Here is a 401,216-nt window from a genome sequence, read left to right as displayed (position 1 = left end):
CACAAGTTGCTTATGAAGGCCGTCAGGAAGCATGTGCAAGACGAATGGGCTCTGCTCTACATCGAACGCTGGCTAACAGCGCCGATGCAAGACAGAGACGGAGCGATCACCGCTCGCGACCGGGGCACACCCCAAGGCGGCGTGATCAGTCCCGTCCTTGCCAATTTGTTCTTGCATTATGCGTTCGATACATGGATGGCGCGGAACTTCCCGCAGTCGCCGTGGTGTCGATACGCGGACGACGGGCTCGTTCATTGCCGAACCAAGGCTGAAGCGGAAGCCATCAAGGCGGCGCTGCAAGCAAGGTTTAAGGAATGCGAACTCGAAATGCATCCCGACAAGACCAAGATCGTCTACTGCAAAGACAGCAATCGCCCGGGTAGCCATGCCAGTCAGTCATTTGACTTTCTGGGATTTACCTTTCGACCGCGCAGGGCAAGAAACCATCAGAAGAAAGAAAACTTCTGTACGTTCTCGCCAGCGGTCAGCAGGGCGGCGATGACGTCTATGCGTATGACGATCCGGCAGCTCCGCCTCAGGCTTCGCTCGCAGACGGAAGTCGACGCAATTGCCTTGGAACTGAACCCCGTCCTTCGTGGATGGAGGCAGTACTACGGCAGATATGGGCGGTCAGAAATGCACAACCTGTATCGATATGTCGACGAATCTCTTAACCGCTGGGCGCGACGCAAATACAAAGGGCTGAAGAATGGAAAAGTCAGAGCCTCCACCTGGCTCAGATTGATCCGCTGCCGCAGGCCGAAGCTGTTCGCTCATTGGGCGATGTTGAGTTCTGCCTCGTTACTTGTTGAGAGCCGTATGACGTGAGAGCGTCACGTACGGTTCGGAGAGCGGCTCCGGGTGCAACCCCCGGGGCCGACTCACCATGGCCAGGGCGCCTGCTTGTTCACCAAAAGACTCGAGAGAGGCAGGTTCATCTGGCCATCGGTTGCTGGTGAATCGGTAACGATCTCTCCGGCGCAGTTGAGCTATCTGTTGTCCGGGATCGATTGGCGCAACCCTCAAGAAACCCAGCGTCCGACGCGGGTCGGATAGTCGTTTTACAGAGCTGGCGCCGGTTGTTTGGACAGCGCCCCGCGGGATTTAAGTGGATTCCTGCCGGGTTATGCTGAACGCGGGGCCTTACGATTTTGTCGTTGCGTCGGGAGGGCGTAGCCCGACCAGAGCGACGACAAAATCGTCGGCGACGGTCATGCGGCCATCACCATAGCTTGCGTGCCGAAGTAAGCCTCGTCGGGCGTGCGCCCGTCAAGGCTCGAGTGAGGGCGTCCCTGATTGTAGAAGGCCAGATACTTGGCAATTGACGCTCGCGCCTCGGACACGCTGTCGTAGGCGCGGAGATAAACTTCTTCGTATTTGACCGTGCGCCAGAGCCGCTCGACAAACACGTTGTCGCGCCAGGCGCCCTTGCCGTCCATGCTGATGGCGATCTTCGCGTCCAGCAGCACATCGGTGAACTCGAGGCTGGTGAACTGGCTGCCCTGGTCCGTGTTGAAAATCTCGGGCCTGCCGTGCTTCGCCAACGCCTCCTGGACCGCTTCGACGCAGAAGGCCGCCTCCATTGTGATCGAGACGCGATGGGCCAGGACCCGTCGGCTGAACACATCGACGACCGCCGCGAGATAGACGAAGCCACGCCGCATCGGAATGTAGGTGATGTCCATTGCCCACGCCTGGTCGGGCCGCTCGATCTTCAATCCGCGCAACAGGTACGGGTAGATCTTGTGACCCGGTGCCGGCTTACTCGTGTTCGGGCGACGATAGACCGCCTCGATCCCCATGCGCTTCATCAGCGTCGCGATGTGGCGGCGACCGGCGTATACGCCCTCCCGCCGCAGCAACGATCGCTGCATACGCGCTCCCGCGAAGGGATAATCGAGATGCAGCTCATCGAGCCGACGCATCAAGGCAAGGTCCTCGGCCGAAACTGGCCGAGGTTCATAGTAGACCGTGCTGCGAGCCAGCTTCAGGACCTTCGCCTGGCGCACGATAGAAAGATCATGACCGCGGTCGATCATCGCTTTGCGCTCAGCAGGCCCGCCTTGGTGAGCGCGCCGGACAAAAAATCGTTTTCCAACGCCAGCTCGCCGATCTTGGCATGTAACGCCTTCAAATCGACCGGCGTCTCGGCCGACGCCTTGTCATGCCCAAACACGCCGGCGGCGCCTTCCAGGAGCTGGTTTTTCCAGATCGTGATCTGGTTCGGATGAACATCAAACAGTTGCGCCAGCTCCGCCAGCGTCTTGTCGCCTTTGACCGCAGCCAAAGCAACCTTCGCCTTGAATGCCGGAGAATGCATCCGGCGGCTCTTCTTCGTCATCTTCGCTCCTGATTCGCGGCAAGAATCCTCGCCGCTGTCAGGCAGAAAATCCACTCAAGCTACTGTCCGAATTTGCGGAGCCAGCTCTTACGGTTTGAATCTGCGGCTTGATCTGATTCAATGGCTCCATGATATCGAAGCCGGATGATCTTCCATCGGACCTTGTCAGTGCCCTGGCGGCGCTGCAGGCCGAGCGTGAGGCGCGACAGAAAGCCGAGGCGGAAGGCCGCCAACTGGCAGGCGCAAGCCGCGAATGCGCAGGCGAAACTGTCGGATACCGAGGCGCTGATCGCTCATCTCGAGTTGCGCATCGAGAAGCTGAAACGCGAACTGCACGGGCAGCGATCCGAGCGCTCGGCACGGCTGCTCGAGCAGTTGGAGTTGGAGCTCGAAGAACTCGTCACCACGGCGAGCGAGGATGAGCTTGCCGCACAGGCCGCAGCGGCGAAGACGCAGAACGTCCGCCCCTTCATGCGCAAGCGGCCGGTGCGCAAGCCATGGCCTGACGATATCGAACGCGAGCGCGTCGTCATTGAGACTCCAACGACCTGCGCCTGCTGCGGTGGATCGCGGCTGGCGAAGATCGGTGAGGATGTGACCAAGACGCTGGAGGAGATCCCGCGCCGCTTCAAGCTGATCGAGACGGTACGCGAGAAGTTCACCTGCCGCGATTGCGAGAAGATCAGCCAGCCGCCCGCGCCGTTCCATGCCATGCCGCGCGGCTTCATCGGCCCACAATTGCTGGCGACGATCCTGTTCGACAAGTTCGGCATGCATATCCCGCTCAACCGCCAGAGTGCGCGCTTTAAGGCCGAGGGGATCGACCTGCCGTTGTCGACGCTGGCCGACCAGGTCGGCCACGGGACCTTCGCCGTCATGCCGCTCTTCCACTTGATCGAACGCCACGTGCTCGCTGCCGAGCGCCTTCATGGCGACGACACCACCATCCGTATTCTGGCGAAGGGCAAGTGCACGACCGGGCGGATCTGGACTTATGTGCGGGATGACCGGCCGTTCGCCGGGCCTGCGCCGCCGGCAGCGGTCTATTACGCCTCGAGCGACCGACGAGGCGAGCATCCACAGAGACATCTGGCCGCCTTCGCCGGCATCTTGCAGGCGGATTGCTACAGCGGCTTCGAGCCGCTGTTCGACCCGCAGAAGAAGGCGCTGCCGATTACGCCGGCGTTTTGCGTGGCCCATGCGCGGCGGGGCTTCTTCGAGCTGGCTGATATCGAGAAAAATGCTCGGGAAGGCAAGAAAGGCAAACCGGTCTCCCCGATCGCGCTGGAGGCTGTCAGACGCCTCGATACGTTGTTCGAGATCGAGCGCGCCATCAACGGCCGCGGTGCCGGCGAGCGGCGTGCCGCTCGCCAGGAACAGAGTAAGTCACTTCTCGAGGACATGCATGCCTGGCTGCTCCGCGAGCGCGAAACCCTCTCGCGTTCCTCCGAGGTCCTGAAGCCGATTAACTACATGCTCAGGCGCTGGGACGGCTTCGCCCGCTTCCTCGACGACGGCAGGATCTGCTTGACCAACAATTGCGCTGAGCGCGCATTGAGAGGCATCGCCTTGGGAAGGCGCAACTGGACCTTCGCCGGCAGCCAGCGCGGCGCCGACCGTGCCGCCATCATGCTGACGATGATCACGACCTGTCGCCTCAACGACGTCGATCCCAAGGCCTGGCTCGCCGACGTCCTGGCCCGTATCGCCGATCATCCCGCATCGCGTCTGCACGAGCTCTTGCCCTGGGAATGGAAGCTCCTGCGCCAGGCCGACAAGCCAGCCAATCAGCAGGCCGCCTGACCTTCACCCTTCACCCAATGCCATCATAGACCTCGCCGTGCCCGCGCGCATGCGTCAATCAGGCGGCCTCCGTCGTATGCGTACTAAGGATAGGCATATGCCTATCCTCGAACACGGCGCCGACACGCTGCAGCGTGTCGAGATCATCACCGGGACGGGCCGACGTCGGCGCTGGTCGACCGATGCGAAGGCGGCGATTGTTGCGGAGAGTTTTGCGCCGGGTGCAAGCGTGTCCGCAGTGGCGCGGCGACACGACATCAGTCCAAGCCTGTTGTTTCTCTGGCGTCGCCAGGCTACGCGGGCGCAGGTCGCGGAGCGCGGGGACAGAGGCATGCCACCTGGCTTTGTGCCGGTCGCGATCACCGGCTGTGGGCGCCCGAGTGAGGAGCAGGCGGCGATCGAGATCGAGGTCGGCGCGAGGTGCTGGCGGCGGTCGGGACGGTTGGTCGATGATCGGGCTTCGGCGGCGGAAATCGACCGGCTGCGTCGCAATCCAGATCGACAACCCAGCTCGCGATTCGCATCCGTGTCAGGGGGACAGTCGACCGGGAGGCACTGTGCGGCATGGACTCGCTGGCGATGCTGGTGAGCGAGGCCTTTGGAGCCGATCCGTTCGACGGCGGACTTTATGTCTTTCCGCTCCAAGCGCCGAGATCTCGTGAAGATCCTGACTTGGGATGGAAGCGGCCTTGTCCTTTACTACAAAAGAATCGAGGGGCAGTTCACCTGGCCGCCGATCAAGGAAGGCGTCATGTCGCTATCTCATGCTCAGCTCTCGGTGCTGCTCGATGGCTCGGACTGGAAGCGTGTGCCGATGCGAGTTGTGGATCAGCCGATGCGAGCTGGTTGATCATTATCAAGAGTCGTTCGTCACTCATGCGGAGTTGTTGTAGAATCGCTCTGCATGAGTGATTTGCCTTCCGATCCAGCATTGCTCCGACAAGCCGTGATGACGCTATCGTCACGGCTTGCGGCGTTGTCGGAGGAATGCAGCACGCTGGCGACCGAGCGTGATGCAGCGATCGCCCAACGCGACGCTGCGATCCAGGAGAACGACAAGCTCCTGATGATCCTGTCCCAGTACAAGCGCACGATCTTCGGTCCGCGCTCCGAGACACTGGATATCGGACAGCTGTCTCTCTTCACCATCAGGGCACAGGCGGTTCGTGCCGCCGCCAACGACGACGTGACCGGAGGCAGGCTGCCTGACGGAGCGGAGGGCCGTGGAAAGCGACCGGCGCGACGCAACCGGGGGAAGCTTCCGGAGCATTTGCCGCGCATCGATGTCGTGATCGATATCGAGAGCCACATCTGCCCTTGCTGCGGCGAGCAGCTGCACAAGATCGGGGAGACCGTCAAGGAAGCCTTCGACGTCATTCCGATGCAGTACCGGGTCAAGCGCATCATGCGTCCACGGTACGGCTGCCGGGGATGCCGCCAGGGTGTTCTGCAGGCACCCGCGCCGGCCCAGGCGATCGACGGTGGAATGGTGACGGAAGCCTTGCTGGCCCACGTCGCGGTGATGAAATACGGCTACCAGCTGCCGCTGTATCGCCAGGAACAGATGTTTGCCGCCCAAGGCATCACGCTCGACCGGCAAACGCTGGCCTCGTGGATGGGCCGCGTCGCCTGGTGGCTGAAGCCGCTTCACGCGCTGTTGCGCCGCGCAGTGATGTCCTACCCGCGGCTGTTTGCCGACGAGACGCCGCTGCCAGTTCTCGATCCCGGCCGTGGCAGAACCAAAGTCTGCCAGTTCTGGGCGATCGCCACCGACGACCGCCCGTGGGGCGGCCCGGCGCCGCCGGCAGTAGTCTACGTGTTCGCCGAGGATCGCAAGGCAATCCGCGCCAGGCAGCTGTTTGGAGACTACGACGGCATCCTGCAGGTCGACGGCTACGCCGGGTACAAGGGGCTGATTAAAAACGGCGGCCGTCTGGTACAACTGGCGTTCTGCTTCGCGCATGCGCGGCGGAAGTTCTGGGACGTCCACATCGCGACGAAATCGCCGATTGCCGCGGAAGCGCTGCAGCGGATCGCGATGTTCTACGCCATTGAGGATCGCATTCGCGGTTTGCCGGCGACGCAGCGAGCTGCGGTGCGACAATCCGACACCAGACCGCTGATCGAGGACTTCAAGCCCTGGCTCGAGGCGCGACTGCTGGAAGTCTCGAAGAAATCCGGCCTTGGCAAGGCGATCCGCTACACCCTCAACCATTGGGATGGCCTGACGCGATTCATCGATGATGGGCGCATCGAGATCGACAGCAATACGGTCGAACGCAGCATCAAGCCGATCGGGCTGGGAAAGAAAAACTATCTGTTCGCAGGCAGTGAGGGCGGCGCCGAAACCTGGGCCGCTCTCGCATCACTCATCAACTCCGCAAAGCTTCACGACATCGACCCACGGCACTATCTTACTGATGTTCTCGAGCGCATCGTCTCCGGACGTACCAAGATCAATCAGCTGAACACGCTGCTGCCGTGGAATTGGAAAGCCGAGCGCGATGGTTCGGAGCCAAAGCTCGCCGCTTGATCAGTTCGACGGCACGGCGTCGGGAACTTCCTGCGCATCGCTGGCGTCGTCGTAGATCTCTTCGCGGATCACGCGCAGCGTTACCTCGTGCAGATACACTTGCAGCGCACCCTCCAGCTCGGTGAACTCGGGCAGCAGGACTCGATCAACGAAGCCCCGTGACGCACGGACCATCACCGTGTTACGTCGCTGTCGGCGATAACGAAACGGCCGCAGCCCATATCGGCGGCAAAGCGCCAGAAACAGGTGCCGAGACCACTGGTCGGGAAGTGAGAATTGCTGTTCGATCGGTGGATCGTGGCGAGCAAGTTCCTCGACCCGGGCCCGCACCCGCTGCAGCGCGGCTTCCGCTGCAAGGCGCTCACCAGCAGTTCCGGCCCCCACGAACAACGCCTCGATCTTCCGAAGCTTCTCGCGCAGCTGCGACTCGCTGGTCATTCTGATCCCCGTTGCCCGCTCCGAACCGGGATCAACCCATCACCGCGCGCCGGCGGCGTCAATCATCCCGACCGCGCTATCCAGAGCATTCCGCGCAAGTCAAGCCCAGGCACCCGTGATCCTCTCGTGACGCTCACTAATGATCGGGTGCGGCGCGCTTGCGATGAAACGTGTAGACGCCGCAGCGCGAGCAGAAGAAATGCTTCGCGCGATTGGTGTTCCAGACATAGATCGACAGCAGATCCTGGCCGCCGAGAATCACGAGCTCGCTTTCGTGGACCTTGGTCATGAGCGCGTTCCTGCGCCGGCACAGCGAGCAATCGCAGGTGGTCAGCTCGTCGATCTCAGCGTCGATCCGGAAGGTCACGGCGCCACAATGGCAGGATCCCTCGTAGCAGGGCATGTCTGTGGTTCCTCGCGGTTGATCGTGCAAGCATGTGCGCACCGGGCGGCGCGTCGCAACGATCGAATTGCACGAAGGACAATGTTTCGGCAGGGCCGCTGAAACGGACAGCAATCGAGCTCGCCCGCACGAGCCGCTCGTGACTCCTGATCAATCGTCCTTCGGGCCGCGAGCGCGGAGATCAACACTCCTTGAACAGTTTGTGATCATTCGGCCACGATTGATCGTCATCGTCTACGACCAAAGTTCATGGGCCGTTCATTTCGATTTCCGTACCTGTTCCACTCAAGAAGCTCGGCAAACCTGCCCCAACGAGGAGACTTCCATGCGTGAGATCGTCCGTCCCGTACTTGCCGCGCTGAGCGTCGCCTGCCTTTCGATCGCCGTGACCGCGGCGTCGAACAGCGGCGCATTCGCGCAGGCGAAGCAGCCGGCGCAAGCTGCGCCCGCCGCGCAGGCCGCGGCTCCGGCACAGGACCAGATCCCGCCGATCAAGCAGATCGCGCTGACCGACAAGCAGGTCGACGGCGCACTCACTGCTGCCAAGGAAATGGATCCGATCACCGCAAAGCTTTCCCAGGACGCCAAGCCCGATGCGAAGATCGTTGCCCAGCTCGAGGGCATCGCCAAGAAGAACGGCTTCGCCAGCTATGACGACTACAACAACGTGGTCGACAACATCTCGCTGGTGCTCGGCGGCTTCGATCCGCAGACCAAGAAGTATGTCGGGCCCGAGGCCGTGCTGAAGGCGCAGATCGCCGAGGTCCAGGCCGACAAGAAGATGTCGGCCAAGGACAAGAAGGACGCGCTCGCCGATCTCAACGAAGCCCTGAAGTCGCCGCCGCCCGCGGTCGAGAACAAGGGCAATATCGATCTCGTCACCAAGAGCTACGACAAGCTGATGGAAGAATTCGGCGGCAGCGACGACAACTGAGCTGTCACTGGAACCAAAAATGAGCCCCGGCGAAATTCTCCGGGGCTTTTTTTGTATCTCAAACCACGTTCGGCTCAGGTGCGCGTGCGCATCCGCATCATGAAGCTGTCGAACGAGAGCTCGGCGACCTGCATCCAGGCCAGCGACTCGTTGCGATAGGCGGCGAGGCTCGAGTACATCTTGCCAAAATGCGGATTGCTCTTGGCGAGATCGGCATAGATCTCGTTGGCCGCGCCGTAGCAGGCTTCCAGCACTTCCTGCGGGAACGGGCGCAGCTGCGCGCCGGCCACGATCAGGCGTTTTAGCGCCGGCGGATTGACCGCGTCATACTTGCCGGTCACCCAAGTGAAGGTGTCCTCGGACGCGGCTTGCACCGCCGCCTGATAGTGCTTCGGCAGCGCGTTCCATTTATCCTTGTTTATCACATTGTGGCCCTGGCCGGTGCCTTCCCACCAGCCGGGGTAATAGTAGAACTTGGCGACCTTGACGAAGCCGAGCTTCTCATCGTCGTACGGCCCGACCCATTCGGCGGCGTCGATGGTGCCTTTTTCCAGCGCCGGATAGATATCGCCGCCGGCGATCTGCTGCGGCACGCCGCCGACCTTGGCGATGATGGTGCCGGCGAAGCCGCCGACCCGGAATTTCAGCCCCTGGAAATCCGCCATCGACTTGATCTCCTTCCGGAACCAGCCGCCCATCTGGGCGCCGGTCGAGCCGGTCGGAATGCCGAGGCAATTGTATTCCTTGAGCAGGTCGTTGAGCAGATCGGTGCCGCCGCCCCACTGCAGCCAGGAAATATGCTGGCGGGTGTTGAGGCCGAACGGCAGCGACGTGCCGAACGTAAAGGCGGGATTCTTGCCCCAGTAGTAATACAGGGCAGTGTTGCCCATCTCGACCGTGCCGTTGGAGACGGCGTCCAGGACCTGCAAACCGGGCACGATCTCGCCGGAGGCGAAGGGCTGGATCTGGAAACGGTTGTCGGTGATCTCGGCGACGCGCTTGCAGAAGAATTCACAACCGCCATAGAGCGTATCGAGCGCTTTCGGCCAGCTAGCCGCGAGCCGCCATCTGACTTCGGGCATCGATTGTGCGACCGCCGGTGCCGCGACCGCCGTCGCAGCCAGGCCGACGCCGCCTGCTTTCAAGAATTCACGACGCTTCATGCAATTCCCTCCTGTTTGCCGATAGCTCGACAAGGGAACGATCTTGGTGTCGTCTTTTCTTCGCCGATCGATCGACGTTGCTGTGGTGAGTGTGTCCGGCGGCCCTGACGGGCTCTTGTCCGTGGAAATCCGAGTCTCTGGTTCCACCGGTCAGGATGATCGTTTGCCGGAGGAAATCAAGCGCCTGCCTTCATCGCAGGTGCGAAGGAAATCGGGCGCAGACGGATTTCGTCCGGCAGATCGCGGCGACGGACGCTGGCGCCCTTGCTGCGATCTGCTACGCAGGACAGGTGGATTGATGGGAGTTCGAAGACATGGCCGCCAAGAAAGTCGTGGTCGCCGGCGCGACCGGCCTCGTAGGCAGCGCCGCCTTGCGACACTTCGGCGCATCCGGAGATTGCGAGCGCATTGCGCTGTCGCGCCGCAAGCCGCGCGATCTCCACGGCGCGCGGTACGTGCCGATCGATCTCGCCAGCGCGGAGGATTGCAGCCGCGCCGCGGCCGAGCTCGGTGGCGCGACCCACCTGATCTATGCCGCGCTTTATGAAGCCCCGAGCCTGGTCGATGGCTGGCGCGATGCCGGGCAGATCGCAACCAACGACCGGATGCTGCGCAATCTGATGGGCGTGCTCGAGCCCGTCGCGCCCGATCTCAAGCATGTCGCGCTGCTGCAGGGCACCAAGGCCTATGGCGTGCACGTCCGGCCGCTCACGGTGCCGGCGCGCGAGGGCCGTTCGGAGATGTACGAGCAGCCGAATTTCTATTGGGCGCAGGAGAATTTCTTGCGCGAGCTGCAGTGGGGCAAGGACTGGCACTGGAGCATCCTGCGCCCGGTCTTGATCATCGGCGAAGCCATGGGCGGCGCGATGGACCTGATCCCGCCGCTCGGCGTCTATGCCGCGGTGCTGCGCGAGCAGGGCAGGCCGCTGGATTATCCCGGCGGCGCGCCGCGGGTCGCGCAGGCGGTCGACGTCGATCTCTTGGCGCGCGCGATCGCCTGGTCGGGCGATGCGGAGGCTGCGCGCAACGAGGCCTTCAACGTCACCAACGGCGACGTCTTCACCTGGGAGAATATCTGGCCGGCGGTATCAGATGCGCTTGAGATGGCGCCGGGCCGGCACGTGCCTTTGTCGCTGGCGCAGGAATATCCAAAATGGATCGCAGTATGGGACGAGCTGCGGAAGAAGCACGATCTGATCGCACCTGGCCTCGAAGACTTCGTCGGCCTGTCGTTCCAATATGCCGATTACAGCATGCGCTACGGGCAGACCGAGTCCGGCCCGCCCTCGATCGTCTCGACGGTGAAGATCAATCAGGCCGGCTTCACCGAGATGATGGATACGGAAGCGATGTTCCGCAAATGGTTCAAGCTGGCGAAGGCGAGCCGGCTGCTGCCGTAGTCATCAGGGCAACGCTCCAACCGCTCCCTCGCCCCGCTCTTGCGGGGAGAGGGCTGGGGTGAGGGGCCTCCATCCGGCGAGCACTTTGCTCCTTGTTGAGCGCCGCGCCTCGCCCCTCACCCGGATCGCATCTCCGATGCGATCCGACCTCTCCCCGCAAAGAGCGGGGAGAGGTGGAAGAGCTAGCGCGAGAACGCCTTCTCCATCGCCTTGCGCGTCTTGATCGTGTCGTTGGCCTCGTCGACCTCGACATCGCTCCAGCGCACCACGGCGCCGTGGGCGACGTCGTTCTTCAGCTTGACGCGATGCGCGAGCCCGATCGGTAGTGCGCCGGCGGCGAGGCTGGCGGCGGCTGGCATCAACTTGCCCCACACCGTGTAGCCGCCTTCGCCGTCGAGCATCTCGCCGGCGCGCAGGTTGCGTTTGGCCACCGCTGCGACGTCGCCGCGGAAGCCGCGCGGCTGTCCGGTCGGCTCGTTGCGCAGCGCCGCCGACAGCACGGAAATATTCAGCTCGAGCCCGATCAGATGATACGGCTTGTACATCGCGGCATAGCGGCCGGACGAATCGGTCTTGAGGCCATACTGCCTGAAGCAGTCCGCGGCATAGTCGTTCGGCGCCTCCAGCACCACATAGACGCCCCAGCGCAGATCGCGGAACACCGGGCGGCCGTCGCGCTCCAGCGACGACACCACCTCGACGATGCCGGATTTCTCCAGCACGCCGCCCTTGTCGCGCGGCCGCATCACATGCGGCAGATCGTCGACGCCGCAGGGCGGAAACAGCAATCCCTCCGAGGGAACATCGAGCGTGCAGGCATTGGCGATCGCCGCCATCTCGATCGCCGATTTGGTGCCGTCGAGGAAGGAGTTGAACATCTGCGGGTTCATGCCGGCAGATTGCGCCTCGCCGGCGGTCAGCCCGTAATGCTGCCACACGCCTTCCGGCGTCACGTCATGATAGGCCGGCAGGTACTTCGTGCCCTTGCCGGCGGCGACGACGCGAAAGCCGGTCGCGCGCGCCCAGTCGACCATCTCCGCCGTCAGTGCCGGCTGGTCGCCATAGGCGAGCGAATAGACCACGCCGGCCTTGCGCGCCTCTTCGGCGAGCAGCGGCCCCGCCAGCACGTCGGCCTCGACATTGACCATCACGACATGCTTGCCGGCGGCGATCGCCGCGCGGGCATGACGGATGCCGACGGCGGGATTGCCGGTCGCTTCCACCACGACATCGAACGCGCCGCCGGCGATCGCGCGCGCGCCGTCGTCGTCGGTGAAGGTGGTTGCGCCGATCCGCGCGTCGTCCCAGCCGACCGTCCGGCACGCCTCGCGCGCGCGGTCACGGTCGAGGTCGACGATCACAGGCACCTCGAGCCCCGGCGTGTGCGGCACCTGCGACAGGAACATCGAGCCGAATTTTCCGGCGCCGATCAGGGCGACGCGAACTGGCTTGCCGGCGGCGGCGCGAGTTTTGAGGAGGTGATGCAGGTTCATGAAAAGTGTCCGGGATCGTTGTCGTGTCCAGGACGCGGTGCGGCACGACGTGCTGCTCCGCAGAGCCGGGACCCATGGAGGAAGTTGAACTAGAGTGTGGGCCCCGGCTCAGCAGCGCATCGCTTTGCGCTGCGCTGCGTCCGGGGCACGAACGTGTCTTACTCCGCCGCCTGCCGTGGTGCACGGGCGAGCCGCAGCAGCGCGTCGTCGGCCACGGTCTGGATCGGCGTGAAGTCGCGGTGCGCGATGTACTCCGGCCGCGTCGGGGTGCGGATGTAGTTAGAGACCGCATTCAGCGTCAGGTACACGATCTTGCGGGGGTAGGGCGTGATGTTGCCGCTCGAGCCGTGCACCAGATTGCCGTGGAACATCAGCGTGCCGCCGGGCTTGCCGGTCGGGGCGACGATGCCGCCCTGCTTCACGAGGCGGGTCACCGTCTCTTCGTCCAGCGTCCACAGCGGGTATGACGTGGTCTCGAGATCGTGCGACGCCTTCAGGTCGCCCGCGGTCTGGCTCTGCGGCACCAGCATCAAGGGGCCGTTGATCGGCATCACCTCGTCGAGGAAGATCGCGATGTTCATCGCGCGCGGCTCCGGCATGCCGTCGTCGCGCTTCCAGGTGCCGTAATCCTGGTGCCATTGCCAGACGTCGCCGGTGAAGGCCGCCTTCGCATTGATCTTGAACTGGTGCATGTAGACCTTCTCGCCGAACAGCTGCTCGATCGGGTCGATCATGCGCGGATGCGCGCCGAGCAGGCCGAACGCCTCGTTGTAGAGATACGCGGCGAAGGCGGTACGCGGTGCGCCGCTCTTCTCGCGCCAGACCTCGGGACGGTTGGCGTCATAGATCGAGACCGCCTCGCGCGCGAGGAAGTCGACCTCTTCCTGGCTGAACAGCTCGGGCAGGAACAGCCAGCCTTCGCGATGAAAAAATTCGACCTGCTCTGGGGTCAGTTTCATGGTGCTTTCCTCCTTGCTTGTTGTTGTCATTCCGGGGCGATGCGACAGCATCGAACCCGGAATCTCGAGGTTCCCCGATGCGCAATTGCGCATCTGTGGTTCGCTACGCGCCCCGGAACGACGGCGCATCTAAGCCGCCACGTCGATCGCTCTCAGCTTCTCTTCCGTCATCCGTCCGGCAGTCTGCGCATGTGCCAGCGCTGCGCCTTCTGCGGCTGCTGCATTGCCGGAGAAAACATGCGCGGCGATGTTCTCGTGTTCGGTCCAGGCGCTGCCGCGGTAATCCAGCTCGGCGAGCACGGTCGCCATCGAGCGGCGCATATGCGGCCATTGCGGCGCGATCATTTCCTCGATCGCGGAATTGCCGGCGAGCCGATAGATCGCGCTGTGGAAGTCGACATCGAGCGCGATCAGGCGTGCCAGCGGCACGCTGTCGTCGATCGTGCGTCCGGCTTCGAGCGAGGCTTCGAGCTGCGCGCGTGCAACGGAATCCTCTTTCACGCGCCTCGCGGCGAGCCGCGCCGCCAGCGCATCGATGGCGCCGCGGACCTCATAGAGCTCGCGGATGCGCCGCGGATCGAGCTGCGTCACCTCGAAGCCGCGCTTGCCGCTCTCTGCGACGAGGCCCTGGCGATGCAATAGATGCAGCGCATGCGAGATCGGCTGGCGCGAGACGCCGAGCTTCTCGGCAAGCTCGTTCTGGGTGATGCGCTGGCCGGGCAGCAGCGTGCGGTCGATGATCGCTTCGAGCAACCGGCCGTAGACCTGGTCGATCAGGTTCGGAAGCGGGTCCAACGGGATCATGCGATCAATCCAAATTGGAATACGGAATTCTGTGTTCGAAAGAGAAGCTACCGCGGGTTGCAGGAGCGGTCAAGGCTCCAGTTTGTGCTGGCGCTAAGTGACTGAGAACGGGATGATTTTGCGAAGCACGGGACCCGCAAGGCTGATGTTCGTCGCAGCAATGGTCGACCTCCGGACGCTCGACCACGGACCAGAAAGTGTCCGCGATGTCTCCGAACACCCGTCCGCCATCTCCCCGGTCTGAACAGTGGGGGAGGGTGGGGTGGCCCCGGGCGCAGGCGCGAACGATGAACTGCCGGTGCGTCGATCGGCAGCAGAAACGTCCATTTGTTCGAGTCCGCTACTTCGCCTTGCCGAGATCCATCAGCATCCGTGTCATCAGATAGAGCCGCGGCACGATCGAGTTTGTGTCGATGTATTCGTCGCGGGCGTGATAGCCCCAGCCGGCGAGGCCGAAGCTTTCGACCACGATGGCCTTGCCGCTGCGCGCGGCGTAGCCCGCGTCGGTCGCGCCGCCCGTCATCTCGGCGATATCCAGCTTACGGTCGAGCTCGGCGTAGATCGCCTGTCCCTCTTTCGCGAGCGCGCGGCCGCGATCGTTGGCCACGAAGGGCGGGCGGCCCGCGGCGACCTTCACCGTCACTTCGGTGTCGGCGATCAGTTTGTTCTTCACCTTCTCGTCGAGCGCGGCCTGCAGTTTCTCGACTCCATCAGGAATGGTGAGGCGGATGTCGGCGCCTGCGCTGGCGTGGTCGGGAATCTGGTTGCGCACGGTGCCGGCCTTTGCGGTGGTCCAGTTCAGCTGCGTGCCCGGTATCGATTTCGCGACGTCCTGGGTCTGCAGCAATTGATGCGCCAGCTCGATCAGCGCGTTGCGGCCGAGCTGCGGCGCGGCGCCGGCATGCGAGGCCTTGCCCTTGACATCCATTGTGCCGGTGGCGGTGCCGCTGGCGCCGAGCAGCAGGCTTTCGTTCCTGGCGACCGGCGGCGCGACCGTGGGCTCGCAGGACAGCACCACATCGTGCAGGTCGGCGAGCTCGGCGATGATCTCGCCGGAACCGATCGAGCCGACCTCTTCATCCGGATTGAACGACACGGTGAGCTTGGCATAGTCGCGCCAGCCCGCATCGTTCAGGATCTTGAGCGAATGCAGGATGACGGCGATGCCGCCCTTGTCGTCGGCAATGCCTGGCCCGTAGATCCTGTTGCCGTCGACCTTGTAGGGCTGGGTGTCGAGGATGCCGTGCTCATAGACGGTGTCCATATGCGCGATCAGCATCAGCTTCTTGCTGCCGCTGCCTTCAAAGGTGCCGATCACCATGTCGGCGCCGGCGCCGCGCGTGGTCTTGCGTCGCTCGGTCTTGGCGCCGAGCGCCTTCAGTCGCGCTTCGGTGTAGTCCGCCATCTTCTTCAGGCCCTCGACATCGCTGGAGCCTGACTCGATCAGAACCATGTCGTGCAGGCTTTCGATCACGGCCGGCTGGGCCTGCTCGGCGGCCGCGCGCAGCTTTTCATCTGCAGCGGCAAAGGCGGGGGACGAGGCGAGGGCGAGCGAGAACACGCCGGCCGACGCGAGCAATTTGATGGACAGTTTCATGATTGTCCTCCCTTAGTGGCGCGGGAAAACGATAGCATCACGACCCTTCAGCCTCCAGCCGCGTCAATTGCGATCGAGCACCTCGACATCGAGTGTTTCGATGTCGGCTGCATCGGCGGTCGCATCGATCGCCGCGATCCTGTCGCCTGAAATCGTAACCCGCAGCACGACGCGCAGCGCGCCGCCGAAGACGACGGCAACGCCGATCGCGCCGTCGACCAGCGCCGCACTCGCCGCCTGTGCGCGTCCCTTGAAGCTTTCGGCGACCGCTGCGGCGCCGCGGATCACCGGCAGCGAGCCGAGCCGTTGCGCGGCCTGATCGGCGCGGACCACGACGTCGGGCGCGAGCGAGCAGCGCTTCGAAATCGCCGTTGCGGGACGCGGCGAGGAAGGCCTCGACGATACCGCGCTGCCGGCCGAGATCGGTATCCGGCGCGGGCGGCGCGCCCTGCACGCGGCGCCGGGCGCGGCTGGCGAGTTGCCGCGCGGCGGCCGGCGTGCGGCCGACAATCGGTGCGATCTCCTCGAACGGCACCGCGAACATGTCGTGCAGCACGAAGGCCAGCCGCTCCGCCGGCGCCAGCGTTTCCAGCACCACGAGCAGCGCTGCGCCGACGGAATCGGCCATCTCGGTCTCGCGCTCGGACGGATTGTCTGCGACCGGTTCCGGCACGTGCGGGCCGATCGGCTCCTCGCGGCGCGATTTACGCGAGCGGAGCATGTCGAGGCAGATGCGGGCGATCACCGTGGTCAGCCATCCCCCGAGATTGTCGACCGCAGCAGTGTCGGTACGGCCGAGCCGCAGCCAGGCTTCCTGCACGGCATCGTCGACCTCGGCGGTCGAGCCCAGCATGCGGTAGGCCGCGGCCCGCAAGCGCGGCCGGTTGGCCTCGAACTGCTCGGTGAGAGAATTTTTCTCGTCCATCGGTCACATTCCCTTTGTCCGCTCCGTCATGGCGATGACGAACGAAAGTGGGCCGATGTGACAGCAGATCGGCGCGGCGACGTCAAAAAGCAAATCAGGAGAGTGACATGATGAAAGCCCGCATGAACCACCCGGTGATGGTTGTTCCCGATGCCATGAAGGCGCTGCAGGCGCTCAGCGAGAGCACCAAACAGGCTTTGCCGGAAAAGCTGCTCGAGCTGGTCCATCTGCGCGCCAGCCAGATCAATGGTTGCAGCGTCTGCGTCGACATGCACCCAAAACTCGCCCGCCGCGCCGGCGAGACCGACGAGCGGCTGTTCGCGGTCGGCGCCTGGCGCGACACGCCCTATTTCACCGACGCCGAGCGCGCCGCGTTGGCGCTGACGGAAGCGGTGACCCGGCTCAGCGACCGCGAGGATCCGGTGACCGACGCGGTGTGGGACGAGGCCGCGAAGCATTACAACGAGCAGCAGCTGGCATCCCTGGTGCTGGGGATCGCGGCGATCAACGTCTGGAACCGGCTGAACGTCGCCGTGCGCCAGCCGGTTGGAGTGTGGAAGGTGTGAGTAAATCTCTTGCCGCGCAGGCGGTGCACCCTCTCCCCTTGTGGGAGAGGGTGGCGCGATAAGCGCAGCGGCATCGCGCCGGGTGAGGGGTTCTCTCCGCGGAGACAGACCCCTCACCCGGATCGCATTTCGCTTTGCTGCATGCGACATAGCCGAAGCTGCGCTTCGGCGTTCTTGAGAACGGCCGCCGTAGGCGGCCTATGCCACTCCCACAAGGGGAGAGGTGCACTGCCTACGCCGCCAGAAACTCCAGCACGATCTCGCAGTATCTTTGCGGCGCCTGCTCGAACATCGGATGCGTGGTGCCCGGGATCATCTCGGTGCGTGCGCCCTTCACATTGGCGGCGAGGGCGTGCAGCACCTTCGGCAGCATTGTTGGCGCCGCCGATGAACAACGTTGGCGTCTTGATCGCTTCCGCGTCTGCTTTCGAGAACGGCGGGCGCTGGTCGCGGGTCTGGCCGATCAGCGTCGTCGCGTTGTCGCGCAGCAGTTGCTTGGAGGTTGCCGGAAGCCGCTTCCAGGCGCCGGGACCTTCGAGCGCGTCCAGGAAGATCTGCAAGCCGCCATCGATGTCGCCTCCGGCAATCACGTCGGCTGAGGCCGCGATCCGCGCCGCAAGCGGCGAGGGGCCGGGCTGGAAGTCGGGATCGAGCGTGCCGTCGAGCTCGCCGCCGGGCTCGGCCAGGACGAGCTTGCGCAGCAGGTCCGGCCGCCGCTGTGCGGCACGGAAGCAGATGTGGCCGCCGCGGGAATGCCCCATCAGGTCGACCGGCCTGGTGTCGAATTGCTCGATGAAGGCGATCACGTCGTCGACATGCTGGGCGATCGAATAGGTGTCGCCGACGCCGTCCCAATGCACCGGGAAGAAATGCCGCAGGCTGACCGCGATCACCCGGTGCCGGCGCGTCAGCGGACCGAGCACCGCCGACCAGATCCGGAAATCGCACAGCGAGCCGTGCACGCAGACCAGCGGCGGGCCCTCTCCGATATCGAGATAAGGCATGTCGAAACCGTTGACGGGGAGGCTGTGCATTTGGGGGCTCGCGAACGGGGCAGATGTTGTTGATTTGGCCCAAGTTCCCACGGAATTCGGGTGGATAGCAATATTCTCCCAGCCTAGATTTCAGGTCAGCAGTAGGCTCGCGCGTGAGCCCAAGGGAATTTCTGGAGCGAGCCATGACCGGCCAGCATTTTGCAATCTTCGAGACCATGATCGGCGCCTGCGGCGTCGTCTGGGGCGAGCACGGCGTCACCGGCGTGCAGCTGCCGATGGGCACCGAGGAGAAGACCCGCAAGCGGATTTTTCAGCGCAATGGCGACGTCACCGAGGCGGCGCCGCCGGCCGAGGTGCAGCACGCGATCGACGGCATGATCGAGCTGCTCGCCGGCAAGCCGAACGACCTCGCCGACATCGTGCTCGATCTCGACGGCGTGCCGGAATTCAACCGCGGCGTCTACGACATCGCGCGGAAGATTCCGCCGGGCAAGACCGTGACCTATGGCGATATCGCCAAGCAGCTCGGCGGCGTTGAGCTGTCGCGCGACGTCGGCCAGGCGCTCGGCCGCAACCCGTGCCCGATCGTGGTGCCCTGCCACCGCGTGCTGGCGGCCGGCAACAAGCCGGGCGGCTTCTCGGCCAATGGCGGCGTGGTGACCAAGCTGAAGATGCTGCAGATTGAAGGCGCGGTCGTGAACCACACACCGAGCCTGTTTGATTGAGGCACCGGTCTTTCCGGGCTCCCTCTCCCCGTTCTTCACGGGGAGAGGGTTGGGGTGAGGTGCTCTATCCGCGGGGCGGTATGCGCTGAGCGACCTGTACCCCCTCACCCGGATGGCATCTGCGATGCCATCCGACCTCTCCCCGCAAGCGCAGGGCTGTCCGGGGAAATTCAACCATAGCAGAGTTCCATCTGGTTGAGGGGCGTTCTGCATTTGCGGCGGCTAGGAGCCCGTCCAGATATGTTTTCGTGACGGGCATTTGTTGTAGAGTAGCAGGCTCAGGCTGCGTTTGCGAGGTTGAACAGCTTGAGGAGGTTATGGACGGTGCAGATCATTGTCCACTCGGCGCGCACTTTCTCGATGCCCCGCAACAGGAACTGGCGGAAGCCTCTTGCCTGTTTGATCTGCCCGAACACCGGCTCCACCACTTGCTTTCGCAATCGGTAGGGTGTTTCGAAGCCGCCATCGTCGATCTTCTTTCGCATGGCCTGTGTCAGCGGGCCGCCGACTTTTCCGTTCGCTACTGTCGGGTGCTTGGCGCGTCCGGGCGCGACATAGCCATCGATGCTGCGTGTGTCGAGCGCTTCGAGATTGGCTTCGCTGCAGTAGCCGGAATCCGCTGAGGCCTGCCGCGGCTTGCGGCCAAGATTGCTCTCGATGGCCTCGATCAGGGGCACCAACTGGCCCTGATCGCTGCCGTGCTGGGTCAGTTCTTGCGCGACAATGATCTGGGCATGTGCATCGACGGCCGCCTGGGCATTATAGGCCTGAACGAAGCCATCCTTCGACTTCATGATGCGGCTTTCCGGATCGGTGAAGTTGCGTTGCGCCTTGGGATTGGGTTCCTCCGATGGCAGCGCCGCCGGTTTGCCCGGCTTCTTGCGGCCTTCGGCCTGGCGCTGCTGTTCCTTTTCGGCCTCGATGCGGCGCTCTTCCTCCGCCGCCAGTTTGGCGTCCGCTTCCAGCGCCGCCATCGCTTGCTGGATCTTCGCCAGCCGTTTCTGCTTGTCGACGGTCCAGTCCGGCAGTTCGTCGCTGTTGCCGAAAGTCTCATCCTCCGAGGCATCCGCCGCCTCGGCGGCCGCCAGCATGCGAGCGACCTCGGCCTTCAATTCCGCCTCGCGCTTCTTCATGCGCTCATAACTCATCGCCTTGTGTTTCGACGCGTTCGCCTTGATCTTCGTACCATCCAGCGCGACATGACCGAGCTTGACCAGCCCGGCCGTCTCGCACAACTTCAGAACCTGCACGAATAGCGCGCCGAGCGCCTTCAAATGTCGCTTGCGAAAGTCGCTGATCGTCCGAAAATCCGGCGCATCCAGCGCCACGATCATCACAAAATCGTTCCGCTCCCGGCAGGCCTTGGCAATCCGACGCGACGAATACAGCCCACTCGCATAGCTATGCAGCAGCAGCGCCACCATCATCCGCGGATCAAACGGCGGCTGCCCAAGCCCGCTCACATAGCTGCCCATGATCTCCCTGAGATCGAGGCTCTCCCGCACCAGATCAACCATAAACCGCGAGACATGGCCTTTCGGCACGAAGTCCTGCACATTCGGCGGCAGAAGCAGCGTCTGATCGATGTTCCAAGGCCGAAAATACTTGCTCATCGCCCAATGTTGAATCAGACCCGACCAGATTTGAACAGCGACTATCCAGACAAGCTCCTAGGACGCGCCCAGCTCGACGAAGGTCTCGCTGCATTTGCGGGCACGATCAATCCGCACTCACCGAAGCAGCTTGTCCCAGCTTCCCAGATCTTCGCCTGGCTCGCCGATGAAGACGCGAGTGGCGAAAGGCCTCACGGCAACGACCAGCAATAGTGCAAGGTGTCGTGCATAAACCTTTGTATATGAGTGTTGCCATTTTGTTACGGAGGTCTTGGCCCGACACACACTACGCTCTAGGCTGGTAGTGCAAGTGGTTTGCACGCGAGCGTGCAGTTGAGAGAGAGGGGACACTGGGATGAGAAAGTTCTTAGCCGCCGCTGTCAGTTTCGCGGCAATTGCCATGGCCGCCGCACCTGCATCGGCCGCCGACATGGCCGTCAAGGCCCCGCCTCCGGCTCCGCTGCCGGTGATCTACAACTGGAGCGGCTTCTACATAGGCGCCAACGGCGGCTGGGGACAGAGCCGGAATTGCTGGGATTTCGTGGGGGTGGCCGGTACGGTCATCGGTGACGGCTGCCGCGAGCGGTCAGGAGGCCTCGTCGGCGGGCAGATCGGCTACCGTTGGCAGGCCAATCAGTGGGTGTTCGGCCTGGAAGCCCAGGGGGATTGGGCTGATCTCAGCAGCCAGCGTGTCAGTATTATCGCTCCGGCGTTCTCGACCCGCACGACAACGGACGGCATCGGGCTTTTCACCGGCCAGATCGGCTACGCCTGGAACGCCTCACTGTTGTACGTGAAGGGCGGCGCGGCGGTCACAAGCAATCGTTTCAGCATCCTTAGCACGCTTACCGGCGCCGAACTGGCCTCCGCAAGCGCGACCCGCTGGGGTGGGACCGTGGGTGTGGGCTGGGAGTACGGCTTTGCACCAAATTGGTCTGCCGGTATTGAATACGACCACCTGTTCATGGGGGACGCGAACAATTCGTTCTCTGTCGCCAATCCGATTGTTGCCGGTGCGCTCAATCGGATCAGCCAAGACGTCGATATGGTCACCTTGCGCATCAACTACCGCTTCGGCGGTTACGGCGCAGCGAGATACTGACCTCGTCCTATTCCAACTTTTCCCGTAAACTGGGCCGGCAGAAATGCCGGCCGATTTTGTTGGAGGGAATATGTCTGAAGAACCCGTCAGACGGGCGATCCGACCGCAATCGAACCGCCGCCAGGCTGCTGCCGTGGTTGCAGCTTCAGGCGAGGCAACACGTCTGCCTAGACGCGCCCAGCTCGACGAAGGTCTCGCTGTATTGCGGGCACGATCAATCCGCACGTCCCAAGGCAACTCATTCCGCCGTCCCGCATCCAAGCTTGGCATATTGATGAACAATGAAATGCTGAGCGAGATACAGGTCCCGACCGGACGCCGATCACCAAGTTCCGAAGCCGGACCAGCCGAACTGCCCTCGTCGTGCCGCCAGAAGCATCTGCGGTTGGACGTTTCGCCTCGGTCGAGCCGCAACATGCAACTTCTTGCGTTGTCGCTTGCGATCGACGGTTTCAGGCGGGCGTGTATCCGGCAGCATCGCGAAAGAATTCGCCACCCCCGGGCTCTGTGCGACGGTAACGGGCGATTCGGTCACATCCGACGAAGTTGCGACCTCGGTCGGCTCGGCCACGGGCGCAGTGGCGACGATCACCGGCGATCGGGTATCGAAGTCAACACGCTCGGGCCATTTGCGATCCGAGTGGATACGTATGGCCGGCCGGTTCGCAGCCGCCTGATCGACGGTCGGGGCTCTCGGCAGCGAATAATCTGCAACAAAGAGCAGTGCGAGCAACACTGCTCCGACCTTCCAGAGATATGCCGCCAGTGGCATGCCGGTCGCTCCGGTGCGCCCCGAACCATTGACCTTGGGCTCGTCCTGTTTCGTCGTCTATCGAGCCGCACGGCGGCGACTGGAACCGGTTCTGGCTCACTTTGCCCGCGCCATCATCATTGCCCATCGTGCTCTGTTAATAGACACCGCGCCGCACGGCGCGCCGTGTTTGGCGGAAATCGCGACGGTCGACACGACGCGCAGTCACGCGGGCGCGCCGGTACGTGATGGCCTGCGCTTGATCAACGCTTAACTCCACGCCGCGCGGTGTCACCTGCGGCGAGACCGGAACGGTCGCCAACATCACCGCTGCAAACAGCAGTCCGATAAGTGAGAAAGCTCTCATTGCACCTACTCCCTGTTGTCACATTGGGTAGACGGCAAAGGCTGTCTGGTCTGTGTGCCTATTGTCGACAACTGTTATAGGCAATCTGATAGATCGGCGGAGTGTTGATCTAGGTCAATCATTAATACTCTTTCGTCTGAGCAGATCGCAAAAAGGCGGCCGAGAAAGCCGCCTCTTTCGCGATGCGTAGGTGGGGCCCCTACTGACAGAAATACATCTGACCGTCGTCAAGTTTAATTGCGCCACCCGGCGTGCATTTAATGCTGTTACGCGCCGAGTAATCATCCCATCCGGAATAACCGTAGTAGGGGCTATGTCCGTGGTAAGCTGCATGTTTCGCGGGATCGTGAGCACGGATTTCAGGGGATCGTGAGCAGAGATTTCAGACGATCGTGAGCACGGATTTCGCGGGATCGTGAGCAGCTTTTCAGCGGCTCAGCCCGCTTCGGCCGACAACTCAACCGGCTTAGGAACTGCCTCGTCAGTGAACGAGGAAGGCCGATGCCCACCCAGAGATTGTCGATGCGCCGGATCAAAGAGGTTCTCCGCTTAAAACATGTTCAAGGCTTGCCGGAGCGAGCCATCGCGCGCACCCTGGGCATCAGCAACGGAGCCGTGCACAGCTATCTGCGCCGAGCCGGGGCTGCCGGACTGAACTGGCCGTTGCCGGTCGGAATGACCGACGAAGACCTGGAGCTGCTGCTTTTCCCTGCGCCGAGGCCTGCGTCACAGAGCCCACAGCGGCCCGTTCCCGACTGGGGCTATGTCGACAAGGAGCTGCGCCGGCGCAACGTGACCCGCCGGCTGCTGTGGGACGAGTATCGCGCCAGCCATCCCGATGGATTCGGCTACACATGGTTCTGCACGACCTACGAGGCCTGGAAGGGGCGAGCCCGGCCTTCGATGCGGCAGACCCATCTGGGCGGCGAGAAGGTTTTCGTGGATTTCGCCGGCGACACCATCGACGTCATCGCCCCCTCAAGTGGGGAAGTGCAGTCGATGAAGCTGTTCGTCGCAGCGATGGGCGCCTCCAACTATACCTACGCCGAGGCCTGCCCAAGCGAGGGGCTCGCCGACTGGATCCGGGTCCACATCAACCTTTTCGCCTTCCTCGGCGGCGCGCCGACATTCGTGGTCTGCGACAATCTCAAGGCCGCCGTCACCAATCCCGACCGCCACGATCCTGGCCTCAACCGAACCTATGCCGAGATGGCGAGCCATTACGGCACGGCCATTCTCGCAGCCCGGCCGCGGCGCCCAAAAGATAAGGCAAAGGTCGAAGTTGCGGTGCAAGTCGCCCAGAGATGGATTTTGGCGCGGCTGCGCAACCAACGCTTCTTTTCGTTGGCGGAGCTGAACGCAGCCATCAAAATACTCGTCGTCGAACTCAATGCCCGGCAGATGCGCGACTTTGGCGCCAGCCGCGCCGAACTGTTCTCCGAACTCGACAAGCCCAAGCTCACAAAGCTGCCGGATCAGGCTTACGCTTTCGCGCGCTGGAAGCGATGCCGGGTCGGCCCCGACTATCATATCGAGATCGATGGACACTGGTATTCCACGCCATATCGGCTCATCCGTGAGCTTGTCGATGCCCGCATCGACGACAGGACGGTCGAGATCTTCCACAACGGCCGCAGGATCGCCAGCCACGCCCGCGCGCCCAACCGGCGGGGCCACACCACCACCGCCGACCACATGCCCAGCGCCCATCGGCGCTACGGCCAATGGACGCCCGCCGGAGTGATCGCCGCCGGCGAGCGGATCGGTCCGTCGACCGCCGCCTTCTTCCAGGCCGTGATCGCGGCCCGGCCGCATCCCGAGCAAGGCTTTCGCACCTGCCTCGGCATTCTGTCGCTGGCCAAAAGCTACAGCGCCGAGCGCGTCGACGCGGCCTGCCGGCGCGGCATTCTGATCAAGGCGCGATCCGTCGCCTCGATCCGCTCCATCCTCCAGAACGGCCTGGATCGCACCTTTCTCGACGAGCCCTCCGAACCCCAACCCCTGCGCCACGGCAACATCCGCGGCCGGGATTATTTCCACTGAAGCCAAGGAGACCTGTATGCTCACCCATCCCACCCACGAACGCCTGATCGAGCTCGGCTTGAGCGGCATGGCCAAGGCCTTCGAGGAGCAGCGACGATCACCTGATCTCGAAGCCTTGCCGTTCGAAGATCGCATCGGCCTGCTGGTCGACCGGGAAGCCGCGGAACGCGACACCAGGCGGCTCACTACGCGCCTCAAGCTGGCCGCGCTCCGCCAGAATGCTTGCTTGGAGGACGTCGATTTGCGCACGCCGCGGGGTATCGACCGGGCCGTCTTCGCCAAGCTGGTCAGCGGCGACTGGATCGATCGCCACGAGAATTTGCTCATAACCGGAGCGACCGGATTGGGCAAAAGTTGGTTAGCCTGTGCCCTCGGCCACAAGGCCTGCCGCGACAATCGCTCGGTTCTCTATCATCGCGTCCCAAGATTGTTCGAAGCGTTGGCACTCGCGCGGGGGGATGGACGTTATGCCCGCTTGCTCAAAACCCTTGGCCGCGCCCAGCTTCTGATTTTGGACGATTGGGGATTGTCAGTGCTCACCGCTGCCGAACGGCGCGATCTACTGGAAGTCCTTGAGGACCGCCATGGCCGCGCCTCCACCATCGTAACCAGCCAACTCCCTGTGGACACATGGCACGAAGTTATCGGAGACCCAACCTACGCCGACGCTGTCCTCGATCGCCTCGTCCATAACGCTCACCGCCTCCAGCTTGCCGGCGAAAGCATGCGAAAACGCAACGCCAGAACCATCACCCTTGACGAGCAGCCAGAACGCTGACTCTATCACCGCCTCGGCCGGAGCGGGCTGCTCACGATCGTCTGAATTCGCCGCTCATGATCGCGCGAAATCGCTGCTCACCATCACTGAAATATGCAGTAAGCCCTGTGGACGTAGTGAGCTTGCCCAAAGTAAGGATCAGTTTGGGCCGCGTAAGCGCCGCGCCAATTGTTGTTTCCCCAATTGTTGTTTCTAGGCGCAGCCGTGGCGGCGATAGCGGCACCCGTGCCGACCGCTGCGACGCCTGCGCCGACAACACCTGCCCCGTAGTAGGCCGCCCGTCGGTTCTGACGACGCGCAACGCCCGCAACGCTCACGGGGGTTAGCGGGCGACCAACCCGCGCCTGGGCGCTCTCGACTGACAGCGAGATGCCGCCTTGCTCAGCCCAACCAAAGGAGAACAGTGCTGCACAACCGAAGGCAGAAGCTGCAAGCGCTGCCTTTCTTACATACTTCATGAGTCTCTTCTCCGTTTTGAGGAATACCCACCCCATCCTTCACCAATGAATGCATGCCTTCACGCGTATTGACGTAAGCGCTGTTCAGCGGCCACCTACCGGTTGACGGGGCGATCTGCGAGTCTGCGGTTTGTTTGAACCGTTAGGCTTAGAATGGACACAGTGCATAGTGCTATCACGGAGCCGGTGAGGCGGCTTGAGGTCTTCACTGGAGCCGGCCGTCGGCGGAAGTGGAGCGACGAGGACAAGGCGCGGATTGTTGCGGAGATCGTTGCGAGCGGCGACTCGGTCTGTTCGGTAGCGCGACGGCATGGATTGTCGCCGCAGCAGTTGTTTGGCTGGCGCCGTCAGTTGCGAGAAGCTGCGGGCGGTCATTCCGAAGTGGAAGAAGTGCAGTTTGTGCCGGCGGTGGTGGATGCCGTAGTGCCGGCGCCCGCTCTTGGCCGTGAGCGCAAAGCGGTGCGCTGCAAGGCCAAGACGGATTCCGGGATCATCGAGATCGAAGTTGACGGCATCACGATCCGGGCCGGTCGTGGTGCCGACCCAACAATGATTGCGTCGATCGTCCAGGCGCTGAAGGCGAGCCAGTGATCGGTCCGTCGGGTGCGGTCCGGGTGATGGTGGCGACTAAACCGGTAGACTTCCGCAAGGGAATGGAGGGGTTTGCTACCCTGGTGCGCGAGAGCATGGGGGCTGACCCATTCTCGGGAGCTGTCTATGTGTTCAGGGCCAAGCGGGCGGATCGGATCAAGCTGGTGTTCTGGGACGGAACGGGTTTGTGTCTGTTCGCCAAGAGGCTGGAGGATGGAATCTTCCGCTGGCCGAAGATCGAGGACGGTGTGATGCGTCTGTCGGCGGCGCAATTGTCGGCGCTGCTGGAGGGGCTCGACTGGCGGCTTGTGCATGAAGCACGGGCGACGCCGGCGCCAACACAAGCGGGATAGTTGTTGGCGGTGCTGCGGCGAAGTGAATCAGGAGCGTCGGACGCGTCGCCAGTTGGCGGCGAATATGCTCTGAATTGGGTGTGAGCGACGCCCTGCCTGACGATCCCGAGACGCTGAAAGCGATGCTGCTTGCGGAGCGGTGCGAGAGCGAACGGCTGCGTCAGATCATCAAGGAATTGCAGCGGCATCGGTTTGGCCGGCGGGCAGAGACGCTGCCTGAAGATCAGATGCTGCTGGGCCTAGAAGACGTCGAGCAGGTGGCAGCGTACGGCGAGACGGCGCAGGACGTCAGCGCACCTGAAGGCCGTGAGGTGCAAGCCGGTAGGCGCCGCGTCAACCGTGGCGCCTTGCCGGCGCACCTGCCGCGGATCGAAGTCGTCGTCGACATCGAGGACAAGACCTGTCCCTGCTGCCAGGGCGAGTTACATCGGATCGGCGAGGATAGAAGCGAGCGGCTGGACCTGGTCCCGGCGCAGTTCCGGATCCTCGTTACCCGGCGTCCCAAATACGCCTGCCGCGCTTGCGAGGACGGTGTCATGCAGGCGCCGGCCCCGGCCCGGTTGATCGAGGGCGGACTGCCGACCGAAGCAACCATCGCCCAGGTTCTGGTGTCCAAATATGCCGATCACCTGCCGCTCTATCGGCAGGCTCAGATTTACGCCCGCCAGGGCATTGAGCTCGATCGTTCGACGCTGGCGGACTGGGTGGGACAAGCAGCCTTCCACCTGCGTCCGTTGCATGAGCGCCTCCTCGGCAAGCTCAGGCGACGGCCAAAGCTGTTCGCCGACGAGACGACGATGCCGGTGCTCGATCCCGGCCGAGGGCGCACCAAGACCGGTCAGCTCTGGGCCTATGCAGCGGACGACCAGCCATGGGGCGGCGCCGATCCGCCGGGCGTCGCCTATGTCTATGCTCCCGATCGCAAAGCCGACCGACCAATCGCCCATCTGGCAGGCTTCAAGGGGATCCTGCAGGTCGATGGCTATGCTGGCTATGGCAAGCTGGCCGAGCGTGGCGACGTTCAGCTTGCATTCTGCTGGTCCCACATGCGGCGTAACTTCTACGAACTCGCCGCCCCCGGTCCCGCGCCCATTGCGGGCGAGGCGCTCAAGCATATCGCCGAGTTCTATGCCATCGAGAAGGACATCCGTGGCCGTAGCGCCGAGGAGCGCTGTCTCGTTCGGCAACAGAAAAGCCGACCGCTCGCGGAAGCCTTCGAGCAGTGGCTCCGCGCAAAGCTCGCGTTGATCAGCCAAAAGGGCAAGCTGGCCGACGCCATCCGCTATGCGCTCTCACGCTGGGAGGGCCTGACGCGCTTTATCGATGATGGCCGTATCGAGCTCGACAACAACGCCGTAGAGCGCTCGATCCGTCCGATCACGCTCAACCGGAAAAATGCGCTGTTCGCAGGCTCCGACGGTGGTGCCGAGCACTGGGCTATCATCGCCTCCCTGGTCGAAACCTGTAAGCTGAACGATGTCGATCCGCTTGCCTACTTGACCGACGCGCTCACCAGGATCGTCAACGGTCATCCGAATAACGAGATCGATCACCTGCTGCCGTGGGCCTATTGCCGTCACGACCTCAAAGCTGTGGCCTGAAAACAGCGCTTACGTATTGACGCAGATCAACGCGGCTAGACGTTCAGCCGGGGCATCGGTCACGTTCCCGTTATCGCGCGATATAGCGGACCCAGTCCTGACCGACCGCAAGACGCCCGAGCGGCTGATGTCTCTGATGGGTCAAACACGGAAGTCGGAACACGCAACAGTAGCGTCCGCTTCACCCCGACACCGGACTTTCGATAGCCCGCGCGGCACTTCCGAAAATGGCCAAGAGGCGACATGGGATCGCGTCAATAAATGAAAGAAGCCGCCAACTGAGGCGGCCTCTGGTCGAGCGCTCCGGCAACACCTTTTTTGGGGCCACGGGGCCGGTACTGGGGCCATCTACCGGCCCGGGTGGTCGGTCGGGCCAGGTTGCGGGGAATTACCCTGAAATAAACATAACGGCGGCTGCCAGTGCGACAGGGCAAAGCCCGAAAACTACAGCGAGCACCTTGTAGAGTAGGTCGTCCGGCATAACGCAACCGTCCTCTCTTTTAGGTTGAAGACGTAAGCCGGGAAAACTCGGTAACGCCAGTGCAGTTTGTGCCAAGCCATAAAAGTTATATCACCGGAACTCCGTTCACCCACGGAGAGCGCCGGAAGGCGCTCGGCTACATCGTGAAGATGACAATCAGGATCAGCACGGAAAGTGCGATTGAGACGCAGCCAGCCATCGTTATCCGATCCCATTTCATGCTGTGAACGTTTGAAGCTGTGGCCGGTCCGCTCGTTGATTTGGATCATGAAACGCATTGCGACCTGTCGAAACTTATATGCCTAGGAGCCCGTCCAGATATGTTTTCGTGACGGGCATTTGTTGTAGAGTAGCAGGCTCAGGCTGCGTTTGCGAGGTTGAACAGCTTGAGGAGGTTATGGACGGTGCAGATCATTGTCCACTCGGCGCGCACTTTCTCGATGCCCCGCAACAGGAACTGGCGGAAGCCTCTTGCCTGTTTGATCTGCCCGAACACCGGCTCCACCACTTGCTTTCGCAATCGGTAGGGTGTTTCGAAGCCGCCATCGTCGATCTTCTTTCGCATGGCCTGTGTCAGCGGGCCGCCGACTTTTCCGTTCGCTACTGTCGGGTGCTTGGCGCGTCCGGGCGCGACATAGCCATCGATGCTGCGTGTGTCGAGCGCTTCGAGATTGGCTTCGCTGCAGTAGCCGGAATCCGCTGAGGCCTGCCGCGGCTTGCGGCCAAGATTGCTCTCGATGGCCTCGATCAGGGGCACCAACTGGCCCTGATCGCTGCCGTGCTGGGTCAGTTCTTGCGCGACAATGATCTGGGCATGTGCATCGACGGCCGCCTGGGCATTATAGGCCTGAACGAAGCCATCCTTCGACTTCATGATGCGGCTTTCCGGATCGGTGAAGTTGCGTTGCGCCTTGGGATTGGGTTCCTCCGATGGCAGCGCCGCCGGTTTGCCCGGCTTCTTGCGGCCTTCGGCCTGGCGCTGCTGTTCCTTTTCGGCCTCGATGCGGCGCTCTTCCTCCGCCGCCAGTTTGGCGTCCGCTTCCAGCGCCGCCATCGCTTGCTGGATCTTCGCCAGCCGTTTCTGCTTGTCGACGGTCCAGTCCGGCAGTTCGTCGCTGTTGCCGAAAGTCTCATCCTCCGAGGCATCCGCCGCCTCGGCGGCCGCCAGCATGCGAGCGACCTCGGCCTTCAATTCCGCCTCGCGCTTCTTCATGCGCTCATAACTCATCGCCTTGTGTTTCGACGCGTTCGCCTTGATCTTCGTACCATCCAGCGCGACATGACCGAGCTTGACCAGCCCGGCCGTCTCGCACAACTTCAGAACCTGCACGAATAGCGCGCCGAGCGCCTTCAAATGTCGCTTGCGAAAGTCGCTGATCGTCCGAAAATCCGGCGCATCCAGCGCCACGATCATCACAAAATCGTTCCGCTCCCGGCAGGCCTTGGCAATCCGACGCGACGAATACAGCCCACTCGCATAGCTATGCAGCAGCAGCGCCACCATCATCCGCGGATCAAACGGCGGCTGCCCAAGCCCGCTCACATAGCTGCCCATGATCTCCCTGAGATCGAGGCTCTCCCGCACCAGATCAACCATAAACCGCGAGACATGGCCTTTCGGCACGAAGTCCTGCACATTCGGCGGCAGAAGCAGCGTCTGATCGATGTTCCAAGGCCGAAAATACTTGCTCATCGCCCAATGTTGAATCAGACCCGACCAGATTTGAACAGCGACTATCCAGACAAGCTCCTAGGGTTGATTGGCGGAGGCTTGTCGATGCTGGCGAAGGCTCGCCGGGTGAACAGGAACTGGCTGACGAGTTCGGCGAGCCTGAGCGGCAGCATTTTGATGCAGTTGGTCCGCGCGGCAATGCGCAACAGTAGGTAGGCAATCATCGCAGCAAGCACTTGCAGGCGGATTGCATTGTCGTTGGTGCCGAGGAACTTGCGGATGTCGAGGTGCTGCTTGATCCAGCGGAACAGCAGTTCGATCTGCCACCGGCTCTTGTAGAGGGCGGCGATCTCGACGGCCGTTCGGGTCGTATCGTTGGTGAGAAGCGTGATCACGCCGCCGTTCTCCCGTGACCTTGATGCGCCGCAGCGGTATCGGCAAACGCGAGTCGCCCTTACTGGTGAGCTTCACCTCGTCGTCGACGATGATCCTGAAGCCGTCCCCCTTGCTGTTGCGGATGGTGCGATGCCTGACCGCGCGTAGCCGGATGCTCGTCTTCGGCCGGGTCACGAAGAAAGCCTTGCTATCATTGATCTTCTGCCACCAGTCGAAACGGCAATATCCCTTGTCGAACACGTAGGTTGTGCCGGCCTGGATCGGAGTCTGGCGACCGATCTCGATATCGTTGACGTTGGCAGCCGTCACCTCGACGCACTTCGGGATATCGCCCTTGGGATCGTAGACCACGTGCAGCTTCATGCCGCGGATGCGGCCGTTCCACACCGCCCAGGTGCAAACTTTGCCAAGCGGGATCGGACTGGCGTCGATCAGGCGCACCATCTCCTTGCCTTCGCCCCGCAACTGCCGGCTTGCCATCGCCGACAATCGTGCAAAGGTTTGCGCAAAAATGCTGGACGGGCGGCGGGTATTGGCATCCGACAGCGTCGAGCGGGACAACCTGCCGGTGCCCAGATGATAGTGATGCTGAGGATTGGCGTTGAAGCCGGTCACCACGGCGCGCAGGCTGTTGTTCCCGCTCAACTGCGCATAGATCAGCGCTACCAGGTGATCCCAGCTCTTGAACGACTTGTCGTAGGCATCCCCGTCCAGACGATCCACAGCCGTCTGAAACTGCCGCCGATTGATCGGTTCAAGCAGCCTACTAAAAATGCTATCGCGAAATCGCATGCTCGGCCTTCTGTGTCTCGACAACCAGAAAAGACCGATTTGCCTCGGTTTTGCCGAGCATGCACCGCGACACAGTGAATCATTCCCCGGACAGCCCTGCCGCAAGCGGGGAGAGGTAAAGAACAGGCGGCTACGCCACCTCACACACAAACCCGTTCCCCTTCCGCCTGATCTTGCCGACCGAGGGCGAGGGGAAATGCGCGGGGCAGCACAGCGTGTCGGTGTCACAATAGCGCTCCAGGAAACTCCGCCGCGTCGTCGCGGCCTGCGCCTGGTCGACATCGAACTTCGCCGACAGTTCCGGATAATGCGTCTGGATCGGCGAGTGCATCAAATCGCCGGCGAACACCGCATCATCCTTGCCGCGGCCGAAGCTGAAGGCGACGTGGCCCGGCGTGTGGCCGGGCGTCGGCAGGATGCGCGCGTGGTCGCCGATCGCAAAATCATTGCCGACAATCTCGGCCCGCTTGGCCTCGACCACCGGCAGCACGCTGTCCACGAATGGCGACACCTCGGCCTTCGCGTTGGTCTCGGTCCAGTAGTCGAACTCGGTCTTGTCGAACACGTAACGCGCGTTCGGGAAGGTCGGCACCCAGCGGCCGTTCTCCAGCCGCGTGTTCCAGCCGACATGATCGACGTGCAGATGCGTGCACATCACATAGTCGATGTCACCGACCGAAAAGCCGGCTGCCGCGAGGCCGCGCAGATAGCTGTCGTCGGTCTTCATGTTCCATTTCGGCCGCGCCGGCCGCGGCTTGTCATTGCCGATGCAGCTGTCGATCAGGATGGTGTGGTGCGGCGTCTTCACGATGTAGGACTGGAACGCCAGGATCAGCGTATCGTTGTCGTCCAGCGCGCCTGCGGCCTTCATCCAGGCGCGGTTCTCCGCGAGGACTTCCGGCGTCAGCCCGGGCAGCATTTCATGCGCGGGCAGGAATGTCGTCTCCTGCTCGACGATGCGATGAATAGTGAGATCGCCGGCGGCAAATTTCAGGCTCATGGGTGATTCCTTCGGCGTTAGCGTTTTCGAGCGAAGTGGAGTCCGGTCCGCGTGAAGAAAACGCGTAAAAAAGCTTTAGTGCGCGTCGCGCACGGCGGGAATGATGATGTTGGTGAGGATATCCATTGCCGCAAGGCCTTCCTTCGGTTGGCCGTACTGGGCTGCCGTCGTCACCATCACAAGGTCGAGATCGGGAACGGCGATGACGCGCTGGCCGCCCCAACCGAAGGCGCCGGCCCACCTGATTTCTTTCCCCGCCGCAAATGATCGCCCCACCCACCATTGATGGCCATAGAACATCGTGCCGCCGAAATAGCCGACCGCCTGGAAGTGCGGTGCGATCGACTGGTCCATCCACTCGGCCGGGACGATCTGCTGCTCCTTCCATCGCCCGTGGTCGAGCACGAGCTGGCCGATTTTTGCGGCGTCGCGCGGCCGCAGCCTGAGGCCGGACGCAGCAGCGATCTTGCCGTTCTTGTAGGTCTTCCATTCGAAATCGGTGATGCCGAGCGGCTCGAACAACGTCTCGCGCGCGAACGCCTCGAGCGATTTGCCGGAGACTTGCTCGATGATGTTGCCGAGCAGATCGGTGCCGCCGCCATTGTAGGTCCACAGCGTGTCGGGCGGCGCTGCGATCGGCTTGCCCAGCACGTAGCCGATCGGATCGGCATCGAAAGCGAGATGCGGTTCGTCGTTGTTGGGATCGGTCCAGGGCAGGGTCTCGTCCCATTTGATGCCTGATGACATCGTCAGCAAATGGTGCAGCGTGATTGCATCCCAGCCGGCTGATTTCACCTGATGATGCTCGGGAAAGAACTTCACTACGGGCTCATTGGCGCTGGCGATCAGCTTGCGGTCGATGGCGATACCAACCAGCAACGCCGTCACGCTCTTCGTTGCCGAGCGCATGTCGTGCTTGGTCGTCGCGGTGAATTCGGTGCGGCCTTCGGGCTGGCCCCACGGCTGGTCGATGCCGGCAAAATACTGCTCGAATACCAGTCTGCCGTGACGTGCCACGACAACGGAATGCACCTCGCTGCTGCGCAGGCTGAGCCGCGCGGCGATGCCGCACAGACGCTCACCATCCATGCCGACGCTTTCCGGCGAGGCAATCACCCAACCGTCGTCGAGCGCGGCCGGCGATCCGCAAGGCTGGCGTTGTTGTCCAGGTGTCATATCGTCGGCCCTCAGATTGGCGATTGAGGCCGTCAACGCGAGCACAAGGCTCGCGCCGAGACGTGAGAGGCGGGGGAAGCGATGGCGCATCGTGATTTCTCCCCGGCTTCTTCCGCTACGCCGCAGGCGGCGCCGAGATCTTCACCGACGGCCGCTCCAGCATTCTCTGGTAGAAGGCGTCGAGCTTGGGATAGGCCTTGCGCCATCCGCAATCGGCGAAGCGGAAATCCGCATAGCCGAGCACGCAAACGAGGCCGATCTGCGCGATGTCGAACGACGAACCGTCCAACACGTCGGGCCGGTTCTCGAACCGCGCCATGCCGGCCCAGGCCCTGTTCCAGTGATCGTCGTACCAGGCCTGCCATAACGTGCCTTGCGGCCGCACCATCTTCTCGTAGCGGCACAGCAGCATGGAATCGAGCATGCCGTTGATCAGCGAGTGATCGGTCTTCAGCTTCCAGCGCCGCGGGCCGTAGCCCGAGATCAGCCGGCCGCCGCCGATCTCGTTGAGATATTCGACGATCACATAGGAATCCAGAATCACATCGCCATGGTCGAGGATCTGCACCGGCAGTTTCTTCAGCGGCGAGATCTTCGAATATTCATCATTGGCCTGTCCCGGCGCGACGCTGGCCGGCACCAGCTCGATCTTGTCGATCAGGCCAAGCTCGATCGCCGCAATGCGCACCTTGCGGGCGAACGGGGAGGCGGGAGAGAAGGTGAGTTTCATGAAGAACTCCTTGCGAAGATTCTTTCCTCTGTCAAGCCCGGCCATGACGCATTGGTGGTGCGGTTTCCCGCCGCACTCACGCCGCGACGATTTCCTGGCGTTGTTCGCCGAGGCCTTCGATGCCGAGCGTCACGACGTCGCCGACATTGAGATATTGCGGCGGCGTCATGCCGGTGCCGACGCCGGGCGGGGTGCCCGTGGTGACGATGTCGCCGGGCAGCAGCGTCATGAACTGCGAGACGTAGGAGATGCACTTCGCCATGGTGAAGATCATGGTCGAGGTCGAGCCGGTCTGGCGGCGCTGGCCGTTGACGTCGAGCCACATCGACAGCTTCTGCACGTCGGCGATTTCGTCCTTGGTGGCGAGCCACGGGCCGACCGGGCCGAACGTGTCGTGCGACTTGCCCTTGGTCCACTGTCCAAGGCGCTCGATCTGGAAATTGCGCTCGGAGACGTCGTTGCAGATGCAGTAGCCGGCGACGTGGTTCAGCGCGTCGGCTTCCGACACATACTTGGCGCGAGTGCCGATGATGGCGGCGATCTCGACTTCCCAGTCGAGCTTGGTCGAGCCGCGCGGCTTCTCGACCGCGTCATTCGGGCCTGACAGCGCAGTGTTGGCCTTCAGGAAGAAGATCGGCTCGGAGGGGATCGGGTTGCCGGTTTCCTTGGCGTGGTCGGAATAGTTGAGGCCGATCGCGACGAATTTCGAGATGCCGGTGACCGGGGCGCCGAAGCGCGGCTTGCCGGAGACGGCGGGCAGGGAGGCGGGATCGAGGGCGGCAAGCTTCTTCAGCGACTCCGGCGAATAGGCGTCGCCGGTCAGGTCCTTCAGATGGGCCGAGAGGTCGCGCAGCTGGCCGGATTTGTCGATCAGACCGGGCTTTTCCGCACCCTTTTCGCCATAACGAACAAGCTTCATGTTGATCACTCCCTACGATGTCCTGAGGATTGTTACTGCTATACCTCGACACGCTTCATGGAACAGCGCGCCCGGAAATTCAACCGCCATGAGCGCGCTGCATTGCTGCCAAGCCTTATTTCAAGGCCAGTTCGGGCCGATCAGCCCAGCGCGATGAAGCGGAACGCGTCGCCGTCGCGCTGGATGTGGCCGGCGCTGAAATGCCCGCCGATCACCAGCGTCGGCGTATCGGCAAAGCGCGAGAACAAGTCGCGCCGCGTCGCGGCCGACTGCTTCGGATCGGAATCCACGGTCGCAGACCAGTCGAGGTGATACATCTGGCAGGGATGATGCGCGGCATCGCCGGTCAGCAGCGCTTGCTCGCCGCCGGACTTGATGTGGATGCTCATGTGGCCGGGGCTGTGACCCGGCGTCGGGATCAGCGTGATCTCCTCGGTCAGCCGGTGGTCGCTCGGCACCAGCTCGGCCTTGCCGACATCCGCGATTGGTTTCACGGAGTCCGCGAACACGGCGGCGTGGGCGGGATCGTCGCTGTGGTCGCGCCAGTAATCGTATTCGGTCTTGCCGAACACGTAACGCGCCTTGGCGAAGGTCGGCACCCATTTGCCGCCGACGAGCTTGGTGTTCCAGCCGACATGGTCGACATGCAGATGCGTGCACAGCACGGTGTCGATGCTGTCAGGGGCGAATCCGGCCGCGGTCAGCTTCTCCAGGAACGGATCGCTGCGGTTGTTCCAGGTCGGTACATTGCGGCCCTGCTTGTCGTTGCCGAGCCCGGTGTCGACGATGATGCGGTGCTCCGGCGTTTCCACCAGCAGCGAATGGATCGACATTTTCAGCCGGCCCTCCTCATTGGCGAAATGCGGGATCAGCCAGGGCAGGCTCTGGATCTCTTCCCGGCCGGCCAGCGGCAGGATGAAGCGTGTGCTGCCGACGGTCTCGAGCTCGACGACTTTCGTGATTTTGACCTTGCCGATCGTCCATTGCATGCGGCGTGTCCTCGGTTTTTTGTTGCCCTGTCGCCGGACCATGCTTGCTTCCGCGTGGCGGCGCAATGGATCAAGTCGGCGCTTCCTGCGTCAGCCTGGCGACTACCGCGCGCAGTCGACGATCACGGTGCCGATCTTGTCGCCCTTCTCGACGGCGAGATGGGCGTCGGCGGTCTCGGCCAGCGCGAATTGGCCGGCGATGTTGTGCACCCGGGTGCCCGACTCCAGCCACTTGGTGATATCGGCCTGCGCGGCCGCGAGCAGTGGCGGCGGCAGTGCGAACAGCACCAGCGACCGCACCGTGATGCATTTCTCCATCAATTCGCGCACCGGCAGCGTCGGCGTGCGGTTGCCGTTGGTGGCGTAGACCGCGATCGTCGAGTTCATCGCCATGATCTTCAGCGTGGTCGCAAGATTGCCGCCGAAATCGACGTCGATCACGCGGTCGACGCCGCGGTTCTCGGTGAACGCCATCACCTTCGAGACGACGTCCTCGGTCCGGTAGTTGACGACCGTGTCGGCACCGGCGAGCCGGGCTTCCACGTCCTTGGCCTGCGAGCTGACTGTCGCGATCACCCGCGCGCCGCCCCATTTCGCGAGCTGCACGGCATAATGGCCGACCGCGCCGGCGCCGCCGGTGACCAGCACCGTCTGCCCCGCGATCGGACCGTCGGCAAACAGCGCACACCACGCGGTCATGCAGGGAATGCCGAGTGTCGCGCCGGCCGCGAACGACACGTCCTGCGGCAGCGGCGTCACCAGATAATCGGCGAGCGTGATGTATTCGGCCGCGGTGCCGAAGGTGCGGCCATTGCGCTGGCCGTTGAACAGCCAGACGCGGTCGCCGATCGCAAAGCGGCTGACGCCTTCACCGACCTGGTCGATGATCCCGGCGCCGTCGCTGTTCGGGATCACGCGCGGGAATTCCATCGCGCGATAGTTGCCGCTGCGGCGGCCGACATCGGCCGGATTGACGCCTGAAGCCTCGAGGCGAACGCGGACCTCGCCGGGGCCGGCCTCAGGTGTCGGCATCTCGCCGACGGTAAGCACCGTCGGCGCCGCTCCTGTCCGCTCGTACCAGACTGCCCTCACAGGGTGCCCGGGAAGGCGCCGCCATCGAGCAGAATGTTCTGCCCGGTGATGAAGCCCGCCTTGTCGCCGCACAGGAAGGCGCAGGCGTAGCCGAATTCATCGGGATGACCGAAGCGGCCGGCGGGGTTCAGCTTGGCGCGCTCGGTCATGACGGCCTCGATCGAAAGGCCGCGCTTTTCGGCTTCCGCCTTGCCGGTGCCGCGCAGACGGTCGGTGTCGAACGGGCCCGGCAGCAGGCCGTTGATGGTGACGTTGTTGATCACGGTCTTGCGCGACAGGCCGGCGACGAAGCCGGTGAGGCCGGCGCGGGCGCCGTTGGACAGGCCGAGGATCTCGATCGGCGCCTTCACCGCCGCTGAGGTGATGTTGACGATGCGGCCGAACTTGCGCGCCATCATGCCGTCGACGGTCGCCTTGATCAGCTCGATCGGCGTCAGCATGTTGGCGTCGATCGCCTTGATCCAGTCGTCGCGGGTCCAGTTGCGGAAATCGCCGGGCGGCGGGCCGCCGGCATTGTTGATCAGGATGTCCGGATCGGGGCAGGCCTTGAGCACGGCCTCGCGTCCTGCCGGGGTCGTGATGTCGCCGACGATCTCGGTGACGGTGACGGCGGGATGGCCTTTGCGGATCTCGTCGGCGGTCTGCTTCAGCGCCTCGGCGCCGCGCGCCGTCAGCGTGACATGCACGCCCTCATTGGCGAGCGCGATCGCGCAGGCGCGGCCCAGTCCCTTGCTCGATGCGCAGACGATGGCGCGGCGGCCTTTGATTCCAAGATCCACGAGTTCCACTCCCTGTGATGTCGGGTCGGTTTGTAAGGTTTTGATGGCGCCAGTCTAGCCAAGCCCGGCGGCGCCGGTAAGGGAGGTGCAATGCATAAGTGCATGCCGGACCGGAACAGGCGCGCGAGCACCGTGGGTTAGATGTGTTGCTCCCGCCGCAACCGCTCGATCGCCATGGCGGCTTCGGGCGGCAATGAGCGGAATCCGGCCTGTCCGGCCGCGGAGAACAACGGCCGCAACTGCGATCCGTTGAGGAATTGCGGCTGCCTGGCAACCGGCACCAGCTGATCGAACACCACCACCAGCGTGGTCACGACGAGGCCGACCCTGATCGCGCCGAGCAGCGCGCCGCCGAGCCGGTCGCCGATCCCGATCTCCGCACCGATGGTGTCGTCGAGCATCGTCCGCGCCATTTTCCCGAGGATGACGCCGATCAGCAGGAACAGGCCGAACAGCAGCACGCCGTTGGGCGGAAACGGCGACGACGGAAGCGTCGCGATGTGCGGCCCGATCATCGCCATCGCGGCGACCGCGAGCGGCATGGCGACGAGATAAACCAGGATCGTGACCGCGCTGCGCAGCAGGCCCGTCGTGAAGCCGGTGACCACCGCGAACAGCAACCCGAGGGTCACGACAATGTCGAAGAGGTTCATGGAAAGGTATTCCCGGTCCCCCGGTTGATGAAACCGGCTTACATCAGGGACAATTGTAGTGATCAATCGTCCGCTTCAATCCGGCAACCTATGGATGTCGGGCCTATTCGATGTCGGTAAAGAAATCATCCTCATCGCAGGGCGCTTCGTCATTGCCGGGCTTGACCCGGCAATCCATCCGCTTCGCAAGACTCTCTCGAAGATGATGGATGCGCGGGTCGAGCCCGCGCATGACGATTCGGCCTGGCGGCAATCACCCCGCCCGCATCTCCGCCCTGATCATGTCGGCGGCCTTTTCGCCGATCATGATGGTCGGCCCATTAGTGTTGCCGCCGATCAAGGTCGGCATGATCGAGGCATCGACCACGCGCAGCGCTTCGAGCCCGTGCACGCGCAACTTCGGATCGACCACCGCAAGCGGATCGTCGGTGCCCATCCTGCAGGTGCCGACCGGGTGGTAGACCGTGTCGGAGCGTGCCCGCAGGATGCTGCGGATGTCGTCGTCGGTGCGGACATCTGATGTGAACATGTCCTTCTGCTGCAGCGCGCGCAGCGCCGGCGTATCGAGCAGCCGCTTCGTCATCTTGAAGCCTGCGACCATGGTCTCGACGTCGCTGTCCTCGCCGAAGAAATTCGGATCGATCGCGGGGGCTGCCAGCGGGTCGGCGCTGTTCAGCCACACGGTGCCGCGGCTTGTCGGGCGCAGCAGGCAGACATGGCAGGAGAAGCCGGTGCCCCAGCGCGGCTTGCGGCCGTGGTCTTCCACCATGGCCATGCAGAAATGCAGCTGGATGTCGGGGACGTCGAGCTCAGGTCGCGTCTTCAGAAAGCCGCCGCATTCGGCGACGTTCGAAGTCATCGGGCCGCGCCGCTCGCGCCGGAATTGCCCGATGCCCTTGATGATCCGCCCGATGCCGCTCCACGACAGTCCCGAGAAATAAGGTGCGTCGGAGGCGAAGCCGAATACGAAATCCGGATGATCCTGCAGGTTCTGTCCGACACCCGGCAGATGATGCACGCTGGCGATGCCGTGCTTGCCGAGCGCCGCGGCGTCGCCTATGCCCGACAGCATCATCAATTGCGGCGACTGGAACGCGCCGGCCGAGAGGATGACCTCGCGCCGCGCCCGCAGCACCTTCTTCTGTTTGCCTTGCATGTATTCGACGCCGACGGCACGCTTGCCCTCGAAGATGATGCGGGTCGCTTGCGCCTGGGTCTCGATGCGCAGGTTGGGCCGGCGGCCCATGTGGGGATGAATGTAGCCGCGCGCTGCGCTCCAGCGCTCGCCATTCCTCTGGGTCACCTGGTAGATGCCGAGGCCTTCCTGCTCGGCGCCGTTGAAATCGTCGCGGATCCGGAACTGCGCCTCGCGCGCGCCCTGCAGGAACATCTCCTTGACCGGATTGTCGGACTGCAGGCCCGTGACGTTGAGCGGGCCGCCCTTGCCGTGATACTCGCCGTCGAGCTCGGTGTTGTGCTCCGAACGCTTGAAGTAGGGCAGGACGTCGTCGTAGCTCCAGCCTGTATTGCCGAGCGAAGCCCAGTGATCGTAGTCGGCGCGATGGCCGCGGATATAGACCATGGCATTGATGGCGCTTGAGCCACCGAGCCCCTTGCCGCGCGGCTGATAGCCGATGCGGCCGTTCAGGCCCTTCTGCGGCACCGTGTCGAGCGCCCAGTTGTTGATCTTGCCGGACAGCATGAGAATGATGGCGCCGGGCGTGGTGACGACCCAATTGTCGTTCTTGCCGCCGGCATCGAGCAGCGCCACCGAGGTCGCCGCATCCTCCGACAACCGTCCTGCCACCGCACAGCCGCCCGAGCCTGCGCCCACCACCACGAAATCGAATGTGTCAGTCACGTTTCCCTCTTGCTTGTTCTTGTTCGTCATTCCGGGGCGATGCGCTAGCATCGAACCCGGAATCTCGAGATTCCGGGTCTGGTCCTTCGGACCATCCCGGAATGACGGCGTACGCGCTACGACAACAACCGCATCAGCTTCTCCAGCCGCGCGATCTTCGCGCCATAGGGCGGATAGAGATCGGCGAGCCGGTTGAAGCGCGAGCGGTAGAACACCGGCTTCAGTTTGGTCAGCGTCTTGAATCCCCATTCGCCGTGATAGGCGCCGGTGCCGGACGCGCCGACGCCGCCCATCGGCTGATAGGCCTGGGCGAAATGGAACAGGCAATCGTTGACGGTGACGCCGCCGGACACCGTGCGCGCCAGCACCGCGTCGCGGGCGGCGTTGTCGGTGCCGAACCAGTACAGCGCCAGCGGGCCGTCGCGCTTGTTGATGAAGGCGATCGCCTCGGTCGCGTCGCGCATGCCCATGACCGGCAGCAGCGGTCCAAAGATCTCCTCCTGCATCACGGTCATCTCAGGCGTGGCGTCGACGATCACGGTGGGCGGGAATTTGCGCCTCGCCTTCCACTCGGGATCGTTCGGCGCCGCCGGCTGCATGATGGTCGCGCCCTTCGCGGCGGCGTCGGCAACCAGGCCCTCCAGCCGCGTGTAATGCCGGTCCGAGACGATCGAGCTGTAGTCGGCGTTGGCGGGGTCGGTGCCGAACATGTGCTGCATGTGGCCCTGCAGCCGCATCGCAAAGGGCTGCACCGCGGCCTGCGGCACCAGCGCGTAGTCGGGCGCGATGCAGGTCTGGCCGGCATTGAGCAGCTTGCCATAGGCGATACGTTGCGCGGCTTCGTCGATATCGGCAGAGCCGTCGACGATCACCGGCGACTTGCCGCCGAGCTCGAGCGTCACCGGCGTCAGGTTGCGGCCACAGGCTTCCGCGACCAGCCGGCCGACCCGGGTCGAGCCGGTGAAGATCAGATGATCGAACGGCAACGCGGCGAAGGCCTTTGCGATGTCGTCGTCGGTATCGGTGACCGCGAGCTCGGTCGTGTCGAATTTCTTTCCGATCGCCTCGCCCAGCAGCTCGGCGAACCGCGGCACCAGCTCGCTCGGCTTGATGATCGCCCGGTTGCCGGCCGCGATCGCGGCGACTGCGGGCGCCAAGGTCAGTTGCAGAGGATAATTCCAGGGCGCGATGATGCCGACCACGCCGAGCGGCTGCGGGATCAGCCGGTTCTTGGCCGGCGCGAACTGCACCGTGGTCGGGATCCTCTCGGGCGTCATCCAGCCCTTGAGATGCTTGGCCGCATGCTTGATCTCGCCGAGCACCAGCATGGTCTCGGCGATCGCGGTCTCGACGGTAGAGCGGTGGCCGAAATCGGCCGAGATTGCCGCCTCGAATCGCGCCTCGTTCTCGGTCAGCGCGGCGCGCAGGCGGCGCAACCGGTCGAGCCGCGCCTGCAATGTCGGCGCCGGCTCGCTCCGTGACAGCTCGATCTGGCGGTGAAAGGCCTCCTCAAGCGCATGCAGCCCCGGGCTCTTCAATGGCCGGTCCATGGCGTTCCCCTCGGCGCTCCCCCTCGGACGACGTTTCCTTGACGGATCTTGTTGGGCGCCAAGCTCCGCTTTTGCACGCGATCTGGCAAGAGCGGGTTCCCGGCGGTAAATTTGCTAGGAAAACCACAGATTCCGGCGTCACAAAAACCTCAAAAACCCGCATCCGGGGCTTTCCAAACCGCACTCACGTTGATACATACCCCTCGCACCCGACGGCTTCGGCCCGGGTCGCCTTCTCAGGAAGCCTCCGGACGGATCGATCGGCGCCATCTGATGCGTTGGCCGACCGGCTCGGGCTCTCTTTCAGCAAGGCACGCAACGGTTTAACGCGGGGTGGAGCAGCCCGGTAGCTCGTCAGGCTCATAACCTGAAGGTCATAGGTTCAAATCCTATCCCCGCAACCAAATAAGATGTTGTAATTACAGCTAAAATGCAAAAAGCCGCTCGCAAGAGCGGCTTTTTGTTTATCGAGAATCGCCACTGGGTCGCCACGTGTACCTTCCTTCTTAAGCCGGGTTTTGACATCGAACGTGATGTCGTAGGACTGGTCCAAAATGGTCTGCAACGATGGGTGAGGCAAAGCGGAAGCAGAAGGCCCGAATGGACCGGCAGCGGCATAGCCGCGAGATGAGGACCGCGCGATTCAATATATTGGCGATCGGTTCGCGACGATCTCCTACTCGCCTCGTTGCCGAAGAGCGCTCGTACTGGAGCGATCTGGAGGAGCGAGTGGTTGGCCTCGTGTTCCGCGACAAAGTAGATAATGACTATGGTTGGGGTCTGCTTGCTCGCGACCGGGTCGGCCGGTTTCGTTGGGTCGACGGCGATGTCAGCTTAAAAAGCGAACACTATGCGACCAACGGATTGAGAGATCGTATTGCTCGGGTCGCCGAGCAGGGCAATTACGACATGCTCGGTGATCAGGGCGATGAGACCAATTACCCGACGAATCTTCTAGAATTGCCGGCCGGTACAGATCCTCAAAAGCTGCATTCCTCGTTCAAAATTTTGCTCGATACGCCCGGACGCGCTCCATCCCGAGCAGTTCTTAGGGAAATCGGGCCATGGCTCGCGCTGAGCGACCCTCATTTCGTTCGAGAATTCCAGTTTACGCAATTCGACCAGCGCCTTTGGGAGCTCTACCTGTGGGCGGCACTACGCGAACTAGTACCCAGAATCAGAGCTGAGTGATACGGCGGCCTTTGAAACGGCGTTGACGGACCTTTTTCTTGGTCCAGACGAAGGGCTCGGCTCTGTCGTTGTATGCGTTGACGTAGGCATCGATGTGCTCCTGAAGCTGCGTGAGGCTTGTGAAGGAGGTGCCGCTGAGCGACTGCCCCTGCAAGATCGAAAACCATACCTCGACCTGATTGAGCCAAGACGCACTTGTCGGCGTGAAATGAAATTGCACGTTGGGGTGGGCCTTGAGCCAATGCTCGTTCTTCTTGTGGGTGTTGAGGTTGTCGAGGATGACGTGAAGCTTCCGGTTCGGAAAAGCCGCGGTGACGCTGTTCATGAAGTCGAGAAACTCGACGCGGCGTCGGCGTTTTGAATGCGCCGCGATGATCTTTCCGGTGGCGACTTCGAGCGCCGCAAACAATGTTGTGGTGCCATGCCGCTTGTAATCGTGGCTCTGGCCGGTCAAGGCGCGGCCATTGGGCAACTTCAGATAACCCTGCGCTCGCTCCAAAGCCTGGATCGAGGGCTTCTCGTCCACGCACAGCACAATGGCCTTCGCGGGCGGGGCGACATAGAGGCCGACAACATCGGCGGCTTTGGCCGTAAAGTTCGGGTCGTTGCTCTCACACCAGGACTTACGAGCCGCGAGGTCAATCTTGTGGCTGCGCAGGAACCGCCAGACATATTGGACGTCAACATCGCCCAGCGCCCCGGCCAGCAGGGGCCCGGTCCAGCGTGCGAACCCGTCCGGCGGCGGCTTGTCCAGCAGCTTCAGAATCCGCTTGTCGGTGGCCTTCGTATAGATTGGCTGCTTGCCCGGTCGCGGCTTGTCTTGCAGCCCTTCAAGGCCTTGGTCGGCATAGCGATGCCGCCAAAGGCTGACAATCCGCGGCTGGACCCCAACTTCCTTGGCGATCGACCGAGTGCTGCGTCCATCCGCCGCCAACAGAACTATCCGCGCCCGCTTCAAATCGCGCTGCAACGTCACCGGGGAGCGGCAACACGCCTCAAGCACCTTGCGATCTTTCCTCGAAAGGTGGACTTCTCTTGCTTCGGGTATCATCCCGACCTTGAATCACGACTCACGCTTTAAGAACAGTAGGTACTAGGATTTGATATCGAGCAACCAGAGGCTCCAGATTTTCTTTGTCGAGCGCCAGGCACCGAATTTACCGTAGAAGCTACAACGGTTGCTGTCTCAACGGCGGGACCACTTGCTGAGCACCCAAACCCTCAAACGCGCGAGGAAATGCAGGAGTTTTTGGCACACTACATGCCGATCAAATTCGGATCGGTCCTCACAAGCAAATTGAACAAGAATAATAAAGACGGCGAAAGTTACTGGGAGCGCGGACCTGCAGCTAACAAGCCGTTTATCTTGGCGGTGGCCGATTTTCACAAGCCTGGTAAGTTGGATGAACCTGGATCGATGACTTACACGCAGTCTGCTCTGTGGCCTTACCTATACGGACACCGCGTCGAATGGGAACTCGTTGATGGCGAATTAAAGATCAGTGCAATAAGAAATCGCGAACACGTCTATCGCGAAAAGGTCGTTCCGTCGGGCTTCTTCGATTTGCCAGGCGCTGAAAACATTTCAGCAGTTCTCTTCTCGAATGCTGGCACCTTGGCGAAATTTGATCGCATGGGCGTAGCGGCAGGCTTTGGTGATCCGGATCATCGCTACTTTCGGGTTGGGTTTCGCTACAATCACGAACCCAACTCTGTTGCTCCCAAGATATTCAGCGCAGATGTTAGCACAGAGGGCTACGAAGAATTTTGGTCCGACGAGCTTCAGCTGTTTCACAACCCAAATGCTAAACGCCCGCTCTCTCCCGCACAGTTTGGGATTACGCAACACTTCTTCGAAGACGGGGAGGCCCGTTCAATTACACCTGAGAACACGGTACTTGCCTCTCAAACGCTGATCGTGGGGTCGATCGAGAAAGATAGAGATGGTCCCTCAGCGTCGTAACCGCTCTGTGGCGAGAAACCACCACTCTTAGATGGCCACACTAGACTCGACGCCCCCCACGTCGCCGACCGATCAAGCAGTGATCTGCAAGCGCGAACGCTAAATCGATCCGAACCAGACTTTGAAGGACTGCCATTCTGCAAACGTCGCGTATTTCCTCGCGTCAAAGTTCGTTGGCCTGTGTGTTGCAACGTCGAATCTGACTTCGTCGAAGTAGGAAATTTCTGAACCCGATGGGGAAACTTCCCTCACCCAAATTATTTCGGGCAGAGACGGAAGGTTGTCTTTTTGCCTCCGGACGCCCCCGAACTGCGGCTTGCAGCGATGCTCGACGAATACCGTCAATCATCGGCGGGCGGTACCCGCGCGCGCTTTCTGTTCGCAAATCTGCAACAGCGGCTTTTCTCCTCGATTGCTGCCTTCCACCGGACGTTGACCACCCATCGGAAGAGTCTGGTGAAGAAAAGCGAGGACTGCGATCCAGGGCCGGCCGAGGCCGAGGCGGAACTGCTCGACGACAACGACGCTATCGAGGTCGCGACCCATCAGGCCAAGGGTGAACTCGGCGATCTGAAAGCCGCGATCGCCAATGTGGATCGGATGCTTGCGATCAGCGCCGTCGGGCGCGATTTGCCCGATGGGCGTGTCGAGGCGATCCTTGACTGGATCGAGAACGAGATGTTGGACGCTGACTACGCTTGGAGAGACCGGCGGCTCATTCTGTTCACCGAGTGGGAAGACACGCGCCGCTGGCTCGTCGAGCGCATCAAGGAAGGCTTGCTTCAGCGCAGCATTGGCCGTGTCGAGCTGGACGGCCGAATCCTTAACTTCACTGGACAGACCAGCCTGGAAGAGCGCGACCGGATCAAAATCGCTTTCAATGCGCCCTTCGAGCAGGAGCCCGTCCGCGTCCTCGTCTGCACCGATGCCGCGCGAGAAGGCCTCAACCTGCAGGCGCGCTGCCACGATCTGATTCACGTTGACCTGCCTTGGAATCCCTCTCGCCTTGAGCAGCGCAATGGCCGTATCGACCGCAAGCTTCAGCCCTCGAAGATCGTCACATGCCGTTATTTCTTCTATGATCAGCGCGAGGAGGACCGCGTTCTGGACGCCCTCGTTCGCAAGACCGAGGTGATCCGAAAGCAACTCGGTGCCTCCGGCGAAGTGCTGCGTTTACAGATGGAGAGCACTCTTTCCCGCGAAGGAATCCGGCGCGGCGAAACCGAACGGTTGGCTGACAGCATTACCCAGGCAACATCAGGACGCGTGAGCATCGCCGAACGAGAGCTGGGCGATGAAACCGAAAAGCGCGTGGCGCGGCTGAAGGAGGAGCAGGAGCGCCTTCAAAGGGCGCTCGATACGGCGAAGCGGCGCGTCGGAGTCCAGGGGATAGACATCCGCCATGTTGTCGAGATCGCCCTGCGGGACGACGGTGCAGCGCTGCAGCCGGGACGCTTCAGTGTACCAGAAGCCGTGCTGCTCGATCCGGAGACGCCGAGCTTCCTCAAAGACCCGAGCTGGGCCGCATTATTCGACGAACTGCGGCCGGGGCGGCCAGCAAGTCCGAAAGAGCGGGCACGATGGCGGCGTGAAACGCCCGTGCGCGGCCTTGTCTTCGAGCCACCAAAGGTTCGCGAGGGTGAGCCTGAACCCCAGGATGTCGTCCAGCTCAGAGCTGGCTCCGCAAATTCGGACAGTAGCTTGAGTGGATTTTCTGCCTGACAGCGGCGAGGATTCTTGCCGCGAATCAGGAGCGAAGATGACGAAGAAGAGCCGCCGGATGCATTCTCCGGCATTCAAGGCGAAGGTTGCTTTGGCTGCGGTCAAAGGCGACAAGACGCTGGCGGAGCTGGCGCAACTGTTTGATGTTCATCCGAACCAGATCACGATCTGGAAAAACCAGCTCCTGGAAGGCGCCGCCGGCGTGTTTGGGCATGACAAGGCGTCGGCCGAGACGCCGGTCGATTTGAAGGCGTTACATGCCAAGATCGGCGAGCTGGCGTTGGAAAACGATTTTTTGTCCGGCGCGCTCACCAAGGCGGGCCTGCTGAGCGCAAAGCGATGATCGACCGCGGTCATGATCTTTCTATCGTGCGCCAGGCGAAGGTCCTGAAGCTGGCTCGCAGCACGGTCTACTATGAACCTCGGCCAGTTTCGGCCGAGGACCTTGCCTTGATGCGTCGGCTCGATGAGTTGCATCTCGATTATCCCTTCGCGGGAGCGCGTATGCAGCGATCGTTGCTGCGGCGGGAGGGCGTATACGCCGGTCGCCGCCACATTGCGACGCTGATGAAGCGCATGGGGATCGAGGCGGTCTATCGTCGCCCGAACACGAGTAAGCCGGCACCGGGTCACAAGATCTACCCGTACCTGTTGCGCGGATTGAAGATCGAGCGGCCCGACCAGGCGTGGGCAATGGACATCACCTACATTCCGATGCGGCGTGGCTTCGTCTATCTCGCGGCGGTCGTCGATGTGTTCAGCCGACGGGTCCTGGCCCATCGCGTCTCGATCACAATGGAGGCGGCCTTCTGCGTCGAAGCGGTCCAGGAGGCGTTGGCGAAGCACGGCAGGCCCGAGATTTTCAACACGGACCAGGGCAGCCAGTTCACCAGCCTCGAGTTCACCGATGTGCTGCTGGACGCGAAGATCGCCATCAGCATGGACGGCAAGGGCGCCTGGCGCGACAACGTGTTTGTCGAGCGGCTCTGGCGCACGGTCAAATACGAAGAAGTTTATCTCCGCGCCTACGACAGCGTGTCCGAGGCGCGAGCGTCAATTGCCAAGTATCTGGCCTTCTACAATCAGGGACGCCCTCACTCGAGCCTTGACGGGCGCACGCCCGACGAGGCTTACTTCGGCACGCAAGCTATGGTGATGGCCGCATGACCGTCGCCGACGATTTTGTCGTCGCTCTGGTCGGGCTACGCCCTCCCGACGCAACGACAAAATCGTAAGGCCCCGCGTTCAGCATAACCCGGCAGGAATCCACTTAAATCCCGCGGGGCGCTGTCCAAACAACCGGCGCCAGCTCTCTCCATCTTGAGCACCGTCTTGTCAAGCGACTGTTGTCACGGTTTCTAAGCCAGGGATTTCGGGCCACCGTCGGTCGGATCACGGCAATTGTAAGTTCGGGCGCGCAGCCGCGCGTCGTCCTGCTCGGGCGGCTCTGCCTATTCGGCCCAGGAGCGCGTCGTCTTCACGAGGAGATCATCCCAATTACCGCCGCGTGGCGTGACACGCGCCGGGAGGATGGCCCGTTGACACCGTTTGCCGAAGCTGGCGAGGCGACCACAATCCAACAACTGGACGGCGCGTTGCGTGATGGCATTTCGCCGGGTGCGGGCGTTCTTGAGCGTCTGGCTCTAACCCTGGAGCGCGATATTGCCGACCTGCGTCCGCATATCGAAGCCCGCGCGGAAGCTTCCGAGCAGGGCGCGACGGCCGATCTCATGGAGAATGGTCGGCGTGAGGCCGAGGCAATGGCGGCGTTGCTGCAGCGGCAGATCGACAAGGTTCGCGACGCAATGCGCAGCAAGCAGCCGCCGGAGGCCTCCGAGCAGCTGGATTTCTTCGGCCCGACCGAGGACGAGATCCGCCAGCAAAACGAACGGGAAATGCGCCAGTTCGAGGCGGATCGGCGCTCGTGGGACGGTAAGTTGCTACGACTCCAGCAGGAACTTGACAGCGAACCCGAGAAGGTGCGGCGCGGCTACGAGGTCCAGGCGCGCCGGCTAGAGCCCATCGGTCTCGTCTATCTCTGGCCCGCGACGAACTGAGCAGAAACATGACCTATCATTCGCGTCAGGACGAAACGTCGGAATGGCTGAACTATCTCCAGCCCGAGGGGCTGGTCGTGGGTCCAAATGTGCTGCGCGAGAGGGGCGTCACGCCTATCCGCCAGACGCCGCTCGACACGGAAGCCGCGGCGCGGGCACTGCGTCTTGATCCCGAGGCGACGCCAGAACACGATCGGTTGCTCGAACTGCACGATGCCTGGACATTCTTTGAACAGGTCCTTGGTTGGCCGGCGAAACTCGTTGCCGGCAGCTCCGGCGGACCGACGGTCGATTCAGCGCTCAACGTCACTGTCCCGGAGCACGAGTCGCTGCTCGCGCCTGACCTGGTGCTGCTGTGGAACGGGGAGGCGCCCGAGGGCATCCCGGCACAGGCCCTGGTGATGCTGCATCCGAGCCTCGATGCTGAGGGTCGCAACCAGTTTGCTTCGGGTGAATGGGAGGCGAGTCCGCACCAGCGGCTGGAGCGGTTGCTGCGCGAAACCAATATCGGTGTCGGCATCCTCGTCGCGCGCACCACATTGCGGCTCATCTACGCGCCGCGCGGCGAAACGGCCGGCTGGCTCTCATGGCCGCTCGCGGCTCTCGGCAGGCCCGATGGTCGACCAATGCTGGCCGGTCTCAAGCTGTGTCTCGGCCGCAACGCGTTCTTTACCGGCGCTCCGGAGACGCGGCTGCGCAATCTGCTGGAGGCCTCGCGCGAGGCACAGAATGCCGTGTCGGAGAAGCTCTCGGGGCAGGTGCTTGGCGCGCTCTATGAGCTGCTGCGTGGCCTGCACCGCGCCGCGCCTGCACAGATCGAGGCCGTCGCCGAACGCGATCCGCATCATCTCTATGAGGGCTTACTTACACTCCTGATGCGGCTTGTGTTCCTGCTTTATGCCGAAGATCGTGATTTGCTGCCGTCCTCGACCGATCCGCATCTGAAACAGCTTTGGGAGAGCGGATATTCGATCAAGACGCTCTACGCACGGCTATTGGTGGATGAGGCGCTAAACCCCGATACGATGGATGAGCGCCGCGGCGGCTGGGGCCAGTTGCTCGCCGTGTTCCGGCTGATCCATCGGGGGCATCCCGATTGGGTGACCGGGCGCGGCGGGAAATTGTTCAATCCCGACGGTTTCGCGTTTCTGGAAGGCCGCGAGAAGGGCAGCGGGTTCGCGGACGCACGAGTGCTTCCCGTTTCGGACGGAACAATCCTGCGCATCCTGCATGGACTAATGACCATCGAGGGCCGCGGCCTTTCCGGGGAGAAGATCCGCGAGCGGCTGTCGTACCGCTCGCTCGATGTTGAATCGATCGGTTCGGTCTACGAGACCGTCATGGGCTTCACGACTTGGCGCGCGACCGAGTGCATGATCGCGCTACGCGACGAGAAGAAGCTGCCGAACTTCATCGGGCTCGACGCGGTGCTGGACCAGAAGCCGAACGATCGTCAGAAATGGCTGAAAGGGCACGGTATCAAGCTTACGGCCAAACAGGCCAAGGGCGTCAAGGACGCGTGCGATATTGCCGAGCTGATCGAGGCTTTCGGGTCCTTGGTCGACGAGCGAGCCTCACCCAAGGCGACCCAGATCGGTCCTGGCGCACCCTATCTGCAGCCGACCGAGGAGCGCCGCCGTTCTGGATCTCACTATACACCGAGGTCGCTGACCGAGCCGATCGTGCGCCATGCGCTGGAACCGGCCTTCGCGCGACTCGGCTCCGATGCGTCGCCGGAGGCGGTGCTGTCCCTGAAGGTGGTCGATCCTGCCTGCGGCTCCGGTGCGTTCCTGGTTGAAGCCTGCCGCCAGATCGGCGCGCGGTTGGAGCAGGCCTGGAACATGTACGGGGCAGAAAAGCCCAAGATCCCGCCCGACGAAGATGAAGCGCTGCACGCGCGGCGCCTGGTGGCGCAGAAATGTCTCTATGGAGTCGACCGCAATCCAATGGCGGTCGATCTCGCGCGGCTCTCGCTCTGGCTTGCGACGCTTGCCCGAGATCATGAATTCACCTTCCTCGATCACGCGCTGAAGGCAGGCGACAGCCTCGTCGGGTTGACGCGCGCGCAAATCCAGGCCGCGCACTGGGATCCGTCCAAGCCAGGCTTGCCGCTGTTCAAGGGGGCCATCGAGAAGGCCGTGGGCCTTGCGCTCGAAGGGCGCGAGGCGATTCGCAATGCCGATGATGATGTGCTGATCGCAGCGCAAGCGGCGCGCTATTCCCGGGTCGTGGATGCCGGCGAACCGGCGCGCATCGTTGGGATGCGGTGATTGCGGCACACTTCTCGGCTGACAAGTCCAAAGGTCGCGAAAAAGAGCGTCAGACTGTCGAAAGCTGGGTCGCATCTCAACCCGTAAAGTGGGATCTGCTACGCGCAAAGGGAGATCCGTGCTGGGCGGAAACGGGATGGCGACCGTTCCACTGGGAAATCGAATTCCCCGAAGTCTTCGTTCGTGAGAATCCAGGCTTTGACGCCATAGTCGGAAATCCGCCATTCGCCGGCAAGAACACCATCTCGGCCGCGTCCGGACCGCACTATTTGCCCTGGTTGCAGACTCTGCTGTCATTCGGCCTGCAATATTGACCCCCTAAGCCGGGGGATCGGCGTCCAAAATTGACCCCCTACAGATTGATCTGTTGCGCTGCCTGCTTTGGAACGAAGCAGGTGGTGGGGGATGCTGATCGTGGAGACAATTGCCCGGATCCGGCGCGAGCACTTCATCAAGGGCAAGACGATCAAGGAGATCGCCCGTGACCTGAAGGTGTCGCGGAACACGGTCCGGAAGGTGCTGAGGTCGGGAGAGACCTCCTTCGAGTACGAGCGGCAGGTGCAGCCGCGGCCAAAGCTGGGACGATGGGCAGTAGAGCTTGACGGATTGCTGGCGGCGAACGCGGCCAAATCGGCTCGTGAACAGCTGACGTTGATCCGGATCTTCGAAGAGCTGCGCGGCCGCGGCTACGACGGCGGTTACGATGCCGTGCGGCGTTACGCCAGGCGGTGGAGCAAAGAACGCGGGCAATCGACCGCGGCGGCTTATGTCCCGCTGAGCTTTGCCCCAGGCGAAGCCTACCAGTTCGACTGGAGCCACGAGGTGGTCTTGCTGAGCGGGACCACGGTGATGGTGAAGGCCGCCCATGTCCGGCTCTGTCACAGCCGCATGCTGTTCGTGCGGGCCTATCCGCGGGAGACGCAGGAGATGGTGTTCGACGCCCACGACCGGGCGTTCGCTCTGTTCAAAGGCACCTGCACCCGCGGCATCTACGACAACATGAAGACCGCCGTAGAGACGATCTTCGTCGGTAAAGGGCGTCTCTACAATCGCCGCTTCCTGCAGATGTGCAGCCACTATCTGGTCGATCCGGTCGCCTGCACGCCGGCGTCGGGCTGGGAGAAGGGGCAGGTCGAGAACCAGGTCGGGCTGGTCCGGGAGCGCTTCTTCACGCCGCGGCTGCGGTTCAAAAACCTCGACGAGTTAAACGCCTGGCTGCTCGACAAATGCATCGCCTACGCCAAGGCTCATCGCCACCCGGAGCTGGTCGATCAGACGATCTGGGAAGTGTTCGAAGCCGAGCGTCCCAAGCTCGTTCCCTATGCCGGCCGCTTCGACGGCTTCCATGCGGTGACGGCATCGGTCTCGAAGACCTGCCTGGTGCGCTTCGACAACAACAAGTACTCGGTCGCAGCCAGCGCAGTCGGACGGCCGGTCGAAGTCCAGGCTTATGCCGACCGCATCGTGATCCGTCAGGATGGACGCATCGTTGCCGAGCACCCGCGATCCTTTGGCCGCGGCGAGACGACCTATGATCCCTGGCACTATGTGCCGGTGCTGGCTCGCAAACCCGGTGCCTTGCGCAACGGCGCTCCCTTCAAAGACTGGGTGCTGCCGGCCGCGATCGAGCGGATCCGGCGCAAGCTTGCCAGCACCGACGATGGCAATCGGCAGATGGTCGACATCCTCACCGCGGTGCTGACTGACGGTCTGTCCGCGGTGGAAGCGGCCTGTGCCGAAGCGCTCGGTCATGGCGTCCATTCCGCCGATGTCGTGCTCAACATCCTGGCCCGTCAACGTGAACCCGCCCCACCGGCCAACATCATGACGCCGGCCGCACTGACGCTCCGTCATGCACCGATCGCCGATTGTGCCCGCTACGACAACCTCCGGAGGACCATCTGATGGAACGAACCCAAATCTTCGACCTCATGGGCGAGCTCAAGCTCTACGGCATGAAGGCTGCCTTCGACGAGATCATGGCAACTGCCGTCAAGCGCCAGCACGAACCTCAGCGCATTGTCGGCGACCTGCTTAACGCCGAGATCAACGAGAAGCAGGCCCGCTCGATCAAATACCAGCTGACCATTGCCAAGCTGCCGCTTGCCAAGGACATCGCCGACTTCCAGTTCGACGGCACGCCGATCAATCAGACTCTCGTCAATGATCTCGCCAGCGGCGGCTTCATCGCCCAGCAACGCAATGTCGTGCTGGTTGGCGGCACCGGCACAGGCAAGACCCACCTGGCCATTGCCATCGCCAGAAGCTGCATCCGATCCGGTGCCCGCGGCCGCTTCTTCAACGTAGTCGACCTCGTCAATCGCCTCGAGACCGAGACCCGCAACGGACGGCAAGGACGGCTCGCCGAGCATCTGACCCGGATGGACTTCATCGTGCTGGATGAACTCGGCTATTTGCCCTTCGCCCAGTCCGGTGGCCAGCTCCTCTTCCACCTCGTCAGCCGGCTCTATGAGCGCGCCTCCGTCATCGTGACGACCAATCTCGCCTTCGGCGAATGGCCGAGCGTGTTCGGCGACGCCAAAATGACCACAGCGCTGCTCGACCGATTGACCCATCACTGCGACATTGTCGAGACCGGCAACGATAGCTGGCGGTTCAAGAGCCGAGACGACGATCACGCCACCCGCGCTCGTCTCGCCTCCGCTATCCCGGCCAGCTCCGACGAGACGAGCGCTACCAGCAAAGCCCGCCGCACGAAGGGGTCAAAATTGGACGCCGATGAGGGGCGCATTGCCTCATCGAAAATGTTACCGAACAATTCCGCTGATGACTGGGGCGGCGTTACCGAATCAGGTCGGTGGCGCCAATGGCGAGCGGGATCAGCATGGGCGCAAGGCGCGAGGTGTTGGCCGTGGTGGCGAGGCGCTACCGTGCGGCTGGACGAGTTGAGAAGGGACGGATCCTTGACGAGTTGACAGCAACGACGGGTTGGCACCGCAAGCACGCGGTGCGAGCACTGTCGGTTGCCGGAAGGGACAGGCCCAGACCACCACTGGACGAAGGGGCAACGAGCCCAACCGAACCAGCGACAAGTCGGCGACGCAAATACGCCAGCGTGCGCGACGCGCTGATCGCGCTGTGGGAAGCCTCCGATCGCGTCTGCGGTAAGCGCCTCGTATCGATGATCCCAGTGCTGTTGCCCGCACTCGAGCGGCATGGCCGGCTGAAGCCAACGAGCGCAGAGCGTGCGCTGCTGACAACTCTGAGCGCGGCGACGATCGATCGGATGTTGATCGACGTTAAAATTGCGGCTGCTGGGGGGCGCCGGCGGCGAGTCGGATTCTACTCGGCGATTCGACGCGAGGTGCCGATCCGCACTTTCAATGACTGGGCAAACCCGCCGCCAGGCTTTTGCGAGATCGACATGGTCGCGCACGGTGGGACCAGCGTCGCCGGCTCGTTTATCCAGACTTTGACCATGGTGGACATCGCAACAGGATGGACGGAATGCCTGCCCCTGGTGACACGCGATGGCAGCCTCGTCGTGGAAGCGATGACGCGAGCACAGGGCCTGTTCCCGTGGGTGATCTGTGGCGCCGACTTCGATAACGACAGCGCGTTCATGAACGACGTCGTCGTTCCATGGTGCCGAGCACAGAAGATCGAGGTAACGCGGTCACGTGCCTACAAAAAGAACGATCAGGCTTTCGTGGAGCAGAAGAACGGTGCGGTGGTCCGGCGGCTCGTCGGATACGGGCGCTTCGACGGGGTCGAGACGGCCCGCGTGATGGCACGTCTCTACGCGGCGGCGCGCCTGCTGGTGAACTTCTTCCAGCCGTCATTCAAGCTCAAAGAGAAGCGCCGCGAGGGTGCCAAGATCATCAAACGCTATCATCCGCCTGCCACACCATACGAACGTGCACTGGGGCACCCGAAACTCCCATCAGCGGTCAAGCGCCGTCTGCGCCAGACGTATCGGACTCTCGATCCCATACAATTGCTTGCCACGATCCGCACGGCGCAGGAAGAGCTCGGCGAACGGATCGGCAAGCGCGGTCTTGCGAAGGTTCCCACCGTATCGCCGGCTGATCCGCTCTCGTTTGCCCGATCGCTCGGCACGGCGGCAAACACCGCCGAAGTGCGGGCCACGCACCGCCGGCCGAAACGGCGATACAAAAAGCGTATTCGCATGCCCTCGAAGCTCGATCCCCATCTCGCGATCATCGAGAACTGGCTCGCCGTCGAGCCACAGCTCACTGCACTGGCCATCGTGGGCAGGCTCGCCACGATCGATCCTTCGATGTTCAGCGACAAGCAGCATTCGATCGTTCAGCGCCTGCTTCGGTCCCTCCGGCGGAAGGTGGCGGAGACAGCCATCGTATCCATGCCCGTGGATGAAATACGGCCCGAGGCTGTGGACGGCGCTGCGTGTGATGAGCACTCCGCCCCGCCCACAGCCTCTCCACCGAGCTGGCCGCGGCTCGAGACCGGTCTGGGGCAGTTCGTAGACCTTCATCCCGGGTAACATTACTTCCTGAGGCAATACGAGGGGTCAAATTTGCAGGCCGATTGACAGACTCTGCACCAGGGGGCGCACGGCAACTCCGATCTGGTGGCACATTTTTTCCGCCGCGCCTTTGCACTCTTGCGCGAGGGCGGCGCGTTCGGGCTTATCGCTACGAACACAATCGGCCAAGGCGATACCCGAGAAACTGGGCTCGCAACGATTCTTCGAAACGGGGGACGCATCTTCCGAACAACGAAGCGCTATCAGTGGCCGAACGAAGGGGCGGCGGTAGTAGTATCGATTGTCCACGCGTCAAAGAGTATGTCGGGAACCTCGGCGATACTTAATGGTCGTCAGGTAACCAGGATCTCTGCCTACCTCGTTTCCGGCGACCTCGACGACGCGCCGGAGCGCCTCGCCGCTAATGCCAAAAAGGCATTTATCGGCTCCTACGTACTTGGTGCAGGCTTTACCTTCGACGATGGTGCTGCCGCTAAAGCCGAGTGTGAAAACCTCAAGACGATGCGTATGCTGATTACCAAAGAGCCGCGTAACGCTGATCGTATCTTTCCGTACATTGGCGGCGAAGAAGTCAATACCTCACCAACACATGCGCATAATCGCTACGTGATAAGTCTCTCAGACCTACCATTACGGCGTGATAATTCGTCAACCTCGTGGTTTATGGACGAGGGCACGGTCGCATGCAATCAGCGCCGCCAGGAATGCCTACAAAACGGGATTGTGCCGGCCGATTATCCAGATGAAGTCGCAGCGGACTGGCCAGACTTGCTGGCGGTCGTGGAACGTTGGGTTAAACCCCAACGAATTGCGCTTCCTTCGACTAACCCGTCCTATTCGTGAGAGTGCGTTTTTTTGGTCCGATTGATGTGGCCGCACATCTGCTCTGACGAGGCGCGCGGGATTGCCTTCGGCTTTTCACCGCCTGACGACCGGTACTTTGCAACGCGCTTGAGGTGTAGGTTGGGCGAACGGGGGGCGGACGCCCCGCCGGTCAAGGACCGAGCGGCAGCAGCGCGCCTGGCAAGCCGCGGATCAGGTCGGCTTCGGGACATGCCGCGGCAAACGCAAGGCGAATGCGGCTCGTGGTCTCGACGACACGGGCAGCGAGTTTCAAGAGACGAAGACGCAGCGTCGCGAACTCGGCTGTGGCCAATTCCCGGGCTTTGGGAATCGCGTCGCGCACGGTCAGCATCAGCCAATAAGCGGCGGTGTGGAGAACGAGGCGGACTTGATTGGCGAGCGCCGAACGGCAGCTGGTGCGATCGGAGGCGAGCTGTGTCTTATGCAGCTTGATCAGATTCTCGGCTTGGCCGCGCGCGCAATACAGGCTGTCGTAGATCCACTCGGCCGAACCGACATCGAGGCTGGTGACGACGAAACGGATGTCGAGGCCGAGCATCGTCGCCTCAATACGGGCGACGGTACGCCGTTCGCGATCCCAGGACTTGGCCTTGTGGCGCGTCTCGGTATAGCCGCGCAGAACCGGCAGGTTCTCGATGGCGCGTCGCGTGCGGATGTCGTCGGCGGCCTCGTCGACTTTTCTGGCGAGCGGCTTGGTGCCGGACAGACCGAAGATGTAGTCGATGCCGTTGGTCTCGCACCACGCCATTGCCTCCGGCCGGGCATAGTGCCCGTCGCCACGGAACGTAATTCGCGTGTTGTGCCACCGCGTCCGGATATGCCGTATCAGGCGGCGCAGGTGGGCACGCACCTCGACGCCGCCCGGCGTCTTGCCGGGCCGCAGCACGACCGCCACGGGCCGGCTCTTCTCCGTGTCGTAGACGTGGATCGGCAGGAAGCAGCGTTCGTCATAATGAGCGTTGAACAGCGAGAGCTGCTGATGGCCGTGGACGACATCGCAGGTATCATCGATGTCGAGCGTGACGGATGCCGGCTCGCGCGGGTAGCTATCCATCCATGCGTCGACCAAAGTGTAGGTCAGTCGGATCACGTCGCGCAGGCGCGGAGCATTCTCCAGCCGCGACAGCGTCGGTTGGGAACACAGATCGCGACCCGTGTCCGGCAGCCGTCCGCAGGCCAGCTTGAATGCGGGATCGGACCGCAGATGATCGAGGTCGTCGGCGTCCTCGTAGCCGCAACAGATCGCGAACATGCGCGCGCGGAACATATCGACAAGGCTGTGCACGACCCGCGTCGGATCGCGCCGATCCGGGAACACCCGGGCCAAATTGTCGGCCAAGCCGAGACGCCGCTCGGCCATCGCCAGAAGCATCACGCCCCCGTTCGAGGTCAGCCGACCGCCATCGAAGGCAGCTGTGACTTTCTTGGCGTGAACGGCTGGAAACGAGAAGGGCAGAATCGTATCGTCGGTCATGGCGGGCGTGGCGTTCGCGGTTGAGGTGATGGGGTTGGCTTCGCAACCGAATCCTACGCCGCATCAGCGCTTTACACCACGCTCGCCAGCCTCTCAGGCGCACTCTGACGAATAAGACGGGCTAATGCATGGAACAGGACGGTGAGTAAATATTGGTGGCGTTGGGGTGCATATAGAAAGGAATTGAATCGTGCACTTGTTGGGCTGAAACGTTACATATTTGTGCCTAACCTCTCGCCTCATCTGCTGGCGGCATTTATTACGGCCGATGTGGTGACTGGCGCACCCCACAACGTCGTCGCCTTTCCCACAATGGGACCTTTCGCCGTCCTCCAATCCCGCATACACGAAATCTGGGCACGCTTCTTCTCGTCAACCTTGGAGGATAGGCTGCGCTATGCGCCCTCCGACTGCTTCGAGACCTTCCCCTTTCCAGCTGGCTACGAAAGCGACGCTGCCCTCGAAGCCGCCGCCCAGACCTACTACGACCACCGGGCTGCGCTGATGGTAGCGGCGAACGAAGGCATGACCAAGACCTACAACCGTTTTCACGATCCGGAAGAACGCGGCGCCGTCATTGAAACCTTGCGCGATCTGCACGGCGAAATGGATCGCGCCGTGCTCCACGCCTATGGCTGGGACGATCTCGCCGCTGAACTGCGTCCCGAATTTCTGACCGAAGAATCCGAGAACGACCACACTTATCAGAACCGTTACTTCTGGCCGGCAGAGGCGCGCGACCGCGTTCTCGCCCGGCTGCTCGCCCTCAATGCCGATTGTCATGCTGCGGAGGTCGCCGAGGGACGCGCACCCGCCGGTCAGGCGCAGGCTAGGGATCCTGAGAATGAGGACAGCGAGCCGCAGCTAGGCCTCAGTTGAATTGGCAGAATTGCTATACTGCTAATTGCGTCTGGCTGGCTGGCTGGATGGTAGAAGACGTCAGGTGGGGAGCTCTTGATGACAGATGCCGTACTTTCGGGACAGTCAGGCGTGGCGCTTGCGGACAGGCTCGCTGATTTGCCGAAGCCGACAACGCCGGTAGAGGTCCGCGAACGCCTGCTCGATCTCTTGCGCCGTGATCTCGTCGGCCCGCATCCCGATTTCGACCCGGATCTGGCGCGAGAAGTCCTGACGGGTGTCGCCCCCTCGACGTGGTACCTAACCGGGTTTCTCGGTCCCCGCCGCAAGACCGGTGCCGCCCGCAGCTTCGCTGCAGCAAGCGGTAATGATGTCGCAGAAGAGCAGGCGGCAGAGGATATGCTCGAAGCTCAGCGTGCTGCCGAAAACCTGTCAGAGGTTACGCCCGGCCGAGGCGACGCGCCGGACGAGGGCAATCCCGAGTCTCCTCCTATGCGCTCGTTTCAACCGTCCTCCCTCGGACTCACCGTGTTGCTGCCGCGGGATGCACGGGAACTGCGGGCGAGGGTAACGTGGGGAGATTATGTGACTGAGCCCAAGCTCGACGACGCCGTTTTCCTGGAAGCGGCACGCGAGGATGCGGAAAAGCGCGGCGAAGTCCCCAAGACACCTCCGAGGCAAACTCTGGACTGGCGGCGTATTCCCCGTGAGGAAATGTTGCCCATCACGATCCGCTCAAGTGACGCGCCTCAACGCATTGTCGTTCTTAACAGTGCGTCTCCCATGGCCCCTGGAGGTGGACTTGAGCTTGTTGTTTCCGCTCGTCCGATCGACACCGCCGGGATCGATGGGGTGAAGCGCGAATTGTTGGCCGTGACGGTGTTCTTGGTCAACTCTCGACTAATGACCATGCGCTTCCGCGACGTCGTGTTCTGCTTCCAAGCGCGTCTGCAACTGGATTTTGCGGCTGGTTTCGAGCGACGAGACGATCGAGCGTCGTATGAGGCGCCAGATTTTGACGAACGATTGGCCGATCTGCACTATAGCGAGGTTTGCTCCTACGCTGTGGGGCACAACACCTCCGGCGATTGGGTTGAGCCTGACGCCGAGCGTCGCGTGACCACTGTCTTCACTAATCCGCTGCCCATGCAAGAGGTGGAAAAGCTCGGAGCAGATATCGATGTTCCCGGAGTTGAGCGAGGCATGGCAGCGCTCGCTGAGGCGGTCCAGGACATCTCAAAGCTCGATGCGGCGTTGGGGACGCTGCCTCGCGCCTACGAGGCCTGGGCGAAGACACAGGCCCAGCTCATACCGGGGATCGATGGCCTAAAGCGTCGCGAGATCGCAGACAAGTGCGTGAAAGACATCGAGATAGCGAGCAAGCGCATCGAATCGGGGCTGGCACGACTCGCTTCCGACCCCGTCAGCCGAGAGGCGTTCGGCATCATGAATCGGGTGATGGAGCGCGCCAATCGCCAGCGCAGCTCTTCGATCAACAAGAAGCCTCCGGATCAACAGGCTGCGCCAACCTGGCGTCTGTTCCAGCTCGCGTTCGTCCTGCTCAATCTTGATGGTCTAATCGATCCGGTTCATTCTGATCGGCCAATTGTGGATTTGCTGTTTTTCCCTACCGGCGGTGGCAAGACCGAGGCTTATTTAGGTCTGGCGGCGCTGGCGATCGCGCGCCGTCGGTTGAACAATCCAGGTCTCGAAGGCGCAGGCCTCTCGGTCGTCATGCGCTACACTCTGCGTCTGCTGACGCTCGACCAGCTCCAGCGCGCGGCGGGTCTCGTCTGTGCCCTCGAACTTGAGCGCAAGGAGAAGAAGCGCCTCGGCGAATGGCCGATCGAAATTGGGCTGTGGGTCGGTGGCGCTGCAACGCCCAACAACCTCGGTAGCTCTAAGAACAGGAAGGAAAACACGGCCGTCTACTGGCTTGAGCAGTACAAAAAGGGTCGTGGCCCTGCGCCTGCGCCCTTGAAAAGCTGCCCGTGGTGCGGAAACGAGCTGAAGAAGGAAGCATTCACGCTGCATCCGACGGCGGCCAACCCGCAGCGACTCGATCTCCGCTGTTACGAGGTAGATTGCGCCTTCTCCAGCGACAACCGCCTCCCGATCGTCGTAGTCGATGAGGAAATCTATCGGCGTCTGCCAGCCTTCATGATCGCTACCGTCGACAAGTTTGCCAACGTGCCATGGGAAGGCCGCACCGGAGCGTTCTTCGGTCACGTCAAACGAAGCGATGCAACAGGGTTCTATGGTGCGGCTGAGCCAAGCGGCGGGAACCAGCTGAAATCCGAACTGCGCCCCATCGACCTCATCATTCAGGACGAACTGCATCTCATCTCGGGTCCGCTCGGCACGGTGGCCGGTCTTTATGAGACTGCTTTCGACCTGCTGGCGTCCCGGAAGATCAACGGGGAGTGGCGCAGTCCCAAAATCGTGGCGTCAACGGCGACGGTTCGGAGGGCGGAGGTTCAGATCCGAAATCTGTTCGGTCGCGTGCAGACAGCGATCTTTCCTCCCCCTGGCGTCAGCCGTGACGATTCTTTCTTTGCCAAGGTCGACCGCGAAACACCCTCGCGTCTCTACTTCGGTGTGGCTTCACCGGGTCGCGGACCAAAGCTGGTTTTCTTGCGTGCGGTCCAAACCCTGTTGTCGGGCGCGGCAAAACTCTCCAGTGGCGGCAAGGACGACCCGGCCGACCCCTATCTGACGGCGCTCTGCTATTTCAATGCGCTGCGCGAACTAGGCGGCGCGCGAAGGATTGTCGATGACGAGGTGAGGGCTCATCTGACGAACTACGGCCGAAGCCGTACACGCGGCGAGCCGACAGGCGCGCCATTCGCCGACCGCGTCTTGCGCGAGATCCAGGAATTGACCTCTCGCTACTCGACCGATCAAGTGTCGGAGGCGCGAACACGACTAGGACTAGCTGCGACTGACAAGAATGCGGTCGATGTTGCCATGGCCACAAACATGATCTCCGTCGGCCTTGATATCGGTCGGCTCGGGCTGATGGTGGTTCAGGGGCAGCCCAAGACTGCAGCCGAATACATTCAGGCGACGTCCCGCGTCGGCCGCGAGACCAAAAAGCCAGGTTTGGTAGTCACGCTGCTAAATATTCACAAGCCCCGCGACCGAACGCACTACGAGCAGTTCCGCTCCTTTCATCAGAGTTTCTATCGAGCAGTCGAGGCAACGAGCGTCACGCCTTTTGCGCCACGGGCGCTCGACCGCGCACTTGCCGCGACGCTCGTGGCGGCCCAGAGGCATGTCGATCCGAATTTGACTCCCAACAAGGAGGCAGACGAGGTCGCAAACTATCCAACTGCGTATCAACGTGTGAAATCAGCAATCGTGGCCAAGATGCAAGCGGCCCGACAGGACAGCGCCTCCATTCAACGCTGCCTCGCGCGTCTTGACGAGTTGGAGGCCGCTTGGATCAGAATCGCGGATAAGCAGACGAGCAATGGAGAAGATTTCGCCTATGCCAACGAACAGGCAGTTCGACGGCTCCTTCAGGACCCGTTCGACCAGCAGCCGAACATGGATCCCGAGCGCGATTGGTTCATCGCCGGCCGCTCAATGCGGGATACTGAGCCCGTTTCGCTCCTGAAGCTTAGGCGGCCTGACGGAAGCGCGTTTTGATAACGGAGTAGGAATGGCCGACATCACTCAGAACTTCAGCCAGCTGTTGCTGACCTATGGGCCCGGCGCCATGATGGACCTGCCGGAAAATGCCGTGCTGGTGGCGGGCCTGCAGGACTGGGACTATAAAGGATCCAGCTGGAAGCCGGTGGAGGAGGAGCGCCTGGTCGCGCTGCTGAAGCAGCAGCTTGGGGCGAAGTTGAGTCCCAGTTTTTCAGGCTTACGACATCCACCGATGTTCGACGAAGAGCGTCGGGACGCCAATGCGCCAGGCGTTGCTGTACGTCTGTTTCCAAGCTGGTTTCTGGTTAACGAGGCGCCTTCGAACGTCCCTGCGGTAGCGTCGGCCGCTGCAAGTCCAGCGAATGAAAAGCGCCGGCGTATGATCGAGTTCTCGGAACTCGACGTGACCGGCGGCGGAAAGCTTTCTTACACCGGGACGGGGAGCAAAGTCGGTGTGAACCCAATCCGATTCGTGGGCGCCTGCACCAAAGGACATCTTCAGGATATTCAGTGGCGCTATCTGACCCATCGCGGAAGAGATCAATCCTGCCGCAAGCCGCTGTACTGGGTCGAGCGCGGCGTTAGCTCGGATCCATCGGATATTTCGGTCCAATGCACCTGTGGTGCGACGATCAGCATGGCCGACCTCTACAAGCCCCAATTTTTGGGTAAGTGCCAATGTCACAGCCCTTGGCTGACTCCGCGACGGGATGCGAACGAGGCTTGCTCTGACGACCTTCGTCTGCTGCCGAGGTCGGCTACGAACACCTACTTCCCGCAGACCGTGACGGTCATTTCGCTTACTAAAGCGAATGACAAGCTCCGTCAGACCATCATGGAGAACAAGACGACAATCGATAGTATTCGCGCCTTGCCAAACTTTCTCGACGTTCTCCGGGCAATTCCCCAGATGAAGGATGCGTTCACAGAGTTTTTAAACGAGGAGATCCTGGCGGCACTGAATGATGGACAAGGGGACGGAGTAAATCCGAATGAGGACCCACGAATAGCGGAGTTTGACATGATGGCGACCGGCGCGCCCGTGATCGGCACCGATGGCGCGGGGTCCTTCTTCTACGCCGACACCTTGCCGCTTGGCGCTAAGGAGCTTCAACCGCCCTGGGATCAGTTCCTAGAGAACATCGTTAGGGTTCACCGATTGCGTGAGGTTACATGTCTTTATGGCTTCACGCGCCTAGAGCCGCCTCCAACCTCTGGCGAAGACGAACTTGATGAAATCCAGCTGGCCGTTAACGGCGCAGATCTCGCCAGAAACGTTGAATGGTTGCCTGCCATCGAGCAATTCGGTGAAGGTATTTTTCTTCACGTTGCGCCGAAATTCCTAAAGCAATGGCTGGAGAGCAGAGAGAATCGATCCGGGAGATATGCGACTCAAGGCCGGACTTATTCTGACGTATTCGGTAGGCTGTTCGTGATGTTCTGATAATCGCCCCATTTGACCTCTTCGGACTGGGCAACAACGGCGACGAGAAGCTTGTCTTTGTCGTCGAGCGCGTACCACGTTTCAGCGCTAGGCCGCAGAACATCCGCGTACTGGAGCGGCGCCCAATCCTTGCATTTTGTCCTGTAAAACTGGGTCGAGATCGCAGGCCGTAGATTCCAAAGCGACAATTCAGCCGACAACGTGCCCTGCTGTTTCAGCTGCTCGACTACGTCTTGTAACCTAAGTTCGCCATCGATGCGCTCTTCAGCAAGTCGCCGAATAAGTTGGTCCCAGTCAGCTCCCTCCGCGTAGAGTCCGGCCAACTTATTTTCGGCCTGGGGGTCGGCGATATTGGTGATAACGGTCGCCTGCCCGACGTCGATCGGACCTTTGCGCGTGAAGCGGCCGATAAACTGGAGCGTGATGGCCAGCGACTTGTGCGTGTCGTGCAGCGCCGCAACCTTCAGCTGGGGGAAATCGAAACCTTCGCCCAGCATGTCGACGCAGATGACGACCCGAGACCCACTGTTTTTTCGTTCTTTCAGAGCGGTCAGGGCCGCTCGATTTTGACTATCCAGACGGTCTGAGTAGACTTTCACTGGCGCGAACTCCGGCGCCAGCCTTTGGTAGAGGTCTGCGAGTACGTCTGCACGCGCCTGCGTTTCCGTGCGGGCAAGGAGGATATGGTCGAGCTTCTCGTCGTTTAAGTCGTGGCGAAGGGCTTCAACTGCGGCGCGGGCAACAGCCTCGTCCCGCGCCTTTTGATCGCCGTACTCCTCAACCGTCTTCAGGTTGATAGGCTTGTAGTATCCGGCGCGTTGCGCATCCCCCAATTTGTAATTGAAGATGATCTTGCCGTCGACGCGCTGTAGGTCACGCCGAAACGGGGTGGCGGTAAACTGAATCACTTTTTTCTTGATGAAGCGGTCTCGAACCGATCGCCACGTTTTGGCGGTTATATGATGTGCCTCGTCGACGAAGAGGTGCGAACAGCCGGCCGCTAGTGTAGCGATCGCCTCGGGATCGGAGGCGTCCAGCGAGTTTGGAAGCGCGATAAAGACGTTCGCTTGCTTGAGCAACGCCGCGGCCTCGGAAACGGTCCGAATGCCGCCGGCAAAAACTGCGACGCGCGGTCCTGGAAGCTCGATGGGAACCGTCTGCGCAGTCGGCAGGTGGCCCAGTGCGACGAATTTCTCTTCAATCTGATCGCGCAGCGGGACGCCCGAGACGAGAACGAGCGTCCGGACCGGACGTAAATAGACCTGTGCGGCGAGCATTGTCTCCGTCTTCCCGGTGCCGGTTGGCAGCACGACCGTAGCCGGTTCGAAGCTGTCGCCAACAGCAAAGTGTGCCGCTATCGCATGCAGTGCGCCGATCTGCGGGAGGCGCAAGCCGGGATCGCCGTTCTCGCTTTGAAGGCGAAAACTGAACTGATTTTCCCAGGTCTTGAGCAGCTTTTCGGGCGTGTTCGCACGCTCGACGAGCGGCGTGACCTCGTCCCAATGGAGTGTTAATGTGGATGGCAGATTGGCGGGATCAAGGGCCACACCCGCGGTAACAACGGGAAGGTCCGTTGTTCGGCGCTTCGCCCCTTTTCTTCGAAGGTAGATCTGATCGTAGGGCGGTTTTAGGTCGGTCTTGATGAGAGCATGACCGGGAATTTCAGAGGCAAAGATTCGAGCGCGGGTTGTCGCACCGCGAAACACGATCTGTCGGACCGCATTGCGGCCGATCCTTAACCGAAATTCGGGCAAAGGCGGTAGCGTGAGCGTGCCAATCCAATCCTCAAACAAGCCCATCACTCCCCCCGGCGTGACGGCAGCTCAGCTGCACGTTTGTTATAGCTAAGGGACTCTAGCCCGTCTTATTCGTCAGAGTGCGCCTGAGAGGCTGGCGAGCGTGGTGTAAAGCGCTGATGCGGCGTAGGATTCGGTTGCAAAGCCAACCCCATCACCTCAACCGCGAACGCCAGGCCCGCCATGACCGATGATACGATTCTGCCCTTCTCGTTTCCAGCCGTTCACGCCAAGAAAGTCACAGCTGCCTTCGATGGCGGTCGGCTGACCTCGAACGGGGGCGTGATGCTTCTGGCGATGGCCGAGCGGCGTCTCGGCTTGGCCGACAATTTGGCCCGGGTGTTCCCGGATCGGCGCGATCCGACGCGGGTCGTGCACAGCCTTGTCGATATGTTCCGCGCGCGCATGTTCGCGATCTGCTGCGGCTACGAGGACGCCGACGACCTCGATCATCTGCGGTCCGATCCCGCATTCAAGCTGGCCTGCGGACGGCTGCCGGACACGGGTCGCGATCTGTGTTCCCAACCGACGCTGTCGCGGCTGGAGAATGCTCCGCGCCTGCGCGACGTGATCCGACTGACCTACACTTTGGTCGACGCATGGATGGATAGCTACCCGCGCGAGCCGGCATCCGTCACGCTCGACATCGATGATACCTGCGATGTCGTCCACGGCCATCAGCAGCTCTCGCTGTTCAACGCTCATTATGACGAACGCTGCTTCCTGCCGATCCACGTCTACGACACGGAGAAGAGCCGGCCCGTGGCGGTCGTGTTGCGGCCCGGCAAGACGCCGGGCGGCGTCGAGGTGCGTGCCCATCTGCGCCGCCTGATACGGCATATCCGGACGCGGTGGCACAACACGCGAATTACGTTCCGTGGCGACGGGCACTATGCCCGGCCGGAGGCAATGGCGTGGTGCGAGACCAACGGCATCGACTACATCTTCGGTCTGTCCGGCACCAAGCCGCTCGCCAGAAAACTCGACGAGGCCGCCGACGACATCCGCACGCGACGCGCCATCGAGAACCTGCCGGTTCTGCGTGGCTATACCGAGACGCGCCACAAGGCCAAGTCCTGGGATCGCGAACGGCGTACCGTCGCCCGTATTGAGGCGACGATGCTCGGCCTCGACATCCGTTTCGTCGTCACCAGCCTCGATGTCGGCTCGGCCGAGTGGATCTACGACAGCCTGTATTGCGCGCGCGGCCAAGCCGAGAATCTGATCAAGCTGCATAAGACACAGCTCGCCTCCGATCGCACCAGCTGCCGTTCGGCGCTCGCCAATCAAGTCCGCCTCGTTCTCCACACCGCCGCTTATTGGCTGATGCTGACCGTGCACGACGCGATTCCCAAAGCCCGGGAATTGGCCACAGCCGAGTTCGCGACGCTGCGTCTTCGTCTCTTGAAACTCGCTGCCCGTGTCGTCGAGACCACGAGCCGCATTCGCCTTGCGTTTGCCGCGGCATGTCCCGAAGCCGACCTGATCCGCGGCTTGCCAGGCGCGCTGCTGCCGCTCGGTCCTTGACCGGCGGGGCGTCCGCCCCCCGTTCGCCCAACCCATCCCTCAAGCGCGTTGCAAAGTACCGGTCGTCAGGCGGTGAAAAGCCGAAGGCAATCCCGCGCGCCTCGTCAGAGCAGATGTGCGGCCACATCAATCGGACTAAAAAAAGCACTCTCACGAATAGGACGGGCTAGGCTTGTCGCCAAAGATTGGCGGCGCCGTGAGCCACTCCGGCGGCTCTTCAGAGCTGGGTTCCCGCAGGCCAAAATCCGGGATCCAGTCGCCTGGCGGAAGGTTGAGTGCTTGATCGGAAGGATGGGGCGGACTACCGAAGTCGATAGCTGCATCGAGCTCGACGACGTCGGCAATTTGGCGACAGACCTCATCGTGATCGTTTGAATTCAGTGGTTGGTTTGATGTGGACATAGGTTCTCCTCACCCGAATGACGTCAGGTTTGAAATAGAGATAAAACTTTGCGAGACGTGGCGATGTGGTTCCGCCCCGTTGTCATCCAAAAGATGCGTCGTGTCGGGCGGCCCAAACGACGCTCTTGGCGATTAACTTGATCTCAAGCTTCGCTAACGTCGGACGTAGATTTTCGGCGCCGTCCGTTCATCCATTGATTAAGGTCGGCGGATGAATAGCGAACTGCCCGGCCCACTTTGATAGCCGGTGGGCCATCACCCGAGACAAAGAGTTTTGCGAGGGTGCTCTCGCCAAGCCGCAAATAGCCGGCGGCCTCTTTCCTCGTGAGCCATTTCCGCGGCTCGGTCGCTTTTTCGATAATCACGTCGTTCCCCATTTGAATTGCCGACTCGCTGTCGGCAAGGAAGTCCTACACGGAGAACGCTGGGACCTGTCGAGACAACTACAGACATGTCCAGACTTGTCTATTGTCCGCCGCTGCGGACTTCTTCGTAGTGGCGCTTTAAACCCTTCCTGATTGAACTGAGCGTGGAATGCAGTTGTTTCGTCCGTTTCAGGTAGTCAACGAGCAAGTCCAAGACTTCATCGAATGTGAGCGGGGCAGGACTACTGAGGTAACGACCTTCCTCGATTTTCTTGAGAAAAGTTGCGTACTTTTTGTCAAGCGACGGGAGTGCTTTCCTCGGAGCGGCACCTGCCGGAAAGTTCCGCCGAAGGTCATCTTCAAGAAAGACGACTTGATCCATCACTCGATGGAATCCAGGTTCTTGCTCGGCGATGCCGGGCACCAGCTTAGCTGTCGGTTGACTGAGGTCCTTCAATGCCGCCGCCCGATAGGCTTTGAAGGAACGAACCACAAAGCTTGTGATGTCGGCTTCGTCTCTGTTTTGAATAATCTTCCCGTCGGAATTTGCCGGGTAAATATCAAATTCGGTCCATGTCGATTGTTCGATGGTTTGCACGGGTGATGCATCAAGGGAGGCGAATCCCGTTAGCTTACCGCGGCGCAGCGCATCCTCCAGCGGGCTGATGCTTGCGAGAACTGAAAACCAGCCGTCTGGCTCGGCGTCCGCTGTCTGCGTAAATTCAATCCAATCGACCGCCTCGTCTAACTGGAAGTACGGGGGCTCTACGAGGTGGAACTCAGGGTCTGTCATCGCGAAGGTCTCGTTCCGTGACTTTATTTGAGGGGCTGCGAATCAACCGGCACGCGGTCGCCCATCGCAGACGAGATGGCCCGTGCAATGTGCTCCGACGCCCGGCGCAGAGGATCGTTGTCTAGGAGCCCGTCCAGATATGTTTTCGTGACGGGCATTTGTTGTAGAGTAGCAGGCTCAGGCTGCGTTTGCGAGGTTGAACAGCTTGAGGAGGTTATGGACGGTGCAGATCATTGTCCACTCGGCGCGCACTTTCTCGATGCCCCGCAACAGGAACTGGCGGAAGCCTCTTGCCTGTTTGATCTGTCCGAACACCGGCTCCACCACTTGCTTTCGCAATCGGTAGGGTGTTTCGAAGCCGCCATCGTCGATCTTCTTTCGCATGGCCTGTGTCAGCGGGCCGCCGACTTTTCCGTTCGCTACTGTCGGGTGCTTGGCGCGTCCGGGCGCGACATAGCCATCGATGCTGCGTGTGTCGAGCGCTTCGAGATTGGCTTCGCTGCAGTAGCCGGAATCCGCTGAGGCCTGCCGCGGCTTGCGGCCAAGATTGCTCTCGATGGCCTCGATCAGGGGCACCAACTGGCCCTGATCGAGGCCGTGCTGGGTCAGTTCTTGCGCGACAATGATCTGGGCATGTGCATCGACGGCCGCCTGGGCATTATAGGCCTGAACGAAGCCATCCTTCGACTTCATGATGCGGCTTTCCGGATCGGTGAAGTTGCGTTGCGCCTTGGGATTGGGTTCCTCCGATGGCAGCGCCGCCGGTTTGCCCGGCTTCTTGCGGCCTTCGGCCTGGCGCTGCTGTTCCTTTTCGGCCTCGATGCGGCGCTCTTCCTCCGCCGCCAGTTTGGCGTCCGCTTCCAGCGCCGCCATCGCTTGCTGGATCTTCGCCAGCCGTTTCTGCTTGTCGACGGTCCAGTCCGGCAGTTCGTCGCTGTTGCCGAAAGTCTCATCCTCCGAGGCATCCGCCGCCTCGGCGGCCGCCAGCATGCGAGCGACCTCGGCCTTCAATTCCGCCTCGCGCTTCTTCATGCGCTCATAACTCATCGCCTTGTGTTTCGACGCGTTCGCCTTGATCTTCGTACCATCCAGCGCGACATGACCGAGCTTGACCAGCCCGGCCGTCTCGCACAACTTCAGAACCTGCACGAATAGCGCGCCGAGCGCCTTCAAATGTCGCTTGCGAAAGTCGCTGATCGTCCGAAAATCCGGCGCATCCAGCGCCACGATCATCACAAAATCGTTCCGCTCCCGGCAGGCCTTGGCAATCCGACGCGACGAATACAGCCCACTCGCATAGCTATGCAGCAGCAGCGCCACCATCATCCGCGGATCAAACGGCGGCTGCCCAAGCCCGCTCACATAGCTGCCCATGATCTCCCTGAGATCGAGGCTCTCCCGCACCAGATCAACCATAAACCGCGAGACATGGCCTTTCGGCACGAAGTCCTGCACATTCGGCGGCAGAAGCAGCGTCTGATCGATGTTCCAAGGCCGAAAATACTTGCTCATCGCCCAATGTTGAATCAGACCCGACCAGATTTGAACAGCGACTATCCAGACAAGCTCCTAGGCTCGGCAAGAGCGGAGGCGGAAAGATTCTTCAAGTCCGGAAAGCGGTCCGGAGAACTCGCCGATCTCAAGAAGGAACTCGCGGCCTTGAAGGACGAACGGGATCGGACCGATGTTCTCGCTTCCGCCTATTCCAGGCTGGTCATCGAGCGAGACGAGGCGACCTCGGCGTACGACGATGCTATCGCGCAGCGGGGCCGCACGCAGGCCCGTATCGACGAGGTGCGGCGGTTCATCCACGCGCTGCCGAGACTCCGGACGTATCGCGCTCTTCGTTCGGACCTGACTCCCCTCGCCGCTTTGTCGGATGCTCCTTCGACGTGGGCCCGCGATCTTCCGACGCTAATGACCCGACAGACGACGCTGGCGACGCAGACGCAGACGGTGGCCGACAACATCGCCGTGCTCGAGCAGGAACTCGACGGGCTCGTCGTGAACGTGTCGGCCTGCGGCCTGGAAGATCGCATCGAATTGCTGTCGGATCTGCGGGCGCGATACGTCACGGCGGAAAAGGACCTGCCCGACCGCCGTCTCCGTCTAGGCATCGCCGAACAAACCGTCGCACGGGTGCTTGCTCGCATCGATCACGTCTCCGAGCCGGATCCCGCGCGACTTCTCCTTCCTGCATCGGTCGTCGCCCCGCTGCGCGACCTGACGGAGCGGCGATCGGGCGTCGAAGCGGCTCTCGGTGCGGCCGAGGCGGAAGTCGCCAAGGCGGTCGAAGCCCTATCGGAAGCCGAGGCAAAGGCGGCCGACCGAAACGACGGATGCGACGAAGCGAAGATCGGTGAATTGACGGCTGCAGTTGCGGCCGCTCGCCAGGCCGACGGGACCGGGCGAGTGCGTGCCGCCGATCGCCTCCGCCGCGAGCGCGCAGACGAACTCGGCGATCGGATGAACGAACTGCGCCCTTGGACGGGAAACAGGGAATCGCTCTACGCGGTCCCGGCTCCGACGCAAGAGCAGCTTGAACGTTGGGCATCGAACGAAAGGGCCCTGTCGCTCGAAGTCGTCTCCCGGCAAGGCGAACAAGACCGTCTCGCCGCCGAGACCGAACGCCTGGACGCGAGGATCGACGCGCTTGGTTCGGTCGCCGGCGTCGTGAGCGATAATGACGCCGCGGAAGCGCGGTCCGCACGGGAGGCAGCTTGGGCGCTTCACAAGTCGCAATTGGATGAAGCTACGGCCGTCGCGTTCGAATCCGCGATGCGGAAACTCGACCTGATCACGGAGCAGCGTCTCGGCCATGCCGCCCGCGTCGCGGAATTGAACGACGCGCTGCTCAAGCGATCCGAAGTGCGATCGATGCTTCGACGGTCCAGCCGGCAATTGCAGGAGAGCCTGACGAAGCGTGCGGCGCTTGTGGAGGAGATCGGGAATGCCGTTCGCGCGATCGGGCAAGACCTCGATGTCTCGATGGACGCCGCCGGCCTGGCTTCGTGGCTAGGGAAACGCGACCGGGCGATCGATGCCGACGGAAGACTGGAGGCGGCCGAAAGGGAATGCCGTGAAGCGCAGATCGAAGCAGCCGGCTCTCGGGGGCGGATCGCCGCGGCGATGCGGTCGGCGGGCATCGATATAGCCGACGATAGCGATATCGCCGCGATGTCGGCGGTCGCCCAGGCGGCGCTCGATCGCGCCTTCGAGTCCAGAAGCCTGCGCGCGGCACTGGAGGATCGACGGCGCGAATTGGCATCGCGGGAGAAGAAGCTCGGTCACGCCCGACTGGCGGAGGAAGCATGGAATAGAGCTTGGCGAGCGGTCTGCGCGACCTGCTGGCTCGGGCAGCGCGAAATGCAGCCGTCCACGGCCGTCGTGCGTGAGACGCTCGAAGTCCTCGCGGAATTGGAAGCAGGCCTGGAGAAACGAGCGGAGTTGACCGACCGCATCGCGAAGATGCAACGCGATCAAGATCAATTCCGGACCCAGGTCGAAGCGCTGGCCCTCACGCTCGGACTGTCGTCGCGCCCCGATCTGCTCGAACTTTGCCATGCGGTGGTGGACTGCTTCGCGGCGGCGGTCAGGACGACCGACCGCCGCCGCGAAGTGGAAGCGCGGCTGATCGTCGAGCAGGACAAGGCGCGCGCGCTCGTCGACGAAGTCGGCGCCGTTCGGGCTAAGACGAACGCGATGATGAGCCACTTCGGAGTCGGGTCACTGACCGAGGTCGACGGACGTCTGCGCGATCTCGTCCGCAAATCCGATCTGGAGGCACGGTCGATCCAGGCCCTTGACGAACTGCTTCAGGGCATTCGGGCGGAAACCATCGAGCAGGCCGAAACCATTCTCGACGCGGTGGATGCCGACTCGTTGGATGCGGAGCTCATCGCCCTGCAAAGCCGCTCCGAGGATGAAGATGGGCGGACGCGCGACCTGTTTTCCGCCCGCAGCCGCGCCGAGGACAGGATAAGCGCGGTCGGCGGCGACGCGGCCATCGCACACCTGGATGCGAAGCGGCGGACGGTGCTGCTCGCCATCGAAGACAAGGCGGTGGCTTACCTCAGGCTGAGACTCGGAATTTCGGCTGCGGACAGGGCATTGAACACCTACCGCGAGCGGCACCGGAGTTCGATGATGGAGCGCGCATCGGAAGCTTTCCGTCTCATCAGCCGGGGTTCCTACGAAGAGCTCGTCACCCAGCCCTCTAACGGGAGCGAGCTCCTGATCGCCAAGGGATCCGACGGCGGCTCAAAGCTCGCGTCCGAGCTCTCGAAAGGCACGCGTTTTCAGCTGTATCTGGCGCTGCGCGTAGCGGGGTATCACGAATTCGCACGTGCTCATCCACCGGGGCCTTTTCTCGCGGACGACATCATGGAGACGTTCGACGATTCGAGAGCCGAGGAGGCTTTTCGCCTGCTCGCCGACATGGCTTGCACGGGGCAAGTGGTCTACTTTACCCACCATCGTCATCTCTGCGAGATTGTGAAGGCCGTCGAGCCGACGACGATCATCCACGACCTTCAGTCCGGCGCGCGCGATCAGGCCAGGAACAAGGCCGCCTGACTGGCCCGAACACGTTGCCGCTGGCGTCGGTGTCATTCGGCCTGCAATATTGACCCCCTAAGCCGGGGGATCGGCGTCCAAAATTGGCTCTGACTCATATGTGGAACGGCCCGGGCTGCAAGGTCTTTCTCTGATTGAACAAGGAATGGCGGTGCGGTCATATGTTCGGCCTGTGAACGCGGCACCTGGCCGCTGGCCACGATGATGTCCGCGGAAGCAATCGCCCAATCAATTTTGCGCGCTCGAAGCGCAGTGAGTCAGGCGGTCTGATTGCTACCGGGAATGTCGTCATTCAGTGTTCATCCAGATTGCACCCTGCCTCCTCGGCGGCTTTCCTTTTCCGCCGATGAGCTCTTAAGATTAAGATTTCAGCATTGCGGCCGGTGCCTGATAGATGCCGCCCTTGACTAGCAACGCCCAGATGGTGCGCGCAATCTTGTTGGCTAACGCCACTGATACGACCTTGACCGGCCGGCGTTGCAGCATGGTCCGAACCCAGAGCGGGACTTTCAAGCCTCGTTTGGCAAGCTTGATGATAGAAGTTGCACCGACGATTAAGAGCGTCCGTAGTTGCCGATTTCCCCGCTTCGATATCGCGCCGAGCCTTTCTTTCCCACCGCTCGATTGTGCCCTCGGCGTCAGACCCATCCAAGCCGCAAAATCTCGTGCAGTGGCAAAGCCACGAGCATCCAAGACCGATGTCCGAACGGTAGCGGCGATGAGAGGACCAACACCGGGAATGCTCATCAGACGCCTCGCATCGGGATCCTTTCTGACGGCAACCAAAATCTCTCTATCGAGCTTCTCTATGCGGTTTGTAAGTAGCTCAATCTGTTCAGCGAAATGGATCAGGGCAAAGCGGGCGGTGGCGGGGATCCTGTCGTCTTGCCCCTCCCGGAGCAATCCCAGAAGTTTCGCGATGCTTGCCATGCCCGTCCCCGCAATAATACCCAACTCGGCCATGTGAGCGCGCAGAGCATTGGCAGTCTGGCTCCGCTGTCTGATCAGCAGCTCTCGCGCCCGCAGAATCATACCGGCGGCTTGTTGTTCGGCAGTCTTCATCGGTACGAACCGCATCGTCGGACGGGTGACAGCCTCACAAATGGCTTCTGCATCAGCCATGTCGGTCTTATTTCGTTTGACATAAGGCTTCACATAGGCCGGTGGCATCATGCGGACCGAATGCCCCAGGGCCGCGATTTCGCGCGCCCAATGATGTGCACTCGCACAAGCCTCCATGCCGACCAGGCAAGAGGAGAGCGCTCGAAAGAATGGCAGCACCTGCGATCGTCGCAACATGCGGCGAACCAATACTCTCCCGTCGTTGCCGATCCCGTGCACTTGGAAGATCGACTTAGCCAAATCCAAACCTACTGTGATAATCTTCTCCATTGGAACGGTCCTTCCCTTGTGGCGCCTCTCGAAGCGACCACGTTAGGCACTTTTGATGCCGGTTCGAAGGGCCGTTCCACACCATCACTTTTGATGCAAGTTTGGGGGATGCGTGGCGCTTTGATTGGAGGAGAATCAACGCCATGCAGCAAGCACTCCACCGCTCCAGTCTGGTGCCGCGTGGGTTTGTTGTAGAGAGTGCGTACTACGAAGGTGATAAGGCCATTATTGAGATCCGGGCGTCCGGAAGCGTCGGTCTGTGTCCCTTGTGCGGAACAGTTTCCCGACGTGTCCATAGCCGGTATCGGCGACGCGTAACTGACCTCCCGCTTTCGGGGCGGATCGTACAGCTCCTGGTGGTCGCCCGCCGCTTCCGCTGCGACGCCGTTCTGTGCGGGCGCCAAATCTTTACTGAGCGCTTCGCCGAAGGGGTGCTGGCTCCATCAGCCCGGCGCACAGCGAGGCTGGACTCCATAGTCCATCACCTCGGTCTGGCGCTTGGCGGACGACCGGCGGCAGGCTTCGCAAAACGGCTGATGCTGCCGGTGAGCAAGGATACGCTCCTTCGCGTGGTTCGACGCCGTAGCCGTCCACCAGCTGACCCGCTCAGGGTTATCGGCATTGATGATTGGGCATGGCGGCGCAATCACCGATACGCCAGCATCATCTGCAACCTGGAAAGGCGCCGGGTGGTCACCCTGCTGCCGGACCGTGAGCCCGCGACCGCCCAGGCCTGGCTCGCTGCTCATCCCACGATCGCGATCGTCGCCCGTGACCGCGGTGGAGCATATGGCGAAGCCGCGGCAAAAGCCCTGCCGCACGCGGTACAGGTCGCAGATCGTTGGCATCTGATGGAGAACGCCAGTCGGGCCTTCCTCGATGCCGTCCGAAAATCGATGCGCCAGATCCGCAGCGCAATCGGAGCAACGACGATCGATCCCGAGCTGCTAACAGCTGCGGAGCGTCTCCAATATGAGGGCTATCTCCGGCGCGAGGAGGCCAACGCGACCATCTTGAGCCTGTCGAAAGGTGGGATGCCGATCAAGCAGATCGTGCGCCAGACGGGCCACAGCAGGGGGCTGGTGCGACAGGTTATCCGCGGCGAACGCCATGATGTCTTCCGGACCCGGGAGAGTTCTCTCGATCAGCACCTGCCATGGCTCGACGATCAATGGGCAGCCGGTTGCCGAAACGGCGCTGAACTTTGGCGCCGCTTACGGGCGCACGGTTTCCGAGGCTCCCTTCGTGTTGTCGGCGAATGGACGACTCGTAGACGGCGGGCCGAAAAGACTGATGTCGAAACTCTTCATCGGATTCCATCGGCCAGAACGATCGCTCGCCTCATGACCGTCGGACGGGATACGCTGCCGAATTCCATTTGATGATTCGGCGCCGATGTCAATCGGCGTTTGACTGGGACCCCCTATCGGCCTCCAAAAGGGACCCCTTTGATCGGCTGTGCTCTGCTGGTAGCGCTCGGGTCGTCGGAGCTGGTCGGGGTTGGTGCGCCACGACGGCGCGAAGAAGGAGGTAGATCAATTGACCTAAAGCCTTCAAGCAGCCTTGCTGTGCAAGAGATGAGGGTAGGCCCCTCGGGCTCGGATTGCAGGATCAGAGTCCAAACCACCACAAGCTGCTTCGACACAACGGTCGAGGTGGTGAGCGTTGTTGGAAAAGGCGGGCGCAAGCCCGTCAGGTAAGCCTCAGGAAGGCGAGCGGAAGCGAACCGCCGATGAAGCATCGAAAACCAGTACAGACGTTGTCGAAACCAAGGGTTCAACCCTTCCTTGGGAGCAAGCCTATCGGGAGCCTGGTTACTGGATGGGTGACGACCGGTGTAGAGGCGGCGCGATCCTGATGGCAGGCTCTTACACGGAACGTGGGAACCTGTGTCGTGATGCCAAGGGAGAACCTGAAAGCGGCAGCACCGCTGAGGGGAGAGTACCGATGCACGGCGCAGGGGCGGACGGGTTCGCAGTAGTGATGAAGCCTGGTAATGCAGGTGGAGCGAAGGGACCCGATCATCTGGCCAACGACAACAGCCAACCCGCAATGGGGATGAACTGATGTCCGAGGCAAAGCCGTATGATATCTCCAAGCACCTTGTTTGGCAGGCTTGGAAACAGGTCAAAGCAAACCAAGGGGCCGCGGGCGTGGATGGCGTCTCCGTCGCGGCGTTCGAAAAGGACCTGAAGAGGAATCTCTACAAGGTCTGGAATCGCATGTCGTCGGGGACGTATTTTCCACCGCCTGTTCGTCTCGTGGAAATCCCCAAATCCGATGGCAAGAGTGTCAGGAAACTCGGCATTCCCGCCGTCGGAGACCGAGTGGCCCAGACGGTCGCAAAGATGGTCATAGAAAAGGAAGTGGAGCCAGTCTTCCACCCCGACTCTTACGGCTATCGGCCCGGACGCTCTGCGCTCGATGCGGTGGGGAAGGCGCGCGAGCGCTGCTGGAAATTCGATTGGGTCATAGACTTGGACATCAAGTCGTTCTTCGATACGATTCCATGGGACCTGATGGAAAAAGCTGTAGCCCACCATGTGGAATTGGGCTGGGTTCGTCTCTACGTCAGACGGTGGCTGCAAGCCACCGTGGAGCGGAAAGACGGGACCCGCGACGAGCGAACACGAGGAACCCCTCAGGGTTCTGTCGTCTCGCCCGTACTCTCCAATCTCTTCATGCATTATTGTTTCGATGCATGGATGCAACGGACCTTCTCACACCTGCGCTTCGAAAGATTCGCTGATGATGCGATCGTCCATTGCTGGAGTGAGGAGGAGGCCAAAGCCGTACTGGGAGCGATCCGTAATCGCCTTGCCGAGTGCGGTCTGGAACTCCACCCGGAGAAAACCCGGATCGTCTACTGCAAGGACAACAATCGGAGCGGAGGGTACGAGCAAATCACGTTCGACTTCCTCGGCTACACGTTCCGGCCGCGCAAAGCTCGGGACAGCAAGGGTGAGAAGTTTGTCAGCTTCGCACCGGCCATCAGCCGCAAGGCAGCCAAGGGAATCCGGCAGGCTATCCGCGAATGGCGGGTGACAAGCAGGAGCAACCAAACGCTGGAAGACCTAGCCAAACTGATCGACCCTGTCGCGAGAGGATGGCTGAACTACTACGGGCGGTTTTACCGCTCGGAGTGCGTCAACGTCCTTCACGTCAACATGGTGCTCACCCGGTGGGTGATGGGGAAATATAAAAGGTTCAAGCGCCGGAAAACTGCGGCCATATCCTGGCTAGGACGTCTCGCAAAACGAGCGCCAAGCCTGCTGTATCTGTGGAAAGTCGGCATCAGACCAACGGCTGGATGATAGAAGCCGGATGAAGCGCGAGCTTCACGTCCGGATTCGTGAGCGCCTGGGGGTGAAATTCCCCCGGGCGACTCGACCGGAGACGGCGCGAGCGCGGGTTGTTTGAACATCGTCGCGGCTTTTGAATCGCCAGCTGTCGTTGCCGGTCTCGACGATGTCGCAGTGATGGGTCAATCGGTCGAGTAGCGCGGTGGTCATTTTGGCATCGCCGAACACGCTCGGCCATTCGCCGAACGCGAGATTTGTGGTGACAATGACGGAGGTACGCTCGTAGAGCCGACTGATGAGATGGAACAGGAGCTGACCGCCGGATTGCGCGAACGGCAGATACCAGCTCGTCGAGAACGATGAAGTCCATCCGGGTCAGATGCTCGGCGAGCCGTCCCTGCCGACCGTTGCGGGTTTCGGTCTCGAGCCGGTTGACGAGGTCGACGACGTTGTAGAAGCGTCCTCTAGCGCCATCGCGGATGCAACTTCTGGCGATGGCAATGGCCAGGTGTGTTTTGCCTGTACCGGTGCCGCCAACCAGCACGACGTTGCGTTGTTGGGCGATGAAGCCGCCGTCAGCGAGATCATTGACGAGAGTCTGATTGATCGGCGTGCCGTCGAACTGGAAGTCGGCGATATCCTTGGCGAGCGGCAGCTTGGCAATGGTGAGCTGGTATTTGATCGACCTGGCTTGCTTCTCGTTGATCTCGGCGTTGAGCAGGTCGCCGACAATGCGCTGAGGTTCGTGCTGGCGCTTAACGGCAGTTGCCATGATCTCGTCGAAGGCAGCCTTCATGCCGTAGAGCTTGAGTTCGCCCATGAGGTCGAAGATTTGGGTTCGTTCCATCAGATGGTCCTCCGGAGGTTGTCGTAGCGGGCACAATCGGCGATCGGTGCATGACGGAGCGTCAGTGCGGCCGGCGTCATGATGTTGGCCGGTGGGGCAGGTTCACGTTGACGGGCGAGGATATTGAGAACGACATCGGCGGAATGGACGCTGTGACTGAGCGCTTCGGCACAGGCCGCTTCCACCGCGGACAGACCGTCAGTCAGCACCGCGTTGAGGATGTCGACCATCTGCCGATTGCCATCGTCGGTGCTGGCCAGCTTGCGCCGGATCCGCTCGATCGCGGCCGGCAGCACCCAGTCTTTGAAGGGAGCACCGTTGCGCAAGGCGCCGGGTTTGCGGGCGAGCACCGGCACATAATGCCAGGGGTCGTAGACGGTATCGCCGCGGCCAAAGGATCGCGGGTGCTCGGCAACGATACGTCCATCCTGACGGATCACGATGCGATCGGCATAGGCTTGAACCTCGACCGGTCGTCCGACTGCGCTGGCTGCGACCGAGTACTTGTTGTTGTCGAAGCGCACCAGGCAGGTCTTCGAGACCGATGCCGTCACCGCATGGAAGCCGTCGAAGCGGCCGGCATAGGGAACGAGTTTGGGGCGTTCGGCTTCGAGCACGTCCCAGATCGTCTGATCGGTCAGCTCCGGATGGCGATGAGCCTTGGCGTAGGCGATGCATTTGTCGAGCAGCCAGGCGTTTAACTCGTCGAGGTTTTTGAACCGCAGCCGCGGCGTGAAGAAGCGTTCCCGGACCAGCCCGACCTGGTTCTCGACTTGCCCCTTCTCCCAGCCCGACGCTGGCGTACAGGCGACCGGATCGACCAGATAGTGGCTGCACATCTGCAGGAAGCGGCGATTGTAGAGAGGGCCTTTACCGACAAAGATCGTCTCCACCGCGGTCTTCATGTTGTCGTAGATGCCGCGGGTGCAGGTGCCTTTGAACAGGGCGAACGCCCGGTCGTGGGCGTCGAACACCATCTCCTGCGTCTCCCGCGGATAGGCCCGCACGAACAGCATACGGCTGTGACAGAGCCGGACATGGGCAGCCTTCACCATCACCGTGGTGCCGCTCAGCAGGACGACCTCGTGGCTCCAGTCGAACTGGTAGGCTTCGCCTGGTGCAAAGCTCAGCGGCACATAAGCCGACGCTGTCGAGGGGCCGCGTTCCTTGCTCCACCGTCGTGCGTATCGACGAACCGCATCATAGCCGCCGGCATAACCCAGGCCGCGAAGCTCCTCGAATAGCCGGATCAGCGTCAGCCGTTCCCGCGCCGCCTTGCTCTCATTCCCTGCCAGCTGAGCTGCTGCCGGTTTGATGGACACCGAGATTAGGTGTTTCATGAAGCCGGAGGTGGCGATGAAAAGACGGAAGTTCAGCCGCGAGTTCAAGGTCGAGGCGGTCAAGCTGGTGCGGGAACGTGGGGTGTCGGTGGCGCAAGCTGGCCGTGACCTGGATGTTCATGAGAATGTTCTCCGCAAATGGGTGAAGGAGTTGGGCTCCGACCCGGCGCAAGCCTTTCCCGGCCACGGGCAGATGAAGCCGGAGCAGCAGGAGATCGAGCGGCTGCGCCGTGAGGTCGCCAAGCTGAAGGCCGAGCGGGATATCCTATGTCATTCGGCCTGCAATATTGACCCCCTAAGCCGGGGGATCGGCGTCCAAAATTGACCCCCTACAGATTGATCTGTTGCGCTGCCTGCTTTGGAACGAAGCAGGTGGTGGGGGATGCTGATCGTGGAGACAATTGCCCGGATCCGGCGCGAGCACTTCATCAAGGGCAAGACGATCAAGGAGATCGCCCGTGACCTGAAGGTGTCGCGGAACACGGTCCGGAAGGTGCTGAGGTCGGGAGAGACCTCCTTCGAGTACGAGCGGCAGGTGCAGCCGCGGCCAAAGCTGGGACGATGGGCAGTAGAGCTTGACGGATTGCTGGCGGCGAACGCGGCCAAATCGGCTCGTGAACAGCTGACGTTGATCCGGATCTTCGAAGAGCTGCGCGGCCGCGGCTACGACGGCGGTTACGATGCCGTGCGGCGTTACGCCAGGCGGTGGAGCAAAGAACGCGGGCAATCGACCGCGGCGGCTTATGTCCCGCTGAGCTTTGCCCCAGGCGAAGCCTACCAGTTCGACTGGAGCCACGAGGTGGTCTTGCTGAGCGGGACCACGGTGATGGTGAAGGCCGCCCATGTCCGGCTCTGTCACAGCCGCATGCTGTTCGTGCGGGCCTATCCGCGGGAGACGCAGGAGATGGTGTTCGACGCCCACGACCGGGCGTTCGCTCTGTTCAAAGGCACCTGCACCCGCGGCATCTACGACAACATGAAGACCGCCGTAGAGACGATCTTCGTCGGTAAAGGGCGTCTCTACAATCGCCGCTTCCTGCAGATGTGCAGCCACTATCTGGTCGATCCGGTCGCCTGCACGCCGGCGTCGGGCTGGGAGAAGGGGCAGGTCGAGAACCAGGTCGGGCTGGTCCGGGAGCGCTTCTTCACGCCGCGGCTGCGGTTCAAAAACCTCGACGAGTTAAACGCCTGGCTGCTCGACAAATGCATCGCCTACGCCAAGGCTCATCGCCACCCGGAGCTGGTCGATCAGACGATCTGGGAAGTGTTCGAAGCCGAGCGTCCCAAGCTCGTTCCCTATGCCGGCCGCTTCGACGGCTTCCATGCGGTGACGGCATCGGTCTCGAAGACCTGCCTGGTGCGCTTCGACAACAACAAGTACTCGGTCGCAGCCAGCGCAGTCGGACGGCCGGTCGAAGTCCAGGCTTATGCCGACCGCATCGTGATCCGTCAGGATGGACGCATCGTTGCCGAGCACCCGCGATCCTTTGGCCGCGGCGAGACGACCTATGATCCCTGGCACTATGTGCCGGTGCTGGCTCGCAAACCCGGTGCCTTGCGCAACGGCGCTCCCTTCAAAGACTGGGTGCTGCCGGCCGCGATCGAGCGGATCCGGCGCAAGCTTGCCAGCACCGACGATGGCAATCGGCAGATGGTCGACATCCTCACCGCGGTGCTGACTGACGGTCTGTCCGCGGTGGAAGCGGCCTGTGCCGAAGCGCTCGGTCATGGCGTCCATTCCGCCGATGTCGTGCTCAACATCCTGGCCCGTCAACGTGAACCCGCCCCACCGGCCAACATCATGACGCCGGCCGCACTGACGCTCCGTCATGCACCGATCGCCGATTGTGCCCGCTACGACAACCTCCGGAGGACCATCTGATGGAACGAACCCAAATCTTCGACCTCATGGGCGAGCTCAAGCTCTACGGCATGAAGGCTGCCTTCGACGAGATCATGGCAACTGCCGTCAAGCGCCAGCACGAACCTCAGCGCATTGTCGGCGACCTGCTTAACGCCGAGATCAACGAGAAGCAGGCCCGCTCGATCAAATACCAGCTGACCATTGCCAAGCTGCCGCTTGCCAAGGACATCGCCGACTTCCAGTTCGACGGCACGCCGATCAATCAGACTCTCGTCAATGATCTCGCCAGCGGCGGCTTCATCGCCCAGCAACGCAATGTCGTGCTGGTTGGCGGCACCGGCACAGGCAAGACCCACCTGGCCATTGCCATCGCCAGAAGCTGCATCCGATCCGGTGCCCGCGGCCGCTTCTTCAACGTAGTCGACCTCGTCAATCGCCTCGAGACCGAGACCCGCAACGGACGGCAAGGACGGCTCGCCGAGCATCTGACCCGGATGGACTTCATCGTGCTGGATGAACTCGGCTATTTGCCCTTCGCCCAGTCCGGTGGCCAGCTCCTCTTCCACCTCGTCAGCCGGCTCTATGAGCGCGCCTCCGTCATCGTGACGACCAATCTCGCCTTCGGCGAATGGCCGAGCGTGTTCGGCGACGCCAAAATGACCACAGCGCTGCTCGACCGATTGACCCATCACTGCGACATTGTCGAGACCGGCAACGATAGCTGGCGGTTCAAGAGCCGAGACGACGATCACGCCACCCGCGCTCGTCTCGCCTCCGCTATCCCGGCCAGCTCCGACGAGACGAGCGCTACCAGCAAAGCCCGCCGCACGAAGGGGTCAAAATTGGACGCCGATGAGGGGCGCATTGCCTCATCGAAAATGTTACCGAACAATTCCGCTGATGACTGGGGCGGCGTTACCGAATCAGGTCGGTGGCGCCAATGGCGAGCGGGATCAGCATGGGCGCAAGGCGCGAGGTGTTGGCCGCGGTGGCGAGGCGCTACCGTGCGGCTGGACGAGTTGAGAAGGGACGGATCCTTGACGAGTTGACAGCAACGACGGGTTGGCACCGCAAGCACGCGGTGCGAGCACTGTCGGTTGCCGGAAGGGACAGGCCCAGACCACCACTGGACGAAGGGGCAACGAGCCCAACCGAACCAGCGACAAGTCGGCGACGCAAATACGCCAGCGTGCGCGACGCGCTGATCGCGCTGTGGGAAGCCTCCGATCGCGTCTGCGGTAAGCGCCTCGTATCGATGATCCCAGTGCTGTTGCCCGCACTCGAGCGGCATGGCCGGCTGAAGCCAACGAGCGCAGAGCGTGCGCTGCTGACAACTCTGAGCGCGGCGACGATCGATCGGATGTTGATCGACGTTAAAATTGCGGCTGCTGGGGGGCGCCGGCGGCGAGTCGGATTCTACTCGGCGATTCGACGCGAGGTGCCGATCCGCACTTTCAATGACTGGGCAAACCCGCCGCCAGGCTTTTGCGAGATCGACATGGTCGCGCACGGTGGGACCAGCGTCGCCGGCTCGTTTATCCAGACTTTGACCATGGTGGACATCGCAACAGGATGGACGGAATGCCTGCCCCTGGTGACACGCGATGGCAGCCTCGTCGTGGAAGCGATGACGCGAGCACAGGGCCTGTTCCCGTGGGTGATCTGTGGCGCCGACTTCGATAACGACAGCGCGTTCATGAACGACGTCGTCGTTCCATGGTGCCGAGCACAGAAGATCGAGGTAACGCGGTCACGTGCCTACAAAAAGAACGATCAGGCTTTCGTGGAGCAGAAGAACGGTGCGGTGGTCCGGCGGCTCGTCGGATACGGGCGCTTCGACGGGGTCGAGACGGCCCGCGTGATGGCACGTCTCTACGCGGCGGCGCGCCTGCTGGTGAACTTCTTCCAGCCGTCATTCAAGCTCAAAGAGAAGCGCCGCGAGGGTGCCAAGATCATCAAACGCTATCATCCGCCTGCCACACCATACGAACGTGCACTGGGGCACCCGAAACTCCCATCAGCGGTCAAGCGCCGTCTGCGCCAGACGTATCGGACTCTCGATCCCATACAATTGCTTGCCACGATCCGCACGGCGCAGGAAGAGCTCGGCGAACGGATCGGCAAGCGCGGTCTTGCGAAGGTTCCCACCGTATCGCCGGCTGATCCGCTCTCGTTTGCCCGATCGCTCGGCACGGCGGCAAACACCGCCGAAGTGCGGGCCACGCACCGCCGGCCGAAACGGCGATATAAAAAGCGTATTCGCATGCCCTCGAAGCTCGATCCCCATCTCGCGATCATCGAGAACTGGCTCGCCGTCGAGCCACAGCTCACTGCACTGGCCATCGTGGGCAGGCTCGCCACGATCGATCCTTCGATGTTCAGCGACAAGCAGCATTCGATCGTTCAGCGCCTGCTTCGGTCCCTCCGGCGGAAGGTGGCGGAGATAGCCATCGTATCCATGCCCGTGGATGAAATACGGCCCGAGGCTGTGGACGGCGCTGCGTGTGATGAGCACTCCGCCCCGCCCACAGCCTCTCCACCGAGCTGGCCGCGGCTCGAGACCGAGACCTTCATCCCGGGTAACATTACTTCCTGAGGCAATACGAGGGGTCAAATTTGCAGGCCGATTGACACTCGGCTTCCATGACTCGATGGAAGCCACTGTGGACCCTTATCCCGGGGGCCCGATTGGATGCCGATCACCCCGAAAACGGGGTCCTTATTCCATGCCGAAACACAACATGGCCTTTCGGCACGAAGTCCTGCACATTCGGCGGCAGAAGCAGCGTCTGATCGATGTTCCAAGGCCGAAAATACTTGCTCATCGCCCAATGTTGAATCAGACCCGACCAGATTTGAACAGCGACTATCCAGACAAGCTCCTAGCCCATCGGATGGAGTGTTCGACCTCGAGCAGTGCATGAATCCGCCGCGCGCGACCTCGACCGCGCCCCTGAGCCGGTCTCTGTCCGAGCCATATGTAAGAGCAGATCGTCATTATTCCGTTGGGCACGACCTAGCCAAGCGGTTCAACTACATCCTGAAGCGATGGGCGAGCTAGCCCGCCGCCTACCAGCCATTGGCTGGACAAGCCGGCTGCGCCGGAATTGGACGCCGGAATTAGCGATCTCTGCTCAAGCGGCGTGGCATCACATCACCTTACACAGGAGCAAAGGGACTTCGGCGAAGGCGGTGACCCCGCAGCCTCCGAACTGGACACTAATTTTAGTTGTAAATAGAGCTCATCAGTCAGCGGACATCGTATCCTTCGATTCAGGCGGATCGGTCGGATCGGGTCAAAAGAAGCGATTTCAGCGAACACCTCGCAAACAGCCCGACGGCCACCGCCCATAGACGAGTGAATCCTGCAAAATTCATGCGATAATTATGATGGGTGGATCGGCCACCATCGTAGCGTCGCGGACATAGCGTCTTCAATGGAGTTTTCTGAACTTCATATGGAATAGCTGTGTCTACTTCTCTTACATGATCGCAATCACGATCATCATCATCATCATCATCATCATCATCATCAGATCAATACATCTACTACACACACGCTGACTCAGGACAACAACAGCAGCAGCGTATCTGCTCTGAACGAGAGTTGTAAATGAACGCTGTCCACTCTCATCATGAGGTTCAGCGATGCAAAACGATAGCCTAGAACGTAGCCTGCTGCAGTCAGAGATCGAAGCTTTTCATAATTGGATAGTTCGTAAAGGCCGGTTTCACGAACGAAACTGGCATCTGAACTTCATGTTCAAGCAGCTCCCTTCGAAGGAAACCGCGATCAAGGCAATGATGCGGGATGAAGTCGAACGGGTCTATTCGATCCTGTTGCCCCGGGAGGTAAGAAGGCCGCATTCGTGTTTTGCCGAGCGCCAGATGCCAATCTTCGTCGGCTGCCCGGATTTACCCGTTCTCAAGCGCGATAAAGTTACCCGCAGACTCGTCATTGCCAATAGCGGATGGCACTTCAACGGAGTTTTGGTGCTATCTTCCTTCAGCCGTGGCAAGTTCGACCCGGAGACTGATTTCGAACGAGTGCGGCATCTCTTTTGCCCGGCCGAGAGACGTTTAGAGCGTATCGAGCCGACTCGCATCGCATATGGTTCGATGGCCGATTATTCGATGAAGGCTTTGAAGAACGGTCATGTGGACTGGGACGACATTTTAATCCTGCCCAAATCCCAATCTGAACTGGCGTGGGGGGATCCATGAGTTGCTCTTAAAGAGAACCGGCCTGAGCCGTATCGGAACGGCGTCAACCTGCAGTGCACGGGAAAGTCAGTCCCTGCAAACCATTCACTGATAGCCGGGTGGGGGCAGTGAGTTCTCTTTAAGAGAACTAGCCTAGCTCGGTCGTCGGCGCGATAACGCCATCACTTGAGGCGAACTGCCTGCGGTCACCAAATCGGAGGCCGCGGCCTTTGGGGGAAGCGTTCCTTATAGAGCCCGAATCTGTCAGTCCCGTTTGGTTCCAGCGTATCGTCGTCTTCCAGGTCTTCTCGCTGCCGCCTGTAACGGGGGAGACCTCGGTTGGCCAAACGGGCGCAGCCCGCAATCCCGCTATTTGCCTTTAGAAACCAGATGAGATGTTTTGGGCGCACTTCGGCATCAAGCGCCCATTCCAGCGCGCGAGCCCATCGACTGCGGGTGCGAAGATCAGAAGCGGTAGTCGCGGTGGCGTCGATGATCGTTCGTAGTGCGTGAGTGCCAGCTCGTTTCGGGATGTTGTATTCCTGGCGAACGACCCTGGCCAGAATTGGCAACAAGTTGTCGTCTCCCAAGGTGTGGAGGGTACGATACACGGCTCGAAGATACCGATAGTCGGCGAACCGGTTTTCGCTCCTCGCAGCCTTCTTGGCGACCTTTCGTACTCGGTCGAGCTGTGCTCGGATTTGATCGATTTCACTTTGTTTGATTTGCCGGATGAGCGAGTACTTTTTCTTCATTGGCGGCTCCAGAGTTCACGACTGCTGCAAAAATTAGCGTGCGCATCGGCCGGAATTCTTGGGCGGCAAAGCCGAGGGTGTGCCCCAGGCGAACGTCGAGGCGAAACTTGGAAAACGGTCGGGTGCTCGAAGGCGATGTTGAAGGCGAAATTAGTCGGCCTTTTTTGAGAGACACGTATCTTTCTAAGCGACAAAAAGTGGCGCAATTCTTGCGCGGTGACGACTGCGAGCATGAATCTAAGTCGACGTCCCGCACCATGCCGTAAGCGGGCCGCTCTCTTGGCGATGGAAATCTGTTCGTCAATAATCTGGCCCGGCGAAACGCCCCAAAACGCATCTTGTAAATGGTCGCTAGTCGGCAGGCGTTCTGTCCGATGGTTCATCGCAAGGAGCGAAGAATGAGGTTGCCCATTTTTACCGAGGAAGAGTTCGTCAGGTGGTTGGACACCGGAATCGCGCCTGAGCGATTCGAGGATATTGTGTATGAACCGCAGGACACTAGCTCGCATAGTGAGCAGATAGACCTGGATCATCTGTCTATCCAATATTTGATCAGAACGTTGTACTGTCTTTTCGGCGAAAAGCGCATCCCGAGAAAGAGACAGGCTGCTGTCACGTATTCAATATTGGAAGCTGCCGAGCTGCAGGGGTTGGTTATCGAGCAGAAGCCAATCGGGAAGATGAGATCCTTTGCCTGCACCGAGCGCATGACAAAGTATTGGTCGAGAATGTTCGTGGGCGATTCTGTGCCCGTGCCAGAAAAGAAAGACCTCTGCTAGCGAAGAGAGGGCAGACGCCGCAGCCCGCGCTGCGCCCGCGCCCTGGCGGTTGGTTCAGCGTAAGCGCGCATTTTACTGCACAGGCTGCGCGCGCGGCTGGCCGCGGCGTCGCGTGGCGCCGGGGCCCAGCGGGATCATCGGAACGGCTTGATTGATCCTGAGCGTTTGACGGTCAGCCGCTGTCGTTGTCAGCTGGCAGGTTTTTTTGAGCGGTGCAATTGAACGGCAACAGATCTTCGATATCGGCGTCTGGCGCGCGTTGGGGCAATTCGGTGAGCGCGTGACGTAGCCATGCATAGGGATCGACGCCGCATGCCCGGCATGTCAGCACCAAACTGTAGATCACGGCGCTTGCCTTGGCGCCGGCAACGGTGTCGCTGAACAGCCAACTTTTTCGTCCGGTGCAAAACGGCCTGATGTCGCGCTCCAGAACATTGTTATCGATCGGGGCGAGACCGTCACTGGTGTAACGGGTCAGATAATCCCATTGGTTGCGTGCATAGGCGATCGCCTTGCCGGTCAAGCTTTCGGGTAGCACCTTCGGCGCCTGGTCGTCGAGCCAGGCAGGCTATGCTGCTGGCGCAGCCGCAAGGTGTATGCGGCGCGCGTTTCGCCGTCGGGCGGCGTCTGGCGCGCCACCCTCTCGACCTCGTACAACGCCTCGAAGAACTTGAGCGCCTGCAATGGCGGACCGCCAGGCTTTGTCCTGGCCTTGAGCGCATCGGTAAATTTCCTGCGCGCATGCGCCATACAGCCGAGATGGGTCGCGCCTGTCAGCGTGCGCCAGGCGTCATAGCCGTCGCTCATCAACAAGCCGCGATAGCCGGCCAGGAAGGCCTGAGGATGTTGCTGGCCGCGACCGGGCTGGTAATCGAACAGCACGACCGGCTGCGCGCAGTCCTGGCCGCTGCGAATAGGCCCACATGAAGGATTTGGCCTGCGCATCACGGCCGTCCTCTTTAAGAACCTGGACCCAGGTTTCGTCGCCGTGGACCAGGGGCTGCGACATGAGCTTTTGCTGTAGCGCGTCATAGACCCGATGCAGATGCAACTCGCTCGCCCGGATCACCCAGTTGCCCAGCGTCCCGCGGCTGATGCTGACGTCGGCGCGCCCCAGCGCGTCCGCCACACGGTACAGCGGCGTGCCGTCGACGTATTTGTTGGCGAGCACCAGCGCCAGCGTCGATGGCGTGGCGACGCTACCCGGCAGCGGCTGCGCCGGCATCGGCGCGGTCACAATCGGGGTGTTCAGCGCGGTGCGCTCGCAGTGACGGCAGGCATATTTGAACCGCACATGTTGCAGCACCGACGCCTTGACCTCGACGTGCAACTGCTCGGTGACGGTCTCGCCCATCCGATGCATCCGATTATGGCAGCACGGACAGTCCTTTTGATCCTCACCCAGATCGTGTTCGACGCGTTGGCGCGGCAGATCGTCAGGCAGCGGCTTGCGGCCGCGTGCCTTCGGCGCCGGCTTTGGAGCCTCCGGCAATCCCGTGTCCGGCACGGCGACCGCCTCGACATCGTCGTCGTCCCGGCTTTCAGCGGCGGCCTGCTCGGCTTCGTTGAAGATGCGCTCCTTGAGCTTTTCGCTCTTCGGCGCATACCGGTGCAGGCGCTCCAGGCGCAACTGCTCCTCTAGATGCAGCACGCGTTGTGCGAGTTTCTCGTTTTCGGCCTTCAGCGCCGCGATCTCGGCCGCGTGCGCCGCGATCAAGGCTTCCAGTTCGTGCGTCGTGGGCTTGCGACTCATCGGAGTCTTGAATCGAAGTCATGCCGCCGCGTCAACCGGGCTCCCATGTCTTCGTCATGTCTTCGGCCGCGTCATCTGAGAACGGCCATGCCGAAGCCCGATGACGCCGCCCGCATCGAACACGCTCAGCCCACGCTCTGATATTGCCGCACCGGATGACGACGCACCGCCGCGATGTTGATGCCGTCAAGCAGCCAGTGCAGCTCCTCCGTCGTCAGCGTCAGCACCGCCTCCTGACTTCGGGGCCAGTGGAATCTGTCGGCCTCCAGCCGCTTCAGCAGCATCCAAAATCCTGACCGATCATAAATCAGCAGCTTGATCCGGTCGCGGCGACGATTGCAGAACGCGAACACCGCGCGCTGGAACGGATCCAGCCCCATCGACTGCTCGACCACGATCGCCAGGCTGTTGATGCCCGCCCGGAAGTCAATCGGTTCGCGGTGAAGGTAGACCCGAAGATCAGACGCCAGTCGGAACATCGCAACGCCCCAGCGCTTCAATCACCGCCGACAGCAACTGCGCGTCGCCGCCTTCCAGCGAAAGCGTCACGCCGTTGGGCATCGATGCCGTCAGCCGCCCTGCACAGGATCGCTCCGTCGCGCAAACCGCAATCGCGCCAGCAGATCGAGTTGGCGACGGCGACGGCGCGCGAACCGGAATAAAGGCTGGCGCAATCGGCGCCCGCGCCTCCGGCTGGCCATCCCCGTTCTGAAGTTGTCGCTTGGCCACCCACTTGCGCAGCAGGTTCGCGTTCACGCCGTGTTGCAGCGCAAGCCCCGCCAGCGACACGCCAGACTGCAGACAGGCCTCGACCAGCCGCTGTTTGCTGGCCGGATCATAGCGACGCCGGCCATTGCGCAACACGCCGACCGTCTCAAGTCTCAAAGGTTCTTCTGGAGTGATCATCGATCGTGTCCACCTCGCTCATGGTGGACACCTCATCCCATCCCCGCGCTCAACTGCATAGGTGCGTAGAAAGGAGCGCTTACGGTTCAGCGGCCGTGAGCGTCGAGGCTGGCCGATTGGTCGCGCGTCCTCCAACGCTCACTCGAGGGTCGCCGATCACGACTGATAAGGTAGGTCGTAAGCCCGGTCCCGGAACGTGAAAGCAAAGAAGTTTTCAGGCGAAATTCGGAAGCTGGTGCGGTGCGCACGGTCGAACTCTCAGGCGAAATTATTCTGGAGTTTGGCAGCATAGCCGAGCGTTTTTCGAGCGCGTTAACTTCGGCATTTCTTGATCGTGGGATCAAGAGCGACGGGGCTTGGCCTGTCCTTTTGTGAGTCCGACGTTCTTTGCACATGGTGCCAGCTTGATAAGGCATGGTGCCTCAGGGGTTCGCAATTGCGTGACACAACCCGCATTGATAGCCTAAGCCGCCACAATGAAGGTGTGGCAACCCAAGCCAATCGAGAACTCCGAGCGCGAACGAGCATGCTGATTGTCTTGTTGGCGCATGGAGTCCAGTCCATTCCCGAAAATCGATCTGTAAATGATGTCCGTGATCGCATCCGGCGACACGCAACATCAGCAATGGGAGCTACTCGTGTCGAGCATCAAGAACGTTGAATTGACAGCGGAGCAAAAAATACGAGCTAAGAAATATGGAAAGGCGAAGAGAGCGTTGCGGGAATCTGGATATGAAGCGGTGATCAAACACTTTAGTGACAGTCAAGACCTCAAGTATGTTTGGCACACGGTGTTCGCACTGCGTAACCTGGAAGACCAAATTGTCGAAGACTTGATCGGCATCGATGGCGAGGTGGCAGCCAACACCGTCAGAAGTTGTGTTCTGGAAAACCTAGTACGTTGGGACGAAAACATCCTCGGGGGTGTAGTAGGGAGACTGATGGAAGCGACCGAACCCGCCTGGAAGGAATTTGATAGACTCGATAGCTTCAACGAAGAGTTAGAATGAGCGGATCGACGCAAGATACTTAGCTCGCTGACGCAAGCCCCGCGTTCCGCGCCCGTTCTCTCTCATGACGTAAAGGCGCGAGCGGCGACCAATTGACCGACTGATAAGGAAAGTTGAGCAATCCGGAATATCTGCACAAAGCTCGGTCAGTTCTTAGGCGACCGTGAAGCGCAATTGCCGCCCGCCAGAACGGGCGGAGCGGTCGGCAGGAGGCCATTTCAAAACTTGTAAATGGACGATGCGGCAAGTGAACGCCGCGTTGTCAACAGAGTTGGAGAATGAAATGAAGCACACGGCCAAAGATAGACCCGATCCAATCGAACGCGCTGAGACAGATGACGAGGGAAAATCGATAGTCAAGGTAGATTACGAGGCGGGTACATCTCGGTTCTGGAACGGCGAGGACTTCCACGGCACCGGGGTGGTGTATGCCGTTAGAGACAAGGAGTGTCTTTCAATTCAATGCGACTACGAGCTCAACACTTTGTTCGAATCGAAGCCCCAGGACGTGCGCGCGTTTCGCCAGGATCTGCGGCGAAAGGGCATCGAACGGCGACATCTCAGAGACGATGAGCTTCACAGTGAGATGGTCGTCATCTTTGGCCCTGAGTTGAGCGCGAAGCAGGCCGTTGAGCAACTTGAATGTCTCGTCGCAAGAATTAAGAAGCACGGACTTCAAACGGGTAAGGATTCTTCAGAAGACTATGTCCTGGAGACTTTGGCTGGAAAACTGGTCAAATGACGGGGTTGCGAGCTCGTTGTAAGCGCCAAAGTCGCGACTGATAAGGAAAGTCGTCTTTCCTTATCAGTTGGGCGGTTCTCGCCGGTTTAAATGCAGTTGCCGCGACGTGACGAACCTGGCGGTCCTGGCTCTGTCGACAAATGGCATACCCATTAAGCAGATCGTTCGCCAGACTGGCCACAGCAGGAAGCTGGTACGGCAGGTGATCCGCGGCGAGCGCACTGATGTTTTCCGGACCCGGCAAAGTTCGTTCGATCTACATTTGCCATGGCTCGACGATCAGTGGGCGTCTGGCTGTCGCAACGGAGCTGAACTTTGGCGCCGTTTGAAGGCGCGTGGCTTCCGAGGCTCGCTCCGCGTCATCAGCGAGTGGGCGATCCGCAGACGCCGAGCGGAAAGGGCCGACACCCAAAACCTTCAGAGGATTCCGTCGGCCAGAACGATCGCGCGCCTCATGACGATCGGGCGGGACTTGCTCACGAAAGTGGAGACCGTCACGGTCGCGGCGATTGAAGCTGGCGGACCAACCCTGGTCGAGGCACGCGAGATCATCTCTGAATTCCACTTGATGATCCGCCGGAAGACCGAGGCGGGCCTCATGCCGTGGATCGAGCGCGCCCGCGACAGTCTCATCGCCTCGTTCGCCAGCGGCGTCGCCAGGGACGAAGCGGCGGTCCGAGCAGCAATCACCTTGCCCTGGTCTAACGGCCAGACCGAAGGTCAGATCACGCGCCTCAAGCTCGTCAGGCGTCAAATGTATGGCCGCGGGAAGATCGATCTGCTTCAAGCCCGTTTAATCGGCGCAGAATGAAAGGACTGCACCAGACCCTGAAAAACCGCATTCTGGTCGACAACTACTACCTGCCCGGCGACCTCGAACGCCAGATACGGGTCTTCGTCGAACACTACAATCCGTCCGCTATCATGAGAGCATCGGCAACCTCACTCCTGCCGATAAGCGGCTAAAATTCTACCCCCTGATGAGCCAGAGCCTCCCTTCTCAAAACGCCTGATCAGTCTCAAATCATCTGACGACGGACACTCGGCTACCTCAAGCAGCGTATCGTTTGCATCGTAGTCATAAAGGTCGAATGCGTCGCGACCGATCGCGCTTATCGTTCCCCCAGTCCCTATGACGGGCTCGCGGCTCGTTTTCATGCGCGCACTCCTGTCTGAACTGCGATGTCCGGCAGACCTATCTTACCGCCTGCGCGGATAGAGCTGACGTTCTGACTCGCCGCGCGACGATAGTCGCGAAGCGGTCGACATCCTCAAATGTATTGAACAGGCCGAACGATACGCGAATGCCGTCGCGCTCCGGCGAGATCCGCACCTGTTGGCTGGCGAAATAATCGAGCCACGTCTCGGCCGGCAAGTCCAAGACGTAGATGTGGGGAGCGCGGTCGGCGCGGGCGCGGGGGCCAACCAGGCGAATACGTTGCTCGTCGAGATGTTCGATCAACCGATCACCGAGGTCATACAAGTGAGCCTCGATAGCATCGACGCCGATACCTTCTATGAAATCAAGTGACGCGTCGAGAGCATGGATATCGGGGAGGTTGAGGTTACCGATCTCAAACCGGCCCGCGCCGTGTTTCAGATCCATATTATCCGCCCGCGCGATGTAGTCGCCCGGCGGGTTCGCGAGGCTCGACATGGCGAGATAGGCGGGCTGCAACTCGTCCAGACCTTCCTCGCAAAAAAGGATACCGAGACCCTGAGGGACGAGCAACCCCTTGTGGCAGCCCGATCCGACGATGCTCGCTTGGACTGCTTTAACGTCGAGCCGCAACACACCGGTCGATTGCATGGCGTCGACGACGAAGTACAAATGCCGCTGCGCACACAGCCTCCCGATCGACGCCAAATCGAAGCGGTGACCGGCGTGAAAGGTCACGTGCGAAAGCGAAATTGCCCTGGTGCGTTTGTCAACATAGCCCTCGAACATCTCGGCGCTGGCAGTCTCGCCTTTCAGCGGCACAAAACGGACTTCTAATCCTTTCCGCTGCAAGTTAAGGAAAGCATAGGCATTGTTCGGATGGTCCCCTTCCACGAGAAGCACATTATCCCCGCGCTCAAGCGGCAGCGCATTCGCCGCCACGTTCATGCTCTCGGATGTGTTCTTGGTGAAGGCAATCTCGGTGGGCTTGGCATTCAGGAACTTGGCCACGCGGCCCCGAATCTGCTCGACACGGCTCAGCCAGAGGGACTTGGGCCCGGCAAATTCGTTTCCTTCCGAATAGAAGCGCAGCAAGGCATCCCGCACGCTCGACGCAAGTGGCGTCTGGTGAGCCGAGTCGAGATAGAGCATGTGCTCGGTAACCGGGAACTGGCGACGAACCGCCGTGATATCGTAGTGTCGGGACATGGTGCCTCTCTGAATGAGCTATGGTGTGCCCGCGTCTACAGGCGTGGATCTCGAGCGAACGTGAGAAAGACGTTTCCGTATGAAGCGGCGTCGCTGATCCCAATCTGCGCGTCATCGGACTGGTGCGGCGCGCCTGCCGCGTCGACAAAGCGGCGGACGGGCTCCAACTCGGACACACTCACATGGATGGCGACACAGGCCGGACGTCGTTCCTTCGCCAGAGCCTCGGGCAAAGCAGCGTAACTCGCCTCAACCGCAACCTTCGACATGACGACGAAGTTGCCGTTGCCGGTGCGCGCGCCCAAACCGCTGGACTGCTCAAATATTGCTTTCTCACCATAGAGACCGGTCAGGCGTCTGCGAACGAGCGGCCAATCGCTTTCCTCCGCCATGATCGTCACCTGGTGGATGCCGACCGCTCCGTTCGGATGAATGCGCCATTCCGGACGGAAGGATCAGATCGGGCCGGTGCTGGTGTACGATGAAGTTAGACAACCGCGGAAGCAGAGGGTCCCGGAGGATCTTGAGTGTAGTCTTAGTGCGATCGATACCACCGTCCTCAAGCCGCACGTCACGGCTGAAGTCGATCGTGCCTGTGCAGCGAATGCCTCTCGCGATCACTTGGGCCGCGTCACTGTCGCTATCGCTGCTGTTCAGAGCGAGCAGCGAGAGTCCTTCCCGTTCGTGTAACTGATCACGGATGTAGCGGCCGAAGCTGAATCCATCGACCGCATGTTGATCGATCAAGGTCTCGTCATAGAGGCTCATAAGTTCGATAGAGCAACCATCGAACTGAACGAGCTGCATGCACGTCCCCCATGGATGCCTGCCGAGGGGGCGTGGTGCGAAGCCAAGCGCTGCATAACGGTCTGCCGTCGAAGCCAGATCACGGACGAGCAAAAGAGGATGGTCGATGCCAAGGAAGGCGGTCATGATAGCTCCGGATGGGGACCTGCTCAAAAGCCCGAGAACGACGTGGTGGAACGAGGTTTCTGGCGGGCAGGAACCCCAGCGACGGTCGTTCCAGGCGCAACGGGGGTCAGAACGATCGAACCGGCCGCGACGACGCTTCCCTCGCCGATATCGATTCCGCCCAGGATGATCGTGCCGGCGCCGATCGTGCATCCACGCCGCAAGCGGGGATGGCGGCGGTCGCTGCTATCCTTCAGGGTGCTGCCGAGCGTGACGCCATGCCAGATGCTGACATCGTCCTCAATCTCCGCAGTCTCCCCGACAACGAAACCCAGACCGTGATCCAGCCAGACTCCGCGGCCGAATACCGCTCCGGGATGAATGTCGGTCGCGAAGGCTTGACCGAAGATCGTCTTCGTTGCTAGTGCGAGCTCTTTTCTACCTCCACGCCAGAGCGCATGTGCCACCCTATGCGCGAGGACGGCGTGAATGCCTCTTGAGAACAACAGGGTCTCAATTTCTCCGCCCGGCTCGAAATTTCGCACCGTCGTGACCGCGACGTCGATCATCGACGCGCGCGGCACGTCGGGATCTCGTCGGAACACTTCCGTTGCAGTCGTCAGGACAGCCCGCCTCGCCTGAGGTTCCTGAACGGCGTTGGCAAGCACTGCTGCCATGAGGTCCCTAGCGGACGACATGGAGCCGAGGTCGAGCGACAGAACGTCGAACACCGACGCCTCCCGGCCCGCCAGGTCCCAGCCTTGGCTGAGAAGGCGGCTGCCCTCGGGATCAAAAGAGCCGGAGACGTCAGATTTGTCGGTTGCGGCGATACTCAGATCTATTGCTCCCGCGCCGGGATAGCGGTCAGCGCACTGTGTCAGTCGATGAAGGAAGGAACGGGGTGAGTGGCGGCGAGCTGCCGCAGCGTCTCGAGACGCGCCCGATCCAGCGGGGCGCCTGGTCCGGCGGCAAAGATCAATGCCAGCTCTTGGCCGATCTGCGAAAAATCATCCATGCCGAGGCCGCGAATCGTCAGGCCCACGGTTCCGAGACGGAAGGCCGTGCGTGGTTTTCCTGAGCGGTCAGGCGCCCGCATGGCATTTCCCAGGATGCCATACTCGCCGAGCTTCGCGACCAGTTCCGCTTGCGTCCAGAGCTCGCCGGTAAACGCCATGACCATGTGCGAGTCGGTGCCGCCGGTGTATAGGACCACCCCGCCCTCTTCGAGGCCCGCCGCCAGAGCCTTCGCATTCGCAAGGACGTTACGCATGAGTTCGGCGAAGGCCGGGCGGGTGATCATCTCCATCTGAACGGCCCTGGCGGCGATCAGATTCGCCGCTGCCGGCCCCTGCAGGCCAGGGAATATCGCGGCGTCGATTTCGGCGCCGAAGCGATTCTTGGCGAAGACGAATGCGCCATTCCGCGGTCCGCAGAGCGTCTTCTGCGTCGAGGTCGTCGAAACGTCCGAAAAAGGAACCGGATTAGCGTGCAGGCCGGCCGCAATCAGCCCCGCCACGTGCGCGATGTCAGTGAACAGGAGCGCGCCCACTTCATCGGCGATGGCGCGCAAGGCCGCAAAGTCGATTTCCCGAGGATAGGACGATGGACCGGCAATCAGGATATGCGGTCGCGTCTTGCGCGCCATGTCCCGAGCGTGATCGAGGTCCACCATGCCAGACGGCGTGACGCCGAAGGATGTGACCTCGCGATTAGAGCCGGTGATATGACGCATTGCCCCATGGCTAACGTGGCCGCCCGCAAGCTCGTCGAACATCAGCAGCCGCGCCCCGTCCTCTCGAACAACCGCGCGCAACACCGCTACGTTGGCAATGGTCGAAGAGAGCGCCTGTACATTCGCGTATTCGGCGGCGAACACGGCTTTGGCCCGCTCGGTCGCGAGAACCTCGATCGCGTCAAGATGTTCGCAATTCGCGACAATTCTTCGGCCGGGTAAGCCAATTGCAGCGCGATTGACGAGATGGGTCCCCTCAATCTGCCGAAGTCCCAGCGGGCAATAGGACACGGAGGCGATCAGGTTCAGCGACCGCACCTCGAGCGCGCGGTCATCTCCAATTAGCTCAACGACATCGGCGCCGAGTTGTGCCGCATCGGCAGAGAAGATGCCTTGCCAGCCGCTGTCGTTCGGTTGGGTCGACAATCTCTTGTTCATCGCTCTCGTCATTATGTCACCTTTTCGGTTTGGTCAGTTAGGCTCGACGGGCACCGCCGCGAACATTTTTCGCGCACTAGTGCCGCAAGACACGGGACAGGAAGGTACGGGTTCTCTCGTGTGACGGACGGTCGAAAATCGCGCTCGGCGTCCCGATCTCGAGAATCCGACCGTAATCGATGTAGACGACCCGATCTGCGACCTCGCGAGCAAAGCCCATCTCATGAGTCACAATCATCATCGTCATGCCTTCTCTTGCAAGTTCTCGCATGACGTCGAGGACTTCTCCGACCATCTCGGGGTCGAGGGCGGATGTCGGTTCGTCGAACAGCATGATGTGGGGTTCCATCGCCAGCGATCGCGCAATCGCGACGCGCTGCTGCTGGCCGCCCGACAGTTGCCCGGGAAACTTGTGGGCATGATCGCGCAAGCCCACCCGCTCTAACAGACGCAAGCCTGTTGCACGGGCTTCGGCAGGCGTTTTCTTACGGACGCGAACGGGGGCGATCGCAACGTTGTCGATCGCGCTCATATGCGGAAAAAGGTTGAACTGCTGGAACACCATGCCCACCCCTTTGCGGATATTGGCGAGCTCCTTCTCTCCACCGATCTCCCGGTCGGCTTCAGTCGGCATGTCGAAGCCGTCAACCCGCAATCGGCCGCTTTGGTACATCTCCAGACCGTTGACACACCGGATGAGCGTGGATTTGCCTGATCCGCTCGCACCGATGATGACGACGACCTCGCCTCGCGCCACCTCAAGATCGACGTCCTTGAGTACATGGAATAAGCCAAAGGATTTGTTCAAACGCGAAAGGGTGACGATGCTGTCTGTCGACCCAACCGAAGGCTGCTGTTGGTTAGCGCTCATCGCGCCCCCCTTGCGAGATAGGCTTCGAGCCGGCGCGAGGCGTAGGTGATCGTCGCACCGACGGTGAAATAAACCGCGAGCAGGAAGACGTAGATCTCGTAGATCCGTCCGCTGTTCTGCGGATCGGCAAGGATCATCTGACCGGCGCGTAGAAAATCTGTAAGGCCGATGATGAAGACCAGCGTGGCTCCGTTAAAAATGTCCAGAACCTGACCGACCAGCGCAGGAACAACCACGCGTAAGGCTTGTGGAAGGACAATGTCGACGTTGATGGTCCAGGTGCTCATCCCAAGCGAATTAGCCGCTTCGACCTGACCTTTGGGAAGTGCCTGCAGTCCACTGCGAACGTACTCCGCGACATAGGCGGCGTAGAACAGCGCAAAACCCGCCATGCCACGAAGAAGGCTTGGAACTGACGTGTTCGGCGCGAGAAGTGGAACCACGATCCAGATCCAGTAGACTACGAGGATCAGGGGGACGGACCGCATGATCTCGATATAGGCCGTGCAGATCACGCGCAGGCTCGCGATACGGCTCTGACGGCCGAATGCGAGGAGGATGCCAAAAGGTAGCGTCAGAACCGAAGTTGTGAGCGTCAGGATGACGCTCAGCAGCAACCCGCCCCACGTCTCCAGCCCCGGAGGCGAAAAGACGAAGAAGATCGCCGCTAAACCGAGCAACATTGCCGGCGCAGCCAGTCGCCGCGCTCGAACGGACAGGGAGACCGCTTGCCACACGCCGACGCCGATCCAGGCACTGGCCGTGATGAGCGCCCCATGCGCGGCTCCCACGCTGAAGGAAGCAATAATTCCGGCGGCGGCGCCTAGAATGGCGAGAACCGCCAGAAGACGTCGCGGCGGCTGCATGGAGAGACCGAGACCAGCGCCGAGCATCGCGGAAAGCACGGTCACGGAGAACCATGCGCGCCATAGTTGGTCAACAGGATAGATGCCGACCATCAGCACCCGCATGCTGCCGGTCAGCACATGCCAGCGGGCATCGACGAGCACCCATTTTGCGAAAGCGTAGATGACCCATGCCGAGATCGGGATAACGAAGACAGATAGCACCGCGTCGAACGGTTTGGCGAAGAGGTTGCGGTGAACCCACCGCAGCGCGACGACGTTCATCACGAGCCTCCTCGCGCGTTCGCTCGCGCATTGATCAAGTTCATGCAGGCACTGATGATCCAGCTCAAGACGAGATAGGTCAGCATCACGATGATGACGCCTTCCAGATTGCGCCCGGTCTGGTTTGAGACCGTGCCGGAGACGTTGAAGAGGTCCGGATACCCGATCGCGATGCCAAGAGAGGTATCCTTGGTCAGGCTGATGTAGCGATTGGCGAACGAGGGCAGGACAACCCGGAAGACCTGTGGAAGGATGATGTCGCGCAGCGTGTGCGACCTGGACAGGCCGAGCGCCGCGGAGGCTTCCCATTGCCCCTTCGGCAGCGCATCAATCGCGCCACGAACGATTTCCGCGACATAGGCCGAGCTATTCACCACGATGGCGAGAAGGATCGCGGTCATTTCCGGCGTCAGCACCGTTCCGCCGTTCGCTCCGAAACGCGTCGCGACCGGCAGGTCGAGGGCAAGTGGAAAGCCAACGATGATGGATCCGGTCACAGCTGCGGCCGAAGCGGCACACAGCGCGGCCTTCGTGGCTCTATGACCTACGAACAGCGCTGCGAACGCGGCCCCAAAGCCGCAAACAAGTAGGCTCCACGAAACGGGAGAGGCAACGTCCGAAACGGCGATTCCCGGCAGGAAAACTCCAGAGCGGCTCGCGATCAGGCCGCCAAACCAGCTGGAAGCGGCGTCGGCTGGTGGAAAGCGGAGGACCACCGCGAAATACCAAAACACGATCTGAATGAGCAGCGGCGTGTTGCGTACGCACTCCACCAGCCCGAAAGAGAGATTTCGGACGAGCCAGTTCGTCGACAGGCGGCCGATCCCGACGATGGTCCCGAATGCGGTGCTGAGAAGAATGGCGGAGAGTGTCACCTTGAGCGTGTTGCCCAAGCCAGCGAGAAGAGCCTGCGCATTGGTGTCCGTGGAGGAAAACGGCCTGAGGATGGGGCGCAGGCCTTCGAAGGCTATCACGACGCCCTCACTGAGACTGATCCCCGCCGAATTCCAGAGATAGCCGAAGGAAAACTGGATGCCCTTCTGCGCAAGCGCGTGACGGACGGAACACCCGAACCAGACAACCAGAGCGACCGCGACGCCGACGATTGCGGCCTGCTGCAGATAGCGCCTGGTCAGCAGCAGAAGCCGATGACGAGGTGGACCGGAGAAGGGTATGTCCGTCGTTTGGATCGACATGGGGTTGGCATCCCTTGGACAGGCGCAAGCCCGAAGGCTTGCGCCTGAGGCCTGACTCAATTCCAGGGGGGCGAGTATTCGGCTCCGCCCTTCGTCCAGGACGCGTTGGGGGTGCCGGCGCGGTCGATGAAATAGGGCGTCGTTGGTCCGAGATTTCGGTCGTAGATTTCGCCGTAGTTGCCGACCGCCTTCACCATCGTCGCGATGAAATCGTCGGCCACTCCGAAGTCCTTTCCGAAGCCGCCCTTCACACCGAGGAACTTCTGGATGAAGGGATTCTCGTCCTTCAGTTTATCGGCGATATTCACCGACGTAATGTCCCACTCTTCTGCCTGGAAAAGGGCGTACGTCACCCAGCGCAGCAGGTTGCGCCACCTGGAATTGTTGGCGGCCACGAAGCCGGCAAACGGCGACTTATCGAGGGTCTCCGGCAGAATCACGTAGTCGGCCGGCTTGGCCGAATTTCCTCGCCATGCAGCGAGCGCGGACTTGTCTGTTGACATCGCATTACAACGCCCACCTTCGAGCGCGCCAAACAGCTTCTCTAGGTTCTCAAAAGTGAGGACCTTCGTGTTTTTGAAGCCACGTTGTCTGATGGTTCCGGCGAGCGTGCTTTCGGTACCGGAGCCCTGGGTCGTGCAGATCGTCGCGCCGTCTAGCTCCGCTACCGACTTCACGCCGGAGGCAACCTTCACCATGACGCCGGTGCCGTCGTAGAAACTGATCGGCAGGAAATCGATACCGATGGCTGACTCGCGCACCGGCTTGACCGTGGTGTGTGCGAAGACGACGTCGACCTGGCCGGTCTGTAGAGCGTTGAACCGACTCTTGTCGGTCACGACTACGAAGTTGACCTTCGCGGCGTCGCCGAGCACAGCGGCCGCCATCGCCCGACAAAAATCCACGTCGAGGCCTTCCATCTTGCCAGTCTTCGTATTGAGGTAGCCGAAGCCCGGCGCGGTGTTGTCCGTACCGCAGTTCAGGATGCCGCGTTGCTTGACTGTGTCCAGCACGGCGGCCGAAGCAGCGCTCACCCAAAGGCTTGCAGCCGCGGTTAGCCCAGCGGCAAGAAGTTTCCCGTATTTCATGACGCAATTCCCCTGCTATTCGTTAGGTCATCGATCGAACCCGGCAACGAAATCGCGCCCCTATCTCCTGCCGGATGGGTTTGTTCCCGCATGGAACCATGCGAAAATTTTCTTCCACAAGTTGCGAATTCGAGATCGCCGTGGTTCCTCGAGCTCGGTCCGCTACCGTCGCCTCACGGAAGCTTCAGCCTGATAGCCAAATTCCGTCGTGATCAAGGGGAAAGGGGCGCCCCTCTCACAATGAGCAGGCTAGGCGCAACTATGAATACAGGTCTACTTAATTAACATTGACATATACGTTAGGGAAATTGCATGATTAAGGACTGAGCAAAACCCGAGTTCACCGCATGGACTTTGCCCGCCTGCGCACACTTCGCGAGCTGTCACTGCGAAAAACAATGGCATCGGTGGCCGACGCCTTGTTTATCTCGCCCTCCGCTGTCTCTCAGCAGATTGCTTTGCTCGAGGACGAAGTTGGGATTGAGCTTGTCGAGCGCCGCGGGCGAGGCGTCCGCCTGACTCCCGCAGGCGAGCGCCTCACCGAACATGCAGGAAGGGTGATCGGCATCCTGGAGGAAGCCAAGACCGACCTGGCGGAACTCAAGCGCACCGTTGCGGGAGAGCTGCGCGTTTCGGCTTTTCCATCGGTGGCAGCGTCATTGATTCCTCGGACGATGCGGGCCATGGCCAATCGCTTTCCAGACCTTGCGACGACCTTCGACGAACTTGAGCCAATGGACGGCCTAGCCGCTCTCCGCGCCTGGCAGACGGACGTCGCCATCGTGGATGATTTGACGACCGCGCCAGGAATTCCCGAGGCGACGGTTGAAATGCTTCATCTGCTCGATGACAGCCTCCACGTCCTACTTCCCGAAGGCCACCCGCTCGCGGATCGCCCGTATGCCACCTTGCGTGAACTGAGCGAAGAGAAATGGGCGCTCGACACGGCCTCGATCACCTATTCCAATGTCATTGTCAAAGCCTGTAGGGACACTGGCTTCGATCCCGTCATTAATGGGCACTGTCACGGCTTCGAAGTGGTGCGCGCCTTGATCGAGGCCGGATGCTCGATTTCGATCATTCCAGGCCTTCGGGGCCGCGACTACGTTGGAAAGCTCTGTCTGAAGGAGATCAGGCCGACCATCGCGCGAAAAATTTTCGTGGCGTACCGGCGTGGCGAGAAGCGCAACCCCGCAATAGCCGCCTGCATTTCAGAGCTTCAGACGGTTGTCGGCTCGCTTCCGTCAGCGAGTTGGCTCGTTTCCAAAGATCGCGTCGCTCAGACACTCGCGGATTAGGCAGGCTGCGTAAATTGTCGGTCAGGCGATCTCGCGTCGCTATAGATCGGCTGTTAGCGCCTTTAAGAAAACTCGGAGAACCGCAGACATCGATAATCCTTTCGCAATGATGCCGCCGTTCGAGCACCGAGGATCAGCTGTCGTTTAGGGACTATAGTCCCTATAGACTATAGCCGTATGGTGCTCGATCCCGCAATGCAGGATTGGCGGGCGGTGGTAGGGAGGAACGTTCGGAAAATCCGCCAGCAGCGACGGATGTCCGATACGCCGAAGATGTGACGCATTGGTCCCACCACGGCTTCCTGCGCAGCCAGATTGTGGTCGGCCGCGGTCGCGAGCTGATCGTCCAGCCACCCGAAGAGGTCGGATCCAGCTACATCTCTAACGAATAGAAAAAAGCTGAATGCGGTTTGGTTGAGGCGGCCATTTCTCAAGGGATGGGATGGGACGGGACAGCGCCGAAAATGGCGACGATGACTGCACGTTCTCCGGGTCTTGTCGTATCGGCAGCTCTCGTAAGTCCAATAGCTGGGCAAGAGAGGGCAGAGAGCGTGACCAATCTCGGCCTTGATCTGTTGCCACGTCACGCCGCCGTGGGCCTCTAGCTAATCCGCGACATAGGGAATCGCGGATCGACGGATTGCCAGTCGCATGCTTTGGGAAGCCAGTAACGCTTCAACGGCGATGACCTGCTGTTGTCCGAGTGCAGGACCTACGATTATCTCTTCGACGCCAAAGTTATTGGGATGAGGAAGTGCACTTTTCGTTGTTGCCAAGTCAAACTGAAACGCTTGGTATGGAATAAGTCCAGTCGATGAAATTCGCGTTTTCAGGCGCACCGGCCAACTGTGACCAGCCCAGACAAGGCGGAATTCTTTCTCTTCCGAAAAGTGACGATCCTTCAAGCGGAGAGCGGTCTTCACTGCCTGTACCTGCCATGTGTTGATTCTTTCAAGAACAGTTGTTGGTTCAGCCTCACTATCGGCCAACTGCTGGATGAGGAGGTCTACCGTTGTGTCAGCGGCCGCTCGCTGCTCGTCAGCGTCGTAGAGTACACGACTTATGTCGAATTTTTGTACAACGGCGTTTTGTTCGAGCCAGTCCTCGTTAAAGCCAATCGCAAAGCCTTGTCCGCGATTGTAGCCGCGCCATTGCGAAAGAAGATCCCCCTGCGACGTCAGTGAACCGACAAACGCGTACGCCTTGTCGCGATTTCGCATAAAAAGCTCATACGTCTGCCAGGCGAATGATGAGCGGTCCTTGATTTCCGCTTCGCGACGGTCGAACGCATCCACCACGATTTTCCAACCGTACCGGAACTCCGAAGTGTCATTCAGAAACTGGTAGTTGGAGGTCCAAAGCGATTTGCTCGCTATTATGCCCTGCAGGCCAGCGGCGGTGGTGTAATGGTACAAGGTCATTGGGGGCTCTCTGGACGATACCTTAGGCGAAAATTGGCGCCGACGTTCACAAATATGCTCCGTGTCCTATCTATCCCTCCAGACACCCATAAGTTCGACTGAAAAATGAGATTTGCACAATTCTGTTCAATGTGGCCGCTGGTGGCCCTGAGCCGACATGATCAGGCGCGTCTCTATTGTCAGCTTACGACGGCAGTGCAGCCGTTATTCGCGGGCGATTAGCCGTATCTGTCATCAAACGAACTGACGTTGCCACGCTGTGCAAAGTTCAGCGAATTCGGCCGGATGTGCTTCTCGGACCTTTGCGCAGAAGTAAGCATCCTCGCCGTGGGCTTCATGCTCTCTGCCGGTCGCGCATCGAAGTGTCGCGCGTACTAGTTAGTACCGGCAGATAATGCCAGGGATCGTAGATGATCTGGTCACGCCGGAAGTGGCGCGGATGGTCGGCGACCACCTCGTCGCCCAGCAAGACGACAATCCGTTCGGCATGGGAGCGCACCAGAACCATCCGGCCGGCGGCGCGCGCATCGACGCTGTAGCGATTGTGATCGGCCATGATCAGGCAAGTGGTGCTGGCCCTAACGGCCTTCTCGACGAACCCGTCGAAGGGGCCGCGAAGCTCCATCAGGCTCGCGCGTTCTTCCTGGAACACGTCCCAGATCGGCCGATCCTTGAACTCCGGATGCCTGGTTCGTTTGGCGTAGGCGATGCACTGATCTTCCAGCCACGCATTCAGCTCGGCGAGACTCTTGACCCGAGGCTTCGGCCGGAACATCTGGTCACGCAAGTTGCCAACCTGGTTCTCGACCTGACCTTTCTCCCATCCCGAGGCGGGTGTGCAGGCCACCGGGTCGATCAGATGGTGCGAGCACATTTGCAAAAAACGGCGGTTATACCGGCGCGCCTTGCCAACGAAGATCGCCTCGACCGCCGTCTTCATGTTGTCGTAGATGCCGCGCCGGCAAACCCCGCCATAGAACCGGAACGCCTTGTCATGCGCGTCGAACACCAACTCCTGAGTCTCGCGGAAGTAGACGCGCACAAACGGCATGCGGCTGTGCGACAGCTTCATGTGCGCCGCCTTGACCGTCAGCGGCAAGCCCTGGAGCGTGATCGTCTCGTGGCTCCAGTCAAACTGGTAGGCTTCCCCAGGCGCAAAGCTCATCGGCACATAGGCATGAGCCGGGACCCGGGCGCGTTCGTCGCGCCAGGACTTGACGAAGCGATGCACGCTGTCGTGCGCGCCGTCATATCCGCGCCCACGTAATTCCTCAAACAGCCGCTGCGTCGAGCGGCGTTCCCGCTTCGGCAGATTAGCTTCGGTTCCAAGGATCTCCGTCAGAGCCTCGACCCAGTCGCCAAGCTTAGGCGTCGGCTGAACGCCCCGCGCGTATTTGAACTCGGTCTTGTGGCCCCGAATGACCTTGCGCACCGTCGCGCGCGATACCAAAAGCGTGCGCACTATCTCCTTGATGGAGCGGTCCTGCTCGAAATAGGCGCGCCGTATCTCGCCGATCTTGTCCACGCCAATCATCCCCATCAGCCCTTCCCGGCTGACTGAGGCCAAAGGGAAGGACGCTGACACACAACGTCAAAGGGGGGTCTTTATTGGACGCGAAAACCGCCCCTCAGGGGGGCATTATTGCAAGCGAATTTACAGCAATTCGTCGACGCTGAGTCGCGCTGGCGCTGCTTCCAGTCTCGGGGTCAGAGGCGTCAGCGAAATTTGCGCGGCACCCAGAGATGCGACGCGCTGTCTTGGCTCCGCCCACAAAGCCTTGCGGGGCGGGCTTGAAGAAAAGGGGCCGCATCTCTGCGACCCCTTGCCGGTTGCAATCTTACTCGTACTGAAATGTCAGCCCCGGCGAACCCAACCTAGAGTTTTCCACGCCTAATGTAATCCCGATAAAATACGGCGTATGCGCAAGACAGCCAATCGGAGGCCACACGGGGCGGGCGATCATCGGGCTACTTCTGCGTGGGGCCGGTGTGATCCTTTGAGCTTTAGTGCCCGCCCTATTCGTGAGAGTGCGGCTTTTGGGCCCGATTGATGCGGCCGCACATTTTGTCTGACGAGGCGCACAGGATCGCCTTCGGCTTTTCGCCGCCTGACGACCGGTACTTTGCAACGCGCTTGAGGGATGGGTTGGGCGAACGGGGGGCGGACGCCCCGCCGGTCAAGGACCGAGCGGCAGCAGCGCGCCTGGCAAGCCGCGGATCAGGTCGGCTTCGGGACATGCCGCGGCAAACGCAAGGCGAATGCGGCTCGTGGTCTCGACGACACGGGCAGCGAGTTTCAAGAGACGAAGACGCAGCGTCGCGAACTCGGCTGTGGCCAATTCCCGGGCTTTGGGAATCGCGTCGCGCACGGTCAGCATCAGCCAATAAGCGGCAGTGTGGAGAACGAGGCGGACTTGATTGGCGAGCGCCGAACGGCAGCTGGTGCGATCGGAGGCGAGCTGTGTCTTATGCAGCTTGATCAGATTCTCGGCTTGGCCGCGCGCGCAATACAGGCTGTCGTAGATCCACTCGGCCGAGCCGACATCGAGGCTGGTGACGACGAAACGGATGTCGAGGCCGAGCATCGTCGCCTCAATACGGGCGACGGTACGCCGTTCGCGATCCCAGGACTTGGCCTTGTGGCGCGTCTCGGTATAGCCACGCAGAACCGGCAGGTTCTCGATGGCGCGTCGCGTGCGGATGTCGTCGGCGGCCTCGTCGAGTTTTCTGGCGAGCGGCTTGGTGCCGGACAGACCGAAGATGTAGTCGATGCCGTTGGTCTCGCACCACGCCATTGCCTCCGGCCGGGCATAGTGCCCGTCGCCACGGAACGTAATTCGCGTGTTGTGCCACCGCGTCCGGATATGCCGTATCAGGCGGCGCAGGTGGGCCCGCACCTCGACGCCGCCCGGCGTCTTGCCGGGCCGCAGCACGACCGCCACGGGCCGGCTCTTCTCCGTGTCGTAGACGTGGATCGGCAGGAAGCAGCGTTCGTCATAATGAGCGTTGAACAGCGAGAGCTGCTGATGGCCGTGGACGACATCGCAGGTATCATCGATGTCGAGCGTGACGGATGCCGGCTCGCGCGGGTAGCTATCCATCCATGCGTCGACCAAAGTGTAGGTCAGTCGGATCACGTCGCGCAGGCGCGGAGCATTCTCCAGCCGCGACAGCGTCGGTTGGGAACACAGATCGCGACCCGTGTCCGGCAGCCGTCCGCAGGCCAGCTTGAATGCGGATCGGACCGCAGATGATCGAGGTCGTCGGCGTCCTCGTAGCCGCAGCAGATCGCGAACATGCGCGCGCGGAACATATCGACAAGGCTGTGCACGACCCGCGCGTCGGATCGCGCCGATCCGGGAACACCCGGCCAAATTGTCGGCCAAGCCGAGACGCCGCTCGGCCATCGCCAGAAGCATCACGCCCCCGTTCGAGGTCAGCCGACCGCCATCGAAGGCAGCTGTGACTTTCTTGGCGTGAATAGCTGGAAACGAGAAGGGCAGAATCGTATCATCGGTCATGGCGGGCCTGGCGTTCGCGGTTGAGGTGATGGGGTTGGCTTTGCAACCGAATCCTACGCCGCATCAGCGCTTTACACCACGCTCGCCAGCCTCTCAGGCGCACTCTGACGAATAAGACGGGCTAACCACTTTCAAATAGATCTTTGCGGGTGGCACATGGGAATTTCAACGAAGGTTTCCGCGCGTATATCAACACAACTCAAGAAATACCAAAAAGTGCTCGCGGCAGCGAAGCAGCGAGATATCGGTGAAGCGGACACGGTCACGATTATCACAGATTTCCTTTCCGACGCTTTGGGATACGACAAATATAAGGAAGTATCGAGCGAGCACGCGATCCGCGGGACTTATGTTGACCGCGTCGTGACGGTCGATAGCAAGAAGCGCTTCTTGATCGAGGCAAAAGCGATCGGTGTTGAGCTCAAGGACGCTCACGTCAAGCAAGCCATTGACTACGCAGCGAATGAGGGTGTGTCTTGGGTGGTTCTCTCGAATGGAGCGATGTGGCGCCTGTATAATTTAAGATTCGGGAAGCCAATCGAGAAAACGCTGGTATTCGAGATCGACGTCTTAGCTTGCGACTGCAAGAATGACGATATCATCAGCTGCTTCGGTAGTCTCAGTTCCGAGGCTTATTCGAAAGATACGCTGACAGAGCTGTTAAACGAAAAGCAGACAAGCAGTAAATATAGGCCACGAGTCAGTGCATGGTTTGCCAGCGCGTCGTCAGGCCACGCCTCAATAGCCAGATCACGATACATTAATAGCTTGCTGAAACTGAAGAATCCCAACTGTATGGCGTTGGGGTCGAGTTTCCAGCGATCCCGCGAGCTGGTGACTAGTTGCACTTCAGAAAAATAGTCGGATGGTTTCCAGTCTTCTTCGGTTTCAAGTTCGGGAAGCTTCCGAAATCGTCCCTCAACCGCTGCTGGAGCGGCAGGTTTGTGAGAACGTCTTCGTCCCGCACTCGCAGGTCGAATGTCGAAGTCCTGGCATTACGCACGAGTTCGACGGGAAGGAGAACGAGCGGCGCTTCACGGGGTAAGCTCGACGCCTTGTCCTCATACCAGGTCAGAAAGCCCATCGCGAGATACAGGACATTGACGCCGGATTCCTCCTCCGCCGTTTGGGCTTCCCGCGCTATCTTCAGCAGCTTTTTCTGCAGCGCATCAGGGCCGAGTCGCGTTTCAAGCCATGAATCGGTGTGGCGATCTTCGTCGGACCCTTGCTGCATAACGTCAACAAGGACGACTTCGCGGCTATCTTCAACCTTGTCTTTTCCGAGCGCGAAGAAGCGCATGGTCTTGCCACCGGAAAGCAAGGCATGAACATCATCGGAGCGCTCGTTCACAATGTTCAGTACGTTTCCGCGCGTGTTCGCGCGATTGACATGAACAAGGCGATTGCGAGTCCCTGTCTCGACTAGTCTGCGCCGCGTATCATCAAACAGCTTTATTACAGCCGACCGGGTTTCCTGATCCGCGCCTTTCGGCCGCGTGCCGACGCTCGCCAAGCTAATTGCTCCCCTGTAAGTCACTCTAGAAACTGGTCTGACACGTGAAAAGGAGCGCGCCGACCAAGAGAATGCATCGCTTAATCGACTGATCGTCAACCACACCGGCGTCGTAGCGGAGAATCGCGACCAGGTCATCCGCAAGCGGACCATGCTCGCGGACGGCGAGGGGGCATCAAAGATTCGGGCTATTGAGGTCGAGGAACGGGTTGCCAACGACGATAAGGCCCGCGCCATTGCATCATTCGACAGTGCCATGAATGAGTTTCGCCGCATATTCGTTCATAGGCCAAAAGTACTCCTTCAAGAGGTACATCTCTGCGGATTTTAAGCCGCTCTACGATCTCGTGAAGCGCATTATCGGAAGCCAAGATGCATCATTTGCGGATCTGGCTGATAAGGCGAGTACGGCCGACGACGAGATGAAGCGCGCGATGGCGCAAGTGGAGGAGATCGTTACGCGGGATCAAGATACGCGTCGCTTGGAAGACTACCGGAACTATTTCGAGTTCGAGCTGTTCCTGGAAAATCAAGCAGGTGAACAGCAAGCATTCTCGAAGCTGGTTGGGCTTCTGTCGGGAGGGCAGCGTCAGGCGCCTTATTATGTAGCCATCGCCGCCAGCATGGTGTCCGTTTATTTCCCCAAAGGCGGGCGCGAGGGCAGTACCGAAGGCATGGGTTTGGTGGCCTTTGATGAAGCCTTTAACAAGTTGGATATCGGTAACACCCAGAATCTCATCACGCTCTACCGTGATCTCGGGCTCCAGCTGGTCATCGCGGCACCCGAGATTCACCGTGCGACGTTCCTTGAATCGGTAGACTGCATCATCTCGGTGACGCGCATGAGCGGCACGGATCGCGTTGCTGTCGATGCCGAACGGATTGGCCCGAGAGCTCAGGCCGAGATGCAGGCAGCGAATCCGGAGCACCGCGGCGTTGAATGGTTCAGGACAGAGAGCGAGCAAGCGAAGCAAAAGGCGGCGGAATAACGTGAGCGCAGGCAGGGCACGCGACATTCTGGGCCTTCTTCTCGACCGCGTGGAACGTGTCCCAGATCGGACGCGCCAACCGGCCGAGCGCGCGCCCGCCGACTTTCCTTCTGCAGCGGAGCGTGCGGCATTTGATCGGCTTCTTGCCGACGCGGAACGCCAAGGCGCCATCAGCGTGGTCAAAGGCCGCGGCGAGGCGCGGCATCTGACCGAACGTATCCGATTGAGAGATGCCGTCCGCCTTTACGAGTTTCTTGGGAGGACTCCGGCGCACGAGCGTGCAAGAGCGGCGGTATTCCGACTGCAAGCGTCTGTGGCGCCGAAGCACACCAACGCAGCAGAGGCGCGAGACAGTATTATCGACCGATGGCTGCGGGGAGAGCGGCCATTCTCGATTGGCTTTGAGCAGACCGATCAGGCGGTAGAATTTATCACGGCTCTGGATGCCGTTCTAGCGCGCGATCCTATGGACCGACGCGATCTTCGAACGTACTCCGGGCAAACCACAGGCAATACAAAGCTCCTGGAACGCTACGCGTCGCGGATCATCAATTTCCTTAAGCAGATCGGAAAACTCGATGCCGATCTGTCTGATAATGAAGCCATGGCGAGCTTGGGCTTGGAGAAATTCTCGCAGCCAGTCCTAATAGCCGGTCCGGTTCGTCTCGCGGGCGTGGAATTCGCGAGCCTGGCTTACGTGGGGCTTCCCCCTGAACAAGCACCAGCGATCGAACCAGCTGGTCCGATCCGATCGATCCTCACGATCGAAAACCTCGCTAGCTTCAATCGGCATGTGCGAGAAGCGCGCCAGGCCAACGACGTAGCCCTCTACACGGGCGGCTTCCCCTCGAGGGCAGTAGCCGCGGCGTTGGTAGCGATTTCACGGTGGCCTGGAATTACCCGCATCCATCATTGGGGAGACATTGACGAAGGCGGCCTGCGTATCGCGCTGCATCTAACGTCCCTTCTACCGATCCCGGTCCTGCCTCATCTCATGCATCCTAACTTGGCCCGTCTGCACGGAACCCCCGCCAAGGCGTCGCGGAAGATCGATTTGCGACCGGGCCACCCGTGGCAGTCTCTGGCTGCTTTCTTGGGAGGGGATGACGCTCTATTTCTTGAACAGGAGAAGATCGATCCGGAGCCAACTACTACCGTTGAAGCTGTCTCATGATTTGTCCGGGTCTTACTGACAAGAGAATAAAGGCGCCAAATACACTATGATGGCTCGGAATATCGCCCCAGTAACGCGAACCTCAAAATGCCGAATGACGACTTGGTAAAACGGCTCGAAAGCCGCCTCCCGGACGATTTTTCCCGAGATTTGCTACGCGGAGCGATCGCTGCGCTGGCCCAGCAAAACGTTGCGACAAGGGCTCAGCATTTCTCGGTAAGCATGCGTGATCTCAGCGATCACATGCTGGAGCAACTAGCTCCGGATGATGATGCGATCAAATCCTGCCCGTGGTACGAGCAGCACCCTAAGCTGAAAGGTCCCACTCGCCGCCAACGCGCCTACTTCGCAAGCCGCGGTGGCCTGACGGACGAGTTTTTTAAAAGCGTACTAAAGCTCGATCCGAAGGAATTCCACACCGAGATAGGCCCTGCGTTCAACGAATTAAACAAACGCACTCATCTGAAGCCTGATACGGTTATCAGCGATCCAGCCGAACTCGTAAATCTCGCAAATGAAACTATCAGCGCGCTGCTCGAAATTCTCGAGGTGACCGAAGACGTCCGCAATGAGGTTATAAGCCGGATTGAGGGGCACCTCTATGACGATCGGGGCCTTCATAAACGAAACTATCGACAGTCTTGATCTGATCGCCGGGCATTATGAGACCGGGGGCGTGCTCTATGACGAAATGCGCGTCCTAAGCATCGATGGCGATTGCATTGGCTACGAGATCACCGGCAGCGTTGATGTCACGTTGCATTACGGTTCGGGGTCGGACGGCGCAATGATCGGGGAGAACTTTCTCTTCGTCTGCACGACGGCGGCCACCACGGCCGAACCGCTTCAGCTCCTCTCAGATCAAACCGAGATGAAAGTCGACACGAGCTCATGGCACGGCGAGCCGGAGGAGGAGGAAGACGCGTCATAACCAGCCACGCGGTAGTCGCATAACTTTGCCGTCCATCCGCTGAAGGCACCCAACGACATTGGCCCAATGCCGCTTTATCACACAACGCTCTTCTCAAACGACCCGCCCGGCGATGCCTTTGTTTCGCGCGGCGCAGCCTGGTTGTTCGAGAAAGAGTCGGGTCTGTATCACGGCCCGCTGAACCAAATGCACGAGTATTCGATGAAACTGTTCGAGCAGCGCGGCCGCGCCCCAACCGGCAACTACATCGCGGATGACGTGCCTGTGTACAGAGCTGGCTCCGCAAATTCGGACAGTAGCTTGAGTGGATTTTCTGCCTGACAGCGGCGAGGATTCTTGCCGCGAATCAGGAGCGAAGATGACGAAGAAGAGCCGCCGGATGCATTCTCCGGCATTCAAGGCGAAGGTTGCTTTGGCTGCGGTCAAAGGCGACAAGACGCTGGCGGAGCTGGCGCAACTGTTTGATGTTCATCCGAACCAGATCACGATCTGGAAAAACCAGCTCCTGGAAGGCGCCGCCGGCGTGTTTGGGCATGACAAGGCGTCGGCCGAGACGCCGGTCGATTTGAAGGCGTTACATGCCAAGATCGGCGAGCTGGCGTTGGAAAACGATTTTTTGTCCGGCGCGCTCACCAAGGCGGGCCTGCTGAGCGCAAAGCGATGATCGACCGCGGTCATGATCTTTCTATCGTGCGCCAGGCGAAGGTCCTGAAGCTGGCTCGCAGCACGGTCTACTATGAACCTCGGCCAGTTTCGGCCGAGGACCTTGCCTTGATGCGTCGGCTCGATGAGCTGCATCTCGATTATCCCTTCGCGGGAGCGCGTATGCAGCGATCGTTGCTGCGGCGGGAGGGCGTATACGCCGGTCGCCGCCACATCGCGACGCTGATGAAGCGCATGGGGATCGAGGCGGTCTATCGTCGCCCGAACACGAGTAAGCCGGCACCGGGTCACAAGATCTACCCGTACCTGTTGCGCGGATTGAAGATCGAGCGGCCCGACCAGGCGTGGGCAATGGACATCACCTACATTCCGATGCGGCGTGGCTTCGTCTATCTCGCGGCGGTCGTCGATGTGTTCAGCCGACGGGTCCTGGCCCATCGCGTCTCGATCACAATGGAGGCGGCCTTCTGCGTCGAAGCGGTCCAGGAGGCGTTGGCGAAGCACGGCAGGCCCGAGATTTTCAACACGGACCAGGGCAGCCAGTTCACCAGCCTCGAGTTCACCGATGTGCTGCTGGACGCGAAGATCGCCATCAGCATGGACGGCAAGGGCGCCTGGCGCGACAACGTGTTTGTCGAGCGGCTCTGGCGCACGGTCAAATACGAAGAAGTTTATCTCCGCGCCTACGACAGCGTGTCCGAGGCGCGAGCGTCAATTGCCAAGTATCTGGCCTTCTACAATCAGGGACGCCCTCACTCGAGCCTTGACGGGCGCACGCCCGACGAGGCTTACTTCGGCACGCAAGCTATGGTGATGGCCGCATGACCGTCGCCGACGATTTTGTCGTCGCTCTGGTCGGGCTACGCCCTCCCGACGCAACGACAAAATCGTAAGGCCCCGCGTTCAGCATAACCCGGCAGGAATCCACTTAAATCCCGCGGGGCGCTGTCCAAACAACCGGCGCCAGCTCTGTACTTCGATATGGAGATTATGATCCGGGCGCAGAAATCGTCGCAGGCGCAACAAGCCATAAACTTGCTCGGTTCGGCGATTGCCGTGCTGGATGGCTCGATCACGTTCATTCCGGAGCCGTTCAGCATTGAACCGCGGCCGGCCGACACGGCTGCGCCATCCAAGATGTTCATGAGCAAGGCCGGTCTTCTGCGCGCCTGTGAGCTTGCTAACCGGGCCAGCCGGAAGCGGTCATCAAGCTACGCATTGCATAAGCTCGCGCTGAGCTATCAGTCCTCGTCACCTCATCTCATGGATCTTCATCCGGGCGAATCCCCCCGGCGATTTCAGGTGCAGACCGATCCGATCTACCACGTGTATCTCGCCAACGCCGTCACGCTGGCTTATTCGGCCATTGAGGAACTAGGCCTTGAAATTCGCGCCAATGCGAAGAATCCATCGAAAATGCCGGACGGCACCTGGAACCCGGTCGTAAGGGCGGATATCGAGCAACGGCTTGAAAAGTCGGGCATCGATCTATCGGATACCCATCTATGGACCTTGCGCGGCCCCAAGACGCGCATCGAGAAAAGACGTCCTCCGCCTTCTGCAGGAAAACCAAGTTGGTCGCGCGGCAATGTACGTGACGTGAATGTCAGGTTGATCGACGCCCTTGCGCTCGCGAGCTGGCTGCGAAGCACCACGACAACCCATCGATTTTCCGAGACGGCGCGCAGCTTAACGGTCTATGACGCTCACAATGTCCAATCGCTCGCGCGTCATCTCATCATGGACAAGTTCGGCTTTTGGCAGCTGCAGATCAGAGCTGGCGTGCCAACAAGAAAGATAAGGCGTGAAGACGGTGACCGTTAAGGCTTCGATCGTCGTTCACCACGTGTCGAGCTTATTCCTGCTCCAGCCAAAGTGCTGGATAAGGCTGTCGCAAAAAGATTGTAGCTGCTCACTGATAGGACGGGTCGAGCCAGTTGCGACTGATAAGATTCGGTCGCAAGCGGAGTCAGATCTTCAACTGATAAAAGTTCTAACAAAACCTTATCAGTTGACGGCTGGCTAGCTTCTAGTAATCCTCATAAACTCAAAACTGGGGATGATCCGCGTTCGCGTTGACGTTCATACGACAGCATTTCGTTTAGCGGTCGGAAGTCGGCTCCGGCCTAGCATTCCGTATGGAATGCTAGGCCGGCATGAAAGCAGTCTTTACGTCGCCCCGACCGATTAGCTTCGAGAAACGGCGATAGTCCGAATGCTCAAATCGCCAGCGGCCGGCCGCGATCGCTGGGTGCACACCGGCTTTCTCTGCCGCCTCCAACACTTCCTCTGTGCTGCTATTCTCACCAATCGGCTTCCAAATGGCGGGAGGAATAAGGGCGTTGCGCGCGAACGCGTCCGCCTCGGCCTCGATGGCCTCAGAACTTGTCACATCCAAATCGTCAAGGATTACCTGTCGATCAGGACCCAAATGGCAAACCACGTAGCCCCGCCTTCAGCATAACCCGGCAGGAATCCACTTAATTTTCGGGGGCGCTGTCCAAACAACTGGGACCAGCTCTCGTCCCATTTAGAAAACCCACCCATGACTGGAGATGAAATGGCGAACACCACGCGACCAATCCGCGCCTCCCGCGCCGGGAAAGAACACATTGGGCAAGGTTCGACGATTGAATACAAGGTGCAATGCGGCAAACGCTTTCGTCTCAAAATCTTCTGCGCCTCTGAAAGAGCCGCGAGTTCCGCGTGTCGGGTCACGTCGCATTCCGATGAAACGCGGTTGGTCGCTTCTGCGATGACCTGTCCTCGAGAAGCAATTACGACGCCAAATGGCAGCTCTCCTTGCTTCACCCCTTGCCGAGCTAGTTCGAGGCATCTTTCCATCATTCGCAAATCTTGAACGTCAGCTTCTGATCTGCTCATGGTCGGTCCCTCGAGAACGCGAGATCGGTGTTGAGAATGCTTCGGGTTCTGTCGCTGCCGCATCAAATGACGGCGGCGCCGGAGCGACGAAAAGTGTTTCTGGCGCCGCTCATTGGCTTAGCGACAGACGTACGCTCCATTAACCAGCACGCGGACGCAAGCCGGCGCCGCTACAGCGGGTCGGCATATTGGCAATTGAACAACAGACTACAAACAATCTGGCTTGATTTGGATCAAGGACCGTTACTATTTCAAACACCACACAGACCACATGATGGCCGATTGTCGATGTCGGCCCAGGGGCAAACTCGGTAGTCGGAACGCGCAACCGTGACGTCCGCTTCACCCCAACGCCGGACTTTCGATAACCAGCGCGGCATGACCGAAAAGCGGCCATAACCGGAAGTAGCCGAGTGCCGGCGTTCATGGACGCGGATCAGCCAAGGTCGATACCGGAATCGCTCCTTCTTTACGCGAACTGGACCGACGCGCCGATGCGGTGTGCGTTGGTCAGCGGTGTACTACGCTCGATCCGGCGATCTGACGGCTGTCGTTGCGCAGCCTGCCGGCGAGTTCTGTAAGGGAGCTTTCTGCTGGTTGCGCGTAGGGCGCCGGGTCGAGGTTATCGATGCCGGTCGCCACAACCGAGACGCGGACGATACCCTCCAGGCTTTCATCGAACGATGCGCCAATGATGATGTTGGCGTCCTGGTCGGCCTCGTCGCGAATGCGGGTAGCAGCTTCGTCGACCTCGAATAACATCAGGTCCTTGCCGCCAGTGATGGAGATTATGAGGCCGCTGGCACGCTTGATCGAGGGGTCCTCAATCAATGGATTGGAAATCGCGGCCACGGCGGCGGTGAGCACGCGGTTTTCGCCAGAAGCCTCGCCCCTGCCCATCATGGCCTTGCCCTTCTCCCGCATTACGGCGAGAACGTCGGCAAAATCGAGGTTGATCAGACCTTCCTTGACTATGAGGTCGCTGATGCAGGCCACACCCGAATAAAGCACCTGATCGGCCAGCGCGAAGGCATTGGAAAACGTGGTCTTCTCGTTGGCCACCCGGAATAGGTTCTGGTTTGGGATGATCAGCAGAGTGTCCACCACCTTCAGCAGTTCCGCGACGCCGGCCTCGGCAAGGCGCATGCGGCGCTGGCCCTCGAAGTGGAATGGCTTAGTGACTACACCGATGGTCAGAATGCCAAGCTCGCGCGCGCTCTTGGCGATAATGGGCGCTGCGCCGGTGCCGGTACCGCCGCCCATACCGGCAGTAACGAACACCATGTGTGCGCCGGTCAAAGAATCGCGGATCGCGTCGATCGTCTCTTCGGCTGCGGCGCGCCCCACTTCAGGATGCGAGCCAGCGCCGAGACCTTTCGTCATCCGCGTGCCCATCTGGATGAGATGCTCGGCCTTCGACATGGTAAGCGCCTGTGCATCGGTATTGGCGACGATGAAGTCGACGCCTTGCAGCCCGGCCGCGATCATGTTGTTGACTGCATTGCCACCGGCACCGCCGACCCCAAACACGGTAATGCGCGCCTTCATCTCGCAAATATCGGTCATTTTTGCCTCACAATTGCTCCCCCGAGCTGGGGAATCAGAGGACACGGATTGCCATACACCAGGATTTTGCTCCGAAAGTGAGCGCGGCAAGCGCAGTCGCTTAGCAGACGAGCGGCCACTGGCGAGATTTTCAGGCACGCACCCTAGCGCGGCATATGTCAGCGTCTTGGCGAACACCGGCTGTTCTCCTAGAACGAACCGAGCGGCAATCGGCTGATGATGACCAGGCTATGAGGTTAGGCTAGGCCGCGATGGTTAACGAATTCCTAAACAGGCGAGCAGCATCTGCCACTTGAGCGTGACCGGCGGGGATTGCATCCCTCCATCTGACCTCATCTCGAACGTGCGCGGCCTCGCGGGCTTGCCGAGCCAATCTGTGTAGTCAACTCCGCGCCAATCGGTCGGCAAAGGAATGTCCCTTCCGGGTCAATCTCGTCGGCCCCCCTCAGTCGGTGACTTCCGGTCTACCATCGACTCCGGAAATGTCGCTGCAGTGCGCCAACTGACGCGACGGGCCGATTCCGGAATTCACCGTCCCCTCGGGGGACTGCCGCCTACCCCAAGAGCTGACATTGGTATGTACCCCGCGGAATCCTTTTTCGTGCCGCAAAAGATTTTTTGGGGGGCCTTATTACAAGGTCGCGGCGAATAAATCTCAGCGGCCCGGAAGGCCCTTTAGTTCATGCGATCCGCGCTCGGAGAATTTCAGGCCCGCACCTCACGAGATCGGTGACGACCCTTGATACCAAGACCTCGCTCGACTGCGATTGCGCCATTACTCGCGCGGCAGCGTGAACCGCAATACCCCCGATGTCCCGCCCTCTCAATTCGATCTCGCCGGTATGGAGACCTGCCCGCAACGGCAACCCGATTTGCTGGCTGGCCGAGCCGAGCGCCAGTGCACATCGGACCGCGCGGCCGGGCCCATCGAAGGTCGCCAAAATGCCGTCGCCGGTGCTTTTCACCAGAATCCCGCGATGCTTCTCGACCATCTGTCGCGCGAGTTGGTCGTGACTGTCCAGCATCCGGCGCCAGTTCTGGTCACCCATCGCGGCCGCGTTGCGCGTGGAATCCACGATATCGGTAAACAGGACCGTGGCGAGAATCCGCTCAAGCTCTGTCGAATAACCCGCAGGATGGCCGGTGACAAATTCCTCGATGTCGCCAAGCAACGCTTCTGTGTCGCCGGAAAAGAACGCGTGGTCGGCATTGTCGGAATAACATCAGGGATCTGCGCCGCCAAGTCACGGCCTGAGTGGACGATGCCACGGCCCGAAGCGCCCGTGTCACGATCTTTCGGGTTTTTTCGTCGCCCGACGATGCCATCCGAACAAGGAACTGGCCTGCGGGCCACGCCCGGAGCTGCGACACGTCCGCCATTTGCTCATCCGGGAGCGGCTCGCCGAACAATCCTTCCCGTTCGAGGAACGGCAGCCACGTCTCCAGCACGTTTTTGTAGAATACTGCTGGAGCGGGATGGCTCCCGGAATTTCATTCCGGAAGCTCTTCACGCCCTGCGCAGGAGGCATCTCGGCAATTTCTTTCGCGCGCCGTGTCAGCGCAACGTAGTGATCCTGCAACTGGGTCACGACCGCGCGAATCACCGCATCAACCTTTCGGCCGAATTCCGCACGAAACGTTTCATCAGCGTCCAGGCGCTCATGGAATGAGCGTTCAGGGACGGCTGCGCCGGACCTTGGAAGGCGAGCATGCGGGCGTTCCATGCCTCACAGGCCAGCCGGTCGGCGACCCAGCGAGCCTCGGCGGCTTGCTCGGCGGCGGCGCGGACCTGCGCGCCGTAGATTGGTTCGCGGGATTGGCTGCCCATGCCGACCATCAAAGCGCGGCGGCGGCCGTGCGGTAAACTATCAATCCGTTGGGGCCCGGCAGTCCGGCGAGATACCGGGTGGTCGGGTCTGGATGACAGGTGTTGCCGCGACTGCGCGCGGCGCATCGCTCTAGTACCTACTGTTCTTAAAGCGTGAGTCGTGATTCAAGGTCGGGATGATACCCGAAGCAAGAGAAGTCCACCTTTCGAGGAAAGATCGCAAGGTGCTTGAGGCGTGTTGCCGCTCCCCGGTGACGTTGCAGCGCGATTTGAAGCGGGCGCGGATAGTTCTGTTGGCGGCGGATGGACGCAGCACTCGGTCGATCGCCAAGGAAGTTGGGGTCCAGCCGCGGATTGTCAGCCTTTGGCGGCATCGCTATGCCGACCAAGGCCTTGAAGGGCTGCAAGACAAGCCGCGACCGGGCAAGCAGCCAATCTATACGAAGGCCACCGACAAGCGGATTCTGAAGCTGCTGGACAAGCCGCCGCCGGACGGGTTCGCACGCTGGACCGGGCCCCTGCTGGCCGGGGCGCTGGGCGATGTTGACGTCCAATATGTCTGGCGGTTCCTGCGCAGCCACAAGATTGACCTCGCGGCTCGTAAGTCCTGGTGTGAGAGCAACGACCCGAACTTTACGGCCAAAGCCGCCGATGTTGTCGGCCTCTATGTCGCCCCGCCCGCGAAGGCCATTGTGCTGTGCGTGGACGAGAAGCCCTCGATCCAGGCTTTGGAGCGAGCGCAGGGTTATCTGAAGTTGCCCAATGGCCGCGCCTTGACCGGCCAGAGCCACGATTACAAGCGGCATGGCACCACAACATTGTTTGCGGCGCTCGAAGTCGCCACCGGAAAGATCATCGCGGCGCATTCAAAACGCCGACGCCGCGTCGAGTTTCTCGACTTCATGAACAGCGTCACCGCGGCTTTTCCGAACCGGAAGCTTCACGTCATCCTCGACAACCTCAACACCCACAAGAAGAACGAGCATTGGCTCAAGGCCCACCCCAACGTGCAATTTCATTTCACGCCGACAAGTGCGTCTTGGCTCAATCAGGTCGAGGTATGGTTTTCGATCTTGCAGGGGCAGTCGCTCAGCGGCACCTCCTTCACAAGCCTCACGCAGCTTCAGGAGCACATCGATGCCTACGTCAACGCATACAACGACAGAGCCGAGCCCTTCGTCTGGACCAAGAAAAAGGTCCGTCAACGCCGTTTCAAAGGCCGCCGTATCACTCAGCTCTGATTCTGGGTACTAGGCGACCGCCTTGCCCGAGTTGCCCTCGCGCTCTAGCCGGGATTTGATCATCTCGTTGATCTGGCGCGTCGAGTTCACCACCCTCAGGCGGTGCTTCAATTCCGCCAAGGGCCATCTTGTGAGCAGTTGCACGAAAGCAAGGTTGGCAAACGACGACGTTGCGGTGGTGATGCTCTGAAAATCCAGCTCGACAATAACATCGCGCCGCGCCAGCGCGTTGCACAGCGCGTCGTAAAGGCGGCTACCTTGCTCGGCAGTATCTGCGCGGCCCGAAGTGCGAGCTACTACTATACGCTCTCGCATTTCCATCACCATTCGAGGTCTTCCCGGTCATCGGGAAGGGCTTCAATCGTATCCGTTCTGAGCACAATGTCGATAGTTGTTCCCGGGCAAAATCCGACGTTCGGAACGATGAACGGGCCGCCTTGCGGCGGGAACCGGACTATCGCGTTGAGCGAGTAAATCGAGACCGTTCCGCCGTTTACCTTGACGGCATTGAGGAGGTAAGCGAGGCCGATCCCTCGATTTCCCGGGGTCGTCTTGGTCGTGAATCCGGCCTCGGTAGCCTTGATGATGGCTTGCGCGTCCGACAACTGCGGCAGCAGGGTCCGGACCCGCCCGGGGATTCCGAGCCCCATGTCCGACAGGGATATGTAAACCAAGGACTCCCGAGGGAAGTGCTGCGCGCAGATGGTGCCTATGTCGAGCTGGGTGTGGTCCTGAATGTTGTTGAACAGCTCGGCCACGCAATTTTTGAACATGTAGAGCGACGCGGGAGAGATCGACAGGCGCGCAGCGAGCCAAGGAATTGCCGTGTCCCGGGCGGCTAGGCGGCATGCTGGCGACAGACCTGATTTAGCCGCCGGTGGCGGCGCTCCGGCAAGCCGCCGCCGGGTGCGAGATCGGCCCGTCGCTGTTCGCGGAAATTTTCGGCGCTTAAGCGGCTAATCGTAATTTGGCCTATGCGGCGAGCGTGAGCTCGGCATGGTGCAGCCGACGCGCGTCGTCGTCCGGGCTGACAGGGGCTGGTGATGGCCTTACGCGAGGGGGCCACCGAGGGCCGCCCGAACCAATTGAGCGAACGTCGCCCCGTCCCGGCTCGCTCTAACCAATGTGCGGCCGGGGTATAGCCGCATCGTTCGCACCCCGAAACCTTTCCGGGGCGGGGGACGGACAAGGGCATGGTCTCCGGTCCCGTTTTTTAAGACAGCTCTGTTGGGCGGGATCGGGGATCATCTCCCCCAAACTACCACCCGTTCAAGCCGGGGGAGCCTCCGGAAGAGCCTTTTGCGTAATGCTCTCAATCGTTTGGCAGTCGATGGTCAGCCGTACCGAGCCTTGAGGAGATAGGCGCGCAAGTCAACATCGTATCGATACGCGGCAGGGTCAGGCTCGCGATCCCCGGACAGCGCCAGCTCGTCTGCTGTGATGATGGTCTTGCGGCCGAGGTGCGCGATCTCGATGCGCTTGTAGGGTGAGGTGTGCCCGACAGGCACTGCTTCGCGATGGATCATGGCATGTCCCCGTACTGATCTCTGATTGGATAGGACCGGGGGTTTCGGTTTTCCTTTCTCCCGGTCCGCTGGCTCCCGGCCCCGTGGCCTCATCCAGCGCGGGGCCGGGGACGCTCTCAGTGGCGCAACTGAGGGCCTCATTGCTTTGTTATCTGGGTATGCGCCGGTTGATCGCATGCCCCACAGAAGAAGGTGTTACCGAATTCCAAGCGACTCACTTTAAAGCCCGCAGGAATGGCCTCCACCCTAAAATCAAAGGCTCCCTTTGGGGCCTTCGAAAGACGGGCAGCCCCTGACATTCCACAGTTCGGGCATGAAACTAACTCGGTCCACTGATCGCTGCGTTGCATCGTGTAGACTCTTCACTGGCGGACAAAGCGCGCGGCGCGACGGTTGTCTGATTGTAAAAGAGGTCGCCAACTGAGGCGGCCTCAGTGCACGATGAAGGCACCCGTAAGCATCACCGCGATAAGCAGAGTGCCGCCGAAAATAGCGATGCCAAGACTGACGCGTGCTGGGATTGAATATGAATCTAAATGGGGTTGTTCGATCATGCCACGCTCCCTTGTCGCTGGGCGGGGAGCGCGAACGCTCTCAATCACCGGTTGACGCCGTTACAGGGCGGTGATGGCCGAAGGTTGGAACAGCCGACGTTCCAAGGCTGGTCAATATTGCTCACGTGCCAAAAGAAATTGACGTGTCGTTAGCGAATTGGGGCGTTCCCGGATTCAAATTGGGAAAAATTGAACCAAGCCTGATACCGTGGAAAAAGGCCGCCAACTGGGGCGGCCTTCGACTTCTGTCAGATTGTGCATATTGCCCGGAGGGACCAAGACGTTCGTATGCGTGGGGCGATCATCATAACAGCAGTCGTATTGGCGTTCGCGTTGGCTTTGTCGCGTGGGCGCCAGCCCGATACGGATATCCTGCCTACGCAGCCGCTGCCTGCGGTGATCGCGCCTGACAAATAGTGCCACCCAACTGAGGCGGCCGGAAAACTTCAAATGCAGCCGAAGATCAAAGGATGTACCTGCCCGGCCTGCAATGGAACGGGCTTCCCGAAATTGTGGCGGGCTTCTGGGCTGGAATGTTGACTACCAACGGCGCATCTTTCGATCATGTCAAAGCCGAACGTTACAGAAGCAGATTTGAAGCGCGCCCGGAAGATTCATAACGCCTTGTGGCCCTTCCAAGGGATGGGCGGGGCGAGCCCGAACTGCATCATAAGTGCAATCGCCCGAGGCATCTCCGAGGGGCGTGAGCAAGGACTGGAACTAGCGAAGAAGGCTGCGGAATGACCGCCCCACTACCCAACTGAGGCGGCCTTACAGGAGATAAAATGACAGACGTCCCCTTCAAAGTAGGCGACCGAGTAAAGAAGCGCTCAGGTTACGAGTATCCGGGTTTCATCGTGTCGGTTTTTGCAAACCGAGCGGGGGCCGTTGTCGTGGAGGCGGACCACTGTGCCTTCTCCGGCATGTTGCACATCTTCAATGGCGACCAGCTTGAACATCGCTAGGGCAAACTAGGCCACTGCCGTGGTCGTGGCTGTCGAGATGATGACCGCTGGGCGGACCGTCGCGGCCATCCGCGACCGGTCGCCGGGTCCCTCCGCGCATGGCACCCTCCGCGGGGACCGCGCGACCGCGCCCCTTCAGCATATTTGCGTTTTTCGTGTTTCGTTTGCCCGATCCGCTTTTCAAAAGGGAACGCGCATGCGGCGCATCGATCTGGTCACGGCCACAATGCAGGGCTGGGCGCGGCTCGACCCGGCGCAGCGCGACCAGTTTTTTGAGGCGTTCGTGAGGCTCGACCGGCTTGAGCTGCGAGCTTGGCTTCGGCGGCGGCTCCAATATCCGCCGCTCGCGGCTGTCGATCCCGCCGCCTTCACAATCTCGGATGCCGATATTGCCTTGCTGATGAAAAACTTGCCTTTGAGGGCGGACGATGCCGATGGCGACAAGATCATCCCATAGGCATGGAACGCTTCCGCCCGAATTCGCCGCATGGATCGCGATCCGATCGCGCGACCCGGCCAAACGAGGTGTGCTCGTTTGTGCACTTCTACCTCGACGTCGGCCCGCGCCCGTCGTGGCGGCACCTGCTCATCCGCGACGACACAACCGGCGACTTTGGGCCGGGCAATGCCCGATGGCAGATTGCGCGGGGATATCGGCGGGCGCGCGCTCGACGATGATGGCGGGCATCGGAAACGCGTTGCTTGGTGACGCCGGGAAACTGGGGACTGGCCGAAATAGGCCACTCGCAGGAAACAAAACAGGTCGCCTTTCGCGAGGTCCGAACATCGGGCACTCCAATCCAAACCATTTTCTTTTGAACGTCATGATCCTCCACTACCACCCCGGCAAAGGACCCCCTTCGCCGGGGGCCGCAACCATCACTACTCTGCCTTCGGTGCTTCAACCGCAGCCGGTGCATCCGCCGGAGCCTCCACAGCCGGAGCCTCCGTAGGAACTGCCTCCACGGCCGGAGCAGCCTCTGGTACCTTCACTTCCTCTACCGTTGGTTCATCTGGTGTCATTGCGATCACTCCTCGGGAGGTTGGGAAAAACCGGCGTGGACACCTCCCATAAGCCCCGCCGATATTTCTGGCCATCAACACAAATATCGTGGGCCGGGGCCCGGCCCGTCACACCCGATTAATATCCCCGGTGGCTCTCCCCCGACCCCTCTGCGCCCCCCGGCTCTGGCACCGGGCAGCTCTCTGCTCAGGGTAGCGGATACATTTACGTATTTCTCACAGGAGCCGGTCAGCGCCGCCGCGATGGTGCGCAATCCTCGCCCGGCCGCCGCGCATCACCTCGACTGTCACGTCATCACTGCGACACAGTGCGAGCCATCAACGATGGGGTGTCCGCTTTTGGGGCCAAAGCCGGCGGGGATATCAGCACCGCCGCGGCAACCAGAGCGACCATACTGTGCCGCAAAACAACGCGAGCTAATGGTCAAAATTGCTCATTCATGAAAATTAAGCGAAACGGGATTTTGCCATCAGAGTAGGACGGCATCACGTCATCGCGCCATCACCACGTCGAGCGCGCCACCATCACGACGGCGGCAGGCAGCGGCAGGGCAGGCGCAACGGCCTCGGCGGGCTGCTCGACGGACGCTGGTCTGATGGTCGCCAGCACCTCGTCGGTGATGGGTTGCGGATCGTCACCGGCTTGCCGGTCGCGTTGGCTTCCAGTTCTGCCACCGCACGGGCCTGCGTGCCGGGCACGAGCGCGTCATCTTCATCGCTGGTGATGCAGACGACATCGGTGCGCTGAGAACCACCGGCCAAGCCCCGCCAGCTCACCACGGGCCACGCTGCGAGCCTGCGGCGGCCCTTAAGCGGCGGCCGGAACTTGATGCGCTCGCCGAAATCGATCGATACCCGCCGAACCAGGTTGCCGAGATCCTCGTAGCCGAAGTCCGGATCGCAGGCCGCGTCGCTGATCAGGATGAACTTGCAGCGGCGGCGGATCATCTCGTAGGCGCCGAGATTTTCGAAATGGCCGCCGTCCGACAGGTAGACATAAGGGTCGTTCGACGGCACCGGAGATCGTCACTGCACTGCCCCGATCGAAGGCTGCTTCCGCGCGGCGGCGCTCTACAACGGCGGCATGTCGCTCGGCACGCCGCGCTTCATCGGTTCGGGTGACCAGAAATGGCGGTCAGCGTCGCCACAAACGACAGCGCCCTGCGCTCTTGCAACTGCAGTTCCTGCGATGCCAGCGTGTTCAGCGCCATGTTGACGACTAGGAACTGTGGCGGCGGCGTGGGTTCGTGCTGTGGCTGCCCATTCACGGGCTCGGCTTTGCTTGGCCAGATATCGCGCAGCTTGAGATTGTCGCGCTCGTCGAAGTCCGTGAATTTGTTTGGCGTCCGGCCCGCATGCGAGGCGCCGAGGACCTTACGGATCAGGCGGTTGCGGTAGACGTTGTGCAGCGAGAAGCGGTTAATATTGATGAAGTGCGACGCCCCGAGCCCGGTGATGAGAAGGATGATGAAGGCCACTAACGTCCAAGCCATCGCCGTCAGAAGAGGTAACGGCTTCGTCACGAGCACATCGGTCACGGAAAGGGCCGAGCTCACGGGCGGAATCGACGGGTGCGCGAAATACGTCCGCGTGAGCGGCTTGCCGAACATCAGGTCGTCGAACTTCCACGAAATCAGGATGGCGGCACTCGCCAGGAAAACGGGCGTAGCGCAGCCGAGGATGATGCGGTAGGTGGCGGCGGTCCACGAATTGATCTGCTCGCGCACCATCGCGGCCCTTGACGGCGCCTTGCCGAGCACCGCGATCAGGATGCCGGCGAGACCGCCTGCGGCGGCAATGAGCTGCGGGCCGAAGTCGGCAAGTGCGAACATGGGTGGCGATCCGAACAGCACCAGCCCGGTAACGATAAGGAGGAAGCGTCTGCGCGGTTCGCAGCGCGGCCGTAAACTGCGAGGACGCGGCGGCAGTCACTGCATCGAATGCTCGATCAAATTGAGAGGTCGACGAAAGCCGAGCAGGGATAAACCTGATGGTTCAGCTGCGACAGCACAAGCAAGCCGATGCAGACGCGATATCTACGATCCGGCGGCCGCCAATGGGCTAAAGCCCGAAAGGCGCAGATCGCTGACGACTGATCGAAGCAGAATAAGACCCCGGCGCATACGTAGAGGTATTCGAGGTGCACGGTGTCTTGCCGACCTGCTTCTTGGCAGGGAAGGGCGACTACCCGGAAGACTACGCTTTTCATCAACATGAGCGGGTCGGATGCTGACCACCGATTGACCACCGAAAACCCCGTGAACAAACGGCGATAAAGGTGATCAATCGCGAGCAAACTTCATTGTTTTTGTTGATCTTTTCGTTTGCTATTTACCTTCGGGACGCAGGGGGCGCAGGTGGCCGAAACATCCGGTTCGAAACTACGCTGTGAGCTTCCGAAATGCGATGACCTGCGTCGGCGGCGCGAGGCCGAGAGCCGGGAAACTTTCACGAATTGTTTGAGCGACATAACTTGGCGCGAGGTGAGCGTAGTGCTTTTCCGTCATTCGCGTATCTGAATGGCCAAGTTGTCGGGCAATCACCGCCATGGGCACGCCAGCCATCGCGAGATAGGACGCGTGAGTGTGTCGTAGGATGTGGAAATTCACTGCGGGAATTATCCCAGCCACGTCACTTGCCTCATCCAGCGGCCGCTGTTGATGAGAAGTCCCCCACGGCTTTCCATCGCCCCTCAAAAAGATACGCTGGCCAAAGACAACGTTTGCTGTCCATTGCCGGAAGGCAATCCTTCCTTCCTCCGCGAGAACGACGTGCCGGTTTTTCCCTTTGCTCAACCGGACAGATAGCGTGCCGCTATCATCGTAGTCTTCGCGCTTGAGGCGCCCGAGTTCTGCATAGCGACATCCGGTATGCAAAGCCGCTGCGACTAATTTCCGAAAGTCCTGAGGACAGGCATCAACCAGGCGAAGGATTTCAGCAAGAGTGAGGTAACGAACGACCGCCTCGTCGACCTTCTTGAATGGCTTCACTTTACGCCAAGCGGTGTCTGACGACGCGCGGTCGGCATAAAAGGCTCGGTTCAGCGCCGCCTTGAGGACGGTAAGAATGCGATTGGCGGTGGCCTTACGAGCGCGGCGCGCGTCCTCGTCATCAGGGGTGTCTCGCGTGGCTGGCTTGACCGCGCCGCGCCTGGTTCGCAAGCGCTTGGGATCGGTTGCAATCTTGTTGCGCCACCGAGTCAACTTTTCAGTTGTCAATTCATCGACAAGGAGCGGCCCTAGGTCAGGCAGAATCCAGGCGTCGAAGACGTATTTTGCACCCTGCACGGCAGCCGGCTTCTTTTCGGCGGCAATCTCCGCCAGATAGTCGTTGACGGCATGCTCAACCTTGTACGGTCCGGTCCGCACAATTCCCGCCGCGACGAGGCGTTTCTGCTCCGCCCAAATTCGAGACTGATCCTGCGCCTGCCAAAAATCGAAGACCGTGACGCCATCGGCGTCAATGGTATCGTCGGCTGGACCAATCGCCTTCGTCTCATAGCCCTTCGTGCCACGATAAAAACTTGCAACCCACGAACCCGAACTTGCGCCGCGATAATAGCCAAGGCGCAGCCCCTTCGCGATTTTTGCAAAATACGGCGTCCGCCGCGCCGGCAACCGCGCACGAGCCGTACGGGTTTCAAGCGAAGAATGCCGCGCCGAGCGTGCCAACTGCCGTTCCCCATTTCTTCAAGTTTTCTTCAACAGGCCGTCGAAGATGGTCACGAACAGTGCCAAACGAGTACGAACTAAGCAATTGAAATCACAAGTGTTATTCTCGTTCGCTGACGTTCGCTGACGTTCGCTGACGTTCGCCAACGGACGCGATGCAATTCTCTCAAGGCTGAAACAGGGGTTCGATTCCCCTAGAGCATTTTCCGATCACGTTGCGTCGTAACCAGCCGCGACGAGATAATTTTGGCATTCCTCGGGTGAGAAGCGCTTGAGAGCGTTGGCGATTGCTTGCCAGAGATCGGGCATGGTGCGCGCTGCGGCGGCCCGCAACAGGGCTTTCAGTTTAGAGAAGGCCATTTCGATCGGGTTGAAGTCTGGACTGTAGGGCGGAAGATAGAGCAGGCTTGCTCCGACCGCCCGGATGGCCTCTCGAACGCCATGGACCTTGTGAGCGGGCAAGTTGTCCATGATAACGGTATCGCCCGGCCGCAGCGATGGGGCGAGCAATTGCTCGACGTAGGCCAGGAAAGCGTCGCCATCCATTGGACCGTCCAGAACAAGCGGCGCGATCAGACCGTCGGAGCGCAATCCAGCGGTGAATGTCGTCGTCTTCCAATGTCCGTGTGGGATAGCTGCACGACATCGCTCGCCGCGTGGCGAGCGGCCGTAAAGCCGCGCCATTTTGGTGTTGGCGCTGGTTTCGTCGATGAAGACGAGACGCTCAGGGTCAAGATCGATTTGCCCTTCGAACCACTCCTCACGCGCGGCATTTATATCGCCGCGCCGTTGCTCGGCGGCGTGCGCTGTCTTTTTTTAAGTGTGATCTTTCTGCGCTGGAAAAAACGCCAGAGCGACGCGATGCCAGTCGATATTCCACGACGTTTCAACAGTTCTCGCAACTCGGCGAGCGTGATATCCGGCTTCGCTGTCACTGCCTCCAGAATCAATTGCGAATGCGCTTCGATGCGCTGCGATTTGCGGTCACCGCCCTGGCGTTTAGGAACGATGTCGCCAACTTCCTTGAGGCGACCGCGCCAGCGGATCGCACTGGCCGCGCTGACACCAAAGCGCTCAGCAGCCTGTCGACAGGACATGCCACCGTCAATCGCGGCTATCACCCTTTGACGAAGATCAACCGAAAGCGCCCTGGCCATACATGCTGGCCTCCCTCGCCAGCATGCAGCTTGAATCTGACTCGCGCCGTTTTGGGAATCCCCACCCGATTCATTCCGGTCGGAAAATGCTCTAGGAGCCCGTCAGCAGGCTCAGGCTGCGTTTGCGAGGTTGAACAGCTTGAGGAGGTTATGGACGGTGCAGATCATTGTCCACTCGGCGCGCACTTTCTCGATGCCCCGCAACAGGAACTGGCGGAAGCCTCTTGCCTGTTTGATCTGCCCGAACACCGGCTCCACCACTTGCTTTCGCAATCGGTAGGGTGTTTCGAAGCCGCCATCGTCGATCTTCTTTCGCATGGCCTGTGTCAGCGGGCCGCCGACTTTTCCGTTCGCTACTGTCGGGTGCTTGGCGCGACCGGGCGCGACATAGCCATCGATGCTGCGTGTGTCGAGCGCTTCGAGATTGGCTTCGCTGCAGTAGCCGGAATCCGCTGAGGCCTGCCGCGGCTTGCGGCCAAGATTGCTCTCGATGGCCTCGATCAGGGGCACCAACTGGCCCTGATCGCTGCCGTGCTGGGTCAGTTCTTGCGCGACAATGATCTGGGCATGTGCATCGACGGCCGCCTGGGCATTATAGGCCTGAACGAAGCCATCCTTCGACTTCATGATGCGGCTTTCCGGATCGGTGAAGTTGCGTTGCGCCTTGGGATTGGGTTCCTCCGATGGCAGCGCCGCCGGTTTGCCCGGCTTCTTGCGGCCTTCGGCCTGGCGCTGCTGTTCCTTTTCGGCCTCGATGCGGCGCTCTTCCTCCGCCGCCAGTTTGGCGTCCGCTTCCAGCGCCGCCATCGCTTGCTGGATCTTCGCCAGCCGTTTCTGCTTGTCGACGGTCCAGTCCGGCAGTTCGTCGCTGTTGCCGAAAGTCTCATCCTCCGAGGCATCCGCCGCCTCGGCGGCCGCCAGCATGCGAGCGACCTCGGCCTTCAATTCCGCCTCGCGCTTCTTCATGCGCTCATAACTCATCGCCTTGTGTTTCGACGCGTTCGCCTTGATCTTCGTACCATCCAGCGCGACATGACCGAGCTTGACCAGCCCGGCCGTCTCGCACAACTTCAGAACCTGCACGAATAGCGCGCCGAGCGCCTTCAAATGTCGCTTGCGAAAGTCGCTGATCGTCCGAAAATCCGGCGCATCCAGCGCCACGATCATCACAAAATCGTTCCGCTCCCGGCAGGCCTTGGCAATCCGACGCGACGAATACAGCCCACTCGCATAGCTATGCAGCAGCAGCGCCACCATCATCCGCGGATCAAACGGCGGCTGCCCAAGCCCGCTCACATAGCTGCCCATGATCTCCCTGAGATCGAGGCTCTCCCGCACCAGATCAACCATAAACCGCGAGACATGGCCTTTCGGCACGAAGTCCTGCACATTCGGCGGCAGAAGCAGCGTCTGATCGATGTTCCAAGGCCGAAAATACTTGCTCATCGCCCAATGTTGAATCAGACCCGACCAGATTTGAACAGCGACTATCCAGACAAGCTCCTAGCCGCCGCAAATGCAGAACGCCCCTCAACCAGATGGAACTCTGCTATGGTTGAATTTCCCCGGACAGCCCTGCAAGAGCGGGGAGAGGGAGTAAGCGTTTTGCAATTTCCCGCGAAAGCGTTAGTTTTCGCGGCCTTTTTGGAGAAAGCCTGAAGAATGTCCGTGATTGATCTTGCTGCCAGCCCGAGCGACCTGCGGGCGCTCGCCGAACAATCCAACGCTTGGCCGTTCGAGCAGGCGAAAGCGATTGTGGCGCGGCTGAAGAAAAATCCGAAGGACGAGGTGCTGTTCGAGACCGGCTACGGCCCGTCGGGCCTGCCGCATATCGGCACGTTCGGCGAGGTCGCGCGCACCACGATGGTGCGCCACGCCTTCCGCGTGCTCACCGAGGACAAGATCAAGACCCGCCTGCTCGCCTTCTCCGACGACATGGACGGCCTGCGCAAGGTGCCTGACAATGTGCCAAACAAGGAGCTGCTCGAGCAGCACCTCGGTATGCCCTTGACCAAGGTGCCGGACCCGTTCGGCACCCATCCGAGCTTCGGCCAGCACAACAATGCGCGGCTGCGCGCCTTCCTCGACCAGTTCGGCTTCGACTACGAGTTCGCGAGCTCGACCGAATATTACACCTCGGGCCGGTTCGACGCCGCGCTGCTGCGCATGCTGGAGCGGATCGAGAAGGTGATGGCGATCATGCTGCCGTCGCTGCGCGAGGAGCGGGCGGCGAGCTACTCGCCGTTCCTGCCGATCTGTCCGCGCACCGGCCTCGTGCTCTACGTGCCGGTGACGGCGCACGACGCCAAGGCCGGCACGATCTCCTATGAGGATCCCGACACCAAGGAGAGCGTCACCGTTCCCGTCACCGGCGGCCGCTGCAAGCTGCAATGGAAGCCGGACTGGGCGATGCGCTGGTACGCGCTCGGCGTCGACTATGAAATGGCCGGCAAGGATCTGATCGACTCGGTCAAGCTGTCGGGCAAGATCTGCTCGGCGCTCGGTGGCACGCCGCCGGAAGGCTTTAACTACGAACTGTTCCTCGACGAGAAGGGCCAGAAGATCTCGAAGTCGAAGGGCAACGGGCTGACCATCGACGAATGGCTGCGCTACGCCTCGCCGGAATCGCTGTCGCTGTTCATGTACCGCGAGCCGAAGGCGGCGAAGCGGCTCTATTTCGACGTCATCCCGCGCAGTGTCGATGAGTACCAGCAGTTCCTTGACGGCTTCACGCGGCAGGAGGCGCGGCAGCAGTTGCAGAATCCGGTCTGGCACACCCATTCCGGCAAGCCGCCGCAGGCCGACATGCCCGTCACCTTCCAGCTCCTGCTGACGCTGGTGTCGTCGTCGAACGCGGAGAATGCCGAGACGTTGTGGGGCTTCATCGGCCGCTACCGGTCGGGCGTGACGCCGCAGACCCATCCCAAGCTCGATGCAATGGTCGGCTATGCCATCAACTACTATCGCGACTTCGTGGCGCCGACGAAGCAGTTCCGCGAGCCGACCGATGGCGAACGCGCCGCGCTGCAGGATCTGCGCGATGCGCTCGCCAACATGCCGGCGGATGCGACCGCGGAAGACATCCAGAACGTGGTCTATGAGATCGGCCGCCGCGAGCCGTTCCTCGACGTGGTGAAGAAGGGCAAGGACCGTCCCGGCGTCTCGCTCGACTGGTTCAACATGCTCTACCAGGTGCTGCTCGGCCAGGAGAAGGGCCCGCGCTTTGGCTCCTTCGTCGCGGTCTACGGCGTGCAGAACGCGGTCAACATGATCGACGGCGCGCTGGCGCGATCGTCGTAGATCGATGAGCTTTCACACCATGGTCGTCCCTGCCTAGTGCGCAATTGCGCACGGGAGCAGGGACCCATAACCACAGCTGCGAGACGGTAGCGTAGGCTGAGGCCCAAGCTCGTAACGTACGACCATTCGTGGTTATGGGTCCCGGCTCAAGGCCGGGACGACAGCGATGATTGCGGCCGCCACAGACGACAAGCCCGCAAAATGCGGATGGCTGATCCCCGGCAATTTCAGCCGAGGTTGCGCCGGATTGCGCTACACTCCGTCCCATAAAATGAGCACGGCCTCCGCCGAGAGGCCGGCACAGATGGGAGCATGCGGATGCAGTTCAGGGTTTCGCCGACATCGCTGCAGGACAGTTCGAGCGCCGAGGAATGGCAAGCGCGGGTCGATCTCGCGGCGGCGCACCGGCTCGCCTTCAACCACGGCTTTTCGGAAGGCATCTTCAACCATCTCACCTTGGTGGTGCCCGGCCGAACCGACCGCTACTATCAGATCCCGTTTGGCATGCATTGGTCGGAGGTCACTGCGTCATCCTTCATGGAGGTCGGCATCGACGATGCCGAGGTGAAGCGCGGCCAGGGCGAGGTCGAGCGTTCCTGTTATTGCATCCATGCGCCGATCCACAAGGCGCTGCCGCAGGCCAAGGCGGTATTCCACACCCACATGCCCTATGCGAGCGCGCTGACCCGGCTTGAGGATCCGCGCATCAAGGAGATCGGGCAGACCGAGGTCGGGCTGTCGGAGGCGATTGCCTATGACGATCTCTACACCGGCCCCGCGCTTGATCCCGAGGAAGGTGCGCGGCTCGCCAGGGTGATCGGCAACAAGACCATCCTGTTCATGGCCAATCACGGCATCTCGACCGTCGGCGCGACCGTCGCCGACGCCTATGACCGGCTCTATTACATCGAGCGCGCCGCGCAGGTGCAGATCTACGCGATGTGGACCCAGCAACCGCTCAAGCAATTGCCGCAGCATGTGGTCGAGAAGACCAAGCGCGATTTTCGCGACGACCATCTCTACAACGGCCCGACCCCGGCGCAGCGGCATTTCGATGCGTTGAAGCGGATGCTGGACCGCAAGGAGCCGGACTACGCGACGTAAGGGGCTCGGACGGCGCTACAACCTCCGCCGTCGTCCCGGCGAAGGCCGGGACCCATTACCACAGGATTGAGTTGTTAGAGCAGGCCGGGGCACCAGCCTGCTCAAACAGGGCGTGTGGTGGTTATGGGTCCCGGGTCGCGCTTCGCTTGCCCGGGACGACATCGGTATTGGTGGCGACGGACTCGCCAGCTACTGACTTGCCCACACGATGCGTGCGATCCACACCACCTCTTCGGCGTCGAGCATGCGGTCGGGGTGCTCCGGATTGAGCGACGCGAGTTCCAGCACCTTGGCGGTGCGGCGCCTCAATTCCTTCACCATCACCTCGCCGCCGGTCGTGCGCACCACGACGCGGTCGCCGCGGCGGATCGCGGTCGCGGGTGACACCACGATGATGTCACCTTCGCGATAGGCCGGTTTCATCGAGTCGCCCTCGATCTCCAGCGCATAGGCGTGCTCGTCGGTGGTGGCCGGCAGCGCCACTTCATCCCAGCCCTTGCCGGCGGGAAAACCGCTATCGTCGAAAAAGCCGCCGGCGCCGGCCTGGGCGAAGCCGATCAGAGGTACCGACTGGCCGCCGCGCGGGCCATCGCCGAGCAACTGCACGAAGGTCTCCATGCTGGCATTGCTCGCGGCCAGCGCCTTGGAGAGCGACTCGGTCGACGGCCAGCGCTCGCGCCCGTCGCCGGTCACGCGCTTCGACTTGTTGAAGGTGGTGGGGTCGAGGCCGGACTGCTTGGCAAGGCCGGACGGCGACAGGCCGGCGCGTTCGGCGAGCCGGTCGAGCGAAGCCCAGACCTGAGCGTGGGTCAGCGGTCGGGCGGCTTTGGGCTGTTTGGCCATCGAGGATGTCCCCGGGTGCAGTCCTAGGAATTATTGCCTGAAACTCGCGAATTTCGCAAATCTGCCGTGTTCTGTGTCCCGGCGCCGCTTGAGTTGCGCCGCCGCCGCCGATACGGTCCCTCGCTCGCCCGGTGGCGTCTGGGGCAAATCCCATCAAATCCGGATAAAACCCCAAGAGATTCAAGGACAAAAGGGAGCGCCGGCCCGTGCCTATGATCTACAAAATCACCCCCGCTTCGGCCTGGCGTGAGGCCGAGCGGCAGGGCGTGTACCGGGGCAGTGCGGACGACCAACGCGACGGCTTCATTCATTTTTCAACCGCCTCCCAGGTGGCCGAGACCGCGCGCAAGCACTACCACGGGCAAACCGGCCTGTTTCTGGTCGCGGTCGATGCCGAAGCGCTTGGCGACGACCTGCGCTGGGAGCGGTCGCGCAACGACGAGTTGTTCCCGCATCTCTATGGCGAGCTTGACCTCGGCGCAGTCATCGAAATCCTCGATCTGCGCGCGCGCTCCGACGGCGGCCACGACGTTCCGGAGCTCAAGCCGTGATCCATGCCTTCGACGCCTTCTCGCTGCCGCTGCTGCGCTGGTTCGATCCCGAAGATGCCCATCGCATGGCGATCCAGGGCCTGAAGCTGCTGCCGCCGATCCGGCAGCGGGCGGATGATCCCAAGCTCGCCGTGCGCGCCTTCGGGCTCAACTTTCCGAATCCGATCGGCATGGCGGCGGGTTTTGACAAGAGCGCGGAAGTGCCCGACGCGCTGCTGCGGCTCGGCTTCGGCTTTGTCGAGATCGGCTCGGTGACGCCGCAGCCGCAAGCGGGCAATCCGCGGCCGCGGCTGTTTCGCCTGGAGCGCGACGAGGCCGTGATCAACCGCATGGGCTTCAACAATGACGGCGCGGAGGCCGTGCTGCGACGGCTCGCCGCGCGGGCGGCCGGCGGCGGCATCATCGGGGTCAATGTCGGGGCCAACAAGGATTCGTCCGACCGTGTCGCCGACTACGTGAAGCTGATCGAGACGTTTGCCCCGGTCGCGAGCTATTTCACCGTCAACGTGTCCTCACCGAATACGCCGGGCCTGCGCAATCTGCAGCAATCGGCGGCGCTCGACGATTTGCTGGCGCGGGTTATCGATACCCGCGAGCGCGTGCGCAAGAACGCCGGCGATTCGCCGGTCCTGCTGAAGATCGCGCCGGATCTGAGTCTCGCCGAGCTCGACGACGTCGTGCACATCGCCCGCTCGCGGCGCGTCGACGGCATGATCGTCGCCAACACTACGCTGGCGCGTCCCTCGACCTTGCGCGAGGAGAACCGCGCCAAGGAGCAGGGCGGCCTGTCGGGCCGTCCGCTGTTCCGCCTGTCGACGCGGATGGTGGCGGAGACCTATGTCCGCGTCGAAGGCGCATTTCCGCTGATCGGCGTCGGCGGCATCGATTCCGGCGGCGCCGCGCTGACGAAAATTCGCGCCGGCGCCAGCCTGATCCAGCTCTATTCCTCGCTGGTCTACAAGGGCATCGGTCTGGTCGAGGACATCAAGCGCGACCTGTCCTCGACCCTGCTGCGCACCGGCCGCGACTCGCTGTCGGAAATCGTCGGCGCCGATGCCGCGACCATCACAGCCGAGGACTGGCCGGTGAGATAACGACTCTCTCGTGCCCCGGATGCAGTGCTGCGCGCCGCAGTTGCGGCGTGGTGCGCTGCTGGTCCGGGCCCATGGTTGACATAGGTCCCGGCTCTGCGGCGCGTCACTTCGTGCCGCACCGCGTCCGGGACACGAGAGGCTTAGCCGGGCTACGCAGCCTTGAACGTCTTCCTGAGCATCGCCGGATAGCGCAGGCCCTGCAGGCCGCCGCGTGCGACGTAGAAGCCGAGCAACGCGATCCACAGTCCGGTGTTGCCGAACGAGCTGAGTGCCCACCAGGCCGCAAGGAAGATCGCGAGCGAGGCCAGCATCAAATTGCGCATCTCGCGCGCCCAGGTGGCGCCGACATAGATGCCGTCGAAGCCGAACGCGAACACACCGAGAGCTGGCTCCGCAAATTCGGACAGTAGCTTGAGTGGATTTTCTGCCTGACAGCGGCGAGGATTCTTGCCGCGAATCAGGAGCGAAGATGACGAAGAAGAGCCGCCGGATGCATTCTCCGGCATTCAAGGCGAAGGTTGCTTTGGCTGCGGTCAAAGGCGACAAGACGCTGGCGGAGCTGGCGCAACTGTTTGATGTTCATCCGAACCAGATCACGATCTGGAAAAACCAGCTCCTGGAAGGCGCCGCCGGCGTGTTTGGGCATGACAAGGCGTCGGCCGAGACGCCGGTCGATTTGAAGGCGTTACATGCCAAGATCGGCGAGCTGGCGTTGGAAAACGATTTTTTGTCCGGCGCGCTCACCAAGGCGGGCCTGCTGAGCGCAAAGCGATGATCGACCGCGGTCATGATCTTTCTATCGTGCGCCAGGCGAAGGTCCTGAAGCTGGCTCGCAGCACGGTCTACTATGAACCTCGGCCAGTTTCGGCCGAGGACCTTGCCTTGATGCGTCGGCTCGATGAGCTGCATCTCGATTATCCCTTCGCGGGAGCGCGTATGCAGCGATCGTTGCTGCGGCGGGAGGGCGTATACGCCGGTCGCCGCCACATCGCGACGCTGATGAAGCGCATGGGGATCGAGGCGGTCTATCGTCGCCCGAACACGAGTAAGCCGGCACCGGGTCACAAGATCTACCCGTACCTGTTGCGCGGATTGAAGATCGAGCGGCCCGACCAGGCGTGGGCAATGGACATCACCTACATTCCGATGCGGCGTGGCTTCGTCTATCTCGCGGCGGTCGTCGATGTGTTCAGCCGACGGGTCCTGGCCCATCGCGTCTCGATCACAATGGAGGCGGCCTTCTGCGTCGAAGCGGTCCAGGAGGCGTTGGCGAAGCACGGCAGGCCCGAGATTTTCAACACGGACCAGGGCAGCCAGTTCACCAGCCTCGAGTTCACCGATGTGCTGCTGGACGCGAAGATCGCCATCAGCATGGACGGCAAGGGCGCCTGGCGCGACAACGTGTTTGTCGAGCGGCTCTGGCGCACGGTCAAATACGAAGAAGTTTATCTCCGCGCCTACGACAGCGTGTCCGAGGCGCGAGCGTCAATTGCCAAGTATCTGGCCTTCTACAATCAGGGACGCCCTCACTCGAGCCTTGACGGGCGCACGCCCGACGAGGCTTACTTCGGCACGCAAGCTATGGTGATGGCCGCATGACCGTCGCCGACGATTTTGTCGTCGCTCTGGTCGGGCTACGCCCTCCCGACGCAACGACAAAATCGTAAGGCCCCGCGTTCAGCATAACCCGGCAGGAATCCACTTAAATCCCGCGGGGCGCTGTCCAAACAACCGGCGCCAGCTCTCCGGGCAGAGGTGCCAGGATCACGAACACCAGGAAGTCGCGCGCATAGCGGCGCACGTCGTCGCTGGTCGTCATCAGATTGATCAGCGCAGGTCCGAACAGCGCAAACAGCACCGATACGACCAGCGCAAAGCCCAAACCCCACAGCAGCACCAGCCGGGTCGAATCGGCGAAACCTCGCGCATCGCGCGCGCCGAACGCGCAGCCGCACAGCTGGAGGGCGGCGTTGGCGAGCCCGTCGAGGAAGAAGGCGCTCACCAGCAGGAAATTGTTCAGCACCGAATTCGCCGCCAGCGTCACGTCGCCTTCGCGCGCGCCCTTGGCGGTGAAGAACAGGAACACGATGATCAGCGCCGCGGTGCGGACCATGATGTCGCGGTTCACCGCCAGCATGCGCATCAGCTTGGTGCGATCGAACAGCGTGGCCGCGGGAACAGCGAAGCCGCTCTCGGCGATCCGCCAGGCCGCGACGATGCCGGCTGCAAAGCCTGTACCCTCGGCCAGCACGGCGGCGATCGCGGCGCCCGCGATGCCGGCGCCGTAGACCTGCACCAGCAGCACGGTGGCGGCCACGTTGATGAGATTGACCACGATCTGTAGGACGAGCGCGAGATTGGCGCGCGCCTGCCCGACCAGCCAGCCGAGGATGACGTAATTGGCCAGCGCCAGCGGCGCAGACCAGATCCGGATCATGAAATAGGTCTTGGCCGCGTGCGTGACGCCCTCGCTGCCGCCCATCAGCTGGAACGTGACCGTGGCGAGCGGCACCTGCAGCGCGATCAGCGCAGCCCCGATCAGGCCGGCGACGATGAAGCCGCGCACCAGGATCGCGGCATATTCCTTGATCTCGCCGGCGCCCTGCGCCTGCGCGGTAAAGGCCAGCGTGCTCATGCGCAGGAAGGCGAACAGCCAGAACAGGCAGTCGAAGATCACCGAGGCCATCGCCACGCCACCGAGCAATGCGGCATCGTCGAGCCGGCCGATCGCGGTGGTCGAGACGATGCCGATCAGCGGCGTGGTCAGGTTGGCGACCATCGCGGGTCCGGCGATGGCGAATACCTGGCGCGTCGTGATCTTTGGGTGGATGGGTGCGTGCATGGCTACAGTTGCGAGGAATATACGTTTCTATCGCGTCAACCGCCGCGCGGCCATGCTGGAATTGTTCTCAGCGCAATGCGGTGGCGAGGGGGCTGGGCAACGGACAAAGCAGACGTATGATCAGAACTCGACCACCATGCCGTCGTGTGCCGCCGTGTAGGGCAGGTCGCCGACGCGGCCGAGCATGTCGTCGCTCATGTGGGTCAGCACCACGCGCTTGGCGTTGATGGCGGGCAGATGCGCTTCCAGCGTTTTCAGGCTGAGATGGTTCTTGACCAATTTGTCGTAAGTATAGGCCTCGGCGATGAAGAGGTCGGCATCCTGTGCGGCCGGGATCAGCGCGTCGGTCCACTCGGTGTCGGCACTGTAGCTGATGATCCGGCCTTCCGCCTCGATCCGATAGGCGAGGTGCGGCCCGCCGGATTCGCCATGCACGACCGGGTAGGGCGTCACCGTCACCTCGCCAAAACTGCGCCGCTCCTGCGGTACGAGCGAGACGACGGACAGATCGAAGCGTTGTTTGGTTTTGGAGGAATGCTCGAACATCACCTCCATCACCGCAGGCAATTTCGTTTCGATGCCCTCAGGCCCGGCGATCACGAGCGGCCGTGCGCGGCGGGAGAACTGTGCATCGAGCAGGAAGAACGGCAGGCCGGCAAAATGATCGCCGTGAAAATGCGTGATCAGGATCAGGTCGATCGCCTCGCAGTCGATCTCGAGCCGCTTCAACGCCGGGAGCGACGAGGCGCCGCAGTCGATCAGGAAATTGGCGCGCCCGCCGCTGACATGGAAACAGGTGTTGAAGCGGCCTCCGGAGCCGAATGCATCGCCGCAGCCGACAAATCGCAATTGCATCGGCTGCGAGCTCCTTGGGATCAGCGGCCGCGCGGCGCGCCGAATAGCCGCGACAATAGCCAGATCGGGATCACGATCACGGCGCCAAGCAGGAAGTAGCGCCAGGCCCAGTTGATCGCATCGAAGCCGAAATCCCAGATGGTCTGGAACAGCCTGCGGACGCTGTTGAGAATATTCCAGGGATCGAGGCCGATCGCGGCGAGCACGACGCCGACCAGGATCGAAAGCAGGATCAGCCGGAACGCCACCGCGAGCGGCGATCCGCCGAGAAAGCGGTACAGGCCGTCACTCCGGCCGGCCGGCAAGTCCCGGATGTTGTCTGGCATCTCTGTCTCCTGGCGGAATCGCCCGCGTATTATAGGTCACGGCGCAGCACATGGGAAACCCGCTGGCTGCGATCAATGGTTGCCCCGCAACTGCGGAATTAATTCGCTGTCATGGTCATTAACAACCGTTCAAGTGTCTCCAGGCGGTCGGCTTCGCCAGGCTTCTTGTCCCAGCGCAGGCGGCTGATCCGGGGAAAGCGCATCGCGACACCGGATTTGTGACGCGGCGAGCGCTGCAAGCCCTCGAACGCGACTTCGAGCACCAGCCCCTGATCCGGTTCATGCACGACATGCCGCACCGGACCGAACTTCTCGGTGGTGTTGCGGCGGACGAAGCGGTCGATCTGCAGCAGCTCCTCGTCGGTGAAGCCGAAATAGGCCTTGCCCACCGGAACGAGCTCGTCGCCGCTATCGCCACGGGTCCAGACCCCGAACGTGTAGTCGGAATAATAGGACGAGCGCTTGCCATGGCCGCGCTGGGCATACATCAGCACCGCGTCGATGATGTGCGGATCGCGCTTCCACTTCCACCACGGGCCTTTCGGCCGTCCGGGCAGATAGGGCGCGTCGCGCCGCTTCAGCATCACGCCTTCGACCGCATCGGCATCGTCGCCGGCGCCGGCGCTTTTCGGATCGGCGCGCGCCGCGGCCAGCTCTTCCCAGCTCGCGAACGGAACGGTCGGCGACAGGTCGATACGCGGATCGTTCAGCTTGGCGACGAATCTTTCGAGATGCGCGCGGCGCTCGGTGAAGGGCAGCTCGCGCAGATCGTTCTCGTCGTCGCTGAGCAGGTCGTAGGCGCGCAGATGGATCGGAAACTCCTTGATCAGCTTCGGCGAAACCACCTTCCGGTTCAGCCGCTGCTGCAGCACGTTGAAGGTCTGCACGCGGTTTTCGCGCAGCACCAGCAGTTCTCCGTCGATTGCACCGGGCAGATGCAGCGACGGGACGAGGTCGGGGAAGCTGCCGGTGATGTCCTCACCGCTGCGCGAATAGAGCCGCGCCTGGATGTGACCGCGCGCATCGCGGCCGGCGACAGCCTGCACGCGGATGCCGTCCCACTTCCATTCCGCGCTGAAATCGGCGGCGTCGAGATTGGCGAAATCCGCATCCTCGATCGCATGCGCCAGCATCACTGGACGGAACGGCGTCGGGTCGCGGTTGACAGGCTTGTCGCCGCGGCCCTCAAGCCAGGCGAACAGGTCGAGATAGGGCGGCGACAGGCCGGGCCACATCAGCTCGATCTCGTGCGGATCCTTAGTCCCGAGCGCAGCCGCGGCGGTCTTCGCCAGCCGCGCCGAGATCCCGATCCGCATCGCGCCGGTGACGAGTTTTAGCAGCGCCCAGCGCCCGGTCTCGTCGAGCTCGTCCAGCCAGCGCGCCAGCTGCGCCGGCAATTCAGCCTTGCCGAGCGTGCGCAGCGTGGTGACGACATCAGTCAGCGTCGGCGGAGGCGGGTTGTTGTGGAGGCTGGACTTGCGGCCTTCTTCACCTATCCCGCTTGCGGGGGAGGTCGGATCGGCGGACGGCGCGCCAGCGCGGTCGGCCGATCCGGGTGGGGGCTTTCTCCGCTTGTCGATCGCGTGGAGAGACCCCCACCCCGACCCTCCCCCGCAAGCGGGAGAGGGGGAAGCCTTCGGCCACATCAGCGCGACGGTCTCGGAGAGATCGCCGACGTAATCATAGGAGTAGTCGAACAGCACCGGGTCCGCGCGTTCGGTGATCAAATCGCGGATCAATCCCGGCTTGGCGTGCTTGAACGACAGCGCACCGGTCAGCGCCGCCAGCGCGTAGCCGCGGTCGGGGTCCTCGGTCTCGCGGAAATAGGCGACCAGCAGCTTGATCTTGTTGTTGCGGCCGGGCTCGTAGGCGAGGCGATCGAGCAGTTGGGCAAAGCGATTCATGTTTCGGCCTCGCCGGCGGGCTGGGCCTCGCCGGTGACCGCCGCCGTGTCGCCCTCATCCTCGTCGCCATAGCCGACCAGATCGAGCGGCCGCGCGGCAAGGCCCTTGCTCTTGCACCAATGCACCAGCGCGTCTTCCTGGCCGTGGGTGACCCAGATCTCGCCGGCGCCGGTCGCGGCGATCGTCGCCGTCAGCCCGTCCCAGTCGGCATGATCTGATATCACCAGCGGCAGCTCGATGCCGCCCTGCCGGGCCCGGGCGCGCACGCGCATCCAGCCCGACGCAAAGGCCGTGACCGGATCGGGAAAGCGCCGGGTCCAGACGTCGGATGTCGCGCTCGGCGGCGCCAGCGTGATGGTGCCGGCCAGCTCGGCCTTCTTCATGCCGCGCGCCGGCCGGAGCTCGCCGAGTGCAATGCCGCGCTCTTGATAATAGTACGTGATCTTCTCCATCGCGCCGTGCAGATAGATCGGCGCGTCGTAACCGGCCTCGCGCAGCAGCGCGATCACACGCTGCGCCTTACCCAGCGAATAGGCGCCGACCAGGTGCGCGCGCTCCGGAAACAGTTTGACCGATGCCAGCAGCTTGTTCACTTCGCCGGCCGCATCGCCATGGCGGAACACCGGCAGGCCAAAGGTCGCCTCCGATATGAAGACGTCGCACGGCACGAGCTCGAACGGCACGCAGGTCGGATCGCGCGCATCCTTGTAGTCGCCGGAGGCGACGATACGGGTGTCCTTGCAGGTGACGGATATCTGGGCGGAGCCCAGCACGTGGCCGGCGGGATGAAACGTCACCGTGACGTCGTCCAGCCTGATCTCCTCGCCGTAGGCGACGGCCTGCGCAGAGCCGGCGAAATTCTCGCCATAGCGCAGCCGCATCATGTCGAGCGTTTCCCGGGTCGCGAGCACCGCGCCATGACCGGGGCGCGCATGGTCGGAATGGCCATGCGTGATCAAGGCACGTTCGACCGGCCTGACAGGATCGATGTGGAAGCCGCCGGGCTTGCAGCAAAGCCCGGCCGGGACGGGCATGAGGATGTCTTGCGGGCGCATTGCCCCTATATAGGCGCTTCATCCGTGATGTTTAGCCGTCATGCGCGGGCTTGACCCGCGCGTCCATCTCCGGAAAGAGTCGGTGCTTTGATGGATGGCCGTAACAGGCCAGATCGGTTCCTTAAGACAAGATCGGTTCGTTAAGAAGAGAATGGCCCCCCGCCTGTTTCTGTCCTCCGGCGACCTCGTCGCCGACCGCCGCTACGAGTTCGCGCGCGACCTGCAATTGAAGGGCGATCTGCCGGCTGCCGCCGAGCTGCTCGAACAGGCGATCGAGCTGGTGCCGAAATTCCCGTCCGCCTGGTACACGCTCGGCAAGATCCGCCTCGAGCTCGGCCAGCGCGATGCCGCGATCGCAGCCTTCCGCGCCGCGCGCGACGCCGATCCCGAAGACCGCCATGGCGCCGGCCTGCATTTGATGCAGCTCGGCGTCGAGGCCGTCAGTGCGATGCCGCCGGGCTATGTGCAGACGTTGTTCGATCAATATGCGCCGCGCTTCGAGGCCGCGCTGGTCGGCGACCTCGGCTATCGCGGCCCGGCGCTGCTGTTCAAGGCCGTGCTGTCGGTGCGCGCGAGCGCGAAGAAGCCGGCCTTCTTCAAGCGCGCGATCGATCTCGGCTGCGGCACGGGCCTGGCCGCAGGCGCATTCGCGGAGCATGTCGACCGCTTCATCGGCATCGACCTGTCGCCGCGCATGATCGACAAGGCGCGCGCCACGGGTCTCTATGCCGAGCTCGAGGTCGACGACATGCTCAACGGCATTTCCGGCAAGCCGGACGCCAGCGCCGAATTGATCCTGGCCGCGGATGCGATGGTCTATGTCGCCGATCTCGCGCCGCTGCTGGCCGAGGCCGCACGCGTCCTGGTGTCAGGCGGCGTGCTTGCCTTCACGACGGAGACCCATGACGGCGAGGGCGTCGTCATCGGCGAGGGGCTGCGCTACGCCCACAGCACGCCCTACGTGCGCGCCTCCGTCGCCGCTGCGGGGCTGACGCTGGCTCTGCTCGACGATCTCTCGGCGCGCAATGAAGACAACATCCCGGCGCCCGGACTCGTCGCCGTCGCCGTCAAGCCGTGACGCTTTCTTACCCTCTCCCCTTGTGGGAGAGGGTGGCTTCGATGCGGTAGCATCGAAGCCGGGTGAGGGGTCTCTATCCGCGGATGCAGACCCCTCATCCGGCGCGGACGCTGTCCGCGCCACCTTCTCCCACAAGGGGAGAAGGGAAGAGCCGTCCGCGTTGTGTGCTCAAACTTGAGTCTACACGCTACGCATTTGCCGTGACGCGGCATTGCGCCGCAAAGCGGTGACTTCGCGCTTGCCCGGCGCAGGGCGGAATGCGAGAGCTTTTCGCCTCAGGGAGAGAAGCAATGAAAAAACATACTCGGCGCGAGTTTGGTGCCACTGCATTGTCTGTCATCGCAGCGTCCGTGCTGCCCGCGCCGTTCGTCCGTGCCGCGGACAAGAAATACGATCCGGGTGCGAGCGACACCGAGATCAAGCTCGGTCAGACCGTGCCGCATTCCGGCCCCGGCTCGCTCTATGGCGTGCTCGGCCGCGTCGGCGAAGCCTATTTCCAGATGCTGAACGACAAGGGCGGCATCAACGGCCGCAAGGTGAAATTCCTCACCATGGACGACGCCTACAGCGCGCCGAAATGCGTCGAGGCGACGCGCCGCCTGGTCGAGCAGGAGGAGGTGCTGGCGCTGTACGGTTCGCTCGGCACCGCGCCGCAGACCTCCGTGCACAAATACCTCAATTCCAAGGGCGTGCCGCAGCTGTTGCTCAATACCGGCGCCTCGAAGTGGAACGACCCGAAGAATTTCAAATGGACCATGGCGGGCCTGCCGCTCTATCCGACCGAAGCGCGCATCCTTGCAAAACACGTCGTCAGCGTGAAGCCGAACGCCAAGATCGGCATCCTCTACCAGAACGACGTTTTCGGCCGCGACTTCCTCGGTCCGTTCAAGAAGGTGCTGGCCGATGCCGGCGGCACCGCGCAGGTGATCATGGAGCAGACCTACGATCTCACCGATCCGACGGTCGATTCCCAGCTGATCAATCTCTCGAAGTCGGGCGCCGACGTGTTCTACAACATCACCACCGGCAAGGCGACGTCGCAATCGATCCGCAAGGTGGCGGAGCTCGGCTGGAAGCCGCTGCAGCTGCTGTCGGCCGGCTCGACGGCCGCTCGATCCTGAGCGCGGCCGGTTTCGAGAACGCCAAGGACATCGTCGCAATCCGTTACGCCAAGGAAGCAGGACCGGGCCGCTGGGAGAAGGACCCCGACTCGATGGCGTTCGAGGATCTGCGCAAGAAATATCTGCCCAACATCGATCCCGACAACACCATCGCCTTCGCCGGTTACGGCCAGGTGGCTACGATGGCGGAGATCCTTCGCCGCTGCGGCGACGAGCTCACCCGCGCCAACGTGCTGAAGCACGCCACCACGCTCGCCGGCTTCCACTCGCCCTTCTTCCTTGACGGCGTCAATTACAGCTACACGCCTGACGACTACACGCCGATGAAGACGCTCTATATCTCGATCTTCAACGGCAAGGACTGGGACATCTCCGACAAGCCCGTGGTGGAGTAGGGGGCGGGCGCGCTCTCTCGCTGTTCCTCAACCTCGCCCCGCTTGCGGGGAGAGGTCGGATCGCATCGAAGATGCGATCCGGGTGAGGGGGTACAGGTCTCACCGCGCTCGGCACTCGCGGAAGCAGCCCCTCACCCCAACCCTCTCCCCGTAAGAACGGGGAGAGGGAGCGGACACAGCTCGCCCCTTGCCACTTGCTGCCATCCCCGCTCCGCCCTCGACGAAACCGCCTGAACCACCTACCTCTTGGGCGTGTCGACGCTCGATCTCTTTTCCGTCACGCCGTCGGAAACGGCCGATCTCTTGCCGCGCCGGTTTCGCGACTGGTTTGCCTCACGCGGCTGGTCGCCGCGCGAGCATCAGCTCGCGCTGCTGGCGAAAGCGCGCGAGGCGCGCTCCGCGCTGCTGATCGCGCCTACGGGCGCGGGCAAGACCCTGGCCGGGTTCCTGCCGACGCTGGTGGAGTTGAGCGGGGAAGCGCCTAGCGGCCGTGATTTTGGTCACCTCCCCCTGAAAGGGGGAGGTCGGCGCGCTCCGGCGCGCGGGAGCGCTGCCGAGCGCGACGGGTGGGGGGCAGCCGCAGGCACCGAACGAGCGGCTGACCCCCACCCCAACCCTCCCCCTTTCAGGGGGAGGGAGCCTGACGACCTTGTAAGCGGAGAAGGAACCGCATCGGCGAGATCGCGCCCCAGCCTCATCTCCACCGGCCGCGGCGTTCGCCGCTCCGCCGGCTTGCACACGCTCTACATCTCGCCGTTGAAAGCGCTCGCGGTCGACATCGCGCGCAATCTGGAGACGCCGGTTGCCGAGATGGGGCTGCCGATCAGGATCGAGACCCGCACCGGCGACACGCCGGTGTCGCGGCGGCAGCGGCAGCGGCGCTATCCGCCGGATATTCTGCTCACCACGCCCGAGCAACTCGCGCTGCTGCTGGCGTCCGACGACGCACCTTTTCTGTTCTCCTCGCTGAAGCGCATCGTGCTCGACGAGCTGCATGCGCTGGTCACCTCCAAGCGCGGCGATCTGCTGTCGCTCGGGTTGGCGCGGCTCTGGACCATCGCGCCGCAGGCGCGCGCCATCGGCCTCTCGGCCACGGTGGCCGAACCGGAGCAGCTGGCGCGCTTCCTGGTGCCGCAGCCCCGCGGCGCGAGCGTGTCCGCCGACGTCGTTATCGCCGGCGGCGCCGCGCCGCCGGTGGTCGAGATGCTCGACACGCGCGAGCGGCTGCCATGGTCGGGCCACAGCGCGCGCCACGCGCTGCCCGAGGTCTATGAGCTGATCAAGCGCAACAAGACCACGCTGGTGTTCGTCAACACCCGCAGCCAGGCCGAGATGCTGTTCCAGGATCTCTGGCGCATGAATGACGACGGACTCGCAATCGCGCTGCATCACGGCTCGCTCGACGTCGCGCAGCGCCGCAAGGTCGAGGATGCGATGGCCGCCGGCCGGTTGCGCGGCGTGGTCTGCACCTCGTCGCTCGACCTCGGCGTCGACTGGGGCGATGTCGACCTCGTCATCAATATCGGTGCGCCCAAAGGCTCGTCGCGGCTGATGCAGCGCATCGGCCGCGCCAACCACCGCTTCGACGAGGCCTCGCGCGCCGTGCTGGTGCCGGCCAACCGGTTCGAGGTGCTGGAATGCCGTGTCGCGATCGATGCCATCGCCGAGAATGCGCAGGACACGCCGCCGCTGCGCTCCGGCGCGCTCGACGTGCTCGCCCAGCACGTGCTCGGCTGCGCCTGCGGCAAACCGTTTCTGTCCGATGAGCTCTACGATGAGGTCAGGACCGCGGCGCCTTATGCATCGCTGGCGCGCACCGATTTCGACGATGTGGTCGACTTTGTCGCGACCGGCGGCTATGCGCTCAAAACCTACGAGCGTTTCGCGCGGATCAAGCAGGACAAGCAAGGCCGCTGGCGCGTCACCAACCCCAAGGTCCGGCAGAGCTACCGGCTCAACGTCGGCACCATCGTCGAGGAGACGATGCTGAAGGTGCGGCTGGTGCGTTCGCGCGCCGGCGGTAGCGGTTCGACTGGCGCGATCGCCCGCGGCGGCCGCATGCTGGGCGAGATCGAGGAAGTGTTCATCGAAGGCCTCGTGTCCGGCGACACGTTCGTGTTCGGCGGCGAGGTGGTGCGCTACGAGGCGCTGGTCGAGGACCAGGTCTATGTCTCCCGCGCCAATGACAAGGATGCAAAAGTGCCGTCCTATATGGGCGGCAAGTTCCCGCTCTCGACCTATCTCGCCGAGCGCGAGCGCAAATTGCTCGACAATATCAGCGCCTGGAACGCGCTGCCGGATCAGGTGCACGACTGGCTGTCGCTGCAGCGAAAGTTCTCCCGCGTCCCGGCGGCGCGCGAGTTGCTCGTGGAAACCTTTCCGCGCGGCGGCAGCCATTATCTGGTCTGCTATCCGTTCGAGGGCCGGCTCGCGCACCAGACGCTCGGCATGCTGCTGACGCGCCGGCTGGAGCGCGCCCGCGCCCGTCCGCTCGGCTTCGTCGCCAACGAATACGCGGTCGCGGTCTGGGGCGTCGGCGATCTCTCCTTCATGATCCGGCAGGGCAAGCTCGACCTCAACGCGCTGTTCGATCCCGATATGCTCGGCGACGATCTCGAGGCGTGGCTCGCGGAATCCGCGCTGATGAAGCGCACCTTCCGCAACTGCGCCATCATCTCCGGCCTGATCGCGCGCCGTTTCACCGACGAGGAGAAGTCGCGCCGCCAGGTGCTGTTCTCGACCGACCTGATCTACGACGTGCTGCGCAAGCACCAGGCCGACCACGTGCTGCTGCGCGCCGCGCGCGGCGATGCCGCCACAGGGTTGCTCGATCTCCGCCGCCTCAGCGACATGCTTTCGCGCATCCGTGGCCGAATCACCCACAAGGCGCTCGATCGCGTTTCCCCGCTTGCCGTTCCCGCACTGCTGGAAATTGGCCGCGAGTCAGTTTATGGCGAAGCATCCGACGAGCTTCTGGCCGAGGCGGCCGAGGAACTCGTGCGGGAGGCGACGACATAACGCAGGGGAACGGACGTGACGGCAAGCGCGCAGGTTTTGCGAGACGGTGACGAGATGCGCGTTTCGAGGGTCACGGTGGCGGATATCGGCTTCGTGGCGGATTTCTCCGGCGCGCTGTTCTGGGAACAGCAAAGCCTGCTCGTGGTGTCCGACCTGCATCTGGAAAAAGGCTCGAGCTTCGCTGCCCGCGGCGTGCTACTGCCGCCCTACGACACGGTCGCGACGCTGAGCCGGCTTGCCGCGGTGATCGCGCGGCACGATCCGCGGCAGGTGATCGCCCTCGGCGACAGCTTTCACGATCGCGATGCACATGCGCGCCTGTCGGGTACGGATCGCGAGGCGCTCGCGGCGCTGCAGGTGCGGCGCAACTGGATCTGGATCTCGGGCAACCACGATCCGGCGCTGCCGTCCAATCTCGGCGGCGTGGTCGCGACCGAAGTCGCGATCGGCCCGATCGTGTTCCGCCATGAGCCGACGGGCGCGAGCGGCGAGATCGCCGGCCATCTGCATCCCAAGGCCCGGGTGCCGACCCGGGGCCGCTCGATCGAGCGGCGGTGTTTCGCCTCCGACGGCGAGCGCGCGGTGATGCCGGCCTTCGGCGCCTACACCGGCGGCCTGAGCATCCGCGACGCGGCGTTCGCACGGATTTTCGGATCGCCCGGCTTCATGGCCCACGTGCTCGGCGACAACCGCGTGTATGCGTTCGCGGCGTCACGGTGTTATTGACCACTCAACGCGCCAAACCATCCCCGTCATCCTGAGGTGCGAGCCTCTTCGGCGAGCCTCGAAGGATCGACGGCCACCAGCTGGGCCGTGCATCCTTCGAGGCTCGCTGCGCGAGCACCTCAGGATGACGGGGTGAAAAGCGTTGCCGCAACTCAAGCCGCCTTCGCCTGCACGCTCTCGCAATACTCCGCGAGCCTGTCCGCCAGCCGCAGCGTCGCGGGGCTGGCGTCGGGGGCTGCGACAAGCGCGACCTCGGTCCGCTCGATCGGCGCAAAGCCTTCCTTCGCGGTCAGCACGCGATGCTCGGCCTGGATCGACATCTCCGAGAGGATGCTGAGCCCAAGGCCGGCGGCGACCGCGGCCTGGATGCCGGCGAGGCTCGAGGAGGTGTAGGCCATGTGCCAGTTGCGGCCAGCGCTCTCCAGCGCGTGGATGGCGCGGGCGCGATAGAGACAGCCGGAGGCGAAGCCGATCAGCGGCACCGAGCCGGGCGTGATGTGGCGCGGATGGCTCTTGCTGGTGACCCAGTGCACGCGTTCCGGCCACACCGCGATGCCGCCCTTCTCATCGGCGGCGCGCTTGATCAGCGCGAGATCGAGATCGCCGCGCTCCAGATCGCGGTACAGGAACAGGCTCTGGCCGGAGCGCACGTCGAGCCGCAAATTCGGATGGCTGCGCGAGAAGGTCGCGAGCAATTTTGTCAGCCGATAGGCGGCAAAATCCTCGGTGATGCCGATCCGGATCGCGCCTTCGCTGCCCGGACGCGACACCACATCACGCGCCTCTTCGGCCAGCGACAGCAGCCGCCGCGCATAGCTCAACAGCCGTTCGCCGGCCTCCGTCGGGGTGACATCCTTGCCGCTGCGAATCAGCAAGGGCTGGCCGACGTCCTCCTCCAGGCGCTTGATCTGCTGACTGACAGTCGATTGCGTACGGTGGACGCGCTCGCCGGCGCGGGTGAAGCCGCCGGCATCGACCACCGAGACGAAACTGCGCAGCAGCTCCAGATCGAGCATCGCAGCCTCCATTAAGAAATCCACTGGATGTCAGTTTATCATTTAATTTCCAAATATCAAGGCGCGGGCCTAGCCCGTCTTATTCGTCAGAGTGCGCCTGAGAGGCTGGCGAGCGTGGTGTAAAGCGCTGATGCGGCGTAGGATTCGGTTGCAAAGCCAACCCCATCACCTTCAGCCGCGAACACCAGGCCCGCCATGACCGATGATACGATTCTGCCCTTCTCGTTTCCAGCCGTTCACGCCAAGAAAGTCACAGCTGCCTTCGATGGCGGTCGGCTGACCTCGAACGGGGGCGTGATGCTTCTGGCGATGGCCGAGCGGCGTCTCGGCTTGGCCGACAATTTGGCCCGGGTGTTCCCGGATCGGCGCGATCCGACGCGGGTCGTGCACAGCCTTGTCGATATGTTCCGCGCGCGCATGTTCGCGATCTGCTGCGGCTACGAGGACGCCGACGACCTCGATCATCTGCGGTCCGATCCCGCATTCAAGCTGGCCTGCGGACGGCTGCCGGACACGGGTCGCGATCTGTGTTCCCAACCGACGCTGTCGCGGCTGGAGAATGCTCCGCGCCTGCGCGACGTGATCCGACTGACCTACACTTTGGTCGACGCATGGATGGATAGCTACCCGCGCGAGCCGGCATCCGTCACGCTCGACATCGATGATACCTGCGATGTCGTCCACGGCCATCAGCAGCTCTCGCTGTTCAACGCTCATTATGACGAACGCTGCTTCCTGCCGATCCACGTCTACGACACGGAGAAGAGCCGGCCCGTGGCGGTCGTGCTGCGGCCCGGCAAGACGCCGGGCGGCGTCGAGGTGCGGGCCCACCTGCGCCGCCTGATACGGCATATCCGGACGCGGTGGCACAACACGCGAATCACGTTCCGTGGCGACGGGCACTATGCCCGGCCGGAGGCAATGGCGTGGTGCGAGACCAACGGCATCGACTACATCTTCGGTCTGTCCGGCACCAAGCCGCTCGCCAGAAAACTCGACGAGGCCGCCGACGACATCCGCACGCGACGCGCCATCGAGAACCTGCCGGTTCTGCGTGGCTATACCGAGACGCGCCACAAGGCCAAGTCCTGGGATCGCGAACGGCGTACCGTCGCCCGTATTGAGGCGACGATGCTCGGCCTCGACATCCGTTTCGTCGTCACCAGCCTCGATGTCGGCTCGGCCGAGTGGATCTACGACAGCCTGTATTGCGCGCGCGGCCAAGCCGAGAATCTGATCAAGCTGCATAAGACACAGCTCGCCTCCGATCGCACCAGCTGCCGTTCGGCGCTCGCCAATCAAGTCCGCCTCGTTCTCCACACCGCCGCTTATTGGCTGATGCTGACCGTGCGCGACGCGATTCCCAAAGCCCGGGAATTGGCCACAGCCGAGTTCGCGACGCTGCGTCTTCGTCTCTTGAAACTCGCTGCCCGTGTCGTCGAGACCACGAGCCGCATTCGCCTTGCGTTTGCCGCGGCATGTCCCGAAGCCGACCTGATCCGCGGCTTGCCAAGCGCGCTGCTGCCGCTCGGTCCTTGACCGGCGGGGCGTCCGCCCCCCGTTCGCCCAACCTACACCTCAAGCGCGTTGCAAAGTACCGGTCGTCAGGCGGTGAAAAGCCGAAGGCAATCCCGCGCGCCTCGTCAGAGCAGATGTGCGGCCACATCAATCGGACTAAAAAAACGCACTCTCACGAATAGGACGGGCTAGATCATGGGCGAAGGAGATACTCCCATGTCCGCCGCAACCTCGTTGGCCGCCCCCCGCACCCGCTTCAACACCCTGCCGCTGCTGATCGCGCTGTTTTGCCTGCTCTGGAGCTATGCCTTCGTGGCCGGCAAGATCGGCGTCACCGATTGCCCGCCGCTGATCCTGCTCGCCGCGCGGTTTTCGCTCGCCGGCGTCCTGATCCTTGCCGTCTCCTGGCTGCACAGCGACAGATCGGACCTCACCTGGCGCGACGCCGCGGTGTTTGCCGTGATCGGCGTCGCCAACAACGCACTGTATCTCGGCCTTGGCTATACCGGCCTGAAGACGGTCTCCGCCGGGCTCGGCGCACTGATCGTCTCGGCCAATCCGGTATTCACCGCGATGCTGGCGGCGATGTTCCTCGGCGAGAGCATGACCTTGCGCAAGGTCGTGGGCCTCGTGCTCGGCATCGTCGGTGTCGCCTTCATCGTCTGGCATCGCTTGAAGGTCGGCACCGACAGCCCGCACGGCATCCTGTTCACCTTGGCCTCGCTCGCCTCGATCGTCGCCGGCACCATGTTGTTTAAGCTGCTGGCGCCGAAGGGCAGTCTGTGGATCGGCAACGGCATTCAGAACATCGCCGGCGGGCTCGCGGTGATGCCGTTCGCCTTCACGCTCTCCAGCATCAGTGACATCGTGCCAAGCATGCGGCTCGCCGGCGCCTTCGCCTTCCTGGTGCTCGGCGGCTCGATCCTCGCCTATCTGCTCTGGTTTCATCTCCTGAAGGTGTGTGGCGCGACCGCCGCCAGCGCCTATCACTTCCTGATGCCGCCGCTCGGCATGCTGTTCGCCTACCTCGTGCTCGGAGAGCATGTCGAATTTCGCGACCTGCTCGGGATCGTTCCGGTCGCGCTCGGCATCTACCTGGTGACCCGCCCCGCCGCATCGCCCAAGAGCATCGCCACGCTACGGCCATAGCGCCCCAGTTTCATCGGAGGAACCCTGTGGTATCCGGTTCGTTGTCGCGACGGCCGGAACCGCATGACACAAGAGATCACCTCGCGAAAACATCACGACAAGTCGGGCAGCGCGCCGGCAGGGAAAGCTCCGCGCCAGCCGTTCAGCGTCCGCAATGTCGTGAAGTCGCTCGGCCCCGGCCTGATCACCGGGGCCTCCGACGACGACCCGTCGGGGATCGGCACCTACAGCCAGGCCGGCGCGCAACTCGGCTACGGCATCGGCTGGACCATGCTGCTGACCTTTCCGTTGATGACCGCGATCCAGGAGATTTCCGCGCGGGTCGGCCGCGTCACCGGGCACGGCATCTCGGGCAATGTCTGCCGGCATTATCCGCCCTGGCTGCTGATCATCGTGGTGACGCTGCTGTTCATCGCCAACACCGTCAACATCGCGGCCGACCTCTCGGCCATGGCGGATGCGACAAAGCTCCTGATCGGCGGCCCGGCCATCCTCTATGTCGTGCTGTTCGGCGTGACCTCGGTGGCCGCGCAGATCTTCATGAACTACCGGCGCTACGTCGCCGTCTTGAAATGGCTCACGCTCTCGCTGTTCGCCTATGTTGCGGCGCTCGCGTTTGCCAAGGTGTCGTGGACAGAGGCCTTGGCCGGCGTGCTGGTGCCGCGCATCACCTGGAGCGCGGACTATTTCACGACCATTGTCGCGATCTTCGGCACGACGATCTCGCCTTATCTGTTCTTCTGGCAGGCCTCGCAGGAGGCAGAGGACCAGCGGGTCGACGTCACCAAGCATCCATTGATCGAGAAGCACTACGGCGCCCGGAAGGAGTTTTCCCGCATCCGCGCCGATACCATCACCGGCATGGCGTTCTCCAATTTGATCGCACTATCGATCATCGTCACCGCTGCCGCGTCGCTGCATGCCGCCGGCAAGACCGACATCCAGACCTCGGCGCAGGCCGCCGAGGCGTTGCGCCCGATCGCCGGGCCATTTGCCGAGGTCATCTTCGCACTCGGCATCGTCGGCACCGGCCTTCTGGCAATCCCGGTGCTGGCGGGTGCGACGGCGTACGCGGTCGGCGAAGGATGGCGATGGCCGGTCGGGCTGGCACGCAAGCCGAGCGAGGCAGCTGCGTTCTATTCGGTCCTGGCATTTTCGGGCGCGATCGGGATCGCGCTCAACTTCACCCCGATCAACCCGATCTCGGCGCTGTACTGGAGCGCGGTCGTCAACGGCGTGCTGGCGGTGCCGGTCATGGTGTTGTTGATGTTCATGGCCAGCCGCAACGACGTGATGGGCCGCTTCGTGATCGGCGGGTGGCTCTACCGGCTCGGCTGGCTCTCGACCGGCGCGATGGCGCTCAGCGTGATCGCGATGGGCGTCGGGCTGCTTCTATGATCCCTGCGGTCAGAACAGCGACGTATCGATCTTGGTCGTCGATTTGACCTTCCGCAGGATGATGGTGGTGCGGTAGCTCGCGATATCGGTGTCGCGATGCATGAGGCGGTCGAGAATGAACGATTGATAGCATGCGAGGTCGGAAGACACGACCCGGAGCGAGTAATCCCAATCGCCGGCGATCATGCAGCATTCGACGACCTCCTGAAGGCCGGTCACCTTCTTCTCGAAGCGCTCGAAGGATTCCCTGGTCTGCTGCTTGAGGCGGACTTCGACGATCACGTCGAACCCGAGCCCGATCCTGGCAGGGTCCACCAGCGCCACATAGGAGCGGATGACGCCGGCCTCTTCGAGCGTCCGGACACGTCTCATGCAGGGGGCGGACGAGAGGCCGATCTGTTCGGCCAGCTCGAGATTGGTGATGCGCCCCTCGACCTGCAGCACGTCGAGGATTTTCCGGTCGATCTCGTCAAGCACGATCGTGGTTCCCATTTCTTTCGCATTTTCCGTATCTTGCGCAATTGATCGCAGAAGATGCGGCCAAATGCATCCCAAAACGCAATGTCATTGCGGTTGTGTCCGCATAGGATGCCTTGCGAGAACTTGAAATCGCGCGATTCACCAAAGGGAACGGGGCATGGCCGGAAATGACGACAAATCCTTCTGGGATCGCGCGCGGCGTCACCTCATCCGTTATGGCGGGACGTTCGCTCCTGTGATCATCGAGCGCGCCTCCGGATCCTTCGTCTATGACGCCGACGGCCGCGCCATCCTCGACTTCACGTCCGGCCAGATGAGCGCCGTGCTTGGTCACGGTCACCCCGAGATTATCAGGACCATCAGCGAGCATGCCGAACGGCTCGATCATCTGTTCAGCGGCATGCTGACGCGCCCGGTGGTGGCGCTGGCCGAACAGCTCGCGGAGCTGCTGCCGCCGGGGCTTGATCGCGTCATGCTGCTGAGCACGGGGGCTGAGTCAAACGAGGCCGCCATCAAGATGGCCAAGCTCTTCACCGGCGGCTTCGAGACCGTTGCGTTCGCGCAGTCCTGGCACGGAATGACGTCGGGTGCGGCCGGCACAACCTATTCGGCCGGCCGCAAGGGGTATGGTCCCGCGCCGGTCGGTTCGCTCGCGATCCCGACGCCGAATCCCTATCGCCCGCGCTTCGGCAATGCCGACGATTGGCGGGCCGAACTGGCCTACGCCTTCGATCTCGTCGACCGCCAGTCGACCGGATCGCTCGCGTGCATGATCGCCGAGCCGATCCTCAGCTCCGGCGGGCTGATCGATCTGCCGGAAGGCTACCTTGCGGAGTTGAAGCAGCTGTGCGGCGCGCGAGGCATGCTGCTGATCGTCGACGAGGCACAGACGGGCCTCGGCCGAACCGGCGCCATGTTCGCGTTCGAGCGCGACCGCGCCGTGCCTGATATCCTCACTTTGTCGAAGACGCTCGGCGCCGGCCTGCCTTTGGCCGCGGTCATCACGTCAGCCGAAATCGAGGAGCGCTGTCACGAGCGCGGCTTCCTGTTCTACACCACGCATGTGTCGGACCCGATGCCGGCCGCGGTCGGGCTCAAGGTCATCGAGATCATCCTGCGCGACAGACTGGTCGAGCGCGCCAGGACTGCGGGTGCGCGGTTGAGGGAAGGGCTGCTCGCGCTGCAGAACCGGTTCGAATGCATCGGTGACGTGCGCGGGCGAGGGCTGATGCAAGGCATCGAGTTCGTGCGCGACCGCCATAGCAAGGAGCCTGACGAAGCACTCGGAACGCTTGTGTCGCAGCGCTGCATGGAGCTCGGACTGAGCACCAACATCGTGCAGTTGCCCGGCATGGGCAGCGTGTTCCGCATCGCACCGCCGCTGACGATCAGCGACGACGAGATCGACCTCGGCCTCTCGATCCTGAACGACGCCTTCGAAAGCGCGCTGCAGGGACGGTAGGATGGGTGGAGCGCAGCGATACCCATCACGTCGCCGCGGCTCCGGATGTTGGGTATCGCTTTGCTCCACCCAACCTACGCAGCTTCAATCCTTGCGGAACACGATCGAGGCCATCCAGCCGGTCATCAGTGCCATGAATGCGGTGACGAGGCCGTAGACCAGGCCGTTCTGGCGTGCGGTGGTGGCGACGAACTGCTCGAAGCCGACCTTGACGATCTCGAATGCGGTTTCGGTCTTGGTCACCAGCGCGCCGTCGGCGAACAGCTTGATCTCGACATTGTAGGTGCCGATCGGCACCTCCGCCGGCAGCGGAATGCCGGTGCGGAACAGGGTCGGGGTCAGGAACGTCACCGCCGAGGTCGCCTCGCGGTACAGCCCGTGCTCGGAGCGCAGCCGGACGTACGCGCTGCGGAAGGCGTCGTTGGGCACCACGTCGGCATAGTCGGCCCCGACCCGCTGCATCAAGAGCACATTGTTGAGCCCGAGCTGCTGACGCCGCTGCACCTCCGGTGAGGCGATCTGGTCGAACGGACGGTTGGAGAACAGCGCGAGATAGCCCGGCACCTGCAGGAACTGCCGCGAGTCGGTGTTGATCCAGATCCCGAACTTGCGCTCCTTGCGCCGCGTGACCATGTCGGCGCGCGGGCCGGACACCGTGACGACGAGATCGTAATTGCCGCGGTTCGGCGTCTTGTCGTCCTTCTCGACCGAACCGAACAGCACGAGCTCGCCGCCGGAATAATTCGGCGTCACCGTGACGCGGTGGTTGGAGACCGACACAATCAGCCGCTCGGCATGGGCGGGCACGGCCGCCAGCATGGCAGTCACGACACCGGCGATGGCGAGCAGCGCGCGCGATCTCATGGCGGGCCTCCGCCACTGCTTTCGCGGATGGTGAAGAGATCCTGCGGCCGGATCACCAGCTCGACCGCAAAGCGGATGCCGACCGCGAGCACGAGCAGGCCGAGCAGCAGGCGCAGATGCTCGCCGCGGATCTTCTGGCCGGCGCGGGCGCCGAACTGCGCACCGGTGACGCCGCCGATCATCAGGATCAGCGCCAGCACGGCGTCGACCAGATGATTGGTCACGGCGTGCAGCAGGGTGGCGAACACCATGGTGACAAGGGTGAGCACCATCGAGGTGCCGATCACGGTCGAGGTCGGCACCCGCAGCAGATAGATCATCAGCGGCACCAGGATGAAGCCGCCGCCGATGCCCATCACCGCGCCGATGAAGCCGATCACGAGCCCGACCACGACCACCGGGATGACGGAGAGGTAGATCTTGGAGCGCTTGAAGCGCAGCTTCAGCGGCAGGCCGTGGATCCAGCCATGGCTGCCGGGCTTGCGCAGCGCGACCGGACGGCCGCGGCGGGCGCGCAGCATCGCGCGCAGGCCTTCCCAGAACATCAGCCCGCCGACCGTCGTCAGCAGGATGACGTAGGACAGCGCGATCATCAGGTCGAGCTGGCCGAGCGAGCGCAGGAAGGTGAAGGTCCACACCCCGAGCGCGGTGCCGATCGTGCCTCCGACCAGCAGCACCGCGGCCAGCAGCGGGTCGATCGCGCGTCTGCGCCAATAGGAGATCGCGCCAGAGAATGAGGAGGCAGCGATATGGCTTGCGACCGAGGCCACCGCGACTGCGGGCGCGATGCCGACGAAGATCAAAAGCGGCGTCATCAGGAAGCCGCCGCCGATCCCGAACATGCCGGAGACGAAGCCAACCGCCGCGCCCATCGCCAGGATGAGGAAGACATTGACCGGAATGTCGGCGATCGGGAGGTACAGCTGCACGCGCGTCGCTTCTTGTCGGTTCGCCGCGAGCTGGGGCCAAGGCCGCATCACGGCGTGATGTCGTTCGGGTCGGGCATTCTCCGGCTGAACGAATCCGGTCGGCGCGCAAGACGCAGGCGAACGCGGGTCGATTGCCGCGTTCTTGCATAACCGAAATCGGCGGGGGGAGGGACTAAAGATTCCGCCCCGGAGAGCATTTTTCGCCGCACGTTGCAGCTCAGCTGCGGACGTGGTTGATAATTCAGATTAATGACGTCCGTGTTGCCTCAGGGCCGATCGACCGGCCTCGTGATCAGGTTCAGCGCGAGCGCTTCCTTCGGGCTCAGCCAGCGGATATCCGAGGTCTGCGACATCGCCTCGACGATCCCGGACGAGACGCCCATCTTGGTCATGTAGCCCAGCACCATGCCCTGGATGCGTTGCGCCTCGGCGAGGGGATCGCTGACCGGTGCGCTCGTCGTGAAGCGATGCACGCCGAGCCGCGAGCCCGCGATGCCGTAGCGGGTCTGGCCGCCGGCATAGACCAGCACACAGGCGCTGGCGCAGGCGGCGGGGCGGAGCTTGCCCGATGCGTCTGATGTGGCGACGGCGGTGACGAGCCCGCGGGTGCGGATCGCTTCGCCCATGATGGCGGCCTGGTTCAGCGCGCCGCCCTGCGACGACAGCAGCACGGCATCGCCCGGTTTGAGACGCGCCTCGCTGAGCCGGTCGCGGAGCCAGCTCGCGCTGGCCGAACCGATCTTGCCGCTGATCGCAAGCGCCCGCCGGCCGCGGCCCGATCCGTCGATGTCGACATCGGGAATCGCCGCCGACGTCATGCTCGCCGCAATGTAGGTCTCGCGCCAGAAGTCCCAGGCGCCGGGCGTGGACAGGTCGCGGTAGGCCTGGATGGCGACGCTCGACAGCAGCAGGACAAAGATGATGATGGACCAGAGCGAGAACCGGAAGGCACGGGGCGGTGACGGCGCGTTGCCTTGCGGCGGCGCGTTGGGACGCGCGGCAAACGGCGACGGCCTCTCGCGTGGCGGCGCGACGCGGGGACCGGTCGGCGACGAACGGTGGGCTCCCGCTGCATCATCCTGACGGTCATCGACAGACAAGCCGGCTCCTCCGGAACGCGTGCGTTAATGGCGCGGGACTGCGCACCTCTCTACACGGCGGAAGCGCGGAGGTATAGCAGAGCGGCGCCGTCAAGGCGCCGCAGCCGTTTTCAATTCATAGCGTTTTCGAGCGAAGTGGACACCGGTTCGCGTGAAGAAAGCGCGTCAAAACAAGAATCTAGGAGCTTGTCTGGATAGTCGCTGTTCAAATCTGGTCGGGTCTGATTCAACATTGGGCGATGAGCAAGTATTTTCGGCCTTGGAACATCGATCAGACGCTGCTTCTGCCGCCGAATGTGCAGGACTTCGTGCCGAAAGGCCATGTCTCGCGGTTTATGGTTGATCTGGTGCGGGAGAGCCTCGATCTCAGGGAGATCATGGGCAGCTATGTGAGCGGGCTTGGGCAGCCGCCGTTTGATCCGCGGATGATGGTGGCGCTGCTGCTGCATAGCTATGCGAGTGGGCTGTATTCGTCGCGTCGGATTGCCAAGGCCTGCCGGGAGCGGAACGATTTTGTGATGATCGTGGCGCTGGATGCGCCGGATTTTCGGACGATCAGCGACTTTCGCAAGCGACATTTGAAGGCGCTCGGCGCGCTATTCGTGCAGGTTCTGAAGTTGTGCGAGACGGCCGGGCTGGTCAAGCTCGGTCATGTCGCGCTGGATGGTACGAAGATCAAGGCGAACGCGTCGAAACACAAGGCGATGAGTTATGAGCGCATGAAGAAGCGCGAGGCGGAATTGAAGGCCGAGGTCGCTCGCATGCTGGCGGCCGCCGAGGCGGCGGATGCCTCGGAGGATGAGACTTTCGGCAACAGCGACGAACTGCCGGACTGGACCGTCGACAAGCAGAAACGGCTGGCGAAGATCCAGCAAGCGATGGCGGCGCTGGAAGCGGACGCCAAACTGGCGGCGGAGGAAGAGCGCCGCATCGAGGCCGAAAAGGAACAGCAGCGCCAGGCCGAAGGCCGCAAGAAGCCGGGCAAACCGGCGGCGCTGCCATCGGAGGAACCCAATCCCAAGGCGCAACGCAACTTCACCGATCCGGAAAGCCGCATCATGAAGTCGAAGGATGGCTTCGTTCAGGCCTATAATGCCCAGGCGGCCGTCGATGCACATGCCCAGATCATTGTCGCGCAAGAACTGACCCAGCACGGCAGCGATCAGGGCCAGTTGGTGCCCCTGATCGAGGCCATCGAGAGCAATCTTGGCCGCAAGCCGCGGCAGGCCTCAGCGGATTCCGGCTACTGCAGCGAAGCCAATCTCGAAGCGCTCGACACACGCAGCATCGATGGCTATGTCGCGCCCGGACGCGCCAAGCACCCGACAGTAGCGAACGGAAAAGTCGGCGGCCCGCTGACACAGGCCATGCGAAAGAAGATCGACGATGGCGGCTTCGAAACACCCTACCGATTGCGAAAGCAAGTGGTGGAGCCGGTGTTCGGGCAGATCAAACAGGCAAGAGGCTTCCGCCAGTTCCTGTTGCGGGGCATCGAGAAAGTGCGCGCCGAGTGGACAATGATCTGCACCGTCCATAACCTCCTCAAGCTGTTCAACCTCGCAAACGCAGCCTGAGCCTGCTACTCTACAACAAATGCCCGTCACGAAAACATATCTGGACGGGCTCCTAGGTTGCGAAACACGGGCGGACGAGGCGACGCAAAACGCGACACGCACACACAATAACCTGCGAATGCGATACAAACCGTCGCGGCGAACCGGGGAGGAGATCAGGTTATGGAGATCACCAAGTTCGGGCTCCCAGCCTTCATCGAGGACTTTCCGCCGAATAGTCCCGAATATGCCAACCTGAGCCATCGTTGGACCATCAACGTCAACGGCTGGATCCAGCAGGCGACGCCTGACCCGGCCTACTACTTCTACAATCCACTCGACACTGATATCCCTTTGGGCACTGAGGCAGTGTTGGTCGAATGGGTGGCGTTTCCGGGCCGACTTGACCAGTACTATTCCGAGACGCCGCCGGTCAGTCCACCGAACCCATACAATCTCCTACAGACCCAGGTTTATGAACTGGCCGACACCGGCTATTACGATACCGGTCGGAAAACTTTCGAGAACATTCCGGCGACGCTCTGTCCGCAGGCCGATTGGAGCGGAACGCTGAAGACGTTCGGACCCTACGGCCCGCGCGGCTGGCTCGACGAATATTGCGAATGGTCGACGGAGCGCGACGGCGACGGCAATCTCATCCGCGTCGATTTTGCCTGCGAGAACCCTGTCGCAGGAGCGGGTGCGCGAGCTCTACGAATAGACGCTCAACCACGGGGCGTCAGTCGTAAACCAGATCAAGGTCACCCTCGACGACCTTACCCTGATGGATTCGAGTGGCAATCCCGTGATTGATCCCGACACCGGCAAGCGCGCTTACAATCCGCTCAACAAATGGAATTCGGGGCCGATTGCAACGCGCGGCGGCGCCGATCCGTATGGCGGGGTTATGCATCTCACCAGCACGCCGAATACCTTGCAAACCGAGCTCGGCCTCGCCGGCGCTGCCACGGTGCAATACGTGCCGCCCCAGTTTCAGGACGATCCGGCCAGTCGCAACAGCGATTCCCAGGCGCTGATCTGCTGCGGCAACTACGGCCAAGCATATCGCCACAGCGATCCAACCATCGGCCAGACCGTCAATCAGGTGGTGGGCGGGCAATATGCTGGCATGCCACTGCGCGCCTGCCTCGCCAATCCGGTCGGGCTCTATATCCAGGTGCCGGATTCGTCGAGATTCGCCTTCGGGCCCAACATCAAGGCCGGCGTCGACGTGCCCGGCGACGCCAAACCGATCGACATCTACCAGATTCTGCGCGGTTCTGCCGAGGTCAACGATCCGGTCAGCGGGGCACCGTTCCGCGGCAACATGGTGCTGCATGCGGCCGTGCAGATTCCAGGGAGCTGGCTCGCCATGAATCCGAATCTAACGCTGGCCGACATGCTGATTAACGGTCAGCCAATCCAATGGGGCGGTCAAATTGCGAACCAGTTTAAGATCGGCTTGTTCGCGCGGCCGCTGTCGGCGGACCGGGCTGCGCCGCTCGCCGATTGCTCCAGCTCGACGCCGACGCCTGGCGCGCCACTGCAATGCGTGTGGGCGGTCTTGTGGGACGCCATGAGCGAGGTCACTGAACCATGTCCGACCGGCGCCAAGATGCCGCTCACCAGCAACAGCACCTTCATCGCGCCCTGGCTGCCGGCCGACGGTTCGGCGCAGAACCTCGTGCTGACCGGCAATCCAACCAGTGAGCCGGTTTCGGTACAGGTCCAGCTTGCCGACGGCTCGGGGCCGGATCCAAGCATTGCGGTTACCCTCCACAGCGCGACGCCGACCTTCTACGCGGTGCCGGGCAATTCCTATCCAGGCAATTACACGGCACTTGCTGTCACCGTAACGGTGCCGAGCGGCGCCACCACCGGCCTGCGCGGCATCCAGATCACCCAGACCACCAGCAATACCGTACTGGCTCTTCCGGCCGCGGTCTACATCACGGACTAGAGCCATGGCGTACTGCTTGCGGACACTCGTCCTCGCCGCCGCTCTGTTCGCATTCGCGCGCGGCGGTCCGGCGCTAGCGCAGCCGACCGACCCCAATCCCTGCGGTGCCATCGGCGTGACCCAGGTGCAGCCGAAGGCGACACTGCCAACTTATTTCAGCGCCGCCTCGAAGAACCAGATCGCAGCAGACTGCTTCGCCTGGCAGGAGTTCATTTACCTCAACTGGAAGGCCGACCCGAACGATCCGGGGACGCCGGATTCGAATACCCAGTGGTCGAGTTTCGGCATGCCGGGCGATACCTCGGCGACAGTCTGGGAGAGCTTCCTCTCGGCGAGCCAGGCGTTCACGCAATCGGCCGCGCGCGCCAAATCGGCTTGGCAGGACAGGCGTCCAACAACGAAAATGCTGTTCAATGTGTCGAAGCTCGGAGACGCTGTGCTCGATAACATCGGCCAGGCTGGCAATGGCAAGTGGATCACCGACCAGCGCGGCGTTCCGGCATTGTATGAGATCCTGTTGAACAAGGACGAATACGCCTACATCACCACCAATGTGTTCGACGATTCGGATCTTACCACATTCGCCGGCCAGCGCGCCTGCGCCTCGCAGCAGGGCCAGAACGGACGCGGCGGCTTCAATCTGCCAGCCGGCAATGCCCAGGGCAACACAGACGTCGACTGCAAGGGCAATGTCACCACCTATGGCCAGGGCGTAGGCGCCATCGAGATCAAGGCCGCCTGGGTGGCGCTGCCGTCGGACGGTTCGCTCAACTACCGTTACAAGACCGCGTTCGCCGAATACACCCTGCCTGGCGGCAAGCCTGTTCAAGCGACCATGGGCCTCGTCGGCCTGCACATCATCCACAAGGTGCCGGGCGCCAACCAGTTCGTCTGGGCGACCTTCGAGCAGATTGACAATGATCCCGATGACAACAACGGCAATCCGGTCGCGCCAACCTTGCCGCGCAATCCCAACCAGAATCCATCGCCGGGCTATACGTTCTTCAATCCGAACTGCAATCCGCAGACCGACATCTATTATCGCTGCAAGCCCAACACCCCGCCGGGCGACGCGTGTCCGATTGGCAAGCCGCCGACGCCAGACTGCTTTCCCTATTCGGCGCTGATGCAGATCACCCGCATCACGCCTGTGGACTCGCAGGCGAATTCCGTCACTGATTATGCTTGGAGAATCCTGCCGGCGGATTCGGTGTTCAACTATTACCGCCTGATCGACGTGCAATGGCCGAACAGCCCGCAGCCAGTACCGCCGCAGAGCACTGTACCGCTCTCGACCGGCGACATCACGCCGGCGAGCGCCAGTCACATCGTCGCCAACACCACACTTGAGACCTACTTGCAGACCCAGAAGTCATGCATGGATTGTCATCAATCCGCCAGGATAGGCAATCCGTCGCAGCAAATAACCGCTAAAATTGCCGGCCGCCGGGTGCGCCGCGTCTTGGTCGCGTCGCCAAAAGGGCGGATGGGTGCAACTGATAATCCGGACTACGCGTCCGATTATTCCTTCGTATTTACTGTGGAAACGAACCGATGAGCTGAAAGGGAGCAGTCCGATCCTGCTCAGAACGGACCATCAGAAGAGGCCGTCTTTCGTGAGCGCATGAGCCGCACGATCAAGGAAACTACTCCAACGCCGTCATTGCGATCGAGGCTTCATGCCGCGGATTAGTTCTGATGACACGAAGTATATGATCTCCGAAGTCATCGATTCGAACTGACACACGCTTTGATTGCTGACCTTTCTTGGCCTCGCATGTCGACTCCGGAGCTCCCTAGGGAACCTAGAGCATTTTCCGACCGGAATGAATCGGGTGGGGATTCCCAAAACGGCGCGAGTCAGATTCAAGCTGCATGCTGGCGAGGGAGGCCAGCATGTATGGCCAGGGCGCTTTCGGTTGATCTTCGTCAAAGGGTGATAGCCGCGATTGACGGTGGCATGTCCTGTCGACAGGCTGCTGAGCGCTTTGGTGTCAGCGCGGCCAGTGCGATCCGCTGGCGCGGTCGCCTCAAGGAAGTTGGCGACATCGTTCCTAAACGCCAGGGCGGTGACCGCAAATCGCAGCGCATCGAAGCGCATTCGCAATTGATTCTGGAGGCAGTGACAGCGAAGCCGGATATCACGCTCGCCGAGTTGCGAGAACTGTTGAAACGTCGTGGAATATCGACTGGCATCGCGTCGCTCTGGCGTTTTTTCCAGCGCAGAAAGATCACACTTAAAAAAAGACAGCGCACGCCGCCGAGCAACGGCGCGGCGATATAAATGCCGCGCGTGAGGAGTGGTTCGAAGGGCAAATCGATCTTGACCCTGAGCGTCTCGTCTTCATCGACGAAACCAGCGCCAACACCAAAATGGCGCGGCTTTACGGCCGCTCGCCACGCGGCGAGCGATGTCGTGCAGCTATCCCACACGGACATTGGAAGACGACGACATTCACCGCTGGATTGCGCTCCGACGGTCTGATCGCGCCGCTTGTTCTGGACGGTCCAATGGATGGCGACGCTTTCCTGGCCTACGTCGAGCAATTGCTCGCCCCATCGCTGCGGCCGGGCGATACCGTTATCATGGACAACTTGCCCGCTCACAAGGTCCATGGCGTTCGAGAGGCCATCCGGGCGGTCGGAGCAAGCCTGCTCTATCTTCCGCCCTACAGTCCAGACTTCAACCCGATCGAAATGGCCTTCTCTAAACTGAAAGCCCTGTTGCGGGCCGCCGCAGCGCGCACCATGCCCGATCTCTGGCAAGCAATCGCCAACGCTCTCAAGCGCTTCTCACCCGAGGAATGCCAAAATTATCTCGTCGCGGCTGGTTACGACGCAACGTGATCGGAAAATGCTCTAGCCCGTCCTATTCGTGAGAGTGCGTTTTTTTTGGTCCGATTGATGTGGCCGCACATCTGCTCTGACGAGGCGCGCGGGATTGCCTTCGGCTTCTCACCGCCTGACGACCGGTACTTTGCAACGCGCTTGAGGTGTAGGTTGGGCGAACGGGGCGGACGCCCCGCCGCTCAAGGACCGAGCGGCAGCAGCGCGCCTGGCAAGCCGCGGATCAGGTCGGCTTCGGGACATGCCGCGGCAAACGCAAGGCGAATGCGGCTCGTGGTCTCGACGACACGGGCAGCGAGTTTCAAGAGACGAAGACGCAGCGTCGCGAACTCGGCTGTGGCCAATTCCCGGGCTTTGGGAATCGCGTCGTGCACGGTCAGCATCAGCCAATAAGCGGCGGTGTGGAGAACGAGGCGGACTTGATTGGCGAGCGCCGAACGGCAGCTGGTGCGATCGGAGGCGAGCTGTGTCTTATGCAGCTTGATCAGATTCTCGGCTTGGCCGCGCGCGCAATACAGGCTGTCGTAGATCCACTCGGCCGAGCCGACATCGAGGCTGGTGACGACGAAACGGAGGTCGAGGCCGAGCATCGTCGCCTCAATACGGGCGACGGTGCGCCGTTCGCGATCCCAGGACTTTGCCTTGTGGCGCGTCTCGGTATAGCCACGCAGAACCGGCAGGTTCTCGATGGCGCGTCGCGTGCGGATGTCGTCGGCGGCCTCGTCGAGTTTTCTGGCGAGCGGCTTGGTGCCGGACAGACCGAAGATGTAGTCGATGCCGTTGGTCTCGCACCACGCCATTGCCTCCGGCCGGGCATAGTGCCCGTCGCCACGGAACGTAATTCGCGTGTTGTGCCACCGCGTCCGGATATGCCGGATCAGGCGGCGCAGGTGGGCACGCACCTCGACGCCGCCCGGCGTCTTGCCGGGCCGCAGCACGACCGCCACGGGCCGGCTCTTCTCCGCGTCGTAGACGTGGATCGGCAGGAAGCAGCGTTCGTCATAATGAGCGTTGAACAGCGAGAGCTGCTGATGGCCGTGGACGACATCGCAGGTATCATCGATGTCGAGCGTGACGGATGCCGGCTCGCGCGGGTAGCTATCCATCCATGCGTCGACCAAAGTGTAGGTCAGTCGGATCACGTCGCGCAGGCGCGGAGCATTCTCCAGCCGCGACAGCGTCGGTTGGGAACACAGATCGCGACCCGTGTCTGGCAGCCGTCCGCAGGCCAGCTTGAATGCGGGATCGGACCGCAGATGATCGAGGTCGTCGGCGTCCTCGTAGCCGCAGCAGATCGCGAACATGCGCGCGCGGAACATATCGACAAGGCTGTGCACGACCCGCGTCGGATCGCGCCGATCCGGGAACACCCGGGCCAAATTGTCGGCCAAGCCGAGACGCCGCTCGGCCATCGCCAGAAGCATCACGCCCCCGTTCGAGGTCAGCCGACCGCCATCGAAGGCAGCTGTGACTTTCTTGGCGTGAACGGCTGGAAACGAGAAGGGCAGAATCGTATCATCGGTCATGGCGGGCGTGGCGTTCGCGGTTGAGGTGATGGGGTTGGCTTCGCAACCGAATCTACGCCGCATCAGCGCTTTACACCACGCTCGCCAGCCTCTCAGGCGCCCTCTGACGAATAAGACGGGCTAGCCGCATATACGGGATGCTTCGGTACCCCACGTTCGACGCAATGTTCTCCACGACCCAGAACAACGTGGACATGTTCGATCATCTACAAAACGGACGCATCGTTCTCATCTCAAGCCCAAAGTCCATTCTCGGTACAGAAGGGTCACAACTCTTTTCCAGATACATGGTCGCGCTTACGCTCCAAGCGGCTTTCGAACGCATCGCGATCAGTCGAGACAAATGGCATCCCGCCTTTCTCATCATCGACGAGGCACAGGATGTGATCGATGAAGTGAAAACCCCTGAACTTTTGGAGCAAGCCAGAGAGTTCAAGCTTGGCGTCACCGTCGCCCATCAAAATATTAAGGGCCAATTGACTGACGCACTCTTTTCGTCAATCTCCGCAAATACGCGGATCAAGTACGCAGGCACCCGTTCGTCGCAAGATGCCACCGTGATGGCCCGTGATATGGACTGTGAGGCCGAGTTCATTATGAAGCAGCCTATCGGCAGCTTTGCGTGTTTTGTGGGAGGGATGACCGAGCATCCCTTTACTGTTTCATTGGAGCTCGGGGAGATCCAGACCTATCAGAAAATGGCAGTATCAGAGTTCGATTTTCTCGTTGAGAAGCTCTCCGGGCTTCTCGGCGTGGACGAAACGGACGAAGAGCAAGAGCAGATGCCGTTTCCGGAGCCCGCATCCCCTTCTGCGACCGCAGCAGTAGAAAAGCATTTGAACGTCGATCCAGGTGCAGCCTCGACCGAGGGCAGTTCTCTGCAACCTGATACTTCGGTTCCACATCAAAGTAATAGTGACCCAAGCAAACCCACTAAGTGGCAGCGTGGCGCTGACCATTCCAGATAACTCACAAATAATTGTCTCCCCAGCTTCGTCTGTACGATGCGCGACATAGCGCAACACGGTTGAGCGACGTCCCACATAGCAGCCGTCTAGTTTCTCTTACGAGTCGTGCTAGCTATGCCTCCATGAACACACGATGGACCACCAATCCCATCAAGCGCGGCGGCCAGGTCGTATCCATTCGCCCGAACGTCGCTGGTGATCTTCAAATGCTCCAGTGCCTCGGGCTCTACAACCTTCTGACGGCGGATGATATCGCAGCGCTCACGAGACGCTCCTACGGCGCGGTAATCGCGCCTCAATCTCCTGAAGCGCAAGCCCAACGAGCTGATCCAGGTTCACCGCACGCAGCTAGCCCGTCCTATTCGTGAGAGTGCGTTTTTTAGTCCGCTTGATGTGGCCGCACATCTGCTCTGACGAGGCGCGCGGGATTGCCTTCGGCTTTTCACCGCCTGACCGACCCGTACTTTGCAACGCGCTTGAGGTGTAGGTTGGGCGAACGGGGGGCGGATGCCCCGCCGGTCAAGGACCGAGCGGCAGCAGCGCGCCTGGCAAGCCGCGGATCAGGTCGGCTTCGGGACATGCCGCGGCAAACGCAAGGCGAATGCGGCTCGTGGTCTCGACGACACGGGCAGCGAGTTTCAAGAGACGAAGACGCAGCGTCGCGAACTCGGCTGTGGCCAATTCCCGGGCTTTGGGAATCGCGTCGCGCACGGTCAGCATCAGCCAATAAGCGGCGGTGTGGAGAACGAGGCGGACTTGATTGGCTAGCGCCGAACGGCAGCTGGTGCGATCGGAGGCGAGCTGTGTCTTATGCAGCTTGATCAGATTCTCGGCTTGGCCGCGCGCGCAATACAGGCTGTCGTAGATCCACTCGGCCGAGCCGACATCGAGGCTGGTGACGACGAAACGGATGTCGAGGCCGAGCATCGTCGCCTCAATACGGGCGACGGTACGCCGTTCGCGATCCCAGGACTTGGCCTTGTGGCGCGTCTCGGTATAGCCACGCAGAACCGGCAGGTTCTCGATGGCGCGTCGCGTGCGGATGTCGTCGGCGGCCTCGTCGAGTTTTCTCGCGAGCGGCTTGGTGCCGGACAGACCGAAGATGTAGTCGATGCCGTTGGTCTCGCACCACGCCATTGCCTCCGGCCGGGCATAGTGCCCGTCGCCACGGAACGTAATTCGCGTGTTGTGCCACCGCGTCCGGATATGCCGGATCAGGCGGCGCAGGTGGGCACGCACCTCGACGCCGCCCGGCGTCTTGCCGGGCCGCAGCACGACCGCCACGGGCCGGCTCTTCTCCGTGTCGTAGACGTGGATCGGCAGGAAGCAGCGTTCGTCATAATGAGCGTTGAACAGCGAGAGCTGCTGATGGCCGTGGACGACATCGCAGGTATCATCGATGTCGAGCGTGACGGATGCCGGCTCGCGCGGGTAGCTATCCATCCATGCGTCGACCAAAGTGTAGGTCAGTCGGATCACGTCGCGCAGGCGCGGAGCATTCTCCAGCCGCGACAGCGTCGGTTGGGAACACAGATCGCGACCCGTGTCCGGCAGCCGTCCGCAGGCCAGCTTGAATGCGGGATCGGACCGCAGATGATCGAGGTCGTCGGCGTCCTCGTAGCCGCAGCAGATCGCGAACATGCGCGCGCGGAACATATCGACAAGGCTGTGCACGACCCGCGTCGGATCGCGCCGATCCGGGAACACCCGGGCCAAATTGTCGGCCAAGCCGAGACGCCGCTCGGCCATCGCCAGAAGCATCACGCCCCCGTTCGAGGTCAGCCGACCGCCATCGAAGGCAGCTGTGACTTTCTTGGCGTGAACGGCTGGAAACGAGAAGGGCAGAATCGTATCGTCGGTCATGGCGGGCGTGGCGTTCGCGGTTGAGGTGATGGGTGTCAATCGGCCTGCAAATTTGACCCCTCGTATTGCCTCAGGAAGTAATGTTACCCGGGATGAAGGTCTCGGTCTCGAGCCGCGGCCAGCTCGGTGGAGAGGCTGTGGGCGGGGCGGAGTGCTCATCACACGCAGCGCCGTCCACAGCCTCGGGCCGTATTTCATCCACGGGCATGGATACGATGGCTGTCTCCGCCACCTTCCGCCGGAGGGACCGAAGCAGGCGCTGAACGATCGAATGCTGCTTGTCGCTGAACATCGAAGGATCGATCGTGGCGAGCCTGCCCACGATGGCCAGTGCAGTGAGCTGTGGCTCGACGGCGAGCCAGTTCTCGATGATCGCGAGATGGGGATCGAGCTTCGAGGGCATGCGAATACGCTTTTTATATCGCCGTTTCGGCCGGCGGTGCGTGGCCCGCACTTCGGCGGTGTTTGCCGCCGTGCCGAGCGATCGGGCAAACGAGAGCGGATCAGCCGGCGATACGGTGGGAACCTTCGCAAGACCGCGCTTGCCGATCCGTTCGCCGAGCTCTTCCTGCGCCGTGCGGATCGTGGCAAGCAATTGTATGGGATCGAGAGTCCGATACGTCTGGCGCAGACGGCGCTTGACCGCTGATGGGAGTTTCGGGTGCCCCAGTGCACGTTCGTATGGTGTGGCAGGCGGATGATAGCGTTTGATGATCTTGGCACCCTCGCGGCGCTTCTCTTTGAGCTTGAATGACGGCTGGAAGAAGTTCACCAGCAGGCGCGCCGCCGCGTAGAGACGTGCCATCACGCGGGCCGTCTCGACCCCGTCGAAGCGCCCGTATCCGACGAGCCGCCGGACCACCGCACCGTTCTTCTGCTCCACGAAAGCCTGATCGTTCTTTTTGTAGGCACGTGACCGCGTTACCTCGATCTTCTGTGCTCGGCACCATGGAACGACGACGTCGTTCATGAACGCGCTGTCGTTATCGAAGTCGGCGCCACAGATCACCCACGGGAACAGGCCCTGTGCTCGCGTCATCGCTTCCACGACGAGGCTGCCATCGCGTGTCACCAGGGGCAGGCATTCCGTCCATCCTGTTGCGATGTCCACCATGGTCAAAGTCTGGATAAACGAGCCGGCGACGCTGGTCCCACCGTGCGCGACCATGTCGATCTCGCAAAAGCCTGGCGGCGGGTTTGCCCAGTCATTGAAAGTGCGGATCGGCACCTCGCGTCGAATCGCCGAGTAGAATCCGACTCGCCGCCGGCGCCCCCCAGCAGCCGCAATTTTAACGTCGATCAACATCCGATCGATCGTCGCCGCGCTCAGAGTTGTCAGCAGCGCACGCTCTGCGCTCGTTGGCTTCAGCCGGCCATGCCGCTCGAGTGCGGGCAACAGCACTGGGATCATCGATACGAGGCGCTTACCGCAGACGCGATCGGAGGCTTCCCACAGCGCGATCAGCGCGTCGCGCACGCTGGCGTATTTGCGTCGCCGACTTGTCGCTGGTTCGGTTGGGCTCGTTGCCCCTTCGTCCAGTGGTGGTCTGGGCCTGTCCCTTCCGGCAACCGACAGTGCTCGCACCGCGTGCTTGCGGTGCCAACCCGTCGTTGCTGTCAACTCGTCAAGGATCCGTCCCTTCTCAACTCGTCCAGCCGCACGGTAGCGCCTCGCCACCGCGGCCAACACCTCGCGCCTTGCGCCCATGCTGATCCCGCTCGCCATTGGCGCCACCGACCTGATTCGGTAACGCCGCCCCAGTCATCAGCGGAATTGTTCGGTAACATTTTCGATGAGGCAATGCGCCCCTCATCGGCGTCCAATTTTGACCCCTTCGTGCGGCGGGCTTTGCTGGTAGCGCTCGTCTCGTCGGAGCTGGCCGGGATAGCGGAGGCGAGACGAGCGCGGGTGGCGTGATCGTCGTCTCGGCTCTTGAACCGCCAGCTATCGTTGCCGGTCTCGACAATGTCGCAGTGATGGGTCAATCGGTCGAGCAGCGCTGTGGTCATTTTGGCGTCGCCGAACACGCTCGGCCATTCGCCGAAGGCGAGATTGGTCGTCACGATGACGGAGGCGCGCTCATAGAGCCGGCTGACGAGGTGGAAGAGGAGCTGGCCACCGGACTGGGCGAAGGGCAAATAGCCGAGTTCATCCAGCACGATGAAGTCCATCCGGGTCAGATGCTCGGCGAGCCGTCCTTGCCGTCCGTTGCGGGTCTCGGTCTCGAGGCGATTGACGAGGTCGACTACGTTGAAGAAGCGGCCGCGGGCACCGGATCGGATGCAGCTTCTGGCGATGGCAATGGCCAGGTGGGTCTTGCCTGTGCCGGTGCCGCCAACCAGCACGACATTGCGTTGCTGGGCGATGAAGCCGCCGCTGGCGAGATCATTGACGAGAGTCTGATTGATCGGCGTGCCGTCGAACTGGAAGTCGGCGATGTCCTTGGCAAGCGGCAGCTTGGCAATGGTCAGCTGGTATTTGATCGAGCGGGCCTGCTTCTCGTTGATCTCGGCGTTAAGCAGGTCGCCGACAATGCGCTGAGGTTCGTGCTGGCGCTTGACGGCAGTTGCCATGATCTCGTCGAAGGCAGCCTTCATGCCGTAGAGCTTGAGCTCGCCCATGAGGTCGAAGATTTGGGTTCGTTCCATCAGATGGTCCTCCGGAGGTTGTCGTAGCGGGCACAATCGGCGATCGGTGCATGACGGAGCGTCAGTGCGGCCGGCGTCATGATGTTGGCCGGTGGGGCGGGTTCACGTTGACGGGCCAGGATGTTGAGCACGACATCGGCGGAATGGACGCCATGACCGAGCGCTTCGGCACAGGCCGCTTCCACCGCGGACAGACCGTCAGTCAGCACCGCGGTGAGGATGTCGACCATCTGCCGATTGCCATCGTCGGTGCTGGCAAGCTTGCGCCGGATCCGCTCGATCGCGGCCGGCAGCACCCAGTCTTTGAAGGGAGCGCCGTTGCGCAAGGCACCGGGTTTGCGAGCCAGCACCGGCACATAGTGCCAGGGATCATAGGTCGTCTCGCCGCGGCCAAAGGATCGCGGGTGCTCGGCAACGATGCGTCCATCCTGACGGATCACGATGCGGTCGGCATAAGCCTGGACTTCGACCGGCCGTCCGACTGCGCTGGCTGCGACCGAGTACTTGTTGTTGTCGAAGCGCACCAGGCAGGTCTTCGAGACCGATGCCGTCACCGCATGGAAGCCGTCGAAGCGGCCGGCATAGGGAACGAGCTTGGGACGCTCGGCTTCGAACACTTCCCAGATCGTCTGATCGACCAGCTCCGGGTGGCGATGAGCCTTGGCGTAGGCGATGCATTTGTCGAGCAGCCAGGCGTTTAACTCGTCGAGGTTTTTGAACCGCAGCCGCGGCGTGAAGAAGCGCTCCCGGACCAGCCCGACCTGGTTCTCGACCTGCCCCTTCTCCCAGCCCGACGCCGGCGTGCAGGCGACCGGATCGACCAGATAGTGGCTGCACATCTGCAGGAAGCGGCGATTGTAGAGACGCCCTTTACCGACGAAGATCGTCTCTACGGCGGTCTTCATGTTGTCGTAGATGCCGCGGGTGCAGGTGCCTTTGAACAGAGCGAACGCCCGGTCGTGGGCGTCGAACACCATCTCCTGCGTCTCCCGCGGATAGGCCCGCACGAACAGCATGCGGCTGTGACAGAGCCGGACATGGGCGGCCTTCACCATCACCGTGGTCCCGCTCAGCAAGACCACCTCGTGGCTCCAGTCGAACTGGTAGGCTTCGCCTGGGGCAAAGCTCAGCGGGACATAAGCCGCCGCGGTCGATTGCCCGCGTTCTTTGCTCCACCGCCTGGCGTAACGCCGCACGGCATCGTAACCGCCGTCGTAGCCGCGGCCGCGCAGCTCTTCGAAGATCCGGATCAACGTCAGCTGTTCACGAGCCGATTTGGCCGCGTTCGCCGCCAGCAATCCGTCAAGCTCTACTGCCCATCGTCCCAGCTTTGGCCGCGGCTGCACCTGCCGCTCGTACTCGAAGGAGGTCTCTCCCGACCTCAGCACCTTCCGGACCGTGTTCCGCGACACCTTCAGGTCACGGGCGATCTCCTTGATCGTCTTGCCCTTGATGAAGTGCTCGCGCCGGATCCGGGCAATTGTCTCCACGATCAGCATCCCCCACCACCTGCTTCGTTCCAAAGCAGGCAGCGCAACAGATCAATCTGTAGGGGGTCAATTTTGGACGCCGATCCCCCGGCTTAGGGGGTCAATATTGCAGGCCGAATGACACCTTGGGGGCCCGCCCAACGATGTTGTGAACTCGCCAACTCGCCTCGCCGACGAATGTACCCCTACAAGCAGTGTTCGCTTCGCATGCTACAGTCTGTAGATGAGATCATTTATTGTGGCATTCGCAGTTGCATTTCTTTCTCTGTTTGGCGCGCATCATTTATCGCTTACCGAAAGAGCTGGTCGAGATTCCAGTCCAATCTCTGCTCGAGTTGGGCCGCACCAAGCGCATGACTGCATCGGTCAATCCGCTCAAATAGGGACAAGGGACAGGTTGTATTTTGCCATCGACGATCCGATGCAAGTCGTCGGCACCGCAACATGTCTCTCCTCCTTGCAGGTCGCGTTCCATCTAAGCGAACCTATTGACCAGTATTCGCTTCTCGCAACGTCAACCGTACGCGTTGTCAACGACGGCTGGTCCCTCTTGCTGTGTATCCGTCCGAGGGCGGCCGTCTTGCGAGTTTTTCCGATCTGTAGCTGACTGTCCTTATGGACGTACATAAGGACAGTGCGGTGCTGAGCCGCATGGATTTGGTGGAGACCGGTCGGCGGCGACGCTGGACGCGTGCGGAGAAGCTCAGAATCGTAGAGGAGAGCTTCTCGGGGCCACGACTGGTGTCGGCGACGGCTCGCCGGTATGGGATATCACGTCAGCTTCTGCTGAGCTGGCGCAAGGCTTGGACCTGTCATGATCCGGCCGAAGAGGATTCGATCGGCCCGACATTCGTCCCTGCGATAGTTGCGGCAAGTACGCCGCCAACGACGGAAGCTGTCGAGACAGGTCAGATCGAAATCGTGAGCCCTCAGGGGCTGCGCGTGGTCTTCGGCCCCGGTGCGGATATCGAGGCGGTCGTTCGAATTGCTCGGGGCCTGGCGCGCCGATGATCCCGATCCCGACGGGCGTGCGGGTGTGGCTGGCGACGGGCCATACCGACATGCGGTGCGGCTTTCCGAGCCTGGCTCTGCGCGTGCAGGAAGTGCTCAAGCGCGACGCCATGGGCGGCGGTCTTTTCTGCTTCCGGGGCAAACGCGGTGATCTATTGAAGGTCATTTGGCACGGTGTGCTGCAGAGCATGAAGGAGGTGAATAACCGAATTTAATGCGTACAGCTTTATGAGAGATGGAGGATGGCCCTCCTGCATCGGCGTTTCAGGCGCAGATGCAAAACCACGACACTGTGGCTTCGCTTAAAAGGCGCGGTCATGAGCAAGTGTTGCAAAAGTCCCGGGTGTACGGGGCAGGTAAGTATCCAGAAGGCGAGCGAAAGCGAATCTTCCGATGACGCGTCGAAAATTACTAAGGCGTCGCCAAAATCAGGGGCGCGTGCCATCCCTGAGATCAATCCGTGAGGCGCCTGGATTACTGCGCGGATGGCGACCGGCGTTTAGGGGACGCGATCTGGATACAGGCTCTTGTAGAGAACTGCAGGAACCAGTCGTTGTGATGCCAAGGGAGAAGTTCAAGCGGCGCACACCGCGAGACGAGAGTACCGAAGCACAACACTGGGGCGGATCGGCTCGTAGTAGTGATGAAGGTGCTGTAATGGGACTGGAGCGAAGGGGCCGAAACAAGTGGGTTGCTCCCATATGCAACTGTGATGAGCAGGAGGACATGTGAGTGTAACCGGACGTAAGCAGTACGATATCGACAAGCAGACAGTGATGAAGGCCTACCGATTGGTCAAAGCCAATGCGGGCTCGGCCGGCGTGGATAAGGTGTCGCTCGAAGCTTTTGAGAAGGACTTGAAGGGCAACCTTTACAAGGTCTGGAATCGAATGTCTTCTGGCAGCTACTTTCCACCTGCCGTTCGGGCTGTCTCCATTCCCAAGAAGAACGGCGGGCAACGCATTCTAGGTGTGCCGACAGTAGCAGATCGCGTGGCGCAAACGGTCGTCAAGCTGCAGATTGAACAAGCACTCGAGGAAATCTTCCTTCCCGATTCCTACGGCTACCGGCCCGGAAAATCCGCGCTGGACGCCGTCGGCGTCACCCGGCAACGGTGCTGGAGGATGGACTGGGTGCTGGAGTTCGACATCAAAGGCCTGTTCGACAATATCAGCCACAAGTTGCTTATGAAGGCCGTCAGGAAGCATGTGCAAGACGAATGGGCTCTGCTCTACATCGAACGCTGGCTAACAGCGCCGATGCAAGACAGAGACGGAGCGATCACCGCTCGCGACCGGGGCACACCCCAAGGCGGCGTGATCAGTCCCGTCCTTGCCAATTTGTTCTTGCATTATGCGTTCGATACATGGATGGCGCGGAACTTCCCGCAGTCGCCGTGGTGTCGATACGCGGACGACGGGCTCGTTCATTGCCGAACCAAGGCTGAAGCGGAAGCCATCAAGGCGGCGCTGCAAGCAAGGTTTAAGGAATGCGAACTCGAAATGCATCCCGACAAGACCAAGATCGTCTACTGCAAAGACAGCAATCGCCCGGGTAGCCATGCCAGTCAGTCATTTGACTTTCTGGGATTTACCTTTCGACCGCGCAGGGCAAGAAACCATCAGAAGAAAGAAAACTTCTGTACGTTCTCGCCAGCGGTCAGCAGGGCGGCGATGACGTCTATGCGTATGACGATCCGGCAGCTCCGCCTCAGGCTTCGCTCGCAGACGGAAGTCGACGCAATTGCCTTGGAACTGAACCCCGTCCTTCGTGGATGGAGGCAGTACTACGGCAGATATGGGCGGTCAGAAATGCACAACCTGTATCGATATGTCGACGAATCTCTTAACCGCTGGGCGCGACGCAAATACAAAGGGCTGAAGAATGGAAAAGTCAGAGCCTCCACCTGGCTCAGATTGATCCGCTGCCGCAGGCCGAAGCTGTTCGCTCATTGGGCGATGTTGAGTTCTGCCTCGTTACTTGTTGAGAGCCGTATGACGTGAGAGCGTCACGTACGGTTCGGAGAGCGGCTCCGGGTGCAACCCCCGGGGCCGACTCACCATGGCCAGGGCGCCTGCTTGTTCACCAAAAGACTCGAGAGAGGCAGGTTCATCTGGCCATCGGTTGCTGGTGAATCGGTAACGATCTCTCCGGCGCAGTTGAGCTATCTGTTGTCCGGGATCGATTGGCGCAACCCTCAAGAAACCCAGCGTCCGACGCGGGTCGGATAGTCGTTTTACGGTTTGAATCTGCTGCTCGATCTGATTCAATGGCTCCATGATATCGAAGCCGGATGATCTTCCATCGGACCTTGTCAGTGCCCTGGCGGCGCTGCAGGCCGAGCGTGAGGCGCGACAGAAAGCCGAGGCGAAGGCCGCCAACTGGCAGGCGCAAGCCGCGAATGCGCAGGCGAAACTGTCGGATACCGAGGCGCTGATCGCTCATCTCGAGTTGCGCATCGAGAAGCTGAAACGCGAACTGCACGGGCAGCGATCCGAGCGCTCGGCACGGCTGCTCGAGCAGTTGGAGTTGGAGCTCGAAGAACTCGTCACCACGGCGAGCGAGGATGAGCTTGCCGCACAGGCCGCAGCGGCGAAGACGCAGAACGTCCGCCCCTTCATGCGCAAGCGGCCGGTGCGCAAGCCATGGCCTGACGATATCGAACGCGAGCGCGTCGTCATTGAGACTCCAACGACCTGCGCCTGCTGCGGTGGATCGCGGCTGGCGAAGATCGGTGAGGATGTGACCAAGACGCTGGAGGAGATCCCGCGCCGCTTCAAGCTGATCGAGACGGTACGCGAGAAGTTCACCTGCCGCGATTGCGAGAAGATCAGCCAGCCGCCCGCGCCGTTCCATGCCACGCCGCGCGGCTTCATCGGCCCACAATTGCTGGCGACGATCCTGTTCGACAAGTTCGGCATGCATATCCCGCTCAACCGCCAGAGTGCGCGCTTTAAGGCCGAGGGGATCGACCTGCCGTTGTCGACGCTGGCCGACCAGGTCGGCCACGGGACCTTCGCCGTCATGCCGCTCTTCCACTTGATCGAACGCCACGTGCTCGCTGCCGAGCGCCTTCATGGCGACGACACCACCATCCGTATTCTGGCGAAGGGCAAGTGCACGACCGGGCGGATCTGGACTTATGTGCGGGATGACCGGCCGTTCGCCGGGCCTGCGCCGCCGGCAGCGGTCTATTACGCCTCGAGCGACCGACGAGGCGAGCATCCACAGAGACATCTGGCCGCCTTCGCCGGCATCTTGCAGGCGGATTGCTACAGCGGCTTCGAGCCGCTGTTCGACCCGCAGAAGAAGGCGCTGCCGATTACGCCGGCGTTTTGCGTGGCCCATGCGCGGCGGGGCTTCTTCGAGCTGGCTGATATCGAGAAAAATGCTCGGGAAGGCAAGAAAGGCAAACCGGTCTCCCCGATCGCGCTGGAGGCTGTCAGACGCCTCGATACGTTGTTCGAGATCGAGCGCGCCATCAACGGCCGCGGTGCCGGCGAGCGGCGTGCCGCTCGCCAGGAACAGAGTAAGTCACTTCTCGAGGACATGCATGCCTGGCTGCTCCGCGAGCGCGAAACCCTCTCGCGTTCCTCCGAGGTCCTGAAGCCGATTAACTACATGCTCAGGCGCTGGGACGGCTTCGCCCGCTTCCTCGACGACGGCAGGATCTGCTTGACCAACAATTGCGCTGAGCGCGCATTGAGAGGCATCGCCTTGGGAAGGCGCAACTGGACCTTCGCCGGCAGCCAGCGCGGCGCCGACCGTGCCGCCATCATGCTGACGATGATCACGACCTGTCGCCTCAACGACGTCGATCCCAAGGCCTGGCTCGCCGACGTCCTGGCCCGTATCGCCGATCATCCCGCATCGCGTCTGCACGAGCTCTTGCCCTGGGAATGGAAGCTCCTGCGCCAGGCCGACAAGCCAGCCAATCAGCAGGCCGCCTGACCTTCACCCTTCACCCAATGCCATCATAGACCTCGCCGTGCCCGCGCGCATGCGTCAATCAGGCGGCCTCCGTCGTATGCGTACCTTGCTGTCCCGCTATGTGCAAGCCCATGCGTCAAGTAACATTCTTGCGTGCTTATTTCGTCCAATAGACAATCTTGAACATCAATTGAGCCCGGAGGATAGGAGCAAGTCCTTCGCGTGCAAAGAGATTGCGGTCCAAGCCGCTGTCAACGCGGTCTCGCTCACACCCACGCGTCTAGTCGGCGATGTCAGCCCCAACGTGGTTCTGCCGACCATTGATATAGAAATCTATTCGATAATCTTCTCTGATGCTCAAAGTGAACTCAAGCTTGCGTTTAGCCCGTCCTATTCGTGAGAGTGCTTTTTTTAGTCCGATTGATGTGGCCGCACATCTGCTCTGACGAGGCGCGCGGGATTGCCTTCGGCTTTTCACCGCCTGACGACCCGTACTTTGCAACGCGCTTGAGGGATGGGTTGGGCGAACGGGGGGCGGACGCCCCGCCGGTCAAGGACCGAGAGGCAGCAGCGCGCCTGGCAAGCCGCGGATCAGGTCGGCTTCGGGACATGCCGCGGCAAACGCAAGGCGAATGCGGCTCGTGGTCTCGACGACACGGGCAGCGAGTTTCAAGAGACGAAGACGCAGCGTCGCGAACTCGGCTGTGGCCAATTCCCGGGCTTTGGGAATCGCGTCGCGCACGGTCAGCATCAGCCAATAAGCGGCGGTGTGGAGAACGAGGCGGACTTGATTGGCGAGCGCCGAACGGCAGCTGGTGCGATCGGAGGCGAGCTGTGTCTTATGCAGCTTGATCAGATTCTCGGCTTGGCCGCGCGCGCAATACAGGCTGTCGTAGATCCACTCGGCCGAGCCGACATCGAGGCTGGTGACGACGAAACGGATGTCGAGGCCGAGCATCGTCGCCTCAATACGGGCGACGGTACGCCGTTCGCGATCCCAGGACTTGGCCTTGTGGCGCGTCTCGGTATAGCCACGCAGAACCGGCAGGTTCTCGATGGCGCGTCGCGTGCGGATGTCGTCGGCGGCCTCGTCGAGTTTTCTGGCGAGCGGCTTGGTGCCGGACAGACCGAAGATGTAGTCGATGCCGTTGGTCTCGCACCACGCCATTGCCTCCGGCCGGGCATAGTGCCCGTCGCCACGGAACGTAATTCGCGTGTTGTGCCACCGCGTCCGGATATGCCGTATCAGGCGGCGCAGATGGGCACGCACCTCGACGCCGCCCGGCGTCTTGCCGGGCCGCAACACGACCGCCACGGGCCGGCTCTTCTCCGTGTCGTAGACGTGGATCGGCAGGAAGCAGCGTTCGTCATAATGAGCGTTGAACAGCGAGAGCTGCTGATGGCCGTGGACGACATCGCAGGTATCATCGATGTCGAGCGTGACGGATGCCGGCTCGCGCGGGTAGCTATCCATCCATGCGTCGACCAAAGTGTAGGTCAGTCGGATCACGTCGCGCAGGCGCGGAGCATTCTCCAGCCGCGACAGCGTCGGTTGGGAACACAGATCGCGACCCGTGTCCGGCAGCCGTCCGCAGGCCAGCTTGAATGCGGGATCGGACCGCAGATGATCGAGGTCGTCGGCGTCCTCGTAGCCGCAGCAGATCGCGAACATGCGCGCGCGGAACATATCGACAAGGCTGTGCACGACCCGCGTCGGATCGCGCCGATCCGGGAACACCCGGGCCAAATTGTCGGCCAAGCCGAGACGCCGCTCGGCCAGCGCCAGAAGCATCACGCCCCCGTTCGAGGTCAGCCGACCGCCATCGAAGGCAGCTGTGACTTTCTTGGCGTGAACGGCTGGAAACGAGAAGGGCAGAATCGTATCATCGGTCATGGCGGGCCTGGCGTTCGCGGTTGAGGTGATGGGGTTGGCTTTGCAACCGAATCCTACGCCGCATCAGCGCTTTACACCACGCTCGCCAGCCTCTCAGGCGCACTCTGACGAATAAGACGGGTTTAGTACCTCTACCAAGCCAATGGACGGTCAGTGGTCAATTCCAATAGACCCACCGCTAAAGGCCGGTGGATACGAGGTCTACTTGTATCTTCCCAAGAAACACAATGTTCCCCTTCAGCAGAATTCATTGGTCGCGCGGTAGTCAAACCAAATGGTAGACGTCGTAGAAGCCGGTCAAGAGGGCCGGGTAGTGTCCTGGAGCTGCGTGAACACTAAAGATTGTCGGTTTAATTGTGTCTTGGCCATTTAGGGAATGAGCATAATTGTCGATCAGGGCTAGAGTATCGTGAACAGAGTCGTACGACGAAACAATGCCTGCGTGCGTTATCAATTCGTGCATGCCGTTCATTGTGGAGTTCTCGAGGACGACACCTCTAAAAATGTCGCCGGGTCCCGGCCATGTGGAGGCATCATTTGGATTTATCGTCGAGAAGGTTTGTCCATTCGTTCCTCCGACGAGGTGCCAGTTGTCTCCCGTCATATCTGCCCGCTCAAACACAAGCGCATTCTGCGACGAAATTGGAACTAAGGTAGAGCCCTTAATCGTCTCGGCAACATAGCCGCTTGGAAGTTGTACGCCGCCGGTCGGAAGTCCGGTCGTAGATTTCGCTTGGATGTTGCTTATAGGCTCCGCGAAGAGAAATGAATTGTTACTATGGGTATCGTTCAAGAGATTGGCTGGATCGATCCCATATGCGCCTGCTTCCTGTGTGGGAGCCCCGGCCCCATAGAAAAACGGTGCGTGAATATCGTTCGAGACAGTGAATACAAATCCCGTGCAATTTTCATTTCCCCAAGCCGAGCCGATATACGTTTTTGCGTCGGCTAGCCCGTCTTATTCGTCAGAGTGCGCCTGAGAGGCTGGCGAGCGTGGTGTAAAGCGCTGATGCGGCGTAGGATTCGGTTGCAAAGCCAACCCCATCACCTCAACCGCGAACGCCAGGCCCGCCATGACCGACGATACGATTCTGCCCTTCTCGTTTCCAGCCGTTCACGCCAAGAAAGTCACAGCTGCCTTCGATGGCGGTCGGCTGACCTCGAACGGGGGCGTGATGCTTCTGGCGATGGCCGAGCGGCGTCTCGGCTTGGCCGACAATTTGGCCCGGGTGTTCCCGGATCGGCGCGATCCGACGCGGGTCGTGCACAGCCTTGTCGATATGTTCCGCGCGCGCATGTTCGCGATCTGCTGCGGCTACGAGGACGCCGACGACCTCGATCATCTGCGGTCCGATCCCGCATTCAAGCTGGCCTGCGGACGGCTGCCGGACACGGGTCGCGATCTGTGTTCCCAACCGACGCTGTCGCGGCTGGAGAATGCTCCGCGCCTGCGCGACGTGATCCGACTGACCTACACTTTGGTCGACGCATGGATGGATAGCTACCCGCGCGAGCCGGCATCCGTCACGCTCGACATCGATGATACCTGCGATGTCGTCCACGGCCATCAGCAGCTCTCGCTGTTCAACGCTCATTATGACGAACGCTGCTTCCTGCCGATCCACGTCTACGACACGGAGAAGAGCCGGCCCGTGGCGGTCGTGCTGCGGCCCGGCAAGACGCCGGGCGGCGTCGAGGTGCGTGCCCACCTGCGCCGCCTGATCCGGCATATCCGGACGCGGTGGCACAACACGCGAATTACGTTCCGTGGCGACGGGCACTATGCCCGGCCGGAGGCAATGGCGTGGTGCGAGACCAACGGCATCGACTACATCTTCGGTCTGTCCGGCACCAAGCCGCTCGCCAGAAAACTCGACGAGGCCGCCGACGACATCCGCACGCGACGCGCCATCGAGAACCTGCCGGTTCTGCGTGGCTATACCGAGACGCGCCACAAGGCCAAGTCCTGGGATCGCGAACGGCGTACCGTCGCCCGTATTGAGGCGACGATGCTCGGCCTCGACATCCGTTTCGTCGTCACCAGCCTCGATGTCGGCTCGGCCGAGTGGATCTACGACAGCCTGTATTGCGCGCGCGGCCAAGCCGAGAATCTGATCAAGCTGCATAAGACACAGCTCGCCTCCGATCGCACCAGCTGCCGTTCGGCGCTCGCCAATCAAGTCCGCCTCGTTCTCCACACCGCCGCTTAATGGCTGATGCTGACCGTGCGCGACGCGATTCCCAAAGCCCGGGAATTGGCCACAGCCGAGTTCGCGACGCTGCGTCTTCGTCTCTTGAAACTCGCTGCCCGTGTCGTCGAGACCACGAGCCGCATTCGCCTTGCGTTTGCCGCGGCATGTCCCGAAGCCGACCTGATCCGCGGCTTGCCAGGCGCGCTGCTGCCTCTCGGTCCTTGACCGGCGGGGCGTCCGCCCCCCGTTCGCCCAACCTACACCTCAAGCGCGTTGCAAAGTACGGGTCGGTCAGGCGGTGAAAAGCCGAAGGCAATCCCGCGCGCCTCGTCAGAGCAGATGTGCGGCCACATCAATCGGACTAAAAAAAGCACTCTCACGAATAGGACGGGCTAGTACGGCCAACGACCCCACTGCCGAAGGGGCGTGAAGATCGACAGTGACATTCAAGGTCGAGCTGGCCGTTCCCCCGTGTCCGTCGCTCACCGAATATGAAAACTGGTCTACCGCTCCTGTACTCGCCGCCGAGCGTAGAGGTTGTGTCTCGGTGTAGGTATAATCACCCTTTGAATTCAGTGTCAGGTCTCCATAAGCTCCATGAATGAGCTGCCCGACATAAAGATCCAGCCCGTTTACTTTGCTCACAAAAAGAGCGCTGTGCGGACCATCTGGATCAGTATCGTTGGTAAGGACATTTCCCATTATGGTCCCACCCTTCCGGACTGCTGCGAAATCGGCCAGAGCGACGGGCGGCTGGTCTGTCGTGAAGGACCCATCGGTGCGCATATCAAACCCTTGCGTGCTAGAACCGACAACCAAGCGGTCGGAAAAATCTAACTCGAAGGTGTAGTTCGTATTTGGAGAAAGCGCGTTTGCAGGGATCAGGTCTGTCGTAGACGAGGAGCTTTGAAAATTGTCTTGGAAAACGACCTGATGCGTGCTGGCATTCCAGATAGTAAAAATGTAAACCCAGCTGTCACGTGGGCATCGGGCGTGAACGAGTTGTAATGCACCGTGAAATCGCTGGCAGCATTCAACCCGTTCAGGCTGCTATAGTTCGTTACAAACGGGATGACGGTAGTGAAATAATTTGCCTGATACGAGGCGCTGCTTGTGGAACTGATCTGATTTCCAACGGCCGTGACAGTGTAAGTCCCGAAGGGATAAGCGGCCTGCAGATTCGAGAACGAGGTAAATGCCGGAGAGCCGAAGTCGAACCCCGTCGGTGCGATAAGGACCAGTGTTTGGGGCGAGCTGGGACCTGGAAAACTTGCGCTGGCTGCACTGTAATCGCCCGCCGTTATGAATGTGGCACCAATACTGAAAAAATAGAACCGCGGCACCAGCGGAGCGGTGTCACTGGTTTGATCGAAGACGGTATTGTCATAGATGTAGGGACTGATCTGGTCAGCTGTGGTCCCGCTGGAGGACAAAGCTGTCAAGAATTGCGGATCAAGCAAACCGGGATATGCCGCTGAAATCCCGGTCAACTCATGCGTACCTGCCGACGTTCCGTCGGTCACCAGAGCCGGCCCCGGAATTCTGCACAGGGCGATAAGTGGAGTTTCTGGCTGACAGCGGGCACGCTGTGCCTGCGAATCAGGAGCGACAATGAGCAGAAGAACACGCCGGAACCACACACCGGCCTTCAAGGCGAAGGTGGCGCTCGCCGCCGTGAAGGGCGATCGAACGCTGGCTCAGCTTGCCGAGCAGTTCGACGTCCACCCCAATCAGATCACGGCGTGGAAGGCTCAGCTTGAAAGCAAGGCCGCCGATGCGTTCGGTCCCGGCGGCGGCTCCGGAGCGGAGCAAGCAGCCATCGACGTGAAGTCGCTGCACGCCAAGATCGGCGAACTGACGCTGGAGAACGATTCCTAAGAAACGGCAGCATCTACTTTCGGCTCCAAGGGATGGAGAACAAAGCCGAATGCCTTGGCACGCCGATGCAAATTGTTGACCACTCGCGTCCGGTAACGCGTCTCGTAGGACGAGGCCCCGGGATCGACATAGTCCATTCCGTATCGCACAGCATTGTAGAACAGAACTGCGATCTTCCGGGCCGTGGCGGTCACGGCCTTGGCCTTGCCGATGCGCGCTGAGAGCCGTCTATAAAAGGCGCCGAGCGCAGTGTCTGTACGACCCACGGTCACGGCAGCAAGGCGCAGAAGTGCCGCCGCTCGGCCGCCGGATCGGCGCGTTCGGGACGAGAGCATTTTGCCGCCGGAGACCTTGTTGCTCGGCGCCAGTCCCAGCCAGGAGGTAAAATGCTTTGCACTTGGCCACGAGGAGAGGTCGTCGCCGCATTCAGCGATCAGCTTCAGCGAGAGGTAAGGACCGAGGCCGTCGATCGCGGTGAGGTCCTTTCCGAGCAACGCGAACAGCGCCTCGCGGACATCGAAAGCTGGAGCGTTCGCCTGATCGGTTCGATTCCGACGCCGCGAGACCCGCGGCGCTGATCCGTGGCCATGCCCCCGATGGAAGCTCAGTTCCTTCAACACGGCTTCAATTCGGGCGTCGCAGGCAGATGCCTTCTCGTGGTAGGCGTCGTAAAGCGCAAGTGCCTGCTCGAGCGCAAACAGATGCTCGGCGCGGTAGCTTCCGGTGAGCGCCTTCGCGATCGTCTCGGCGCTGGAGCGGCAACTATAATGGCGCAAGCACGCCAGCGCCTCAGGATCGCGCTCGCCGGCAAGGATCGCCCGTATGATACGCAGGCCGGTCACGCCGGTGATGTCGGTGACGACGTGGTGCAGCTGAAGATTCATCTCCGTCAAGGCCTTCTGCATATGCTGGATGTGTGAGGCCGCGTACTCCAGCAGACGCTCGCGCTGACGCACGTAGGCTCGCAGCTCGGCAATCTGCCCTTTGGGCCGAAAGCTGGCCCGCAGCAACCCGAATGAATGGAGCCGCTGCAGCCATTGCGCATCGCTGACATCGGTCTTGCGCCCCGGCACGTGCTTGGCATCGCGCGCGTTGACAAGAAACACGTTAAATCCCCGGGCATCGAGAAGCTCGAAGATCGGAATCCAGTAGACGCTGGTCGATTCCATGACGACAGTCTCGACGCCGCATTCAGTAAACCAGTCGACTAGCCGATGCAGATCAGCCGTGAAGGTACCGAAGCTGCGGACTGGCTCCGGTGCGCGATCTGCCCTCACGGCAGCCATGTGCATAGTCGCTCCGACGTCGATGGCAGCCGCGTCCGGGTGCACCATCTGCATCTTACCTCCGTTCCTCGACTTCGATCTTTTGGGGTTCATCTCTAATCCTCCTGCTGACGGCGGCGGAAGGGCTGGGCTGCGCTATACGTCAGATTCCTAAACGGGATCGCCGGATGGCGTCACCACTCTCAAGTGCGCGACAACCCATGGACCAGGTTTTTTAACGGGGTCACGTGCCACCAAAATCGTATCGGCCGCTCCCTCCCGGTCGGCAATCTAGCGCCGGTCCGTTTCTATCCCACAGGGGGAGCGCATCGCCGCGCATAGTTTTTTAGAAGGAGCGCTCACCAAGGCGGGATTGCTGAGCGCAAAGCGATGATCGACCGTGAGCACGAGCTGTCGATCACCAGGCAGGCGGAGGCTTTGAACATCAGCCGCGGCAGCGTGTACTACCTGCCGCGGCCGGTGCCGGACGCCGACCTTGCGATCATGCAGCGCCTCGACCGGCTGCATCTGGAGTTCCCTTTTGCCGGCTCTCGCATGTTGCGAGGGCTGCTGGCTGCCGATGGGTGCAAGATCGGCCGTCGGCATGTGAAGACGTTGATGCGGCGGATGGGGATAGAAGCGCTCTATCGCCGTCCACGCACGACAAAGCCCGAGCCGGGCCACAAGATCTACCCGTACCTGCTGCGCGGGATGGAGATCACGCGGCCGAACCAGGTGTGGGCGATGGACATCACCTACATCCCGATGGCGCGAGGCTTCGTCTATCTGGCGGTTGTGCTCGACTGGTTCAGCCGCCGCGTGCTGTCGTGGCGCGTATCGATCACCATGGAGGCGGCGTTCTGTGTCGCGACGCTTCAGGATGCCCTGGCTCGTCACGGCAAGCCGGACGTCTTCAATACGGATCAGGGCTCGCAGTTCACCGGACAGGCTTTTAACGGCGTGCTCGCCGACAACGGCATTGCGATCAGCATGGACGGCAAGGGAGCCTGGCGGGACAACGTGTTTGTCGAACGGCTATGGCGCAGCGTCAAATACGAGGAGGTGTATCTGCGGGCCTATGACAGCGTCAGCGAGGCCCTCGCGTCGATCGGCCGATACCTCGACTTCTACAACGGTCGGCGCCCGCATTCGAGCCTTGACGGCGTCACCCCCGATCAAGCCTACTTCAACCCGCTGCCACTCCGCTTGGCAGCCTAACCATGGCAGAGGCTCCACTTATCGACGCGGAAAATCTGTTCAGACAACCGGAGCCAGCTCAGATCGAGCGTTACGGGTTTCTCGGCGGCATGGGCACCGCGGCGGGTGTGACCAACTTCTGCGGGCTGCACGCCAACATCTTCGGCGAGATGCACCGCGTGGTGCAGGGCATCGCCTCCGACTTGCTGGCGCGGATCGACCGTCTCGGCGGGTTGAACGCGCCGCATCTGATCCTCGGCAAGATCCTTGCGCAGGCGTATGACACCGCCGCCTACAAGATCGCGGCGGACGATCTGCTGGCGCATCACAAGGTCGACATCCTGTTCCACGCACTCGGTGCCGGCGTTGTGATGGACGGCGCGCGGATTCGCGCGCTAATGGTGGAAACCAAGGCCGGCCGGCAAGCGGTGCTGGCCGGCATCTTCATCGACTGTTCCGGCGACGGCGATCTCGCGGTGTGGGCGGGCGCGCCCTATGAAGTCGGCGACAACCAAGGCGGCATGCTCTACCCCTCGATGATGTTCCGCCTCAACGGCATCGATCCGGCGAAAGCGGGCGACGCGTGGCGCACGATCCCGGCGCTGATGGCGGAGGCCGAGGCCGCCGGCACGCATAAATTCCCGCGCAAGTCGGCGATCGTGCGGCCGCAGAAATCGCAGATCGAATGGCGGGTGAATTTCACGCAGGTGACCCGAAGCGATGGCGGCGCCATCTCGGGCATCGACCCCGACGACATGACGCGCGGCGAGATCGAGGGCCGCCGCCAGGCGGTCGAGGCTTTTGCCTTTTTGCGCACGGTGCCTGGCTTCGAGAACTCCTACATCGTCGATCTGCCGCCGCAGCTCGGCATCCGCGAGACGCGGCGCGTGATCGGCGGCTACATGCTGTCAGGCGAGGACGTGCTGGGCTGCGCCTCGTTCGAGGACTCGATCGGCGTCAATGGCTGGCCGAAGGAGTCGCACGTGCCGGGCGACGTGATCTTCGAGTTTCCGCCGATCCCGGAGAGCCGCGGCTACAACGAGTTGCCGTATCGCATGCTGGTGCCTGATGGTGTCGACAATCTCCTGGTCGCCGGCCGTTGCGCCTCGATGACCCATGAAGGGCAGTCAGCCGCGCGCGTCTCCGGTGCCTGCTTTGTGATGGGCGAGGCGGCGGGAACCGCCGCTGCGCTGGCGCTCGTGGGCAACACGATTCCGCGCGACATTTCGGTCGAAAAGTTGCAACAACAGCTTGGCAAGCAGGGCGCGTTCATCGGCCGCGATCAGGCCGTGCCCGAAGGACTTTAGGCGGAGGACGGCAATGAAGGGTTGGACGCGGCTCGCACTCGCGGGTCTGCTGGTCTGGGCCGCGAGCGGCATCGCGCGGGCCGATGATCTCCTCAACGCGAAGATCGGCGTCTTGCGCCTGTCGTCCTCGGCGCCGGTGTTCATCGCGCAGGACAAGGGCTATTTCCGCGACGCCGGCCTCGACGTCGAGTTGAAATTCTTCGATGCGGCACAGCCGATCGCGGTCGCGACCACCTCGGGCGACATCGATTTCGGCATCACCGCCTTCACCGCGGGCCTCTATAACCTCGCCGGCAAGGGCACGCTGAAGGTGATCGGCGGCATGAGCCGCGAGAAGGCCGGCTATCCCCTGATCGGCTATTTCGCCAGCAACAATGCCTACGCGGCGGGCCTCAAGACCCCGAAGGATCTGGCCGGCAAGCGCGTGGCGGTGACCCAGGTCGGCTCCAGCTTCCATTATTCGCTCGGCCTGCTCGCCGACAAATACGGCTTCAAGCTGTCCGACGTGAAAGTCGTGCCGTTGCAGTCGCTGTCGAACGCGGCGGCGGCGCTGAAGGGCGAGACGGTCGATGCGGCGCTGCTGCCGGTCTCGACCGCGCGGACGCTGATGGATTCCAACGGCGCGAAATTCCTCGGCTGGGTCGGCGACGAGACGCCGTGGCAGCTCGGCGCCATCTTCGCTTCGCCGAAGACGCTGACCAACGCACCGCTGGTGACCAGGCTGCTCGCCGCGCTTACCCGCGCTGACCACGAATATCACGACGTGATCCTCACTGCGGTCAAGGATGGCGTGGTGCCGATCAACGACAAGACCAGGCCGCTGCTCGAGATCATCGCCAAATACACCAACCTGCCGGTCGAGCAGGTGGTCGGCAACTGCGCCTATATCGATCCCGACGGCAAGCTCGACGTCAAGAACGTCGACAACCAGATCAAATGGCTGCAGGCGCAGGGTTTTGTCGACAAGGGCTTTGACGCCAATGCGATCATCGCCAAGGACTATGTGAAGGCGGATTGATGCAGAACCGCGCGCACCATAGTCCACCCGTCATCCTGAGGAGCGCGCACTTGCGCGCGTCTCGAAGGATGCACGGCCGAGCTGCATCCGGGCCGTCGACCCTTCGAGACGCCGCTGCGCGGCTCCTCAGGGTGACGGATCAGATAATGAGCCTCTAACATGGACCTGATCGCCGACCATATCAGCCATCGCTTCGGCGCGCTCGACGTGCTCGACGATGTCTCCTTCCAGGTCTCGGCCGGCGAGATCGTTGCGATCGTCGGTCCGTCCGGCTGCGGCAAGAGCACGCTGCTGTCGATCCTCGGTGGGCTGCTGCGGCCATCCGCGGGTGCCGCCGAGCTGCGCGGCGCGCCGCCGGCCGGCAGCCTCAATCCGCTGACCTTCGTATTCCAGGATTTTGCCCTGCTGCCGTGGAATACTGTCGAGGAGAACGTCGCGTTCCCGCTGCTGCACACGGCCCTCAGCGCAGGTGACCGCCGTGCGGTGATCGACGACGCGCTGCGCCGCACTGGTCTCTCCGATTTCCGTGCGACTTACCCAAAACAGCTGTCCGGCGGCATGCGCCAGCGCGTCGGCATTGCGCGCGCACTCGCGGTTCGCCCCGCGATTCTGTTGATGGACGAACCGCTATCGGCGCTGGATTCGCAGACTCGCGAGCTCCTGATGGAGGATTTCGTGGGTCTGCTCGCCGATGGCGCGATGGGCGCGGTCTATGTCACGCATAACCTTGAGGAAGCGGTGCGGCTCGCCGACCGCGTCGTCGTGCTGTCACGCCGCCCCGGTCGGATCAGGGAGATCGTGACCATTCCGATGACGCGCGCCGAACGCGGTGCGGCGGACGCGCGCGGGCCGCTGGCCGCGCTTCAAGGGGAGCTGTGGTCGTTGATCCGGAAAGAGGCGATCGATGCCGAGCGCGAGGTTCAGCATGCTTGACCGCGCGCCGCAGGAGACGAACGATCAGTCGGCAGAAGCAACGCGGCCGGTCGCGTTTCGCGGTGCCGGCTTTACCCCGGGCGGCAGCCGCTATGCCGGCTGGATCGCGCTCGCGCTTGTCATCGCGGTATGGCAGCTCGCGGGTAGCGCAGGATTGGTCAATCCGCTGTTCCTGCCGGCGCCGTCGGCGATCGCCGTGGCGATCACCAAGCTCGCGATGTCGGGCGCGCTGTGGCAGCACCTCTCGTGGTCGATCATGCGGATCGGCACCGGCTGGATCCTCGGCACCGTTGCCGGCGTCATCGTTGGTTTCGCGATCGGGCTGTCGACCCTGGCGCGCGGTGTCGGCATCACCTTCATCTCGGCGCTGTTCCCGATTCCGAAGATCGCGCTGCTGCCGCTCCTGATCCTGTGGCTCGGAATCGGCGAGGAGCCGAAGATCGCGACCATTGCGCTCGGTGTGTTCTTCTCGACCGCGATCTCGGTCTATAGCGGCGTCGATGCGGTGCCGCGCAATCTGATCCGGATGGCGCAAAGCTTCAACGTGCCGTTCCATGCCATCGTGCGCCGCGTGATCTGGCCGGGCGCGCTGCCCTCGATCCTCGCCGGCTTCCGCATCACCGCATCGGTTGCGCTCTTGCTCGTCGTCAGCGCCGAGATGATCGGCGCGCAATACGGCATCGGCGCCTTCGTGCTGCAGGCCGGCAATCTGATGCAGACCGATCAGCTGCTCGCCGGCGTCGTGATCCTGTCGCTGTTCGGGCTTGCGGTGGGGAAGCTGATCAACTGGCTGGAGACACGGCTGCTGCACTGGCGGTGAAAGCCGCGCCGTTCGCCACACACCCGGTGTCGTCCCGGCGAAAGCCGGGACCCATAACCACCGGGCATGGTTGTCGGAGACGAATGCAGCCCCAGCGCCTTCGAACAACCGAGCCCTGTGGTTATGGGTCCCGGGTCGCGCTTCGCTTGCCCGGGACGACGGGTGTTACGCGTTCCCGCGATCCTCGCGGAACAGGTCGAGCTTCTGCTGCACCGGGCGGTCGGAGAACGAGAACAGCACGGAGTCGGCATCGGCCTCGTGGGTGACCCAGTGCCAGCTCGGCACCACGAACAGGTCGCGCGGTCCCCACTCGAAAGTCTGGTCGCCGACGCGGGTGCGGCCCTTGCCCTCGATCGCGGCGAACACGGTCGCGTCGGTGGCGCGATAGCGCGCGGTCTTGAAACCCTTCGGCAGCAGCTGGATGAAGGTGCCAATGGTCGGCATCGCAAAATCGCCGGTCTCGGGGTTGGAGAATTTCAGCTTCAGGCCGTGGCAGGCGTCCCATTCGTCGCTGACCTTGGCCTTCTCCAGCGCCTCGCGGGTGTATTCATAGGGGTAGTTGAAGATCGGCGAGGTCTTCGACGTCCGCTTCTGGTCAACAGGCAGCAGATTGTGGCCGTAGCGCGCGAAGCTCGCGCCGGCCGGCTTGGAGATCGACTGCTGGTCTTCCTTGGCGCCTTCCGCAAACGAGCAGTCGAAGAATTGCACCATCGGAATGTCGAGCCCGTCGAGCCAGAACATCGGCTCACTGGTTTCGTTGGAATGGTCGTGCCAGGTCATCGAGGGCGTGATGACGAAATCGCCCGGCGCCATCGCGGTGCGCTCGCCATCGACGGCGGTGAAGGCGCCCTTGCCCTCGAGCACGAAGCGCAGCGCTGACTGGGCGTGACGATGGGCAGGAGCGATGTCGCCCGGCACCACCATCTGCACGCCGGCGAACAGCGAGGTCGTGATCTTGGACTGGCCGCGCAGGCCGGGATTTTCCAGCACCAGCACGCGACGCTCGGCTTCCTTGGCCGTGATCAGCCTGCCGGCCTCGTTCATGTAATCGCGGATCTGATCGAATTTCCAGAGGTGAGGGCGGCAGGCGCTCTTCGGCTCCGGCGTGATCAGATCGTTCATCACGTTCCAGAGTGCCGAGAGGTTTTCGCCGTCGATCTTCTTGTAGAACGCCTCGCGCTCCGGGGTCTTCTGCACGGCTTCCATGGCAAGCCTCCCATCATTCTTGTCGGTTCAATTTAATTGACAGTATACTCACAATATGGCTAGCGTCAATCAAACGAAATGCAAGGGAGGTTCCGATGAAGCTGCATGGCTATTTCCGGAGCAGCGCGTCCTATCGGGTGCGGATCGCCCTCAATCTGAAGGGGCTCACGCCCGAGCATCTGCCGCATCATCTGCGCAAGGGCGAGCAATGCGCGCCCGCTTATCTTGCGATCAACCCGCAGGGGCTGGTGCCGACGCTGGAGGATGACGCCGGCGCGATCCTGACGCAGTCGCTCGCGATCATCGAATGGCTCGACGAGACCCATCCTAATCCGCCGCTGCTGCCGAACGATCCGCTGCGGCGTGCCAAGGTGCGGGCGTTCGCGCAGGCGATCGCCTGCGACACCCACCCGGTGCAGAATCTGAAGGTGCTGGCGCGGCTGCGACAGCTCGGCCTGCCGGAGGCGCAGGTGACGGAGTGGGCGGCCTGGGCCAATCGCGAGGGTCTGTCGGCGTGCGAGACCCTGATCGCGGAAGAGGCGGGGCCGTTCTGCTTCGGCGACCAGCCGACCCTGGCCGATCTCTGCCTGGTGCCGCAGCTTGCCAATGCGCGGCGCTTCGGCGTCGATCTCTCGGCCTATCCGCGCCTGCTCAAGGCAGAGGCCGCGGCGAAACAGGTCAAGGCGTTTGCCGACGCCGCCCCGGACAAGCAACCCGATGCCGAATAGCAAGCCAACGCCCGTCACCATGGACGCGGTCTACACCGCGCCCGGCTATCTGTTTCGACGGATGCAGCAGATCGCGGTCGCGTTGTTCATCGAGGAGTGCAAGGCGTTCGACTTGACGCCGGTGCAGTACGCCGCGCTGGTGACGATCTCGAACCATCCCGGCATCGACGCCACCCGGCTCTCCGCGGTGATCGCGTTCGACCGCTCCACGCTCGGCAATGTGATCGAGCGGCTGCAGGCCAAGGAGTTCATCGCCCGCAAGCCGTCGCCCGAGGACAAGCGCGTCAAGCTGCTCTATCTCACCAGGGCCGGCGCCGCCGTGCTCAACGACATCATGCCTTCGGTCGACAAGGCGCAGGCGCGGATGCTGCAGCCGCTGAAGCCGGCCGATCGCAAGACGCTGCTGGCGCTGTTGACCCAGCTCGTCGACCTCAACAACGAGTCCTCGCGGGTGCCGCTGCGCGCCGAGGACGCGCTCGAACATCTGGGGAGGTCGGGCTGATGGCAGAGACAAGACCTGTCCTGATCGCGGGCGGCGGCATCGGTGGGCTGGCCGTGGCGCTGGGCCTCGCGCAGAAGGGCATCCGCTCGGTCCTGCTGGAGAAGGCCGCAGCACTCGGCGAGATCGGCGCCGGCATCCAGCTCGGGCCGAATGCGTTCCACGCCCTCGACTATCTCGGCGTCGGCGAAGCCGCGCGCAACATGGCCGTCTATATCGATCAGCTGCGGCTGATGGATGCGCTGACCGCCGACGAGATCACCCATATCGATCTTGGCGACAGTTTTCGGGCGCGGTTCGGCAATCCCTATGCGGTGGTGCATCGCGGCGATCTGCATGGCGTGTTCCTGCGCGCCTGCCAGAACCACGAGCTGATCGAGCTCCGCGTCTCCAGCGAGGTTGTCGGCTATGAACAGGATGGTTCATCGGTGACTGCAAAACTCGCCAGTGGCGAGCGCATTACCGGACGTCTCCTGATCGGCGCCGACGGACTGTGGTCGAATATCCGCAAGCAGGTGACATCAGACGGACCGCCGCGCGTCTCCGGCCACACCACCTATCGCTCCGTGATCCCGACGGAGCAGATGCCGGAGGATCTGCGCTGGAACGCGGCCACACTGTGGGCCGGCCCGAAATGCCACATCGTGCACTACCCGCTGTCAGGCTGGAAGGTGTTCAACCTCGTCGTCACCTACCACAATGACGCGCCGGAGCCGGTCGCCGGCAAGCCGGTCTCCGAGGACGAGGTGATGAGGGGTTTTACCCACGTCCACGAGCGTGCGCAGAACATCATCCGCCACGGCACCAACTGGAAGCTCTGGGTGCTGTGCGACCGCGATCCCGATGAGCGCTGGATCGACGGCCGCGTCGTGCTGCTCGGCGATGCCGCGCATCCGATGCTGCAATATTTCGCGCAAGGCGCCTGCCAGGCGATGGAGGACGCGGTGTGCCTGTCGCACATGCTGGCCAACCACGATGATCAGGCGGCGGCACTCGATGCTTACCGCGCGCAACGCTTCCCCCGCACCGCGCGCGTGCAGCTGATGTCACGCGCGATCGGCGAGCACGTCTACCATCCCGCCGGCGAGCACGCCCGCATCCGCAACGCGATCATGAGCGCGAAGTCGCAGGAGGAGTGGTGCGATGATATTGCGTGGCTGTATGGCGGGACGGGGTTGGGAAGTTAGTTGCTACAAACTCAGTCGTCGTCCCGGACAAGCGAGCGTAGCGAGCGCGATCCGGGACCCATAACCACGAATGTCTATGAGGTTGCACGCTGGGGCCACAGTGCAATGCATCAATAAGCATTGGTGGTTATGGGTCCCGGCCTTCGCCGGGACGACAGCGAGCAAGTGGTGGCGTCGCGGCCCTCACATCCGCATCACCGCCTGCCGGTCGATCTTCCCCGTGCCGGTCTTCGGCAGCTCGTCGATGAACTTCACCTCGCGCGGATATTTGTATGGCAGCAGCTTCGCCTTGACGTAATCCTGCAGCCGCCGCGTTGCCTCATCGGTGTCGAAGCCGCCCTTGTTCATCACCACCACGGCGCGCAGCGTCATGCGGCGGTCCGGCAGTTCGGTGGCGTAGACGGCGCATTCGCGCACGTCGGGATGACCGGCGAGGCAGAGCTCGACCTCGAGCGGATAGACCCACTGGCCGGAGATCTTGATCAGATCGTCGGCGCGGCCGCGGAAGAAGTGGAAGCCGTCGCCGTCGCGGACAAAGCGGTCGCCGCTGTAGATCCAGCCGTCCTCGCGCACGGTCTCGGCGGTCTTGTCGGGCCTGTTCCAGTACAGCGGGGTCGCGGAATCGCCGCGTACCCACAAAATGCCTTCCTCATTGTCGCCGACCTCGCGGCCGTCGCTGTCGCGCAGCATGATCTCGTAGCCGGGCACGCGCAGGCCGGCGGCGCCAAGCTTTTTCTTTTCCGCGCGGTTGCAGAGATAGATGTGCAGCACCTCGGTCGAGCCGAGGCCCTCGATGATCTCGAGCCCGGTGAGCTGCTTCCAGCCGTTGAACACATCAGCTGAAAGCACCTCCGCGGCCGAGACCGCCATCCGCAGCGAGGAGAAATCGGCAGCGTCCGCGCCTTCGGCCTTGGTCAGCGAGATGTAGAGCGTCGGCAGGCCGAAGAACACGGTCGGCCGATACTGCGCGATCGCCGCGAAGATCGCCGCCGGCTTCGGCTGGCCCGGCAGCAGCAGCGTCGCGGCGCCGACCGAGAAAGGAAACGTGATCGAATTGCCGAAGCCATAGGCGAAGAAGATCTTCGGCACCGAGAAGCAGATATCGCCAGGCCCGAGCTTCAGCACGTTGCGGGCAAAGGCGAGCTCGCTATAGGCCATGTCGTGCTGCAGATGCACGATGCCCTTGGGTCGGCCGGTCGAGCCCGACGAATACATCCAGAACGCCATCTCGTTGCGCTGCGTATCGGCCTCGTCGAGTTCGCCCGGAAACGCCTGCAGCCAGTCGCCGGCGTTGCGCATCTCAGGCACGGCATGCTCGCCGGCGGCACCGTTGACCACGATCAGCGTGCGCAGTGGTGTGTCCTTGCAGGCCTCCGCGTTGAAGCGCGTGCAGAATTCGGCGTCAGTCACGGCGACCTGCGCGCCGGCGTCGGACAGATAGAACTGCAGCAGCTCTGATGTCGTCAGCGTGTTGATCAGCAGCGGCACGAAGCCGGCGCGCACCGCGCCGAAGAATGCGGCCGGGTAGGCCGGCGTGTCGTCGAGGAACAGCAGCACGCGGTCGCCGCGCTCTAGTCCGAGCGACGTGAAGGCGCGGCCCCAGCGCGCCGCGTCAGTGCAGAGCTCGCGATAGGTTCGCGTCCCGGCGGGACCGATCAGCGCCAGGCGTTCAGCGTTGCCATTGCCGAGATTGTCGAACAGGATGCGGCTCGCATTGTAGTGCTCGGGTATCGCAAAGCCGATCTCGCGCGCACCGGAATTGTCCAGCGGAACCTGGTCGGCGATCCCTGTCATGAGTGTCCCTTTGCGGCTTCATAGCGGGCCATGAAGCCGGGCGACATCGCGCGCAGCCGCGCGTCGTCGATCCGGCCGGAGCGGGTGATGTAGCTGTAGGCGAAGTCCATCAGGTCGCGCTTCATATGCGCGGGGAAATGCTCGTACCAGTCGGCGCTGGTCCGCGCCGCGGTGACGAGCTTCTTCACGATCGGCTTGCGCTCGCTCTCGTAGCGCCCAAGCGCGGCGGCGATGTCGGCCTCGGTCTCCAGCGCCTTGGTCAGCGCGATCGCGTCCTCGATCGCAAGCCGCGTGCCCGAGCCGATCGAGAAATGTGCCGAATGCAGGGCGTCGCCGATCAGCACCATGTTGCCGTGCGACCAGCGCTCGTTCCAGATCCACGGAAAATTGCGCCACACCGATTTGTTCGAGATCAGCCGGTGGCCGTCCAGCGTTTCGGCAAACACGTCTTCGCAGATCGCCTGCGATTCTTCGATGCTCTTGTCGGCAAAGTCATAGGCGACCCAGGTCGCCGCGTCGCACTCGACCAGGAAGGTGCTCATGTCCCTGGCGTAGCGGTAATGATGGGCGTTGAAGCTGCCGCGCTCGGTTGCCACAAAGGTCTGCGACAGCGTCGCGAAAGGTTTTGTGGTGCCGTACCAGGCGAATTTGTTGCTCGAATGCGAGACCGACGCGCCGAACGCGGTCTCGAAGCCGCGGCGGACCATCGAGTTCAGCCCGTCGGCGGCAACGATCAGGTCGTAACCCCTGAGCTCGTCGACCGCCTGCACCACGGTGTCGAAGCGCGGCGTGATGCCGACGCTGCGCACGCGCTGCTGCAGGATCGTCAGCAGTTCCAGCCGGCCGATCGAGGAAAACCCGACGCCGTCGATCTCGACGCTCTCGCCGCGCAGGTTGAGGGTGATGTTCTTCCAGCTCTCCATCCGCGGCGCGATGGCGTCGACCGTCTCGGGGTCGTCGGCGCGCAGGAAGTCCAGCGCCTGCTCGGAGAACACCACGCCGAAGCCCCAGGTGGCGCCGGCGGCGTTCTGCTCGAACAGATCGATCTCGGCGTCAGGGTGACGCTTCTTCCAGAGATAGGCGAAATAGAGCCCGCCGGGCCCTCCGCCGATCACGGCGATCCGCAACGTCTGCCTCCCAGATTGACAGTGTACTTACTATTTGCTCCACACTAATCTCCCTCCGGCGGGAACGCCAGAGGGAAAATGCGCGAGGCGACTATCCTGTTGGCGCTGAAAGGCTCAGTAGCAGCGGCGGACCTTCACGCCGCCGACCCATACCCAGCGGCAGCCGGCGACGACGGGCTTGCGGACAACGACGGCGCCGCGCGCGCCGGCGCATCCGGCGCGATAGACGCCGCGGGCGCAAACCACCGCGTTGGCGTCGGAGGATTCAAAGGTCATGGTCGCGGTAAAGGACAAAAGGGCCGCAGCGATCAGCAAAAATGAACGCATAATATTCCCTCTCCCGGGGTGAGGCTTGATTGGCCTGTGATTGATCAACAAGGTGCTACGGCTCCGTGACCGGCAATCGCCGGGCACATGTCGTCTCACCGCCTGCGCGGCTACTTCTTTTCCGCCTCCGCCAGCACCTTCTTGCAGGCCGGCGTCAGCTTGTCGCTCTGCTTGGCGAGACAGGCGATGATGCGCCCGCCGCCGGGCGTCACGCTCTTGCAGAACTTCTCGTAGTCGCCCATGCAGGCGTCGCGTTGGGCGTTGGTCAGCTCCTGGGCGTAGACGGCGGTCGTGCCGCAGAGCAGTGCGGCAGTCAGGACAATACGCAGCATCGTTGGCTCCCGTTGCGGTCAGTCTCGTGACAACAGGATTACCGCGCCGCGAACGGCGCCAGCACGTCGCGGCATTCCGGCGAGAGCGAGCCGGCATTGGTCGCCAGGCATTGCAGGATCCGACCGCCGCCGGGTTGGACGCCGCCGCAGATCGAGCGGACGTCGGCGCCGCAGGCCGAGCGCAGCACCAACAGCTCTTCGCGCGGGCGCATCGGCCGCAGCACGATCACAGTCGGTGTTGCCGCCGGTGCCGCGGCCGGCGCAGCTGTCGTCGCAGCAGCGCCGGCGGCCGGCGCGGCGCCACCGCCGGCGGCGGCCACCGCCTTCTCGCAGGCCGGCGAGAGTTTTGCCTTGTTCTTCTCAAGGCATTGCAGCGCAGGCGCGCCGCCGGTCGGCACACCCGCACAGACCTTGGGATAATCGGAGCGGCACGCGCTGCGGATCGCCGAGATCTGTGCATTGGACGGCGTCCCAGCCGCCTTCGGTGCGGCCGCCTCAGCGGCGGGCTTGGCCGCCGTCGCCGGAGCTGCGTCGGTCTTGGCTGCATCGGTCTTGGCTGCCGCGGGCGCGGTATCCGCCTTTGGCGCCGCGGCCGGCGCTTCCACGGCCTTCACGGCGCTGGCGCAACCCGGTGCGAGGCTTGCCATGTTCTTCTGCAGACATTGCAGCGACGCTTCGCCGCCTGGCGGAACGCTGGAGCAGTGCGCGATATAATCATTGCGGCATTGTGACTTGATGGCGTCGCGCTGCGCCTGGCTCGGCGCCTGCGACATCGCCGGTGCGGTGCTCATCAGTGCCGCAAGCGCAAGCCATGCGGATAGCTTCGTTGCTCGTGTCAACGCATTGATCATCTGACTAAATCCTCTCGTCGCGCCGGAAGCCTCCGGCTCAACTGAACTGCGTTCTGAAAAGTCTTGCTCTAACAACCTTCGCGAGCGGCATCATTTTCGGTTTCGAGTTCCGCTGCAAGCGGATTGTTGCTATGAAAGAATCAGGCTGTTTTTTTCGCTCGCTTCGACATCTCTATCCTTGAATTAAGTCATTTGAATTGAGGCTCGGAAATGAGGCATGCGCGCGCATCGGCACATTTCATGCGGAGCAATTTTGTGCGGCTGCGAAACGCGCCACTGACGCGTTCGGCTTTCGTCATATCCGCCTTTGTCAGTTTAAGTGCCTGCGAGCAAAACAGTTTTGTTGCGCCTCCGCCACCCAAGGTCGAGGTTGCGCCGCCGGTGCAGCGCGCCATCACGCGCTATCTGGACGCCACCGGAAACACCGCGCCGATCAAGACCGTCGATCTGGTCGCGCGCGTGCAAGGCTTCCTGCAGTCGATCAATTATCAGGACGGCGCTCAGGTCAAGGACGGCACCACCCTGTTCACGATCGAGCCGGAGACCTACAAGCTGAAACTGGAGCAGGCGCAGGCGGCCGAAGTCGGCGCACAGGCGACGCTGAAGCAGGCCGAGGCCGACTTTAAGCGGCAGACGGATCTGGTGCAGCGCCAGGCGGTCTCGCAGTCGACGCTGGATAGCTCGACCTCGGTGCGGGACAACGCGCAGGCCAGTCTGCAGCAGGCCCAGGTCAATACCAAGATCGCCGCGGTCAATTACGGCTACACCAATGTGGCGGCGCCGTTCGACGGCATCGTCAGCAACCATCTGGTCTCGGTCGGCGAACTGGTCGGCGTGGCGTCGCCTACCCAGCTTGCCACCATCGTGCAGCTCGACCCGATCTATGTGAATTTCAACGTCAGTGAACAGGACGTGCAGCGGGTGCGCGACGAAGCGCGCCGCCTCGGCATGACGGTCAACGACATCAGACAGCTGCCGGTCGAGGTCGGCCTGCAGACCGAGGCCGGCTACCCGCACAAGGGCAAGCTCGATTACGTCTCGCCGACCGTCAATCAGTCGACCGGAACGCTTCCCGTCCGTGGCTTGATACCCAATCCAGATCGCGTGCTGCTGCCGGGCTTCTACGTCCGCGTTCGCGTGCCGTTCACCAAGCAGGAGAACGCGCTGCTGGTGCCTGACGTCGCGATCGGCAGCGATCAGGCCGGCCGCTACGTGCTGGTGGTCAACGCCGACAATGTGGTCGAGCAGCGCAAGGTCACCACCGGGCCGCTCGACGGAGGGCTGCGCGTCATCGAGAGTGGGCTGAAGGCGGACGATCGCGTCGTGACCGCCGGGCTGCTGCGCGCGATCCCCGGGCAGAAGGTCGATCCGCAGGTGCAGAAGGGCGACGCGGCGCCGGCACCGGCCAAATAGGGGCGCGCCATGATCTCGAAATTCTTCATCGAGCGCCCGGTCCTTTCCAACGTCATCGCGATCCTGATGATCCTGCTTGGCGGCGTGGCGCTGTATAATCTTGCGGTCGCACAATATCCCGACGTGGTGCCGCCGACGGTGCAGGTGACGACGCGCTATCCCGGCGCATCGGCCAAGACGGTGGTCGACACCGTGGCGCTGCCGATCGAGCAGCAGGTGAACGGCGTCGAGGATATGCTGTACATGCAGTCCTACAGCGGCGCTGACGGCACCTATACGCTGACGGTGACCTTCAAGATCGGCACCGATCTCAATTTCGCGCAGGTGCTGGTACAGAACCGGGTCTCCTCGGCGCTGGCGCAGCTGCCGTCCGCGGTGCAGAACCAGGGCGTCACGGTGCAGAAGAAGTCGACCTCGATTCTTCTCTTCGTGACCCTGACCTCGCCGAACAAGACCTACGACAGCCTGTTTCTGTCGAACTACGCCACCATCAACATCCGCGACGAGCTGTCTCGGCTATCAGGCGTCGGCAACGTCACGGTGTTCGGCGCCGGCCAGTATTCGATGCGGGTCTGGCTCGATCCGAACAAGCTGCAGGTCCGCGGGCTGGTGCCGCAGGACGTCATCCAGGCGATCCAGCAGCAGAGCCAGCAGGTCACCGCCGGCCAGGTCGGCGCGCCACCGACGCCGGCGGGGCAGGCGTTCCAGTACACGCTGAACGTCAACGGCCGCCTCGACGACAAGAGCCAGTTCGAGGACATCATCGTCAAGACAGGCACTGTCGGCGACGTCACCCGCGTCCGCGACGTCGGCTGGGTCGAGCTTGGCGCGCAGACCTACAGCCAGATCTTTTCGCTGAACCAGAAGCCGGCGACCGGCATCGGCGTGTTCCAGTCGCCGGGCGCCAATGCGCTGCAGGTCGAGAAGGCGGTCGAGAAGAAGATGGCGGAGCTGGCCAAGCAGTTCCCGCAGGACATCCAATACGACACGCCGTTCGACACCACCAAATTCGTCAACGCCTCGATCGAGGAGGTCTACAAGACCCTGATCGAGGCCGGCTTGCTGGTGCTGGTCGTGATCCTGATCTTCCTGCAGGACTGGCGAGCGATGCTGGTGCCGGCGACCACCGTGCCGGTCACGATCATCGGCGCGTTCGCAGGCATGGCCGCGCTCGGCTTCACCATCAACCTCTCGACGCTGTTTGCGATCGTGCTGGCGATCGGCATCGTGGTCGACGACGCCATCGTCGTGGTCGAGGGCGCGGCGCACAATATCGAGCGCGGCATGTCGGGACACGACGCTGCGATCAAGGCGATGGACGAATTGTTCGCGCCGATCGTCGGCATCACGCTGGTGCTGATCTCGGTGTTTTTGCCGGCGGCGTTCCTGCCGGGGCTGACCGGGCGGATGTACGCGCAGTTCGCGCTGGTGATCGCCGCCACCGCGCTGCTCAGCGCGGTCAATGCCGCGACGTTGAAGCCGACGCAGTGCGCGCTGTGGCTGCGTCCTCCCGCGCCGCCCGAGCAGCGCAACTTCTTCTATCGCGGCTTCAACGCGGTCTATGACCGGCTGGAGCGTGGTTATACACGCGTCGTCGGCGGCATTGCCGGGCACGCCAAGACCTCGGTCGCGGTCGCGCTTGTTATCATCGGGCTCGCCGGCTACGGCCTGTCGCGGGTGCCGACCGGCTTCATCCCGATCGAGGACCAGGGCTATCTGCTCGCCGCGGTGCAATTGCCCGACGGCGCAGCGCTCGACCGTACCCAGCAGGTGCTCGACAGGGTCACAGAGATTGCCCGCAAGACGCCCGGTGTCGACCAGGTGGTCTCGATCGCCGGCATCTCCGCACTCGACAACTCCTCGAGCCTCGCCAATGCCGGCGTCGCCTACCTGATTCTGAAGGACTGGAGCGCGCGCGGGCCGGGCGAGGACCTGCGTTCGCTGGTCTACGGGCTCAACGACAAGCTCGCGGTGATCCCGGAAGCGCGCATCCTGGTGATCCCGCCGCCGCCGATCCAGGGCATCGGCAATGCCGCCGGCTTTGCCATGCAGGTCGAGCTGCGTGACGGCAATGCCGATTACGGCAAGCTGCAGGCGGTCACCGGGGCGATCGTCGCCAATGCCCAGACCCAGAGCGCGCTGCAACGCGTCCAGTCGTCGTTCCGCTCAATGGTGCCGCAGTTCGACGTCGAGGTCGATCGGGTCAAGACCCAGATCCTGCACGTCACCCCCGACCAGATCTTCGCGGCGCTGTCGACCTATCTTGGCGCCAGCTACGTCAATCAGTTCACCAAGTTCGGCCGCACCTTCCAGGTCTATACCCAGGCCGAGGCACAGTACCGCCTGTCGCTGCGCGACATCGAGAACATGATGGTGCGCAACAGCAATGGCGACATGATCCCGCTCGGCACGGTGGCGAAGATCACGCCGTCGGTCGGGCCGTCGCTGATCAGCCTCTACAACCTCTATCCGTCCGCCACCATCATCGGTCTGCCGGCGCAGGGCTACTCTTCCGGCCAGTCGATGACGCTGATGGAGGAGATCGCGGCAAAGACGCTGCCGCCGGGTTCGGGCTTCGAGTGGACGGCGATGTCGTACCAGGAGAAGGAGGTCGGCGGCCAGATCTACTATGTGTTCGCGCTGGCGCTGTTGCTGGTCTACCTCGTGCTCGCAGGACAGTATGAGAGCTGGTACGCACCGATCTCGGTGATCCTGGCCGTGCCGCTGTCGCTGCTCGGCCCGACGCTGGTGCTGCTCAGCCTGCGGATCGAGAACAACCTCTACACCCAGATCGGCATCATCCTGTTGATCGCGCTGTCGGCCAAGAACGCGATCCTGATCGTCGAGGTCGCGCTCGAGCACCATCTGCGCGACGGGCGGTCGGTCCTGGACTCGGCGATCGATGCGGCGCGCGCCCGCTTCCGGCCGATCCTGATGACGTCGTTCGCCTTCATCCTCGGCGTGCTGCCGCTGGTGATGGCCACCGGAGCCGGCGCCAACGCCCGCAAGTCGATCGGCATCACCGTGTTCTCCGGCATGATCGCCTCGACCTGCCTCGCGGTGCTGTTCGTGCCGGCATTCTTTGTCGTGGTGCAGACGTTCGAGAACTGGCGCAAGGCGAAGAAGGGCAAGGTGGCGCCGCCGCAAGCCGCGCCGCAGGCGCCGGGCACGGTGCACTAGGGCCGCGCAACCCAATCCATCCCCGTCACCCTGAGGAGGCCGCGAAGCGGCCGTCTCGAAGGGCGAACGGCCCCAGCGGGGCCGTGCATCCTTCGAGACGCGCTACGCGCTCCTCAGGATGACGGGATCAATAGCGTCTTTGCCCTACACCTTCACCATGCGCTTGCCGCGGTTCTCGCCGGCCAACAGCCCGATCAGCGCCCGCGGGGTGTTCTCGATCCCGTCGATCACGTCCTCCTGCACCTTGAGCTTGCCCGAGGCGACCCAGGACTGCAGGTCGGCGAGGGCGGCCTGGCTCTGGTCCATGTAGTTCATCACGATGAAGCCCTGCATGACGAGCCGCTTCACCACGATCAGGCCGGGCACACCGCGCGGGCCGTGCGCGGAGGGGACGCCGTCATATTGCGAGATCGCGCCGCAGCAGGCGATGCGGCCGCGATTGTTCATCTGCGCCAGACAGGCCTCCAGGATGTCGCCGCCGACATTGTCGAAATAGACGTCGATGCCCTTTGGCGCGGCCGCGCGCAGCGCCTTGTAGGTGGCGCCGTCCTTGTAGTCGACCGCGGCATCGAAGCCGAGCTCTGAGGTCAGCCAGTGGCACTTGTCCTTGCCGCCGGCGATGCCGACGACACGGCAGCCCTTGATCTTTGCAATTTGCCCGACGATCGAGCCGACCGAGCCCGCGGCGGCCGACACCACCACGGTCTCGCCTTCCTTGGGCTTGCCGACATGGAGCAGGCCGAAATAGGCGGTCAGGCCGGCGATGCCGTACACGCTGAGCAGATGCGTCATCGGCTCGAGCTTCGGCATCTTGGTCAGGTGCCTGGCGGGCACCGCGGCAAAATCCTGCCAGCCGGTGTCGCCGAACACGATGTCGCCCGGCTTCAGGCCGGGGTCCTTCGACGCCACCACCTCGGCGATGCCGCCGCCGGCCATCACGGTGTTGGCTTCGACCGCGGCGCGGTAGGTGGCGCCGTGCATCCAGGCGCGGTTGGCGGCGTCGAGCGAGATGTAGCGCGTTCGCACCAGCGCCTCGCCGTCCTTCGGCTCGGGGATCGCACCCTTGGTCAGACGGAAATGCTCGGGGCCAAGCTTGCCGGTGGGCTTTTCAACAAGCAGGATCTGGCGATTGACGGTGTCGTTCATTGGCGGTGTCTCCCCTCGCGTTGGTCGTTTCGCATGCAGTTTGACTGCGGTGCGCGCAGCTCTCTGCACAGATTGTGCGCTGCATGAACGCTAGTCCTCGCGCTGGCATTCCACAACGGGAACATTTCGGCAAAGGCCCGCTCGGCGCGAAGCGTGTTGCTTAGCTGCGTAAATCTGCCACACTTGCCGTTCGTCGGGAACTTACGGGGGTAAGAGAATGTCGAACAGGTTTACGCAGTACATCCTGATTGCGATGGTCCTTGGCATCGCGATGGGGACGATTGTCTTCAACTACTTTCCTGACAGCCGTGCCGAGATCGCAGCAGACGTCAATTTGATTGCGATGCTGTTCCTGCGCCTGATCAAGATGATCATCGCGCCGCTGGTGTTCGCAACCCTCGTCGGCGGCATCGCCCATATGGGAAGCGGCGCTCGTCTCGGCCGCATCTTCGCCAAGACCATGGGCTGGTTCGTCACCGCATCATTTGTCTCGCTGCTGCTCGGCCTCGTGATGGTCAATTTGCTGCAGCCCGGCGCCAACTTCCCCGGCACGCTGCCCGACAAGGCGCAGTCGACCGGCCTGCCGGTGTCGGCTTTCTCCTTTGAAAAATTCTTGACCCATTTGATCCCGACCTCGATTGCGGACGCGATGGCGCAGAACGAGATCCTGCAGATCGTGGTGTTCGCGGTGTTCTTCGCGGTCGCGCTCGGCGCCATGCCTGAGCGGGCCAAGCCGATCATGGGCCTGATCGACGACCTCGCGCACATCATGCTCAAGGTCACGGGTTATGTGATGCTGTTCGCCCCGCTCGCGGTGTGGGCCGCGATCATGGCCACCGTCTCGAAGAACGGCCTCGGCGTGCTCTGGAAGCTGATCGTCTTCATGGGCGGCTTCTATCTCTCGCTGCTGATCCTGTGGAGCATCCTGGTCATCGTCGGGTTCATCGCGATCGGGCCACGCTACAGCCATCTGCTGCGGCTGATCCGCGAGCCGCTGATGATCGCGTTCTCGACCGCCTCCTCGGAGGCGGCCTACCCGAAGACGCTGGAGGGGCTGAACCGGTTCGGCGCCTCCTCGCGCATCTCGGCCTTCGTGCTGCCGCTCGGTTATTCCTTCAACCTCGACGGCACGATGATGTACTGCACCTTCGCGAGCATCTTCATCGCGCAGACCTACCACATCGAGATGTCGCTCGGCACGCAGCTCGCGATGCTGGCGACCTTGATGATCACCTCGAAGGGTGTGGCCGGCGTGCCGCGCGCCTCGCTGGTGGTGATCGCCTCGACGCTGGCGCAGTTCAACATCCCCGAGGCCGGGCTGTTGATGATCATGGGCATCGACACCTTCCTCGACATGGGCCGCAGCGCCACCAACGTGATCGGCAATTCGCTGGCGACCGCGGTGGTCGCGAAGTGGGAGGGCGAGCTGAAGGCCGAGCACGAGCTCGGGCCCGACGACGCGGTGCCGCAGGACGCGGTGCCCGGCGCCGTGATGGCCGGCCATTGACGGGAGGCATGCATGCATCGCGCCCGCTGGAGGCCGATACGGGCTGAGAGGCTACTGCTGTCAGCATGTCTGCTGGCAGCAAGCCTGCTCGCCGCACCGGTGTCCGCACAGCCGGCAGGCGAGGGGCTCAGCCCTACGCTCGCCAACATCAAGGCCACGCACACGGTGCGGATCGGCTATCGCGAGAGCTCGCCGCCGTTCTCGTTCCTCGACCACTCGAACCGTCCGATCGGCTACAGTCTCGAGCTGTGCGATGCGATCGTCGAGGAGATCGGGACCGAGGTCGACGACGCCAACCTCAAGGTCGACTATGTCAAGGTCACTTCCGACGACCGCATTCCGGCGGTCGTCGACAAGAAGATCGATCTCGAATGCGGATCGACCACGGCGAATGCCGAGCGCGGCAAGCTGGTCGCGTTCTCGCCGCTGATGTTCGTGGCCGGCACCAAGCTGATGGTGCCGAAGGCCTCGGGCGTCACCCAGGTCGGCGACCTGAAGGGCAAGACGGTGGTGGTGACCAAGGGCACCACCAACGAGCAGGCGATGCACAATGTCGACGCCAAGCAACAGCTCGGCCTCAACATCGTCACCTCGCCCGACCACGAGCAGTCCTACCAGATGCTGGTGGACGGCAAGGCGGATGCGTTCGCGACCGACGACATCCTGCTCTACGGCCTGATCGCGCGGCACAAGTCGCAGGACAAGTTCCGGGTCACCGGCGACTATCTGTCCTACGATCCCTACGGCATCATGTACCGCAAGGGCGAGCCGCAGATGAAGGAGGTGGTCGAGCGCGCATTCCGCAAGCTCGCCTCGAACCGCGACATCGTCCCGCTCTACAACAAGTGGTTCGTCGCCCGCCTGCCGACCGGCGAGAAGCTCAACGTCGCGATCTCGCCGCAACTCGAAGAGGCCTTCAAGGTGCTCGACGAGAACCAGTAGGGTAAACACCCGTGTCGTCCCGGCTCCCGTGCGCAATTGCGCACTAGGCCGGGACGACGAAGTTACGCGAACACCTGATCCAGCGTCGCCGAATACGCCGCCTCGACCAGCGCCGGATGCCGGCGGCCCAGCGCTTCCATCTTCACCCCGGAATTCACCTCGAGGATTTGCCACGCGCCGTCGGCGCGCACGACGTCGATCGAGGCAAAGCGGATGCCGACGGCCTGCGCGGCCGTGATCGCCAGCGCGACGCAGGCCTCGCGCGTCGCGTCGTCAGTGAGCAGCACGGGCTCGGCGCCGGCATCGAGGTTGTGCCGCCAGTTCAACAGCCGCCGCTCGCCGGCTGACGGAATTTCGTCGAGCGCGGCGTCGTCGAAATCCTCGGTGATGGTCTTGAGCTGCTCCGCCGTCGCCGCCGCCTGCGCCAGCGCGCGCAGCGAATGCACGCCGTCGCCAACCACCGACGGGCGCGTCTTGCCGTAGACGATCAGCGCGCGATCATCGAGCAGCACCACGCGCACCTCGTCCTCGATCTCGACATAAGGCGAGATCGCAAGGCTCGGATGCACGGCCAGGATGCGCGCGACCGCGGTCTCCAACTGCCCGCGCGTCGTGACGCGAAAGACGAGCTCGCCGGATGTCCCCTCGTTGGGTTTGACGGCAAGCCCGCGCGGATGCTCGTGGAGCAGACGCTGCATCGCCTCCAGCGAGTCCGATCCCGGGATGTGCTTGCTGAGCTTCGCGCCGAGAACCAGCGTGTGCGGAATGGCTGATACGCCGGCCGATGCCAGCACCTCGGCGCAGGCCGATTTGTCGTTGGCGACCTGATGCGCGACCGCGCTGTTCAGCCCGATGTCGTAGCCGATCACGAGCCGCCGTTCGCTGCCCCTGGTCATGATGACCAGCCAGCCGCCGGAGCGCACCTCGACCGCGATTCCGCGCGCCAGACAATATTTTTTGATGGTTTCCAGGAAGATTCGCTGGCTGATCAGGACCACGAGATCATTTTCCCTTCGCCGCGGTTTTCGTAGCAATTATTTGCCAGATCGGCGCGGATATCAGCAAGTAAATTACGTGCAGCACCACGCGTTAACGATGTCGTGGTTGAACCTCTGCGCGAAATCGAACGACTGCCATTCCGAGATCGCAATTGCACGCCAGTTGATCTTGACTATCTCACGTATAGGCGCAATGGACACGCGAGATCTTCAGTGATTTCGGCCACTTCTGCGCCGTCGCGAGCAGTCTAGAAATCAAACCATTCTAAATCTGGTCAGTCGAGAAAACGAAAACACATGAGCGCGTTCTATCGAGAGAAAGTTCTTTCCGTTCAGCACTGGACCGATACGCTTTTCAGCTTCCGGGCGACCCGTGATTCCGGTTTCCGCTTCCAGAACGGGCAGTTTGCCATGATCGGCCTCGAGGTCGACGGCCGGCCGCTGCTGCGCGCCTATTCGATGGCGAGCGCCAATCACGAGGAAGAGCTCGAGTTCTTCTCGATCAAGGTGCAGGACGGCCCGCTCACGTCCAAGTTGCAGAAGATCCGCGAGGGCGACACCATCCTGGTCGGCCGCAAGGCGACCGGCACGCTGATCACCGACAATCTCATTCCCGGCAAGCGGCTGATGCTGCTGTCGACCGGCACCGGCCTCGCGCCGTTCGCCAGCCTGATCAAGGACCCCGAGGTCTATGATCGCTACGATCAGATCCTGCTGGTGCACGGCTGCCGCCAGGTCTCCGAGCTCGCCTATGGCGAGGAGCTGGTCGCCAAGCTGCGCGACGACGAATTGTTCGGGCCGCTGCTGTCCGAGAAGCTGTCGTACTACCCGACCGTGACGCGCGAGCCGTTCCGCAACCGCGGCCGCATCACCGACCTGATCACCTCCAACCAGCTGTTCACCGATCTGCATCAGGGTCCGCTCGACATCGAGACCGACCGCATCATGATGTGCGGCAGCCCGGCGATGCTGGAAGAGCTGAAGCAGCTGTTCGAGACCCGCGGCTTCAAGGAAGGCAGCGGCAACACCCCCGGTCACTTCGTGATCGAGAAGGCGTTCGTCGAGCGCTGATCCTTGTCGTCCCGGCCAAGCCAACGGGTCGCGCGAATGCGCGCCCGATGACAGGCTCCGCGCGAGCCGGGACCCATAACCACCGCTACCGATTTGACGAAGGCTGGGGCCCCATCGGGCTCCAGCCTTTGCATGTGTGGTGATGGGTCCCGGCCTTCGCCGGGACGACGACAGTGCTTGTGGTGTGCACCATCTCCCCGCTGCTATAACGCCCCCAACGCCGCGCAGCCGTTTCCCGAACGCGGCGAGCAAGGGAGCTGCACCTTGTCCATCACCGATCCGGATGCCCCGAAGACCGCCTTTGTGTTTGCCGGCGGCGGCAGCTTTGGCGCGGTCCAGGTCGGCATGCTGCAGGCGCTGGCTGCCCACGGCGTGGCCGCCGACATGGTGGTCGGCTCCAGCGTCGGCGCGCTGAACGGCGCGTTCTATGCCGGCGACCCGACGGTCGCGGGCGTCGCGCGGCTCGCCGAGATCTGGCGCGGCCTGAACCGGAATGACGTGTTTCCGGTGACCTGGCGGACGCTGGTGGGTTTCCTGTGGCGGCGCGACTTCCTGATCCCGCATGACGGCGTCCGCAAGCTGATCGACGACCACATCCCGTTCCGCAATCTTCAGGACGCCCGGATCCCGATCCACATCGTCACCACCGACATCATCAGCGGCGACAGCGTGGTGCTGTCGGAAGGCTCGACGGCGGAGGCGATCATCGCATCGACCGCGATCCCCGGTGCGTTCACGCCGGTGCACTACCGCGATCGTTTCCTGGCCGATGGGGCGATCTCCAGCAACACGCCGGTTCGCGTCGCCGTGAAGCATGGGGCGAAGCGCCTGATCGTGCTGCCGACCGGGCACGCCTGCGCCAACCAGGCGCCGCCGGTCGGCGCGCTCGCCAACGCGCTGCATGCGCTGACGCTGCTGATCGCGCGGCAGCTCGTCAACGAGCTCGAGAACATCGGCCCCGATGTCGAGTATTTCGTCGTGCCGCCGCTCTGCCCGCTGGTCGGCTCGCCCTACGATTTCACCCGGACCTCGGATCATATCGCACGCGCCCTCGACACCACCAACGCGTGGCTGGAGAGCGATGGCCTGAAGGCGGGCCACATTCCGCACGAGTTACAGCCGCACGACCATTAAGCGAACGGCGCTTTCACCTCTCCCGCTTGCGGGGGAGGTCGCATTGCATCGTAGATGCAATGCGGGTGGGGGCTTTCTCCACGGAAAGAGCCTCGCGTGTGGAGACACCCCCACCCCAACCCTCCCCCGCAAGCGGGAGAGGGAGCGCAGCCTTCGCGCGGCTCCCACTCGTTGCAGTGCAAAAAAGCAAGCCAATCTACCCGATCGCGGTCACAGCACCCGCCCATCCGGGCGGTTGTCACATCTGTGACTGCTCGGCCGTATAACCGTGGTGCACTTGTTCCGCGAGTTGGATTAGGCTCGCGGCCGACAGGGGATTTCAGGCAGACCGGTTGAGGGTTTCCATGGACACGATACTGCTTCCGTTCTCGCCACGCTTCATCGTGCTGACGATCTGCGCCGTCGTCACCGCGCTCCTGCTGCTGGTCGGGATTTTCGATCCCAAGGTGTTCAAGATCGTTCTGATCCCGCTGATCATCTTCGGCGCGCTGACATTGCTCGGCATCCGCGACCTCACCCAGAAGGGCCATGCGGTGCTGCGCAACTATCCGATCTCGGCGCATGTCCGCTTCCTGCTCGAGGAAATCCGCCCGGAGATGCGGCAGTATTTCTTCGAGAGCGAGAAGGACGGCATGCCGTTCTCGCGCGACACCCGCGCGGTGGTCTATCAGCGCGCCAAGATGGTGCTCGACAAGCGGCCGTTCGGCACCCAGGAGGACGTCTACCGCGAGGGCTATGAGTGGATGCACCATTCGGTGGCGCCGAAGCCGCATGCCGACCAGAAATTCCGCATCACCATCGGCGGTCCCGACTGCAGCAGGCCGTATTCGGCCTCGGTCTTCAACATCTCGGCGATGAGTTTTGGCGCGCTCAGCCCGAACGCGGTGCGGGCGCTCAATGCCGGCGCCAAGAAGGGCGGCTTCGCCCATGACACCGGCGAGGGCGGCGTCAGCCCCTATCACCGCGAGATGGGCGGCGACATCATCTGGGAGGTCGGCTCCGGCTATTTCGGCTGCCGCAACCGCGACGGCACCTTCAATCCGGAGCTGTTCGCAAGCGTCTCGGGCGACGACCAGATCAAGATGGTCGAGCTCAAGATCAGCCAGGGCGCCAAGCCCGGCCACGGCGGCGTGCTGCCGGCCGCGAAGGTGTCGGAGGAGATCTCCAAGATCAGGGGCGTGCCGATGGGCGAGGATTGCATCTCGCCGGCCTATCACAAGGCGTTCTCGACGCCGCTGCAGATGATGGAATTCGTCGCCCAGATGCGCAAACTGTCGGGCGGCAAGCCGGCCGGCTTCAAGATGTGCATCGGCCATCCCTGGGAATTCCTGGCGATCTGCAAGGCGATGAAGGAGAGCGGGCTCTATCCCGACTTCATCGTGGTCGACGGCAATGAGGGCGGCACCGGCGCCGCGCCGCTCGAATTCATGGATCATTTGGGCATGCCGATGCGCGAGGGCGTCAATTTCGTCCATAACGCGCTAGTCGGCATCGGCGCGCGCGACCGCATCAGGATCGGCGCCTCCGGCAAGATCGCGACCGCCTTCGACATGGCGCGCGCGATGGCGATCGGGGCCGACTGGTGCAATTCGGCGCGCGGCTTCATGTTCTCGCTCGGCTGCATCCAGTCCTTGAGCTGCCACACCGACCGCTGCCCGACCGGCGTGACGACGCAGGATCCGATCCGCAACCGCGCGCTCTACGTGCCCGACAAGATCGAGCGCGTGTACAATTACCACCACAACACGCTGCACGCGCTGACCGAGCTGCTCGCGGCCGCCGGCCTCGAGCACACCAAGGATTTGCGGCCGATCCACTTCTCGCAGCGGTCTTCGACCACCGACGTCCGCACCTTCGCACAGCTCTATCCGGCGCTGCGCCCCGGCGAGCTGCTCGAAGGCACCCAGGACCGCCGCTACCGCGACGCCTGGGCGATGGCGCGCGCGGATTCGTTCCAGCCGGCGGGGTAGGGCGGTAGCGGTTTCGGTTCACCTCTCCCGCAAGCGGGAGAGGGGACGCAGTCCCGATGCTGCTACCGCTTAGACTCCATCTGTTCACGCAACAGTCACGCCGAACCATTTGGTCAGCGCCTCGGTCAGTCCTACCTGCGTTCGCTCGCCAACCCACGCCACATATCCGTCGGGCCGCACCAGAACCGCGGCCGGCGTCGGAACGGTTCCGAGCACCGGAAGCTCCCACGCGCCGTTGTATGTCGCGTCGATCCGCTGAATCCGGTCGGGCCATCCAGTGCTATCGATGGTACCGAGGCCACCAAAATTGATCAGCAGCGGCCGGGCTTCGTGCAGTAGGGCGAAGACCCGAACCCCACCGTCAGGCAGGACCAGATCGAGATCCGGCATGCGGCGTCCAAGCAGCGGATGGCCGTCGGCAAGGCCGTAACGAATGTCCAGCCCGGACATCATGCCGGCGTGGCGCTTGCGCGGTTCGTCCATTCTGAGCAGTTCGGACACGAACTCGTCCAGCGCCTTGCTGCGGTCGTCGGTGCGGCGAAGCGCGACCTGCGCCAACGTGTTGCGCAGCACGCGGACGCCGATCGGATGGCGTTCAGCGTGATAGCTGTCGAGCAGACCGTCAGGTGAAATGCCCATGATCACTTGTGCCAGTTTCCACCCCAGGTTCACCGCATCCTGCACGCCGATATTGAGCCCCTGTCCACCCATCGGCGCATGCACATGCGCGGCGTCACCGGCGAGCAGGACGCGCCGGTCGCGGTAGGCGGCGGCCTGACGTGCCATGTCGGTAAATCGTGAAATCCAGGTCGGATTGTTGATCCCGAAATCAGTTCCGTAGACGGCGATCAGCGCTGCGCGCACATCGCTCAAGCCAGGCTCCGTGGTCTGCAACTGCCGCTCGGTCAGCACCAAGCGTATGCCGCGCCCGTCCTCGAGCTTGCCGATCCCGTGGATGCCGGCGGTATCGTGGCGGAAGCCAAATGGCGGCTCCTCGGACATCTGCGCTTCCGCGATCAGCCAGCTCGTGGTCGGATTCCAGCCGGGGAACTCGATGCTCGCTGTCTTGCGGATCAGGCTGCGTCCTCCATCGCAGCCGACGAGATACTGCGCTCGCAGCGAATGCCCGTCAGACAGCGCGATGTCGACGCCGGCGTCGTGCTGCGCAAAGCCGGTCACCTCACGCTGGCGATAGATCGGCACACGGAGCTCGCCGACCCATCCGGCCAGGATGCGCTCGATATGGTTCTGCCAGAGCGCGAGCGTGTAATTGTGCCGGGTCGGAAAGTCGCTGAGGTCGAGCGGCATCGGGTGGACGTGCACGACTGGATGGCGCTTTCCTTCGGAGACGAACCGATCCGCGATGCCGCGCTGGTCGAACACCTCGAGCGTTCGTGCATGCAGGCCGCCGGCGCGCGAACCGGTGAGGTCCTGGCTGGCGCGCCGCTCGACAATCGCCACGTCGATATCAGCCAGTGCCAGTTCCCCCGCCAGCATCAGCCCGGTCGGACCTCCGCCTGATATCACCACCTGATGTTCGTTCATCCCGCGCTCCCTCAGTTCGATTGGGCGCGCGTTCTACGGGATGACCCCGGGCTTGCGGCAAGCCCGGGGGGTCTACATATATCTGAGTGGGGAGAGGGCTTTTGCCGCCCCGATCAATCCAGCCATCATTGCAAGAGAATCCGTAGCCCGGATGGAGCGGAGCGCAATCCGGGATTCTTTGCCGCGCGGATAAAGCAGCCCCAGATTTCGCGGAGCCTGTCATCGGGCGCGCGAACGCGCGCCCCGTTGGCTTCATCCGGGCTACGCTAGTACCCAGAATCAGAGCTGAGTGATACGGCGGCCTTTGAAACGGCGTTGACGGACCTTTTTCTTGGTCCAGACGAAGGGCTCGGCTCTGTCGTTGTATGCGTTGACGTAGGCATCGATGTGCTCCTGAAGCTGCGTGAGGCTTGTGAAGGAGGTGCCGCTGAGCGACTGCCCCTGCAAGATCGAAAACCATACCTCGACCTGATTGAGCCAAGACGCACTTGTCGGCGTGAAATGAAATTGCACGTTGGGGTGGGCCTTGAGCCAATGCTCGTTCTTCTTGTGGGTGTTGAGGTTGTCGAGGATGACGTGAAGCTTCCGGTTCGGAAAAGCCGCGGTGACGCTGTTCATGAAGTCGAGAAACTCGACGCGGCGTCGGCGTTTTGAATGCGCCGCGATGATCTTTCCGGTGGCGACTTCGAGCGCCGCAAACAATGTTGTGGTGCCATGCCGCTTGTAATCGTGGCTCTGGCCGGTCAAGGCGCGGCCATTGGGCAACTTCAGATAACCCTGCGCTCGCTCCAAAGCCTGGATCGAGGGCTTCTCGTCCACGCACAGCACAATGGCCTTCGCGGGCGGGGCGACATAGAGGCCGACAACATCGGCGGCTTTGGCCGTAAAGTTCGGGTCGTTGCTCTCACACCAGGACTTACGAGCCGCGAGGTCAATCTTGTGGCTGCGCAGGAACCGCCAGACATATTGGACGTCAACATCGCCCAGCGCCCCGGCCAGCAGGGGCCCGGTCCAGCGTGCGAACCCGTCCGGCGGCGGCTTGTCCAGCAGCTTCAGAATCCGCTTGTCGGTGGCCTTCGTATAGATTGGCTGCTTGCCCGGTCGCGGCTTGTCTTGCAGCCCTTCAAGGCCTTGGTCGGCATAGCGATGCCGCCAAAGGCTGACAATCCGCGGCTGGACCCCAACTTCCTTGGCGATCGACCGAGTGCTGCGTCCATCCGCCGCCAACAGAACTATCCGCGCCCGCTTCAAATCGCGCTGCAACGTCACCGGGGAGCGGCAACACGCCTCAAGCACCTTGCGATCTTTCCTCGAAAGGTGGACTTCTCTTGCTTCGGGTATCATCCCGACCTTGAATCACGACTCACGCTTTAAGAACAGTAGGTACTAGCTAGCTCCGAGACATCATTGCGAAGAACGGCGCGGCAAATTCACTGTCGTCCCGGCGCAGGCCGGGACCCATAACCACAGGGTGTTGTATTTGCCTCGCTGTGGCCCCGACCTGCCATAACCACATACAGCGGTGGTTATGGGTCCGGCTTTCGCCGGGACGACGTGGGGAGATTGCGCGTCTCAAAACTCCCCGTGGATGCGGCCGGAGAAGATGTGCACCGGGCCGCGGTCGGCGTTGTAGGCGGGGTTGGTGATGAACTGATAGTCCGCGGTCAAGGTCAGGTTCTTGTTCACCTGATAGGCGTAGTAGGTCTCGAAGATCCGCTCCGGGCTGTAGTTCAGCGCGCCGTCGCCGATCAGGAGGCCAAGGCCGCCGGCGGCGAGATAGTCGTGATGCGCGGCTGACAGCCCGTTGACCGCGCCGCCGATGCCGATCGTGTCGTTGGCCCGTCCCCAGCGGCTGCCCTTGATCGACAGGCCGCCGGAGATGCTGCGGTCGACATCGGTGAACGACAGGATCTCGTTCTGGCCGTCGTTCCAGCTGAGGCGGCCAAACAGGCCGACGTCGGTTGCGATCTGCTGCTCGCCGTTCAGATAGAAGCCGTATTTCAAATTGTCCTTGCGGATGCTTGCCATCACGTCGTTGATGTCGAGCCCCGGATTGGCGTCCTCGATCGCGAGCGCCTGGGCGTAATTGCCGGTGTTGCCGCGATTGCCGAACACGCCGACGCGCAGTTTGCCGGGTTGGTCGAAGATCGAATAGCGGCCCTCGAACTCCACCACCGCGCCGCCGGTGTTGAACACCAGGACGTCGCTGTTCGGCGCATTCGGCACCTGGAACACGCCGGCGCGCACCGCCCAGTCCTTGCGGTTGAGCTCGACCACGGCGCCGCGGGTATAGCCGGGCAGGTCGGCCGGGAAGTCGTAGGCGGCAGACGCCCACATCGCCCAGTTCATGAAGTCGGCGCGCGGGTCCTTGGCGTAGGAATTGCCGTCGAAGAAGTCGCCGACCGCAAAGCGCCCGACCACGACCGTGAGGCGGTCGATGTCGCGCTTGCCCGCGATCTGGTTCGGACCGTCGGCGACGTCTTCCTGCTCGCCGCCGAAGCCGAAGGTCTGCTTGAAGTAGTAGCGCTGCGGCCGGATCTTCGGGTATGGCGCGCCGGCCTTCTGCGCTTCGCCGTTGGAGAAGCCGGCAAGGCCGAGCGTGCCGTTGAGGCCAAAGCCCTGCGCGGTCTCCGGATTGAAGTAGAACTCGCCGCCCTCCCAGAGCCGCACGCCGAGAAATGCCGTGGTGGTCCAGGTCTGCTGCATCTGCCCGGGGCCGGGAAGGCTGTTGGTGCCGGAATACGGCGAACGGAACGAGGCGTAGCCCTGCGGCAGCAGCGTCGTCTGCGCGTGCACGCTCCAGTCGGTGGATTCAGGCAGCAAGGTCTGCGCCGGCGTCGCCGACCATGGCGAGTCGCCGAACTGGTAGTTCAGGCCGAATTTCACCAGGTGAATGTGCGGATCGATGCTGACGCCGGGCATGCCGAAGTCGGCGAGACCGAGCGTGCGGCGCGACAGGTCGATGTAGTCGTATTCGACCTTGGCGGTCCAATTGCCGCTCACCGCAAACTCGGCGCCGGCGCCGGCGGTCCAGCCGGTCTGGTACTGGCCGGGCTCCGAGATCACCTCGCCGTCGGTGTCGTTGACCCTGACCTGGCTGTGTCCCCAGGCGAAGCCGCCGGTGACATAGGGCATCCAGGTGCCGAAGCTGTAGCCGGCACGGCCGCGCACCGTGCCGACATAGTCGATCGACGCGTTGAACGGGCCGAGCCTGCGCCGCGGCAGGTCGGTCGGGCCGGTGAACGTCGCGTCGGCCTCGACGCCGAGCACGAAGCGGTTGGCGAATTCCTTGTTGTATCCAACCTGGAAGCCGCCGATCCCGCCGGTGATCGTGGGCGGAAAGAACACGCCCTGTTCCAGAATTGGGTTGGTGCCGGGGCCGAGCGTGCCGTCGCCATAGCCGACATGGGCGCCGACATAGAAGCCGGTCCAGCTGTAGACCGCCCGCGCGGCCGGAGACTTGAGCACCAGATCCGCCGCAGTCGCCGGCGTGCCGAGGGTGGCCGCGCCGAGCGCTGCGCCGGCGGCGATCTGAACCCGGAAGAGGCGGACGCAGGTCATGACGCGGCTTTCGGCGAACGGTTGGCGGTTTCGCCCGGCATCACTGCAGATTTGGGGGCCGCTTGCCACCCGAGATTTGAAATCATCGCCCGCCGTCCCCGGTCCGATCCGTGTCGGTCCATCCAAAGCCAGATCAGCACCTAGCATCCCCTGTTGCTTATTGCAAATCATTCGCAATAGCAACTGAGGTGCCCCAGATACCTCCTCGATTTGCACGCCACCATGACAGTCACGTAACAGCGCCAGCTGGCATGCCTCGTCCGCTGCGATCGGCCGCGCCTCCGCGGCGAACAGGTCGAGGGCCCGACCCGATCAATCGACACCACCATCGTCTTCGTGCCTTGTTTTGGCGAACGCCGGTTGCGCTGTGCCGCCGAGCACGACCCGTGCGCCAGCCCGTTCGACGCATCGCGCCATGGACAGCGCTGTCCGCATCCCGGCGTCTGAAATCACGCGTCGCTGATGGAGCGCGGTCGCGCCGCGCAGGATGGCGCTTGCCAGCCTGAGCAACACGATCGCGCCCCATCGCCGGCCGCGGCCAGGCGCCGTCACGCTCCCACCGTGGCGAGCTGGACGATGCGCAGCAGCACGAGGCCGGCGGCGACGATCAGGTAGCCACGCAGCACCAGCATCCAGATCCGGCTCAGCGCGCTGAGGCGCGCCTTTGGCAGCCGGTCGAGCGGCGGCATCCGCCAGGTGTCGCGGTCGAACAGCGGCGGCTTCAGTTTGGGGCGGAAGGAGGCATTACGGTGCGACGACATCTCGTACAGCTTGACGAGCGCGGTGACCGCGAGCGCAAGCAGGCTGCCGCCGACGAGGATGCCGATGATCCAGGCTTCGCTGAGATCGGGGAACAGCACCGCGGCGGTCAGGATCACCGACAGCATCACCAATGCCGCGACCACCGCGCCCGTGAACAGGTTCAGTTTGGTCGAATTGACCCAGGGCCCAAGGATGTGGCGGTCATTGCACAGCAGGAGCAGGAACACGGTTGCGCTGGGCAACAGCACGCCGGCCAGCGTTTGCACCGCCTTGGTGAGCAGCCCGAGTGGCGTACCCGGCGTCAGCACCAGCACGGCGGCGAGCACGATCAGGCCGCAATAGACGGTGTAGAAGCCCTTCGCATCCCACGGCTTGCGATGCAGCGAGTGCTTGACCGCGAACACGTCGCCGATCGCGTAAGCCGTTGCGAGCGAGACCGCCGCCGCGCCGATGATGCAGGCATCGAGCAGCGCGAGGGCGAACAGCACCGCCGGCAGCCGGCCGGCATATTTCTCGAGCCCGACCGCGGTTCCCAGCGCGTCGGTGTAATTGCCGAATTCGGGCCGTCCGGCGAACACCGCCGCACAGAACGAGATCATCGCCACGGCGCCGACCACCACCAGCGCGATGCCGATGCACAGATCCATCCGCTCATAGCGGATGAAGCGCGGCGTGATCCGCTTGTCGACGATGTAGCTCTGCTGGAAGAACAATTGCCATGGCGCCACCGTGGTGCCGACGATGGCGACGATCAGCAGCATCACCTCGCTGAGCCTGGCGTCGTGCGGCATCTTCGGTACGAAGAAATCGGCCGCGATCTGCCCGATCGGCGGATGCACCATCAGGATGACGGGCACCAGCAGCAGGCTGCCGACCACCAGCACGATGCCGAAGCGTTCGAAGCGGCGGAAGTCTCCGGTCGAGACCGCCAGCATCACGATTCCAGCTGAGGCCAATACGCCCCAGAACTGCGAGACGCCGAGAAAGCTCAGCGCGAGCGTGATGCCGATGAATTCGGTGACGATGGTCAGCGCGTTCAGCACCAAGAGGTCGATGACGCTGAAGGTGCCCCAGAACTTGCCGAAGCGCTCGAAGATCAGCTGCGCATGGCCGACTCCGGTGACCGCGCCGAGCCGCACCACCATCTCCTGGTTGACATAGAGCACCGGGATCAGGAGCAGCAGCGTCCACAGCAGCGTGGTGCCGTAATTCTGTCCGGCCTGGGTGTAGGTGCCGAAGGCGCCGGCATCATTGTCGCCGACCATCACGATCAGGCCGGGCCCGACGATCGCGAGCAGTGTCTTCAGCCGGGCCAGCCAGGTCGCGCGCGGCGCGGTGTCGTCGCGGGCGATGCTGCCGTGCGCGCCGTGGATGTCGCCGGCATGCGCGGTATCGAGAATGGCGGTTGGGGTGGTCGTCGTTTCGGTCATTTCGCGTCTCCTCGCCGCCCTCTGGGGCACGGCGGAGGGACGCGGAGCCGTCAGGCGCGCACGTCTCCGCTGCCGTGAGCAGCGGCATTTCCAAATGTCATGCAGTTCGAGAATCCCGCTGCAGCGCCTGAGTGGCGCGCAACGGGGCAACTAGGTCCTTCGTCCATGTCGGCCTCCTAAATCCGCGCCGCGGCTTTCACCACGTGGCGCGGTAATGTTGCGCGCGGGCCAAGGCGTCGGCCCGCGCGTCGCTGTTGATCGAGATCGCCGCTGGTGTTGTCGATGGTCCACCGGCATTCCAACTGGCCATCGATCAGGACCCAATGACAGACCGGGGTTGGACGCCGGCGGTCCGTCGGGCGGCGAAAGCCCGGCAGGTTGTCATTGCAATGCATGGCCGGCCGCGGCGGCATGCGCCGCGGCTCGACAACACGCCGCGGGCTTGCTTGCCGGAATTTTGCGAGCTTTTCGAACATCGCTCACCTCCACTTCCGCTGGTCGCGGCAGGCCGGTGAGGAGCGGGCGGTCAGCTGAAGCGCGACCGCCTGTCCACGCAGGCGATATCTGCGCGATCAGTCTTGCTGTGTTGCGGCGTCAATGGTCCCGGCGTTGCGGGGCTACTGTCGCCAGAGTTGCTACTGCCCATGTGCCTTCTGTGCTGGCTCGTGGTCGGGTTGACGTCCGGGGGCGAACCCGGTGCGGAACGATTGTTCCGGCAATCGGGCACTACGCCCGGCAAAATGGCCTGTCAAGCCGATTCTGCTATCCTCCCGGGAGGATCGTGATTATCCTCCCGGGAGGATAGGAGAACCGCATGTCCGACGACCATCCGCACGCCGCGATCGCCCGCCGCCTGAAGCGCGCCAACGGCCATCTCGAGACCATTGTCGAGATGATCGAGCAGGGCCGGCCCTGTGCGCAGATCGCCCAGCAATTGCAGGCGGTGGAGAGCGCGATCGAAAGCGCCAAGAAGGCGCTGATCCACGATCACATCGGCCACAGCCTGGAAGACACGCTGAAGGCCGGAGGTCCGAAGGGCCGCGCCGTGCTGCGCGACTTCCGGTTGATCGCGAAATATCTGTGAGCTGGGCCCGCCTGTCGCGAGCTCACAACGATTGACCCGCCCGGGGGGATTACCGGGCGGGTCGGTTGCGGCACGGGGTGGATGAGGACCCGTGCCGAACACCGAATCCGCAGCCTTAAATGTCGTCGATCAATAGCAGGAGCGCACGCGGCCGATATAGTTGCCGAAGGCGTCGTACTGGCGCACCCAGGCGCAGCGCCGATAGCCGCCGTTGTAGGTGTAGCCGTCGCTGGCCGCGATCGCGCTGCCGACAACGGCGGCGCCGACGAGGCCTGCGCCAACGCCCCAACCCCAGCCATACGGCCTGGCTTCAGCCTGCGAGGTGGTGGACGCGATGGTGCCGGTCACGGCGAGCGCGGTGAGGGCGATGGCGGCAAACTTGGTCTTGATCGACATGGAATACTCCATCCTGTGTGGGCGCGGCGCCGGTGTGGTCCGCATGCCCGTTGGACGGAGGCTTCCCGGTTCCGGTTCGAGAGATGAGGCCGGAAATATGGTTTCGTGAATTGTTTCGTCGCCATTGCCCCGACGAAGCAATTCCGATCAGCTGCCGCGAAAGATGCTCGGATCGAACCTGTCGACGTCGGCGAGCAGTTCGCAGAACGCGCGTGCGCCGTGCTCGATCAGCTGCTCGCCCTTCTCGGCCGAGGCTTGGGTCGCATCGCCGATCGCGCCGCTCGGATTGAGGTCCTGCGCCTGCCAGGTAAACGGCGCCGGCCGTTGCGTCGACAGCAAGCGATAATCCTTTTCGATTCTTACGCTGGCGGGCTTGAAGTCGGCGATCGCATCCTGGCGCACGGCGTGCGGATATTTCGCCAGCATGATCGAGGTCTCGACCGCGCCGCCATGGATGCCGTGGCGCAATTCGTCGGCATCGAACAGCCCGTCCGGCGCACCGAAGCGCGACCAGCTCGTCGTCACCACCAGCATGCCGTGTTGCGCGCGCAAATCTTGCGCCACGAGCTGCATCGCGGCGGAGTTGCCGCCATGGCTCGTCACCATCACGAGCTTCTTCACCCCGGCGCGCGCCACGCTCGCACCGAGCGCCATCCAGCTGTTCAGCGCCACCCTGGTCGGCAGCGTCAGCGTGCCCGGAAAATCGATGTGCTCGGTCGAGATCCCGACCGGCTGTAGCGGCAGGAACGTCACAGACCGGGACGCCGGCAGCAGCTCGCGCACCCGCGCCAGATAGGCCTCGCCGATCATGACGTCGGTTCCAAGCGGCAGATGCGGCCCGTGCTGCTCGGTCGCGGCCAGCGGCAGCACCGCGATCCAGCGCGCGGCCGCGTCCCCGGCGATATCGGGCCAGTGGATCGCAGTCCAGTCACGGGGCGGAAGCTGAGAAGTCATCAAGCAAGCGTTTCATTGGGTGGATTTGCAGGCTAGTTCGTTTAACATCATAGAGGCGTCTGCGTCTTCGGGCGCGATCCTCGTCGCCGGGGCATGATCCGCGCCCCGGCCTTCCATCATGGGCCATAATGTCAGACGGAGTCCAACCATGATCCGGGCCTTTTTGCCGCGAGCGTTAACCACGAGCCTTCTGGCTGCCGCCCTTTGCGTTGCCGCGGCCATCGTCCCGGCGCAGGCACAGACGCTGGACAAGGTCTCGTTCGGCACCAACTGGGTCGCCGAGGGCGAGCATGGCGGCTTCTTCCAGGCGGTCGCCGACGGCACCTACAAGAAATACGGCCTCGACGTCACCATCGTGCCCGGCGGTCCCAACGAGAACAACCGCATGCTCCTGATCGCGGGCAAGCTCGACTTCTTCATGAGCGCGAACTCGCTGCAGACCTTCGACGCCGTCACCAACAACGTGCCGCTGGTCGCGGTTGCCGCGATGTTCCAGAAGGACCCGCAGGTCTTCCTGACCCATCCGGAGGTCAAGGCCAGCAAGATCGAGGACCTGAAGCCGCTGACGCTTTTGATCTCGAAGGAGGGCATCACCAGCTACTTCCAGTGGCTGAAGTCGGAATACGGCTTCGACGAGAACAAGGTGAAGCCCTACACCTTCAACCCGCAACCCTTCATCGTGAACAAGCAGACCGCGATGCAGGGCTACGTCACCTCGGAGCCCTTTGCGGTGGAGAAGGCCGCCGGCTTCAAGCCGAACGTGCTGCTGCTCGCCGATTACGGCTTCAACTCCTACTCGACCCTGATCGAGACCCGCCGCGACCTAGTCGACAAGAAGCCGGATCTGGTGCAGCGCTTCGTCGACGCCTCTGTTGTCGGCTGGTACCATTACGTCTACGGCGACAACTCGGCCGGCAACGCGATGATCAAGAAGCTCAATCCCGACATGAACGACGAGTTGCTCGCCTATTGCGTCGCCAAGATGCGCGAGCACGGCATCGTCGATTCCGGCGATTCCATCAAGAACGGCATCGGCGCCATGACCGACGAGCGGATGGCGAGCTTCTTCGACAAGATGGTGCGCGCCGGCGTGGTCAAGAGCACCATCGACTATCGCCAGGGCTACACGCTGCGCTTCGTCAACAAGGCGGTCGGCGTCGAGCTCCGGCCGAAGAACTGACGGCCGGATGGCGGGGGCTGCGTTGTCTGGATCCGATGCCCGGTCAGCCGTGCGCCTGCGCGGCGTCATCAAGACCTATGACAGCGGGGTGACGGCGCTCGGGCCGCTCGACCTCGATGTCGACAGCGGCGAATTCGTCTCGCTGCTCGGGCCCTCCGGTTGCGGCAAGTCCACCGCGCTGCGGCTGATTGCGGGTCTTGCCACGCCGAGCGCCGGCACGGTCGAACTCGCCCATCACGGCACCGAGCAGCGCGGCAGCCACAGGATCGGCTTCGTGTTTCAGGAGCCGACCCTGATGCCGTGGGCCAATGTGCGCGACAATGTCCGGCTGCCGCTGAAGCTCGCCCGGGTGCCTGCGACCGATGCCGGTGCACGCATCGATGCGGCGCTGGATCAGGTCGGGCTCAGCGAGTTCGCGACCGCCTATCCGCGCGAATTGTCCGGCGGCATGAAGATGCGGGTGTCGCTGGCGCGCGCGCTGGTCACCGATCCGGGTATCCTGTTGATGGACGAGCCGTTCGCGGCGCTCGACGAGATCACGCGCTTTCGCCTCAACGACGACCTGCTGTCGCTGTGGCGCAATTTGCACAAGACCGTCATCTTCGTGACGCACTCGGTGTTCGAGTCGGTTTATCTGTCGCAACGCGTGATCGTGATGACCGCGCGCCCGGGCCGGATCGGTGCCGAGTTTCGCATCACGTCCTCCGAGCCGCGCGGCGAGGAGTTCCGCACCTCGGCCGAATACGCCGCGTTCTGCCGCGAGGTCTCGGGTGCGCTGGCGCCGTCTTATGCAGGGCAGGCGGGCGGATGAAGTCTCCGCAGGATCTCGTGCGCTTCCTGCTGCCCCTCGCGGTGTTTGCCGCGGGCCTCGTGCTCTGGGAAGCCGTCGTCCGCGCCTATGCCATTCAGCCCTATGTGCTGCCGAGCCCGCTATTGGTGCTGAAGACGCTGGTTGCCGACTGGCCGGTGCTGTCGCAATCGCTCGGCATCACGCTGTTGACCACGCTCGAGGGCTTTGTTGCCGCCGCGGTCGGCGGCGTGGTGCTGGCGCTGCTGTTCAACCAGTCGAAATGGCTGGAATATTCGCTGTTTCCCTATGCCGTGGTGCTGCAGGTCACGCCCGTGATCGCGATCGCGCCGCTGCTGTTGATCTATCTGCAGCAGCAGACCGCCGTGATCGTCTGCGCCTGGATCGTGGCGTTCTTTCCGGTGCTGTCGAACACGACGCTCGGCCTCAACTCGGTCGATCGCAACCTCGCCGGATTGTTTCAATTGTATGGCGCCTCACGGCTGCAGACGCTGCTGTTCCTGAAGCTGCCAGCGGCGCTGCCCTATATCCTCGGCGGCCTGCGCATCGCCGGCGGGCTGTCGCTGATCGGCGCCGTGGTCGCGGAGATCGCGGCGGGCAGCGCTGGCGCCGGCTCGGGCCTGGCGTTCCGGATCGCTGAATCGGGCTACCGGCTGAATATTCCCCGCATGTTTGCAGCACTTCTGCTGCTATCGCTGGCCGGGATTGTCATCTATGGGGTGCTGGCGCTAGTTTCGCACCTTCTGTTGCGGCGTTGGCATGAGAGCGCGTTAGGAAAGGACAATTGATGGCCCCGATTTCTTCCGAAAAGATCGATCTGTTGATCTATGGACCTGTCAGGCCAATCCTCGAAAACGGCTTTTCCGATCAATACGTGCTGCACCGGGCCGAAAGCCGCGGCGACCTCGAACGGCTGACGCCCGACACGCTCGCCAAGATCCGCGGCATCGCCGTCACCTATCACACGATGGCGACCGACAAGACCGCGATGGCGCTGTTTCCGAAACTCGAGATCGTCGGCAGCTTCGGCGTTGGCTACGACCACGTCGATTCCCACTACGCCCGCGATCACAATATTGTGGTCACCAATACGCCCGATGTGCTGACCGAGGAGGTCGCCGACGTCGCGATGGGGCTGTTGATTGCGACGCTGCGCGAGTTCGTCAAGGCCGACCGTTACGTGCGCTCGGGCCTGTGGCAGACCCAGAACTATCCGCTCAGCGTCGGCTCGTTGCGCGACCGCAAGATCGGCATCGTCGGCATGGGCCGGATCGGCCAGGCGATCGGCCGCCGGCTCGAGGCGTCGCGCGTGCCGGTGTCCTATCATTCGCGCAATCCGTCCAAGGACGTCGCCTACAAGCATTATCCCGATCTGATCGAGATGGCGAAGGCGGTCGATACGTTGATCGTCATCGTGCCGGGCGGGGCCTCGACCGCGAAGATGATCAATGCCGACGTGCTGAAGGCGCTTGGGCCCCGCGGTGTGCTGATCAATGTCGCGCGCGGCTCGGTGGTCGACGAGCCGGCGCTGGTCGCGGCGCTGAAGTCCGGCACGATTCTGGCCGCCGGCCTCGACGTGTTCGCGGCTGAGCCCAACGTGCCGGACGAACTTAAGGCGATGCAGAACGTCGTGCTGCTGCCGCATATCGGCTCGGCCTCGGTGGTGACGCGCAATGCGATGGACCAGCTCGTGGTCGACAACATCAAGAACTGGTTCGCCGGCAAGCCGCCGCTGACGCCGGTTGCCGAGACCCCGGTGAAGGACCGCTGATGTCATCGTCCCGCTTCAAGGTCGCGCTCCTGCTGCTGCTGGCCGCATGCGGTCCGGCAGCGGCGCAGGATGCCTCGACGTTGAAGAAGGACATGATCGGGCAGTGGGAGCTCGCCGCCACCGAGCGCAGCAAGACCTGCGTCGTGACGCTGAAACCGGATGCGACGCCGCAAGGCTTCAAGCTCGAGCTCGAGCCGGCCTGCGCCGCCGCGCTGCCCTTCACCAAGGACATCGCCGGCTGGAGCATCAAGGGCCTCGGCGACATCGTGCGGCTGCAGAACGCGGCCGGCGAGGCGGTGATCGATTTCACCGAGGTCGAGACCGGCATCTTCGAGGGCATGCGCACCAACGAAGGCGTCTACATCCTGCAAAACCTCGCCGCGGCACGCTCGCTCGCCAAGTCGATGGACCAGATGATCGGCGACTGGTCGATGGTGCGCGGCAATGGCCAGGCGATCTGCGTGCTGGTGCTGACCAACACCGAGGCTGGCAACGACAATTTCCAGGTGTTCCTGAAAGGCAAATGCGATCCGGCGGTCGCGGCCTTCAACCCGACGCTGTGGCGGCTCGACCACGGCCAGATGGTCCTGATGTCGCCCAAGGGCGAGACCTGGCAGTTCGAGGCCGACGACAACGCCCAGTGGCGCCGCGTCCCCGACAGCGCCGACCCGCTGATCATGCTGCGGGAGCAGTAGGGTCGCTTGCCTCTCCCGCTTGCGGGCCTAGTTCTCCGTCATCCTGAGGAGCCGCGAAGCGGCGTCTCGAAGGATCGACGGGCCACCAGCCGGGCCGCGCACCCTTCGAGGCTCGCCCAGCGGCGCACTTGCGCCGCAAGGCTCGCACCTCAGGGTGACGGGGAGGGGGTTGTCGCCCTCTTACGCAGCAATACTCAAAAATAATTCCCAGCCTCCTGTCGATCCTGCCCGCCCCGGATCGTCGTCCCCCATAGCGAGCCGATTTCACCGCAATAATCCTGCCGCTCGCCGGGAACAGGAGCATTTCATGCGCTTTATGTCGATCGTCCTCTCGTCCCAGCCGCCGCAGCAGCCGACCCCGGAACTGCTGGAGGCGATGCACAAGCTCGCCGACCGCGAGATCAAGGCCGGCCGCATGATCGACAATGCCGGCCTGATGCCGCTTGCCACCGGCGCGCAGGTCCGCGTGGTCGGCGGCGAGCTCAGCGTCGTCGACGGCCCCTTCGTCGAGGCCAAGGAGGTGATCGGCGGCTATGCCATCTCGGAGCTGCGCAGCAAGGAGGAGGCGGTGGCGCTCGCGGTCGAGTTCATGCAGCTGCACAGGGACCACATGCCGGGCTGGGAAGGCACTTGCGAGGTCCGCGCCTTTGCCGGCTTTGCCGGCCAGTGCGGTGAATAGAGGAGGGCACGCGATGCGCTTCATGTATGTCCTGGTCGCCGAGAAGCCGATGTTGCCAAATCCCGCGCTGCGCGAGGCGATCGGCAAGCTCGCCGACCGCGAGATCGCGGCCGGCCGCATGCTTGATACCGGCGCACTGCTGCCCCGAACGGCGGGCGCGGAGGTGAAAATCAAGGACCGCAAGCTCACCGTCACCGATGGTCCTTTCATGGAGGCCAAGGAGGTGGTCGGCGGTTATGCCGTTTTCGAGCTGAAGGACAAGGAGGAGGCCGTGGCGCGCGCGGTCGAGTTCATGCAGCTTCATCTTGACCACATGCCGGATTGGGAACTGTCATGCGAGGTTCGTCCCTTCATGGAGTGCTGACGATGATGGTGTGTTGCCGGTGTCCGGCGTGACCGCGGACGACATCCAGCGCACCATTCTCGGTGTATGGCGCATCGAGCAGCCGCGGCTGATCACCAGCCTGTCGCGGATGCTGCGCGACGTGCCGCTCGCCGAGGACCTGACCCAGGAAGCGCTGATCGCGGCGCTCGAGCATTGGCCGGTCAGCGGCGTGCCGGAGAAACCGGGCGCCTGGCTGATGGCCACCGCCAAGCGCCGCGCGCTCGATCATCTCAGGCGCAATCGCATGCTCAGCCGGCGGCACGGCATGCTTGCGCACGATCTGGCGCGGGAGCAGGAGACCATGCCCGATTTCGATTCCGCGCTTGACGACGATATCGGCGACGAATTGCTGCGGCTGATCTTCACCGCTTGCCATCCGCTTCTGTCGCGCGAGGCCCGTGCCGCGCTGGCGCTCAGAATGATCTGCGGCCTGACCACCGAGGAGATCGCGCGCGCCTTCCTGCAGACCGAGGCGGCGATCGCCCAGCGCATCGTGCGCGCCAAGCGCACGCTGTCGCAATCCGGCGTTGGCTACGAGACGCCGCGCGGCGCGGAATTGTCGGAGCGGCTCGCCTCGGTGCTCGAAATCGTCTACCTCATCTTCAACGAGGGCTACACCGCGGCGACCGGCGACCAATGGCTGCGGCCGCAGCTCTGCAACGAGGCGCTGCGCCTGGGCCGCGTGCTGACCGCGATCGCCCCATTGGAGCCGGAAGCGCACGGCCTCACCGCGCTGATGGAGCTCAACGCCTCGCGGATGGCGGCGCGCACCGATGCGAACGGCGAGCCGATCCTGCTGATGGACCAGAACCGTGCCCGCTGGGACCGCCTGCAAATCCGCCGCGGCCAGCTCGCACTGGCGCGCGCCCGCGAGCTCGGCGGCGCCGGCGGCTTCTATGCGCTGCAGGCTGCGATCGTCGCCTGCCACGCCGAGGCCGGGACATCGGACGCGACCGATTGGCGCCGCATCGCTACCCTCTACGGCGATCTCGCCGCGCTGGTAAATTCGCCCGTGATCGAGCTCAACCGCGCGGTCGCGATCGGCATGGCGGAAGGCCCGCTCGCCGCGCTTGCGATCGTCGACGGTCTCGCGCACGAGCCGGCGCTGAAATCCTATCATCTGCTGCCGAGTGTGCGCGGCGACCTGTTGCACCGCCTGAGCCGCTTCGAGGAGGCCCGCGTCGCGTTCGAGGCCGCGGCCGATCTCGCCGGCAATACGCGGGAGCGCGAATTGCTGCAGCGGCGTGCGGCCGCGTCCGCGCGCGCCGCGCAGGATCACGGCTGCCGCTGACGGCTTCGCGGTTTCGACGCAAAGCGCAACCACGTAGCCCGCATGAGCGCAGCGACTTGCGGGTCTTTGCGGTGACCAACCCCGGGTATCGCTTCGCTCACTCGCTCTACGAGGCTGCATGCTCCGGAAAGTGTGCGCTGCTGCCGTGCAGCGCTGGGTCAGGCCTTGGGCGCAACCAGCGCCGCCTTGCTGCGCAGCCCCCACAGCAGCAGGATCGATGCTGCGATGATCGCAAGGCCGATCGAGATGAATCCTGCGGTCACGAGCGTTTCCTGCCATGGCGCGGCGCTGAGGCCGGGCGCGGTGATCGGCGAAAGTGCGCCGGTTCCGAGAATGGCGGCGATCGTGGCCACGGCCCAGTTGCCGTAGGTCCCGCACAGCAGCGCCCAGTAGGCTATCGTGCTGGCGCGGGACGGCAGCCTGACCTCGCTCCAGATCGCACCGACCGCGAGCAGGAAGGTGCCATTCATCACGCCTTCGAGATGCGCTGCGAGCGCCATCCGCACATTGCTGAAGTGCTGCTCAAGAAGGCCGGTGACCAGCCCAATCAGGAACAGGGCCATGCCGTGAAAAAGCAGTCGTCGCCGATAATCCATTCCCGTCCCCTCAAATTGCCTAAGTGAATGTCGGTCGACCATAGCAGAAAGCGCGAGGGCGTCGTCGTTCCGCGCGGTCGCTGCCCGGGGCGGGCCGAAGGCCGGCCGCCGCGAGGGCCGGGCGGTTGTGACCGGCAGCAACCTATGACAGCATCCCGATTTCGATTTGTCGTGACGTCTGGAGACCCATGCCGCGCCCGAACTATGCCTGGGAGAAGCTGACCGATGAGCAGTTGCTGGAGCAGCGCCTCAGCAGCCTGAGGGTGAAGGTCGAGGGCACCTGGCTGGCGGACTGTGTCCGCACGCTCAATGAGGAGCTCGAGGAGCGGGGGCTGCGGCTGCGGCCGCACGCATGGATCTCGAGCGAATGGTTCAGTCCGTCAAATACGCCGGGGATCGCGATCCCGTTCTATCTCGCGCATCCCCGCCTGATGAAGCTCGAGAAGAAGATGATGCTCGACGTCGAGGGCGGCACCTGGTCCGAGTGCATGGCCATTCTCCGTCACGAGGCAGGCCATGTCATCCAGCACGGCTACCAGCTGCAGCGCCGCCGGCGCTGGCAGCAGCTGTTCGGTCCGTCGTCGCGGCACTATCCGCGCTACTACCGGCCGAATCCGGCCAGCCGGAGTTATGTCCAGCATCTGCGGCTCTGGTACGCGCAGAGCCATCCTGATGAGGATTTTGCGGAAACCTTCGCGGTGTGGCTGCGGCCGCGCTCGAACTGGCGGACGCGCTATGCCGGCTGGCCGGCACTGAAGAAGCTCGAATATGTCGACGAGCTGATGGGCGAGATTGCCGGCAAGCGGCCGCTGCTCACGTCGCGCGAGCGCGTCGATCCATTACATTCCCTCAAGCAGACCCTCGGCGAGCACTACAAGAAGAAGCAGGCGTTCTACGCCTTCAATCCACCGAAGACCTACGACCGCGACCTGTCCAAGCTGTTCTCCGCCGATCCACGGCATCAACGGCATCCAGCCGCCTCACTCTTCATCCGGCGGCACCGCGCCCAGATCAGGCAGCTGGTCGCCCGCTGGACCGGCGAGAACCAGCTGACGCTCGACGCCGTGCTCGATGATATGATCTCGCGCTGCCGCGAGCTCAATCTGCGCGCCGTCGGCCCTGAGCAGAAGCTTGTCACCAACTTCACCATCCTGCTCACCGCCAAGACCATGCACGCGCTGTTCGGCCCGTCGCGCCGGAAATGGATCGCGCTATGAAACGCCTTCGCATTCTCGTGCTGATGCACCCGGACTTCGTGCCGCCGGAATCCTCGGACGGATATTCCGCCCAGGAGATCAATGCCTGGAAGACGGAATACGACGTTGTGAGCACCTTGCGCGCCGCCGGCCATGAGGTCCGTCCGCTCGGCGTGCAGGAGGAAATCAAGCCGGTGCGCGACGCGATCGAGGATTTCAAGCCGCATGTGGTGTTCACGCTGCTTGAGGAGTTTCACTACGAGGTGGTGTACGACCAGCACATCGCGAGCTATCTCGAGCTGATGAAGATCCCCTATACCGGGTGCAACCCGCGTGGCCTGATTTTGGCGCGCGGCAAGGATCTGTCCAAGACGCTGGTGCACCATCGCCGCATTCCGGTGCCGGCCTTCGCCGTGTTCCCGATGCGCCGCAAGGTCAAGCGGCCGCCGCGTCTGGCGCTGCCGCTGATCGTCAAGAGCCTGAGCTCGGATGGATCGCTCGGCATCTCGCAGGCCTCCATCGTCGATACCGACGAGAAGCTCGCCGAGCGGGTCGCCTTCATCCACGAACGGATCGGAACCGCCGCCATCGCCGAGCAGTTCATCGAAGGGCGCGAGCTCTATGTCGGCGTGCTCGGCAACAACAGGCTGCGGGTTCTGCCGGTCTGGGAATTGAAGTTCGGCAGCATGGGCGGTCACAGCGCACGGCACATCGCCACCGAGAAGGTCAAGCACGATCCGAGCTATCAGGAGCGCATCGGAATTGAGGACGGGCCGGCCGGGAATCTGACGCCGGAACTATCCGCCCATATTCAGCGGCTGGCGAAACGCATCTACCGGACGCTCGGGCTCGACGGCTATGCGCGCATCGACTTCCGCCTCTCGACCAATGGCGTTCCCTATTTCATCGAGGCCAATCCCAATCCTGAAATCGCCAAGAGCCAGGAATTCGCAACCGCGGCCCTGCATGACGGGCTGGACTACGCGGGTCTGCTGCATCGCATTGTGACCCTGGGCATGAGCCGCGCAAAGGCGGGCGTATCCCTGGGCTGAACCAGAAGCCACTATAGGCTGCGCTGCATCGGCGTATGGCGCCGGCCGTCCCTGGGGATGAACATCGCAAACGTTTCCCTAACGCGCGCCGCCGGCGTCGGGTCGGCAGCGGCGGCCGAGACCGGGGCGGCCGTGGGACGGAACGCATCCCCTTCCGGCCAGCGCTGTGCAACGATGTCGCCGACCGGCGCCATCATGAGCAAGTCGACGTTGCGGCAGGCGTCGTAGACGTACAAACCGGCAAGAAAAATCGATACGGCAACAAGAATCGTCCTGAAAATCGGCATTGTGATTGCGCCTTCTTGATTGAGGCGAACAATGCCCTGCGACAGTGAACCGCGCGTTTAGCGGTCCGATCGATCGGTCGATACGGTTCCCACGTGGTGAAACGGTTCCCACTTCGTGCGATGGCTGCGTAAACGGCTCGCTTACCAATGCCCTCAAGGTTGCAGCAACCAGCTTTCCTCACCGGGGCGAAAGAAGTCTCTGGCATTGAGAGACCAAGAAAAACACTGAGGAGGCACCATGTTCGTCGCCATTCGAGTCATGATCCTGATCGCCAGTGCTTATGCAGGCTCGGCCGTCGCCGAGATGCAGTTTGCGCCGTTGCCGAGCCCAGCGGTTTCGTCCGCGCCGTAGAACCGGCAGGCATCTCCCGGCGCGGTTACACCGGATTGGGTGCGGCAGCCCCGATTGCGCGGGCCGCGTTCTCCGTCATCCGGGTCGCCGTCAGTCGCAGGAAATACAGCGACAGTCCTGGATTGCGCTCGCACAGCTTCTTCAGCGCAGCGTCGCTGATCCACAGCAGATCCACATCAGTCGCCGCTACGGCTGTCTGAGTACGACGCCGTTCAAGGGAAAACAGTCCGATCTCTCCGAACAGTTCGCCTGCCGATACCCCGCGATCGATCTCGGGAAACCTGACCTCCCCCGACACGACCATATAGAGAAGGTCGGCATCGTCGCCTTTCCTGAAGATCGTTTCTCCCGCCTTGATGTGCTTTGCGTGCATGAACGGTTGCAGCCAGTTCGGAGAAAGATCCGTCGCCGCAGCAAGCTTGGCCTTGCGGAGCAGGCGGACCATCTGGAACAGCAGCAGCACGTTCAGCGGCAGCAGAATGATGTGCAGGATGAGCACCGGATAGATCCGGTCGCCCAATCCATAGCTGATGAACGCCAGATTGCTGAATATCGCGACGGTGCGCAGGCTCAACATGGTGCTCATGCAGAACGTCAGCAATACAAGCGCCGACGCGAGGTAACCCAAGCCATCGATCAAGGTCATGGCAGCACCCACCTGAAAATGCATTGCAAGAAAAGTGTTCTGAAAGCGACTTCCAACCTTTGCTAGAGCGCTCATTTTCTTGGGCGGAAATGTGGCCGTCGGGCGCCCGGCCACTGAGTTGCCCGACGGCGCAAGCCCTCGCAGCAGAGCAAGGATGGGTGGAGCGAAGCGAAACCCATCGATTTATGCCCGCGGCGCAGATGATGGGTATCGCTTCGCTCCACCCATCCTTGTAATAACGCGATCGGTTATCGTCGGCATATTCCGAGAGGAATGGCCTGTCGCGGTTAGCGACCGCGACAGGCCGCTGCCGATCGGATCGCACCCATCCTGAGCAGTTCGTGGCTGCCCCGTAGCAGGATCGCGCCAGCACCTTCATCGGACCCGGATGGTTGCCGGAACGGTTAGGTTCGCTTCACAAGGCGGGGTCGACGAGGATGACACAGACTAGCACAAGGACGGCTGGAATCGATACGTCCAAGAGCAAGCTCGATGTTGCGGTTCACGGCCGGACCGAACATTGGCAGGTCGCCAACTCACTGGCGGGATGGCGTATTCTGACGACCAAACTGGCCGAGGCTGACGTGAGCCGAATCGGTATCGAAGCGACCGGGGGCTATGAGCGCGGCGCGGTCGAACACCTGCGTGCGGCAGGCTTCACGGTGCTGGTGCTGCAGCCGATCCAGGTCAAGGCGTTCGGCCGGGTGCATCTGCGACGCGCCAAGAACGATGTGCTGGATGCGGTGTTGATCGCCGCCTGCGCGGCAGCGATCGAGCAGGTCAGAGATGCGCCCGATCCGCGCCTGGCGGAGCTGGCCGAACATCTGACCTTCCTCGAGCAGATCGAGGACGACATCAAGCGCTGCAAGACCCGGCTGGAGCATATCGATCAGCCCGCGCTGAGACGCCTGGTGCTGGGTGACATTGCCCGGCTGAAGGCACGGCGGCTCGCCCAGATCCGTTACCTTGCCAGGCAACTACGCGCTCACCGCGATCTCGCTGCCCGCCTTGACCTCGTGCTCAGCATTCCCGGGATCGGCGAACGCACCGCACTCGCGCTCTTGATCCGCATGCCCGAACTCGGCCGTGTCAGCCGCGAGGAGGCTGCGGCCCTCGCGGGGCTCGCGCCCTTCGACAACGACAGTGGGCAACATAAAGGCCAACGGCGCATCACCGGCGGTCGGGCTCGGCTGCGACGTTCGCTGTTTGCTGCGGCGCTTCCGGCGGCATTCCGCTGGAACAAGGCCCTCATTGTGCTCTACACACGCCTAACCGCAGCCGGAAAGGCCCACAACGCAGCTCTCATCGCTTGCGCGCGAAAGCTGCTGATCTATGCCAACACTGTCATCCAGCGCGGAACGCCTTGGCGCGAACAGGCGTCCGCGACTTAATGGTTGCTACGAGCCGTCAATCCTCGGCTATCTCGTTCGGCTTTTCAGAATTTTGCTTGACGCCTGACCCAACTCAGATGTTCAATATGCCCGTCTCACCCGATCGAGGGGCGCTTCGCGGTCGTCACGAACGCGGTGTGAGATGCGGTGGACGCCGAGCGTGTGACTGACGAGAGCACGCGCAGCGGACGGTGAAGTCGTGTGGTCCTGACGCCCTAGCGGCAGGTGTCTCACACGCGAAGGCGTGATGCGAAGGCGGTGACAAACAAGCCAAGTCTCGCCGGGGAGAGCACGAAGTAAGCCGTAGCCCATCGCGCAGGGAAAGCCGGATTGCTCCGGTTACACCTGTGGTCCTACCCCCGAGCTCTCTACCCTTTGCTCGGGGCCCATGGGTGCAATCGGCACCCGGCTTTCCCTGCGCCCTCTGTTCGAGAGGAGGGCGGAACGAAATGCAAGACTCGGACAAATCATGTCGCGAGAACGCGAAGCTGCGTCCCAACCCAAACTGTCATCGCCCGGCTTGACCGGGCGATCCAGTACGCCGCGGCCTCTCGGCTCAAGCACTGGCGCCTCTGGAATGCTGGATCACCCGCATGCGCGGGTGATGACACCGAGAGCCTGGCTGTTTGACATTCGAATCGCATCCCCCGTCCCCCCGCGCAACGGCCCCGCCGTCGTGCCCGGAGCGGCCGCATCACGATTGACGCATGCCAGCACACACCGGCCATGGCAGACGGTCGCGCGAATCAGCGGTGAAGATCGTGTGCCCCAGGGTCGAGACGCGGCAGCGGCCCTACTGGTCCGTCGTCGGCGTCTTGCCTGCAATGTCGAGGCCGAGCCGGAGCGCGCGCTCATGGCGCTCTTCGGTCAGGAGCTTCAGTTCCCGTTCCAGCGACCGCACCACCTCCTCCTGCGTTTCCTTGGAGTGGCGGCGGGAGCCGCCTTGCGGTTTGGCCGGTTGGGCAGTCACGGGAGGCCCCTTGTCATCACACTGTCATCGCCCTGATGACACGGCCGGAGTCGCCGCGACAATCAAAAAGAATTCAGTGGCTGCGCGTTTGGAATGTTTGTTGTGCGTCTGACTCAAATCTGGGCAGAAAATTCTCTTTGCCTTTGTCTCGAATGGAGCCGAAGCCGGCCGGGCCCGCGGTCTCATCAATTCGGATGAGAGAGGCCGGTTCCGACGAAATCATTTCCGGATTGGCACGAAGGCGTCCTGAAACCGACAAGGTCTAACCTTAGTAGCGTTGTGAGGACGGATGCCTGGTGAGACGCTGATGATCGAGGTCGTGAGATTCACGACCAGGGTCGTGAGACTGGTCAGTGCTCCCAGGACGTGGGGATGATCTCGGAATGAAGAAGCTGAATGCTGTGCCATATGTCTGGGCGGCCGCGCTGATCGCGGTCGCGGTCTGGGGCGTGAGCGGCACCCCGCAGATGGCGCACACCTCTGCCAGCACGCATTTGGCGCGGGCGCGATAAGGCGTTTCCCCCTAAAGCTTCGGCCGCAGCGAGCGCTGCATGTCCATCGTGTAGGTGTAGCGCCCCTCGGGGTGCGTGGTGATGGTGACCTCGAACAGTTCCTCGCGCAGGCCGTAGTAGCGGCGTACCACGGTGAGCGCCGGCGAGCCGGTCTTGACGCCGAGCGCCTTGGCAATCGGCGCCGGCATGCCCCGCACGAAGATTTCCATCTGGGCGCGCTCGGTGACCTGGCCGTACATCTTGGCGATCTGCTCGTGCACCGGGGTGCGGCCATGGTCGCTGCGGGTCACGACATCGGCGAACCGGCGCAGCACGTAGATCTCGGTCCAGCCGAGCGGCGCGGCGAACTGGTCGGAGCGGCGTACCGCCTCGATCAGGAACCAGCTCCTGCCGGGCTCGCATTTCAGGAGCCCGGCCAGCTTGCGGTCGGCGACGATATCGCTGCTAGCCACGACGTCGCGGTAGGTCTCGTTGGAATAACGCAGCCACTCGCCCAGCGACTTGACGCTGTGGGTGAACAACACCGGCGGCTCGGACGCGATCACCACCGAGCCGAGGCCGGCGCGGCGCACGATCAGGCCCTGCTCGATCAGGATGCGCAGCGCCTCGCGCACGGTTTGGCGGCTCGCACTGAAGCTTGCCATCAGCTCGGTCTCGGTCGGCAGCAGATTGCCGACCGCGTAGGTGCCGAGACGGATGTCCCTCTGCAGTCCGGTGGCGATGTCGCGATAGCGGGACGATCTCGCCCTGTCCGGTTGTTCAGACATGGTGGGTCACTGGTATGCCATATGGCAGGCGGCCGGGTGTCCTGTCTGCATCGACTGCAGTGCGGCCTCGAATGCAGCGAGCGTTGCCAGCACATCTGCCTCCGGCACCGGGAACGGCTGCTTGCCCTCGACCGCGTCGGCAAAGGCTGTGAGTTCCGCGGCGAGCGTGTCGACCGCCGGATAGCGCGTCGTCGCGGGCGCCTCGCCGGATTTCCGCAGCACCATCGTCACCTCGTCGAGCACTTCGGCAGATCCCTTCGTTCCGAACACATGCACGCGCCAATAGAACGGTGTTGCGCGGATTGTCGCAAGGGTTGCGCTCACGCCATTCACAAATTCAATCGCCAAGGTTGCAGTGTCGAGCGGCGGCGGCCCGGCCGCGCGCGCACTCAACCGGGCATAGACCTGCCGCACGGGGCCGAGCAGGCTGACGAGACCGTCGAGCACATGCAGTCCCGCGCCGGTCAGCCCGCCGCCCGGCGACTCCTCGGGCGACAGCCGCCAGCCCTGGGTGATGGTCTGCGAGTTCTCGTTGCTGTTGTGGCCCTCGATATGCAGGATCGTGCCGAGCTCGCCACCGGCTGTGATCGTGCGCAGCGCCCGCATCGAGGGCCAGAACCGGCGATTATGCCCGACCGCGAGCAGCACGCCGGCGTTGCGGCAGGCCGCGAACATCTCGGCGGCGTCGTTGCGCCGAAGCGCCAGCGGCTTCTCGCAAAACACCTGCTTGCCGGCTGCGGCGGCCGCGATCACATGGCTCCGGTGCAGCGAATGCGGCGTCGCCAGCAGCACGGCGTCGATCTCGGGCGCGGCGAGCACGGCCTCCAGGCTGGCCGCGGCGGACAGGCCATGCGCCGCGCAAAAACTCGCGGCGCCCTTGATATCGGGTTCCACCGCGCTCGTTACCCTGAGCCGCGGCTCGTTGTGCGCGGCCTCGACCAGCGCGCGGCCCCAGCGGCCGAGGCCCACGATCGCACAATTGATCATGAATGTTCCTCACCCCGGCCGCGTCCGGCACGGATCGCCTCGATCACCGCGGCGCTGTCGCTCTCGGGGCCTTCGAGCGCGATCGCCGCGCGCAGCACCTCGGCCTGCACTGAGGTTAGCGGCAAGGGAAGGCCGTGCCGGCGGGCCTCCTGCAGGATCAGCTCGGCATCCTTCAAGGTCTGCGCGATATGCGATTGCGGCGAGAAATCGCGCGCCAGCATTTTCGGTCCCTTGCTGTCCATTACCCTGGAATATGCCGCCGATTGCCGCGCCGTCGCAAGGAACGTCGCGCCGTCGAGGCCGAGGCTTTCGGCAAAGGCGATGCCCTCGGCCAGCGCGGCGCGGTTGTTCTGCAGGATCAGGTTGATGGCGAGCTTGGTGCGGCTCGCATTGCCGATCGCGCCGACATTGATCCGCTGCGGGCAGAGGATGTCGAGCGTCGCTGCGGCGGCGTCGATGACATCGGCATCGCCGGCGACCTGCGCGGTGGCGGTGCCGGCGCGGACCTCGGCGCTGGTGCCGGAGATCGGCGCCTCGATCAAGGCAAGGCGCGAGCGCGCCGCGAATTCGGCGATCACAGCGATCTCGCCCGGCGCACAGGTGGTGGTGCAGATCACCAGCGGCGGCACCGCCGCGTTGGCGAGGTCCGGCAGCAGTCCCTTGACCTGGGCCGCGTCGTACACCGCGATGACGATGGTCCGGCAGTGCGCCGCCACATCGGCGGCGAGGGCGGCGAACTCGGCGCCGCTAGCCCTCAAGCCGTCGTTCTTTGCGGCATCGATGTCGAAGCCGATTACGCCTACGCCGGCGTCGATCAGCCGCGCGGAGAGGGCCGATCCCATCAGCCCCAGGCCAATCATGCCAACAGGTGTCTCGCGAGCCATGATGCGACAGAGCTCTCGTCTATTGCGGCTGGATGCCGGCCGCCTTGACCTCCGCCGACCAGCGCACGACCTCGCTCCTGACGAAGGCGGCGAACTCGGCCGGCGCCAGCGGCGCCACGATCACGCCGACATCGGCGAGCTTCTTCTTCGTCTCCGGCATTGCGAGGTACCTGGCGCATTCGGCGTAGATCCTGTTGACCACCGGCTCCGGCGTGCCGGCCGGCGCGAACAGCCCGTACCAGATCGTGGCCTCGAAGCCGGGCATCGCTTCCGACAGCGCGGGCAGGCCGGGTGTGAGCTCGTTGCGGGTCGCCGATGTCACGCCGATGCCGCGCAGGGTGCCGCCCTGCATCTGCGGGATCGCGACCGAGAAATCGCCGAACGTCAGGTCGATCACCCCCGCCATCACGTCGGTCATCGCCTGCGGCACCCCGCGATAGGAGGCGGCGATCAGCGACAGGCCGCCGCGCGACTGCAGCTGCGCGATCGAGATCTGCGACGCGCCGGAGCCGTAACCCGCGGTCAGATTGGGGGTGGCCTTGGCGTAAGCGAGGAACTGCGGCAGGTCCTTGGCCGCAAGCTTCGGGTTGACCAGCAGCACCATCGCCGTCGTGGTGGTGCGGATCACCGGCGCAAAATCCTTCACCGGGTCGTAGGGCAGGCTCTTGAGTGTCGCGACGTTGCTGGCATGCGTCGTGTTGGTGCCCATCAGCAGCGTGTAGCCGTCGGGCGCGCTGCGGGCGACTTCCTGGGCGCCGATGCTGCCGAGCGCGCCGGCGCGGTTCTCGATCAGCACGGTCTGGCCGAAAGCGTCCTGCAGATGCTGGCCGACCAGCCGCGCGACATTGTCGGGGCCGGCGCCGGCCGGGAAGGGCACGATGATCTTGAGCGGTCGTTGCGGGAAGCCGTCCGCCGCGAGAGCCGGCAGGACCGGAAGTGCCGAGAGCAGGACGGCAAGCAGCCCCAGCCGTAACTTCATTCCGGTCCCTCCCGTGCCTGCTTAGATAAATTTATACGGACAAATACGTCAGAAATGCAAGCAGCTGGCCTATCGCAATATTGAGGCGCGCCATAATTATCCGTATAAATAGCCCATACAGGGGAGCCAGACGATGGTCGACATCAGCGATCTCCATGCGCGCGGGCTGCGGCGGCGTCAGAAGATGTTCGGCGAGGTCGACGTCGCCAAGCGGATGGCGGCCGCGGGCGATTTTGGCACGCCGCTGCAAAACATCATCAATGCTTATGTCTACGGTGACGTCTGGGAGCGCAGCGGCCTGTCCGACCAGATCCGCAGCCTCGTGATGCTCGGTATCACCGCGGCGAGCAGCAAGCCCGCTGAGTTCCGCGTTCATGCCAAGGGCGCGCTAGCCAACGGCTGCACCGCCGCGCAGGTGCAGGACGTGCTGCTGCTGGTCGCGATGTATTGCGGCATTCCGGCTGCGATCGAGACCAGCAAGATCGCAGCCGAGGTGTTCGGCGAGGTGCCTGCGGAGGGGTAGGGCGCAGGCCTGCGCCGTGATAGGGACGTTGCCGACTGCGATCGGCAACAGGATGCGCCCAAGAATCTGTCCATGTCCGGCTTCCCCACCTCGACCACCGTGCTCGATTCCGTGCTGTTTCGCGATGCCTTCGGCACAAGCGAGATGCGGGAGGTGTTTTCCGATCTGCGGCTGATCTCCCGTTATGCCGAGGTCGAGGTCGCGCTGGCCAGGGCCGAAGCGCGCTGCGGCGTGATCCCGGCGGAGGCTGCCGAGGAGATCGCCGGGCGAACCGATGTCGCCGCACTCGACTTCGACCTGCTGCGGCAGGAGACGGATGTCGTCGGCTACCCGATCCTGCCGCTGGTGCATCAGATGGCGAAGCAGTGCGGTGAGGTCGGACGCTATGTCCATTGGGGTGCCACCACGCAGGACATCATGGACACCGCCGTGGTGCTGCAGCTGCGCGACGGCCTCAGGATCGTCGAAGACGACATTGCCGCATTGCGCACCATCCTCGCCGATCTCTCGAAACGCTATCGCGACACGCCGATGGCCGGCCGCACCCATCTGCAGCAGGCGCTGCCGGTGACCTTCGGCTACAAGACCGCGATCTGGCTCGCGGCCTTCGATCGCCATGCCGCGCGGCTGGCCGAGTTGAAGCCGCGCGTGCTGGTCGGCCAGTTCGCCGGTGCCGCCGGCACGCTGGCCTCGCTGGGCGACAAGGGCTTCGACGTGCAGAAGGCGCTGTGCGACGAGCTCGGCCTCGGCGTTCCCGTCTCCACCTGGCACGTCGCGCGCGACGGGCTGGCGGAGGCGGTGAATTTCCTGGCGCTGGTCACGGGAACGCTCGGCAAGATCGCGCTCGACATCATGATCATGGCCTCGACCGAGTTCGCCGAGGTCTACGAGCCGTTCGTGAAGGGACGCGGCGCGTCCTCGACCATGCCGCAGAAGCGCAATCCGATCTCGTCGGAGCTGATGCTCGCCGCCGCCAAGGCGGTGCGCCAGCATGCCGGCCTGATGCTGGATGCGATGGTGCAGGATTTCGAGCGCGCCACCGGCCCGTGGCACGCCGAATGGATGGCGATCCCGGAAAGCTTTGTGCTGACCGCCGGAGCCCTTCACCAGGCAAGGTTCGCGCTTGGCGGCTTGATCGTCGACGAGAAGCGGATGGCCGACAATCTCGACATCAGCCGCGGGCTGATTGTGGCTGAAGCCGTGATGATGGGGCTGGCGCCGGCGATCGGGCGGCAGGAGGCGCATGATGTGGTCTACGACGCCTGCCGTGTTGCCAACGACAAGGGTCTGACGCTGGCCGAGGCGCTCGCCGCGGACGATCGCGTCGCAAGCCGGATCGATCGGGCGACGATTGATCGCCTCACCGCGCCGAAAAACTATCTCGGCCTCGCGCCCGAGATGGTCGACCGGGTGCTTAATTCAGTGAAGGGGTAAAATTCGAGGCAATTGCTCGCCGTCGCGTGATCGGGCGCGGCGGGCGGGAACCTTGCGAATGCGGATCGAATTGGACTACGAATCCCAAAACCCTCAAACGACACGGCCGGACACTTCATGACCGCACATCAACGCAACCTTTCCGCCTCGATCGATCCTGTAAAACTCGATCGGCTCGCCGAAGTCGCGATCAAGGTCGGTCTGCAGCTGCAGCCGGGGCAGGATCTGCTGCTGACGGCGCCCTCAGTGGCAATGCCGTTGGTGCGGCGGGTCGTGGAGCATGCCTACAAGGCCGGCGCCGGTATCGTGACCCCGTTCTTCTCCGACGAAGAGCTCACGCTGGCGCGCTACCGCCACGCCAACGATGCGAGCTTCGATCGCGCCGCGGGCTGGCTTTACGAGGGCATGGCGAAGGCGTTCGGCGCCAACACCGCGCGGCTTGCGATCGTCGGCGACAATCCGATGCTGCTGTCGGGCGAAGACCCGGCGAAGGTCGCGCGCGCCAGCAAGGCCAATTCGATCGCCTACCAGCCGGCGCTGGAGAAGATCGTCAATTTCGACACCAACTGGAACATCATCGCCTATCCGAGTGCGTCCTGGGCGAAGCAGATGTTCCCCGATGATGCCGAGGACGTCGCGGTCGCCAAGCTGGCGGATGCGATCTTCGCCGCGTCACGGGTCGATCAGGACGGCGCCGTCGCCGCCTGGGACAAGCACAATGCCAGACTGCGCGAGCGCACCGACTGGCTCAACGGCCAGCGCTTCCATGCGCTGAAATATTCCGGTCCGGGAATGGATCTCACGATCGGGCTCGCCGACGGTCATGAATGGGAAGGCGGCGCCTCGACCGCCAAGAACGGCATCGTCTGCAATGCCAACATCCCGACCGAGGAAGTCTTCACCACGCCGCATTGCCGGCGCGTCAGCGGCCACGTCGTCAGCTCCAAGCCGCTGTCCTATCAGGGCACGCTGATCGACAATATTTCGGTCAGGTTCGAGGAGGGCCGCATCGTCGAGGCCAAGGCCTCGCGCGGCGAGGAAGTCTTGAACAAGGTGCTCGACACCGACGAGGGTGCGCGCCGCCTCGGCGAGGTCGCGCTGGTGCCGCATTCCTCGCCGATCTCGAAGAGCGGGCTGTTGTTCTTCAACACCCTGTTCGACGAGAACGCCGCCTCGCATATCGCGCTCGGCCAGTGCTACTCGAAATGCTTCGTTGGTGGCGACAAGCTGACGCCGCAGCAGATCGCCGAGCAGGGCGGCAACAAGAGCCTGATCCACATCGACTGGATGATCGGCTCAGCCCACACCGACATCGACGGCATCCATGCCGACGGACGCAGCGTGCCGGTGTTCCGGAAGGGCGAGTGGGCGTAGGGCGCGGCTGACCCAGCTTACGGAGCTCAGTCCCGTCATCCTGAGGTGCGAGCTCTTGCGAGCCTCGAAGGATGGACGGCCCGGATAGGCGGCGCGGAGAGAGCACGGCCGTTCGCCCTTCGAGGCTCGCTCCGCTCGCACCTCAGGGTGACGGCGATAGATTTGTATTCAGGGTAGGCTAACCAAGCTTCCGCTCGCGCGCGGCGATCAGCTCGCGGCGCGGGGCGCTGAAGCGGCAGGTCTCGTGCTGCGGCCGGAAGCCGAGCCGGCGGTAGATTTTCAGCGCGGGGGCGTTGCGGCTCGAGACGTTGAGCCAGCAGGGATGCTCAACCGAGACGTCGTGTGCGCTCAGCACGCGATAGACCAAGAGCTGGCCGAGCCCGCGTCCCTGCCGCGCCGGGTCGACGGCGACCGATTCGATCCACATCGAGTTCCGCTCTGGCTCGGTCAGGCAGAATCCCGACACCTGCCCATCCTCCGACGCGATCCAGACCTCGCTCTCGGTCAACACCTGCGCCATCTCCTCCGGTGAATACAGGCGGAACGCGGCGTCCGAGGCATAGGCGGCATTGTGGATCCGTGCGACCTCGGCCGCGCAAGCGGTCACGTCGGTCACCTGCTCGATGGTGGCGCGGGCTGCCGCGAGCGTGCGCGCCGGTTGCAACGGCTCGACGCACTTCATCCCGATCTCGGACTCGACATGAACAAAGCCGAAGGCGGTCACGAAGGCCATTCCTGCCGGCCAATCGCTGCTCACCAGCGTCTGCACGGTGAGATCGGGATCGGCGTCGATCGCAAGGATGTCGTCGATCAGCGCGAGGCCGATCCGGCGGCGACGCATCTCGGGCGCCACGACGATCTTGAGGAACCGGGAATGATGCGCGCCCTGGTCGCGCAACGAGGACTCGGCGAGGCCGACGAGCCGGCCATTCCGCTCGGCAATACGAAAGTCGCGCCCGCCACGGTTCTGCGGCAGCTTCAGGAACTGGTCCCATTGCGGCAGCGTGACAGGTCCCAGCCGCGGTTCCACCGCAGCTGCCTTTGCGTAAAGTGCGACCACCGCTTCCGCATCAGCCTCGCGAAGCGGTCGGATGGTGATGCCGTCATCCATGAGTCGAGAGCTTACCCGATATCGAGCCGATAGACATCCTTTGCCGTCTTCGAGAACAACGCTGTCTTCTCGGCTTCGCTATATTGTGAAGCAAGCCGTTTAAAGGTGTTAAAGATCACCTGGTAACTGCACTGCCCCTTATCAGGTGGGAAGTTGCTCTCGAACATGCAACGGCTTGGGCCGAAGGCCTCGATGCAGGTTTCCACATAGGGCCGCCAGGCGGCGGCGAGTTCCTCCGACGACGGCGGCCGGGGGCGGAGGTGGAAGTCGTAGCCGAGCAGGCACATTGCAAGCCCCCCAAGCTTGACCACGACATTCGGGCATGTGGCGATCTCCTGGATCGACGCCTTCCAGACCGGAAAGGTCTCGGCGCGCTTGCCGGCGAACCGGCCGGTGCCGACCGGGCCGCCGCAATGGTCGAGCACGATCCTTGTGTCGGGGAAGGCGCGGGCGAGGTCGGTGAGCTCGCCGATCTGCGGGTGGAACAGCCAGGCGTCGAAGCTGAGACCGAGCGGTGCCAGGCAGGCAAAGCCCTTGCGGAAGGTGGAATCGAGCAGAATTCCCTTCGGCCGGTTCGCATACATGTGGGCGACGTTGGGGTCCTCGTCCCAGGCCGAGGAGTGGCGGATGCCGCGGAACCGGCCGTTGCCGGCGGCGATCTCCGCCTCCAGCACCGCCTTGGCCTGGTCGCCGATCAGAAGATTAACGTGGCTGACGATGCCGGCGCAGATCGCGGCCTTGCCGTAGCCGCCGCTCGCCGCCATCGCCGCGACGCCGTTGGCGAACTCGACCTCGCCGACCGGGCGGAACGCCTCCGGGCCGTCGGCGCGATACATCGACCGGCAATCGACATAGACGGTGGCAACGATGTTGTGGCCGGAGGCGATGTCGTCGCGCATCTCCTCGATCAGATAGCGCAAGCCCCCGCGGTCCCAGAGATGGTGATGCGGATCGACAATCGGCCTGTCAGGATCGATGATCTCCTCGGCATATTGGGCGAGCCAGTCTTCGCGCGGATTGGCATAGAGCCCGCTGGCGGAGGCGGGCAGAGTGCTGGTGCTGGTGGCCATCGATTCGCTCCCGTTTGGTTTTGCTTCTTCTTGTAAGAGACCTCACACCCCGTCGAGGATGATCACCGTCGGCGTCGCGGGCAGGGTGTCGCGCGAAATTCGCAAGGTGCGCTCGCCGCCGCGGCGGTCGATCTCGAATTGCTGGCCGATCAGGCGCATGAACTCGTCGAGCGGGGTCGCGAAGCGGTGCATCGGCAACACGACGGCGGCACGCAGCCGCTTGGTGATCTCGGAGACGCCGTCGAGCGACATCGTATAGGTGCCGTCGATCGGCACCATCACGATGTCGAGTCGGCCGATCGCGGCGAAATGGCTGTCGTCGAGCTTGTGATGCAGATGGCCGAGATGGCCGATGCAGAGGCCGGCGACCTCGAAGATGAAGATCGAATTGCCGTCCTTTATCATCTCGCCACCAGAGTCCTCGCCCCAATAGCGGCGAATATCGGTGGTGACGTTGCGGATGTAGACGTCGCCGATCCGCATCGCATAATGCGCGGCCTCGCCCTTCTCGCCCCAGCCATGCAGCACGTGGGGAATCCTGGGGTCGGGGAACAGCGTGTAATGCGTCGCGTGGGCCCGGTTCATCGTCGCGACATCGGGCAGCCGCCCGGTCTGATAGACGCCGTTGTAGTCGGTCGCGATCCGGATACCGCCCGGCGTGTCGATGTAATAGGTCGAATGGCCGGCATAGGTGATCGCGACCTCGTCGGCCTTGGCCGCGACGCGCCGGTAGTTCACCGGAACGGCGCGCGGCGGGGCATTCGCCATCGCCAGGCATTCGCTGCGCTGGGCGTCCTGCGCGAAGGCGTGGCCGGTCAACGTTCCGAGCAGGACGAGTGCGGCGAGCAATCTCAGCATGACCTGTTCCGTCTGCGGCGGTATCCGCGGCCGCGAGACTATCGCGCAATTGGCGTGCCGTCATGATGAGACCGGCGCATCGCTCCATGGCGCTGGCTGCAACACGATCCGGGGGATTAATCCGGCAGGACGCGCTACCATGTCGACCAGATCTCAGCGATCAGGGAGTTATGCGTGACTGACACTGCCCCTTCGCCGCGCGCATCATCGACCAAGCGGCTCGAGCCATTGCGCCATGTCGACGCAGGCGTGCTCAACATCGCCTATTACGAGGCCGGCCCCGCCGACGGCCCGGCGGTGATGCTGATGCACGGCTTTCCCTACGACATCCACTCCTATGTCGACGTCGCCCCGCTGCTGGCGGCGCAGGGCTGCCGCGTCATCGTGCCCTATCTGCGCGGCTACGGGCCGACGGTGTTCCGCGACAAGGCGACGCCGCGCTCGGGCGAGCAGGCGGCGGTCGGCGCCGACATGATGGCGCTGATGGATGCGCTCGGCATCAAGCGCGCGGTGTTCGCCGGCTACGATTGGGGCGGCCGCGCTGCCTCGGTCGGTGCCGCGCTCTGGCCGGAACGATGCATCGGGCTCGTCTGCACCAATGGCTACATGATCCAGGACATTGCACATGCGATGGTGCCGGCGCGGCCGGATCACGAGGCGGCGCTCTGGTATCAGTATTACTTCCAGCTCGAGCGCGGGCGCGCCGGGCTTGCCGCCAACCGGCGCGGCATCGCGAAGCTATTGTGGTCGCAATGGTCGCCGAGCTGGGCGTTCGACGAGGCCTGCTTCGAGCGCAGCGCGATCGCGTTTGACAATTCCGGTTATGTCGACGTCGTGATCCACAGCTACCGGCATCGCTTCGGCCTCGCCGATGGCGATCCACAATATGCGGAGGTGCAGCGTCGGCTGGCCGCATTGCCGGTGATTGCGGTCCCGACGATCTCGCTCGACGGTGCCGACGACGGCGTGACGCCTGCGCGCGACGGCGGCGCCAGCGCGGCAAAATACACCGCCCGCCGGGCGCATCGCGTGATCCCGGGCGCCGGCCACAATCTGCCGCAGGAAGCGCCGGAGGCGTTCGCCGCGGCGGTGATGGAGCTGGTGAAAGGCTAGAGCGTTTTCGAGCGAAGTGGATACCGGTTCGCGTGAAGAAAACGCGTCAAACTAGAATCTACTGCGGTCTCACGCGCGCCGCGGGCTGATCTTCCAGGCGATGACGAGCGTCAACAGTGTCAGAATGCCGCTGACGAGCGCGGCCGACGGGATCGTCAGGACGAGCGCTGCGGTTGCCGCCCAGCCGATCGAGGAGAAGGCCTCCGCGAAGGTCGCGATGCGGGAGGAGGTCTGGCGCCGGCGGAACTGGCTGCGCTTGGCCTGCGCGCGGAACCAGAGTTGAATCCCGGCGGCCGATGCGGTCGCGATGACGATCGCGATCGCGGTGACCGCGGCTGCTGCGGCGAGGCAAATGCCAGCGCGGCCACCAGCGGCGCGAAGATGGCGGCGATCGCGATCAGCACGACCTCGACCTTGGCGCGGGTCACGCGCGACGGCGGCAGCGGCGCGGTCGCCACCAGATCGGGCGCGTCCTCGCCCGAGATGGTCAGCCAGGCAAGCCCGCCGGCGAGCTGGCCTGCGGCCATCACGATGACGGGCGTGATCAGCACGATCGCGGTCGAGGTGCCGGAGAAACTGCGCCACAGCATCAGCGCCGGCGGCACCAGATAGAGCATTTGCATCAGGGTCTGCGAGAGCAGCCACGGATCGCGGCGCAGCAGCAGAAACTCCTTGCGCCGCAGCGCCTGCTGGCGCGAGCCGGAGCGGAACGCGCGGGCGCGCCCCCGCGTCACCGCGGCCGGATTGGCGGCGACGCTCGCGACGGTGTCGGCAAACCGTGGTGCGAACACCGCCATCACGACGCCGAGCATCACCAACGCCAAGGCGAGCAGCAGCATCATGATGTCGAGATCGCCCAGCGATGCCCGCGCCGGCCACCACAGCAGGCTGTCGGGGGCGGGGGCAATTCGCGCCGCGGTATCCGAGGTCAGGAAGGCAAAGCGCGACAGCGTGCCGTAGGACAGCACCGCGACCACCTGCAGGGCGATGACGAAGCCCGCGCCGATCACGGCGGAGACGATCTGCGCCACCAGCCGGGTCCGGCTCGGCCCGATCAGGCGAAACAGGAAGGCGGTGACGGCGATCGCGGCAGCCGCCGCCGACAGCCCGATCGCAAGGACGACGCCGAAGCCGGCGAGCCAGCGCGGGCCGCCGAGATAGACCAGCACGTCGACGAATGGCGTCGACAGCAAGAGCGCCATGCTGCTCACCGTCAGCGCGATCGCGGCGATCCGGATCGAGAAGATGTTGGTCAGCTTCGCCGGCGACGACATGATCAAATCGAGATCGGCGCGGGCATAGAACACCCGCGTCACCGACTCGATCGCCTGCGACAGCATCAGCGCCCAGGACAGGAAGATCGTCGCGGTCAGCACGATCAGCGACGACGGGTCGAGCGGAAACCGCAGGTCGACATAGCGGGCGACCACCGCATAGGCCGGCAGATGCAGGATCGCCGCGAACAGCAGCAGGCCGATCACGGCGCGGTTGCGCCGGCGCCGGCCGCCGGTCATCATCGCCAGCCATTCGCGCCAGGCCAGGCGGAATTCGTGGCGGACGAACCAGGTGAGGTGGGCGGTCGAGCTCACGCCGCCGCCGCCTCGGTGTCGACCAGCGCGATGAACATGTCCTCGAGGGTCGTGTCATTGCGGCCGTTCTGCTCGCGCAGCTCGGCCAGCGTGCCCTCGGCGATCAGCCGGCCGGCCGCGATCACGCCGATGCGGTCGGCCATCCGTTCGGCGACTTCGAGAATATGGGTCGTCATGATCACGGTGCAGCCGGCGCGGACACGCTCCTGCAGCAGGCCCTTGACGTGACGCGCCGACAGCGCGTCGAGGCCTGTCAGCGGTTCGTCGAGAATGATCAGGCGGGGATCGTGCACCAGCGCGCCGGCGAGCGCCGCCTTCTGGCGCATCCCCTTGGAGAAGCCTTCGCAGCGCTGGTTGAGATGCGGCTCGAGCCCGAGCGAGGCCAGCAGATCGCGGGCCGACAGCTCCGACGTGCGGGGGTCGATGCCCCAGAGGCCGGCGACGAATTCGAGATATTCCAGCGGCGTCAGCTTGTCATAGATCATCGGCTCGTCGGACACCCAGGCTATGATCTGCTTGGCGGCGACCGGATCGGCCAGCGCATCGATGCCCAGGATCGACACCGAGCCGGCATCGGGCCGCAGCAGGCCCGCCACCATGCGCAAGGTCGTGGTTTTGCCGGCGCCGTTCGGCCCGAGCAGCGCGTAGAATTCGCCGACACGGATGGTGAGATCGAGCGCGTCGACCGCCGGGCGGTCAAAACGCTTGGTTAACCCTCGCACGGCGAGTGCCGACAGTTCGGATGTCATGGTGTGGTGGCGATCCGGGATTGCGCTCTTCGGTTGCGTGAGCTTGGACAAAAACCGTTTCGGTGCGGTGAATCACGCAGGACAAATCGAAGCGGATATCCGTATTAGTCCGTGCTGCGGCATTTATCCGCAAATGTGACGATGCTTACGGATCAAGGGTTTGTTGACAGGGATCGGGCCTTTTGGCTCAATCGGGGCGGACATAGGCAGCTTTCAGCGCTTCCGACACAAGGGCGCGAAGGCGGGATGCAACGAGCGATCGGAAAGAATCGCCGGGCATCGGGGAGGGAAGGATGCTGGACTTTGTTCAGCAGCTCGTCAGCGGCATCGCGCTCGGCTGCGTTTACGGCCTGATCGCGCTCGGATTCGTGCTGGTCTACAAGGCAACCGAGGTCGTCAATTTCGCGCAAGGCGATTTGATGATGCTGGGCGGCTTTTTCGCCTTCACCTTCATCGGCATGCTCGGGCTGAATTACTGGGTCGGATTCGCCGGCGCGGTGATCTGCATGGCGTTGTTCGGCATGCTGGCCGAGCGGGTCGTGGTGCGGCCGATCCTCGGCTATCCGCAATTCTCCATCATCATGGCGACGATCGGGCTCGGCTATTTCCTGCGCTCGATCTCCGGCATGATCTGGGGCACCGACGACTTCAAGATCGAAACCCCGTTCAGCCAGGGCGTCTTGAGAATCGGCAGCCTGGTGCTCGCCTATGACAAGCTGTCGGTGATCGCGGCAACCATCATCCTGTGCGCGCTGCTCTATCTGTTCTTCAACCGCACCACGCTCGGCACCGCGATGCGCGCCAGCTCCGAGAACATGCTGGCTGCCTATTACATGGGCATCCCGGTCAAGCGCGTGGTCTCGATCGTCTGGGCGATCTCGGCGGCGGTGGCGACCTGCGCCGGGGTGCTGCTGGCGCCGATCACCTTCATCCATTCCAATGTCGGCTTGGTGCTGGGGCTGAAGGCGTTTCCGGCCGCGGTGCTCGGCGGCTTCGGCTCGATCCCCGGTGCGGTGGTCGGCGGCGTCCTGATCGGCGTGATCGAGAGCATGGCCGGCTTCTATTTGCCGCAGGGATGGAAGGACGTCGCGCCCTACATCGTGCTGCTCGCGGTGCTGCTGCTCAAGCCCGAAGGCCTGTTCGGCCATCACGTCCGCAAGAAGGTTTGAGGAGTGACATTATGCGGTTTCTCTTCAAGACCAATTATGAAGACGACATCAGGCTGTTCCCGCATTCGGGCTATGTCTATTCCTACGGCCTGTTGCTGGCGGTGCTGCTGATCGCGCCTTACGTGCTCTCAAGCTACCTGATGAGTCAGCTCGTCTTCGTCTGCATCTATGCAACCGTCGGCGTCGGGCTCTTGATCCTGACCGGCTTCACCGGACAGGCCTCGCTCGGCCACGCCGCGTTTCTCGCGATCGGCGCCTACACCGCGGCCTATCTGCAGCAATTCAACGTGCCGTTTCCGGTCTATTTCCTGGCGGCGGGGCTGTTGACCGGCGTGGTCGGCGCGCTGGTCGGATTTCCGGCGCTGCGGCTGCAGGGCATTTATCTGGTGATCGCGACGATCTCGTTTGCCTTCATCGTCGAGGAAATCCTGGCGCGCTGGGAAAGCGTGACCCATGGCAATGAGGGCATGCGGGTCAAGGCCATACAGTTGTTCGGCACCACGATGTCGCGCGACGGCCCGACTTTCTATTATCTCTGCCTCGCGGTGCTGGTGCTGACCATCGTCGGCACGCTCAACCTGTTGCGCTCGCCGACCGGGCGCGCCTTTGTCGCGATCCGCGACAGCGAGACCGCGGCGCGCAGCATGGGCATCAATGTCGCGCTCTACAAGGTGAAGTCGTTCGCGATCTCGGCGGCGATCACAGGCTTCGCCGGCGTGCTGTTCGCCCACAAGCTCTCCTTCATCTCGCCCGAGATGTTCACGCTGCAGCTGTCGATCGAGTTCATCATCGTGATCCTGATCGGCGGCACGTTCAGCCTGCATGGCGCGGTGCTGGGCGCGATCTTCCTGGTCATGATCGATCCGTTCCTGACCTATCTGAAGGACGATATGCCCGGCGTGATCGCAGGCGTCGCCGCAACCCTTGGTGCCGGCACGGAGCGCGCCGGACATATCCAGGACGCGGTCGCAGCCTTTGCCTCCGCCAACGGGCTGAAGGGCGCGATCTACGGCGTCATCATCGTGGTGTTCGTGCTGTTCGAGCCGTTGGGGCTCTATGGCCGCTGGCTCAAGATCAAGCTCTTCTTCCAGCTGTTCCCGCTCTACAAGCGCGCGACCTTCAAGCGGCAGAAGATCTACGTGAAATCGGAGCGGAACAGATGAGCTATTTCCGCGCCGAGAACCTGTCGCTGCATTTCGGCGGCCTCAAGGCGGTCGATGCCGTCAGCTTCGCGGTCGAGAAGGGCGAGATCCTGTCGATCATCGGGCCCAATGGCGCCGGCAAAAGCTCGATCTTCAACCTGATCTCGCGAATCTATCCGCCGACCTCGGGCAGGATCTTCTTCGAGGATCAGGACATCACCCAGGAGCCGGCCTACGATATCGCGAGGCTCGGCATCGCCCGTACCTTCCAGAACATCGAGCTGTTCGAGAATGCGACCGTGCTGAGCAATCTCCTGGTCGGACGCCATCGCCATTCCACCACCCAGCTCTGGCAGGAGCTGCTGTTCCTGCCGAGTGTCCGCGCCGGCGAGAAGGCGCATCGCCGCCGGGTCGAGCAGGTGATCGAATTCCTCGATCTCGAGCCCTATCGCGACAAGCTGATCTCGGGCCTGCCTTACGGCGTGCGCAAGGTGATCGAGCTGGCGCGGGCGCTGTGCTCCGAGCCGAAGCTGATCCTGCTCGACGAACCGTCGTCCGGCCTCAATGTCGAGGAGACCGACGACATGTCGTTCTGGATCCGCGACATGAAGAGCGAGCTCGGCATCACGGTCTTGATGGTCGAGCACGACATGACGCTGGTCAACCGGGTCTCCGACCGCGTGATTGCGCTGAACTACGGCCGCGTGCTGGCGATGGGCTCGCCGTCGGAGGTGCAGCATCATCCCGACGTCGTCGCAGCGTATCTCGGCGCATGAGGATGATGCCATGAGCACATCAGACATCATCCTGAAACTCTCCAATATCGAGAGCTATTACGGGCCGATCATGGCGATTCGCGGCATCAGCCTCGTGGTGCCGCGCGGCCGGATTGTCACGCTGCTCGGCGCCAACGGCGCCGGCAAGACCACGGTGCTGAAGACGATCTCCGGCATCCTCGACCCGCAGAAGGGCTCGATCGAATTCCTGGGCAAGCCGATCCAGCGCATGGAGGCCGACCGGATCGTGCGGCTCGGCCTCAGCCATGTGCCGGAGGGGCGGGAGGTGTTTCCGTTCCTGTCGGTGCGCGAAAACCTGATGATGGGCGCCTATCTGCGCAAGGACCGCGACGGTGTGGCGCAGGACCTCGAGCGCGTCTACGGCTATTTTCCACGGCTGAGGGAGCGACTCGGCCAGCCGGCCGGGCAGCTTTCGGGCGGTGAGCAGCAGATGCTCGCGATCGGGCGGGCGCTGATGAACCGGCCGACGCTGCTGCTGCTCGATGAGCCGTCGCTTGGGCTGTCGCCGATCCTGGTGAAGGAGATCTTCACCATCATCCGCCGCGTCAATGAGGAGCAGGGCATGTCGATCCTGCTGGTCGAGCAGAATGCGAAGATCGCGCTGGAGACCGCGCATTACGGCTATGTGCTGGAGATCGGGCGTGTGGTCATGAACGACACCTGCGAGCGGCTGATGAATTCGCCCGATATCCAGGAGTTCTATCTCGGCGCCAAGGAAGCGGGTGCGCGGGGCGAGCGGCGCTGGAAAAAGAAGAAGACGTGGCGTTGAAGATCGGCGTTGAGGAAAGCTGGCGCTGAGGAAGGTTTGGCGTTGGGAACGAGTTGGAGCTAGATTTCAGGCCTGTTTCGCGAACAAGACCGGCACGAAAGCCCGGCACGTGAGACAGGCGGCAGAGGAGGGAGCGCGCATGGCAGGACCAGCGGTTCTGACGGTTGCCGACACGATCGCGAGGAGCTTTCTGCTCGCGGTACAGACGCGTGGCGACAGGCCCGCGATCCGCGAGAAGAAGTTCGGCATCTGGCAGCCGACCAGCTGGCGCGAATGGCTGCAGATCTCCAGCGATATCGCCTTTGGCCTACATGCGACCGGCTTCCGCCCCGGCGATGTCGCCTCGATCATCGCCAACGCGGTGCCGGAATGGGTCTATGCCGACATCGGCATTCTGTGCGCCGGCGGCGTCTCCTCCGGTATCTACCCGACCGATTCGGCGGCGCAGGTCGAATATCTCGTCAATGATTCCCGCACGCGGGTCATGTTCGTCGAGGACGAGGAGCAGCTCGACAAGGTGCTGACCTGCCGGTCGCGCTGTCCGACGCTGGAAAAGGTCGTGGTGTTCGATATGGAGGGCCTGAGCGGCTTCTCCGATCCGATGGTGCTGTCGCTTGCCGAGTTCACGGCGCTCGGCCGCAATCATGCGCAGGGCAATGACGCCTTGTGGGACGAGATGACCGGCAGCCGCACCGCCTCCGATCTCGCGATCCTGGTCTACACCTCGGGCACCACAGGCCCGCCCAAGGGCGCGATGCATTCCAACCGCAGCGTGACGCACCAGATGCGCCATGCCAACGATCTCTACCCCTCGACCGACAGCGAGGAGCGGCTGGTTTTCCTGCCGCTCTGCCACGTCGCCGAGCGGGTCGGCGGCTATTACCTCTCGCTCGCGCTCGGTTCGGTGATGAATTTTGCCGAGAGCCCAGAGACGGTGCCGGACAATCTGCGCGAGGTGCAGCCGACCGCGTTCCTCGCCGTGCCCCGGATCTGGGAGAAGTTCTATTCCGGCATCACCATCGCGCTGAAGGATGCGACCCCGTTCCAGAACTGGATGTATGCCCGGGCGCTTGCGATCGGCAACCGGATGACCGAGTGCCGGCTTGAGGGCGAGACGCCGCCGCTGTCGCTGCGGCTCGCCAACCGCGCGGCCTACTGGCTGGTGTTCCGCAACATCCGCCGCATGCTCGGGCTCGACCGCTGCCGGATCGCGCTGACCGGCGCGGCGCCGATCTCGCCGGATCTGATTCGCTGGTATCTCGCGCTCGGCATCGACATGCGCGAGGTCTACGGCCAGACCGAGAATTGCGGCGTCGCGACCATGATGCCGGCGGAGCGCATCAAGCTCGGCTCGGTCGGCAAGGCCGCGCCCTGGGGCGAGGTGATGATCTGCCCGAAGGGCGAGATCCTGATCAAGGGCGACTTCCTGTTCATGGGCTATCTCAACCAGCCGGAGAAGACCGCCGAGACGATCGACGCAAAAGGCTGGCTGCACACCGGCGATGTCGGCGCGATCGACAATGAAGGCTATGTCAAGATCACCGACCGGATGAAGGACATCATCATCACCTCCGGCGGCAAGAACATCACGCCGTCCGAGATCGAGAACCAGCTCAAATTCTCGCCCTACGTCTCGGACGCGGTCGTGATCGGCGACAAGCGGCCGTATCTCACCTGCCTGATCATGATCGATCAGGAGAATGTCGAGAAATACGCCCAGGACCAGGACATCCCCTTCACCAATTACGCGAGCCTGTGCCGTGCCCGCGAGATCCAGGACCTGATCCAGCGCGAGGTCGAGGCGGTGAATACGAAATTCGCCCGCGTCGAGACCATCAAGAAATTCTACCTGATCGAGCGACAGCTCACACCCGAGGATGAGGAGCTGACGCCGACCATGAAGCTGAAGCGCAGTTTTGTGAACAAGCGCTATGCGACCGAGATCGACGCCATGTATGGCGCGCGGGCGGTGGCATAGAGCATGATCCGCCGCGACAAACGCGCGGCGTTTGCGCGGAGATCATGCCTAAGGAGAGATGCGACGACGGACTTGGCGAAGGAGCGAGCAGGCCCGACCCTTCGCTCAACATGGGCCACTGAAGGAGGAGACTGCAATGTCGAAATCGCTGAAGGCGCTGGGCCTTGCGGTGAGCGCGCTGGCGCTGACCTGTCTGCCGGCCGCGGCCCAGACCAAGGTCACCAATGAAGGCATCTTGCCGACCGAGATCGTGATCGGAACGCATCAGGACCTGTCCGGCCCGATCAAGGTCTGGGGTGTTCCGGTGTCCAACGGCATGAAGATGGCGGTGGAGGAGATTAATGCCAGCGGCGGCATCAACGGCCGCAAGATCAAGATGATCCTGGAAGACAACGGCTACGACCCGAAGAAGGCCGTGCTGGCCTCGCAGAAGATGGTCGAGCGCGACAAGGTGTTCGCGATGATCGGCCCGATGGGCTCGCCGACCGTGCTCGCCGCGCAGGACATCCTGTTCGATGCCGGCGTGCTGCAGCTGTTCCCGCTGACCGCCGCCGAATTCACCTTCAAGTTCGATCCCGCCAAGCCGCAGGAGCGGCTGAAGTTCAGCAACCTCTTGCCCTATGTCGAGAGCACGCGCGCCGCGCTCAAATACATGATGGACTGGAAGAACTTCAAGAAGCCCTGCATCATGCATCAGGACGACGAGTACGGCAAAAACGTGCTCGACGGCTTCACCCAGCAACTCGGCGCGATGAAGGTGCAGCCGGCCTCGGTGACGAGCTACAAGCGCGGCGCCTCCGACTTCTCGGCGCAGGTCGCCAAGATGAAGTCCGACGGCTGTGACCTCGTCGTGCTCGGCACCGTGATCCGCGAGACCATCGGCGCGATGAACGAGGCGAAGAAGCTCGGCTGGGACGTGACCTTCCTCGGTGCTACCCCGACCAACGTGCTCGAAGTGCCGGCGCTCGGCAAGGAGGCCGTGGAGGGACTCTACGCGGCGTCAGGCTTCGAGATTCCCTATGAGGACACGGCCAAGGGCAAGGTGAAGGATTGGCTGCTCAACTACAAGAAGATGTTCAACTCCGACGCCAACACCCAGGCGATCATCGGCTATAACGCGGTGATGACTTTCGCCTTCTACGCGCAGAAGGCCGGCAAGGATCTCACCGGCCAGAAGATGCTGGACGCGCTGGAGTCAGGCGACAAGTTCCTCGACATCTTCAGCTCGCCGCCGACCAAGTTCTCCAAGACCGATCATCTCGCCAACACCATCACGCAGGTCCAGCAGGTCAAGGGCGGCCGCTGGGTGCTGGTGAAGGACAATTTGATGTTCTGAGCGGTCCGGAACTCCGTCATTGCGAGCCACCCGGTCGGCGCGAAGCGCCGCCGGATGATAAGCTCCACGAAGCAATCCATACCTCCCGAGAGGAGATGTGGATTGCTTCGTCGCTTCGTGCCTCGCAATGACGGAAACGAGTTTCGATCGCCCGGTTCAATCCATCCGCGGCGTCGGCCGCCATGCGGCCTCGGCGACGAGCGGCGCATCGACATATCGGCTGACGCCATGCTGGTCGATCACGAAGGTCGGCCGAAAACTCCTGATGTCGCTGTCCTCAATCATCGCCATGCGGCGGTTGTCGAGCGTCAGCCAGCGGCCGTCGAGCCGCGCCGCGACCACGGCATGGTCCTCGCCGCCGATGAGGTCATGCATGACGACGATCCGCAGATCCTCCGGCGCGACGCCGGCGATGCGCAGGGCCACGAACTTCGCGATCGCATAGTCCTCGCAATCGCCGCTGCCGCGGGCAAAGGTGGCGAGCGGCGTCGCCCAGACATCGGGCTCGCCATAAGTCGCAAGATCGTTGCCCGGGCGGATCGCGAGGTTGATCGCGCGGTTGATCGCACCGAGCCGGGCGCGGCCGTCGTGCGCCCGTCCGGCATCGACGATCGCGAGGAAACGCAGCGCCTCCGGCGATGCACAACCGGTGCGGTCGCCTTCGCAGATGGCGAGCTGCACCAGTTCGTCGGCGAGCTGGCGCTGCACGCCGCGCCATTTGTCATGCAGGCCGCCCGCGGCCAGCAGGCCGGTCGCCAGGCCAAACGGCTCGGTCGAGGTTCTGAACAGCGTTGCCGGGCCTGGCGAAAGCAGAGTGGCGGCATTGAGCCCGGCGACCGGCGCGGCCAGCGCCAAGCCGACGCCGAGCATGACGGCGCGCAGCGCAAATGAGCGAAGCGAGAATCCCATGTGACACCCCCTGTCCGCTCTTCGGCGGGTGGATGTTGCACCGCGCACGCGACCGGATCGTTTCATGCCGTCCAGCATGGCAAGCGATCCGTTCGAATCGATTTAAGATGTGGGGAAACCGGACAAGAGGCTGAAGGGCGCGTGGGCCCGGTCCCGAAAACTTTACCGGTTTGTGAAACGAATCGGCGAACCTTTATCCACCGTCTTCCGTCTCATGCTTGCCTCCTGGTTAACCGGCCGGTCCGCGCGCGGGACTGCTGTGATTTGTAAGCTAACTCACAGCTTTGGCCGGGAATTTGGAGTCAAATGCCCTCTCGGGGCTGCGGGGAAATAGAGGCAAGTACAGAAATGCCGGTCAATACCACGAATACGTGGTCAAATACGTATCTTGGCTGCAATCCCACCTTATGGTACCGTCTCACAAATCAGAACTACACTACTCATACAAGAATGAGCCAAGTCACACCCGCTCAAACGGCGCGATCGAAGCACCCTGCGCAAGCACAGGACAGTTTCGTCGAGCTTTATCCGATGATATGCAGGCAAAATCATTCGGATATTCTTGAGTCATTAACCTTCGTGGTGCGGTGATCCGCAGTGAACTTTGTTGAGAAATTCGACGGCCTTTTGCCGAACGCGGATGCTTATGCCCGTGGGTCGGTCCACGTCGACAGCGTTTCCACGCACGCGCCGCGCGGCGCGATCACCGTCGACGACGGGCAATTGCTGTTCACCGGCGACTTCAAGCGGACCGGGCTCGACCTCGTCATCGCGAAGGATGATCGGGAACTCGTCCTCCACGACTACTTCAAGGGCGAGAAGCGCGCGGCGCTGGCGTCACCCGATGGCGCACATCTCACCGGCGACCTCGTCAACGCGCTCACCGGCTACACCCAGTATGCCCAGGCCGGCGGCGCGGCCGAACCGGCCAAGGTCATCGGCCATGTCACCAAGCTGACGGGCAGCGCCACCGCCGTCCGTAACGGCGTCGCGGTCGTCCTGAACCAGGGCGACAACGTCAACAAGGGTGACGTGGTGCAGTCCGGCAGCGACTCGACGCCGGGCATCACCTTCATCGACGGCACCGTGTTCGGTCTCGGACCGAACGCCAAGATGGTGCTGAACGAGATGATCTACGACCCGAACGGGTCGAGCAATTCGTCGCTGATGAGCCTCGTCTCGGGCACGATCTCGTTCGTTGCCGGCGCGACCGCCAAGCACGGCGACATGAAGGTCGATACGCCGGTCGCGACCATGGGCATCCGCGGCACCGCGGTGCTGGTCGAGATCGATTTCGACGTGCAGGGCTCGGGTGGCGTGCCGCCGGCCAAATTCCAGGTGCTGGTCGAGCCTGACGGGACCACCGGCTCCTACATCCTGTTCGACAAGACGACGCTCAATCCGATCGCAACCGTCGATCAGGCCGGCACCCAGACCATCGTCAACGGCCAGGGCAGCGTCAGCTTCGTCTCGTCGGCGCAGCTGTCCGCCGACGCGCAGCGGCTGATCTCGGACGTGTTCGCGCTGAAGTTCACCGACAACAACAATCCCAATACCAAGCTCAAACAATCCCAATACCAAGCTCACGACGAACTTCACCGACAGCGTCGTTCCGGTCACGACCACCCTCAAGCTTGCCGGCGGCGACGTGACCTTGCCGATAAGCTTTCTGCTGGCCTTGACCGGCCATGCCGGACCAGAAGCCCCCTCCAGCAAGACCGACCACGCACCCGGGGCGCCGGCGGTCGTGACACAGAATGCGGAATTCGCCGAGCAGGCCGGGCAGACCCATAGCGGACTACTCGACACGGCGACGGGCCGGATCGCATGGGTGGACGTCAATCTCGGCGACAAGCCGAGTGCGATCGTCAGCTTTACCTCGTCCAGCTATCGGGACGCAGAGGGTAACGACGTGACATCGTCGCTGACGGCGGCACAGCTTGCGGCCATCCATGCTGTCGAGATCCCGCTGCAGCTCGTGCACGATCCGCTGAACAACAATATCGGTTCGGCGACCTGGACCTACAACATCGCCGACGGCGCCTTCGACTTCCTGGCCGCCGGCGAAACGCTGACGCTGACCTATACCGCGCGCGTGGACAACAACTACGCTCCGAGCAACGAGACCGCGTTCAGGACATTCACCGTCACGATCACCGGCACCAACGACACGCCGGTGGTGACGTCCTCGGCGCAGTTCGGCTCGATCACCGAGCTTGCGGCGACGACGAACTCCGCCGTGCCGGATGCGGTGCACGGCACGTTGACGTTCACCGATACGGATCTGACCGATACGCATTCGGTCACCATCACCGGCGTCACCGAGGCCGGCGTCACCACCGGACTTGCCAACCATGCCACCGTGCTGAGCTGGCTGTCGCTGGGCTCGCTGACCGATTCGACCGATGGCGTGACGGGATCGCGCGCCTGGACGTTCTCGGCCGCCGACAGGAGTTTCGACTATCTCGCCGCAGGTGAGACGCTGACGCTGACCTACACGGTCCAGATCGACGACCATCAGGGCGGCGTCGTCACGCTCCCGGTCACGATCACGATCGTCGGCACCGACGACACGCCGGTGATCACGTCGCCGACCCAGGCGGCAGCGATCACCGAACATGTCGGGACGACCGGCTCGGTGATATCCGATACCGCGTCCGGGACGGTGACCTTTACCGACGTCGATCTCAGCGACACCCACACTGTCACCGTGGCCGGCGTCACCGGAACGGGCGTCACCGCGGGCCTTCCCAGTCAGGCGACGATGCTGAGCTGGCTGTCGCTCGGCACACTGGCGGATTCGACCGGCGGCGTGACCGGATCGAGCCATTGGACCTTCTCGGCGGCCGACAAGAGTTTCGACTATCTCGCCGCCGGCGAGAAGCTGACGCTGACCTACCTGATCGAGGTTGATGACCATCATGGCGGGGTCGTCAGCCAGCCCGTGACGATCACGGTCACCGGCACCAACGACACGCCGACGTTTGCGTCGGCGCCGGGGACAGCCGCGATTCCCGAACAGCCGGACGAGACGGGTTCATCCAAGCCGGACGGCGCAACGGGCGCGGTGACGTTCGCGGACGTCGATCTCAGCGACATCCACACCGTGTCCATCACCGGCGTCGCGGAATCCGGGACCACCACCGGTCTCCCCGAGGACGAGTCCACCGTCCTGAACTGGCTCTCGCTGGGGACGCTGACCGACTCGACCGGCGGGGTCACCGGATCCCAGTCCTGGAACTTCTCGGCCGCCGATCGGAATTTCGACTATCTCGCCGTAGGCGAGACACTGACACTGACCTATACGGTCGAGATCAACGACCATCATGGCGGGGTCATCAGCCAGCCGGTGACGATCACGGTCACCGGCAGCAACGATACGCCAATCGTCACCTCGGGGGCGCAGGCGGCGACCATCCCCGAACTGCCCGACACCACGGATTCATTGAAACCGGACGGCGCGACGGGCACCGTGACGTTCACCGACGCAGACCTCAGCGACACTCACGGCGTGACGATCATCGGCGTGGCCGAAGCCGGCTCGACCACGGGCCTCCCCGAGGACGAGTCCACCATCCTGAACTGGTTGTCGCTGGGCACGCTGACGGATACGACCGGCGGCACCACGGGGTCGTCGACCTGGACCTTCTCGGCCGCGGACCAGAATTTCGACTATCTCGCCGCCGGTGAGACGCTGACGCTGACCTACACGATCCAGATCGACGACCATCATGGCGGCGTCATCACCGAGCCGGCGACGATCACGATCAACGGCGCCAACGACGCGCCGACGCTCGCCGACGTCAACGCCGGCACGCTGACCGATACCGCCGCCGACGACACTTTCAGCGCGCTCACCGGCGCACTCCACGGCCACGATGTCGATCACGGCGAGACCGCGACGCTGACCTATGCCGCGCTCAACTCGGACCACGTTGCGGTCAACTCACCGATCGCGGGCCTCTACGGCTCGCTCACGGTCAATGCGGACGGCACCTACAGCTATGTTCCGGACGCCGCCGCGATCAACGCGCTGGCCAAGGGGAACTATACCGACACATTCACCGTCGAGACGATCGATGCACATAACGCTGTCGGGACGGCGACGCTGACGATCGACGTCGTCGGCGCCAACGACGCGCCTGTGATCCACGCCGACAACGTCAGCATCACCGAAAATCGCGACGGAACCGAGACGATCTCCGGCCTGACGGTGACCGATGCCGATGCGACATCGGACGAAATCTTCACCGTGGCGGCCACGCCGACGGCCGGTTCGGGCAGCAGCGTCACGCCTCCATCGCAGGAGGGGCTCCTCTCCGGCATCAACACCGCGCTCGGGACGCCGGGCCTCATCTACAACCCCGGCCAGACGCCACCGGCGACCGACAAGATCGCGCTCGCCGTGACCGACGGCCATGGCGCGACCGACACGGTCAACCTGATCTTCAACCTCCAGCAGGATCCGCCCCAGCCGGTGACGCTGACCGGCACCAGCGACAAGGACGTGTTTTTCGGATCGGGCTATCAGGACAAGTTCGTGTTTGACCAGAATTTCAACCACGACACGATCGTGAACTTCACGCCCGGCCTCGACCAGATCGACCTTTCGGCGATTTTGTCGACCGGCGGTATCGATCCCGATACCTGGATCAGCGAGCACGTCACGCAATCGCCGACCAACGCCGCGGATACCCTGATCACGGTCGACAGCGCCGACACCATCACGCTTCGCAACGTCACGCCCGCGCAGCTCAGCCACAACGACTTCCTGCTTCACGTGACCTGACGGACGTGCGGCCTTGCCGCCATTGGCGGTGCCGCCTGGCCGGGCCGTTTGTGCACCGCGGGTGCTTGTTCGATTGGAACAATGCTCCGCGCGTGATATCCAGAGGGCATGAGACGGCTGAAGGCGATACGACGGTGGTTCGGACGGCGCTTCGGTTATGCGCGGCTGGTCTGCGTGGTGCTTTTGATCGGTATCGCGGCGCTGCGGGTGATGGACCCGGCTCCGGTGCAGGAGCTGCGGGTCAGGACCTTCGATACCTTCCAGTTGATCGAGCCCCGCAAGAAGACCGCGCGTCCCGTCACCATCGTCGACATCGACGAGAAGAGCCTCGCCGATCCCCGGCTCGGGCAGTGGCCCTGGCCGCGGACGCGGATCGCCGAGATCGTCACCAATCTCACCAGGCTCGGCGCCGTCGTGATCGCATTCGACGCGGTGTTCGCCGAGCCGGACCGTCTCAACCCTGACATCGCAGCCGATACGTTCGGCAATCTCGATGAGGAGATGCGCGCCAGGCTCAGGCAGCTGCCGAGCAATGACAGCATCCTCGCCGAGGCCATCAGGAACTCGCGCGTCGTGCTCGGCGAGTCCGGCGGTCCCAATGTGCGCGCCGATCTCAACGAGAAGCTCCCGGTCACCGGCCTTGCGATGCTCGGCGAGGCGCCGCAGCCCTTCATGTTCGAGTTCGTCGGCCTGCTGCGCAACGTGCCGGTGCTCGAGGAGGCCGCCGCCGGCCGCGGCCTGTTCACGATCAGGCCGGAACGCGACGGCATCGTGCGGCGCGTGCCGATGATCATGGTCGCCCAGGGTATCACCATGCCGTCGCTCACCTTCGAGATGCTGCGGGTGGCGAGCGGCGCGGGCACCATCCTGATCAAGACCGACCAGGCCGGCATCAAGAGCCTCGGCGTCAAGGGCTTCACGATCCCGACCGATCTCAACGGCCAGCTCTGGATCCGCTACGCGCGCCGCGATCCCTCGATCTATGTCCCGGCCATCGACGTGCTGGAGGGGCGTGTCGCGCCGGAGAAGATCGCCGGCAAGCTTATCCTGATCGGCACCTCCTCGATCGGGCTGAACGACATCAAGACGACGCCGGTCACGCCCGCAATGCCCGGTGTTGAGATTCACGCCCAGGTGCTGGAGAGCGCGCTGACCGGCGACGTTGTTGCGCAGCCCAATTACGGCATAGGCATCGAATTCTTCGCCGCGCTAATCATGGGGCTGCTGGTGATCGCCTTCGCGCCGAAGTTCGGCCCGGTGACGCTGGTCGTTGTCGGCGGGATGTTTGCCTCGGTGCTGATCGGCACGTCCTGGTATTTCTATTCCCAGCATCGGCTCCTGATCGACTTCACCTATCCGCTGATGTCGACCACGGCGATCTACCTGACGCTGATCTTCTCCGCTTTCGTGCGCGAGCTGCAGCAGCGTCGGCAGATCAGGTCGCAGTTCGTGCAGTACATGTCGCCTGCGCTGGTCGAGCAGCTAGCTAACGCGCCGGAACGGCTCGTGCTCGGCGGCGAGGAGCGCGAGATGACCATCATGTTCTCGGACATGCGCGGTTTCACCTCGATCTCGGAAACCTACAAGAGCGATCCGCAGGGCCTCACGCAGCTGATGAATCGCTTTCTCACACCGCTCACCAACGCGATTCTCGCCCGCAAGGGCTATATCGACAAATACATGGGCGACGCCATCATGGCATTCTGGAACGCGCCGCTCGACGACAAGCAGCACCACCTCAATGCCTGCGACGCCGCGCTCGACATGCTGCAGCGCGTCGACGAACTTAACCAGGAACGCGAGCTGGAAGCGCAGGAGGGCGGCCACGTCTATGTGCCGCTCAACATCGGCGTCGGTCTCAACACCGGCAGCTGCGTGGTCGGTAACATGGGTTCTGATCTCAAATTCAACTATTCGGTGTTGGGCGACAGCGTCAATCTGGCCGCGCGCCTGGAGGGGCAGTCCAAGGAGTACGGCTTCCCGATCATCGTGGGATCGAAGACCGCGCTCGAGGTGAAGGAGAAGTTCGCGATCCTCGAGCTCGACTTCATCATGGTCAAGGGCAAGAAGGAGCCCGAGGTGATCTATGCGATCGCCGGCCGCGAGGACGTTGCGCAATCGGGCCGCTTCCAGCGGCTGCGCAACCTGACCATCGAGATGCTCGCCTGCTACCGCGGCCGCGATTGGGACGGCGCGCTGGCCGCGATCGAGCGCGGCCGCAAGACCGACGAGGCGCAGACGCTGCAATACTTGTATCGCCTCTATGAGGCGCGGATCCGCGCCTTCCAGAAAGAGCCGCCGCCGCAGGATTGGGACGGCGCATTTGCGTTGACGACGAAATAGGCGCCAAAAATTCGGTGTCGTCCCGGCGAAGGCCGGGACCCATAACCCCAACTGTCAAATGTTGAGAGGCGCTGGGGCCACAGCCTTATCACGTGCAACGGTGGTTATGGGTCCCGGCTTTCGCCGGGACGACGACGGAGAGGTTCGTGCAACGGCAACCGAGGCTTACTCCAGCCCGATCTGTGTCAGATCCTGGAACCAGTGCTGCGCCTGCACGAATGTCTTCACCTTCGGCGACAGCGCGTGCGGATTGGTATCGTGCACCACCCATACCAGCGCGGCATCGTCGACGATCAGCGCGTGCGCCTGCGCCAGCAGCGCGTCCTGCTTGGCAGGATCGAAGGTCTGCTTGGCCTCGTCGATCAGCGCGTCGACCTTCGGGTTCTTGTAACCGCCCCAGTTGACGCCGACCGGAGCGACCTGGCCGGAATGGAAGAACCGCACGATGGCGTACAGCGGGTCCGACGTCACATAGGCGATGTTGTTGGCCGTGATGCCGGCGTTCATCTCGTCGGCCGCGCCCTTGCGCCAGTGCGTATAGAGCGTCTCGAGCTCCACCACCTTGAAGTCGACATCGATGCCGATCTCCTTGAAGCTTTGCTGCAGGAACTCGTTCATCGGCAGCGACAGCATCTGCCCGGTGCCGCCCTGGGCGATGATGAAGGTCGTCTTCAGCGGCTTGTCCTTGGAATAGCCGGCTTCCTCCACCAGCTTCTTCGCGGCCGCGAGGTCGTATTTCAGTTCGAAGGTCGGCTTGCCGAACCACGGGCTCGACGGGTCGACCTGGCCCTTGGCGGGCTTTGCCAGCCCGTTCATCAGGGCAACGACCGCGTCGCGGTCGATCGCGAGGTTGAGCGCCTTGCGCAGGCGGATGTCGGTCCAGGGCGAACCGGGCAGCACGCTCAGATGATAATTCCAGACGTGCGGCGTCACGTTGTCGACGATCTTCATGCCGGCGGCCTTGAGCTGCGGCACGGCGTCGGGCGCCGGCGTTTCGATCAGGTCGACCTGGCCCGCCAGCAACGCGTTGGTGCGCGTCAATGCCTCCGGCATCGGGATCAGGATCATCTTGTCGACCTTCGCAAGCCGCTTCTTGTCCCAATAGTCCGGGTTCCTGGTCAGCTCGGCGAGTTCGCGCGGCACGAGTTTCGTCAGCTTGAATGGGCCGGTGCCGGAGGGCTGGCTGGCGAACTTGTCCCAGTCTCTGCCGAGCTTCTCATATTGCGCGGGGCTCGAGACCAGGAACCAGAGCATCTGGTAGGGGAAGAAGGAGTCGACCGTCTTGGTCGTGATCTCGATGGTCGAGTCGTCGATCTTGGCGTAGCTCGCGACCGAGGGCAGGCGGGTCTTGACCTGCGCACTCTGCCGCTTGTCGAATTGCGGTGCCTTGTCGTTCAGCACCTTGTCGAGATTCCAGATCACGGCGTCGGCGTTGAAGTCGCTGCCGTCGTGGAATTTCACGCCTTTGCGCAGCGTGAAGCGCCACTTGGTCTTGTCGGTGTCGTCGACCTTCCATTCGGTCGCGAGTCCCGGCACCAGCTTGCCCGGCCGGTCGGCGACATCCATCTCCCAGGCCACCAGCGGATCGTAGATCGTGTAGGCCGTGAATTGATAGGCGCCGGCGCCGCGATCGGGCTGGCCGGTCGTCAGCGGAATGTCGGCCATCGAAATGCCGTAGCGCACAATGGACTCCGCTCGCGCAGACAAGGCAGGCCTGCCCGCGGTCAGGGCAAGCGCCATTGCTGCCATCAGGATCGAATTGCGCGCACGCATATAAAGGCTCCATTGGTGGGAAGTCGGAACCAAATCTTGCAAGCGTGATGCCAGAATAGGCACTATTGCCCCGTCTTAGTCTAAGGTGGGAAGAAATGACGCGCCCAGCGGTTATTTGCTGAAGAACTATTCCCCTTGGCACAGGCATTGCATACGCTTGCCCAAGAAATAATCACCAAAACGTCACCGGACTCGAAGGGGTTGCTCAGATGCGTAACGGGAAGACCAATGCGACAGCGATCATGCTGGCGCTCGCGATTGCTGCCGGTGTGCCGGCGATCGCCCGTGCCGAGACCGTGCTGCGTATTGGCATGACGGCTGCCGATATTCCGCGCACCCTCGGGCAGCCGGACCAGGGGTTTGAGGGCAATCGCTTCACTGGGCTCACGATGTATGACGCGCTGACGATGTGGGACCTGTCGTCGTCGGACAAGGCGAGCGCGATGATTCCGGGCCTCGCCACCGAATGGAAGGTCGACGATTCCGACAAGACCAGGTGGGTGTTCAAGCTGCGTCCCGGCGTCGCCTTTCACGATGGTTCGCCGTTCAACACCGATGCCGTGGTCTGGAATGTCGACAAGGTCCTGAAGCAGGACGCGCCGCAATATGATGCGAGCCAGGTCGGCGTCACCGCCTCGCGGATGCCGACGCTGGTCTCCGCGCGCAAGATCGACGACATGACGGTGGAATTGACCACCAAGGAGCCGGACAGCTTCCTGCCGATCAATCTCACCAATCTGTTCATGGCGAGCCCGACCAAATGGCAGCAATTCTACGACAAGGCCGAAGGCGCCGATGCCAAGGCGAAGTCGCAGGCCGCATGGGCCGCGTTCGCCAAGGACGCTTCGGGCACCGGCCCCTGGAAGATGTCGAGCTTCACCCCGCGTGAGCGGCTCGAACTGGTGAAGAACGACAACTACTGGGACAAGGCCCGCGTGCCGAAGACGGACAAGATGGTGCTGCTGCCGATGCCGGAGGCCAATGCCCGCACCGCGGCGCTGCTGTCGGGGCAGGTCAACTGGATCGAGGCGCCGGCGCCGGACGCGCTGCCCGAGATCAAGCAGCGTGGCTTCACTCTCTATTCCAACGAGGAGCCGCATGTCTGGCCGTGGCAGTTCTCCCGCGTCGAGGGCTCGCCCTGGAACGACATCCGCGTCCGCAAGGCCGCCAATCTCTGCATCGATCGCGAAGGGCTGCGTGACGGCCTGCTCGCGGGCCTGATGGTGCCGGCGACCGGTACCTTCGAGCCCGGCCATCCGTGGCGCGGCAATCCGACCTTCCAGATCAAATACGACAAGCCGGCTGCGCAGAAGTTGATGCAGGAGGCGGGTTTTGGGCCGAACAAGAAGCTGACGGTCAAGATCCAGACCTCGGCATCGGGCTCGGGCCAGATGCTGCCGCTGCCGATGAACGAATATCTGCAACAGGCCTTGGCCGAGTGCTACTTCGATGTGCAGCTCGACGTCATCGAGTGGAATACGCTGTTCACCAACTGGCGGCGCGGCGCCAAGGATCCGTCTGCCAACGGCTCGAATGCGACCAACGTCACCTATGCGGCGATGGATCCGTTCTTCGCGCTGGTGCGCTTCCTGCAATCGGGCATGGCGCCGCCGGTCTCGAACAATTGGGGCTTCAACAACAACCCGAAGTTCGACGAACTGGTGAAGAAGGCCCGCCAGACCTTCGACCCGGCCGCCCGCGACGCAGCGCTCGCCGAGCTGCATGCCGCTTCGGTCGACGATGCGGCGTTCCTCTACGTCGCGCACGACGTCGCGCCGCGCGCGATGAGCCCGAAGATCAAGGGCTTTGTGCAGCCGAAGAGCTGGTTCGTCGACTTCTCGCCGGTCTCGATCGCGCCGTGAGGACCTAGCCGCGTAATCGGTGCACCCTCTCCCCTTGTGGGAGAGGGTGGCTTCGCGACAGCGAAGCCGGGTGAGGGGTTGTCTCCGCGGACGCTCCTCTCCGATCTGGAATGACGTTGTCCGCGGATAGAACCCCTCATCCGGCGCGCTCCGCGCGCCACCTTCTCCCACAAGGGGAGAAGGAAGAAAGAGCGCAACGTGTTCGCCTATACGTCCAGACGGATCGTCTACGTCATTCCGATCGTGCTCAGCGTTGCGCTGGTGTGCTTCCTGCTGGTGCACATCACGCCCGGCGATCCCCTGGTTGCGGTGTTGCCGGCCGATGCCTCGCAGGAGCTCGCGGCGCATTTGCGTGCCGCCTATGGCTTCGATCGGCCGCTGCCCGTGCAATTCGGCCTGTGGCTGTGGCGCGCGATCCATGGCGATCTCGGCAATTCGATCGCGACGGGGCGTCCTGTCCTGACCGAGGTGATGCGCGCGGTCGGCAATACCGTGATGCTGGCGATCGCGGCGGCGATGATCGGCTTCACGCTCGGCCTGTTGTTCGGCCTGATCGCCGGCTATTTCCGCGACACCTGGGTCGACAAGGTCGCGACCTCCTTTGCCATCGCCGGCGTCTCGCTGCCGCATTACTGGCTCGGCATGGTGCTGGTCATCATCTTCTCGGTGCAGCTCAACTGGCTGCCCGCGGTTGGTGCCGGGCCCGGCGGCTCCGGCGCCTGGGCGTGGGACTGGGAGCATCTGCGCTATCTGGTGCTGCCCGCCATCACCACCTCGGTGATCCCGATGGGCATCGTCACCCGCACCGTGCGCGCATTGACCGGCGATATCCTGAGCCAGGATTTCGTCGAGGCACTGCGCGCCAAGGGCCTGCGCGAGACCGAGGTCTTTCGCCATGTGATCAAGAATGCCGCGCCGACCGCGCTCGCGGTGATGGGACTTCAGCTCGGTTACATGCTCGGCGGTTCGATCCTGATCGAGACGGTGTTCTCCTGGCCGGGTTCGGGCCTGCTCTTGAATTCGGCGATCTTCCAGCGCGATCTGCCGCTGCTGCAGGGCACGATCCTGGTGCTGGCGCTGTTCTTCGTGCTGCTCAATCTCTTGGTCGACATCGCGCAGGCCGCGATCGATCCGCGCATCAAGCGGAGCTAACCATGAGTGCGATGAGCGATACCGCATTGCAGGCGGCACCCGCGCCCAAGGCACGCGGCTACTGGGCGACGGTTGGGCGCCGCATCAGGCGCGACAAGGTCAGTATGGCCTGCGCCATCATCCTGGTGCTGATCTTTGCGTCGGCGCTGCTGGCGCCGTGGCTGCATCTCGCCGATCCCTATCAGGGCTCGATGATCCGCCGCCTCCGCCATATCGGCACGTCGGGCTATCCGCTCGGCACCGACGAACTCGGCCGCGACATGCTGGCGCGGCTGATCTATGGCGGACGGCTCTCGCTGGTGATCGGCATCCTGCCGGTGATCCTCGCCTTCGTGATCGGCACCTCGCTCGGCCTCGTCGCCGGCTACGTCGGCGGCAAGCTCAACACCGCGATCATGCGTACCGTCGACGTATTCTACGCCTTTCCCTCGGTGCTGCTGGCGATCGCGATCTCCGGGGCGCTCGGCGCCGGTATCACCAATTCGATCGTGTCGCTGACCATTGTGTTCGTGCCGCAGATCACCCGCGTCGCCGAAAGCGTCACCACGGGCGTGCGCAACATGGATTTCGTCGAGGCGGCGCGCGCCTCCGGCGCCGGTCCGTTCACCATCATGCGCGTGCACATGCTCGGCAATGTGCTCGGCCCGATCTTCGTCTACGCCACCGGCCTGATCTCGGTGTCGATGATCCTGGCCGCCGGTCTGTCCTTCCTCGGGCTCGGCACCAAGCCGCCGGAGCCGGAATGGGGCTTGATGCTGAATACGCTGCGCACCGCGATCTATGTCAATCCATGGGTCGCGGCGCTGCCCGGCGCGATGATCTTCGCGGTCTCGATCTGCTTCAATCTGCTGAGCGACGGCATGCGCAGCGCCATGGACATCAGGAACTAGTGCGATGGGTGACGCCAATCTCTCAGCCGACATGCTGGAGCCGGTCGCCGACATCGGCGGCGCCGCGCAGCCGCTGTTGCAGGTCAAGGGGCTGACAAAGCACTTCCCGGTGCGCGGCGGGCTGTTCAGCCCGCGCAAGACCGTGCGCGCCGTCGATGACGTCACCTTCGCGGTCATGAAGGGCGAGACCGTCGGCATTGTCGGCGAGTCCGGCTGCGGCAAGTCGACCACCGCGCGGCTGTTGATGCATCTGATGACCCGCGACGCCGGCGACATCGTCTATGACGGAATGCAGGTCGGCCCGTCGCTCTCGCTGCGCGATCTGCGCCGCGGCATGCAGATGGTGTTCCAGGACAGCTACGCCTCGCTCAACCCGCGCCTCACCATCGAGGAATCTATCGCGTTCGGGCCCAAGGTGCACGGCATGGCCGACGGCGCGGCGCGGGCGCTCGCGCGCGAACTGCTCGGCAAGGTCGGTTTGCGGCCGGAGATCTTCGCCAACCGCTATCCGCACGAGGTGTCCGGCGGCCAGCGCCAGCGCGTCAATATCGCCCGCGCGCTCGCGCTATCGCCGCGGCTCGTGATCCTCGATGAGGCGGTGTCCGCGCTCGACAAATCGGTCGAGGCGCAGGTGCTCAATTTGCTCGCCGATCTGAAGCGCGAATTCGGCCTGACCTATCTGTTCATCAGCCACGATCTCAACGTGGTCCGTTACATCTCCGACCGCGTGCTGGTGATGTATCTCGGCGAGGTCGTCGAGCTCGGCCCGGTCGACGCTGTCTGGGACGCGCCGGCGCATCCCTATACCCGCGCGTTGCTGGCGGCGATGCCGTCATCCGATCCCGACAAGCGCACCGAGGTGCCGCCGATCTCGGGCGATCCGCCCAATCCGATCGATCCGCCGCCGGGCTGCCGGTTTCACACCCGTTGCCCGTTTGCGGAGCCGCTCTGCGCAAACGACACGCCAAAACTCAGCGATCTCGATACAATGGGCCATCAAGCGGCGTGCTACATGGCCATTCCTGGCTCGGGGCACAGCCGCGCGCCGGCAAAAGCAAAAGGAGAAAACGCGGCATGACCAGACCCACTCCCAAGGACGTCAAGGTGATCGCGCACGTCGCCGACGTGCCCGCTGATGACGAAACTGCCACCCGCATCGCCAATTCGATCGGGCCGGCATTCGACGGCTTCGCACCGATCTCCGGCACGCTGCCTTTCGATCTCGAACCCGCGAGCTTCCTGCTGGCGCAGATCGCGCAGAAGATCGAGAAGGTGTCGAAATGAGCAATGAACCGGCCCTGATGACGCTGACCGCAGTCGCCAAGGCGATTGCCGACAAGAAAGTCTCCTCGCACGAGGTGACGCGCGCCGTGCTGCATCGCATTGCAGAGTGGCAGCCGCGCCTCAATGCCTATATGGCGATCGAATCCGAGCACGCGCTTTCCGCCGCCGCCGAGGCCGACGCCGCGCTCGCCGAGGGCAACGCGCGTGGCCCGCTGCACGGCGTGCCGCTGGCGCACAAGGACATGTATTACGAGGCCGGCAAGGTCGTGACCTGCGGCTCGCTGATCCGCCGCGACTTCGTGCCGAAGACCACGGCAACGGCGTTGCAGCGGCTCAAGGATGCCGGACAGGTCCGGCTCGGCTCGCTGCAGATGGTCGAGTTCGCCTACGGGCCGACCGGCCACAACGTGCATTACGGCGCAGTGCGCAATCCCTGGAATACCGATCACATCACCGGCGGCTCGTCGTCGGGCTCGGGCTCGGCGGTCGCCGCGCGGCTCACCTTTGCCGCGCTCGGCTCCGACACCGGCGGCTCGGTGCGCATGCCCGCGCATTTCTGCGGCGTCACCGGCCTGAAGACGACGGTCGGCCGCGTCAGCCGCGCCGGCGCGATGCCGCTGTCGCAATCGCTCGATACCGTCGGTCCGCTGGCGCAGACTGCGGAGGACTGCGCGCTGCTGCTCGGCCTGATGGCCGGCGCCGATCCGGAGGATCTCACCGCGTCGACGCAGCCGGTGCCCGACTATCTGGCCGCGACCAGACAGTCGCTGAAAGGTCTGAAGATCGGCGTGCCGACCTCTTTCTATGTCGACGACCTCGATCCCGAGGTGGCGCGCATCCTCGACGAGACGGTTGCCACTCTGAAGAAAGAGGGTGCCGAGATCGTCAAGGTCGAGTTGCCAGATCAGCGCCAGCTCAGCGCGGCGTCGCAACTGATGCTCGCGGCCGAGGCCGCCGCCTTCCACAAGCGCTGGATGATCGAGCGGCCGCAGGATTACGGTGCACAGGTGTTGATGCGGCTGCAGAACGGCCTGACCATTCCAGCCGTCACCTATCTCGAGGCGATGCGTTGGCGCGGCCCTGCGCTCGCCGCACACAACGCGGCGGTCAGCGGCGTCGATGCTGTGATCGCGCCGTCGGCCCCGGTGCCAGCGCCGACGATCGCCGAAAGCGATGTCGGCAATGGCCCGGGTGCGGAAGCGGTGATCCAGCGGCTGACGCGGTTCACCCGTCCGGTGAATTATCTCGGCGTGCCGTCGCTCTCGATTCCGTCGGGCTTCACCAAGGCGGGTCTGCCGGTCGGCATGCAACTGATCGGCCGCTCCTTCGAGGAGGCCACACTGCTTCGGATCGGCGCCGCGTTCCAGCACGCGACCGATTTCCACGCCAGGGTGCCCAAGCTCGTATGACCAATCTCGTCGAGATCAACAACCTCAACATCCGCTTCACCGGCGATCGCACGGTCCATGCCGTGAACGATCTCAGCCTGTCGCTCGGCGAGGGCGAGGTGTTGGGGCTGCTCGGCGAGTCCGGCTCGGGCAAAAGCGTGACGCTGCGCGCGTTGATGCGGCTGTTGCCGAAGAAGCGCACGCAGATCACCGGCAGCGTGAAGGTGCTGGGCCGGGACGTGCTGGCGATGGACGACGAGGCGCTGTCCGCATTCCGCGGTCAGACCGTCTCGATGATCTTCCAGGAGCCGGCACTGGCGCTCGATCCGGTCTACACCATCGGCCGCCAGATCGCGGAGACGGTGATGCGCCACGAGGGCAAGAGCGAACGCGAGGCCACGGCGCGTGCGCTCGAAATGCTCGAAGTCGTGCGGATCCCCTCCGCCAGGCGGCGGCTGGACTCCTATCCGCACGAAATGTCGGGCGGCATGCGCCAGCGCGCGATGATCGCGCTGGCACTGGCTTGCAAGCCAAAGATCCTGCTCGCGGACGAACCGACCACGGCGCTTGATGCCACCGTGCAGATCCAGATCCTGCTGCTGCTGCGCGAATTGCGGCGCGAGTTCGGCATGTCCGTTATCTTCGTCACCCACGACATCGGCGTCGCCATCGAGATCTGCGACCGGGTCGCGGTGATGTATGCCGGCCAGATCGTGGAGCAGGGCGCCTTGCGCGACATCGTGCGCATGCCGGTTCATCCCTATGCGAAGGGCTTGCTGGCCTCGACCATCCACGGCGCGATGCGCGGCCAGCGGCTGGAAACCATTCCGGGCACGCCGCCCTCGCTCGATCACGCGCCGGCCGCTTGCTCGTTCGCGCCACGCTGCAAGTTCGCCGAGCCGCGCTGCAGCGAAGGCTTGCCGCCCGGCGTGCAGGTCGCGCCCGGCCATCTGGCACGCTGCGTTATGGCGGAACCTGCCGACGCGACGGTCTAAAGCGCGTGGATTTTGGTTGAATCGGTCGGACCGCAGGCTCGCTTCGCCTCTCCCGCTTGCGGGGGAGGCCGACGCGCTCGGCAGCGCTCTTGCGCGCCTGAGCGCGGCGGGTGGGGGCTCTCTCCACAATATGACTCGCGGATAGACCCCCACCCCAGCCCTCCCCCGCAAGCGGGAGAGGGAGCGCAGCGTCTTCGCGGTCGCCAGTTCAGCCTAACTTCATCATGCGCTAGCTTGCGCGGGTGACCGCGTCGGCGATCCAGCGCCGCACCGCGGCAATCCGCCGGTCGCGCGCCTGTTCGGTGCGGGAGATCAGGTAGATCGTCTCGCTCGGCGCGGCCTCGAACGCGAACGGCGCCACCAGTTTCTTGCCGAAGCCCGGCCGCGCCTTGATCAGGGGAGCGATCGCGATGGCGACGCCGAGTCCGTGTTCGGCGGCCTCCAGCATCGCCGGCACGCTGTCGAGCCAGAGGTGTCCTCGTGGTGCAAGATTCGGCAGCCCGGCCTGCTGCAGCCAGGCCGGCCAGGCCCGCGGCTGCGTCGTGACATGGATCAGCACCTCGCGCGACAGGTCCTCCGGCCGCCGCAGTCCGGCTTTGACCAGCGCCGGCGTGCAGACCGGCTGCCCGCTGACCCGGACCAGCGGCTCGACCTTCAGCCCGGCGGCATGCTCTCGTCCGTAGCGGATCGCGACGTCGACGCGCGAGCCGATGAAGTCGGCATATTGATGGGTGGCCTCGATCCGCAGCGTCAGCTGCGGATGGCGCCGCTTGAACTCCGGCAGCGCCGGCAGCAGCACGGCGCTGGTGAAGAACGGCAGTGAGCTGATCCAGAGCTCGCCGCTGCTCTCGCGGCGTTGCCGCAGCATGTCGCGGCTCGCCTCCTGCAGCGTCGCCAGCGCGGCCGACACCTTTGCGAGATAGCGCTCGCCGTCCAGGGTCAGCCGCACCGAGCGCGCGCCGCGGACGAACAGTTTTGTGCCGAACTGCTGCTCCAGTCCGCGGATCTGGTGGCTGATCGCCGACGGGCTCAGCGACAGGTCGCGCGCGGCGCCGCGGAAGCTCAGCTGTGTGGCCGCGCGCTCGAAGGCCAGCAGCGCCGCGAGCGGCGGGATCAGGCGAGGATCCGGAGCGTCCAATGGGTGAATTTTGTTCACCTGAAGTGATGAATGGCCTTTTGTCATGGCCACTATTCTTGGCTCAGATTGCCAGATCGCTCAATCCTGCTCACCTCAGGGAACGTCACCTTGGCCATCTTCGAACCGCTCGCCACGCCCCACCACTGGAAGCCCGCCGCGCTGGCGGCGGGGCCGTTCGCAGGCCTACAGGGCGGGGCGGTCGCAAGCCTCTTGACCGCCGAGGTCGAGGCGATGGCCGTTGCGCGCAACTGGGGCACCGCGATCTCAGCTTCGGCCGGGTTCCTGCGGCCGACGCCGATGGCCGAATTGCGCACGCAAGTCACCGTCGTGACCGAGGGCGGCCGGGTCAGCGTCGTCGACAACACGCTCTGGCCGGCCGGCGAAGCGCAGCCCTCTGCGACGGTGCGCGTGACGCTGTCGCGCGAACGTGCCGTCGAGGTGCCGGGCCTTGACGGAAGTGCAGCCGACCCGGTCGATCCCACGGCCTTTCCGTTGCGCAATCTGCGCGCCGTCCATGGCCATGGCCGCAGCTGGTTCATGGATGCGATGGAAGCCCGTGTCGGCGGCGAGGCTGCCTGGTTTCGCATGCACCATGACGTGACGACCGGTGCCGGCCCGCTGGCGCGGGTGCTCGGTCCCGCCGACTGGACCCACGGCATCGCGCGCCCGGTCCAGAACGTGGTGGCCGACCCCAATCCGAACCTTGCGGTGCAGCTGTTCAGGCCACCGCAGGGTGCGTGGATCGGTGTTCGTCCCGAGGCGCGCTGGCGCCCGGAGACCGGGCTTGGCGTCGGCAGCGGGGTATTGCTCGATGTGAATGGCGAGATCGGCCGGGTCTCGATGTCGGTCATTCTCGTGCCCTTACCGAGAACCGCACCTGTTACCGCGCCGGGTTCCGCGGCCGGTTAACCCTAATTATTCCGTCAACTGTCTGTGGGATCACAAAAATAGCCCGCGAACCATGCTCTGGTCGACGCGACTTGAAATGGACGATGGCCGCAAACGCCTATACAAGGTGGTCATCACGTAACGCTTTTGTTTGCAGAGATCAGTTTTCATGACAGCCGCGCCCGCTGTCCGGCGTTCCGAACTGGCTGAGGCGCTGCGCGCATGTCGCAGTGCCTTCATCGGCGTCGGTCTCATCAGTTGCATGATCAACCTGTTGTACCTGACAGGTTCGATGTTCATGCTGCAGGTCTACGACCGCGTGCTGCCGAGCCGCAGCGTTCCGACCCTGGTCGGCCTCGTGGTCATCGCCGCGGTGCTCTACATCGCCCAGGGCGTGCTCGATCTCTTGCGCGGACGGATCCTCGGCCGCGTCGGCACCTCGCTCGACGAGGCGCTCAATGCGCGGGTGTTCGACACCATCGTGCGGCTGCCGCTGATGGCCGGCAATCGCAGCGAGGGCCTGCAGCCGCTGCGCGATCTCGACAATGTACGCTCCTTCCTCGGCAGCATGGGTCCCGGTGCGTTCTTCGACCTGCCCTGGCTGCCGTTCTACATGGCGATCTGCTTTGCGTTCCATTGGCTGCTCGGCGTCACCGCGCTGGTCGGCGCCGTCATTCTGGTGACGCTGACGCTGATCACCGAATACATGTCGCGCTCGCCCGCCAAGGAAGCGATGTCGCTCGCGGCGCGGCGCAACGATCTCGCCGCCTCCAGCCGCCGCAACGCCGAGGTGCTCGTGGCGATGGGCATGGCCGGGCGCATGAACAAGCGCTGGAACGAAGCCAACGAGGAATATCTCTCCGGCAACCAGCACGCGAGCGACGTCACCGGCGGGCTCGGTGCGGTCGCCAAGGTGCTGCGCATGATGCTGCAATCCGCGGTGCTCGCGGTCGGCGCCTATCTCGTGATCCACCAGGAAGCGACCGGCGGCATCATCATCGCCGGCTCGATCCTGAGCGCGCGGGCGCTGGCGCCGGTCGATCTCGCGATCGCGCATTGGAAGGGCTTTGTCGCCGCGCGGCAGAGCTGGCAGCGTCTCAACCGGCTGCTGCAACAGATTCCGGCGCGCCCCGAGCAGACGCTGCTGCAGGCGCCGGAGAAGAAGCTTTCGGTCGAGGCGGTGACCATGGTTGCGCCCGGCGACCAGCGCGCCATCGTGCAGGACATCACCTTCGCGGTCGAAGCCGGCAGCGGCGTCGGCGTGATCGGCCCGAGCGGTTCCGGCAAGTCGTCGCTGATCCGGGCGTTGGTCGGCGTCTGGGTGCCGGCGCGCGGCAAGGTCCGGCTCGACGGCGCCGCGCTCGACCAGTGGTCGTCGGACGAGCTCGGGCGCCATGTCGGCTATTTGCCGCAGGACGTCGAATTGTTCGCCGGCACGGTGGCGCAGAACATCTGCCGGTTCGATCCGGACGCCAAGTCCGACGGTATCATCGCCGCGGCCAAGGAAGCCGGCGTGCACGAGATGATCATCAAGATGCGCGAGGGCTACGACACCCAGGTCGGCGAGCAGGGCACCGCGCTCTCCGCCGGTCAGGCGCAGCGCGTCGCGCTGGCGCGCGCGCTCTACGGCGATCCGTTTCTGATCGTGCTGGATGAGCCGAATTCCAACCTCGACAGCGAAGGCGACGAGGCGCTGACCCGCGCGGTGCGTGGTGCCCGCGAACGCGGCGCCATCGTCATCGTGGTCGCGCACCGGCCGGTCGGCATCGAGGGCGTCGACCAGTTGCTGGTGCTGAAGGACGGTCGCATGCAGACCTTCGGGCCGAAGGAGACCGTGCTCGCCCAGGTGCTGCAGCGCGTCGCGCCACCGGTGCCGACGCCGATCAAGATCGTCGCCGATGCGGGGGCAGCCAAATCATGAGCGATCGCATGACCGATCAGCCGCGCAACGCACATCTTTCGATCCGCAAGCATCTGCTCGTCGGCCTCGTCGTGGTTCTGGTTCTGGGCGGCGGCGTCGGTGGCTGGGCGACCACGGTGCCGATTTCGGGCGCGCTGATCGCGCCGGGCTCGGTGGTGGTCGAGTCCAACGTCAAGAAGGTGCAGCATCCGACCGGCGGTGTGGTCGGCGAGGTCCGGGTGCGTGACGGCGACGTGGTCAAGGCGGGTGATGTCGTCGTGCGCCTCGACGAGACGGTCGTGAAGGCGAGCCTTGCGATCGTGGTCAAGACGCTGAACGGTCTCTACGCGCGCGCAGCCCGGCTCGAAGCGGAGCAGCGGGGCAACGACAAGATCGCCTTCCCGCCGCAGCTCGCCGAGCAGGCCAAGGATCCCGACGTTCGCGACATCATGGCGAGTGAAACCAAGCTGTTCGAAGTCCGCGTCAACGGCCGCAGCGGCCAGAAGGCGCAGCTGCGCGAGCGCGTCACCCAGCTCAACGAGGAAATCTCCGGCCTGCAGGCGCAGGAAACCGCCAAGGACAAGGAGATCGCGCTGGTGCAGCAGGAGCTGGTCGGCGTTCGCCAGCTCTATGAGCAGCATCTGGTGCAGCTCACCCGCCTGACCACGCTGGAGCGCGACGCGGCGCGGCTCTCCGGCGAGCGCGCGCAATACATCGCCTCGCGCGCCCAGGCCAAGGGCAAGATCACCGAGACCGAGCTGCAGATCATCCAGGTCGACAAGGACATGGTCTCCGAGGTCTCGAAGGACCTGCGTGAGACCAACGACAAGATCGGCGAGTTTGTCGAACGCAAGGTGACCGCCGAAGACCAGCTTCGCCGCATCGACATCCGCGCGCCGCAGGACGGTGTGGTGCTGCAGTCGACCGTGCACACGGTCGGCGGCGTCATCACCGCCGGCGACGCCATCATGATGATCGTGCCGAAGGCCGACGATCTGTCGGTCGAGGCCAAGGTCAATCCGCAGGACATCGACAAGCTGCAGGTCGGACAGAAGACCGTGCTGCGGCTCTCTGCCTTCAACCAGCGCACCACGCCCGAGCTGAACGGTGTCGTCACCCGCGTCTCCGCCGACGTCAACACCGACCAGCGCACCGGGCAGAGCTACTACACCATCCGCGTCTCGATGCCCCCTGAAGAGGTCGCGCGCCTCGGCAGCGAGGTCAAGATCATCCCGGGCATGCCGGTGGAAGCCTTCGTTCAGACCGGCGACCGCACCATGCTGTCGTATCTGATGAAGCCGATGAGCGACCAGTTCATGCGCTCGTTCCGCGAGAAGTGAGATTTTGCGCGCAGCGTTGCTCCGCTGATTGATCGTCCGCGAATCTCACCCCCGCGTCGTCCCAGCGAAGGCCGGGACCCATTACCCCAGGAATGAGTTATGATGCAGGCTGTGGCCATAGCGCAGCTCACCGCTAACACTTGTGGCTATGGGTCCCGGCCTTCGCCGGGACGACGCCGTTGAACTAGTACCTACTGTTCTTAAAGCGTGAGTCGTGATTCAAGGTCGGGATGATACCCGAAGCAAGAGAAGTCCACCTTTCGAGGAAAGATCGCAAGGTGCTTGAGGCGTGTTGCCGCTCCCCGGTGACGTTGCAGCGCGATTTGAAGCGGGCGCGGATAGTTCTGTTGGCGGCGGATGGACGCAGCACTCGGTCGATCGCCAAGGAAGTTGGGGTCCAGCCGCGGATTGTCAGCCTTTGGCGGCATCGCTATGCCGACCAAGGCCTTGAAGGGCTGCAAGACAAGCCGCGACCGGGCAAGCAGCCAATCTATACGAAGGCCACCGACAAGCGGATTCTGAAGCTGCTGGACAAGCCGCCGCCGGACGGGTTCGCACGCTGGACCGGGCCCCTGCTGGCCGGGGCGCTGGGCGATGTTGACGTCCAATATGTCTGGCGGTTCCTGCGCAGCCACAAGATTGACCTCGCGGCTCGTAAGTCCTGGTGTGAGAGCAACGACCCGAACTTTACGGCCAAAGCCGCCGATGTTGTCGGCCTCTATGTCGCCCCGCCCGCGAAGGCCATTGTGCTGTGCGTGGACGAGAAGCCCTCGATCCAGGCTTTGGAGCGAGCGCAGGGTTATCTGAAGTTGCCCAATGGCCGCGCCTTGACCGGCCAGAGCCACGATTACAAGCGGCATGGCACCACAACATTGTTTGCGGCGCTCGAAGTCGCCACCGGAAAGATCATCGCGGCGCATTCAAAACGCCGACGCCGCGTCGAGTTTCTCGACTTCATGAACAGCGTCACCGCGGCTTTTCCGAACCGGAAGCTTCACGTCATCCTCGACAACCTCAACACCCACAAGAAGAACGAGCATTGGCTCAAGGCCCACCCCAACGTGCAATTTCATTTCACGCCGACAAGTGCGTCTTGGCTCAATCAGGTCGAGGTATGGTTTTCGATCTTGCAGGGGCAGTCGCTCAGCGGCACCTCCTTCACAAGCCTCACGCAGCTTCAGGAGCACATCGATGCCTACGTCAACGCATACAACGACAGAGCCGAGCCCTTCGTCTGGACCAAGAAAAAGGTCCGTCAACGCCGTTTCAAAGGCCGCCGTATCACTCAGCTCTGATTCTGGGTACTAGCGCGACAGATTCCTCAGCAGCAACTCCAGCGCCGCCTTGGCGAACGCCTGCATGTTGGCCTGCCGGTCGCCGCTGGCGGTTTCCAGCGTGATGACCTGCTGCTGCGGACCTACGACCGCCATGCAACTGTGGCCGGCGGCATCGCCGTAGCGGTTGCCGGTCGGGCCGGCGGCGCCGGTTTCCGACAATCCCCAATCGGTCGCGAGGCGTTCGCGGATCTGGCGCGCGAGCAACTGAGCATAAGGTTCTGACGACGAGCGGAGACCGCGCATCGTGTCGTCGGAAATGTCCATCAGCGCACGCCGCGCGTCGCGGGTGTAGATCACGCCGCCGCCGAGGAAATAGGCCGACGCGCCGGGCACCGCGAGCAGCGATGCGGAGATCAGTCCGCCGGTGGAGGATTCCGCGACCGCAATCGTCTGCTTGTTCGCGATCAGTTTCGCGGCGACCTGCTCAGCGATGGATATGAGTGCGTTCATCGGCGCTCTTTCTCGTTGCTTGCCATGAAAATCCTGTAGGGCGTTCTGCCTTCCTAGCACACCACACCGGCCCCTGCCGAGTTGCGGATCGCAGCACGGACTGATTGAATGTCGGACAACAACCAAGCGGCGCCCCGACAGTTGTTGTGAGAGCGTGCGCGGAGGAAACACCATGACGTCGCCGATCGCGGGCGGCGTGGATTGCGATCTGCATCCCGCCGTACCTCACCTCACCAGCCTGCTGCCTTACATGAACGACTACTGGCGCGACCAGGTGACGACGCGCGGCATGACGGATCTGATCTCGCAATCCTATCCCACCAATTCGCCGATCTCATCGCGGCCGGACTGGCGCCCCGCGCAGGGCAAGCCGGGCTCGAGCCTTGCCGACATGCAAAGCCAGGCGCTCGACAAGTTCGGTACCGCCTACGGCATCTGTAATCCGCTCTACGGTGTGCAGATGGTGTTTTCCGAAGACATGGCCGATGCCTTCTGCCGCGCGCTGAACGACTGGTTGGTCAAGGAGTGGCTCGACAAGGACGCTCGCCTGCGCGGCTCGATCGTGATTCCGGTGCAGAGCATCGACAAGGCTGTGGCCGAAATCGAGCGCTGTGCGCAGGACAAGCGCTTTGTGCAGGTGCTGATGCTTGTGATGGGCGACATGCCGCTCGGCAAGCGTCACTACTGGCCGATCTACGCGGCGGCGGAACGGCTCGGCCTGCCGATCGGCATCCATGCCGGCAGCGCCTATCACAACCCGCCGACCTCGGTGGGCTGGGGCTCCTATCATATCGAGGATTACGTCGCGCAGGCGCAGGCGTTCCAGACCCAGCTCATCAGCCTGATCGTCGAAGGCGTGTTCGCGCGCCATCCAGCCTTAAATATGGTGATGCTGGAGAGTGGTTTCACTTGGCTGCCGCCGTTCCTGTGGCGGCTGCACAAGTTCTGGCGCGGCGTGCGCATGGAAACGCCGTGGGTCGACCGTGCGCCGCTGGAGATTGTGCGCAGCAACATCCGTTTCTCGCTGCAGCCGGTCGACGCACCGCCGGGCGGCGACACCCTGAACCGCCTGTTCGACCATATGCAGTCGGACGAATTGATCCTATTCTCGACTGACTATCCGCATTGGCAGTTCGATGGTGACGAGGTGCTGCCGAAGGGGTTGTCGCCGGATCTGGTCCGCAAGATCATGATCGACAATCCGCACGCGACCTATCCGCGGTTGAAGATGAAGGATACCGTGTCATGAACATCCAGGTACGGGAACGTCCCGAGGCGGCCGCGTCGACCGGCATCAAGACCGCGATTGCCGATTGCGACATCCATCCGGCACGCGCGACCAAGGACGAGCTGCATCCTTATCTGGCCAAGCGCTGGCACAGCCATCTCGAGACCTTCGGCGTTCATGCCTATCAGGGCATGATGGAAGGCCCGCCCTATCCGAAGGCGCAGCCCAACGCCTCGCGCCGCGATGCCTATCCGCCGGAAGGCGGGCCGCAAGGCTCGTCGCTGTCCTTCATGCAGAAGCAGCATCTCGATCCCAACAATGTCGCGCTCGGCGTGCTCAATCCGCTCAACACCGGGCAGGGCATCCGCAACCAGGATCTCGCCGGCGCGATCTGCTCGGCGATCAACGACTGGCAGATCGAGAAATGGACCAGCAAGGACTCGCGGCTGAAGGGCTCGGTCGTCGTCGCCAATGAGGACGGCGTGTCGGCGGCAGCGGAAATCCGCAAGCGCACAGGGGATAAGAATTTCGTCCAGGTGCTGCTGCTCAGCCGCAATGTCGAGCCGCTTGGCCAGCGTCGCTACTGGCCGATCTATGAGGCGGCGCAGGAGGCGGGACTGCCGATCGGCGTGCACGCCTTCGGCTTCGGCGGCAACCCGATCACCGCCTCGGGCTGGCCGAGCTATTACATCGAGGAGATGGTCGGGCATTCGCAGTGCCAGCAGACCGCGCTGGCGAGCGTGGTGCTCGAGGGCGTGTTCGAGCGCTTCCCGAAACTGAAGATGGTGATGGTCGAGGCCGGCTTCGGCTGGGCGCCGTCACTTGCCTGGCGGCTCGACAAGGTGTTTGCGCGGCTTCACGCCGAGGTGCCGCAACTGAAGCGCAGGCCGTCGGAATACATCCGCGACCACATCTGGTGGACCACGCAGCCGATGGAAGACCCGGAGAGCCGCGACCATCTGTTCCAGACCATTGAATGGATCGGCTGGGACAGGCTGCTGTTCGCGACCGACTATCCGCATTGGGATTACGACGAGCCGTCGCGCGTGCTGCCGGCCGGCGTCAGCGATGCCAACCGCCAGGCGTTCTATCTCGACAATGCGAAGCAGCTTTACGGTATCTCATAGATGGCGCGTCATGTGATTGCCCCGGTGGACGAATTGCCGCCGGGGTCGCGAAAATTCCTTGAGATCGAGGGACGGCCGATCGCCGTGTTCAACGTCAAGGGCGAGTTCTTCGGCCTGTTGAACCGCTGCCCGCATCAGGGTGCGGCGCTCTGCGAGGGGCCGCTGATCGGGCTGGCGTCGTCGTCGGATCCCGGCGAGATCGAATACACCAAACTCGGCGAGATCCTGCGCTGCCCCTGGCATGGCTGGGAGTTCGACATCCGCACCGGCCAGTCCTACTGCGACCCGCGCCGCTTCCGCGTGCGGGCCTATCCCGTCAGCGTCGAGCCGGGCACCAATGTGGTGAAGGGGCCGTATGTCGCCGAGACCATCAAGGTCGCGGTGGAAAGCGACTACGTGGTGGTGGATCTCTGACCACTGTCATTCCGGGGCGCGTCGAAGACGCGAACCCGGAATCTCGAGATTCCGGGTTCGATGCTGCGCATCGCCCCGGAACGACGCTTACTCTGCCTTGCCCTGCATCATCATCTGACGTTCCCGCGCGTAGCGCACCAGCGCGACGAAGCGGTAGATGCCGTGCACGAATTTCCCGTAGGGCATGGTGATGAACAGCGCGAACACCACGCCGAGGTGTAGCGCCAGTAGCGGGCCCATCGCGGCGGTCTCGCGCCACAGCAGCAAAGCGAGGCCGCTGATGCTGGTCAGGAACAGCATCAGGATGAACGCGGTGTCCATGCCCATCTGCTTTTCGTCGACCAGCACGCGGTCGCGCTTCCATTTCTCTGACAGGAGTCCGATCGGGCCGACCACGAGCCCGATGCCGCCGAGCGTGCCCAACACCACGGGCAGATCCCACCACGCATAGGGCGCTTCGCGCGCCAGCAGATAATGGTACAGCGTGCCGACGCAGGTCGCGGCGAAGCACAGCGCGAAGCCGTAGAAGGTGAAGTGGTGATACAGCTTGCGGCGGTCGGTCGGATGATCGTCCTCGTTGAAGCAGCCGACGCCGCCACCGTCGAGATAGCGCAGCTCGCCGGCATCGCGCATCGCTTGCAACAGCGATTTCGGGTCCGTTGTCATGCCAATGGGCTCGCCGATCGCGCGCCAGAACGCGCGCACGCCCATCACCAGCGCCAGGATGGCGTAGAGCAAAGCGGCGCCGAACAGCAGCGCCATCGCATTGTGCGGCATCAATTTGTAGAACGCGCCGGGCCCGGTGTGGATGCCATAGAGCACGCCGGGATCGTTGATGGCGGCAAAGCCGAAGATGAAGGCGGCGACGCTCAGCGCCGCGATCAGGCTGATGACGAGGCCGTTGCGGGCAAACGCGCCGGCGAAGGCGCGCGGCCAGGCATAGGCGGCATAGGATTCGGCGCGCGCCACCGCCAGCGTCTGCGGCACATTGACGTCGAATTCGTGCGGCGGCGAGAACTGGCAGTCGGTGTAGCAGGCGCCGCAGGAATGGCAGAGATTGGCGAGATAGTTGAGGTCGCCGTCGGAGAAGGCGCGGCGCATCTCCATCGCGGGAAACACCGCGCACAGGCCCTCGCAATAACGGCAGGAATTGCACACCGTCATCAGACGGTCGGCTTCCTGCAAGATTCTCGTCCCGTGCATCGCTCTATCTATCCCGCTATTTCTTGGTCAGTCCCTTGCCTTCCAGCACAGGTCGTCATCGGATGGTGGCTTCCCTGAAAGTTTTGCTCGCGTGCACGTTGCTCTGGTCTGTTCAAAAGGTGGTTGCGCCGCAAAAGCAGAAGATCTGGCTCCCATCGGGCGTGACGCCGATGAGGTTGCCGTGCCGGCGCGGGCGGGCGTCGTTTTCGGTCTGCGGCAAAAAGTGTGTCTGCTCGACCTCGTAGTGTCCGCTTGAATCGACTCGGATGGAAACGCCCCCGATGAAGAGGGCCTGCTTGTCCGCTTTCCCGAAAATATCGACCACGCCGACATGGAACGAGCCCAGATCGCGCAGCGAGATCGGCTCTTCGGCGCTGGCCGGGATGATGCTGATCAGGCTGCCGGCGATGCAAGCGACAACAAATCGTGACCGTGACATGGCTGCTCCCAAGGAAGCGTCCTTAATTTCGCGCATTCTTCGCCGCTTCCCGCCCGGCGACGCGGCCGAACACGCTGCCGATGGTCATGCCGATGCCGGCGGCGTAGCCCTTGCCGAGCACATTGCCGGCCATGATCTCGCCGGCGGCGAACATGTTGGCGGACGGCTTGCCGTCCTTCATCAGCATCCGCGACTGCCTGTTCACGTGGGTGCCGAGATAGGTGAAGGTGATGCCGGGCCGCACCGGATAGGCGAGATAGGGCGGCGTCTCGATCCTGCGCGCCCAATGCGTCTTCGCCGGTGTGATGCCTTCGGTGCGGCAATCGTCAAGGATGGTGTGGTCGAAGGTGCCGGGCTGCACCGCGGCGTTGAACCCGGTGATGGTCTTCTCCAGTGCGGCGGCGTCGAGCTCGAGCTTGCCGGCGAGTTCGGCAATCGTCGCGCCCGCGATCGGCGGAAACAGTGTCGGCATGAAGCTCGTCACGACGGTCGAATCGAAGATGATGTAGGCGATCTGGTCGGGCTGCGCGGCGACCAGGCGGCCCCAGATCGCATATCGCTTCGGCCAGATGTCCTCGCCCTCGTCGTAGAAGCGCTCGGCGTGCTTGTTGACGACGATGCCGAACACGACCGAATCGTGGCGCGTGATGATGCCGCCGTCGAATTTTGGCGCACGGGCGTCGATCGCCACCGCATGGCACTGCGTTGGATCGCCGATCTCCTGCACGCCTTTCGCCCGCAGCATCTTCAGGATCGCGCCGCGATTATACGGCGTGCCGCGGATCAGGAAATTGTCGGCGGCCTCGCCCCAATATTGTTTCAGCCATTCGATATTGGCCTCGAAGCCACCGGCAGCCGCGACCAATGTCGAGGCGCGCACCTCGGTCCTGCCGCCGACCGGCTGCTTCAGCTGGGCCGAGAGGAACATGCCGTCCTCGATCTTGAGCTCGATCACCTCGGCATCGTAGAGGATGTCGACGCCGAGCTCCTCGGCCGTGCGATACAGCGCGTTCAGCATCGCGCGGCCGCCGCCGAGGAAGAACGAATTGGTGCGGCCGAGGCTCAAGGTGCCGCCGAGCGAAGGCTGCCAGCGCACGCCCTGTTCGACGATCCAGTTCAAGATGTCCTTGGACTCGTGGATCATGAAGCGGGCCAGTTCCTCGTCGGTCTGGCCGCCGGTCACCAGCAGCAAATCCTGCCAGAATTCCTCCTCGGTGTAGGAACCGGTGAGGATTTCGGTCGCCGCGTCATGGGCGCAGCGCATGTTGCGGGTATGGCGGGTGTTGCCGCCGCGGTAGAACTTTGGCGCGCCTTCCAGTACCAGCACCGAAGCACCGGCGCGCCGTGCGCTGATCGCAGCGCAGAGCGCGGCGTTGCCGCCGCCGATCACCAGCACGTCGAACCTGCGCGTCAGATCAACCATGCGCTCTTGTTATCGTTGTTGGCATGGAAAGCAACAGGGGCGGGCGAATGAGCATGATCCGGAAAAGTGTGTAGCGGTTTTCCGAAAGATCATGCTCAAATAAAGAGTCTGCCCCAATTGCATGCGCACGATCAGGCCGCGACCGCCTCGCGCTGCTCGATGGTCTGGCCGTCACGATAGACGATCAGCGCGGCGACGATGCCGAGCACAGAGGCGCACATCAGCCAGTAGCCGGGCGAAGCCTTGTCGCCGGTCTGCTGGATCAGCCAGGTCGAGGCGAACGGCGTGAATGTGCCGAACAGCCCGGCCGCCAGCGCGAAGGCCAGCGAGAAGCACGTGGTGCGGACATGCGCAGGCACGATCTCGACCAGAGAGCCCAGCATGGTGCCGCTGTAGACGCCGAAATAGAACGAGAACATCATCTCGACCGCCAGCATCTTGCCGAAGCTCGGATTGGTCACCAGCCAGTGCAGCGCCGGATAGGCCGTCACCAGCGACAGGCCGGCGATCGCCAGCAGCACCGGCTTGCGGCCGATCCGGTCGGACAGCGCGCCGCCGACCGGATTCCAGATGAAGTTGGTCACCGCAACCAACAGCGTCACCAGCAGCGCATCCTGGGTCGAGAGCTTCAGCACGGTCTTGCCGAAGGTCGGCGTGTAGACGGTGACGAAGTAGAACGTCGTGGTGGTCAGCACCGCGATCATCATGCCGAGGATGACGATGCGCCAGTTGGCGAGCGCCGAGGCAAACACCTCGCGCGCGGTCGGATGCTTCTTCATCGCCAGGAACGCCGGGGTTTCCTCCAGCGTGCGGCGCAGGAAGAAGATCACCGGGATGATCAGGCAGCCGACGAAGAACGGGATGCGCCAGCCCCAGTCCGCAACGGTTGCGGCCGGCATGCTCTCGCTCAGGATGAAGCCCAGGATCGAGGCGACGAAGATCGCCACCTGCTGGCTCGCCGACTGGAACGAGGTGTAGAAGCCGCGATTGCCGGGTGTGGCGATCTCCGCGAGGTAGACCGAGACGCCGCCGAGCTCGACGCCGGCGGAGAAGCCCTGCAGCAGGCGGGCAAGCAGGACGATAATCGGAGCGGCAATGCCGATGCTTGCATAGGTCGGGCAGATCGCGATCACCACGGTGCCGACCGCCATGATTGCGAGCGTCACGATCAGGCCCTTGCGGCGGCCGATGCGGTCGATATAGGCGCCGAGCAGGATGGCACCGACCGGCCGCATCAGGGCGCCGAGCCAGAACACGCCGAAGGCATTGAGCAGCGCCGCGGTCTCGTTCTCGGAGGGGAAGAACGCCTTGGCGATCAGGGGCGCATAGAAGCCGAACAGGAAGAAGTCGAATTGCTCGAGGAAATTGCCGCTGGTCGCGCGCAGGATGGCGCCAAGACGCGACTTGATTTGCGGGACTTGTGGTGAACTCGACTGCGACATAACGCCCTTTCCTTCCCCGTAACAAAAGGGCTGGCGAAAATTGTCTCGCCAGCCAAGGCAGTTACCCTGCCATGTGCGGCAATTTGGCACGCCTGTCCGGCGCGACCAACCCCGAAATCACGCCGAGGCCATCGGAAAAAAGCCGTAGGTGGAAATCTGCTGGAAGCGCCTTCGAGCGAAGCTTGAGCGCAGCGTGCGCCGCATCACGGTGCGGTATGTGCCGCGGCGCCGAGCCAGGACCGGAACGCGGAGAGTTTTGGCGTATCGGCGCGTCCCTGCGGCGACACCAGATAGAAGCCGGCGTCGGCCGGCAGTGCGATCTTGAAGGGAACCACGAGGCGGCCCTTGGTGATGTCGTCCTGCACATAGGAAGTGCGGCCCATCGCGATGCCGATCCCGTCGATCGCCGCCTGGAGCGTCACGAACAGCAGGTCGAAGGTGACGCCTGGCTGTTTGGAGACGTCGGTCGGCAGGCCCGCCGCGGTCAGCCACAGCCGCCAATCGTCGCTGTTGGCATTGCTGGTGTGCAGCAGCACGTGATCCCTGAGATCCTCAAGGCATTTGAGCGGCTTGCTTCCCTGCAGCAGCGAGGGGCTGCACACCGGAAACAACTCGTCCGCCATCAGCCAGTCTGCGCGCAGGCCGGCCCATTGGCCGCGGCCGTAGCGGATCGCGGCATCGACCTTGTCGCGGTGGAAATCGACCAGGCTGGTCGAGGTGGTGATGCGAACGTCGATGCCGGGATGCGCCTCCTGGAATGCCGACAGCCGCGGCAGCAGCCATTTGGCGGCGAGCGACGCCAAGGTCGAGACCGTCAGCACGTGATCGTCGTCCCGGCGCAGCAGCCGATCGGTCGCGAGCCGGAGGTCGTTGAAGGCGGCGCGGACGCCGGGAAGGTATTCGGCGGCATCCGGCGTCAGGCTCAGCGAACGGTTCTGGCGGATGAACAGGCGGACGCCGAGTTCCTCCTCGAGCCGCCGGATCTGATGGCTGATCGCCGTCTGGGTCACGTTCAGTTCGGACGCCGCCAGCGTGAAGCTCATGTGCCGCGCGGCGGCCTCGAATGCCCTGAGACCGTTCAGCGAAGGCAGGCGGCTGGTCATGCCAGAAAGGTCTCCTAATGCATGACGTTAATTCATGCGAAGCGGTACAAAGTGTCGTTTGTGAACAGGCCGAATAGCTCCGATATTACCGCCAACAGGTTACCGATAGGAGCCGCAAATGTCCATTTTCACCCATGAATCGATGACAAATCATCATACGCCCGATCATCATGCATCGGGGCTGCTGAACCAGGTCGGCGAGACCCTGCATGTCTGGTGGGAGCGCTACGAGCGCCGCCGCGAGCTGTCGCAGTGGACCGAGCGCGACCTGCACGACATCGGCATGTCCCGCAGCGACATCATGTTCGAGACCGATAAGCCGTTCTGGCGGGCCTAATGGGCCGCCGTCGCCGGCGCCGCCTCCATCGAGGGGCGCCGGCCAATTTCTTCACCCGAGGAGCGTGTCATGGTTGCGCTGCATCTCGACGATCTCAAGCAATACTCTGATGTGCTGCGCGCCAAGGACGGCAGCGAGATCAAGGTGCGCTTTGTCGAGCCGCGCGATCGCGAAGAGCTGCAGAACTACATCCGTTCGCTCTCCGCGGGTTCCCGTTATAACCGCTTCCTGGGCGCACTGAGCGAGCTGCCAAAGACGGAGCTCGAGCGTTTCATTCATGTCGGCGAGGCTGACCGGTTCACGGTGGTCGCGACGATGCTGGTTGATGGTTTCGAAACCATTGTCGGCGAAGCCCGCTATGCCTTCCATGCGGATACGTCGAGCGTCGAGTTCGGCCTGTCGATCGATGACCGGTGGCAGGGCCACGGCATTGGCAAGGCGCTATTGAAGAATCTCGAATGCCGCGCGGCGTCCCTCGGAGCCGAGCGCATTTTTGGCGACACGCTGCGTTCCAATGCGACGATGATCGGGCTCGCCCGCAAGTCGGACTATGCCTTTATGCAAAGCCCCGGCGACTGGAAGCTGGTGCGCTTCGCGAAAGAGATCCACGTCGAGCCGCAAGACATTCCCTGTGCCAGCTGGCGGCTTGCCGCCACTTCCCGCTTGGCCGCGATGTCCTCGCTTGCGGTTTGACTGACTAGGCCCGGTTCTGGCCCCTCCAGAACCGGGCCCTTTTCTTTGCTTCTGCCGCGTTTGCTCTTACCTCCCCTTGAAAAGGGGAGGTCGCTTTGCTCGTCAGAGCAAAGCGGGTGGGGATCCTCTCTCTCCACGAGCAACCGTGCGTGTGGCTGACCCCCATCCCGACCTTCCCCCTTTCAGGGGGAAGGAGAAGATCGCGCGGACGCTTCTCAATTGCCCCGGAACACCGGCTTGCGCTTCTCGATGAAGGCCTGCACCGCCTCCTTGTGATCTGATGTCGTGGTGAGGCGGATCATCCGCTCGGCCTCGTGGTCGCGCGCGGTGGCGAAGTCGAATTGCAGCGCCTCGTCGAGATTGTCCTTCATGTAGCGCAGCGCCAGGGTCGGGCCCTCGGCCATCGACTTCGCCAGCGCAAAGGCTTCGTCCTGCAGCGTCTCGTCCGGCACCACGCGATTGACGAGGCCGATCTGCTCGCATCTGGCGGCATCGACCTTCTCGGACGTGAACATCAACTCGCGGGCGCGCGAGGTGCCGACCAGGCGTGTCAACAGCCAGGCCATGCCGTAGTCGCCGCTCAGCGCCACGCGTAAGTAACCGGTCGAGATGAAGGCGGATTGCGCCGCGATCCGGATGTCGCAGGCCATCGCGATCGCAAGGCCCGCGCCGACCGCCGGACCGGGCAGCGCGGCAATGGTCGGCTTGCGCACCGAGGCGAGTGCGCCGGTCAGCAGGCGCTGTCGCTCCTGCAGGTCGGCGACCTTGTCCTCATAGGACATTTCGAGCTTCTTCGGGTGGCGATGCGCGCCCATGCCCTTGACGTTGCCGCCGGCGCAGAACGCCTTGCCGGCGCCGGTGACGAGCAGCACGCCGACCTCGGGGTTCTCGCCGCAGGTGCGGATCATCGTGCGCAGCGCCGGCGTCAGCGTGTCCGACAGCGAGTTGCGGGCATCCGGACGGTTCAGGGTGATGATGGCGACGCGGTCGCGGATCACGCAGAGCAGTTCGTCGGTGCCGGTTTCGATCTTGATTTCGCTGGTCATGTCACTCCCCGTAGTCGTTTCGTTTGCTAAGTCATTCCGGGGCGATGCGAAGCATCGAACCCGGAATCTCAAGATTCCGGGTCTGGTGCTAACGCACCATCCCGGAATGACGAAGAATATCTTTCGAAGGCTAGCGCGAATGCGGGCACGTCGAGCTGCACGCAGCCTACGCTCTATAGATGATCTACGTCATCTCAAAACTTCTCAACCCAGGGCCGCAATTCCAGCTCCCAGCTCCAGGCGCTGCGCGGCTGTTGCAGCACGTTCCAGTAGCTCAGTGCAATCGCGTCGGGATCGAGCATCGAATCCGGGCGGTCGGCGGGCTCGGCGCGGGCGGCGCTGCGGATGCCGCCGTCGATCACGAAATGCGCGACATGGATGCCCTGCGGCGACAGTTCCCGCGCCATGCTCTGCGCCAGCCCGCGCAATGCGAACTTGCCCATCGCGAACGGCGCCGATTGTGCATAGCCCTTGACGCTGGCGGAGGCGCCGGTGAACAGGATCGCGCCCTTCTTGTTGGGCAGCATGCGCTTCGCCGCTTCCTGCGCCACCAGGAAGCCGCCGAACGCCGAGACCGCGATCGCCCGCTCGACCTCGGAGGGGACGAGTTCAACGAAGGGCCCACGCGAGCGGCCGGAAGCGTTGTAGACCACGATATCAGGGGTTCCGATCTCGCGCTCGACGAGGCCGAACAGACGCTCGACATCCTCGGCCTTGGTGGCATCGCAGGCATAGGCGCGCGCGCCGGTTTCGGTGCAGAGCGCGCCGAGCTTCTCGATGCTGCGGGCGCCCAGCGCCACGCGAATTCCCTCCCGCGAAAATAGCCGTGTCAGCGAGGCGCTGAGGCCCTCGCCGGCGCCGACGATCAGGGCGATCTTGTATTTTGGAATATCCATTGGGCTTTCCTTTGCTCGGCCGGAGGAGGATAGTCGTGCCCAAACAAATGAGAAGCGAAGCCGGGAATTCAATGCAGCCGCTCACGCAGGATTTGAAAACGTCGTCCACCAGCCAGCCGGGACTGCTGGCCCCCGATACGACGGGAATGAATTTCTACCGGGCCGATCCCGCGCTGACCGATCTCCTGAAGCTGCATCTGCCCGAAGCGTTGTTCCGCCACATCGAGCCGCATCTCGACCGTCTCGGTGGACTCGCCGGTGGCTTTCTCGACGAATGCGCACGGCTTGCCGACCGGCATACGCCGGTGCTGCACCAGCGCGACAAGTTCGGCCGCGACGTCCAGCACATCGAATATCATCCGGCCTATCGCGAGATCGAGAGGGTCGCGTTCGGCGAGTTCGGCATTCACGCGCTGTCGATCCGCAAGGGCATCATGGGCTGGCCCGACAAATATCCTGTCGTGGCCAAGCACGCCTTCACCTTCCTGTTCAACCAGACCGAATTCGGCATGGGTTGCCCGATCAACGTCACCGACGGTTGCGCGAAGCTGTTGGCGAATTTCGGCAGCGAGGCCTTGAAGGCGAAATATCTCGACGGCCTGACCCAGACCGACATGAGCAAGCTGATGCAAGGCGGCCAGTTCATGACCGAGAAGGAAGGCGGCTCCGACGTCGGCACGCTGACCACGCGCGCCGTGCAGGAGGGCGACCACTGGCGGCTCTACGGCGAGAAGTGGTTCTGCTCGAACGCCGATGCCAAGGTGGTGATGCTGCTGGCGCGGCCGGAGGGTGCGGGGCCGGGGACCCGCGGCGTCGGCCTGTTCCTGATGCCGGGCATCCTCGACGACGGCTCGCAGAACCACTACCGGATCGTGCGCCTGAAGGACAAGCTCGGCACCCGCTCGATGGCCTCGGGCGAGATCAAGTTCGACGGTGCGATCGCTTACGCCGTCGGCAAGCTCGACCGCGGCTTCGTGCAGATGGCCGAGATGGTGAATTCGTCGCGGCTGTCCAACGGTGTGAAGTCGACGGCGCTGATGCGCCGCGCCTTCCACGATGCGATGACGGTCGCGAGGGGCCGCGTGGTGTTCGGCCAGCGCATCATCGATTTGCCGCTGGCGCGGCGGCAGCTGATGAAGATCATGCTGCCGACCGAGCAGGCGTTGTCGATGAGCTTCCTGACGGCTGACGCGCTCGACCGCGCCGAGGCCGGCAGCCAGGATGCCGCGGCGCTGCTGCGAATCCTGACGCCGACGCTGAAATTCCGCGCCACCCGCGATGCCCGCAAGTCTGCGGCGATGCGATGGAGATGCGCGGCGGCATTGGCTACATCGAGGAATTCGTCACGCCGCGGCTGCTGCGCGACGCGCATCTCGGTTCGATCTGGGAAGGCACCGGCAACATCGTCGCGATCGACGCGTTGAAGCGCGCGGTCGGCCGCCATGGCGCCGACAATGCGCTCGCGGCCGATCTGCATGCGCGGCTCGATGACAGCCCGAACGTCCCGCAAGCCTGGCGCAACCGGCTGCGCGACCTCGGCGACCGCGCGATCGCGTTTGCGCGCGAGGTCGCTGGGAGCATCGACAACGAGGGCGATGCGCGGCGCGCCACCAGCCTGCTCTATCATGTCGCAAGCGCCGTGGCGCTGGCATGGGAGGGCGGCCGCATTCACGAGATGCGCGGCGATGCGCGCCGGCTGCTGCTGTCGCGGATGGTGATCGATCATCGCATGCTGCCCGGCGATCCGTTCCGGCTTGCGGAAAATACCGTTCAGCGCAGGATGACCGAGCATCTGCTCGGCGATCGCGCCATCGGCATGGCCGAGGTTGGCGAATTGCTCGTCGCAGCGTAGGCTGCCGCGCGAGCGCACCGTTCAAACAATCAAAAACGCCAAGGGAGACACTGATGAAGGCCGCTGTCCTGCATGAAGTCAACAAGCCGCTGGTGATCGAGGATGTCAGCGTGCCCAATCCGGGGCCGCGCGAGGTCCTGATCCGCACCGCGGTCGCGGGCCTCTGCCATTCCGACCTGCACTTCATGGAAGGCCTGTATCCGCACCCGCTGCCGGCCGTGCTCGGCCATGAATCGGCCGGTGTGGTCGAGAAGGTCGGCTCCGACGTCAACTACGTGAAGCCCGGCGATCACGTCGTCACTTGCCTTTCGGTGTTCTGCGGCACCTGCGACAATTGCACTACCGGCCGCACCGTGCTGTGCACCGATACCACGGTGAAGATGCTCCCCGGCGCCTCCAACCGGCTGTCCTGGAACAGGTCGGAGAAGCTGCACCAGTTCCTCAACCTGTCGTCATTCGCCGAACAGATGCTGGTGCACGAGAACGCCATCGTGAAGATCAAGAAGGAGATGCCGCTTGATCTCGCCGCGCTGATCGGTTGCGGCGTCATCACCGGCTATGGCGCCGTGGTGAACACCGCCAAGGTGACCGCCGGCGAGACCGTCGCGGTGATCGGCTGCGGCGGCGTCGGCATGGCCGCGATCAACGGCGCGCAGATCGCCGGCGCCGGCCGCATCATTGCGATCGACACCAATCCGGCCAAGCTGCAGCTTGCGACGAAACTCGGTGCCACCGACATCGTCGATCCCGCCCGCGGCGATGTCGTCCAGCAGGTGCGCGAGCTGACCGGCGGCGGCGTACAGCATTCCTTCGAGGTGCTCGGCCGCAAGGATACCGCCGAGCAGGCCTTCGGCATGCTGGCGCCCGGCGGCACCGCGACCATCGTCGGCATGATCCCATTCGGCCAGAAGATCGAGCTGCACGGTTTTGACTTCCTGCGCGAGCGCCGTATTCAAGGCTCGTCGATGGGCTCCAACCACTTCCGCGTCGACATGCCGCGCCTCGTTGACTTCTACATGCGCGGCAGACTGCATCTCGAGGACTGGATCTCGGCCAAGCTGAAGCTCAGCGAAATCAACGAGGGCTTCGCCAACATGAAGGCCGGCAAGACGCTGCGCAGCGTGATTATGTTTGATAGCTGATTTGTCGTCATTCCGGGGCGATGCGAAGCATCGAACCCGGAATCTCGAGGTCGTATGCGGCACAGGATTCCGGGTTCAGCCCTGTGGGCTGCCCCGGAATGACGGCCTCCTCATCGCGCGACATGCGCGGACACGGCGAGCCATTTGCCGTTCTGCCGCGCCCAGCAATCGGTGTAGCAGCCGTGCGCGGGCTCGCCGTCGGCGTTGGTGTAGCTGGTCTTCGCGTGGATGATGGCGAAATCGCCGAGGATGCGGATTTTGACGTCCTCGGCCTTCAGGCCCTTGATCTTCACCGGGATCGCCGTCTGCTTCAGGAAGGCGGTACGGTCGACCAGGCTCTTGTCGGGATTGGTGCAGTAAAAATCCTGCGCCAGGATTTCGTCGAAGCGCTTGACGTCGCAGTTCTGAACCGAGTCGACGTAATCCTTGTTGAGTTTTGTCAGGTCTTCGAGATCGTTGCTCATTGGTTTCTTCCCTGTTGCTATTGTTCGTATTGCTGTGCGAGCGCCGTAGCGGCGCTGTCGATACCGTCATCCTGAGGTGCGAGCTCTTGCGAGCCTCGAAAGATGCACGGCCACAGTCGGGCCGTCGACCCTTCGAGACGGCCGCTCGCGGCCTCCTCAGGGTGACGGTGATGGAGTTAGGTGCGCCTCACTGCTCTGCAATGACGGGTTACCTAGTCATCGAACATCTTCGGCGGCACAAAACCGCCGAACTCGCGCTCGATCAGCTCGGCGAGCTTGAGCGGCGTGCGGTCCTCGATCCATGCGCCGACGATCTGCACGCCGAGCGGCAATCCGTCGGGCGCAAAGCCGGTCGGGATCGCGGTCGAAGGCAGGCCGGGCAGCGTCGCGATGCCGGGCCAGGCGAGCTGGTCGGTGTAGATGTGCGGTTCGCCGTCGATCAGGATTCTGCGTTGTTCCTGATCGGGCGAATGATCGTGCGGATAGGCCGGCGTCGGCATGATCGGGCAGATCACCGCGTCGAAGGACTGGAAGAACTCGCGCCATTGCGCGCGCAGCCGCGAGCGCGCCGCCGTCGCCTGCACCCAGTCGCGATGGCTGAGCGCGATGCCGCGCAGCCGCTCGGCCTGCAGGCTGGTGTTGTCGGCCGGCAATGCCGCCGCCGCCGCGCAGGCGCCGGCATAGACCTCGGGCGGGAAGTTCGCGCCGAGGAACGACAGCAGCATCCGCATATAGAGCCGCGACGACGCCGCGAAATCCGGCAGCAGCGGGCTCGCGCGCGAGACCTTTGCGCCAGCCTTGTCGAGATGGCTGGCGAGCTTGTCGATGCTGCCGCGGACCGCCTTGTCGGTCGGCAGCACCGGATCGGTGTCGATGACGAGGATGCGGAAATCCCGCAAGTTCGCATGCCGCGCCGCCGGCAGTTCGAGTTTGTAGGCTTTGCCGGCGTCGAGCGGATCGGGGTCGGCCATCACGTCCAGCAGCAGCGACAGGTCGGCCGCGCAGCGTGCCATCGGGCCGGTCACCGCGAGGTCGCGTTCATAGATCAGCGGCGGCGCCGGCGGCGAGGTGTGGCCGCGCGACGGCAGCAGCGCGAAGGTCGGCTTGTGCGCATAGACGCCGCAGTGGAATGCCGGCACGCGTAGCGAACCGCCGATGTCTGAGCCGAGCGACAGCGCGCCGTAGCCCGCCGCGAGCGCCGCCGACGATCCGCCGGAGGAGCCGCCCGGCGTGCGGCCGAGGTCGTAGGGGTTGTTGGTGGTGCCGTAGATCTCGTTGTAGCTCTGCCAGTCGGCGAGGCCGACTGGCACGTTGGTCTTGCCGAGGATCACGCCGCCGGCGTCCTTCACCCGCGTGATCGAGAGCGCGTCCTCAGTCGGCGTGAAGTCCTTCTGCGCCGGGTTGCCCCAGGTCGTCGGCAGGCCCGCGACGTTGAAGGATTCCTTCACCGTCATCGGGATGCCGAGCAGCGGCCTGTGCTCGCCGCGCGCGATCGCGGCATCCGCGGCGCGTGCCGCGGCGAGGCCGCGCTCGAAATCGCGCACGCAGACCGCGTTGACCTTGCCATCGTGGCGCTCGATGCGACCAATCGCGTCCTGTGCGAGCTCGACCGCCGAGACCCGCTTGCTGCGCAGCGCCTCCGACAGTTCGACGGCGGTCCTGAAACTCCATTGCGATTTGGCCACGGCGTGCTCCCGGTTCTGGTTGGCGCGATGATGGGCAGTTTGGCTGCCGCCCGCAAGCGCTGTAGCCGCCGCATAGCCGCCGCGTTTGATCGGAATTGCGGGTGCGTGATCGAAGGCAATGCCCATTTCACCTCGCCCCGCATGCGGGGAGAGGTCGGATCGCATCGCAGATGCGATCCGGGTGAGGGGGTACAGGTCTCACTGCGTTCACAGCTTGCGGCAGCAGCCCCCCACCCCAACCCTCTCCCCGTAAAGAACGGGGAGAGGGGGAACGATCGATTGCTACGCCGCGCCGATCAGGATGCCGACCGCGAGCACGATCGCGCCGCCGAGCACGATCTGGAACACCGCCTGCAGGAACGGTGTGTCCATGTAGCGCGAGCGGATGAAGGCGATCGCCCATAATTCGAAGAACACCACGATGCCGGCGATCGCGGTCGCGATCCAGAATGCGTTCGGCCAGGCGTCGGGCACCAGATAGGGGATGGTGTGGCCGAGGCCGCCGAGCGTCGTCATCAACCCGCAGGTCAAGCCGCGCAGCCAGGGCGAGCCGCGCCCGGTCAGCGAGCCGTCGTCGGACAGTGCTTCGGCAAAGCCCATGCTGATGCCGGCGCCGATCGACGCGGCAAGCCCGACCAGAAATGTCTGCCAGTTGTGATGGGTGGCGAAGGCGGCGGCGAACAGCGGCGCCAAGGTCGAGACCGAGCCGTCCATCAATCCGGCAAGCCCCGGCTGGACATATTGCAGCACGAACATCCGCCGCCGCGTGCGGTCTTCCTCCGCGCGCACATCGGGCTTGAGAATGTCGCCGGTCAGCTTGACCGCGAGCTTCTCGTGGCCCTTCTCCTCCTCGGCGAGATCGCCGAGCAACCGGCGCACGCCGACATCGTCGGCATTCTCGGCGGCGCGGATATAGAAGCGCTCGGCTTCCAGCTCCATGGTCTCGACTTCCTTGCGGATGGTGTCGAGCGGCAGGTTCTTGGTCAGCCAGATCGGGCGGCGACGCAGAAAGCCTTTGACGTCCTCGCGCCGGATTGGCGGCAGGTGCTGACCGAAGCGCTGCTCGTAGGTTTCCAGCAGCCGGTGGCGATGGCCGCGCTCCTCCTCGGCCATCTCCTCGAAAATCTTCGCGGTATCGGGATATCGCCCGGCGAGGTCCTCGGCGAAAGACATGTAGATGCGGCTGTCCTCCTCCTCGGAGGCGATCGCGACCGCCAGCACCTCGCGCTCGGTCAGATCGGCAAAGTTCTTCACGGCAACGCACCCTGTTCATGCAGTTTAGAAGTAGAATAGTTCTAAACAATAGAAGCGCGCCGCGGCCGGGTCAAATCAAGGTGGCCCCGAATCCGGGCGCAACCGCGCCGGGCCGCAGCGCGGTTCTGGCGAAGAACGCGTTTCAGAACAATGAGATGAGCTTGGATCGATCGGCGCGCTCAGGGCCGGGAGCCGGCCTCTCGCAGGAATGTGAGCAGGAGCCGGCTGACCTCCTCCGGCTGCTCCTGCTGCACCCAGTGGCCAGCGCCGTCGACCAGATGGCAGCCGATCATCCTGCTGCAGGCCTTCGCCTGCATCGCCTCGAATACGCCGGGCCGCTGATAGGTGCCCCAATCCTGCTTGCCCGAGATGAAGGCGGAGGGCTGGTCGATGCTGCGGCCGCTCCAGGTCTGCAATTCCGGGGTGAACGCGCCCGAGGTGCCACAGCGATACCATTGCAGCCCGCCCTGGAATCCGGTGCGCTGATATTCGGCGCTGTAATAGGCGAGCTCCCGATCCGGCAGCCAGGTGTTTGCGGCGATCGCCTCACGCGACGGCATCTCTTCGGCCACCGTCGCTGCCATGTCCTTGGCGATATCCATCACGTAATAGGTCGGCAGTTTGGCCAGCTCGCCCGCCGACCAGGACTGCAGCGGATACGGCCTGTTGTCTTTCCAGTCCGCGCTCTTTGAACGCTGCGACCAGCCCGAGCGCATCGCGCACCAGGTTGGGCAAACGGAATGACGCGAGGTCGCCGTCATAATCCGCGTTCCAGCCCGTGGTGCGGCCATAGCCGCGCTGGTCCGGCGCGATCACGTGATAGCCGGCCGCAGCCAGCTTCGGCATCACCTTGCGCCAGGAGAACGCCAGCTCCGGAAAACCGTGCAGCAGCAGCACGCAGGGCCGGCCGGTTGTTTCGAAGCCGGCCTCCAGCACGTGCATGCGCAGGCCGTTGATCCCGTCGACATAGCGCGAGCGGATGGTGGCGGGGAGCGGGACGTCGGGGAGGGCTGCCATCGTAAGGATCACCTGTTCAGGACAGCCGCAGAACCAGCGCATTTGGCTGTATTCTGGCGGTCATTGTTCTCACGATAGCAACTTTGGCCAGGGGATGCATACCGCATGCGCCACGCGAGGATTGCAATGCTGCCCGGCTGGATGGCGCGGCCCGCTCTGACGATCGTGGCCGCAAGCCTGCTGCTGCTGATGCCGGCGGCGCGCGCCGCCGACATCAACGAGCTGACCGAAAAATTGCCGCACGCCTATATCGGCGAATTCCTGTGGGATGGTGACAAGACGGTGCAGAACGTCGTCATCACCTTCGACCAGGTGCACGCCCTGAACGAGCAGAACGCGGAAGCGCTCGGCTGCGGTTCGTATGAGGTCGGCCGTCGCGTGACCAAGATCAAGGTGCGGATGTTCGTCCGGCTGTCCGATCTCGAGGTCGAGCTGTTCGAGCGGTCGCCCGACGGCGACGGCTCGTTCGAGACCGGCGGCAGCCATCGCGGCAAGCTGTCGGAAGATTTTCAGCAGATCGACGCGCAGTGGACCACCACGGCCACCGGCCAGCACGGCCAACTCCATCTGCGCGCCGTGGCGTCGGCCGCCTGCGAGCCGGCCGCGGCGTTGTAGCGGAAGATCAAGCCAGCAGCCCCGAAAATGGAATAACGCGCAGCCCTCTCTCCCTTGAGAGGGAAGGCTACGGCCATGCCGATGCGGAGATCAGGGTGTCGTCAGTTGCCTGCCGCAAGTTGTTGCATCGCCTCCGCCGGAGGTTGCTTGGCGTGAGGCGCGCGTTTCATCCAGCGCAGATATTTGCCGGGTTCCCGACGCTTGATGATCCGCCACGTCCAGGCCATCGCCCGGACGACGTTGCCGTCCTTGTCTGCGAGCCAGATACGACCGGCACCGACAGGTATCGGCGCCTGATCGATCTGCTTCCAGGTTTCCTCGTCAGAAACTTTCCCGAACAGATTCCAGAAAGCCATGGGACCCCCGCATCCGGTTATCCGCAGGTCTGTAGTATGGCTGAAACGTTGCCGCTTTTGAACCGGCTTTCCGTCAGGCGGCGATCCCCCTTAAGGGGGAGATCTGCAGGGTGGGGGAGGGCGGCGGCACCGCGCTCACCTGCCGATCTACGCCTTGCCCGCCGGCTTCGGCCAATACCGGTCGCGCAGATGCCGCTTCACCAGTTTCCCCGTCGGCGTCCGCGGCAGCTCCGCCTCGAAGTCGATGCTCTTGGGGCATTTGATCGGCGACAGATGTTGTCTGCAGAACGCGATCAGCTCGGCCTCCAGCGCCTTGCCGGCCTTGGTCATGTCGTGCGGCTGCACCACGGCCTTGACCTCTTCGCCCATCTCTTCGTTCGGTACGCCGAACACTGCGACGTCGGAGACCGCGGGATGCGTGATCAGCACGTCCTCGGTCTCCTGCGGATAGATGTTCACGCCGCCGGAGATGATCATGTAGCTCTTGCGGTCGGTCAGGTAGAGGAAGCCCTCTTCATCGAGATAGCCGACGTCGCCGAGCGTCGACCAACCCTTGGCGTTGTAGGCCTTCTTCGTCTTCTCGGGATCGTTGTGATAGGTGAAGGCGGGCGCGTCGGCGAAATAGACCTGGCCGATCTGCCCCGTCGGCGCCTCCTCCTCGTTCTCGTCCAGGATCTTGACCTTGCCGACCACGGCGCGGCCGACCGTGCCGCGATGGGTGAGCCATTGCTGCGAGGTCGAGACCGTGACGCCGTTGCCCTCGGAGCCCGCATAATACTCGATCAAGATCGGTCCCCACCATTCGATCATCTTCGCCTTGACGTCGACCGGGCAGGGCGCCGCGGCGTGGATCGCGCCTTTCAGTGAGGAGACCTTGTAGCGGCTGCGCACCTCATCGGGCAGCTTCAGCATGCGCACGAACATCGTCGGCACCAGCTGCGACTGCGTCACTCTGTGCTTCTCGACCTGCTTCAGAAATTCCTCGGCGTCGAAATGCTCCATGATCACGGAGGTGCCGCCGAGCACGGTCGCCATCATGTTGAAGCGCAGCGGGGCCGCGTGATAGAGCGGCGCCGGCGACAGATAGATGCTGTCGGCGTTCATGCCGCACATGTCGGCGGTGAGAATCCGCAGGAACGGGTTCGGCACGTCGATCCGGTTGCCCTCGAACTCCCTCTTGATGCCCTTGGGCCGGCCGGTGGTGCCGGAGGAATACAGCATGTCGTAGCCCGCGACCTCGTCGGCAACCGGCGTGGTCGGCTGCGCGCCGGCCTCCTTGTCATAGGAGCGGAAGCCCGGTGCAGGCTCGTCCATCATGTAGAACAGCGGTTCGCCGGGCTCGCCCTTGATCAGGCCCTTCACCTTGTCGGCGCACTGCGGCGTGGTGATGAACACCTTCGCCCCGCAATCCCTGATGATGTAGGCGATCTCATCTTCCGTCAGGTAGCGGCTGATCGCCGTGTAATAGAGCCCTGAGCGCTGCGCCGCCCAGCAGATCTCCATGAAGGCGAGGCGGTTTTCCATCAAGAGCGCGATGTGGTCGCCGGCCTTCAGGCCGAGCGAGCGGAACAGATGCGCGCCCTGGTTCGAGAGCTCGTCGAGCTCGCGATAGGTGATGGATTTGCCGGACACCGCCATCTGGTAGGCGATCTTGTTCGGATGGTTGCGCGCGTGGATGGAGGGGTGGGTCACAAGGCGTTCCTCAAACAAGGTGGTCGTCCCTACCTAGTGCGCAATTGCGCACGGGAGCCGGGACCCATAACCACCGATCTTATTTATTGAAATGAGCTGGGGCCTCAGCTCGCCATAGCCACATCGACCTGTGGTTATGGGTCCCGGCTCAAGGCCGGGACGACACCTTTTGTATGGAGGCTCTTGCGGCCTCTCAAACGCTTCTTAAAGGTCAGGCGCTCTTACAGCCGCTCGACAATCGTCACGTTCGCCATGCCGCCGCCTTCGCACATGGTCTGCAGGCCGTAGCGCTTGTTGCGCTGCTTCAGCGCATGCAGCAGCGTGGTCATCAGCTTGGTGCCGCTGCCGCCGAGCGGATGGCCGAGCGCGATCGCGCCGCCGTTGACGTTCAGGCGCGCCGGATCGGCGCCGGTGGTCTTCAGCCACGCGGTCGGCACCGAGGCGAAGGCCTCGTTGACCTCGAACAGGTCGATGTCGTCGACCTTCATGCCGGCCTTCTGCAGCGCGCGCTGGGTCGCCGGCAGCGGCGCTTCCAGCATGATCACGGGGTCGCCGCCCATCATGGTCAGGTGATGGATGCGCGCCATCGGCTTGACGCCAAGCGCCTTGAGGCCCTTCTCGTTGACGACCATCACGCCGGAGGCGCCGTCGCAGATCTGGCTCGCGCTCGCCGCGGTCAGCTTGCCGTTCTCGGCGATCAGCTTGACGCCTTTGATGCCGTCGAGGCTGGCGTCGAAGCGGATGCCCTCGTCGATATGGTGGGTATCGGTCGAGCCGTCGGCGCGGGTGATCTTGACCGGCACGATCTCGTCCTTGAAGCGGCCGGCTTGCGTCGCCGCGATCGCGCGCTGATGGCTGTTGTAGGAGTACTCGTCGAGCTCATCCTTCGACAGGCCGTACTTCTCCGCCATCATCTCCGCGCCGGTGAACTGGCTGAAGATGATGTTGGGGTACTTCGCCTCGATGCCCGGGCTCTTGTAATGGCCAAAGCCGTTCTTGGCGGGCAGCGAGGAGGCGAGCCCCATCGGCACGCGGGTCATCGATTCCACGCCGGCGGCGATCACGCAGTCCATGGTGCCGCTCATCACGGCCTGCGCCGCGAAGTGCAGCGCCTGCTGCGAGGAGCCGCACTGGCGGTCGATCGAGGTCGCCGGCACGCTCTCCGGCAGCTTGGAGGCCATCACCGCGTTGCGCGCGACGTTGTTGGACTGCTCGCCGGCCTGCATTACGCAGCCCATGATCACGTCCTCGACCTGTGCCGGGTCGGCGCCGGAACGTTCGACCAGCGCATCGAGCACGGTCGCGGCCAGATCGGCCGGATGCCAGCCGGCGAGACGCCCTCCCTTGCGGCCGCCCGCGGTGCGAGCGGCGGCGACGATGTATGCCTCGGCCATGTCTGATCTCCCTGATGTTCTGATTGGGCGGTTTTGAAAGTTGGGCCGGATTTAAGGGGCGGCTCCGCATTTAGTCAATCAATCAATTAACTCTTGAGTGCAGCCCCGCCATGGGCTTATGTGCGGCCTCGATTTACCGGCGAACCCGGAACCAAGAGCGGGACCAGAGCGCAGTTGAATACCAGCGTACCGACGAAACTTGCTGCGGGCAAAAACGCCACTGCGGACAAGCTTTTGGTGGCAGCCAGCGAGCTGATGATCGAGCGCGCCTCGATCGAGGTCTCGCTGTCCGACATCGCGCAGAAGTCGGGCGTCAACGCCGCGCTGGTGAAATATCATTTCGGCAACAAGGACGGGCTGTTGCTGGCGCTCTTGGCGCGCGACGCCGCGACCGAGATCTCGCAACTCGAATATCTGCTGGCGCAGCCGATCTCGCCATCCGCGAAGCTGCGGCTGCATATCGGCGGCATCATCCGCGCCTATCACCAGTTCCCCTATATGAACCGGTTGATCCATTATCTGCTGCACGAGAGCTCGGCAGGCGCTCCGGACGAGGTGTCGAAATTCTTCGTCGCGCCGCTCCTGGATTTTCATCGCCGCCTGTTGGCCGAAGGCATCAAGGCCGGCGAGTTCCGCAAGATCGATCCGGTGCTGTTCTACACCAGCCTGATTGGCGCCTGCGATCATCTGTTCTTCGGCCGCCACGCGATGTCGCGCGCGGTCGGCGTCGGTCCGGTCACCGACGAGGTCTGCCGCGAATACATCAAGCACATGGAAGCCTTGATCTTCGGCGGCGTGCTCAATCCCGATAAGGAAACGGCGGCGGTTGCCGCCGGATAACAAGTTCGAAGTTGAGAGAAGAAACGTTCAAGGAAGGGCTATTCCATGCAGTTGAAAGACGTTGCCGTTCTCATCACCGGCGGCGGCTCCGGCCTCGGTGCCGCGACCGCCCGCGCCATGGCCACCAAGGGCGCCAGGATCGGCGTGATCGACCAGAACAAGGAAAACGCCGAGAAGGTCGCCGCCGAAGTGAGGGGCGTCGCCCTGCACGCCGACGTCACCGACGAGGACGCGATCAAGGCGGCGATCGCCAAGGCCGAGGACGCCCACGGCATCGCGCGCGTGCTGATGAACTGCGCCGGCATCGGCGGCTCGCAGCGCATCGTCGGCAAGGACGGCGTCTATCCGCTGGCGAAGTTTGTCCGCATCATCAACGTCAATCTGATCGGCACCTTCAACGTGCTGCGCCTGTTCGCCGAGCGGCTGGCGACCGAAGCCCCGATCGGCGAGGAGCGCGGCGTCGCGATCAACACCGCGTCGGTCGCGGCCTATGAAGGCCAGATCGGCCAGATCGCCTATTCGGCCTCGAAGGGCGGTGTCGTCGGCCTCACGCTGCCGGCCGCGCGCGACCTCGCCAGCCTGAAGATCCGCGTCAACACCATCGCGCCCGGCCTGTTCCTGACGCCGCTGCTGATGGGCTTGAACGAAGAAGCCCGCAAGAGCCTCGGCGCCCAGGTGCCGCATCCGGCCCGCCTCGGCGATGCCTCGGAGTACGGCAACCTCGCCGTCCACATCGTCGAGAACCCGATGCTCAACGGCGAAACCATCCGCCTCGACGGTGCCATCCGCATGGCGCCGCGCTAACGGCGAATTCCGCCGTACTTCCCTTCTCCCCTTGTGGGAGAAGGTGGCGCGGACGTAGTCCGCGACGGATGAGGGGTTCTCCCCGCGGAGACAGACCCCTCACCCAACCGAATGCAAGGCTAATAGCGAACATGCCCTCTCCCACAAGGGGAGAGGGCACAGTAACGAGCATCGCGTTCGCTGAACGGTCGGGAGGACCATGCGCGTGTCTCAACCGCTGCTGATCGAACATCACGACGGGGTCGATTGGGTCACGCTCAATCGTCCCGACAGCCTGAACGCGCTCGATCCCGCCATGATCGATGCGCTCAACAGCTACTTCCAGGGCCTGCAGCGCAACCGCGACACCCGCGTCGTGGTGCTGAAGGGCGCCGGTGCGAATTTCTGCGCCGGGCTCGACCTCAAGCACGCGATGGCGCGCCGCGGCGGGCAGACCGAGCCGCCCGGCGTCACCGAGTCGCTCGACTCGCAGCGCCGCATTGCCGACATCGTGATGCTGATGCGGCGTTGTCCGCAGCCGATCATCGCGCTGGTGCAGGGCGCGGCCGCCGGCGGCGGCTTTGCGCTGGCGCTCGCCGCCGACATCCGCATCGCCGCAAAGAATGCGCGGATGAACTGCGCCTTCATCAAGCTCGGCTTGGGCGGCTGCGACATCGGCACCAGCTATTTCCTGCCGCGCCTCGTCGGCGTCTCCGTCGCGTCCGAACTGATCCTCACCGGGCGCTTCATCCATGCCGATCGCGCACTCGCCGTCGGCCTTGTCTCCGAGGTGGTCGAGGCCGCCGATCTCGACGCCGCCGCCAATCCTTATGTCGAGGCGATGATGACGGCCTCGCCGGTCGGTCTCCGCCTCTCCAAGGAATGCATCAACATGAGCGTCGATGCCGGCTCGATCGAAGCCGTGATTGCGATGGAGGATCGCAATCAGGTGCTGTGCAGCCGTTCGGAAGATTTTCAGGAGGGCATCAGGGCCTTCCTTGAGAAACGAAAGCCTGTCTATATCAGGCGCTGACAAAAAGTCCGCAAAGGACAAGAAATTCCGGGAGACGCAAAATGGATGGTGACGCGGCGATGCTGACAAAACCCGCCTTTCGCAAGGTGGACTGGCTCGCGCGTGACATCGCGGTCGAGCGGCGCGACGACGGCACCGTCGTGCTGCAGTCGCGGATTCCGCTCCAGGCTTATGAGACGCACATTCCGGCCTATCTCGCCAAATGGGCGGCGCAGGCGCCGGAGCGCATCTGGCTCGCGCAGCGTGGCGGTCCCGACCGAGCGTGGCGCAAGCTCTCCTATGGCGAAGCCAAACGCACCGTCGATGCGCTGACGCATGGCCTGCTCGATCTCGGCATTGGTGCAGACCGGCCCGTCGCGATCCTCTCGGGCAATTCGATCGAGCATGCGCTGATGACGCAGGCGGCGATGCAGGCACGGTTGCCGGCCGCGCCGGTGTCGCCGGCCTATTCGCTGATGAGCCAGGATCATCTCAAGCTCAAATATCTGTTCAACCTGATCAAGCCCGCCGTCGTGATGGTGCAGGATGGACCTGCCTTCGAGAAGGCGCTGAAGGCGATCGATCTCACAGGGATCACCGTCATTCACGTGCTGCGTCCGTGCGAGGGCATCAAGAGCGTGGCCTTTGCCGAGCTTGCCGCAACGCCGGTGACATCCGCGGTCGGTGAGTCCATCGCGAAGATCACGCCCAATACCGTCGGCAAGCTGCTGTTCACCTCGGGCTCGACCGGCATGCCCAAGGCCGTCATCAACACCCAGGAGATGATGTGCGCCAATGCGGCGATGATGATGCAGGTGCGCCCGCGTGAAACGGCTGGGCCGATCCCGACCGTGCTCGACTGGATGCCGTGGAATCACACCATGGGCGGCAACGCTGCGTTCAATCCGGTGCTGGTCGACGGCGGCACGCTCTATATCGACGACGGCCGGCCGATGCCGGGCCAGCTCGAGGAGACCATCAGGAACTTACGCGAGGTCTCGCCGACCTATTACGCCAACGTGCCGGCCGGCTATGCCGCGCTCGCAGCCGTCATGGAGAAGGACGAAGCACTGTGCCAGAGCTTCTTCAAGAACCTCGCGATCATGGGTTATGGCGGCGCGCGGCTGCCTGACGATCTCTACGACCGCATGCAGACGCTGGCGGTGAAGACCACTGGCGAGCGCATCGTGTTCTACACCGGCTGGGGCTCGACCGAGACCGCGCCGACCTCGACCGGCACCTATTGGGACACCGAGCGCGTCGGCCTGATCGGCTTGCCGTTCCCCGGCGTCGAGCTGAAGATGGTGCCGTGCGGCGCGAAATACGAATTGCGGTTGCGCGGCGTCAATGTCACGCCCGGCTATTTCGGCCAGCCCGATCTCACGGCCAAGATGTTCGACGAGGAAGGCTTCTACTGCATCGGCGATGCCGGTGTGTTCGTCGATCCCGAGGACCCGCTGAAAGGCATCATCTTCGCCGGCCGCGTGGTCGAGGACTTCAAGCTGACCACCGGCACCTTCGTCCATGTCGGCTCGCTGCGCACCGATGCGATCGCGGCCGCGACGCCGGTCGTGCATGACGCGCTGGTGGCGGGGCAGGACCGTGAGTTCATCGGCCTGTTGTGCTGGCCGAACCTGCATGCCTGCCGTCAGCTCGTCGGCAAAGCGGACGCGAGCTATGAGGACGTGATCCGGCATCCCGACGTGGTGGCCTGCCTCAAGAAGGGTTTGCAGGCCCACAACGCGTCGACCACCGGCAGCAGCATGCGCATTGCACGTGCGATGCTGATGGTCGAGCCGCCGTCGATCGACGGCAATGAGCTCACCGACAAGGGCTACATCAACCAGCGCGCCGGCCTCGAGCGCCGCGCCGCGCTGGTCGAGCAGCTCTATGCCGACAAGCCCGGCGACGAGGTGATCGTTTTGAACTGACCGTAGGATGGGTAGAGTGCAGCGAAACCCATCATCTGACCAAGCAATCGATGGGTATCGCTTCGCTCCACCCATCCCACGAAGCCAAGCAACAACGCGGGTAGCGCCATGAATTTCGATTTCTCCGACGAACAGAAGCAGATGCGCGACGAGGCGCGGAAGTACCTCGCCGAACAATGCCCGCCCAAGGCCGTGCGCGAAGTGCTCGACGGCAAGGTGCCCTACGACAAGGCGCTGTGGAAGGGCCTTGCCGAGATGGGCTTCCTCGGCGTCGCGATCCCGGAGCAGTTCGGCGGCGCGGGCGCCGGCCATCTCGAGCTTTGCGTGATCGCCGAGGAAATGGGCCGCGCGCTGGCGCCGGTGCCGTTCTCGTCGACCGTCTATCTCGCCGCCGAAGCGATCCTGATCGCCGGAAGTGACGCGCAGAAGCAGAAGTGGCTGCCGAAGATCGCCTCCGGCGATGCCATCGGCACGCTCGCGCTGTTCGAGGGCCACGGCAACCCGTCGCCGAAGGCGGTCAAGGTCACTGCCAATGGCGGCGTGCTCAACGGCGTCAAGAAGCCGGTCGCCGATGGTGCGATCGCCGATTTCGCCGTGGTCGCCGCGCGCACCGGCTCGAGCGGACGTGAATCCGATATCTCGCTGTTCATCGTCGACCTCAAGGCCTCAGGCGTCGAGGTCAAGTCGCTCACCAACATCGATCTGACCCGCGGCCAGGCCGAGATCACCTTCAAGGACGCCAAGGCCGAGCCGCTCGGCGCCACTGGCGAGGGCTGGAGCGTGATCACCCAGGTGCTGGATCGCGCCGCGGTGCTGACCGCGTTCGAGCAGGTCGGCGGCGCCGACCGCGCGCTGGAGATGGGCCGCGACTACGCGCTCGACCGCATCGCCTTCGGCCGTCCGATCGGCTCGTTCCAGGCGGTGAAGCACATGCTGGCCGACATGTATGTCTCGGCGACGCTGGCGCGGTCGAATTGCTATTTCGGCGCCTGGGCGCTCTCGACCAATGCCGGCGAGCTGCCGGAAGCCGCCGCCGCCGCGCGCATCAGCGCGACGCAGGCGTTCCAGCACTGCGCCAAGAACAACATCCAGGTTCACGGCGGCATGGGCTTCACTTGGGAGTTCGACTGCCACATGTACTACCGCCGCGCCAATGCGGTGGCGCTCGGCCTCGGCAGCCTGTCCTATTGGGAAGACGCGCTGATCGACCGCATGCGCAAGAAGAACGCGGCGTAAGGGGTGCTCGTGTCCCGGACGCGGTGCAGCGTGAAACGCTGCTCCGCAGAGCCGGGACCCATCGGGCTACTATGGACCCCGGAACAGCAGCGCACCACTCCGTGCTGCGCCGCATCCGGGGAACGCAGGAGAGGACAGAGTCATGAATTTCGACGACACTCCGCAGGAAGCCGCATTCCGCGCCGAGGCGAAAGCCTGGATCGCGGCGAATGCGCCCAAGCAATATGAGGAAGAGCTGCGCAAGGCCTCGCTCGGCCGCTTCCAGCTCAAGGGCGCCAATATCCTCGAGGTCGCCAAGGCCTGGCAGAAGAAGAAGGCCGATGCCGGCTGGGCCTGCCTGCACTGGCCGAAGGAGTATGGCGGCCGCGGCGCATCGCCGATCGAGCGCGTGATCTGGCAGCAGGAGGAGGGCCCGTTCGGCCGCCTCAGCTCAATGTTCATCATCGGTCACGGCATGTGCGGCCCGACCATGATGGCGTTCGCCGGCGAGGAGCAGAAGCGCTCTTACCTGCCGCCGCTCGCCTCCGGCGAGAAGATCTGGTGCCAGCTGTTCTCGGAGCCGGCCGGCGGTTCCGACGTCGCGGGCCTGCGGACCCGCGCCGAGAAGCATGGCGACGAATGGGTGATCAACGGCCAGAAGATCTGGACCTCGGGCGCGCACTATTCTGATTACGGCATCCTGCTCACCCGCACCGATCCGACCGTACCGAAGCACAAGGGCCTCACCATGTTCTTCCTGGACATGAAGAGCCCGGGCGTCGAGGTGCGGCCGATCAAGCAGGCGAGCGGCGCTTCCGACTTCAACGAGGTCTATTTCACCGACGTCCGGATTCCGGACTCGCAGCGGCTCGGCAATGTCAATGACGGCTGGAACGTGTCGCTGACCACGCTGATGAACGAGCGCATGTCGATCGGCGCCGGCGTCTCGACCGGCTTCCCCGAACTGTTCGACTTCTGCAACAGCCTGATGCTGGAGGACGGCCCGGCGATCGAGAACCGCGCGGTGCGCTCGAAACTGGCGAACTGGGCGGTGAAGGCGAGCGGGCTGAAATACACCAGCATGCGCGCGATCTCGGCGCTGTCGAAGGGCGAGCGGCCGGGGCCGGAGAACTCGATCGGCAAGCTGGTCGCCGGTTCGATGATCCAGGACGTCGCGACCTACGCGCTCGACCTGCAGGGCGCCGCCGGTGCGCTGAGCGGGGTAGAGGATGCCGAGGTCGCCGGCAAATTCCAGGCGATGCTGCTGCGCGCGCCCGGCACCCGCGTCGAGGGCGGCACCGACGAGATCATGCGCAACATCATCGCCGAGCGCGTGCTGGGCCTGCCCGGCGACATCAGGGTCGACAAGGACGTTCCCTTCAACAAGATCCCGACCAAGGGCCGCGCCTGACCGCGCGCAACTGAAAGAGGTTCGCCATGAATTTCGATGACACGCCGCAGGAAGCCGAATTCCGTAGCCTCGCCCGCAGCTGGGTCGCCGCCAATGCGCCGAAGGAGTTCGAGGAGGAACTGTCAAAATCCTCGCTCGGCCGCATCAAGCTCGCCAGGCATGACATGGTCGAGGTCGGCAAGGCCTGGCAGAAGAAGAAGGCCGAGGGCGGCTGGGCCTGCCTGCACTGGCCGAAGGAATATGGCGGCCGCGGCGCCACCCCGATCGAGCGCGTGATCTGGCAGCAGGAAGAGGGCGTCTACGGCAAATTAACCCAACCGTTCCAGATCGGCGAGGGCATGTGCGGCCCGACCGTGATGGCTTGGGGCAGTGAAGACGCCAAGCGCCGCTATCTGCCGAAGCTCGCGTCGGGCGAAGAGATCTGGTGCCAGCTGTTCTCCGAGCCGTCGGCCGGCTCCGACGTCGCGGGGCTGCGCACCCGCGCCGAGAAGAAGGGCGACAATTGGGTCGTCAACGGCCAGAAGATCTGGACCTCCGGCGCGCATTATTCCGACTACGGCCTGCTGATCGCGCGCACCGACCCGAATGTGCCGAAGCACAAGGGCCTCACCATGTTCTTCCTCGATATGAAGAGCCCCGGAGTCGAGGTGCGGCCGATCAAGCAGGCCAACGGCATGCAGGAGTTCAACGAGGTCTATTTCACCGACGTCGTGATCCCGGACAGCCAGCGCCTCGGCGCGGTCGGCGAGGGCTGGAGCGTGTCGCTGACCACGCTGATGAACGAGCGCATGTCGATCGGCTCGCGGCTCGCGACCGGCGTCCCCGAGATGTTCGAGTTCTGCTCCAATCTGATGCTGGAGGACGGGCTTGCGATCGACGATCCGGCGGTGCGCTCCAAGCTCGCGAGCTGGGCGGTGAAAGCGAGCGGGCTGAAATATACCAGCTACCGTGCCATCTCGGCGCTGTCGAAGGGCGAGCGGCCCGGTCCGGAAAACTCGATCGGCAAGCTGGTCTCCGGCCTGATGCTGCAGGACATCGCGACCTATGCGATGGACCTCGAGGGCGCGGCCGGCAGCCTCACCGGCACCGATGAGGAGCAGGCCAACGGCCAGTTCCAGCAGATGCTGCTGTCATCGCCCTCGATGCGCATCGCCGGCGGCACCGACGAGATCCTGCGCAACATCATCGCCGAGCGCGTGCTCGGTCTTCCCGGCGACATCCGGGTCGACAAGGACGTGCCCTACAACAAGATCCCCACCAAGGGGCGTTGAAGATTCTCGTGTCCCGGACGCGATGCGGCACGAAGTGCTGCGTCGCAGAGCCGGGACCCACCTCTTGCATAGGCCCCGGCTCAGCAGCGCATCACTTCGTGCTGCGCTGCGTCCGGGGCAAGAAAGTGAGCACCGATGGACGCTGTCGTGAAGGAAACCAATCGCATCGGCGCGCTCGAGGAGCTGCTCAACGAGCGTTACTCGGTGCGCGCGTTCCAGCAGCGCGAGGTGCCGCGCGAAATTATCGAGCACATCCTCACCACCGCGCAGCGCACCGCGTCCTGGTGCAACAGCCAGCCCTGGCAGGTCCTGATCGTCTCCGGCGAGGCCAAGGAACGGTTCCGCAAGGCGATCTATGCCGATGCCTCGCGCGGTCTCGGCGAAGATTACGACTTCACGCCGCCGCGCGAATATGTCGGGGTCTATCTGGAGCGCCGCCGCGAAAGCGGCTTCCAGCTCTACAACACGCTCGGCATCACCAGGGGCGACAAGGCGGCCTATGCCAAACAGGCGCTGGAGAACTACAATTTCTTCGGCGCTCCCCACATTGCCGTGATCCACACCAACGAGCCGCTCGGCATCTACGGCGCGATCGATTGTGGCGGCTATGTCTCGAACTTCATGCTGGCGGCGCAGGCGCTCGGGCTCGGCACCATCCCGCAGGCCGCGATCGCCCGCCATTCCGGGCTGATCCGCCGCCATTTTGGCCTGGCCGACGATCGCCGGGTTGTCTGCGGCATCTCGTTCGGCTATGCCGATCATGCGCACAAGGTGAACAGCTACCGCACCGCGCGTGCGACCGTGGCAGATACTGTCACATTCGTGGACGTATAATTCCCCGAAGGCTGAGTCCGCCCGGGACAAAAGCGACCAAGACAAGAAACGACAAGAAAAAAAGCGACAACAAGAACAATGGCGAACGACGCCTCGCTCACGGCGGGCAGGATCAACAGGCAGCTGCACCGTCTCCCCGCGCTCGAACGCGACGCGTTCATCGCTGCGCATTATCTGGGCCAGCCGGTCGCCTGGGAAACCCGCTTCTTCGACGCGATCGACTGGGGTGCGGGCTCGGTGCTGCAGTTCAGCTTCCTGCAGCGCGGCTGGCACCGCCATTCGCGGCTCGACAATCCGATCTATGCCCATATCGATATCGAGCAGCATCCTGAAACGCGCGGCCTGCGCCGCGGCCGGCGCATCGATCTCTACGGCACGATCAAGGGCATCGACTTCGTGACCGGGATTACGCTGACGCTCGACCGTTTCGAGATCCTACCGGTCAATTTTCTCGACCGCTTCGTGATCAGCTCCGATAGCCGGTACTAGCGCCGGGCCGGCGCGCCTGCGTCTCGGCATAGCGCGCGAACATCGCGCCCGCCAGCTCGGCCATCTTCTCGCGCAACTCCGCGGGCGCGATCACCTCGGCCTCGGCGCCGAGCCGCAGCAGCTCGGTCGCCGCATGCCACACCGTCTTGCCGACCGGCATGGTGGCGACCCGCCAGCCGTCGGGCTCGGTGCCGTCAGCAAGCTGCATCCGCGCCTTCACGTAAGGATGCGCCAGCGCATCGAACAGTTTCAGCCCGAACGGCGACAGCCGCACCGTGGCCTGGTTCGGATGCAGCTCGGCCTCAAGCCGTTCGATCGAGGCGCGCCAATAGGCGGCGAGGTCGAACTCCGCCGGCCGCGCGAATGGCGTCTCAAGTGTCTCACAATCCAGCACGCGAGCCACCCGATAGGTGCGCACATTGCCGTCGACGAGGCCGGCGAGATACCAGCTGCCGCCCTTCAGCACGAGCCCGAGCGGCGCCACCCGCCGCCGCTTCTCGGCCTTCCAGCTCTGGTAGCGGATCTCGATCAGATTTTCGCGCAGCACTGAGGCTGCAATGGCGCGCAGATGCTTCGGCTCCTCGGTCTCGCCGAACCAGCCGGGCGCGTCGAGATGGAAGCGCTGCTGCATGCCCCGCGCGTTGGGCCGCAGATTTTCCGGCAGCGCGGCCATCAGCTTGCTCTGCGCCGCGACCATCGCGGTGTCGAGGCCGAGTGCCGCGGCGGGGCCGGGCAGGCCGGCCATGAACAGCGCCTCGGCCTCGTCCTGCGACAGCCCGTTCAGCCGCACGCGATAGCCGTCGAGCAGGCGATAGCCGCCCTCGGCGCCACGGTCGGCATAGACGGGCACGCCGGCGGCCGAGAGCGCATCGATGTCGCGATAGATCGTGCGCACCGAGACCTCGCAGGCCTCGGCCAGTTCGGGCGCGGTGACCTGTCCCCGCGCCTGCAGGGTGGTGAGGATGGAAAACAGCCGGCTTGCGCGCATGTCGCAGAGCATACCTGACACAAGATGTCAGGTATAGGCGGACATAAGGAGGCCATGCCGCCCGACGGCGCAAGGAGACTGCCCATGACCACCGCGACAACCACCACCGACCGCGTCATGCTGTATTACTCGCCGCAAAGCCGCGCCACGGGCACGCGCGTGCTGCTCGAGGAACTCGGTGCGCCCTATGATTTGCATGTCCTCAACATGAAGGCGGGCGAGCAGCGCAAGGACGCCTATCTCGCCATCAATTCGCTCGGCAAGGTGCCGGCGATCCGCCACGGCGGCGCGCTGGTCACCGAGCAGGTCGCGATCTTCATCTATCTCGCCGATCTGTTTCCGCAGGCAGGCCTGACGCCCGCGCTCAACGACCCGCGCCGCGGCCCGTATCTGCGCTGGATCGCCTATTACGGCGCCTGGTTCGAGCCGGCCGTGATCGACCATTTCATGAAGCGCGAGCCGGCGCCGATCACCCAGTCGCCCTACGCCGATTACGACACCATGCTGGGCGCACTGGAGGCGCAGCTCGCGAAAGTGCCCTATCTGCTCGGCGAGCAGATCACGGCGGCCGATATCCTCTGGGGCATCGCGCTCAGCTGGACCATGATGTTCGGCATCGTTCCTAAACGGGACGTGTTCGTCCGCTATGCCGAGCGCATCACCGCGCGCCCGGCGTTTGTACGGATATCGGAAGCCGACGACGAGATGGCGGCGCAGCATGCTGTGGCCGTCGGAGTGTGATACGAGCGTTGTGATGACGAAAACGCTGCACAGCACCAACTGCTTCGACACCTTCATCCGCATCGCGGAGGATTGTCCGGCGCGGAGCGGTGAGGAGCCACAGCCGCGCGGCGGCCAGCCGACCGTCGCCGTGCTGCAATACCGGATGATATCAGGCGCGCCGTACCAATACACATCCGACGACGTGGTGTTCGCCACGTCGGCGGCCGGCCGCGCGCTCGATGCCAAGGCTGCGAACAACAAGGCGGCGAAGAAAGAACGCAGCCTCGCCCGCGAGGCGTTCTTCTCGCGCGGCCAGGCCTGCATGCGCGCCTCGCCGCTCGGCAAACGCTTCGGCTGGGGCGTCCACGCCGATGCCGAAGGCCGCATCGCGCTCTACGCGGTCGACAGCAAGCGCTACCAGGCCCTCGCCGGCGATCCGGAGATCGCGCAAGTCCGTGCGATGCGGTCGAAGCGGGCGTAAGGGGAGGGTGAAGCGTCGCGCGTCGCTGCTAAGCCCGTCATCCTGAGGAGCGCGTAGCGCGTCTCGAAGGATGCACGGCCACACTCGGGCCGTCGACCCTTCGAGACGCGCGCAAGAGCGCGCTCCTCAGGGTGACGGTACTATCGATTTGGAGCGCTGCGTTAGAACTTCGGTGCCCGCTTCTCGGCGAATGCCTTGATGCCTTCCTTGATCTCGTCGCCGCGCATGCTGTCGCGGTGGCGGGCGTCGGCTGGGGCTGCATCGAGCTCGCCGCGGGCGAATTCGTTGACCGCGCGCTTCATGCCGGCCATCGCCTTGGGCGCATTGCCGGCCAAAACATTTGCAAGCTTGTCGACCTCCTCGTCGAGCAGGTCGATCGGCACCATCGCAGTGAGGTAGCCGATCCGCAGCATCTCGGGCGCGGTGATCCTCGAGGCGGTCAGGAACAGCATCTTCGCGTTGTCGACGCCGAGCCGTGTGACGTAGCGCTTGATGCCGCTGGTGTAATAGTGCAGACCGAGCCGCGCCGCCGGCATGAACATCTCCGCGGTATCGACGCCGATCCGGAAGTCGCAGGCGAGCGCGAGGTCGGTCGAGCCGCCATAGACGCCGCCATTGAGCCGGCAGATCGTCGGCACGGCCAGATCTTCCAGACGGTTGACCACGACCTCGAACGCCGAGCCCGCACTCTGCTGCTCGCTGGCGCTCACCGCGCGCTCGGCCACCGAGTTGAGGTCGTAGCCGGCGGAGAACGCGCGGCCGGTTCCGGTCAGCACCAGCACGCGGATCGCAGGATCGGCCTCGATCCGGTCGAACAGTTTCAGGAGCTCGCCGAGGTCCTCGGCCTGCAGGCGGTTGAGATGCTTCGGCCGGTTGAGGCGGATGGTGGCGCGCGCCTCCGCAATCTCGAGCACGGGTCCGCTGGCGGTGTCGGCCGCGTCAGCCATCTTGGTCTCCATTATTGGTTCTCACGTTCGCGCCGCTTCGCCTCGGCGTCGATGGTCTCGGCGAGATCGGGATGCCTTGCCATCAACAGGCGGAAATCGACCAGGTCAAGCACCAACAGCCGCGTCACCTTGCTGGTGGCGACGCTGGCGGCGCGCTTGGCGTTGCCGAGCAGCGCCATCTCGCCGAAGAACGCGCCTTCGCCGAGCTTGACCTTGCGCCCGGGCAGGTCGACCTCCACCTCGCCGGCGGCAACGAAATACATGCAGTCGCCATTGGTGTCCTTGCGGATGATCATGGTGCGCGGCGGCAGGTCCATGGTCCGCAGCACCTGGGTGACGTCGGCGATCGCGGCCGGGCCGAGATGCGCGAAGAACGGCACCTTGCTGACGGTCTCCCAGGTCTTCAGAAAATTGTCGCGCCGGGTTTCCGCAGCAAAGCCGGTCGCCAGGATACCGGTCCACAGCCCGAACACGCCGAGGCCCGAGATCATCACCATGGCGGCGACCACGCGGCCGAGCGGGGTGATCGGCACCACATCGCCATAGCCTGTCGTGGTCAGCGTCACCACCGCCCACCACAATGCCGCCGGCACGCTGCCGAAGGTCTGCGGCTGGACGTCCCGCTCCAGCAAATATTCCGCAACGGAAGCCAGGAACACCACCATCAGGAAGATCACGAGCACGCTGAGCAGCGGGCCGGACTCCACCACCAGCACGCGCCGGAGCTGGCGCAGGCCGGGAATGCCCGGCACCACCTTGAGCACCCAGAGCACGCCGAACAGCCATGCCGTCTTCGGCTCCAGGCCGGAGAGCAAGGCGAGCGGCACCGCCAGCGCGCCGATTGCATCGACCACGCCTGCGCTGGACAGCGCGTAGAACCAGAGCTTGCCCTGCCGTCGCATATGGCGCAGCCGCACCACCCATTCGAACACGAAATAGGCAAGGCAGACCGAGAGCAGCGCATCGATCCAGTGCGGGGCGGCGTCATAGGCCGGCTGCACCGTCAGCAGCGTCATCATGGCGACGCCGGTCGCGACCGCGACATAGGCCGCCGTGGTCATGTTGCGGCCGGCGGTAGCCGAAACGAAGGCAGTCAAAGCCGGAAGGACGAGCCGCTTGGACATCAGGACGGAGGTTGCCTGTCGATGAACTGCTGGAATCGGACCCCGCGAGCGGCGGAGCCTGCGTCACAACGTGCCCGTCCTCCTTGAGGCCGTCAACGCGCAGGCCGTTCGCGGCATCAAGTCAGCAGGACACCCGTTCGTTGGACGAATGGCCCAAAAGGCCTAACCATCCTGCCCCGATTTTGCGCCCGCGAATGTGAGAAATCGGACAAATCGTCGCTTTTTCACCGTATATCAGGGATGCTGGCGGGCGATGCGACCCCGGCCGGAATGAAGCGACTAATAAGACGATCTATTCACTTCTTGAGCATTGGTTGGTTTCCGATGGACACCTCACACCTCGCGGAACACGCCGGCGCCGCCGGCAGTCTCTTCGCATCGATCTTCGTGGTCGCCACGCTGTCGATGCGGACCATGATCCCGTTGCGCGTGTTCGCCATCCTGACCAACATCATCCTGATCGCGACCGCGATCCCGACCCACAATTACGCCGTGCTGATCCTGCATTCCGTGCTGCTGCCGGTGAACACCTACCGCCTGCACCAGATGCTGCAGCTGGTCCGCAACGTGAAGAAATCGGTCAACAGCGATCTGTCGATGGAGTGGCTGAAGCCCTTCACGACGGAGCGCAAATGCACGGCGGGCGAGGTCCTGTTCTACAAGGACGAGAAGGCCGACAGCATGTTCTACATCGTCAGCGGCCGCTTCCGCCTGGTCGAATCGGGCATCGAACTGCCGGTCGGCGCCATCGTTGGCGAGTTCGGCATGCTGTCGCCGTCGAACACACGGACCCAGACGCTGGAATGCGTCGAAGGCGGCATGGTGCTGTCGGTGACCTATGACCAGGTCGAGCAGCTTTACGTCCAGAACCCGGCGTTCGGCTTCTACCTCCTGCGGCTGTTCAGCGCCCGCCTGTTCCAGAATATCTCGACCCTCGAGCAGCGGCTCGCGCAACACACCACGCCGCAGGTTGCGGAGCCAAAACCTGCATGAGCCCGCCGTGACCAGTTCTGGAGGCGCCGCAGTGCCGGATGACGATAGTCTCCTGGCTTCGCTCCGCTATCTCTTCGCCGATATCATCGGCGACGAGGACGAGGGGCCGCCTGTGCTGCCCGAGGCTTGTCCGGATCATCTCGGGCCCGCGGTCACCGAGGCCATCCATCTGTTGATCGCCTATCAGAGCACGAGCTACGCCCAGCTCTATATCGATCGGCTCAAGCGCTTCGTCGGCCGCCGCGGCGTCGATGACGCGCTGCTCGCGGACATCGCGCGGCTGATGGCGGAGCGGATGGCCTATGAGGATGCGATCCGGATCGCGCAGCTCAAGCTCGGCGAGGTCTATGCGGCGGGTGGCCTTGCGGCGCGCTCGGCCGACGACGTCAAGCGATTTCGCCTCGACGAGCTGATCGACGCCTTGCCGGCGGTGGTTGCCGATCCGATCCTCGCCGTGCTCGATCAGTTCGGCTGGCGCCGCCGCAGGGTCTCGATCCGCTTCAGCGCCAACAACCGCTTCAGTGTGCGCCGGCTCAGGATCGAGGCGGGCCTGAAGCGCTGGCGGCTGTTCTCGGTGCGCTATGCCAAGGAGCGCGTCTGGGTCGAGCGCTGGCTGCACATGATCGACCGCAGCCTCACCAAGCAACCGGCCGCCGCATCGGCGGTGGTGCAGACCGCGACCATGATCCAGGGCTATGGCGATCCCTATCGCCAGGGCATCGCGGACTGGCACGCGATCATCGACGGGCTCGCCAAGCCGACCTTCGACGGCGTGCTCGCGCTTCCCGATCTCGCCGCCGCGATTGCGGAAGCCCGCGCCGCCATCATGCCCGATCCGCGGCAGGCCGCACTGAAGCGCAAGATCGCCGAGATCCGCGCCCGGGTGCCGGCGGCGGCGCTGTAAGAGGCGCAGACGTTCTCGCTCGTGATGACGTGTAGAACGTGGACCGTCACCCTGAGGTGGCCGCTTCTTCAGCGGCCCTCGAAGGGTCGACGGCCCGACTGTGGCCGTGCAGCCTTCGAGGCTCGCCCAGCGGTGCAAGTGCACCGCAAGGCTCGCACCTCCAGCGACAAAGGCGCGGGGATGACGGGTCCAGGCTAGAGCATTTTCCGATCACGTTGCGTCGTAACCAGCCGCGACGAGATAATTTTGGCATTCCTCGGGTGAGAAGCGCTTGAGAGCGTTGGCGATTGCTTGCCAGCGATCGGGCATGGTGCGCGCTGCGGCGGCCCGCAACAGGGCTTTCAGTTTAGAGAAGGCCATTTCGATCGGGTTGAAGTCTGGACTGTAGGGCGGAAGATAGAGCAGGCTTGCTCCGACCGCCCGGATGGCCTCTCGAACGCCATGGACCTTGTGAGCGGGCAAGTTGTCCATGATAACGGTATCGCCCGGCCGCAGCGATGGGGCGAGCAATTGCTCGACGTAGGCCAGGAAAGCGTCGCCATCCATTGGACCGTCCAGAACAAGCGGCGCGATCAGACCGTCGGAGCGCAATCCAGCGGTGAATGTCGTCGTCTTCCAATGTCCGTGTGGGATAGCTGCACGACATCGCTCGCCGCGTGGCGAGCGGCCGTAAAGCCGCGCCATTTTGGTGTTGGCGCTGGTTTCGTCGATGAAGACGAGACGCTCAGGGTCAAGATCGATTTGCCCTTCGAACCACTCCTCACGCGCGGCATTTATATCGCCGCGCCGTTGCTCGGCGGCGTGCGCTGTCTTTTTTTAAGTGTGATCTTTCTGCGCTGGAAAAAACGCCAGAGCGACGCGATGCCAGTCGATATTCCACGACGTTTCAACAGTTCTCGCAACTCGGCGAGCGTGATATCCGGCTTCGCTGTCACTGCCTCCAGAATCAATTGCGAATGCGCTTCGATGCGCTGCGATTTGCGGTCACCGCCCTGGCGTTTAGGAACGATGTCGCCAACTTCCTTGAGGCGACCGCGCCAGCGGATCGCACTGGCCGCGCTGACACCAAAGCGCTCAGCAGCCTGTCGACAGGACATGCCACCGTCAATCGCGGCTATCACCCTTTGAGAAGATCAACCGAAAGCGCCCTGGCCATACATGCTGGCCTCCCTCGCCAGCATGCAGCTTGAATCTGACTCGCGCCGTTTTGGGAATCCCCACCCGATTCATTCCGGTCGGAAAATGCTCTAGCAGCGTTGCCCGCGGCTTGCTGCGGCCGGCTATTCCGCCGCGGCGGTGACCTTGGTCAGCGCCTGCTGTCCGGCTTCAGTGAGCTCGGAAAGCGTCGTTCCCTCGCCATGACGCGCCTCGGCGCAAACCCGGTCGAGCGCAAAATTCATGATGGCGAGTGTATGTGAGTCGAATCTCTCCTCGATCATCGCAGCCCCTCCCTATGGGCCGGTGTCCGGCGCGGCTTATTTGCGGAGCGTCAGCCACTCGCTGACTTCCATCACCGTCTCGGTCTGTCTGGCTCTCTTCATCAGCGTTTCGCGTTCGCGCCCCGGCGGCAGCTCGCGTGCCGCAAGGCGTGCATCTTCGGCAAATTTTTGCAGACGGTCCTCGAACGATCCCGGGGGACGCGCCCTGTTGCGTTTCTTCTTGATCATGCCGCCTCCGGTCTGGAACCGGGAATACTTGGCATGCTCCCCGGAGGCCGTCGTTAACCCATGACATCGGCGGATCGAATTCATCTTTTGCATCGCAGGAACGATCTCCGGCGCCATGCGTAGCACCCGTGTGTTCACTGCTCTTCACCCCGGGGGCAGTGGACCACTCCGGTGACGGGCCTCGGCGAATTTCATCGTCGGGGCCCGCACATCTTTAGGGATATCAGCTAAGGGAAATCGGCAATGGCACATTCCAATCACGGTATCGTCAAGGACGACAAGGGTCAGGAGCAGCCGGCCGACAAGGAGCGCGCGCAGAGCGCTCACAAGACCGACCCCCGAAAGTCGCAAACACGCGAAGCGACGCGGGACCCCAAGCTGAATGACGCCGGCAAGACGCCGGGCTCGGGCATGACGCCTGACGACAGCGGCGATCCCCCGACAGGCTGAACGTCGTTTTGCCCTGCAGCAACTGCGCAATGCGGCAGGAACGATGATCCTGGTCCATCGTTGGCCTCGGAAGATCACAGGAGATTTGACATGGCGACAGACGCAAAAGAAATCGGAAACCTCATCGGCAGCGACAAGGTCGAGGGCACCGCGGTCTACGGATCGGATGAGCGCAAGATCGGCTCGATCGAACGCGTCATGATCGACAAGACAAGCGGACGGGTGTCCTACGCCGTGCTCGGCTTCGTCGGCATTCTCGGCCTCGGCAACGACCATTATCCGCTGCCTTGGCAATCGCTCAAATACGACACAAGGCTGGGCGGTTACGTCACGGGCGTGACCGAGAGCCAGCTGCGCGGCGCGCCGAAATACGGTAGCGAGCGGGACTGGAATTGGGCCGATAACGGCACCACACGCGCGGTCAACGATTATTATGGCGTGCCGCTCGTCTGAATGACGTCGGCCTGAAGGCGTCACGTTTTGCTGGACGCCGCCCCGCTGGCACCGGATCTGTACCGCGCTTGAGGACATTACCGTTGCGTCCTCCGGCGTGTGTACACTAGTGAACAGACGGCAATAGCTGTGCAATGTAACATACGTTATTGAAAACGGAGCGGCGGTTACCCGATTTAGCATCCGGGGAGACCAATGTCGTTGGCGTCGCTAGTCCGGAAATTGGAGCAGTCGTACGGCTTTCGCCGGTCGACCACGCCATTCTCAATCGCGCGTCGACCGAGCGCGTCCGTCACTTCGGTCCGCGCGTCGACATCGTCCGTGAGGGCGAGAAGCCGAAGGACGTCCATTTGATCCTGTCCGGCTGGGCCTGCCGCTACAAGCAGCTCGAGGACGGCCGCCGTCAGGTGGTGTCGTTCTTCCTGCCCGGTGATATCTGCGACGTGAACGTCTTCATCCTGCGCGAGATGGATCATTCGATCGGCACCATCACCCCGGTGTCGATCGCCGACCTCTCGCGCGAGTTCTTCGAAAAGGTCGCGGCCGAACATCCCCGCATCGTCACCGCGTTCTGGTGGGAGACGCTGGTCAACGCGGCGATCCAGCGCGAATGGACCATGAGCCTCGGCCAGCGCACCGCGCTGGAGCGGGTGGCCCATCTGCTCTGCGAGATCTGGCTGCGCCTGCGTCTCGCCGGCCTGACCCAGGGCGACAGCTGCGACTTCCCGCTGACCCAGGGCGATCTCGCCGACGCCACCGGGCTCTCCAAGGTCCACGTCAACCGAACGCTGCAGGAGCTGCGCGCCGACGGCCTGATCGTGCTCAAGGGAAGGGCGCTCGCCGTCCCCGATCTCGACCGGCTGATGCAGGCCGGCCTGTTCAACCCGAACTATCTGCATATGGATCACGAGGGACGGCAGCTCGATGCCGCCGGGACGCCGACGGACGTTGCGGCCAAATGACGGGCGTCATTTGAAATCGCCGGCCGAAACTATTTTCCCGGGGCTAACCTGTGTTATCGAACGGCGGTTGATATCGTACTCAGATGATGCGTCACCGGGCGGCCCTTGGCACTTATCGGTGATGAGAGCCGCATCGCTCCCGCCCAACGCAGACCGGGAGCACGCCATGCAAGGGCGCGATCGTTTCAAGAAAATCGAAACCCCACAAGAAAAGCTCGCGCAGTTCGCTACCGATAGCTTGAAGCGGGCTGGCAACATGCCTGCCGGTGTCGAACGCGACAATCTGATCAAAAGAGCCCGCCAGGCAACCGTGGCCGCTCACGTCGACGAGTGGATCAACTCGTCCGATCTGCGGTCGCCGAAGTGATCACCTGCTGTGGTCCGGTGACGAGGCGGACGGTTCGCTCCCCATCGGAGGCCAGGAATGGAAATCGGGGTCTTTGTCGGAGCCTCCATCCTCCTCGTGGCCTTGATCTACGCCACGCTGAACGCGCGCTATCGAAACAGGCGCAAGGACAAGCTCACCGACCAGATGATTCGCGATCGATCCAGCCACGACGAAAAATGACCAGAGCGTTTTCGAGCGAAGTGGACGCCGGTTCGCGTGAAGAAAACGCGTCAAAACAAGAATCTGGAGCTTCGGTTCCGATTTAATCGGAACCGAAAATGCTCTAGTCGGCTGACCGATCTGCGCTCGCTCAGGCGGCTTCGGCGTTCACCGCGGAGACGGCAATCGAGGTCAGCGTCTCGTCGGTTTTCTTTTCTTCATTCAGGGTCTGACCGAGCAGCTTGACGGCATCCGGCATGTTCAGCTTGTCGGCCCAGGCTTTGAGCGTGCCATACCGCGAGATTTCATAGTGCTCGACCGCCTGGGCGGCAGCGAGCAGGCCGGCGTCCAGCGCGGACGCGTCGGCGTATTCCTCCATGATTTCCTTGCCCTCGTCGAGAATGCCTTCGATGGCATCGCACTTCTTGCCACGGGCGGGCTTGCCGAGCAGCTCGAAAATCTTTTCGAGGCGTTCGATCTGGCCTTCGGTCTCGTCGTGGTGCTTCTCGAAGGCGGCGCGGAGCTTGTCGGACGCAGCCGCCTTCGCCATTTTTGGCAGCGATTTGTAGATCTGCTTCTCGGCGTAATAGATATCCTTGAGTGTATCGAGGAAGAGAGCGTTGAGGTCTTTCTCGGCCATGGTCAACTCCGTTGCCAATGATGGTGCAGATAAGCCGTCAACACATGGCCGTGATCGACGTTCCTATTTCGGCTGATGGCCTGCCGGAATCACTCCCTCATCGCTTCTTCCTCCGTGTCGTAGAAGACGCGAGCTGCATCAACACGGTCCGTCCCACTGGATGACCCGTCGGCCGTTAAGTGCACTTTGTAACACAGCGATCTGCACCACTGTGTTGCGTGCTCTCGCATGATTGTGGAGGCGGTCAAGCACGTGGCCCATCTGTCGCAGGGCAGCTTAGGAACGAAGGTCTCTGGCCTCGGTTGATCGGTCGTCTGAATAACGGAGGTCGACGATGGATTGGAATCGAGTCGAAGGAAACTGGAAGCAGATGAAGGGGAAGGTGAAGGAGCAATGGGGCAAGCTGACCGATGATGACCTCGACGTCATTGCCGGCAAGCAGGACCAGCTCGAGGGCCGTCTGCAGCAGCGCTACGGCTACGCCAAGGACCAGGCCCAGAAGGAAATCGACACCTGGTATGGCCGCCAGAAGTGGTGAGCAAAAAAGCCCCGCACTCGCGGGGCTTTTTTGCAAGGATCTCGGCCAGAGAGAATGATGTTGGGCAGGGTGCGCCCCTGTTGGCACCTGTGCGATCGCGGGGTCTCGATGAGACCCCGCTTTCCAGTGACCGCATCCCGCGGGCGGCGTCAGATCCCTGCGCCAGGACCGGCTACTTGCCTTCCGGGACCCAGGTCGTGCTCGCCTTGTCGTATTTGAAACCCGGTGCTGACTTCAAACCGTCCTTGGACTCGTTCAGGGTCAGCCACCATTTATTGTCCTTCTTCGCCGTCTTGACGGCGGTGAATGGAACGATGACGTCCTTCTCTCCCGCACCGAGAAAGCCGCCGACGCCGATCACCAGACCGTTGACCTTGCCGGACTTGTCGACGAGCACATCATCAATGTCGCCGATCTTGTTTTGCTGCGGATCGTACACCGACTGCTTGTAATAGTTGGTCACGGTCCAACTCTCAGCGGGCGCGGCCGACATGGTCTCCGCGGCATGCGCCGCTGTCATCATTCCAGCCGCAACAACGTATCCTGCAATCAACTTGTTCATTTTCTTCTCCTCCATATGAGGCATTTGTAACCTCACGCCTTTGAAGAAGTTCCTGTTCAGTGGAGTTGCTGGACGTTCTTCTGCTTCTTGCCGACGAACGACCATGCCTCATCAAGTTCTAGGCGTTCGGTGCGGATGCCGACGCCTTCGCAAAGCGCGGCAATGACTCAGGAGGTCTCCAACCTCCCCGAGGCGACGGTCACGATTACCTTTCCGAAGCAGCTTTCCATGGGAGAGCGACCAGGACCTGGAGGATCAACTGAGTTTGCTTTTGCGTCGCGTTAAGCGACCGGCGAACAAGGACGATGAGGCCGTCAACTGAGGCAGCCTTTCAGGCATCCCATGATCGACCGTGTGCCGCGCGCAGTGCTGTTGTTGCTGGCGCTAACGCTAGGTGGCCGCTCGCGTGGTGATCTTGTGAAGCAAGCCAACTGAGCTGACGCTCAAGCGCACAACGCGACCAAGCTGTATAAGACTTGGCGGCGCTGGCACTTAAACTGGAAACTGCAATCCTCCAGTATAAGGGATACGTTTGGGCGCGCAAAACGTTGCTATGCGTGGCGGCTCGACGCGCAAGTGGTTGGTTGGTCTCTACTGGGGAGGTCGAAGCTCGGTGGATCGCAGCCACTCGCTCATATGCGATCCGGTCTCAGCCTGTCTGGCCTTCTTCAAAAGGGCTTCCCGATCAGGCCCGGGTGTGAGCGCGTCAGCTTGCCGGCGCAGGAGTTGCGCCTCGTCAGCCAAACGTTCTTCCAGCGATTGTGTTTGCTTGAAACGACGCCGTTGCATGGCGCGCTCCTTTCCATATGAGGAAGGCGGGAGCGCAACCAGGCGGTCTCGTCACCGATAGTAGCCACGAGCGGGGCGGTGATAGCGATATCAAGCATCATTAATGCCCTTGGTTCTGTCCACTAGTGTACACAGCGGCGGAAATAGTTTCGGCCGCAAACCGGAAGGACAGATGGCGACCTATGGGAATTCATGTGCCCAGAACTGAATAGGCTTCTCAGTAGTCCTGCCGAGAACATCGACCAAGCCTTAGTTTCTGTTCGCTTAAAGCAAAGCAGGTCACTCCCAAATTCAACCCATCGCGCGGGGAAAGCCGGAGTGTTTCCGGTTACACCTGTGGTCCTACCCCCGAGCTTTCTACCCATTGCTCGGGGCCCATGGGTGCGATCGGCACCCGGCTTTCCCTGCGCCCTCTGCGAAGAGGAGAGGGCGGAACGAGATGCAAAGCTCGGACGATTCATGTCGCGAGAAGGCGAAGCTGTGTCTCCACCCACACTGTCATCGCCCGGCTCGACCGGGCGATCCAGTACGCCGCGGCCTCTCGGCTCAAGCAACGGCGTCTCTGGAATACTGGATCACCCGCATGCGCGGGTGATGACACCGAACAAGTTGCCTCACCCGCTCGCGGCCTTCACCACCACAATATTTTCATCCGGTGCCGCCGGGTGGCGCTTGAGATGATCGCGGCGCAGTGCGATCTCGTCGCGGACCAGCTCGTAGCCGAGCTTGAAGGTGTCGAGCCCGTCGCCGGACACGGTGCCGTCGCGCAAGCCGATCACCGCACCGCGCAGGATCGCCTCGAGCTCGTCCTGCAATTCGTCGAGATGTTCGGCGCAGGTGGTGTGCTCGACGCGCTCGCCGATGTCGAGGATCCGGCCCGCGAGCTCGCTCGCCTTCGCCGGCGCGACGCGGGTGATCTTGGTGTAGATCGCGGCGAAGATCGAGCCGATGATGCTGAGTGCGGCGGCGCCGAGATACATCACGTCGCTGTAGCGATCCATGAACGACTTGGTGTCGTCGTTGATGTACTCGGCGGCGCCCTGATGGGCGACGATGAAGGCGTCCTTGTCGGTCTCCGCCGGCTCGATCTTGGAGGCGAAGCCGTCGTCGAGCGCGAGCTCGGACTTGTTCTCATAGACGATGCGCGCGAGCTCGGCGGCCGTCGTCGTCGACATCCAGGATTGCGCGACCAGCAGCCATTCCAGTCCGATGGTGTCGACGTCGTCATCGGGGATCGCCGGCGAGGACGACAGCATGCCGGTCGAGACCGTCTCCTCCGAGATCGCCGGATATTTGCGCGCCAGCGCCTTGGCCGCGTCGATCGCGTTCAACGTGAAGCCGCCGGAGCGCTTGGCATATTGCTCGTAGGTCTTGTCCTTTATGATCTTCGAGGCATGCTCGATCGCGACCACGGCGGAAAAGCCGGAAGCGAACAGTTTGTCGAACGGGGTGTTCGGCGGCGCCTGCTGCACCCGCTGCGCAGCATCCGGGCTGTCGGAAATCTCCAGCGCGCTGCGGACGAAATTGACGCTGTTCTCGCCGTCGCCGACCACGGCGATCTTCTTCTTCTTGAGCTCGGCGAGCGACTTGATCTTCTTGCCGCCGGGGCTGAGCACCAGCACCACGTCATGTTCGAGGATCGCAATCGCGCGGGCGCGCGGCGGCACTTTTGCATCGGTGCGCAGGATGGCAAGCGCGGCGTCGCGGCGATCGAACTGCGCCAGCGCCTTGGCGTTGTCGGGGTTCGGCGCGATCTTCAGCCGCAGCCGCGACGAATTGGTCTTCAGCACGGTGGCGAGACGTGCCGCGAACTTGGCCTCCGGGCCCTTGGCATCGCCGACCGCGAACACCAGCGTCTCGGAATTGCGCAGCCAGACCCGGCCGCCGACCACCGTGATCGCGCTCAAGAACAGCGTCAGCAGGGTGAAGACGATGATCTGCGCGCGGTTGCTCTTGGCGACCGGGGGATGCGGCCGCGGCGGCACTGGCGAAGGCGAGGGGGCTTCGGCACTCATGGCTGATCACCTGGCTCATCACCCGCCCGGGGCTGCGCTTGACGGCCCTCGGCCGCAACCGGATCGGCGCGGCGCTGCCCGGTGAATCCGTAAATGACTATAAAAGAAAGAAAATTTCCTGCATCCTGACGATATACCTCCCGGGCGGGAATGCAAACCGGCGAGCCGCCGTAACCTTAACCTCGGCTGCCCCGCGTTGCGTTGCCGCATGACCATCGCCACTATCGACGCCGGGAGGAGGATGTGATTTTCGTAGCAACCGCTGGTGCATTCCGCCGCCGGAGATGTCATAAATGAGACAAGCTTCGGTTCGCGGAATTGTGCTGACGGCCTGACCCGGATTTCCTGCAATCACTTTCATCGAAGTAAAAGGGCGTCAGCTTGTTGTTTCCTGCCATGTCATCGTCGGTGTCGGTTGGTGCCCTGGTGGGATGGATGTTGCTTCTCACCGCGAAGCACATCATCGCCGACTTCATGCTGCAGAACGCCTGGATGGCGATCGGCAAGGACCAGAAGACCGGCTGGGCGATGCCGCTGCTCGCGCATTGCCTGGTGCATCTGGCGGTCGCGCTGGCGCTGATCCTGGTGGTGGCGCCGCGGTTCTGGTACGTCGCCTTCGTCGACTTCGTGATCCACATCATCGTCGATCGGTGCAAGGGAATCTGCGCCTCGCATTTCGGCGTGACGCTGGAGTCGGGCCATCCCTGGTTCTGGACCCTGATCGGGGTCGACCAGGCGCTCCACCACCTCACCGGCTTCGCACTGTCGATCTACATGGCCGCGAACTGAGCGGCTCCCGGACCTCTCTTCTCTCGATTCGAATCACTGACCATCCGCCCGCTTCGGCGCGGATGTGATTCGCGTGCAACGGGCAAGGGGCCCCGGAAACGACCGGAGGCCGTGGTTAACCTTTCGGTAGAGGATTGCGCGGCATCTTCCGGATCAAGGGGGATTTGCAAATGTTTTCAAGCCGCGACGCATTCGATAACGATGCCTGCCCAGTTGCGGACTACCTGCTCGGCCAGATGTACCGCGCCAACCCCAACGGGCTTTCGCTGCTGGTCGCCAATGTCGCGCCCGACGCCAGGGCGAGGCTGGCGCTGTTCTGCTATCGCCGCAGCCATCTGCACGCACTCGCAGTCGCGATTGCGTCGAGCTGCACCGAGCGCGAGCTGATCAATTTCGGCGGCCGCGTCGGGTCGACGCTCTACGCGCTGGCGCGTGAACCGGCCCGCGTTGCGACCGTCTCGCATGGCGGCCGCAAGCCGATCACGCTGTCGACCAAGCCGCTGTCGACCTTCGCGCCTGTTGTCGATGACGAGATCGACGACGAGGAGTTCACCGCGACGGTGACGGCCTAAACAGCGCGATCAAACCGGCTGCGCGCTCGGGATGAGCGGCAGCCCGTGCCGGCGCCGCGCCATCGCGCATTCCGCGTCGCCCGGCAAGCAGGTGCGGCACACCTCCGGCCGCGCCGCATAGACCTCGCAGCGCGTTGCCTCTCCCACCCGCCCCGACAGTGCCGAGCAGCGATCGCCGTCGCAGCGCATCCCTGACTGTCGCGTGTTGACGAACTGCGCAGGGATCAGCTCGAGCTGCGCGTTGTCCTCGACGGTAAAGCGCGGCCAGTTCTCCGAATAGCTGCAGCAGGCGCCGCAGGACTGGCAGGGGCTTGCCTCCGTCGCGTCGATCTCGCTGTCGGCCATCAGGTGTCCCTCGGCGCTTCCCACACCAGGCTGCGCCGCCAACGCGCCCTGAGCAGGTCGCGCCGCTCCGGATATTTCTCGTCGTGATAAACAGCAGTGACCACGCGATCGGTGCGGAAGCTGCGAAAATCCTTGCGCAGCTCGCACCAGGCGGCGAGCAGCCGCACCGCCTCATGATAGCCGACCGCGATCGGCCAGACCGTACGCTCCGAGTCGCGGCCATGCTCGTCGCGATAGTTCAGCGTGATCTTCTTGCCCTCGTGGATCTGGCTGCGGGTCCTGACCATGTCGATGCGGTCGGGCTCCCGGTTCCAGGCCGAGCGGGCGCGGCTCGCCGGCTCCAGCACGAATGGCCGCAGGCGGTCGGGCACGGTCTCGGCGATCTTGGCCATCAGGTCCTCGGCCGCACGCGCCAGCGCCGGATCGGCGTGACCGACCACCCATTGCGCGCCGAGCACGCAGGCCTCGATCTCGTCGGGTGTCAGCATCAAGGGCGGCAGGTCGAAGCCCTTCTCCAGGATGTAGCCCATGCCGGCCTCGCCGCGGATCGGCACCCGCTGCTCGATCAGGCTGGCGATGTCGCGATAGATCGTCCGCTTCGATGTCTCGAGCTCGGCTGCGATCGCATCCGCGGTCAAAGGCTTACGGGTGCGGCGGAGCACCTGGATGATCTGAAACAGCCGGTCGGCGCGTCTCATGGCAACTCTCTTGGCAATTCTCTGGTCGCTCTCTTCTCAGGTCTGTTCTCAGCTGTCTTGACGAGTGTCTTACAGGCGTCTCGGCAGCTCTGTTGGTCTCTCGGCGCGTCGGCTTTTCTGCGTCCCGTCCAACTGCTGCTGACAGCATGTTGGCAGCAGGTGGGGGCTATATCAGGACAACACCTCAAGTGAAGGGAATTTGTCCATGACGAATCTTGATGAACTCGGTTTCCGGCAAGCGCAGAGCTTCGCGCTGGAACAACTGGTCACGGTCTACTCCACCTCCGGCGACCTGCGCTGGGCCCTGGTTGCGCTGGTCGCACAGTCGATCGGCGCTGCCTGGTCCTACGGGCGGGCACGGCTGGTCAAGCGCGTTCGCGAGGCGGTTCGCCGCCTCGCACCGGTCGGCCCGCTCGACAGTGAATGCCACTACTGCTGACACCATGCTGGCAGCAGGGGGCCGCTAGCTTCACTTCACGACCACAGGCGATCGGGAGCTTCATATGATTACGCTTTTTGGCTTTGGCACGGGTTTCGGCCTGCCTGAAATCAGCCCCTTCGTGACCAAAACCGAGGTCCAGCTCAAGATGGCCGGGCTCGCTTACGTCAAGGAAAAGGCGATGCCGCCGGCCTCTCCCAAGGGCCAGCTGCCCTTCATCGCCGATGACGGCGAGACCATCGCCGATTCGACCTTCATCCGCGCCCATGTCGAGGGTAAATACGGCTTCGATTTCGACGCGCCGCTCTGCCTGCAGGCGCGCGCTCAGGCCTGGGCCTTCGAGCGTATGATCGAGCATCACGTCTACTGGGCGCTGGTCGGCGCACGCTGGGTCGACGACACCAATTTCGCCAAGGGCCCGGCACACTTCTTCGATGGCGCGCCCGATCACATGCGCGACAAGCTGCGCGAGGACGCCCAGTTCCGCGTTGCAGAGAACTATCTGCTGAGCGGACTCGGCCGCCATGGGCCCGATGAGGACGTCGATCTCGCGCTCCGCTCGCTGTTCGCGCTGTCGGTCCAGCTCGGCGACAAGCCCTATCTGATGGGCAACGCGCCCTGCGGCACCGACGCCACCGCGTTCGGCGCGCTGGCGGGAATCCTGACACCGTTCTTCGATTCGCCGCTGCGCGAGCGTACCGAGAAGTTCGACAACCTCACCGCCTATGTCGGCCGGATGATGCAGCAATATTATCCGGAATTCGCCTGGGCGCCGCTGCAGCAGCAGGCAGCCTAGCTCGTTGCGGCGAGAGCGGGCTGGCCTTTCAGTGCGGCCAGCTCCGCCTCGAGCTCGGCAATGCGCTGGTCGCGTGAGGCGAGCGCCGTCGCCACATCGGCAGCGTCGAATTTCTGCGGAATGTGCTGCGGGCAGTTGGTGTCCCATGCCGTGACCTTGAACAGGATCACCTGTTCCGGCCGCGCCCGGTAGCCCTGCGGCATCAGCGAGCGCATCAGTGCCGGATCGTCTTCCACCACCTGCGCCTCGCCCCAGATCTTCACGCGCTGCCGGTACGCATAGTTCATCACGAAGATATAGGCCTTCGGGTTCTCCGAGAGATTGCCCTGGGTGATGAATTGCCGGTTGCCGCTGTAATCGGCAAACGCGATGGTGTGCTTGTCGAGCACCTTGATGAACCCCTTCGGCCCGCCGCGATGCTGGATGTAGGGCTGTCCATCGGCCGAGGCGGTCGCGAGATAGAAGCTGTTGGTGTTGGCGAGGAAGGCCCCGAGGGTTTCATCGACCTCGGTGCGCCAGCCGCCATGCTCCTCGACCTCGGCATAGGTATCGCGCGAGCCCTTGCGGGTCTGGATCGCCTTCACGGCAGGCGTGAATCCGACATCGCTCGGATAGCTGCGAACGTCTGACATCTGAGCCTCCCGATGCGGGCGACAAAGCGGTCGGCGTCCGCCCCTAACATGGGCATTTCCGGATCGTAGGCAATCTTGTGAATTGACACTTCACTGTTGCCGATTATGCAATAGTGTCATGGACCGGATCGACGCCATGCAGGCCTTTGTCGCGGTGGCGGATCTTGAGGGTTTTGCCCCCGCCGCCCGCAAGCTCGGCCTGTCGCCCTCGGCGATCACGCGGCTGATCGCGGCGCTGGAGGAGCGGCTGGGGGCGCGGCTGCTGCAGCGGACCACGCGGCAGGTGACGCTGACCGACGCCGGCTCACGCTATCTGGAGCGGGCGCGGCGGATCCTCGCCGACGTCGAGGAGGCCGAGGACGCGGTGGAGAGCGAGCGCACCCGCCCCGAGGGCCGGCTGGTGATCTCGGCGCCGTTCGGCTTCGGGCGGCTGCATGTCAGCCCGGAGCGTCTATCTGAAGCGCTATCCCGATGTCGGCGTCGACCTGCGGCTGTCGGACCGCAGGATCAACCTGGTCGAGGACGGCGTCGACCTCGCGGTCAGGCTCGGGCACCTGCCGGATTCGACGCTGGTTGCGCGGCATGTCGGCCAGATGCGCCGGATCGTGGTGGCGTCGGCCGGCTACCTCAAGCTTCGCGGCGAGCCGAAGCGGCCGGCTGATCTCACCGCCCATGACACGATCCAGTTCGGCGCCATGACCGCGACGCCGGATTGGCGCTTCATGGAGGACGGGCAGGAGATTCGCATCACTCCCACGCCGCGCTTCACCAGCAACAGTTCAGATGCCGCCATCCAGTACGCCGAGCAGGATGGCGGACTGACGCGGGTGATGGCCTACCAGGCCGCCGAATCGCTGAAAGCGCGGCGGCTCCAGATCGTGCTCGCCGAATTCGAGCAGCCGGCGGTGCCGATCCACGTCGTCTATCCGACCACGCGGCTGCTGTCGGCCAAGGTGCGGACCTTCATCGATCTCGTCACCGAGATCACCGACTGGCATTTTGGTTAGCTAGCGCAAGCGGTCCGTCATTTGGCGTCCTTGTTCAGTTCGATGGTGACCTGCGACAGCCAGGAGCCGGGCGCTTCCATCACGAACGACTGGTGGCCGCCCTTGGTTCGGATCGTCACCAGCGCGGCAACCGTCTCGCCCTCGATGCGCGCCTCGATCAGTCCGTCGGAGTTGGTCCCCGAGATTTTGCCGCCCTGCCGGTACTCGCTCTCGAACCAGTTGCCCGAAAGCTGCGTTTCGTTCTGTTCGATGTTTGCGGACAGCGACATCTTGTAGGCATCGCTTGCGCATCGGAGGTCCAGGCTGATCGCCTTGCCTGGCTTGGTGACGTTGTAGGCGACCTTGCAGCGGACCTTCTCCCAGTCCCCGTTCGAGGGCTTCATCGAACCGGATCCGGCCCAACCGCCTGCCAGGCTGTCCAGACTTGTCGCCGCATACGACGAGCCCGAGGTCACCAGTGCGAGGCACGCCGCGATGCCGGTTCGCACGATGGAAAATTTCCAAGACATTTGAGCCGATCTCCAAATCGCAATGCGATTGACCCTACCCGCGCCCGGTCGTGGAGATATGGCGGCGACGTTAAGAGATGTTGCGGAATTTGCCTTTCTGTTTACCGCGGCAAGCCGTGCGCTCCGCTCGAGAGCACCTCAAGTCACGGGCGCCTTCTTCGGCACCACGCGGAACGTGCCGCTGGCGCGCGCGATCGTGACGCCATCGGCCTTGATCAGGCTCTGCGCGAAGCAGATCGTGCTGCCGGCCTTGATCACATCGCTCTCGATCGCGAGCCACTGCCCGACATTGGCGGAGCCTACGAAATCGACCGCGAGCGATATCGTCACGAACGAGGTGGTCCAGCCGGTCGCCTGTCCGCAGCTATAGCCCATCGCGTTGTCGGCGAGTGCAGCGATCAGCCCGCCATGGATCAGGCCGCGGCCGTTGGTGTGCGGCCTGGCGAGCCGCAGGCCGATGATGACGGCCCGTTCGGTCTTCTTTTGGTAAAGCGGTTCCCAGGGCTCCGTGAGCGGGCTCTTGCGGAACAGCGGCTCGAAGCCTTGAGGGACGTCTTGGGGGATATAGGGGGCGACGGAAGTATTGGTCGTCATCTGAAGCTCGCATATGGCGTTGCGTTGACGCCATTGAACGCGATGTCGATGACGGTTTCACCGCCTACAAAGTTTTAAACGGGATTCGCGTGGGTGTTTGAATGTGGCTCCGGCCTGTCGCCCCATCTCCCGCTGTCATCGCCCGGCTTGACCGGGCGATCCAGTATTCCAGAGACCGCACGGCATGGATCGAGAAGCCGCGGCGTACCGGATACCCCGCATGCGCGGGGTATGACGGCTGAGGGTGTAACGACGAGGTTGCTCGACGAAAGAAACAGCGACCTACTTAAAACGGCAGCCCAACATAATTCTCCGACAGCGAGGTCGACGCCGCCTTCGAGCTGACGAGATAGTCGAGCTCGGCGATCTGGATGCGCGCGGCGAATTCGCCCTCGTCGGGGAATTTGTGCAGCATCGAGGTCATCCACCAGGAGAAGCGCACCGCCTTCCAGACCCGCGCCAGCGCCTTCGCCGAGTAACCGTCGAGACCCGCCGAGGACTTCTCGTCGTAGAATTCGCGCAGCGCCTGCGACAGATAATGCACGTCGCTGGCCGCAAGGTTCAGGCCCTTGGCGCCGGTCGGCGGCACGATGTGCGAGGCGTCGCCGGCCAGGAACATCCGGCCGAACCGCATCGGCTCGGCGACGAAGCTGCGCAGCGGCGCGATGCTCTTTTCGATCGAGGGACCGGTGACGATCTCGTCGGCGGCCTTCTGGTCGAGGCGCCGCTTCAATTCGTCCCAGAACCGCTCGTCCGACCATTGGTCGACATGATCGTCGAGCGGGCACTGCACATAATAGCGGCTGCGGTGGGTCGAGCGCATCGTGCACAGCGCGAAGCCGCGCTCGTGGTTGTTGTAGATCAATTCCGGCGAGACCGGCGGGGTCTCGGAAAGAATCCCGAGCCAGCCGAACGGATACACCCGCTCGTAGCTGGTGATCGCCGAGGCGGGAACGCTGGCGCGGCTGACCCCATGGAAGCCGTCGCAGCCGGCGATGAAATCGCAGGCGATTTCGTGGGCGACGCCGTCCTTGACGTAGCTGACGCGCGGATGATCGGTGTCGAAATCATGCGGCTTGACGTCGGCGGCGGAGTAGACCGAGGTCAGTCCGGCCGCCTTGCGGGCGTTCATCAGATCGAGCGTGACCTCGGTCTGGCCGTAGATGGTCACGGTCTTGCCGGTCGCCGCATGCATGTCGATGCGGTGCCGCGCGCCGCCAAACGCCAGCTCGACGCCGTGATGGACCAGGCCCTCCTGATGCAGGCGGGTGCCGGCGCCGACCTGGTCGAGCAGGGAGACCGTGCCTTCCTCGAGCAGGCCGGCGCGAATCCGCCCCAGCACGTAGTCCGGGGTCTGCCGCTCAAGAATGACGTTGTCTATGCCGAAAGAATGAAGTAGTTGCCCAAGCAACAGTCCGGCCGGACCTGCGCCAATGATTGCTACTTTTGTCCGCAATACCTGCTCCTCCCGATACGATAGGCTGACGTCGGGCGCCCGCGCCGGGGCGTGCGCCATCCACTTGCCAAGGCAACTATATCATATAGCCGTCCTGGCAAAGGGCGTTTCGCCCGGGAAAAGTGTTCGCCGCAATGCGAGATGCACAGGGGTGGGCCCGGGGGCGGAGGTGCGACGAGGCGTCCACCATGCGGATTTCGGCTTGAATATGCGCTCGAATTAGATAACATGTTAAGTAATGAGGCGGGTACCAAGCCCGTCCTGGAGAGGAGGAGACGTGATGAGGAATAAATTGTTGGCCCTGCTGATGGCCGCGGCCTTTGTGCCGGCCGCTGGTCCCGCCGTGGCGCAGGACAAGACCGTCTATCTCAAAGTCTCGCTATGGGTGCCGCCGGCACATCCGCTGGTGCCGGCGACGCAGGCCTGGGCCGCCGATATCGACAAGGCATCGGGCGGCACCATCAAGGTCACCGTGTTCCCCTCCGAGCAGCTCGGCAAGGCGTTCGACCATTACGACATGGCGCGCGACGGCATCGCTGATGTCACCTATGTAAATCCCGGCTACCAGCCCGGCCGCTTCCCGATCGCAGCTGCCGGCCAGCTTCCGTTCGTGTTCTCCGACGGCAAGAAGGGCACGCTGGCGCTGAACGAGTGGTACCACAAATACGCGCCGACCGAGATGAAGGACACCAAGCTGTGCTTCGCCTTCATCCACGATCCGGGCGCGCTGCACGGCAAGAAGAAGATCTTGCTGCCGAGCGATCTCTCTGGCGTGAAGGTGCGTCCGGCGCAGAGCACGATCGGCGAGATGGTCAAGATGTTCGGCGGCACCAACGTGCAAGCCTCCGCGCCGGAATCGCGCGACGCGATCGAGCGCGGCGTGGCCGACGAGATCACCTTCCCCTGGGGCTCGATCTTCCTGTTCGGCATCGACAAGGTGGTGAAGTATCACATGGACGTGCCGCTCTATTCGACTGTTTTCACCTACAACATGAACCTCGCCAAATATAATTCGATGTCGGATGCCCAGAAGAAGGTGATCGACGATCACTGCTCGCCGGAATGGGCCTCCAAGGTCACCGACCCCTGGACCGATTTCGAAGCCAATGGCCGCACCAAGATGAAGGCGCTGGAAGGCCATGAGGTCTATCCGCTGACATCAGATCAGCTCGCCGAGTGGAAGAAGGCGGTCAAGCCGCTGCGCGACAGCTGGGCCGAGGCGGTGAAGAAGGCTGGCGGCGATGCGGAAAAGATCGATGCCGATCTGCAGGCCACGCTGAAGAAGTACGAGGCGGGGATCTGATCTCGTCATTCCGGGGCGCGCGTCAGCGCGAACTATGGTGCGCTGTTGCGCACCTGAGAATCTCGCGCCACAACCTCTAGATTCCGGGTTCGCTCGCCTTGCGAGCGCCCCGGAATGACCGTCCCTGACAGCGAACGTCCGACATCATGGCTGCCAACTCCGAAGTGACCCAAGACGGCGCGATCACCGGTCCACCCGAACCGGTGCGCAAGAACTTCATGGACCGCTTCATCGATTCGATCGAATGGGTGGCGGCCTTCTTCGTCGGCGTCGTCGCGCTCAACACCTTCACTGCGGTGTTCATGCGCAAGTTCTTCTCGGTGACGATCCCCGACTACTACAATTTCGGCCAGTTCCTGCTCGGCATCCTGATTTTCTGGGGCATTGCGGCGACGAGCTATCGCGGCACCCACATCACCGTGGATCTGGTCTGGGCCAATGCCTCGCCGCGCTACCAGCGCTGGATCGACATCTTCGCGACGCTGGTGCTGCTGTTCGTGGTGACGGTGCAGACCTACACGTTGATCGACAAGGTGATCGACACCAAGAACGGCCACATCGTCACCATGGACCTCGGCGTGCCGATCTGGCCGTTCTTCCTGGTGTCGTGGATCGGCGACGTCTCGGCGGTGCTACTGATCGCGATCCGCACCTACCGGCTGATCTTCCATCCGGAAGAAATCCACGATGCCAAGATCAAGACCGCGGAGTAGACGGCCATGAGTCTCGACCTGAGTCCGGAGACTGTCGCCGTCATCGGCTTTGTCAGCCTGTTCGCGCTGATGCTGCTCCGCGTGCCCGTCGGCATGGCGATGGGCCTCGTCGGCATCACCGGCTTCGGCTATCTCACCGGCCTCGCGCCGGCGCTGAAGCTGATCGGCCAGACCACGATGCGCACGGTGACGGATTATTCCTTCGGCGTGATCCCGATGTTCCTTTTGATGGGCGCCTTCGTGTCCGTCTCGGGCATCAGCCGCGAGCTGTTCCGCGCCGCCAATACCTTCGTCGGCCACTGGAAGGGCGGGCTCGGCATCGCCACCATCGCGGCCTGCGGCGGCTTTGCCGCGATCTCGGGCTCGTCGGTCGCGACCGCCGCGACCTTCTCGGCCGTGGCCTATCCCGAGATGCGCCGCTTCGGCTATCCGCAGTCGTTCTCCACCGGCGTGATCGCGGTCGGCGGCACGCTGGGGGCGATGCTGCCGCCGTCGACCGTGCTCGCGGTCTACGGCATCATCACCCAGCAGGACATCGGCAAGCTGTTCATCGCTGGCGTGGTACCCGGCCTGCTCGCGATCCTGATGCACATGATCACGATCGGCATCATCGGCGTGACGCGGCCGGGTTTCCTGCCGGCGGGCAAGAAGGCGTCGTGGCATGAACGCTTCGTCGCATTGCGCGACGTCTGGTCGCCGTTGCTGCTGTTCCTGTTCGTGATCGGCGGCCTCTATGGCGGATTCTTCATCCCGACCGAAGCCGGCGCGGTCGGCGCCGTCGGCGCCTTCATCATCGGCATCCTCCGCGGCAAGCTGACCAAGGACGGCATCCTGCAATCGCTGCTGCAGGCGACGCGCACCGCGGCAGCCGTGTTCACCGTGCTGATCGGCGCGCTCTGCTTCGGCTATTTCCTCACCATCACCCAGACACCGCAGAACGTCACCGCCTTCCTCACCGGGCTCGGCATCGGCCCCTATGGCGTGCTGGCGCTGATCCTCCTGATGTATCTGGTGCTGGGCTGCCTGATGGACGCGATGGCGATGGTGATCCTCACCGTGCCGATCGTGTTTCCGGTGGTGACCGCGCTCGGCTTCGATCCGATCTGGTTCGGCATCATCATCGTCATGACAGTCGAGCTCGGCCTGATCCATCCGCCGGTCGGCATGAACGTGTTCGTGATCAAGAGCGTGATCAAGGACGTCAACATGTCGACGATCTTCGTCGGCGTGCTGCCGTTCGTCATCACCGACCTGATCCGGCTGGTGATCCTGATCCTGTTCCCGCTGCTCGCGACCTGGCTGCCGCAGCGCATGATAGGTTAAACCCATGGCACCGGAGCTTCAGACCAGATACGTCTTCACCATCACCGCCCGGATCGCCGAGGTGACGTCCGCCGGCGACATCGGCACCGGCGTCCGTCGCATCATCCCGATCATCGGCGGCGAGGTGAGGGGTGAGACCGTCAACGGCAAGGTGCTCTCGTTCGGCGCCGACTTCCAGATCATCCGGCCCAACGAGCTGATCGAGCTGGAAGCGAAATATGCCTTTGAGACCGACGACGGCGCCGTCGTCTATGTCGAGAACAAGGGCATCCGCTTTGGGCCGGTCGAGCTGCTCGAGAGGCTCAAGCGCGGCGAGCCTGTTGACCCGAAGCTGATCTATTTCCGCACCGTGCCGAAATTCGAAACCGGCGCCGAAAAGTACCGCTGGCTGATGGAGCATATCTTCAATGGCGGAAGGGTTCCCTCCCCCCTTGCGGGGGAGGGCAAGGGAGAGGGGTGCCACACGGCGTACTCTCTCGGCTTCCGCATCAGCGGCGCGCGGTCGAATAGCGAGAGCGACGCTTCCGTCAACCATCTCTCCCGGGGACCACCTCTCTCCCCAACCCTCCCCCCGCAAGGCAGGGCTGTCCGGGGAAATTCAACCATAGCAGAGTTCCATCTGGTTGAGGGGCGTTCTGCATTTGCGGCGGCTAGGGTTGATTGGCGGAGGCTTGTCGATGCTGGCGAAGGCTCGCCGGGTGAACAGGAACTGGCTGACGAGTTCGGCGAGCCTGAGCGGCAGCATTTTGATGCAGTTGGTCCGCGCGGCAATGCGCAACAGTAGGTAGGCAATCATCGCAGCAAGCACTTGCAGGCGGATTGCATTGTCGTTGGTGCCGAGGAACTTGCGGATGTCGAGGTGCTGCTTGATCCAGCGGAACAGCAGTTCGATCTGCCACCGGCTCTTGTAGAGGGCGGCGATCTCGACGGCCGTTCGGGTCGTATCGTTGGTGAGAAGCGTGATCACGCCGCCGTTCTCCCGCCTGACCTTGATGCGCCGCAGCGGTATCGGCAAACGCGAGTCGCCCTTACTGGTGAGCTTCACCTCGTCGTCGACGATGATCCTGAAGCCGTCCCCCTTGCTGTTGCGGATGGTGCGATGCCTGACCGCGCGTAGCCGGATGCTCGTCTTCGGCCGGGTCACGAAGAAAGCCTTGCTATCATTGATCTTCTGCCACCAGTCGAAACGGCAATATCCCTTGTCGAACACGTAGGTTGTGCCGGCCTGGATCGGAGTCTGGCGACCGATCTCGATATCGTTGACGTTGGCAGCCGTCACCTCGACGCACTTCGGGATATCGCCCTTGGGATCGTAGACCACGTGCAGCTTCATGCCGCGGATGCGGCCGTTCCACACCGCCCAGGTGCAAACTTTGCCAAGCGGGATCGGACTGGCGTCGATCAGGCGCACCATCTCCTTGCCTTCGCCCCGCAACTGCCGGCTTGCCATCGCCGACAATCGTGCAAAGGTTTGCGCAAAAATGCTGGACGGGCGGCGGGTATTGGCATCCGACAGCGTCGAGCGGGACAACCTGCCGGTGCCCAGATGATAGTGATGCTGAGGATTGGCGTTGAAGCCGGTCACCACGGCGCGCAGGCTGTTGTTCCCGCTCAACTGCGCATAGATCAGCGCTACCAGGTGATCCCAGCTCTTGAACGACTTGTCGTAGGCATCCCCGTCCAGACGATCCACAGCCGTCTGAAACTGCCGCCGATTGATCGGTTCAAGCAGCCTACTAAAAATGCTATCGCGAAATCGCATGCTCGGCCTTCTGTGTCTCGACAACCAGAAAAGACCGATTTGCCTCGGTTTTGCCGAGCATGCACCGCGACACAGTGAATCATTCCCCGGACAGCCCTGCCCGCAAGGGGGGAGGGAGCCCCAACGGCGTGCTCACCTCACTCACCGGGCTCCTGCCGGTGAAATTCGCTTTTTCAGAATTCTCTCTTGACGCGCACCCCAACTCAGCGATCTAATGCCGCCGTCTCACCCGATTGAGGGGCGTTGCGCACGTCACGAACGCGCGGTGGGATGCGGTGGACGCTGATTGCGCGACTGACGAGTGCGCATGAGGCGGACGGTGAAGTCGTGTGGTCCTGACGCCCTAGTACCCAGAATCAGAGCTGAGTGATACGGCGGCCTTTGAAACGGCGTTGACGGACCTTTTTCTTGGTCCAGACGAAGGGCTCGGCTCTGTCGTTGTATGCGTTGACGTAGGCATCGATGTGCTCCTGAAGCTGCGTGAGGCTTGTGAAGGAGGTGCCGCTGAGCGACTGCCCCTGCAAGATCGAAAACCATACCTCGACCTGATTGAGCCAAGACGCACTTGTCGGCGTGAAATGAAATTGCACGTTGGGGTGGGCCTTGAGCCAATGCTCGTTCTTCTTGTGGGTGTTGAGGTTGTCGAGGATGACGTGAAGCTTCCGGTTCGGAAAAGCCGCGGTGACGCTGTTCATGAAGTCGAGAAACTCGACGCGGCGTCGGCGTTTTGAATGCGCCGCGATGATCTTTCCGGTGGCGACTTCGAGCGCCGCAAACAATGTTGTGGTGCCATGCCGCTTGTAATCGTGGCTCTGGCCGGTCAAGGCGCGGCCATTGGGCAACTTCAGATAACCCTGCGCTCGCTCCAAAGCCTGGATCGAGGGCTTCTCGTCCACGCACAGCACAATGGCCTTCGCGGGCGGGGCGACATAGAGGCCGACAACATCGGCGGCTTTGGCCGTAAAGTTCGGGTCGTTGCTCTCACACCAGGACTTACGAGCCGCGAGGTCAATCTTGTGGCTGCGCAGGAACCGCCAGACATATTGGACGTCAACATCGCCCAGCGCTCCGGCCAGCAGGGGCCCGGTCCAGCGTGCGAACCCGTCCGGCGGCGGCTTGTCCAGCAGCTTCAGAATCCGCTTGTCGGTGGCCTTCGTATAGATTGGCTGCTTGCCCGGTCGCGGCTTGTCTTGCAGCCCTTCAAGGCCTTGGTCGGCATAGCGATGCCGCCAAAGGCTGACAATCCGCGGCTGGACCCCAACTTCCTTGGCGATCGACCGAGTGCTGCGTCCATCCGCCGCCAACAGAACTATCCGCGCCCGCTTCAAATCGCGCTGCAACGTCACCGGGGAGCGGCAACACGCCTCAAGCACCTTGCGATCTTTCCTCGAAAGGTGGACTTCTCTTGCTTCGGGTATCATCCCGACCTTGAATCACGACTCACGCTTTAAGAACAGTAGGTACTAGTGGCCGGTGTCCCCTCGCAGAACGCGCAAGCGTTCTTGCGAAGGCGGTGACAAACAAGCCAAGTCTCGCCGGGGAGAGCACGAAGTAAGCCGTAACCCATCGCGCAGGGAAAGCCGGGTTGTTTCCGGTTACACCTGTGGTCCTACCCCCGAGCTTTCTACCTTTGCTCGGGGCCCATGGGTGCGATCGGCACCCGGCTTTCCCTGCGCCCTCTGTTCAAGGAGAGGGCGGAACGAGAAGCAAAGCTCGGACAAATCATGTCGCGAGAATGCGGAGCTGCGTCCCCACCCACACTGTCATCGCCCGGCTTGACCGGACGATCCAGTACGCCGCGGCCTCTCGGCTCAAGCACTGGCGCCTCTGGAATACTGGATCACCCGCATGCGCGGGTGATGACACTGAACATGCTGTTTGACATTCGATCCGACCCGACCCCCCAAACAAAAACGCCCCCGAATCGGAGGCGTTTTGCATTGGGCGTCGATAGCGATCCCGAAGCGGACTTTAGTCCTTCTTGAGGAAGCCCGAAAACTTCTTCTGGAAGCGCGACACACGGCCGCCACGGTCCATCAGCTGCTGGGTGCCGCCGGTCCAGGCCGGGTGCGACTTGGGGTCGATGTCGAGGTTCAGCGTGTCGCCTTCCTTGCCCCAGGTCGAGCGGGTCAGGTACTCGGTGCCGTCGGTCATGACGACCTTAATCGTATGATAATTCGGATGAATATCGGCTTTCATGGCAGTTCCTTCGGCGCGCCGGCGCCCGTCTCAAGATGTCTGGGGTACGGGATTTGGGCGGCTCTATAACGCATGGAGCCCCCCAAAACAAGCCATGAAAGGGGCTTAAGCCCATCACCGGATTGGGACTTTACCGGATTTGCCAGCCGGGGGTCGGCGGGCCTATGTGGAGGCGATAGAACCGGTCTAGAAACATAATGAGCGTAGCCGAACAGCTTGAGACCCCTCCCGGCAGGCCGCAGCCTCCGCGCGATGCGTTGCTCGACGAGGAAGCCTTCATCGAGAGCCAGATCACGGAGCCGGCGAAGAGCCGTGCCCGCCTGCGGCCGCTGCTTGCGCTCGCGCCCTACGTGGCGCGCTACAGGGGACGCGCGATCCTCGCGCTGATCTCGCTGACCATCGCGGCGATCACCACGCTGGTCGTGCCGGTCGCGGTGCGGCGGATGATCGACATGGGCTTCACGCCCGAAGGCATCGCGATGATCAACAGCTATTTCAGCGTGATGATCGCCGTCGTCGCCGTGCTCGCCTGTGCCAGCGCCTCGCGCTACTACCTCGTGATGACGATCGGCGAGCGGATCGTCGCCGATCTCCGGCGCGACGTGTTTGCGCATCTGATTTCGTTGTCGCCGTCATTCTTCGATTCCGCACGGAGCGGCGAACTGGTGTCGCGGCTCACCGCCGACACCACGCAGATCAAGTCCGCAGTCGGCGCCTCGGTGTCGATTGCGCTGCGCAATCTGATGCTGTTCTTCGGTGCTGCCGCCATGATGGTGATCACGAGCCCGCGGCTGTCCGGCTTCGTGCTGGCTGCGATCCCGCTGATCGTGATTCCGCTGGTCGCGTTCGGCCGCTGGGTGCGGCGGCTGTCGCGCAACGCCCAGAACACGCTGGCCGATGCCAGCGCCTATGCGAGCGAACTGGTCAACGCGATCCGTACCGTGCAGGCCTATACCGGCGAGCGACTGGCCAGGACGCGCTTCAGCCGCGAGGTCGAGCAGGCCTATGACGCCGCGCGCAGCTCGACCAAGGCGCGCGCGATGCTGACGCTGATCGTGATCTTCATCGTGTTCGCCAGCGTCGTCGTGATCCTGTGGGTCGGCTCGCACGACGTGCTGGTCGGAACCATCAGTCCCGGCCGGCTTGGCCAGTTCATTCTCTACACGGCGTTCGCTGCCAGCGGCCTCGGCCAGCTCAGCGAGGTCTGGGGCGAAGTCTCGGCCGCATCGGGCGCCGCCGAGCGGCTGTTCGAGATTCTGCGCGTCAAGCCGGAGATCGCAGCTCCCGCCGCGCCGCGCGCGCTGCCGCAGCCCGCACGCGGCGATGTCGGCTTCGACAATGTCAGCTTCGCCTATCCGACCCGGCCCAACGCGCTTGCGGTCGACGGCGTGTCGCTGAAGGTCGGCTCCGGTGAGAAGGTCGCGATCGTCGGCCCCTCCGGCGCCGGCAAGAGCACGCTGTTCCACCTGCTGCTGCGCTTCTACGACCCGAAATCGGGCACGATCTCGCTCGACGGCGTGCCGATCCGGCAGGCCGATCCCGCCGAGGTTCGCGCGCGGATCGCGCTGGTGCCGCAGGATTCCGTGGTGTTCGCCGCCTCGGCCCGCGAGAACATCCGGTTCGGCAGGCCGGATGCCACCGATGCCGAGGTCGAGCGTGCCGCCGATCTCGCCCATGCCACCGAATTCCTGCGCCGGCTGCCCGGCGGCTTCGATGCCCAGCTCGGCGAGCGCGGCGTGACGCTGTCCGGCGGTCAGCGCCAGCGCATCGCGATCGCGCGCGCCATCCTGCGCGATGCGCCGCTGCTGCTGCTCGACGAGGCGACCTCGGCGCTCGACGCCGAGAGCGAGACGCTGGTGCAGACCGCGCTCGAGGAACTGATGCGCCACCGCACCACGCTGGTGATCGCGCATCGTCTGGCGACCGTGCTATCCTGCGACCGCATCCTTGTCATGGAGCAGGGCAGGATCGTCGAGCAGGGTACCCACGCCGAACTGGTCGCCGCCAACGGCCTCTATGCACGGCTGGCGCGGCTGCAGTTCGAGGGGATTTGAGCCCGCGATCTTGCTAGGCGTTGCCGGGCCGCTTATGCGGCGCCTATGAGATCGCTCGCGCGCTCCCCTCGAAAACCTATTGCCGCGCAAGGATAGTCACGCCGCGCCCCGGATCGGGCGCGCGGGGTGTTCGATCGATGCGCAGCGAGGGAGCAAGCGAATCGCAGGGCAAGCTGCTCGGCGCCTGGCAACTCGCCGTGCTGTGCTTCACGGTGACGCTCGACGACGCCGACCGGATGCACGTGCTCGCCATGGCCGGCGAGCTCGATCGATTGGATGGTGCGGCCGACGGCTCGTTCCACTTCTTCCGCAGGACGACAGCGGAGCTGTGTCATGCCATCACCGGTCACGATGCCCATGCGAACGCCGTTGTCCGGCGCTTTCAGATGCAGATCGACAATCCGCGATTGCGGCGGGCCTTCGAGGCGGCGATCGCGAAGGATCGGACGCCGCCGAAGCTCGTCTCGAGTCGGACCAGGCCCAGCGACGATCTCTGGAGAGGCCTCGCCCCGCGACGGGCGACTGGAACGTAACGGACCTCGCCGCCACTCGCATCGTTGATACGGCCTTCTCGCGTCGCGCGAAGGACGATTGCGTTACACCATATCGCAAGAATCCCGATCGGGGCGTCGCGATAGATGCGATGCATTTTTGTCTCTTGGCCCCGCTTGGGTCCGGTCGTAAGCCTTAATGAAGGCGGCCGGCCGGGACCGCGGTTTTGGACAATGCGGGGAGTGGCGAGATGGGTGGTTTGATGATCAGCGGCGGCCGGATCGCCGCTGTCGGCACCGGCCTCGGCGGCGCCGAGCGGCAGATCGACGCGACCGGCCTCGTGGTGGCGCCCGGCTTCATCGATCTGCACGCGCACGGCCAGACCATTCCGGCCGATCGCATGCAGGCCTTCGACGGCGTGACGACGTCGCTCGACCTCGAGGCCGGCGTGCTGCCGGTTGCGTCCTGGTACAAGCGCCAGGCCGAGAAGGGCCGGGTGCTGAACTACGGCGCCGCCGCCAACTGGGCGTTCGCGCGGATCGGCGCGATGACCGGCTCGAATTCGGAGAGCTCGCTGGAATCGTTCGGCGCAGCGATGCGCGATCGCCGCTGGATCGAGAACGTGGCGACCGAGGGCGAGGTCGGCGGCATCCTCGAGCGTCTTGCCAACGGACTGAACGAAGGCGGCATCGGCATCGGCATTCTCAACGCCTATGCGCCGGGCGCCGGCGTGCAGGAATTGACCGCGGTATGTCAGCTCGCGGCCGCGCATGCGGTACCGACCTTCACCCACGTCGCCTACATGTCCCGGATCGATCCCGAGAGCGCGGCCGAGGCCTATATCCGCCTGATCGGCTATGCCGGCGCCACCGGCGCGCATATGCACATCTGCCACTTCAACTCGTCGAGCAAGACCGATATCGAACGCTGTGTAGCGCTGATCGCAAAAGCGCAGGCGCAGGGCCTGCCGATAACGGTGGAGGCCTATCCCTACGGCACCGGTTCGACCGTGCTGGCGGCGACCTTCTTCAGCGATCCCAAATTCGAGGAGCGCAACGGCCTCGGCTACGATTCGGTGCAGCGCGTGACCGACGGTCACCGCTTCGGCAGCCGCGAGGAGCTGCTGGCGGCGCAGGCCGAAGAACCCTCCACGCTGGTGCTGTGGCATGTGCTCGATATCGAGAACAATCAGCATCATCGCGACCTGCTCGACATGGCGGTGCTGTATCCGGGCGGCGCGATCGCGTCCGACGCGATGCCGTGGACGCTGTCGGACGGCCGCCCCTACACCGGCGACGCCTGGCCGCTGCCCGATGATGCCACCTCGCATCCGCGCTCGGCCGGCTGCTTCACCCGTTTCATCCGCGAATGGGTGCGCGAGCGCAAGAAGGTGTCGCTGCTCGAGGGCATCCGCAAATGCGCGCTGATCCCGGCGGAAATCCTGTCCGCAAGCACGCCGGCGATGCGCGCCAAGGGCAGGTTGCAGGCCGGCGCTGACGCCGATGTCGTGGTGTTCGACCTCGAGACCTTGAGCGACCGCGCGACCTTCACCACGATGAACCGCCCGGCGGAGGGCGTGCGGCAACTCGTGGTCAGCGGTCAGCCGCTGATCAACGACGGCGTCCTCGATGTCGCGGCACGGCCGGGCCGGCCGGTGCGCCGGCCGGTCGCTGGAGGCTGACGTGCCGGTCCCGATCCTGCTGGTCGCGGGTTTTCTCGGGGCGGGCAAGACCACCGTCGTGAACCATCTGCTGGCGCATGCGGAAGGGCGGCGCATCGCCGCGGTGGTGAACGATTTCGGCGCCGTCAACATCGATGCGGAGCTGATCGCCGGCGCCAGCGATGGCGTGGTGAGCCTGAGCAATGGCTGCATCTGTTGCACGCTCGAGGGCGATCTGCTGCGCACGCTCGCAACCTTGCTGCGGCGTGATCCGCGTCCTGAGTTCATCGTGATCGAGACCAGCGGGATCGCCGATCCCGCTGACATCGTGCGCAACCTGATGGACCCCGTGGTCTGGAAGGAAGCGCCGCTGGAGACCGTGCTGTGCGTGGTCGACGCGACGCAGCCTGTGGCCGCGCTGGACGATGCGCTGCTGCGGTCGCAACTGCGGGCGGCCGATGTGGTGGCACTGAGCAAGGTCGATCTGGCTGATGCCACCGTGCGCGCCGCGATCCGCGGTGCCGTGCGCGCGGTACGGCCGGCGGCGGTTGTTGTCGATGCACTGCATGGCGAGGTGTCGGCAGAATTACTGTTTCCGGCGGATCTCGATCATTTGCCGGCGCCGCGTGAGACCATGCCGCGACGGCCCACGTCCGACCGGTTCGAAACCCTGAGCTGGACGTCCAAGCGGCCGGTGCGGTTGCCGCGCTTGCAGCAGGCGATCGGCAGGCTGGCGCCGAAGCTCGCGCGATCGAAGGGATTGTTCGAGACGGTGGAGCAGCCGGGGCGGCTGACGGTGTTTCAACTCGCCGGCGGACGCGCGACCTTGGCTGCGGCGGCGTGCCGTCGCCTGGCGTGCCGCGCACGCGGATCGTGTTCATCGCCGAGATGGGTGCGCTCTCGTGGGCGGAGATCGATGAGGTGATGCAGGGATGTGTCGAAGCCGAGTGATGCGAACTTACGTTTCCCCGTCATCCTGAGGAGCCGCGAAGCGGCGTCTCGAAGGATCGACGGCCACGAGCCGGGCCGTGCATCCTTCGAGACGCGCGTGCCGCGCTCCTCAGGATGACGTGTTAACTCTCCGCGTCAGTCGTAGATGTGGCTGTGTCATCGCTGCAGCACCGTCCCGCAAAGCATGCGCGTGACCATCACATCGAATTGACAGCCCATCCCGCACCACCTATCGTTTTTGCCGACGGTTCCCTTCGGGGATCAAAAGGGAATGCGGTGCGAGGGTAACCCCAATGCCGCAGCTGTCCCCGCAACTGTAAACGGCGAGCCTTTCGTCAATTTGCCACTGGGCCATTCGGTCCGGGAAGGCGTCGACAGGCGACGACCCGTGAGCCAGGAGACCTGCCGTCAGTCGTGGTCACACGCGAGCACATCGGGCGGGGGCGTCCTGGTGCGATCGGAGCACTGCCTTTTGGGCAATGCGCCAGTCCGCGTTCGCGGTGACGTGCCACGTTACCGCGAGTCCTTTCATGTCTCCGTCTTCTCCCGTTGCGCGCCGCTGGCGCCTCGGCCTCGTTTGCTCCTTGTCATCGCTGCTGCTGCCGGCTGAAGGTGGAGCACAAACACCGCCACCAGCCAGGCTCGATCCGATCGAGGTCTCGCCCTCGGCATCAGCAAAGCCCAAGCCCGCGGCGCGAAGCAGCAACTCGGCGTCGTCGTCGCGGCCACGCTCCAGACCCGCACTGGCCGCGGCAACCGGCAACACGCCGCGCGCCGCGGCGTCTGGCGCTTCGGGGTCGGCATCGCCGACGCTCAACGCCACCAAGCCGGGGAGCACCGGCAGCCGTCTGAATCTAACGCCGTTGCAGACGCCCGCCAGCGTCGAGATCATCACGTCGCAGACCATCGCCGAACGCGGCCAGCATAATGTCACCGACGCCGTCACCCAGGACGCAGCCGGATTCACCGCAACGCCCGCTCCCGGCAATGGCGGCCTGTCGTTCAGCACCCGCGGCTTCGCCGGCAGCAATTCGGTGATGACGCTGTATGACGGCACGCGCTTCTACATCGGCTCGGGAACCCTGACGTTCCCGTACGATACCTGGTCGGCGCAACGTATCGAGGTGCTGCGCGGCCCGGCCTCGGTGCTGTACGGCGAAGGCGCAATCGGCGGCGTCATCAACGTGATTCCGAAAAAGCCGCTGGGCACGCCCTACAACGAAGCCGAGGTCTCGCTCGACAGCAACATGACGCGGCGGCTCTCGGTCGACAGCACCGGTCCGATCAATCCCAATGTATCCTACCGCATCAATGCCACCGGCAACATGTCGGACGGCTGGGTCGATCGCGACAAGACCTCGAACGCGGTGGTCTCCGCCGCGGTGCGGGTGCAGGCGTCCGAAAATTTCGCCTTCACGCTCTCCGAGGATTATGGCGACCGCAGCCCGTCGCGCTATTTCGGCACGCCGCTGATCAACGGCGCGATCCAGGACGCGCTGCGCTTCAAGAATTACAACGCGTCAGATAGCACGATCCGCTATCAGGACAGCTGGACCCAGTTCAAGACCGAGTGGGACGTCGCCGACGGCATCAAGATCAACAATACGCTGTATTACCTGACCAGCGAGCGGCACTGGCGCGACATCGAGAGCTATACCTGGAATCCGAAGACCAACTTGATCGATCGCGGCAACTATATCGAGATCTTCCACGACCAGAAGCAGGCCGGCAACCGGATGGACGCGACCTTCAGCGGCCACATCCTCGGCCTCGAGAGCCGCTTCGTCGCAGGATTCGACGTTAACCACATCGACTTCACCCACACCAATAACTCGCCGTTTGGCGGCGCGTCGTCAGTCAACCCCTACGTCTTCGATCCAGGATCGTTCTTCGCGACGACGACCGCGACATCGCCCGGCTTCAATGCGATCGTCAATCAATACGCGCTGTTTGCGGAGGATCGTCTGTCGCTGACTGATCAATTGTCGCTCGTCACCGGCGTCAGGTACGATCGCCCCGAGGTCGACCGCACCGACTATCGGACGCCGTCAAACAGTTTCGACGTCGCGCTCTCGGGCACCAGCTGGCGCACCGGGGTAGTCTATGAACCGATCAGGAACCTCGCGTTCTATGGTCAGTATGCGGTCGGCGTCGATCCGGTTGGCAATCTGATCTCGCTGTCGGCCACGCAAAAGACCTTCCAGCTCGCCACCGGCAAGCAGACCGAGATCGGGGTCAAGCAGTCGTTCCTGGGCGGACGCGGCGAGTGGACGCTGGCGGGCTATCAGATCGTCAAGAACAATTTGCTCGTTGCCGATCCGAACAACCCCGCAGGCCTCGCATTGCAGGTCGGCCAGCAATCATCGCGCGGCGTCGAGGCATCGGTCGGACTGGCGTTGGACTATGGCTGGCGTATCGACGCCAATGTCGCGCTGCTACAGGCGAAGTACGACAACAACAGCCAGCTGGTGGGTGGAAAGCTCGTCAGCTATGCCGGCAACGTTCCGATCAACGTACCGCAGCAGGTGTCGAACATCTGGTTGACCTGGGACTTCGCATCCAACTGGTCGGTCTATGGCGGCGTCCAGATCGTCGGCCAGATGTACTCCGACCTTGCCAACACCCAGTTGCGGCCGGGCTACAATGTGGTCAATGGCGGTGTCAGGTGGAAGCCGGATGAGCGCACCACGGTCGCGTTCCGCGTCTACAATCTGTTCGACAAGGTCTACGCGGTGACGTCGCCCTATGCCGGGCAGTGGCTGCTGGGCATGCCGCGCACCGCGGAACTCTCCGTCAACGTGAAGTTCTGACGATGCGCAACGCTCTGATCCGGCGAGGGCGGCGATGGCTCTATGTCGTCCATCGCTGGATCGGCATCGCGACCTGCCTCTTGTTCGCGATGTGGTTCATCTCAGGCCTCGTTATGATGTACGTGGCCTTTCCGCGCCTCACCGACAGCGAGCGCCTGGCCGCGCTCCCGTTCATTTCGTGGGGCAAGGTGCAGATCGCGCCTGACCGCGCGATGGCGATCGCAGGCTTGGAGCAATATCCGCGCGATCTGCGGCTGTCGATGATGGCCGATGTTCCGGTCTATCGCGTAGCCGGCTGGAAGGGAGCCGCCGTCACCATTTCGGCGATCGACGGCAGCGTGATCGACCGGATCGCACCGGACCAGGCGCTGGCCATCGCTGGTCATCACCCGAAAGCGGTGCGTCCGCAGTTGCTCGACACGGTGACGCGCGATCAATGGTCGGTCACTGCGCGTTTCGACCCGTTGCGGCCGCTCTATCTGATCGGCCTCGGCGACGCTGACGGGACCGAGCTCTACGTCTCCGCGCGCAGCGGCGAGATCGCGCTCGACACCACGCGGCGGGAGCGGGTCTGGAACTGGCTCGGCTCGATCCCGCACTGGATCTATCCGACCGTGCTGCGCAAGGACGGCCCGTTGTGGCGAGACGTGGTGCTGTGGATCTCGGGCGTGTGCCTCGTGGTCGCGGTCACCGGCTTCTGGATCGGCATTCTACGGCTTCGATTGATGCGTCGCTACGCAAGCGGCGCCATCTCGCCGTACCGCGGCTGGATGGCCTGGCATCACATCGCCGGGCTGATCGGCGGCATCTGCGTTTTCACCTGGGTGTTCAGCGGCTGGCTGTCGCTCAATCCCGGCGGCGCGTTCTCCGGCCGCGGCGTCACCAGGGAGATCGTGGTCGGCTACAGCGGCCATGACGCGCCCGACATCGCCACCGGCTTCCAGTCGTCGCCGTCCGTGCCGGCCGTGGAGGCGCGCTTCGTCTGGATCGGCGGACACAAGCTGATGATGCTCGATGACAGCAATGGCCGTCGCAGCCTCGCCGATCCCGCCACCGGCGCGCCCGCGTCTCTCTCGCGTGACGAGATCATCGCAGCCGCCCGGCGCGCGGTGCCCGGAGCTGCCATGAACTCGGTCCAACAGCTCGATGAACCCGACGCCTATTGGTACACGCTGCACAACGCGCGCGAACTCCCCGTGCTGCGGACCGGCTTTGATGATCCCGCGCAAACCTGGCTGCACATCTCTCCGGTCACTGGCGAAATTCTCGACCGCAGCGACGACAGTCGCCGCTCCTATCGCTGGTTGTTCAACGCGCTGCACAACCTGGATTTCCCGCTGCTGCTGCGCATCTCTCCCGCACGCGACGTCGTGGTGTGGCTGCTGTCAGCGGTTGGCACGATCGTCTCGATCAGCGGCATCGTGATCGGCTGGCGCCGGCTGCGGCGGCCGGTGCGAAGGAGACGCGTGTCCGCGATCCCTGTGCGGACGCCGTGATCGCGGCAGCTACTTGACGGTCAGGTGCACGTTCGGCGCCGGCGGGCCGGGGACCCATCCCAATGCAAACCGCTGGCCGGCGATGATCTCATTGCGCGAGAGTTTTGATGCGACCGCATCACGGAAGCGGAGATAGGCGTCGCGCTGCCGTCCGTTCGTGCGGGCGGCCGCCAGATTGAGCCATTTGTAGGCCAGCACGTAATCGTTCGGAACGCCGTGGCCCTTGTCGTACATCAGGCCAAGCATGGCCTGCGCGAACGGGTCGCCCTGCACGGCGCCACGATAGTAGAGATCGGCGGCGGCGTCATAGGCCTGCGGCACGCCAAAACCGTGCTCATACATGAAGCCGAGCAGGCCGAGCGCGCGCGCATTGCCGCGCTCGGCGGCCGGCGCGAGCTCCCGAGACGCCCTGACATAGTCGCCGCGATTAAAGGCGGCGGTTCCGCGCGCAAGGCTGTCGGCGCTCGCGACGGATGCGGTCATCGCCCAAAGCGCGACCGCAAGTGTAGCGCAGAGGCGGGTTCGCAGCGCGGGCATGCGGAGCATCCTGTTGCCCGGCTCAGTGGAAGCTGGTGGTGATCGGCGCATTGGTCGATGTCGTGGCGATGCTGCCGCGCAGTTTCGATCGAAGCTCCTCGGCGACGACCTGGGCGTCGGTACCGTTGCGGATGATCTGCGGGCGGATGAAGATGATCAGCTCGGTGCGCTGGGTGCCGTTGCTCTGATGCCCGAAGGCGTCGCCAAGGCCAGGAATCTGGTCGAGCACGGGAAGCGCATTGCGGTTGCCGCTCTGCTGCTCGCTGATCAGGCCCGCCAGCAGCACGGTCTGGCCATTGGCGACCGCGATCTGGCTCTTGACCCGCCGCTCCGACACTGTAGTCGTCAGGTTTACCGAGCTGCTTTGGGGAACGTTGCTGATCTCCTGCTCGACATCGAGCCGCACGGTGCCGTTCACGCTAACGCGTGGCGAGACCTTCAGGATGATGCCGGTGTTGCGATAGTCGATGGTGTTGACCACCGTGTTGCTCGTGGTCAGCACCGTCGCGCTTCCGGTCGAGACCGGGACGACGTCGCCGACCTGCAGCGTCGCGACCTGGTTGTTGATCACGACCAGCGAGGGATTGGACAGCACCTTGACGCTGGTGACGGCATGCAGCGCGTCCAGGATCAGGCTCGGCTGCGTCGCGGAGCCGATCAGGAAGTTGAAGCCCGGAAAGCTCTGGTTGATGAAAGCATTGGTGAGCGAGCCCGCCACCGAGACCGCGCCGGTGGTTGCGTCGGTGGTGGTCGCGGGCGCGCTGGTGGCCTGGGTGCCAAGGATCGAGCCGGTGTTCGGCTTCAGGCCGAGGTTTTGGCTGGTGAGATAGGTCTGCACGCCGTAGGACAGGGTGTTGTTCAGCGTGACTTCGGCGATCGTCGCGTCGATGGCGACCTGGAGCTGTGGCTCGTCGATTTGCAGCAGCGTCGACTCGATGATGCGGTAGTTGGCCTGGTCGGCATAGATCAGGAGATTGTTGTTCACGACATCGGGCGTGATGCGGACGTCCTGCAGCACGGGCTGGCCGTTGCCGCCGCTGGCGCCGCGTCCGGCATCCAGCGCGGCATTGTTACCCTGGCCCGCATTGGGATTGTTGGCTTGCCCACCGGCGCCAAATCCCTGGCCCAGGCCTTGGCCCGTCGCACCTGTCCCCGACGTGCCGCGGGATGCGAAGCCGCCCATGCTCGAATTCGAGCCGTTGTTGTTGTTGAGCGACAGACGATCGGCGACGCTTGACGTCGACGAGGTGCCGGAGCCCGGCGCGAGCTGGCTGTCGGCACTGTCGAGCAAATTGCCTGAGGAGCCGCCGAGGAACATGTCGGTCAGGACCCGCGCGATCTGGCGCGCATCGCCATACTTGACGCGGTAGACATGGACCGTGGTTCGCGCGGTGTCGTTGCGGTCGAGCCGCTTGATCCAGGTCGCGGCCGTGTGCAGCATGTCCGGCTTCTTGGTCACGACCAGCACCGCATTGAGGCGTGCGATCGGCATGAATTTGATCACGTTCTGGCTGAGGCCGTTCTCGCCGGAATCGACGATCTTCTCCAGCTCGGCAATCACGGGCGCGGGCGAGCCGCTCGAGATCGGGAAGATGCCGACCGATTGGCCGCGCATCCAGTCGACGTCGAAGCTGAGCACGGTGTCGACAGCGGTGCGGCGCTCGGCCCCGGTGCCCTGGATCAGCAGAAGATTCCGCGTGGTGTCGGCGCGGATTGCGCCCGCCCTGGTGGCAAAACTGTCGGTCAGCTTCAGCAGGGTCTGGGCCGACACATATTGCAGGGGAACCACCGAGACGCCGAAACCGGGCTCGGGATTGGCTGCCGCGGCATCGATGCGGCCGCCGCCGACGGCGTCGCCAAGCGGCGTCAGGCGATAGCCCGCGGTATCCTTGAGCAGCACGACGCCGCTCAGGCGCAGCGCGTTTTCAAGCACGAACACCATGTCGGATTTCGGCACCGGGCGGACCGACACCAGGCTCACCGTGCCCTGCACCCGTGGGTCGATAGTGTAGCCGACATGCAGGATATCGCCGAGCACGACCTTGGCGACGGTCGCCACCGGCGTGCTCTCGAAATTCAGATCGAAACCATTGCCATTCGCCGTCGGCTGCGGCCGCGCGTCGGCGACGGCCGTCACGTCGCTGCCTTCATACATCGACGCGCGGACGTTCCCGCCCTGGTTGCCGGGTGTCGCCGCGAGTGCGCTCACCGGTTGCGGCTGGCGCGGCAGCAGATCCAGCGAGCGCACCTTGTCGGTGACGTCGAGCTGCGACGCATCCACGCTCTCGCCGACCGTCGCGGAATTGCAGGACGCCAGCAACCCCAGCGACGTCAAGACGAAAATGGCTGTCAGGCCGCCACGGATCGTCGGGCAGCGGCCCACTGTGCCTACGCGTTGCATGAAGGCCCTTCGCTACTTGCTGGCTGATATTTCGATGGCTTGCGACGATCGGTCCTGCCCCGGAGGACTCTTAGCGAGCGTTCATGACAGAAATAAATTGGTTACATGATTGTCGTTCGCGACCTGCATCGTGTCGTGCCAAAATTTGTGCAGCCGGCGCGTTGCTTGTGTCCGCGATGCCACCTCAAAGTTTCTTGAGCGCGGCGGACGATGTGACTTCGCACAGCTGTCACACTTCGGGTCGATAACCGCGCAGTTAACGGGAGCCGAACGGCGCCAGCGGCTCGGCGCGAGCTGATCCAGGATAGCGTGGCGGGATAAGAGAATGGCCAACGACCTGTCCGTTCGGTTTGTGGATTATCTCCGTCAGAACAATCACCTTGCGCCGACCGATGGGCCGGCCGAGCGGACCGGGCAGGGCGCCGACCACCGGCAACTGAAGCTGTGGGAGGTCACCAGTCTTTCGCCTGTCGAATTCGCCGACGAAGCCGCGCGCTTCTTCGCGCTGGGCCGCCTGACGCTCCAGGAAATGACCTCGGCCGAGCCGCTGGTCGGGTCGTTCTCGCCGCGTTTCCTGCGCGAGACCATGGTCTATCCGTGCCGGGAAGCCGATGGAACCGCTGTTCTTGCGGTGGTCGATCCCACCGATCAGGCGACGCAGCGGGCGGCGCAGATTGTGCTCGGCGCCGGGATAACAGTGAAAGTGGCATCGTCGGAAGACGTCGCCATCGTGCTGAACAACCGCGCCAGTGCCGAGGAGGACGAGGCCACCGAACTGACGGCGGCGCTGCCCCGCGAAGACGACATCGAGAGCCTGCGCGATCTCGCCAGCGGCGCGCCGGTGGTGCGCGCGGTTAACGATCTGATCGAGAAGGCGGTCGAGCTTCGCGCCAGCGACATCCATATCGAGCCGTTTGCCGCCGGCCTGATGGTCCGGTTGCGGATCGATGGCCTGCTGCGGCCGGTCGCGGCGTTGTCCGGCGTGCTGCCCCAGGCCGTGGTCTCCCGCATCAAGATCATCGCCAATCTCAATATTGCCGAGCGTCGCCTGCCGCAGGACGGCGCGGCGCGGCTGCGGGCCGGGCGGACCGACATCGATATCCGCGTCGCGATCATGCCGATGCAGCATGGCGAATCCGCCGTCATCCGTATCCTGCCCAAGGATCGCGGCCTGCTGGTCGTGGAAAAGCTCGGCTTCTCGCAGGCTGATGAGGCCAAGCTGCGGCGGCTCTTGAAGCTGCCGCATGGCATGATCGTGATCACGGGACCGACCGGCAGCGGCAAGACCACGACGCTGGCGACGATCCTGTCGATCCTCAACGAGCCCAGCCGCAAGATTCTCACGATCGAGGACCCGGTCGAATACGAGATCCCCGGCGTCAACCAGTCCCAGGTCAAGCCTGCGATCGGTCTGACCTTCGCCACCGCCTTGCGCTCCTTCGTTCGTCAGGACCCCGACGTCATCATGGTCGGTGAAATCCGGGATACCGAGACCGCGCATGTCGCGGTGCATGCGGCGCTGACCGGGCATCTGGTGCTGACGACCCTGCACACCGAGACGGCGGCGGCCGCGGTGCCGCGCCTGCTCGACCTCGGGGTCGAGGGCTATCTGCTCCGCTCGGTGCTGCGCGGCGTGATCGCGCAACGCCTGGTCCGGCAATTGTGCGAGCGCTGCAAGACGGCGCGGCCGCTGGCATCGGCTGATTTCACCGAGGACCCCCGGCTTGCGGCGATTGGATTGCGGGCCGGCGAGATTGTTCACGAGCCATGCGGCTGCGAACGCTGCGGCGGAACCGGCTATCGCGGCCGCCTCGGCGCATTCGAGCTGCTCGAACTGTCGAATGAATTGCGCGAACTGATCGGGGAGCGAACCGACGGGTTGAAGATCGATACGATGGCGATCCGGGCGGGCATGACCACGATGCTCGATGACGGGGTTGCCAAATGCCGCGCCGGGTTGACCTCGCCCGCCGAGATCCTCCGCGTTGCGACGGTGCGGTGACGTCGTGCCAAATTATCGCTATCGCGCGTTGACCCAGACCGGCGAGATCGTGAACGGCACGATCGCCGCCCCGACTGCGGCCGAGGTGGCGCGGCGGATCGAATATCTCAAGCTGCTGCCGATCGAAACCACCGAGGACAAGCGCGCGTCCGGCGCTGGCGGCGGCCGCAGCCTGTTCGGCGGGCCGAGCGCCGCCGAGGTCACCACGTTCACGCGCGATCTTGCGCTTCTGCTCAAGGCCGGCGCGCGTCTCGACGATGCCCTGGAGCTGCTGTCCGGCGATGCCGATGTCGGCCGGATGCGTCCGGTGGTGGCAAAAATTCGCGCGGCCCTGCTCACCGGCGAGAGTTTTGCCGATGCGGTGGCGGATCATCCGACCTTGTTCCAGCCGATGTACATCGCCCTGGTCCGGGTCGGGGAAATCTCCGGCACGCTGGATTCCGTGCTGGAGATGCTGGGGACCGAGCGCGCGCGCTCCGAGCAGATGCGGCGCAAGCTGACTGACGCCATGCAGTATCCGGCCTTCGTGCTGGTCGCGGCATCCGGCGTGATGCTGTTCTTCCTGCTGTTCGTGCTGCCGCAATTCTCGACCGTGCTGGGCGATTTCGGCGGCAAGTCGGATACGGCGCTCGCCAGCTTCATCGCGGTATCGGATTTCCTCCGCGCCAATGCCACGGCGGCAAGCCTGATCAGTGCGGCCACGATCGCGCTCGCATGGTGGCTGCTGCGGCAGGCGCGCGTCCGTGGGGCGCTCGTCAACGCGATCTCGCGGGTGCCTGGCATCAGCAGCGCCTTCCAGTTCTATCGCGCCAGCCTGTTCTGCCGCAATCTCGGCGTCCTGCTTGGCAGCGGCGTCAACCTCACGGCTGCGCTGCGCATCCTCGTAGACATCATGGCGGTGACCGGGAGCGAGGCGAACTGGACCGCCGCCGCCGACCGCGTCCGCCATGGCGGAAAACTGTCGGAAGCGCTCTCCGTCGCGGACAGCCTGCCGCCGATGGCGGTGCGCATGCTGCGGCTCGGTGAAGAGACCGGGCAGCTGCCGGTGCTGGCCGGGCGGGTCGCGGAATTCTACGAAGCAAAATTGCAGCGCAGCCTGGACCGTGTCGTCGGCATTGTCGGTCCGCTGGCCATCATCACGATCAGCACCGTCGTCGGCGGACTGATCGTATCGGTGATGACGGCGCTGCTCTCGGTCACGCAGCTAGTCGGTTAGAGCAGAGGTCATCGGTCATGATATCGCGCAACACCATCATCGGGGCATTTTCCATGCGAGCGGGACGCGCTCGGGCGCGGTCACAAGGGCCGCGGCGTTCAGGGGAGGAGGGCTTCACCCTGGTCGAGATGCTGGTGGTGATCGCGATCATCGGCCTCATCATGGGGCTGATCGGGCCGCGCGTTCTCAACTATCTCAGCGAATCCAAGGTCAAGACAGCGCGTATTCAGCTGCAAAGCTTCTCCAGCGCGCTCGACCTTTTCTATCTCGACGCGGGCCGCTTCCCGTCCACGGCGGAGGGGCTCGCCGCTCTGGTCCGGCGCACGCCGGGCGTTGCTGCCTGGAATGGCCCGTATCTGAAGGGCGGCAACGTTCCGAGCGATCCCTGGAATCACGCCTACATCTATCGCTCGCCGGGTGAACACGGGCCCTATGACATCGTCTCCTATGGATCTGACGGTCAGGAGGGCGGCAGCGGCACCTCCGCCGACATTTCGCTCGAGAAGGCGACAGCCGCCAACAATGAATAACAAGGATGCATGGCGAGCATGAATGACGCGACGCAGCGCGGTTTCACTTTGCTCGAGATGGTGTGCGTGCTCGCCATCATCGCGCTGCTCGCGGCCGTGCTGCTTCCGTTCGTTCCGCACCAGACGTCGCGTTCGCGGTTGCAGGCCTATGCGCTGCAGACCGCGACGCTCTTGAAGGCCGATCGCAATGCCGCCATCGAGCGCAGCACCAGCGTCGCGACGCTGGTCGATGCGGCGAGCCGGGTGATCCACTCGGGCGCATCACGCATGGCGGTGCGAATTCCAGACGATGTGCGGTTCGATGCCGTGCTGCCGCAGCGCTGCCAGCGGCAGGCCGCGTTATCGACCATTCGTTTCTTCGCCAATGGCGGTTCTTGTGGCGGCTCCATCGCGCTGACGCGGCTCGATGCGGGATATGAAGTGCGCGTCAACTGGCTCACCGGAAGGGTTGAAATCGTTGCTCGTGACGTCGCCGCCAACTAACCGCGCTGATGCGGGGTTCACGATCATCGAGGTGCTGGTGGCGCTGGCGCTGGTGGCCGTCTCGATCGTCGCGATCGGCGCCGTCATGGGCGTCAAGACGCGTGGTGTTCGCGCCATGGAGCAGCACGTCGCGCTGATGCAGGCGGCGCGCACCTTGATGACGGTCGGCATCCCGCCCCGCGCCGATTTGCAGCCGGGCTCATCGACCGGGCAGGCGGAGGGCTACCGCTGGACCGTCGACGTCAGTCCGCTCGGTGGTGACTGGACGGTTCCCGAGGGCAACGTGCCCTGGGCTCCGGAGCTGGTGAGAATTCGCGTCAAATCTCCGGGCGGCGCGTTGTCCGACGTCCGTACCGTGCGCCTGATGCCGAGGTCCTCGCAATGACCCCGGCGAACACCGACCAGCGCGCGCATGAGCGCGGCTTCACGCTGATCGAGACCATCGTCGCGCTGGCGCTGATGGGGCTGTTGCTGTCGGCGCTCGCCAGCATCACGGCGCAATGGTTGCCGAGCTGGAACCGGGGGCTCGAGCGGATCCAGCGCAGCGAGCTGATCGGGATCGCGCTGGAACGGATCGGGGCCGACCTCGCTGCAGCGGAGTTCGTTGCCGCCAATCGCGACGCCCACAAGCCGCTGTTCGATGGATCGGAATTGTCGGTGACGTTCGTGCGGACGTCGGTGGGACCGAATGCGGGGCCGGGGCTCGACATTGTGCGGCTTGGCGAGATCAGGGATCGCGGCGAGTTCGTCACGGTGCGTTCGCAGGCGCGGTTTACGCCGCTGGCCGACGGAGTGTCGCTGTCGGAACAGGTGCACCTCGGCAGCCCGGTCGTGCTGCTGCGCGCGCCCTATCGGCTGTCCTTCGCCTATGCCGGTGCGGACCGGGCTTGGAAAAGCGTGTGGCGGGATGCCGACAGACTGCCGGCGATGATTCGCCTGACGGTGCGTGATGCGGCCAGCGAACGGGTGTTGTCGGTGTCGACCATCGCGCCGGTCCATGTCCAGATTCCGAGCGACTGCACCAAGCCGGACGGCAATTGCGGCGACAAGCGCAATTCCGACGGCAACACCGATCAGGGCAAGACGTCTACCGATCAGGGGAAGACGTGATGGGCGCGACCGGTAATAGCGGCCGAACGCCGGCCGATCGCGGCTTCGTCATCGTTGCGGTGCTCTGGATCCTGCTGGCGCTGTCGTCGCTGGCGATCATCTTCTCGGCCTATCTCGCCGCGTCGGCGCGGGCGCTGGCCGCCAGCGACCTGTCGTTACAGACCGAGGCGCTGATGTCGGCCGGAGTAGAGCTCGCCGCTTATCAATTGACGCTGACGGATGAGAAGACGCGGCCGCAGAGCGGGGCTTTTCATTTTGGGCTGGACGATGTCAGCATCGGCGTGACCTTCACGTCGGAGGCGGGCCGCCTCGACCTGAACTACGCATCGAAGGAGATGCTGATTGGCCTGTTCGTCGTGCTCGGCGCCGGCAAGGACGCAGCCGGCGAATACGCCGACCGGATCGTCGGCTGGCGAACCCGGCCCGCGCCGGGCAGCGAGAATGTCGAGGCCGCCCGCTACAATGCGCTTGGCTACTCGCCGCGACAGGGCCTGTTCGTCCACGTCAATGAGCTGGCGCTGGTCGCCGGTATCCCCGAAGCCCTGGTCGACCGCGCGCTGCCGTTTGTCACGGTGTTCAACGGCGGCCCGGATGTCGATCTGAAGATCGCGGCGCCGGAAATCGTCAGGGCGCTGGACAAGGCATCGGGCAACGATCAGGACGGCTTCGGGGCGCGTTCGGCCTCGCCAAACGGCGTCGCGGCCGGAGCGCAGGCGCCGGACTCGCAAAGTGCGGCATCGACGGCGCAGAGCCCATGCTACCGGATCGCGATCTCGATCCGTTTCCGCAACGGCCATCGCACCACGTCCGAGGCGGTGATCGCGCTCGGCGACAAGGTCGAGCCCTATCGTGTGTTGTCCTGGCAGAACGATGTCGAACCGCGAAATCCGGTTCTGCTTCGCGGGAGAGGTTGATGGCAATATTTGCCGAAGCACGACAATGGTTTGAGCGTTGGATCGGCGCGGTCGCGGTCACCGTTGACGGCGTCGCTGATAGGTTCGTGCGCCGGCGTGGCGTCGCGCTCGACGAAAATGCCGACGGCACATTCACCGCCCGTCTCGCGGTGTCGAAGGATGGTTCACCCTCGGTGCCGGTTTCGTTTCGGCTCGATCACGATGCGCCACAGCCAGCGCTACCGGTGGATTGGAAGACGGCGTTCGACGGCAGCCGGATCGAGGTGCGCTTGCGATCGGATCAAATCGTCAGCCGCGTGCTCGATTTCCCGAGCCAGGCTGGCGACTTCCTCGACGGCATGATCCGCGCGCAGGTCGACCGGCTGACACCATGGAGCGCCGCTGACGCGGTGTTCGGCTGGGGCGCGCCGCAGCCGGTCGGCAATGACCGTATTGAAGTCGCATTCAGTGCGACCGCGGCGGCCAAGATCGATCCGTTGATCCGCTTGGCCAGGACGCTGGGCGGCGCCTCCATCGCGGTCTCGGCGCCGGCGGTTGGCGGCGACGGCACGCTGCAGCAGGTGACGCTGCTCGATCGGCCGCTACGGGGTCTTGCCGGACCTGTGGTTCCGCGCCTGTTGCGCATCGGCCTGGTCTCGATGGCCGCCGCAGCCGCAATCTCGCTGCTGCTGAACATCTATCTCGGCGGCTGGCTGCAATCGGAGCAGGAGGATCTCCAGCACCGGATCTCGCAGCGCCGTGCCGCGCTGCGCCTCGATGCCAATGGCGACTCGTCCGGTCTCGGCCTGTTGGCCAAGCGCAAGCAGACGACTCCATCGAGCGTCATGGTTCTGGAAGCGATCTCGCGCGTGCTGCCCGATACCACCTATGTGACCGAGCTGCGGATCGAGGGCAACAAGGTGCAGGTGGTGGGAATGACCCAGGATGCGCCTTCCCTGATCCGGCTGCTGGAGCAGTCGCCGCAATTCACCCGCGCGACGTTCTTCGCGCCGACGACGCGCGCAGCGAACGAGACGGCGGAGCGGTTCCACGTCGAGGCCAACATCACCGCGAATTTTGGGTCCGGCACATGAGCGCAGCATCCCGATCGCTGGCCGCCGTCAGCACCTCGCCACTGGTCGCGACGGCGAGCTATCTCGGCCTTTTCGTGCTTTTGCTCTTTATCGTCATATCGTCGTTGTCTGACATCGCTGGCTTGCGCAGCGATGTTGCGGCCTCGGCCGGAATGCTCGAGCAGCTCGAAGGACGATCCAGGGCGAATACCGCGCCTGGTCAGCCCGCGATGCCAACTGGCTCCGCCTATCTCGAGGGCGCCACCGTCACGGTTGCCGGCGCCACCCTGCTGCAACGCGTGTCGGGCGCCGTGATCAAGGCCGGCGGCAACGTGCTGTCGACGCAGCTCGACGTTCCCAACGCACCGGCCAAGGCCGGCTTCCTCAGCATGGTCGCGAGCTGCGAGATCGAGCAGGCGCAATTGCAGCAGGTGCTCTACGATCTCGAAGCCGGCATGCCATTCCTGTTCATCGACCAATTGGTCGTGCAGCCCGTTGCCGACGAGGCCGCCAAGGGCGCCGATCCCGGCAAGATGCGCGTGCTGCTCGGCGTATCCGGACAATGGCGGGGAGCCAAGTGATGCGACGCTTTGCAGCGATCATCGTGCTCCTGGCCGCGTCGGTTCATGCTGCACCGGCCGCCGTGCCCGACCGGTCCGGCGATGCGCTCGACGCCGGGCTGCTCGATGATACCCGCCTGGGCGGTCCGGTGCTGAGCTCGCCGCCGCCGTCCGAACCTGTAACGTCGGTCCGCGTGGCCCCTTCGCCGGCGCCGACGTCGCGGCCACTCAGCGCAAATCCGCTGTGGGGCATCCCGCTCAAGACGCTGTCCAACACGCGCGACCGGCCGGTGTTCTCGCCGTCGCGGCGGCCGCCGCCCGCCGTCGTTGCGGAACCGGAGGTCAGCAAGCCAGCGCCGACGCCGCCGCGCAAGGTCGCGATCGAGCCGCCGCCGCTGTCGCTGGTCGGCACGATCGCGGGAGATGATGAAAGTTTCGGGATATTTCTCGATCAATCGAACAAGACCGCGCTGCGACTGAAGGTCGGTGACGATTTCCAGGGATGGAAGCTGCGAGCCATCAACGGACGTGAAGTCAGGATGCAGAAGGACGAGCAGGAGGCCGTGCTCACATTGCCCCAGCCCGGCGGTGAGGAGAGCGGCGACGTCCGGCTCGTTCCGGTCAGCACGGAGCGGAAGCCCTTGGCCGCGCGGCGCCAGATGTGATTGCAGCGTCCAGCGGAAGTTAGATCAGCGCGAGCCAGCTCTGAAGTGCCGACGTCAGGAGAAGCCCGAGCGCAAGAAAGGGACCGAACGGGATCGACGTCTGGCGCTTCATCTCATGTCCTGCGAGTTGCAGGCTGCCGGCAACCGCAAGTGCCGCGAGTGCTGCGATCAGCAGCAAGGTCGGAATTCCTGTTGCGCCGACCCAAATCGTGGCGGCGGCAAGAAACTTGACGTCGCCAAGTCCCAATCCGTCGACATGCCGCAAGGCGAAGTAAAGCCGCTGCAACAGCCAGAACACGGCGCCGACGAGGACCGCGCTCGCCATTGCAGTGAAGGCGGCTGTCGTGCCTTCAGTGACGACGACGTTCGCAAGACCGAGCGCGGCGATCGCAAGGTTCAGCCAATTTGGAATGATGCCGTGGCGAAGATCGATCAGCGCGACCGCGCAGCCGAGCACGCAAAGCGTGCCGTAAGACCCGATAAAATAAAGAACTTCGCGATCGATATGCATGGTGACGGGACAGGTGTGACGCGTGCTCAATGTGTTGCAACAACTCGCGCGCGTTGAACAGTCCATTTTCAATTGATCCGTCGCCGCGCGACGGGTTTGCGAAATTGTGATCGTCATCGACGGCAGCGAAGCAGAAAAGATGCGACAAAAAGTCTGCGCTGTCACAAATCCGCATAGGATACCGACAATAGTCCGCACCACTACGTGCCGCGAGCCCTTCGTGGCAGATGAGTGGGTTGACTATGCACAAGATGCGAGTGGCGGCGTGCCTGGCTTTGCTGGCAGCGTTCGCGGGCGTGCGCGCCGCGAATGCCGGCGCTCTGGAGGAAGGTGCCGAGCGCTATCGGCCGTATTTGATCGAGGGCGTCGCCAGTGCGCTGACAGGCGCGCGTGCATTGCGCGAGCGCGCCGCGGCAGCGGATTTGCCCGGTGCGAAGAAAGCCTGGCTGTCGGCACGCGCCGGCTGGGAGCGCTCGGAAGTGTTCACCGCAGGATTCGTTCCCGAGCTCGATGCGCAGATCGACGCCTGGCCGAACGCGGACAGCGGGTTCCACGCCATCGAGGCGAAGCTGTTCGGGGCTGCAAGCACCGACGTCGCCACCGATGCGGCGGGCCTTGTCGAGCACCTGAACGACCTTCACGGCAAGCTCAAGGACATCAAGCTGACGCCGCAGGGCCTCTTGGACGGCACGGTGCGGCTCGCTTACGAAGTCGGAGAGAGCAAGGCTGATGGCGGCGAGTCGCGTATCAGCGGCACCTCGCTCGACGACATGCGCAACAACATCGCGGGCATCGACTTCGCTTACCACACGATTTTCTCTGCCGCGCTCAACACGGTCGACGGCAAGCTCGACGAGATGGCGAACAACCGGATCGAGCAGCTCGAGGCGATCGTCGCGACGCCCGACCTGCCGCATGTCAACATTGCCGATCTGCGCCAGACCAGTGAGGAACTGGTCATCGCCTTGCAGAGCGCGTCGGCGAAGCTCGGCCTGCAGCGGCCGACTTTGGAGGCCCAGGCGCGATGAAATCGCTTCAGCTGCGTGTGGCTGCACTGCTCTCCGGCGTCATCGCCCTTGCACTGCTCGGGCGCGCCGTGGCGTTTCCCGTCGATGGCGACAAGACTGTATTGCCGGTTGCGACCGAGCTGAATGAGGATGCGCTCGACAAGCCGCGCGAGGTGTTTCAGTCCGAGCGCACCGGCAGCAAATCCTATCTGGTCAATCTCGGCGATCTCGCTTTCAATTCGCCCGGGTTGCTTGGCGAGGTGGCGCGGCAGGCCGGCGTGAGCTGCGGCACCTGCCATGTCAATGGTGCGAACAACACCAAATTCTTCATGCCGAAGATGTCGAGCCGGCCCGGCACGTTCGACACCACCGGTCCGCTGTTCAATCCGAAGGCCAACAATCTGGCGTTCGATCCCGTGCGGATTCCGAGCCTGCGCGGCGCCCGCTATCTGGCGCCCTACGGCGCCGATGGCCGGTTCGCCTCGTTGCGCGATTTCGTCCACAACGTCATCACCAGCGAGTTCGCCGGACCGGAGCCGTCGCCGGCAACGCTCGATGCGATCGTGGCCTATATTCACGACGTCGACTTCCTGCCCAACCCGAGCCTCGGTCCCGCGGGACGGCTGGCCGGCAAGATCACCGAACCGGAACGCCGCGGCGAAGCGTTGTTCTCGCGGCCGTTCCCGCACGATCCTGCGCTGAGCTGCGCCGGCTGCCATGTTCCATCGTCGGGCTTTGTCGATCATCAGCAGCACGACATCGGTTCGGGCGGCCTGTTCAAGACGCCGACCCTGCGCAACGCCGACTTCAACGCGCCGTATTTTCACGACGGCCGCTTCGACAATTTCAGCCAGGTCGTCGATTATTTCGACCGCACCTTCCAGCTCGATCTCTCGGCGCAGGACAAGGGCGACCTGGTCGCCTATCTCACGGCGGTGGGCGATGGCGTGCAGCCCTATGAGCGCGACGGTGCCGGCGCCACGCTGAAGGAGATCAACGATTTCTCGACGGTGCTTGCGACCGCGATTCCTGCCGGCGACAAGGACATCGTCGCACTTGCGGTCGATACGATCGGCCGTGAGCTGCGCGAATTGACCGAGCAATACCCGGATCGCAAGAACACCAGCGTATCAGGCGGCGAGCAGCAGCGCGTGCTTGCGCGCAACGGTCTCAAGGAGCTCGTGCTCACGCTGCGGCGAATCGAAATGGCTGTTGCTGCGGGGCGCAGCGCTGATGCTGCAACCGAGTTCAGGAACTATCGCAATCTGATGGCCGCCGCAGTTCCTGCGTTGCTGGCCAGTGCCGAGCCGTGGTCGCTGTTCAATCAGGACGTGCATGATCAGCATTATGCTGCGCTTCGCCAGGTGATGCGCTCCAAGCACGTTTCGCATTGATAGAGCTGAATTGAAGTGCGTTCGCCGTCAAAATCGTTGCGTTGATTGCTCAATTAATTTTCTATCAATGGTTGAATATGTGAATCACGGAGATGCGCGCGCTGCTGATGATGTCTCCGCGAAAATATTTGAACGTTTCGAAATTTCTTGCGCGCATTCATGTAAGCGAAAACCATGCGTCATATTGCCGCACTAAGCAGGGTGCGTTGCTAACCGCAAACACCTGAGGTCGACAATGAGTTTGAACTACAAAAAGCACGGGCGAACCAGCACCGCGCTCTGCATCGCGTCCACGGTGCTCGTTGCGACAGCCGCATATGCCGCTCACTATCCGGGCGGCCACAGTGATTGGGACAAGCGCCCGCATCACAACAACAAGGCGCACCACGATGCCGATCGCGCCAAGAATGACCACGATCATGGCGACAAGGATCACGGCGACAAGGTGAAGACCGCTTCGCCGATCAAGCACGTCATCATCCTGATCGGCGAGAACCGCGGCCTCGATCACACCTTTGGCATCTACAAGCCGAAGGGCAAGGGGCAGACGATCTCCAACCTGCTGTCGAAGGGCATCGTCAACGAGGACGGAACGCCGGGTCCGAACTTTGCGCAGGCGCAGCAGTACTCGGTCGCGGGCCAGACCTCCTTCTATATCGGCGCGCCGACCATCTCGAAGTCGCCCTACAACGCGACCAACCAGATGCCGCAGCCGAACACCAACGGCACGCCGACCGCGCAGAGCGACACCGGCGCCCCGTTCAAGACGATCGCCGAAGCCAGCGTCGAGAAGGACATGGACCCGGCCGATCTCGACATCCTCACTACCGGCTTCAGCGGCCTGCCGACCGGTGTGCTCGATACCCGCGTTCCCGGCGCCGGCGGTCTGAAGGGACCGTTCCAGCTGCAGGGCGAGCAGCTCTCTGACGACGACTACACCGGCGACTCGACGCATCGCTTCTATCAGGACTGGCAGCAGGAAGACGGCAGCGCCGCCAGCGCCAGCAAGAAGAACAATTCGGGTTGCCTGAACGACCTGTTCCCGTTCGTGATGGCGACCTATTCGGCGTCGAACAAGAGCATGGCCAACTCGATGGGCTTCTATAACGCCCAGCAGGGTCAGGCCCCGGTCCTGAAGATGCTCGCCGACCGCTTCACCCTGAGCGACAACTTCCACCAGTCGTTCCACGGCGGCACCGGCGCGAATCACTTCATGCTCGGGACCGGCGATGCGGCCTTCTGGAGCGACGGCAAGGGCAACCCGGTGACGCCGCCGGCCAACCTGATCGCCAACCCCAACCCGGCCGCGGGTTCGGTCAACCGCTACACCGTCGATGGCAATTGGAGCAACTGCTCTGATGTCTTCCAGCCCGGCGTGAAGCCGATCGTCACCTATCTCAACAATCTGCCGTACGCGGCCGAGCCGAACTGCAAGCCCAACCACTACTACATGCTCAACAACGTCAATCCGGGCTATCTGCCGAACGGCGCGCTGGCGGGCGGCAACAACGTCCCGCCGTCGTCGGTCCGCACGATCGGCGACGCGCTCATGGAGAAGAACATCTCCTGGGCGTTCTATGGTGGTGCGTTTAACGACGCCGTGGCGCTCTCCAACGCCGCGGTTGCCGCCAATCCGTCGAACCCGAACCTCAGCGCCGCCGCGGTTGCCGATCCGGCGCACGCGCTCGGCGTCGCCTACTGCCAGATCTGCAATCCGTTCCAGTATGCGACCTCGATCATGGCCAACCCGGCCGTGCGTCAGGCTCACATGAAGGACACTGCCGATCTGATCACGTCGATCGAGAAGAACACGCTGCCCTCGGTGTCGTTCGGCAAGCCGGATGGCCTGCTCGACGGTCATCCGCAGAGCTCGAAAGTCGACCTGTTCGAGGCCTATGTCCTGAACGTACTCAACGCGCTGGACAACAATCCCGAGCTGAAGGCTGAAACCGCTGTCTTCATCACCTGGGACGAGGCCGGCGGCTACTGGGACTCCGGCTACCAGCAGTCCATCGACTTCTTCGGCGACGGACCGCGCATTCCGACCCTGATCCTTTCGCCCTATTCGACGGGCGGCAAGGTCAACCACAACTACGCCGACCACGTTTCGCTGCTGAAGTTCATCGAACGCAACTGGGCCCTCCAGCCGCTCACGAACCGAAGCCGCGACAACCTGCCGAACCCGACCTACACGAAGAACAACGAGTACGTCCCGACCAACAGCCCGGCACTATCTGACCTGTTCGACGCGTTCGACTTCAGCAAGCCGGTCACGTTGTCCTACACCGAGTGATCGAGTTCTCGTCCACGACGAGGTCTTGATGTCATCCGAGGCCGGCGCCGATCGAACCCATGGTTCGGTCGGCGCTGTCATGTTTTGCCTGCTCACCAGATGATCGATCGGGAATATGCGATGAAACGTAACGAGAAGACGTGTTCGGGAAGCCCTGCGGCCTGCCTGCTTGCCGTTGCCATCCTGGCCAATGCGACGATGCCGGCCATGGCGCAGCAGTTTTCCGCCGACCTCGTCGCGAAGAAGGATGATACGGCAACCGCTATGGGAACCTTGCGGGTCTCGGACGGAAAAGCACGGATCGAGACAACCGCGTTGCCCGACGGCTTCTTCCTGATCGATATGGCGAGGCCCGCGGTCTGGTTCGTCCGTCCGGGCGCACGCGTCTTCATGGACGCAAGACAATCAAGCCCGTTGACTCAAATGTTCGTTCCGGTCGATCCGGACCAACCCTGCCGGCAATGGCAGGCGAGCGCGCAACTGGCCGCGCCGATCGATCCCGCGACATGGCGTTGCCAACGCGACGGAGAGGAGACGATCGCGGGGCGCGCCACTGATGTCTATCGGGTCACAGCGTCGTCCGGTCCCGGCTTCGTCGGGTGGATCGACCGCGCGCGGAAATTCCCGGTGCAGATCAAGACCGCGGATGGGACGGTGATCGCCGTCGATCACATCCGCGACGAACCCCAGCTGGCGCAAGCCTTCGAAATCCCGGCGAACCTGCGCAAATTCGATCCGCAGGCGCTGATCCGCAGGATTCAGCAGAGCGACGTATGGGTTGCGCCGCCGGCTTCGGAGTGAACCGATGTGTGCCGGTGCCTACTGCGATTGCCGGCTAAAGCATGATCCGGAAAAGTGCGAAGTTTTCCCTCGCGACAAACGCAATGCGTTTGCGCGGAGATCATGCGCAGACAAGGAGCCATAGCGCGATGATGATTCATCGCGCGTTGGTCACCGGAAGGATCCGGCCGAGCGCGGTGTAGTGCGACTGGTGTACGTTGCTGTTGAACAGCGACCAGGGCTCGACCTTCTTCAGGGCGACGGGAACGTCGAAATTCACCAGCTGGGCGAATTGGCGATATTCCGCCATCGCATCGTCGATACGGCCGGCGCCGACGTCGAGATCGATGCGGCGCAGGGTGAGGACGAGGTCCTTCAGGATCGCACGCGCTGCCAGCCGCTCGTCCTTGCCGCCGATCGAGCTGTTCCTGATGTCGGGAATCCGCTCGGTCAATTCGCGCAGCTCGGCGCCGACGCCGGTCACGGCCAGCGACACCACCGCGGTATCGGCGGCCGGGATCGCGACCTCGAGGACGCTCGACAGTTCAAGCACTTCCTTCATCCGGAGCACGACGCCGTCCTTGTCGAACGGACGGTCGCCGTCACCGACCGCGGTCAGATAGGCGACGAGGTCCTGCGTGTCCTCGGTCGACAGGTCGAGGTCGAACACGCGGTCGAAATGATCCACCACCTGCTCGTAACTGTCGTAGCGGCCGTCGTGGAAATACGGCGCGTTGAAGTTGGCGTTCAGCAGGGTGGGGGTCTTGACCAGTCCGCCGGACCCGACGTCGTGACGCAGCTGATCGTTGAAGGTTGCCCCCGGAACATGACAGCCGGCGCAGCTTAGTTCGGCCTGCTTCGGGAACGGCTTGAAGAACAGCTGCTCGCCGCGGCGCTCCGCAACACTGGCTTGCGCGGCAAGCCTGCCGCCGGGCCCGAGCTTCGGATTCGGCAGGAAATCGATGTCGTTGATATAGGCGACGAGGCCGTCGAGAACCTCGTCGCGCGGCTTTGGACCCGAAAATTCATTGACGATGACATTATAGACGAAGTCGCGGAGCGAGCCGATGCGCCCGTCATGTCCGTAGGGCGCGAGGAAACGGGCGCCGCGCAGGCTCGGTATCCTGACCGGATCGAGGATGCTGTTGAACGTCTTGGCATTGAAGAGAAGGCTGGTCGTGTCGAAGGTGCCGGGACGCGAAGAGGCTCGGGGGACGAATAATTTCGGGTTCGATGCGCCATTGACGTGGCAGGTGCCGCAGCTCATCTCGGCCTGCCTGGCCTTGCCGCCCAGGATGGAAGGCGAATTGAAGGCGAGATCGCCGAGATTGACCAGATAGGACTTTCGCCCGCCCATCGCTTCGGAATGAAAAAGCTCGCGCGGCCGCGCCAGCGCCGCCTCGGAAAATTCGGTGCCGGCCGGCAGCACCGTCTGGTCGCCGCCGAGCGGGAACGCCGTCGCGCGCAACGGAAGGAAGGCCGCGACGAGCGCCAGCAGCGCGATCGGCGCGTGCTTCACGCCGCGACCGGCGGCTGCGGTCCGACCTGCTCCGGAATCGCGCGCAACAATTTCCCAAGCCATTGCGAGAATTCGCCCCTGTCACAAATCGCTTCGTGCCGCCGCCCGATCGGAAGATGTCACGGAGGTGACAGTTTTCTGTCGGCGGGACCAATGACCGTCTGATTGGATAGACGAAGGTTGATTGCGGTTTGATGACGGCAACGAAGCCGAAACCGATGGTTACGCTTCTTACCGGGCGATACTCTGTCGGGGCGCGAACGACACGTCATGCCTTCGCGCGCGCGTCGAAAAACGGTCATCCCAGCGAAATGTGTTTTGCTTAGCGTGTAGCTCCATTTCTATTTCTTTCTAAATCAGGAGAGCATGATGCGGCTTTGGGGAGCCATTCCGGCGCTCGCAATTGTTGCTGGCACCGTTGCCACCGCACCGGTGGCAAACGCCGAGAATCTGGTCGAAAAGATCATCGATGAATTCAAGCACGAGGTCAGGGACGAGCTGCGTGATCTGCGCGACCGCGGTCATGAGGGTGTGCATCAGTACAAGCACATCGTGGTCATCTACCAGGAGAACCACAGCTTCGATAACCTCTACGGACACTGGGGCGATGTCGGCCGTGACCGGATCAATGGCACCGCCGACGCCGATGCGGCGCACACCCTCCAGGTCCGGCAGGACAATCAGACCGTCTATGCGTGCCTGCTGCAGAACGACGTCAACCTGACCTCGCCGTCGCCGCAGCCGACGAGCTGCACCGACAATACGGGCACCGTTGCGATCCTGAGCGCCTTCAAGAACAAGCCGTTCGAGATCAACGACTTCATTCCGACCTCGGCCACCACCTGCCCGAAACCGGTCGGCGCTTTCGCGGCGCACGGCTTCCTCAACGGCACCGGCGCGCCCGGCGGCTGCACCGAGGACATCGTGCATCGCTTCTACAACGAGCAGTACCAGCTCAACGGCGGCCGGCAGAACCGCTACGTGACCGGCAGCGACGCGTCGGGCCTGACGATGGGCTACTACGACACCAAGAAACTGCCGATCTACAGCTATCTGCACGGCCACGGCGCCCCGAACTACGTCATCGCCGACAGCTTCTTCCAGGGCGCCTTCGGTGGTTCGTTCCTCAACCACCAGTTCTTTGTTGCGGCCGCGGCGCCGCAGTTCGTCGGTGCCTTGAGCGACGGCAGCGCCAACGACTTCCACTCGATCGTCGATGCCAACGGCATGCCCACCAGCACGCCGCTTTATACGCCGCTCTCCACCGTGAAGGATGCTCAGCTGACGGCCAAGTGCAGCCAGGCCGGGCTACCGGCGGGCCTCGCCTGCGGCGACTACGCGGTCAACACCACGCAGCCAACCTACCAGCCCTATTCGCCGGGCACCCCCGACATCAAGCGCCTTCCGCCGCTGCACACGCCGAACATCGGCGATCGGCTGTCGGCAAAGCACGTTGACTGGGCCTGGTATTCGGGCGGCTGGTCGAACGCCAATGGCGACGTCGGCGCTTCCGGCTGGACCAACGGCAACGGCACGACCTGCACCGATCCGAACCATCTCGCGACGGCGGTGTTCCCGAATTGCGCCGACGTGGACTTCCAGTTCCACCATCAGGCGCTCAACTACTTCGCCAACTACGCACCGGGAACGCAGGCCCGCAGGGATCATCTGAAGGACGAGGCGGAGTTCATCCAGGCGGCCAAGAGCGGCCGGCTGAAGCAGGTCAGCTTCATCAAGCCGATCGGCGAGGAGAACGAGCATCCGGGCTTCTGTAACGGGCCTTTGTAAGTCAATCCCTTTTTGCGTGATCCACTCGCCGGGCACTTGCTTCTGTACGGGATCGGCGCGAAGGCCGTCGCCTGATGGGGTGCATTGAGGAGCCGGCCGGCCAATCTACGGAAGCGTGGTTGTGAGCCACTTCCCGGATGGCGGCCTGACCGGATCCATCGTCCCGGCGCAGGGACCTCGCTCAGGGAGAGCCTGGTGTCGTGGCCCGCCCAGAACCGATTGCTGCTCCTTGCTTAGGTTGCCGAGGCCTTGGCCATCGGGTTGAACGGTTTGGCGTCGGCGAGCATGCGATGCAGAACGACGGCGAGCTTGCGTGCGAGCGCCACCTTGGCCTTGCGCAGGCCTGCGCGCCGGGCGATCCGCATCGCCCAGCCTTTCAGCGCCGAGCAGTTCCTGACCGGCTTGGTCAGCATGACGTGAGCCGCTTGATAGAGCGCCTCGCGCACGGAGGCATCGCCGATCTTGCTGATGCGGCCGGTATAGTCGGTTTCGCCCGATTGGTACTTCTTCGGGGTGAGGCCAAAATGCGCTCCCGTCGCCTTCGAGGACCGGAAGCGCTTCGGGTCGTCGACCGCCGAGGCGTAGGTAAGCGCCACGATCGGGCCGACGGACGGTGTCGTCATCAGGAGGCGGGCTTGAGGGTGCGACCTGGCGAGCTTTTGGGTGTGCTTATCCAGGCCATTGAACTCGCGCCGCAGCACGGCGTGGGCTTCGAGCAGCGCCTGTGCCACGATCTCAAGTCCGGGATGGCCCGCTACGAGCTCCCGGATGCGTTCGGCGAACGTGCGCTCGGTGGTCGTGCCGACCTTCAGACCGAAGCCGCGGAGCACGCCGCGCAGGCTGTTCTCGATGTCGCGCAGCTTGGACTGCAGCAGCTTGCGTGCCGTCAGAACCGCCCGCGTCTCTTGCGCTTCGATCGACTTGCAGTGCACCGGCCGGAACCAGCCCAGCCGCATCAGTTGCGCGATCCCGCGGGCATCGTTGCGGTCCGACTTCACCGGCATCGCCTTGAAGGCATCGCGGACGTGCCGCGTCTCCAACAGTTCGACTGCCAGGCCCGCATCCCGCATCGCTGCGTAGAGCCATTGCGACAGCGGACCAGCCTCCAGCCCGATCCGTTCCAGCACCAACCCCAGCGACCGCAACCAGGTGATCAAGGCCTCCGGCTCACTCGCAACCCTCGCCTCGCGCAAAATCTTACCTGTCCCATCGACAAGGCAGACGCTCGAGCATTCCAAAGACACGTCGATTCCTGCATAGTGGTACATGGTCGTCCCTTAATGATGCTTGGAGCGGGCTTGCCCGACTCCGTTTATTGACACCATCAGTTTGAGGGACGACCGCCTTCCAACCAACAGGCCGCTCGCGAGCGCGCTTCCAAATCGCGCCGTAGCGAGCGGGCGGCCGGCCCGTTACCCCATCTACACCAGCGAGTCCGAAGGCAGCCAGCATCTCGTCGATCTCGTCAAGGCGATCACCGAAGGGCCGGATGGCAAGGATACGCTGATCGTCATCACCTATGACGAGTTCGGCGGGCAGTGGGATCACGTGCCGCCGCCGCCGCACAACCGTCATGGTGCCGAAGCCAGGGCTGCGGACCAGTGGGGTCCGGGCACCCGCATTCCGGCGCTGCTGATCGCCAAGCGCTTCAACAAGTCGGGCGTCGCGCATGAGGATTTCGACACCACGTCGATCCTCAGGATGCTCGAGAAGCGTTTTGATCTCGATCCGCTGGTGACGCGCCCAGTGCGCAGCCTTTCGGCGGCGCTGAAGGCCGGCGACCACTGACAAGAGAAGCGATCCTGGCCCGCGTCAACGTCCGACGCGGGCCGGAGTGTGGGGAGTAGTTAGACGATCAGATCGTGAGGCGTATGGGTCACGACGGCGTCCGGCATGTGGTTTGAGAAGTAATCTGGCTGGTGCTCCGGGATAGCTGGCCCGATTGCCGGCGCTGCATCTGCTGCCCCTTGTGCCAGGCGAAATCCAGCGGAATCCTGGTGCTGACCGAACCACGTGGCCGTTTGATCGAAGTCTGGAGGAGGCGAAGCTGCCTGCTGGTCAAGGCTCGGAAGCTCCGCCGCGAAATGAAAGGACTGGGCGGTCGTTGCGGATGTTCCGCCGTCTACAAAGGGCAACATGGCCTGAGACAAGGCCGCGTCTACGTGGCCGCTCGTTGACATCGGGCTAACGTCGGGCGCTGGAGCGCTGGTGCTGCCGCCGACCGGTGGCGCAGCACTGTCCGGGCTGGCCGCGAATGTGAAGGCATCCATCCCCGCCGTGTGGCACTGAATATCGACCTGAAGGTTGGTCGTGGCCGAATCGCCGTCTCCGTCGACCGCGGTTACATCGAACAGGAGATCCGCGTTGATGCTGGTCTTTTCAGTATAGCTGATGTTGTTGACCGCGAAGGTGGGGTGCCCGGCCTCCGCCCGATCGTAATCGACCTGGACTTGATTGAACGCCCTGTCAACGTACAGCGTGTACGTCGTCGTCGTGGCATCAAAAGTGTAGGTGTCGATCAGCGAAGCATCCGATGTCTCCTGCACCACGAAGCTGGCGCTGCCGCACAGCGGCTTGGGAACATCGATACAGAAGTCGTGAACGTCGGAGCTGCCGTCAAGAACCTTGAGGATCACACCGGCCGTGCCGTAGCCCTGCCATTGCGTGAGATTGAAACTGACCTGCGACTGCTGCCCGGTGAACGCGAGGTTCAACTGCTCGGTGGGGTCCATTTGCAGTCCGCTGTCGCCGACTGCGATACCGCAGTCCGACGCCTTGACATCGAGCGCATGGCCGGCGCAGTCGGACCCGGTAATCACCAATTGTCCGTCCGGAGCAGTCAATGACGGCGTGCCCCAGGCCGGGGCGCCGAAATCGGAGCCACTAACGGTGACGTCCTTCGACAGCCCGGCGTGCTCGAGATCAAAGCAAAAGGTTCCATCCGGATCGATCAGCAACTTGAAGTACGGATCGGCCAGCGTGCCGCCGCAATCCGTAAGGTACGCGTCGAGCTCGACGCCGCCGTCCACCTCATGGGTCCTATAGTAGAAGCTGTAGTCATCGCCATGTCCGGTGACGTGCACCGAGGTGATGCCGTCGCCCAGGCATGACGTCTCCAGATCGTATCCCGTGCTGCCGACTGCACCGTCGTGGACGGCAACGCGCATCGCGGCGTCGCCATCCGCGCCGAAATCGACATGGTAAGTGCCGCTTGCCGTCTGATGGTCCTGAGCGGCGACGAAGGTCTCCGGGAAACCGCAAATGGTCGGGTGATCGTCCGTGATCTTCAGCTGCTTGCCGAGGTCGATGCACGCGCTCTGCAAGTCGCCATCCTTGTCCGTGATGGTGGCAACCAGGTTCACGATGCCGGCGGTCAGTGACACGGCTTCGTCAGCGCTGGTGCAGGACGGATGCGCCACCGCGCGATACTCGGTGAAAGTGACTGCTCCCGTGGCCGGATCAAGCGCGATGGTGAATGCCAGCTCCCCGCCTGCGGTGCCGACATGACCTTCGATGGTGTTGCCGTGCAGAACCAGCACGTCGGCGAGGCCGGTATGCACGTCGGTCAGACCGGATGGGGTGCAGTTGCCTCCGTTGATCGTCAGCGCATAGTGGGTTGTCGCGCCATCGGCGCCCTGGAGCGAAGTGAACGCCGTGGCGAAATCGGCTGTAGTCGTCGTCAGCGCCGCGTCCGGCGCCGAGCCGGCGATGTGGTCGTCCAGCGCCGTTGCCGTCAGATGCGTCTCGCTCAGCGTCAGCGACGGAGCGGTGCCGTTGGCCCGGATGCAGGGGCCATCGTCGCTGATGGATAGCCTGCTGCCGAGGTCGAGGTTCGCGCTCTGGAAGTCGCCGTCTCTGTCCGTGATCGTGGCAACCAGGTTCACGATGCCCGCGGCCAGCGACACGGCTTCGCCACCGTCCGGGCTTCCGCCGATCGGCTGCTCCACCGGCCGGTAGTCGGTGAAGGTCACGCGTCCCGTAGCCGGATCGAGGGTGATGGTGAATGCCAGCGTGCCGTTGGTCGCGCCGACGCGGCCTTCGATGGTGTTGCCATTCAGAACCAGCAGGTCGGCGAGGCCGGTATGCGAGTCGATCAGCCCCGACGCTGCGCCGTTGCCGCCCGTGATCGTCAGCGCGTAGTGGATGGTCGCGCCATCGGCGCCTTGCACCGAAGTGAAGGCCGTCGAGAAATCGGCTGAAGTTGTCGTCAGCGCCGCGTCCGGTGCCGAGCCCGCGATGTGGTCGTCCAGCGCCGTTGCCGTCAGATGCGTCTCGCTCAGCGTCAGCGATGGGGCTCTGCCCGCCGCCGCAATGTGCGGGCCGTCATCCGTGATCGTCAGCTGCTTGCCGAGATCGATGCTTATGTCCTGGTACCGGCCGTCGCTGTCCGTGACCGTCGCGATCAGGTTTACGATGCCGGTCCCCAGCGCGATCCCTTCGCCGCTGTCAGGGCTGGTGCCGGACGATTGTTCCACCGCGCGGTGCTCGACGAAGGTCACGCGGCCCGTGGCCGGATCAACCGCGATGGTGAATGCGAGCGCCCCGCTTGCTGTGCCGACATGGCCTTCGATGGTGTTGCCGTTCAGAACCAGCACGTCGGAGAGGCCGGTGTGCGAGTCGATCAGCCCCGACGCCGCGCCGTTGCCGCCGGTGATCGTCAACGCGTAGCTGACGGTCACACCCGGTGCGGTGACGAACGCCGCCGAGAACTCGCCTGAGGTCGTCGTCAACGCGGCGTCCGGTGCCGAGCCGGCGATGTTGTCGTCCAGCGCTGTCGCTGTCAGATGGGTCTCGCTCAGCGTCAGCGACGGCGCCGGTCTGGCCTCGATCAGCGGGCCGTGGATGGTGATCGTCACCACCTGCGGGGTTCCGCCTATCGTGGTCACCGTGAAGCTGTCGGTCAGGGTTTGGCCGACATGGAGGGTTTGCACGGAGCTGTCGGCGTTGTTGAGCGTATAGGTCCACACGCCGGCCGTTGTGAGCGTGAATGAGCCGTGGCCGCCCGCGCTTGTCGTCGGCGCGTTGATGGCGGTGAAGGTATTGGCGGGATCGTCGACATCGGTGTCGGTGAGCGTGCCGGTCGCGATGAGCAGACCGGGCGAGGCCCCACTGACGCCGACTGCACCCACAACCGCGCCGGCCTTGGCGCCGGAAATGATAGAGGCGTCGTCGACACCAACAATGGGGATGTCGAAGCTCTCGCTGGTCGAGAGCGTGCCGTCCGATACGGTGATAACGAAACTTTGGGTCGAGTTGACCTTCAGCGCGTTGATCGCGGCATTGTTCGGAACGAAGGTGTAGTTTCCGGTCTCGCTGTTGAGGTAGAGCGTGCCAAACGCGCCGGTGCTCGACACGTCGTAGGTCAGCTGGCCCTGCACCACGTTGCCGGCACTTCCTCCGCCGATGCCGAATGTCACCGCACCGTTCTTGCTGCTCGCGGAAAAAGTTCCGCTCGCCGTACCGAAGTCATCAAATTTCGCGGTATCGATTTCCGTCAGTCCTGCTCCGAGGTTCAGGTGCGGCGGCACCGGCGGCGGCTTGAAGGTCTCGACGTTGGCAAAGATGACCACCGGCACGGGCGCGAGCGGATCTGGCGTCAGCGGTTGCGCGCCAGGCTGAAAATTGATCGGTTGCAGCAACGGCGACCCGTCGAAGGTCGACGTGCCGGACCCTTTCGATCCCGGTCCCTTCTCGAAATAGGCAAGCGTCTCCTGCTGGGCCTCCCGCAATTCCTGCATGTGCGAAGGGGAATTCGTGGCATGGTCGACGCCGACGGAGGACCCCTTTCTGCTCAGGGTGATCGTCTCTCCGGGATCCTCGACGATGATATGCCGGGGGATCGCCTCCTTGGTCACGAGCTCAAAGACGCCGTGGTGGAGGTCCTTGTAGTTGATGCTGTCGTCGTCCAGGAACGTGACGTTCGGCTCCGCGGCCCGGGCTTCTTTCAGGAGCGAGAAGGTCAGCGCGGTGAGCGTCAGTGTGCCGAAGCCGCCCGCTCGAAAGTTGCCAACCGGTGGGTCCGCGGCCGGGGTGCCCGACCTTGCCAGCCAACTGCCAATGGAACGGAAGATGTCCCTGGTCTTCGCGAGCAGGCCCGGTCGCGCGATGTCGTTGGGGTCCAGCGCGCATGCACTTAGCTCGAGGCAGGTGCCACCTGGCAGATCGAGCACCCTGCCATCGATCAACCGTATCTCGATCCGCCCGCCGGCTTCGACCTCGATGACGTCACCCTCGCGAACGGGATCGCCAATCGTGCCTCGAACCGCGATGCCGCTTGCACGCCTGATAGTGCCGCAGCCGATCGCCGTCTGAATGTTGCCGATGAATCGGGGCGGCTGGCCCAAATCGGCCATGCACACGCCCCCGAACTCGACGCCGGACGCAACTGACATTGGCTTTTCGCCTGTTGAGCAGCTCAGACCGGAACGCGGTGCCGTAGTTTTTTGGTTTGGCTCGCCGCGAGGTGAAAAATCCTCGCGCCAGCAGCCATAGGCTTGCCCGCCGAAACGTCCTGATTGAAACTAAATTCGGTAGTGAAAAACGAACTCCATAGCGGGGAGCCATCGCGAAAATGGCAGAACAGCTGTCCTTTATCGCGCGTGCAGCCCCGCAAAATTAATAGTATAGTTACTGAGTAAATTGTCCACTTATTAATTTTTAGTCGAACTGCGTCAGGCACTTATGCCTGTTTTCGGTAGCTCATCTGGCACTCAAGGTCCTGCGGTCTCGGCCTGGCGGTTCCGATCACCATCGAGCCACGACACGACAAAATCTTCTCAAAGGAGGGGATCGTGCGCATTCATTTGATTGTTCAATTGCTTGCAAGCTTCGTCCTGGCGCTCGCAACTCTTGTGCCCGGCCAGGTGCAGGCGCAAACCGAACCGGCCCAGCCCGCGGTCCAGACTTCTCAATTGAAATTCATCGGGAGAGTCGTGGCGGCCACCGGTTCGGTCACGATCGAACATGTGAGTGCCGTCGTCGTTCAGGCGGGGCTGCCTGACAAACTGCCTCAGACGCAGGTCGGCGACCCCGTCTATCTGGGCGATGTGGTGCAGACCGGAGCCGACGGACGGGTGGGGATCAACTTCACCGACGGCACCTCGTTCAATCTGTCGAGCAACGCCAAAATGGCCATGACCGAGTTCGTGTACGATCCAAACGGCAAGTCAAACTCGACCTTGCTCAAATTGACCAATGGAACGTTCACCTTTGTTGCCGGCAACATTGCGAAGACCGGCGACATGAAGATCGACACCCCCGTGGCAACGATGGGCATTCGAGGCACCACGCCACGCATCGAAATATCTGAGGATGGCACTGTGAAGTTCGCCACGCTCGTTGAAGAGGGCAAGAGCAAGGTCCGGAAGACCGGGACACGAACGACGCAGCAACCTGAGCAAAACATCCTCCACAAGTTCAATCCAAACATCTGTCGAGGATGCTAGGGCAGGTGCAGGCCTTTTCGAGCAAGCAAGGGCCGACATGAAACCTCGTGCAAGCGCCGGCGCAATTGTCAGCCTGATATCGCTTCTCGTTGCGATGCTCTTCGCCTGGCCGGCGATCGCGCAGAAGCCGAAGCCAAAGGACAACTATCTGCGGAATGTCGAACTGTGCAGCGGCCGCGACCGCGCGCCGCTCGACGCGCGCATTGGCGGATGCACGGCGCTGATCGATGCGGGGCAGGACATGACGACGGCTGGTCTGGCGATCGCCTACAACAACCGCGGCAACGCCTATGCCGCCCAGGGAGATTACGACCGCGCCATCCAGGATTTCGATCGGTCCATCGAGCTCAATCCGACCTACACCAAGCCGTTCAACAACCGCGGCGTGGCCTATTTCAGGAAACACGAATACGAGCTTGCGACTGCGGCTTTCGATCAGGCCATCAAGCTCAACCCGAACTACGGCCAGGCCTTCGCCAATCGCGCGGAAGCCTACCTGAAGACGAATGACTATGCCCACGCAGCGCAGGATTATGATCAGGCCATTCGCCTCGAGCCGAATCTCGAAGGCCTATGGAACGGACGCTGCTGGAGCCGGGCCGTCCTCGGCGCGTTGCAGGCGGCGCTGGAGGATTGCAACAGGGCGCTGCAATCGGGTTCGGCCAATGCCGCGACTTACGACTCGCGCGGCCTCATCTATCTGAAGACGCGACAGCTCGGCGCGGCGATCGACGATTACAGCGCCGCAATTCGGATCGACCCGAAGCTCGCAAGCGCGCTCTATGGACGCGGATTGGCGAAGCTGAAACAGGGCGACAGGGCCGGCGGCGATGGCGATATCTCGGCGGCCAAGGCGATCCAGGGCAGCATCGGCGACGATTTTGCACGCTACGGCGTGCAATAGGCGAACTTGGCCGACAGAGGCACAGCAAGTGCGGGTGGCCCGCTTCACGCCGCCACGCAGGTGCGGCCCGCCCGGCCGGCTAGTCCATGATCTCGACCGTCGCCGAACGGCCGGCGACCAGCGCGATGCGATCCGGCAGGTGATCGAGCGCGATGCGCACGGGAACGCGCTGCGCGAGCCGAACCCAGCTGAAGGTCGGATTGACGTTCGCGAGCAGGTTCGCGCCTTCCGTGCGGTCGCGGTCCGCGATGCCGGCCGCAATGCTCTCGACATGTCCGGTGAGCCGGACCGGCTCGCCCATCAACCGGACCTGCGCCTTGTCGCCGACGCGAATGCGCGCGAGCTTGGTCTCCTCGAAATAGCCTTCGACATGCAGCGTATCGGTGTCGACCAGCGCCATCTCGCCCTTGCCCGCGCTGACATAGGCGCCGGGCCGCAGATCCATATTTGTGATGGTGCCGTTCACCGATGCGTGCACCTCGCTGCGATCCAGATTGAGCTGTGCGACGGCGCGATCGGCGACCGCCTGATCATAGGCGGCCTTGGCCTGGAGCTGCGTGGCCAGCACCTGCTCCTGCTTCTGCTGCGACACCGCATCGGTGGTCAGCGCGCTGTAGCGTTTGAGGTCGGCGTCGGCCTGATCCAGCGTCGCGCGATGGCCGGCGACCGCAGCATCGGCCTGCTGCAACGCCAGGGCAAAGCGCGCGCGATCGATCCGGAACAGGATATCGCCGCGATGCACCGGTTGATTGTCCTTCACCAGCACGTCGGTGACGAAGCCGGAGACGTCGGGAGCGACCTGAACCACGTCGGCGCGGACCTTGCCGTCACGCGTCCACGGCGACTCCATGTAGTAGACCCACAGGGCGCGAGCGACGGCGAGCGCGGCGACGAGCGCGATCACGGTCAGCGCAACTCGGCCAAGCCAGACAAAATTCCCCTTCATGGCAGAAACTCCGAGAGATAGACGACAACGCCGAGCAGGCAGACATACAGGGCGAAATTGAACAGCGCGCGGTGCCACACCAGCCGGTAGAGCCCGAAGCGCTGCATGATCCGGCTCACGATGACGCTCAGCGCATAGGCCACGATCAGCCACAGCAGCAGCGCCGGGACCACGACACCGTAGATATCGAGCTCATATCTCATGCAGCAAAACTCTCCTCGGGCTGCGATCGATACGCGGGTGCATCCGGAAACAGGCCGCGGCGGATGCCGACGAGGCCGAGCAATGCATCGTCCCGGGCGCGCTCATTGGGATCCTTGACGACCGCGGTCAGCGCCGCATCGATGCACGACAGCAGTTCGGTCGGCATTGCCTCGTCCGCATGGCCGCGAAACGCCGCCGCGAGGTCGTCCAGCATGTCGTCGATGGCGCGCACGGTCGATGCGGCGAGGCCGTAACGGGCCCGCCTGAGATCGATGATGATGAGCCCGATGCGCAGCTGGACCAGGCTGTCGGCATCGCGGCGGTCGCTCTCGGAGATGAAGGCGATGCGCTGGGCCAGGAGTCCGAGCCGATGCAGCATCAGGCCGGCAAACTGCGCGCGGTCGCCGTGGCCGCGCCGCTCGGCCGCGATCGCGAGCGTCTGCCAGCTCGACGTCGTCAGCCGCCTGGCGATCCATTCGGCGCCGACGCCGCGCGCGATCCGGGTCACGATCTCGGCAATCACGATACCGAGGAAGAAGGCGACGGACGAGTTGGCAAAACTGGCAAAATCCGCGCTGTAGGTCGATTGCAGTGCGAGCAGCGTTGCGGTGTTGACAGCGAGAGCCATGCCGATTGGCGCGGTTTTCGGCCGCGCGATCAGGAAACCATACAGGAGGAAGGTCGGCGCCAGCGCGGCGATCAGGACCTCGACATGGGTGATACCCGGCACCAGCGCGAACTGATAGATCGCGACCACGACGATCGCGACTAGCGAAAACAGGCCGAAGGCCCGGATGCTGCGCGCCGGCTCATCCTGCGCGGCGAAGAAGGAGCAGGCGACCGCCGCCATCATCGGCGCCGAAGCGCCATCGGGCCAGCCGGTCGCGATCCACAGGCCGCAGCAGATCAGGATCGCCACCGCCGCCCCGGCGGCCGACCACAGCGCCATGCCGTGGTCGCGATGGCGGACCGGCGCGGCGCCCGATTCCGGGTGGAACGATAGCGCAACGGTGGAGATATCCCGGCCTGCGGTAATCGCATCGCCCAGCGCGCGGCAGTCGGCTGAGATGTCGATGAGCTCGCGCAGCCGGAGCAGCAGGCTGATCGTGATGATGCGCTCCCGCGGCGCGAGGCCGTCGAGCGCCGATTGCCGCTCGGCGATTGCGGCGCGGATCTCTTCACCGGATTGCCGCTGGCGATCGTCGTCCACGATTCATTCGGCGAGATCGCCGATCAGGCGCCGGAGCTCCGGCTGCCTTTGCAGCGCCGCCTCGCCGAGTGCGGCAAGCCGGTCTTCGATCGACGTGATGATCGGCAGCAGCATCAGCATGCGCAGCCGGACCTCACCGAGGCCGCGCACGGCACCGGCGTCGGCCAGCCGGTCATAGGCGAGATGGGTCGAGAGCGTATCGATCTCGACGATGTCGGTTGCAAGCCGGAGGCGCTGGGCCCGGCGCGTCTCGCTGGCCCCGCGATCAAGCAGCACGTCGCGGGACAGACCGCGCGCATCCGACAGCCAATTCCTGACGCGGCCGCCGACCGCAGGCGCAACGCTGCGGGGAAACACCACGGTGGACACCAGGCTCGCACACACGATGCCGAGCGAGATCTCCTCGACCCGCGCCAGCGCCACGTCGAAGATGCTGCCCGGGTCGGCCACCGACGGAAAGCCGATCAGTGCGACGGTATATCCGCCCAGCATGAAGATATAGCTGCGCGGTGTGCCGTCGAGCAGCGACAGGTAAAGGCAGAGCCCGACCCAGAGCGCGATCGCAAGGCACAGCAGCTCCGGCGCATTGACCAGGTTCGGCACCATGGCGACCGTCATGCTCGCGCCGACAAGGGTGCCGATCACGCGGAAGAACGCCTTCGAGCTGGTCGCGCCGGCGAGCGGCTGTGACGTGATATAGACCGTCGCCATCGCCCAATAGGGCCGCGGCAGATCGATCGCCAGTGCGACGACAAGTGCCAGCATCGACGCGGCGAACGTCTTCAAAGCGAAGATCAGGTCCGCGTGGCGGACCAGGAACGGCTCTTCCGCGCGCATGACTATTTCGCCTCTGCGGCAGTTTTCGCGTCCTGCAGGCGGCTCGCACGCTGTTCGATGCGCTGGAGCGTCTCGAAGGTTATCGCAAGTTTCTCGCTGTCGATATCCTTCAGCAGGCTGGCCCGCACGCGGCGCATGATACGGTTGATGTCCGCGGCCTTGGCTTGGCCGCTTGCGGTGAGATGCAGCGTCTTGGCGCGGCGGTCGGTGGGATCCTCGCGGCGCTCCACCAAGCCCTCGCTCGCGAGCAGATCGATCAGCCGCACCAGCGAAGGCCCCTCGATACCCAATTCGTCGGCGAGCACGCCCTGCCGGACGTTTTCTCCCTGCCGCGACAGCACCAGCAGCGGAATCGCAGTCGCGTCCGACAGGCCATGATCGGACAGCGCCTGATCCGACTCGCGGCGCCAGATCCGCCCAAGTCGGGTGATCAGGAGCCCGATTTCGGCGTGGACACGAGCTTGCGACGGAGCCATGCCGATTAGATAGGATACTAATGATTAGGCTGCAATCATATTCCCCGGAATATCTCCGTCGATCACGCAAAAGCGAACGCACTCTGCGGCGAGGACAGAGGCTTATGGTGTCAGACATGCTCGAAGAAAATTCATGGATTCGCGGCAGCAGCCATGGCGCCCACGATTAGATTCTTTTCGTGTGAATTTCGTCGGAACGTCCGCGCGTCGTATCCGCTACGGATCGAGCTCAGTATCCCAGTAGAGATAATCGAGCCAGCTCTCGTGCAGATAGTTCGGCGGGAACAGCCGGCCGTTGCGGTGCAGCTGATGCACGGTAGGGGCGTAGGGCGCCTGCTTCGGAAACATCCTGGCCTGCTGCGGTGTCAGATTGCCCTTGCGCAGATTGCAGGGCGAGCAGGCGGCGACGACGTTCTCCCAGGTGGTCTGGCCACCCTTGCTGCGCGGAATGATGTGATCGAAGGTGAGGTCGTCGGCCGACAGGCAATATTGGCAGCTGAATCGGTCGCGAAGGAAAACGTTGAACCGGGTGAAGGCGGGGTGGGTGGTCGGCTTGACGAAGGATTTCAGGGATACGACGCTGGGCAGCTGGATTTCGAAGGAAGGACTTCGTACCGCGCGGTCGTAATATTCGACGATGTTGACACGATCGAGGAACACCGCCTTGATCGCGTCCTGCCAGGACCAGAGCGACAGCGGGTAATAACTCAGCGGCCGGAAGTCCGCATTCAAGACCAGCACCGGCCAACCGCCTTGCGAGACATGTGCGTTCAAATAACGCTCCTGACTCCCATTAGCTGCGAAGCAGCATGCACTCACATACTACAGGCAGCGTGACGGGATTGTGAAGAGCAATGAGCGGCTTATCCGCCGCGCCCTGCCATGTTCCTGCCCCGATTGCCTCCCGCCCGCGAGGCCCGTAAAGGGAGCCGCAAGGCCGTGTCGGCCAGTGACGGACCCTGCCGATGACCACGACGTCAAGCTATCTCGAGGCGCCGCGCCGGTTGCGCGCATTCGTACGCGCGCACGAGACGAGCCTCGTGGTGCTGGCGGTATTGATCGGCGCCATTGGCGGCCTCGTGGTGGCGGTGATGAGCAGCCTGGTCACGGTGCTGCATTCGGTGCTGTTCAATCTGCCGCTGGGCGACCGGTTGTCGAGCCAGCCCAGCATCGATCCGCTGCGCGCGCTGCTGGTTCCCTCAATCGGCGGCCTGCTGCTCGGTATTGCCTTTCTTCTGCTGCTCCGGGTTCGGCCGGCCCGCGAAATCGATCCGATCGAGGCCAACGCGCTCTATGGCGGGCGGATGTCGTTCCGCGGCAGCGTGATCGTGGCGCTGCAGACGATCTGGTCGAGCGGCATCGGCGGCTCGGTCGGGCTCGAGGCCGGCTACACCCAATTGTCCAGCGGCCTGGCCGCCTCGCTCGGCCGCGGCTTCCACCTCCGCCGCAACGACCAGCGAATCATGGTCGGCTGCGGCGCTGCGGCGGCGATCGCCGGCGCCTTCAGCGCGCCGCTCGCGGGCGCGTTCTACGCTTTCGAACTTGTGATCGGCGGCTATACGCCGGCGAGCCTGACCCCGGTCGGCGTGGCGGCGGTGACCGGCTATTTCGTCGCCCACGCCTTCGAGCCGCTGCCGCTCGGCGTCGGCGTCGGAACTGTCGGCGACGTGCTCGGGCGGGATCTCGCGATCGCCGCGCTGCTCGGCATGGTCGCGGCCCTGACCGGGATTGCGATCATGCGCGGCGTGACGCTGTGCGAGGCGCTGCTCGCCAAGACCCGGCTCTGGCCGCCGCTGCGGCCGGCGCTCGGCGGGCTTGCCGTCGGTGCGATGGCGCTGCTGACGCCGCAGGTGATGTCGTCGGGCCACGGCGCGCTGCGCTTCGCCGGCATCGTGGCGATGCCGCTCGCCTTCATCGCCGGCGTGTTCGCGCTGAAGGCGGTGGCCTCGATCGTTTCGCTCGGCTCGGGCTTCCGCGGCGGATTGTTCTTCGCCACGCTGTTCATGGGCGCGCTCGGCGGCCGGCTGTTCGCGGCCGGCGTCGACATTGTTTGGCCGGGGTTGAACCTCGATCCCAGCGCCTATGCGGTGATCGGCATGAGCGCGCTGTCGGCCTCGGTGATCGGCGGTCCGCTCACGATGTCGTTCATCGCGCTGGAATCGACCGGCGACCTCTGGCTCACCACTGCGGTGCTGGTCGCGGTCATCATCTCGACCACGATCACGCGCGAGCTGTTCGGCTATTCGTTCGCGACCTGGCGGCTGCATCTGCGCGGCGAGACCATCCGCAGCGCCGCCGATATCGGCTGGATCCGGGATCTGACGGTCGGCAAGATGATGCGGCGGGACATGATAACGGTGGACGCCGCGATGCCGATCGAGGCGTTCCGCGAGGAATTTCCGCCGGGGTCGAAGACCCAGGTCGTCGCGATCGACGGCGAGGGACGTTATGCAGGCCTTGCGCTGGTCGCCGAAGCGCATGCGCCCGATCTCGAGGCCGACAAGGGGCTTGCCGGCATTCTGCGCTACGCCGACGTGATGCTGCATCCCGGCATGAACGTCCAGGAAGCGATCGCGGTGTTCGACGCGGCCGAAGCGGAATCGCTCGCGGTGGTCGAGGGCGATGGCGACCGGCGGCCGATCGGCCTGCTCACCGAAGCGCACGCGATGCGGCGCTATGCGGAAGAATCCGAACTGCGCCGCCGCGAGGTGATCGGCGAGATTTGATTTTCGCGGCCGATGGCCGGAGTAGAAAGCTGTTGATCACGTCGCAAGCTATCAGACCCGTCATCCTGAGGAGCGCGGAACGCGCGTCTCGAAGGATGCACGGCCACGGTCCGGGCCGTCGACCCTTCAGAGACGCGCGCGATGCGCGCTCCTCAGGGTGACGGAATGAGAGAGCCGAGCCCGACGCTACTCCTTCACCCTCTCCAGCTTCTGCAAGCACCGCGTCACGCGCACGGCGGCCGGCATCTCGGTGTCCGGAAAGCTGGTCTTCCAGTCGGTGACGCCGACTTCGCCGACATAGATGTCGCCGCGTGAATCCAGTGCGATGCCGTGCGGCGCCAGGAATTTTCCGGTCTCCACGCCCGGGCCGTGCTCGCCGCCGAGCCGGGCGATGCGGTTGCCCTTGTGGTCGACGATCGACAGCCGCGGGCCGAGATTAGGCACCTTGCGATTGACCGCCATGCCGGGGCCGAGCTCGCCGATCACGAAGTTCGGCTGCTTGCCGCCGCCGCAGCAACACAGCGCGCAAGGCCGGTGCAGATTGTTCCACTGCGTCTCGTATTTGCCGTTGCCGTCGAACACCTGGACGCGGTGGTTCTGGCGGTCGGCAACATAGACCCAGCCGTCGGCGTCGGTCGCGATGTTGTGCACGATGTTGAACTGGCCGGGGTCGGTGCCGGGCTCGCCCCAGGTCTTGATGAGTTTTCCGTCAGGCGTGTATTTGTGGACGCAGGCATTGCCGTAGCCGTCGGAGACATAGATCTCGCCCTTCGGCGACAGCGCGGTATGGGTGCAGCGATGGAACGGCTCGCCGCTCATGAACGGCGCCGGCTTGTTCGGGATGCCGATCGTCAGCATCACCTTGCCGTCGGTCGAGCACTTGCGCACGGTATGGTCGCCGTCGTCGGTGCAATAGAGATTGTCGTCGGCGTCGATGTGCAGGCCGTGGGCGCGGGAGAACACGCCTTCGCCCCAGCTCCTGATGAAATTTCCCTCGCCGTCGAGCACCACCATCGGATGTTCACCGCGGTTGAAGACATAGACGCGGTCCTTGCTGTCGACCGCGACGGAGGCGACATCGGTCAGGCTCCAGCCGTCGGGCAGTTTTGCGAAATTCTCAACGACGCGGTAGCGATGCTCGCCGGTGCCGAGGATGGTTGGCATTTTTGTTCCCCTCTCTTCTCGTCATTCCGGGATGCGCGAAGCGCAGGCCCGGAATCCATTTATCAGCGAAGATTGTGGCTTGATGGATTCCGAGCTCGATGCTGCGCATCGCCCCGGAATGACGATGTTGGTTATGTCAGCCTCGCCACCGGCCCGACGTCGCGTGGCAACAAGCCCTCTTCGATCGCCTTGATCTGCAGCGCGAGGGTGCGCGAGTTGATGCGGCATTGCGCGAGGCTGCCGGCGATGAACCACAGGCCCGGCTGTGGCGTGCGGGTGTACATGTTGCGCAGCTCCTGGCCGTCGCCAAAGCCCCAGATCGGGCCGACGCGCACAGCCATGGCTTCGCCGAACAGTCTCTTCACCAGCTCTTCCTGCGGCCGGTAGCCGGTCGCGAGCACGATGAGGTCGGCCGCAACCGTCTCGCCGTTCTTCAGCCGCGCGCCTTCGCTTACGAAGGTCTCGATGTCGGAAAACTGCTTCAGGGCGACCGCGCCGCCCGCGACGAGATCGGAGCAGCCGACGTTGAAATAATAGCCGCCGCCGCGGGTCAGGTACTTGAACTGCCAGCCGGTGCCGCCCTCGCCGAAATCGAGCTTGAAGCCCTTGCGCGCGAGGCCGTCGAGCAGCGGCTTGTCGAGCTCCTTCGACTGCTCGGTCATCAGCACATGGCTGCGCTTGGCGAGCGCCAACGGCATCGAGGTTGCGATCAGATCATTGTCCTCGAGCGAGCCTTCATTGTAGGCGGCATAGGCAAGCTGCGCCGACGGCTCGATATTGGTGACCAGCGTCGAGGAGCGCTGCACCAGCGTGACCTCGGCGCCGGAGGAATGCAGGTCCTGCGCGATGTCGTGACCGCTGTTGCCGGTGCCGATCACCAGCGCCCGCTTGCCGGCCCAATGCTCGCCGTCCTCGTAGCCGCTGGAATGCATGACCTTGCCGACAAAGTTCTTCAGCGACGGGATGTTAGGCACGCTGGGAATGCCGCTGACGCCGGTCGCCATCACGACATGGCGCGGCTGCATTTTCCGTGTCGTGCCGTCGGCGCGGCGCAGCTCGATGGTCCAGCGTCCCTGCGCGTCGTCATAGCTGCCGCCGACAAACTCCGTGCCGGTCCAGAAGTTCAGCTCCATGGCGTCGACATAGGATTCGAACCAGTTGGCGAGCTTGTCCTTCGGGATATAGGTCGGCCAGTTCGGCGGGAACGGCATGTAGGGCAAATGATTGACCTGCACCTGGTTGTGCAGGGTGAGTGCGTGATAGCGCTTGCGCCAATTGTCGCCGACGCGCGCCTCGCGGTCGACGATCAGCGCGTCGATCTTGAGCTGTTGCAGCCGCGCGGCGATCGCAAGCCCGGCCTGTCCGCCGCCGACCACCAGCACGTCGGGGTCGCGGCCGGCATAGTCCGCGGATGCCTTGCGCAGGTCGAGCCAGTTGGGTCCGCGGAAGTCGCGGGAATAGGCTTGCCCACGCGGCCTTGTGTTTCCCTGCTGTTCTTCAAAACCCTTCAATTCCTCCAGCGCCGTCAGCAGCGTCCAGGCCTTCAACCGATCGTCATCGGCCGCATCGGGGACCAGCCGCACGATGCCGTGGCCGCGGCCGACAGCCGTCTCGAACTTGAAGATCGCCTCGATCGCATGGGTGCCGGCGCGCATCACCCGGCGTGGCGCGGCGCGCTCGGCGTCGATGCGGAAATTATGCGGCGCACTGCGACGCGCGTGTCCGGGCATCTCTTCGAGGATCGCAAAGGCGCGGTTGATCGTCTGGATGTTCCAGCTCAGCGCCAGCACGTCGCGCCAATAGCTGTCGGGATGGAACAGCGGCTTCAGCAGCACATCTTCGGGGCTCGCCAGCGCATCCTCGAACTGCACAAGCCAATTGTCGGCGGCGACCGAAATATCGTCCGTCTTGTCGAGCATTGAGCGTTTCTCGCCATCGGCCGCCTTGGTGCGGCGTTCCCATTGCCGCAAAGCCTATACCCATCCGAAGGCATGCAGAAAGGGCGTGACGGGATATCGCCTATTCGGCCAGCGACAGGATCAGGCCTTGATCGGGCGGGACGCGGCCCTGCAGGGTATCGAGATAGGCCTCGCGCACCGCGGCCGGGCCGCGTCGCTCGACGACCTCGAGCCAGTCGGGCAAATGCGGCACGAGCTCGGTCCAGGCGGCGCCGAAGCGCTGGTCGATGCCGCCCGGGCCCCATTCCTTGGCGCGCTTGCGGATCTGGTCGGGCGCGAAGAACCACACCGGCTTGGCACCGGGCAGCGTGGGCTCGTCGGCCTCGTTGGCGCGATGCGTCAGCCCGACCCTGCCGGAATAGACCATCTGTGCGCCGAAGTGCCGGTGCAGGGTCTCGCGCAGCGCGCTGTTGCCAGCCATATCGACATAGGCGGTAGGCTCGGCCGGCGGGATCGCGCTACCTGGTCATAGGTGACGACCTCGTCATAGCAGCCGAGCGAGCTGACGAAATCGACATTGCCCTTCGACGTCAGCCCGATCACCCGGATGCCCCGTTTGTGCAAGAGATGGGCAAGCCCGAACGCGGTCTTGCTCGAGGCCGACGACAGGATGACGCGGCGCGCGCCGTAGAATTCGTTCTCGGCGAGGGAGTCGTCGACCAGGAACGACAGCATGAACAAGGGCAGCAGCAGCGCCCGGAAATCGCCCTGCCGGCCGGCATAGGTCGGATCGCCGGAGACCCGGGCGTAGGCGTTATAGACCGGTGAGACCTCCTGCCGGTGCGCGGCGCCATCGCGCAGGCCGCGCTTGCTGACGCCGGCGGCCTCGATGACAAGATGGGTCGCCATCGGGAAATAGCCGAACAGGGTTTCGCCGACCGTGACGTTCGGATGCTTCGAGGCAAGCACCTCGCCAAAGCCCCACACCGGGATGATGCCGTAGCCGTCTGGCGCCGGGAACAGCTGCCAGTATTTCAGCTGCTCGCCGATCACCGCGTAGGTGATGTTGTTGGCGGTGAACGCGAAACGGGTCACCTTGACCAGCAGCGCGTCGGCCGGCAGCGCCGCGGCATCGGGCAGCTCTGTCTCGATCACCTTGCACTGCTGCAGGTCGTTGCGGATGACGATGAAGTCGGTGGAGTTCATGGCGATGATCCCGGCCTTGGATGAGCGCCGGCATCGTTGCGTGGATCGCCGGCCCTTTGCAACAGCAACAAAGTTTCAAACGCCGTTCGGCTTCACCGTCACGTCGCTCAGCGAAGCTGTCCTTCGTGGTAGAGGTCGCGCAGCTTGCGCTTGAAGATCTTGCCGGTGGCCTCGCGCGGTAGCGCATCCATGAAGCGGATGTCTCTCGGCACCTTGAAATTGGCTAGCTTGCCGCGCAAGAAATCCTGGATCGCTGCAACCGAGAGTGCGGCGCCTGCTTCCGGCTCGACGCAGGCGAACAGCCGCTCGCCATACTCGTCGTCGGGAACCCCGAACACCGCGCAGTCGCGAACGCCGTCCATGCCGATCAGGGCGTTCTCGATCTCGGCGGGATAGATGTTGACGCCGCCCGAGATCACCATGTCGCGCTTGCGGTCGCACAGGAACAGATAGCCGTCCGCGTCGAGATAGCCGACGTCGCCGACGCTGACTAGGCCGTCGCGGTCGGCCTCGGCGCGTGCCTTGGCATTGCCGTGATAATCGAAATCCGACGCTGTCGTCTGGCGCATGAAGATCTCGCCGGGCTCGCCGACGTCGCATTGCGTGCCGTCGGGCCGGAATATCTTGACGATGCCGCCCTCGATGACGCGGCCGACCGTGCCGGGCTTGGCGAGCGCTTCCGCCGCCGAATGCCAGACTGGGATGCCGGTCTCGGTCGAACCGAGATATTCGTTGATCACCGGTCCCCACCATTCGATCATCGCGCGCTTGACGTCGACCGGGCAGGGCGCCGCGCCATGGACGATGAAGCGCAGCGACGACAGGTCGTAGCGGCGCCGCGTCTCCTCCGGCAGGCGCAGCAGCCGCACGAACATGGTCGGCACCATATGCATGTGCGTGACGCGGTGGCGCTCGATCAGTTGCAGCAGATCCTCGGGATCGAAGCGCGGCTCGAGCACGATCGCGCAGCCGTTGCGGAACGCGAGCATTCCATAGGAGTGCGGCGCCGAGTGGTACATCGGGCCGTTCATCAGGATCACCTGGCCCTCGTTCGGCTTGACGCCGTAGGTGATGGCGCCGACACGCGCCGCCGCCGCCTGCTGCTCCGGTCGCATCGGCTTGCGCTTGACGCCCTTCGGCAGCCCGGTGGTGCCGGAAGTGTAGAACATCGGCGCCGCGCCGATCGGCGCGTCGGCGAGCGGTTGATGCGTCTCACGCCAAATATCCCAATCGGTCATGCCGTCGGGCACGCGCGTGGAGGCCGGCGCCACGCCATAGGCGGCGGCGATCTCCGGCGGCGTCGTCACGACCAGGAGCTTGATCCCCGGCGGCAACCCGTCGCGGATCTGCGGCAGCAGATCGGCGTGGCAGACCAGCGTGTCGGCGCCGCTGTCGGACAGAATGTAGGCGACCTCGTCGGCCTTCAGATGCCAATTGATCGGCACCACCGGACTGCCGAGCGCGGCTGAGGCTGCGACCACTTCGAACAGCGCGAAGTCGTTGCGCAGCATCATGCCGACCGGTTTGCCGTCACGCACGCCGAGCGCCCGGAAGCCGGTCGCCGCCCGCGCGATGCGGGCGTGAATGTCGCTATAGCTGATGCTTCGTTCGCCGCTGATGATCATACCGGGTCTCTCCAGGCGGTCGTCAGGACGTCAGGCGCTGGCCCGCAGGAAGTCGCTGCGCGCCTCGGTGTACTCCGCCTTCAGCCGCGCCACCAGTTCGGCGACCGGCGGGGCGTCGACGATCTGGCCGATACCCTGGCCGGAGCCCAGATGTCACGCCAGGCCTTGGCCTTGGTATTGCCGCCGGAACCGAAGTTCATCGTGGATTTGTCGGCGACCGGCAAATTGGCCGGATCGAGACCTGCGGCTGCGATCGACGGCCCGAGATAATTGCCGTGCACACCGGTGAACAAATTCGAATAGACGATGTCGTGGGCGGCATATTCGGTCAGCGCCTGCTTGTACCTGAGGTCGGCATTGGCTTCCTCGGTCGCAATGAAGCGGGTGCCGACATAGGCGAGATCGGCGCCGAGCGCGAGCGCGGATGCGATGCTCCAGCCGTCGGAGATCGCGCCCGACAGCAGGATCGTGCCCTTGAACCATTGCTTGACCTCGCGCACCAGCGCGTCGGCGACAGCGTGCCGGCATGGCCGCCGGCGCCGGCGCAGACCAGGATCAATCCGTCGACGCCCTGCTCGGCGGCCTTGCGGGCGTGCTTGACGTTGATGACGTCGTGGAACACCACGCCGCCATAGGAATGTGCGGCCTCGACGATCTCGGACGGCGGGCGCAACGAGGTGATGATGACAGGCACCTTGTGCTTCACGCAGGTTTCCATGTCGCGCATCAGGCGGTCATTGGAGGCGTGGCAGATCTGGTTGACGGCGTAGGGCGCGACCTTCTTCTCCGGATGCAGCGCCTGGTACTCGCCGAGCTCGTTCTCGATCTGCGTCAGCCACTCGTCGAGCTTCTCGACCGGGCGGGCGTTCAGCGCCGGGAACGAGCCGACGATGCCGGCCTTGCACTGCGCGATCACCAGTTCCGGCCCCGAGACGATGAACAGCGGCGAGCCGACGACCGGCAGTTCAAGCTTGTTGGCGAGCGAAGCAGGCAACGGCATTCGGGTCCTCCTTTGTCGCGAGGCCGGCCAGGGCCGGGGCGCGTTCATTGATGTTGGTTTGAGCGCGTCGGGCCGGGCGGAGCCGCTGGCCTGCGCTTGCTGCTGTGCATTATAAGGCTGGACGGCATCGCCGATCCGTTCAATATTGAACAGATAGCTCGTCAAGAATGAACAGGACGGCCGCAGCATTGCCGTGGGGAGCCGATGGATTGGAACCTTTGCAAGACCTTCGTCGCGGTTGCGGAAACCCGCAGCTTCGCGGCCGCGGCGCGCAGGCTGCGCTCCAGCCATCCGACGGTCGGTCGCAAGGTCACCGAGCTGGAGGATCAACTCGGCGTTCCCCTCTTCGCGCGATCCAATGACGGTCTTTCGCTGACATCGCAGGGTCGCAAATTCCGCGAGCATGTCGAGGCCATGGCGGCGGCGGCACTGCGCGCCGAAGCCGCGGTGTCGGCGACCGGCGCGCAGGCGCGCGGCGTGGTCAAGCTGTCGATCGGTGCGACGCTGGCCTCGCACTGGCTGATGCCGCGGCTCGGTCCGTTTCTCCGTGCGCACGACCACATCCAGCTCGAGATCATCACCCATCCGTTTCCGGCCAGCGTGCGCCGCCGAGAGGCCGATGTCGTGCTGCGACCGGTGGATAGCGGCGACGAGAATCTGATCGGCCGCAAGATCGGCCGTCTCGGCACCGGCTTCTTTGCCTCGCGCGACTACGCCGCGGGGCGGCGTCTGCCCGAACGGCGCGACGAGTGGAAAGGACACAGCATCATAGGCTTCGCCGATCGAGCTTCCAATGAGCGCCTGGCGCGTTGGAGCGATGCCATCACACGGCAGGGATCGGTGGTGATGCGGTGCTCGTCGCAGGGCGACATGCTCGCCGCGGCGCGGGCCGGGCTCGGAATTTCCGCGCTGTCGTGCTTTGTCGCAGCCGATTATCCTGATCTGGTGCGCGTCGCGCCGCAAAAGCTGTTCAGCGTGGCCGACATCTGGCTGCTTGCGCACCCTGATCTGGTCGAACTCCCCGCGGTGCGCGCGGTGATCGACTTCGTCACCGCTGCCGCGCGCGAGGACCGGGTGAGGTTGCGCGGATAGAACGTAGGTGAGAGGCGGCCGCGTTTCGGACCGCTTTGCCGTTCTCAGGCGCGCGCCCGCCATAGCGTGACTGCAAACAGTAAGAAGGCGGCGCAGGTCCACAGCGACTGCCAGTTCTCCGGCCCTTCGTTGAACCCGACATAGATCGCCGCCACGGCAAAAATGCCGGCAAAGATCGATTCCGCGAGCGGACGGATTCCTTTCGCGGGAGGATTGAGCAGCGTGATCGCCGCAAAGGGCACAACCGCCATGGTGAGCGATGCAAAGGGAAAATCGATGAAGCGCGGGTCGAACACGAGGCCGATCGCGGTCGCGGTGCCGATCACGACGGTGACCATCAAGGCCAATCCGTGCAGGGTCACCTGCACCGATTCAGTGTAGTGTCCCTTCGGACCCAACAGTTCCAGGAAGCTGGGCGATGCGCGACCCGACATCAGGGCGTTGGCGCCAAGCACCGGCGAAGCCGTTGCCGCCGCCAGCAATGAGCCCCACAGCAGCCAGCCACCCGTTCCATAACTTTCATAGACCATTTTCTGCGCGGCCACGCCAAACAGGATTCCTGCTGTGGTTGCCGACACGCCGATTGCAAGCCATGACGCGAGCCCGGGTTGTTCGGGCTTGCGGCGTGAGGTCAGCCATGCCGCGCCGAACACCAGGATCGCCAGCGCCATTCCCCCCAGCATTTGCAGCTTCCAGCGCGGGAAATTGCTGATGGGCAGGCCCGCCGGATATTTCAGCGTGCGTTGCTCGGAATCGAACAGACCCCAGGTTCCGCCGATCGTGCCTTCGATCTCACGCTTCCATCCTTCATCATAGGCCTCGAACAGGTTGACGCGGAAATGCTCGCGCCGCGCGAGGTCCAGTACCTCCGCGACCACCCGCGCCTGATTGGTGCGCGACGGCAGCGCGGACTCGCGCATGCGCCCCTCGCTCGGCCAGCCAAATTCTCCGATCAGGATCTCCTTGCCTGGAAAGACCGCCGCGATTTGCCGGCGAATCTCGTCAGCGTGGGCGGCGGCACGTTCCGCCGGAATTGGAATGTTCTCCCAATAGGGCAGGATATGAATCGTGACGAAATCGACCACGTCGGAAACCTCGCGATTGCTCAGCCAGAATTCCCAGACGTCGGCATAGGTGACGGGGACGCTGACCTGCGCCTTGATCGAGCGGATCAGGGCGGCGAGGTCGGAAGCCGACATTTCCTTGCGCAGCAAAACCTCGTTGCCGACCACCAGCGCGATGATGGTTTCCGGATATTCCCGGGCGAGGCGGATCGCCGTTTCGACCTGCGTTGCATTCTTCTTGCGGTCGCGGTCGAGGAAAATGCCCTGGATGAGTTTCAGCCCCGCCTTGGCCGCCAGTTCGGGAATCTGATCGAGGCCAAGGTCGGTCGCATAGGTTCGGATGCAGTCGGATATCTTGGCAAGTTGGGCGAGATCTTCCGCGATCTGTTCCTTCGACACCTGCGTCGTCTGCGAAAGCGACGTTTGGTGGTTACGGAACGGCGCGTATGAGATGCACTGCACCTTGTCGTTCGGATCGATCGGTGCCCGCACCAAGTTGACCGGTCTGCCCAGCCACCACCACACCGCGGCGATGGCGGCCAGGGATAGCAGGAGCAGCGTCAGCGGAATGCGGCGAGAAACCAGTTTTGCCCCCTTGCAGAAAGGATGTGCTGAGCGTGCTCAATGCGAGAAGCCGGCAAATTGCAGAAATATTAATTGCAGACGATATATCACGCGATCACACCGCAGATGTGTTTTTCTCGCAAGCTATTTCACGCCGGCGATCACGCCTTCGCGATTCCTAAGCACGCGATAATACGCCCACCACAGATGGGCGGCGGCGCCGCGCAGCGGACGCCACGGCTCCGCAAGCGGCGCCATCTGCTTCGGCGTCGGCCGCTCCTTCAAGCCGAGCCCGACCTTGACCGCTTCCTGCACGGCAAGGTCGCCCGCGGGCCAGGCATCGCCATGGCCGAGGCAGAACAGGAGATAGACGTCGGCGGTCCAGGGGCCGATCCCGGGCAATGCGGTCAGGGTGTTGTGCGCGGCATCGGCCTCCTCGTTGGCGAGCACGTCGAGGTTCAGCCGCTCCTCGGCGAGCTCGCGGGCGACGTGCTTCAATGTCTTGATCTTGGCCGCGGACAACCCGAGCCGGCCGAGGCGGTCGGCCCGCGCCTTGCGGATCGCATCATGGTGGAACGGGTCGAACGCCTTGCTGACCCGCCCCCAGATCGCCGCCGCGCTCGCGGTCGAAAGCTGCTGGCCGCAGATGATCGCGGCAAGCCCGGCAAAGCCCGGCTCGCGCTGCCGGATCGCCGGCATGCCGGTCAGTTCGAGGATCGGCCGCAGGCGGCGGTCCTGGGCGACCAGTTTGTGGATAGCGTCGTCGAGGTCGGCCTGGGTTTCGAGATGGATCAGCATTGCGGGATCTGCATCGACTTGTCGTGCGCGG

338 protein-coding genes, 1 tRNA gene, 33 pseudogenes and 1 riboswitch (1 of these 373 running past the window's edge) are annotated in these 401,216 nt (G+C 63.2%); of the genes and pseudogenes, 199 read left to right on the top strand and 173 right to left on the bottom strand.

Annotation, left to right across the window (positions count from 1 at the left end; translation table 11 throughout):
* Together ltrA (HAP54_RS08215) and tnpB (HAP54_RS08210) are read left to right on the top strand one after the other, a co-directional pair.
* Window positions 1–828, top strand: the 3' portion of a protein-coding gene (gene ltrA, locus HAP54_RS08215) for a group II intron reverse transcriptase/maturase (RefSeq protein WP_166306448.1). It extends 399 nt beyond the left edge of the window; 828 of the gene's 1,227 nt are visible here — the last part of the coding sequence; its start codon lies off the left edge, out of view; the stop codon is at window positions 826–828.
* Between the two features lie 33 nt (window positions 829–861).
* Complete coding sequence (gene tnpB / locus HAP54_RS08210) at window positions 862–1,056, top strand: IS66 family insertion sequence element accessory protein TnpB (protein ID WP_166293650.1); 195 nt, start codon at window positions 862–864, stop codon at window positions 1,054–1,056.
* A gap of 155 nt (window positions 1,057–1,211) precedes the next feature.
* Here tnpB (HAP54_RS08210) and HAP54_RS08205 read toward each other — a convergent pair.
* Window positions 1,212–2,341, bottom strand: a protein-coding gene (locus HAP54_RS08205; protein ID WP_166204126.1) for an IS3-like element ISRj2 family transposase whose coding sequence is annotated in 2 segments (ribosomal slippage) — window positions 1,212–2,089 and window positions 2,089–2,341 — 1,131 coding nt in all. Because the reading frame shifts where the segments join, the coding sequence is not laid out codon by codon here.
* 128 nt (window positions 2,342–2,469) lie between these two features.
* On the opposite strand from HAP54_RS08205, the gene tnpC (HAP54_RS08200) reads away from it, so the two are divergent.
* The 4 genes from tnpC (HAP54_RS08200) to tnpC (HAP54_RS08185) all read left to right on the top strand — a co-directional run bounded on the left by tnpC (HAP54_RS08200) (window position 2,470) and on the right by tnpC (HAP54_RS08185) (window position 6,677).
* Window positions 2,470–4,144, top strand: a protein-coding gene (gene tnpC / locus HAP54_RS08200) for an IS66 family transposase (protein ID WP_224741332.1) whose coding sequence is annotated in 2 segments (ribosomal slippage) — window positions 2,470–2,582 and window positions 2,581–4,144 — 1,677 coding nt in all. Because the reading frame shifts where the segments join, the coding sequence is not laid out codon by codon here.
* Between the two features lie 49 nt (window positions 4,145–4,193).
* Window positions 4,194–4,733: an IS66-like element accessory protein TnpA gene (gene tnpA, locus HAP54_RS08195; RefSeq protein WP_414646186.1), complete on the top strand. Its 540-nt coding sequence runs from the start codon at window positions 4,194–4,196 to the stop codon at window positions 4,731–4,733.
* Between the two features lie 39 nt (window positions 4,734–4,772).
* The gene (gene tnpB, locus HAP54_RS08190; protein WP_224741333.1) at window positions 4,773–4,994 is read left to right on the top strand and encodes an IS66 family insertion sequence element accessory protein TnpB; all 222 of its coding nucleotides are present in this window, start codon (window positions 4,773–4,775) and stop codon (window positions 4,992–4,994) included.
* 99 nt (window positions 4,995–5,093) lie between these two features.
* On the top strand, window positions 5,094–6,677 hold the full coding sequence (gene tnpC, locus HAP54_RS08185; RefSeq protein ID WP_166307564.1) for an IS66 family transposase: 1,584 nt from the start codon (window positions 5,094–5,096) through the stop codon (window positions 6,675–6,677).
* Here the strand turns inward: tnpC (HAP54_RS08185) and HAP54_RS08180 are convergent, their stop codons facing one another.
* Window positions 6,678–7,115, bottom strand: a complete 438-nt coding sequence (locus tag HAP54_RS08180; RefSeq protein ID WP_166202962.1) for a hypothetical protein — start codon at window positions 7,113–7,115, stop codon at window positions 6,678–6,680.
* A gap of 136 nt (window positions 7,116–7,251) precedes the next feature.
* Window positions 7,252–7,518, bottom strand: coding sequence for a GFA family protein (locus HAP54_RS08175; protein WP_166299344.1), 267 nt, complete (start codon window positions 7,516–7,518; stop codon window positions 7,252–7,254).
* 325 nt (window positions 7,519–7,843) lie between these two features.
* Between HAP54_RS08175 and HAP54_RS08170 the strand changes: the two genes are divergently transcribed.
* Window positions 7,844–8,452 carry a hypothetical protein gene (locus HAP54_RS08170; protein ID WP_166299343.1) on the top strand — a complete coding sequence of 203 codons (609 nt, stop codon included), beginning with the start codon at window positions 7,844–7,846 and terminating at the stop codon, window positions 8,450–8,452.
* Window positions 8,453–8,526: 74 nt separating this feature from the next.
* On the opposite strand, the gene HAP54_RS08165 is transcribed toward HAP54_RS08170, so the two are convergent.
* On the bottom strand, window positions 8,527–9,615 hold the full coding sequence (locus HAP54_RS08165) for a TRAP transporter substrate-binding protein (RefSeq protein ID WP_166299342.1): 1,089 nt from the start codon (window positions 9,613–9,615) through the stop codon (window positions 8,527–8,529).
* Window positions 9,616–9,929: 314 nt separating this feature from the next.
* On the opposite strand from HAP54_RS08165, the gene HAP54_RS08160 reads away from it, so the two are divergent.
* Window positions 9,930–11,015 (top strand): NAD-dependent epimerase/dehydratase family protein, encoded by a 1,086-nt coding sequence (locus tag HAP54_RS08160; RefSeq protein ID WP_166299341.1) that lies wholly within the window; start codon window positions 9,930–9,932, stop codon window positions 11,013–11,015.
* Window positions 11,016–11,197: 182 nt separating this feature from the next.
* On the opposite strand, the gene HAP54_RS08155 is transcribed toward HAP54_RS08160, so the two are convergent.
* The 5 genes and pseudogenes from HAP54_RS08155 to HAP54_RS08135 form a co-directional block, all read right to left on the bottom strand.
* Entirely contained in the window at window positions 11,198–12,508 is a 1,311-nt protein-coding gene (locus tag HAP54_RS08155) for an NAD(P)H-dependent oxidoreductase (RefSeq protein ID WP_166299340.1), read from the bottom strand.
* A 158-nt stretch (window positions 12,509–12,666) separates the two neighbouring features.
* Complete coding sequence (locus HAP54_RS08150) at window positions 12,667–13,467, bottom strand: phytanoyl-CoA dioxygenase family protein (protein WP_166299339.1); 801 nt, start codon at window positions 13,465–13,467, stop codon at window positions 12,667–12,669.
* Window positions 13,468–13,596: 129 nt separating this feature from the next.
* Complete coding sequence (locus HAP54_RS08145; protein WP_166299338.1) at window positions 13,597–14,271, bottom strand: GntR family transcriptional regulator; 675 nt, start codon at window positions 14,269–14,271, stop codon at window positions 13,597–13,599.
* 340 nt (window positions 14,272–14,611) lie between these two features.
* Window positions 14,612–15,868, bottom strand: a complete 1,257-nt coding sequence (locus tag HAP54_RS08140; RefSeq protein ID WP_166299337.1) for a M20/M25/M40 family metallo-hydrolase — start codon at window positions 15,866–15,868, stop codon at window positions 14,612–14,614.
* A gap of 63 nt (window positions 15,869–15,931) precedes the next feature.
* Window positions 15,932–16,793: pseudogene (locus HAP54_RS08135) on the bottom strand (sigma-70 family RNA polymerase sigma factor).
* A gap of 110 nt (window positions 16,794–16,903) precedes the next feature.
* Here HAP54_RS08135 and HAP54_RS08130 point away from each other — a divergent pair.
* The gene (locus HAP54_RS08130; RefSeq protein WP_166307562.1) at window positions 16,904–17,359 is read left to right on the top strand and encodes a carboxymuconolactone decarboxylase family protein; all 456 of its coding nucleotides are present in this window, start codon (window positions 16,904–16,906) and stop codon (window positions 17,357–17,359) included.
* Window positions 17,360–17,591: 232 nt separating this feature from the next.
* Here the strand turns inward: HAP54_RS08130 and HAP54_RS08125 are convergent.
* A pseudogene (locus HAP54_RS08125) lies at window positions 17,592–18,393 on the bottom strand (alpha/beta fold hydrolase).
* A 143-nt stretch (window positions 18,394–18,536) separates the two neighbouring features.
* Here HAP54_RS08125 and HAP54_RS08120 point away from each other — a divergent pair.
* Window positions 18,537–19,079, top strand: coding sequence for a methylated-DNA--[protein]-cysteine S-methyltransferase (locus HAP54_RS08120; RefSeq protein ID WP_166299336.1), 543 nt, complete (start codon window positions 18,537–18,539; stop codon window positions 19,077–19,079).
* Window positions 19,080–19,357: 278 nt separating this feature from the next.
* Here HAP54_RS08120 and HAP54_RS08115 read toward each other — a convergent pair whose 3' ends face one another.
* The gene (locus HAP54_RS08115) at window positions 19,358–20,692 is read right to left on the bottom strand and encodes an IS1182 family transposase (protein WP_166202952.1); all 1,335 of its coding nucleotides are present in this window, start codon (window positions 20,690–20,692) and stop codon (window positions 19,358–19,360) included.
* Window positions 20,693–21,047: 355 nt separating this feature from the next.
* Between HAP54_RS08115 and HAP54_RS08110 the strand changes: the two genes are divergently transcribed.
* Window positions 21,048–21,794, top strand: coding sequence for an outer membrane protein (locus tag HAP54_RS08110; protein WP_166212950.1), 747 nt, complete (start codon window positions 21,048–21,050; stop codon window positions 21,792–21,794).
* 322 nt (window positions 21,795–22,116) lie between these two features.
* On the opposite strand, the gene HAP54_RS08105 is transcribed toward HAP54_RS08110, so the two are convergent.
* The gene (locus tag HAP54_RS08105; RefSeq protein ID WP_166299335.1) at window positions 22,117–22,566 is read right to left on the bottom strand and encodes a hypothetical protein; all 450 of its coding nucleotides are present in this window, start codon (window positions 22,564–22,566) and stop codon (window positions 22,117–22,119) included.
* Between HAP54_RS08105 and HAP54_RS08100 the strand changes: the two genes are divergently transcribed.
* From HAP54_RS08100 to tnpC (HAP54_RS08075), 6 genes are all read left to right on the top strand, one after another.
* Window positions 22,565–22,819, top strand: a complete 255-nt coding sequence (locus tag HAP54_RS08100) for a hypothetical protein (RefSeq protein ID WP_166212954.1) — start codon at window positions 22,565–22,567, stop codon at window positions 22,817–22,819. The two genes, HAP54_RS08105 and HAP54_RS08100, sit on opposite strands and share 2 nt — an antisense overlap.
* A 594-nt stretch (window positions 22,820–23,413) precedes the next feature.
* Complete coding sequence (gene istA / locus HAP54_RS08095; protein WP_166217180.1) at window positions 23,414–24,955, top strand: IS21 family transposase; 1,542 nt, start codon at window positions 23,414–23,416, stop codon at window positions 24,953–24,955.
* A gap of 16 nt (window positions 24,956–24,971) precedes the next feature.
* Entirely contained in the window at window positions 24,972–25,733 is a 762-nt protein-coding gene (gene istB / locus HAP54_RS08090; protein WP_029085260.1) for an IS21-like element helper ATPase IstB, read from the top strand.
* 611 nt (window positions 25,734–26,344) lie between these two features.
* A complete protein-coding gene (gene tnpA, locus HAP54_RS08085) occupies window positions 26,345–26,782 on the top strand; it encodes an IS66-like element accessory protein TnpA (protein WP_165123109.1) in 438 nt (145 codons plus the stop codon).
* Window positions 26,779–27,135: an IS66 family insertion sequence element accessory protein TnpB gene (tnpB, locus tag HAP54_RS08080; protein ID WP_166298344.1), complete on the top strand. Its 357-nt coding sequence runs from the start codon at window positions 26,779–26,781 to the stop codon at window positions 27,133–27,135. The genes tnpA (HAP54_RS08085) and tnpB (HAP54_RS08080) overlap by 4 nt, the downstream gene beginning before the upstream one ends.
* A gap of 122 nt (window positions 27,136–27,257) precedes the next feature.
* On the top strand, window positions 27,258–28,736 hold the full coding sequence (gene tnpC, locus HAP54_RS08075; protein ID WP_166307246.1) for an IS66 family transposase: 1,479 nt from the start codon (window positions 27,258–27,260) through the stop codon (window positions 28,734–28,736).
* Window positions 28,737–29,575: 839 nt separating this feature from the next.
* On the opposite strand, the gene HAP54_RS08070 is transcribed toward tnpC (HAP54_RS08075), so the two are convergent.
* The 13 genes and pseudogenes from HAP54_RS08070 to HAP54_RS08010 form a co-directional block, all read right to left on the bottom strand.
* Complete coding sequence (locus tag HAP54_RS08070; RefSeq protein WP_166202952.1) at window positions 29,576–30,910, bottom strand: IS1182 family transposase; 1,335 nt, start codon at window positions 30,908–30,910, stop codon at window positions 29,576–29,578.
* A 41-nt stretch (window positions 30,911–30,951) separates the two neighbouring features.
* Window positions 30,952–32,077: pseudogene (locus HAP54_RS08065) on the bottom strand (IS4 family transposase).
* Between the two features lie 130 nt (window positions 32,078–32,207).
* Window positions 32,208–33,077, bottom strand: coding sequence for an MBL fold metallo-hydrolase (locus tag HAP54_RS08060; protein WP_166299334.1), 870 nt, complete (start codon window positions 33,075–33,077; stop codon window positions 32,208–32,210).
* 75 nt (window positions 33,078–33,152) lie between these two features.
* A complete protein-coding gene (locus HAP54_RS08055) occupies window positions 33,153–34,343 on the bottom strand; it encodes a serine hydrolase domain-containing protein (RefSeq protein ID WP_166299333.1) in 1,191 nt (396 codons plus the stop codon).
* A 25-nt stretch (window positions 34,344–34,368) separates the two neighbouring features.
* A complete protein-coding gene (locus HAP54_RS08050) occupies window positions 34,369–34,983 on the bottom strand; it encodes a glutathione S-transferase family protein (RefSeq protein ID WP_166307560.1) in 615 nt (204 codons plus the stop codon).
* A gap of 76 nt (window positions 34,984–35,059) precedes the next feature.
* Window positions 35,060–35,902 carry a fumarylacetoacetate hydrolase family protein gene (locus tag HAP54_RS08045; protein ID WP_166299332.1) on the bottom strand — a complete coding sequence of 281 codons (843 nt, stop codon included), beginning with the start codon at window positions 35,900–35,902 and terminating at the stop codon, window positions 35,060–35,062.
* Between the two features lie 140 nt (window positions 35,903–36,042).
* The gene (locus HAP54_RS08040; protein WP_166299331.1) at window positions 36,043–36,891 is read right to left on the bottom strand and encodes an MBL fold metallo-hydrolase; all 849 of its coding nucleotides are present in this window, start codon (window positions 36,889–36,891) and stop codon (window positions 36,043–36,045) included.
* Between the two features lie 102 nt (window positions 36,892–36,993).
* Window positions 36,994–37,923, bottom strand: coding sequence for an NADPH:quinone reductase (locus tag HAP54_RS08035; protein WP_175619390.1), 930 nt, complete (start codon window positions 37,921–37,923; stop codon window positions 36,994–36,996).
* A 56-nt stretch (window positions 37,924–37,979) separates the two neighbouring features.
* Window positions 37,980–38,762 carry an SDR family oxidoreductase gene (locus HAP54_RS08030; RefSeq protein ID WP_029079681.1) on the bottom strand — a complete coding sequence of 261 codons (783 nt, stop codon included), beginning with the start codon at window positions 38,760–38,762 and terminating at the stop codon, window positions 37,980–37,982.
* 137 nt (window positions 38,763–38,899) lie between these two features.
* Complete coding sequence (locus tag HAP54_RS08025; RefSeq protein WP_166299329.1) at window positions 38,900–39,415, bottom strand: CvpA family protein; 516 nt, start codon at window positions 39,413–39,415, stop codon at window positions 38,900–38,902.
* A gap of 103 nt (window positions 39,416–39,518) precedes the next feature.
* Window positions 39,519–39,647 carry a hypothetical protein gene (locus HAP54_RS08020; protein WP_283843072.1) on the bottom strand — a complete coding sequence of 43 codons (129 nt, stop codon included), beginning with the start codon at window positions 39,645–39,647 and terminating at the stop codon, window positions 39,519–39,521.
* A gap of 21 nt (window positions 39,648–39,668) precedes the next feature.
* A complete protein-coding gene (locus tag HAP54_RS08015) occupies window positions 39,669–41,276 on the bottom strand; it encodes a GMC family oxidoreductase (RefSeq protein ID WP_166299328.1) in 1,608 nt (535 codons plus the stop codon).
* A 116-nt stretch (window positions 41,277–41,392) separates the two neighbouring features.
* Window positions 41,393–42,826 (bottom strand): coniferyl aldehyde dehydrogenase, encoded by a 1,434-nt coding sequence (locus tag HAP54_RS08010; protein WP_166299327.1) that lies wholly within the window; start codon window positions 42,824–42,826, stop codon window positions 41,393–41,395.
* A 327-nt stretch (window positions 42,827–43,153) separates the two neighbouring features.
* Here HAP54_RS08010 and HAP54_RS08005 point away from each other — a divergent pair.
* Window positions 43,154–43,230, top strand: a tRNA-Met gene (locus HAP54_RS08005).
* On the opposite strand, the gene HAP54_RS08000 is transcribed toward HAP54_RS08005, so the two are convergent.
* Window positions 43,209–43,379, bottom strand: coding sequence for a hypothetical protein (locus HAP54_RS08000; protein WP_166299326.1), 171 nt, complete (start codon window positions 43,377–43,379; stop codon window positions 43,209–43,211). The two genes, HAP54_RS08005 and HAP54_RS08000, sit on opposite strands and share 22 nt — an antisense overlap.
* A 47-nt stretch (window positions 43,380–43,426) precedes the next feature.
* Here HAP54_RS08000 and HAP54_RS07995 point away from each other — a divergent pair, with 47 nt between their 5' ends.
* Window positions 43,427–44,017, top strand: a complete 591-nt coding sequence (locus tag HAP54_RS07995; protein WP_166299325.1) for a hypothetical protein — start codon at window positions 43,427–43,429, stop codon at window positions 44,015–44,017.
* On the opposite strand, the gene HAP54_RS07990 is transcribed toward HAP54_RS07995, so the two are convergent.
* Window positions 44,004–45,068 (bottom strand): IS630 family transposase, encoded by a 1,065-nt coding sequence (locus tag HAP54_RS07990; RefSeq protein WP_166204319.1) that lies wholly within the window; start codon window positions 45,066–45,068, stop codon window positions 44,004–44,006. The two genes, HAP54_RS07995 and HAP54_RS07990, sit on opposite strands and share 14 nt — an antisense overlap.
* A 210-nt stretch (window positions 45,069–45,278) precedes the next feature.
* Between HAP54_RS07990 and HAP54_RS07985 the strand changes: the two genes are divergently transcribed.
* From HAP54_RS07985 to HAP54_RS07940, 10 genes and pseudogenes are all read left to right on the top strand, one after another.
* Complete coding sequence (locus tag HAP54_RS07985) at window positions 45,279–45,980, top strand: hypothetical protein (RefSeq protein ID WP_339156833.1); 702 nt, start codon at window positions 45,279–45,281, stop codon at window positions 45,978–45,980.
* A 324-nt stretch (window positions 45,981–46,304) separates the two neighbouring features.
* A complete protein-coding gene (locus tag HAP54_RS07980; RefSeq protein WP_166299324.1) occupies window positions 46,305–47,702 on the top strand; it encodes a helicase-related protein in 1,398 nt (465 codons plus the stop codon).
* 37 nt (window positions 47,703–47,739) lie between these two features.
* Window positions 47,740–48,869, top strand: a protein-coding gene (locus tag HAP54_RS07975; RefSeq protein ID WP_166204126.1) for an IS3-like element ISRj2 family transposase whose coding sequence is annotated in 2 segments (ribosomal slippage) — window positions 47,740–47,992 and window positions 47,992–48,869 — 1,131 coding nt in all. Because the reading frame shifts where the segments join, the coding sequence is not laid out codon by codon here.
* A gap of 371 nt (window positions 48,870–49,240) precedes the next feature.
* On the top strand, window positions 49,241–49,759 hold the full coding sequence (locus tag HAP54_RS07970) for a hypothetical protein (protein ID WP_166299323.1): 519 nt from the start codon (window positions 49,241–49,243) through the stop codon (window positions 49,757–49,759).
* An 89-nt stretch (window positions 49,760–49,848) separates the two neighbouring features.
* Window positions 49,849–52,029, top strand: a complete 2,181-nt coding sequence (locus HAP54_RS07965) for a DNA methyltransferase (protein ID WP_339156832.1) — start codon at window positions 49,849–49,851, stop codon at window positions 52,027–52,029.
* Window positions 52,026–52,343, top strand: a complete 318-nt coding sequence (locus tag HAP54_RS07960; protein WP_166299321.1) for an Eco57I restriction-modification methylase domain-containing protein — start codon at window positions 52,026–52,028, stop codon at window positions 52,341–52,343. Before HAP54_RS07965 ends, HAP54_RS07960 begins: the two co-directional genes overlap by 4 nt.
* A 91-nt stretch (window positions 52,344–52,434) precedes the next feature.
* Window positions 52,435–53,925, top strand: a pseudogene (istA, locus tag HAP54_RS07955) (IS21 family transposase); the annotation flags it as partial.
* A gap of 8 nt (window positions 53,926–53,933) precedes the next feature.
* Window positions 53,934–54,776, top strand: a pseudogene (istB, locus tag HAP54_RS07950) (IS21-like element helper ATPase IstB); the annotation flags it as partial.
* A 329-nt stretch (window positions 54,777–55,105) separates the two neighbouring features.
* On the top strand, window positions 55,106–56,515 hold the full coding sequence (locus HAP54_RS07945; RefSeq protein WP_166293515.1) for an integrase catalytic domain-containing protein: 1,410 nt from the start codon (window positions 55,106–55,108) through the stop codon (window positions 56,513–56,515).
* A gap of 87 nt (window positions 56,516–56,602) precedes the next feature.
* Window positions 56,603–57,361, top strand: coding sequence for a hypothetical protein (locus HAP54_RS07940; RefSeq protein WP_166299320.1), 759 nt, complete (start codon window positions 56,603–56,605; stop codon window positions 57,359–57,361).
* Window positions 57,362–57,512: 151 nt separating this feature from the next.
* Here the strand turns inward: HAP54_RS07940 and HAP54_RS07935 are convergent, their stop codons facing one another.
* Window positions 57,513–58,856: an IS1380-like element ISBdi2 family transposase gene (locus HAP54_RS07935; RefSeq protein ID WP_166297949.1), complete on the bottom strand. Its 1,344-nt coding sequence runs from the start codon at window positions 58,854–58,856 to the stop codon at window positions 57,513–57,515.
* Window positions 58,857–58,997: 141 nt separating this feature from the next.
* On the opposite strand from HAP54_RS07935, the gene HAP54_RS07930 reads away from it, so the two are divergent.
* The 3 genes from HAP54_RS07930 (at window position 58,998) to drmB (ending at window position 64,812) form a co-directional block, all read left to right on the top strand.
* Complete coding sequence (locus HAP54_RS07930) at window positions 58,998–59,735, top strand: type IIL restriction-modification enzyme MmeI (RefSeq protein ID WP_166299319.1); 738 nt, start codon at window positions 58,998–59,000, stop codon at window positions 59,733–59,735.
* A 78-nt stretch (window positions 59,736–59,813) separates the two neighbouring features.
* Window positions 59,814–63,365 carry a DISARM system helicase DrmA gene (gene drmA / locus HAP54_RS07925; protein WP_210297548.1) on the top strand — a complete coding sequence of 1,184 codons (3,552 nt, stop codon included), beginning with the start codon at window positions 59,814–59,816 and terminating at the stop codon, window positions 63,363–63,365.
* A 13-nt stretch (window positions 63,366–63,378) separates the two neighbouring features.
* On the top strand, window positions 63,379–64,812 hold the full coding sequence (drmB, locus tag HAP54_RS07920) for a DrmB family protein (RefSeq protein ID WP_166299318.1): 1,434 nt from the start codon (window positions 63,379–63,381) through the stop codon (window positions 64,810–64,812).
* Here the strand turns inward: drmB and HAP54_RS07915 are convergent.
* Window positions 64,773–66,611, bottom strand: coding sequence for a DEAD/DEAH box helicase (locus tag HAP54_RS07915; protein WP_224741338.1), 1,839 nt, complete (start codon window positions 66,609–66,611; stop codon window positions 64,773–64,775). The two genes, drmB and HAP54_RS07915, sit on opposite strands and share 40 nt — an antisense overlap.
* A gap of 180 nt (window positions 66,612–66,791) precedes the next feature.
* On the opposite strand from HAP54_RS07915, the gene HAP54_RS07910 reads away from it, so the two are divergent.
* Window positions 66,792–68,135: an IS1380-like element ISBdi2 family transposase gene (locus HAP54_RS07910; protein WP_166299317.1), complete on the top strand. Its 1,344-nt coding sequence runs from the start codon at window positions 66,792–66,794 to the stop codon at window positions 68,133–68,135.
* Between the two features lie 150 nt (window positions 68,136–68,285).
* Here HAP54_RS07910 and HAP54_RS07905 read toward each other — a convergent pair whose 3' ends face one another.
* The 4 genes from HAP54_RS07905 to HAP54_RS07890 all read right to left on the bottom strand — a co-directional run bounded on the left by HAP54_RS07905 (window position 68,286) and on the right by HAP54_RS07890 (window position 71,207).
* Entirely contained in the window at window positions 68,286–68,537 is a 252-nt protein-coding gene (locus HAP54_RS07905) for a hypothetical protein (protein WP_166299316.1), read from the bottom strand.
* A gap of 143 nt (window positions 68,538–68,680) precedes the next feature.
* On the bottom strand, window positions 68,681–68,914 hold the full coding sequence (locus HAP54_RS07900) for a helix-turn-helix transcriptional regulator (protein WP_166299315.1): 234 nt from the start codon (window positions 68,912–68,914) through the stop codon (window positions 68,681–68,683).
* 88 nt (window positions 68,915–69,002) lie between these two features.
* Complete coding sequence (locus tag HAP54_RS07895; protein WP_166299314.1) at window positions 69,003–69,695, bottom strand: hypothetical protein; 693 nt, start codon at window positions 69,693–69,695, stop codon at window positions 69,003–69,005.
* A gap of 177 nt (window positions 69,696–69,872) precedes the next feature.
* Entirely contained in the window at window positions 69,873–71,207 is a 1,335-nt protein-coding gene (locus HAP54_RS07890; protein WP_166296156.1) for an IS1182 family transposase, read from the bottom strand.
* 6 nt (window positions 71,208–71,213) lie between these two features.
* Here HAP54_RS07890 and HAP54_RS07885 point away from each other — a divergent pair, with 6 nt between their 5' ends.
* Window positions 71,214–74,270 carry an ATP-binding protein gene (locus tag HAP54_RS07885; RefSeq protein ID WP_166299313.1) on the top strand — a complete coding sequence of 1,019 codons (3,057 nt, stop codon included), beginning with the start codon at window positions 71,214–71,216 and terminating at the stop codon, window positions 74,268–74,270.
* Between the two features lie 360 nt (window positions 74,271–74,630).
* Here HAP54_RS07885 and HAP54_RS07880 read toward each other — a convergent pair whose 3' ends face one another.
* On the bottom strand, window positions 74,631–75,662 hold the full coding sequence (locus HAP54_RS07880) for an IS110 family transposase (RefSeq protein ID WP_166299312.1): 1,032 nt from the start codon (window positions 75,660–75,662) through the stop codon (window positions 74,631–74,633).
* Window positions 75,663–75,805: 143 nt separating this feature from the next.
* Between HAP54_RS07880 and HAP54_RS07875 the strand changes: the two are divergent.
* Window positions 75,806–77,029, top strand: a pseudogene (locus HAP54_RS07875) (ISL3 family transposase); the annotation flags it as partial.
* A gap of 699 nt (window positions 77,030–77,728) precedes the next feature.
* The gene (gene ltrA, locus HAP54_RS07870) at window positions 77,729–78,976 is read left to right on the top strand and encodes a group II intron reverse transcriptase/maturase (RefSeq protein ID WP_166299311.1); all 1,248 of its coding nucleotides are present in this window, start codon (window positions 77,729–77,731) and stop codon (window positions 78,974–78,976) included.
* A 114-nt stretch (window positions 78,977–79,090) separates the two neighbouring features.
* On the opposite strand, the pseudogene istB (HAP54_RS07865) reads toward ltrA (HAP54_RS07870), so the two are convergent.
* Together istB (HAP54_RS07865) and istA (HAP54_RS07860) are read right to left on the bottom strand one after the other, a co-directional pair.
* Window positions 79,091–79,811, bottom strand: a pseudogene (gene istB / locus HAP54_RS07865) (IS21-like element helper ATPase IstB); the annotation flags it as partial.
* A pseudogene (istA, locus tag HAP54_RS07860) lies at window positions 79,720–81,151 on the bottom strand (IS21 family transposase). The pseudogenes istB (HAP54_RS07865) and istA (HAP54_RS07860), both read right to left, overlap by 92 nt.
* A gap of 16 nt (window positions 81,152–81,167) precedes the next feature.
* Between istA (HAP54_RS07860) and HAP54_RS07855 the strand changes: the two are divergent.
* The 4 genes and pseudogenes from HAP54_RS07855 to HAP54_RS07840 form a co-directional block, all read left to right on the top strand.
* A pseudogene (locus HAP54_RS07855) lies at window positions 81,168–81,419 on the top strand (transposase); the annotation flags it as partial.
* A 114-nt stretch (window positions 81,420–81,533) separates the two neighbouring features.
* Window positions 81,534–83,024: pseudogene (istA, locus tag HAP54_RS07850) on the top strand (IS21 family transposase); the annotation flags it as partial.
* Between the two features lie 8 nt (window positions 83,025–83,032).
* A pseudogene (gene istB / locus HAP54_RS07845) lies at window positions 83,033–83,875 on the top strand (IS21-like element helper ATPase IstB); the annotation flags it as partial.
* A gap of 329 nt (window positions 83,876–84,204) precedes the next feature.
* A complete protein-coding gene (locus HAP54_RS07840; RefSeq protein ID WP_166295107.1) occupies window positions 84,205–85,611 on the top strand; it encodes an integrase catalytic domain-containing protein in 1,407 nt (468 codons plus the stop codon).
* Between the two features lie 103 nt (window positions 85,612–85,714).
* Here the strand turns inward: HAP54_RS07840 and HAP54_RS07835 are convergent, their stop codons facing one another.
* A complete protein-coding gene (locus tag HAP54_RS07835; protein ID WP_283843074.1) occupies window positions 85,715–85,840 on the bottom strand; it encodes a hypothetical protein in 126 nt (41 codons plus the stop codon).
* Window positions 85,841–86,663: 823 nt separating this feature from the next.
* Between HAP54_RS07835 and HAP54_RS07830 the strand changes: the two genes are divergently transcribed.
* The gene (locus HAP54_RS07830; RefSeq protein ID WP_166299310.1) at window positions 86,664–87,239 is read left to right on the top strand and encodes a hypothetical protein; all 576 of its coding nucleotides are present in this window, start codon (window positions 86,664–86,666) and stop codon (window positions 87,237–87,239) included.
* A gap of 185 nt (window positions 87,240–87,424) precedes the next feature.
* Here the strand turns inward: HAP54_RS07830 and HAP54_RS07825 are convergent, their stop codons facing one another.
* The 5 genes and pseudogenes from HAP54_RS07825 to tnpA (HAP54_RS07805) form a co-directional block, all read right to left on the bottom strand.
* A complete protein-coding gene (locus HAP54_RS07825) occupies window positions 87,425–87,973 on the bottom strand; it encodes a hypothetical protein (RefSeq protein WP_166299309.1) in 549 nt (182 codons plus the stop codon).
* Entirely contained in the window at window positions 87,970–88,506 is a 537-nt protein-coding gene (locus tag HAP54_RS07820; protein ID WP_166299308.1) for a hypothetical protein, read from the bottom strand. Before HAP54_RS07820 ends, HAP54_RS07825 begins: the two co-directional genes overlap by 4 nt.
* Window positions 88,507–88,924: 418 nt before the next feature.
* Window positions 88,925–90,505: pseudogene (gene tnpC, locus HAP54_RS07815) on the bottom strand (IS66 family transposase).
* A 125-nt stretch (window positions 90,506–90,630) separates the two neighbouring features.
* Entirely contained in the window at window positions 90,631–90,984 is a 354-nt protein-coding gene (gene tnpB / locus HAP54_RS07810) for an IS66 family insertion sequence element accessory protein TnpB (RefSeq protein ID WP_166205730.1), read from the bottom strand.
* On the bottom strand, window positions 90,965–91,411 hold the full coding sequence (tnpA, locus tag HAP54_RS07805; RefSeq protein WP_166205731.1) for an IS66-like element accessory protein TnpA: 447 nt from the start codon (window positions 91,409–91,411) through the stop codon (window positions 90,965–90,967). Before tnpA (HAP54_RS07805) ends, tnpB (HAP54_RS07810) begins: the two co-directional genes overlap by 20 nt.
* Before the next feature lie 584 nt (window positions 91,412–91,995).
* On the opposite strand from tnpA (HAP54_RS07805), the gene HAP54_RS07800 reads away from it, so the two are divergent.
* From HAP54_RS07800 to HAP54_RS07785, 4 genes and pseudogenes are all read left to right on the top strand, one after another.
* Entirely contained in the window at window positions 91,996–92,421 is a 426-nt protein-coding gene (locus tag HAP54_RS07800; RefSeq protein ID WP_166299307.1) for a hypothetical protein, read from the top strand.
* Window positions 92,422–92,704: 283 nt separating this feature from the next.
* On the top strand, window positions 92,705–93,163 hold the full coding sequence (locus HAP54_RS07795) for a hypothetical protein (protein WP_166299306.1): 459 nt from the start codon (window positions 92,705–92,707) through the stop codon (window positions 93,161–93,163).
* Between the two features lie 100 nt (window positions 93,164–93,263).
* Window positions 93,264–93,974, top strand: a pseudogene (locus HAP54_RS07790) (transposase); the annotation flags it as partial.
* Window positions 93,975–93,979: 5 nt separating this feature from the next.
* Window positions 93,980–94,119, top strand: a pseudogene (locus HAP54_RS07785) (integrase core domain-containing protein); the annotation flags it as partial.
* 239 nt (window positions 94,120–94,358) lie between these two features.
* Here HAP54_RS07785 and HAP54_RS07780 read toward each other — a convergent pair.
* From HAP54_RS07780 to HAP54_RS07740, 9 genes are all read right to left on the bottom strand, one after another.
* Window positions 94,359–95,531: an aminotransferase class V-fold PLP-dependent enzyme gene (locus HAP54_RS07780; protein ID WP_166299303.1), complete on the bottom strand. Its 1,173-nt coding sequence runs from the start codon at window positions 95,529–95,531 to the stop codon at window positions 94,359–94,361.
* 35 nt (window positions 95,532–95,566) lie between these two features.
* Window positions 95,567–95,923 carry a hypothetical protein gene (locus HAP54_RS07775; RefSeq protein WP_166299302.1) on the bottom strand — a complete coding sequence of 119 codons (357 nt, stop codon included), beginning with the start codon at window positions 95,921–95,923 and terminating at the stop codon, window positions 95,567–95,569.
* Entirely contained in the window at window positions 95,865–96,464 is a 600-nt protein-coding gene (locus HAP54_RS07770) for a VOC family protein (protein ID WP_166299301.1), read from the bottom strand. The genes HAP54_RS07775 and HAP54_RS07770 overlap by 59 nt, the downstream gene beginning before the upstream one ends.
* Window positions 96,465–96,487: 23 nt before the next feature.
* The gene (locus tag HAP54_RS07765; protein ID WP_210297549.1) at window positions 96,488–97,174 is read right to left on the bottom strand and encodes a serine O-acetyltransferase; all 687 of its coding nucleotides are present in this window, start codon (window positions 97,172–97,174) and stop codon (window positions 96,488–96,490) included.
* A gap of 146 nt (window positions 97,175–97,320) precedes the next feature.
* On the bottom strand, window positions 97,321–98,613 hold the full coding sequence (gene glyA / locus HAP54_RS07760; protein WP_051346799.1) for a serine hydroxymethyltransferase: 1,293 nt from the start codon (window positions 98,611–98,613) through the stop codon (window positions 97,321–97,323).
* 76 nt (window positions 98,614–98,689) lie between these two features.
* Complete coding sequence (locus tag HAP54_RS07755) at window positions 98,690–99,484, bottom strand: amino acid ABC transporter ATP-binding protein (protein ID WP_051346800.1); 795 nt, start codon at window positions 99,482–99,484, stop codon at window positions 98,690–98,692.
* Window positions 99,481–100,614 (bottom strand): amino acid ABC transporter permease, encoded by a 1,134-nt coding sequence (locus HAP54_RS07750; RefSeq protein ID WP_029084901.1) that lies wholly within the window; start codon window positions 100,612–100,614, stop codon window positions 99,481–99,483. Before HAP54_RS07750 ends, HAP54_RS07755 begins: the two co-directional genes overlap by 4 nt.
* Window positions 100,614–101,810 (bottom strand): ABC transporter permease subunit, encoded by a 1,197-nt coding sequence (locus HAP54_RS07745; RefSeq protein WP_165125865.1) that lies wholly within the window; start codon window positions 101,808–101,810, stop codon window positions 100,614–100,616. The genes HAP54_RS07750 and HAP54_RS07745 overlap by 1 nt, the downstream gene beginning before the upstream one ends.
* Window positions 101,811–101,866: 56 nt before the next feature.
* The gene (locus HAP54_RS07740) at window positions 101,867–102,898 is read right to left on the bottom strand and encodes a transporter substrate-binding domain-containing protein (RefSeq protein WP_029084903.1); all 1,032 of its coding nucleotides are present in this window, start codon (window positions 102,896–102,898) and stop codon (window positions 101,867–101,869) included.
* A gap of 347 nt (window positions 102,899–103,245) precedes the next feature.
* Between HAP54_RS07740 and HAP54_RS07735 the strand changes: the two genes are divergently transcribed.
* Window positions 103,246–104,196, top strand: a complete 951-nt coding sequence (locus HAP54_RS07735) for a LysR family transcriptional regulator (RefSeq protein WP_166299300.1) — start codon at window positions 103,246–103,248, stop codon at window positions 104,194–104,196.
* A gap of 605 nt (window positions 104,197–104,801) precedes the next feature.
* Here HAP54_RS07735 and HAP54_RS07730 read toward each other — a convergent pair.
* The 3 genes and pseudogenes from HAP54_RS07730 to HAP54_RS07720 form a co-directional block, all read right to left on the bottom strand.
* Window positions 104,802–105,617 (bottom strand): DUF2971 domain-containing protein, encoded by an 816-nt coding sequence (locus HAP54_RS07730; protein ID WP_166299299.1) that lies wholly within the window; start codon window positions 105,615–105,617, stop codon window positions 104,802–104,804.
* Between the two features lie 403 nt (window positions 105,618–106,020).
* Window positions 106,021–107,151: pseudogene (gene istA, locus HAP54_RS07725) on the bottom strand (IS21 family transposase); the annotation flags it as partial.
* A gap of 643 nt (window positions 107,152–107,794) precedes the next feature.
* Window positions 107,795–109,138: an IS1380 family transposase gene (locus tag HAP54_RS07720; protein ID WP_224741340.1), complete on the bottom strand. Its 1,344-nt coding sequence runs from the start codon at window positions 109,136–109,138 to the stop codon at window positions 107,795–107,797.
* A 156-nt stretch (window positions 109,139–109,294) separates the two neighbouring features.
* On the opposite strand from HAP54_RS07720, the gene HAP54_RS07715 reads away from it, so the two are divergent.
* Window positions 109,295–109,999, top strand: coding sequence for a type I restriction enzyme HsdR N-terminal domain-containing protein (locus HAP54_RS07715; protein WP_210297550.1), 705 nt, complete (start codon window positions 109,295–109,297; stop codon window positions 109,997–109,999).
* On the opposite strand, the gene HAP54_RS07710 is transcribed toward HAP54_RS07715, so the two are convergent.
* On the bottom strand, window positions 109,977–110,651 hold the full coding sequence (locus tag HAP54_RS07710) for a DUF4011 domain-containing protein (protein ID WP_210297551.1): 675 nt from the start codon (window positions 110,649–110,651) through the stop codon (window positions 109,977–109,979). The genes HAP54_RS07715 and HAP54_RS07710 overlap by 23 nt on opposite strands.
* A gap of 260 nt (window positions 110,652–110,911) precedes the next feature.
* On the opposite strand from HAP54_RS07710, the gene HAP54_RS07705 reads away from it, so the two are divergent.
* The 7 genes from HAP54_RS07705 (at window position 110,912) to HAP54_RS07675 (ending at window position 116,232) form a co-directional block, all read left to right on the top strand.
* Window positions 110,912–111,640 (top strand): SbcC/MukB-like Walker B domain-containing protein, encoded by a 729-nt coding sequence (locus HAP54_RS07705; RefSeq protein WP_166299298.1) that lies wholly within the window; start codon window positions 110,912–110,914, stop codon window positions 111,638–111,640.
* Between the two features lies 1 nt (window position 111,641).
* Window positions 111,642–112,814 carry a Wadjet anti-phage system protein JetD domain-containing protein gene (locus HAP54_RS07700; protein ID WP_166299297.1) on the top strand — a complete coding sequence of 391 codons (1,173 nt, stop codon included), beginning with the start codon at window positions 111,642–111,644 and terminating at the stop codon, window positions 112,812–112,814.
* 87 nt (window positions 112,815–112,901) lie between these two features.
* Entirely contained in the window at window positions 112,902–113,459 is a 558-nt protein-coding gene (locus tag HAP54_RS07695; RefSeq protein ID WP_166299296.1) for a hypothetical protein, read from the top strand.
* Complete coding sequence (locus tag HAP54_RS07690) at window positions 113,416–113,745, top strand: hypothetical protein (protein WP_166299295.1); 330 nt, start codon at window positions 113,416–113,418, stop codon at window positions 113,743–113,745. Before HAP54_RS07695 ends, HAP54_RS07690 begins: the two co-directional genes overlap by 44 nt.
* A 66-nt stretch (window positions 113,746–113,811) precedes the next feature.
* Entirely contained in the window at window positions 113,812–114,066 is a 255-nt protein-coding gene (locus HAP54_RS07685) for a hypothetical protein (RefSeq protein WP_166299294.1), read from the top strand.
* Between the two features lie 37 nt (window positions 114,067–114,103).
* Window positions 114,104–115,233, top strand: a protein-coding gene (locus HAP54_RS07680; RefSeq protein ID WP_166204126.1) for an IS3-like element ISRj2 family transposase whose coding sequence is annotated in 2 segments (ribosomal slippage) — window positions 114,104–114,356 and window positions 114,356–115,233 — 1,131 coding nt in all. Because the reading frame shifts where the segments join, the coding sequence is not laid out codon by codon here.
* 165 nt (window positions 115,234–115,398) lie between these two features.
* Window positions 115,399–116,232: a hypothetical protein gene (locus tag HAP54_RS07675; RefSeq protein ID WP_166299293.1), complete on the top strand. Its 834-nt coding sequence runs from the start codon at window positions 115,399–115,401 to the stop codon at window positions 116,230–116,232.
* A 585-nt stretch (window positions 116,233–116,817) separates the two neighbouring features.
* Here HAP54_RS07675 and HAP54_RS07670 read toward each other — a convergent pair.
* The 4 genes from HAP54_RS07670 to HAP54_RS07655 form a co-directional block, all read right to left on the bottom strand.
* On the bottom strand, window positions 116,818–117,291 hold the full coding sequence (locus tag HAP54_RS07670) for a nucleoside deaminase (RefSeq protein WP_166299292.1): 474 nt from the start codon (window positions 117,289–117,291) through the stop codon (window positions 116,818–116,820).
* Between the two features lie 510 nt (window positions 117,292–117,801).
* On the bottom strand, window positions 117,802–118,857 hold the full coding sequence (ftsZ, locus tag HAP54_RS07665) for a cell division protein FtsZ (protein WP_166299291.1): 1,056 nt from the start codon (window positions 118,855–118,857) through the stop codon (window positions 117,802–117,804).
* A 680-nt stretch (window positions 118,858–119,537) separates the two neighbouring features.
* Window positions 119,538–120,029, bottom strand: coding sequence for an adenylate/guanylate cyclase domain-containing protein (locus HAP54_RS07660; protein ID WP_224741341.1), 492 nt, complete (start codon window positions 120,027–120,029; stop codon window positions 119,538–119,540).
* Window positions 120,030–120,457: 428 nt separating this feature from the next.
* Window positions 120,458–120,694 (bottom strand): hypothetical protein, encoded by a 237-nt coding sequence (locus tag HAP54_RS07655; RefSeq protein ID WP_166293469.1) that lies wholly within the window; start codon window positions 120,692–120,694, stop codon window positions 120,458–120,460.
* A gap of 167 nt (window positions 120,695–120,861) precedes the next feature.
* On the opposite strand from HAP54_RS07655, the gene HAP54_RS07650 reads away from it, so the two are divergent.
* Window positions 120,862–121,926 (top strand): IS630 family transposase, encoded by a 1,065-nt coding sequence (locus HAP54_RS07650; RefSeq protein ID WP_166204319.1) that lies wholly within the window; start codon window positions 120,862–120,864, stop codon window positions 121,924–121,926.
* A 9-nt stretch (window positions 121,927–121,935) separates the two neighbouring features.
* Here the strand turns inward: HAP54_RS07650 and HAP54_RS07645 are convergent, their stop codons facing one another.
* The 4 genes from HAP54_RS07645 to HAP54_RS07630 form a co-directional block, all read right to left on the bottom strand.
* Complete coding sequence (locus HAP54_RS07645; protein ID WP_051346860.1) at window positions 121,936–122,253, bottom strand: STAS-like domain-containing protein; 318 nt, start codon at window positions 122,251–122,253, stop codon at window positions 121,936–121,938.
* Window positions 122,247–122,684: a hypothetical protein gene (locus tag HAP54_RS07640; RefSeq protein ID WP_166299290.1), complete on the bottom strand. Its 438-nt coding sequence runs from the start codon at window positions 122,682–122,684 to the stop codon at window positions 122,247–122,249. The genes HAP54_RS07645 and HAP54_RS07640 overlap by 7 nt, the downstream gene beginning before the upstream one ends.
* Window positions 122,685–123,260: 576 nt before the next feature.
* Window positions 123,261–123,452, bottom strand: a complete 192-nt coding sequence (locus tag HAP54_RS07635) for a hypothetical protein (protein WP_166214538.1) — start codon at window positions 123,450–123,452, stop codon at window positions 123,261–123,263.
* Window positions 123,453–123,883: 431 nt separating this feature from the next.
* Window positions 123,884–124,006: a hypothetical protein gene (locus HAP54_RS07630; RefSeq protein WP_256375221.1), complete on the bottom strand. Its 123-nt coding sequence runs from the start codon at window positions 124,004–124,006 to the stop codon at window positions 123,884–123,886.
* A 470-nt stretch (window positions 124,007–124,476) separates the two neighbouring features.
* On the opposite strand from HAP54_RS07630, the gene HAP54_RS07625 reads away from it, so the two are divergent.
* The 3 genes from HAP54_RS07625 to HAP54_RS07615 all read left to right on the top strand — a co-directional run bounded on the left by HAP54_RS07625 (window position 124,477) and on the right by HAP54_RS07615 (window position 125,428).
* Window positions 124,477–124,626, top strand: a complete 150-nt coding sequence (locus HAP54_RS07625) for a hypothetical protein (protein WP_166299289.1) — start codon at window positions 124,477–124,479, stop codon at window positions 124,624–124,626.
* Between the two features lie 165 nt (window positions 124,627–124,791).
* Window positions 124,792–124,971 (top strand): hypothetical protein, encoded by a 180-nt coding sequence (locus HAP54_RS07620; RefSeq protein ID WP_029085151.1) that lies wholly within the window; start codon window positions 124,792–124,794, stop codon window positions 124,969–124,971.
* A gap of 196 nt (window positions 124,972–125,167) precedes the next feature.
* Window positions 125,168–125,428 carry a hypothetical protein gene (locus HAP54_RS07615; protein ID WP_166299288.1) on the top strand — a complete coding sequence of 87 codons (261 nt, stop codon included), beginning with the start codon at window positions 125,168–125,170 and terminating at the stop codon, window positions 125,426–125,428.
* 1,091 nt (window positions 125,429–126,519) lie between these two features.
* Here HAP54_RS07615 and HAP54_RS07610 read toward each other — a convergent pair.
* The 5 genes from HAP54_RS07610 to HAP54_RS07590 form a co-directional block, all read right to left on the bottom strand.
* Complete coding sequence (locus tag HAP54_RS07610) at window positions 126,520–127,011, bottom strand: hypothetical protein (protein ID WP_166299287.1); 492 nt, start codon at window positions 127,009–127,011, stop codon at window positions 126,520–126,522.
* 89 nt (window positions 127,012–127,100) lie between these two features.
* Window positions 127,101–127,826 (bottom strand): hypothetical protein, encoded by a 726-nt coding sequence (locus tag HAP54_RS07605; RefSeq protein ID WP_166299286.1) that lies wholly within the window; start codon window positions 127,824–127,826, stop codon window positions 127,101–127,103.
* Between the two features lie 549 nt (window positions 127,827–128,375).
* On the bottom strand, window positions 128,376–129,665 hold the full coding sequence (locus HAP54_RS07600; RefSeq protein ID WP_166299285.1) for a tyrosine-type recombinase/integrase: 1,290 nt from the start codon (window positions 129,663–129,665) through the stop codon (window positions 128,376–128,378).
* 210 nt (window positions 129,666–129,875) lie between these two features.
* A protein-coding gene (locus HAP54_RS07595; protein ID WP_166293531.1) for an IS630 family transposase occupies window positions 129,876–130,822 on the bottom strand; the annotation gives its coding sequence in 2 pieces (ribosomal slippage) (window positions 129,876–130,483 and window positions 130,483–130,822; 948 coding nt in all).
* A 111-nt stretch (window positions 130,823–130,933) separates the two neighbouring features.
* Window positions 130,934–132,268 carry an IS1182 family transposase gene (locus tag HAP54_RS07590; protein WP_166202952.1) on the bottom strand — a complete coding sequence of 445 codons (1,335 nt, stop codon included), beginning with the start codon at window positions 132,266–132,268 and terminating at the stop codon, window positions 130,934–130,936.
* A gap of 216 nt (window positions 132,269–132,484) precedes the next feature.
* Between HAP54_RS07590 and HAP54_RS07585 the strand changes: the two genes are divergently transcribed.
* Together HAP54_RS07585 and HAP54_RS07580 are read left to right on the top strand one after the other, a co-directional pair.
* Window positions 132,485–134,122, top strand: a complete 1,638-nt coding sequence (locus HAP54_RS07585) for a lysine--tRNA ligase (protein WP_166299284.1) — start codon at window positions 132,485–132,487, stop codon at window positions 134,120–134,122.
* A 318-nt stretch (window positions 134,123–134,440) separates the two neighbouring features.
* Window positions 134,441–135,226, top strand: a complete 786-nt coding sequence (locus HAP54_RS07580) for a class II aldolase/adducin family protein (RefSeq protein ID WP_224741343.1) — start codon at window positions 134,441–134,443, stop codon at window positions 135,224–135,226.
* Between the two features lie 189 nt (window positions 135,227–135,415).
* On the opposite strand, the gene HAP54_RS07575 is transcribed toward HAP54_RS07580, so the two are convergent.
* Window positions 135,416–136,069, bottom strand: coding sequence for a S24 family peptidase (locus HAP54_RS07575; protein ID WP_166299282.1), 654 nt, complete (start codon window positions 136,067–136,069; stop codon window positions 135,416–135,418).
* A 206-nt stretch (window positions 136,070–136,275) separates the two neighbouring features.
* Here HAP54_RS07575 and HAP54_RS07570 point away from each other — a divergent pair, with 206 nt between their 5' ends.
* Together HAP54_RS07570 and HAP54_RS07565 are read left to right on the top strand one after the other, a co-directional pair.
* Window positions 136,276–136,620: a DUF952 domain-containing protein gene (locus tag HAP54_RS07570; protein ID WP_166299281.1), complete on the top strand. Its 345-nt coding sequence runs from the start codon at window positions 136,276–136,278 to the stop codon at window positions 136,618–136,620.
* Window positions 136,617–137,714 carry a quinone-dependent dihydroorotate dehydrogenase gene (locus HAP54_RS07565; RefSeq protein ID WP_166299280.1) on the top strand — a complete coding sequence of 366 codons (1,098 nt, stop codon included), beginning with the start codon at window positions 136,617–136,619 and terminating at the stop codon, window positions 137,712–137,714. The genes HAP54_RS07570 and HAP54_RS07565 overlap by 4 nt, the downstream gene beginning before the upstream one ends.
* Before the next feature lie 149 nt (window positions 137,715–137,863).
* Here HAP54_RS07565 and HAP54_RS07560 read toward each other — a convergent pair.
* Window positions 137,864–138,103, bottom strand: a pseudogene (locus tag HAP54_RS07560) (MATE family efflux transporter); the annotation flags it as partial.
* Window positions 138,104–138,183: 80 nt separating this feature from the next.
* Between HAP54_RS07560 and HAP54_RS07555 the strand changes: the two are divergent.
* Window positions 138,184–139,313, top strand: a protein-coding gene (locus tag HAP54_RS07555; protein ID WP_166204126.1) for an IS3-like element ISRj2 family transposase whose coding sequence is annotated in 2 segments (ribosomal slippage) — window positions 138,184–138,436 and window positions 138,436–139,313 — 1,131 coding nt in all. Because the reading frame shifts where the segments join, the coding sequence is not laid out codon by codon here.
* A 103-nt stretch (window positions 139,314–139,416) separates the two neighbouring features.
* Here HAP54_RS07555 and HAP54_RS07550 read toward each other — a convergent pair.
* The 5 genes from HAP54_RS07550 to HAP54_RS07530 all read right to left on the bottom strand — a co-directional run bounded on the left by HAP54_RS07550 (window position 139,417) and on the right by HAP54_RS07530 (window position 144,696).
* Window positions 139,417–140,556 carry an MATE family efflux transporter gene (locus HAP54_RS07550; RefSeq protein WP_224741344.1) on the bottom strand — a complete coding sequence of 380 codons (1,140 nt, stop codon included), beginning with the start codon at window positions 140,554–140,556 and terminating at the stop codon, window positions 139,417–139,419.
* Window positions 140,557–140,676: 120 nt separating this feature from the next.
* On the bottom strand, window positions 140,677–141,411 hold the full coding sequence (locus tag HAP54_RS07545; RefSeq protein WP_166299279.1) for an MBL fold metallo-hydrolase: 735 nt from the start codon (window positions 141,409–141,411) through the stop codon (window positions 140,677–140,679).
* Between the two features lie 20 nt (window positions 141,412–141,431).
* Window positions 141,432–141,737, bottom strand: a complete 306-nt coding sequence (locus HAP54_RS07540) for a DUF6460 domain-containing protein (protein ID WP_166299278.1) — start codon at window positions 141,735–141,737, stop codon at window positions 141,432–141,434.
* A 98-nt stretch (window positions 141,738–141,835) separates the two neighbouring features.
* Window positions 141,836–143,641 carry an ATP-dependent DNA ligase gene (locus HAP54_RS07535; protein WP_166299277.1) on the bottom strand — a complete coding sequence of 602 codons (1,806 nt, stop codon included), beginning with the start codon at window positions 143,639–143,641 and terminating at the stop codon, window positions 141,836–141,838.
* Complete coding sequence (locus tag HAP54_RS07530) at window positions 143,638–144,696, bottom strand: ligase-associated DNA damage response exonuclease (protein ID WP_166299276.1); 1,059 nt, start codon at window positions 144,694–144,696, stop codon at window positions 143,638–143,640. The genes HAP54_RS07535 and HAP54_RS07530 overlap by 4 nt, the downstream gene beginning before the upstream one ends.
* A gap of 151 nt (window positions 144,697–144,847) precedes the next feature.
* Here HAP54_RS07530 and HAP54_RS07525 point away from each other — a divergent pair, with 151 nt between their 5' ends.
* The 4 genes and pseudogenes from HAP54_RS07525 (at window position 144,848) to pdeM (ending at window position 151,034) form a co-directional block, all read left to right on the top strand.
* Complete coding sequence (locus HAP54_RS07525; protein WP_166299275.1) at window positions 144,848–145,774, top strand: methyltransferase domain-containing protein; 927 nt, start codon at window positions 144,848–144,850, stop codon at window positions 145,772–145,774.
* 290 nt (window positions 145,775–146,064) lie between these two features.
* A pseudogene (locus tag HAP54_RS07520) lies at window positions 146,065–147,290 on the top strand (ABC transporter substrate-binding protein).
* Window positions 147,291–147,542: 252 nt separating this feature from the next.
* Window positions 147,543–150,308, top strand: a complete 2,766-nt coding sequence (locus HAP54_RS07515) for a ligase-associated DNA damage response DEXH box helicase (RefSeq protein ID WP_166307549.1) — start codon at window positions 147,543–147,545, stop codon at window positions 150,306–150,308.
* 54 nt (window positions 150,309–150,362) lie between these two features.
* On the top strand, window positions 150,363–151,034 hold the full coding sequence (gene pdeM / locus HAP54_RS07510; RefSeq protein ID WP_166299274.1) for a ligase-associated DNA damage response endonuclease PdeM: 672 nt from the start codon (window positions 150,363–150,365) through the stop codon (window positions 151,032–151,034).
* A gap of 152 nt (window positions 151,035–151,186) precedes the next feature.
* Here pdeM and HAP54_RS07505 read toward each other — a convergent pair whose 3' ends face one another.
* Window positions 151,187–152,050, bottom strand: a complete 864-nt coding sequence (locus HAP54_RS07505) for a LysR family transcriptional regulator (RefSeq protein WP_166299273.1) — start codon at window positions 152,048–152,050, stop codon at window positions 151,187–151,189.
* Window positions 152,051–152,245: 195 nt separating this feature from the next.
* Here HAP54_RS07505 and HAP54_RS07500 point away from each other — a divergent pair, with 195 nt between their 5' ends.
* From HAP54_RS07500 to HAP54_RS07490, 3 genes are all read left to right on the top strand, one after another.
* Window positions 152,246–153,589 carry an IS1380-like element ISBdi2 family transposase gene (locus HAP54_RS07500; protein WP_166295177.1) on the top strand — a complete coding sequence of 448 codons (1,344 nt, stop codon included), beginning with the start codon at window positions 152,246–152,248 and terminating at the stop codon, window positions 153,587–153,589.
* A gap of 195 nt (window positions 153,590–153,784) precedes the next feature.
* A complete protein-coding gene (locus HAP54_RS07495) occupies window positions 153,785–154,717 on the top strand; it encodes a DMT family transporter (RefSeq protein ID WP_166299272.1) in 933 nt (310 codons plus the stop codon).
* Window positions 154,718–154,780: 63 nt separating this feature from the next.
* On the top strand, window positions 154,781–156,115 hold the full coding sequence (locus HAP54_RS07490; RefSeq protein ID WP_166299271.1) for an NRAMP family divalent metal transporter: 1,335 nt from the start codon (window positions 154,781–154,783) through the stop codon (window positions 156,113–156,115).
* A gap of 9 nt (window positions 156,116–156,124) precedes the next feature.
* Here HAP54_RS07490 and HAP54_RS07485 read toward each other — a convergent pair whose 3' ends face one another.
* Window positions 156,125–156,607 carry an Lrp/AsnC family transcriptional regulator gene (locus HAP54_RS07485; RefSeq protein WP_166299270.1) on the bottom strand — a complete coding sequence of 161 codons (483 nt, stop codon included), beginning with the start codon at window positions 156,605–156,607 and terminating at the stop codon, window positions 156,125–156,127.
* Window positions 156,608–156,752: 145 nt separating this feature from the next.
* Between HAP54_RS07485 and HAP54_RS07480 the strand changes: the two genes are divergently transcribed.
* Complete coding sequence (locus HAP54_RS07480; RefSeq protein ID WP_166299269.1) at window positions 156,753–158,057, top strand: aspartate aminotransferase family protein; 1,305 nt, start codon at window positions 156,753–156,755, stop codon at window positions 158,055–158,057.
* Between the two features lie 84 nt (window positions 158,058–158,141).
* On the opposite strand, the gene HAP54_RS07475 is transcribed toward HAP54_RS07480, so the two are convergent.
* The 3 genes from HAP54_RS07475 to HAP54_RS07465 all read right to left on the bottom strand — a co-directional run bounded on the left by HAP54_RS07475 (window position 158,142) and on the right by HAP54_RS07465 (window position 160,950).
* Complete coding sequence (locus HAP54_RS07475; protein WP_166299268.1) at window positions 158,142–158,921, bottom strand: TIGR02186 family protein; 780 nt, start codon at window positions 158,919–158,921, stop codon at window positions 158,142–158,144.
* A complete protein-coding gene (locus HAP54_RS07470; RefSeq protein WP_166299267.1) occupies window positions 158,918–159,850 on the bottom strand; it encodes a sulfite exporter TauE/SafE family protein in 933 nt (310 codons plus the stop codon). The genes HAP54_RS07475 and HAP54_RS07470 overlap by 4 nt, the downstream gene beginning before the upstream one ends.
* A gap of 266 nt (window positions 159,851–160,116) precedes the next feature.
* Complete coding sequence (locus HAP54_RS07465; protein ID WP_166299266.1) at window positions 160,117–160,950, bottom strand: hypothetical protein; 834 nt, start codon at window positions 160,948–160,950, stop codon at window positions 160,117–160,119.
* Between the two features lie 239 nt (window positions 160,951–161,189).
* On the opposite strand from HAP54_RS07465, the gene HAP54_RS07460 reads away from it, so the two are divergent.
* The 5 genes from HAP54_RS07460 to HAP54_RS07440 all read left to right on the top strand — a co-directional run bounded on the left by HAP54_RS07460 (window position 161,190) and on the right by HAP54_RS07440 (window position 167,310).
* On the top strand, window positions 161,190–162,524 hold the full coding sequence (locus HAP54_RS07460; RefSeq protein WP_166202952.1) for an IS1182 family transposase: 1,335 nt from the start codon (window positions 161,190–161,192) through the stop codon (window positions 162,522–162,524).
* A gap of 162 nt (window positions 162,525–162,686) precedes the next feature.
* Window positions 162,687–163,316, top strand: a complete 630-nt coding sequence (locus HAP54_RS07455; protein ID WP_210297552.1) for a hypothetical protein — start codon at window positions 162,687–162,689, stop codon at window positions 163,314–163,316.
* Complete coding sequence (locus HAP54_RS07450) at window positions 163,309–164,463, top strand: hypothetical protein (RefSeq protein WP_210297553.1); 1,155 nt, start codon at window positions 163,309–163,311, stop codon at window positions 164,461–164,463. Before HAP54_RS07455 ends, HAP54_RS07450 begins: the two co-directional genes overlap by 8 nt.
* A gap of 115 nt (window positions 164,464–164,578) precedes the next feature.
* A complete protein-coding gene (locus HAP54_RS07445; RefSeq protein WP_166299265.1) occupies window positions 164,579–166,021 on the top strand; it encodes a hypothetical protein in 1,443 nt (480 codons plus the stop codon).
* A 342-nt stretch (window positions 166,022–166,363) separates the two neighbouring features.
* Window positions 166,364–167,310, top strand: a protein-coding gene (locus tag HAP54_RS07440) for an IS630 family transposase (protein WP_166293531.1) whose coding sequence is annotated in 2 segments (ribosomal slippage) — window positions 166,364–166,703 and window positions 166,703–167,310 — 948 coding nt in all. Because the reading frame shifts where the segments join, the coding sequence is not laid out codon by codon here.
* A 182-nt stretch (window positions 167,311–167,492) separates the two neighbouring features.
* On the opposite strand, the gene HAP54_RS07435 is transcribed toward HAP54_RS07440, so the two are convergent.
* The gene (locus HAP54_RS07435) at window positions 167,493–168,836 is read right to left on the bottom strand and encodes an IS1380 family transposase (protein WP_166299264.1); all 1,344 of its coding nucleotides are present in this window, start codon (window positions 168,834–168,836) and stop codon (window positions 167,493–167,495) included.
* A 194-nt stretch (window positions 168,837–169,030) separates the two neighbouring features.
* Here HAP54_RS07435 and HAP54_RS07430 point away from each other — a divergent pair, with 194 nt between their 5' ends.
* On the top strand, window positions 169,031–169,804 hold the full coding sequence (locus HAP54_RS07430; RefSeq protein ID WP_166299263.1) for a hypothetical protein: 774 nt from the start codon (window positions 169,031–169,033) through the stop codon (window positions 169,802–169,804).
* A gap of 519 nt (window positions 169,805–170,323) precedes the next feature.
* Here HAP54_RS07430 and HAP54_RS07425 read toward each other — a convergent pair.
* The 4 genes and pseudogenes from HAP54_RS07425 to istA (HAP54_RS07410) form a co-directional block, all read right to left on the bottom strand.
* Complete coding sequence (locus HAP54_RS07425; RefSeq protein ID WP_166204320.1) at window positions 170,324–171,667, bottom strand: IS1380-like element ISBdi2 family transposase; 1,344 nt, start codon at window positions 171,665–171,667, stop codon at window positions 170,324–170,326.
* 70 nt (window positions 171,668–171,737) lie between these two features.
* Window positions 171,738–173,144, bottom strand: coding sequence for an integrase catalytic domain-containing protein (locus HAP54_RS07420; RefSeq protein WP_166296846.1), 1,407 nt, complete (start codon window positions 173,142–173,144; stop codon window positions 171,738–171,740).
* 329 nt (window positions 173,145–173,473) lie between these two features.
* Window positions 173,474–174,316, bottom strand: a pseudogene (gene istB / locus HAP54_RS07415) (IS21-like element helper ATPase IstB); the annotation flags it as partial.
* A gap of 8 nt (window positions 174,317–174,324) precedes the next feature.
* Window positions 174,325–175,815, bottom strand: a pseudogene (gene istA, locus HAP54_RS07410) (IS21 family transposase); the annotation flags it as partial.
* A 606-nt stretch (window positions 175,816–176,421) separates the two neighbouring features.
* Between istA (HAP54_RS07410) and tnpA (HAP54_RS07405) the strand changes: the two are divergent.
* The 5 genes from tnpA (HAP54_RS07405) to tnpC (HAP54_RS07385) all read left to right on the top strand — a co-directional run bounded on the left by tnpA (HAP54_RS07405) (window position 176,422) and on the right by tnpC (HAP54_RS07385) (window position 180,768).
* A complete protein-coding gene (gene tnpA / locus HAP54_RS07405) occupies window positions 176,422–176,817 on the top strand; it encodes an IS66-like element accessory protein TnpA (protein ID WP_166204038.1) in 396 nt (131 codons plus the stop codon).
* Window positions 176,814–177,032, top strand: coding sequence for an IS66 family insertion sequence element accessory protein TnpB (gene tnpB, locus HAP54_RS07400; protein WP_166294299.1), 219 nt, complete (start codon window positions 176,814–176,816; stop codon window positions 177,030–177,032). Before tnpA (HAP54_RS07405) ends, tnpB (HAP54_RS07400) begins: the two co-directional genes overlap by 4 nt.
* A gap of 561 nt (window positions 177,033–177,593) precedes the next feature.
* Window positions 177,594–178,820: a group II intron reverse transcriptase/maturase gene (ltrA, locus tag HAP54_RS07395; RefSeq protein ID WP_166306448.1), complete on the top strand. Its 1,227-nt coding sequence runs from the start codon at window positions 177,594–177,596 to the stop codon at window positions 178,818–178,820.
* 33 nt (window positions 178,821–178,853) lie between these two features.
* Window positions 178,854–179,048, top strand: a complete 195-nt coding sequence (gene tnpB, locus HAP54_RS07390) for an IS66 family insertion sequence element accessory protein TnpB (protein ID WP_166293650.1) — start codon at window positions 178,854–178,856, stop codon at window positions 179,046–179,048.
* Between the two features lie 46 nt (window positions 179,049–179,094).
* Window positions 179,095–180,768 (top strand): IS66 family transposase, encoded by a 1,674-nt coding sequence (gene tnpC, locus HAP54_RS07385; protein ID WP_166205228.1) that lies wholly within the window; start codon window positions 179,095–179,097, stop codon window positions 180,766–180,768.
* 529 nt (window positions 180,769–181,297) lie between these two features.
* On the opposite strand, the gene HAP54_RS07380 is transcribed toward tnpC (HAP54_RS07385), so the two are convergent.
* Together HAP54_RS07380 and HAP54_RS07375 are read right to left on the bottom strand one after the other, a co-directional pair.
* Entirely contained in the window at window positions 181,298–182,641 is a 1,344-nt protein-coding gene (locus tag HAP54_RS07380; RefSeq protein ID WP_166296921.1) for an IS1380-like element ISBdi2 family transposase, read from the bottom strand.
* Between the two features lie 265 nt (window positions 182,642–182,906).
* A complete protein-coding gene (locus HAP54_RS07375; protein WP_166299262.1) occupies window positions 182,907–183,434 on the bottom strand; it encodes a hypothetical protein in 528 nt (175 codons plus the stop codon).
* Between the two features lie 280 nt (window positions 183,435–183,714).
* Between HAP54_RS07375 and HAP54_RS07370 the strand changes: the two are divergent.
* Window positions 183,715–185,058: pseudogene (locus HAP54_RS07370) on the top strand (IS1380-like element ISBdi2 family transposase).
* A 105-nt stretch (window positions 185,059–185,163) separates the two neighbouring features.
* Here HAP54_RS07370 and HAP54_RS52430 read toward each other — a convergent pair.
* A complete protein-coding gene (locus tag HAP54_RS52430; protein WP_248114257.1) occupies window positions 185,164–185,535 on the bottom strand; it encodes an Ig-like domain-containing protein in 372 nt (123 codons plus the stop codon).
* Between HAP54_RS52430 and HAP54_RS07365 the strand changes: the two genes are divergently transcribed.
* Complete coding sequence (locus HAP54_RS07365) at window positions 185,431–185,670, top strand: hypothetical protein (protein WP_339156831.1); 240 nt, start codon at window positions 185,431–185,433, stop codon at window positions 185,668–185,670. The genes HAP54_RS52430 and HAP54_RS07365 overlap by 105 nt on opposite strands.
* 44 nt (window positions 185,671–185,714) lie before the next feature.
* On the opposite strand, the gene HAP54_RS07360 is transcribed toward HAP54_RS07365, so the two are convergent.
* Window positions 185,715–186,356: a hypothetical protein gene (locus tag HAP54_RS07360; protein ID WP_166299260.1), complete on the bottom strand. Its 642-nt coding sequence runs from the start codon at window positions 186,354–186,356 to the stop codon at window positions 185,715–185,717.
* 88 nt (window positions 186,357–186,444) lie between these two features.
* Between HAP54_RS07360 and HAP54_RS07355 the strand changes: the two are divergent.
* Window positions 186,445–186,705: pseudogene (locus HAP54_RS07355) on the top strand (transposase); the annotation flags it as partial.
* 2 nt (window positions 186,706–186,707) lie between these two features.
* Here the strand turns inward: HAP54_RS07355 and HAP54_RS07350 are convergent.
* The gene (locus HAP54_RS07350) at window positions 186,708–188,090 is read right to left on the bottom strand and encodes an IS110 family transposase (protein ID WP_166298319.1); all 1,383 of its coding nucleotides are present in this window, start codon (window positions 188,088–188,090) and stop codon (window positions 186,708–186,710) included.
* Window positions 188,091–188,318: 228 nt separating this feature from the next.
* On the opposite strand from HAP54_RS07350, the pseudogene HAP54_RS07345 reads away from it, so the two are divergent.
* The 5 genes and pseudogenes from HAP54_RS07345 to HAP54_RS07325 all read left to right on the top strand — a co-directional run.
* Window positions 188,319–189,194, top strand: a pseudogene (locus tag HAP54_RS07345) (IS3 family transposase); the annotation flags it as partial.
* A gap of 2 nt (window positions 189,195–189,196) precedes the next feature.
* A complete protein-coding gene (locus HAP54_RS07340; RefSeq protein ID WP_224741346.1) occupies window positions 189,197–190,480 on the top strand; it encodes an FAD-dependent oxidoreductase in 1,284 nt (427 codons plus the stop codon).
* A 13-nt stretch (window positions 190,481–190,493) separates the two neighbouring features.
* Window positions 190,494–191,498, top strand: coding sequence for an ABC transporter substrate-binding protein (locus HAP54_RS07335; protein WP_166299259.1), 1,005 nt, complete (start codon window positions 190,494–190,496; stop codon window positions 191,496–191,498).
* Window positions 191,499–191,657: 159 nt separating this feature from the next.
* Entirely contained in the window at window positions 191,658–192,431 is a 774-nt protein-coding gene (locus HAP54_RS07330; protein WP_166299258.1) for an ABC transporter ATP-binding protein, read from the top strand.
* Window positions 192,424–193,251 carry an ABC transporter permease gene (locus HAP54_RS07325; RefSeq protein WP_166299257.1) on the top strand — a complete coding sequence of 276 codons (828 nt, stop codon included), beginning with the start codon at window positions 192,424–192,426 and terminating at the stop codon, window positions 193,249–193,251. The genes HAP54_RS07330 and HAP54_RS07325 overlap by 8 nt, the downstream gene beginning before the upstream one ends.
* 165 nt (window positions 193,252–193,416) lie before the next feature.
* Here the strand turns inward: HAP54_RS07325 and gtdA are convergent, their stop codons facing one another.
* Complete coding sequence (gtdA, locus tag HAP54_RS07320) at window positions 193,417–194,457, bottom strand: gentisate 1,2-dioxygenase (protein WP_166299256.1); 1,041 nt, start codon at window positions 194,455–194,457, stop codon at window positions 193,417–193,419.
* A gap of 95 nt (window positions 194,458–194,552) precedes the next feature.
* Here gtdA and maiA point away from each other — a divergent pair, with 95 nt between their 5' ends.
* From maiA to HAP54_RS07305, 3 genes are read left to right on the top strand one after another with little or no spacing between them, the layout of a single operon-like run.
* The gene (gene maiA, locus HAP54_RS07315) at window positions 194,553–195,185 is read left to right on the top strand and encodes a maleylacetoacetate isomerase (protein WP_166299255.1); all 633 of its coding nucleotides are present in this window, start codon (window positions 194,553–194,555) and stop codon (window positions 195,183–195,185) included.
* Window positions 195,175–195,687 (top strand): MarR family winged helix-turn-helix transcriptional regulator, encoded by a 513-nt coding sequence (locus HAP54_RS07310; protein WP_166299254.1) that lies wholly within the window; start codon window positions 195,175–195,177, stop codon window positions 195,685–195,687. The genes maiA and HAP54_RS07310 overlap by 11 nt, the downstream gene beginning before the upstream one ends.
* Window positions 195,687–196,871: a 3-hydroxybenzoate 6-monooxygenase gene (locus HAP54_RS07305; protein ID WP_166299253.1), complete on the top strand. Its 1,185-nt coding sequence runs from the start codon at window positions 195,687–195,689 to the stop codon at window positions 196,869–196,871. The genes HAP54_RS07310 and HAP54_RS07305 overlap by 1 nt, the downstream gene beginning before the upstream one ends.
* A gap of 183 nt (window positions 196,872–197,054) precedes the next feature.
* Here HAP54_RS07305 and HAP54_RS07300 read toward each other — a convergent pair whose 3' ends face one another.
* From HAP54_RS07300 to HAP54_RS07280, 5 genes are all read right to left on the bottom strand, one after another.
* Window positions 197,055–198,665 (bottom strand): benzoate-CoA ligase family protein, encoded by a 1,611-nt coding sequence (locus HAP54_RS07300; RefSeq protein WP_166299252.1) that lies wholly within the window; start codon window positions 198,663–198,665, stop codon window positions 197,055–197,057.
* Window positions 198,662–199,792, bottom strand: coding sequence for an FAD-dependent monooxygenase (locus HAP54_RS07295; protein WP_166299251.1), 1,131 nt, complete (start codon window positions 199,790–199,792; stop codon window positions 198,662–198,664). Before HAP54_RS07295 ends, HAP54_RS07300 begins: the two co-directional genes overlap by 4 nt.
* 114 nt (window positions 199,793–199,906) lie before the next feature.
* Window positions 199,907–200,119: a hypothetical protein gene (locus tag HAP54_RS07290; RefSeq protein WP_166299250.1), complete on the bottom strand. Its 213-nt coding sequence runs from the start codon at window positions 200,117–200,119 to the stop codon at window positions 199,907–199,909.
* Between the two features lie 110 nt (window positions 200,120–200,229).
* On the bottom strand, window positions 200,230–200,451 hold the full coding sequence (locus HAP54_RS07285; RefSeq protein ID WP_029083209.1) for a cysteine rich repeat-containing protein: 222 nt from the start codon (window positions 200,449–200,451) through the stop codon (window positions 200,230–200,232).
* A 38-nt stretch (window positions 200,452–200,489) separates the two neighbouring features.
* Window positions 200,490–201,302, bottom strand: a complete 813-nt coding sequence (locus HAP54_RS07280) for a cysteine rich repeat-containing protein (RefSeq protein ID WP_166299249.1) — start codon at window positions 201,300–201,302, stop codon at window positions 200,490–200,492.
* Window positions 201,303–201,542: 240 nt separating this feature from the next.
* Between HAP54_RS07280 and HAP54_RS07275 the strand changes: the two genes are divergently transcribed.
* Both HAP54_RS07275 and HAP54_RS07270 read left to right on the top strand, forming a co-directional pair.
* Entirely contained in the window at window positions 201,543–202,715 is a 1,173-nt protein-coding gene (locus HAP54_RS07275) for an efflux RND transporter periplasmic adaptor subunit (RefSeq protein ID WP_175619385.1), read from the top strand.
* 9 nt (window positions 202,716–202,724) lie between these two features.
* Window positions 202,725–205,895: an efflux RND transporter permease subunit gene (locus HAP54_RS07270; RefSeq protein WP_166299248.1), complete on the top strand. Its 3,171-nt coding sequence runs from the start codon at window positions 202,725–202,727 to the stop codon at window positions 205,893–205,895.
* 144 nt (window positions 205,896–206,039) lie between these two features.
* On the opposite strand, the gene HAP54_RS07265 is transcribed toward HAP54_RS07270, so the two are convergent.
* Window positions 206,040–207,041 carry an NADP-dependent oxidoreductase gene (locus HAP54_RS07265; RefSeq protein ID WP_166299247.1) on the bottom strand — a complete coding sequence of 334 codons (1,002 nt, stop codon included), beginning with the start codon at window positions 207,039–207,041 and terminating at the stop codon, window positions 206,040–206,042.
* Window positions 207,042–207,258: 217 nt separating this feature from the next.
* Between HAP54_RS07265 and HAP54_RS07260 the strand changes: the two genes are divergently transcribed.
* On the top strand, window positions 207,259–208,548 hold the full coding sequence (locus HAP54_RS07260) for a dicarboxylate/amino acid:cation symporter (RefSeq protein WP_166299246.1): 1,290 nt from the start codon (window positions 207,259–207,261) through the stop codon (window positions 208,546–208,548).
* 12 nt (window positions 208,549–208,560) lie between these two features.
* Window positions 208,561–209,490 carry an amino acid ABC transporter substrate-binding protein gene (locus HAP54_RS07255; protein ID WP_166299245.1) on the top strand — a complete coding sequence of 310 codons (930 nt, stop codon included), beginning with the start codon at window positions 208,561–208,563 and terminating at the stop codon, window positions 209,488–209,490.
* Between the two features lie 62 nt (window positions 209,491–209,552).
* Here the strand turns inward: HAP54_RS07255 and HAP54_RS07250 are convergent, their stop codons facing one another.
* A complete protein-coding gene (locus tag HAP54_RS07250; RefSeq protein WP_166299244.1) occupies window positions 209,553–210,488 on the bottom strand; it encodes an ATP-grasp domain-containing protein in 936 nt (311 codons plus the stop codon).
* Window positions 210,489–210,785: 297 nt separating this feature from the next.
* Between HAP54_RS07250 and HAP54_RS07245 the strand changes: the two genes are divergently transcribed.
* The 3 genes from HAP54_RS07245 (at window position 210,786) to HAP54_RS07235 (ending at window position 214,663) form a co-directional block, all read left to right on the top strand.
* On the top strand, window positions 210,786–211,559 hold the full coding sequence (locus HAP54_RS07245; RefSeq protein ID WP_024581583.1) for a ferredoxin--NADP reductase: 774 nt from the start codon (window positions 210,786–210,788) through the stop codon (window positions 211,557–211,559).
* A gap of 264 nt (window positions 211,560–211,823) precedes the next feature.
* Window positions 211,824–212,693 carry a patatin-like phospholipase family protein gene (locus tag HAP54_RS07240; protein ID WP_175619383.1) on the top strand — a complete coding sequence of 290 codons (870 nt, stop codon included), beginning with the start codon at window positions 211,824–211,826 and terminating at the stop codon, window positions 212,691–212,693.
* Between the two features lie 344 nt (window positions 212,694–213,037).
* Window positions 213,038–214,663, top strand: coding sequence for an FMN-binding glutamate synthase family protein (locus HAP54_RS07235; protein WP_166299243.1), 1,626 nt, complete (start codon window positions 213,038–213,040; stop codon window positions 214,661–214,663).
* Between the two features lie 84 nt (window positions 214,664–214,747).
* On the opposite strand, the gene HAP54_RS07230 is transcribed toward HAP54_RS07235, so the two are convergent.
* The 5 genes from HAP54_RS07230 to HAP54_RS07210 form a co-directional block, all read right to left on the bottom strand.
* Entirely contained in the window at window positions 214,748–216,208 is a 1,461-nt protein-coding gene (locus tag HAP54_RS07230; protein WP_166299242.1) for an FAD-dependent monooxygenase, read from the bottom strand.
* Window positions 216,209–216,487: 279 nt separating this feature from the next.
* Window positions 216,488–217,552, bottom strand: a complete 1,065-nt coding sequence (locus HAP54_RS07225) for an IS630 family transposase (RefSeq protein WP_166204319.1) — start codon at window positions 217,550–217,552, stop codon at window positions 216,488–216,490.
* Between the two features lie 228 nt (window positions 217,553–217,780).
* Window positions 217,781–219,769 carry a carbohydrate porin gene (locus HAP54_RS07220; RefSeq protein ID WP_166299241.1) on the bottom strand — a complete coding sequence of 663 codons (1,989 nt, stop codon included), beginning with the start codon at window positions 219,767–219,769 and terminating at the stop codon, window positions 217,781–217,783.
* A 548-nt stretch (window positions 219,770–220,317) separates the two neighbouring features.
* Entirely contained in the window at window positions 220,318–221,961 is a 1,644-nt protein-coding gene (locus HAP54_RS07215) for an NRAMP family divalent metal transporter (RefSeq protein WP_166299240.1), read from the bottom strand.
* Window positions 221,962–222,137: 176 nt separating this feature from the next.
* Entirely contained in the window at window positions 222,138–222,437 is a 300-nt protein-coding gene (locus HAP54_RS07210) for a hypothetical protein (protein ID WP_166299239.1), read from the bottom strand.
* A gap of 338 nt (window positions 222,438–222,775) precedes the next feature.
* On the opposite strand from HAP54_RS07210, the gene HAP54_RS07205 reads away from it, so the two are divergent.
* Window positions 222,776–223,045: a metal-sensing transcriptional repressor gene (locus HAP54_RS07205; RefSeq protein ID WP_029083225.1), complete on the top strand. Its 270-nt coding sequence runs from the start codon at window positions 222,776–222,778 to the stop codon at window positions 223,043–223,045.
* A gap of 129 nt (window positions 223,046–223,174) precedes the next feature.
* Here the strand turns inward: HAP54_RS07205 and HAP54_RS07200 are convergent, their stop codons facing one another.
* Both HAP54_RS07200 and HAP54_RS07195 read right to left on the bottom strand, forming a co-directional pair.
* The gene (locus HAP54_RS07200) at window positions 223,175–223,441 is read right to left on the bottom strand and encodes a hypothetical protein (RefSeq protein WP_166299238.1); all 267 of its coding nucleotides are present in this window, start codon (window positions 223,439–223,441) and stop codon (window positions 223,175–223,177) included.
* A 147-nt stretch (window positions 223,442–223,588) separates the two neighbouring features.
* Window positions 223,589–224,395 (bottom strand): creatininase family protein, encoded by an 807-nt coding sequence (locus HAP54_RS07195; protein WP_166299237.1) that lies wholly within the window; start codon window positions 224,393–224,395, stop codon window positions 223,589–223,591.
* A gap of 148 nt (window positions 224,396–224,543) precedes the next feature.
* Between HAP54_RS07195 and HAP54_RS07190 the strand changes: the two genes are divergently transcribed.
* From HAP54_RS07190 to HAP54_RS07155, 8 genes are all read left to right on the top strand, one after another.
* Window positions 224,544–225,575 (top strand): ABC transporter substrate-binding protein, encoded by a 1,032-nt coding sequence (locus tag HAP54_RS07190; protein WP_166299236.1) that lies wholly within the window; start codon window positions 224,544–224,546, stop codon window positions 225,573–225,575.
* 7 nt (window positions 225,576–225,582) lie between these two features.
* Window positions 225,583–226,386, top strand: a complete 804-nt coding sequence (locus tag HAP54_RS07185) for an ABC transporter ATP-binding protein (RefSeq protein ID WP_166299235.1) — start codon at window positions 225,583–225,585, stop codon at window positions 226,384–226,386.
* Window positions 226,383–227,171, top strand: coding sequence for an ABC transporter permease (locus HAP54_RS07180; RefSeq protein WP_166299234.1), 789 nt, complete (start codon window positions 226,383–226,385; stop codon window positions 227,169–227,171). Before HAP54_RS07185 ends, HAP54_RS07180 begins: the two co-directional genes overlap by 4 nt.
* Window positions 227,171–228,154 (top strand): 2-hydroxyacid dehydrogenase, encoded by a 984-nt coding sequence (locus HAP54_RS07175; RefSeq protein ID WP_166299233.1) that lies wholly within the window; start codon window positions 227,171–227,173, stop codon window positions 228,152–228,154. The genes HAP54_RS07180 and HAP54_RS07175 overlap by 1 nt, the downstream gene beginning before the upstream one ends.
* Window positions 228,154–228,849, top strand: coding sequence for an AprI/Inh family metalloprotease inhibitor (locus HAP54_RS07170; protein WP_166299232.1), 696 nt, complete (start codon window positions 228,154–228,156; stop codon window positions 228,847–228,849). Before HAP54_RS07175 ends, HAP54_RS07170 begins: the two co-directional genes overlap by 1 nt.
* A gap of 307 nt (window positions 228,850–229,156) precedes the next feature.
* Window positions 229,157–229,528: a YciI family protein gene (locus HAP54_RS07165; protein WP_166299231.1), complete on the top strand. Its 372-nt coding sequence runs from the start codon at window positions 229,157–229,159 to the stop codon at window positions 229,526–229,528.
* 13 nt (window positions 229,529–229,541) lie between these two features.
* Window positions 229,542–229,892, top strand: a complete 351-nt coding sequence (locus HAP54_RS07160) for a YciI family protein (RefSeq protein ID WP_166299230.1) — start codon at window positions 229,542–229,544, stop codon at window positions 229,890–229,892.
* 28 nt (window positions 229,893–229,920) lie between these two features.
* Entirely contained in the window at window positions 229,921–231,204 is a 1,284-nt protein-coding gene (locus tag HAP54_RS07155; RefSeq protein WP_166307540.1) for an RNA polymerase sigma factor, read from the top strand.
* A gap of 158 nt (window positions 231,205–231,362) precedes the next feature.
* Here HAP54_RS07155 and HAP54_RS07150 read toward each other — a convergent pair whose 3' ends face one another.
* Window positions 231,363–231,800 carry a hydrogenase gene (locus HAP54_RS07150; RefSeq protein ID WP_166299229.1) on the bottom strand — a complete coding sequence of 146 codons (438 nt, stop codon included), beginning with the start codon at window positions 231,798–231,800 and terminating at the stop codon, window positions 231,363–231,365.
* Between the two features lie 188 nt (window positions 231,801–231,988).
* On the opposite strand from HAP54_RS07150, the gene HAP54_RS07145 reads away from it, so the two are divergent.
* Together HAP54_RS07145 and HAP54_RS07140 are read left to right on the top strand one after the other, a co-directional pair.
* Complete coding sequence (locus HAP54_RS07145) at window positions 231,989–233,017, top strand: putative zinc-binding metallopeptidase (RefSeq protein ID WP_166299228.1); 1,029 nt, start codon at window positions 231,989–231,991, stop codon at window positions 233,015–233,017.
* Window positions 233,014–234,048, top strand: coding sequence for a D-alanine--D-alanine ligase family protein (locus HAP54_RS07140; protein ID WP_166299227.1), 1,035 nt, complete (start codon window positions 233,014–233,016; stop codon window positions 234,046–234,048). Before HAP54_RS07145 ends, HAP54_RS07140 begins: the two co-directional genes overlap by 4 nt.
* A gap of 11 nt (window positions 234,049–234,059) precedes the next feature.
* Here HAP54_RS07140 and HAP54_RS07135 read toward each other — a convergent pair whose 3' ends face one another.
* A complete protein-coding gene (locus HAP54_RS07135; protein WP_166299226.1) occupies window positions 234,060–234,335 on the bottom strand; it encodes a hypothetical protein in 276 nt (91 codons plus the stop codon).
* 377 nt (window positions 234,336–234,712) lie between these two features.
* Complete coding sequence (locus HAP54_RS07130) at window positions 234,713–235,333, bottom strand: Crp/Fnr family transcriptional regulator (protein ID WP_166299225.1); 621 nt, start codon at window positions 235,331–235,333, stop codon at window positions 234,713–234,715.
* Window positions 235,334–235,770: 437 nt separating this feature from the next.
* Here HAP54_RS07130 and HAP54_RS07125 point away from each other — a divergent pair, with 437 nt between their 5' ends.
* Window positions 235,771–236,724 (top strand): IS110 family transposase, encoded by a 954-nt coding sequence (locus tag HAP54_RS07125; RefSeq protein ID WP_166299224.1) that lies wholly within the window; start codon window positions 235,771–235,773, stop codon window positions 236,722–236,724.
* A gap of 793 nt (window positions 236,725–237,517) precedes the next feature.
* On the opposite strand, the gene HAP54_RS07120 is transcribed toward HAP54_RS07125, so the two are convergent.
* The gene (locus tag HAP54_RS07120) at window positions 237,518–237,694 is read right to left on the bottom strand and encodes a hypothetical protein (protein ID WP_166299223.1); all 177 of its coding nucleotides are present in this window, start codon (window positions 237,692–237,694) and stop codon (window positions 237,518–237,520) included.
* A 383-nt stretch (window positions 237,695–238,077) separates the two neighbouring features.
* Between HAP54_RS07120 and HAP54_RS07115 the strand changes: the two genes are divergently transcribed.
* On the top strand, window positions 238,078–238,206 hold the full coding sequence (locus tag HAP54_RS07115; protein ID WP_275949049.1) for a hypothetical protein: 129 nt from the start codon (window positions 238,078–238,080) through the stop codon (window positions 238,204–238,206).
* 11 nt (window positions 238,207–238,217) lie between these two features.
* On the opposite strand, the gene HAP54_RS07110 is transcribed toward HAP54_RS07115, so the two are convergent.
* From HAP54_RS07110 to HAP54_RS07095, 4 genes are read right to left on the bottom strand one after another with little or no spacing between them, the layout of a single operon-like run.
* The gene (locus HAP54_RS07110; RefSeq protein WP_029078007.1) at window positions 238,218–238,973 is read right to left on the bottom strand and encodes a GntR family transcriptional regulator; all 756 of its coding nucleotides are present in this window, start codon (window positions 238,971–238,973) and stop codon (window positions 238,218–238,220) included.
* Between the two features lie 6 nt (window positions 238,974–238,979).
* The gene (locus HAP54_RS07105; protein ID WP_166299222.1) at window positions 238,980–239,960 is read right to left on the bottom strand and encodes a Gfo/Idh/MocA family protein; all 981 of its coding nucleotides are present in this window, start codon (window positions 239,958–239,960) and stop codon (window positions 238,980–238,982) included.
* Window positions 239,957–240,820 (bottom strand): NAD(P)-dependent oxidoreductase, encoded by an 864-nt coding sequence (locus tag HAP54_RS07100; RefSeq protein WP_248114259.1) that lies wholly within the window; start codon window positions 240,818–240,820, stop codon window positions 239,957–239,959. The genes HAP54_RS07105 and HAP54_RS07100 overlap by 4 nt, the downstream gene beginning before the upstream one ends.
* Before the next feature lie 43 nt (window positions 240,821–240,863).
* Window positions 240,864–241,823: a Bug family tripartite tricarboxylate transporter substrate binding protein gene (locus HAP54_RS07095; RefSeq protein ID WP_166299220.1), complete on the bottom strand. Its 960-nt coding sequence runs from the start codon at window positions 241,821–241,823 to the stop codon at window positions 240,864–240,866.
* Between the two features lie 133 nt (window positions 241,824–241,956).
* Between HAP54_RS07095 and HAP54_RS07090 the strand changes: the two genes are divergently transcribed.
* From HAP54_RS07090 to HAP54_RS07080, 3 genes are all read left to right on the top strand, one after another.
* Window positions 241,957–242,346 carry a carboxymuconolactone decarboxylase family protein gene (locus HAP54_RS07090; RefSeq protein WP_166299219.1) on the top strand — a complete coding sequence of 130 codons (390 nt, stop codon included), beginning with the start codon at window positions 241,957–241,959 and terminating at the stop codon, window positions 242,344–242,346.
* 72 nt (window positions 242,347–242,418) lie between these two features.
* Entirely contained in the window at window positions 242,419–243,780 is a 1,362-nt protein-coding gene (gene pcaB / locus HAP54_RS07085; RefSeq protein WP_166299218.1) for a 3-carboxy-cis,cis-muconate cycloisomerase, read from the top strand.
* Between the two features lie 117 nt (window positions 243,781–243,897).
* The gene (locus tag HAP54_RS07080; RefSeq protein WP_166299217.1) at window positions 243,898–245,154 is read left to right on the top strand and encodes an aminopeptidase; all 1,257 of its coding nucleotides are present in this window, start codon (window positions 243,898–243,900) and stop codon (window positions 245,152–245,154) included.
* Window positions 245,155–245,332: 178 nt separating this feature from the next.
* Here the strand turns inward: HAP54_RS07080 and HAP54_RS07075 are convergent, their stop codons facing one another.
* From HAP54_RS07075 to HAP54_RS07065, 3 genes are read right to left on the bottom strand one after another with little or no spacing between them, the layout of a single operon-like run.
* Window positions 245,333–246,265, bottom strand: coding sequence for a GNAT family N-acetyltransferase (locus HAP54_RS07075; protein WP_166299216.1), 933 nt, complete (start codon window positions 246,263–246,265; stop codon window positions 245,333–245,335).
* 11 nt (window positions 246,266–246,276) lie between these two features.
* The gene (locus HAP54_RS07070; RefSeq protein WP_166299215.1) at window positions 246,277–247,335 is read right to left on the bottom strand and encodes an amidohydrolase family protein; all 1,059 of its coding nucleotides are present in this window, start codon (window positions 247,333–247,335) and stop codon (window positions 246,277–246,279) included.
* 42 nt (window positions 247,336–247,377) lie between these two features.
* Complete coding sequence (locus HAP54_RS07065; protein WP_166299214.1) at window positions 247,378–248,193, bottom strand: MBL fold metallo-hydrolase; 816 nt, start codon at window positions 248,191–248,193, stop codon at window positions 247,378–247,380.
* A 174-nt stretch (window positions 248,194–248,367) separates the two neighbouring features.
* On the opposite strand from HAP54_RS07065, the gene HAP54_RS07060 reads away from it, so the two are divergent.
* Window positions 248,368–249,306: an alpha/beta fold hydrolase gene (locus HAP54_RS07060; RefSeq protein WP_224741350.1), complete on the top strand. Its 939-nt coding sequence runs from the start codon at window positions 248,368–248,370 to the stop codon at window positions 249,304–249,306.
* 69 nt (window positions 249,307–249,375) lie between these two features.
* Here the strand turns inward: HAP54_RS07060 and HAP54_RS07055 are convergent.
* Together HAP54_RS07055 and HAP54_RS07050 are read right to left on the bottom strand one after the other, a co-directional pair.
* Window positions 249,376–250,895 (bottom strand): annotated as a pseudogene (locus HAP54_RS07055) (permease).
* Window positions 250,892–251,644 (bottom strand): ABC transporter ATP-binding protein, encoded by a 753-nt coding sequence (locus HAP54_RS07050; protein ID WP_166307534.1) that lies wholly within the window; start codon window positions 251,642–251,644, stop codon window positions 250,892–250,894. Before HAP54_RS07050 ends, HAP54_RS07055 begins: the two are co-directional and overlap by 4 nt.
* 293 nt (window positions 251,645–251,937) lie before the next feature.
* Between HAP54_RS07050 and HAP54_RS07045 the strand changes: the two genes are divergently transcribed.
* From HAP54_RS07045 to HAP54_RS07020, 6 genes are all read left to right on the top strand, one after another.
* The gene (locus tag HAP54_RS07045) at window positions 251,938–252,813 is read left to right on the top strand and encodes a branched-chain amino acid ABC transporter permease (protein ID WP_166299213.1); all 876 of its coding nucleotides are present in this window, start codon (window positions 251,938–251,940) and stop codon (window positions 252,811–252,813) included.
* Between the two features lie 11 nt (window positions 252,814–252,824).
* Entirely contained in the window at window positions 252,825–253,976 is a 1,152-nt protein-coding gene (locus HAP54_RS07040) for a branched-chain amino acid ABC transporter permease (RefSeq protein WP_166299212.1), read from the top strand.
* Window positions 253,973–254,731 (top strand): ABC transporter ATP-binding protein, encoded by a 759-nt coding sequence (locus HAP54_RS07035; RefSeq protein ID WP_029077993.1) that lies wholly within the window; start codon window positions 253,973–253,975, stop codon window positions 254,729–254,731. The genes HAP54_RS07040 and HAP54_RS07035 overlap by 4 nt, the downstream gene beginning before the upstream one ends.
* A 10-nt stretch (window positions 254,732–254,741) precedes the next feature.
* Entirely contained in the window at window positions 254,742–255,521 is a 780-nt protein-coding gene (locus HAP54_RS07030; protein ID WP_166299211.1) for an ABC transporter ATP-binding protein, read from the top strand.
* A gap of 139 nt (window positions 255,522–255,660) precedes the next feature.
* Entirely contained in the window at window positions 255,661–257,499 is a 1,839-nt protein-coding gene (locus HAP54_RS07025; RefSeq protein ID WP_166299210.1) for an AMP-dependent synthetase/ligase, read from the top strand.
* A 136-nt stretch (window positions 257,500–257,635) separates the two neighbouring features.
* The gene (locus HAP54_RS07020) at window positions 257,636–258,835 is read left to right on the top strand and encodes an ABC transporter substrate-binding protein (protein ID WP_166299209.1); all 1,200 of its coding nucleotides are present in this window, start codon (window positions 257,636–257,638) and stop codon (window positions 258,833–258,835) included.
* A 156-nt stretch (window positions 258,836–258,991) separates the two neighbouring features.
* Here HAP54_RS07020 and HAP54_RS07015 read toward each other — a convergent pair whose 3' ends face one another.
* Complete coding sequence (locus tag HAP54_RS07015; protein ID WP_166299208.1) at window positions 258,992–259,744, bottom strand: transglutaminase-like cysteine peptidase; 753 nt, start codon at window positions 259,742–259,744, stop codon at window positions 258,992–258,994.
* Window positions 259,745–260,371: 627 nt separating this feature from the next.
* Between HAP54_RS07015 and HAP54_RS07010 the strand changes: the two genes are divergently transcribed.
* The 3 genes from HAP54_RS07010 to HAP54_RS07000 all read left to right on the top strand — a co-directional run bounded on the left by HAP54_RS07010 (window position 260,372) and on the right by HAP54_RS07000 (window position 266,876).
* The gene (locus HAP54_RS07010) at window positions 260,372–261,538 is read left to right on the top strand and encodes a FecR family protein (protein ID WP_248114260.1); all 1,167 of its coding nucleotides are present in this window, start codon (window positions 260,372–260,374) and stop codon (window positions 261,536–261,538) included.
* Window positions 261,492–264,533, top strand: a complete 3,042-nt coding sequence (locus tag HAP54_RS07005; protein ID WP_339156869.1) for a VCBS domain-containing protein — start codon at window positions 261,492–261,494, stop codon at window positions 264,531–264,533. Before HAP54_RS07010 ends, HAP54_RS07005 begins: the two co-directional genes overlap by 47 nt.
* Window positions 264,534–264,641: 108 nt before the next feature.
* On the top strand, window positions 264,642–266,876 hold the full coding sequence (locus HAP54_RS07000) for a CHASE2 domain-containing protein (RefSeq protein ID WP_166299207.1): 2,235 nt from the start codon (window positions 264,642–264,644) through the stop codon (window positions 266,874–266,876).
* 165 nt (window positions 266,877–267,041) lie between these two features.
* Here the strand turns inward: HAP54_RS07000 and HAP54_RS06995 are convergent, their stop codons facing one another.
* Window positions 267,042–268,649, bottom strand: coding sequence for an ABC transporter substrate-binding protein (locus tag HAP54_RS06995; RefSeq protein WP_166299206.1), 1,608 nt, complete (start codon window positions 268,647–268,649; stop codon window positions 267,042–267,044).
* Window positions 268,650–268,858: 209 nt separating this feature from the next.
* Here HAP54_RS06995 and HAP54_RS06990 point away from each other — a divergent pair, with 209 nt between their 5' ends.
* The 7 genes from HAP54_RS06990 to HAP54_RS06960 all read left to right on the top strand — a co-directional run bounded on the left by HAP54_RS06990 (window position 268,859) and on the right by HAP54_RS06960 (window position 276,220).
* Window positions 268,859–270,511 carry an ABC transporter substrate-binding protein gene (locus tag HAP54_RS06990; RefSeq protein WP_166299205.1) on the top strand — a complete coding sequence of 551 codons (1,653 nt, stop codon included), beginning with the start codon at window positions 268,859–268,861 and terminating at the stop codon, window positions 270,509–270,511.
* 198 nt (window positions 270,512–270,709) lie between these two features.
* On the top strand, window positions 270,710–271,663 hold the full coding sequence (locus HAP54_RS06985; protein WP_166299204.1) for an ABC transporter permease: 954 nt from the start codon (window positions 270,710–270,712) through the stop codon (window positions 271,661–271,663).
* Window positions 271,664–271,665: 2 nt separating this feature from the next.
* Complete coding sequence (locus tag HAP54_RS06980) at window positions 271,666–272,553, top strand: ABC transporter permease (RefSeq protein ID WP_175619382.1); 888 nt, start codon at window positions 271,666–271,668, stop codon at window positions 272,551–272,553.
* A 4-nt stretch (window positions 272,554–272,557) separates the two neighbouring features.
* Window positions 272,558–273,631, top strand: a complete 1,074-nt coding sequence (locus tag HAP54_RS06975) for an ABC transporter ATP-binding protein (RefSeq protein ID WP_166299203.1) — start codon at window positions 272,558–272,560, stop codon at window positions 273,629–273,631.
* Entirely contained in the window at window positions 273,628–273,837 is a 210-nt protein-coding gene (locus tag HAP54_RS06970) for a hypothetical protein (protein ID WP_166299202.1), read from the top strand. The genes HAP54_RS06975 and HAP54_RS06970 overlap by 4 nt, the downstream gene beginning before the upstream one ends.
* A complete protein-coding gene (locus HAP54_RS06965; RefSeq protein WP_166299201.1) occupies window positions 273,834–275,246 on the top strand; it encodes an amidase in 1,413 nt (470 codons plus the stop codon). The genes HAP54_RS06970 and HAP54_RS06965 overlap by 4 nt, the downstream gene beginning before the upstream one ends.
* Entirely contained in the window at window positions 275,243–276,220 is a 978-nt protein-coding gene (locus HAP54_RS06960; RefSeq protein ID WP_166299200.1) for an ABC transporter ATP-binding protein, read from the top strand. Before HAP54_RS06965 ends, HAP54_RS06960 begins: the two co-directional genes overlap by 4 nt.
* Before the next feature lie 229 nt (window positions 276,221–276,449).
* Here HAP54_RS06960 and HAP54_RS06955 read toward each other — a convergent pair whose 3' ends face one another.
* The gene (locus tag HAP54_RS06955; protein WP_166299199.1) at window positions 276,450–277,358 is read right to left on the bottom strand and encodes a LysR substrate-binding domain-containing protein; all 909 of its coding nucleotides are present in this window, start codon (window positions 277,356–277,358) and stop codon (window positions 276,450–276,452) included.
* A 108-nt stretch (window positions 277,359–277,466) separates the two neighbouring features.
* On the opposite strand from HAP54_RS06955, the gene HAP54_RS06950 reads away from it, so the two are divergent.
* The 4 genes from HAP54_RS06950 (at window position 277,467) to HAP54_RS06935 (ending at window position 282,781) form a co-directional block, all read left to right on the top strand.
* Window positions 277,467–278,267 carry an acyl-CoA thioesterase domain-containing protein gene (locus HAP54_RS06950; RefSeq protein WP_166299198.1) on the top strand — a complete coding sequence of 267 codons (801 nt, stop codon included), beginning with the start codon at window positions 277,467–277,469 and terminating at the stop codon, window positions 278,265–278,267.
* Window positions 278,268–278,415: 148 nt separating this feature from the next.
* Window positions 278,416–280,167: a type I secretion system permease/ATPase gene (locus HAP54_RS06945; RefSeq protein ID WP_166299197.1), complete on the top strand. Its 1,752-nt coding sequence runs from the start codon at window positions 278,416–278,418 to the stop codon at window positions 280,165–280,167.
* Entirely contained in the window at window positions 280,164–281,486 is a 1,323-nt protein-coding gene (locus HAP54_RS06940; RefSeq protein ID WP_166299196.1) for an HlyD family type I secretion periplasmic adaptor subunit, read from the top strand. The genes HAP54_RS06945 and HAP54_RS06940 overlap by 4 nt, the downstream gene beginning before the upstream one ends.
* 230 nt (window positions 281,487–281,716) lie before the next feature.
* A complete protein-coding gene (locus tag HAP54_RS06935; RefSeq protein WP_166204319.1) occupies window positions 281,717–282,781 on the top strand; it encodes an IS630 family transposase in 1,065 nt (354 codons plus the stop codon).
* A 9-nt stretch (window positions 282,782–282,790) separates the two neighbouring features.
* On the opposite strand, the gene HAP54_RS06930 is transcribed toward HAP54_RS06935, so the two are convergent.
* Window positions 282,791–283,273 carry a CinA family protein gene (locus tag HAP54_RS06930; RefSeq protein WP_166307528.1) on the bottom strand — a complete coding sequence of 161 codons (483 nt, stop codon included), beginning with the start codon at window positions 283,271–283,273 and terminating at the stop codon, window positions 282,791–282,793.
* A 172-nt stretch (window positions 283,274–283,445) separates the two neighbouring features.
* On the opposite strand from HAP54_RS06930, the gene HAP54_RS06925 reads away from it, so the two are divergent.
* From HAP54_RS06925 to HAP54_RS06915, 3 genes are read left to right on the top strand one after another with little or no spacing between them, the layout of a single operon-like run.
* A complete protein-coding gene (locus tag HAP54_RS06925; RefSeq protein ID WP_166299195.1) occupies window positions 283,446–284,522 on the top strand; it encodes an amidohydrolase family protein in 1,077 nt (358 codons plus the stop codon).
* Window positions 284,519–285,628, top strand: a complete 1,110-nt coding sequence (locus tag HAP54_RS06920) for an amidohydrolase family protein (RefSeq protein ID WP_166299194.1) — start codon at window positions 284,519–284,521, stop codon at window positions 285,626–285,628. Before HAP54_RS06925 ends, HAP54_RS06920 begins: the two co-directional genes overlap by 4 nt.
* The gene (locus HAP54_RS06915) at window positions 285,629–286,042 is read left to right on the top strand and encodes a Rieske (2Fe-2S) protein (RefSeq protein WP_166299193.1); all 414 of its coding nucleotides are present in this window, start codon (window positions 285,629–285,631) and stop codon (window positions 286,040–286,042) included. It abuts the gene before it with no gap.
* An 87-nt stretch (window positions 286,043–286,129) separates the two neighbouring features.
* Here HAP54_RS06915 and tcuB read toward each other — a convergent pair whose 3' ends face one another.
* From tcuB to HAP54_RS06890, 5 genes are all read right to left on the bottom strand, one after another.
* Window positions 286,130–287,245 carry a tricarballylate utilization 4Fe-4S protein TcuB gene (tcuB, locus tag HAP54_RS06910; RefSeq protein ID WP_166299192.1) on the bottom strand — a complete coding sequence of 372 codons (1,116 nt, stop codon included), beginning with the start codon at window positions 287,243–287,245 and terminating at the stop codon, window positions 286,130–286,132.
* 112 nt (window positions 287,246–287,357) lie between these two features.
* On the bottom strand, window positions 287,358–287,720 hold the full coding sequence (locus tag HAP54_RS06905) for a hypothetical protein (RefSeq protein WP_166299191.1): 363 nt from the start codon (window positions 287,718–287,720) through the stop codon (window positions 287,358–287,360).
* A complete protein-coding gene (tcuA, locus tag HAP54_RS06900) occupies window positions 287,707–289,107 on the bottom strand; it encodes an FAD-dependent tricarballylate dehydrogenase TcuA (RefSeq protein ID WP_175619381.1) in 1,401 nt (466 codons plus the stop codon). Before tcuA ends, HAP54_RS06905 begins: the two co-directional genes overlap by 14 nt.
* 131 nt (window positions 289,108–289,238) lie before the next feature.
* The gene (locus tag HAP54_RS06895; protein ID WP_166299190.1) at window positions 289,239–290,549 is read right to left on the bottom strand and encodes an MFS transporter; all 1,311 of its coding nucleotides are present in this window, start codon (window positions 290,547–290,549) and stop codon (window positions 289,239–289,241) included.
* 203 nt (window positions 290,550–290,752) lie between these two features.
* Window positions 290,753–291,652, bottom strand: coding sequence for a transcriptional regulator GcvA (locus tag HAP54_RS06890; RefSeq protein WP_166299189.1), 900 nt, complete (start codon window positions 291,650–291,652; stop codon window positions 290,753–290,755).
* A 118-nt stretch (window positions 291,653–291,770) separates the two neighbouring features.
* Between HAP54_RS06890 and HAP54_RS06885 the strand changes: the two genes are divergently transcribed.
* Both HAP54_RS06885 and HAP54_RS06880 read left to right on the top strand, forming a co-directional pair.
* A complete protein-coding gene (locus tag HAP54_RS06885) occupies window positions 291,771–291,989 on the top strand; it encodes a DUF1127 domain-containing protein (RefSeq protein ID WP_166299188.1) in 219 nt (72 codons plus the stop codon).
* Between the two features lie 69 nt (window positions 291,990–292,058).
* Complete coding sequence (locus HAP54_RS06880) at window positions 292,059–292,682, top strand: GNAT family N-acetyltransferase (RefSeq protein ID WP_166211573.1); 624 nt, start codon at window positions 292,059–292,061, stop codon at window positions 292,680–292,682.
* A 215-nt stretch (window positions 292,683–292,897) separates the two neighbouring features.
* Here HAP54_RS06880 and HAP54_RS06875 read toward each other — a convergent pair whose 3' ends face one another.
* Together HAP54_RS06875 and HAP54_RS06870 are read right to left on the bottom strand one after the other, a co-directional pair.
* Window positions 292,898–293,728: an enoyl-CoA hydratase gene (locus HAP54_RS06875; RefSeq protein ID WP_166299187.1), complete on the bottom strand. Its 831-nt coding sequence runs from the start codon at window positions 293,726–293,728 to the stop codon at window positions 292,898–292,900.
* 194 nt (window positions 293,729–293,922) lie between these two features.
* Window positions 293,923–294,624, bottom strand: a complete 702-nt coding sequence (locus tag HAP54_RS06870) for an SDR family NAD(P)-dependent oxidoreductase (protein ID WP_166299186.1) — start codon at window positions 294,622–294,624, stop codon at window positions 293,923–293,925.
* A gap of 71 nt (window positions 294,625–294,695) precedes the next feature.
* Between HAP54_RS06870 and HAP54_RS06865 the strand changes: the two are divergent.
* Together HAP54_RS06865 and HAP54_RS06860 are read left to right on the top strand one after the other, a co-directional pair.
* Window positions 294,696–296,476 (top strand): annotated as a pseudogene (locus tag HAP54_RS06865) (acyl-CoA dehydrogenase family protein).
* Between the two features lie 53 nt (window positions 296,477–296,529).
* Window positions 296,530–297,618, top strand: a complete 1,089-nt coding sequence (locus HAP54_RS06860) for a Zn-dependent alcohol dehydrogenase (RefSeq protein WP_166211561.1) — start codon at window positions 296,530–296,532, stop codon at window positions 297,616–297,618.
* Window positions 297,619–297,728: 110 nt separating this feature from the next.
* Here the strand turns inward: HAP54_RS06860 and HAP54_RS06855 are convergent, their stop codons facing one another.
* The 4 genes and pseudogenes from HAP54_RS06855 to HAP54_RS06840 all read right to left on the bottom strand — a co-directional run bounded on the left by HAP54_RS06855 (window position 297,729) and on the right by HAP54_RS06840 (window position 302,038).
* A complete protein-coding gene (locus HAP54_RS06855) occupies window positions 297,729–298,082 on the bottom strand; it encodes a nuclear transport factor 2 family protein (protein WP_166299185.1) in 354 nt (117 codons plus the stop codon).
* Between the two features lie 212 nt (window positions 298,083–298,294).
* Window positions 298,295–299,767 carry an amidase gene (locus HAP54_RS06850; RefSeq protein WP_166307522.1) on the bottom strand — a complete coding sequence of 491 codons (1,473 nt, stop codon included), beginning with the start codon at window positions 299,765–299,767 and terminating at the stop codon, window positions 298,295–298,297.
* A gap of 282 nt (window positions 299,768–300,049) precedes the next feature.
* Entirely contained in the window at window positions 300,050–301,021 is a 972-nt protein-coding gene (gene mbfA, locus HAP54_RS06845) for an iron exporter MbfA (RefSeq protein ID WP_166299184.1), read from the bottom strand.
* A gap of 179 nt (window positions 301,022–301,200) precedes the next feature.
* Window positions 301,201–302,038 (bottom strand): annotated as a pseudogene (locus tag HAP54_RS06840) (alpha/beta fold hydrolase).
* A gap of 126 nt (window positions 302,039–302,164) precedes the next feature.
* Here HAP54_RS06840 and HAP54_RS06835 point away from each other — a divergent pair.
* The gene (locus tag HAP54_RS06835) at window positions 302,165–302,653 is read left to right on the top strand and encodes a hypothetical protein (RefSeq protein ID WP_224741353.1); all 489 of its coding nucleotides are present in this window, start codon (window positions 302,165–302,167) and stop codon (window positions 302,651–302,653) included.
* A gap of 101 nt (window positions 302,654–302,754) precedes the next feature.
* Here the strand turns inward: HAP54_RS06835 and HAP54_RS06830 are convergent, their stop codons facing one another.
* From HAP54_RS06830 to HAP54_RS06820, 3 genes are all read right to left on the bottom strand, one after another.
* Complete coding sequence (locus tag HAP54_RS06830; RefSeq protein WP_166299182.1) at window positions 302,755–303,009, bottom strand: hypothetical protein; 255 nt, start codon at window positions 303,007–303,009, stop codon at window positions 302,755–302,757.
* A 147-nt stretch (window positions 303,010–303,156) separates the two neighbouring features.
* A complete protein-coding gene (locus tag HAP54_RS06825) occupies window positions 303,157–304,701 on the bottom strand; it encodes an acyl-CoA synthetase (RefSeq protein WP_166299181.1) in 1,545 nt (514 codons plus the stop codon).
* Between the two features lie 221 nt (window positions 304,702–304,922).
* Entirely contained in the window at window positions 304,923–306,095 is a 1,173-nt protein-coding gene (locus HAP54_RS06820; protein WP_166299180.1) for an acetyl-CoA C-acetyltransferase, read from the bottom strand.
* Between the two features lie 174 nt (window positions 306,096–306,269).
* Between HAP54_RS06820 and HAP54_RS06815 the strand changes: the two genes are divergently transcribed.
* The 9 genes from HAP54_RS06815 to HAP54_RS06775 all read left to right on the top strand — a co-directional run bounded on the left by HAP54_RS06815 (window position 306,270) and on the right by HAP54_RS06775 (window position 315,881).
* Window positions 306,270–306,935, top strand: coding sequence for a TetR family transcriptional regulator (locus HAP54_RS06815; protein WP_166299179.1), 666 nt, complete (start codon window positions 306,270–306,272; stop codon window positions 306,933–306,935).
* A gap of 45 nt (window positions 306,936–306,980) precedes the next feature.
* Window positions 306,981–307,739, top strand: coding sequence for an SDR family NAD(P)-dependent oxidoreductase (locus HAP54_RS06810; RefSeq protein WP_166299178.1), 759 nt, complete (start codon window positions 306,981–306,983; stop codon window positions 307,737–307,739).
* A gap of 205 nt (window positions 307,740–307,944) precedes the next feature.
* A complete protein-coding gene (locus HAP54_RS06805; RefSeq protein WP_166307519.1) occupies window positions 307,945–308,751 on the top strand; it encodes an enoyl-CoA hydratase/isomerase family protein in 807 nt (268 codons plus the stop codon).
* Window positions 308,752–308,792: 41 nt separating this feature from the next.
* On the top strand, window positions 308,793–310,661 hold the full coding sequence (locus HAP54_RS06800; protein WP_166299177.1) for an AMP-binding protein: 1,869 nt from the start codon (window positions 308,793–308,795) through the stop codon (window positions 310,659–310,661).
* A gap of 108 nt (window positions 310,662–310,769) precedes the next feature.
* Window positions 310,770–311,897 (top strand): acyl-CoA dehydrogenase family protein, encoded by a 1,128-nt coding sequence (locus tag HAP54_RS06795; protein ID WP_166299176.1) that lies wholly within the window; start codon window positions 310,770–310,772, stop codon window positions 311,895–311,897.
* A gap of 142 nt (window positions 311,898–312,039) precedes the next feature.
* Entirely contained in the window at window positions 312,040–313,287 is a 1,248-nt protein-coding gene (locus tag HAP54_RS06790) for an acyl-CoA dehydrogenase (protein ID WP_166299175.1), read from the top strand.
* A gap of 26 nt (window positions 313,288–313,313) precedes the next feature.
* Entirely contained in the window at window positions 313,314–314,558 is a 1,245-nt protein-coding gene (locus HAP54_RS06785; RefSeq protein ID WP_166299174.1) for an acyl-CoA dehydrogenase, read from the top strand.
* Window positions 314,559–314,693: 135 nt separating this feature from the next.
* Window positions 314,694–315,392: a nitroreductase gene (locus tag HAP54_RS06780; protein ID WP_166299173.1), complete on the top strand. Its 699-nt coding sequence runs from the start codon at window positions 314,694–314,696 to the stop codon at window positions 315,390–315,392.
* A 78-nt stretch (window positions 315,393–315,470) separates the two neighbouring features.
* Complete coding sequence (locus HAP54_RS06775; protein ID WP_166299172.1) at window positions 315,471–315,881, top strand: hypothetical protein; 411 nt, start codon at window positions 315,471–315,473, stop codon at window positions 315,879–315,881.
* Here the strand turns inward: HAP54_RS06775 and HAP54_RS06770 are convergent.
* Window positions 315,859–316,869 (bottom strand): helix-turn-helix transcriptional regulator, encoded by a 1,011-nt coding sequence (locus HAP54_RS06770; RefSeq protein WP_166299171.1) that lies wholly within the window; start codon window positions 316,867–316,869, stop codon window positions 315,859–315,861. The two genes, HAP54_RS06775 and HAP54_RS06770, sit on opposite strands and share 23 nt — an antisense overlap.
* Before the next feature lie 84 nt (window positions 316,870–316,953).
* Here HAP54_RS06770 and HAP54_RS06765 point away from each other — a divergent pair, with 84 nt between their 5' ends.
* A complete protein-coding gene (locus tag HAP54_RS06765) occupies window positions 316,954–317,610 on the top strand; it encodes a glutathione S-transferase family protein (RefSeq protein WP_166299170.1) in 657 nt (218 codons plus the stop codon).
* A gap of 13 nt (window positions 317,611–317,623) precedes the next feature.
* Window positions 317,624–318,073, top strand: coding sequence for a DUF6157 family protein (locus HAP54_RS06760; protein WP_175619379.1), 450 nt, complete (start codon window positions 317,624–317,626; stop codon window positions 318,071–318,073).
* A gap of 161 nt (window positions 318,074–318,234) precedes the next feature.
* On the opposite strand, the gene HAP54_RS06755 is transcribed toward HAP54_RS06760, so the two are convergent.
* On the bottom strand, window positions 318,235–319,020 hold the full coding sequence (locus HAP54_RS06755) for an enoyl-CoA hydratase/isomerase family protein (RefSeq protein ID WP_166299169.1): 786 nt from the start codon (window positions 319,018–319,020) through the stop codon (window positions 318,235–318,237).
* An 11-nt stretch (window positions 319,021–319,031) separates the two neighbouring features.
* Window positions 319,032–320,144: a cyclic nucleotide-gated ion channel gene (locus HAP54_RS06750; protein ID WP_166299168.1), complete on the bottom strand. Its 1,113-nt coding sequence runs from the start codon at window positions 320,142–320,144 to the stop codon at window positions 319,032–319,034.
* A gap of 324 nt (window positions 320,145–320,468) precedes the next feature.
* Between HAP54_RS06750 and HAP54_RS06745 the strand changes: the two genes are divergently transcribed.
* The gene (locus tag HAP54_RS06745; RefSeq protein WP_029077941.1) at window positions 320,469–321,137 is read left to right on the top strand and encodes a Crp/Fnr family transcriptional regulator; all 669 of its coding nucleotides are present in this window, start codon (window positions 320,469–320,471) and stop codon (window positions 321,135–321,137) included.
* A 31-nt stretch (window positions 321,138–321,168) separates the two neighbouring features.
* Window positions 321,169–322,041 (top strand): DUF6537 domain-containing protein, encoded by an 873-nt coding sequence (locus tag HAP54_RS06740; protein ID WP_166299167.1) that lies wholly within the window; start codon window positions 321,169–321,171, stop codon window positions 322,039–322,041.
* A gap of 210 nt (window positions 322,042–322,251) precedes the next feature.
* Here the strand turns inward: HAP54_RS06740 and HAP54_RS06735 are convergent.
* The 3 genes and pseudogenes from HAP54_RS06735 to HAP54_RS06725 form a co-directional block, all read right to left on the bottom strand.
* Window positions 322,252–323,197: pseudogene (locus HAP54_RS06735) on the bottom strand (IS630 family transposase).
* Between the two features lie 124 nt (window positions 323,198–323,321).
* A complete protein-coding gene (locus HAP54_RS06730) occupies window positions 323,322–323,480 on the bottom strand; it encodes a hypothetical protein (RefSeq protein WP_166299166.1) in 159 nt (52 codons plus the stop codon).
* A 36-nt stretch (window positions 323,481–323,516) separates the two neighbouring features.
* Window positions 323,517–323,825, bottom strand: a complete 309-nt coding sequence (locus tag HAP54_RS06725; RefSeq protein WP_224741354.1) for a hypothetical protein — start codon at window positions 323,823–323,825, stop codon at window positions 323,517–323,519.
* Window positions 323,826–323,951: 126 nt separating this feature from the next.
* Here HAP54_RS06725 and HAP54_RS06720 point away from each other — a divergent pair, with 126 nt between their 5' ends.
* The 5 genes and pseudogenes from HAP54_RS06720 (at window position 323,952) to HAP54_RS06700 (ending at window position 326,141) form a co-directional block, all read left to right on the top strand.
* Window positions 323,952–324,158 (top strand): hypothetical protein, encoded by a 207-nt coding sequence (locus tag HAP54_RS06720; protein ID WP_166299165.1) that lies wholly within the window; start codon window positions 323,952–323,954, stop codon window positions 324,156–324,158.
* A 90-nt stretch (window positions 324,159–324,248) separates the two neighbouring features.
* Window positions 324,249–324,611: a PRC-barrel domain-containing protein gene (locus HAP54_RS06715; RefSeq protein ID WP_166299164.1), complete on the top strand. Its 363-nt coding sequence runs from the start codon at window positions 324,249–324,251 to the stop codon at window positions 324,609–324,611.
* 201 nt (window positions 324,612–324,812) lie between these two features.
* Window positions 324,813–325,573: pseudogene (locus tag HAP54_RS06710) on the top strand (Crp/Fnr family transcriptional regulator).
* A gap of 166 nt (window positions 325,574–325,739) precedes the next feature.
* A complete protein-coding gene (locus HAP54_RS06705) occupies window positions 325,740–325,940 on the top strand; it encodes a hypothetical protein (RefSeq protein WP_166299163.1) in 201 nt (66 codons plus the stop codon).
* 57 nt (window positions 325,941–325,997) lie between these two features.
* Window positions 325,998–326,141, top strand: coding sequence for a hypothetical protein (locus HAP54_RS06700; RefSeq protein WP_166299162.1), 144 nt, complete (start codon window positions 325,998–326,000; stop codon window positions 326,139–326,141).
* 130 nt (window positions 326,142–326,271) lie between these two features.
* Here HAP54_RS06700 and HAP54_RS06695 read toward each other — a convergent pair whose 3' ends face one another.
* Window positions 326,272–326,760, bottom strand: coding sequence for a ferritin-like domain-containing protein (locus HAP54_RS06695; protein WP_166299161.1), 489 nt, complete (start codon window positions 326,758–326,760; stop codon window positions 326,272–326,274).
* Between the two features lie 334 nt (window positions 326,761–327,094).
* Here HAP54_RS06695 and HAP54_RS06690 point away from each other — a divergent pair, with 334 nt between their 5' ends.
* Entirely contained in the window at window positions 327,095–327,298 is a 204-nt protein-coding gene (locus tag HAP54_RS06690) for a CsbD family protein (RefSeq protein WP_166299160.1), read from the top strand.
* A 172-nt stretch (window positions 327,299–327,470) separates the two neighbouring features.
* Here the strand turns inward: HAP54_RS06690 and HAP54_RS06685 are convergent, their stop codons facing one another.
* Both HAP54_RS06685 and HAP54_RS06680 read right to left on the bottom strand, forming a co-directional pair.
* Complete coding sequence (locus tag HAP54_RS06685; protein WP_166299159.1) at window positions 327,471–327,860, bottom strand: PRC-barrel domain-containing protein; 390 nt, start codon at window positions 327,858–327,860, stop codon at window positions 327,471–327,473.
* Between the two features lie 1,403 nt (window positions 327,861–329,263).
* A complete protein-coding gene (locus HAP54_RS06680) occupies window positions 329,264–330,664 on the bottom strand; it encodes a TAXI family TRAP transporter solute-binding subunit (RefSeq protein WP_166299158.1) in 1,401 nt (466 codons plus the stop codon).
* Between the two features lie 435 nt (window positions 330,665–331,099).
* On the opposite strand from HAP54_RS06680, the gene HAP54_RS06675 reads away from it, so the two are divergent.
* Window positions 331,100–331,453 carry a DUF3307 domain-containing protein gene (locus HAP54_RS06675; RefSeq protein ID WP_083991990.1) on the top strand — a complete coding sequence of 118 codons (354 nt, stop codon included), beginning with the start codon at window positions 331,100–331,102 and terminating at the stop codon, window positions 331,451–331,453.
* 170 nt (window positions 331,454–331,623) lie between these two features.
* Complete coding sequence (locus HAP54_RS06670) at window positions 331,624–332,025, top strand: hypothetical protein (protein ID WP_166299157.1); 402 nt, start codon at window positions 331,624–331,626, stop codon at window positions 332,023–332,025.
* Window positions 332,026–332,034: 9 nt separating this feature from the next.
* Here HAP54_RS06670 and HAP54_RS06665 read toward each other — a convergent pair whose 3' ends face one another.
* Window positions 332,035–332,370 carry a YkgJ family cysteine cluster protein gene (locus HAP54_RS06665; RefSeq protein ID WP_175619378.1) on the bottom strand — a complete coding sequence of 112 codons (336 nt, stop codon included), beginning with the start codon at window positions 332,368–332,370 and terminating at the stop codon, window positions 332,035–332,037.
* The gene (locus HAP54_RS06660; protein WP_029077927.1) at window positions 332,370–333,068 is read right to left on the bottom strand and encodes a helix-turn-helix transcriptional regulator; all 699 of its coding nucleotides are present in this window, start codon (window positions 333,066–333,068) and stop codon (window positions 332,370–332,372) included. The genes HAP54_RS06665 and HAP54_RS06660 overlap by 1 nt, the downstream gene beginning before the upstream one ends.
* A gap of 205 nt (window positions 333,069–333,273) precedes the next feature.
* On the opposite strand from HAP54_RS06660, the gene HAP54_RS06655 reads away from it, so the two are divergent.
* Together HAP54_RS06655 and HAP54_RS06650 are read left to right on the top strand one after the other, a co-directional pair.
* Complete coding sequence (locus HAP54_RS06655; protein ID WP_029077926.1) at window positions 333,274–333,507, top strand: hypothetical protein; 234 nt, start codon at window positions 333,274–333,276, stop codon at window positions 333,505–333,507.
* Window positions 333,508–333,571: 64 nt separating this feature from the next.
* The gene (locus HAP54_RS06650) at window positions 333,572–334,303 is read left to right on the top strand and encodes a glutathione S-transferase family protein (RefSeq protein WP_166299156.1); all 732 of its coding nucleotides are present in this window, start codon (window positions 333,572–333,574) and stop codon (window positions 334,301–334,303) included.
* Here HAP54_RS06650 and HAP54_RS06645 read toward each other — a convergent pair.
* The gene (locus HAP54_RS06645; RefSeq protein ID WP_166299155.1) at window positions 334,300–334,935 is read right to left on the bottom strand and encodes a pyridoxamine 5'-phosphate oxidase family protein; all 636 of its coding nucleotides are present in this window, start codon (window positions 334,933–334,935) and stop codon (window positions 334,300–334,302) included. The genes HAP54_RS06650 and HAP54_RS06645 overlap by 4 nt on opposite strands.
* Window positions 334,936–335,053: 118 nt before the next feature.
* Between HAP54_RS06645 and HAP54_RS06640 the strand changes: the two are divergent.
* Window positions 335,054–335,942: pseudogene (locus HAP54_RS06640) on the top strand (LysR family transcriptional regulator).
* 17 nt (window positions 335,943–335,959) lie between these two features.
* Here HAP54_RS06640 and HAP54_RS06635 read toward each other — a convergent pair.
* The 3 genes from HAP54_RS06635 to pobA form a co-directional block, all read right to left on the bottom strand.
* Window positions 335,960–336,451, bottom strand: a complete 492-nt coding sequence (locus tag HAP54_RS06635; RefSeq protein ID WP_166299154.1) for a hypothetical protein — start codon at window positions 336,449–336,451, stop codon at window positions 335,960–335,962.
* Between the two features lie 138 nt (window positions 336,452–336,589).
* Entirely contained in the window at window positions 336,590–337,045 is a 456-nt protein-coding gene (locus tag HAP54_RS06630) for a PaaI family thioesterase (protein WP_166299153.1), read from the bottom strand.
* Window positions 337,046–337,331: 286 nt separating this feature from the next.
* Window positions 337,332–338,501: a 4-hydroxybenzoate 3-monooxygenase gene (gene pobA / locus HAP54_RS06625; RefSeq protein ID WP_166299152.1), complete on the bottom strand. Its 1,170-nt coding sequence runs from the start codon at window positions 338,499–338,501 to the stop codon at window positions 337,332–337,334.
* 280 nt (window positions 338,502–338,781) lie between these two features.
* Between pobA and HAP54_RS06620 the strand changes: the two genes are divergently transcribed.
* The 4 genes and pseudogenes from HAP54_RS06620 to HAP54_RS06605 form a co-directional block, all read left to right on the top strand.
* Window positions 338,782–339,804 carry a TRAP transporter substrate-binding protein gene (locus HAP54_RS06620; RefSeq protein WP_166299151.1) on the top strand — a complete coding sequence of 341 codons (1,023 nt, stop codon included), beginning with the start codon at window positions 338,782–338,784 and terminating at the stop codon, window positions 339,802–339,804.
* Between the two features lie 203 nt (window positions 339,805–340,007).
* Entirely contained in the window at window positions 340,008–340,517 is a 510-nt protein-coding gene (locus HAP54_RS06615) for a TRAP transporter small permease (protein ID WP_029077919.1), read from the top strand.
* 18 nt (window positions 340,518–340,535) lie between these two features.
* Window positions 340,536–341,840, top strand: coding sequence for a TRAP transporter large permease (locus HAP54_RS06610; RefSeq protein WP_166307504.1), 1,305 nt, complete (start codon window positions 340,536–340,538; stop codon window positions 341,838–341,840).
* A 4-nt stretch (window positions 341,841–341,844) separates the two neighbouring features.
* Window positions 341,845–342,252: pseudogene (locus HAP54_RS06605) on the top strand (DUF3237 domain-containing protein); the annotation flags it as partial.
* Window positions 342,253–342,438: 186 nt separating this feature from the next.
* Here HAP54_RS06605 and HAP54_RS06600 read toward each other — a convergent pair.
* The 3 genes from HAP54_RS06600 to rpmE form a co-directional block, all read right to left on the bottom strand.
* Window positions 342,439–343,602: an IS4 family transposase gene (locus HAP54_RS06600; RefSeq protein WP_166298459.1), complete on the bottom strand. Its 1,164-nt coding sequence runs from the start codon at window positions 343,600–343,602 to the stop codon at window positions 342,439–342,441.
* Between the two features lie 356 nt (window positions 343,603–343,958).
* Entirely contained in the window at window positions 343,959–345,023 is a 1,065-nt protein-coding gene (locus HAP54_RS06595; protein ID WP_166204319.1) for an IS630 family transposase, read from the bottom strand.
* Window positions 345,024–345,573: 550 nt separating this feature from the next.
* Entirely contained in the window at window positions 345,574–345,801 is a 228-nt protein-coding gene (gene rpmE, locus HAP54_RS06590; protein ID WP_016845230.1) for a 50S ribosomal protein L31, read from the bottom strand.
* 197 nt (window positions 345,802–345,998) lie between these two features.
* Here rpmE and HAP54_RS06585 point away from each other — a divergent pair, with 197 nt between their 5' ends.
* The 4 genes and pseudogenes from HAP54_RS06585 to HAP54_RS06570 all read left to right on the top strand — a co-directional run bounded on the left by HAP54_RS06585 (window position 345,999) and on the right by HAP54_RS06570 (window position 350,958).
* A complete protein-coding gene (locus HAP54_RS06585) occupies window positions 345,999–347,855 on the top strand; it encodes an ABC transporter transmembrane domain-containing protein (protein ID WP_166299150.1) in 1,857 nt (618 codons plus the stop codon).
* 137 nt (window positions 347,856–347,992) lie between these two features.
* Window positions 347,993–348,388, top strand: a complete 396-nt coding sequence (locus HAP54_RS06580; RefSeq protein ID WP_224741356.1) for a hypothetical protein — start codon at window positions 347,993–347,995, stop codon at window positions 348,386–348,388.
* A 209-nt stretch (window positions 348,389–348,597) separates the two neighbouring features.
* A complete protein-coding gene (locus tag HAP54_RS06575; RefSeq protein WP_166299148.1) occupies window positions 348,598–350,028 on the top strand; it encodes an amidohydrolase family protein in 1,431 nt (476 codons plus the stop codon).
* A gap of 1 nt (window position 350,029) precedes the next feature.
* Window positions 350,030–350,958 (top strand): annotated as a pseudogene (locus HAP54_RS06570) (CobW family GTP-binding protein).
* A 228-nt stretch (window positions 350,959–351,186) separates the two neighbouring features.
* Window positions 351,187–351,382, top strand: a riboswitch (cobalamin riboswitch).
* Here the strand turns inward: HAP54_RS06570 and HAP54_RS06565 are convergent.
* On the bottom strand, window positions 351,377–351,850 hold the full coding sequence (locus HAP54_RS06565) for a hypothetical protein (protein WP_248114262.1): 474 nt from the start codon (window positions 351,848–351,850) through the stop codon (window positions 351,377–351,379). Its footprint overlaps the riboswitch before it by 6 nt.
* Here HAP54_RS06565 and HAP54_RS06560 point away from each other — a divergent pair.
* On the top strand, window positions 351,822–353,768 hold the full coding sequence (locus HAP54_RS06560) for a TonB-dependent receptor (protein ID WP_248114263.1): 1,947 nt from the start codon (window positions 351,822–351,824) through the stop codon (window positions 353,766–353,768). The two genes, HAP54_RS06565 and HAP54_RS06560, sit on opposite strands and share 29 nt — an antisense overlap.
* 2 nt (window positions 353,769–353,770) lie before the next feature.
* The gene (locus HAP54_RS06555) at window positions 353,771–355,264 is read left to right on the top strand and encodes a PepSY domain-containing protein (protein ID WP_166299146.1); all 1,494 of its coding nucleotides are present in this window, start codon (window positions 353,771–353,773) and stop codon (window positions 355,262–355,264) included.
* Window positions 355,265–355,273: 9 nt separating this feature from the next.
* Here the strand turns inward: HAP54_RS06555 and HAP54_RS06550 are convergent, their stop codons facing one another.
* Complete coding sequence (locus tag HAP54_RS06550; RefSeq protein WP_166307501.1) at window positions 355,274–355,747, bottom strand: tetratricopeptide repeat protein; 474 nt, start codon at window positions 355,745–355,747, stop codon at window positions 355,274–355,276.
* A gap of 76 nt (window positions 355,748–355,823) precedes the next feature.
* Complete coding sequence (gene gspD / locus HAP54_RS06545) at window positions 355,824–358,202, bottom strand: type II secretion system secretin GspD (protein ID WP_166299145.1); 2,379 nt, start codon at window positions 358,200–358,202, stop codon at window positions 355,824–355,826.
* Window positions 358,203–358,527: 325 nt separating this feature from the next.
* On the opposite strand from gspD, the gene HAP54_RS06540 reads away from it, so the two are divergent.
* The 10 genes from HAP54_RS06540 to HAP54_RS06495 are packed head-to-tail and all read left to right on the top strand — an operon-like array spanning window position 358,528 to window position 366,734.
* A complete protein-coding gene (locus HAP54_RS06540) occupies window positions 358,528–360,204 on the top strand; it encodes a GspE/PulE family protein (RefSeq protein WP_166299144.1) in 1,677 nt (558 codons plus the stop codon).
* 4 nt (window positions 360,205–360,208) lie between these two features.
* A complete protein-coding gene (locus HAP54_RS06535; protein WP_166299143.1) occupies window positions 360,209–361,420 on the top strand; it encodes a type II secretion system F family protein in 1,212 nt (403 codons plus the stop codon).
* A gap of 53 nt (window positions 361,421–361,473) precedes the next feature.
* Entirely contained in the window at window positions 361,474–361,950 is a 477-nt protein-coding gene (gspG, locus tag HAP54_RS06530) for a type II secretion system major pseudopilin GspG (RefSeq protein ID WP_166307498.1), read from the top strand.
* Window positions 361,951–361,968: 18 nt separating this feature from the next.
* On the top strand, window positions 361,969–362,433 hold the full coding sequence (locus tag HAP54_RS06525) for a type II secretion system protein (protein ID WP_166299142.1): 465 nt from the start codon (window positions 361,969–361,971) through the stop codon (window positions 362,431–362,433).
* Window positions 362,414–362,818: a prepilin-type N-terminal cleavage/methylation domain-containing protein gene (locus HAP54_RS06520; protein WP_166307495.1), complete on the top strand. Its 405-nt coding sequence runs from the start codon at window positions 362,414–362,416 to the stop codon at window positions 362,816–362,818. Before HAP54_RS06525 ends, HAP54_RS06520 begins: the two co-directional genes overlap by 20 nt.
* Entirely contained in the window at window positions 362,815–363,543 is a 729-nt protein-coding gene (locus HAP54_RS06515) for a PulJ/GspJ family protein (RefSeq protein WP_166299141.1), read from the top strand. The genes HAP54_RS06520 and HAP54_RS06515 overlap by 4 nt, the downstream gene beginning before the upstream one ends.
* Complete coding sequence (locus tag HAP54_RS06510; RefSeq protein WP_166299140.1) at window positions 363,543–364,457, top strand: general secretion pathway protein GspK; 915 nt, start codon at window positions 363,543–363,545, stop codon at window positions 364,455–364,457. Before HAP54_RS06515 ends, HAP54_RS06510 begins: the two co-directional genes overlap by 1 nt.
* Window positions 364,457–365,530, top strand: a complete 1,074-nt coding sequence (locus tag HAP54_RS06505; protein WP_166299139.1) for a PilN domain-containing protein — start codon at window positions 364,457–364,459, stop codon at window positions 365,528–365,530. The genes HAP54_RS06510 and HAP54_RS06505 overlap by 1 nt, the downstream gene beginning before the upstream one ends.
* Window positions 365,527–366,090, top strand: a complete 564-nt coding sequence (gene gspM / locus HAP54_RS06500) for a type II secretion system protein GspM (RefSeq protein WP_224741357.1) — start codon at window positions 365,527–365,529, stop codon at window positions 366,088–366,090. The genes HAP54_RS06505 and gspM overlap by 4 nt, the downstream gene beginning before the upstream one ends.
* Entirely contained in the window at window positions 366,090–366,734 is a 645-nt protein-coding gene (locus tag HAP54_RS06495; RefSeq protein ID WP_224741358.1) for a hypothetical protein, read from the top strand. Before gspM ends, HAP54_RS06495 begins: the two co-directional genes overlap by 1 nt.
* 19 nt (window positions 366,735–366,753) lie before the next feature.
* Here the strand turns inward: HAP54_RS06495 and HAP54_RS06490 are convergent, their stop codons facing one another.
* Window positions 366,754–367,443 carry an A24 family peptidase gene (locus HAP54_RS06490; RefSeq protein WP_339156830.1) on the bottom strand — a complete coding sequence of 230 codons (690 nt, stop codon included), beginning with the start codon at window positions 367,441–367,443 and terminating at the stop codon, window positions 366,754–366,756.
* 44 nt (window positions 367,444–367,487) lie between these two features.
* On the opposite strand from HAP54_RS06490, the gene HAP54_RS06485 reads away from it, so the two are divergent.
* From HAP54_RS06485 to HAP54_RS06470, 4 genes are all read left to right on the top strand, one after another.
* A complete protein-coding gene (locus HAP54_RS06485) occupies window positions 367,488–368,273 on the top strand; it encodes an EfeM/EfeO family lipoprotein (RefSeq protein WP_166307487.1) in 786 nt (261 codons plus the stop codon).
* Complete coding sequence (locus tag HAP54_RS06480; RefSeq protein ID WP_166299137.1) at window positions 368,270–369,646, top strand: cytochrome c peroxidase; 1,377 nt, start codon at window positions 368,270–368,272, stop codon at window positions 369,644–369,646. The genes HAP54_RS06485 and HAP54_RS06480 overlap by 4 nt, the downstream gene beginning before the upstream one ends.
* A 235-nt stretch (window positions 369,647–369,881) precedes the next feature.
* On the top strand, window positions 369,882–371,939 hold the full coding sequence (locus HAP54_RS06475) for an alkaline phosphatase family protein (RefSeq protein ID WP_224741360.1): 2,058 nt from the start codon (window positions 369,882–369,884) through the stop codon (window positions 371,937–371,939).
* A gap of 99 nt (window positions 371,940–372,038) precedes the next feature.
* On the top strand, window positions 372,039–372,740 hold the full coding sequence (locus HAP54_RS06470; protein WP_224741361.1) for a hypothetical protein: 702 nt from the start codon (window positions 372,039–372,041) through the stop codon (window positions 372,738–372,740).
* Window positions 372,741–372,876: 136 nt separating this feature from the next.
* Here the strand turns inward: HAP54_RS06470 and HAP54_RS06465 are convergent, their stop codons facing one another.
* Window positions 372,877–374,301, bottom strand: coding sequence for a cytochrome c peroxidase (locus HAP54_RS06465; RefSeq protein WP_166299136.1), 1,425 nt, complete (start codon window positions 374,299–374,301; stop codon window positions 372,877–372,879).
* A gap of 306 nt (window positions 374,302–374,607) precedes the next feature.
* On the opposite strand from HAP54_RS06465, the gene HAP54_RS06460 reads away from it, so the two are divergent.
* Entirely contained in the window at window positions 374,608–376,026 is a 1,419-nt protein-coding gene (locus HAP54_RS06460) for an alkaline phosphatase family protein (protein ID WP_224741362.1), read from the top strand.
* Between the two features lie 233 nt (window positions 376,027–376,259).
* Here HAP54_RS06460 and HAP54_RS06455 read toward each other — a convergent pair whose 3' ends face one another.
* Window positions 376,260–377,294 (bottom strand): IS110 family transposase, encoded by a 1,035-nt coding sequence (locus HAP54_RS06455; protein WP_166294930.1) that lies wholly within the window; start codon window positions 377,292–377,294, stop codon window positions 376,260–376,262.
* Between the two features lie 19 nt (window positions 377,295–377,313).
* Here HAP54_RS06455 and HAP54_RS06450 point away from each other — a divergent pair, with 19 nt between their 5' ends.
* Window positions 377,314–377,814 (top strand): alkaline phosphatase family protein, encoded by a 501-nt coding sequence (locus tag HAP54_RS06450; RefSeq protein WP_248114265.1) that lies wholly within the window; start codon window positions 377,314–377,316, stop codon window positions 377,812–377,814.
* Between the two features lie 59 nt (window positions 377,815–377,873).
* Here HAP54_RS06450 and HAP54_RS06445 read toward each other — a convergent pair whose 3' ends face one another.
* Window positions 377,874–382,379 (bottom strand): DUF5801 repeats-in-toxin domain-containing protein, encoded by a 4,506-nt coding sequence (locus tag HAP54_RS06445; protein WP_166299135.1) that lies wholly within the window; start codon window positions 382,377–382,379, stop codon window positions 377,874–377,876.
* Window positions 382,380–382,817: 438 nt separating this feature from the next.
* Between HAP54_RS06445 and HAP54_RS06440 the strand changes: the two genes are divergently transcribed.
* Together HAP54_RS06440 and HAP54_RS06435 are read left to right on the top strand one after the other, a co-directional pair.
* Window positions 382,818–383,471 carry a FecR family protein gene (locus tag HAP54_RS06440; RefSeq protein WP_224741364.1) on the top strand — a complete coding sequence of 218 codons (654 nt, stop codon included), beginning with the start codon at window positions 382,818–382,820 and terminating at the stop codon, window positions 383,469–383,471.
* A 37-nt stretch (window positions 383,472–383,508) separates the two neighbouring features.
* Complete coding sequence (locus tag HAP54_RS06435; RefSeq protein ID WP_166299134.1) at window positions 383,509–384,375, top strand: tetratricopeptide repeat protein; 867 nt, start codon at window positions 383,509–383,511, stop codon at window positions 384,373–384,375.
* Between the two features lie 79 nt (window positions 384,376–384,454).
* On the opposite strand, the gene HAP54_RS06430 is transcribed toward HAP54_RS06435, so the two are convergent.
* The 5 genes and pseudogenes from HAP54_RS06430 to HAP54_RS06410 all read right to left on the bottom strand — a co-directional run bounded on the left by HAP54_RS06430 (window position 384,455) and on the right by HAP54_RS06410 (window position 388,822).
* Entirely contained in the window at window positions 384,455–385,321 is an 867-nt protein-coding gene (locus tag HAP54_RS06430) for an HlyD family secretion protein (RefSeq protein ID WP_166299133.1), read from the bottom strand.
* A complete protein-coding gene (locus HAP54_RS06425; protein ID WP_166299132.1) occupies window positions 385,318–385,524 on the bottom strand; it encodes a DUF1656 domain-containing protein in 207 nt (68 codons plus the stop codon). Before HAP54_RS06425 ends, HAP54_RS06430 begins: the two co-directional genes overlap by 4 nt.
* Window positions 385,521–387,572: pseudogene (locus HAP54_RS06420) on the bottom strand (FUSC family protein). The gene HAP54_RS06425 and the pseudogene HAP54_RS06420 overlap by 4 nt, the downstream one beginning before the upstream one ends.
* Before the next feature lie 2 nt (window positions 387,573–387,574).
* Window positions 387,575–388,048, bottom strand: a complete 474-nt coding sequence (locus HAP54_RS06415) for a MarR family winged helix-turn-helix transcriptional regulator (protein ID WP_166299131.1) — start codon at window positions 388,046–388,048, stop codon at window positions 387,575–387,577.
* Between the two features lie 216 nt (window positions 388,049–388,264).
* Window positions 388,265–388,822 carry an HNH endonuclease gene (locus HAP54_RS06410; RefSeq protein ID WP_166299130.1) on the bottom strand — a complete coding sequence of 186 codons (558 nt, stop codon included), beginning with the start codon at window positions 388,820–388,822 and terminating at the stop codon, window positions 388,265–388,267.
* A gap of 191 nt (window positions 388,823–389,013) precedes the next feature.
* On the opposite strand from HAP54_RS06410, the gene HAP54_RS06405 reads away from it, so the two are divergent.
* Window positions 389,014–390,774 (top strand): chloride channel protein, encoded by a 1,761-nt coding sequence (locus HAP54_RS06405; RefSeq protein ID WP_166299129.1) that lies wholly within the window; start codon window positions 389,014–389,016, stop codon window positions 390,772–390,774.
* A 186-nt stretch (window positions 390,775–390,960) separates the two neighbouring features.
* Here HAP54_RS06405 and HAP54_RS06400 read toward each other — a convergent pair whose 3' ends face one another.
* From HAP54_RS06400 to HAP54_RS06380, 5 genes and pseudogenes are all read right to left on the bottom strand, one after another.
* Complete coding sequence (locus tag HAP54_RS06400) at window positions 390,961–391,938, bottom strand: peptidyl-alpha-hydroxyglycine alpha-amidating lyase family protein (protein WP_166299128.1); 978 nt, start codon at window positions 391,936–391,938, stop codon at window positions 390,961–390,963.
* 131 nt (window positions 391,939–392,069) lie between these two features.
* A complete protein-coding gene (locus HAP54_RS06395; protein ID WP_166299127.1) occupies window positions 392,070–393,857 on the bottom strand; it encodes a flavin-containing monooxygenase in 1,788 nt (595 codons plus the stop codon).
* 100 nt (window positions 393,858–393,957) lie between these two features.
* Window positions 393,958–395,042, bottom strand: a pseudogene (locus tag HAP54_RS06390) (DUF2855 family protein).
* A 107-nt stretch (window positions 395,043–395,149) separates the two neighbouring features.
* Complete coding sequence (locus HAP54_RS06385) at window positions 395,150–396,667, bottom strand: acyl-CoA synthetase (protein WP_166299126.1); 1,518 nt, start codon at window positions 396,665–396,667, stop codon at window positions 395,150–395,152.
* Between the two features lie 30 nt (window positions 396,668–396,697).
* A pseudogene (locus HAP54_RS06380) lies at window positions 396,698–397,667 on the bottom strand (NAD(P)H-dependent flavin oxidoreductase).
* 204 nt (window positions 397,668–397,871) lie between these two features.
* Here HAP54_RS06380 and HAP54_RS06375 point away from each other — a divergent pair.
* Window positions 397,872–398,759 (top strand): LysR family transcriptional regulator, encoded by an 888-nt coding sequence (locus HAP54_RS06375; RefSeq protein WP_166299125.1) that lies wholly within the window; start codon window positions 397,872–397,874, stop codon window positions 398,757–398,759.
* A 44-nt stretch (window positions 398,760–398,803) separates the two neighbouring features.
* Here HAP54_RS06375 and HAP54_RS06370 read toward each other — a convergent pair whose 3' ends face one another.
* Together HAP54_RS06370 and HAP54_RS06365 are read right to left on the bottom strand one after the other, a co-directional pair.
* A complete protein-coding gene (locus tag HAP54_RS06370; RefSeq protein WP_166307478.1) occupies window positions 398,804–400,366 on the bottom strand; it encodes a glycosyl hydrolase family 17 protein in 1,563 nt (520 codons plus the stop codon).
* 165 nt (window positions 400,367–400,531) lie between these two features.
* Window positions 400,532–401,185, bottom strand: coding sequence for a DNA-3-methyladenine glycosylase family protein (locus HAP54_RS06365; RefSeq protein ID WP_166299124.1), 654 nt, complete (start codon window positions 401,183–401,185; stop codon window positions 400,532–400,534).
* Between the last annotated feature and the right edge of the window lie 31 nt (window positions 401,186–401,216).

It is taken from the genome of Bradyrhizobium sp. 2S1 (genome assembly GCF_011516625.5).
In the GTDB taxonomy this organism is placed as follows: Bacteria; Pseudomonadota; Alphaproteobacteria; order Rhizobiales; family Xanthobacteraceae; genus Bradyrhizobium; species Bradyrhizobium septentrionale.
The sequence above is the reverse complement of the archived record's forward strand: the minus strand, read 5'-3'. Positions and strand labels throughout refer to the sequence as shown.

Coding starts and splice junctions, on each gene's coding strand:
- tnpA (WP_414646186.1), top strand. CDS start 4,194: ATGCGTCAATCAGGCGGCCTCCGTCGTATGCGTACTAAGGATAGGCAT.
- tnpB (WP_224741333.1), top strand. CDS start 4,773: ATGTCTTTCCGCTCCAAGCGCCGAGATCTCGTGAAGATCCTGACTTGG.
- tnpC (WP_166307564.1), top strand. CDS start 5,094: ATGACGCTATCGTCACGGCTTGCGGCGTTGTCGGAGGAATGCAGCACG.
- HAP54_RS08180 (WP_166202962.1), bottom strand. CDS start 7,115: ATGACCAGCGAGTCGCAGCTGCGCGAGAAGCTTCGGAAGATCGAGGCG.
- HAP54_RS08175 (WP_166299344.1), bottom strand. CDS start 7,518: ATGCCCTGCTACGAGGGATCCTGCCATTGTGGCGCCGTGACCTTCCGG.
- HAP54_RS08170 (WP_166299343.1), top strand. CDS start 7,844: ATGCGTGAGATCGTCCGTCCCGTACTTGCCGCGCTGAGCGTCGCCTGC.
- HAP54_RS08165 (WP_166299342.1), bottom strand. CDS start 9,615: ATGAAGCGTCGTGAATTCTTGAAAGCAGGCGGCGTCGGCCTGGCTGCG.
- HAP54_RS08160 (WP_166299341.1), top strand. CDS start 9,930: ATGGCCGCCAAGAAAGTCGTGGTCGCCGGCGCGACCGGCCTCGTAGGC.
- HAP54_RS08155 (WP_166299340.1), bottom strand. CDS start 12,508: ATGAACCTGCATCACCTCCTCAAAACTCGCGCCGCCGCCGGCAAGCCA.
- HAP54_RS08150 (WP_166299339.1), bottom strand. CDS start 13,467: ATGAAACTGACCCCAGAGCAGGTCGAATTTTTTCATCGCGAAGGCTGG.
- HAP54_RS08145 (WP_166299338.1), bottom strand. CDS start 14,271: ATGATCCCGTTGGACCCGCTTCCGAACCTGATCGACCAGGTCTACGGC.
- HAP54_RS08140 (WP_166299337.1), bottom strand. CDS start 15,868: ATGAAACTGTCCATCAAATTGCTCGCGTCGGCCGGCGTGTTCTCGCTC.
- HAP54_RS08130 (WP_166307562.1), top strand. CDS start 16,904: ATGAAAGCCCGCATGAACCACCCGGTGATGGTTGTTCCCGATGCCATG.
- HAP54_RS08120 (WP_166299336.1), top strand. CDS start 18,537: ATGACCGGCCAGCATTTTGCAATCTTCGAGACCATGATCGGCGCCTGC.
- HAP54_RS08115 (WP_166202952.1), bottom strand. CDS start 20,692: ATGAGCAAGTATTTTCGGCCTTGGAACATCGATCAGACGCTGCTTCTG.
- HAP54_RS08110 (WP_166212950.1), top strand. CDS start 21,048: ATGAGAAAGTTCTTAGCCGCCGCTGTCAGTTTCGCGGCAATTGCCATG.
- HAP54_RS08100 (WP_166212954.1), top strand. CDS start 22,565: ATGCCGGTCGCTCCGGTGCGCCCCGAACCATTGACCTTGGGCTCGTCC.
- HAP54_RS08105 (WP_166299335.1), bottom strand. CDS start 22,566: ATGCCACTGGCGGCATATCTCTGGAAGGTCGGAGCAGTGTTGCTCGCA.
- istA (WP_166217180.1), top strand. CDS start 23,414: ATGCCCACCCAGAGATTGTCGATGCGCCGGATCAAAGAGGTTCTCCGC.
- istB (WP_029085260.1), top strand. CDS start 24,972: ATGCTCACCCATCCCACCCACGAACGCCTGATCGAGCTCGGCTTGAGC.
- tnpA (WP_165123109.1), top strand. CDS start 26,345: ATGGACACAGTGCATAGTGCTATCACGGAGCCGGTGAGGCGGCTTGAG.
- tnpC (WP_166307246.1), top strand. CDS start 27,258: ATGCTGCTTGCGGAGCGGTGCGAGAGCGAACGGCTGCGTCAGATCATC.
- HAP54_RS08070 (WP_166202952.1), bottom strand. CDS start 30,910: ATGAGCAAGTATTTTCGGCCTTGGAACATCGATCAGACGCTGCTTCTG.
- HAP54_RS08060 (WP_166299334.1), bottom strand. CDS start 33,077: ATGAGCCTGAAATTTGCCGCCGGCGATCTCACTATTCATCGCATCGTC.
- HAP54_RS08055 (WP_166299333.1), bottom strand. CDS start 34,343: ATGCGCCATCGCTTCCCCCGCCTCTCACGTCTCGGCGCGAGCCTTGTG.
- HAP54_RS08050 (WP_166307560.1), bottom strand. CDS start 34,983: ATGAAACTCACCTTCTCTCCCGCCTCCCCGTTCGCCCGCAAGGTGCGC.
- HAP54_RS08045 (WP_166299332.1), bottom strand. CDS start 35,902: ATGAAGCTTGTTCGTTATGGCGAAAAGGGTGCGGAAAAGCCCGGTCTG.
- HAP54_RS08040 (WP_166299331.1), bottom strand. CDS start 36,891: ATGCAATGGACGATCGGCAAGGTCAAAATCACGAAAGTCGTCGAGCTC.
- HAP54_RS08035 (WP_175619390.1), bottom strand. CDS start 37,923: ATGCCGACACCTGAGGCCGGCCCCGGCGAGGTCCGCGTTCGCCTCGAG.
- HAP54_RS08025 (WP_166299329.1), bottom strand. CDS start 39,415: ATGAACCTCTTCGACATTGTCGTGACCCTCGGGTTGCTGTTCGCGGTG.
- HAP54_RS08020 (WP_283843072.1), bottom strand. CDS start 39,647: ATGCGCGGGCTCGACCCGCGCATCCATCATCTTCGAGAGAGTCTTGCG.
- HAP54_RS08010 (WP_166299327.1), bottom strand. CDS start 42,826: ATGGACCGGCCATTGAAGAGCCCGGGGCTGCATGCGCTTGAGGAGGCC.
- HAP54_RS07995 (WP_166299325.1), top strand. CDS start 43,427: ATGGACCGGCAGCGGCATAGCCGCGAGATGAGGACCGCGCGATTCAAT.
- HAP54_RS07990 (WP_166204319.1), bottom strand. CDS start 45,068: ATGATACCCGAAGCAAGAGAAGTCCACCTTTCGAGGAAAGATCGCAAG.
- HAP54_RS07985 (WP_339156833.1), top strand. CDS start 45,279: ATGCCGATCAAATTCGGATCGGTCCTCACAAGCAAATTGAACAAGAAT.
- HAP54_RS07980 (WP_166299324.1), top strand. CDS start 46,305: ATGCTCGACGAATACCGTCAATCATCGGCGGGCGGTACCCGCGCGCGC.
- HAP54_RS07935 (WP_166297949.1), bottom strand. CDS start 58,856: ATGACCGACGATACGATTCTGCCCTTCTCGTTTCCAGCCGTTCACGCC.
- drmA (WP_210297548.1), top strand. CDS start 59,814: ATGACAGATGCCGTACTTTCGGGACAGTCAGGCGTGGCGCTTGCGGAC.
- drmB (WP_166299318.1), top strand. CDS start 63,379: ATGGCCGACATCACTCAGAACTTCAGCCAGCTGTTGCTGACCTATGGG.
- HAP54_RS07915 (WP_224741338.1), bottom strand. CDS start 66,611: ATGGGCTTGTTTGAGGATTGGATTGGCACGCTCACGCTACCGCCTTTG.
- HAP54_RS07910 (WP_166299317.1), top strand. CDS start 66,792: ATGACCGATGATACGATTCTGCCCTTCTCGTTTCCAGCCGTTCACGCC.
- HAP54_RS07905 (WP_166299316.1), bottom strand. CDS start 68,537: ATGTCCACATCAAACCAACCACTGAATTCAAACGATCACGATGAGGTC.
- HAP54_RS07900 (WP_166299315.1), bottom strand. CDS start 68,914: ATGGGGAACGACGTGATTATCGAAAAAGCGACCGAGCCGCGGAAATGG.
- HAP54_RS07895 (WP_166299314.1), bottom strand. CDS start 69,695: ATGACAGACCCTGAGTTCCACCTCGTAGAGCCCCCGTACTTCCAGTTA.
- HAP54_RS07890 (WP_166296156.1), bottom strand. CDS start 71,207: ATGAGCAAGTATTTTCGGCCTTGGAACATCGATCAGACGCTGCTTCTG.
- HAP54_RS07885 (WP_166299313.1), top strand. CDS start 71,214: ATGTTGAATCAGACCCGACCAGATTTGAACAGCGACTATCCAGACAAG.
- HAP54_RS07880 (WP_166299312.1), bottom strand. CDS start 75,662: ATGGAGAAGATTATCACAGTAGGTTTGGATTTGGCTAAGTCGATCTTC.
- ltrA (WP_166299311.1), top strand. CDS start 77,729: ATGTCCGAGGCAAAGCCGTATGATATCTCCAAGCACCTTGTTTGGCAG.
- HAP54_RS07835 (WP_283843074.1), bottom strand. CDS start 85,840: ATGAGCAAGTATTTTCGGCCTTGGAACATCGATCAGACGCTGCTTCTG.
- HAP54_RS07830 (WP_166299310.1), top strand. CDS start 86,664: ATGCAAAACGATAGCCTAGAACGTAGCCTGCTGCAGTCAGAGATCGAA.
- HAP54_RS07825 (WP_166299309.1), bottom strand. CDS start 87,973: ATGAAGAAAAAGTACTCGCTCATCCGGCAAATCAAACAAAGTGAAATC.
- HAP54_RS07820 (WP_166299308.1), bottom strand. CDS start 88,506: ATGATCCAGGTCTATCTGCTCACTATGCGAGCTAGTGTCCTGCGGTTC.
- tnpB (WP_166205730.1), bottom strand. CDS start 90,984: ATGTTCCGACTGGCGTCTGATCTTCGGGTCTACCTTCACCGCGAACCG.
- tnpA (WP_166205731.1), bottom strand. CDS start 91,411: ATGATCACTCCAGAAGAACCTTTGAGACTTGAGACGGTCGGCGTGTTG.
- HAP54_RS07800 (WP_166299307.1), top strand. CDS start 91,996: ATGATGTCCGTGATCGCATCCGGCGACACGCAACATCAGCAATGGGAG.
- HAP54_RS07795 (WP_166299306.1), top strand. CDS start 92,705: ATGAAGCACACGGCCAAAGATAGACCCGATCCAATCGAACGCGCTGAG.
- HAP54_RS07780 (WP_166299303.1), bottom strand. CDS start 95,531: ATGTCCCGACACTACGATATCACGGCGGTTCGTCGCCAGTTCCCGGTT.
- HAP54_RS07775 (WP_166299302.1), bottom strand. CDS start 95,923: ATGGCGGAGGAAAGCGATTGGCCGCTCGTTCGCAGACGCCTGACCGGT.
- HAP54_RS07770 (WP_166299301.1), bottom strand. CDS start 96,464: ATGACCGCCTTCCTTGGCATCGACCATCCTCTTTTGCTCGTCCGTGAT.
- glyA (WP_051346799.1), bottom strand. CDS start 98,613: ATGAACAAGAGATTGTCGACCCAACCGAACGACAGCGGCTGGCAAGGC.
- HAP54_RS07755 (WP_051346800.1), bottom strand. CDS start 99,484: ATGAGCGCTAACCAACAGCAGCCTTCGGTTGGGTCGACAGACAGCATC.
- HAP54_RS07750 (WP_029084901.1), bottom strand. CDS start 100,614: ATGAACGTCGTCGCGCTGCGGTGGGTTCACCGCAACCTCTTCGCCAAA.
- HAP54_RS07745 (WP_165125865.1), bottom strand. CDS start 101,810: ATGTCGATCCAAACGACGGACATACCCTTCTCCGGTCCACCTCGTCAT.
- HAP54_RS07740 (WP_029084903.1), bottom strand. CDS start 102,898: ATGAAATACGGGAAACTTCTTGCCGCTGGGCTAACCGCGGCTGCAAGC.
- HAP54_RS07735 (WP_166299300.1), top strand. CDS start 103,246: ATGGACTTTGCCCGCCTGCGCACACTTCGCGAGCTGTCACTGCGAAAA.
- HAP54_RS07730 (WP_166299299.1), bottom strand. CDS start 105,617: ATGACCTTGTACCATTACACCACCGCCGCTGGCCTGCAGGGCATAATA.
- HAP54_RS07720 (WP_224741340.1), bottom strand. CDS start 109,138: ATGACCGATGATACGATTCTGCCCTTCTCGTTTCCAGCTATTCACGCC.
- HAP54_RS07715 (WP_210297550.1), top strand. CDS start 109,295: ATGGGAATTTCAACGAAGGTTTCCGCGCGTATATCAACACAACTCAAG.
- HAP54_RS07705 (WP_166299298.1), top strand. CDS start 110,912: ATGAGTTTCGCCGCATATTCGTTCATAGGCCAAAAGTACTCCTTCAAG.
- HAP54_RS07695 (WP_166299296.1), top strand. CDS start 112,902: ATGCCGAATGACGACTTGGTAAAACGGCTCGAAAGCCGCCTCCCGGAC.
- HAP54_RS07690 (WP_166299295.1), top strand. CDS start 113,416: ATGACGATCGGGGCCTTCATAAACGAAACTATCGACAGTCTTGATCTG.
- HAP54_RS07685 (WP_166299294.1), top strand. CDS start 113,812: ATGCCGCTTTATCACACAACGCTCTTCTCAAACGACCCGCCCGGCGAT.
- HAP54_RS07675 (WP_166299293.1), top strand. CDS start 115,399: ATGATCCGGGCGCAGAAATCGTCGCAGGCGCAACAAGCCATAAACTTG.
- HAP54_RS07670 (WP_166299292.1), bottom strand. CDS start 117,291: ATGAGCAGATCAGAAGCTGACGTTCAAGATTTGCGAATGATGGAAAGA.
- ftsZ (WP_166299291.1), bottom strand. CDS start 118,857: ATGACCGATATTTGCGAGATGAAGGCGCGCATTACCGTGTTTGGGGTC.
- HAP54_RS07655 (WP_166293469.1), bottom strand. CDS start 120,694: ATGGTCGGCATGGGCAGCCAATCCCGCGAACCAATCTACGGCGCGCAG.
- HAP54_RS07650 (WP_166204319.1), top strand. CDS start 120,862: ATGATACCCGAAGCAAGAGAAGTCCACCTTTCGAGGAAAGATCGCAAG.
- HAP54_RS07645 (WP_051346860.1), bottom strand. CDS start 122,253: ATGGTGATGGAAATGCGAGAGCGTATAGTAGTAGCTCGCACTTCGGGC.
- HAP54_RS07635 (WP_166214538.1), bottom strand. CDS start 123,452: ATGATCCATCGCGAAGCAGTGCCTGTCGGGCACACCTCACCCTACAAG.
- HAP54_RS07630 (WP_256375221.1), bottom strand. CDS start 124,006: ATGATCGAACAACCCCATTTAGATTCATATTCAATCCCAGCACGCGTC.
- HAP54_RS07625 (WP_166299289.1), top strand. CDS start 124,477: ATGTACCTGCCCGGCCTGCAATGGAACGGGCTTCCCGAAATTGTGGCG.
- HAP54_RS07620 (WP_029085151.1), top strand. CDS start 124,792: ATGACAGACGTCCCCTTCAAAGTAGGCGACCGAGTAAAGAAGCGCTCA.
- HAP54_RS07615 (WP_166299288.1), top strand. CDS start 125,168: ATGCGGCGCATCGATCTGGTCACGGCCACAATGCAGGGCTGGGCGCGG.
- HAP54_RS07605 (WP_166299286.1), bottom strand. CDS start 127,826: ATGTTCGCACTTGCCGACTTCGGCCCGCAGCTCATTGCCGCCGCAGGC.
- HAP54_RS07590 (WP_166202952.1), bottom strand. CDS start 132,268: ATGAGCAAGTATTTTCGGCCTTGGAACATCGATCAGACGCTGCTTCTG.
- HAP54_RS07585 (WP_166299284.1), top strand. CDS start 132,485: ATGTCCGTGATTGATCTTGCTGCCAGCCCGAGCGACCTGCGGGCGCTC.
- HAP54_RS07580 (WP_224741343.1), top strand. CDS start 134,441: ATGCAGTTCAGGGTTTCGCCGACATCGCTGCAGGACAGTTCGAGCGCC.
- HAP54_RS07575 (WP_166299282.1), bottom strand. CDS start 136,069: ATGGCCAAACAGCCCAAAGCCGCCCGACCGCTGACCCACGCTCAGGTC.
- HAP54_RS07550 (WP_224741344.1), bottom strand. CDS start 140,556: ATGCACGCACCCATCCACCCAAAGATCACGACGCGCCAGGTATTCGCC.
- HAP54_RS07545 (WP_166299279.1), bottom strand. CDS start 141,411: ATGCAATTGCGATTTGTCGGCTGCGGCGATGCATTCGGCTCCGGAGGC.
- HAP54_RS07540 (WP_166299278.1), bottom strand. CDS start 141,737: ATGCCAGACAACATCCGGGACTTGCCGGCCGGCCGGAGTGACGGCCTG.
- HAP54_RS07535 (WP_166299277.1), bottom strand. CDS start 143,641: ATGAATCGCTTTGCCCAACTGCTCGATCGCCTCGCCTACGAGCCCGGC.
- HAP54_RS07530 (WP_166299276.1), bottom strand. CDS start 144,696: ATGCGCCCGCAAGACATCCTCATGCCCGTCCCGGCCGGGCTTTGCTGC.
- HAP54_RS07525 (WP_166299275.1), top strand. CDS start 144,848: ATGGCCCCCCGCCTGTTTCTGTCCTCCGGCGACCTCGTCGCCGACCGC.
- pdeM (WP_166299274.1), top strand. CDS start 150,363: ATGCGCGTTTCGAGGGTCACGGTGGCGGATATCGGCTTCGTGGCGGAT.
- HAP54_RS07505 (WP_166299273.1), bottom strand. CDS start 152,050: ATGCTCGATCTGGAGCTGCTGCGCAGTTTCGTCTCGGTGGTCGATGCC.
- HAP54_RS07500 (WP_166295177.1), top strand. CDS start 152,246: ATGACCGATGATACGATTCTGCCCTTCTCGTTTCCAGCCGTTCACGCC.
- HAP54_RS07495 (WP_166299272.1), top strand. CDS start 153,785: ATGTCCGCCGCAACCTCGTTGGCCGCCCCCCGCACCCGCTTCAACACC.
- HAP54_RS07490 (WP_166299271.1), top strand. CDS start 154,781: ATGACACAAGAGATCACCTCGCGAAAACATCACGACAAGTCGGGCAGC.
- HAP54_RS07485 (WP_166299270.1), bottom strand. CDS start 156,607: ATGGGAACCACGATCGTGCTTGACGAGATCGACCGGAAAATCCTCGAC.
- HAP54_RS07480 (WP_166299269.1), top strand. CDS start 156,753: ATGGCCGGAAATGACGACAAATCCTTCTGGGATCGCGCGCGGCGTCAC.
- HAP54_RS07475 (WP_166299268.1), bottom strand. CDS start 158,921: ATGAGATCGCGCGCGCTGCTCGCCATCGCCGGTGTCGTGACTGCCATG.
- HAP54_RS07460 (WP_166202952.1), top strand. CDS start 161,190: ATGAGCAAGTATTTTCGGCCTTGGAACATCGATCAGACGCTGCTTCTG.
- HAP54_RS07455 (WP_210297552.1), top strand. CDS start 162,687: ATGGAGATCACCAAGTTCGGGCTCCCAGCCTTCATCGAGGACTTTCCG.
- HAP54_RS07435 (WP_166299264.1), bottom strand. CDS start 168,836: ATGACCGATGATACGATTCTGCCCTTCTCGTTTCCAGCCGTTCACGCC.
- HAP54_RS07430 (WP_166299263.1), top strand. CDS start 169,031: ATGTTCGATCATCTACAAAACGGACGCATCGTTCTCATCTCAAGCCCA.
- HAP54_RS07425 (WP_166204320.1), bottom strand. CDS start 171,667: ATGACCGACGATACGATTCTGCCCTTCTCGTTTCCAGCCGTTCACGCC.
- tnpA (WP_166204038.1), top strand. CDS start 176,422: ATGGACGTACATAAGGACAGTGCGGTGCTGAGCCGCATGGATTTGGTG.
- tnpB (WP_166294299.1), top strand. CDS start 176,814: ATGATCCCGATCCCGACGGGCGTGCGGGTGTGGCTGGCGACGGGCCAT.
- ltrA (WP_166306448.1), top strand. CDS start 177,594: ATGAAGGCCTACCGATTGGTCAAAGCCAATGCGGGCTCGGCCGGCGTG.
- tnpC (WP_166205228.1), top strand. CDS start 179,095: ATGATATCGAAGCCGGATGATCTTCCATCGGACCTTGTCAGTGCCCTG.
- HAP54_RS07380 (WP_166296921.1), bottom strand. CDS start 182,641: ATGACCGATGATACGATTCTGCCCTTCTCGTTTCCAGCCGTTCACGCC.
- HAP54_RS07365 (WP_339156831.1), top strand. CDS start 185,431: ATGAATGAGCTGCCCGACATAAAGATCCAGCCCGTTTACTTTGCTCAC.
- HAP54_RS52430 (WP_248114257.1), bottom strand. CDS start 185,535: ATGGGAAATGTCCTTACCAACGATACTGATCCAGATGGTCCGCACAGC.
- HAP54_RS07350 (WP_166298319.1), bottom strand. CDS start 188,090: ATGAACCCCAAAAGATCGAAGTCGAGGAACGGAGGTAAGATGCAGATG.
- HAP54_RS07340 (WP_224741346.1), top strand. CDS start 189,197: ATGGCAGAGGCTCCACTTATCGACGCGGAAAATCTGTTCAGACAACCG.
- HAP54_RS07335 (WP_166299259.1), top strand. CDS start 190,494: ATGAAGGGTTGGACGCGGCTCGCACTCGCGGGTCTGCTGGTCTGGGCC.
- HAP54_RS07330 (WP_166299258.1), top strand. CDS start 191,658: ATGGACCTGATCGCCGACCATATCAGCCATCGCTTCGGCGCGCTCGAC.
- HAP54_RS07325 (WP_166299257.1), top strand. CDS start 192,424: ATGCTTGACCGCGCGCCGCAGGAGACGAACGATCAGTCGGCAGAAGCA.
- gtdA (WP_166299256.1), bottom strand. CDS start 194,457: ATGGAAGCCGTGCAGAAGACCCCGGAGCGCGAGGCGTTCTACAAGAAG.
- maiA (WP_166299255.1), top strand. CDS start 194,553: ATGAAGCTGCATGGCTATTTCCGGAGCAGCGCGTCCTATCGGGTGCGG.
- HAP54_RS07310 (WP_166299254.1), top strand. CDS start 195,175: ATGCCGAATAGCAAGCCAACGCCCGTCACCATGGACGCGGTCTACACC.
- HAP54_RS07305 (WP_166299253.1), top strand. CDS start 195,687: ATGGCAGAGACAAGACCTGTCCTGATCGCGGGCGGCGGCATCGGTGGG.
- HAP54_RS07300 (WP_166299252.1), bottom strand. CDS start 198,665: ATGACAGGGATCGCCGACCAGGTTCCGCTGGACAATTCCGGTGCGCGC.
- HAP54_RS07290 (WP_166299250.1), bottom strand. CDS start 200,119: ATGCGTTCATTTTTGCTGATCGCTGCGGCCCTTTTGTCCTTTACCGCG.
- HAP54_RS07285 (WP_029083209.1), bottom strand. CDS start 200,451: ATGCTGCGTATTGTCCTGACTGCCGCACTGCTCTGCGGCACGACCGCC.
- HAP54_RS07280 (WP_166299249.1), bottom strand. CDS start 201,302: ATGATCAATGCGTTGACACGAGCAACGAAGCTATCCGCATGGCTTGCG.
- HAP54_RS07275 (WP_175619385.1), top strand. CDS start 201,543: ATGCGGAGCAATTTTGTGCGGCTGCGAAACGCGCCACTGACGCGTTCG.
- HAP54_RS07270 (WP_166299248.1), top strand. CDS start 202,725: ATGATCTCGAAATTCTTCATCGAGCGCCCGGTCCTTTCCAACGTCATC.
- HAP54_RS07265 (WP_166299247.1), bottom strand. CDS start 207,041: ATGAACGACACCGTCAATCGCCAGATCCTGCTTGTTGAAAAGCCCACC.
- HAP54_RS07260 (WP_166299246.1), top strand. CDS start 207,259: ATGTCGAACAGGTTTACGCAGTACATCCTGATTGCGATGGTCCTTGGC.
- HAP54_RS07255 (WP_166299245.1), top strand. CDS start 208,561: ATGCATCGCGCCCGCTGGAGGCCGATACGGGCTGAGAGGCTACTGCTG.
- HAP54_RS07245 (WP_024581583.1), top strand. CDS start 210,786: ATGAGCGCGTTCTATCGAGAGAAAGTTCTTTCCGTTCAGCACTGGACC.
- HAP54_RS07235 (WP_166299243.1), top strand. CDS start 213,038: ATGGACACGATACTGCTTCCGTTCTCGCCACGCTTCATCGTGCTGACG.
- HAP54_RS07230 (WP_166299242.1), bottom strand. CDS start 216,208: ATGAACGAACATCAGGTGGTGATATCAGGCGGAGGTCCGACCGGGCTG.
- HAP54_RS07225 (WP_166204319.1), bottom strand. CDS start 217,552: ATGATACCCGAAGCAAGAGAAGTCCACCTTTCGAGGAAAGATCGCAAG.
- HAP54_RS07220 (WP_166299241.1), bottom strand. CDS start 219,769: ATGACCTGCGTCCGCCTCTTCCGGGTTCAGATCGCCGCCGGCGCAGCG.
- HAP54_RS07215 (WP_166299240.1), bottom strand. CDS start 221,961: ATGACCGAAACGACGACCACCCCAACCGCCATTCTCGATACCGCGCAT.
- HAP54_RS07210 (WP_166299239.1), bottom strand. CDS start 222,437: ATGTTCGAAAAGCTCGCAAAATTCCGGCAAGCAAGCCCGCGGCGTGTT.
- HAP54_RS07205 (WP_029083225.1), top strand. CDS start 222,776: ATGTCCGACGACCATCCGCACGCCGCGATCGCCCGCCGCCTGAAGCGC.
- HAP54_RS07200 (WP_166299238.1), bottom strand. CDS start 223,441: ATGTCGATCAAGACCAAGTTTGCCGCCATCGCCCTCACCGCGCTCGCC.
- HAP54_RS07195 (WP_166299237.1), bottom strand. CDS start 224,395: ATGACTTCTCAGCTTCCGCCCCGTGACTGGACTGCGATCCACTGGCCC.
- HAP54_RS07190 (WP_166299236.1), top strand. CDS start 224,544: ATGATCCGGGCCTTTTTGCCGCGAGCGTTAACCACGAGCCTTCTGGCT.
- HAP54_RS07185 (WP_166299235.1), top strand. CDS start 225,583: ATGGCGGGGGCTGCGTTGTCTGGATCCGATGCCCGGTCAGCCGTGCGC.
- HAP54_RS07180 (WP_166299234.1), top strand. CDS start 226,383: ATGAAGTCTCCGCAGGATCTCGTGCGCTTCCTGCTGCCCCTCGCGGTG.
- HAP54_RS07175 (WP_166299233.1), top strand. CDS start 227,171: ATGGCCCCGATTTCTTCCGAAAAGATCGATCTGTTGATCTATGGACCT.
- HAP54_RS07170 (WP_166299232.1), top strand. CDS start 228,154: ATGTCATCGTCCCGCTTCAAGGTCGCGCTCCTGCTGCTGCTGGCCGCA.
- HAP54_RS07165 (WP_166299231.1), top strand. CDS start 229,157: ATGCGCTTTATGTCGATCGTCCTCTCGTCCCAGCCGCCGCAGCAGCCG.
- HAP54_RS07160 (WP_166299230.1), top strand. CDS start 229,542: ATGCGCTTCATGTATGTCCTGGTCGCCGAGAAGCCGATGTTGCCAAAT.
- HAP54_RS07150 (WP_166299229.1), bottom strand. CDS start 231,800: ATGGATTATCGGCGACGACTGCTTTTTCACGGCATGGCCCTGTTCCTG.
- HAP54_RS07145 (WP_166299228.1), top strand. CDS start 231,989: ATGCCGCGCCCGAACTATGCCTGGGAGAAGCTGACCGATGAGCAGTTG.
- HAP54_RS07140 (WP_166299227.1), top strand. CDS start 233,014: ATGAAACGCCTTCGCATTCTCGTGCTGATGCACCCGGACTTCGTGCCG.
- HAP54_RS07135 (WP_166299226.1), bottom strand. CDS start 234,335: ATGCCGATTTTCAGGACGATTCTTGTTGCCGTATCGATTTTTCTTGCC.
- HAP54_RS07130 (WP_166299225.1), bottom strand. CDS start 235,333: ATGACCTTGATCGATGGCTTGGGTTACCTCGCGTCGGCGCTTGTATTG.
- HAP54_RS07125 (WP_166299224.1), top strand. CDS start 235,771: ATGACACAGACTAGCACAAGGACGGCTGGAATCGATACGTCCAAGAGC.
- HAP54_RS07115 (WP_275949049.1), top strand. CDS start 238,078: ATGAAGAAGCTGAATGCTGTGCCATATGTCTGGGCGGCCGCGCTGATC.
- HAP54_RS07110 (WP_029078007.1), bottom strand. CDS start 238,973: ATGTCTGAACAACCGGACAGGGCGAGATCGTCCCGCTATCGCGACATC.
- HAP54_RS07105 (WP_166299222.1), bottom strand. CDS start 239,960: ATGATCAATTGTGCGATCGTGGGCCTCGGCCGCTGGGGCCGCGCGCTG.
- HAP54_RS07100 (WP_248114259.1), bottom strand. CDS start 240,820: ATGATTGGCCTGGGGCTGATGGGATCGGCCCTCTCCGCGCGGCTGATC.
- HAP54_RS07095 (WP_166299220.1), bottom strand. CDS start 241,823: ATGAAGTTACGGCTGGGGCTGCTTGCCGTCCTGCTCTCGGCACTTCCG.
- HAP54_RS07090 (WP_166299219.1), top strand. CDS start 241,957: ATGGTCGACATCAGCGATCTCCATGCGCGCGGGCTGCGGCGGCGTCAG.
- pcaB (WP_166299218.1), top strand. CDS start 242,419: ATGTCCGGCTTCCCCACCTCGACCACCGTGCTCGATTCCGTGCTGTTT.
- HAP54_RS07080 (WP_166299217.1), top strand. CDS start 243,898: ATGACCGCACATCAACGCAACCTTTCCGCCTCGATCGATCCTGTAAAA.
- HAP54_RS07075 (WP_166299216.1), bottom strand. CDS start 246,265: ATGGATGACGGCATCACCATCCGACCGCTTCGCGAGGCTGATGCGGAA.
- HAP54_RS07070 (WP_166299215.1), bottom strand. CDS start 247,335: ATGGCCACCAGCACCAGCACTCTGCCCGCCTCCGCCAGCGGGCTCTAT.
- HAP54_RS07065 (WP_166299214.1), bottom strand. CDS start 248,193: ATGCTGAGATTGCTCGCCGCACTCGTCCTGCTCGGAACGTTGACCGGC.
- HAP54_RS07050 (WP_166307534.1), bottom strand. CDS start 251,644: ATGACATCCGAACTGTCGGCACTCGCCGTGCGAGGGTTAACCAAGCGT.
- HAP54_RS07045 (WP_166299213.1), top strand. CDS start 251,938: ATGCTGGACTTTGTTCAGCAGCTCGTCAGCGGCATCGCGCTCGGCTGC.
- HAP54_RS07040 (WP_166299212.1), top strand. CDS start 252,825: ATGCGGTTTCTCTTCAAGACCAATTATGAAGACGACATCAGGCTGTTC.
- HAP54_RS07035 (WP_029077993.1), top strand. CDS start 253,973: ATGAGCTATTTCCGCGCCGAGAACCTGTCGCTGCATTTCGGCGGCCTC.
- HAP54_RS07030 (WP_166299211.1), top strand. CDS start 254,742: ATGAGCACATCAGACATCATCCTGAAACTCTCCAATATCGAGAGCTAT.
- HAP54_RS07025 (WP_166299210.1), top strand. CDS start 255,661: ATGGCAGGACCAGCGGTTCTGACGGTTGCCGACACGATCGCGAGGAGC.
- HAP54_RS07020 (WP_166299209.1), top strand. CDS start 257,636: ATGTCGAAATCGCTGAAGGCGCTGGGCCTTGCGGTGAGCGCGCTGGCG.
- HAP54_RS07015 (WP_166299208.1), bottom strand. CDS start 259,744: ATGGGATTCTCGCTTCGCTCATTTGCGCTGCGCGCCGTCATGCTCGGC.
- HAP54_RS07000 (WP_166299207.1), top strand. CDS start 264,642: ATGAGACGGCTGAAGGCGATACGACGGTGGTTCGGACGGCGCTTCGGT.
- HAP54_RS06995 (WP_166299206.1), bottom strand. CDS start 268,649: ATGCGTGCGCGCAATTCGATCCTGATGGCAGCAATGGCGCTTGCCCTG.
- HAP54_RS06990 (WP_166299205.1), top strand. CDS start 268,859: ATGCGTAACGGGAAGACCAATGCGACAGCGATCATGCTGGCGCTCGCG.
- HAP54_RS06980 (WP_175619382.1), top strand. CDS start 271,666: ATGAGTGCGATGAGCGATACCGCATTGCAGGCGGCACCCGCGCCCAAG.
- HAP54_RS06975 (WP_166299203.1), top strand. CDS start 272,558: ATGGGTGACGCCAATCTCTCAGCCGACATGCTGGAGCCGGTCGCCGAC.
- HAP54_RS06970 (WP_166299202.1), top strand. CDS start 273,628: ATGACCAGACCCACTCCCAAGGACGTCAAGGTGATCGCGCACGTCGCC.
- HAP54_RS06965 (WP_166299201.1), top strand. CDS start 273,834: ATGAGCAATGAACCGGCCCTGATGACGCTGACCGCAGTCGCCAAGGCG.
- HAP54_RS06960 (WP_166299200.1), top strand. CDS start 275,243: ATGACCAATCTCGTCGAGATCAACAACCTCAACATCCGCTTCACCGGC.
- HAP54_RS06945 (WP_166299197.1), top strand. CDS start 278,416: ATGACAGCCGCGCCCGCTGTCCGGCGTTCCGAACTGGCTGAGGCGCTG.
- HAP54_RS06940 (WP_166299196.1), top strand. CDS start 280,164: ATGAGCGATCGCATGACCGATCAGCCGCGCAACGCACATCTTTCGATC.
- HAP54_RS06935 (WP_166204319.1), top strand. CDS start 281,717: ATGATACCCGAAGCAAGAGAAGTCCACCTTTCGAGGAAAGATCGCAAG.
- HAP54_RS06930 (WP_166307528.1), bottom strand. CDS start 283,273: ATGAACGCACTCATATCCATCGCTGAGCAGGTCGCCGCGAAACTGATC.
- HAP54_RS06925 (WP_166299195.1), top strand. CDS start 283,446: ATGACGTCGCCGATCGCGGGCGGCGTGGATTGCGATCTGCATCCCGCC.
- HAP54_RS06920 (WP_166299194.1), top strand. CDS start 284,519: ATGAACATCCAGGTACGGGAACGTCCCGAGGCGGCCGCGTCGACCGGC.
- HAP54_RS06915 (WP_166299193.1), top strand. CDS start 285,629: ATGGCGCGTCATGTGATTGCCCCGGTGGACGAATTGCCGCCGGGGTCG.
- tcuB (WP_166299192.1), bottom strand. CDS start 287,245: ATGCACGGGACGAGAATCTTGCAGGAAGCCGACCGTCTGATGACGGTG.
- HAP54_RS06905 (WP_166299191.1), bottom strand. CDS start 287,720: ATGCGCGAAATTAAGGACGCTTCCTTGGGAGCAGCCATGTCACGGTCA.
- tcuA (WP_175619381.1), bottom strand. CDS start 289,107: ATGGTTGATCTGACGCGCAGGTTCGACGTGCTGGTGATCGGCGGCGGC.
- HAP54_RS06895 (WP_166299190.1), bottom strand. CDS start 290,549: ATGTCGCAGTCGAGTTCACCACAAGTCCCGCAAATCAAGTCGCGTCTT.
- HAP54_RS06890 (WP_166299189.1), bottom strand. CDS start 291,652: ATGACCAGCCGCCTGCCTTCGCTGAACGGTCTCAGGGCATTCGAGGCC.
- HAP54_RS06885 (WP_166299188.1), top strand. CDS start 291,771: ATGTCCATTTTCACCCATGAATCGATGACAAATCATCATACGCCCGAT.
- HAP54_RS06880 (WP_166211573.1), top strand. CDS start 292,059: ATGGTTGCGCTGCATCTCGACGATCTCAAGCAATACTCTGATGTGCTG.
- HAP54_RS06875 (WP_166299187.1), bottom strand. CDS start 293,728: ATGACCAGCGAAATCAAGATCGAAACCGGCACCGACGAACTGCTCTGC.
- HAP54_RS06870 (WP_166299186.1), bottom strand. CDS start 294,624: ATGGATATTCCAAAATACAAGATCGCCCTGATCGTCGGCGCCGGCGAG.
- HAP54_RS06860 (WP_166211561.1), top strand. CDS start 296,530: ATGAAGGCCGCTGTCCTGCATGAAGTCAACAAGCCGCTGGTGATCGAG.
- HAP54_RS06855 (WP_166299185.1), bottom strand. CDS start 298,082: ATGAGCAACGATCTCGAAGACCTGACAAAACTCAACAAGGATTACGTC.
- HAP54_RS06835 (WP_224741353.1), top strand. CDS start 302,165: ATGCTGCCCGGCTGGATGGCGCGGCCCGCTCTGACGATCGTGGCCGCA.
- HAP54_RS06830 (WP_166299182.1), bottom strand. CDS start 303,009: ATGGCTTTCTGGAATCTGTTCGGGAAAGTTTCTGACGAGGAAACCTGG.
- HAP54_RS06820 (WP_166299180.1), bottom strand. CDS start 306,095: ATGGCCGAGGCATACATCGTCGCCGCCGCTCGCACCGCGGGCGGCCGC.
- HAP54_RS06810 (WP_166299178.1), top strand. CDS start 306,981: ATGCAGTTGAAAGACGTTGCCGTTCTCATCACCGGCGGCGGCTCCGGC.
- HAP54_RS06800 (WP_166299177.1), top strand. CDS start 308,793: ATGGATGGTGACGCGGCGATGCTGACAAAACCCGCCTTTCGCAAGGTG.
- HAP54_RS06795 (WP_166299176.1), top strand. CDS start 310,770: ATGAATTTCGATTTCTCCGACGAACAGAAGCAGATGCGCGACGAGGCG.
- HAP54_RS06790 (WP_166299175.1), top strand. CDS start 312,040: ATGAATTTCGACGACACTCCGCAGGAAGCCGCATTCCGCGCCGAGGCG.
- HAP54_RS06785 (WP_166299174.1), top strand. CDS start 313,314: ATGAATTTCGATGACACGCCGCAGGAAGCCGAATTCCGTAGCCTCGCC.
- HAP54_RS06780 (WP_166299173.1), top strand. CDS start 314,694: ATGGACGCTGTCGTGAAGGAAACCAATCGCATCGGCGCGCTCGAGGAG.
- HAP54_RS06775 (WP_166299172.1), top strand. CDS start 315,471: ATGGCGAACGACGCCTCGCTCACGGCGGGCAGGATCAACAGGCAGCTG.
- HAP54_RS06770 (WP_166299171.1), bottom strand. CDS start 316,869: ATGCGCGCAAGCCGGCTGTTTTCCATCCTCACCACCCTGCAGGCGCGG.
- HAP54_RS06765 (WP_166299170.1), top strand. CDS start 316,954: ATGACCACCGCGACAACCACCACCGACCGCGTCATGCTGTATTACTCG.
- HAP54_RS06760 (WP_175619379.1), top strand. CDS start 317,624: ATGACGAAAACGCTGCACAGCACCAACTGCTTCGACACCTTCATCCGC.
- HAP54_RS06755 (WP_166299169.1), bottom strand. CDS start 319,020: ATGGCTGACGCGGCCGACACCGCCAGCGGACCCGTGCTCGAGATTGCG.
- HAP54_RS06750 (WP_166299168.1), bottom strand. CDS start 320,144: ATGTCCAAGCGGCTCGTCCTTCCGGCTTTGACTGCCTTCGTTTCGGCT.
- HAP54_RS06745 (WP_029077941.1), top strand. CDS start 320,469: ATGGACACCTCACACCTCGCGGAACACGCCGGCGCCGCCGGCAGTCTC.
- HAP54_RS06730 (WP_166299166.1), bottom strand. CDS start 323,480: ATGATCGAGGAGAGATTCGACTCACATACACTCGCCATCATGAATTTT.
- HAP54_RS06725 (WP_224741354.1), bottom strand. CDS start 323,825: ATGGCGCCGGAGATCGTTCCTGCGATGCAAAAGATGAATTCGATCCGC.
- HAP54_RS06720 (WP_166299165.1), top strand. CDS start 323,952: ATGGCACATTCCAATCACGGTATCGTCAAGGACGACAAGGGTCAGGAG.
- HAP54_RS06715 (WP_166299164.1), top strand. CDS start 324,249: ATGGCGACAGACGCAAAAGAAATCGGAAACCTCATCGGCAGCGACAAG.
- HAP54_RS06705 (WP_166299163.1), top strand. CDS start 325,740: ATGCAAGGGCGCGATCGTTTCAAGAAAATCGAAACCCCACAAGAAAAG.
- HAP54_RS06700 (WP_166299162.1), top strand. CDS start 325,998: ATGGAAATCGGGGTCTTTGTCGGAGCCTCCATCCTCCTCGTGGCCTTG.
- HAP54_RS06695 (WP_166299161.1), bottom strand. CDS start 326,760: ATGGCCGAGAAAGACCTCAACGCTCTCTTCCTCGATACACTCAAGGAT.
- HAP54_RS06690 (WP_166299160.1), top strand. CDS start 327,095: ATGGATTGGAATCGAGTCGAAGGAAACTGGAAGCAGATGAAGGGGAAG.
- HAP54_RS06685 (WP_166299159.1), bottom strand. CDS start 327,860: ATGAACAAGTTGATTGCAGGATACGTTGTTGCGGCTGGAATGATGACA.
- HAP54_RS06680 (WP_166299158.1), bottom strand. CDS start 330,664: ATGAGTGCCGAAGCCCCCTCGCCTTCGCCAGTGCCGCCGCGGCCGCAT.
- HAP54_RS06675 (WP_083991990.1), top strand. CDS start 331,100: ATGTTGCTTCTCACCGCGAAGCACATCATCGCCGACTTCATGCTGCAG.
- HAP54_RS06670 (WP_166299157.1), top strand. CDS start 331,624: ATGTTTTCAAGCCGCGACGCATTCGATAACGATGCCTGCCCAGTTGCG.
- HAP54_RS06665 (WP_175619378.1), bottom strand. CDS start 332,370: ATGGCCGACAGCGAGATCGACGCGACGGAGGCAAGCCCCTGCCAGTCC.
- HAP54_RS06660 (WP_029077927.1), bottom strand. CDS start 333,068: ATGAGACGCGCCGACCGGCTGTTTCAGATCATCCAGGTGCTCCGCCGC.
- HAP54_RS06655 (WP_029077926.1), top strand. CDS start 333,274: ATGACGAATCTTGATGAACTCGGTTTCCGGCAAGCGCAGAGCTTCGCG.
- HAP54_RS06650 (WP_166299156.1), top strand. CDS start 333,572: ATGATTACGCTTTTTGGCTTTGGCACGGGTTTCGGCCTGCCTGAAATC.
- HAP54_RS06645 (WP_166299155.1), bottom strand. CDS start 334,935: ATGTCAGACGTTCGCAGCTATCCGAGCGATGTCGGATTCACGCCTGCC.
- HAP54_RS06635 (WP_166299154.1), bottom strand. CDS start 336,451: ATGTCTTGGAAATTTTCCATCGTGCGAACCGGCATCGCGGCGTGCCTC.
- HAP54_RS06630 (WP_166299153.1), bottom strand. CDS start 337,045: ATGACGACCAATACTTCCGTCGCCCCCTATATCCCCCAAGACGTCCCT.
- HAP54_RS06620 (WP_166299151.1), top strand. CDS start 338,782: ATGAGGAATAAATTGTTGGCCCTGCTGATGGCCGCGGCCTTTGTGCCG.
- HAP54_RS06600 (WP_166298459.1), bottom strand. CDS start 343,602: ATGCGATTTCGCGATAGCATTTTTAGTAGGCTGCTTGAACCGATCAAT.
- HAP54_RS06595 (WP_166204319.1), bottom strand. CDS start 345,023: ATGATACCCGAAGCAAGAGAAGTCCACCTTTCGAGGAAAGATCGCAAG.
- rpmE (WP_016845230.1), bottom strand. CDS start 345,801: ATGAAAGCCGATATTCATCCGAATTATCATACGATTAAGGTCGTCATG.
- HAP54_RS06585 (WP_166299150.1), top strand. CDS start 345,999: ATGAGCGTAGCCGAACAGCTTGAGACCCCTCCCGGCAGGCCGCAGCCT.
- HAP54_RS06580 (WP_224741356.1), top strand. CDS start 347,993: ATGCGCAGCGAGGGAGCAAGCGAATCGCAGGGCAAGCTGCTCGGCGCC.
- HAP54_RS06575 (WP_166299148.1), top strand. CDS start 348,598: ATGGGTGGTTTGATGATCAGCGGCGGCCGGATCGCCGCTGTCGGCACC.
- HAP54_RS06565 (WP_248114262.1), bottom strand. CDS start 351,850: ATGATCTCGACGCTGGCGGGCGTCTGCAACGGCGTTAGATTCAGACGG.
- HAP54_RS06555 (WP_166299146.1), top strand. CDS start 353,771: ATGCGCAACGCTCTGATCCGGCGAGGGCGGCGATGGCTCTATGTCGTC.
- HAP54_RS06550 (WP_166307501.1), bottom strand. CDS start 355,747: ATGACCGCATCCGTCGCGAGCGCCGACAGCCTTGCGCGCGGAACCGCC.
- gspD (WP_166299145.1), bottom strand. CDS start 358,202: ATGCAACGCGTAGGCACAGTGGGCCGCTGCCCGACGATCCGTGGCGGC.
- HAP54_RS06540 (WP_166299144.1), top strand. CDS start 358,528: ATGGCCAACGACCTGTCCGTTCGGTTTGTGGATTATCTCCGTCAGAAC.
- gspG (WP_166307498.1), top strand. CDS start 361,474: ATGCGAGCGGGACGCGCTCGGGCGCGGTCACAAGGGCCGCGGCGTTCA.
- HAP54_RS06525 (WP_166299142.1), top strand. CDS start 361,969: ATGAATGACGCGACGCAGCGCGGTTTCACTTTGCTCGAGATGGTGTGC.
- HAP54_RS06515 (WP_166299141.1), top strand. CDS start 362,815: ATGACCCCGGCGAACACCGACCAGCGCGCGCATGAGCGCGGCTTCACG.
- HAP54_RS06510 (WP_166299140.1), top strand. CDS start 363,543: ATGGGCGCGACCGGTAATAGCGGCCGAACGCCGGCCGATCGCGGCTTC.
- HAP54_RS06505 (WP_166299139.1), top strand. CDS start 364,457: ATGGCAATATTTGCCGAAGCACGACAATGGTTTGAGCGTTGGATCGGC.
- gspM (WP_224741357.1), top strand. CDS start 365,527: ATGAGCGCAGCATCCCGATCGCTGGCCGCCGTCAGCACCTCGCCACTG.
- HAP54_RS06495 (WP_224741358.1), top strand. CDS start 366,090: ATGCGACGCTTTGCAGCGATCATCGTGCTCCTGGCCGCGTCGGTTCAT.
- HAP54_RS06485 (WP_166307487.1), top strand. CDS start 367,488: ATGCACAAGATGCGAGTGGCGGCGTGCCTGGCTTTGCTGGCAGCGTTC.
- HAP54_RS06480 (WP_166299137.1), top strand. CDS start 368,270: ATGAAATCGCTTCAGCTGCGTGTGGCTGCACTGCTCTCCGGCGTCATC.
- HAP54_RS06475 (WP_224741360.1), top strand. CDS start 369,882: ATGAGTTTGAACTACAAAAAGCACGGGCGAACCAGCACCGCGCTCTGC.
- HAP54_RS06470 (WP_224741361.1), top strand. CDS start 372,039: ATGATCGATCGGGAATATGCGATGAAACGTAACGAGAAGACGTGTTCG.
- HAP54_RS06465 (WP_166299136.1), bottom strand. CDS start 374,301: ATGGCTTGGGAAATTGTTGCGCGCGATTCCGGAGCAGGTCGGACCGCA.
- HAP54_RS06460 (WP_224741362.1), top strand. CDS start 374,608: ATGCGGCTTTGGGGAGCCATTCCGGCGCTCGCAATTGTTGCTGGCACC.
- HAP54_RS06455 (WP_166294930.1), bottom strand. CDS start 377,294: ATGTACCACTATGCAGGAATCGACGTGTCTTTGGAATGCTCGAGCGTC.
- HAP54_RS06445 (WP_166299135.1), bottom strand. CDS start 382,379: ATGGCCGATTTGGGCCAGCCGCCCCGATTCATCGGCAACATTCAGACG.
- HAP54_RS06435 (WP_166299134.1), top strand. CDS start 383,509: ATGAAACCTCGTGCAAGCGCCGGCGCAATTGTCAGCCTGATATCGCTT.
- HAP54_RS06430 (WP_166299133.1), bottom strand. CDS start 385,321: ATGAAGGGGAATTTTGTCTGGCTTGGCCGAGTTGCGCTGACCGTGATC.
- HAP54_RS06425 (WP_166299132.1), bottom strand. CDS start 385,524: ATGAGATATGAGCTCGATATCTACGGTGTCGTGGTCCCGGCGCTGCTG.
- HAP54_RS06415 (WP_166299131.1), bottom strand. CDS start 388,048: ATGGCTCCGTCGCAAGCTCGTGTCCACGCCGAAATCGGGCTCCTGATC.
- HAP54_RS06405 (WP_166299129.1), top strand. CDS start 389,014: ATGACCACGACGTCAAGCTATCTCGAGGCGCCGCGCCGGTTGCGCGCA.
- HAP54_RS06400 (WP_166299128.1), bottom strand. CDS start 391,938: ATGCCAACCATCCTCGGCACCGGCGAGCATCGCTACCGCGTCGTTGAG.
- HAP54_RS06395 (WP_166299127.1), bottom strand. CDS start 393,857: ATGCTCGACAAGACGGACGATATTTCGGTCGCCGCCGACAATTGGCTT.
- HAP54_RS06385 (WP_166299126.1), bottom strand. CDS start 396,667: ATGATCATCAGCGGCGAACGAAGCATCAGCTATAGCGACATTCACGCC.
- HAP54_RS06375 (WP_166299125.1), top strand. CDS start 397,872: ATGGATTGGAACCTTTGCAAGACCTTCGTCGCGGTTGCGGAAACCCGC.
- HAP54_RS06365 (WP_166299124.1), bottom strand. CDS start 401,185: ATGCTGATCCATCTCGAAACCCAGGCCGACCTCGACGACGCTATCCAC.